Annotated in this window: 354 protein-coding genes, 1 pseudogene and 1 other annotated feature (1 of these 356 cut by a window edge); of the genes and pseudogenes, 303 read left to right on the forward strand and 52 right to left on the reverse strand. The window is 53.7% G+C overall.

From position 1 onward, the window contains the following. Positions 1 to 381: 381 nt before the first annotated feature. On the forward strand, positions 382 to 990 hold the full coding sequence (gene rsmD, locus NSS83_RS01340; protein WP_341186114.1) for a 16S rRNA (guanine(966)-N(2))-methyltransferase RsmD: 609 nt from the start codon (positions 382 to 384) through the stop codon (positions 988 to 990). Continuing rightward, positions 974 to 1492: a pantetheine-phosphate adenylyltransferase gene (coaD, locus tag NSS83_RS01345; protein WP_341186113.1), complete on the forward strand. Its 519-nt coding sequence runs from the start codon at positions 974 to 976 to the stop codon at positions 1490 to 1492. Before rsmD ends, coaD begins: the two co-directional genes overlap by 17 nt. Here the strand turns inward: coaD and NSS83_RS01350 are convergent. Next, positions 1464 to 2720, reverse strand: coding sequence for a nucleoside recognition domain-containing protein (locus NSS83_RS01350; RefSeq protein WP_341186112.1), 1257 nt, complete (start codon positions 2718 to 2720; stop codon positions 1464 to 1466). The two genes, coaD and NSS83_RS01350, sit on opposite strands and share 29 nt — an antisense overlap. 159 nt (positions 2721 to 2879) lie before the next feature. On the opposite strand from NSS83_RS01350, the gene NSS83_RS01355 reads away from it, so the two are divergent. Then, a complete protein-coding gene (locus NSS83_RS01355) occupies positions 2880 to 3920 on the forward strand; it encodes a SepM family pheromone-processing serine protease (protein WP_341186111.1) in 1041 nt (346 codons plus the stop codon). Here the strand turns inward: NSS83_RS01355 and NSS83_RS01360 are convergent. Beyond that, entirely contained in the window at positions 3910 to 5148 is a 1239-nt protein-coding gene (locus NSS83_RS01360; protein WP_341186817.1) for a nucleotidyltransferase, read from the reverse strand. The two genes, NSS83_RS01355 and NSS83_RS01360, sit on opposite strands and share 11 nt — an antisense overlap. A 139-nt stretch (positions 5149 to 5287) precedes the next feature. Here NSS83_RS01360 and NSS83_RS01365 point away from each other — a divergent pair, with 139 nt between their 5' ends. From NSS83_RS01365 to NSS83_RS01465, 21 genes are all read left to right on the forward strand, one after another. Continuing rightward, positions 5288 to 5809, forward strand: coding sequence for a DUF177 domain-containing protein (locus tag NSS83_RS01365; RefSeq protein WP_341186110.1), 522 nt, complete (start codon positions 5288 to 5290; stop codon positions 5807 to 5809). 50 nt (positions 5810 to 5859) lie between these two features. After that, positions 5860 to 6033: a 50S ribosomal protein L32 gene (gene rpmF, locus NSS83_RS01370; protein WP_019911234.1), complete on the forward strand. Its 174-nt coding sequence runs from the start codon at positions 5860 to 5862 to the stop codon at positions 6031 to 6033. Between the two features lie 275 nt (positions 6034 to 6308). After that, a complete protein-coding gene (gene fapR / locus NSS83_RS01375) occupies positions 6309 to 6905 on the forward strand; it encodes a transcription factor FapR (protein ID WP_341021524.1) in 597 nt (198 codons plus the stop codon). Next, the gene (gene plsX, locus NSS83_RS01380) at positions 6889 to 7878 is read left to right on the forward strand and encodes a phosphate acyltransferase PlsX (protein WP_341186109.1); all 990 of its coding nucleotides are present in this window, start codon (positions 6889 to 6891) and stop codon (positions 7876 to 7878) included. The genes fapR and plsX overlap by 17 nt, the downstream gene beginning before the upstream one ends. Positions 7879 to 7886: 8 nt before the next feature. Further along, positions 7887 to 8876 (forward strand): beta-ketoacyl-ACP synthase III, encoded by a 990-nt coding sequence (locus tag NSS83_RS01385; RefSeq protein WP_155991613.1) that lies wholly within the window; start codon positions 7887 to 7889, stop codon positions 8874 to 8876. 91 nt (positions 8877 to 8967) lie between these two features. After that, positions 8968 to 9891, forward strand: a complete 924-nt coding sequence (gene fabD, locus NSS83_RS01390; protein ID WP_341347521.1) for an ACP S-malonyltransferase — start codon at positions 8968 to 8970, stop codon at positions 9889 to 9891. A gap of 46 nt (positions 9892 to 9937) precedes the next feature. After that, positions 9938 to 10687, forward strand: coding sequence for a 3-oxoacyl-[acyl-carrier-protein] reductase (gene fabG, locus NSS83_RS01395; protein WP_341186107.1), 750 nt, complete (start codon positions 9938 to 9940; stop codon positions 10685 to 10687). Between the two features lie 124 nt (positions 10688 to 10811). Further along, the gene (gene acpP, locus NSS83_RS01400; RefSeq protein ID WP_036694165.1) at positions 10812 to 11045 is read left to right on the forward strand and encodes an acyl carrier protein; all 234 of its coding nucleotides are present in this window, start codon (positions 10812 to 10814) and stop codon (positions 11043 to 11045) included. Between the two features lie 223 nt (positions 11046 to 11268). Then, positions 11269 to 12507, forward strand: a complete 1239-nt coding sequence (gene fabF, locus NSS83_RS01405; RefSeq protein ID WP_341186106.1) for a beta-ketoacyl-ACP synthase II — start codon at positions 11269 to 11271, stop codon at positions 12505 to 12507. Between the two features lie 14 nt (positions 12508 to 12521). Next, complete coding sequence (rnc, locus tag NSS83_RS01410) at positions 12522 to 13226, forward strand: ribonuclease III (RefSeq protein ID WP_036694163.1); 705 nt, start codon at positions 12522 to 12524, stop codon at positions 13224 to 13226. 185 nt (positions 13227 to 13411) lie between these two features. Further along, entirely contained in the window at positions 13412 to 16981 is a 3570-nt protein-coding gene (smc, locus tag NSS83_RS01415) for a chromosome segregation protein SMC (protein ID WP_341347522.1), read from the forward strand. A gap of 56 nt (positions 16982 to 17037) precedes the next feature. After that, the gene (gene ftsY / locus NSS83_RS01420; protein ID WP_341021536.1) at positions 17038 to 18033 is read left to right on the forward strand and encodes a signal recognition particle-docking protein FtsY; all 996 of its coding nucleotides are present in this window, start codon (positions 17038 to 17040) and stop codon (positions 18031 to 18033) included. 907 nt (positions 18034 to 18940) lie between these two features. Next, positions 18941 to 20404, forward strand: a complete 1464-nt coding sequence (locus NSS83_RS01425; protein ID WP_341186104.1) for a circularly permuted type 2 ATP-grasp protein — start codon at positions 18941 to 18943, stop codon at positions 20402 to 20404. A 30-nt stretch (positions 20405 to 20434) separates the two neighbouring features. Then, positions 20435 to 21388 (forward strand): alpha-E domain-containing protein, encoded by a 954-nt coding sequence (locus NSS83_RS01430; protein ID WP_341186103.1) that lies wholly within the window; start codon positions 20435 to 20437, stop codon positions 21386 to 21388. Then, positions 21385 to 22251: a transglutaminase family protein gene (locus NSS83_RS01435; RefSeq protein ID WP_341347523.1), complete on the forward strand. Its 867-nt coding sequence runs from the start codon at positions 21385 to 21387 to the stop codon at positions 22249 to 22251. Before NSS83_RS01430 ends, NSS83_RS01435 begins: the two co-directional genes overlap by 4 nt. Before the next feature lie 204 nt (positions 22252 to 22455). Beyond that, positions 22456 to 23265 (forward strand): SDR family NAD(P)-dependent oxidoreductase, encoded by an 810-nt coding sequence (locus NSS83_RS01440; protein WP_341186101.1) that lies wholly within the window; start codon positions 22456 to 22458, stop codon positions 23263 to 23265. 172 nt (positions 23266 to 23437) lie between these two features. After that, the gene (locus NSS83_RS01445; protein WP_341186100.1) at positions 23438 to 24205 is read left to right on the forward strand and encodes a DUF2087 domain-containing protein; all 768 of its coding nucleotides are present in this window, start codon (positions 23438 to 23440) and stop codon (positions 24203 to 24205) included. Between the two features lie 25 nt (positions 24206 to 24230). Beyond that, a complete protein-coding gene (locus NSS83_RS01450; protein WP_341186099.1) occupies positions 24231 to 24611 on the forward strand; it encodes a GIY-YIG nuclease family protein in 381 nt (126 codons plus the stop codon). A gap of 128 nt (positions 24612 to 24739) precedes the next feature. Beyond that, complete coding sequence (locus tag NSS83_RS01455; RefSeq protein ID WP_341186098.1) at positions 24740 to 25150, forward strand: DnaJ family domain-containing protein; 411 nt, start codon at positions 24740 to 24742, stop codon at positions 25148 to 25150. 597 nt (positions 25151 to 25747) lie between these two features. Further along, positions 25748 to 28240 carry an ATP-dependent helicase HrpB gene (hrpB, locus tag NSS83_RS01460; RefSeq protein ID WP_341347524.1) on the forward strand — a complete coding sequence of 831 codons (2493 nt, stop codon included), beginning with the start codon at positions 25748 to 25750 and terminating at the stop codon, positions 28238 to 28240. 107 nt (positions 28241 to 28347) lie between these two features. Beyond that, positions 28348 to 28944 carry a general stress protein gene (locus NSS83_RS01465; protein ID WP_341186096.1) on the forward strand — a complete coding sequence of 199 codons (597 nt, stop codon included), beginning with the start codon at positions 28348 to 28350 and terminating at the stop codon, positions 28942 to 28944. A 91-nt stretch (positions 28945 to 29035) separates the two neighbouring features. On the opposite strand, the gene NSS83_RS01470 is transcribed toward NSS83_RS01465, so the two are convergent. Both NSS83_RS01470 and NSS83_RS01475 read right to left on the reverse strand, forming a co-directional pair. Next, positions 29036 to 29554, reverse strand: a complete 519-nt coding sequence (locus NSS83_RS01470) for a GNAT family N-acetyltransferase (RefSeq protein WP_341347525.1) — start codon at positions 29552 to 29554, stop codon at positions 29036 to 29038. 41 nt (positions 29555 to 29595) lie between these two features. Next, on the reverse strand, positions 29596 to 30048 hold the full coding sequence (locus NSS83_RS01475) for a MarR family transcriptional regulator (protein ID WP_341347526.1): 453 nt from the start codon (positions 30046 to 30048) through the stop codon (positions 29596 to 29598). 663 nt (positions 30049 to 30711) lie between these two features. Here NSS83_RS01475 and NSS83_RS01480 point away from each other — a divergent pair. Next, positions 30712 to 31071 carry a helix-turn-helix transcriptional regulator gene (locus NSS83_RS01480; protein ID WP_340753846.1) on the forward strand — a complete coding sequence of 120 codons (360 nt, stop codon included), beginning with the start codon at positions 30712 to 30714 and terminating at the stop codon, positions 31069 to 31071. Positions 31072 to 31178: 107 nt separating this feature from the next. On the opposite strand, the gene NSS83_RS01485 is transcribed toward NSS83_RS01480, so the two are convergent. Continuing rightward, positions 31179 to 31742 (reverse strand): TraR/DksA C4-type zinc finger protein, encoded by a 564-nt coding sequence (locus NSS83_RS01485; protein ID WP_341347527.1) that lies wholly within the window; start codon positions 31740 to 31742, stop codon positions 31179 to 31181. 187 nt (positions 31743 to 31929) lie between these two features. Between NSS83_RS01485 and NSS83_RS01490 the strand changes: the two genes are divergently transcribed. The 6 genes from NSS83_RS01490 to NSS83_RS01515 all read left to right on the forward strand — a co-directional run bounded on the left by NSS83_RS01490 (position 31930) and on the right by NSS83_RS01515 (position 39677). After that, the gene (locus tag NSS83_RS01490) at positions 31930 to 32325 is read left to right on the forward strand and encodes a DivIVA domain-containing protein (protein WP_341186093.1); all 396 of its coding nucleotides are present in this window, start codon (positions 31930 to 31932) and stop codon (positions 32323 to 32325) included. 71 nt (positions 32326 to 32396) lie between these two features. Beyond that, positions 32397 to 35129, forward strand: a complete 2733-nt coding sequence (locus tag NSS83_RS01495; protein WP_341347528.1) for a CHASE3 domain-containing protein — start codon at positions 32397 to 32399, stop codon at positions 35127 to 35129. Positions 35130 to 35315: 186 nt separating this feature from the next. Beyond that, complete coding sequence (locus tag NSS83_RS01500) at positions 35316 to 36182, forward strand: PRD domain-containing protein (RefSeq protein WP_341347529.1); 867 nt, start codon at positions 35316 to 35318, stop codon at positions 36180 to 36182. A 21-nt stretch (positions 36183 to 36203) separates the two neighbouring features. After that, positions 36204 to 36722, forward strand: coding sequence for a PTS glucose transporter subunit IIA (locus NSS83_RS01505; RefSeq protein WP_341347530.1), 519 nt, complete (start codon positions 36204 to 36206; stop codon positions 36720 to 36722). Positions 36723 to 36764: 42 nt separating this feature from the next. Further along, on the forward strand, positions 36765 to 38219 hold the full coding sequence (locus NSS83_RS01510) for a PTS transporter subunit EIIC (RefSeq protein ID WP_341186089.1): 1455 nt from the start codon (positions 36765 to 36767) through the stop codon (positions 38217 to 38219). 177 nt (positions 38220 to 38396) lie between these two features. Further along, the gene (locus NSS83_RS01515) at positions 38397 to 39677 is read left to right on the forward strand and encodes a stalk domain-containing protein (RefSeq protein ID WP_341347531.1); all 1281 of its coding nucleotides are present in this window, start codon (positions 38397 to 38399) and stop codon (positions 39675 to 39677) included. Between the two features lie 118 nt (positions 39678 to 39795). Here the strand turns inward: NSS83_RS01515 and NSS83_RS01520 are convergent, their stop codons facing one another. Next, a complete protein-coding gene (locus NSS83_RS01520; RefSeq protein ID WP_341186087.1) occupies positions 39796 to 40500 on the reverse strand; it encodes an NAD(P)H-binding protein in 705 nt (234 codons plus the stop codon). Positions 40501 to 40665: 165 nt separating this feature from the next. On the opposite strand from NSS83_RS01520, the gene NSS83_RS01525 reads away from it, so the two are divergent. The 5 genes from NSS83_RS01525 to NSS83_RS01545 all read left to right on the forward strand — a co-directional run bounded on the left by NSS83_RS01525 (position 40666) and on the right by NSS83_RS01545 (position 44824). Next, the gene (locus tag NSS83_RS01525; protein WP_341347532.1) at positions 40666 to 41229 is read left to right on the forward strand and encodes a TetR/AcrR family transcriptional regulator; all 564 of its coding nucleotides are present in this window, start codon (positions 40666 to 40668) and stop codon (positions 41227 to 41229) included. 61 nt (positions 41230 to 41290) lie between these two features. Further along, positions 41291 to 41806 carry a sigma-70 family RNA polymerase sigma factor gene (locus NSS83_RS01530; protein ID WP_341347533.1) on the forward strand — a complete coding sequence of 172 codons (516 nt, stop codon included), beginning with the start codon at positions 41291 to 41293 and terminating at the stop codon, positions 41804 to 41806. 23 nt (positions 41807 to 41829) lie between these two features. Next, positions 41830 to 42957: a hypothetical protein gene (locus NSS83_RS01535; RefSeq protein WP_341186084.1), complete on the forward strand. Its 1128-nt coding sequence runs from the start codon at positions 41830 to 41832 to the stop codon at positions 42955 to 42957. Next, positions 42954 to 43946 (forward strand): ABC transporter ATP-binding protein, encoded by a 993-nt coding sequence (locus tag NSS83_RS01540; RefSeq protein WP_341186083.1) that lies wholly within the window; start codon positions 42954 to 42956, stop codon positions 43944 to 43946. The genes NSS83_RS01535 and NSS83_RS01540 overlap by 4 nt, the downstream gene beginning before the upstream one ends. Further along, the gene (locus NSS83_RS01545) at positions 43943 to 44824 is read left to right on the forward strand and encodes an ABC transporter permease subunit (protein ID WP_341347534.1); all 882 of its coding nucleotides are present in this window, start codon (positions 43943 to 43945) and stop codon (positions 44822 to 44824) included. The genes NSS83_RS01540 and NSS83_RS01545 overlap by 4 nt, the downstream gene beginning before the upstream one ends. 96 nt (positions 44825 to 44920) lie before the next feature. Here the strand turns inward: NSS83_RS01545 and NSS83_RS01550 are convergent, their stop codons facing one another. Then, positions 44921 to 45247 (reverse strand): helix-turn-helix domain-containing protein, encoded by a 327-nt coding sequence (locus NSS83_RS01550; protein ID WP_036728810.1) that lies wholly within the window; start codon positions 45245 to 45247, stop codon positions 44921 to 44923. A gap of 202 nt (positions 45248 to 45449) precedes the next feature. Here NSS83_RS01550 and NSS83_RS01555 point away from each other — a divergent pair, with 202 nt between their 5' ends. The 7 genes from NSS83_RS01555 (at position 45450) to NSS83_RS01585 (ending at position 52411) form a co-directional block, all read left to right on the forward strand. Continuing rightward, positions 45450 to 46232, forward strand: coding sequence for a GTP cyclohydrolase II (locus NSS83_RS01555; protein WP_341186081.1), 783 nt, complete (start codon positions 45450 to 45452; stop codon positions 46230 to 46232). 75 nt (positions 46233 to 46307) lie between these two features. After that, positions 46308 to 47363, forward strand: coding sequence for an ABC transporter ATP-binding protein (locus NSS83_RS01560; RefSeq protein ID WP_341186080.1), 1056 nt, complete (start codon positions 46308 to 46310; stop codon positions 47361 to 47363). A 70-nt stretch (positions 47364 to 47433) separates the two neighbouring features. Then, positions 47434 to 48228 carry an ABC-2 family transporter protein gene (locus NSS83_RS01565; RefSeq protein WP_036730060.1) on the forward strand — a complete coding sequence of 265 codons (795 nt, stop codon included), beginning with the start codon at positions 47434 to 47436 and terminating at the stop codon, positions 48226 to 48228. A gap of 8 nt (positions 48229 to 48236) precedes the next feature. After that, on the forward strand, positions 48237 to 49022 hold the full coding sequence (locus NSS83_RS01570; RefSeq protein WP_341186079.1) for an ABC-2 family transporter protein: 786 nt from the start codon (positions 48237 to 48239) through the stop codon (positions 49020 to 49022). A gap of 233 nt (positions 49023 to 49255) precedes the next feature. Continuing rightward, complete coding sequence (locus NSS83_RS01575) at positions 49256 to 50239, forward strand: ROK family protein (protein ID WP_341186078.1); 984 nt, start codon at positions 49256 to 49258, stop codon at positions 50237 to 50239. Between the two features lie 589 nt (positions 50240 to 50828). Then, positions 50829 to 51761, forward strand: a complete 933-nt coding sequence (locus NSS83_RS01580; protein WP_341186077.1) for an NAD-dependent epimerase/dehydratase family protein — start codon at positions 50829 to 50831, stop codon at positions 51759 to 51761. Positions 51762 to 51874: 113 nt separating this feature from the next. Then, on the forward strand, positions 51875 to 52411 hold the full coding sequence (locus tag NSS83_RS01585; RefSeq protein ID WP_341348699.1) for a hypothetical protein: 537 nt from the start codon (positions 51875 to 51877) through the stop codon (positions 52409 to 52411). Positions 52412 to 52616: 205 nt separating this feature from the next. Here the strand turns inward: NSS83_RS01585 and NSS83_RS01590 are convergent, their stop codons facing one another. Continuing rightward, positions 52617 to 53060 (reverse strand): DUF4395 domain-containing protein, encoded by a 444-nt coding sequence (locus NSS83_RS01590; protein WP_341347535.1) that lies wholly within the window; start codon positions 53058 to 53060, stop codon positions 52617 to 52619. Between the two features lie 208 nt (positions 53061 to 53268). Here NSS83_RS01590 and NSS83_RS01595 point away from each other — a divergent pair, with 208 nt between their 5' ends. The 8 genes from NSS83_RS01595 (at position 53269) to NSS83_RS01630 (ending at position 61266) form a co-directional block, all read left to right on the forward strand. Then, on the forward strand, positions 53269 to 53838 hold the full coding sequence (locus NSS83_RS01595; RefSeq protein WP_341186073.1) for a TetR/AcrR family transcriptional regulator: 570 nt from the start codon (positions 53269 to 53271) through the stop codon (positions 53836 to 53838). Between the two features lie 66 nt (positions 53839 to 53904). Then, on the forward strand, positions 53905 to 55359 hold the full coding sequence (locus NSS83_RS01600; protein WP_341186815.1) for a DHA2 family efflux MFS transporter permease subunit: 1455 nt from the start codon (positions 53905 to 53907) through the stop codon (positions 55357 to 55359). Positions 55360 to 55533: 174 nt separating this feature from the next. Next, positions 55534 to 55866, forward strand: a complete 333-nt coding sequence (locus NSS83_RS01605) for a PadR family transcriptional regulator (protein ID WP_036694109.1) — start codon at positions 55534 to 55536, stop codon at positions 55864 to 55866. After that, complete coding sequence (locus NSS83_RS01610; protein WP_341347536.1) at positions 55863 to 57197, forward strand: FtsW/RodA/SpoVE family cell cycle protein; 1335 nt, start codon at positions 55863 to 55865, stop codon at positions 57195 to 57197. Before NSS83_RS01605 ends, NSS83_RS01610 begins: the two co-directional genes overlap by 4 nt. A 69-nt stretch (positions 57198 to 57266) precedes the next feature. After that, positions 57267 to 58034 carry a M15 family metallopeptidase gene (locus NSS83_RS01615; RefSeq protein WP_341347537.1) on the forward strand — a complete coding sequence of 256 codons (768 nt, stop codon included), beginning with the start codon at positions 57267 to 57269 and terminating at the stop codon, positions 58032 to 58034. A gap of 99 nt (positions 58035 to 58133) precedes the next feature. Beyond that, entirely contained in the window at positions 58134 to 58910 is a 777-nt protein-coding gene (locus NSS83_RS01620; RefSeq protein WP_341186069.1) for a stalk domain-containing protein, read from the forward strand. Between the two features lie 202 nt (positions 58911 to 59112). After that, entirely contained in the window at positions 59113 to 59736 is a 624-nt protein-coding gene (locus NSS83_RS01625; RefSeq protein ID WP_341186068.1) for a TetR/AcrR family transcriptional regulator, read from the forward strand. 42 nt (positions 59737 to 59778) lie between these two features. After that, complete coding sequence (locus NSS83_RS01630; protein ID WP_341186067.1) at positions 59779 to 61266, forward strand: DHA2 family efflux MFS transporter permease subunit; 1488 nt, start codon at positions 59779 to 59781, stop codon at positions 61264 to 61266. A 525-nt stretch (positions 61267 to 61791) separates the two neighbouring features. On the opposite strand, the gene NSS83_RS01635 is transcribed toward NSS83_RS01630, so the two are convergent. Then, entirely contained in the window at positions 61792 to 62691 is a 900-nt protein-coding gene (locus NSS83_RS01635) for a DMT family transporter (RefSeq protein ID WP_341186066.1), read from the reverse strand. A gap of 120 nt (positions 62692 to 62811) precedes the next feature. On the opposite strand from NSS83_RS01635, the gene NSS83_RS01640 reads away from it, so the two are divergent. After that, a complete protein-coding gene (locus NSS83_RS01640) occupies positions 62812 to 63693 on the forward strand; it encodes a LysR family transcriptional regulator (protein WP_341186065.1) in 882 nt (293 codons plus the stop codon). Positions 63694 to 63764: 71 nt separating this feature from the next. Here NSS83_RS01640 and NSS83_RS01645 read toward each other — a convergent pair whose 3' ends face one another. Next, positions 63765 to 65078, reverse strand: a complete 1314-nt coding sequence (locus NSS83_RS01645) for a transcriptional regulator (RefSeq protein WP_341186064.1) — start codon at positions 65076 to 65078, stop codon at positions 63765 to 63767. A gap of 224 nt (positions 65079 to 65302) precedes the next feature. Here NSS83_RS01645 and NSS83_RS01650 point away from each other — a divergent pair, with 224 nt between their 5' ends. From NSS83_RS01650 to NSS83_RS01670, 5 genes are all read left to right on the forward strand, one after another. Continuing rightward, entirely contained in the window at positions 65303 to 66529 is a 1227-nt protein-coding gene (locus tag NSS83_RS01650; protein WP_341347538.1) for a M20 family metallopeptidase, read from the forward strand. 29 nt (positions 66530 to 66558) lie between these two features. Further along, on the forward strand, positions 66559 to 67398 hold the full coding sequence (locus NSS83_RS01655; RefSeq protein ID WP_341186063.1) for an enoyl-CoA hydratase/isomerase family protein: 840 nt from the start codon (positions 66559 to 66561) through the stop codon (positions 67396 to 67398). Then, positions 67388 to 68221, forward strand: a complete 834-nt coding sequence (locus NSS83_RS01660; protein WP_341186062.1) for an enoyl-CoA hydratase/isomerase family protein — start codon at positions 67388 to 67390, stop codon at positions 68219 to 68221. Before NSS83_RS01655 ends, NSS83_RS01660 begins: the two co-directional genes overlap by 11 nt. Before the next feature lie 65 nt (positions 68222 to 68286). Beyond that, positions 68287 to 69495, forward strand: coding sequence for an L-serine ammonia-lyase (locus NSS83_RS01665; RefSeq protein ID WP_341186061.1), 1209 nt, complete (start codon positions 68287 to 68289; stop codon positions 69493 to 69495). 298 nt (positions 69496 to 69793) lie between these two features. Further along, positions 69794 to 70954 carry a Gfo/Idh/MocA family oxidoreductase gene (locus NSS83_RS01670; RefSeq protein WP_341186060.1) on the forward strand — a complete coding sequence of 387 codons (1161 nt, stop codon included), beginning with the start codon at positions 69794 to 69796 and terminating at the stop codon, positions 70952 to 70954. A gap of 315 nt (positions 70955 to 71269) precedes the next feature. Here NSS83_RS01670 and NSS83_RS01675 read toward each other — a convergent pair whose 3' ends face one another. After that, entirely contained in the window at positions 71270 to 72163 is an 894-nt protein-coding gene (locus NSS83_RS01675) for an AraC family transcriptional regulator (protein WP_341347539.1), read from the reverse strand. Positions 72164 to 72286: 123 nt separating this feature from the next. On the opposite strand from NSS83_RS01675, the gene NSS83_RS01680 reads away from it, so the two are divergent. Further along, positions 72287 to 73174 carry a sugar phosphate isomerase/epimerase gene (locus NSS83_RS01680; protein ID WP_341186058.1) on the forward strand — a complete coding sequence of 296 codons (888 nt, stop codon included), beginning with the start codon at positions 72287 to 72289 and terminating at the stop codon, positions 73172 to 73174. Between the two features lie 16 nt (positions 73175 to 73190). Then, positions 73191 to 74261, forward strand: a complete 1071-nt coding sequence (locus NSS83_RS01685) for a Gfo/Idh/MocA family oxidoreductase (RefSeq protein WP_341347540.1) — start codon at positions 73191 to 73193, stop codon at positions 74259 to 74261. A gap of 109 nt (positions 74262 to 74370) precedes the next feature. Here the strand turns inward: NSS83_RS01685 and NSS83_RS01690 are convergent, their stop codons facing one another. Further along, positions 74371 to 76281 (reverse strand): AraC family transcriptional regulator, encoded by a 1911-nt coding sequence (locus tag NSS83_RS01690; RefSeq protein WP_341347541.1) that lies wholly within the window; start codon positions 76279 to 76281, stop codon positions 74371 to 74373. A 196-nt stretch (positions 76282 to 76477) separates the two neighbouring features. Here NSS83_RS01690 and NSS83_RS01695 point away from each other — a divergent pair, with 196 nt between their 5' ends. Continuing rightward, on the forward strand, positions 76478 to 77029 hold the full coding sequence (locus NSS83_RS01695) for an SAM-dependent methyltransferase (RefSeq protein WP_341186055.1): 552 nt from the start codon (positions 76478 to 76480) through the stop codon (positions 77027 to 77029). Positions 77030 to 77120: 91 nt separating this feature from the next. Here NSS83_RS01695 and NSS83_RS01700 read toward each other — a convergent pair whose 3' ends face one another. Beyond that, positions 77121 to 77327, reverse strand: a complete 207-nt coding sequence (locus tag NSS83_RS01700) for a DUF1657 domain-containing protein (RefSeq protein WP_341025047.1) — start codon at positions 77325 to 77327, stop codon at positions 77121 to 77123. Positions 77328 to 77547: 220 nt separating this feature from the next. Between NSS83_RS01700 and NSS83_RS01705 the strand changes: the two genes are divergently transcribed. The 5 genes from NSS83_RS01705 to NSS83_RS01725 all read left to right on the forward strand — a co-directional run bounded on the left by NSS83_RS01705 (position 77548) and on the right by NSS83_RS01725 (position 83273). Continuing rightward, the gene (locus NSS83_RS01705) at positions 77548 to 78408 is read left to right on the forward strand and encodes a DUF421 domain-containing protein (protein WP_341186054.1); all 861 of its coding nucleotides are present in this window, start codon (positions 77548 to 77550) and stop codon (positions 78406 to 78408) included. A gap of 111 nt (positions 78409 to 78519) precedes the next feature. Beyond that, complete coding sequence (locus tag NSS83_RS01710; protein WP_341348700.1) at positions 78520 to 79497, forward strand: aldo/keto reductase; 978 nt, start codon at positions 78520 to 78522, stop codon at positions 79495 to 79497. A 372-nt stretch (positions 79498 to 79869) separates the two neighbouring features. Beyond that, complete coding sequence (locus NSS83_RS01715; RefSeq protein WP_341186053.1) at positions 79870 to 80847, forward strand: AAA family ATPase; 978 nt, start codon at positions 79870 to 79872, stop codon at positions 80845 to 80847. Between the two features lie 3 nt (positions 80848 to 80850). Then, positions 80851 to 81939, forward strand: a complete 1089-nt coding sequence (locus NSS83_RS01720; protein WP_341347542.1) for a DUF58 domain-containing protein — start codon at positions 80851 to 80853, stop codon at positions 81937 to 81939. After that, complete coding sequence (locus NSS83_RS01725; protein ID WP_341347543.1) at positions 81936 to 83273, forward strand: hypothetical protein; 1338 nt, start codon at positions 81936 to 81938, stop codon at positions 83271 to 83273. The genes NSS83_RS01720 and NSS83_RS01725 overlap by 4 nt, the downstream gene beginning before the upstream one ends. A gap of 91 nt (positions 83274 to 83364) precedes the next feature. Here NSS83_RS01725 and NSS83_RS01730 read toward each other — a convergent pair whose 3' ends face one another. The 3 genes from NSS83_RS01730 to NSS83_RS01740 all read right to left on the reverse strand — a co-directional run bounded on the left by NSS83_RS01730 (position 83365) and on the right by NSS83_RS01740 (position 87067). Next, a complete protein-coding gene (locus NSS83_RS01730; protein WP_341347544.1) occupies positions 83365 to 83691 on the reverse strand; it encodes an AzlD domain-containing protein in 327 nt (108 codons plus the stop codon). Next, on the reverse strand, positions 83682 to 84446 hold the full coding sequence (locus NSS83_RS01735; protein WP_341347545.1) for an AzlC family ABC transporter permease: 765 nt from the start codon (positions 84444 to 84446) through the stop codon (positions 83682 to 83684). Before NSS83_RS01735 ends, NSS83_RS01730 begins: the two co-directional genes overlap by 10 nt. 557 nt (positions 84447 to 85003) lie before the next feature. Continuing rightward, positions 85004 to 87067 carry a beta-galactosidase gene (locus tag NSS83_RS01740; protein ID WP_341347546.1) on the reverse strand — a complete coding sequence of 688 codons (2064 nt, stop codon included), beginning with the start codon at positions 87065 to 87067 and terminating at the stop codon, positions 85004 to 85006. A 144-nt stretch (positions 87068 to 87211) separates the two neighbouring features. On the opposite strand from NSS83_RS01740, the gene NSS83_RS01745 reads away from it, so the two are divergent. The 5 genes and pseudogenes from NSS83_RS01745 to NSS83_RS01765 all read left to right on the forward strand — a co-directional run bounded on the left by NSS83_RS01745 (position 87212) and on the right by NSS83_RS01765 (position 94321). Further along, positions 87212 to 88045, forward strand: coding sequence for an AraC family transcriptional regulator (locus NSS83_RS01745; RefSeq protein WP_341347547.1), 834 nt, complete (start codon positions 87212 to 87214; stop codon positions 88043 to 88045). Positions 88046 to 88229: 184 nt separating this feature from the next. Further along, positions 88230 to 90839 carry a hypothetical protein gene (locus NSS83_RS01750; protein ID WP_341186044.1) on the forward strand — a complete coding sequence of 870 codons (2610 nt, stop codon included), beginning with the start codon at positions 88230 to 88232 and terminating at the stop codon, positions 90837 to 90839. A 54-nt stretch (positions 90840 to 90893) separates the two neighbouring features. Continuing rightward, a pseudogene (locus NSS83_RS01755) lies at positions 90894 to 91559 on the forward strand (ABC transporter ATP-binding protein); the annotation flags it as partial. A 245-nt stretch (positions 91560 to 91804) separates the two neighbouring features. Continuing rightward, positions 91805 to 93193: an ABC transporter permease gene (locus NSS83_RS01760; RefSeq protein WP_341186043.1), complete on the forward strand. Its 1389-nt coding sequence runs from the start codon at positions 91805 to 91807 to the stop codon at positions 93191 to 93193. Between the two features lie 27 nt (positions 93194 to 93220). Then, positions 93221 to 94321: an efflux RND transporter periplasmic adaptor subunit gene (locus NSS83_RS01765; RefSeq protein WP_341186042.1), complete on the forward strand. Its 1101-nt coding sequence runs from the start codon at positions 93221 to 93223 to the stop codon at positions 94319 to 94321. Positions 94322 to 94425: 104 nt separating this feature from the next. On the opposite strand, the gene nagZ is transcribed toward NSS83_RS01765, so the two are convergent. Beyond that, positions 94426 to 95766, reverse strand: a complete 1341-nt coding sequence (gene nagZ, locus NSS83_RS01770; RefSeq protein WP_341347548.1) for a beta-N-acetylhexosaminidase — start codon at positions 95764 to 95766, stop codon at positions 94426 to 94428. Between the two features lie 115 nt (positions 95767 to 95881). Between nagZ and NSS83_RS01775 the strand changes: the two genes are divergently transcribed. The 12 genes from NSS83_RS01775 to NSS83_RS01830 all read left to right on the forward strand — a co-directional run bounded on the left by NSS83_RS01775 (position 95882) and on the right by NSS83_RS01830 (position 107457). Continuing rightward, positions 95882 to 96385 (forward strand): ferritin, encoded by a 504-nt coding sequence (locus NSS83_RS01775; protein WP_036694058.1) that lies wholly within the window; start codon positions 95882 to 95884, stop codon positions 96383 to 96385. A gap of 379 nt (positions 96386 to 96764) precedes the next feature. Next, complete coding sequence (locus tag NSS83_RS01780) at positions 96765 to 97628, forward strand: cation diffusion facilitator family transporter (RefSeq protein WP_341186040.1); 864 nt, start codon at positions 96765 to 96767, stop codon at positions 97626 to 97628. A 194-nt stretch (positions 97629 to 97822) separates the two neighbouring features. Next, a complete protein-coding gene (locus NSS83_RS01785) occupies positions 97823 to 98728 on the forward strand; it encodes an NUDIX domain-containing protein (protein ID WP_341347549.1) in 906 nt (301 codons plus the stop codon). A gap of 120 nt (positions 98729 to 98848) precedes the next feature. Beyond that, the gene (locus tag NSS83_RS01790) at positions 98849 to 99262 is read left to right on the forward strand and encodes a bacteriohemerythrin (RefSeq protein WP_341186038.1); all 414 of its coding nucleotides are present in this window, start codon (positions 98849 to 98851) and stop codon (positions 99260 to 99262) included. A gap of 164 nt (positions 99263 to 99426) precedes the next feature. Further along, positions 99427 to 100248, forward strand: coding sequence for an Rpn family recombination-promoting nuclease/putative transposase (locus tag NSS83_RS01795; RefSeq protein WP_341186037.1), 822 nt, complete (start codon positions 99427 to 99429; stop codon positions 100246 to 100248). Positions 100249 to 100493: 245 nt separating this feature from the next. After that, positions 100494 to 101684 carry a metallophosphoesterase gene (locus NSS83_RS01800; RefSeq protein ID WP_341186812.1) on the forward strand — a complete coding sequence of 397 codons (1191 nt, stop codon included), beginning with the start codon at positions 100494 to 100496 and terminating at the stop codon, positions 101682 to 101684. A gap of 273 nt (positions 101685 to 101957) precedes the next feature. Then, positions 101958 to 102410 (forward strand): MarR family transcriptional regulator, encoded by a 453-nt coding sequence (locus NSS83_RS01805; protein WP_341347550.1) that lies wholly within the window; start codon positions 101958 to 101960, stop codon positions 102408 to 102410. A gap of 49 nt (positions 102411 to 102459) precedes the next feature. Beyond that, positions 102460 to 103275 carry an SDR family oxidoreductase gene (locus NSS83_RS01810; RefSeq protein ID WP_341347551.1) on the forward strand — a complete coding sequence of 272 codons (816 nt, stop codon included), beginning with the start codon at positions 102460 to 102462 and terminating at the stop codon, positions 103273 to 103275. 37 nt (positions 103276 to 103312) lie between these two features. After that, positions 103313 to 103990 carry a response regulator transcription factor gene (locus NSS83_RS01815; RefSeq protein WP_341186034.1) on the forward strand — a complete coding sequence of 226 codons (678 nt, stop codon included), beginning with the start codon at positions 103313 to 103315 and terminating at the stop codon, positions 103988 to 103990. Then, positions 103987 to 105375 (forward strand): HAMP domain-containing sensor histidine kinase, encoded by a 1389-nt coding sequence (locus NSS83_RS01820; protein ID WP_341347552.1) that lies wholly within the window; start codon positions 103987 to 103989, stop codon positions 105373 to 105375. Before NSS83_RS01815 ends, NSS83_RS01820 begins: the two co-directional genes overlap by 4 nt. Positions 105376 to 105658: 283 nt before the next feature. Further along, positions 105659 to 106783, forward strand: coding sequence for an ABC transporter permease (locus tag NSS83_RS01825; protein WP_341186032.1), 1125 nt, complete (start codon positions 105659 to 105661; stop codon positions 106781 to 106783). Further along, entirely contained in the window at positions 106780 to 107457 is a 678-nt protein-coding gene (locus NSS83_RS01830; protein WP_341186031.1) for an ABC transporter ATP-binding protein, read from the forward strand. Before NSS83_RS01825 ends, NSS83_RS01830 begins: the two co-directional genes overlap by 4 nt. Before the next feature lie 189 nt (positions 107458 to 107646). Here the strand turns inward: NSS83_RS01830 and NSS83_RS01835 are convergent, their stop codons facing one another. Together NSS83_RS01835 and NSS83_RS01840 are read right to left on the reverse strand one after the other, a co-directional pair. Further along, positions 107647 to 108501 carry an SDR family oxidoreductase gene (locus NSS83_RS01835; RefSeq protein WP_341186030.1) on the reverse strand — a complete coding sequence of 285 codons (855 nt, stop codon included), beginning with the start codon at positions 108499 to 108501 and terminating at the stop codon, positions 107647 to 107649. A 47-nt stretch (positions 108502 to 108548) separates the two neighbouring features. Then, positions 108549 to 109241 carry a GntR family transcriptional regulator gene (locus tag NSS83_RS01840; RefSeq protein WP_341347553.1) on the reverse strand — a complete coding sequence of 231 codons (693 nt, stop codon included), beginning with the start codon at positions 109239 to 109241 and terminating at the stop codon, positions 108549 to 108551. Positions 109242 to 109395: 154 nt separating this feature from the next. Here NSS83_RS01840 and uxaC point away from each other — a divergent pair, with 154 nt between their 5' ends. Further along, the gene (gene uxaC, locus NSS83_RS01845) at positions 109396 to 110805 is read left to right on the forward strand and encodes a glucuronate isomerase (protein ID WP_341347554.1); all 1410 of its coding nucleotides are present in this window, start codon (positions 109396 to 109398) and stop codon (positions 110803 to 110805) included. A 188-nt stretch (positions 110806 to 110993) separates the two neighbouring features. Here the strand turns inward: uxaC and NSS83_RS01850 are convergent, their stop codons facing one another. Then, positions 110994 to 111833: an AraC family transcriptional regulator gene (locus NSS83_RS01850; protein WP_341186027.1), complete on the reverse strand. Its 840-nt coding sequence runs from the start codon at positions 111831 to 111833 to the stop codon at positions 110994 to 110996. Positions 111834 to 111992: 159 nt separating this feature from the next. Here NSS83_RS01850 and NSS83_RS01855 point away from each other — a divergent pair, with 159 nt between their 5' ends. The 4 genes from NSS83_RS01855 to NSS83_RS01870 are packed head-to-tail and all read left to right on the forward strand — an operon-like array spanning position 111993 to position 116125. Then, complete coding sequence (locus tag NSS83_RS01855) at positions 111993 to 113156, forward strand: Gfo/Idh/MocA family oxidoreductase (protein ID WP_341347555.1); 1164 nt, start codon at positions 111993 to 111995, stop codon at positions 113154 to 113156. A 52-nt stretch (positions 113157 to 113208) separates the two neighbouring features. Next, entirely contained in the window at positions 113209 to 113985 is a 777-nt protein-coding gene (locus NSS83_RS01860) for a sugar phosphate isomerase/epimerase (RefSeq protein ID WP_341186025.1), read from the forward strand. Further along, a complete protein-coding gene (locus NSS83_RS01865; protein WP_341186024.1) occupies positions 113982 to 115070 on the forward strand; it encodes a Gfo/Idh/MocA family oxidoreductase in 1089 nt (362 codons plus the stop codon). The genes NSS83_RS01860 and NSS83_RS01865 overlap by 4 nt, the downstream gene beginning before the upstream one ends. Before the next feature lie 38 nt (positions 115071 to 115108). Continuing rightward, entirely contained in the window at positions 115109 to 116125 is a 1017-nt protein-coding gene (locus tag NSS83_RS01870) for a Gfo/Idh/MocA family oxidoreductase (protein WP_341186023.1), read from the forward strand. Between the two features lie 84 nt (positions 116126 to 116209). Here the strand turns inward: NSS83_RS01870 and NSS83_RS01875 are convergent, their stop codons facing one another. Next, entirely contained in the window at positions 116210 to 116770 is a 561-nt protein-coding gene (locus NSS83_RS01875) for a TetR/AcrR family transcriptional regulator (protein ID WP_341347556.1), read from the reverse strand. Between the two features lie 360 nt (positions 116771 to 117130). Here NSS83_RS01875 and msrA point away from each other — a divergent pair, with 360 nt between their 5' ends. Continuing rightward, the gene (gene msrA / locus NSS83_RS01880) at positions 117131 to 117646 is read left to right on the forward strand and encodes a peptide-methionine (S)-S-oxide reductase MsrA (RefSeq protein ID WP_341186021.1); all 516 of its coding nucleotides are present in this window, start codon (positions 117131 to 117133) and stop codon (positions 117644 to 117646) included. Positions 117647 to 117849: 203 nt separating this feature from the next. Beyond that, on the forward strand, positions 117850 to 119220 hold the full coding sequence (locus NSS83_RS01885; RefSeq protein WP_341186020.1) for a glycoside hydrolase family 64 protein: 1371 nt from the start codon (positions 117850 to 117852) through the stop codon (positions 119218 to 119220). Here the strand turns inward: NSS83_RS01885 and NSS83_RS01890 are convergent. Next, a complete protein-coding gene (locus NSS83_RS01890) occupies positions 119201 to 120256 on the reverse strand; it encodes a hypothetical protein (protein ID WP_341186019.1) in 1056 nt (351 codons plus the stop codon). The genes NSS83_RS01885 and NSS83_RS01890 overlap by 20 nt on opposite strands. Before the next feature lie 73 nt (positions 120257 to 120329). On the opposite strand from NSS83_RS01890, the gene NSS83_RS01895 reads away from it, so the two are divergent. The 9 genes from NSS83_RS01895 (at position 120330) to NSS83_RS01935 (ending at position 134706) form a co-directional block, all read left to right on the forward strand. After that, on the forward strand, positions 120330 to 121058 hold the full coding sequence (locus NSS83_RS01895) for an HAD family hydrolase (protein ID WP_341186018.1): 729 nt from the start codon (positions 120330 to 120332) through the stop codon (positions 121056 to 121058). Between the two features lie 652 nt (positions 121059 to 121710). Further along, entirely contained in the window at positions 121711 to 123624 is a 1914-nt protein-coding gene (gene thrS, locus NSS83_RS01900; RefSeq protein WP_341186017.1) for a threonine--tRNA ligase, read from the forward strand. Between the two features lie 60 nt (positions 123625 to 123684). Continuing rightward, a complete protein-coding gene (locus NSS83_RS01905) occupies positions 123685 to 124281 on the forward strand; it encodes a GNAT family N-acetyltransferase (RefSeq protein ID WP_341186016.1) in 597 nt (198 codons plus the stop codon). Positions 124282 to 124824: 543 nt separating this feature from the next. Beyond that, the gene (locus NSS83_RS01910) at positions 124825 to 126330 is read left to right on the forward strand and encodes a hypothetical protein (protein ID WP_341186015.1); all 1506 of its coding nucleotides are present in this window, start codon (positions 124825 to 124827) and stop codon (positions 126328 to 126330) included. A gap of 12 nt (positions 126331 to 126342) precedes the next feature. Then, positions 126343 to 127101, forward strand: a complete 759-nt coding sequence (locus NSS83_RS01915) for a DUF6063 family protein (protein WP_339256527.1) — start codon at positions 126343 to 126345, stop codon at positions 127099 to 127101. Continuing rightward, positions 127088 to 131611: a hypothetical protein gene (locus NSS83_RS01920; protein ID WP_341347557.1), complete on the forward strand. Its 4524-nt coding sequence runs from the start codon at positions 127088 to 127090 to the stop codon at positions 131609 to 131611. The genes NSS83_RS01915 and NSS83_RS01920 overlap by 14 nt, the downstream gene beginning before the upstream one ends. Before the next feature lie 36 nt (positions 131612 to 131647). After that, the gene (locus NSS83_RS01925; RefSeq protein WP_341186811.1) at positions 131648 to 132481 is read left to right on the forward strand and encodes an aldo/keto reductase; all 834 of its coding nucleotides are present in this window, start codon (positions 131648 to 131650) and stop codon (positions 132479 to 132481) included. Positions 132482 to 132608: 127 nt separating this feature from the next. Then, the gene (locus NSS83_RS01930) at positions 132609 to 134078 is read left to right on the forward strand and encodes a TPM domain-containing protein (protein ID WP_341186012.1); all 1470 of its coding nucleotides are present in this window, start codon (positions 132609 to 132611) and stop codon (positions 134076 to 134078) included. A 118-nt stretch (positions 134079 to 134196) separates the two neighbouring features. Continuing rightward, positions 134197 to 134706, forward strand: a complete 510-nt coding sequence (locus tag NSS83_RS01935) for a GNAT family N-acetyltransferase (RefSeq protein WP_341186011.1) — start codon at positions 134197 to 134199, stop codon at positions 134704 to 134706. 67 nt (positions 134707 to 134773) lie between these two features. Here the strand turns inward: NSS83_RS01935 and NSS83_RS01940 are convergent, their stop codons facing one another. After that, positions 134774 to 135313 (reverse strand): DUF4303 domain-containing protein, encoded by a 540-nt coding sequence (locus NSS83_RS01940; protein WP_341186010.1) that lies wholly within the window; start codon positions 135311 to 135313, stop codon positions 134774 to 134776. A gap of 81 nt (positions 135314 to 135394) precedes the next feature. After that, entirely contained in the window at positions 135395 to 136336 is a 942-nt protein-coding gene (locus tag NSS83_RS01945; RefSeq protein WP_341186009.1) for a hypothetical protein, read from the reverse strand. A gap of 151 nt (positions 136337 to 136487) precedes the next feature. Here NSS83_RS01945 and NSS83_RS01950 point away from each other — a divergent pair, with 151 nt between their 5' ends. The 4 genes from NSS83_RS01950 to NSS83_RS01965 all read left to right on the forward strand — a co-directional run bounded on the left by NSS83_RS01950 (position 136488) and on the right by NSS83_RS01965 (position 140406). Then, a complete protein-coding gene (locus tag NSS83_RS01950; protein ID WP_341186008.1) occupies positions 136488 to 137627 on the forward strand; it encodes a phosphodiester glycosidase family protein in 1140 nt (379 codons plus the stop codon). 126 nt (positions 137628 to 137753) lie between these two features. Continuing rightward, positions 137754 to 138686 carry a LysR family transcriptional regulator gene (locus tag NSS83_RS01955; protein WP_076078080.1) on the forward strand — a complete coding sequence of 311 codons (933 nt, stop codon included), beginning with the start codon at positions 137754 to 137756 and terminating at the stop codon, positions 138684 to 138686. Positions 138687 to 138701: 15 nt separating this feature from the next. Further along, the gene (locus tag NSS83_RS01960; RefSeq protein WP_341186007.1) at positions 138702 to 139820 is read left to right on the forward strand and encodes a 5-methyltetrahydropteroyltriglutamate--homocysteine S-methyltransferase; all 1119 of its coding nucleotides are present in this window, start codon (positions 138702 to 138704) and stop codon (positions 139818 to 139820) included. 316 nt (positions 139821 to 140136) lie between these two features. After that, on the forward strand, positions 140137 to 140406 hold the full coding sequence (locus NSS83_RS01965) for a GNAT family N-acetyltransferase (protein WP_341347558.1): 270 nt from the start codon (positions 140137 to 140139) through the stop codon (positions 140404 to 140406). A gap of 89 nt (positions 140407 to 140495) precedes the next feature. Here the strand turns inward: NSS83_RS01965 and NSS83_RS01970 are convergent, their stop codons facing one another. After that, positions 140496 to 140906 (reverse strand): hypothetical protein, encoded by a 411-nt coding sequence (locus tag NSS83_RS01970; protein ID WP_341186005.1) that lies wholly within the window; start codon positions 140904 to 140906, stop codon positions 140496 to 140498. Between the two features lie 552 nt (positions 140907 to 141458). Between NSS83_RS01970 and NSS83_RS01975 the strand changes: the two genes are divergently transcribed. From NSS83_RS01975 to NSS83_RS02040, 14 genes are all read left to right on the forward strand, one after another. After that, positions 141459 to 141947 (forward strand): hypothetical protein, encoded by a 489-nt coding sequence (locus NSS83_RS01975; RefSeq protein WP_341186004.1) that lies wholly within the window; start codon positions 141459 to 141461, stop codon positions 141945 to 141947. Between the two features lie 29 nt (positions 141948 to 141976). After that, a complete protein-coding gene (locus NSS83_RS01980) occupies positions 141977 to 142657 on the forward strand; it encodes a hypothetical protein (protein ID WP_341186003.1) in 681 nt (226 codons plus the stop codon). 249 nt (positions 142658 to 142906) lie between these two features. Next, positions 142907 to 143174 (forward strand) — a binding site (T-box leader). A 68-nt stretch (positions 143175 to 143242) separates the two neighbouring features. Next, entirely contained in the window at positions 143243 to 144805 is a 1563-nt protein-coding gene (lysS, locus tag NSS83_RS01985) for a lysine--tRNA ligase (protein WP_341347559.1), read from the forward strand. A 94-nt stretch (positions 144806 to 144899) separates the two neighbouring features. Further along, complete coding sequence (locus NSS83_RS01990; RefSeq protein ID WP_341186001.1) at positions 144900 to 145619, forward strand: YebC/PmpR family DNA-binding transcriptional regulator; 720 nt, start codon at positions 144900 to 144902, stop codon at positions 145617 to 145619. 89 nt (positions 145620 to 145708) lie between these two features. Then, a complete protein-coding gene (locus NSS83_RS01995; protein WP_341186000.1) occupies positions 145709 to 146143 on the forward strand; it encodes an NUDIX domain-containing protein in 435 nt (144 codons plus the stop codon). 18 nt (positions 146144 to 146161) lie between these two features. Then, positions 146162 to 146926, forward strand: a complete 765-nt coding sequence (locus NSS83_RS02000; protein WP_341185999.1) for a TSUP family transporter — start codon at positions 146162 to 146164, stop codon at positions 146924 to 146926. Positions 146927 to 146949: 23 nt separating this feature from the next. Beyond that, positions 146950 to 147384 (forward strand): GNAT family N-acetyltransferase, encoded by a 435-nt coding sequence (locus NSS83_RS02005; RefSeq protein WP_341185998.1) that lies wholly within the window; start codon positions 146950 to 146952, stop codon positions 147382 to 147384. 3 nt (positions 147385 to 147387) lie between these two features. Further along, entirely contained in the window at positions 147388 to 148560 is a 1173-nt protein-coding gene (locus NSS83_RS02010) for an alanyl-tRNA editing protein (RefSeq protein WP_341347560.1), read from the forward strand. A 117-nt stretch (positions 148561 to 148677) separates the two neighbouring features. Beyond that, positions 148678 to 149238: an AAA family ATPase gene (locus tag NSS83_RS02015; protein WP_341347561.1), complete on the forward strand. Its 561-nt coding sequence runs from the start codon at positions 148678 to 148680 to the stop codon at positions 149236 to 149238. Between the two features lie 141 nt (positions 149239 to 149379). Next, complete coding sequence (locus NSS83_RS02020) at positions 149380 to 150363, forward strand: aldo/keto reductase (RefSeq protein ID WP_341348701.1); 984 nt, start codon at positions 149380 to 149382, stop codon at positions 150361 to 150363. Positions 150364 to 150372: 9 nt separating this feature from the next. Beyond that, a complete protein-coding gene (locus tag NSS83_RS02025; protein WP_341347562.1) occupies positions 150373 to 152409 on the forward strand; it encodes a translation factor GTPase family protein in 2037 nt (678 codons plus the stop codon). Continuing rightward, entirely contained in the window at positions 152402 to 152803 is a 402-nt protein-coding gene (locus tag NSS83_RS02030; protein ID WP_341347563.1) for an NUDIX domain-containing protein, read from the forward strand. Before NSS83_RS02025 ends, NSS83_RS02030 begins: the two co-directional genes overlap by 8 nt. Positions 152804 to 153012: 209 nt before the next feature. Then, positions 153013 to 153438 carry a DMT family transporter gene (locus NSS83_RS02035; RefSeq protein ID WP_036693966.1) on the forward strand — a complete coding sequence of 142 codons (426 nt, stop codon included), beginning with the start codon at positions 153013 to 153015 and terminating at the stop codon, positions 153436 to 153438. 18 nt (positions 153439 to 153456) lie between these two features. Continuing rightward, positions 153457 to 153960, forward strand: a complete 504-nt coding sequence (locus NSS83_RS02040; protein WP_341185992.1) for a DMT family transporter — start codon at positions 153457 to 153459, stop codon at positions 153958 to 153960. Positions 153961 to 154404: 444 nt separating this feature from the next. Here the strand turns inward: NSS83_RS02040 and NSS83_RS02045 are convergent, their stop codons facing one another. Together NSS83_RS02045 and NSS83_RS02050 are read right to left on the reverse strand one after the other, a co-directional pair. Next, complete coding sequence (locus NSS83_RS02045; protein WP_341347564.1) at positions 154405 to 155454, reverse strand: anthranilate phosphoribosyltransferase; 1050 nt, start codon at positions 155452 to 155454, stop codon at positions 154405 to 154407. A gap of 12 nt (positions 155455 to 155466) precedes the next feature. Beyond that, on the reverse strand, positions 155467 to 156063 hold the full coding sequence (locus NSS83_RS02050) for an ANTAR domain-containing protein (RefSeq protein ID WP_341347565.1): 597 nt from the start codon (positions 156061 to 156063) through the stop codon (positions 155467 to 155469). A gap of 341 nt (positions 156064 to 156404) precedes the next feature. On the opposite strand from NSS83_RS02050, the gene nirB reads away from it, so the two are divergent. The 5 genes from nirB (at position 156405) to NSS83_RS02075 (ending at position 161392) form a co-directional block, all read left to right on the forward strand. Further along, complete coding sequence (gene nirB, locus NSS83_RS02055) at positions 156405 to 158834, forward strand: nitrite reductase large subunit NirB (RefSeq protein WP_341347566.1); 2430 nt, start codon at positions 156405 to 156407, stop codon at positions 158832 to 158834. A gap of 19 nt (positions 158835 to 158853) precedes the next feature. Next, positions 158854 to 159165, forward strand: coding sequence for a nitrite reductase small subunit NirD (nirD, locus tag NSS83_RS02060; protein ID WP_341186810.1), 312 nt, complete (start codon positions 158854 to 158856; stop codon positions 159163 to 159165). A 37-nt stretch (positions 159166 to 159202) separates the two neighbouring features. Beyond that, on the forward strand, positions 159203 to 160072 hold the full coding sequence (locus tag NSS83_RS02065; protein WP_341347567.1) for a formate/nitrite transporter family protein: 870 nt from the start codon (positions 159203 to 159205) through the stop codon (positions 160070 to 160072). After that, entirely contained in the window at positions 160069 to 160836 is a 768-nt protein-coding gene (gene cobA, locus NSS83_RS02070; protein WP_341185987.1) for a uroporphyrinogen-III C-methyltransferase, read from the forward strand. The genes NSS83_RS02065 and cobA overlap by 4 nt, the downstream gene beginning before the upstream one ends. A gap of 235 nt (positions 160837 to 161071) precedes the next feature. Further along, positions 161072 to 161392: an iron-sulfur cluster biosynthesis family protein gene (locus NSS83_RS02075; RefSeq protein ID WP_341347568.1), complete on the forward strand. Its 321-nt coding sequence runs from the start codon at positions 161072 to 161074 to the stop codon at positions 161390 to 161392. Between the two features lie 79 nt (positions 161393 to 161471). On the opposite strand, the gene NSS83_RS02080 is transcribed toward NSS83_RS02075, so the two are convergent. Then, positions 161472 to 162230 (reverse strand): SDR family oxidoreductase, encoded by a 759-nt coding sequence (locus NSS83_RS02080; RefSeq protein WP_341347569.1) that lies wholly within the window; start codon positions 162228 to 162230, stop codon positions 161472 to 161474. A gap of 127 nt (positions 162231 to 162357) precedes the next feature. Between NSS83_RS02080 and NSS83_RS02085 the strand changes: the two genes are divergently transcribed. The 3 genes from NSS83_RS02085 (at position 162358) to NSS83_RS02095 (ending at position 165891) form a co-directional block, all read left to right on the forward strand. Next, entirely contained in the window at positions 162358 to 163752 is a 1395-nt protein-coding gene (locus NSS83_RS02085) for an FGGY family carbohydrate kinase (protein ID WP_341347570.1), read from the forward strand. Positions 163753 to 164206: 454 nt separating this feature from the next. Next, a complete protein-coding gene (locus NSS83_RS02090) occupies positions 164207 to 164842 on the forward strand; it encodes a type 1 glutamine amidotransferase family protein (protein ID WP_341347571.1) in 636 nt (211 codons plus the stop codon). A gap of 131 nt (positions 164843 to 164973) precedes the next feature. Continuing rightward, a complete protein-coding gene (locus NSS83_RS02095) occupies positions 164974 to 165891 on the forward strand; it encodes a class I SAM-dependent methyltransferase (RefSeq protein WP_341185983.1) in 918 nt (305 codons plus the stop codon). Positions 165892 to 165914: 23 nt separating this feature from the next. Here NSS83_RS02095 and NSS83_RS02100 read toward each other — a convergent pair whose 3' ends face one another. Beyond that, positions 165915 to 166508: a hypothetical protein gene (locus NSS83_RS02100; protein ID WP_341185982.1), complete on the reverse strand. Its 594-nt coding sequence runs from the start codon at positions 166506 to 166508 to the stop codon at positions 165915 to 165917. Between the two features lie 132 nt (positions 166509 to 166640). On the opposite strand from NSS83_RS02100, the gene NSS83_RS02105 reads away from it, so the two are divergent. Genes NSS83_RS02105 through NSS83_RS02115 form a run of 3 tightly spaced genes read left to right on the forward strand, consistent with a single transcriptional unit; the run spans position 166641 to position 167871 of the window. Continuing rightward, positions 166641 to 167123, forward strand: a complete 483-nt coding sequence (locus NSS83_RS02105; protein ID WP_341347572.1) for a GNAT family N-acetyltransferase — start codon at positions 166641 to 166643, stop codon at positions 167121 to 167123. A 27-nt stretch (positions 167124 to 167150) separates the two neighbouring features. After that, positions 167151 to 167660: a hypothetical protein gene (locus NSS83_RS02110; RefSeq protein ID WP_341347573.1), complete on the forward strand. Its 510-nt coding sequence runs from the start codon at positions 167151 to 167153 to the stop codon at positions 167658 to 167660. Continuing rightward, positions 167605 to 167871, forward strand: a complete 267-nt coding sequence (locus NSS83_RS02115) for a hypothetical protein (RefSeq protein ID WP_341347574.1) — start codon at positions 167605 to 167607, stop codon at positions 167869 to 167871. The genes NSS83_RS02110 and NSS83_RS02115 overlap by 56 nt, the downstream gene beginning before the upstream one ends. Here the strand turns inward: NSS83_RS02115 and NSS83_RS02120 are convergent. Next, the gene (locus NSS83_RS02120) at positions 167868 to 168470 is read right to left on the reverse strand and encodes a histidine phosphatase family protein (protein WP_341347575.1); all 603 of its coding nucleotides are present in this window, start codon (positions 168468 to 168470) and stop codon (positions 167868 to 167870) included. The genes NSS83_RS02115 and NSS83_RS02120 overlap by 4 nt on opposite strands. Before the next feature lie 413 nt (positions 168471 to 168883). On the opposite strand from NSS83_RS02120, the gene NSS83_RS02125 reads away from it, so the two are divergent. The 4 genes from NSS83_RS02125 to NSS83_RS02140 all read left to right on the forward strand — a co-directional run bounded on the left by NSS83_RS02125 (position 168884) and on the right by NSS83_RS02140 (position 175170). Then, on the forward strand, positions 168884 to 172828 hold the full coding sequence (locus NSS83_RS02125) for a discoidin domain-containing protein (protein WP_341347576.1): 3945 nt from the start codon (positions 168884 to 168886) through the stop codon (positions 172826 to 172828). A 203-nt stretch (positions 172829 to 173031) separates the two neighbouring features. Beyond that, a complete protein-coding gene (locus tag NSS83_RS02130) occupies positions 173032 to 173802 on the forward strand; it encodes an NAD(P)H-dependent oxidoreductase (RefSeq protein WP_341185976.1) in 771 nt (256 codons plus the stop codon). Positions 173803 to 173860: 58 nt separating this feature from the next. After that, on the forward strand, positions 173861 to 174283 hold the full coding sequence (locus NSS83_RS02135; RefSeq protein WP_341185975.1) for an FMN-binding protein: 423 nt from the start codon (positions 173861 to 173863) through the stop codon (positions 174281 to 174283). A gap of 65 nt (positions 174284 to 174348) precedes the next feature. Next, positions 174349 to 175170 (forward strand): chromosome condensation regulator, encoded by an 822-nt coding sequence (locus tag NSS83_RS02140; RefSeq protein ID WP_341347577.1) that lies wholly within the window; start codon positions 174349 to 174351, stop codon positions 175168 to 175170. Between the two features lie 55 nt (positions 175171 to 175225). On the opposite strand, the gene NSS83_RS02145 is transcribed toward NSS83_RS02140, so the two are convergent. Next, the gene (locus tag NSS83_RS02145) at positions 175226 to 176212 is read right to left on the reverse strand and encodes an SHOCT domain-containing protein (RefSeq protein WP_341185973.1); all 987 of its coding nucleotides are present in this window, start codon (positions 176210 to 176212) and stop codon (positions 175226 to 175228) included. 216 nt (positions 176213 to 176428) lie between these two features. Here NSS83_RS02145 and NSS83_RS02150 point away from each other — a divergent pair, with 216 nt between their 5' ends. The 26 genes from NSS83_RS02150 to NSS83_RS02275 all read left to right on the forward strand — a co-directional run bounded on the left by NSS83_RS02150 (position 176429) and on the right by NSS83_RS02275 (position 211651). Further along, complete coding sequence (locus NSS83_RS02150; RefSeq protein ID WP_341347578.1) at positions 176429 to 179089, forward strand: sensor histidine kinase KdpD; 2661 nt, start codon at positions 176429 to 176431, stop codon at positions 179087 to 179089. Beyond that, positions 179082 to 179798 (forward strand): response regulator transcription factor, encoded by a 717-nt coding sequence (locus tag NSS83_RS02155; protein WP_036693936.1) that lies wholly within the window; start codon positions 179082 to 179084, stop codon positions 179796 to 179798. The genes NSS83_RS02150 and NSS83_RS02155 overlap by 8 nt, the downstream gene beginning before the upstream one ends. A 188-nt stretch (positions 179799 to 179986) precedes the next feature. Next, complete coding sequence (locus tag NSS83_RS02160) at positions 179987 to 180352, forward strand: hypothetical protein (RefSeq protein ID WP_341185971.1); 366 nt, start codon at positions 179987 to 179989, stop codon at positions 180350 to 180352. A 325-nt stretch (positions 180353 to 180677) separates the two neighbouring features. Next, positions 180678 to 182354 (forward strand): potassium-transporting ATPase subunit KdpA, encoded by a 1677-nt coding sequence (kdpA, locus tag NSS83_RS02165; protein ID WP_341347579.1) that lies wholly within the window; start codon positions 180678 to 180680, stop codon positions 182352 to 182354. A gap of 18 nt (positions 182355 to 182372) precedes the next feature. After that, positions 182373 to 184406: a potassium-transporting ATPase subunit KdpB gene (gene kdpB / locus NSS83_RS02170; protein WP_341347580.1), complete on the forward strand. Its 2034-nt coding sequence runs from the start codon at positions 182373 to 182375 to the stop codon at positions 184404 to 184406. A 46-nt stretch (positions 184407 to 184452) separates the two neighbouring features. Continuing rightward, on the forward strand, positions 184453 to 185073 hold the full coding sequence (gene kdpC, locus NSS83_RS02175; RefSeq protein WP_341347581.1) for a potassium-transporting ATPase subunit KdpC: 621 nt from the start codon (positions 184453 to 184455) through the stop codon (positions 185071 to 185073). Positions 185074 to 185129: 56 nt separating this feature from the next. Then, the gene (locus NSS83_RS02180) at positions 185130 to 187451 is read left to right on the forward strand and encodes a universal stress protein (protein ID WP_341185967.1); all 2322 of its coding nucleotides are present in this window, start codon (positions 185130 to 185132) and stop codon (positions 187449 to 187451) included. A 169-nt stretch (positions 187452 to 187620) separates the two neighbouring features. Continuing rightward, positions 187621 to 188562 (forward strand): 2-dehydropantoate 2-reductase N-terminal domain-containing protein, encoded by a 942-nt coding sequence (locus NSS83_RS02185; RefSeq protein ID WP_341185966.1) that lies wholly within the window; start codon positions 187621 to 187623, stop codon positions 188560 to 188562. Positions 188563 to 189138: 576 nt separating this feature from the next. Beyond that, positions 189139 to 189624: a nitroreductase family protein gene (locus NSS83_RS02190; RefSeq protein WP_341347582.1), complete on the forward strand. Its 486-nt coding sequence runs from the start codon at positions 189139 to 189141 to the stop codon at positions 189622 to 189624. A gap of 44 nt (positions 189625 to 189668) precedes the next feature. Beyond that, positions 189669 to 191414, forward strand: coding sequence for an ABC transporter ATP-binding protein (locus NSS83_RS02195; RefSeq protein WP_341185964.1), 1746 nt, complete (start codon positions 189669 to 189671; stop codon positions 191412 to 191414). Beyond that, positions 191398 to 193239, forward strand: a complete 1842-nt coding sequence (locus NSS83_RS02200; protein WP_341185963.1) for an ABC transporter ATP-binding protein — start codon at positions 191398 to 191400, stop codon at positions 193237 to 193239. The genes NSS83_RS02195 and NSS83_RS02200 overlap by 17 nt, the downstream gene beginning before the upstream one ends. Before the next feature lie 816 nt (positions 193240 to 194055). After that, positions 194056 to 194736, forward strand: a complete 681-nt coding sequence (locus tag NSS83_RS02205; RefSeq protein ID WP_341185962.1) for a response regulator transcription factor — start codon at positions 194056 to 194058, stop codon at positions 194734 to 194736. Further along, positions 194733 to 196487 carry a HAMP domain-containing sensor histidine kinase gene (locus tag NSS83_RS02210; protein ID WP_341185961.1) on the forward strand — a complete coding sequence of 585 codons (1755 nt, stop codon included), beginning with the start codon at positions 194733 to 194735 and terminating at the stop codon, positions 196485 to 196487. Before NSS83_RS02205 ends, NSS83_RS02210 begins: the two co-directional genes overlap by 4 nt. Before the next feature lie 40 nt (positions 196488 to 196527). Then, entirely contained in the window at positions 196528 to 197052 is a 525-nt protein-coding gene (pssA, locus tag NSS83_RS02215) for a CDP-diacylglycerol--serine O-phosphatidyltransferase (RefSeq protein ID WP_036693913.1), read from the forward strand. Between the two features lie 6 nt (positions 197053 to 197058). Further along, on the forward strand, positions 197059 to 197553 hold the full coding sequence (locus NSS83_RS02220) for a DedA family protein (protein WP_341185960.1): 495 nt from the start codon (positions 197059 to 197061) through the stop codon (positions 197551 to 197553). 124 nt (positions 197554 to 197677) lie between these two features. Beyond that, the gene (locus NSS83_RS02225) at positions 197678 to 200797 is read left to right on the forward strand and encodes a GNAT family N-acetyltransferase (RefSeq protein ID WP_341347583.1); all 3120 of its coding nucleotides are present in this window, start codon (positions 197678 to 197680) and stop codon (positions 200795 to 200797) included. Positions 200798 to 200817: 20 nt separating this feature from the next. Further along, positions 200818 to 201690, forward strand: a complete 873-nt coding sequence (locus tag NSS83_RS02230; RefSeq protein ID WP_340992858.1) for a TatD family hydrolase — start codon at positions 200818 to 200820, stop codon at positions 201688 to 201690. 684 nt (positions 201691 to 202374) lie between these two features. After that, positions 202375 to 203130: an alpha/beta hydrolase gene (locus NSS83_RS02235; protein WP_341347584.1), complete on the forward strand. Its 756-nt coding sequence runs from the start codon at positions 202375 to 202377 to the stop codon at positions 203128 to 203130. Between the two features lie 36 nt (positions 203131 to 203166). Then, positions 203167 to 204294 (forward strand): FAD-dependent oxidoreductase, encoded by a 1128-nt coding sequence (locus NSS83_RS02240; RefSeq protein WP_341185956.1) that lies wholly within the window; start codon positions 203167 to 203169, stop codon positions 204292 to 204294. A 140-nt stretch (positions 204295 to 204434) separates the two neighbouring features. Next, entirely contained in the window at positions 204435 to 206054 is a 1620-nt protein-coding gene (locus NSS83_RS02245) for an ABC transporter substrate-binding protein (protein ID WP_341347585.1), read from the forward strand. Then, positions 206051 to 207040, forward strand: a complete 990-nt coding sequence (locus NSS83_RS02250; RefSeq protein WP_341185954.1) for an ABC transporter permease — start codon at positions 206051 to 206053, stop codon at positions 207038 to 207040. The genes NSS83_RS02245 and NSS83_RS02250 overlap by 4 nt, the downstream gene beginning before the upstream one ends. After that, positions 207037 to 207906: an ABC transporter permease gene (locus NSS83_RS02255; RefSeq protein WP_341185953.1), complete on the forward strand. Its 870-nt coding sequence runs from the start codon at positions 207037 to 207039 to the stop codon at positions 207904 to 207906. The genes NSS83_RS02250 and NSS83_RS02255 overlap by 4 nt, the downstream gene beginning before the upstream one ends. Beyond that, on the forward strand, positions 207903 to 208667 hold the full coding sequence (locus NSS83_RS02260) for an ABC transporter ATP-binding protein (RefSeq protein ID WP_341185952.1): 765 nt from the start codon (positions 207903 to 207905) through the stop codon (positions 208665 to 208667). Before NSS83_RS02255 ends, NSS83_RS02260 begins: the two co-directional genes overlap by 4 nt. Further along, the gene (locus NSS83_RS02265; protein WP_341347586.1) at positions 208658 to 209410 is read left to right on the forward strand and encodes an ATP-binding cassette domain-containing protein; all 753 of its coding nucleotides are present in this window, start codon (positions 208658 to 208660) and stop codon (positions 209408 to 209410) included. The genes NSS83_RS02260 and NSS83_RS02265 overlap by 10 nt, the downstream gene beginning before the upstream one ends. A 25-nt stretch (positions 209411 to 209435) precedes the next feature. Next, the gene (locus tag NSS83_RS02270; RefSeq protein ID WP_341185950.1) at positions 209436 to 210500 is read left to right on the forward strand and encodes an aminotransferase class V-fold PLP-dependent enzyme; all 1065 of its coding nucleotides are present in this window, start codon (positions 209436 to 209438) and stop codon (positions 210498 to 210500) included. Then, on the forward strand, positions 210497 to 211651 hold the full coding sequence (locus tag NSS83_RS02275) for an amidohydrolase family protein (protein ID WP_341347587.1): 1155 nt from the start codon (positions 210497 to 210499) through the stop codon (positions 211649 to 211651). Before NSS83_RS02270 ends, NSS83_RS02275 begins: the two co-directional genes overlap by 4 nt. 327 nt (positions 211652 to 211978) lie before the next feature. Here NSS83_RS02275 and NSS83_RS02280 read toward each other — a convergent pair whose 3' ends face one another. Beyond that, complete coding sequence (locus NSS83_RS02280; RefSeq protein ID WP_341347588.1) at positions 211979 to 212911, reverse strand: hypothetical protein; 933 nt, start codon at positions 212909 to 212911, stop codon at positions 211979 to 211981. A gap of 167 nt (positions 212912 to 213078) precedes the next feature. On the opposite strand from NSS83_RS02280, the gene NSS83_RS02285 reads away from it, so the two are divergent. The 9 genes from NSS83_RS02285 (at position 213079) to NSS83_RS02325 (ending at position 226849) form a co-directional block, all read left to right on the forward strand. After that, positions 213079 to 213930, forward strand: a complete 852-nt coding sequence (locus NSS83_RS02285; protein ID WP_341347589.1) for an HAD family hydrolase — start codon at positions 213079 to 213081, stop codon at positions 213928 to 213930. 300 nt (positions 213931 to 214230) lie between these two features. Continuing rightward, positions 214231 to 215712: an Lsa family ABC-F type ribosomal protection protein gene (locus NSS83_RS02290; protein WP_341347590.1), complete on the forward strand. Its 1482-nt coding sequence runs from the start codon at positions 214231 to 214233 to the stop codon at positions 215710 to 215712. 77 nt (positions 215713 to 215789) lie between these two features. Further along, positions 215790 to 216770 (forward strand): aldo/keto reductase, encoded by a 981-nt coding sequence (locus NSS83_RS02295; protein WP_341185945.1) that lies wholly within the window; start codon positions 215790 to 215792, stop codon positions 216768 to 216770. A gap of 237 nt (positions 216771 to 217007) precedes the next feature. Continuing rightward, positions 217008 to 217901, forward strand: a complete 894-nt coding sequence (locus NSS83_RS02300; RefSeq protein WP_341185944.1) for an ABC transporter permease subunit — start codon at positions 217008 to 217010, stop codon at positions 217899 to 217901. Positions 217902 to 217907: 6 nt separating this feature from the next. Beyond that, positions 217908 to 218804, forward strand: coding sequence for a carbohydrate ABC transporter permease (locus NSS83_RS02305; RefSeq protein WP_341185943.1), 897 nt, complete (start codon positions 217908 to 217910; stop codon positions 218802 to 218804). A gap of 72 nt (positions 218805 to 218876) precedes the next feature. Further along, entirely contained in the window at positions 218877 to 220580 is a 1704-nt protein-coding gene (locus NSS83_RS02310) for a hypothetical protein (protein WP_341347591.1), read from the forward strand. A 62-nt stretch (positions 220581 to 220642) separates the two neighbouring features. Next, positions 220643 to 222430 carry a sensor histidine kinase gene (locus tag NSS83_RS02315; protein ID WP_341347592.1) on the forward strand — a complete coding sequence of 596 codons (1788 nt, stop codon included), beginning with the start codon at positions 220643 to 220645 and terminating at the stop codon, positions 222428 to 222430. A gap of 1 nt (position 222431) precedes the next feature. Continuing rightward, positions 222432 to 224036 (forward strand): response regulator, encoded by a 1605-nt coding sequence (locus tag NSS83_RS02320; protein ID WP_341347593.1) that lies wholly within the window; start codon positions 222432 to 222434, stop codon positions 224034 to 224036. An 11-nt stretch (positions 224037 to 224047) separates the two neighbouring features. Then, positions 224048 to 226849 carry a glycoside hydrolase family 2 TIM barrel-domain containing protein gene (locus NSS83_RS02325; RefSeq protein ID WP_341347594.1) on the forward strand — a complete coding sequence of 934 codons (2802 nt, stop codon included), beginning with the start codon at positions 224048 to 224050 and terminating at the stop codon, positions 226847 to 226849. A 372-nt stretch (positions 226850 to 227221) separates the two neighbouring features. Here the strand turns inward: NSS83_RS02325 and NSS83_RS02330 are convergent, their stop codons facing one another. Next, entirely contained in the window at positions 227222 to 228115 is an 894-nt protein-coding gene (locus NSS83_RS02330; RefSeq protein ID WP_341185938.1) for a LysR family transcriptional regulator, read from the reverse strand. Between the two features lie 157 nt (positions 228116 to 228272). On the opposite strand from NSS83_RS02330, the gene NSS83_RS02335 reads away from it, so the two are divergent. The 9 genes from NSS83_RS02335 (at position 228273) to NSS83_RS02375 (ending at position 236622) form a co-directional block, all read left to right on the forward strand. After that, positions 228273 to 229067, forward strand: a complete 795-nt coding sequence (locus NSS83_RS02335; protein WP_341185937.1) for an SDR family oxidoreductase — start codon at positions 228273 to 228275, stop codon at positions 229065 to 229067. A 397-nt stretch (positions 229068 to 229464) separates the two neighbouring features. After that, the gene (locus NSS83_RS02340; RefSeq protein WP_341185936.1) at positions 229465 to 230172 is read left to right on the forward strand and encodes a response regulator transcription factor; all 708 of its coding nucleotides are present in this window, start codon (positions 229465 to 229467) and stop codon (positions 230170 to 230172) included. Further along, positions 230150 to 231574 carry a HAMP domain-containing sensor histidine kinase gene (locus tag NSS83_RS02345; protein ID WP_341185935.1) on the forward strand — a complete coding sequence of 475 codons (1425 nt, stop codon included), beginning with the start codon at positions 230150 to 230152 and terminating at the stop codon, positions 231572 to 231574. The genes NSS83_RS02340 and NSS83_RS02345 overlap by 23 nt, the downstream gene beginning before the upstream one ends. Positions 231575 to 231672: 98 nt before the next feature. Next, positions 231673 to 232746 carry a hypothetical protein gene (locus tag NSS83_RS02350; RefSeq protein ID WP_341185934.1) on the forward strand — a complete coding sequence of 358 codons (1074 nt, stop codon included), beginning with the start codon at positions 231673 to 231675 and terminating at the stop codon, positions 232744 to 232746. A 189-nt stretch (positions 232747 to 232935) separates the two neighbouring features. Then, positions 232936 to 233280, forward strand: coding sequence for a YojF family protein (locus tag NSS83_RS02355; protein ID WP_341185933.1), 345 nt, complete (start codon positions 232936 to 232938; stop codon positions 233278 to 233280). Positions 233281 to 233317: 37 nt separating this feature from the next. Then, entirely contained in the window at positions 233318 to 234019 is a 702-nt protein-coding gene (gene bshB2 / locus NSS83_RS02360; RefSeq protein ID WP_341186809.1) for a bacillithiol biosynthesis deacetylase BshB2, read from the forward strand. Between the two features lie 16 nt (positions 234020 to 234035). After that, a complete protein-coding gene (locus NSS83_RS02365; RefSeq protein WP_341185932.1) occupies positions 234036 to 234578 on the forward strand; it encodes a GNAT family protein in 543 nt (180 codons plus the stop codon). Positions 234579 to 234884: 306 nt separating this feature from the next. Further along, positions 234885 to 235193, forward strand: a complete 309-nt coding sequence (locus tag NSS83_RS02370; protein ID WP_341185931.1) for a hypothetical protein — start codon at positions 234885 to 234887, stop codon at positions 235191 to 235193. Positions 235194 to 235290: 97 nt separating this feature from the next. Beyond that, entirely contained in the window at positions 235291 to 236622 is a 1332-nt protein-coding gene (locus NSS83_RS02375; protein ID WP_341185930.1) for a serine hydrolase domain-containing protein, read from the forward strand. A 37-nt stretch (positions 236623 to 236659) separates the two neighbouring features. Here the strand turns inward: NSS83_RS02375 and NSS83_RS02380 are convergent, their stop codons facing one another. Beyond that, on the reverse strand, positions 236660 to 238060 hold the full coding sequence (locus NSS83_RS02380) for an MFS transporter (RefSeq protein WP_341185929.1): 1401 nt from the start codon (positions 238058 to 238060) through the stop codon (positions 236660 to 236662). Positions 238061 to 238170: 110 nt separating this feature from the next. Here NSS83_RS02380 and NSS83_RS02385 point away from each other — a divergent pair, with 110 nt between their 5' ends. From NSS83_RS02385 to NSS83_RS02395, 3 genes are read left to right on the forward strand one after another with little or no spacing between them, the layout of a single operon-like run. After that, entirely contained in the window at positions 238171 to 239043 is an 873-nt protein-coding gene (locus NSS83_RS02385; protein WP_341185928.1) for a LysR family transcriptional regulator, read from the forward strand. Positions 239044 to 239065: 22 nt separating this feature from the next. Then, positions 239066 to 239752, forward strand: a complete 687-nt coding sequence (gene bshB2, locus NSS83_RS02390; protein WP_341185927.1) for a bacillithiol biosynthesis deacetylase BshB2 — start codon at positions 239066 to 239068, stop codon at positions 239750 to 239752. Between the two features lie 28 nt (positions 239753 to 239780). After that, the gene (locus NSS83_RS02395; protein WP_341185926.1) at positions 239781 to 240392 is read left to right on the forward strand and encodes a sugar O-acetyltransferase; all 612 of its coding nucleotides are present in this window, start codon (positions 239781 to 239783) and stop codon (positions 240390 to 240392) included. A 36-nt stretch (positions 240393 to 240428) separates the two neighbouring features. On the opposite strand, the gene NSS83_RS02400 is transcribed toward NSS83_RS02395, so the two are convergent. From NSS83_RS02400 to NSS83_RS02410, 3 genes are read right to left on the reverse strand one after another with little or no spacing between them, the layout of a single operon-like run. Further along, positions 240429 to 241127 carry a lactate utilization protein C gene (locus tag NSS83_RS02400; protein WP_341347595.1) on the reverse strand — a complete coding sequence of 233 codons (699 nt, stop codon included), beginning with the start codon at positions 241125 to 241127 and terminating at the stop codon, positions 240429 to 240431. Beyond that, entirely contained in the window at positions 241124 to 242551 is a 1428-nt protein-coding gene (locus NSS83_RS02405; RefSeq protein WP_341185924.1) for a LutB/LldF family L-lactate oxidation iron-sulfur protein, read from the reverse strand. The genes NSS83_RS02400 and NSS83_RS02405 overlap by 4 nt, the downstream gene beginning before the upstream one ends. A gap of 1 nt (position 242552) precedes the next feature. After that, entirely contained in the window at positions 242553 to 243296 is a 744-nt protein-coding gene (locus NSS83_RS02410; protein ID WP_341185923.1) for a (Fe-S)-binding protein, read from the reverse strand. A gap of 176 nt (positions 243297 to 243472) precedes the next feature. Here NSS83_RS02410 and aldA point away from each other — a divergent pair, with 176 nt between their 5' ends. From aldA to NSS83_RS02450, 8 genes are all read left to right on the forward strand, one after another. After that, positions 243473 to 244918 carry an aldehyde dehydrogenase gene (aldA, locus tag NSS83_RS02415; protein ID WP_341185922.1) on the forward strand — a complete coding sequence of 482 codons (1446 nt, stop codon included), beginning with the start codon at positions 243473 to 243475 and terminating at the stop codon, positions 244916 to 244918. Positions 244919 to 245180: 262 nt separating this feature from the next. After that, positions 245181 to 245678, forward strand: a complete 498-nt coding sequence (locus NSS83_RS02420) for an RNA polymerase sigma factor (RefSeq protein WP_341185921.1) — start codon at positions 245181 to 245183, stop codon at positions 245676 to 245678. A 1-nt stretch (position 245679) separates the two neighbouring features. Next, on the forward strand, positions 245680 to 246561 hold the full coding sequence (locus tag NSS83_RS02425; protein ID WP_341347596.1) for a DUF3298 domain-containing protein: 882 nt from the start codon (positions 245680 to 245682) through the stop codon (positions 246559 to 246561). A gap of 118 nt (positions 246562 to 246679) precedes the next feature. Beyond that, positions 246680 to 247294, forward strand: coding sequence for a DUF2239 family protein (locus NSS83_RS02430; protein WP_341347597.1), 615 nt, complete (start codon positions 246680 to 246682; stop codon positions 247292 to 247294). Positions 247295 to 247310: 16 nt separating this feature from the next. After that, the gene (locus NSS83_RS02435) at positions 247311 to 247553 is read left to right on the forward strand and encodes an alpha/beta hydrolase (RefSeq protein ID WP_341347598.1); all 243 of its coding nucleotides are present in this window, start codon (positions 247311 to 247313) and stop codon (positions 247551 to 247553) included. After that, on the forward strand, positions 247550 to 248077 hold the full coding sequence (locus NSS83_RS02440; RefSeq protein ID WP_341347599.1) for an alpha/beta fold hydrolase: 528 nt from the start codon (positions 247550 to 247552) through the stop codon (positions 248075 to 248077). The genes NSS83_RS02435 and NSS83_RS02440 overlap by 4 nt, the downstream gene beginning before the upstream one ends. Before the next feature lie 89 nt (positions 248078 to 248166). Further along, positions 248167 to 248541, forward strand: a complete 375-nt coding sequence (locus NSS83_RS02445; protein WP_036693854.1) for a BlaI/MecI/CopY family transcriptional regulator — start codon at positions 248167 to 248169, stop codon at positions 248539 to 248541. A 9-nt stretch (positions 248542 to 248550) separates the two neighbouring features. Then, positions 248551 to 249984, forward strand: a complete 1434-nt coding sequence (locus tag NSS83_RS02450) for a M56 family metallopeptidase (protein WP_341347600.1) — start codon at positions 248551 to 248553, stop codon at positions 249982 to 249984. 90 nt (positions 249985 to 250074) lie between these two features. On the opposite strand, the gene NSS83_RS02455 is transcribed toward NSS83_RS02450, so the two are convergent. After that, complete coding sequence (locus NSS83_RS02455; RefSeq protein WP_341347601.1) at positions 250075 to 251223, reverse strand: epoxide hydrolase family protein; 1149 nt, start codon at positions 251221 to 251223, stop codon at positions 250075 to 250077. A 198-nt stretch (positions 251224 to 251421) separates the two neighbouring features. Between NSS83_RS02455 and NSS83_RS02460 the strand changes: the two genes are divergently transcribed. From NSS83_RS02460 to NSS83_RS02495, 8 genes are all read left to right on the forward strand, one after another. Continuing rightward, complete coding sequence (locus NSS83_RS02460; RefSeq protein ID WP_341185915.1) at positions 251422 to 252126, forward strand: class I SAM-dependent methyltransferase; 705 nt, start codon at positions 251422 to 251424, stop codon at positions 252124 to 252126. Between the two features lie 222 nt (positions 252127 to 252348). Then, a complete protein-coding gene (locus NSS83_RS02465; RefSeq protein ID WP_341185914.1) occupies positions 252349 to 253587 on the forward strand; it encodes an FprA family A-type flavoprotein in 1239 nt (412 codons plus the stop codon). Between the two features lie 16 nt (positions 253588 to 253603). Further along, positions 253604 to 254815: an FAD-dependent oxidoreductase gene (locus NSS83_RS02470; RefSeq protein WP_341185913.1), complete on the forward strand. Its 1212-nt coding sequence runs from the start codon at positions 253604 to 253606 to the stop codon at positions 254813 to 254815. A 32-nt stretch (positions 254816 to 254847) separates the two neighbouring features. Beyond that, the gene (gene rd / locus NSS83_RS02475) at positions 254848 to 255030 is read left to right on the forward strand and encodes a rubredoxin (protein WP_036693846.1); all 183 of its coding nucleotides are present in this window, start codon (positions 254848 to 254850) and stop codon (positions 255028 to 255030) included. A gap of 47 nt (positions 255031 to 255077) precedes the next feature. Next, positions 255078 to 255788: a Crp/Fnr family transcriptional regulator gene (locus NSS83_RS02480; protein WP_341347602.1), complete on the forward strand. Its 711-nt coding sequence runs from the start codon at positions 255078 to 255080 to the stop codon at positions 255786 to 255788. A 171-nt stretch (positions 255789 to 255959) separates the two neighbouring features. After that, positions 255960 to 257051 carry a PRK06851 family protein gene (locus NSS83_RS02485; RefSeq protein ID WP_341347603.1) on the forward strand — a complete coding sequence of 364 codons (1092 nt, stop codon included), beginning with the start codon at positions 255960 to 255962 and terminating at the stop codon, positions 257049 to 257051. Between the two features lie 388 nt (positions 257052 to 257439). Next, entirely contained in the window at positions 257440 to 258885 is a 1446-nt protein-coding gene (locus tag NSS83_RS02490) for an MDR family MFS transporter (protein ID WP_341347604.1), read from the forward strand. Positions 258886 to 259017: 132 nt separating this feature from the next. Then, positions 259018 to 259929, forward strand: a complete 912-nt coding sequence (locus NSS83_RS02495) for a glycerophosphodiester phosphodiesterase (RefSeq protein WP_341185910.1) — start codon at positions 259018 to 259020, stop codon at positions 259927 to 259929. Positions 259930 to 260037: 108 nt separating this feature from the next. Here NSS83_RS02495 and NSS83_RS02500 read toward each other — a convergent pair whose 3' ends face one another. After that, complete coding sequence (locus tag NSS83_RS02500; RefSeq protein WP_341185909.1) at positions 260038 to 261213, reverse strand: serine hydrolase domain-containing protein; 1176 nt, start codon at positions 261211 to 261213, stop codon at positions 260038 to 260040. Between the two features lie 177 nt (positions 261214 to 261390). Between NSS83_RS02500 and NSS83_RS02505 the strand changes: the two genes are divergently transcribed. Then, positions 261391 to 264954, forward strand: coding sequence for a glycosyl hydrolase 53 family protein (locus NSS83_RS02505; protein ID WP_341347605.1), 3564 nt, complete (start codon positions 261391 to 261393; stop codon positions 264952 to 264954). A gap of 380 nt (positions 264955 to 265334) precedes the next feature. Here NSS83_RS02505 and NSS83_RS02510 read toward each other — a convergent pair whose 3' ends face one another. Beyond that, positions 265335 to 266297, reverse strand: a complete 963-nt coding sequence (locus NSS83_RS02510) for an HTH domain-containing protein (RefSeq protein WP_341347606.1) — start codon at positions 266295 to 266297, stop codon at positions 265335 to 265337. Positions 266298 to 266394: 97 nt separating this feature from the next. Between NSS83_RS02510 and NSS83_RS02515 the strand changes: the two genes are divergently transcribed. Both NSS83_RS02515 and NSS83_RS02520 read left to right on the forward strand, forming a co-directional pair. Continuing rightward, positions 266395 to 266880 carry a GyrI-like domain-containing protein gene (locus NSS83_RS02515; protein WP_341347607.1) on the forward strand — a complete coding sequence of 162 codons (486 nt, stop codon included), beginning with the start codon at positions 266395 to 266397 and terminating at the stop codon, positions 266878 to 266880. A gap of 26 nt (positions 266881 to 266906) precedes the next feature. Further along, positions 266907 to 267371: a phage tail protein gene (locus tag NSS83_RS02520; RefSeq protein WP_341347608.1), complete on the forward strand. Its 465-nt coding sequence runs from the start codon at positions 266907 to 266909 to the stop codon at positions 267369 to 267371. Positions 267372 to 267487: 116 nt separating this feature from the next. Here the strand turns inward: NSS83_RS02520 and NSS83_RS02525 are convergent, their stop codons facing one another. Next, entirely contained in the window at positions 267488 to 268738 is a 1251-nt protein-coding gene (locus NSS83_RS02525; protein ID WP_341185904.1) for an MFS transporter, read from the reverse strand. Beyond that, positions 268735 to 269571, reverse strand: coding sequence for a helix-turn-helix domain-containing protein (locus tag NSS83_RS02530; RefSeq protein ID WP_341347609.1), 837 nt, complete (start codon positions 269569 to 269571; stop codon positions 268735 to 268737). Before NSS83_RS02530 ends, NSS83_RS02525 begins: the two co-directional genes overlap by 4 nt. Before the next feature lie 220 nt (positions 269572 to 269791). On the opposite strand from NSS83_RS02530, the gene NSS83_RS02535 reads away from it, so the two are divergent. The 6 genes from NSS83_RS02535 to NSS83_RS02560 all read left to right on the forward strand — a co-directional run bounded on the left by NSS83_RS02535 (position 269792) and on the right by NSS83_RS02560 (position 283429). Continuing rightward, entirely contained in the window at positions 269792 to 270415 is a 624-nt protein-coding gene (locus NSS83_RS02535) for a lysozyme inhibitor LprI family protein (protein WP_341185902.1), read from the forward strand. Between the two features lie 305 nt (positions 270416 to 270720). Further along, complete coding sequence (locus NSS83_RS02540; RefSeq protein WP_341347610.1) at positions 270721 to 276360, forward strand: GDSL-type esterase/lipase family protein; 5640 nt, start codon at positions 270721 to 270723, stop codon at positions 276358 to 276360. A gap of 561 nt (positions 276361 to 276921) precedes the next feature. After that, on the forward strand, positions 276922 to 278193 hold the full coding sequence (locus tag NSS83_RS02545; RefSeq protein ID WP_341185900.1) for a BNR-4 repeat-containing protein: 1272 nt from the start codon (positions 276922 to 276924) through the stop codon (positions 278191 to 278193). A 316-nt stretch (positions 278194 to 278509) separates the two neighbouring features. After that, positions 278510 to 281131, forward strand: coding sequence for a phosphoenolpyruvate synthase (ppsA, locus tag NSS83_RS02550; RefSeq protein WP_341185899.1), 2622 nt, complete (start codon positions 278510 to 278512; stop codon positions 281129 to 281131). Between the two features lie 45 nt (positions 281132 to 281176). Then, entirely contained in the window at positions 281177 to 281950 is a 774-nt protein-coding gene (locus tag NSS83_RS02555; RefSeq protein ID WP_341185898.1) for an ABC transporter ATP-binding protein, read from the forward strand. 222 nt (positions 281951 to 282172) lie between these two features. Further along, the gene (locus NSS83_RS02560) at positions 282173 to 283429 is read left to right on the forward strand and encodes a peptidase G2 autoproteolytic cleavage domain-containing protein (RefSeq protein WP_341185897.1); all 1257 of its coding nucleotides are present in this window, start codon (positions 282173 to 282175) and stop codon (positions 283427 to 283429) included. Between the two features lie 106 nt (positions 283430 to 283535). Here NSS83_RS02560 and NSS83_RS02565 read toward each other — a convergent pair whose 3' ends face one another. Continuing rightward, a complete protein-coding gene (locus NSS83_RS02565) occupies positions 283536 to 284834 on the reverse strand; it encodes an alpha-glucosidase/alpha-galactosidase (RefSeq protein ID WP_341185896.1) in 1299 nt (432 codons plus the stop codon). 181 nt (positions 284835 to 285015) lie between these two features. Here NSS83_RS02565 and NSS83_RS02570 point away from each other — a divergent pair, with 181 nt between their 5' ends. From NSS83_RS02570 to NSS83_RS02635, 14 genes are all read left to right on the forward strand, one after another. Beyond that, positions 285016 to 285879: an AraC family transcriptional regulator gene (locus NSS83_RS02570; RefSeq protein ID WP_341185895.1), complete on the forward strand. Its 864-nt coding sequence runs from the start codon at positions 285016 to 285018 to the stop codon at positions 285877 to 285879. A 27-nt stretch (positions 285880 to 285906) separates the two neighbouring features. After that, complete coding sequence (locus NSS83_RS02575) at positions 285907 to 286662, forward strand: AIR synthase related protein (RefSeq protein ID WP_341347611.1); 756 nt, start codon at positions 285907 to 285909, stop codon at positions 286660 to 286662. Between the two features lie 695 nt (positions 286663 to 287357). Continuing rightward, positions 287358 to 288302 carry an NAD(P)/FAD-dependent oxidoreductase gene (locus NSS83_RS02580; protein WP_341185892.1) on the forward strand — a complete coding sequence of 315 codons (945 nt, stop codon included), beginning with the start codon at positions 287358 to 287360 and terminating at the stop codon, positions 288300 to 288302. Between the two features lie 73 nt (positions 288303 to 288375). Beyond that, entirely contained in the window at positions 288376 to 289800 is a 1425-nt protein-coding gene (locus NSS83_RS02585) for a spore germination protein (RefSeq protein ID WP_341185891.1), read from the forward strand. A 34-nt stretch (positions 289801 to 289834) separates the two neighbouring features. Continuing rightward, the gene (locus NSS83_RS02590; RefSeq protein ID WP_341347612.1) at positions 289835 to 290938 is read left to right on the forward strand and encodes an endospore germination permease; all 1104 of its coding nucleotides are present in this window, start codon (positions 289835 to 289837) and stop codon (positions 290936 to 290938) included. A gap of 18 nt (positions 290939 to 290956) precedes the next feature. Next, positions 290957 to 292135 (forward strand): Ger(x)C family spore germination protein, encoded by a 1179-nt coding sequence (locus tag NSS83_RS02595; RefSeq protein WP_341185889.1) that lies wholly within the window; start codon positions 290957 to 290959, stop codon positions 292133 to 292135. A 47-nt stretch (positions 292136 to 292182) separates the two neighbouring features. Continuing rightward, positions 292183 to 292401 carry a hypothetical protein gene (locus NSS83_RS02600; protein WP_341185888.1) on the forward strand — a complete coding sequence of 73 codons (219 nt, stop codon included), beginning with the start codon at positions 292183 to 292185 and terminating at the stop codon, positions 292399 to 292401. A gap of 138 nt (positions 292402 to 292539) precedes the next feature. Next, positions 292540 to 293490: an ABC transporter permease subunit gene (locus NSS83_RS02605; RefSeq protein WP_341185887.1), complete on the forward strand. Its 951-nt coding sequence runs from the start codon at positions 292540 to 292542 to the stop codon at positions 293488 to 293490. Further along, on the forward strand, positions 293484 to 294389 hold the full coding sequence (locus tag NSS83_RS02610) for a carbohydrate ABC transporter permease (protein WP_341185886.1): 906 nt from the start codon (positions 293484 to 293486) through the stop codon (positions 294387 to 294389). Before NSS83_RS02605 ends, NSS83_RS02610 begins: the two co-directional genes overlap by 7 nt. Before the next feature lie 115 nt (positions 294390 to 294504). Then, complete coding sequence (locus NSS83_RS02615; protein WP_341347613.1) at positions 294505 to 296109, forward strand: extracellular solute-binding protein; 1605 nt, start codon at positions 294505 to 294507, stop codon at positions 296107 to 296109. A 103-nt stretch (positions 296110 to 296212) separates the two neighbouring features. Next, positions 296213 to 297679, forward strand: coding sequence for a response regulator (locus tag NSS83_RS02620; RefSeq protein ID WP_341185884.1), 1467 nt, complete (start codon positions 296213 to 296215; stop codon positions 297677 to 297679). Further along, entirely contained in the window at positions 297676 to 299502 is a 1827-nt protein-coding gene (locus tag NSS83_RS02625; RefSeq protein ID WP_341185883.1) for a sensor histidine kinase, read from the forward strand. Before NSS83_RS02620 ends, NSS83_RS02625 begins: the two co-directional genes overlap by 4 nt. An 866-nt stretch (positions 299503 to 300368) precedes the next feature. Further along, entirely contained in the window at positions 300369 to 303491 is a 3123-nt protein-coding gene (locus NSS83_RS02630) for a family 43 glycosylhydrolase (protein WP_341347614.1), read from the forward strand. A gap of 20 nt (positions 303492 to 303511) precedes the next feature. Then, on the forward strand, positions 303512 to 305224 hold the full coding sequence (locus tag NSS83_RS02635) for a hypothetical protein (RefSeq protein ID WP_341185881.1): 1713 nt from the start codon (positions 303512 to 303514) through the stop codon (positions 305222 to 305224). Positions 305225 to 305404: 180 nt separating this feature from the next. Here the strand turns inward: NSS83_RS02635 and NSS83_RS02640 are convergent, their stop codons facing one another. The 3 genes from NSS83_RS02640 to NSS83_RS02650 form a co-directional block, all read right to left on the reverse strand. Continuing rightward, the gene (locus NSS83_RS02640) at positions 305405 to 306547 is read right to left on the reverse strand and encodes a choline esterase (RefSeq protein WP_341186808.1); all 1143 of its coding nucleotides are present in this window, start codon (positions 306545 to 306547) and stop codon (positions 305405 to 305407) included. An 18-nt stretch (positions 306548 to 306565) separates the two neighbouring features. Then, complete coding sequence (locus NSS83_RS02645) at positions 306566 to 307225, reverse strand: TetR/AcrR family transcriptional regulator (RefSeq protein ID WP_341185880.1); 660 nt, start codon at positions 307223 to 307225, stop codon at positions 306566 to 306568. 139 nt (positions 307226 to 307364) lie between these two features. Beyond that, the gene (locus tag NSS83_RS02650) at positions 307365 to 308342 is read right to left on the reverse strand and encodes a biotin--[acetyl-CoA-carboxylase] ligase (RefSeq protein ID WP_341185879.1); all 978 of its coding nucleotides are present in this window, start codon (positions 308340 to 308342) and stop codon (positions 307365 to 307367) included. 250 nt (positions 308343 to 308592) lie between these two features. On the opposite strand from NSS83_RS02650, the gene NSS83_RS02655 reads away from it, so the two are divergent. The 69 genes from NSS83_RS02655 to NSS83_RS02995 all read left to right on the forward strand — a co-directional run bounded on the left by NSS83_RS02655 (position 308593) and on the right by NSS83_RS02995 (position 437333). Then, a complete protein-coding gene (locus NSS83_RS02655; protein ID WP_341185878.1) occupies positions 308593 to 309144 on the forward strand; it encodes a biotin transporter BioY in 552 nt (183 codons plus the stop codon). Positions 309145 to 309150: 6 nt separating this feature from the next. Further along, positions 309151 to 310644: an AMP-binding protein gene (locus tag NSS83_RS02660; RefSeq protein WP_341347615.1), complete on the forward strand. Its 1494-nt coding sequence runs from the start codon at positions 309151 to 309153 to the stop codon at positions 310642 to 310644. After that, on the forward strand, positions 310641 to 311798 hold the full coding sequence (locus NSS83_RS02665; RefSeq protein ID WP_341185876.1) for a thiolase family protein: 1158 nt from the start codon (positions 310641 to 310643) through the stop codon (positions 311796 to 311798). The genes NSS83_RS02660 and NSS83_RS02665 overlap by 4 nt, the downstream gene beginning before the upstream one ends. Before the next feature lie 43 nt (positions 311799 to 311841). Then, the gene (locus tag NSS83_RS02670; protein ID WP_341185875.1) at positions 311842 to 312642 is read left to right on the forward strand and encodes an ATP-binding cassette domain-containing protein; all 801 of its coding nucleotides are present in this window, start codon (positions 311842 to 311844) and stop codon (positions 312640 to 312642) included. After that, positions 312627 to 313481, forward strand: coding sequence for an ATP-binding cassette domain-containing protein (locus tag NSS83_RS02675; protein ID WP_341185874.1), 855 nt, complete (start codon positions 312627 to 312629; stop codon positions 313479 to 313481). Before NSS83_RS02670 ends, NSS83_RS02675 begins: the two co-directional genes overlap by 16 nt. Further along, a complete protein-coding gene (locus NSS83_RS02680) occupies positions 313478 to 314230 on the forward strand; it encodes an energy-coupling factor transporter transmembrane protein EcfT (protein ID WP_341347616.1) in 753 nt (250 codons plus the stop codon). The genes NSS83_RS02675 and NSS83_RS02680 overlap by 4 nt, the downstream gene beginning before the upstream one ends. A 54-nt stretch (positions 314231 to 314284) precedes the next feature. Further along, positions 314285 to 315484, forward strand: coding sequence for a phosphoenolpyruvate hydrolase family protein (locus NSS83_RS02685; protein ID WP_341185872.1), 1200 nt, complete (start codon positions 314285 to 314287; stop codon positions 315482 to 315484). 74 nt (positions 315485 to 315558) lie between these two features. Beyond that, positions 315559 to 316776 carry a Tm-1-like ATP-binding domain-containing protein gene (locus tag NSS83_RS02690; RefSeq protein ID WP_341347617.1) on the forward strand — a complete coding sequence of 406 codons (1218 nt, stop codon included), beginning with the start codon at positions 315559 to 315561 and terminating at the stop codon, positions 316774 to 316776. Positions 316777 to 316802: 26 nt separating this feature from the next. Continuing rightward, positions 316803 to 317633 (forward strand): phosphoenolpyruvate hydrolase family protein, encoded by an 831-nt coding sequence (locus NSS83_RS02695; protein ID WP_341185870.1) that lies wholly within the window; start codon positions 316803 to 316805, stop codon positions 317631 to 317633. Between the two features lie 685 nt (positions 317634 to 318318). Continuing rightward, a complete protein-coding gene (locus NSS83_RS02700) occupies positions 318319 to 319689 on the forward strand; it encodes a NosD domain-containing protein (RefSeq protein ID WP_341347618.1) in 1371 nt (456 codons plus the stop codon). Beyond that, positions 319686 to 320234 (forward strand): nitrous oxide reductase accessory protein NosL, encoded by a 549-nt coding sequence (locus NSS83_RS02705; protein WP_341347619.1) that lies wholly within the window; start codon positions 319686 to 319688, stop codon positions 320232 to 320234. The genes NSS83_RS02700 and NSS83_RS02705 overlap by 4 nt, the downstream gene beginning before the upstream one ends. A gap of 2 nt (positions 320235 to 320236) precedes the next feature. Beyond that, positions 320237 to 321058 (forward strand): ABC transporter permease, encoded by an 822-nt coding sequence (locus NSS83_RS02710; protein ID WP_341185867.1) that lies wholly within the window; start codon positions 320237 to 320239, stop codon positions 321056 to 321058. Further along, positions 321051 to 321770 carry an ABC transporter ATP-binding protein gene (locus NSS83_RS02715; protein WP_341185866.1) on the forward strand — a complete coding sequence of 240 codons (720 nt, stop codon included), beginning with the start codon at positions 321051 to 321053 and terminating at the stop codon, positions 321768 to 321770. The genes NSS83_RS02710 and NSS83_RS02715 overlap by 8 nt, the downstream gene beginning before the upstream one ends. After that, positions 321767 to 322291, forward strand: coding sequence for a redoxin domain-containing protein (locus NSS83_RS02720; RefSeq protein WP_341185865.1), 525 nt, complete (start codon positions 321767 to 321769; stop codon positions 322289 to 322291). The genes NSS83_RS02715 and NSS83_RS02720 overlap by 4 nt, the downstream gene beginning before the upstream one ends. 616 nt (positions 322292 to 322907) lie before the next feature. After that, the gene (locus tag NSS83_RS02725) at positions 322908 to 324230 is read left to right on the forward strand and encodes a sugar ABC transporter substrate-binding protein (RefSeq protein ID WP_341185864.1); all 1323 of its coding nucleotides are present in this window, start codon (positions 322908 to 322910) and stop codon (positions 324228 to 324230) included. An 85-nt stretch (positions 324231 to 324315) separates the two neighbouring features. Further along, positions 324316 to 325197 (forward strand): sugar ABC transporter permease, encoded by an 882-nt coding sequence (locus tag NSS83_RS02730; protein WP_341185863.1) that lies wholly within the window; start codon positions 324316 to 324318, stop codon positions 325195 to 325197. Next, positions 325197 to 326015, forward strand: coding sequence for a carbohydrate ABC transporter permease (locus NSS83_RS02735; protein ID WP_341185862.1), 819 nt, complete (start codon positions 325197 to 325199; stop codon positions 326013 to 326015). Before NSS83_RS02730 ends, NSS83_RS02735 begins: the two co-directional genes overlap by 1 nt. Positions 326016 to 326033: 18 nt before the next feature. After that, a complete protein-coding gene (locus NSS83_RS02740; protein WP_341185861.1) occupies positions 326034 to 327770 on the forward strand; it encodes a beta-N-acetylglucosaminidase domain-containing protein in 1737 nt (578 codons plus the stop codon). After that, positions 327763 to 329292 carry a DUF4127 family protein gene (locus NSS83_RS02745; RefSeq protein ID WP_341347620.1) on the forward strand — a complete coding sequence of 510 codons (1530 nt, stop codon included), beginning with the start codon at positions 327763 to 327765 and terminating at the stop codon, positions 329290 to 329292. Before NSS83_RS02740 ends, NSS83_RS02745 begins: the two co-directional genes overlap by 8 nt. 165 nt (positions 329293 to 329457) lie before the next feature. Continuing rightward, positions 329458 to 330165, forward strand: a complete 708-nt coding sequence (locus tag NSS83_RS02750; RefSeq protein ID WP_341348702.1) for an N-acetylmannosamine-6-phosphate 2-epimerase — start codon at positions 329458 to 329460, stop codon at positions 330163 to 330165. Beyond that, positions 330152 to 330985: a MurR/RpiR family transcriptional regulator gene (locus NSS83_RS02755; protein ID WP_341185859.1), complete on the forward strand. Its 834-nt coding sequence runs from the start codon at positions 330152 to 330154 to the stop codon at positions 330983 to 330985. Before NSS83_RS02750 ends, NSS83_RS02755 begins: the two co-directional genes overlap by 14 nt. Positions 330986 to 331786: 801 nt before the next feature. After that, positions 331787 to 332704 (forward strand): ROK family protein, encoded by a 918-nt coding sequence (locus tag NSS83_RS02760; RefSeq protein WP_341347621.1) that lies wholly within the window; start codon positions 331787 to 331789, stop codon positions 332702 to 332704. A 27-nt stretch (positions 332705 to 332731) separates the two neighbouring features. Continuing rightward, entirely contained in the window at positions 332732 to 334318 is a 1587-nt protein-coding gene (locus NSS83_RS02765) for an FAD-dependent oxidoreductase (protein ID WP_341347622.1), read from the forward strand. A gap of 926 nt (positions 334319 to 335244) precedes the next feature. Further along, positions 335245 to 336777, forward strand: coding sequence for a PAS domain-containing protein (locus tag NSS83_RS02770; protein ID WP_341185856.1), 1533 nt, complete (start codon positions 335245 to 335247; stop codon positions 336775 to 336777). A 224-nt stretch (positions 336778 to 337001) separates the two neighbouring features. Beyond that, a complete protein-coding gene (locus NSS83_RS02775) occupies positions 337002 to 337499 on the forward strand; it encodes a DinB family protein (RefSeq protein ID WP_341185855.1) in 498 nt (165 codons plus the stop codon). A gap of 311 nt (positions 337500 to 337810) precedes the next feature. Next, positions 337811 to 339559: an indolepyruvate ferredoxin oxidoreductase subunit alpha gene (gene iorA / locus NSS83_RS02780; protein WP_341185854.1), complete on the forward strand. Its 1749-nt coding sequence runs from the start codon at positions 337811 to 337813 to the stop codon at positions 339557 to 339559. Between the two features lie 7 nt (positions 339560 to 339566). Continuing rightward, positions 339567 to 340157: an indolepyruvate oxidoreductase subunit beta gene (locus NSS83_RS02785; RefSeq protein ID WP_341185853.1), complete on the forward strand. Its 591-nt coding sequence runs from the start codon at positions 339567 to 339569 to the stop codon at positions 340155 to 340157. After that, entirely contained in the window at positions 340147 to 348417 is an 8271-nt protein-coding gene (locus tag NSS83_RS02790) for an SDR family NAD(P)-dependent oxidoreductase (protein WP_341347623.1), read from the forward strand. The genes NSS83_RS02785 and NSS83_RS02790 overlap by 11 nt, the downstream gene beginning before the upstream one ends. 6 nt (positions 348418 to 348423) lie before the next feature. Continuing rightward, entirely contained in the window at positions 348424 to 354636 is a 6213-nt protein-coding gene (locus NSS83_RS02795) for a beta-ketoacyl synthase N-terminal-like domain-containing protein (RefSeq protein WP_341347624.1), read from the forward strand. A 32-nt stretch (positions 354637 to 354668) separates the two neighbouring features. Continuing rightward, entirely contained in the window at positions 354669 to 360833 is a 6165-nt protein-coding gene (locus NSS83_RS02800; protein ID WP_341347625.1) for an SDR family NAD(P)-dependent oxidoreductase, read from the forward strand. After that, positions 360826 to 362988, forward strand: coding sequence for a type I polyketide synthase (locus tag NSS83_RS02805; protein WP_341185849.1), 2163 nt, complete (start codon positions 360826 to 360828; stop codon positions 362986 to 362988). Before NSS83_RS02800 ends, NSS83_RS02805 begins: the two co-directional genes overlap by 8 nt. A gap of 34 nt (positions 362989 to 363022) precedes the next feature. Next, a complete protein-coding gene (locus NSS83_RS02810; protein WP_341347626.1) occupies positions 363023 to 375415 on the forward strand; it encodes an SDR family NAD(P)-dependent oxidoreductase in 12393 nt (4130 codons plus the stop codon). Next, positions 375415 to 379296, forward strand: a complete 3882-nt coding sequence (locus tag NSS83_RS02815) for a beta-ketoacyl synthase N-terminal-like domain-containing protein (protein WP_341347627.1) — start codon at positions 375415 to 375417, stop codon at positions 379294 to 379296. The genes NSS83_RS02810 and NSS83_RS02815 overlap by 1 nt, the downstream gene beginning before the upstream one ends. Next, the gene (locus tag NSS83_RS02820; protein WP_341347628.1) at positions 379297 to 388593 is read left to right on the forward strand and encodes an SDR family NAD(P)-dependent oxidoreductase; all 9297 of its coding nucleotides are present in this window, start codon (positions 379297 to 379299) and stop codon (positions 388591 to 388593) included. A 52-nt stretch (positions 388594 to 388645) separates the two neighbouring features. Further along, positions 388646 to 397585, forward strand: a complete 8940-nt coding sequence (locus NSS83_RS02825; protein WP_341347629.1) for an SDR family NAD(P)-dependent oxidoreductase — start codon at positions 388646 to 388648, stop codon at positions 397583 to 397585. Continuing rightward, positions 397582 to 400152, forward strand: a complete 2571-nt coding sequence (locus NSS83_RS02830; RefSeq protein WP_341185844.1) for an alpha/beta fold hydrolase — start codon at positions 397582 to 397584, stop codon at positions 400150 to 400152. Before NSS83_RS02825 ends, NSS83_RS02830 begins: the two co-directional genes overlap by 4 nt. 142 nt (positions 400153 to 400294) lie before the next feature. Next, positions 400295 to 400972, forward strand: a complete 678-nt coding sequence (locus tag NSS83_RS02835; protein ID WP_341347630.1) for an MBL fold metallo-hydrolase — start codon at positions 400295 to 400297, stop codon at positions 400970 to 400972. 28 nt (positions 400973 to 401000) lie between these two features. Continuing rightward, positions 401001 to 404384 (forward strand): ACP S-malonyltransferase, encoded by a 3384-nt coding sequence (gene fabD, locus NSS83_RS02840; RefSeq protein ID WP_341185842.1) that lies wholly within the window; start codon positions 401001 to 401003, stop codon positions 404382 to 404384. After that, positions 404381 to 404620: a phosphopantetheine-binding protein gene (locus NSS83_RS02845; RefSeq protein WP_341347631.1), complete on the forward strand. Its 240-nt coding sequence runs from the start codon at positions 404381 to 404383 to the stop codon at positions 404618 to 404620. The genes fabD (NSS83_RS02840) and NSS83_RS02845 overlap by 4 nt, the downstream gene beginning before the upstream one ends. After that, on the forward strand, positions 404607 to 405911 hold the full coding sequence (locus NSS83_RS02850; RefSeq protein ID WP_341185840.1) for a beta-ketoacyl synthase N-terminal-like domain-containing protein: 1305 nt from the start codon (positions 404607 to 404609) through the stop codon (positions 405909 to 405911). Before NSS83_RS02845 ends, NSS83_RS02850 begins: the two co-directional genes overlap by 14 nt. Beyond that, positions 405912 to 407144 (forward strand): hydroxymethylglutaryl-CoA synthase family protein, encoded by a 1233-nt coding sequence (locus tag NSS83_RS02855; RefSeq protein WP_341021945.1) that lies wholly within the window; start codon positions 405912 to 405914, stop codon positions 407142 to 407144. Positions 407145 to 407147: 3 nt separating this feature from the next. After that, positions 407148 to 407939 carry an enoyl-CoA hydratase-related protein gene (locus NSS83_RS02860; RefSeq protein ID WP_341185839.1) on the forward strand — a complete coding sequence of 264 codons (792 nt, stop codon included), beginning with the start codon at positions 407148 to 407150 and terminating at the stop codon, positions 407937 to 407939. 12 nt (positions 407940 to 407951) lie between these two features. Next, positions 407952 to 408137, forward strand: a complete 186-nt coding sequence (locus tag NSS83_RS02865; protein ID WP_341185838.1) for a hypothetical protein — start codon at positions 407952 to 407954, stop codon at positions 408135 to 408137. Between the two features lie 13 nt (positions 408138 to 408150). Beyond that, positions 408151 to 408558, forward strand: a complete 408-nt coding sequence (locus tag NSS83_RS02870) for a 4'-phosphopantetheinyl transferase superfamily protein (protein WP_341185837.1) — start codon at positions 408151 to 408153, stop codon at positions 408556 to 408558. Positions 408559 to 408597: 39 nt separating this feature from the next. Continuing rightward, positions 408598 to 409110, forward strand: a complete 513-nt coding sequence (locus tag NSS83_RS02875) for a flavodoxin domain-containing protein (protein ID WP_341185836.1) — start codon at positions 408598 to 408600, stop codon at positions 409108 to 409110. Then, positions 409107 to 409874 carry an electron transfer flavoprotein subunit beta/FixA family protein gene (locus tag NSS83_RS02880; protein WP_341185835.1) on the forward strand — a complete coding sequence of 256 codons (768 nt, stop codon included), beginning with the start codon at positions 409107 to 409109 and terminating at the stop codon, positions 409872 to 409874. The genes NSS83_RS02875 and NSS83_RS02880 overlap by 4 nt, the downstream gene beginning before the upstream one ends. A gap of 64 nt (positions 409875 to 409938) precedes the next feature. Then, on the forward strand, positions 409939 to 410964 hold the full coding sequence (locus NSS83_RS02885) for an electron transfer flavoprotein subunit alpha/FixB family protein (protein ID WP_341185834.1): 1026 nt from the start codon (positions 409939 to 409941) through the stop codon (positions 410962 to 410964). Between the two features lie 4 nt (positions 410965 to 410968). After that, positions 410969 to 411247 (forward strand): acyl carrier protein, encoded by a 279-nt coding sequence (locus NSS83_RS02890; protein ID WP_341185833.1) that lies wholly within the window; start codon positions 410969 to 410971, stop codon positions 411245 to 411247. An 11-nt stretch (positions 411248 to 411258) separates the two neighbouring features. After that, on the forward strand, positions 411259 to 412338 hold the full coding sequence (locus NSS83_RS02895; protein ID WP_341185832.1) for a 3-oxoacyl-[acyl-carrier-protein] synthase III C-terminal domain-containing protein: 1080 nt from the start codon (positions 411259 to 411261) through the stop codon (positions 412336 to 412338). 16 nt (positions 412339 to 412354) lie between these two features. Further along, entirely contained in the window at positions 412355 to 413392 is a 1038-nt protein-coding gene (locus NSS83_RS02900) for a hypothetical protein (protein WP_341185831.1), read from the forward strand. 20 nt (positions 413393 to 413412) lie between these two features. Further along, positions 413413 to 415044: an AMP-binding protein gene (locus NSS83_RS02905; RefSeq protein ID WP_341185830.1), complete on the forward strand. Its 1632-nt coding sequence runs from the start codon at positions 413413 to 413415 to the stop codon at positions 415042 to 415044. Between the two features lie 55 nt (positions 415045 to 415099). Next, on the forward strand, positions 415100 to 416254 hold the full coding sequence (locus NSS83_RS02910; RefSeq protein ID WP_341185829.1) for an acyl-CoA dehydrogenase family protein: 1155 nt from the start codon (positions 415100 to 415102) through the stop codon (positions 416252 to 416254). Then, positions 416247 to 417872 (forward strand): amino acid adenylation domain-containing protein, encoded by a 1626-nt coding sequence (locus tag NSS83_RS02915; protein ID WP_341185828.1) that lies wholly within the window; start codon positions 416247 to 416249, stop codon positions 417870 to 417872. Before NSS83_RS02910 ends, NSS83_RS02915 begins: the two co-directional genes overlap by 8 nt. 27 nt (positions 417873 to 417899) lie before the next feature. Then, complete coding sequence (locus NSS83_RS02920; RefSeq protein WP_341185827.1) at positions 417900 to 418169, forward strand: acyl carrier protein; 270 nt, start codon at positions 417900 to 417902, stop codon at positions 418167 to 418169. Between the two features lie 5 nt (positions 418170 to 418174). Then, the gene (locus NSS83_RS02925) at positions 418175 to 421123 is read left to right on the forward strand and encodes an amino acid adenylation domain-containing protein (RefSeq protein WP_341185826.1); all 2949 of its coding nucleotides are present in this window, start codon (positions 418175 to 418177) and stop codon (positions 421121 to 421123) included. A gap of 3 nt (positions 421124 to 421126) precedes the next feature. Further along, positions 421127 to 422497: a radical SAM protein gene (locus NSS83_RS02930; RefSeq protein WP_341185825.1), complete on the forward strand. Its 1371-nt coding sequence runs from the start codon at positions 421127 to 421129 to the stop codon at positions 422495 to 422497. Next, positions 422494 to 422742 carry a phosphopantetheine-binding protein gene (locus NSS83_RS02935; RefSeq protein ID WP_341021966.1) on the forward strand — a complete coding sequence of 83 codons (249 nt, stop codon included), beginning with the start codon at positions 422494 to 422496 and terminating at the stop codon, positions 422740 to 422742. Before NSS83_RS02930 ends, NSS83_RS02935 begins: the two co-directional genes overlap by 4 nt. A gap of 6 nt (positions 422743 to 422748) precedes the next feature. After that, positions 422749 to 423492, forward strand: coding sequence for a response regulator transcription factor (locus NSS83_RS02940; protein ID WP_341185824.1), 744 nt, complete (start codon positions 422749 to 422751; stop codon positions 423490 to 423492). Beyond that, the gene (locus NSS83_RS02945; RefSeq protein ID WP_341185823.1) at positions 423489 to 424520 is read left to right on the forward strand and encodes a sensor histidine kinase; all 1032 of its coding nucleotides are present in this window, start codon (positions 423489 to 423491) and stop codon (positions 424518 to 424520) included. Before NSS83_RS02940 ends, NSS83_RS02945 begins: the two co-directional genes overlap by 4 nt. Positions 424521 to 424606: 86 nt before the next feature. Further along, a complete protein-coding gene (locus NSS83_RS02950; RefSeq protein ID WP_341185822.1) occupies positions 424607 to 425374 on the forward strand; it encodes an ABC transporter ATP-binding protein in 768 nt (255 codons plus the stop codon). Beyond that, positions 425364 to 427322 (forward strand): ABC transporter permease, encoded by a 1959-nt coding sequence (locus NSS83_RS02955; protein ID WP_341185821.1) that lies wholly within the window; start codon positions 425364 to 425366, stop codon positions 427320 to 427322. The genes NSS83_RS02950 and NSS83_RS02955 overlap by 11 nt, the downstream gene beginning before the upstream one ends. A gap of 231 nt (positions 427323 to 427553) precedes the next feature. After that, positions 427554 to 429404: a sensor histidine kinase gene (locus NSS83_RS02960; RefSeq protein ID WP_341347632.1), complete on the forward strand. Its 1851-nt coding sequence runs from the start codon at positions 427554 to 427556 to the stop codon at positions 429402 to 429404. After that, complete coding sequence (locus NSS83_RS02965; protein ID WP_341185819.1) at positions 429401 to 430246, forward strand: response regulator; 846 nt, start codon at positions 429401 to 429403, stop codon at positions 430244 to 430246. Before NSS83_RS02960 ends, NSS83_RS02965 begins: the two co-directional genes overlap by 4 nt. Before the next feature lie 475 nt (positions 430247 to 430721). Further along, on the forward strand, positions 430722 to 432017 hold the full coding sequence (locus tag NSS83_RS02970) for an extracellular solute-binding protein (RefSeq protein WP_341185818.1): 1296 nt from the start codon (positions 430722 to 430724) through the stop codon (positions 432015 to 432017). Between the two features lie 85 nt (positions 432018 to 432102). After that, positions 432103 to 432987, forward strand: coding sequence for a sugar ABC transporter permease (locus NSS83_RS02975; RefSeq protein WP_340992968.1), 885 nt, complete (start codon positions 432103 to 432105; stop codon positions 432985 to 432987). A 12-nt stretch (positions 432988 to 432999) separates the two neighbouring features. Continuing rightward, positions 433000 to 433827: a carbohydrate ABC transporter permease gene (locus NSS83_RS02980; RefSeq protein WP_341185817.1), complete on the forward strand. Its 828-nt coding sequence runs from the start codon at positions 433000 to 433002 to the stop codon at positions 433825 to 433827. Between the two features lie 24 nt (positions 433828 to 433851). After that, positions 433852 to 435459, forward strand: coding sequence for a 5'-nucleotidase C-terminal domain-containing protein (locus NSS83_RS02985; protein WP_341348703.1), 1608 nt, complete (start codon positions 433852 to 433854; stop codon positions 435457 to 435459). A gap of 205 nt (positions 435460 to 435664) precedes the next feature. After that, positions 435665 to 436552 carry an ACP S-malonyltransferase gene (gene fabD, locus NSS83_RS02990; protein WP_341185816.1) on the forward strand — a complete coding sequence of 296 codons (888 nt, stop codon included), beginning with the start codon at positions 435665 to 435667 and terminating at the stop codon, positions 436550 to 436552. Positions 436553 to 436562: 10 nt separating this feature from the next. Next, positions 436563 to 437333, forward strand: coding sequence for a 4'-phosphopantetheinyl transferase superfamily protein (locus tag NSS83_RS02995; RefSeq protein ID WP_341348704.1), 771 nt, complete (start codon positions 436563 to 436565; stop codon positions 437331 to 437333). Between the two features lie 3 nt (positions 437334 to 437336). Here NSS83_RS02995 and NSS83_RS03000 read toward each other — a convergent pair whose 3' ends face one another. The 4 genes from NSS83_RS03000 to NSS83_RS03015 are packed head-to-tail and all read right to left on the reverse strand — an operon-like array spanning position 437337 to position 441705. Further along, the gene (locus NSS83_RS03000; RefSeq protein WP_341347633.1) at positions 437337 to 438158 is read right to left on the reverse strand and encodes an arylamine N-acetyltransferase; all 822 of its coding nucleotides are present in this window, start codon (positions 438156 to 438158) and stop codon (positions 437337 to 437339) included. 4 nt (positions 438159 to 438162) lie between these two features. After that, entirely contained in the window at positions 438163 to 439407 is a 1245-nt protein-coding gene (locus NSS83_RS03005) for a beta-ketoacyl-[acyl-carrier-protein] synthase family protein (RefSeq protein ID WP_341185813.1), read from the reverse strand. Beyond that, positions 439404 to 440690 (reverse strand): beta-ketoacyl synthase N-terminal-like domain-containing protein, encoded by a 1287-nt coding sequence (locus NSS83_RS03010; protein ID WP_341347634.1) that lies wholly within the window; start codon positions 440688 to 440690, stop codon positions 439404 to 439406. The genes NSS83_RS03005 and NSS83_RS03010 overlap by 4 nt, the downstream gene beginning before the upstream one ends. 4 nt (positions 440691 to 440694) lie before the next feature. After that, the gene (locus NSS83_RS03015) at positions 440695 to 441705 is read right to left on the reverse strand and encodes a GDP-mannose 4,6-dehydratase (RefSeq protein ID WP_341185811.1); all 1011 of its coding nucleotides are present in this window, start codon (positions 441703 to 441705) and stop codon (positions 440695 to 440697) included. Between the two features lie 197 nt (positions 441706 to 441902). Here NSS83_RS03015 and NSS83_RS03020 point away from each other — a divergent pair, with 197 nt between their 5' ends. The 6 genes from NSS83_RS03020 (at position 441903) to NSS83_RS03045 (ending at position 445663) form a co-directional block, all read left to right on the forward strand. Beyond that, positions 441903 to 442298, forward strand: a complete 396-nt coding sequence (locus tag NSS83_RS03020; RefSeq protein ID WP_341185810.1) for an acyl carrier protein — start codon at positions 441903 to 441905, stop codon at positions 442296 to 442298. 6 nt (positions 442299 to 442304) lie between these two features. Then, on the forward strand, positions 442305 to 443060 hold the full coding sequence (locus NSS83_RS03025) for an SDR family NAD(P)-dependent oxidoreductase (protein ID WP_341185809.1): 756 nt from the start codon (positions 442305 to 442307) through the stop codon (positions 443058 to 443060). A gap of 70 nt (positions 443061 to 443130) precedes the next feature. Next, entirely contained in the window at positions 443131 to 443580 is a 450-nt protein-coding gene (locus NSS83_RS03030; RefSeq protein WP_341185808.1) for a hypothetical protein, read from the forward strand. Then, on the forward strand, positions 443561 to 444790 hold the full coding sequence (locus NSS83_RS03035; RefSeq protein ID WP_341185807.1) for a glycosyltransferase family 2 protein: 1230 nt from the start codon (positions 443561 to 443563) through the stop codon (positions 444788 to 444790). The genes NSS83_RS03030 and NSS83_RS03035 overlap by 20 nt, the downstream gene beginning before the upstream one ends. Then, positions 444777 to 445199, forward strand: a complete 423-nt coding sequence (locus NSS83_RS03040; protein ID WP_341185806.1) for a thioesterase family protein — start codon at positions 444777 to 444779, stop codon at positions 445197 to 445199. The genes NSS83_RS03035 and NSS83_RS03040 overlap by 14 nt, the downstream gene beginning before the upstream one ends. Further along, the gene (locus tag NSS83_RS03045; RefSeq protein WP_341185805.1) at positions 445196 to 445663 is read left to right on the forward strand and encodes a hypothetical protein; all 468 of its coding nucleotides are present in this window, start codon (positions 445196 to 445198) and stop codon (positions 445661 to 445663) included. Before NSS83_RS03040 ends, NSS83_RS03045 begins: the two co-directional genes overlap by 4 nt. Here NSS83_RS03045 and NSS83_RS03050 read toward each other — a convergent pair. Next, positions 445638 to 446372, reverse strand: a complete 735-nt coding sequence (locus NSS83_RS03050; RefSeq protein ID WP_341185804.1) for an SDR family oxidoreductase — start codon at positions 446370 to 446372, stop codon at positions 445638 to 445640. The two genes, NSS83_RS03045 and NSS83_RS03050, sit on opposite strands and share 26 nt — an antisense overlap. Before the next feature lie 99 nt (positions 446373 to 446471). On the opposite strand from NSS83_RS03050, the gene NSS83_RS03055 reads away from it, so the two are divergent. From NSS83_RS03055 to NSS83_RS03090, 8 genes are all read left to right on the forward strand, one after another. Continuing rightward, positions 446472 to 447482 (forward strand): NADP-dependent oxidoreductase, encoded by a 1011-nt coding sequence (locus tag NSS83_RS03055; RefSeq protein WP_341185803.1) that lies wholly within the window; start codon positions 446472 to 446474, stop codon positions 447480 to 447482. Between the two features lie 24 nt (positions 447483 to 447506). Next, entirely contained in the window at positions 447507 to 448466 is a 960-nt protein-coding gene (locus NSS83_RS03060) for a phosphotriesterase (protein ID WP_341347635.1), read from the forward strand. A gap of 21 nt (positions 448467 to 448487) precedes the next feature. After that, the gene (locus NSS83_RS03065; protein WP_341185801.1) at positions 448488 to 449723 is read left to right on the forward strand and encodes a sugar efflux transporter; all 1236 of its coding nucleotides are present in this window, start codon (positions 448488 to 448490) and stop codon (positions 449721 to 449723) included. Next, on the forward strand, positions 449720 to 450853 hold the full coding sequence (locus NSS83_RS03070) for a glycosyltransferase (RefSeq protein WP_341185800.1): 1134 nt from the start codon (positions 449720 to 449722) through the stop codon (positions 450851 to 450853). Before NSS83_RS03065 ends, NSS83_RS03070 begins: the two co-directional genes overlap by 4 nt. A 130-nt stretch (positions 450854 to 450983) precedes the next feature. Beyond that, on the forward strand, positions 450984 to 451976 hold the full coding sequence (locus tag NSS83_RS03075) for an alpha/beta hydrolase (RefSeq protein ID WP_341185799.1): 993 nt from the start codon (positions 450984 to 450986) through the stop codon (positions 451974 to 451976). Between the two features lie 155 nt (positions 451977 to 452131). Beyond that, a complete protein-coding gene (locus tag NSS83_RS03080) occupies positions 452132 to 453634 on the forward strand; it encodes an N-acetylmuramoyl-L-alanine amidase (protein ID WP_341185798.1) in 1503 nt (500 codons plus the stop codon). A gap of 126 nt (positions 453635 to 453760) precedes the next feature. Further along, complete coding sequence (locus tag NSS83_RS03085) at positions 453761 to 455005, forward strand: MFS transporter (protein ID WP_341185797.1); 1245 nt, start codon at positions 453761 to 453763, stop codon at positions 455003 to 455005. 147 nt (positions 455006 to 455152) lie between these two features. After that, positions 455153 to 456487, forward strand: coding sequence for a hypothetical protein (locus tag NSS83_RS03090; protein ID WP_341185796.1), 1335 nt, complete (start codon positions 455153 to 455155; stop codon positions 456485 to 456487). A 12-nt stretch (positions 456488 to 456499) separates the two neighbouring features. On the opposite strand, the gene NSS83_RS03095 is transcribed toward NSS83_RS03090, so the two are convergent. After that, the gene (locus NSS83_RS03095; RefSeq protein ID WP_341347636.1) at positions 456500 to 458791 is read right to left on the reverse strand and encodes an AraC family transcriptional regulator; all 2292 of its coding nucleotides are present in this window, start codon (positions 458789 to 458791) and stop codon (positions 456500 to 456502) included. 261 nt (positions 458792 to 459052) lie between these two features. Here NSS83_RS03095 and NSS83_RS03100 point away from each other — a divergent pair, with 261 nt between their 5' ends. The 3 genes in view from NSS83_RS03100 to NSS83_RS03110 are tightly spaced (at most 43 nt apart) and all read left to right on the forward strand, a layout consistent with a single transcriptional unit that may run on beyond the window. Then, a complete protein-coding gene (locus tag NSS83_RS03100) occupies positions 459053 to 460021 on the forward strand; it encodes an ABC transporter permease subunit (RefSeq protein ID WP_341185794.1) in 969 nt (322 codons plus the stop codon). Positions 460022 to 460036: 15 nt separating this feature from the next. After that, positions 460037 to 460906 (forward strand): carbohydrate ABC transporter permease, encoded by an 870-nt coding sequence (locus NSS83_RS03105; RefSeq protein WP_341185793.1) that lies wholly within the window; start codon positions 460037 to 460039, stop codon positions 460904 to 460906. A gap of 43 nt (positions 460907 to 460949) precedes the next feature. Continuing rightward, on the forward strand, positions 460950 to 461373 hold the beginning of the coding sequence (locus NSS83_RS03110) for an extracellular solute-binding protein (RefSeq protein WP_341347637.1). It continues 1145 nt past the right edge of the window; the window shows 424 of its 1569 coding nt (coding positions 1-424); it begins with the start codon at positions 460950 to 460952; its stop codon lies beyond the right edge, outside the window.

A 461373-nucleotide genomic window follows, 5' to 3' on the forward strand; every position in this document is an offset into this window, starting at 1 on the left:
AAATTATCCTTCTATTTTTCGCTGAAACGGTACCGTCCTTAAAAGGACAGCAAAGCCGTTTCCACTTGCGTAAAACAAAAATCGAGGCTCCCTTTCGGGAGCCTCTTTCATGGGAGAGGAGAAACCGGACGAAGAGCTTATGGGGAAACGTAAGCCTGCTCCGCGGTTGTCTACGACATTTTGTGATGTCGATAGTTACAGGATGACCCGGTTACGGGAGTTTTATACATTTGCTTGCGAATATTCTTCTGCTCCTCATTGTGACAAAGTCGGACAATCTTTTTATTTCATGGAATAATTGTGGTACTATAGGCTTGGACTTATGCCCTGTAATGGCATAGTAATGTAGAGACATAAAGCTAAAAAGCAGGTGGATGATCGGTGAGAGTCATATCGGGAAGTGCAAAAGGCAGGCCGCTTAAAAGTGTTCCAGGCAATGGCACACGGCCTACTACCGATAAAGTGAAGGAAGCGTTATTCAGTATGATCGGGCCTTATTTTGAAGGGGGAACAGTGCTTGATTTGTATGCCGGTACCGGAGGCCTGGGGATCGAAGCCCTGAGCAGAGGGATGGAAGCTGCAGTATTTGTGGACATGGAGCAGAAGGCGATTGACACGGTGCGCGCAAATCTGAAGGCGGCCCGGCTGGAGGTGCAGGCTGAGGTCTACCGCAATGATGCGGGAAGAGCCCTTGCGGCACTTCAGAAGCGTGGGAGAGCCTTTGATCTTGTTTTTCTGGACCCGCCTTACCGTATGAAGCATGGAGACGAGCTGATGGTTACACTGGCGGACAAGCTGCTGCTGAACCCTGATGCAGTGATTGTGCTGGAGCATGAGTCGGGATATGCCTATCCGGAGGATATACCCGGGTTCGTGAGAACGAAGCAATCCGTCTATGGAGAGATTACGATCTCTATCTACCGGTATGAAGCTGCTGTTCCAGAGGCTGCCGTACGCGGCAAGGAGGTTAATGATGAGTCTGCAAATTAGAAAAGAACGTGTCGCCATCTATCCGGGAACCTTCGATCCGGTTACGCTGGGACATATGGATATTATTCACCGGGCCGCCAAACAGTTCGACAGGCTGATTGTGACGGTGCTGAACAACCTCAGCAAGAATCCGTTGTTCACGGTCGAGGAACGCACAGAGCTTCTGCGCCAGGCGACAGCCGATATACCGAATGTTGAAGTGGACAGCTTCCGTGATCTCCTGGTTAACTATGTGAGGCAAAAGGATGCGCAGGTTATTGTCCGGGGAATCCGGACCGTTACCGATTTTGAATATGAGCTGCAGAATGCTTCCATTAATCATAACCTTGACCCTGAAGCGGAAACTATATTTATGATGACCAATCCGAGATACTCCTATCTTAGCTCCAGTGTGGTCAAGGAGATTGCCCACTTCGGCGGGAAGGTCTCGGATTTTGTAACGCCTGAGGTGGAGCAGGCCATGAAGCTGAAGTTCAGCCGGATGGACGGCGGTTTGAAGTAAACAGCTTCACGGCAGCAGACAGCGACAGCAGCAGCGTAACAACCAGGGTCTGAAGTATCAGGATCTGCGGGGTCAGAGTCCATATGTTCAGCGAAAGGGCCGCTTGCGGCAGAGCAGCTGGGGGAGAACCGGCAAGAACCGGCAGCACCGCAGACTGAATATGGAGCAGCGGAGTCCACAGCAGGATTGTGAACGCAAAGGCAAATAGTCCATGCAGCAGCCTGACTGCGGTGAACGGGAGGAAGCGGACATTCGCTGCCTTCAGCAAAGCCAGTGCCTGGAGCTGGGCGCAGATGCCGCTCCAGGCCAGTCCGGCGGACAGCAGTGCCGGGCCAAGAAGACCGCCTATGACGGAGCCTTCGGGACCTGCTGTGGCTGAAGTCATTGCCCGGGCTCCGAGATGAATCTCAAGCATGCTTGCTGCAACCATAGCTGGCAGCTGAGGGAACAACCGGTTAACAATACTTATGACAACCGCGAACATGATCATATAGCCGCCTACAATCATTAGGCTCTGTACAGCGGAGGATACGGATTCACCAAGCACCTTACCGAAGCCCCGTCCGTCCCTTGAACGTGCATCCGCGGCTGCCTGATGGATACGCCCGGGTAAGGATGCTTTTTTGGCGCTGGAGCGGCTTCCGGTATGGCTGGGATCACTTTCTTGCGAAATAGGTGAGGTTATCTTACGGGAGTCATTGAAGCAGGCGGATAGAATACCTGCGGCTACCCCAGACAGCCAGTGAATGGCAAGCAGGGCATATCCGGCGGCTGGACTGTGAAGGAAGGCTGTTCCTACTACAATAAGCAGGGTGACTGGACTGGCATAATGTACGATAGCCGCCAGTCTTCCGGCTTCCATGTCCGTAATGTCCCCTTGCTTGTGCAACTGCATCACTCCGCCGGCTCCTGCAGGGAAGCCGGCGGTTAGGCCAAGTACCAGCGTCCAGCCGCCCGCCCCGGGAAGCCGGAAGCACCGCTTCATCAGCGGTTCAAGCAGAACGCCGATACCATGCACGAAGCCGGATGCGCTGAGCATCTCTGAGAGGATCAGGAAAGGCAGCAGCGCAGGAAAAACCAGGGTCCACCAGAGCTTAAGGCCCGTAAGTGAAGCCTTGAGCGAGGCTTCAGGTGCTATAATAATCGCTACAGCGAGCAGAATGGCTGCAACCCCGGGTATAAATGGAGCTGAACCCGACAGGAAGCGTTTGGATCTAAAGTTTATCATTAGAGTTATCCCCTCTTCATAGCTTAGGACATGGGCAGATCTTGTTACCAATTTATGCAGGGGAGACAACCATCATGCCACAGCCGGAGTGAAGCTCCAGGCTGAGGTACGACATTCTAAGTGCCGGGGCATCATCCGCAGGAAAGAAGGGGAAGAGACTTGAGGCAGTATAAACGCCGGGTAGGCATCCGCGCTTCAGCCTATTTATTTTCATTCGTGGTCATTCTCTATGTTGTCGTCTTTATGAACACGCCTTACATTGTATATCAGCCGGGAAGCGCCTCCGAGGTGGCACCGATGATCAAGGTTGAGAATGCCGATCCGCAGGAGCAGGGAACCTTCATGATGACCACAGTCTCGGCAAGCTATGCGAATGTGGCACTTCTAATCGCTTCCGTGTTCAATTCCAATGCCGAGGTGGTCCTGAAGGAAACCCGCCTGCAGGATAAGACGGAGCAGGAATATGCGGCGGAGCAGGTATTCTATATGAATAGTTCACAGTCCTATGCCGTGCAGGCAGCCTATCATGCAGCGGGCGTACCCTATGAGGATGTCGTGGATTATCTGTATGTGTTCTCTGTCCCTGAGGCTGCCAATCAGGACCGGTTCCAGCCGGGTGACAAAATCATCAGTGTAGGCGGGCAAAAAGCTGCCGATCCGGCCGCGCTGTCCAAATTGCTGTCGGTTCATCAAATCGGGGATAGCGTGGAGGTATCGCTCCAGCGTGACGGCAAAGAAATCAAGGAGCAGGTCAAGCTGGTGGGGGTCAAGGATAAAGAAGCTGCAGCTGCACGGCCGGGCTTCGGAGTTGTAATTGGTGCGGTTCAAAAGGTGGAGCCTAAGGAGAATGGGAAAGCCGTCAGTTTCGTGGATACTAATGTAGGCGGACCCTCTGCCGGACTGATGTTCACTATGGAAATCTACAACCGGCTTACGCCGGGAGACCTCACCAAGGGCCGGAAGGTGGCTGGTACGGGTACGATAGATGCGGAGGGGAACGTGGGGCCGATCGGCGGTGTGAAGCATAAGATTGTAGCGGCTGACCGTAAGGGCGCAGAGATCTTCTTCGTTCCGCTCAAAAACTATGATGAGGCCAAGGCAAAGGCGGAGCAAATCGGCACGGACATGAAGCTGATTCCTGTCTCAACGCTATCCGATGCTCTGAAATATATGGAGGAGCTGCCGGTCATCAAATCCTGACCGGCGGCTCGAGATAATCACTGTACAGATCGCTGCGCAGCGGGTCGGCATAAGCCCCGGCGAACACAGCCGCCGCCTGGAGGTCCCGCTCCAGCATGGGATGGGTATAGCGGGCCGGGCTTGTAATCACCGGAAGCGCCGCAGTCTGCTTCATCTGCTTCAGCAGCTCCCGGCCGCTCTCGCGGAAGCCGAGAACCCTTATGTAGCCGGGCCCCTGAGAGAGAACGGAGGGGGACATCTCTGCTTTGCTGTGGTTCAGCAGGGTGTGGAGCAGCAGACGCTGGAGCCTGGTGAGCGTATATCTTCTGCTCTTAAGCTCCTGCAGCAGGCCGTGGGTTGTGAACTTGTCCAGCTGGGGCAGGCTGCGGAGCAGCCGGTTCTCCAGGCCTTCGTTCATATCCTGCAGCATGTGCAGCTCCGCAGCGGAGCGAGTAGAGAGCACATGGCGCAGCGGACCCGCGAAGTCTTCCAGCCGCACTGGGCCCCGGCCTGCGGCACGCTCCCGCTCCAGGATGGAGAGTGCGTACTCCGGCATGTAAGCCGCCGGTGATCCGCCCTCCTGCAGCAGCCTGCGGATGGCTGTTGCACTGGCAATGGCCGACCCGCCCTCCAGCGGGTCGTGGAAGCCCGCGCCGGTACGCGGCACGGTCAAGGGCTTGATCGCGCTGCCCAGCCGCCGCAGCGCGATCAGGTAGTGCAGGCCGAGGGTGTTGTTGGGCTGCCGTAATATATCTTCAGCATCTTCCGGTTTCTCCTCTCCCATGAAAGAGGCCTTCCAGGCCGCCGCAGCCGCCGTGCTGTAGGCGGCGGGGAATCCCGCGCCCTCAGAGAGGCGCGCGCGGATCTCCTCCTTAAGCGCACTGCTCTCTTCGGCCAGGAAGCCGGCCAGCGGCAGCAGCACGCCCAAAGAGCCTGCTTCGGAGCCGAAGCACAGGCTGTCGACGGCGCCGGTCGCCTCCAGCAGGGATACCGCTCCGAAGGCGAACCATTCCGCCGGCTGGACGGCGTACGCCACCGGCAGCTCAATAACCAGATCAGCGCCCATATGCAGCGCCATCTCAGTGCGGGCGCGCTTGCTGACCGCCGCCGGCTCGCCGCGCTGGGTGAACGGTCCGCTCATAATGACAATGGAGCGGTCCGCTCCCGAGATTCTTTTGGCCTCGGTGAAATGATGGACATGCCCGTTATGTAAAGGGTTATATTCGGCTATAATACCTACAGTTGCCACAGTTGCTTCACGCCCCATTCTGGAATCTATATTGTATATCATAAATTGTCACGCCCCCTGAAACAATATAAAGGGAAAGTGGTTGACAAAGTCAGGGAATAATAGGTATAATAAATTTTGTTTGTTTGGAGTGATAACGATGAACATTCACTTTCGCAAATTAGCGAATGCCGACGAGCCTCTGGTCCTCCACGAAGTTGTGGATGTCAGCGGGGTTGTCACAGGGCGCAAGGATATACTTGCTGTTGCACCACTCTCAGTAGACCTTAAAGCGCTGCCCGCGGGAACCGATAGTGTGAACGTGGTGGGAACACTGAACGGAGAAGTGGACATGTTATGTTCACGTTGTCTCGGTGAGGTCAAGAGTAAGCTGAACATTCCTTTCGCTGAGACCTTCAAGTGGCTTAAACAGCCAATTCTTCCGGAAGATGAAGATGAGGAACTCATTTACATCACAGATGAGATTGTGGATCTTATCCCGTATGTGGAAGAAAATTTCGTACTGCACTTACCGGATTCGGTATTGTGCAAGGCAGACTGTCTTGGTCTTTGTCAGAAATGCGGACAGAACTTGAACGAAGGCACCTGCAGTTGCGACAACACAGTGATCGATCCAAGACTCGCTGCGTTGAAAGGATTCTTTACCAAGCAAGATGACTAAGAACAAATCCCAAGGAATTGGGTTACAACCAAATCAGGAGGTGTCTAACAATGGCAGTACCACAACGCAGAACGTCCAAGACTCGCCGTGACAAGCGTCGTACTCACTTTAAACTGGTTGTTCCAGGTATGGTGAAATGCGAACAATGCGGAGAGCTGAAGCTTGCTCACCACGTATGTAAAGTTTGCGGAACATACAAAGCAAGAGAAATCATCAAACAATAGTTTGCACATAAGAGTAGCACTTCATCTGCCGGTGAAGTGCTATTTTTATGGAGAAAAGGAAGCTGGGGCGGAGCTTGTATGCCTTGCACTGCGCGGGTTTTCAGGCGCTTTTCAAGCCAAAGCTTTATTTTTGCGGCGGCATGCTTTATACTACATATTAGTACCTGGTTCTAAATGGTAAGGGATAACAGAGAATCATAACTACAGCGGCCACTCTTGCGGGCCGGTGAGCTGCACATCAGGCCTGTACCGGGAGGTGAGCCGCTATCGAGCGGATGTCCAAGAAGGAACGTCAGCAGCAGCTGCTGGCAATAATTGAAGGGAACCCGTTTGTAACTGACCGGGAATTAACCCGCCAGCTGAAGGTGAGTATCCAGACGATCCGGCTGGACCGGCTGGAGCTGGGGATTCCGGAGCTGCGCGAGCGGATGAAGCAGATGGCGGAGCATTCCTATGATCAGGTGCGATCCCTGCCGGCCGATGAAGTGGTCGGTGATATTGTGGATCTGCAGCTGGACAAGAGCGGGATATCGATCTTCGAGATCCGCGATGAGCATGTGTTCTCCCGTAACGGGATTGCCCGGGGCCATTACGTATTCGGCCAGGCGAATTCGCTGGCAGTAGCCATAATTAATGATGAGATTGCCTTAACGGCTTCAGCCGACCTCCGGTTTGTGCGCATGGTCCGGCTGGGCGAGAAATGCATCGCCAAAGCGCAGGTGCGCTCACTTGCGGGCCGGAACGGCAAGGCTGAAGTGGATGTATTTACATATGTCGGAGAAGAGCTGGTATTTCAGGGCCATTTTATAGTGTATCGTTCAGCAACTGAAGAGTACAGCGAAGGGGGAAACCGGAGTGCGGATCGCCATTGATGCCATGGGCGGGGACAATGCTCCTGAATGTAATGTGGAAGGCGCGCTGGCAGCGGCAGCGGAGTGGAGTGACATAGAAATCGTACTGGTCGGTGATGTAGCGCGGCTTGAACCGCTGCTGAAGAGCAAGCCTTCCAATGTTACGGTACGTCATGCGGGGGATGTGATCGGTTCGGATGAAGAGCCGGTGAAGGCAGTCCGCCGTAAAAAAGACTCATCCATGGTCGTAGCCGGACGGATGGTCCGCGAGGGTGAGGCCGATGCCATGATCTCCTCCGGGAATACCGGAGCGCTGATGACTACAGGACTTCTGGTAGTCGGGAGAATGGAAGGGATTGAACGGCCGGCGCTGGCTCCGATGATTCCGACGCTGGATGATGTCGGTGTGCTGGCCCTGGATCTTGGCGCGAATATGGATGCCAAGCCGCAGCATCTGGCACAGTATGCCCAGATCGGCAGCATCTACCGCAACAAAGTGCATGGCATTGCGAAGCCCCGGGTAGGCCTGCTCAACGTCGGGACTGAGCCGGGCAAGGGAAACGAATTGACTAAGGAAGCCTATCCGCTCCTGGAGGCGCTGCCGGGCATTCATTTTGTCGGCAATGTGGAAGCGCGGGATGTGCTCACAGGAAGCTGCGATGTGCTGGTCTGTGACGGCTTCGCCGGTAATATACTTCTGAAGACGCTGGAAGGAACGGCCGGTGCGATGTTCTCCCTGCTGAAGGAGCAGTTCAGCAAATCGCTGAAGACGAAGCTGGGTGCTGCGATTCTGATGCCGGAGCTTAGAAGTCTGAAGGGCAAGATGGATTATAAAGAACACGGCGGAGCGCCGCTGCTCGGTCTTAGCGGCCTGGTAGTCAAGGGGCATGGTTCGTCCGACGGCAATGCGGTAAAGAATGCGGTAAGACAGGCACGGATTGCCCTGAAGGCTGAGCTGGTGCCTAGTATATCGAAGGAAATTAGCGGGAAGTGAGTGAAGACATGAGACAATTACGTCCGGTAGGAATTATTGGGACTGGTAAATATGTACCTGAGAGAATATTAACCAACAGCGATTTGGAGAAGATTGTTGAAACGAATGATGAATGGATTGTCAGCCGCACAGGAATCCGGGAACGGCATATTGCGGCCCCGGAACAGGCTACCTCTGATCTGGCCTATGAAGCGGCCCTGAAGGCACTGGAATCCGCAGGCATGAAGGCCGAGGAGTTGGATCTGATCATTGTCGCTACAGTTACACCGGACAGTGCTTTCCCGTCCACAGCCTGCATTCTTCAGGACAAGCTGGGGGCCAAGAACGCAGCCGCCTTTGACTTGTCGGCAGCCTGCTCGGGGTTCGTCTACAGTCTGGCTACTGCTACGGGCTTTATCCAGAATGGAATGTATAACAATGCGCTGGTGATTGGCGCAGATACGCTGTCGCGTATTACAGACTATACTGACCGCAACACCTGTGTGCTGTTCGGTGACGGCGCAGGTGCGGTAATCGTCGGCGAGGTTCCGGAAGGACGCGGCTTCCAGTCCTTCGATCTTGGGGCGGAAGGCTCTGGCGGCAGCCTGCTTAATCTTGAAGCCGGCGGCTCGCGTCTCCCGGCTTCCCAGCAGACCGTAGAAGACAAGAAGCACTTCATCTATATGAATGGCCGCGAGGTTTTCAAGTTCGCAGTACGCGTTATGGGATCGGCTACGGAGCGTGTGCTTACCAAGGCGGGATTGTCTAAGGAGAATATCGACTTGTTCGTGCCGCATCAGGCCAACATCCGGATTATTCAATCTGCTATGCAGCGTTTGGATCTGCCTCCGGAGAAGGTTGTAGTCAACGTTGATAAATACGCAAATACCTCCGCAGCCTCCATTCCGCTGGCTCTTGTAGAAGCAGCCGAGGAAGGCCGGATGAAGGCCGGCGATGCTGTGCTTATGGTCGGCTTCGGCGGCGGACTTACCTGGGGCGCTTCTGTGCTGATCTGGTAAGAATCGGGGCATTAATAATAGCAACGCGCAGCAGCTCGATCCGGAGAATATCCGGGTTGGCTGCAGTTAAAGGGAAGGAGCTTTATACCTCATGAGCAAAATCGCATTTGTCTTTCCCGGTCAGGGTGCACAGGCAGTCGGTATGGGTAAGGATATATATGAAGCATTACCTCAGAGCCGTGCGGTCTTTGAAAAGGGTGACGAGGTGCTTGGATTTCCGCTGAGCGGGCTTGTATTTGAAGGGCCGGACAGCGAGCTTAAGCAGACGGTGAACACGCAGCCGGCACTGGTTACGGCCAGTGTGGCTTATCTGGAAGCGCTAAGCGGCCTTAAGGTTACGCCGGATTATGTGGCAGGCCACAGTCTTGGTGAATATAGCGCTCTTGTGGCAGCCGGCGTGCTGTCCTATGAAGATGCTGTAAGGCTGGTCCGCCTGCGCGGACAATTCATGGAAGAAGCCGTTCCCGGAGGACAGGGGGCTATGGCAGCTGTGCTTGGAGCAGACCGTGAAGGGCTTACGGAATTATGCCGAAGTATTACAGCGGCGGGTACTCCCGTTGAACTGGCGAATGTCAATTGTCCGGGGCAGATTGTGGTCTCCGGTTCCGTGGCCGGTGTCGGTGAGGTGATCCAGCGTGTGAAGGAAGCCGGGGGCAAACGGGCGATTCCGCTGGAGGTTAGCGGGCCGTTCCACTCCTCATTAATGAAGGGTGCGGCTGAGCGGCTGGCTGCTGAGCTCGACAAGGTAACCTTCAATGCTCCCGCTATGCCGGTAGTGGTCAATGTGACTGCTGCTCCGGTGACAGACCCGGAAGAAATCCGCAAGCTGCTGGTAGAACAGGTGTATTCTCCGGTACTCTGGCAGGATAGCGTGGAATGGCTTATTGGCGCAGGGGTAGATACTTTTGTAGAGATCGGCTCCGGCAGTGTGCTGGCTGGCCTGATCCGCAAGATTGACAGGAATGTCAAGGTTGTGAATATCAACAGTCTGGAGAGCGTACAGGCTGGCTGGTAAGCAGCTTGAGACTAGCCGCATGATTATCGAAGGGGGACAACATAGCATGTTTGCAGCACTAAAAGGTCAGACCGCCCTTGTAACCGGAGGGTCCCGGGGGATCGGCCGCAGCATAGCCTTGGCACTCGCTGCTCATGGCGTGAAGGTCGCGGTGAACTATTCCGGCAGTCTTCAGGCGGCTGAAGAGACCGTGGCCCGTATTCACGAGCTTGGCTCGGAAGGAATCGCCCTGCAGGGGAATGTCGGCAGCAGCAGTGACGCCGAGAACCTGGTCAAGGAGGTTATCCAGACCTGGAGAAAAATCGATATCCTGGTGAACAATGCGGGCATTACCCGGGATAATCTGATCATGCGTATGAAAGAGGAAGAATTCGATCAGGTCATCGAGACGAATCTGAAGGGCGTCTTCAACTGCCTGAAGGCAGTAACCCGCCCGATGATGAAACAGCGTTATGGCCGGATCATCAATATTTCCTCGGTCGTGGGTGTGACGGGGAACCCGGGGCAGGTGAACTATACCGCTGCTAAGGCAGGTGTAATCGGCATGACGAAGTCTGCGGCCCGCGAGCTGTCTTCACGTGGAATCACCGTGAACTGCATCGCTCCCGGCTTCATTGATACCGACATGACCCGCGAGTTGTCCGATGAGGTTCGCAGCGAGCTGATCAAGGGGATTCCCTTGGGAGAGCTTGGGCGGGCGGAGGACATTGCGAATGCGGCGGTATTCCTGGCTTCGGAAGGGGCAGCCTACATGACAGGCCAGACGCTTCATGTGGATGGCGGAATGTACATGTAAGGCTTCGCAGGGCTTCAGATCATTACGGGGGAAGATGGACAGAGGCGGCCAGGGCAGCGTTTTTTATGCTCTATGGTATTTTGACTTCATATCTCGTATAATACCAAAAGAGGAGGTGAACCGGATGTCCGATGTATTAGAGCGTGTAACACGCATTGTCATCGACCGCTTAGGTGCCGATGAAGCAGAGGTAACATTAGAAGCGTCTTTCAAAGATGATTTAGGTGCTGATTCTCTTGATGTAGTAGAATTGGTAATGGAATTGGAAGATGAATTCGACATGGAAATCTCTGATGAAGATGCAGAGAGAATTACGACCGTGGGTGAAGTTGTGAAGTACATACAATCTCATACCTAGAGTCATATGATTGAGGGTCCCGTTCCTGCCAGGGCGGGACTTCTCCTCATTTTACGGTTCTTTAAGCCAAGCGTCCGCGAAGTGGTGCATGAGCATCTTGATGAAGATAATAACAGAACCGCAGATTAATTAATCTTGCGGCGACTGCAGTTTATATAGACATCTGGCATGTTTGCGTTTACAAATTGTAGAGGTACACAGCCTATAGACGGGGTGATTATGTTTGAATCATAGAGTAGTTGTAACTGGCATGGGTGTAATGACTTCGCTGGGTAAGGATCTTGAGACGTTCTGGGATAGCCTCATGAGCGGCAAGTCCGGAGTATCCCTGGTTGAAGCTTTTGATGTTAGCGAATATCCAACACGAATCGCTTCCTCGGTCAAGGATTTCGATGCGGAAGCACGCTTCGGCCGCAAGGAAGCCCGTAAGATGGACCGGTTCGTACAATTCGCGGTTGCTGCCGGTGAAGATGCGCTGAAGGACAGCGGACTTACGATCGGTGAAGATATCGATGCAGAGCGGATCGGCGTATCTGTCGGCTCTGGAATCGGCGGCCTTGGCACATGGGAAGATAACCACAACCTGCTGCTCGAAAAGGGTCCGAAGCGGGTTAGCCCGTTCTTCATTCCAATGATGATTGCCAACATGGGCTCCGGCCAGCTGTCGATTAACCTCGGGGCCAAGGGACCGAATACAACGACAGTGACCGCTTGTGCGACCGGCAGCCACTCCATCGGGGAATCCTTCCGTCTGATCCAGCGCGGAGATGCGGATGCGATGATCTGCGGCGGTGCGGAAGCGACCATCCGTCCTACAGGAATGGCAGGCTTTTGTGCAATGAGAGCCATGTCTACCCGCAATGACGAGCCGGAGAAGGCCAGCCGCCCGTTTGATGTGGACCGTGACGGTTTTGTCATGGGCGAGGGGGCGGGAATTCTGATTCTCGAATCCCTGGAACATGCTGAGAAGCGCGGAGCCAAGATCTATGCCGAAGTCATCGGATACGGTCTCAGTGCCGATGCCCACCACATGACGGAGCCTGATCCTGACGGTGCAGCACGCTGCATGAAGATGGCGATTCGTGATGCGGGCATTAATCCTGAGGATATCGACTACATTAATGCACATGGTACATCAACACCGGTAGGCGATAAATCCGAGACTGCTGCTGTGAAGAAGGCGCTTGGAGAGCATGCATACAAGGTTGCGATCAGCTCGACCAAATCGATGACAGGCCATTTGCTTGGTGCTGCCGGCGGTGTGGAAGCGATTATCTGCGGGCTGTCCTTGCAGAAGGGTATAATTGCCCCTACCATCAATTTGGACAACCCTGATCCGGAATGCGATTTGGACTATGTTCCGAATGTGCCCCGTCAGGCGGAGCTGAATATCGCGATGTCGAATTCCTTCGGATTCGGGGGACATAACGCAACCGTTATTCTCAAAAAATATAATAAGTAAGGGGAGACAGTGCAGTGAAAGGAGACCTGAAGCAGTTACAAAGCCAACTTCAAATCCAATTTCACGATCCTGTACTTCTGAAGCAGGCTTTCACCCATGCATCTTATGTGAACGAACACCGGTTCAATCAGCATCAGGACAACGAGCGCCTGGAGTTCCTGGGTGATGCGGTGCTTGAGCTGACGGTGTCCGAATATCTGTACAATCTGCTCCCGGACAGACCTGAGGGAGAATTGACCAAGCTGCGTGCTGCGATTGTCTGTGAGCCGTCGCTGGTCCGGTTCGCCGAGACCTTGGGCTTCGGGCGGTATGTACTGCTGGGAAAAGGGGAAGAGCTTACGGGCGGGCGTACCCGCCCGGCTCTGCTGGCTGATGTGTTCGAAGCCTTTGTGGGAGCGCTCTATCTCGATCAGGGTCTGGAAACGGCCCGGAGATTCCTGGATAATCACGTATTCCCGCTGGTTGAAACCGACGGTAAGCTGCAAATGCAGATGAGCGACTTCAAGACAGAGCTTCAGGAACTGATACAGCATCATGGGTTGGGTACGCTGGAATATCGGATTATTGAAGAACGCGGACCGGCGCATGAGCGCGAGTTCGTCTCAGAAGTATATATGGCCAGCCGTTCACTCGGCAGCGGCAGCGGCCGCTCCAAGAAGGAAGCGGAGCAGCAGGCAGCGGCAGCGGCGTTATTGCTTCTGAAGGAAGACGGTGCCTGAAGGCATATCGAAGCAAAGCCCCACTATGTGGGGATAGTTTGCGCAATGCGGAGTAGAGCAGCAATGGTCTGAATGCCGGCGGTTCGGCGGAAGTCAGACTTTTGCTGCTCTTTTTCGAAAGATCAGTGGGGTTGTTTTGGCAAGGAAACACTATGGTATAATGGGTCAGAGGTGAGTGGCGAGTTATGTTTCTGAAACGGATTGAATTAGCAGGCTTCAAATCATTTGCCGACAAAACGGAGATGGAATTTGTACGCGGAATTACGGCTGTAGTCGGCCCGAACGGAAGCGGCAAAAGTAACATATCCGACGGCATCCGCTGGGTGCTTGGGGAGCAGAGTGCCAAATCCCTGCGCGGCGGCAAGATGGAGGATATTATATTTGCCGGAAGTGATGCCCGCAAGGCGGTCAATTACGGCGAGGTCTCGCTGACGCTGGATAATGAGGATCATGTGCTGCCGCTGGATTTCAGCGAGGTGACCGTGACCCGGCGTGTCCACCGCAGCGGCGACAGTGAATATCTGATCAATAAGCAGGCCTGCAGACTGAAGGATATTACAGAGCTGTTCATGGATACCGGTATCGGCCGTGAAGCTTATTCAATTATCGGACAAGGCCGGATTGAAGAGATTCTTAGTACCCGTTCGGAAGACCGGAGGGGCATCTTTGAAGAGGCTTCAGGTATTGTTAAATATAAGTCACGCAAAAAGGATGCTGGCCGCAAGCTTGATGAGACCGAGCAGAATTTGCTGCGGATTCATGACCTGATCAGTGAGCTGGAGGATCAGGTGGGACCGCTCAAGGACCAGTCCGAGAAGGCGATAAGATACAAAGAGCTGCGTGAGCAGCTGAAGCATCTGGAGATTTCGGTATATGTGCATCAGATTGAAGGCATACATACTTCCTGGCAGGAGGGCAACGCCCGCCTGGAGGTGCTTAAGACGGAGCAGCTGGAGCTGTCCACTGTAGTCTCTGCCCATGATGCCAAGCTGGAGAGCGGCCGGGCGGAGCTGCGTAATCTGGAGCAGGAAGTGGAGAAGCTGCAGGAACAGCTGCTGCGCAGCAGCGAAGCCAACGAGAAGAGCGAAGGCTATGGAGAGCTGCTGAAGGAGCGCCGCAGGAATCTGGAGCAGAACCGGGAACAGCTCATGCAGACTCTGGGTTCTGTAGGCGAACGTTCGGAGGGGCGGCAGCGTGAGCTGGCCGAGCTGGAGCATAAGCTGAAGCAGACCAGGCAAGCGCTGGAAGAGCTGCGGGCACAGCTGGCGGATGAGGAATCGAAGCTGCAGGGGGTGGCCGGAGGCATCAGCCAGAGCAAGGAGGAGAAGCTGAAGAGCGCTCTGCTTGAGCTGATGAACCTGATGGCTCAGGCGCGCAACGAGATCCGCTATGCGGATCAGCAGAAGGAGAGCCTGGAGCGGCGGATGAGCCGCAGCCAGGAGGAGAGCGGCAAGTGGACAGCCCGGCTGCAGGAGCTGCTCTCTGCACAGAACGGGCTGAAGGATAAGATTGCCGGGCTCGGGAAGGAAATCGGCCTGCTGCGCGGCGCGTACATTACGGAGAGCGAGCAGACCGGCAAACGGCAGAAGCTGCTCGAAGAGACGCAGAGCGGCCTGCGCAAATGGGAGCAGAAGCGCGAAGCCCAGGTGTCCCGGCATGAGACGATGAAGGAAATGCAGGATGATTTTGACGGCTTCATGCTTGGGGTCAAAGAGGTGCTGAAGGGTGCGCGTAAAGGACAGCTACATGGTGTACACGGTGCAGTTGCCGAATTGATCTCTGTTCCCGAGAAGCTGGAAATGGCGATTGAGACCGCGATGGGCGCTTCCTTGCAGCATGTAGTTATGGAGAATGAAGCGGTGTCCCGGCAGGCGATTGCGTTCCTGAAGCAGCGTCAGCTCGGGCGGGCGACCTTCCTCCCGCTGGATGTCATCCGGCCCCGGCAGATTACCGGCAGTGACCGCAGCATGGTTCAAGGTGCTGAAGGGTTCGTCGGTATCGGTTCGGAGCTGGTCGGCTATGAAGAGAAGTATGGCAGTATTATCGGAAGCTTGCTCGGCAATGTCGTAATCGCCGAGAGTCTGGAGCAGGCGAACCGCATTGCGGCCAAGTGCCAATACCGCTACAGAGTGGTTACGCTGGAAGGCGATGTGGTCAATGCAGGCGGTTCGATGACGGGCGGCAGCCAGCATAAGAAGAACAACAGCCTGCTTAGCCGCAAGCGCCAGCTCGACCAGCTCTCCGGTGAGATTGAAGAAAGCGAGCAGCAGATTGACAAGCTGAAGCAGGGGATCAGCCGCTTGCGCGCCGAACAGGACAAGGGCTCCCAGAAGCTGGAGCAGCTGCGGCATGACGGGGATGAGAAGCGGCTGGAGGAACAGCGCGTATCCGGCGATCTGAAGCAGCTGGAGCAGGAGCTGCGGCATGTGCAGGAGCAGGTCGAGGGCGCAGGCGCGGAGCGGAGCGGCTTCGAGCAGGAGGTCCGCGGCCTGGACGAGGCCCGTAAGCAAGCTGAAGCGGAGCTGGCCCGGCTGGAGAAGGAAGAGGAGGATGCGCATGCAGCGATCCGCAGTGCCGAATCGGACCGCAAGGCGAATGAATCTGCTAAGGAAGAGCTACAGGGCAAGCTGACCGGGATGAAGGTCACGGAGGGCAAGCTGGATCAGGAGATCTTCTCGCTGGAGGAGCAGCTGCGCCGGATGAGGCAGGATGCCGGCTCCCAGGAGAAGGAGCTGCGCCAGAGCCGCAGCCTGCTTATGACCATCGAGCAGGATCTGGAAGAGAATGCACGGGAGACTGTGAAGCAGAAGGAAGAGGTCAACAGTCTGCGCCTGAGCAAGGAAGATACGTCTGCGAGGCTTGACCTGGCCCGTGCCGACCGCGCGGCGATCTCGCGCAAGCTGGAGCTGGCCGAAGGCGAGACCAAAGACCAGCGTCAGGCACTCCGGGCAGTCGAAGACAAGCTCCGTTCCACGGAGGTTGCCGTTGGCCGGCTGGATGTGGAGCTGGACAATATCCTCCGCAAGCTAAGCGATGACTACGAGCTGAGCTACGAGCTGGCGAAGCAGCGTTATCCGGTGCCGGAGGATGTGCCGGCGGCACAGCTGGAGGTGCAGCGTCTGAAGCGCAGCATCTCCGGTCTGGGCGAGGTTAACCTGGGCGCGATTGAGGAGTATCAGCGGGTGCATGAGCGGTATACTTTTCTCAGCGGGCAAAAGGATGATCTGGTAGAAGCCAAAACAACGCTGTATCATGTCATCCATGAGATGGAAGAGGAGATGTCAAAGCGCTTCAAGCAGACCTTCGATGCGATTCGCCGCGAGTTCGGCACGGTGTTCACGAAGCTCTTCGGCGGCGGCCGGGCAGATTTGCAGCTGCTGGACCCTGAGCATATGCTCGATACAGGGATTGATATCGTTGCCCAGCCGCCGGGCAAGAAGCTGCAGAACCTCCAGCTTCTCTCGGGCGGAGAACGCGCCTTGACTGCGATGGCTCTGCTGTTCGCCATTCTGCAGGTCAAGCCGGTGCCGTTCTGCGTGCTGGATGAGGTGGAAGCGGCGCTGGATGAAGCCAACGTGGTGCGCTTCGCCCAGTACCTGCGTGAGTTCTCGGAGCAGACGCAGTTCATTGTAGTGACCCACCGTAAGGGAACGATGGAGGAAGCTGATGTGCTCTACGGCGTGACGATGGAGGAAGGCGGCGTATCCAAGCTCGTATCCGTGCGGTTAGAGGATGAAGAGGCTGAGATAGCTTAATAGATGCAGGATTCATGAAGTGATCCCTATAACCCTTTAGGAGGAAGCATAAGCATATGAGTTTTTTCAAAAAACTGAAAGACAGCATCTCCGGCAAAACGGAAAGCGTAACGAAACAGTTCCGCGACGGTCTGGAGAAAACACGCAAGGGCTTCGTTGAGAAGGTCTCTGATCTGATTATCCGCCGCAAAAAGATAGATGAAGAGTTCTACGAGGAGCTGGAAGAGATTCTGATCGGCGCTGACGTAGGCGTAAATACGGTCATGAATCTGGTGGAGGAGCTGCGTGCCGAAGTGAAGCAGAAGCGGATCGAGGACGCGGCGGAGCTTCAGCCGATTCTCTCCCGCAAGCTGATGGAGCTGCTGCGCGGCGATGACGACAACAGTCTGAACGAGAATCCGGACGGCATTACCGTGATCCTGTTCGTTGGCGTGAACGGAGTCGGGAAGACGACGACCATCGGCAAGCTGGCGCACCGCTACAAGCAGGAAGGCAAGAAGGTTCTGCTGGCGGCTGGCGACACCTTCCGTGCCGGAGCTATTGAACAGCTTGAGGTGTGGGGCAAGCGTGCCGGAGTGGATGTTATCAAGCAGCAGTCGGGCTCGGACCCGGCTGCCGTGATGTATGATGCGGTTCAGGCTGCCAAGCAGCGCAGTGTGGATGTGCTGATCTGCGATACGGCAGGCCGGCTGCAGAACAAGAGCAATCTGATGGAAGAGCTGAACAAGATCTTCCGTGTCATCCAGCGGGAGATTCCAAGCGCCCCGCATGAGGTGCTGATGGTACTGGATGCGACCACCGGGCAGAATGCGCTAACTCAGGCTAAGCTGTTCGGAGAGAAGAGCGGCGTGACCGGTCTCGTATTGACGAAGCTCGACGGTACGGCGAAGGGCGGGATCGTGGTAGCGATCCGCCAGGAAATGAACCTGCCGGTGAAACTGGTCGGCCTTGGCGAGAAAATGGAAGATCTTCAGCCGTTCGACTCCGACCAGTTCGTGCACGCCCTGTTCGCAGGCATGATCTCGGAAGAAGAAGCTGACTCCGGGGAATAACCGTTTAACTATGAATGGATAAGATAGTCAGAACCTATATACAACAGGCTGTGCACTCCCCGGGAAAGGATGAATTTCCGGGGAGTTTTTTGTGTTGTGTGTTGAATGAATCTTACAACCTGAGAGGAGGGTGATGGAAGATTAATGAACAAATTGGTGCTGTCAAAGCAGCAGTTGGGAAAAACACACTTAATTAAGTGTATTTCAGCTAAATAGAAAAAACAAACACTGATAGAAGTAGCTTATCCAATTATTGATTAAACCCAAAACCTAACGGACCGAAGAGAGCTTATCCCCGCGAAAACGCCACTTTTTGCAGCGTAACGGATTCAGGCAACCTTATAGTCTCTTTATGAGACGTTTCGGAACTGAAGTGCAAAGGATAAGGCCTGTGGAGTCCGTTACTCGCTCAATGGACGACTTTCTTCCCAAGTAAAAGCACCTCAGTCCGTTACGCTAAACCAAACGCCCTGAAGAACAAGGCCCATTTAGAAAAAGATGTGATTCGAAGCGGAATTGCGTCTGCTCGACTATTTTAAATCAATAAATCTGATAAGGTACTGTCTTTTTCAAATCTCCTTGAATCCTTGAAGAAATTGCCGGAAAATATAATAAAAATACATCATATGAAAAATTCATAATAGTACTGCTTGTCAGCACTCCGGCATACAATGGGATGTGGAATGAACGCGCAGCACCCCGAAAAGCAAGGTTAAGAGAAAGGAAGCGATTCCAAACGGGCAGAATGATTCGGAAACTCCATTTTGCTGTTATATATATTGACATGGATAATATCATTTACGTATTATGGAGGTAGTAAATCATATTTTCGTGGTGAATTTTTAAATTTTGAACTTATTTGTCAAGAAACATAACACATTATACTGATCCGAGAGGAGTCGGGCTCATGTCCAAACTAGATCCTTTGCCCGGCCTGTCCCCGTATCCGCTGCAGCATTTCTATGATGAGATGTATGCGGATGAACGGAACGTCCGGCCTCATTACAAGCATGTGAACCGCATGTTTACCGGGATGAGCCCCGAAGAGCTGCAAGGCAAGCAAAAGCTGATGCAGCGTCGGATGATGGAAGAAGGCATTACCTTTACGCTGTATAATCCGGCACAGGATCAGCCGATGGAGCGGACAATTCCGTTTGACATGATTCCGCGCATTATTCCCAAGGGGGAATGGGAACGGCTGGAGGCGGGCATCGTGCAGCGGATTACCGCACTGAATCTGTTCATTCATGATATTTACCATGAGCAATACATCGTGAAGGACGGTATAGTGCCGCGGAGAATGATTATTTCGAACTGTTATTTCCGGCCGGAAATGTCCGGACTCCGCGTACCCGGCGGTGCGTACATCACCACTTCAGGAATTGATCTGATCCGGCATCATGACGGCGGGTATTATGTGCTTGAGGATAATTTGCGCACACCCTCTGGCTTCTCGTATCTGTTCAAGGGCAGATCGCTCATGAATCAGCTGTTTCCTGAGTTGTCGTTTGCCAGCTCCATCCGCGATGTCGATCACAGCCTGAACCGTTTCCTCTCTGTACTGCGCAGCCTGTCGCCGTCCCGGACCAAAGATCCGGTCATTGCTCTACTGACTCCGGGGGAATACAATTCGGCTTATTATGAACATGCTTTTCTGGCGCAGCAGATGGGAATTCATCTTGTTGAGGGCCGCGACCTGGTTGCACAGGACCACAAAATCTACCTGAAGGTGATGAACGGGCTGCGCAAGGTCGATGTGCTGTACCGCCGGCTGGATGATGATTTCATTGATCCGCTTGCTTTTCAGCCCAGCTCGCTGCTTGGGGTTGCAGGTCTGATGAATGCCTACCGGGCAGGAAATATCGCGATTGCCAATGCGCCGGGAACCGGGGTAGCTGATGACAAGGCCATGTATGTATATGTACCGGATATGATCCGCTATTACCTTAATGAAGAGCCGATTCTGAGTAATGTGCCGACCTATCTGCTGTCACGGCCGCAAGAGCGCCAGTATGTGCTGGATCATCTGTCTGAAATGGTGGTGAAGGAGACGTCTCTCTCCGGGGGCTACGGCATGCTGATCGGAAGTGAGGCCACGAAGGACGAGATCATAGACTTCCGGCTCAAAATACTGGCAGAACCCGAGCGTTACATCGCTCAGCCGATTATGTCACTGTCCCGTGCGCCGGTCATGTCAGAAGGCAGTATGGCTCCGCGCCATATTGATCTGAGAGCCTTTGTGCTGATGGGGGCTGACCGCAAGCCGCATGTCATTCCAGGGGGGCTGACCCGGGTGGCGATGCGTGAAGGCTCGCTGGTTGTGAACTCCTCCCAAGGCGGCGGAGTGAAGGATACCTGGGTAATGGCCTAGAGACTTTTCTAAGGTAAAGGGGGGGCTAGAATGCTGAATCGCAATGCGGAGGCTCTATTCTGGATCGGCCGATATATTGAAAGGGCTGAGAATCACGCCCGGCTGATCGACGTGCATTACCATATCCAGCAGGAAAAGGATTTCCAGGAAGAGGGGCATAAGTGGTCTCGCCTGATTGACGCGCTTGGGGTGCGAAGCGAATATTTGCAGCAGTTTGAGAGCTTCAACGAGCAGGATGTATTGTCCTTCATCACACTGGATATGGGGAATACCAACTCCCTATTCTCCTGTGTGCATCAAGCTAGGAACAATCTGCGCACCCTGCGCCAGCATCTGCCGAGTGAGCTGTGGGATATAGTCAACGGCTTCAACCTGTGGCTGGGGGAGCAGTCGGTAGCGGATATCATGCGCAGTCCCCATCAATTCTATCAGCAGGTTAAGGAACGGGCGGCGATGTTCCTCGGTGCGGAGCAATCGGTGATGCTGCGGGGCAATGAATGGCATTTCATCGAGAGCGGCCGGTTTCTGGAGCGGGCAGAGAATACGACCCGTATCCTGCAGACCGTCACGGTATCCTGCAAGTCGAAGGATATCAGCTCGATCTATACCCAGCTTCAGGCCGTGCTGAAATCGGTAAGCGGCTATCAATCCTTCCGCCGGTATTATGCGGATGATATGTCGCCGGAGTGTATTCTTGAATTCCTGATCGTGAACCCGTTCTTTCCCCGTTCGATCCGCTTCTCGTTCCACAAGCTGGAGGAGCATCTGGCCAAGCTGGAGCTGGACACGGCAGAGAAGGGCTCGGGGCATGAGAAGGTGATCCGGCAGGCGGGCAAGATCAAGGCGGAGCTGGATTATATGGAGAAGGATGAGATGTCCGGGGACCTGGCCCTGGATGTGCTGGATTCACTCATGATATCCTGTCAGAGGCTCGGCAGAACGATGGACGGTGCTTTTTTTCGCCGTGAAGGAGTCTCGGTATGAAAATACAAATCAATCACACAACCACCTACAGCTACCCCGAGCCGGTGACGGACAGTGTCAATGAGATCCGGCTGACGCCGCGCACGAACTACCGGCAATCCTGCTATCACCATGAAGTAGAGGTGCATCCGGCGGCCGATCTGCTAACGTATGAGGATTTCTTCGGCAACCGGGTCCATGCCTATTCGGTGAATAAGCCGCATACGGAAATGGTGATCCACACCAAAGCTACCGTGGTCACGCTCGACAAGGCGCAAGGCACGGATCTGCCGCATATCCCGCTGGAGGAGCAGGTGAAGCTGCTGAATGACGAGAAGTTTCAGAACCGGTATATAGAGTTTATTCTGCCTACCCGGTACACCGAGGTGACGCCGGAGCTGGTGGAATTCGCGTCGCAGCATCCTTTTGAGGAAGCCGAGGATATGTATGAATGGACTCGGAAGCTGTCGTCCACGATCTATGAGCAGTTTACGTACGATCCTGAGGCGACTAGCGTCAATACTACAGTGAAAAGAGCACTGATGCTCAAGCGCGGAGTCTGCCAGGACTATGCGCATCTGATGATTGCGGTCTGCCGCAGTGTCGGCTTGCCCTCGCGTTATGTGAGCGGGTACCATTTTGTCGGGGATTTGCAAGGGGGCAACGCTAACTTCGAACAGGCCTCCCATGCCTGGGTGGAGACGCATATTCCGGGTACGGGCTGGCTGGGCTTCGATCCGACCAATAATGTTGAAGTGAACTGGCGGTACATCAAGCTTGGCCATGGACGGGATTATAAGGATATTGTTCCGGTTAAAGGCGTATACCGCGGAGCAGCAGGCACGCTTACGGTTAAAGTGGATGTCCGGCAGCTGGAGAATTGAATACGTAGAGGAGACCCCGCAGATGTGGGTTCTTTGCTGTTGCCGGTAAGCTGCACGCTATGCCCGGTTAGCGGATGTGCTGTGCATGTTGCACGAGGTTTGTGCAATTTTTTGCATAATCTGATTATAATCGAGCATCAATTGGGTAATCTTGAAACAGAGCCATTATCAGCAGAATGGTATTCATGGAAGGAGAGTGTACATATGAGCCCCAATATAGCAAAAAAGCAACGTTTTCAAGGGAAAACAGCCATCATTACAGGTGCGGGCTCGGGAATCGGCAGAGCGGCAGCGATCCAGCTGGCACGTGAAGGCGCGAATGTCGCCTTGTTCGATCTGGTGAACGAACGTACCTCTATCCTGGAGCAGAAGCTGAACAAGCTGCGCAAGGACTGTGCCTTAGCCATTGATGTGGATACTTCGGATGCCGGCCGGATGGAGGAAGCGGTGCGCAGAACCGTGGAGCATTTCGGAGGTCTGGATATTGTGTTCGCCAATGCAGGCATTAACGGAGTGGTCGGTCCGATTGAGGAGCTGAGCGTAACTGATTGGGAGAAGACCCTGTCGGTCAACCTCACAGGCACCTTTCTGACGCTGAAATACAGCATTCCTCATCTGAAGGAGAAGGGTAAAGGCAGCATTATTATTACCAGCTCGATCAACGGCAACAGCAGATTTACCAGCTTCGGCTGGTCACCATATAGTACTACTAAGGCTGGTCAGGTTGCTTTTGCCAAGATGGCTGCACTGGAGCTGGCTAAGTTTAAAATCCGCGTGAATGTCATTTGTCCGGGAGCGATTGCCACGAATATTGATGAGAGCACGGAGTGGAACGATGAAGTGGAGTCCATTGTCATCCCGATTGAATTCCCGGAGGGAGCACAGCCGCTGGCAGACGGACCGGGTAAACCGGAGAATGTCGCCGATCTGGTCGCCTTCCTCGCCTCGGATGAATCCATTCATATTACCGGCTCGCAGATTGTGATTGACGGTGCGGAGTCGTTGCTGTCTTAAGCATATTCTGCCGCCCGTTTCTGCTATGAGACACTGCCATGATTGGCGGTGTTTTTCTTTTGCGGAAAATGGTCTAATTAGATACTTGTTAAATAACAAACGAAATGATAATATGTCTATATAAAAGCAAACAAAGGATGTGGTGGTCCAGTTGACAGGAGAGAATGAGGCGGTGCGGATATCAGAAAAATTCTGGAATGCGTCCATTGCAGAATTGAAGCAGGGCTATAATGTGGAGACGGAAGAGCGGACGGAAAAGTACCATTGTCTGGTCTGTGGCGCTGCCTTCGAGAAGGGCTTGATCTATCAGGATGCCGGGCAGTATTACGAAGCGGAGAAGTTCGCCGCTCTGCATGTGGACAGGGTTCATGGCGGGATGTTCAATTGGCTGCTGACACTGGACAAGAAGCTGAGCGGGTTGACCGAATTACAAAAGGGGCTGCTGCAGGCCTTCCGCCAAAGTCTTAGCGATGCAGAAGCAGCCAAGGAGCTGGGAATCGGCAGCACCTCTACGGTGCGTAACCACCGGTTCACGCTTCGCGAGAAGGTGAAGCAGGCCAAGCTGTTTTTGGCGGTTATGGAGCTGGCTGAGGAGAAGCCGGGAGCTTCATCGCCTTTTGTCAGTATTCCGCGTACGGCTGTGATGGTCGATGAACGGTTCGCGATTACGGAGCAGGAGAACGCCGAGATTCTGGGCACCTATTTCAAACAAGGGCCGGACGGCCCGTTGTCAGAGTTCCCTAAGCGGCAGAAGCGGAAGGCGGCTATTCTGCGGCATTTGCTGCAGCGTTTTGAGACCGGGCGCAGGTACAGTGAGAAGGAAATCAATGCGGTACTTGAAGCGGCTTACCCCGATTACGTGACGCTCCGGCGGTATCTGATCGATTACGGGCTGCTGGATCGTGAAGAAGACGGAAGCAGCTACTGGGTGAAATTATAACGGAGATAAGAAGGGGAGAGAAGAAATGACGGATAAAACGAGACGCAAGGAACTGGGATATAATTACGCACACTCGCACAGGCCGATGGGGGTATACCGGATTGTGAACACCGGCAATGACAAAATGTTTGTGGGAAGCAGCCTGAATCTGGACGGGGTCTGGAATAAGCATAAGTTCATGCTGGATATCAAAGGCCATGACAACAAGGCGCTGCAGGAAGACTGGAATGAACGCGGTGAAACGGGCTTCCGCTTCGAGGTGCTGGAGCAGATTAAGCCTGAGGAGGATTTCGTCGCGGATGTGCAGGAGCTGAAGAAGTACCGCAAAATGCTGCCGGAGATGGAGAGTAAATGGCTGGAGCAGCTGTCTCCTTACGGGGAGCGCGGCTATCATAAGCAGAAATAGAGGACAGGCGGGGATGGGAACGGAAGGAATTTGATCAGCGGCTGTGGTAAAATGAGGGCAAAGCGGCGGCAGGTAAGCCGGATGTAATAAGAAGAGATGCTCAGCTGCTGATGAAAGGTGCGGTGTGTATGGCTATATTATCTTGGCTTGCAGAACAGAGAATTCAGGAAGCGATGCGCAGCGGAGAGTTTGCCAATCTGCCGGGGCACGGTAAGCCACTGGAGTTGGAGGATCTCTCCGGCGTACCGGAGGAATTGCGGATGTCCTACAAGATTATGAAGAATGCCGGGCTGCTGCCGGAGGAATTGACGCTGCGGGCAGAGTGCGTAACGCTCGAAGAGCTGCTGGTAGCCTGCCACCGCAGCGGCAACAGTACGGCCGGGGAACGCAAGGAGCTGGAGGGTAAGCTCTCCCTGAAGCGGCTGCGCCTTCAGATGCTTTTGCAGGAACGGGGTCTGGAAGGCAATGCTGCCTATGCAGATTACGGGGATGCGGTCGGGCTGCGGCTGGCCGGGGCGGAACGGGATGGCAGGGAGTAGTCAGTGATATGGCAGGGCGACTGGGCGGATGGAAGATAAATGAATAGTGAAAAGATGAATATGATAGTTGAATGGATGGATAGGCGAGCTAGTGAATAGGGGAACAGATGAGTAGACGAGTATTGAAGTAAATATGAGGCCTCCGGTTCATGAAACCGGGGGTTTTTGTGCAAATAGAAGAATTTGTATGTTGCACACGATAACTTATATCCTTCTATTTCTCGCTGAAACGGTACCGTCCTTTAAAAGGACGGCAAAACCGTTTCCACTTGGAAGATTAGTTGGGAGGGGGGAATAGGTGGATTTCCTCCACTTGCTGATGATCGGATTGGCGTTTCGGGAACAGTAATTGGAAAAAGGGAACTTAAATTATCACAGGTTTCTTTTAATGGTCAACCTAACAGCAATAGTTGCCCTTTTTCCACTTGTTTGCCTCTAATCATACGAAATCAACAAACTAAACTACATTTTTCCACGTATTGTTGAAGACTAAATCCTCGCACAGCAGCAATGAACCGCTTGATATCTGGAATGAATTCGCCGATGATAGGGAAATGGAGATTTAACTTAACCTTTAGCAGATGATGGAGAGATGAAATGAAGCAGCTTCCGATTATGCAGGTGCTCCCTGACCTGAAGAGAATTCTGACAGACCGTGCAGCGGCGGTTCTGATTGCTGAGCCTGGGGCGGGGAAGACCACGGCGGTGCCGCCTGCCTTTTTGGAGGAGCCCTGGCTGGCCGGTAAAACTATTCTGATGCTGGAGCCCAGACGCCTCGCCGCCCGTTCGGCCGCTGCTTATATGGCTGCTTGTCTGGGAGAGAGTGTGGGGCAGACCGTAGGTTACCGTATGCGGATGGATACCCGGGTGGGGCGGAATACACGCATTGTTGTAGTGACGGAAGGTGTGCTGACGAGAATGCTCCAGAGCGATCCTTCCTTGGGGGATGTGGGGCTTGTGATCTTTGATGAGTTCCATGAGCGCAGTCTGCATGCGGATCTTGGACTGGCACTGGCGTTTGAAGCGCAGAGTGTGCTGCGCGAGGATCTGCGCATTCTGGTGATGTCGGCGACTCTGGACGGAGACCGCGTAGCTTCTCTGCTGGGGGAAGCGCCAGTCGTGCGTTGCCCGGGCCGCACCTATCCTGTGGATACGATCTATATGCCGGAGGCAAGTAATGTTTCTCCTGAGAAATCCGCAGCCGCCGCTGTCAACCGGGCACTCGCTGAGCAGCCGGGGGATGTGCTTGTTTTTCTGCCCGGGGAGCGGGAGATCCGCCGGACGGAGCAGGAGCTGGCGTCAGGAAGTCTGCCGCCGGGAACGGTAGTGCGGCCGCTCTATGGCCAGTTGCCGCAGCCGCAGCAGGATGCTGCGGTGGCTCCTGCGGTGGACGGCGAACGGAAGGTCGTGCTGGCGACTTCGATTGCCGAGACGAGTCTGACAATCGAAGGGGTACGCTCGGTGATTGACACAGGGCTTCGCCGGACACAGGTATTTTCTGCGCGTACCGGCATGCCGCGCTTAACGACGGTGTCGGTCTCGAAAGCATCGGCCGATCAGCGGCGCGGCAGGGCAGGCCGCACAGCGCCGGGCGTCTGCTACAGGCTGTGGAGCCGGGAGGCGCATGATCATCTGCCGGACGACAATGTCCCGGAGATCATGGAGACTGACTTGGCGCAGCTCGCCCTGGAGCTGGCGCTCTGGGGCGTGCGCGAACCGGGAGCGCTCGCCTGGCTGGACGCGCCGCCTGCCGCGCCTTACGCGCAGGCCACGGCGCTGCTGCGCCAGCTCGGCGCGCTGGACGCCGGCGGCGCCATTACGCCGCACGGCCGCAGCATGGCCGTGCTTGGCGCACACCCGCGCATCGCGCATATGCTGCTGCGCGCGGCAGACCTTGCAGCCGCGCCGCTCGCCGCCAGGCTCGCTGCGCTGCTGCAAGAGCGGGACCTCTTCAAGGGTCCCGCGGCTCTAGACAGCGACCTCACGCTGCGCGTGGAGACGCTGCTCGGGTACGAGCGCTCCGCCAGCAGCGGCGGAGCGGACCCGGCGGCCTTGCGCGCGGTGCAGCGCGAGAGCCGCAGCTTCCTGGCGCAGCTGCAGGCAGCGCCAGGCGAAGGGCCCGGCGACATCAGCCGCAGCGGCCTGCTGCTGTCGTTCGCCTATCCCGACCGCATCGGGCAGGGACGCGGCAATGGCGCGTTCCTGCTGTCCGGCGGCCGGGGGGCGGCGATGCGCGAGGGGCAGCCGCTGGCGCGCTCGCCCTATATCGTGGCGCCCGGCGTGGATGACCGTGCCGGGCAGAGCCGGATTATGCTTGCCGCAGCGCTCTCCGAGCAGGACCTGCTGAAGCATCATGCGGACAGCCTTCTGGAGGAGCGCGAAGTCTACTGGGACAGTGAGAGCGGAAGCGTGAAGGCGCGAAGAGTGACCCGGCTGGGGGTGCTCATTCTGAAGCAGACGACCCATGAGCGGGCTACTCCCGAGGAGACAGAGAGCGTATTGCTGAAGGTGATCGCGGCGGAAGGACTACAGCTGCTGCCTTGGGAGAAAGGGACCACTCAACTGCGGCAACGTATGGAATTCATGCACTCGCTGCGGGCTGACTGGCCCGATATGTCGGATGAGGCATTGACGGATACATTGGACGAATGGCTGGCACCCTTTATGCAAGGGATGCGGAATCTCCGTGACCTGCAGCGGGTGAAGCTGACGCAGGCGCTGGAGGGAATGCTGGACTGGAACAGCCGCCAATTGCTGAACAAGGAGGCGCCGACTCATATTACGGTACCGAGCGGTTCGCGGGTTCCCTTGGATTACAGCAATCCGGGAGCGCCGGTACTGGCAGTCAGGCTGCAGGAGATGTTCGGGCAGACGGATACGCCGAGGATCGGCGGAGGGAAGGTTCCGGTACTGCTGCACCTGCTGTCTCCGGCGAGAAGGCCGATGCAGATTACCTCAGATCTGGCCAGCTTCTGGCAGAACACCTATTTCGAGGTGAAAAAAGATCTGAAAGGCCGTTATCCCAAGCACTACTGGCCGGATAATCCGCTGGAAGCAGTGCCTACCAACCGTACCCGTCCTTCCAAATAGAAGGTGGCGGTAATCAAGTATGATGTAATCGGTGAAGCTTTTCCTGTTTGGGTGTCGCGTGAACGGGTAATACAATAGCGAACAACAATTACGAAGGAGGGCTTCAAGTGACAGAGAAAATTATTGGTGTATTCGATACGGAACAAGAAGCAACCAGAGCAATTGAAAGTTTGCAGAGTCAAGGGTTCACGAACGATGAGATTTCAGTAATTACGAAGGATCGGGATGACCTGAAACACATATCTGAAGATACAGGAACGATGGCGCCTGAAGGCGTTGCTACTGGAGCGGCTACCGGCGGCGTTGTTGGCGGAATTACCGGACTGCTGGCCGGGATCGGTGCGCTGGCCATTCCGGGAATTGGTCCAATCCTTGCTGCAGGCCCAATCGCAGCTACGTTAACAGGGGCTGCCATCGGAGTAGGAGCAGGCGGTCTGGTGGGCGGATTAATCGGACTCGGCATTCCCGAAGATGAGGCCAGAGATTACGAAGGCTACATCGACAGCGGCAAAATCCTCGTCCTCGTCGATGACAACGGCCGCGGAAGAGATATCCATACCGTGTTCCGGGGTAACCGTTCACTCAACTCGGGCCGGTACGACAGCCTGTACCCGGAGGATACCAGAGTCGGCAACTCTTTGGGCAACAGGGGCGCGATGAACGCAGACCGTGATCCAGACCTTTATAACCGGGACAAAATCTAATCTTACAGCGGTTAACCCCCGCTAATATAGCTTCATCCAACAGCTGCCTGGGACAACCCCGGGCAGTTCTTGTGCTGACTGCCTGGTTGTTCTAGCGGATGATTCTCGTCATGATCAGATCCGTTTGCTCCTCGTCACCCATATAGAAAGAGTGAACTCCCGTCTGTACGAAATTCATATTGTTGTAAAAAGAAATCGCGTTCCCGTTTTGTTCCCAAACCCCCAGCCAGAGCTTCCTTTTATTCTTTTCGACTGCAAGTTCCACCGCCTTCTCTATAAGAAGTTTCCCTAGCCCCAGCCTGTGAAAGGGCCTTCTAATATAGATCCGTTCCACTTCGAGCGAGTCCTCGCCCATATTTTCAGATTGGGCATCCTCAGCGTTAACCTTCAGGTACCCGGCAATTTCTTCATTATAATAGATGAAGTAAAATTCAGTATTGCGGTTGGTGCATTCTTTTTTTAACTGCTCTGTATGAAATGCTTTTTTGATATAAGCTTCTATAGCTTCTGGTGAATTTTGATTTTTGAAGGTGTCTGTAAACGTTTCAATACTAATTTTTTGCAGGGTGCCCAGATCGCCGGAAGAGCATCTCTTTATTAAAACAGCCATCTATAATTCTCCTTTTGTATAATCAATAGTCACTTGTACAATCAATAGTTCCGTTTGTTTCCCTTTTTTACATACCCCCAGTCTTTTTCCACATTGGATCTTACCTTTTGCAGCAGTTTCACCAGGGTAGCTGCCTCACTTTCGGAGAAGCCGGACAGCGCTACGCTGTTGGAATGATCGTTTTCTCTTTTGATCAGAGGGTAGACGGCTTGCCCTTTCTCTGTAGGCATCAGCCGTTTGATTTTTTTGTTATGCTGATCTTCATGTTTTTCAATAAAACCGTTACTCTCAAGCTTCTTTACAGCACGTGCGGCGGTTGTCCGGTCCACCTTAATCATTTCAGCCAGCTTCTCCTGGATGATCCCCGGATGCTCACAGATCCGCACCAGATACAGATATTGGCCCCTGGTTAGGTCGTACTGTTTAAATTCAATATTGCTGATAGAGTCCAGTGCCCGGGCAATCATTCCAACCTCGCGAAGAATCTCCTTCATAGATTGCAGCTCCATTATTCATATATTTTCCAGCCCCTCAACATTTCCCCCAAATCTCCTCCGCCACTTTTTCCTGTCTGTATATTATCAAGAACATTCTCTATGGTTTTAAAATAATATAGGATTTTTGTTGTAATTACAACAAAAATGTTCGTGAGAGGAGGTGAAAAGTCGGGGGATTGAGGTGGATATTTTATGTTAATTCACCATATGAAAAATTCATAATAGTTACAAATACAACATTCCAATAATCGTAATCCCATTTAAGCAGAAGCAGCTAACCATCAACACAATATGAACCGGAAAGCTTTTTAACTAGCTTATAACCTAATTTCATTATATGAAAAATTCATAATAGAAGAATTAAAAAAACAACCCCATCTACCTACAACCCCACATAATCAAACTCCACACCTGTTTATCTCCTTAAACCAGGAAAAAGTGAAAAATAACATCTTCACCCGGCAACGCAAATACCACAAGTGCCCGAAATCTCAAGCTATCTGAAACTTAAGCTTCATGACTAGCGGACTATATTGATGTCGCTTGGATTTTATTCTCAAATTACTTGTTGTGAAGGCTGGGAAATAGGGTTTATACTAGAGACATAGTTTAAATTTGCAATTCTCAAATCGTACAAAAAAACACCCCGGGAGGTGTCCTATGGCGTTCATGATTGCCCAGCGGGCGTTTATAAAGGTATACCTGATTACAATGGTGGAGCAGCACAAAGGGTATGGGTACCAGATGCTTGAGGATTTGCGCAGAGATTTCAAGGCTCATGGCTATTCCCCTCCCCAAAGTGAAATTTACCGAGCTCTGCATGAGCTGGTACAGCAAGGGATACTTTACCGCACCAAGCAGCTTAAGGGAAACGACCCGAAGGTCGATTTTCAGGAGATTGTCCTGTATCATTTCACTTCGGACGGGGAGGAGAAGGCCAAGCTGTATAAGAAGCAAGTGAAAGCTGACCTGGACCGTTGTCTTGGAATTCTTAATAAGGCAGTAGCAGACAACTTCTGATGGAGGATCGACGAGCTGGCTCGCTCATGCTTATCGTTCTAGCCACGATCCGGCGGACTTATCTAAATCAGTCTATCCACAAGCCTTGTAAGCTCTACACTGCCGGATCAGGAATCCTCATCTTCAGAATCCTGGCCCGGCGGGGTCACCGGCGAGCTTGCGCTGCCATAATCCTCCACGGCTTCCCAGGCACCGGCATCGTCGAACCGTCCGCTATTCTGCTGGCGTCCTTCGCCTGCACCGGCTGGCGGCGGGGTCATGACCTCTTCTTCCACAGGACGTGCGTCAGTGTTATTGCTGGTTGGGGCATGCTCCACGGTATAGCGGGTGTAGGGGATGGCCTCAAGCCGTTCATAAGGAATCTCTTGCTTGCTGGCCTCGCAGATGCCGTACGTTCCGTCATTCATCCGCACAAGTGCAGCCTCGATCTCCGTTAATTCTTCGGATAGCGAGGTGTTGATGGACAGATCGCGGCTGCGTTCAAAGGTCTCCGTGCCTGTATCGGCAGGATGGTTATCGACAGAAGAGAGCTCGCCCGTAGAGAGATTAAGGGAATCACCAAGCAGGCTGTCTTCAGCTCCGTTGCCGGAGAAATGCTGCTCCAGCTCTGCCTTGCGTTCCTCAAGGGCTGCCCGGAGTGTATTTAATTGGTCTTTGGTTAAGTGGCTCATGTGTCATCTTCCTTTCAGCTTGATTAGTAGTTACACTGTCGTAATCTTTCCTTACCCTAATGTGTTATAGGGCAATCAGCGGACATCTCTATGCTGAATTGTAACTTTAGTGATATTTTCAGGCTGCTTTCACCCTGTTATAATAATTACTGCCGGATGAAAGCAGCACACACTTGGAGGTTATGAAATGGACGAACATATGAAACGGCGGCTGGATAAGCAGAGAAAGCTGTTCAGCCAGCTCGGTATTACACTTGATGCACTTACAATTCATGAGAAGGAATTCAGTATGAAGCTTCGCGGCTATGATGCCGAAGAGGTGGATACGTTTCTGGACAGCGTAATTAAGGATTATGAACGGTTCTATGCCACCATAGCGGATCTGATGGATAAGTGGCAGGAACAGCAGCTTGAGATGAAAGAGCTGAAGGCAGAGGTGAGAACCTCAGCCACTCCGGCCCCTGTGCCGATAATTAAGGGGATCGATCCGCAGGATCTTGAGGATATCATCATCAAGCTGGAAGCCAATGTGCGTCAGCTCAAGGACAGATTGCCTATGCCCCGCACGGAGGGGTATTTATAAGCCCTGTGCAGCCACAGCGTGAGAGACAACAATATGCAGCATAAGTATAACTCTGGACGGGGGTTGGACCATTGCCGGAGAAGCATGCTTGGAGCTTGAAGATCCGCGGCAAAATCGCACTTGGATATGTCATCATACTATTAATGCTAGGGCTATTTCTGATTATAGTCTCTGGCCGGATTAACAGCCTGGAGAAAGAAACCGTGTTCTTGAGCGATCATGATATAGAAGTTCATGAACTTACATATCAAATTGAGAAAAATGTACTCGATATGGAGACCGGACAGCGGGGGTACGTCCTTACCGATGATGAGTCTTACCTGGCGCCGTATAATGACGGGCTGGTGGAGTGGAGAATTAATGCAGCGAAGCTGAACAAACTCATTGCTGATAACCCGAATCAGGTGCGGAATCTGGACACGATAATGGATAATATCGAGAAGTGGGTCGATGTCGCCGGACAGCATGTGGTTGAGCTGAAGAAGAACGGGCATATGGAGGCGGTCAATGCCTTTTTCCGCAACGATACGGGGAAAAATCTCGTTGACACCATCCGCTCCCAATCCGATTACTTCCGTGACATCGAACGAACGCTCACGAATGACCGGATCAGCAATCTGAAGGACAGCAATCATAAGCTGCTGATCACCATGTACATATTGTGGGGACTGGTGGTCGTACTTGCGCTGCTCATCACTTATCTGCTCTCGGCCAGCATTGTGAATCCATTGCACAGCGTCATACAGGCTATTAACAGCATTGCCTCCGGCGGTAACCGCTCAGAGCGTATTAAGGTGAAGACGCTGGATGAAATCTATGACCTCAGCGAAGCAACGAACGGACTGCTGGATAATGTGCAGCGGGAGCAGTGGATGAGCGAACAGCTCACCTCAATGTCGATTGCCCTGCAAGAAACTGTTGATATGCCTTCGCTGTGCAGAATTTTTGTCAGCCGGTTGTCGGTTATGCTGGAAATGCAGTATGCCACTATATACGTCGTGAATAACGATGAACTGTTCGAGCGTATCTACTCCTATGCCGGAGCAGAGAATAAGGAAGAACATATAGGACCGGACATTATTCACCCGGGAGTAGGCCTCGCAGGTCAATGTGCGCTGGATCAGCGGATGAATGTGATCGAGCAATTGCCTGATGACTATATCTACATCAACTCTGCTCTGGGCAGAACGGCACCTAAGTTTGCTGTGATCGCTCCGATTATTTTTGAGAACAAGACCGTTGCCGTACTGGAGATTGCTGCGCTGACCCGTTGGGCACCTTATCATTTCGAGCTGCTGAAGGAATTGCTGGACATGATGGGGGTTACCGTGAATTCGGTGAAGACCCGGATGGAAATCCAGAGGCTTCTGCATGAATCGCAGGTGATGAACGAAGAGCTTCAGGTTCAATCAGAGGAGCTTCAGACGCAATCTGAGGAGATGCAGATGCAGACGGAGGAGCTTCAGAGTCAGACCAGCGAGCTGCTCACCGTGAACAAGGAGCTTGAGAATCAGAAATATGTAGCCGAGAATGCCGCGATTGAGCTGGAGCGTTACAATGAACAGCTGGAGCAGAGCTCGCGCTACAAATCTGAGTTCCTGGCCAATATGTCGCATGAGCTGCGTACGCCGCTGAACAGTATGCTGATTCTCTCACAGCTCCTGACGGAGAACCGTAATCATACCTTAACTGAGGAAGAACTGGGCTATGCCTCAGTCATCTACAATTCCGGCAGTGATCTGCTCAATATGATTAATGATATTCTGGATCTCTCCAAGGTGGAAGCCGGCAAAATGCTGGTGGAAATGGATGCCGTTAATCTCACCGAGCTGCCCTCACTGCTGCAGGGTTATTTCGGCAAGCTTGCCGAAGCGCAGAATGTGGATTTTAACGTGACCCTGAACCCGGAGGTTCCGGATCTGTTCTTCACCGATGAGATGCGGCTGCATCAGATTCTGCGGAATCTGCTGTCCAATGCCTTCAAATTCACGGAGCAGGGCTCAGTGACCGTGGAGATTACCAAGCTGGCGGCATATTCAGATCAGCGTTACATAACAGAGGGGCCGGTGCTGGCCTTTGCTGTACAGGATACCGGAATCGGTATCTCCAAGGAGAACCGTGAGCTGATTTTCGAGGCCTTCCGCCAGGTGGACGGAACGACTGCCCGCAAATTCGGGGGAACCGGTCTGGGCTTATCCATCTCCCAGCAATTGGCTCAGCTACTGGGCGGACATATCAGCCTGGAGAGTGAAGAGGGCGAGGGCAGTACATTTACCTTGTATCTCCCTTGCCGTGAACTGGACAGTGAAGAAGAACCGTTCCATCCGGCGGAGCTGGCTCAGACGGCAGCCGGGTCGGAGCACTCCGGGACTGTTCCTGATGAAGGGCAGCCGGGTAATGCCCAGGACTCCCTGTTCGAGAAGGAATATGCCATGCTTCAAGGCAAAACTGTCCTGATTGTAGATGATGATCTGCGCAATATTTATGCCCTCCAGAAGGGTCTGGAGCCTTACGGGATGATCATCATGACCGCTCAGACAGGGTATGAATGTCTTCAAGTGGTTAGAGAGCGGCCGGAGGTGGATATCGTACTCCTGGATATTATGATGCCGGTTCTGGATGGTTATGACACGCTGTCTATTATCCGTGAGGAGATGCATCTCACCGACCTCCCGATCATTGCGGTCTCTGCCAAGACGATGAAGGAAGACCGTGAGCGCTGCCTGGCCGCCGGAGCCACTGATTTCATCAGCAAGCCTGTACTGATGCAGGACGTCATTACACGAATGTGCCGGTACATTTGACTTTTCCAAAAACCCATTGACGGGAATACAAGGTATGCTTTATGATGGGTTCATAAATGATCATTTATATGCAGTGGCGTGTTACCTTAACAGGGCATGAGCCAAGATTCGTACTCAACACTTTGAGTCCAGTCTTGGCTCTTTTTTGTGCAAAAAATCAGGCAATGGGCGGAAAGGAGGGGGAACTTGGCGAGGGACACTGAACAATTTCAGGTGCTGCGGGTGATTGGAAATAATGTCGTAATGGTAGAAGGCGGCAAGAAGAGCAAGGAATATGTAATCATCGGCAAGGGCATCGGGTTTGCGCTTAAGGATACAGGTGTTATTGATTCGGATGATCCCCGGATTGAGAAGCTGTTTCGGCTGGAGGACCGGGAGGAATGGAGCCAGTATCAGATTTTGCTGGAGGATATTGATCCCAAAGTCATGAGGATCACAGATGAGATTATCTCTGATATCGCCCGTGAGTTTCCCGGCAAGTTAAACGACAAGATCTATTTGGCGCTCCCCAGCCACATCCAGTTCACCATTTTCCGCTTGCGCAGCGGGATGGACATTGTGAATCCTTTCCTGGAAGAGACCCGGATGACCTTCCCCAAGGAATTTGAGATCGCTTCCAAGGCGGCGGGGAAGATCAGCGAAGGCTTTGAAGTGCAGATTCCTGAAGATGAGGTCGGTTTCCTTACTTACCACGTCTATTCTGCGGTCAGCAATGTGCCGGTGGGCCAGCTCGTGAAGGCCTCCAATATTGTAAGCGAGCTGATGGAGATGATCCGCAGTGAGCGCAAGATCCGCTTCGAGCAGGGCAGTATGAATCATGTCCGGCTGATGGTCCACTTGAGATTCTCGATTGAACGGATTCTGCAGGGTTCGCTCATCGACAATCCTTTTGTGAAGCATATTAAGAAGGAATACAAGGATGAATACAAGCTCGCCCAGAGGATGGGCAAGGTCATGCAGGGCAAGCTCAGTGTAGACGTACCCGAAGAAGAAATCTGCTTCCTGGCTATGCATCTGTACCGGCTGTTCCAGACCATAGAGAAGAATAATTAACAGCGGCAAGGAGTGAGTTTTATGTTTTCGAGATGGAAAGCTAAAAAAGAAGAGAAACCTACTGTGGCGGTAACCCGCCTGGAGATATACGCTCCGGTCAGCGGACAGTCCGTACCGTTAACGGAAGTGCCGGATGAGACCTTTGCTGGTGGGCATATGGGCCAAGGCATCGCCATAGAACCTATAGAGGGACGTTTAATGGCACCTTTTGACGGGAAAATTGCGCATGTGGTCAAAACTAATCACGCTCTAATCCTGGAGCATGCCTCCGGGCTACAGCTGCTGATGCACATTGGAATTGATACGGTCAGCTTGCGGGGCGAGGGCTTCATCAGCCATATTGCCACCGGAGATGAAGTGCAGGCAGGGCAGACGCTGATCGAATTCGATCTGGAGGCGATCCGGGCTGCGGGCTACCGTACCATTACTCCAGTGATAGTAACTAGTAACGGGGAGGAAACCCCGGAGGTGAATTGTCATTACGGCCAGGTTACGGCAGGAACGAGTAGTATTCTTACCACAGCAGCTTCACAGCTATAGAACATACACTTATTAATATGAAACCAGGGGGATGATTTCATTATGTTGGCTTTTCTACAGAAGTTAGGGAAATCTCTGATGCTTCCAGTGGCAACTTTACCGGCGGCAGCGATTCTGCAAGGGTTCGGACTCATTAATTATGAGAAGGATTTCCATCTGGGCAGTACCGTAGGCGGATTCCTCAACCAGTATGTGGCTCCTTTCCTGAATGCGGGTGCGGGTGCTATATTCGGTAATCTGGCGCTGATTTTTGCAATTGGGGTAGCGATCGGGTTCGCAGGGGATGCGGTTGCCGCGCTGTCTGCCCTCATTGCTTATCAGGTGCTGGACAGTATTCTTAAGGTGCTCCCGGCCCAAATGCCATTCATCGGCGATGATGTAAAGCTGAATATGGGCGTGCTGGGCGGGATTTTTGCCGGAGCCTGGGCCGCTTACCTCTACAAGAAATATCATAATATTAAAATGCCGGACTGGCTCGGCTTCTTCGCAGGCAAACGCTTCGTACCCATTATCACAGCTATCACTACCATGATTCTCGCAGTACTGATCGGTATGATCTGGAGCCCGATTCAGGATGTCATCAGTGACTTCGGTACCTGGGTTGTCGGTCTCGGCGGTGCAGGGGCATTTGTATTCGGGACGGCTAACCGTCTGCTGCTCCCGTTCGGCCTGCATCATGTAATCAACGCCATCGCCTGGTTCCAGCTCGGTGATTTCACGAACGCTGCAGGTGATATTGTTCACGGAGATCTGACGCGCTTCTTCGCCGGAGATAAGACTGCGGGAATGTTCATGACAGGCTTCTTCCCGATTATGATGTTCGCTATGCCGGGTGCAGCCCTGGCATTCATTCACACAGCCAAACCGGAGAAACGCAAAATGGTCGCGTCCATCTTCATCGGCTCGGCGATTGCTTCCTTCCTGACAGGGATCACGGAGCCGCTGGAATTCTCTTTCATGTTCCTCGCACCGCTGCTGTATCTGGTACACGCTTTACTGACCGGGTTTGCCGGATTCCTGATGTATGTGCTGGATGTGAAGCTCGGGTTCGGATTCTCTGCGGGGCTCATTGACTACCTGCTTAACATGAAGCTCTCCACCAATGCGTGGGTGCTGATTCCGGTCGGGCTTGGCTTCTTCGTCCTCTATTATGTGCTGTTCCGGTTCATTATCGTCAAATTCAATCTGAAAACCCCTGGACGCGAGGATGATATGGAAGAGGACCTGATTGATCTGTCCAAGAGCGGAACAACGGTGTCGTCCTCTTCCAGAGCCGCCAAGATTCTGGAGAACATCGGTGGTCCTGGGAACATCCGCAGCATCGATGCTTGTATCACCCGCTTGCGCCTTAACGTAAATGATGACAAGGCGGTTAAAGACTCCGCGCTTAAGCAGCTTGGTGCTTCCGGTGTGATGCGGCTTGGGCAGGGTGCCGTACAGATTGTGTTCGGACCGCAGTCTGAGCAGCTCAAGGATGATATCAAGAAACTGATGTAGCTTGAAGCTTGTTAACAGAGCCGAATAGCATTTTACTGGCAGGCATCCTTCGCGGGGTGTCTGTTTTTTGCACAATTTCACCAATTTTCGTTTTGAATACTTTGCTTCCGGGTAAGGAGATAAAAATCTGTTTGTTTAGCTATCTATAATTTGAGGTCTGCGAAAGGATGGGTATACGTGAGGAAAAGGCGAATGGCCGGACCTGTAATCCGGCGGATATGGACGGCTGTCATCTGGCTGGGGCTAGCCGTAGCACTGAGTGCATCAGCGGGTGAGGCGCAAGCTTCGCCAGCTGCGGGCAAAACGATTGAGGTCAATCTGGACGATAAACCGTTGTCTTTTGAGAAAGCTCCCTTGCTGGATAAGGGGACAACGCTGGTTCCATTCCGACCGCTGTTCGAGGCCATGGGACTTGAAGTAGGTTGGAACCCCGCGCAGCAGACAGTAACCGGTACGAAGGAAGGTCTATCCATCGTCATGAAGATAGGCAGCAAGACGGCCACCGTTAACGGCACCAGTGTTCAACTATTGCAAGCGCCAACAATTATCGATAATTATACAATGGTCCCGCTCCGCTTCGTCGGAGAATCCACTCAGGCACTGGTGGCATGGAACCCGTATAAGCCGCAGATTCTCGTCTACACCGACCCGTACTTAGCGGCGAACGGCCTGACCCAAGCAACGGCGAAGGCTGCGGTTGACAAGCAAATTGCTGAATTCAAAAAAATATATGACGAGCAGATCGCCAGCCAGCCGCCGCAGCCCAAGCCGCCAGCTCCAGGGACTGTGCCGAATGCTCCTGCCGGAGACGGTTCCTACAAGCTAGCGGCTTCGGACCAGGTGAATCTGAGCAATCTGCAGGGAATGTATTACGGCTTCAGCCCGGACAACGACGGGTATGAATGCGGCGGAATGTGCTGGAATATCATCACCTTCCTGCCCGGTAATAAAGTGGTTGTGGATGCTCCAAAGCAAGGCGGACCGGAGACGATCAACTGCTCGCGTGACGGCTGCCAGACTTACACCATACAGAGTGGTAAGCTGAAGCTAAGTAACGGAGATACTTATGATATTGCGGTCAAATCCGGCAAGCTGCATATTGACGACGTTGAGCTCAGCCGGGTCAAGACGGTCAAGAACGGGCTAACCCTAAGCGGCACTTATGTTCACCGCGGCTTCCAGGGGCTGGCTGGGATCTCAGCCGGATCGACCTCCTGGACACGGACGCTGGTGCTGAACAGCAACGGTACCTTCACCAGCGATAACCTGATGCTGGGTACCGTTCAGGGCGGAGCGCCTACAACAGGCGGGGCTGGCGGTTCAGATGCCGGTTCCTACAAGATAAGCGGCAATACCATCGTATTCGCTTTTGGCAACGGCAAGGTATCCAGCTCCCTATTCTTCCAGCATGATGACGGCAGTATTCAGGTTGGCGATGAGAATTACGACAAGGAATAGCTAGAGGCAGCAACATAGAACGGTCCACGGGAATATCCGGAGGACCGTTTTTTTTTTGTGAATATAAGCGTTTTTGTAAATATAAGCTTTTATAGTTGCTCATTCGTACACATGCTCCTTATCGGCCGACGTTGATCACTTTGCGGGTCCAGGACGGCTCGCTGCCAGCCGCACGCAGCAGGCAATCGGCACAGGCAGCATAAGGCAATGCCTGGAGTGGATGTATGCGGGCCGATGGGCCAGCCGTATAATTAGAAGAACTCTGTGCGTATTTAAGCACGGATGCCCGTACGATCACCCAGTCCAATCTGCTGCGCATTACGGCTTGTTCAGCAGCAGCCTTATCCTCAATCGCTTTGCGGAAAATGCGGCGCATCAAGCGGACAGCCCAGCGGTTGACGAGTGACAACTCCTTTCCATCACTCAGATTAATTCCGCTTTGCATCACCAGCCGCTGAACTTCATGATGCTGACAGGCTGCAAGGATATTAGGAACTCCTTCTGACATGACGGTACCCGGCGAGAAGTTGGCCGCCATAACATTTTTACCTGCTTTAAGATTTATAAGGCCCTTATTGCCGGCAGCATCCGGAGAGATGTTGCTTGGAGGACCAATACAACTGATGACGGCTTCGCTTCCGGCAAGGGCGTGGATCATGCTGGATTTGTCGAATACATCCCCTTGCCGGATAGTAAGCCCCGTTGCAGGGGAGAGTGCCTCCGGTCTGCGTACCACAGCTATAACCTCGTGTCCCGCTGCAAGGGCCTGCTCCATTACTTTTCTTCCCGTTCCTCCAGTGGCTCCGATAATTGCAATTTTCATTATAATATTCTCCTTTTAATGCACAGTAGTGTATTAGTGAGCATGTATGTATAATATTAAGCGGAATAAGAAAAGATACAATTCTTAAAAAGCTTGATTCTGTGCATTAATTCACGACTTCAATGGAATTGTGCAGTAATCTGCAGGAAAGCTGGTGAGGACAGAGTGGTAAAGATCGACCGGAGAATACGCAAGTCCCAGGAAGCCTTAAAAAAGGCTGTTATTGAGCTGATGCTGGAGAAGGATTTTGATCAAATTACAATACAGGACATTGCCGATAGAGCGGATGTCAGCCGCAGAACCCTTTATCTTCACTACACAGACAAATTTGATCTTCTGGACAAGCTTATAGAAGAGCATATCGGCAACATACGCGAAATCTGCGAAAGTTCAGATGATGCCGCCGGATATACCGAGATGGGCTTAGTGTGGTTTGAATATTTTGAGCAGCATTCGATGTTCTTCTCTGCGCTGCTGGGGAGTAAAGGCAGCGTGTTTTTCCGCGGACGGTTTCTTGAATTCTTCCTCGGGGAGCTGGAGAAGGATAAGAGCCTGTCCGGAGGGAGCGGCAAGGATTCAGCGGTCATCAAAAATGTAGACATCCAGTTTCTAGGATCGGCAATCGTTGGGGTAGTGGAATGGTGGTTCAAGAATGCAAAGCCGCTCCCTCCAGACGTAATGGCGCAGCGGATCGGGAACTTGCTGGAGAGAAATCTTGAGGCAAGGTGATACAAATCTGCCCCAGCCTTCGTCTTACTTATAGCTGCAGCGGATAAGGAGGATTTACCTAATGAATATTCCGGAATCAGACCCATACAAATTAATTTTTTATGAGCATTACCCGAGCGTGCGGCGCAAGCTGGCGGCACTTGTGAGGGACGAGAGTGCTGCCGATGATCTGGCGCAGGAGGTTTTTATCAGACTCTACCGGAATCCGCCGGATGATCCGGCGGCTCTGGGGGCGTGGCTGCATAGAGTGCTTACGCGGATTGGATATGATTATCTGAACCAGCGGGTGAGAGAGCGGCGTCTGATCAACAAGCAGGAGCTGTTATATGATGCGGGGGCTTCGGCTCCTACAGGGGAAGAAGTGGTCCTCAGCAAGCTGGATCAGGAAGATGTGCGGAGCTGGCTGGAGGATCTTCCTCAGCGGGACCGGCAAGCCCTGCTGCTTAAGTACTCGGGCTACAGCTATGCAGAGATCGCCCTTGAGCTGGGAGTGAGGCCACCGGTGGTCGGCACCCTGTTAAGCCGGGCGACAGCCAAACTGAAACACCATGCGGTGAAATCCATTCCGCAAGAATAATGAGAACCGGGAGGAAAGAAACCATGAATAGAGCAAACGGGCAGGGACAGCCCCAGAGCACAGATGAAGCCTGGGCTAAATTACAGAAGAAGCTGGGAGATGAGCCGGTCAATCCAGTGTGGGCTACATGGGGCAAGCAAGATACCCTTCTAGAGGAACAAGCTGCCAAGACTGATAGATCAGATAGAACAGAATTGGCAGCAGAGGAAGTGCTTCCGGCAGCAACGGCGGATAACCTTGCAGCAGCGGAGCCAGTGCAGAATACAGAGCGGAAATCACGCCGGCCTATGACCCGCAGCCGCAAGTGGGCAGCAGCGGCAGCAGGCGTAGCGATTTTTGCAGCAATTCTGGCTACTCCGGTAGGGAATACAGCCATGGCAGCCCTGCTGAACCAGTTCAAGATGCAGGAGGCTACAGTTGTTGAAGAAGGCGATCTGCGGGATATGTTCTATCAGATAACAGAGAATGGAAATGACCGCAATATCGAGAAATCCCTTGAGGCCTTCGGTGATGTATCGGTCACTAATGGTGAGGTGAAGGAGAATGTTGCGCTCAAGGATATCCAAGGCTTGCTGGGCTACGAGCCGCTGAAGGGGTCCGCTATGAATTCAGTTAAGTTTGTCCGGGTAAGCGGCTCCCATGATATCACACTGAACTTGAAGGTGGAGGAAGTGAACAAGGCACTGAAACGCCTGGGCTCGGACAATCTGCTGCCTGCATCTGTAGACGGCAAGCCGATTACGCTTCATATCCCCGAGCAGGTGAATTACGATCTGGGCAGCGATCAGCACTGGGGATCCTTATCGCAGATGAACACACCTGTCGTTACTGTAGATCCTTCTGTGGATTTGGACGAAGCGATTGATGCCGTTGTGAACTTCCCGCTGATTCCCGACAATCTGCGAAGCAGTCTGCAGAAGAGCCGGATCTTGGCCGGAGATCTGCCAATGCCGCTGGTTAAGGGCAGTCATGATGAACAGATTACGGTGGCCGGTACGCCGGTGATTCTTACTGAAATGAATTTCAGCAGCGGCAACAGCTATACGGCTGTCTGGGTGCAGAATGGGCAGTTTCTACAGTTTTATGGCGGAGATATCTATCCTGACCGCGAGCAGTTCATTCAAAAGGTACAGGAGTTGATCACACAATGAGCAGTATCCCTGCGATAGATGCGAACGCCTTAACTAAAGCTTATCCTAACGGGCGGGGTTGCCGGGATGTTACTCTGACTGTGGGGAAAGGGGAAGCCTTCGGCTTCCTCGGCCCCAATGGTGCCGGCAAGAGTACTTTTGTCAAAATGCTGGTTGGACTCATCTCACCAACGGACGGGCAGGCTTCCATCCTAGGCCATCCGCTGGGTTCTATAGAAGCCAAAATGAAGATTGGCTACCTGCCGGAGCTGTACCGCTACCAGGATTGGCTGACCGGTGAAGAGGTGGTCAGGCTTCATGCCAAGCTGTGCCGGATTCCGAAGTCCGTTATGGATCAGAGAATTCCCCAGCTCTTGCAGGAGGTAGGCATAGGGTTGCGCGGAAAGGACCGGGTTAAGCATTATTCCAAGGGAATGCAGCAGCGGCTGGGTCTTGCGTGTGCGCTGGTGAATGACCCGGAGATTCTGTTCCTGGATGAACCCTCCTCAGCCCTTGATCCCATCGGGAGAATGGAAGTGCGGAAAATTCTGCAGAAGCTGAAGGAGCGGGGGATTACTATTTTTCTCAACTCTCATTTACTTGAGGATGTTGAAGTGCTGTGCGACCGGATGGCTCTGCTGAGTAACGGAGCGGTCCTGCGGCACGGCAAAGTAGCGGAGATGCTGAATAAACGGACAAGCTGGCATTTTAAAGTGGGCGGATACACGCCTTTTTTGCTGTCCTGGCTTAATGAGCATACGGGTCTATCCATCCGGCAATCCATGCCTGCAGCGGGTAAATCGGGCAATGCTCCGGCACGGGAGGAGTCAGATTCAAGCGTCGTATGGCTGGAGACGGAGCTGGATCATGAGGAACAGGCAGGCTGGCTGAACGGGCTGATGGTGGAGCAGGGAATGACGCTGTACCAGGTCAACCGCCAGTCTGAACGGCTGGAGGACTGGTTCATGGATGCGGTAGCCGGGCTCAGTCATAGGGGGGAGAAGGAATGAGAACCATACTGGCAATGACCTGGAAAGAAATGCTGCGCAAAAAAGTGATGCTGCTAACCCTGCTGCTAACTCTGGTGTTCCTGATTGCCTTCTGGTTTGTGGCTGATACCGTGGGAACGAACGATCAGGGGGCCGGAACGTTGGGAAATGGCAGCGGGTTGTTCATGCAGTACATGAACGGCGCTTTTATTCTGAGTCTGGGCTTCTTCTTCGGCGCGTTCGTTATTGCCTTTCTGGCCATCTTCAGCTCCTTCTCGGTGATTGCCGGTGAAGCAGAGCAGGGGGTCATGCAGGCTCTCTTGCCCCGGCCGCTGCCGCGCTGGAAATGGTATCTTGGCCGCTGGCTGGGCTTCGTCACGCTGGGAACGATCTATGCCCTCATTCTGTTCACTGCAATTCTGCTGATTACAAGCGCCCACGCGAATGTTCCCAGAGATGTAGTCGTGCTTGCGAAGTCATTCCTGCTGTTCGCCTCTGTAGTTCCCTTATTAATCTCTGTATCTATGCTGGGTTCAGGACTGTTCTCCGCGCTCGGCAACGGTGTGTTCATGACGATGCTCTACGGGGCGGGATTTCTCGGAGGGATGGTAGATAAGCTTAGCGGGTCGCTGAGACTGGAGGAGGACGGACTAAAGGTGCTGAATAATCTGACCGGAATGATCTCGATGATTATGCCCGCAGATACCTTACAGCGCCGAATGACTGTTGAACTGTTCAGCTTACAGGATATGAATGGTATGGTGTCGATGAATAACGGGGCGCTTAGTCTGATGAATTTCAATTCATTTCCGTCTAATACGTTTGTCGTATACGCTTCAATCTACACGGTGGTTATCTTTGGGCTGGGGCTTCTGCGCTTTCAGCGTAAGGATCTGTAGGGATCAACCATGCTTATTATAAAAACAAACAAAGCAGCGCCCCGAAGGTTCCTGTTCAGGAGCTTCAAGGGCGCTGCTTCGCGTGCCGTGCGGGAATCATTTGGTCACGCCGATCTCGATCCAATCCGTAGACCAGTTACCGATCTCTCCAAGAATGGGGGCGAGTGCCGTACCTTTATCGGTTAACGAATATTCAATTCGTACGGGCATCTCAGGATATACAGTGCGCTGTATAATCCCTTCCGTTTCCATTTCCTTCAACCGGTCTGACAAGACCTTGCCGCTCAGGTTGGACAAGCAATGCTCAATTTCTCCGAACCGCCGCGGACCATCCATCAGAACGAATACGATCAGGGCGACCCACCGCTTACTAAGCACATCTACCGCTTTCTCAAACCGCGGGCACATCTCAAAATCATTCATAAGGATCACCTCAGCATTCATTATATCATAAACTTACAATAAGTAATTATAAATATTTAAATATATATTATAACTTGACGAAGTTACATTACAATGATAAACTAACTTACAAATAGTTACTACAGAAAAACTTAAATATCAAAATTAAAACTAAGTGTATGCTTTCTAAGCAACACTATCAAACTTTTAGGACGGTGCTCTTATGATTAACCCAGATATCCTATCTATACTACAGAACAAAATCAGCCGGATTCCTATGGAAAACTCCACGAATATATTGGTCGGACCTATTACTCTGCCTGTTAATCTGGATGGGGAGACAATCACCTTCAAATGGTACAGCTGGCTGAACGTGACGGACGAAGAGCTTCAGCGCGCTGAAGGCAAGGAGGCTACCGAGCTGCTCATTAGCCGGTTATCTTCGATGAAGCTTGCGGATGGACAGCAGTCCAGCGTCCTGGTCTACGGAGATTTCGAGCATTCCGAGGAAGCGCTGATCCGGATGCACAGCATTTGCCATACCGGGGACATCTTCGGCAGCAAGCGCTGCGATTGCGGCTTCCAGCTGCATCAGTCGATGAAGATGATTGCCCAGCATGGCGCCGGGGCACTCTTTTATCTGGCGAATCATGAAGGAAGAGGGATTGGCCTGTTCAGCAAAGCAATGGCATATCTGCTCCAGGAAGAAGGGTATGATACTGTAGAGGCCAATCTGGAGCTTGGGTTCGCCGATGATTCCAGAGATTACACAGATGCGATCAGCGTGCTTCAACACCTGCGCAGCCATCCGGTGACTCTGATCACCAACAATCCGAAGAAGCTGGAAGCACTCCGGGCTGCCGGAATGAACACAGTGAAGCGGGTGCCGCTATGGGGCGATGTATCGGCCTTCAATGAGAAGTATCTGCGGACCAAGGTTGCCCGTTCCGGACATCTGGAGGCTGTGCCGGGTGCAGAGTTTTTTGAGGGAAGATTGGCTAAATAAGCAGGCTGGACGGATATGCATCCGTTCCATTATAATGGGGTACTGAACCCAATACTTAGCTTAGTGAGGTAACCTATGAATGCTATACAAGTGCAGGACTTGCGCAAGACCTTCAAAGTCCAAAAAAACCGCGAGGGCCTCAAAGGGGCCTTCGCTGATTTGTTTAAGCGGCAATATTCCGAAGTAACGGCAGTGAAGGACATCTCGTTCAGCATTCCCGAAGGTGAAATCTGCGGATATATCGGAGAGAACGGGGCAGGGAAATCTACTACGATCAAGATGCTTACCGGAATTCTTGTCCCTACCGCCGGCAGTCTGACTGTCGGCGGCTTCGTGCCGTATGAGGAGCGCGAGAAGTTCGTGCAGAATATCGGGGTTGTCTTCGGCCAGCGCAGCCAGCTCTGGTGGGATATCGGCGTGATTGAATCGTTCCAGCTGCTGCGTAAGGTGTACCGTGTGCCGGAGCAGGCGTTCAAAAAACGGCTGGATGAGCTGGTCGAACGCCTGGAGCTTCAGGATCTGCTGAACCGTCCGGTCCGTAAGCTGAGTCTGGGCCAGCGGATGCGCTGCGAGCTGGTCGCGGCGCTGCTGCACAATCCGTCCATTCTGTTCCTGGATGAGCCGACGATCGGACTCGATATTGTCGTGAAGTCGGAGATCCGCGAATTCCTGAAGGATATGAACCGGGAGCATGGCACAACCATCCTGCTGACGACGCATGATCTGCAGGATATCGAAGCGCTCTGTTCGCGGGTCATCATGCTGGATGACGGGCGGATTATCTATGACGGAGGTCTGGATGACCTGAAGCAGCGCTGGGGAACCGGGCGTGAGGTGCAGTTCCAGTTCGGAACGGCCACGAAGCTGCAGCAGCTGATCGACTGGACGGAAGGCATGCCGGTGACCTGGACCGCCGAGAATGAGCTGGCAGCCAAGGTCTGGATTCCGCTGGAGCTGAATGTATCGGATGTGCTGGGCCGGGTCGTAGGGCAGGCAGATATTACAGACATCAAAATCATAGAAACGAATACGGATGACATCGTCCGCAGTATTTACCAGTCAGGCTCGGCAGAGAAGCCTGAGGAGCGGATCGCCGCACTCAGCGACGAGAAAGAGGCTATTCATGTCTGAGAAGCTGGCAACGGCAGTTCCCTCCTCTGGCGGTTCTCCGGGCGGTTCCGGGGAAAACGGGCGGAGGCTGCTGCTTGGCGCTTATTTTGATTTTATCCGTATCCGGTTCCTGACGATGCTTGCTTACCGGGTGAATTACTATTCGGGGATTCTGATCTACACGCTTAATATCGGGGTGAACTATTTCACCTGGAGAGCGATCTATGGCGATGGTGAATCGCTTGGCGGCTTTACCGGGGCGCAGATGACCACGTATGTGGCGGTGTCCTGGATGGCGCGGGCCTTCTACTTCAATAATCTGGACCGGGAGATCTCTACGGATATCCGTGACGGAAGCATCGCGATCCAGTTCATCCGGCCTTATAATTATGTGCTGGTCAAAATGATGCAGGGCCTCGGCGAAGGCCTGTTCCGCTTCATGATGCTGATGATCCCGGGCATGGTGATTGCCATTCTCCTGTTTCCGGTGCAGCTCCCTACGGAGCCTTCGGCTTGGGCCGGATTCCTGGTCATGCTGTTCTTCAGCTTCCTGATCAGCTCGCAGATTAATATTATCACAGGCCTGTCCGCCTTCTTCGTGGAGAACAATGAGGGGATGATGCGCATGAAGCGTGTGGTCGTCGATCTGTTCTCAGGCCTGATTGTGCCAATTACCTTGTTCCCGGACTGGTTGTCTTCCGTGCTTAAAGTTCTTCCCTTCCAAGCGATTACCTATCTGCCGGGTTCTGTATTTACAGGCCGGGTGCAGGGGGTAGGCATCTGGAATGTGCTGGGTATCCAGGTCATCTGGTTCCTCATTCTGCTCATTCCGATTGTCTGGCTAAATCACGCAGCGCGTCAGCGGCTGTTCGTGCAGGGGGGTTAAGCTGAGCTATGTACTACCTGGGCTTATTGATTGAATATCTGAAGAATTATATGAAAACACGTTTAACCTACCGCGCGGATTTCTGGGTGGAGGTCATCTCCGACCTGTTGTTCCAGGCGACGAACTTTATCTTCATCCTGGTCATATTCATGCATACCGACAGCCTGGGCGGCTGGAATCAGAACGAAGTGGTGTTCGTCTACGGCTTCTTCATGGTGCCGTTCGGCGTATTCAGCTGCTTCGTCAATATGTGGGGCTTCAGTGAACGGTATATTGTCAAAGGCGAAATGGACCGCATCCTGACCCGTCCGGCGCATAACCTGTTCCAGATCTTCCTGGAAAATGTGGACCCGCCGTCCCTGTTCGGCTCTATCATCGGGCTGATCGTTATGGCGATCAGCGGCAGCAATCTGGGCCTGCCGTTTGAATGGTGGACCTTGCCGATGCTGATACTTCTGACCCTCAGCGCAGTAGCCATTTATACGGGGATCTATACGACACTGACTTCGTTGTCGTTCTATTCGGATGCCCCTACGGGCATTCTGCCGCTGATGTATAACATCCAGACGTACGGACGTTATCCGGTAACGATCTACAACCGGGCGATTCAGGTGCTGCTTACCTGGATTATCCCGTTCGCTTTTGTCGGGATCTATCCGGCTGCCTTGTTCCTGCACCGCGATGAGATGCGGACGATGGCCCTGCTGACCCCGCTGGTTGGCGTGGTCTTCCTCAGCATCGGCCTGATGGCCTGGAGCTTCGGCGTCAGGCGGTATAAGGGCGCAGGTTCTTAACGGACTGGAATCTAATAGAATTACGGGGAGGGTTGTCCCGCAGCTTCGGAAGAGGCTGCCGGGGCAGCCCTCTTTGTCAATAAAATACAGCAAACGCTATCCGTAGGATGTGCGCTTTCAAGTGAAATGTACTATCCATATGCTAGGAAAATACTACTTATCTAAAAGTTGAAAGCGCATAATAAGGTAAGAAGACATACAGCAATCTATCGGGGAAAGAAGGTTGGGGCAAGATGAGCAAGTATATAGTAGGAATCGATCTGGGTGGAACCAATATCAAAGCAGGCCTATTCGATGAACATTTCACAGCAGTGGAGGAGCTGTCAATACCCACAGAAGCGCAGCAGGGTCCGGCGCATGTGCTGGAGCGGATCCGGCTTGCTGTTACACAGTTATGTGCAGGAAGCGGGGCTAACGAGTCTCAGATTGCCTGTATGGGCATGGGAATCCCTGGTCTGCTCGACCCGGAGGAGGGACTGTCGGTCTTCTCACCGAATTTTCCCGGCTGGGAGCAGGTCCATGTGGTCAACGAAATGAAGCCTTACTATGACTTCGAAGTCTACATAGATAACGATGTGCGGGTTAATCTATACGGGGAATGGCAGCGGGGGGCCGGACAAGGCCATAAGCATCTGATTCTGCTCACTCTCGGCACTGGTCTCGGCTCCGGGATGGTTCATGACGGCAAGGTGATCTACGGGACAACCTACAGCGCTGGTGAGATCGGACATATGAATATGTTCCGGCAGGGACGGCCCTGCCGCTGCGGAAGCTCCGGATGCCTGGGGCGGTATGTATCTGCGGTAGGGATGGTGAATACCTTCAAGGAGAAGCTGGAAGCAGGAAGGGTCAGCCTGATTCAGACCTGGACCGGGCAGGACCAGGAGCAGATCACGGCGCAGATGATCTCAGAGGCTTATGATCTTGGAGACCCCTTGGCAATTGAGGTCATGCATGAGACGGGAGAACTGCTGGGGTTCGGGCTGGCGAATGTGATCAATCTGCTGAACCCGGAGCTGATTATTATCGGGGGCGGCATGGCCGCAGCAGGAGACCGTCTCCTGAATAGTGTCCGCGATACTGTAAATGCCCATGCGCTGAAGCTGTCCGCAAGCCGGTGCCGGATTGTTCAGGCAGAGCTGGGCAGCAGGGCGGGCACATTGGGTGCGGCTGTGTATGCTTATCAGAAACAGAGCAGGCACAACGATATAGATTGAACTAAAAAATACTAGTGAAGCTGGAGCTAAAAACGGACCGGAGAGATCTTATCCCCGTGGAAACGCTACTTTTTGCAACGTAACGGACTCAGGCGACCTTATAGTCTCGCTATGAGACGTTTCGGAGCTGATGTGCAAAGGATAAGGCCTGTGGAGTCCGTTACTCGCCCAATTGGCGACTTTCTTCCCAAAGAAGAGCACCTCAGTCCGTTACGCGAAGGCAAACGCCCCTGAAAGAACAACGCCCGCTTGGAAAAAAGATGTAATTTGAAGGGGGATTGCGTCTGCCCCATTCTAACTGAGCAGAAATGCGCTGATGCAAAACTATTGAAATTCAATAATTCACCATATGTCCATATAAAAGCCCGGAATCGACATGAATCGTCAAATTAACCCAATGAATATAGTAACTGACAGGCGATATACTGATAACAGTGCAGATAAATGGAATATATATCCTTCTCTTTTAAGGAAGAAGATTGGATGATCCGGTTCTTCCATACTGCGCATTATAATCACGGGCAGATTGAATGAACCGTTAGCAGGTTGCTGAAGGTCTTCATGTGTTCGATAAGGAGCCGTTCATGTTATGAATCTCGTAATTGGGGGTAATGGCGGTCTGGGCCATTCTATCACACAAGAATTACTGTCACGGGGCAAGCTGGTGACAGCTACATACCACCGTTCCAGTCAGGCTCTGCGCAGGCTGAAGGGGCCGCTGCTGACCATGGCAGCAGTAGATGTAATGAATGAGAAGGTGCTGGCTGAAGCGCTGAATGGGGTGACAACCGTCTATTTCTGTCTTAATGTGCCGTATCAGGACTGGTACTCTATCATGCCGGAGGCGCTGGAGCGGGTAACCCGCCTGCTTAGGAGCGGACAGACGCTGGTATTTCCGGGCAATATCTACGGTTACGGCAAGCTCCAATATCTTCCGGCGGATGAACGCCATCCGAAGGAGGCACGAACCCGCAAGGGGAAGCTGCGGAATCAACTGGAGGAGCTGCTGAAGACGGAGGCTGAACGGCGGGGCTTCCGTTACGTGATTCCGCGATATCCGGATTATTACGGTCCCAATGTCACGAACCGGTTATTCGGACCGATCTTCAGCGGAGCCCTCCAGGCCAGAACGATTAAGTGGCCAGTGAAGCTGGATGTCCCGCATGATCTGGTCTATATCCGCGATGCGGCCAGGGCGGCCGTGCTGCTGGCGGAGAGCGGCGAGCAGGGGGAGTGGCATGTGTCCGGCTCCGGAGCTATTGAAGGGCGGCAATTCCTGATGCACATCCAGCAAGCGGCTGGCAGCAAGGGGAAGTGCTGTGCGCTGCCGGCATGGGCAGTCGGAGTAGCCGGTGTGTTCAATAAGGAAGCGAACGAATTCCATGAGCTTCTATATGAATTCGAGTATCCGCTCCTGCTGAATGATAATAAATTCATGATGCGGTTCCCCGAATACAATCCGACATCGTATAAGCGGGCCATTAGGGAAACCATAGAATGGTTCCGCGAAGAGCTGGGCTAGCGGATGAAGCCAAGGGAAATGAGCAGCAGTGCTTGTATAATAAGCTTGCAGAATTGTACGCTGTCCCGGGTAGCATGATATGCTATAGGCAGTAATACACGGGAGGTAATATGATGACACGCGACATACAACATATGCCTTATGGCTATGAACCGCCAGCCAATGAACGTAAGGGAACGCTGATCTTCTATGATTCGTTCGAGCATATATCGGATATGGAGCTGCTTAAGGCGGCGGAGACGGCAGTGGACCGCAGGTTCATGAAGCTGGTGCTCTACCCGCTGCATGAAGAAACCGTCCGGCGGATGACGAAGGAGCCGGTGAAAGCCTGGTATAAGCGGGATGACCGGCTGCATGAGTGGAAAAAAGAGCAGGGACAGTCCTTCATTACCGTGGAGAGCCTCGAAGGTAAGCGGAAGAAGTATACCCCGCTGGATTCGGCACTGCGTCATATCAGTGACATCTATCCTGCACCGTATTTTCTCTATCTGACTCCACATATGGCGAATCAGTTCGCCTCCTTCTCCTCCTTCGAGGAGTGGATCGTCAAGCTGCGTCTGCTTCTCTCCGAAGCGCCGGCAGAGGTCCATCCGCGCCTGGAGAAGTTCCGTCACCGCTGGGATGTGGCAGGGGCGCCTCCCAAGGCCTGATACTTAAGATGGATTGGGGCGCAGGCCAGAGCTTCGCCTCCACAGTGGAAGAGATCCTTGAAGATTATGTAGTGAAGTAAGCCGTGTAGAAGAAGAGGCAACTCAGGCCAGCCGAGCCTTGACAGTAGTGTTAGACTGCTGCAAGGAATGGCTGGCCTGTTCTGTGAAATGGTGTATAAATGCGCAGCAGTAAGGAAATCCCGGATTATTTGTGAAGCCCGGCCTGCTTGCGTCTATAGGTGTACATTCTCCACTGATAATGGATGAAGCAGCCAATGCAGAAGCCGAGAATAGCAACCGTTGCTGCGATTCCGACCATCATGGTGAAGATATATCCGGCAATTGTCCAGCCGGCGAGAAAGCTGACCAGTCCGCCCGCCAGACAGAAGACGGCAATCTTCTGGTTGAATTGCTGCTGCTCCGGGTCTTCAAGCGCATAGGCGGAGCGCGGCTTCGTCAGCAGCGGGCTGCAGAGCCTGATGACGGGATTATATCCGAAGATTAGGCCAGATAATCCGGCGGCAAGCGGGAGGGCGAGAATCCAGTGGAGACCTGTGAGCAAGGCCAGTAATACAGATATGACAATGAAGGCCTGATTGAGCTTCACTAACGGCCGGGGAATTCCCTGCACTGAAGGCGTTTGATTCATGTAAATCATACCTTTCGTATTGGAATTATATAATTTAACTCGATTATAACGGCAGAACGTGGAAGTAGCAATCCTTATGTGCTACGAGCAAGAAACAGAAATTAAAATTTGAAATTATTATCCATTGACAGGGGAAGTTTTTTTGTGGTTTTATTATGTAGACCAATTGTTATAATCATTGGATCGTCAAGATAAGGAAGTGTAGAGCTTGTCGAACAAGCCTAATGCACGCGAAGCCATTGTGGATACGGCTTCCAGGTTGTTTTTTACACAGGGGTACCATGCTACCGGACTGAATCAGATCATCAAGGACAGCGAATCGCCCAAGGGCTCCTTGTATTATTATTTCCCCCACGGCAAAGAGGAGCTGGCCCTGACCTGCATTAACCGGACTAGTGAAGAGGTAGCCCGTTTATTGCGCCATTATATGGAGGGCGAAGCGGCACCGGCTCAGGCTGTGCAGAATTTCATCATGTCTATGGCAGATGAAGCGGAGAAGTCCTCTTTTGAAGGACTCGTTCCGTTCAGCTTCTGGGTAGCCGTGGAGACCTCCTGTGTCAGCCATGAGCTGCGCACTGCTTGCCAGTGTGTCTTCAGGGATTGGCAGGATATTATTGCAAAGCGTCTGATCCGGGAGGGGGTACAGGAGGAAACGGCAGAGCGCAAAGCTTCGGTGGTGGTGTCCTTGTTCGAAGGAGCGCTGCTGCAGGCGTTGACCTGCAGAAATATTCAACCGCTGGAAGCAGCGGCAGAGTGCATTCCGGCAATACTGGCTTAACCGTAATACGCAAGACCACAGAGAGATATACACAGATACCAGGAGGATACGAGAGTGAACGCAACTATGACTGACAAGGGGTCAAGCAACCCCCGGCAATTCAAGACTTTACCCATTCTGATCTCCCTGCTGATTGCCGGCTTCATCGGCATGTTCAGTGAGACCGCCCTAAATGTAGCTTTAAGTGATCTTATGAATGTCCTGCAAATTACACCATCGACGGCGCAGTGGCTGACTACCGCCTATCTGCTGACGCTGGGGATTCTGGTTCCGATCTCCGGAATGCTTCTGCAGTGGTTTACCACAAGACAGTTGTTCGTAGCTGCCCTATGCTTCTCCATTCTGGGCACGTTCCTTGCGGCAATGTCGCCGAATTTTGAGTTTCTGCTCACTGCGAGAGTGGTACAGGCGATGGGAACCGCGCTGCTGCTGCCGCTGATGTTTAATACGATTCTTATCATCATTCCTGCTGAGAAAAGAGGGGCCGCGATGGGACTTATCGGCTTGGTAATCATGGTAGCTCCAGCGATTGGACCTACGATTGCCGGTCTGCTGATTGAGAGTCTCAGCTGGCACTGGATCTTCTGGCTATCGCTGCCATTCCTGGTGATCGCCCTAATTAGCGGAATTCTCTTCATGCAGAACGTCACGGAAGTGACAAAACCTAAGATTGATGTCCTGTCCATTATTCTGTCCTCCTTCGGCTTTGGCGGTATTGTCTACGGCTTCAGCAGTGCTGGTGAATCGGAAGGCTGGGGAAGTCCGAAGGTTATTATCGCCATCGTGATCGGTGCGATTGCCCTTATTCTATTCTGTATCCGCCAGTTGACGATGAAGCAGCCAATGATTGATCTGCGCGCCTTCAAGTTCCCGATGTTCGTGGTTGGGGTACTGATGGTCTTCATCTGTATGATGGTCATTCTCTCCTCAATGCTGATTCTTCCTATGTATCTGCAGCAGGGACAAGGGTATTCAGCCTTCAAGGCAGGATTACTGCTGCTGCCGGGCGGAATCATCAACGGTCTGATGTCGCCGGTCATGGGACGTCTGTTCGACAAATACGGTCCCAAATGGCTGGTTATCCCTGGACTGGTGCTCGTCGCTGTCTCCTTGTGGTTCTTCTCAGGGATTACAGCTACATCGACCGTTGTCTTCGTAATCGTGCTTCACAGTGTACTGATGATCGGAATCTCCATGATCATGATGCCTGCACAGACGAATGGTATCAATCAGCTTCCGCTGGAATACTACCCGCATGGTACTGCCATTATGAATACACTCCAGCAGGTGGCGGGTGCGATAGGTACAGCGCTGGCGGTAAGCATCATGACCTCCGGCTCCAAAAGCTACATGCAGACCGTCACTAACCCGGCTGATCCGCTGAACATCGGCGCTGCCTTCACTCATGGAGTGCAGAATGCCTTTATCTTCGGTATGGTCATGGCTATTGTAGGTCTGGTGATTGCGTTCTTCCTGAAGCGTGTCATCGTATCGCACAAGACTCAGGCTTCGATGCATTAATTAATCTGCAATTGAATAAGAACCTCTCCTTGCTAAAACGGGCAACCATTTGGCGGGAGAGGTTTTTTTGTTTTGTGGAGAACGATGATTTACATACTGGACTTCGTTTGGTTAATACTGTATATTAAGCATAGATTAACGATGTATAGGCGAATCAAACAGGAGGGAATGCCGATGAAGGTCAGCAAGGAAATGCTGAAGGGGAGCACGGGTACGATGATCCTCACTCTGCTGCTGGACAGGCCGCTGTATGGGTACGAGCTGATTAAGGAGCTGGAGCAGCGCTCGCAGGGAGTTTTTGCCTTGAAGGAGGGTACGCTCTACCCGATTCTCCATGCGATGGAGAGTGAACGCTGGGTGGAAGCGTATTGGATGGAGGTAGACGGACGCAGACGCAAGTATTACCGGCTATTGGATGAAGGCAAGCACAAGCTGCAGGAGAAGAAGGCAGAATGGGCGCTGTTCAAGGGTGCCATGGATACCGTTCTAGGGGAGGGCAGCGGATGATGAAGCAGAGTAAGCAGGATCTGGAGCGTTACCTGGATACAGTATGCGCAGAAGTTAGAGCCAAAGGGATGCATAATGAAATCCGTGACGAGCTAAGCGGGCACTTCGCAGACCTGGTGACGGAGCGGCTGGAGCTTGGTGCTACCGAAGAAGAGGCTCAGCAGTATGCGATCAGGCAACTGGGTGATCCGCAGGCCGTAGGCAGAGAGCTGCACCAGATTCATAAACCGCGCATTCCCTGGGGGCTGCTGGCGGGTGTAATATTGTTGTCGGCGGTTAGTCTGCTGGGGATGGCAGCTGTGGAAGCGGGGTTCACTGAGGACTTTATTCCTAATGCTCTAATGTTGCGTCAATCTGTCTTTATCATCCTTGGTCTTGCAGCCATGACCGGGATGTTCTTCATCAATTTCAAGCAATTGCAGCGGGCCTCAGGTTGGATTTATAGCGGAGCGCTAATATTGATTGTTGCCAGTCTATGGCTCGGTCCAGAGATGATGAATGGCAGCAGGCGCTATGTTTCTATTCTGGGATTCCCCTTTGATCTGATCGGTTGTAGTCCTTATCTCTTCGTTGTGGCGCTAGCAGGAATTTGGAAAAGACCAGGGGGACAGAAGACTGCGGGCGGACGACTGAGGATTTGGATGGAGTTGGGCTTGCTGCTGCTGCCTGCGGCCATTTATATTCTCATCCTTTCTTTTGCCGAGCTGGTTGTATATCTGGTTGTTGCCTTGCCTTTGTATGTATGGATCACCCGGCGGTGGGTAAGAGCAGTCGTTGTTGCTGCAAGCTGTGTATCAGGAGTTGCCCTCTATGTCTGGAGTCAAATGTATTTACGCGACCAGTTCAACCATTATTTCTTTATCAGTGATGCGGAGAATGGCGTAGGTTTTCTTAACCGGATGATTCACAGCGCCCTGACCTCCGCAGGCTGGGGAGGTCAGGGAATAACCGATTTGGCAGTGGAGGAGCGTTTGCCCTATCCGTATACAGATTTTTTCCCTTTGTACCTGGTTCAGAGCTTCGGCTGGGCTGGCGGTCTGCTGCTGCTTGTGCTGGTCTGCTGGTTTATGCTCAGAATGTTCTCCTACGCTCGCACCGTAAGCGATACCTATGGACGGGCGCTGATCCTGGCACTGGCTCTGATGCTCTCCATTCGTCTAATCTATGGGCTGACTATTCTCACCGGCAGAATGCCGCTGATCTCCATACCGTTCCCGTTCCTGAGCTACGGACAGCATGTGTTCATTGAATTCGCGGCTCTCGGGCTGCTGATGGGGGTCTACCGGCGGAAGGATATGCTCCCAGCGGGTCAAGCTCCATCTTCACTATAGACGCTCCCTGGGGCTGCACCGTATACTTGAAGGGTAAATATGGGATAAGGAAGGTGAGGAGTAAGCATTGTGAACAAGCTGCGATATACAGGCACAAGACTCGGATTACTGTTAGGTGCAATGATTGTAAGCGGGGCTGTGTTTCTGAGTGTCATGACAACAGCTACAGCAGCACCCGTGACTCCTGAGACAGCGTTTATACCAAGTACAGTTGTGAAGAAAAACAATCTCCCCGGCGGTTTTGTCTATCTGGGTGAGGTTATTCCCTCGGCGCAATATGAGATCCGTTATTATAGTGAGAATAATTTTACCGGCACCAGGGTGGACGGATATAAAGCACCGCTCGCGATCTTCTCGAAGACTGCCGCCTCTGCGCTGAAGAAGGTTAGCGAAGATCTGGAACAGAAGGGCTATATCCTGCGGATCTATGATGCTTACCGTCCGCAGCAAGCAGTGAACCACTTCGTACGCTGGTCGCAGGATGCCGCCGATCTGAAGATGAAGCCGCAGTATTATCCGAAGCTGGACAAGCGGAATCTGTTCAAGCTGGGCTTCATCGCCAAGAAATCCGGGCACTCCCGGGGCAGCACGATCGACCTGACCCTGGCCCACAAAAGTACAGGCAAGCTGGTGGATATGGGCAGCCCTTATGATTTTTTCGGCGAAATCTCTTACTATAATACGACGCTCATCAGCAGCACCCAGCATGCGAACCGGAAGCTGCTGAAGGATGCGATGGTGAAGCAGGGCTTCAAGCCCTACGCCAAGGAATGGTGGCATTTCACACTAATTAAGGAGCCTTATCCGAAGCAATATTTCAACTTCAAAGTGGAGTAGGGCTGTTCCAAAGCTGTACAGAACGGTTAATGGATAATGTAAGGTTAATCTCTGAAGCATGCGTGCATAATATTGTAATACAGGAGAGGTGGGATCGATTTGTTCAAAAGAATCGCAGCCGTATTCCTTAGTGTAATGTTATTTGCAGCAGGAGCAGGTGTATTGACCAGTCATAATGTTAGTGCCGCCGGCAGCTTGAGGATTATCGTGAACGGTCAGGAATTGCAGCTAGGTGGGGCATCGGCTTATACCGACGGACCGGATGCCATGCTTCCGCTACGGGAGACGGTAGAAGCTCTCAAGTATAAGGTCACCTTCAGTGGAGCTACCGGAACATTCCTGCTGGAACGGTTCCAGGAGAGCGTACAGTTCAGACTATCCGGTCAGGAGCTTGTGCTGGACGGCAAGAACAAAGTACCGTTTACAGACGGCTTTGAGTTAAAGCAAAAAAAGGCATACGCGCCGCTGTCTTTTTTTGCAGCAATCGGGTTAGTCACTTCCTATAATCCGGCAACAGGCCAGGTTGATGTATACTCACCGGAGGTAATGGCTGGTGCCGTAGCAGGTCTGCTGGCAACCGGTAACTATCCGGCGCTGAAGGAGCGGTATTACGCCAAGGATGCAGAACCTGCTCCTCTTCCGGCGCTCCAGCAGAGCTGGGAAGGAATTAACACACCGGCGGGCAGTTACCTGGGAGTGAAATCGACCACAAGCACACAGCAGGATGGAGTAATGACGATTGTGAGCGTATTGTCATTCACCAAAGCGGAGGCCTTACTGACTCTGGAACTAGGCGCTTCCGGCAAGCTCACCAAGCTGACTCTAACACCGGTTCAGGCAGCCAGTGAAGTATTGGCCAGCCCGGCCCAACCCTAGGTTCACATAAAACATAACCTCACTCCCAAGGGAGAATTCCACGGCTTAAGTACAGCTGCAGGAATTCTCCCTTTATATTTCTGTTGACAGAATGCCGTAAAGAGAGTAATTTTAAATTCGAATTAAACAATGTTTAAATCAGTGATTAGATCAAGGATCAAGGATTAAGATTCTGTGACAGAGGAGGGCGGCAATCTTCATTATGGCCAAACCGGACGGTAAGACGGATTCAACGGATAAAGATACGAAGCAGATTATTCTGGATGCCACCGTGGACTTAATCCGTGAGGAGGGATTCCGCTGCATCACCCTGCGCAGTATCGCAGCGAGAGCAGAGACCAATCTGGCGCTGGTGAACTACTACTACGGCTCCAAGGAGAAGCTGTTCGGCGATGCGGTGAAGCAGCTTATGGCGACTTTTGACGATGCCTTTAAGGTCCTGGAGGATACATCTTTGCCGCCAAAAGAGCGCTTGAAGCTGTTCTTCACGCGGTACATTGTCAATCTCAATCGCTATCCCGGCATGGCCCGGCAGATGCTTGACCAGCGGCATCATATCATGGGCTCCCACGATGAATATGCGAAATATTCCAAGCTGATGCGGATTGAGCGGATTCTGGACGCACTTGGGGAGATTACCGGAGAACAGGACCGCGATAAGCTCATGATGATGAATATGCAGATCTACGGGGCGATTGTCTTCCCGGTGATTATGGTGAGCAGTTTCCCGAAGGAGCGTGAGGATCTTCAGCAGATCTTCAGGCTGGCCCCGCTGGAGGAACAGATTGACGGGTTGTTTGAGCTTTACTTTCACAAATATCATTAATTTCTAACAGAGAGAAGAGTGGACAAGAGAATGTCAAAACCTATGAATCCAAGTAACACCGCAGCAGCAGAGGCGCCGTTCTCGCTGAGAGCTATACTGCCATCATTGCTGGCGATTATTGTCGGCATGATCATGGTTATTCTGGACAGCACCGCGGTCAATGTGGCCGTTCCGAATCTGGTGCAATATTTCCATACGGATCTGAAGACTGTTCAATGGGCGATTACCGGCTACACGCTTGCACTCGCTGCTGTAATTCCGCTGGCCGGCTATATGACCGACCGGTTCGGGTCCAAGCAGGTATTCCTAACAACCATTGCCATGTTCGTGCTTGGCTCTGTGTTATGCTCTGTAGCTCAGACTTCGGGGCAGCTCGTCTTGTTCCGCGTCATCCAAGGTCTTGGCGGCGGCATGGTCGCTCCAATCGGGATGGCGATGGTTTTCAGACTCGCTCCGGCAGAGCGCAGAGGCTCTATCATGGGGATGCTCGGTATTCCAATGCTGCTGGCTCCGGCCCTGGGGCCGATTCTTTCGGGATGGCTGGTGGAGTATGTGAGCTGGCACTGGATTTTCCTGATTAACCTGCCAATTGGTATTGTAGGTATTATTCTGGGCCTTAAATATTTGCCGGCGACCGAGAAAAAGGGAAGAGCCCACCTCGATATCTTCGGAATCATTCTGGCTCCGCTCGCCTTCTCGATGCTGGCTTATGGCGTCAATCAGGGCGGCGGGGAGAGCTGGACTTCCACCGGGGCTATCGTAGGCTTGTCGGTTGGCGGAGCCGCGTTGATCGTCTTTGTCATTGTTGAACTGCTGCAAAAGCATCCGCTGCTGGAGCTGCGCGTCTTCCGCTCCTCGGACTTCACGCGCGGGATTATTCTGTCCTGGGTCACACAGGCTGCATTGTTCGGCTCCATGCTGTTCGTTCCGCTGTATCTTCAGCAGATCCGCAATTACACGCCACTTGAGACGGGTCTGATCCTGCTTCCCCAGGCGCTGGCTTCCGGAGTAGGGATGCCGCTGGGCGGCCGCCTGTTTGACCGGATCGGTGCGCGTCCGCTGGTATTCGTAGGTCTCAGTATTATATCGACGGCCTTGTTCCTGCTCTCAGGAGTTACAGTAGACACTAGTCTCCCTATTATTATGCTGTGTCTGGTCATGATGGGCCTCGGTATGGGTCTGTCGATGATGCCGGTCAACACCCATGTCCTGAACTCTGCGCCGCGTGAATGGGTGAACCGGGTTACCCCGCTTACCGCCGCTGCCCAGCAGGTTGTGGTATCGTTCGCTGTTGCCGGCATGACCGGTTACCTTACCAGCCAGATTACCGTGCATATGGGTAAAATGGCGGCCGGAAGCAATCCGCTTGCCGCTGCCGTGCAGGGCTTTGGGGATGTCTTCTTCCTCTCGGGCTGCATCGCTGTAGCCGGTGTGGTGCTCAGTCTGATTCTGCGCCGTCCGAAGACAGCAGGCGCCGCGCCTTCTCCTGAAGAACAGCAGACCGATGCTGCCATGATGATGGGGCATTAATCGGACACCATTGTTAAAGCACAGTATAGATACAAGTATAGTTACAAGTTATATACGCATGTTATAGACATATCAATAACGTCCCTTACTGCCCGTTGGCAGGGGGGCGTTTTTTGGTTGTTCTCAATGAATGATGCGGGGGAGGGAGTGTGTGGGCAGAATGTATGCAGAAAACTGAACATAATGTGCAGCAGCCAAGTAACCTAGGACTAACGTATGTGAAAAACTGAATACAATGCGGGGAGCGCTGGTACATGGAGCAGCACAAACATGAAGGGAGAAGAATGAGGTGCAGAAGTGCACCTGAATTCACGGGATGTGTGAGAAAGGAGCAAATGAAGAGCACTAGTGCACCAGAATAAGCGTGAAGTGGGCTAATGAAGCAAATGAAGAGCACTAGTGCACCAGAATATGCCGAACGCGATCATAAGGAGGAAATAAGGTGCACTAATGCACCAGAATTGGCGGGATGCCCCCAGTATTCGCCGGAAGTTTGGCTAAGGCTGGCTGCATCCCGTTATCGGGCTACAGATGCGCCCGCCGCTTCTTCAGCATCCTTGCCGGCGGCACAAGATGCAGCTTGCCCAGCAGCTCGGAGGCCAGAATGCCCAGCAGGACAAGGGCAGCACCGGTATAGCCCTGGAGCGAGAGCTGTTCGTGTACGAACAAGTAGCCGAAGAAGGCAGCGAATACCGGCTCCAGTGCGAAGATCAGACCGGTGCGGGTCGGTGTTGTGTACTTCTGGGCAACCGGCTGCAGGATGAACCCGCAGGCGCTGCAAAAGATCCCCAGAGCCAGAATCGCGATCCACCCCGGAAGGGTGGACGGCAGCGAGGGGGACTCGAAGATAGCGGATAGAATCAGGGCATAGCCCCCGGCGAAGCCGAGCTGCAGAATGCCGATATTCAATGAGTCGCAGGTCTTGACCGCCCGGCCCGTCACTAGAATCTGCACCGCATAGAATACTGCTGACAGAATGCAGAGGAGATCACCGGGCCGGATTTGCAGCGAGCCGTTCAGCGTGAGCAACCCGATGCCGCTGATGGCGAGAACGGCACCGAAGATCTGCGGGGGCGCGACTTTTTTTCGGAAGACCAGAACCTCCAGCACCGGAACGAACACAACAGTCAGAGCGACCAGGAAACCGGCATTAGAGGTCGTAGTGGTCTTCAGCCCGAAAGTGATGCAGGTGAATACGCCAAGCAGCAGGAAGCCGAGCAAGGCTCCGTATTTCAAGGTTTTGGCATCCACACTGCGCAGCCGTTTACGGAACAGCAGCCCCGCCAGGATAAACGCAAGCCCGAAGCGCAGTGCGATCAGATTGAATTCTCCCAGTGTACCCAGTCCCAGCTTCATGAACAGATAGGAGGAGCCCCAGAATAGTGTTACTACAATGAGCATTAGCTCGGCCTTAAGCGGCTTCATTCAGTCATCATCCTTCTTTATTTCAAGTGAATATAGTATAATACGCACGAATACATAAGGTAACTGAATGTTTATCATAGAATACATGAGAAATTGTCATGCTAAATGAGGGGGCTGGGCATGAGTCTGATTAAGTACGAGGTGTTCCTGAAAGTGGTGGAGCTGGGCAGTCTGACGCGGGCCGCAGAGGTGCTGGGCTTCACCCAATCCGGCATCAGCCACACGCTGAGTAGCCTGGAGCACGAGTTCGGCTTTCCGCTGCTGGTGCGCAGCCGGTCGGGGGTGAAGCTGACGGTGAACGGGGAACAGGTAATGCAGCCGATCCGGGAGATTCTGAACTGGAATGAGCAGCTGAAGCAGCAAGTAACGGATATCCACGGGCTGGAGACAGGGACGATTACGATCGGTACCTTCACCAGTGTCTCTGTTCATTGGTTGCCGGATATCATCAAGCAGTTCCGTGAGGAATATCCGTACATTGAGTTCAAGCTGATGGAGGGCGGGTATCTGGAGATTGAGCAGTGGATCGAGGCTGGGGTGGTCGATTGCGGCTTCCTCTCATTGCCGACAAGGGAGCGGTTCGAAGTCATTCCCTTGAAGCAGGACCGGATGCTGGCTATTCTCCCGCTGGACCATCCGCTGAGCAAGGCGCCTTATATGCCGCTGGCTCAGATCGCCTACGAGGACTTCATCATTCCGAAGCCCGGTTCGGACTATGATGTACAGCGGGTGCTGGAGAAGGCGGGCATCAAGCCGAACATCAAGTTCTCGGCCGGGGACGATTACGCCATTATTGCCATGGTGGAAAAAGGTCTGGGCATGAGCATCCTCCCGGAGCTGGTCACCCGGTTCCAGTATGAACGTGTAGCCATGCTTGAGCTGGAGGAGCGCAGTTTCCGTTCGCTTGGTATCGCGGTCAACTCGATGAAATATGCTTCACCTGCCACCCGGCGGTTCTTGCAGCATGTGCAGCACTGGTCGTCCAGCCAAGGAGCAGTTTAACTTGGTGAAAAGCGCAAAAAAGGCATGTTTCCAAATAGAAAACATGCCTTTTTGCCAAGTGAATCCGCGTATCATCCGCTTAATTTGCGCCCTTCAGGGTCGAGAAACAATAGCTCGTAGTATTTTTTTGGCCGCCCCTTACTGTTGTCCCTTTTTTCAAATACCGTTTGCACTTGTTTACTTTCCTCAATTTTGTTAAGAATTCGGTTGGCACCTTTGACGGTCATGGACAGACACTGTGCAACATCCTCAGAGGATAGCTTGTTGGTTCGCATGATTTCTGCATAGGATATGATTTTCTGCAGGTTGATGTTGTTGATACCGATTCTTTTGGCTAAAGCAATGATTTCCGGGTCTCCCTGTTCTGAGAACTGGATGACATTCATGCTCCGCATGGGGCCGGCAACCGTCTGATTCTCGTCTATGAAAAAGCTGGAACTGCCCGTATAGGCTTCCGCCTGTCTGTGAGCCTTGGTGGCATTAACATTCGCTTGATAATATTCATGCCCCGAGCCCCACCCGATCTTCACTTTGCCCTGTATGCGCTCCTCCAGATACTCCAGCAGGGAACAGTTATGAGCGTTAGAGGTGATTCGCATGAAATTTCCGTAGGTGGTGTACAGTCTGACATAGCCTTCTGAGATTTGGGCCGTGTCTGCCAGATTCACGCTGCGCAGAAAATTGCCGACCAGGACGTTCAGCTCATGAAGCTCCTCTTCGGAGGACTGCTGATCCTTTTGGACCGATAAGCACGCAACCACTGCCCTCTGGTTCTTAAGCTTGAGGATGGTAATTTCGTTGATGATTTCGCTGATGGTCTCTTTAACGCTCTCCAAAGTGGGCCGGATTAAGATATATTTGACGCCGTGCTTTTGGAGTTCTGGAACAAAGTGGCCAAAGGCCGTAATGGACAGATCGATCTTCTTCTCTTCCCACAGCGTGATATGGTTCTCCAGCATGCTCTCCACCCGCTCCAGCAGATTTCCGCTGCTAACGGGCTTTACTTCATGAGTCAGATATTGCTGGAATTCGCTGAAGGACTCGATGACATACGCATAATCCACATAGACCCGGGACATATCAAGTCCAGGTTCTGTAACCAGCAGCCGGAAAAGCTCTCTGTACAGCAGGTTCTCATCATCATGCAAAATGTGAACAGGTACCTTGTCATCCAGGCATTCCTTGTCGATGGCCTCGTAAAGCATCCTCCCGCTGATCACAAATCCATCCACCGAATCCAGGTTTTTGAGATAAATGTCCGTTGTTTCCCGGAAGTTGCTGATGGTAAGGAAGCGGAACTGGCATAGGGGCCGCATTTCTTCTTCAATGGCGCGGAAATAATCCATATGGGACTCTGGCGTGATAATACCCAGCTTGATTTTCATAATAGATTCCTTTCATGAACAGTTCAATCAAAAGAGTTATATCACAATAAATGTGATATTACAATGTTCCGGCAGCCCTTGAAATAATGTTCTTAAAAAGTCTAAAAATATCTTGACAGCGAATGAAAATGCCAGTACGATGAAACTGTTCTTAAAAAGTCCTAAAACATAAAGGGGGTAAGATTTATTCTAACTAAACGTTCATTTAATTTATGTTGCGGGAGATGTTCATTGTGAGTGAAGAAGCTGAAGACTTAATGAGTATGGCTCATCAGCTGCAGGACAAAATGGTCACGTACAGGCATCATCTTCATGCGGTTCCGGAGCTTGATCTAAGTTTAGCTAAGACTACTGCATACGTAAAAGAGGCATTGGAATCGATGGGGCTGAAGCCCACTCTCGTCGGGGAATCAGGGCTAACCGTTACCATTGGCGGACAGCATGAAGGGAAGGTAGTTCTGATCCGTGCGGATATGGACGCTTTGCCCATTTCAGAGGAAACGGAGCTCTCTTACGCGTCGTTGAACGGAAACATGCACGCCTGTGGGCATGACATGCACACTTCCATGCTGCTCGGAGCTGCGGAGATCCTGAAGGCTAACGAAGCTGAGCTTCGCGGGACGGTTAAGCTTATGTTCCAGCCGGGTGAGGAGACGCTGCACGGGGCAAAGATGATGCTGGAGAATGGGATTCTGGACAATCCCAAGGTGGATGCAGCCATGATGCTCCATGTGTTGACCGGAATGCCGCTACCTCTCGGACAATTTGTAGTGCCTGAGGAAGGCGGAGCGATATCTGCTTCTTCGGATTGGTTCGAAATCATCATCCGGGGGAGGGGCTCACATGGCGCTATGCCTGAGGCCGCAGTGGACCCTTTGAATGTGGCTGCTCATCTCCATCTGGCACTGCAAGGAATCCTTAGCCGGGAAATCTCGCCGATTGAACATGCAGTCCTTACCATTGGCGTGATGGAGGGCGGAACTACGAACAACGTGATTCCCGATACGGCCAGATTGAAAGGCAGTGTACGTACATTTAACACCGCATTGCGGGATAAAATGGAGACCCGTATCCGTGAAATTACCGCAGGGATCGGAGAAACTTTTCAGGCAAAAATGGAAGTGATCTATACACGTGGTTGTCCTGAAGTGAAAACGGATGGCGGACTTAATGAGCAAATGAGGGCTTCGATTGCAAATACCTTTGGCGACGGCTCCTATATTGGTATAACTGAGCTGGTACCCGGCGGGAAATTAATGGGCTCAGAAGATTTCGCATTTGTCTCTCAGGCGGTGCCAAGTACCACAGTGTTTCTTAACGCAGGCAATACCGAAGAAGGTTATAGTTACCCTGTACACCATCCTAAGACGATGTTCGCGGATGAGGTGCTTCATAGAGGGGCTGCGGCTTATGCAGCTTTTGCCAGAGATTGGCTTGAAAGTAACAGTTAAGCTTAAAACCAAACTTAGGAGGAATTACAATGACAGAGAGACGTATGATTGGACCCACCAAATTCGAAGAGTATTCCGAGAAATACAAGGAATTCCTGTTAATGACCCGCCGTGACGGAATCCTTGAAGTGCGTCTGCACACTGATGGAGGTTCATACAAGCACAATTGGGAAGCTCATACCGCCTGGTCTCATGCCTGGTCAGATATTGGCCGTGACCCTGAGAACGAAGTCATGATTATTACGGGAACCGGGGATAAATGGCTGATTGGCGACCCTGAGGTCTGGAATACGAAATTCATGGACTGGCCGAAGCAAAAGAAGCTCGAACAGTATCATGAATCACTGAGACTGCTTGAGAATCTGATCTTCTGCATTGACATCCCGACCATCGGGGCGGTTAACGGACCGGGAACGCACTGCGAACTCGCAACGCTTTGTGATATTACCATTTGTACGGAAGACGCTGACTTTTTCGATCCGCATTATCTGGGAGGCACGCCTCCGGGAGATGGAATGTTGCTCACACTGCAGAACATGATCGGTTTCAAAAAAGCAGCCTACTACGCCTACACCGGCAAGAATATCAATGGACAGACCGCCTTGGACCTGGGCATAGTCAGTGAAGTTCTGCCCCGCGAAAAGCTTCTTCCACGCGCTTGGGAGCTCGCGGAGATGATCATGCAGGCACCGCGTTCAACGAGACATCTGTCTCACTCCATCATCTCCCGTCCATGGAAGCAGGCCCTGGTCGCCGATCAAGGATTCCAGCTGGCCCACCAGATGTACGACATGGCCATAGATGAAGAAGGAGCGCTGGAGCGGCTGAAGAAAATGCAAGGACGCCTGATGGGCAACGATGTTCAATAGAGAGATGACTGGACCTACCAGGCTCGAAGAATACTCTGAGAAGTACAAGGACTTATTCCTCATGACCCGCCGTGACGGTATTCTCGAAATGCGGTTGCACACTCACGGGGGACCTTTACAATTCGACTGGCCGGTCCAAGCCGCATATGGTCAGGTATGGTCAGATATTGGCCGTGATCCTGAGAATGAAGTCATGATTCTCACAGGGACTGGAGAGTTGTGGCAGACCGGCAATCCTGAAGTCTGGACCACCAAATTCATGGATTGGCCGAATCGCCGGAAGCTAGAGATGTATCATGAATCACTTAGAATGATTGAAAATATGGTTCATTGCCTGGACATCCCCACGATTGGGGCGATCAATGGCACAGGCGCACACTGGCAATTGGGAACGCTTTGTGATATTACCCTTTGTACGGAAGCCACAGCGTTCTTCGATGCCCATTATCTGGGCGGTGTACCGCCCGGAGATGGAATCGTTCTGGCACTTCAAAGGATTGTGGGAACCAAGAAAGCGGCATACTATGCATACACGGGCTTGAATATTAATGCTCAAGAGGCATTAGAGCTCGGTTTGGTCAGTGAGGTGCTGCCTCATGATCAGCTTCTTCCACGGGCATGGGAGCTGGCAGAAATGATCATGCAGGCACCCCGCTCTACGAGACATCTTACTCATTCGATTGTGTCACACCCGTGGAAACAAGCTTTTGCGGAGGATCAAGGTCTTCAGCTTACCCACCAATTGGTTGATATGGCTATGGATGAAGAGGGGATTCATGAGCGGCTGATGAAGCTCAAGGAACGTTTTCAGAGAAATGGGTAATAAGCCTGATCAAGCCGCAGGAGGAAATCTTAAGCCAAAGACAACTTAGAAGGGATGAGGGTGCTATGAGATCGTTGACTGAGCTATTTAGGATTGGCAGTGGACCGTCCAGCTCCCATACCATGGGGCCGGAGAAAGCGGCCAGCATCTTCAAGTCGGAAAATGAAGACGCAGACCAGTTCAAGGCACTGATCTATGGTTCTCTTGCCAAAACAGGCAAAGGCCATATGACGGACAAGGCCATTATTCGCGCATTGTCACCCGCTTCAGCGGAGGTTGAATTTGTTCCACAGCCTGACTTTGATCTGCCTCATCCCAATACAATGGATTTGTTTGCTTACAAAGACGGTCAGCAAACAGCCTCCATGCGTGTTGCCAGTATCGGCGGCGGGGAGATCGTGATTGATGGGCGGGAGGAGACGCGGGGACCTGATGTCTATCCGGAGAACAGTTTTGCCGAGATCAGTGCCTATTGTAAAGCGAATCATATCCGCCTAAGCGATTACGTTGAGCAGCGTGAAGGCACACTGATCTGGGAGTTCCTCCAAGGCATCTGGGAAGCGATGAAGCGGTCGATCGACGAAGGGCTGTCTGTCACAGGCATTCTGGAGGGTGGTCTGAATGTCGAACGCAAGGCGAAATATCTGTATCATCAGGGGACTGAGGATGAGAGCCCGGAGACTCGGGAAAATCGGATCGTCAGCGCGTACGCTTTTGCCGTCAATGAACAGAATGCGGCCGCCGGTACAGTCGTAACGGCTCCAACCTGTGGGGCCTGCGGTGTTGTGCCCGCCTCGCTCCGTTATATGCAGGAGAAGCTGCAGGTCCCGGACGAACGAATTCTCCGGGCGCTGGCCGTCGGCGGGCTCATCGGTAATCTGGTCAAGCAGAACGCCTCCATCAGCGGTGCTCAGTGCGGCTGCCAGGCGGAGGTGGGCACGGCTTGCTCTATGGCAGCGGCTGCACTGGCTGAACTGTCCGGGATGGAGATTGACCAGATTGAGTATGCGGCGGAGGTGGCGATGGAGCACCACTTGGGGTTAACCTGTGATCCGATTAACGGACTGGTTCAGATCCCTTGCATTGAACGGAATGCGGTCGGTGCGATGCGGGCGATTAATGCGCAGAGTCTGGCCAAGTTCTTGTCCGGTACCCGTAAAATATCCTTTGATCTGGTTGTACAGACCATGTATGAGACAGGCCTCGATATGAACAGCAGGTACCGTGAAACTTCTGAAGGCGGGCTCGCTAAGTTCTACAACATGGGCAGTTAAATGAAAATGATACCGCTATAGATGAGGAACGTCCCTGGCTGCCGTTTGGCAGAGGGGGCGTTTTTTTGTTTTTTAGGAAATTATGATTTTTATCTAATTTGCTCCGCAGCACGTAACATTGTAGAGAAATCCTGCAAATGGTGCAACAATGTACCTTAGCCCGTTCTGCAAAATGTGCAACAATACGGTTGTAAGGCAGATCTAGCTGTCCGGCAAGAAGGGATTTGACTTAAGCGCAGCCTGAATGAGAAAATGTATGCGTGTACATCGAGTAGTCTATTCAGTGAGGAGGCACCAAATGAAACAGCTACGCATTGGAATGATAGGTTATAAATTCATGGGCAAGGCCCACAGCAACGCTTACCGCAGTCTGCCCATGTTCTTTCCCAAGGCAGTTAAGCCGCAAATGTCGGTCATCTGCGGACGTAATGAGGGAGCGGTACAAGAAGCGGCAGCACAGCTTGGCTGGTCGGAGAGCGTGACGGACTGGAAAGACCTGATCGCACGCAGCGATATTGATCTGGTCGATATTAATGCGCCAAGCAATGCCCATAAAGAGATTGCCCTGGCGGCTGCGGCAGCAGGCAAGCATATCTTCTGCGAGAAGCCGCTGGCCCTGAATTTGGAGGATTCCCGCGAGATGCTTGCGGCTGCCGAAAAGGCTGGAATAGCGCATATGATTGGCTTCAACTACCGTTTCTCCCCGGCGGTACGGCTGGCGAAGCGGCTGATTGAGAGCGGCCGGCTGGGCACCATCTATCATTTCCGCGCGTGGTTCCTGCAAGACTGGATTCTCGACCCGGAATTCCCGCTGGTCTGGCGGCTCCAGAAGGAGGTTGCCGGTTCGGGATCGCATGGTGATCTCGGGGCGCATCTGATTGATCTGGCTCATTTCCTGGTCGGAGATGTAGAGGAGGTTATCGGCATGAGCGAGACCTTCGTCAAGGAGCGTCCGCTGGCAACGGAGATGACCGGGCTTAGTGCCAAGGCTGGCAAGGATGCGCCGCGCGGTCCGGTAACCGTGGATGATGCGACCTTGTTCCTGGCCCGCTTTGCGAACGGCGCACTGGGCAGCTTCGAGGCAACGCGGTTTGCCGCCGGACACCGTTCGACTAACTCCTTCGAGATCAATGGCAGTCTCGGCAGTGTGAAGTTTGATTTTGAACGGATGAATGAGCTAGAGGTCTACCTGACCTCGGATGACGAGGATGTGCAGGGCTTCCGCCGGGTACTGGCCACCGATCCGTCCCATGACTATGCGGAAGCGTGGTGGCCGCCGGGCCACACCATCGGGTTCGAGCATACCTTCATTCATGAGATGCTGGAGCTGTCGAATGCCATTGAGGAAGGTCGCCAGCCGGAGCCGAACTTCAACGACGGCGTGAAATGCCAGGCGGTGCTGGAAGCCGTGGACCGTTCCATAGAGCAGCGGCGCTGGGTTCCGATATCTGAGATGTAAGCTGAATACAGAGAAACACCGCCGGGGGTTTAGTGGCCGGCGGTGTTTTTTGGGCTGCCAGGGGGAAATGGGCGTGTTAGCAGGATGTGTTCGAAAAACCGATCACAATTGGACTGTGCGCGGCGGGCGGGCCAAATGTAGTCGGAAAACCGACCACAATTGGACTGTGCGCGGCGGGCGGGCCAAATGTAGTCGGAAAACCGACCACAATTGGACCGGGAGTGGCGCGCGGACGAAATGTAGTCGGAAAACCGATTACAATTGGACCGTGCGCGCCACGTAAGCCTGATGGTCGGCCGGAGTGTCCACTTGGATTTACTCTTGTTTCCGTGCCTGGGAAGGGGTCAGACCCTTGTACTGCTTGTACAGCTTGGTGAAGTAATTCGGATTGTCACAGCCGACCCGGCCTGAAATCTCGGTAATGGTCAGGTCCGTCTCCAGCAGCAGCCGCTGCGCCTTATCCATTCTGCAGAAATTCACATAATCGATGAATGTCCGTCCGGTGAGCTTCTTAAAGGTTTTGCAGAAATGAAAAGGGTTCAAATTTACGAACCTGGCAGCGGCCTCAATCGACATCTTCTGATCTGCGTGGTTCTCCAGGTGTTCGAGCAGCGGCTTGAAGCGCTCCCGGTGGACGCCGCCCCGTTCCCCCTGTTCCCGCTCGCTGCGCTGCCGGGCCGGGAAGGCCCGGGACATCAGGGTGAAGAACAGGTGCAGCTGATTCTTCACCACGAGCTGAAAAGCCGGCTGCTTGGCCTCCACTTCGGCAATCACCCGCTCCAGCAAATGATAATACGCGGCGCATTCAGGCTGCTGGGCGGCAGGCATAACAGGGAATTGATTCAGATTATTAAGGTATGGAGCTACGAATTGCTCATGCTGGGAATCCTGGTTCCTGTCCTTGAACAGCGAGGCATGGAACACAATTGAGACATACGACAGGTCACCGCTACACTGGCTATAGCCGACATGAAGCCCGCCGGACGGCACCATCAGGACATCCCCCGGCCCGGCTTCATAAGGCTTGCTGTCCACATGAAAAATGGCCTGACCTTCGCGCATAATGATGATCTCGAAATGCTCATGCCAGTGCAGAAACAGGATGTTCTGTTCAGGAGATACCTCCCGGCAGTTGTTGAAGAACAGACGGAACGGATACGTTTTCTCTTCCAGCCTTGGATATTCCTTAAGTTCCTTCGGATAGGTCATCTTTATTCAACTCCCGCAAGATTCAGCTAGTTTAGCACAAGATAAGTAGAGATTTTGCCCAAAATGAGCGATATACTAGGAATGTTGCATTAACTATAAACCAATATTGGAGTGGCATACAAGATGCAGGATACATTAAGAATCGGAACACTGGTTGGAGGCGGGGATGCGGTCAGAGTTATTCCGCAGATTATAGGGCATGGATTCGAATCCTTCAGCTTAACCTTTTGGCAGACTACAGGAACTACTGATTTGGCAGAAACCGCGGCACGGGTGCGTGAACTGGCTGCGGAGCATGATTTCACGATTTCTTCCGTCGGCATATTCGGGAATCCGCTTACAGGGACAGGTGACAATTCAGATACGGTTGCCAGCTGGGAACGGCTGATCGACCATGCCCACTTGTTCGGGACGGATCTGGTCTCCGGCTTCACTGGACGTCTGCCCGGCGTATCTATAGATGAGTCGATTCCGAAGTTCGCGGAGGTGTTCGGTGAGCTGTCGAAGCGGGCGGCGGAGCGCGGGGTCAAGATCGCTTTTGAGAATTGCTCGATGGATGGGAACTGGCGGGCAGGGGACTGGAATATTGCTCATAACCCTACTGCCTGGGAGAAAATGTTCAACGCGGTGAATGCCGATAATCTCGGCCTGGAATGGGAGCCCTGCCACCAGATGGTGCAGCTGATTGACCCGATCCCGCAGCTGCGCAAATGGACGGACAAGATCTTCCACGTCCACGGCAAGGACGCAACCATCGCCTGGGATATTATCAAGGAATACGGAATCCACGGACCTAAGCCTTATGTGTGGCACCGGACGCCGGGCTTCGGGGATACCAACTGGACAGATGTGATCTCGATTCTCCGTCAAGCCGGATACAAGGGCACGATTGATATTGAAGGCTGGCATGACCCTGTCTATCGTGACGATCTGGAGATGACCGGTCAGGTCCATGCACTGAATTATCTCAAAACCTGCCGGGGCGGCAGCTTCATCCCGAACCCGGTGTAACTTGGAGGAGAGCGTGATGACAGCAGGACATCGTGTGGTTGTGGCGGGCTGCGGGGCTATGGCTAATGAATGGATCAGCTATGCTCTGAAGCATGCTGATGGAATAGAGATTGTAGCGCTCGTGGATATCCGGCGGGAGTCCGCTCTGGCCATGGCAGAGAAGCACGGGCTAACTTGCCCTGTATTTACTGATGTGGAACAGGCAATTGCTGATACAGCGGCTAATCTGGTATTCGATGTGACGGTGCCCGCCAGCCATTACAATATTGCCAGCAGCGCGCTTGAGGCCGGTTGCCATGTGTTCGCGGAGAAGCCGCTGGCGGAGACGATGGAGCAGTGCAACTCGATCGTCAGCATTGCTGAACGTACCGGCAGAAGCCATGCGGTGATGCAGAACCGCCGGTATGATCCGCGCATCCGCTCATTGCGGGAGCTGATAACGTCAGGGGTGATAGGGCGGACAGGCTCTATCAGCGCGAATTTCTTCCTGGCTCCGCATTTCGGCGGTTTCCGGGATGCGATGGACAGCCCGCTGCTGCTGGATATGGCGATCCACACTTTCGATCAGGCCCGCTATATCAGCGGCGCTGATCCGGTAAGCGTGTATTGCCAGGAGTTCAATCCGCCGGGATCGTGGTATGCGGGGAAAGCGGCGGCGGTCTGTATTTTTGAAATGTCGGACGGCTCCGTATTCTGTTATCAAGGCTCCTGGTGTGCGGAAGGCGCGCCTACCTCCTGGGAAGCTTCATGGCGGGTGCAGGGTGAAAAGGGAGCTGCGATCTGGGATGGACGGGATCTGCCGTATGCCGAGGTGATTAGTGCCGGGAGTGAACACTCCGGCCAGTTCCTCCATGAATATGGGCGGCTGGAAGCGCCGGAGGTACGGATGGAGGAGACCTTCCACCAGGGCTGCCTCGATGAAATGTTCCGTTCGCTGGCCGAAGGCCGTCCGGCCGAGACAGATTGCCGCGATAACCGCTACAGTATGGCCATGGTGCTGGGGGCTCTGGAGAGTGCGCGGACAGGCCGCAAGCTGAGCATTGCCGAATTCATAGAGGGCGCTGAGCTGACGGGGAGGAAGGCGTAGGGGATTTTAGCACGGGAAGCAAAATGGAATGCAAAAAAGCATGGGGAAAGCCCCATGCTTTTTCTTTTACCGCCGTCTTCACAGATCACTAATCTGCTTGTTGGTCTAATTATTTATCCGTCCCCAATAACAAATTCACAACCGTATCCAGTTGCTGCTCCAAAGAATAGGGGTCCTCCATGACAAATTCATCATGATAATGATCCCCGTATAAAAATACTTTGCCATTCTTCACGGCAGGTACACTTTTCCATATATCACTTTCCATTGCTTGGTTTGTAATCTCAGCATCGCCATTATATACAAAGATATAATCTCCTAAATATTCAGGCAGCACCTCAAGGGAGATCGATTCGAACCCCTCTTTCATATGTAAGGCACTTTCTGTTGGCGGCAGCTGCAGCATTTCGTAAATAGTGGAGGAACCGTAATTTCCGCCCGTTGCTGCTAACACATATACTGTTTTTTCGGCAAATTGAACGATGGATACGGTCTCCCCTTCTTTCATGACGTTAGATACCTTTGACCTTGCATCAATAACCTTCTGTTCGTATTCCGCAATCCAATCCTCTGCCTGCTGTTCTTTTCCGAATATCGAGGCTACTCTTCTGAATTTATCAAGCGGACCAGCTGTTGACAGCTCTTCCCAGTATGGCAGAAAAACAGTGGTGCCGATCTTCTCATATGGGTCAACGTAATCTTCAATCGAACCGATAATGAGGTCTGGCTCCAGCATGGTCAATTTCTCCAGATTCATCGGGAATTCCCCCAGATCTTCGATTCTTTCGAGTGTTTCTTGGGGAATCTCCGCCTTGTCCATCCAGCCTTCGTCGAGCATGAACGTTCTTGCACCGACAGGGACAATGCCCAGTTTCAATAAATGACCCATATATTGGTCTGCCGCCACTTTTACCGGCTCTGCGGGTACTTCAATGTCTCCTCTTGGTGTGGCTACGATCCTTGTCTTAGAACTTTCTAGCGAGGCAGCCGGAGTTGCCTGATTTACGTTATTGTTCCCGTTGGAGCAAGCACTGAGCAGGAGGGAGCCGCAGAGCAGGATAGCAGCCATGGCCACAGATCTGGTCGGTTTTGATGTAAACATATGTATGTCCCCTTTATCTGTATTCTGATAATGATTATCATTATTAATATACAGATCCGCACGAGGTTCAGAAATAGAGGATATGGGGAAGTTTAATGGACTTTCAGCAACTTTGTGCTGCCGCAGCTCCCTATTTCTATGATGAGCAGGGGCTACACCCTTTCGTTTTTTATAAATTCTGCTGAAATAGTATACGTCTTTATACCCTATGCTTGCCGCAATCTCCCCGACAGAAGCATTAGTTGTCATTAGAAGCTCTGATGCAAGGTCAAGCCGGTAGCGGATTAAGTAATCTATCGGACTGATGCCGGTATGCTCCTTAAATAAGGATGACAGGTGATAAGCACTGAAATTGAACACTTCCGCAAGTGAATCTAAGGTAATAGGCTCCGCATAATTCTCACGGATATAAGTGATTATCTGCACTGCAATCGAAGTTATTTTGACCTCGGTCTCATGCTCTTGCAGGCGGAGTTCCTGTAACGTCAGATGAACGAACTGGTAAAAAAGTGCTTTTACCTGAAGACGCTCTTCCGGCTGATCCCATTTCTGATGCATCTGCTGAATTTTGTTATACAGTGAAAGAGGAGCCTCAGGCCTAAAACAATACAGCTCTTGAAAAGGATTCGCTTCATGAAGCAAGGATTTGTAATAAATAATATAGTAAATAAATTTGCCGTTTACGGGAACGATGCTTAGGGTTGCCCCTTCGCCGCAATGCAAAAGTTGAAATCCTGTACAAGCAAACTCAGCCTGGTCTGCCTGAACTTGTGCGCTTCCTTGTACCGATAGCAAAAATAGATTGGCAGGTATTATAAATGGAGGAAGAACTTCGCCTTGCGCTAACTCCTTCTGCCGGATATTTAGCAGCGTAATTGCAGCCTGATCCCAAAGTAATAATTGATTGCTGATGTGCATGATGCGTTATTCCCCTCTATTATCTGTCTACAACTCATTTTAAATGATAACTATTATCAATGACAGTCTGATTAATACATGCGTAATTGAAAGTCACATCACTCCATATCCTCCTCACATCGCTGCATTCCAGATCTGTGTAATGAAGCTTAGAATAAATACCAGATAGTGGATGTAACGAACAAGGGGGATCGCGATGGTTGAGCAGTTAAAAGTTGTAATTGGCAGCGGTGGAAGCCGGCATAACCAGGGATGGCTGCATACGGAGGAGAGGGAGCTTAATCTTTTGCAAGAAGAACAGTGGGCCGTCAGGTTCAAGAAGAGCTCCATACAAGCCATCCTTGCGGAGCATGTCTGGGAGCATCTGACGTATGAGGAGGGGATACGGGCGGCAAGTATCTGCTATCCTTATCTGGCACCTGGCGGGTATATCCGCTGTGCTGTGCCGGACGGGTATTTTCCAGATGAAGCTTATCAGATGATTGTGCAGGTCGGGGGACCGGGTCCCCTGGATCATCCGGCTGCATCCCACCGTATTGTACATACTTACACTACACTTCGCAGCATGTTCATAGCCGCCGGATATGAGGTAAGACTGCTGGAATATTGCGATGAATCCGGGCAGTTTCATTATCACCACTGGGATGAGGGTGGAGGATTTATCTACCGTTCCAGGCGCTTTGACCACCGTAACACAGAGGGAAGGTTAGGTTTTGTCTCGCTGATTGTGGATGCCGTTAAGCGATAACACATAACATCTCCTCCTGACAAAAAGGCTGATCCCCGCAGCACAATTCGCTACGTTAAGATCAGCCTGTTCTTCATTCTATCCGTCCGGGCTAGAAGCCCCGGTACTGCGGTTCTTCCTTTTCCAGCTCGGTTACGCGTCCTTCCACCTGCTGGACAATCTGCTGAGTCTGCTCGGCCGCTTGGGTGAACAGAGTCTTGGCTTCCTCATTCTGTGTCTCCATGGCGAATTGCTCCAGACTGGCCTGGGCGCTCTTCAGCGAAGCTACGCAGGTCTTGACTTGTGAGGCGACAGTCATCAGGCTTTCCCTCCTCCATATTATAGAAATGGATCATCATCCACGGATTCTAGTATCTGCATTCCCGCAGCTCATATTCTGGAAAAATACTCCAGACTCATGAGACATATAACCAACCCGCACAAATCTTATGGTTAATTCCCCCCTGGTTTGACAAATACTGAAGCAGAATGCCTGAGCACACAGAGCATGAAATATCACAACACAGGGGGTTATTCGAATGCCTGAAGCGCTGGAGGTTGTCCTGCGGACCTTGTTTGCAGTGGTCGTAATGTTTTTTCTAACCAAGATACTCGGTAAACGGCAGGTTTCGCAGCTGTCTTTTTTTGAATATATTACGGGAATTACGGTGGGGAGCTTGGCGGCTTATATCTCGCTGGACACGGATAAGACTTGGCATCTGGGCCTGATTGCCTTAGGCGTGTGGGTTGCCTGCTCGCTGGGAATCGAATATCTGCAGATTAAGAGCAAGAAGGCCCGGGATTTCATTGACTTCAAATCGACGGTGCTGATTAAGGACGGCAAGATTCTGGAGAATAATATGAAAAAAGAGCGTCTGAGCGTCGATGAGCTGCTGGAGGAATTGCGCAAAAAGGATGTCTTCAAGGTGGCCGATGTGGAATTTGCGATTATGGAGTCGGATGGTGCGATTAACGTGCTTTTGACCAAGGAGAATCAGCCCTTCACCCCCAAGGATCTGGGAATAAAGGTCGCCCCGGAGAAGGAGACGCTCGCTGTGATTATGGATGGTGAGATTCTGGACGAGCCTCTGGATACGCTGAATCTGTCCCGGAAGTGGCTGCAGACCGAGCTGGAAAAGCTGAATCTGACCGTGAAGGATGTCTTCCTCGGCCAGGTGGACTCTTACGGTGAGCTTACCGTGGATCTCTATGCCGACAATGTGAAGGTGCCGCAGCCGCAGGATAAACCGCAGCTCTATGCGCTGCTGAAGAAATGCGAAGCCGATCTGGAGCTGTTCGGCCTGTCTACGAAGAATAAGGCGGCGAAGCAGATGTACGGAAATTGTTCAGAGCAATTGCAGGAGCTGCTGCAGAAGCTGAAGCCTTTTATCCAGAACTAACAGCCATTGTCCTAAGAGGCATCGGGAAGATTTTCCATTCGGGCGCTGTAGAGGTATACTATAATCGATTTCATAGGATCTACTTCTACTACAAGGAGGATGCTGCCGATTATGGACTATGTGAAGCTGGGAACGACCGGACTGGATGTATCACGGATCTGCCTGGGGTGTATGAGCTATGGGGTGCCGGAGCGCGGGAGTCATCCCTGGTCGCTGAATGAGCAGGAGAGCCGGCCGTTTATCCGCAAAGCGCTGGAGCTGGGGGTTAATTTCTTCGACACGGCTAATATCTATTCGGATGGGACCAGTGAAGAGATTGTCGGACGGGCCCTCAAGGAGTTCGCCTCCCGTGACGAGATTGTGCTGGCTACCAAGGTGCATGGCCGCATGCGTTCCGGCCCCAATGGCGGAGGACTGTCGCGCAAAGCCATCCTGAGCGAAATTGATCACAGCCTGAAGCGGCTGGGCACAGATTATGTGGACCTGTATCAGATTCACCGCTGGGACCCGTCCACGCCGGTTGAGGAGACGATGGAAGCCCTGCATGATGTGGTAAAAGCGGGCAAAGCCCGCTACATCGGCGCTTCCTCCATGCCTGCATGGCAATTCCTTAAGGCACTGCATACCGCAGAGCGTCATGGATGGACCCGGTTCGTGTCGATGCAGAACTATGTGAACCTGCTGTACCGGGAGGAGGAGCGGGAGATGCTGCCGCTGTGTGAAGCGGAAGGGATCGGTGTCATTCCGTGGAGTCCGCTGGCCCGCGGCCGCCTGACCCGGGACTGGCAGGAGACGAGCACCCGCTCGGAGAGTGATCAGTTCGGCAAGCTGCTGTATTCACAGACGGAGGAAGCGGACCGGCTGGTGGCCCTGCGGCTGAAGGAGATTGCGGAGCAGCGGGGAATTCCCCGCGCACAGGTGGCACTGGCCTGGGTGCTACAGAAGAAGCCTGTTGCAGCGCCGATTGTCGGAGCAACCCGGATGAGCCATCTGGAGGATGCCGCCGCAGCGGTATCGGTTATCCTCACCGATGAGGAAATCCGCCGGCTTGAGGAGCCGTATGTGCCTCATCCGGTGATGGGCTTTTAGCACAGGTATTATATGATAATTTGAGTTGTTGAGTTGAACAGGAGCCGGATGACGGCTCCTTATTTGTGCGTTCTATATAAGGTGAACTAAAAAAAATAACAAAAAAGTAAAAGAAGCGGAGGGGAAATTTGGAACTGGAAGAGCGGCAGCGTCCGCCTTTGTCAACCGATTTCAACCGCGAAGAGCGGATAAAATCAAAGAAATTGGGTGACAACAGCGGCTGGAAGTCCAAATGTTCACCGCAGTGACGACCATGCTTCAGGTTCAAAGCCTCAGTGAGTCTTATATAGCTATTATATAATGTAGACGCTTTCTGGTATGATTAGCTTATATGTACATACCTTTTTTTGGAATAGGATGGTGTTATTATTCATGAATCTTCAAGAAGCAACCGCTCTAATTGGATCGATCCGAAGTAATCTGGCGCAAGTTATTGTCGGCAAAGAGGGCGGCGTGAACCTGCTGCTGACCGCCTTGCTGGCGAATGGTCATGTGCTGCTGGAGGATGTTCCCGGCACCGGAAAGACGCTGCTCGCCAAAACACTGGCCCGTTCCCTGGACTGCACGTTCAAGCGGATTCAGTTCACGCCCGACCTGCTGCCGTCCGACTTAAGCGGCATCAATTACTATAATCAGAAGACCGGCGAATTTCAATTCCGCCCCGGGCCGGTATTTGCCAGCATTCTGCTTGCGGATGAGATTAACCGGGCCACGCCGCGCACCCAGTCCAGCCTGCTGGAGTGTATGGAGGAGCGGCAGATTACGATAGACGGAGTGACGCATGAGCTGGAGCGGCCGTTCCTGGTTATTGCTACGCAGAATCCGGTGGACAGCCAAGGGACCTTTCCGCTGCCTGAAGCGCAGCTGGACCGGTTCCTGATGCGGATTACCAGCGGGTATCCGACATTTGAGGAAGGGATACATATCCTCCGGAGATTCCGCCAAAATAACCCGCTGGAGGATACCGTTGCGGTGGCCACGGCCCGGCAGATTCAGGATATTCAACGCCTGGCTGCGGAGGTTGCCGTCAGTGACGAGCTGCTCGCTTATATGATGCGCGTGGTTGAGGCCACCCGTACCTCCCCGGCGGTCCGGCTGGGGGCAAGCCCCCGGGCTGCCTTCGCCCTGCTGCGCGCCTCGCAGGGGTATGCACTGATCCAGGGCAGAAGCTACTGTATCCCGGATGATATCAAAGAGGTTGCGGTTCCAGTGCTGGCACACCGGCTGATTCTCCAGCGCGGTCCCGGAGTCCGCGAAGGCCAGTCGGCAGAGGTCGTGCTTCAGGTGCTGCGTGAGATTGAGGTGCCGGCTGAGCCTGCGGTCCTGTCCAGGGGCGGAAGGGTGGAGTGATCCATGTCGCTGCCGTGGTTCATTGCAAGCACGTTCATCCTGCTGGTCCTGATCTCGCTGGTCTATGACCGGAATGCACTGAAGAAGGTCACCTATACCCGTTACTTCTCTGCCAAAGCGGTGTACGCCGGTGAACAGGTAGAGATGGTTGAGGAGATTATGAACAAGAAGCTGCTGCCGCTGCCTTGGCTGCGGCTGGAATCGAGCATAGCCAAGGGGCTGGAATTCGATAACCAGGAGAATCTAGGCATCAGCAGCGGTGAGATTTCACAGAATCATGTCAGCCTGTTCTTCCTGAGGTCTTACCGTCATATCAAACGGCGCCATAATATCACTTGCAGGGAGCGGGGGCTGTTCGTCCTGGAGACGGCAACCATGACTACCGGCGATCTGTTCGGACTGAGCCGCAGCGCCAAGACCTTCCCGCTTCATCTGGAGCTGCTGGTCTATCCCGGGCTGCTGCGTTTTCATGACCTTCCGTTGCCTGTTCACAGCTGGCTTGGCGAGCTGCCGGTCAAGCGCTGGATTGTCGAAGATCCGTTCCTGACCGCCGGTACAAGAGAATACAGCGCCGGGGATTCCCTGGCGAGCATTAACTGGAAAGCAACAGCCCGGACGGGAATGATGCAGGTGCATCAAAAGGATTACACCGCCGATTCCCGGCTGGTCATCTGCCTGAACGTGGAGACCAGTGAGTCCATGTGGAGAAATGTTACCGATGTGCAGCGCATAGAGCTGGGTATCCGCTATGCGGCGACTGTAGCCGAGTATGCGATCAGCCACGGTATTGAGGTCCGGCTGCTCAGCAATGGAAGACTGGACGGCAGCGGGGCGAGAGATTCGGTGGACACCTGGTCCATAGCCCATACAGAGGAGTTCCTTGGCCTGCTGGCCAGACTGAATCTGGACCGGACCGTGCCTATGAGCAGGCTGATGGAGATTGAAGCGGATAAGGGTGAGGGAGATATGGATTATCTGATCATTACCTGCCACCGGGGGGCAGAGCTGCAGCTGGCTGCCTCAGGGTTAAGCTTCCTCGGGAACGGTGTAGAATGGCTGGATATTCCGGCAGAAGGGGGCGGTGAGCTATGAATTCCCGAATCCCGGATGCCTTCAAAGAAAACTTCGCCATATGGATGTCAGCCCTCATCGAATGGCTGCTGCTGCTCCCCGTATGGCTGGTACTCCAGACTTATTTCCAGCCGGAGGCCGAGGCGCTGCGCTGGATCTATCTGCTGCCGGTACTGGCCGCAGCTGGTGTACTGCTGCGGAAGATATGCAACCGCCGCTGGAAGCAGCTGCTGGCGGCGCTGGTTCTCGGAGCTATTACAGTTGCTTTAACCGGTACGCTGACACTTATGGGCCTTCCGCTGGCAGCCGGAGCGGCAGTGTCTGCCTTCCTTGGTATGACGGCAGCCACACGGGGGAACCGGCTGTGGCTGTATATCAGCGGGATTATCCTTTATTTTGTCGCTTCGATTGTCTTCTCGCGCATACCCGGTCTCCAGCCGAGTGCAGCGGTGCTCACCTGGAGCGGCAGCTTATGCCTGATCCTGGCACTGCTGGCTACGAACAGCACACACCTGCGGTATAGCTCTTTGAACGGAGGTGCAGGAAATCTGCCACAAGGACTTCGGAGGCATAACCGGATGTTCGTGGCCGGTTTCATTATCCTGGCCGCACTGCTTGCGGCGGGGGGCGGTAAGGCGCTAGGAATGCTGCTATGGAATATGACGCGGGCATTCTTCGCCTGGATCAGCCGGCTATCCTCCGGTCCCGAGGAGACACCGCCAGCAGAAGCACCGCCTGAGGCCATCCCTCCCATGCCTGCAGCGGAGCCGGGTGAACCGGGTTTGCTGTCGATGATTCTAAATATAGGCTTCTATATTCTAGGAGCGGCAGCTATTCTTGCGGTACTCTATTTTATCCTGCGTTGGTTATACAGGAATACAGGAGGCATCCTGCGCAGAGCGATGGACAGGCTGTTGTCCCTGCTGCGCAGAGAGACGCCAGCGGCTTCGGGGTATCAGGATGAGGAGACCAGCCTGTTCAACTGGGAGCAGACTGTTCAGGACTTCCGCCAGTACGTGCGTTCCAAGCTGACACCAGCCAGCCGCCGGGACCGCTGGGAGGGGATGGGCGGAAGCCGCGAGCGCATCCGCTGGCTCTACCGGCACTGGCTGCGGGCCAGACATGCGGAAGGGTATGAGGTGAAGCCCTACCTGACCCCGCAGGAGACAGCTGCGGATGTAGCTGCCTGGTCGCAAGCGCAAGGCCAGAAGCGTGCGAACAAGCACGCTGGCAGCGGTCAACCCGCCCAAGACCGGCTGCTCGGCCTATATAATAAGGCCCGCTATACCGAGGAAGAGCTGCCTGAACTTACTGCCGCTGAGGCGGCAGCGCTTAAGGAGCAGTTGAAGCTGTAGCAGCTTTATTAAGAGAATATTGCAACTGGAGGATATGCAACATTAACGCCCTTAGTCTGAATGGGATCGTACAGCGTATCAGTCAACAGAGTCAGAACAGCAGACGCAGTAGCATCAGCGTCACAATACCGGTTATTACAGTGGCCAGCAGACTGCGGGTCTTGATGGCTACCCAGAAGGTGGGGAGGGCGGCGATTAGCTCCACATTGGTGGACAGGACTGCGAACCTGCCGCCGCTTACGAGCAGCTCTTGGGCAACCAGAGCAGCCATGACTGCAATCGGCACATAGCTCAGCCAGCGCATGCCCCATTCCGGGATCGTGATCCGGCTTAGCAGCATCAGCGGAAGGACACGCGGAATGAAGGTAACGAACGCGGCTCCGAGAATGATTATAGCAATATCAAGTCTTATTTCCATTGTTCCATCACTACTCCAATCGTTGAGGCTACCAGCGCGGCAGCTATGACACCCATACTGGGTGACCACAGCACAGAGACGAGCACGGCCACCGCAGCAGCTGCTATTCCGACAGTGATATCCAGTCTATACTTGCGCCGTCCCATAATGGTCAGGACCAGCAGTCCGATGAACATAGCCGGAAGGGCGAAATCCAGTCCCCACTTCTCGGGGCTGGATATCCATTGACCGAGAATAGCGCCGGCGATATTGGCCAGGAACCAGTTCAGATAAGCGGTAATATTCAAGCCGTGCATCCATCTCTCGCTGATTTGCTTCCTTGCGGCACTCTTCTGAATGGCTACGCCGAAGGTCTCATCGGTGAGCAATGAGCCGATCAGCAGGTTGCGCAGCGGGGTCAGATGCCGGAAGTACGGCGACAATGCTGCGCTTAACAGCAGATGACGCAGGTTAACCAGCAGAATCGTAATGACAATCCCGGAGGCGCTGCTCCCGGCGGCAATCATACCAGCGGCAATAAACTGGGCCGAACCGGCATACAGGATAATTGAGATCATGGCGATTTCGGCAAGGGTCAGCCCCGCTGTTTTCTCCACAACGCCTGCGGCGAACCCTATACTGAGATAACCGAGCAGAGTGGGGAGGCAGTCCTTGACCCCTTGCCAGAACGTATCGCTGCTCTTCGGCACATTGGGGCTATCTGTAACCAGGCTGCCGCCGGATAGCGGCTCCTGATGAATGGATTCTGGTTTCATAGGTATGCTCCTTCCGGGTAATGGAATAATGACTAGAACAGGGATAGCTTGAAAACTGTAAAAAATGAACCTCAGGGGTGTTAAAGTCTGAGAATGAACATTGAGCTGCTATTAGGACGATCCTGCCCCGTCTGCCGTCTGCTACTCTTACATATAAGTATGTGATTGTATTTTATACAATAGAAAATGCATAGCTGACCGTGAAATGAGATTCTATTGTATTTCATACAGTAGAATGTTGTGTTTTGGATGAAAAATAGCCCTTTCTCAACATTCAATTGTACAGAATACAGTAGATTCTATTTCAAAGTCTTTTTTACAGTATTCTAATGTACAAAATGCAGTTGCTATCACTCCAGCGCCAACATACAGCATACGAATGACTGCTGCGGGATTAGCACTGGCTCATTAAGGTCCGGTAATAAATACATTGTATTAATATCTAATAATTCATAGCGAATTGCAAGGGAATATTAGCTGTAACTGTAAAAACTGTGAAAAGGGTTCCGCCATCCGCAGAGCGATCTGCGGCAGCGGAACCCTTTTGGAGTTCTTGGTTATTTCAAGACGAGTACGCCGAACCCTTCCATCGTATAGCTCCCCGACAGGGTCTGGCCGCTTAAGAGATCCGTCTTGGCTGTCTTAAGCACAATCTGTGCCGGTTCTTCGCTGTAGTTGAGCAGGAAGGCGACACCTGTAGAGGCGTCTTCGCTTGTGGAGCGAATCTGCAATTCAACCTCTGGCGGCAGCTCCGCCCAATCTGCGGCTGGCGAGACCAGATCCAGGCTGCCAAGCATCTGCAGCACAGCAGGCTCATTGAACACGGCGCCGTAATACCACACTTCGCCTTGGCCCCGGGTGTTACGGGTTACTGCCGGTTTGCCGGCATAGTAGTCGGTCGCATAGGTTGCCATAACCTCTACACTGTCCTCTTCCACCTGCAGGATGTCATTGAAGGCATCTGCACCGGTCAGCGCCTCAGGATCATGGTTCCAGCGGATGGAGGTAGGCTTGCGCGTTCCTTTGACCAGCGTGAATTCTTCAACCGTTACCCCGCACAGCTCCTGTGCCGCTCCGGGAAAAGGCCGCATGTAGCATTGTCCGGTAATATCCTTATAGCCTGTGCGGCAGCCGAAGACGAGCTTCCCGCCTTGCTGTACATACTGGTCCAGCAGGGCCGCTGTATCATCGGTCATAATCGCCGGATGCGGGTAGACCAGCACCTCATAACGGGCAAGCTCTGCAAGGGTTGTATGGCTGCGCAGGTATAGAACGTCATTCGGAATATGCTTCCGCTGCAGAGCCTTGAACCATTCCTTGTTGCTCTGCCACATGAACGGGCCGTGCCAGACATCATATTCCCCGTCCCACTCATTGTCATAATCACGTACGATTGCAACGCTCGCCTGCGTCCGGCTGCCGATGAACTGCTGCCCGATGCTTGCCAGCTCGCGTCCGATCTGCTCCGCTTCTCTCACCCGCCGGTTAGGCTGGTTATGGTAGTCGTTCAAGCCGTGCCAATAGATCTCATTGCCCATCGTGGCGGTCCGCCAGCGGAAATAGAGCAGCATGTCAGCGCCGTGGGCGACGGACTGGTACGTCCAGAGCCGCATTTGTCCCGGCTTCGGTGAAGGCATGTCCAGCCGGTTGACCCAGCCTCCCGGACCGGATTGCTGCTCCATGACACAGAAGTTGCTGCTGACCGAACGTACAGCCGACAGGGACAATCCCCAGCCGCGGTCAAGCATCGGGTTCACCTCTGCCGGATCGAAGCCGATGGTGGAGAACTGCGGGTACGAGTCATAGCTGAAGAAATCCAGCAGCTCGTCATTCAGCTCATGGCTGTCCAGATGCCCGAACAGACCGTTCGTGGTAACCCACTGGTTAGGGGCTAATTTCCGCAGGATATCTGCCTGGATTTTGGCGAAATAGATGGTGTTATCAGAGATAAAGCGCTTCTCATCCAGAGCCTGGTGAGGGTTCGGCTGGTTCGGTGAAGGGGTAGGCCGGGTGAGGCAGACCTGTGACCAGCTCGTATAGGTCTGATTCCAGAACACCGTGCCCCAAGCCTGATTAAGCTTGTCCAGGGTGACATACTTGTCCTGAAGCCAAAGGCGGAAGGCCTGATGATCACTCTCCGAGTAGAATACATTGATCTCACAGTTCAGCTCGTTGTCAATCTGCCAGCCGACAACACCCGGATGATTGCCGTAATGTTCAGCGAGCTTCGTTACGATTCGGGCACAGAGCTCGCGGTATTTGGGACTGCTGTAATTGTAATGGCGGCGCATGCCGTGCTGTAGCGTCACACCTTCATAAGTAACATTGAGAGCCTCAGGGTACTTCTCGGTAAGCCAGGCAGGCGGAGTGGCCGTAGGCGTTCCCAGAATAACCTCCAGCCCGTGGCTGTGAGCCATATCGACCGCACGGTCAAACAGATCATATTGAAACACGCCTTCTTCCGGTTCAAAAATGGACCAGGCGAACTCAGCAAGACGTACAATAGTGAATCCGGTTTCAACCATACGGCGGTAATCGTCAGCCCACATGGATTCAGGCCAGTGCTCGGGATAATAGCAGACGCCCAGTTCAAATCGTTCTGCTGCAACAGGTTTCTTCATCTTAACCTCCAAGTGTAAAAATATGCTTTATTTAAGCTACAAATCTATTGTATTATCAGCAGTGTATCCACTTATATAACAGAATATTGCTATTATATCATTATATTGCGTGCTTGAGTCAGCGCAGAGCAGGAGGAAATTCACATGAGAAAGCACTGGGTTCTGCCGCAGCCCGCTTATGCCCACTATGTATGTTATCCGGAGATGCTGGGGCATTACAGCGACTTCCCGGAGCATGCAGAGCGCAGAAGCGAGGGGTTCCTGAACAGCTATAATCTCCACATGGTTTTCGGTGGGGAAGGGTATGTATTTCAGGGAGGGGAGCGGATATCCATGAGGCGGGGCAGCGGGTTTCTTTTTCCCAGAGGGGCTTATCAGCAGTACGGTTCTGATCCCGGAGCCGCCTGGGATGTGCGCTGGATGCACTTCGCCACGGCGATGCCTCTGACTATGCTGGAGGAAGCGGATCAGTCACGCGGCTACTTCTTCAACTTCGATCCCGCCAGCGGCTATGAAGCGCTCTTCGAGGAAATGTACCGGCTCAGCGCAGGCTATGAGACCCGGAGTGAACCCCGTCTCTCTACACTGCTCTATGAGATACTGGTTACGCTGATGCAGAACTCCGAACCGCTTCACGGCTCCGTTCCGCTGGAGATCCGGCATTCCATCCGGCTTACCGCCGACAGGATCTACAGTGAGTGTGAGCGGCCCTGGACGCTGGAGTCCATGGCCAGCCTTGCCGGTTATAGCAGCTACCATTTTCTCCGCCTGTTCCGCAGCATTATGGGCAAGACGCCGAACCGGTATTTAAGCGATTGCCGGATGGCCCGGGCCAAGCTGCTGCTGGCTTCCACCAAGCTGTCTGTTTCGCAAATTGCGCTGCAGAGCGGTTTTCAGCAATCCAGTTATTTCATCAAGGTGTTCAGACAGTTAGAAGGGATGCCGCCGAACCAATACAGACGTTCCTTCAACTCATAGAATCAAGCTTTTTTAGGACCAAGTATCAAGAAAGTTTGTTACATTTATGGCAGTATTCTCGCCGCGATAGTCTTGGTTGTGTGACAGAAAGTTACAAATGGCAACAAAGGGTTACAAAGTGGATACAAATTCCACGCGCCGAGCAACTATACTATTGCTAGTAAATACATCTGGAGGGAAATAAATGAGAAAGTATAGAGTTACATATGCTGCATTGCTGGTGAGTTCGCTCGTTGCCGGCCAGGTGGCTGGCAGTATCACTGCGCCTGCTGCACATGCAGCCCCGGCGGCGAAGCCTCCCGCAGTATCCGCTCCGGCGGCATTCAAGTTCAATTCCGTTCCCATGGGTGCCGGAGTGACCGCAGTACTGGAGAATATCAACATATGGAGCCAGCCTGGCGGGAGCATTTTGTCATACACACTTAAATATACAAATTCCGGGAATTCAAGCGCCAGCTTAATGCACTATTTCTCACGTGTGGTCACTCCGGGAGGGTCAGTGCTTCCGGGGAATCCCTTAGGTGCGGATGCCCTGAAGAAGAAAGTCGGCGCCAAAGAAAGCCTTAGCGTGACCTATTATGTAAATGTGGGACAAACCTCCTCTTTGCAGGGGATCAAAATCTCGATGCTGGTCTGGGATGCCAAGACGAAAGGGTATCTGAAGCAGACGGGATCTTTTGGAGTGCCCGCTAATTATTCAACAACGGCTCCAGTTGGAACAAGCTTAAGTACAATCATGAACGACATTCCTGTCGCAGCCAGCGCAGACTCTCTCCAGCTCTATAAATACAGCGGCAAGGTCTATGCCAAAGTAGGAGTCAGTCTAACCAATAAGGGCAATAAAGTCCTCAGTGATCCGGGCTATTCGGCGTATCTGGTATCTGCCAGCGGCACTTCTTTCGAGCTGGCGCTGAGCGGCACACAGGCGGATTACAGTATTCAGCCGCAGGAGAAGCGGAGCATTTATTACATTACCGAAATCCCGGCCTATCTCAAAACAGATAATATGAAGCTGCAATTCACGAAGAAGGATGAGACCGCGAAGCTGGAGCTGGCTAAGTCCTCTTATAAGCTGCCGGCAGCAAGCTCGCCTAATCTGGTAGTGGGCAGCGGTGTAGTCAAAAAGATAGTAGTCAATAACAACACAGTAGACACGCTGCTCCGCAACGCTAATGTGTACGCACAGGATGCAGATGCGGTATGGACGTTCCAGATGCAGCTTAAGAATACCGGCAACAAGGCGGTAACCCTGCCAAGCTACGACCTGGCGGTCAAATCGGTCAAGGGTAAGGTTTTTCCGGTGAATTCCAAAGGTGTAAGCGGAGTAACCCTCAAACCGCTAGAGACCAAAATTGTTCCGCTTACGGTCCGCATCCCGCTTGAAGTCGATCAATCCGGATTGCAGCTTATGATGATAGAGTCGGTAGGCGCTGAGAGCATCAGTGCACCAGAACCGGGCGGAACCGGCGAGTCCACCGGAAATACAGGGAATACCGGCACTCCGTCCACTGCAGCTCCTGCAACACCGACTGCCAAAATGATTTTCCCGGTAGCCTACTTCGTCATTCCATATGCATTACGTACGGAAGTCACGTCCGGCCAGGAGTATATGACCACGAATTCATACGGCTCCTTCTCGTACAGCATAGTGTCTCTGCAGCGCTATCCTTGGAGAGATGATGATATCCTGGCTGCCAAATTGAGAATCACTAATACCCAGAACGTGTCTCTTACGCTGCCTGAGCTGAAGGGAACCATTAAGTTGGATAAAGAAAGTCTGCCCGTGACTACCGAGCTGTATATGGACAATAAGGATTCTTCTGTTCTTGCGCCAGGGAAGTCAGTGGAGCTGTATGTACTCGGTAAAATTGCCTATACCTCAGAGTTCCAGGATATGCGGATTGCCCTGAACGGCACACAGAATTCAGAGACCGTCCCGTTCATGGATGTCAGCATCAGTAACTCGATTAACAGTATTCCGACCATCGAGAAGGGCAAGAGCTACATCATTAGCGGCAAAGGCAAAACGGCCAGTGTCGAGGAGAACCGGACTACGATCTATCAAGGGGAAAGCCACAATCTGGTATACACAGAGCTCTATCTGAGCAGTGAAGAGAAAAGACAGAGCAAAATGGCCCGTCTCCAGGCTTACTATAAGACCAAGGACGGCCAATATTTCGAAGCAGGCACCAGCCAGTCGGAGAACAGCGCATCTCCGGGCGCCAAGCAGCTCGTGGTCTTATGGGCCAAGGTGCCCAAGGCTACGGATCTCGCGGATGTCTCGCTTTACCTCGGTTCCGGTATCAAAGAAGGCAAGCTGATTGAGGCCAAGGAAGAAGCGACCGGATTCGTCAATGTGGCTGCGCTTCAGCTGAATCCGCAGGCTAACGTACCGAAGAATACGCTGGAATCAACGGTACTATATCCTTATACGATTTCTGTCCTGACCTCTCAAGGCAAGCGGATGAAGTCATCCGATACCCTGGACATCACGATGAACTACAGCCTGAGAAAGGATAACCTGTACGATGCAGGTGTGCTGGAGCATAAGCTGATTCTGCAGATTACCGATCCGTTCGGCATCGCTACCGAGAAGGTTCTTACCCTGGGCACAGACCTGATTGAAGGGACGAATAACCAGTATTCCTTCTCTCTCAGCAGACCCGTGTACAAGACGATGGACGGCGGAGCTTATAAGTTAGCCTTCTATGATGAATTCCAGGGTGAACGTCTGTTGCTGGGCAGCCAGGCCTTCGGAGTCACTAACGTGGTTCCGAACAAGACAGAGGAATAATCGTCATTTACTCCACTAAAACATTCTTGTATTTTTAAAAAAGGAGCAGCTTCCATGTTGCGTGTTGAAGATATTACGCATTCGTACAAAAGCGGTAATGAATGGACCTCCGTTCTTCATAAAATCAATTTCGCTGTCAAAAAGGGAGAAATGGTTGCTCTGCTGGGCAGCTCAGGCTCCGGGAAGTCAACGCTCCTCAACCTGATGGCCGGCCTGATGAAGCCCACAGAAGGTCATATCTATATTGCTGATCAGGACATTGTGAAAATGGGTGAGAATAAGCTTGCCGAGTTCCGCCGCAAGAATATCGGATTCATCTTTCAGGCGTATGAGCTGATTACCAGCCTGACGGTCCGTGAGAACGTGGAGCTGCCGCTGGTCTTCCAGTCGGTCTCTCCCAGGGCCCGTAAGGCTAAGGCGCTTGCACTGCTGGAGCAGGTAGGGATTCCCGACAAGGCGGATCTCTTCCCCTCACAGCTCTCCGGAGGACAGCAGCAGCGGGTCAGTATCGCCCGGTCACTCATCACAGAGCCGTCGGTCATTTTCGCCGATGAACCGACGGGGAATCTGGATTCCAAGACCGAGGAGGAGATTATCGGCATTCTGCTGAACCTGAACCGGACGATGAAGACGACATTTATTGTCGTAACTCATGAATATAAGGTGGCTGAACAAATGCAGCGGATTTTTACGCTGAAGGACGGATTCCTGGTTACTGAATCGCAGACAGCACCGCAAGCAGAGACGGAACCGCAGATTGAGCTGCAAAAAGAAGTACAGGTTGAAGAGCAAATTGCTGAGGAAGCTGAACCGCAGACCATGGTAGAGGTTGAAGAACAATTAGCTGCAGGAGCTGAACAGGAAGCTGTAGAGCCGCAGACAGCAGCAGCGGATGAAGATCCGCCGGCTGAGGAACCTGAACACCAGACCGCTGCGGAAGCTGATCCTGCAGAGGGAGGGAAGCCGTGAAGATCAGAGACATTTCACGGATGGCCTGGGAACAGGTCAAACGGCGCAAGGTGGTTACGGGTCTGTGTATGACCGGGATATCTATCGGCTGCGCAGCCATTATTGTGGCCCTGAGCGTAGGACAGTCTGCACAGGTCTATGTTACCGAACAGGTGAATGCCAACTTCAAAATGGATGAGATTATGGTCTCACCGGGCGGAGGGCCGCCAGACATCGGCAAGGGAGCCAGTGCAGGCGGCTCGGGAGAGGTGAATGAGAAGCTCGACCCCGGCAAGCTGACCGATCAGAAGCTGAAGATTATCCAGGGGCTGAATCATGTGAAGGCGGCATCGCCTTTTCATCAGGCAGGATATCTGCAGATGGTAACCATTGATAATAAGATTTCCGATGTTCAGGTCATTGTCGCCGATTTACAGAAGCTGACGGCGTACGACCACAAGTTCAAGCAGGGAGGGGCGAATGGCCAGCCCGGATCAATTGTGCTCAATCACGGGGCTACACTGGGCCTGATTGACCTGGAGACCCGGACGAAGCTGTTCGATCAGATGAGTGCGGATCCGTTCAACCAGGAGCTGTACCAGCAATATGACAAAATGGCCACTGTGCCTACTGAACTGTACCGCAAGCAGGTCCAAATTCAGGCTCAGGATTACAGTTCTACATCACCGGTGTTCAAGCTTAGCTCCCCCCTGCAGATCTCCGGAATTCTGGCGCTTCCCAAGGGTATGGACGAACTGCGGTCATCCTATGAGAAGATTATGTATATGTCTCCCGAGACCGCACAGCAGCTCTCCAAGGAGCTTGTATTCGATAATTCCACCACCAGTGTGCTAACTCTCCCGCCGGAGGGCAGCTATAATTCGATTACAGTCAAGGTGGACGATGTGGCGAACATCAAGCCGGTGGAGCAGATGATTCAGAAGCTGTCGCTGAACGCTCAAGACAATCTGTTCCAGCAGGAGATGCTGAAGGAACAATTCGATATGATCAAAATGGCGGCGCTCGGCATCGGGGTATTCATCCTGATCATCGCCTCCATCTCGATCATAGTGGCCATGACCATGTCCACCCATCAACGGCGGCGCCAGATTGGGATTATGAAGGTCCTCGGGGCCAACATGGGACAGATCCGCAATATGTTCATTACCGAAGCTGCACTTCTGGGGCTGCTCGGGGGCATGCTGGGGGTTGCTTTCTCCTATTTGATTGTCATGGCGCTCAACAAGCTGGTAGGCAGTGCAGGGGACGGGATGAATTTCTTCATTCCAACTATGAATCTGCCGATCGGCATCTCCTTTGCCATTATGACCGGTGTGCTGTCGGGGATCTATCCGGCGATCAGCGCCTCCAGAACCGATGCATTAACCGCTATTAAACGAGACTAACCCTAAGCTAGAAAGGAAGCCGAAACGATGAAGAGGACTCTAAAGAAGAGCCTGAAATGGATCATAATCTTAGGTATTATCGGAACTGCCGGTTATTTCGGATATACCAAATTCTTCAAGGCTGAAGAGACCGCTGATCTCCCGCCTGAACCGATGCAGGTAATCAGCTTCCCGGTAACGGAAGAGACGTTAACCAGCTCCGTGCAGATCAAAGGCAGATCGCAATACCAGAAGGAGACGCTGGTGTATGCCCCCTTTGCTTCCAAGGTGACAGCCTGGAAGGTGGAGAACGGGGCACAGGTGAAGAAGGGGCAGGTGCTTTTCACCCTGGATCAGAGCACACTCCGTAATGAGATTGCCACGGCGGAGGCAACCGCCCGCAAGGCGAAGCTGGAAGGGGAACTGAATGCTTTTGTCGCGCAGCAGGAGGATGATTCCACTACCCCGGCCGGAACAGAAGCGGAACGGCTGAAGGCCTTGGCTGCCCAGGAAACTGCACGTCTGAGCGATGAGCTGAACCAGGTGAATGCCGAGATTCAAGCCAAAGAGCTTGCGGAGAAGAAGGCGAAGCTGAACACTGCGGTATACCATGCACCGGAGAACGGTATCTTCCTCTTCGACAGCAGTGCAGAACGTCCGCAGACCGTCACCGACAATCAGTACATCGGCAAGATTGTGGACACGAACAAGGTAGAGTTCATAGCACAGGTCGGGGAACAGGATATTTTCCGCATCAAAAAAGGCATGAAGGTGAAGGTGAAGATGACCGCTGTCAAAGATCTGGTCCTGGACGGAGAGGTAACCGGAGTGGCCAAATTCGCTACAACGACTACCGGACAGAACACAGCGGGCCAGCTTCCGCAATTCGAGGTGGTCATCTCCATGCAGCCGGACGAGCATTTGATGGGCGGCCTTAGCCTGAGCGGAGACGTCGAGACCTCTCGCAAAGAGAAGGCAGTAGTTGTATCCAATATCGCCGTCATTCGTGAAGGGGATCTGGCCTTTGTTATGGTGGACAAAGGAAACGGACAGTACGAACGCAAAGAGATCAAGACCGGAATGGAAACGACTGATAAAACAGAGGTGCTGTCGGGACTGAAGGCAGGAGACACCGTGGTTCTGCAGTAGACAGCAGTAGTTGACAGCAGTTGAAACAGTTGAAAGCCCCAAACCCTGATTCCCGGGATTGGGGCTTTTCTGCGGATTGTGGCCTGTGTGGAGGGCAGCAGTTGTCACTTCCGTATGAACGGCTTGCGCCAAGTCTGGATGTCACTGTTCAGTCCGGCGAGATCAGGTAAGGGCACCGCTTCGTCCGTTAACTGATACTTGTCCTTCAGCGCCAAAATACGGTAGACACTTTCGTCAATCCGTGCTTCGGAGATGGTGCCGTTCCTGACACTGTCCAGGAGTGCGGCGCGTACAGCTTGCTCGTTCTTGTATTCATGGGCAACCAGCAGGATATCGCTGCCAGCCAATACGGATTCTATTGCCGCAGCAGGGAGGCTGTAATTCTTAATAATCGCCCCCATAGTCATGTCATCCGTAATAACTACCCCTTCGTATCCCATCTGTCCTCGCAGCTGCTGGCTGATAATTACTTGGGACAGGGAGGCGGGTTTGTCCGGGTCGAGCTTTGGATAAAGAATATGAGCCACCATTACGGCATCGGCCTTCTCGCGGATCGCTGCCTGGAATGGCAGCCATTCCAGTTCTGCCAGCTGGGTCTCTGTCTTGTTGATCACAGGCAGCTCCAGGTGCGAGTCTACCGAGGTATCGCCATGGCCTGGATAATGCTTGACCACGGGAATGACGCCTGCGCGCTCAAGCCCCTTCATCTCGGCAATGCCTAGCCGGGTGACCAGCTCTGCGCTGCTGCCGAAGGAACGGTCACCAATTACCGGATTATCCGGGTTGCTGTTGATATCGAGCACCGGCGCGAAGTCCATATTGAAGCCGGAGGATTTCACCGCCCGTCCGAGCAGCTCGCCCATCGTTCCGGCAGCTGTGGCATCGTCTCCGCTGCCGACAGCAGCGTTCGAAGGGAAGGTGGCGTAGTCCTCAGGAAGACGGCTGACCTTGCCGCCTTCCTGATCGACACTCATGAACAGCGGCGCGGGATTTCCTGCGTTGCTCTGCTTCAGGGCGTTGGTCAGCTGCACCAGCTCCTTCAGGCTGCCGACATTATTAGAATACAGAATGATTCCGCCCACCTTATCTTCGGCAATCATCTTCCGTGCTTCAGCACCTGCTGTTTTGCCTTGGACGCCGACCAGCAGCATCTGGCCGATCTTCTCCTCCAGGGTCATTCCGGAGAGCTTCCGGGAGACGGGGTCAGGAGTGACCGAAGCCTCAGGTGATGGTGTCGCTTCTGCTTCGGTTGCTGCTGGTGTCTGTACGGCGGCCGGAGAAGCTGCTGACGCAGCAGGGGTGGAGCCGGTATTGGTACTAACCTGTGCGGAATTCACACTCCCCTCACAGCCGCTTGCCAGAAGCAGGCAGGCGGAGGCGGCGAGCGGGAGGAGAGAGTGGCGGAGTGGATTATTGTTTATCTTTTGAAGGCTGAACCATTTCATCGCGGGAATCTTCCTTTCGATTGCGGTTTGGCGGATAAGAATGATAGAATGAACAAGACATTACATAAGAACTGCATTAAGCATAATCAATACTATAGGATGAGGTGACCTGTCAATGAAAGAGCAATTAATGAATACGCTTAATGAACAAATGAATTTCGAATTCTATTCTGCGCATGTCTATCTTGCGATGGCTGCGTACTGTTCCGGTGAGAGCCTGGACGGATTCGCCAATTTCTTTTTGGTGCAGGCTGAAGAAGAACGGTTCCATGCCATGAAGATCTACAAATTCCTGAATGACCGTGATTACCGGGCAACCCTTGCGGCAATGCCTGAACCGAACAATGAGTATAGCTCCATGCTGGATGCGTTCGAGCATGCCTTCGCGCATGAGCAGCAGAATACGAAGAAGTTCTATCATCTGGCGGATCTGGCACTGGATGAACGGGAGCATGCGACGATCTATTTCCTGAAATGGTTCATTGATGAGCAGGTGGAAGAAGAGGCGCTCTTCAGCAACATTATCGCCAAGCTCAAACGGATCGAAACCGACAGCAATGCCTTCTATATGCTGGATGCAGAATTTGCAGCACGTTCGTTCACTCCTCCAGCGGAGTAGCAGACAGCCAGTGTAAGCGATCGTACGTAAGCTCAGCGGCATTCTCCTGAAGAGGGGAAGCCGCTTTTTTTGTGCAAATAGAAGAATTTATACGGTACCATTCTTTAAAAGTACGGCAAAGCCGTTTCCACTTGGCCGGCTTAGGATCTCCATATAGTTAGACTACGTTTTACGGGAAAAGTTACATGGCCTGTCAGCAGCAGATGAGCTGCAAAGTTGAACAAGGGCAAAGAATGTTGGGGGCCGCAACTTACTTCCGGGCTTCCAACTCTATTTAGCGGGGTTAACTCTTGCGCTGTCCGGCAACACTGTTTCTCTAGACCCACCCGTAAGCCAGCGTGTAGTATGGAACAATACTAATCTTTGGAGGTCCTTTTTCTTGGAAAATTACAGCGATATCAAACAAAGTGAAAAAGGAGCATGGCTAAGTCTATTAGCATACATACTCTTATCTGCCGTCAAATTATTCATAGGAACGGTGTCAGGCTCTCAGGCACTGCTTGCGGACGGGCTGAATAACAGCACCGACATTATTGCTTCCCTGGCCATTCTGACCGGGCTTAGGATTTCCCGCAGACCCCCGGATTCCAACCATAGCTATGGTCATTTCAGAGCAGAGACAGTTGCCGCACTGGTCGCCTCTTTTATCATGATTGCTGTAGGCTTCCAAGTGCTCTATCAGGGTGTGAACAAATTCATTCAGCCTGTGCTAGAGACCCCTGATCTGATTGCCGCGTGGACGGCTGCTGCCTGTGCTGTGGTTATGATCGCAGTCTACCGTTACAACATCAGGCTTGCCCGCAACCTGAACAGCAATGCAATGCATGCAGTGGCGCAGGATAACCGTTCGGATGCGCTGGTCAGCATGGGGGCCTTCGTCGGCATTATCGGCTCACAGTTCGGCATACCTTGGTTAGATCCGCTCACAGCCACGATTGTCGGACTGCTGATCTGCAAGACGGCCTGGGATATTTTCCGCAAAGCTACACATGACCTCACCGACGGCTTCGATGCCGGTAAGCTGGAACTGATGAAGCAGACAGTGGCGGAGATCGAAGGGGTGGAGTCGATTAAGGATATCAAGGCCCGTATTCACGGCAATAATGTACTTGTGGATACTACAGTGCTGGTGGATTCCAATCTGAATGTAGTGCAGAGCCACGATATTACGGAGGAGATCGAAGATCAGCTTAAGGACCGTCATCAGGTCTCTACCGTACTTGTCCATATCGAACCGATGTGATCAACAGGTGTGCAATAAGAATAGGTTACATGAATTGCCTTGCTTTCGGGTGGGGCAATTTTTTGTTTTTTAAGTATGGACAAAATGGTGCTTTCTCCCGGCAGACTTGCCCGCATTCCATTAACATGTATATAATATCAATATGTTATTAACAACCGATTCCTATTAATTGATTCAAGACAAGGAGAATATCCATGCCAAATCAACCGATCACTGACTTCAACGGCTTAAACGAGGAGCAATTCCTGAAAAATTATAATGCCGGCAACTACGAGCGTCCGTCCGTCACCGTCGATATGCTGATCTTCACCGTAATGGAACAGGAGCAAAATAACTACCGCAAGCTGGCGGAGAAGTCCTTGCAGCTGTTGCTGATTCAGCGCGGGGAGCATCCTTTTCTGGGACAATGGGCCTTGCCGGGAGGATTCGTAGGGATTAACGAGAGTGTAGAGGAAGCCGCCCGCCGGGAGCTGTACAGCGAGACGAATATCGATAATATCTATATGGAGCAATTATATACGTGGGGCGATGTGGAGCGTGATCCGCGGATGCGGGTCATCAGCTGTTCTTATATGGCACTGGTGGACCGCAAGTCGCTGAAGGTTCAGGCCGGGGATGATGCCGCCGCAGCCGGTTGGTTCGACGTCTCGTACAACATCCTGGAGACCCGCCGCGAGGTGCTGGAGCAGGACGTCCGTCAGGAGACACTGGTGGAGATTATACTGGAGAGTGAGCAGGAGAAGCTAAGCGGGGTGGTCAAGCTTACGGAGACTATTCAGGGGCATGTCCGCCAGGTCAGCCGTGAGATCGTGCGCAGCGCGGGGTTTTCTTTTGACCATCTGCTCATGGTGCAGTATGCCATCGAACGTCTGCGAGGCAAGGCGGAATATACGGATATCATCTTCAATCTCATGCCGCCGCTGTTCACCTTGTCCGAGCTGCAGCGTGTGTATGAGATCATCCTTGGTAAGGAGCTGCTCGCTGCCGCCTTCCGCCGCAAAATCGCAGAGCGGGTCATTGAGACGGATCAGAGCACCCGGGATGCCGGACACCGTCCCTCGAAGCTGTACCGGTATAACCGGGAATGGAATTTATTTTGAGATCACCCTCCTGTCCGGCAACGCCGCCCTGTGATGTTCTTAATAGAACTTTCATAGGGAAAAGCAGACAATTAGTTATATTTTGACTATTGCATTTATGGCAAAGGACAGGGTGAACCTATGATTAGCTGGAAGGATTCGTATGATATCGGAGTAGAGAAGATTGACTGTCAGCACAGACAGCTGCTGGTGAAGCTGAATGATTTTTTCGATGCGTGCAGCAACCAGCAGGGCAAAGAGAAGATCGAAGAAACGCTGAAGTTCCTCAAGGACTATACCGTGGAGCATTTCGGAAGTGAAGAGCAGCTGATGAAGAATATCGACTTCCCGGAGCTGACGGAGCATCAGAAGACGCACGCTGAATTCGTGCAGACGGTGATGGAACTGGAGGAGACTGTTAAGACCAAGGGCGTATCCGTATTATCCACGATCAAGCTGAACCGGACACTGACGGACTGGCTGATTAATCATATTCACAAATGCGATAAGCTCATCGGTGAATGCATCGCGGCTAAGGGGAACCGGGCGGTCTAACTTAACAAAGGAAACTTGGAGATGCCGTGAGGCATTTTCTTTTTTTATGATTCAGCTCTTAAGCGGAAAAAGGGTAACGTTACTTGTTCAAAGACTTGAAGTATGTTTAATCAGAAAGGATAAAATGTTATACTGAAAATAATCAGGAATGGAGTGAGAGGCTCATGCTTGAACTGCTTGATCCGCGGGTAGATGTTATTTTTAAACGAATTTTCGGCAGTGAGCATAATAAGGATGTACTGCTGGCTTTTCTGAACAGCACATTCCGCGAGGCGGGAGAACCCCCTCTGACTGAGATTGTCTTGCTTAATCCTTACACGGAACCTGATAGTCCGAACGATAAGCAATCGATTATGGACATTAAGGCCAAGACGGCGAAGGGCGAGCTTTTAAATATTGAAATGCAGTTATTTAACCCTTATCATATGGAAAAACGTACGCTATTCTATTGGTCTGAAATGTATTATCATCAGATTCCTAAAGGCGGAAATTACAATACGTTGAAGAAATGTGTGACTATTAATATACTGAATTATTCTTGTCTGCCTAATGACCGTTATCATAATGTATTTCATCTTCGGGAGGACCGTACAGGAATTCCGCTGCTGGATGATATTGAAATTCATGTGATTGAGCTGACCAAGCTGAGTGAACATGCGGTAGAGCTCGAAGAAGGCGGGCTGGTGAACTGGCTGCTGTTTCTAAAGGGAGTCGATCAATCCAATTGGGAGGTGCTGACCATGAAAGAGCCGATGCTGAAAAAAGCGATGGACACGCTAGAGTTTCTAAGTCAGGACGCGGCAGCGCGAATGGCTTATGATGCCCGAATGAAGGCGCTGAGCGATGAGCATTCCCGTATTGAAGGAGCCAAGGCTGAAAATAGCAAAGAAATTGCTATTAAACTTCTGGATCGCGGCATAGACCTGCAAACTATTTCCGAAGCCACCGGCTTATCGGTTGAAGACATTAAGGGACTGAGACAATAAGCAAAAGCGAAGGGTCTAATTCAGCTGGTTGCACACAGTTACACACTACTAACTACGCATCACTAATTTAAGCATTCCATGGACGGCAGCCGCAGGGCTGTCTTTCTTTTTTCTTTTTTGTCCAATGGGAACTCAGGTTTATCACAGGTTGACGGCACAGTTTATACCTGGTGAATACTTTGTGTTATGATTTGAAGTAGATAGGATAGAAACTTACTTTAAGGGAGTGGAATGAAGTGAAAAATATGCGGATGCTGGCCGGGGCTGCGGTCATGGTGCTGGTGCTTGGACTGGTGAACGTCTACATTGGATGGCATCTGTCCATATTGCTCCAGGCATGGCTGCCGGGGATGAATACTGCTGCGTACTGGACTGTCTTTCTTGTCATTTCCTTCTCTTATATGATTGGCCGGGTGCCGCTGCCGCAGGCGCTCAGACCGGTAGGCCGGTTGTTCAAGGTGATCGGCTCTTATTATCTGGCTTGTATGGAGTTCGCTGTGATCATGCTGCCGCTGACCGATCTGCTCTATGGTGTGCTGGCGCTCGCAGGCGCGAATCTCTCCGCATTCGTGACGGAAGCCGGGACTACAGTGCTGGTATTGCTCGCCGTCTTCCTGATCTGGGGATCGCGCAATGCCTGGAGTACTGTGGTGCGGACCCACCGGCTTAAGGTGGACAAATCCATCGGAACCAGCGTTCCGCTGACGGTAGCCGTAGCCTCTGACCTCCATCTGGGCAACATTGTCGGCAACCGCCATCTGCGCAGAATGGTCAGGGAGATGAACGCGATGAACCCGGATATCATTCTGCTGGCTGGGGATGTGCTGGATGACAGCATTGAGCCTTTTCTCCGCAATGGGATGGAGCAGCAGCTGAAGCAGCTGAAGGCACGTTATGGGGTCTACGCTGTGCTGGGGAATCACGAATACTACGGCGGTTCGATTGCGCAGTATTCGGAGGTTATGCGGAGTGTTGGCATTCAGGTGCTGCAGGATGAAGTGGTGGAGACTTCGGGAGTCTACGTGGTCGGACGCAAAGACAAGACTGCTGAAGCTATGGAGGCCGGTGGACGGCTCAGCGTAGAAGCTTTACTGGAGGGTCTTGACCGCAGCAAGCCGATTCTGATGATGGACCATCAGCCGACTGGCTTCGGCATCGCTTCAGAGGCTGGAGTAGATGTGCTGCTGTCAGGACATACCCACCGGGGGCAGATTGCACCGAATCACTGGATTACCCGGCGCCTGTTCGAACTGGATTGGGGCTATCTGCTCAAAAACAAGCTGCATGTCATCGTCTCATCCGGCTACGGAACCTGGGGACCGCCGATCAGGCTGGCTAGCCGCTCGGAGCTGATCAAGCTGGAGCTTGTGCTGGATGGCAGCATGAGCTACGGTGAAGAAGCGGTGTCATCTGCGGCTAAGCCTGTCTTAATCTAACAGAATACTGCATCTGGCTGGATTATGAGCCCCCTGTCTTCCCCGTGAAGGACAGGGGGTTTTTCGAAATATAAGAAATTATATGTTTCACACAATAACTTATCCTTCTATTTCTCGCTGAAACGGTACCGTCCTTTAAAAGGACGGCAAAGCCGTTTCCACTTGTATGGATATGGGGAGAGCAGCGCTATGCCTTTGACAATCCTGGCGGAACCTGTTATTCTGTCTGTGAATATAGTTAAGCTATTAACTAAATGGAGTTGACCACTGTTCATGGATGATTTGCAAAAGTTTGTGACGGAGCTGCCGCTCGCCAATGAGTTGTTCTTCGCCTTGGTGGAAGCGACAGCAGGAACCGTAGCCGTCTCCGAGAAATACTGGCAGGCGCAGGGGCTTAACGGGGCCAGAATCCGTGTACTCGTGGAGATCGCGAAGCACGGGGGAACGATGTTGCCTTCGCTGCTTGCCGCGAGGATTGGGGTAACCAAGGCCAATATCAGCCTGCTGCTGACTCCGCTGGAAAAGGATGGATATATCACACGGGCTGGTCATGCGCACGATGGGCGTAAGACGGTCATTTCGCTGACGGAAGCAGGCGGGCGCCTGCTTATGGAACAACTGCCGGGGAACCGGGAAGCGGTCGCGGCTGTAATGAACCGGCTGGATGAGACGGAGCTGCACCTGCTGCTGGAGCTGCTTAATAAGCTGGTCCGGGGACAAGGTTAGCAGCACTAGCTGCTGCTCGTTACCCGATAAGATTGAGGAGGAAGCAATTATGACAATTATGATCACTGGAGCCACCGGACAACTGGGGCGTCTAATTATTGAACAATTACGTCAGCGTCTCCCGGCCGGACAGATTGTTGCCGGAATTAGAAGAATGGAGCAAGCGGCTGATTTCCGGGAGAAGGGGATTGAAGTCCGTTATGCCGATTATGATCAGCCGGCATCACTGGATGAAGCCTTCCGCGGGATTTCCCGGCTGCTGCTCATTTCCAGCTCGCATACAGATGATGAGGTGCGTCTCGCCCAGCATAAGCGTGTTATTGATTCAGCGAAGCGAGGCGGGGTCCGGCATCTGCTTTATACAGGTTTTGCTTTTCCGCAGCATAGTACGGATCGGAGTACTCCAGGGAATGTGCACACTCTGACGGAGCAGGCAATCATAGAGTCCGGTATGGACTATACCTTTTTGCGAAACGGATTGTATATGGACTTTGTAGGAGTACTGGGTCTGAAGGAGGCTATCTCCAGTGGGGTACTGGCTACGGCGCCGGGAGAATGGAGGTTCAATTCGGTAACACGCGCAGACCTGGCTCTGGCTTCGGCTGCTGTGCTTGGGAGTGGGGAGTCCGGCAATCAGGTGTATGAGCTGGCTGCTTCCCGAACCTGGGATTTCGCAGATCTGGCTGAAGTGTTGACTGAGGTTGCCGGGAAGCCTGTTGTCCATGTTCAGGATGCGAGTGTTCAGCACTGGATCTACACTTGGCTCCGCAAGCTGGATACGGATTCCACCTCCGGGGACTTGGAGCGGCTTATGGGCAGACCGGTCACCCCGCTGAGGGACAGTATTCTGCCTTTTATAGTATGATGACATTGATCAGGCAAGCCGGAGGGGGCGTAGGAAATTGAAAAAGATACTGGTAGCCGACGACGATGTTCATATCCGCACGCTGCTGCGGCATGTTCTTACCAGAGAGGGATATCAAGCGATAGAAGCCGGAGACGGGCTGGAAGCGGCGGCACGCATGAAGGAGCAGACAGTGGATCTGGCAGTGGTGGATGTGATGATGCCGCATATGGACGGATTGGAGCTGTGTGCATACATAAGGGAGAACTATGATATTCCCGTCATTCTGCTGACGGCCCGTCAGCAGCTCAGCGATAAGGAGCAGGGGTATCTGCACGGGACGGATGATTATGTGACCAAGCCTTTTGAGCCGGAGGAGCTGCTCTTTCGCATCAAGGCCTTGTTCCGCCGTTATTCCATCGCCTCGGATGACCGGATTCGCCTGAACTCGCTGGTGATCGACCGTAAGAATTACGAGATCACTGACGGGACGGAGGTGCTGCTGCTGCCGGTGAAGGAGTTCGAGCTGCTGGCCCAACTGGCCCAATATCCGGGACGTCTGTTCACGCGTGGCGAGCTGATTGAGCTGGTCTGGGGAGCGGACTACGAAGGGGACGAGCGGACGGTAGATGTGCATATCAAGCGCCTGCGTCAGCGGTTCAGCGAATACCAGAATGATTTTATCATCCGCACGGTCCGGGGTATTGGCTACAAAGTGGACATGGTGAATTCATGAGATCGCTCTATGTACGGATGAGTATCATCTTCTGCTCGGTAATTATGATCAGCAGTGTGCTGGGATTTTTGGTCTCCAACCTGTACTATCAGTCCCAAATCAAGCCGAAAAATGATGCTAAGCTGACCCGGATGGCCATAGGTTTGCAGCAGTTCATCGAGGATCACCCGGATTCGGTGGAGGAATATCTCCTGAGTACAGCTTCCCTGGGGTATAAGATGTATCTGGTCAACGCTGACGGGGAAGAACGTTTCTACGGCCTGCCTTTTCGCAAAAATGACCTCAGGGAAGAGGCACTGCACAGTGTGCTGGACGGGGAGATCTACCATGGGGTGGGGAATTTCCCCGGCCAGCTGTTCGTGACAGGCTTCTTCGATAATCAGCTCAGCAATTCCATTGGAGTGCCGGTCCATATTAACGGGGAGACCTATGCCCTGTTCATGCGTCCGGATGCTCAGGTGCAGTTCGGGGAGCTGCGGATCTTTTTTGTCGTGATCATCGGGGTCATTATTCTGCTAAGCCTGTGGTTCATGCTGATTACTGTATTTCATGTGGTGCGGCCGATTACCCGGTTAACTGAAGCCACGCTTAAAATCTCCAAGGGGCGCTACGACATCAAGCTCTACACCGCACGCCGCGACGAGATCGGCCAACTGGCTTCCCACTTCATGACGATGAGCCGCGAGCTGGAGCGCACGAACCGGGCAAGACAGGAGTTTGTCGCCAATGTCTCACATGAGATTGAGTCACCGCTAACCTCCATTCAGGGCTTCGCCCATGCACTACAGGACGGTACTCTGCCGGAAGCCCAGCGTCTGGAGTATCTGTCCATTATCGGGGAGGAGAGCCGGCGGTTGTCCATGCTCAGCACGCAGCTGCTTACCTTGTCCTCACTGGATTATGACGAGCATGCTCTGCAGAAAAGAAGCTTCGATCTGCGCGCCCAGCTGCGTCAGGTGATTCAGATTATGGAGTGGCATCTTACGGAGAAGGAGCTGGCGGTAAGGCTGCATGCCGCAGACATCACGTTTACGGGCGATTCCAATCTGCTCTATCAGGTGTGGATGAATTTGTTGACGAATGCGGTCAAATACACCCCGGTGGGCGGGACCCTCAGCATTGCAGCCCATGTGGAGGGCCAGCAATGTATTGTAACGGTGACCGACAACGGTGCGGGCATTCCGGCAGAGCAGCTGCCGATGATCTTCGACCGGTTCTATAAGGTGGACCAATCGCGGTCCCGTGAGCCGGGTAGCAGCGGGCTGGGGCTGGCCATTGCCCAAAAGATCGTCCAGGCGCATGGCGGAACCATCGAGGTGACGAGCACAGTAGGGGAAGGAACTACGTTCACTGTCACTCTGCCCTGCCACCCTGCCACTATATAGGTTGAACTAATAATTTATAGTTAAGGGAAAAGTGGCGGAGGGGAATTTTGGAACTGGAGGAGCGGTAGCATCCGCCTTTGTCTGCGGATTTCAACCGTTAATAACGGTATAAATCATGAAATTTGCAGAAGGGCAGCGGCCGGAAGTCCAAAACTTCTCTGGAGTCACGGTAATCCCAAAACATAGATCTTTAAGTTCAATCTATATAGTGTAATTCTTTATTCATACTCCGTTCATCTTCACTCTCTAAACTGTGGATATACAGATTAGAAGGAGTGGTTATATGTTCTTGGCAATTCGGGAGATGAGGCACTCCAAAGCACGTTACGGCCTCATTATGGTGATTATGCTGCTGGTATCATTCCTGGTGCTGTTCGTCACAGGCCTGGCCAGAGGTCTGGCTTATGCTAATATTTCAGCGCTGAAAAATATGCCCGCCAATTATTTTGCCGTGCAGAGCGACGCGGATCATACCTTCAGGCGTTCACAATTAACGGATACGGAGCTTGCGGCTGCCCGGTCGGTAGCCGGAGAGGCGAACGCGACTCCACTGGGGGTACAGACCAGTACTATTACAGCGGCCGGTGCGGATGTGAAGGCGGATATTACGTTTTTTGCTGTAGATATGACGGGGATGCTGGCTCCTGAAGTAACGGAAGGTGCCGGACTCACCAATGAGGCTCAAGGCAGCGCGGTTGCAGATTCGAAACTGGAGCAGTCCGGCGTTACCATTGGCAGTACGATCCGTGACCAGGCTTCCGGCATGAGCTGGACGGTTACAGGCTTCGTGAAGGATAGCTCCTACAGCCATACTCCGGTGGTCTATATCAATCAGCTGGACTGGCAGGCGATGAAGCAAGGAGCGGTTAAGGAAGGCGGCAGCGCAGGTAATGCCAATGCCCCGTACAATGTGATCGCGCTGGATGTAACAGCGGCTCAAGCTTTGCAGATTGCGGATCAGCAGCAGTCCATAGAGGTAATTACGCAAAAACAGGCGATTGCCAGTGTTCCCGGTTATTCCGCCGAGCAAAATTCGCTGCTGATGATGATTGTGTTCCTGTTCGTAATTGCTGCAGTAGTTCTTGCTGTATTCTTCTATGTCATTACGATCCAGAAGACCAGCCAATTCGGTATCCTGAAGGCGATGGGGACTAAGATGTCCTATCTGGCCTGGAGTGTAGTCGGTCAAGTGATGCTGCTGTCTGTCGCCAGTCTGGCGCTGGGCATTCTGCTTACGCTTGGGATGAATATGGGCCTGCCCGACACGATGCCTTTTGAGCTGGACGGACAGACGATGGCGATGACCAGTCTGCTGTTCATAGGGATGTCCTTGCTGGGCTCGTTAATTTCGGTAGCAAGAGTAGCCAAGGTGGATGCCTTGGAAGCGATAGGGAGGACTGGAGCATGAGTGCGAAATTAGTGATGAAGCAGGTAACCAAGACTTACGGGGATGGGGACCGGGCTATGACCGTGCTGAACCATCTGGACCTTACGGTGAACGAGGGCGAATTCATAGCAGTACTGGGGCCATCCGGCTCCGGCAAAAGCACGTTTCTCTCCGCAGCCGGTGCGCTGCTCACACCTACCAGCGGAGAGATTCTCCTCGACGGTGAATCGCTGCGTGACAAGGACAAAGGGGCACTAACGGAGCTGAGGCTGAAAAAAATCGGCTTCATGTTCCAAAGTGCGCAGCTGCTGCCGTTCCTGAAGGTAGAGGAGCAATTGCTCTATGTCGCGAAGCTGGCTAAGCTCAGCCAGAAGGAAGCGAAGGTGCGTGCCGCCTATCTGCTGAAGCGTCTGGAAATCTGGGAACGCCGCAACCATTACCCCGAACAGCTGTCCGGGGGCGAGAAGCAGCGGGTGGCGATTGCCCGGGCATGGATGAACAAGCCGGCCATTCTGTTCGCGGATGAACCTACAGCCAGCCTGGATTACAGCCGCGGCCGGGAAGTCGTGCGGATGATCGCCGACGAGGTGCGGAGCGAAGGCAAGGCCGCCGTGATGGTGACTCATGACGAACGGATGCTGGACTGGTGCGACCGGGTGCTGCATCTGGAGGATGGTGTGCTGGTTGAAGCTTAGGGAAGAGATGATCCTGCCCTGCGGGTGAAGAATGTTTGGCCCCCTAAGCCCAAATAGCCCGACTATTCACCACGCGGCGTAAATTGTATTCGGTTTTTCGCATACAAATGGCCTGTCACTTCGCGGCTGAACAAAAAACCTGAACCTCAGAAAACGAGGTTCAGGTTTTTTGTTATTGATATCTCAGGCCTACACGCCGGAATAGGCCATGAAGCCTCCATCCACTGGCACAGTGATGCCGGTAATGAACCCGGACATGTGCTCATCGGCCAGCCAGAGCAGGGTGCCGAGCAGATCCTCCGGTGTGCCGAAGCGGCGCATCGGGGTCTGGGAGATGATTTTGAGCGAACGTTCGGTTAATTCACCCTTCGGGTCCTTCAGCAGCTGTTCATTCTGTGCCGTGACGAAGAAGCCGGGGGCGATGGCATTCACCCGTATGCCGGACTCTGCCAGATGCACCGCAAGCCACTGTGTGAAGTTGTTGATGCCTGCCTTGGCCGCGCTGTAAGCCGGAACCTTGGTGAGCGGCGAAGCGGCGCTCATGGAGGAGATGTTGATCACCGCAGCTCCAGGGCGTCCGAGCATCTGCTTGGCGAAGATTTGGGTTGGAATTAATGTTCCGGTCAGATTGAGGTCAAGGACCGTGCGGAAGCCGTTCACAGACAAATCGAAGAAGGAGACAATATCGGGATTCTCCAAATCTCCCGGCTCCAAGGTCTCCTTGGTGGTAATCGCCGAAGGCTGATTGCCACCGGCTCCATTGATTAACAAGTCGCAGGGACCCCACTGCTTGTGGATCTCATCTGCTGCCTGCCGGACACTCCCGGCATCCATAACGTCGCAGGCCAAGGCCAGAGACTGGCCGCCGCCGGAAGTGATCTGTGCAGCCAGAGCCGCTCCCTTGGCTTCCGTACGGTTCAGAATAGCGACCTTCATGCCTTGGCGGGCCAGCTCCAGCGCCATGGCGCTGCAAAGGGCCCCGGCTCCTCCGGTAATTACAGCAATCTTGCCTGCCAGTGCAGGCTGTAATGCCAACTCGGTCATAATGATCCAACCCTTCTTGGTGAAAGTATGATTAGCGTCAGGTTCTATCAGTCTGCGGATCTTTGCTTATAATATTGCGGATATTTCTCCATCAGCATCTCCTGGTCGGCGATTGTCAAGGCCATATGCTCCTGCATAATCTGATCCCCTTGTAGAATATTATGCTGCTCAATCGCTTCATATAGACTATAATGCTGCCGGTACAGATGCTCCCAGTTGTGATCTGCCGTGAGCTTGAGCATCCGGCTGCGGTTCAGGTGAACCTTGATCTGCTGGATGACCTCCCAGGTGTTCTTTTTATTGCAGCCCATGAAAATCACATGATGGAACTCTTCGTCCAGCATGAACATTTCTTTATAGTCCTGGTCCTCGATGCAGAGCTTCTGCTTATCCAGATTGGCCTTCAGATCAATAAGCTTCCTGGCTTGAAAGGTGTTGCACGCTTCCCAGATGACCGCCCGCTCCAGATGCTCGCGCATGAAGCGGGCTTCTTCCACGAGCTCGGAATCAATCAGCGAGACCACCGTCCCCCGCTGGGGATATACGGCAAGCAGGCCCTCCTGGGCCAGACGGACAAAAGCCTCCCTGACCGGAGTGCGGCTGACACTGAACTTCAGCGAAATCTCCTTCTCCGAAATCCCGGTTCCGGGCGGCAGCTCCAGCAGCAGAATCTGATTCTTCAGTGAACGATACACGATGTCCCTTGTGGAGAGTGCTTGTGTACCTATAGTGTATTCCATCGTGTAACCCTCCTGTTATAGTTATTGTAAGCACTACCATACTACCATACTTGTATGGTAGTATGGTAGTGCTTACGGGCAGAAGCGTCTGCCGTTCGTTTCAGGACGGTATCCGTGGCCCGCCAATATCATAGACGAGAGGCAGGAGAACAATATGAGTACCTCATCTTTTATTCATGACGACTGGCTGCTGTTAAGTTCAAGTGCACAGAGACTGTATCACGATTATGCCGCCGCAATGCCGATTTACGATTTCCACAGTCATCTGAATCCGCAGGAGATCAGCAGTAACCGCAGGTTCCGCAATATCGCTGATCTCGCCTTATCCGGGGACCATTACAAGTGGCGGGCGCTTCGCTGGCTGGGTGTCGACGAACAGCTAATTACCGGGAATGCGCCGGACAAAGACAAATTCATGGTCTGGGCGCGCTCCCTGCCTGAGATGGTGGGCAATCCGCTATACCACTGGACTCATCTGGAGTTGAAGCGTTACTTCGGGATCGACGAGCTGCTCTCCGGGGAGACAGCGGAGAGTGTGTGGGAACGCTGCAATGAGCAGCTCCAGGGAGATGATCTGACTACGCAGGGCATTCTCAAAAAGCTCAATGTCAATGTGGTCTGCACAACGGATGATCCTATTGATTCACTGGAGCATCACATTCAGCTTAAGAAGGATAGCGCACTTCAGACGGTAGTCGCCCCGACCTTCAGACCGGACCGGGTACTGAACATCCGTGATGAAGGATTCAGCGGATACGTGGGCCTGCTTGGTGAGGCGAGCGGTCTTGAGATCCACGATTACGCCGGGTTCCTCGAGGCTGTGACGGCGCGGATCGATTATTTCCATGAGCATGGCTGCCGGCTGTCGGATCAGGCCTTCGGCGAGCTGCCGCATGCCCAGTCTACAGAGCATGAAGCGGCCTACATATTCGCCCGGGCCTTCAAAGGGGAAGAGATCAGCCCGCAGGAGGAACAGAAGTTCCAGAGCCATACGCTGATCAAATTAGGCAGACTCTATCATGAGCGGGGCTGGAGCATGCAGCTGCATATCGGAGCGCTGCGCAACAACAACGCACGGATGTTCAGTACCCTCGGCAAGGACAGCGGCTTCGATTCAATTCTGGATTTCAATATGGCCCGCAGTCTCAACGCGCTGCTGAATGAGCTGGATGCCAGCGGACAGCTGCCGAAGACTATCGTCTACACACTGAAACCTTCGCAATATGAGATGATCGCCACCGCGATTGGCAACTTCCAGGGGGCCGGCATCAAGGGCAAGGTGCAGATGGGCTCCGGCTGGTGGTTCCATGATCAGAAGGAGGGGATGCTGCAGCAGTTGAAGGCGCTCGCAAGCATCGGCCTGATCAGTCCTTTTGTCGGCATGCTGACAGACTCCCGAAGCTTCCTCTCCTTCACGCGTCATGAATACTTCCGTCGCATTCTCTGCAACCTGTTTGGAACGTGGATGGAAGAGGGAGACCTGCCGAGAGATTATACCTTGATCGGCCGGACAATTGAGAATATATGCTACAACAATGCGGATGCGTATTTCGGGATCAAATAGAGATCGGGAGTGCACCATAGCATCCGTTGTTTGAAAAAGCATAAAAAATCAGCAGGTCTCCTAGAGAGGCGTGCTGATTTTTTTATTATTCAGGAATGATGTCTTTCAAGGCACAACACCAGCATAAAAATGAGCAGCGTGCCTAGAATACTCGCAGGGTCATTACGTTCTGATACTTCCGGTGCATTCTATCTCGTACTGCTCCGGTAAGCAGAAGGGGATACGCCGGTCGACTTCTTGAACACCTTGGAAAAGTGGGCCAGCTCCATGCCGACCTGCTCGGCGATACTTGAGATGCTGAAATCGGTGTAGGAGAGCTGCCTCTTGGCCAGCTCCATCCGTTTCAGCTGGACATACTGCATCGGCGGAACACCGATGAATTTCTTGAAGTAGGGAATGAAATAGTTCGGGTGCAGATGGACCCGCTCTGCCAGCTCCTCCACCGTCAGCGGCCGCATTAGCCGTTGATCGATGTAGCCCAGCACATTTGCCAGCTTACCCTGGTCGCTTGTATGCGTCAGATCGTCAAGGAAATTGCTGTAGCCTCCAGATTCCAGACAGAGGGACAGCAGTGTAAGCAGCGCGGCCTGCGTCCGAAGGGTAGCGAGGAAGCCGGTATCCTGAAACCAATCAATCATCTCCGCGAACATCGTCCGGGTGGCCTCCGGGTCAGGCACATCACAGATATAGAGCTTATTCGCTGAATGAAACAGCGGCCATTCCCCAATCTTCGCATCGAAGTGGCAATAGTAGCGTGTATAAGGATCACTACGTGAAGTATCTGTAGTCTGGGTGGAACCGGCGGGCATAATCATCAGCTGTCCGGGTCTCGGATAGTACGCCACTCCGTTGATAATCACCTTGCCTTCGCCGGAATCAATGTAGTAGAGCCGGTTGAAGGCAGGGGTCTCATTCGTCCGGTTCCAGCCCGGGTATCTGCTGGTTAACTGGGCATGGGTAACGGTAACCGTCAGGTTGTGCAGCAGGCGTCCGGTCAAATTGCCATTGCCTTTCGCAGTCATATTCATATCAGGACTCCTTCAAATAAGGCTATAAAGCTATTATAACGCTTTCATTTATCCAATGCATCTTATTATTATACAAATATACCTTAATTACAGTCATGGTCACCACCGGCAAATAGGGTTATCCTCATATCATAAACTGTTTCAGGAAGGGACTGGGAGATGGATAAGGTACGATTTGGAATTATTGGAGTAGGCAATATGGGGCGGACCCATGCACAGAGTCTGCTGAGTGATATTAAGGGAGCTGAGCTTACAGCGGTATGCGACAGCAGCCCTGAGCGGCTGGATTGGGCAGAGGAGCATTTGCCGGATAGCGTGCAGCGCTTTTTGTCGCCGGAGGAGCTGTTCAAGTCCGGGATCATTGATGCGGTGATGATTGCCACCCCGCATTATGACCATCCGCCGCTCGCGATCGAAGCGCTGGGCTACGGGCTGCATGTATTGATTGAGAAGCCCGCAGGCGTGTATACGAAGGCAGTACAGGAGATGAATGACGCCGCAGCGAAGTCTGACCGCAAGTTTGGCATTATGTATAACCAGCGGACTAACCCGCTCTATCAGAAGCTGAGAGACTTGATCCAGTCCGGGGAGCTGGGGGAGATCCGGCGTACGAACTGGATTATCACCAATTGGTACCGCTCTCAGAGCTACTATGATTCCGGCGGCTGGCGGGCAACCTGGGGCGGGGAAGGCGGCGGGGTACTGCTGAACCAGGACCCGCACCAGCTTGATCTCTGGCAGTGGACCACCGGGATGATGCCTAAGCGGGTACGCGCTTTTTGCCAGTTCGGGAAGTACCGGAATATCGAGGTGGAGGATGATGTCACCGCTTATGTGGAATATGAGAACGGTGCAACCGGGCTGTTCATCACCACTACAGGCGAAGCGCCAGGGACCAACCGGTTCGAGATTACAGGCGACAACGGGAAAATCGTTATTGAAGACGGCAAGCTGACCTTCTTCCGCCTTCGCACTCCTGAGCCGCAGTTCAATGCGGAATATACCGGAGGGTTCGGAGCACCGGAGTGCTGGAAATGCGAGATTCCGGTGGACTCGGGGAATGGAGAGCAGCATAAGGGGATTCTGCGCAACTTCACCAATGCGATTCTGCATGAGGAGCCGCTGCTGGCTCCGGGGGAAGAGGGCATTCACGGCCTGACTCTGTCGAATGCGATGTATCTGTCCGCATGGACCGACGACTGGGTGGACCTGCCGATCGACAGTGAGCTGTTCTATGAGAAGCTGATGGAGCAGGTGGAGAATTCTACTTTTCAGAAAGCGCCGGTCAGCCAGAAAGCCCTGGATGTATCGGGCACCCACTAGACTAACCTTACTCTCTTACGCAACTCAAACTTATCTAGGAGTGATGAATGCAATGAACCGTTCAACAATTGCCGCCCAAATGTATACCCTGCGAGAATATACCCAGACGCCGGAAGCCTTGCGGGAGAGCCTGCGGAAGGTGAGCAGCATCGGGTACCAGGCTGTCCAGATCTCCGGGATCGGTCCGATGGACCCTAAGCTGGTGAAGGAATATGCGGATGAATTTAATCTGAAAATATGTGCGACGCATGTTCCCTGGGACCGGCTGGTGAATGATCTGGATGCGCTCGCTGCCGAGCATAAGCTGTGGGACTGCAAATACATCGGTCTTGGTTCACTGCCAGGGGAATACCAGACCAGTCAGGAAGGCTATCGTACCTTCACCAAACTGGCTTCAGGCATTGCGCGTACGCTTAAGGAAAAGCATGGCCTGCAATTTGTGTATCATAATCATGATTTTGAATTTGAACGGTTTGACGGTCTGACCGGCATGGAAGTGATGCTGAAGGAGAGTGATCCGGAGGTCTTCGGGTTCGAGCTGGATCTGTACTGGGTGCAGGCCGGAGGCGGAGATCCTGTAGAGTGGATTCATAAAGTGGAAGGCAGAATGCAAGCTGTGCATTTCAAGGATATGGCGATTCTGAACAAGAAGCCTGTGTTCGCCGAGATCGGCGAAGGCAATATGAACTATGGAGCGATTATTGAGGCTTGCCGCAAGACAGGTGTGGAGTGGCATATCGTGGAGCAGGATGTGTGCCAGCGTGATCCGTTCGAGAGCCTGGAGATCAGTCTCCGGAATCTGCATTCCAGATTGGAGGTGAAAGCATGAGCCGCAAGGATGGAATGATGTATGCTCCGGTACATGAGGCGAAGCCTGTGGTGGGACCGGGTGAATTCGTAATCGCAGCGCTGGCATTGGATCATGGGCATATCTATGGAATGTGCAACGGACTGGTAGAAGCGGGAGCCGAGCTGAAGTGGGTATACGATCCTGACCCCGAGAAGGTAAAAGCGTTCCAGAACAAGTATCCCGGCGTCAGAGCCGCACGCTCTGCTGAAGAGATTCTTGAAGATCCTGAGGTCCGGCTCGTAGCAGCAGCGGCCGTTCCTTCGGAGCGTGGTCCGCTCGGTCTGCGGGTGATGGCACACGGGAAGGATTATTTCACGGACAAATCTCCGTTTACTTCTCTGGACCAGCTCGCAGCAGCACGCCTTCAAGTGGAGAAGACGGGACGGAAATACATGACGTACTACAGTGAGAGACTGCATGTAGAGAGCGCTGTTTATGCCGGTCAGCTGGTGCAGCAGGGGGCGATTGGCCGCGTGCTTCAGGTGATGGGGCTGGGGCCGCACCGGTTAAATGCACCCAGCCGGCCGGAATGGTTCTTCCAGCGTGACAAATACGGCGGCATTCTCTGTGACATCGGCAGCCATCAGATTGAACAGTTCCTCTTCTACGCGGGCTGCCGTGATGCCAAGGTGCTGCACAGCAAGGTCGCCAACTACAACAATCCGGCTTACCCGGAGCTGGAGGATTACGGGGATGCTACACTGGTTGGGGACAATGGGGCTACGCAGTATTTTCGTGTGGACTGGTTCACTCCTGCAGGGCTGGGGACCTGGGGCGACGGACGGACGATCATTCTCGGTACGGAAGGCTATATTGAACTGCGCAAATACAGCGATATCGGCCGCTCCAGCACCCCGGATCATGTCTTCTGGGTAGACGGTGAGGGCGAGCATTATGAGCATGTAGCCGGGAAGATTGGCTTCCCGTTCTTCGGTGAGCTGATTCTGGACTGTCTGGAACGGACGGAGAAGGCGATGACCCAGGAGCATGCGTTCAAGGCGGCTGAGCTGTGTCTGGAAGCGCAGCGGCAAGCGGTGAATCTGACCCCGGATACGCTTAAATAGGTGCAGGACAGCTAGCAGAAGATCGGAAGGTGGTTAAGATGAATACTAATGGAGCAGCGATTATCGGCTGCGGGGCGATTGCCCCGCTGCATGCCAGAGCCATTGCTTCCACCCGGAATGCGCGGCTGGTAGCCGTGGTGGACAGTGACCCTGTTCAGGCAGCACAGTCTGCTCAGGATTACGAATGTGAAGGACTGACAGATTACAGGGAGCTGCTGGAGCGAGCAGATATCAGCATCGTCCATCTGTGCACGCCGCATCATCTGCATGCCGGAATGGCGGTGGAGCTGCTGAAGGCCGGCAAGCATGTGCTGACCGAGAAACCTATGGCGCTGGATGTGCCTTCTGCCCGCTTAATGCAGGAGGCGGCGGAGCATTCTGCGGGACAACTGGGTGTAGTATTCCAGAACCGCTATAATGAACCTTCGGTGCGGATCAGACAAGTGATTGATTCCGGCAGCCTGGGCAATCTCCTCTGCATGAAGGGCCTGGTGACCTGGACCCGGACGGAGGAGTACTACACGAACAGTCCCTGGAGAGGCCGCTGGGCTACGGAAGGCGGAGGGGTATTGATCAATCAGGCTATCCATACCCTGGATCTGCTGCAATGGTTCGGCGGTGACATTGATTCCGTGAAAGGCAGTGTCAGCATTGATGTGCTGAACGATGTCATTGAGGTCGAAGACAGCGCGCATGCGTGTATCGACTTCAAGAACAAAGTGCGCGGACTCTTCTACGGGACCAATGCGTATCAGGCTAATTCACCGGTGGAGCTGGAGCTGGTCTTCGAGCAAGGGACTCTGCAGCAGCGCCGGGACAGCCTCTATCTGTGGAAGAATGGTCAGGAGACGCTGCTCTATGAGCCGCAGAGCATCAGCAGCGGAGGGAAATCCTACTGGGGCAGCGGACATTCACGGTTAATTCATGACTTCTACGACCATATCCGTGAAGGCCGCAGGTTCTGGATTGACGGTGCGGAGGGCATCAAGGCGCTCACTCTGATTGCAGAGATCTATAAGTCCTCGGGGAGCCGGAATCTGGTTCCTCAGGTCTAGTATTCATCAACTGGCTGATGCCGGAATATAGGCTGTCTCTTAGGCAGAGTTTTGCTTAAGGGATAGCCTTATTTGTGTTAGCCGTTATAGCTTAATCGCAAGCCAGCAAGCTTCAATGGTCTGCTGAATCTGCTGTTCGTTAAGCGGATACTTTCCGTCCAAATAGCCTTTGATCACAGCAATTAATATTCCGTAGATCAGCTGATAGCACAGGCATACATTCATTTCCCGGATGATTCCCTGCCGCTGGCCTTCTTCAATGATGGAGAAAATCTCTAAGGTGGAGGGAGCGGGTGTGTTCCGCAAATCCTCTGAAATATAGGGCGAAGAGCAATAGTTCTCTGTGAAATCAACCTCTTTGGGGTAGTGAAGCGAGTAGGTGGCTGTATTCTTCAGGAGACTCTTCACACGCTCGTAGATTGTTAACCCGGGATCATAGCCGTTCATGACGAACTCATTTTTATGTATGCGGACCTTTTGGTACAGCTCATTGACCAGTTGCTCTTTGTTCTCAAAATAGTGGTAGAATGTGCTGGAGCCGACATTGGCTCTCTTGAATATTTTGGCAAAAGTAACAGATTGTAAGCCCTCTTCAGTAATCAAATCAAGGGTTGCCTGAAGAATATCATCGCGTTTACCCATCATTACACCTCATTAGCGGAAAAATCATTCTATAAAATAGTACATCCCCTGCAAGGAATTGTCAATTAACAGAATATGTATTCCGCCTTAAAGTATCAAAAAGATAGATTTTGTGGTGAAACAGACAATAGAAAAGCTATATTCTAGTCATTATTCTGCAAAAAGGAATTTCCATTCCGAACATACTTGAAGTTTAATTATTCTCTTTCTGAACTATCAATAGAATAAATATTCTATTTCTAAAGTTTATCTATGGGCAATCAGTCCTAGCGATCAAATTGACTTTCAGGTTATTAGGCTTTATCTTCAGTACAGGATGTAACATGAGTCACTAGATGAGAGACAGGGAGTGGGAGGATGGCTATGGAACAGGCAATGTTTGCCGGAGGCTGCTTCTGGTGTATGGTTACACCGTTCGAAGAGCTGCCCGGCATTCACGGAATTGTATCAGGTTACGCCGGAGGAACGGTAGATAACCCTACTTATGAGCAGGTGAAGACAGGGACAACCGGTCACTACGAGGTAGTGCAGATCACTTATGATCCGGAATTATTCCCTTATGAGCGTCTGCTTGAGCTATTCTGGCCGCAGATTGACCCGACGGATGACGGCGGACAGTTTCAGGACCGGGGAACGCAGTACCGCACGGCGGTATTCTATTATACGGAAGAGCAGCGGCTGGCTGCACTGGCTTCCCGGGAGCAGGTGGCGGTTAGCGGCCGTTTCGAGCTTCCGGTAGTGACAGAGATTCTGCCTGCGCCGGTGTTTTATCCGGCAGAAGACTATCATCAGGACTATCACAAGAAGAATCCGAAGCACTATAAAGAGGACCGCGAGCAGTCCGGGCGGGATACCTTTATTTCGCAGCATTGGGAGTAGCGAATAAGATGTTGAAGCGTAAAAAAGCCTTTAATAACCAGGCGTCTGGGAATTAAGGGCTTTTTGCTATTTTTGCAGCACCAAACCAAAATATGGGAACCAAAATCCGAAATTCTGTGCCTACTAAATAGTTACCAGAGCTACTATAATCATATTTGTAAACGGATACAGAAATGCCAATATCATTCAGGAGGAATGTTAGGATGTCCAAAAAATGGCTAATGACGATGCTTGCGTTCGTGCTTCTGCTCTCATGCCTGCCCTTGTTCAATTCCAAAGCAGCCGCTGCAGACTTTACCCAAGGAGTAGACCTGTCGGGAACCTCGGCAACCATCTGGTTCAAATCTTCAGTCAATACGAGCTGGACCGATGTGCATTACAAAGTAAATTCAGGTACCCAGCTTAACTACCGTATGACTTATAACAACAGTAAAGCGCGTTATGAGCAGGTGGTTACAGGAATCGCCAGCGGCACAGCACTTTCTTACTTCTTCACCTACAACAACGGCACTCCGGCTTACGACACTAGCTGGTTTAGCTACACTGCCGGAACTGCGCCAACAACCGGGCCGACAACTCCGCCGTCAGGCTCTTCAGGCTCCATTTATTCCATTGCTGCTTCTTCAATCCCGACACCGCCTGCAGGCTCTGTCTCCGTCAAGGTCATGAACGGAACAGGCGGCGCTTATCCTGACAGCCAGATCTACTGGGGGGTGCTCGGCATCAACCCGGCCAATGGCAAATGGAGTTATCTGGACCTGAATGGCAATCTCATTCCGATCTCGAATGCGCTGAACAATGCTTCCGGCCATCTGACCAAGAGTGGTGTGAATTATGCTAATATCTATCACACGATTAATCAGGCTTCCTGGGTTACACTGCCCAAAATTACCTCCGGCCGCATGTTCCTCAGTGTAGGCACGCCGCTGTACATCAAGACCTATGACGACGGCTTTGCCGGACCGGATATCGATAATCCGACTGATCCTAACCGTAATCTCTATTTCGACTTCGTTGAATTCACGGTGGATGCTACAGGCTATCATGGCAATACCACCCGTGTAGATGCTTTCGGCTTCCCGATCCAGCACCGGCTGGTCGGCTTGTCCGGCGGTTATGACAAGACGGTAGGCGAACTGGAATCGGAGACGCGGGCCGGGATTTTCACCAAATACCAGAATGAAGTTCCTGCGGCCTTCAAATCGCTGGCAACCGATCAGGCGCCTTACCGGATTATTGCTCCAGTCCATGGATCCTTCAAAGCCGGTGGAGCCAATGCGAATTACTTCGCAGGGTATTCCAGCTATAGCACCCAGGATATTCTGCGCAATGACGGTTCGCTAATCGATGCCGCCACTTCCGCTGCGATCAACCGCCATGTCTACACCACCAGTAACTGGAACAACGTAGCGAACTATTACAATGCGGCTCCCGCCAACTTTTATGCAAAATTCTGGCATGATCACAGCATCAGCGGACTGGCATACGGCTTCCCGTATGACGATGTGAACGGCCAAGCAGCCTACCTGGAAGTTGGTGACCCTAAGGGCTTGATTATCCGCGTGGCTTGGTAAGCATAGAGCCGATGGTTTCCAGCAGCGCAGCTTCCTCAATCATCAGCAAATGAGGGGTATCGTGTAGAGAGCCGGTCCTGAATAGAAGCAGGCTGCCGACTCTCTCACACGATTGAAGCTGGGAGTACAGGGAAGGATCATCATCCATTGAAGGGAAAACTACACTCGCAGGCACGGGCTCATATCCGGCAAAAGCCCATTCAACGATCCGTTCCATCGTTCCAGGATCAAACAGAAAGAAGCGTTCATTCGTATTTTGCGTGATGGCTTGACCGTTCTGAAGATAGAGCATGCCATACCCCGGATAATTGTCTTCTTCCTCATACTCATCTTCGTAGTCCCCTTCGTGCGGGCCCTGTTCCTGTAGCAGCTCCAAGGCTGGATAGGAGAACCGGGCGTACATCTGCGTATCATTCTCCAAGGTGAACAGCTGACGGCCGTCAGGATGCCAAGCCGGCGCAATATAACATCCCTGCGGGAACATCTCCCTGCTATGTAACCCGTCCTGCTGAATAGATAATTCGTACACAGATATACCATCCTGACCAGCCGCAAGCTCCAGTGTCACAGCCTCCGCCCCTGGGATATCCATCAGCCGCAGCGCACTGTCACCGAAGGGATCTTCCAAGTCTAGTGAATGTGCTAACGTTCCGTCCCCGCTATGAAACACCGAAATCCGCAGATGTTCCCCGTCCAGCTTGGCTACAGACCAGATTAGACCCCCATCACGCGAGAAAAGAACACAGACATACGGCCCGGCTTTGCTCCATAGCAAGCGGCCCGTAAAGTCTCCTGTGCCCATTACCGCATCCTGCATAATGAAAGCCGCCAGCTCCCGCTCAGGATGGAATGAAAGAGAGTCCAGGTTAAGCGGTTGCAAGTTATAGAGCTGTCCGGCTTCACGAGGCGTGAAGTCCGCATCCAGGCGGTACACTCTGCCTTCTTTGTCATATACAACAACTTCAGTTCCGGCATTGTTCCTTGCGGCGAAGCGATAGTCGCCTATGAGTATTGTGGCGGGATTAAGCAGTATCATGATATTCCTCCTGCTCCTCGAATTGCCCTGAATTATAGCATCCTGAGGATGGAAAATAAACAGGAAGAAAGGTATGATAGATAGCAATTGCACACGAAGGGAGCATCCGGAAGAGATGAAGAACGGCTTGAAGCACATCTTATTTGATCTGGACGGCACATTGACTGACCCCAAGGAAGGCATTACCAAAAGCGTGGAGTATGCGCTTAACCAATTCAGCATAGAGGTGGAGCATCCTGACCTGCTGATTCCGTACATAGGTCCGCCGTTATACGATTCTTTCATCGAAATTCAAGGCTTCACAGCAGAGGCAGCGGCACAGGCTGTGGAGTTCTACCGGGAGCGTTACCGGACGCTGGGGATGTTCGAGAACCATGTGATTCCAGGCATACCTGAGCTGCTGGAGAGCTTGAAGGCCAAGGGATTCGAGCTGTATGTAGCAACCTCCAAGCCTATTGTGTTCGCAGAGCAGATCCTCCGGCATTATGAGCTGGACGGGTTCTTCAAGTACGCGGCTGGCAGCAATCTGGACGGAACACGCTCGAAGAAGCGCGAGGTGATTCAGCATGTACTGGATGAGAATAATCTGCTTGCTTCGCAGTCGCTGATGATCGGGGACCGGGAGCATGATATTATCGGTGCAAAAGCCTGCGGCGTAGCCTCAGTGGGCGTGTTGTTCGGCTATGGTTCCGAGGAAGAATTAACAGCGGCCGGAGCGGATTATATTGCGCATACGGTGGAAGAAGTGGGGGATATTATCCTGCGGATACAGAGGAATGAGCTGAACGGATTAAAGATTTAAGTGGTCAAGCGGGCAGTGACTTTTAAGTTTTTTTCAGCGCGGTATTGACTTCTGGCGAAGACCGTGCGTATTATGTAACCAGCAACACCATAACCAAGGCAATGACCAGAGACAGGATATCCCGTGAGGACTGACCAGAGAGAGAAGTGCAAGGTGAGAGCTTCTTACAGAGACCAGCCGGATGTTACCCCTCTATAGCCGTGACACTGAACCCTCCTGCTGTTAGCGAGGCTGTAAATGTCACCGCCCCATCCCCGTTAACGGATGCCATGAGGATTGTACTGATCACATTTCCGCCGAACAGCCGGGGGTTAAGTGACGTATAGTCGAATTAGGGTGGAACCACGAGCTTAAGACGCACTCGTCCCTTTCCGGGATGAGATGCGTTTTTTTGTGTTTTTATATACTAACCTAATATAAGAAGCACTTAATAAATAACAAAAAGCGAAAAGAAACGAAGGGGAAATTTGGAACTGGAGGAGCGGTAGCGTCCGCCTTTGTCAACGGATTTTACCCGCAAATTGCGGATTGAATCAGGAAATCTGTTGACAACAGCGGCTGGAAGTCCAAATGTTCACCGTAGTGACAATTACGCTTCTAGTTCCGATCCTAAGTGCGTCTTATATACACTCAAGAAATGGAGGCCAAAATCATGGATATTCAAGTGCAGTTGCCGGATGGAGCAAGTAGGAGGTATTCGCGTAACACCACAATTGCGCAGATTGCGGAGTCGATTAGCGTAAGTCTAAGGAAGAATGCAGTAGCCGGCAAAATCGATGGCAATCTCGTTGACCTTGATTGTCCGGTTGAAGGGGACAGCCTCGTGGAGATCGTGTCAGCGGACAGCAGCGACGGGCTGATGATTCACAGACACAGCACAGCCCATGTGATGGCCCAAGCCATCAAACGGATCTATGGAGAACGGAACGTGAAGCTGGGCATTGGTCCGGTGATCGAGGACGGCTTCTATTACGATATAGATATTGCTCAGCCTCTGTCCAGCGAGGATCTTGCTGCGATTGAGCGGGAGATGGGGAAGATCATCAAGGAGAACCTGCCGATCCGGCGCCGGGTGGTCAGCCGGGTGGAAGCGGTGCAGTTCTTTGAACAGCAGGAAGAGCCGCTGAAGCTGGAGCTGCTCCGGGATTTGCCGGAGGACGCGGTAATCAGCCTATATGAGCAAGGCGAATTCACGGACCTCTGCCGGGGGCCGCATCTGCCCTCCACTGGCCGGATCAAGGCGTTCAAGCTGCTTAGTGTTGCGGGTGCCTACTGGCGCGGGGATGCTGACAATCAGGTGCTTCAGCGGATATACGGCACAGCCTTCCTGAGCGCTGCGGCACTTGAAGCGCATCTGCACCTGCTGGAGGAAGCGAAGAAACGGGATCACCGCAAGCTGGGCAAGGAGCTAGGCTTGTTCATGTTCTCCGAGGAAGCGCCCGGAATGCCGTTTTACCTGGCCAAAGGGATGCTGATCCGCACAGCACTGGAGGATTTCTCCCGCAGGCTGCAGCGTGCCGACGGGTACGAAGAGGTCCGCTCGCCGCTGATGATGAACCGCCGTCTGTGGGAGCAATCCGGACATTGGGATCATTACAAGGATGAGATGTATTTCACGAAGGTGGATGAGACAGATTTTGCATTGAAGCCGATGAACTGTCCGGGACACATGCTGATCTACAAGAACAGCCTCCGTTCCTACCGGGATCTGCCGATCCGTATTGCGGAATACGGCCAGGTTCACCGCCATGAATCCTCCGGCGCGCTGAACGGGATGATGCGGGTCCGTACCTTTTGCCAGGATGATGCCCATTTGTTCGTGCTGCCGGAGCAGATTGAGTCCGAGATTACAAGGGTGCTGGAGCTGATCGATCAGTTCTATTCCATCTTCGGATTCGAGTACAAGGTCGAGCTGTCTACACGCCCGGAGGACTATATGGGTTCCGAAGAGCTCTGGGATCAGGCGGAAGAGTCGCTTGTGCGGGTGCTGAAGAAGAATGGAATCGAGTACCGGGTGAATGAAGGAGATGGCGCTTTTTACGGACCGAAGATTGATTTCCATGTCCTCGATGCCCTGAAGCGGAGCTGGCAATGCGGTACCATTCAACTGGATTTCCAGATGCCCGAGAAGTTCGACCTGACTTATATTGGCGAAGATAACAACAAGCATCGTCCGGTTGTCATTCATCGTGCGGTGTTCGGCTCCATTGACCGGTTCATGGGTATTCTTACAGAGCACTATAGCGGAGCGTTCCCGCTGTGGCTGTCTCCGGTGCAGGTTAAGCTGCTGCCAGTCTCTGTGGTTCATGACGAGTATGCCGAGCAGGTCAGAAGACAGCTGGCAACAGCCGGACTGCGGGTGGAGGTAGATTCCCGGAATGAGAAGCTGGGCTACAGAATCCGTGAAGCTCAGCTGGAGAAAATCCCTTATATGCTGGTGCTGGGAGATCAGGAGCAGAATGACGGGACAATCTCGGTACGAAGCCGTGCGGAGAACACATTATTCACACTGGGCGTGCCGGAGTTCATTCAGCAACTGACTGCTAAGATTGACGGATGGGAATAAATCGCTTCATATATAACAGGTGAGAAGTATAACAGGTAAAAAGATATAGGGGGAAATCAGGTGACGGCAATAGAAACAGTGCAGCATGAAGGCAACGTAATCCGGCTTGTGCCTTTGACGGCGGAGCATAAACCTGAGCTTACCAAGGTGCTGCACAATCCGCTAATTTGGGAATACACCTGGAGACGGATTAGCTCTGAGGAAGAGGCAGGACAACTAGTGGATGCGGCTCTGGCGAATCAGGCAGCAGGCAAGGATATGCCCTATGTGATGGTGGAGCAGGCATCCGGCCGAATCTTAGGGACTACGAGGTTAATGCATCTGGATCGTACGCATCGTAATGCAGAGATCGGCTGCACCTGGATCTCAACGGATTACTGGAGAACAGCGGTGAATACGGAGTCGAAGCTGCTTTTGCTGCAATACGCCTTCGAGGTGCTGGGGCTGATCCGGGTAGACTTCTCCATTGTCAGTGACAATCTTCGCTCGCGGCGGGCCATTGAGCGGATTGGAGCGGCCTTGGAGGGCGTTCTGCGCAAGCACCGGATCACCGCTGACGGTACGGTTATGGACAATGTGCTGTACAGTATTATTGATGAGGAATGGCCTGCGGTGAAGCAGAATCTGCTATATCTAGTGAATGAGAAGTACAATTAGTAGAGAGATCTTATCCCCGCAAAAACGCCACTTTTTGCAGCGTAACGGACTCCGGCGACCTTATAGTCTCGCTATGAGACGTTTCGGAGCTGAAGTGCAAAGGATAAGGCCTGTGGAGTCCGTTACTCGCCCCATTGGTGACTTTCTTTCCAAATAAGAGTACCTCAGTCCGTTACGCTAAGCCAAACGCTCTGAAGAACAACGCCTTCTTGGAAAAAATGTAATTTGAAGGGGGAATACGTCTGATCCACGATTTTAAATCTGATAAGGTACTAGCGTTATACTGTGAATTCGTGCCATAACATAGAGGAGTCCTAACAAGGGCTCCTCTATTCATTTTGCAAATAGCCATATCTATGAAACATTGTTATAATAGAAAGACATGAGAATAGAAACATACATTCCCATTATTTCGGGGTCCTGAGCATTAACAAACTGTCTATAACTGTGTATGTTCCGGCCCAACCTTCACCCTGCGGTGCAGATTTGGGTTTATGTTATGTTGTAGGGAAATTATGAAGTGATGGCGAGGTTGGCAAGAGCATGAACTGGAATGATTTCGGAGAACGGAACAAGCGGCTGAACCCCTTATGGAGTCTGGGCGCAGGCATGAATCTGGGTGAGCTGCAGCCGTATAAGGAAATGATTGCGCTTAGTGTGCTGCTGCAGGTCTATTATCTGGAGCTGGAATCGAATGAACAGCGGGCAAGGGAGGATCTGGTGGATCTGGCCTGGAGCTCGCTGGAACGCTTCGGCATAGCGAAGCTGGGCAGCCCGGAATCGGTCGAACGGCTGGTAGACGGACTGCTGTGGAGCGGCAGCGGCGGGGATTTCGAGGCCCATTATTACGATGACCATACCCGGCAGATCGGGGTTCAGAAGTACAAGTATTTCACTGTGGATGAGGATGCTACACGTATCAGCTGGGAAGAGAACGGGACGACCATCTACCGGCTCTCCGAGTATGCGATGGAGCTGATCTTCATGAGCCACGAGATTATCGATGAGTTCCAGGTCAGCATCAAGCTGCTGGAGATTCAGATGCACATCAAGCATGGACGGGTTACCCGGGCGATGCAGGATGTGAATGAGCTGATCTCCCGCGTGCGCAAAATGACCCAGCAGCAGCAGGAATACCGCAATGCCTTGCGCCGTAATCCGAAGCATATCTTCAGCGAATACGGCACCCAGCGGCATGAGCGGCTGGAGGAGATCCACCAGCAATTTGACGAGGAACGCAAGCATTTCGATAATATCCACCGTTCGCTGGCCCGGCTGGCTAATGACGAGAAGGATGTCATTGATTTCAATGAGCTGCGTCAGCTCTCCGAGCGGGTGGAGCTGTCCCGGCGGGTGCATGATGAGCTGGCCGAGGTCGTGCTGAGCATTTTCGAAGCAGAGACGAATCTGCGGCTGAACTTCCCGGAGTTATTCTGGGGAGCAGCAGGCTTCAACTTCCGCACCCATGTGTGGGAGGAATGGGTGAAGCCCGAAGGGCTGCGGGATGGGGATAGCCTGGAGACGCTGATCAGCGGGCTGTTCTCGCCCAGCCAGGATTTCATCTATCCGCTGGCCTGGGCCTGGGAAGAGCAGGAGGCCGGCTTCTTGCCGGAGGATACGCAGGATGCGCCGGAGGAAGCCGGGGAAGAAGAGGACATCCATTATGTGCCCAGAGGTATTCCCTGGACCGAGGTATGCGAGCTATGGCTGCCGGTTATAGCCGGAGTGACTGCGCAAGGCAGCTTCACCTTCACTGCGGAGGCGTTCACGGAGCAGGAGCAGCGGCGCTGGGCGGATTGCCCGGATGCCGTGGATTTGTGGGTGCAATTTTTCCATACCGTAATTACTGTCGAGGAGCAGGAAGCGGAGGGCCATGGCGTGGCGGACGAATGCCAGAAGCTGCTTCAGCGGCTGATGCTGGACCACCCGGAGCTGGAAGTGCTGCGCGGCGCAAGGCTGCGGACCACCATCTCTTCACAGCAGCAGGGCAGCATCCGTATCCCCGGCCTTGAGATCAGCCCTTATACCATTACTATTGTAGAGAAGTGAGATGATTCGGATATGAGTTATTCCCTAGAGCAAGTTCAGCAGGCTTCCAGGCTGTTCTTCGACCTGCTTCGGCGCAAGGTGATTCCGCTGGATGATCCCGCTGCGGCCGAATGTCTGCAGGATACCGCCGCTTATGATGCCCTGCAATATGTAGCCAAAGAAGCCGGCTGCCGGATTATGAATTCCGGTCACCGCCTGCACCTGCTCGTGAGTCCGATCGGCTCCGGGTTCGCCAGCAACTTCACTCAGCTGCGTAATAAATATTCACGGATTGAGCGCAAGACGCATTTACATATCATTAACGTTATTATCCTCGTCTTCCTGGCGGAGATGGATCAGGATGAGCAGCACTTCAAGCCGGGACAGGACAGCATGTCCTATATTCAGTTGTCAGATCAGGTATCCGAGCTGTTCCAAGGCTGGATCGGCATGGATGAAGACGGCAGCTTCAGCAAGCAGTGGCGGCTGGATATCCAGGCCATGCACAGAGTGTGGACCAGCCTCTATATGCAGACCCGCAGCCAGGAGGAGGGGGATTCGCTGACCCGCGGCGCAGGCTCCCGGATTGGTCTCATTCACGAAGGAATGAAGCTGCTGGAGGAGGAGCATCTGGTGTTCATTTCGGAGAATGAGAAGCGGATTTTCCCAAGGGAAGAGCTGTACGAGCGGATGCGTTATCTCTATCACGATGTGGACCGGTACAAAGAGCTGAAGGCTCTGGTTGGCCGGACACTCAGCGAACAGGAGGGTGAAGCCCATGCCGCGCATTGAGCGGATCCGCATCGCCGGACTCAAATACGAGAAGATGCTGAAGAAATATGAGGATATGATCCTCGATCTGTGTAATGAAGAGGGCCCGGCCAATACCCTGATTACGCTGATGAACGGCGGGGGGAAGGGCGTGCTGCTGCAGTCGATTTTCCAGTTGCTGATGCCTAGAGCCGCTTGGGGTAAGGATAATGAGAACCAGGTCGAAGCCTTCTTCCACAATCACAAAAAACAGCTGAAGCCCTACACCTTCCACGTGGCTATCGAATGGCGGCTTGACGATAAGGAACGGACGGAGTATATCACCACCGGGATCGCGATGACCGCCCAGCATTCCATGGACCAGCTTGAGATCAAAGTCGATTATCTGCTGTACGCGCTGCTGAAATATGAAGAGACGGCTGAGCTTACACTCTCCACCCTGCCTTTGTATGATCATGAGCTGAATACGCCCGCGAGCTTCGAAGCGGTTCAGCAGTTTGTGCGGGAACGGCGGGGTGAGATTAATGTCTACGGCAGCAGCAGCTCCGATCTGAAGAAATATTATGCCTATCTGGCTGACCATGATATCCATATCGATGAATGGCGCAATATGCGCAGAATCAACGGGGAAGAGGGCGGCATCAAGGGCTATTTCCAGAAAAATGATGCCTTCACCAATCATAATCTCTTCGAGCGGCTGATTATTCCAGAGATCGGTTCCAGTCTGGGAGGGAGCCTGCGCGAGGATGAAGGCTCGCTTCAGCGGATGTTCGTGGATACCGCTACAGTTGCACAGCGGCTGCCGATGCTGGAGCAGCGCGAGCGGGCTTTTGCCGAGTTCACCTCTCTTGCGGCTCCTTTGTATGAAGCGGTGAAGCTCGGAACGGAGGCGGATCTCAGCTTCCGGGAGACCGAACGGCTCGGAGCCCAGCTCTATACCGTTATTCATGATGAACTGAAGCAGGCGGAAGACAAGCGCCGCAGAACAGCGGATGAGCTGGCTGGACATTATCTGGAAGCGAAGACGCTCAGATTCGAGAGCGATAATCTGAAGTACCTGCGGCTGAAGGAAGAGCATGACGGCAAACAGGAGCATTTCAGAGCCGTCTCAGACAATCAGACACGGGCCAAGCAGCGTCTGGAAGAATCGAAGCAGAGGGAGAAGTCGCTGGAGGTCGCCCATTATCTGGCCCGGCGCAAGCTGCAGCTTCGTCAGATGGAGCAGTGGCAGAAGGAGATTGAAGCCATCGAAGGGTCGCTTGCGATGAAGGAGCGCCAAGAGGTGATTCAAGGGGCCAAGCAGGAGCTGCGGATACAGTGGGAGCAGGTATACCGGTTATGGCAGGCGAAGAGTCTCTTCTACAGCGCGCAGCAGCAGTCTCATGTAGCGGAAGAGCAGATTCTGCGCAAGGGCAGGGAGGAGCTGCTGCTGGAGCTTGGCAGACTGGATGGGAAGCTGCAGGAATTAACAGCCTTGATCCGTCAGTATACAGAGGATCTGGGTGTGTTCGCTTCCCGCCACGGGCAGGAAGCTGCCCACTCACCGGGAGCCGCCCTTCAGCGCGCGCTGATTGCAGCCAGAGGGCTGACTGAGCAGATAGAGGCCTTGAATGAACAGCGCAAGACCGCTGAGGACCAGAAGCTGTTACTGCATACGCAGCATACCCGGCTGGCCGAGAAGCTGCTGGGGGCCGAGGTTCAGGCAGAGGAGCTAACCGGGCGAATCGAAGCCCAGATGAACAAGGAGTCGCAGCTCTGGTCACAGCTCGTAGTGCTGCTGGAGATGTACGAGGAGCATCAGCTGCTTGGCGCGACAGCTCTATTCGAAGCGAAGCCTCTAATCCAGGAGCGGTTCATCCGCAGGCTGGAGGATACCGAGCAGCAGACGAAGCGGCTGCGGCGGGATTATTATCAGCAGCAGCTGGATGTCGAGCTGCAGCAGGAAGCCTACTGGCTGCCTAACCATGATATCGTAACGGTGAAGGATGCGCTGGATGCCCTCAAGATTAGTTCCATGACGGGCACCATGTATCTGAACGATCAGCCTTATCTGGTCCGCGAGGAGGAGCTGGAACGCCACCCGCTGCTTCCTTACGGCCTGATTGTCACGAAGCGTGAAGCGGCTAAGCTGCAGCCGGAGCTGCTTAAGGAGCTTCTGCTTAAGGCTCCGGTCCCGATCTTCGTGCGCGAGGAGATGGCGGAGGGCGGTACAGACGCCTTCCTGCTGCTGGCGCATCAAGGGCCGCAGATGGTGTTGCAGCCAGATCATTTCCAGGAGTGGAAGCGGGGGATGGCCTCCAGACTCCGTGAGCAGGAGGAGGAGCTTCAGGCGCAGGAAGCGTATCTTGCCAAGCTGAGATCCGCCCGGCAGGAATATGAACGTCTCCATCAGGGCGAGCATACTGCAAGTCTGCGGGTCAGACAGAAGAGTGCGGAGACCCTGCTGCAGGAGATTCGCAGCCAGCTGAATGAAATGAACGCAGAACAGACACGCTATGAGGAGGTTCTGGATGGAATTTCCAGAGACCTGTCAGCCTGCGAAGCGGATAAGTCCGAGCAGGAGACCCGGGAGGCGGCGCTGCGGGAGTGGAGTGAGCGGAGCCGGAAGTACGAGCAGAACTATACAGACAAGCACAAGTCTGTGGAGCAGAAGAATAATCTCAGCAAAGAGATTGCAGTGAAGGACCAGCAGCTCGCCCGGCTGAAGGCGGAGATGGACAGCCTCGCCTTACAGCGCGAGAAATGGATCGGAGATGCCCGTTATTCCGTGTTCCCGCGGCTGCAGAACTGGTTCCCGGACATACAGTTCCCCGGTGAGTCTGCGGGTGCGAAAGTTCAGGGTGCTGATACTGAGACGGATGCTAAGGCAGATGAAGCTGCTGCCGATGAAGTACTGAATGAGACGGTGCAGGACAAGCTGCTGCAGCTGCTCAGTACAGCCGAGAGTCTTCAGCAGTCGTTAAGCCAGAATGAGCTGGAGATCCGCACAAGAACAGCCCAGATCAAGGCGGCCAGAGAACAGCTGGCCGAGCTGGAAGCTGCTGTGCAGCAGGTAGATGCCGGATGGCAGTCTGCCTCTGAGCCGCAGGAGTCACCGGATATGATTCAGTCCGCCAGAGTCCGCCAGAAGAGTGACACGATGATTCTGGACGAGGACTATCAACAGCTCCGTGATTCCTTCATCCGCTGCCAGACCGAGCTTGACAGCCTGCGCAAAGAGCTGGGCAAGTCCGAAAAGGCGATTAAGGAGAAGCATGAGCGGACGGTAGAGCTATGGCATGAGCCGCTGGAACAGAAGGAGGAAGAGATCAGTCAGCGGATCCGGGAGAATGAGCATTTGCTGAATACCAGTAAGCAGGCGCTGGCTTCCATGGATCAATGGCTGCTCATTCTCGGCAATCAGAGCCGGATCATGGATACCCATGTCGAGCACCGTGTGCCGCTCCGGGAGGTGCCGGAAGAATTGCAGCTGAGTGTGCGGGAGAGCTGCGAGACGCTGGTGGAGGATTGGCTGCAGCGCAGCAAGGAGAGCCGCAGCCAGCGGGCAGAGGTCTCCCGCAAGGTGAAGGAAGAGAAGACTGAGCTGAGCGGCAAGGTGGCCAAGTCCGGCTGGAATGCGGAGCTTGAGACGAAGATTCAGGAACGCCTGAACAATGTTCACTGGGATGATTTCGCAATCGCCTTGCAGGTACTGGATTCCATGCTTCAGAGCTCGCGTGATCAGATGGAGAGCATCCGCAGCGATAAAGAGGATATGGAGCTGTCCCGCAAGCTGTGGGTAGGCCGGGCAGCCAAACGTGTGGTGCAGATCGTTGATATTCTGAAGCGGATGGAACGCCGGATGATCATTCACAATGAGAACGGCCATGCCTTCCCGCTGGTTAAGCTGAATTACAAGAATATTAATGTTCCACGGACGACCGATGACATCGAGCCGCTGGTCAGCGAGTATTTCAACCGCTGCATCAGCAGCCTGCTGGAGCGATTCCCGAAGATGGAGCAGGTTCCGGCTTCAGCCGTCAGAGAGCTGATTAACGATGGACGCATAGTATACGCGGCGCTGCAGAACCGCTTCCCGGTGTTGCAGGTGTATAAGCCGGTGACGGAGAATTACTTCCTGTATGCCGCTCCCGAGGACTATCATTATTCCGATTGGGAGGTTATCAACCGCGGCGCGCTGGATGAGGCGGTGGGCAGCGGCGGACAGCGCCAGTCTGTTCAGCTGCTGGTGGCGATGATGATTATGACGCACAAGCGTGTTAACCGTGAAAATAAAGGCTGGACGGTCTTCCTGTACGATAACCCGTTCGGAGAGATGGTCTCAAATAATGTGCTTGATCCGGTCTTCGAGATTTCGAAGGCGCTGAAGTTCCAGTGGCTGATCGTCACGCCGCCGGAGCTGGTCAAGAATGATGTCAGCATCCGCTTCGGCGTGTACTGGCAGCTGTATTTTGGCGGAGATAAAGGGGATGCTCTGGATTCGACCCTGATCAAAGGCGGCCGCAAGCTGATCCCTGCTTCATTATTCTAGTTAATTCAACAAATCCATTAGACAGGTGGTAGTGTGATTATGATGAACTTAAAATCGGCAACGAAATTAGCTAACGGGGTAGAAATGCCATGGTTCGGGCTTGGTGTCTTCAAGGTACAAGAGGGCCAGGAGGTTATTGATTCGGTCAAAGCAGCCATTAAGGCGGGTTACCGGAGTATCGATACCGCATCCGTGTACGGAAATGAAGAAGGAGTCGGGCAGGCTATCCGCGAGTCGGGAGTAGCGCGTGAGGAGCTGTTCATCACCACCAAGGTATGGAATACGGAACAGGGCTATGATTCTACGCTGGCCGCATTTGACCAGAGCTTAAGCAAGCTGGGACTGGATTATGCCGATCTCTATCTGGTACACTGGCCGATCCGGGCTAAGTACAAAGACACCTGGCGCGCCCTTGAGAAGCTGTATGCAGACGGCAAAGTCCGCGCCATTGGGGTGTCCAATTTCCAGATCGATCATCTGGAGGATCTGCTTACTGTGGCCAAGGTGAAGCCGATGGTCAACCAGGTGGAGCTGCATCCGCTGCTTAACCAGCAAGAGCTTCGTGAGTATTGCAAGGCGCAGGGCATTCAAATTGAAGCCTGGGCCCCGCTGGCCCAAGGGCATCTGCTGGACAATGAGGTATTGGCCGATATTGCAGCGCATCATAACAAAACGCTGCCGCAGGTCATCCTGCGCTGGGATCTGCAGAACGGAATCGTGACGATTCCGAAGTCGGTCAAGGCGGAGCGGATTATTGCGAATGCCGATATTTTTGACTTCGAGCTGTCGGAAGAGGAGATCAGCCGGATCAATGGCCTGAACCGCGATCAGCGCTTCGGCTCCCACCCGGACCGGTTCAATAACGAGTAAGCCCCGGCAGACTCTTTTGAATAATTACTAGATTCGGACATACACATAAGAGAGATGGAACTACAAGTCCATCCCGTGCGTAACCGATATAGTAATAGAAGAGATACGAGAAGCCGGAGGGGATTTAATGAAGCGTGCAAGAATACTGCAAACACTGCTGACCGGTATGCTGATCATGATGCTGCTGCCGTTCATTCCGGGGAAGGCAGAGGCGGCAGTGCCGGCTCATTCGGAAGCCTTTTATGTGAATGACTTTGCGAACGTGATTGATGAGAAGACCGAGAACTACATGGTCAACTATGGGGTGAAGCTCTATCAGGAGACCGGGGCGCAGGTAGTGCTGGTTACGGTGAATTCAACGAACGGCGTATCTATGGAGAAATATGCAACCTCGCTGTTCAATTCATGGGGAGTCGGCTCGGCGGACAAGAATAATGGACTTCTGCTGCTGCTCTCCATTAAGGACGATGATTACTGGGCCGTTCCCGGCAAAGGACTGGAGAAGGAACTGAACAGTGGTGTAATCTCGAAGATTCTCTCTGCATCGCTGGAGCCGGACTTCGCAGCCAAGAAGTACAGCGCAGGTGCTAATAAAACCTATGGCGACTTCATTCAGAAGCTCGGCGGAAGCTACTCGGAAACGCTTGGCACCCGCAGCTATGTCTCGGACAATGCCGGAATTTTCCCACAAGTTACCAAGGATTATCTGAACCAGTCCAGCAACCGTTACGCGGCTACTACCGGGAGCGGAATCTATGTGGTAACGGTTAAGAATACCGGCGGCAAGAGCCTGCAGGATTATACCTATGCGAAGTTCGCCGGGGTGGCTGCCGGACCCAGAGATGTGATGCTGGTGCTGGATATCGGCGGGGATAACTATCATGTGCTACAAGGCAAGTCGATCGATAGAGTGCTGACGAATGAGCGGATCAGCGGGATTCTGAATACGGTGCTGGAGCCTAAATTTGCGGCAAAAGATTACGCAGGCGGCGTGGTGGGGACGGCGAATGCTTTCTACAGCTTCTTCCTGGCCCGGGCGGATGCTGCTTCGGGACAAGCCGCAGGTAGTTCTGCATCCACAGCAGCCTCCACCGTCAGCAAAGCGCCTGTGGCAGCGAAAGAACCTGTGGAGCTGGTGCCCGTCTCCAGATCCAAGGGGATGGCGATTGCCGGAATATTCCTGGTTCTTGTTGCGCTAATCAGTCTCGCAGCCAGCTCACGCAACCGTTATGTTGCCCGTTACGGGATACGGATCAATCCGCATAGCCCGCGCAATATCCGGCGTTATGGCGCCTGGACCGGCCAGCCCGGCTATGGCTACAGCCAGCGAAGAAGATACCGGCGGCCGCACCACCACTCTTCCTCGGGAAGCAGCTCCAGCAGCTTCTGGGGCAGTAACTCCGGGGGCGGCGGTTCTTCGAGTGGCGGGGGAGCGGGGCGGTACTCCTCCTCTCATAGAGAATCGAACAGTGGAGGAGGGGGTTCTTCCAGCGGTGGCGGCTCTGGCCGGCACTCCTCTGGCTCTTCCGGTGGTGGAGGCAACTCCGGCGGAGGCGGCAGTGCAAGCAGCGGTGGCGGTGTAGGCAGAAACCGGTGAGAATGGCACTCTAAGCCTGAAGTGCAACGCTCACAGAATGGACAAATAGGGGAAGCCGTGCAGGGATGCGCGGCTTTTTTTCAAAAGCACAGTCAACTGGAAAGGAATGATTGACTTTATGAGTATTTCTATAACGGTCCGCCGGATGAAGTCCGAGGACATTACAGGGATACATGAAGGGCTGGCTCCGCATGATGTCAGCAAACCTTTAGAGTATATTGAACAATGCTGGGAAGAGAACGAAGGGGGAAAGCGGCTTACGCTCGTAGCCCTGCGTGAGAATGAGTTTGCTGGCTGGGGACATATCGTCTATAGCTCTCACTACCCTTATTTTGCCGAGAATCACATTCCTGAGATCCAGAATCTTGATGTGATTCCTCCTATGCGCAAGTGCGGCATCGGCAGTGTGTTGATGGACGAACTCGAAGCAGAAGCCTTCGCCGGATTTGACACGGTTGGTATTGGTTTCGGACTGTATGACAGCTATGGTACAGCGCAAAGGCTGTACATCAAGCGGGGCTATGTCCCGGATGGCCGGGGACTTATGTATGACAACCTGCCCGCAGTTCCTGGAAGCCAGGTTCGGGTGGATGATGAGCTCACGCTATACTTGACAAAATCAAGATAGCGCACGAATTACCATTACTACAGCGGCAGTCAGGGGTGTTAGCCCGGGCTGCCTCTGTTTGGTTTCTTTAGCTTTCAGCATCATAGCGTGCTAAGAATTCAGGAACCAATTTATGATTTGTCATCAGCGCCACCGATTCATTTTCTAATTCCTCAGCCAGCTCATCGTCGGTCATGGATACAAAGAAGGTAATGTCCTCTTTGGTTTGATTATATTTTGTGAAGATATCGTCCTTGGTTTCGTTAACAACCTTGGCAATGATTTTGACCATTTCATCTTTATATTGGTATACATTATCCTGTGCATATAAAAAACGGCTGATATGATTGAAATGCGAATGCTCGCCATATTGAAATTCGGAAATTCCCCATTTGTAATAGAGCTCTGTTTCAGCATCTTCACATAACCCTTCACTTGTCATATCGGCAATATGTCTGGCAAGGGATTGCTCTGTATTGACAGCAAGGAACAGAGTGACAAAGTCGCTATCCGTCCCTACTGCGCAGACATACACCTTCTCATGTGCTGTTTCCTCTAAAATCGCTTCAAGGTCAGCCACAAAGTCCTCGCGAATCCGTTGTTCAAATTCAGTTAGAAAAGCGTTCATGATAACCCTCCTTAAATTATGTTTAGGTTGACTTCACTTATAGAATAGTAGCGTAGGCTATAGGTACGCAAGCTCCGGCCTTTATTTCCGGTTAGCGTCCGTCAGCGCATTCTCCCGGATCGTATTCAACTCCTCCGCACTGAATAGTCCGCTTCTGTACAAATTAACGAACTCGTCCGACACACTCTGGTCAAAAATAATCATATCATCCGTGTTCACCGTGACTTTGACGCCATAATCATAGAGCTTGCGGATGGGATGTGACGCATAATTGGCCACCCTGGAGAGCAGAACATTGCTGGTGGGGCAGATGTTAAGCTGGATGTGATGATCGGCAAGCCACTTCATCGTCTCTGGAGATTGCGCTGCTGCGATGCCATGCTGAACCTGATCCAGCTCCAGTTCCTCCACCGCCTGTTTTACCAGATCGGATGTGCCGAACTCGCCTACATGCGCCTTGAGAATCAGTCCCCTTGCCTTCGCCATGCGGAACACCTGCTTAAACCCCGGAACGGCAAACTCATCACCAAAAATATCGAGGGATTTAAAATAGTTATACTCCAGATATTCTTCGAGCATCTCAATGGTTTCTTGAAGCGGCGTATGGGTGAGAAATGCAAGCTCCGGGACAAAATGAATCTCTGGTGCAAACCGCTCGTGAATGCCCTGAATGGTATGGATCAATTCTGCTATAGAATGGTCGAACCACGCTTCCTCTCCTATAGTTACACTCATATGCAGCAATTGGACGCCGTCTGTCTTCGCTTGGACAAAAGCTGCCTCAATCCGCTTCTCATACCCGATCCGCCCAGTCAGCAAAGGCTTGATATAGCGGGCATTCCACCGGTTCATCTCCCCAAGATCCGTAAATATGGGACATTCCGGTACAGCCGTACCGCACCAAGCTGTGATGTAACGTTTGTTGCCTCCCCTGGTGATATGGTTGTGCAGATCTCCTTTGGGCACTTGCCGGATATTCTCTTGACTGTTCTGTTCCAAGGCTGCGATGAATAGCTGTTTCAAGCCGCTGTCCTCCTAGGTTTTAATTGGTCCGGCCTGGACTTATGTTAATCAGTTTACAGTTTTTGGACAGAGTTAAACAAACTGAAACTTTTAAATCCGGAATTTCGTCTATCATGGAAGTTGTGAGTTTGTAGACTTAACCATTATCAGTATGTTAGGGAGGATTTCAGAAGTGAGCTCTTTACCACAACGTTCTACTGTCCGCAAGAAGAAGAAGCCAGCGCCCAAGCGCAAGAAAAGAGGTTTCTTCCGTACACTCTTCAGGGTGTTCATGGTCTGTTTCATTCTGGTTATAGCAGCCGGAGGCTGGCTCTATTTCGCACCGTCGGCCAAGAATACGCGCTTCCTGATCGCAGATACGCTGATTACGACTCAACACCGGCATTGGGCCAAATATATTATCGGCGAAGAAGAGCTGAAGCACCGCGTCAGCGATTATACCAAGCGCTTCGAGGAGATGGGCGACGAGGTAGACACCCATGAGATCAAGCCTGAGCCTGTAAAGGAAGCGGAGCATACACCACTGGTCCAGGTTGAAGAGGTTTCGGGCAGCGGCTATAGCGGCTATGTCATGATTGTGAACGACCCCAAGAAGGTGCGCCTGGGTGTGCCGAGCAAAATCGGCTCCGGGGAAAAGGTATCCAGCATGGTGCAGCGGACGGGGGCTATCGCCGGGGTGAACGGCGGCGGCTTCGCCGATCCGAACTGGAAGGGCAACGGCTTCAAGCCGATCGGGCTGGTGATCTCGCAAGGGAAGCTGTTCTACAATGGATTGGGCGGCAAGAAGTCCACTCAGATTGTCGGCATTGATAAAGAAGGTAAAATGGTCGCCGGTAACTACACTCTGGATCAGCTCAGCAAGATGGGGGTGCAGGAGGCGGTTTCTTTTCAGCCGCGGATTATCGTGAACGGGAAAGGCCAGATCAAGAATGCCGCCGAAGGCTGGGGCATCGCGCCAAGAACAGCTATGGGTCAACGGGCAGACGGTGCGCTCATCTTCGTAGTCATTGACGGGCGGCAGCCGGGCTACAGTATCGGGGCGAACCTGTATGATGTGCAGCAGATTATGCTGAAGCATGGGGCGGTCATCGCGGCCAATCTGGACGGGGGATCTTCGACAGTGCTGGTGAAGGACAATGAGATTGTCAACAAGCCCTCTTCGCAGTATGGGGAGCGTTACTTGCCAACGGCATTCCTGGTATTCGATGACCCTGAGAACGCGAAGATCAAGAATATCTGGGAAGGGCTGGACCCGGCCAAAATCGACGCAGGCAAGAAGCGCACCCAGTAACATCCGCCAGGCCACCTGCTTCAATAATCTATAGTAGATCAGACGCGGCAGGTGTGCTAGGATAACAAGTAAATTCTTATTTTGATGAACCTGCCAGGTGAAGTCCTTGATCGGAGGGGGAAAAGTTTGACTTTGCAGCAGCTCCGCTATGCGATTGAGATTGCGAACAGCGGCTCTATGAATGAAGCGGCCAAACGGCTATTTGTGTCACAGCCCAGCCTCTCGAATGCTATCAAGGAGCTGGAGAACGAGCTGGGCATTACGATTTTTGAACGGAATAACCGGGGAATCAGCATCTCGGCGGAAGGTATGGAATTCCTGGGCTACGCCCGGCAGATTATTGAGCAGACCGAATTCATGGAGAACCGCTATACCGGCAAGAAGCGCAGCCCGATCTATTTCTCGGTATCTACACAGCATTATGCGTTTGTTACGGATGCTTTTGTGAAGCTGATGAAGGAGAGCAAGGTGCAGGAATACAATTTCAGCCTGAGAGAGACGCAGACCTATGAGATCATCGAGGATGTGCGTACCCTGCGCAGCGACATCGGGATTCTGTATATCAACGAGAGCAACTACAAGATCATGAACAAGCTGTTCAGTGACGGGAACCTGAAGTTTACCCCGCTGTTCAATACGAATCCGCATGTCTATGTGCGGGCAGGGCATGTGTTGGCTGCAAAAGAGTGGATCACGGCGGAGGACATTCATCCGTATCCTTACATTACTTTTGAGCAGGGGGACAACAATTCGCTGCATTTCTCGGAAGAGATGCTTAGCTTCACACAGATTGAGAAGAATATTAAGGTGACCGACCGGGCCACGCTGACTCATTTGCTGCTCGGAAGCGATTCGTATACTGTGGGGACCGGGATTATGGCCTCTGAGCTGGATGATGCGGGGCTGATCACGATTCCTTTTGACAGCAAGGAAGTGTTCTCTGTCGGCTGGATCGCCCACAAGGACCGCAAACCGAGTGAAATTATGTCTACATATATCGATATTCTGAATGATCTGGTGTCGGGTAATGCTTTCGAGCTTGAATCTTTCTTATTATAAGAGCAGGAGGGACGTATGAGCAGTCCAGTGATCGGATCGACAAGAAACGCACCGCCCTTCCGCTACGACATTGTCGGGAGCTTCCTGCGTACAGAGGAGATCAAGAATGCGCGCAGCCTATATGCGGAAGGTGAACTAACTGAGGGACAACTGCAGGAAATTGAGACTGTGGAGATTCGGAAGCTGCTGGAGCAGGAGAAGGCGCTTGGGCTGCATGCGGTCACAGACGGCGAATTCCGCCGTTCCTGGTGGCATCTGGACTTCTTCCTGGGGATCGAGGGTACTGGAAAGATCACTCTTGGCGGTACTCCCGGCGCTACCAAAGAACAGGTGAACCGCGCCGAGAGCTTCAGGATTACCGGTAAAATCGCCTTCGGGGACCATCCTATGGTCGCGGAATTCCGCAGCTTGCAGCAGATGGCCGGAGAGACCATGGCCAAAATGACGATTCCTTCCCCCTCTTTGTTCCATTTCGTGCAGGAGTATAACGGCAACGAGATTTATTCCGATACCGAAGCGCTGTATGGGGATATCATTCAGGTGTACCGGACGGCGATTCAGGCCTTCTATGATGCCGGTTGCCGTTATCTGCAGCTGGACGATACCACCTGGGGGACGCTGTGCAGCGGTCGTCATCGTGCACATCTGCGCAGCAGGGGCGTTGACCCGGATCAGCTGGCAAAAGACTACGTCCGGCTGATCAACGAGAGCATTGCCGGCCGCCCGGCGGACATGACCATTGCCCTGCATGTATGCCGGGGCAATCTCCGCTCGACCTGGTTCGCCGCCGGAGGGTACGGGCCGGTCGCCGAGGAGCTGTTCTCGAATACGAACGTGGACGCGTTCTTCCTCGAATACGACAATGAACGCTCCGGCGACTTCGAGCCGCTGCGCTTCATCCGGGACCAGTTCGTGGTGCTGGGACTGGTGACCACCAAGCATGGCGGTCTGGAGAGCAAAGAGCAGCTCATCGCGCGTATCGAAGAAGCAGCACAGTACGTAGACATCAACAAGCTTTGCCTCAGCACACAATGCGGCTTCGCCTCTTCGGAGGAAGGCAACATTTTGACGGAAGAAGAGCAGTGGGATAAGCTGCGGCTGGTGATTGAGACGGCGAATGAGGTTTGGGTGTAGCGCTCAATGGATCGGGATTAATTGGTGTGAATTGGGGAGGATTGCCGTGGATGGCAATCCTCCTTTTTGCGGAGATTGCTAGGCAGCGGGCTGTGCCGGATCATAGGTGGATTTCCTCCACTTGCTGATGAATGAACGGACTTTGCCGGGACAGCAGTTGGATAAACGACACTTAATTTCTCCCATATTCCGCCGTAGCGGCATATCTCGATGCAGTAGTTGCTGTTTTTCCACTTGTTCACCTGAAACTATTAGAAACCGGGAAATTAAGATACTTTATTCCATTTGTTTACTGCGGAGGGTGGGGGTGTTCTGTGTGCTTGCAATTGTAGTCGATGAGGAGGGTAACTGCTGGATACCAGCCCTTATGATTGATGAGCATCATCAAGGACAGGGTTATGGCAGACAAGCAATGGTGAAATTAATCGAGCATATGCGAAATGAAGGGTGTACCCGATTAATGATCGGGCATAGACCCGGCAATCGGATTGCCGGATTGTTGTATGATTCGTTAGGATTCCAAAAGGTCAGTGAAGAGTTATGTGATGGTGAGGTTGTACGATGTTTGGAGCTTAATTACAAATAGCCTTCCAAAGAGCACTGATCGTTTGGGCCATATGAGCCGGGACATTCGATTCTAATAGTCGCATAGACCTGAATCGTGATTTCTTACTGTTACATACTGTTGAGAGCTTTTTCTATTTTAACTCCAAACTCTGTTTCGTTTAGTTTAGGTGTTCTAGTTTTTGAATCGACGAGGGCGTAATACAGAACTAAATATGTTCCGGATTGGTAGACAATTGGTGCGTGGGAACTAAGCAGCTGAATACTTTCTTCAAAGTGTTTTGTTCCATTTTCTCGTTCCTTCTCCGATCCGAAAACGTAAACTTTTATAATTTCCTCATTACTCAGTTTATAGCTAACAGGTTTAATACCCTCAAGCATTTGGTCGTCAGGTGATTCAATTTGTGTAATGTTTTTTTCAAGGGACATCATGGCTTCATTCACGTTAGAATATTTTGGTTGCGAAGAACAAGCAAAAAGAAATAAAAAGCTAATGAAGGTGAAAAACAGATTTTTTTTCATGAATAATCCTCCTTTTTTGTTAATTCAGAATCAATAAATTGTGAGTCGATTTTTGAGCTGATCTCCTTCTCAAGACACAGATAAGGTGAGACGAGACCTGCCTATTATATTTGATTATATTTGACGTTGCATCTTCGTATTCCTTGCTGCCAAAATAAAGAAACCAAGCTTAACCTATTTAAGGTACTCTTTTATCCACTGTTCAAGCGATAATGCCATCCTATAACTTTAATGATGCTTTGGAATGTTGGAATTACGAGTCAGTGATCTTCTATATATCTTTTAACGCCATGAGATTCAATTATGATCATTATATCTTTTATTAACCATAATTTCCTTTTCGGTGAGGGTGAAATCTTCGGTTTTAGAAAGGTGGAAATGTCACCCAGCTTTACGAGTGCAAAAAAAGTCTCATATTGAATTGAATATATAAGGTTTAAATAAAATTATTTGTCGAAAAAACATTACTTATGTACTATAGAGAAAAACAAAATGGTAAATTATACTTTATAAATACATTAAATATAAAAAAAACAAAAAGGAGGAACATCTATGAAGCTAAAGAAATACCTAGCTACTGGAGTTGTAACAGTTGCAGTTTTTTGTGCAGGGGGGCTAACGGCATTTGCGGGTTATACTAGTGATTTCAGCTTTCCAAAATCTACTTACGAATCTATGGTCAAAACATCGGGCAATTATTATTATCTAGCGGCTGCAACTCCTAATTATAACTGTTTAGGATATGCGCTAGGTGATACAAATAACTGGGTATGGCCATGGGGAGGTAGTAACCCTACACTGCAACAAGCCAATAATTACATGACTTCCCAAATGTATAATCCGTATCCATATAGTTCTGGCGCCTCGAATGTAAAGATTATTGCATATGGTACATCTACAAATAATGTCACTCACTTCTCTAAAGCAGAAGGAACTAATTACTCTAATGCAAAATGGGGGAAGTTAGAAAGAATCCAATCTTTAGGATGGGATCCATATACATCGAATGTATACGGAGCAGCATTACAAGTTTATAAATAATGAATAAAATATTTGATTGAGGTGATAAAATGAATAAGAAAATGCTTGTCGGAATTTTCGCCCTCGGCTTTACTGTTACTTCTTCTTTATATGCGGTACGTGCAAATGCATCTGTTGAGAAACAAATTGACCAGAATCTTAATGGTTTGGCCACTCAACTGCAAGCAGAAGTTACTAACAAAACTGAGCTTGCCATGAGTAGTAATCCTTATGATTTTATCAAAAATAGCGAAGAATATACTAATATTGTGAACATTGGACCGGATGCTATTCCAATTTTGGAAAAGAAAATTGATGAAAGTGAAGGTAGTGGTCTATTTGATTATATTTTTGCGGTTGCTATCGAAGAGATTTCAAAAGTTGATTTGAAAGAAGAACAAAGTACGGCATGGGCTTATGGTGATAAATTTTCTGAAAAATGGAAGGTTAAATTGAGTACACTTCCTGCAGAAGTTGAAAATATCGCTAATTCTGATTTATCTGAGAATGAGAAAATTACTTCTTTGACCAAGCTTGGTCTACCAGCAGTTCCATTTATTATGGATCAAGTCGAGTCTGGTAAAACCGAACTCTTTCCAGTAGTTCTGACTTTGGTTCCAGATGCTCAAGCGAAATCCCTGACAGCTATTGACGAAGTACAATGGGCTAAGGATCACAAGGATACATTTGCGGATCTTAAAAAGTATGTTTTATCCAAAAATAATGAGTGATTATCTTTAAATAAAGCGAAATAAAGTCCAAGAAAACCTTAAAACGAGGTAGTTCCTCAGTCATAGAGGCACTGCCTTGTTTTCATTCTTAAAAAAGCTATTTTTCCATGTGGTAGGAACAGTGAATATCTCAATCATAGAGTAAGTGATTTACTCAAAGCTTTAGCATTGATACAGTACTGATTTTCAATTTTCCTCCGTTGACAAAACCATCCACCCCAGCGTAAAATGGCACATAACAACTTACAGCAACAAGCGATGAAGAGAAGAGTAGGCAGGCAAGCAGCGTTCACAGAGAGCCCCTTCGTGGTGAAAGGGGGCAGCGAAGCGTCTGATCCGAATAAAGTCTCCGAGCTGCATAGGGAATTGGGCATAAGTGTCCAAGGATGGTATGCCGGGATCTCCCGTTATAGAGATAGGGTATAAGCGTTATGGCCGTACCCGAAGAGGCGGATAAGGCAACTTGTCCGTGAACAGAGGTGGTACCGCGAAGCTGATTCAAGCTCTCGTCCTCAAGATATGAATCTTGAGGGCGGGAGCTTTTTTGCTTTTACCCCACTATACCAAACAGTAGAGGTGATCAACATGCATTGGGCAGAAAAAATGGCAAACCGGTTAATCGCGGAGCATCCGCAGCGGCAGACATATGTATGTGCATCCGGGATCAGTCCGTCCGGGTCCGTTCATATCGGGAATTTCCGCGAGGTGGTAACGACTGCATTTGTGGCGAAGGCGCTGCGGCGGGCGGGGAAGGAGGTGCGGTTTATTTTCTCATGGGATGACTTCGACCGGTTCCGTAAAGTTCCGGCCCATATCGATCCCCGCTTCGCGCAGTATATTGGGCTTCCTTATTCGCAGGTGCCTTGTCCGTATGGCTGTCATGCTTCGTATGCGGCCCATTTCGAGTCGGAATTCGAGCGGGCGCTTCAGGTATTTGAGATTGAGCCGGAGTTCATTTATCAGAGCCGGGAATATCAGTCAGGCCGTTATAATCCGCAAATTCTGCACGCCCTGCGCCGCCGGGGAGAGATCTACGATATTCTGATGTCTTTTAAAACAGGCGGGAGTTCAGCAGAGGAACGGGCAGCATTCTATCCCATCCATCTCTATTGCGGGCAATGCGGCAAGGACTCGGCCACCATTCTGGATTACGACAATACGGCGGAGACGGTGGCTTACCGCTGCGGCTGCGGTCATTGCGATACCATACATATTCCGCAGGCGGACAATATCAAGCTGCACTGGAAAATCGACTGGCCGATGCGCTGGCAGCAGGAGCAAGTCGTATTCGAGCCGGGCGGCCGGGACCATTCGTCAGAGACAGGGAGCTATAATGTGGCTGCGGTAATCGCAGAGCAGATCTTCGGGTATTCACCGCCGTTGTATGAGCCATATGAATTCATCAGCATCAAAGGCAGCTTTGCCAAAATGTCCAGCTCCTCCGGGCATAATTACACTCCGGATGATCTGCTAGAGGTCTACGCTCCTGAGAACATCCTGTTCCTGTTCGCTAAATACCAGCCGAATGCTGCCTTCCATATCGGGCTGGATGAGGATGTGCTGCGAAATTATGCGGAGTTCGAGCGGTATGCTGCGGGAGCACGGGCAGGTACATTAACGGGCGATCTGGCGGCTGCGCTGGAGCTGTCACTGCTAAGCGACTCCCCGGTAAGTGCTGGAACTACCGTTAGCTTCGGCCAGGTAGCCAGTCTGCTTCCCTTAATCAACTTCGACAGGGACAAGCTCCGGGAGTTGTTCACCAGAAATGGTGAGAAAATTGATGAACTCCGCTTGCAGAGGGTGGCAGACCGTGCAGAGTACTGGATCAGAAACTGGATGCCGCACAAGATGGTAACGATTCAGACCACGCCCAACTATGCGTATTATCATTCCCTTACCGGAGTGGAGCTCAGATGGCTGCGGAGCTTGTGCAGTCTGCTGCGGAGCAGGGAGCTGGACGAGACACAGCGGATGACCGAAATCTACGCCATTTGTCAGCATGAAGACAAGAAGACGATGCGCTACCAGCAAAAAAGACTGTTCACCATTGTTTATCAGCTGGTGCTTGGTGCAGAGGAGGGTCCGCGTCTGCCCTGGCTAATCCAGGCTGCCGGGACAGAGCGGATGCTGAACTTGCTTGATTTGTGAAGGAGCATGGACGGCCCTTTACGGGATCGATTGAAGAGAGGTATAATATACAAGACTGTTTTTAATTAAATGTTGGAAAGTGAGCGGTAACCATATGGGTCGTAAATGGAATAATATTAAGGAAAAGAAAGCATCCAAGGATGCTAATACAAGTAAAGTCTACGCCAAGTTCGGGGTAGAAATCTATGTTGCAGCGAAGAAGGGCGAGCCTGATCCGGAATCCAACCGGGCGCTGAAGGTCGTTCTGGAGCGGGCCAAGACCTATAATGTACCGAAGGCGATTATTGACCGTGCCCTGGAAAAAGCCAAGGGCAGCGGCGATGAGACCTATGTTGAGCTGCGCTATGAAGGCTTCGGTCCAAGCGGCTCGATGATTGTAGTGGATGCGCTGACGAATAACGTCAACCGCACGGCTCCGCTGGTCCGTTCCACGTTCAGTAAGAACGGCGGCAACATGGGCGTCAGCGGATCGGTTACGTATATGTTCGATCCGACAGCGGTAATCGGGGTGGAAGGCAAATCTGCGGATGAGGTTATGGAGCTGCTGATCGAAGCAGACCTGGATGTCCGCGATGTGCTGGAAGAGGACGAGGCGGTAATCGTGTATGCTGAGCCGGACCAGTTCCATGCGGTACAGGAAGCCTTCCGCAGTACGGGAATCACGGAATTCACCGTAGCCGAGCTGACGCTGCTCCCGCAGAACTATGTAGCTATTCCTGAAGATGCGCAGGCACAGTTCGAGAAGCTGATCGATGCGCTCGAAGAATTGGACGATGTACAGCAGGTCTACCACAACGTGGATTCAGAAGAATAGAATAGCGGTAACATTAATGAGCGGGCAAGCCGATTTCCAGGCTTGTCCGCTTATTCTTTCGGGAGCGAGAATGGAGGGGAAGAGCTGGAATGGAAGTCTTTCGATTCGTGAGTGTGGTTCATGTGTTTTTGATTCAGGAAGGGCAAGTCCTGCTGCTGCGGCGCGCGAATACGGGACATCATGACGGGGAGTATGGGCTGCCTGCCGGGAAGCTGGATGGCGGCGAGCCGCTTCATACCGCCGCCATCCGTGAGGTCCGGGAAGAATGCGGTGCTGTTATAGCTCCCGCCGGGCTTACCCTGATCGGAACGATGCACCTGCGTACCTCCGGGGATGAGCGGGTGGATTTCTTTTTCAAGGCGGAGCAGTGGAGCGGAGAGATCTGCAACATGGAGCCGGACAAATGTGATGACGTAAGCTGGTTCCCGGTGGATGCGCTGCCGGAGAATATCATCCCGTTCGTACAGGAGGCGTGGAATACATTCAGGGATGGCGTCTGGTATGCTGCTCACGGATGGAATTAGAGGGGGAATGGCGCAGTAATGGAAGACTGGACGCTCAGTATGGTTCTTATATTGGTGGTATGCGGATTTCTGGCCGGGTTAATTGACTCTGTAGTGGGCGGCGGCGGTCTGATCGCGATTCCGGCCCTGCTGTCGGTAGGTATCCCGCTTCACCTGCTGCTTGGCAGCAGCAAATTGGCTGGATCGATGTGCTCGCTGACCAGCACCGCCTCGTTCGTGCGTTCCGGCAAAATCAATTTCAAACTGGTCCGCACCCTCATCCCGTTATCCGTCATTGGCGCGATGGCCGGTACGCTGACTGTCCGTCAGGTGCCTTCCGAGTTCCTGAAGCCGCTGGTGATCGTGATGCTGATCGTAATTACCCTCTATACCTTGTTCAAAAAATCCTGGGGAGATATCTCCACCTTCTCCGCGAAAAACGGCAGGCTGCGCCTGGCCGGAAGCATGGCGGCACTGGTTATCGGCTTCTATGACGGGTTCTTCGGCCCGGGAACGGGGTCGTTTCTGATTTTCGCTTTTCTGATGATGGGGTTCGAATTTGTAACCGCCGCAGGCAATGCCAAAATCCTCAACTTCGCCAGCAATATCACAAGCCTGCTTACGTTCATTGTCTTGGGCTCTGTCAGCTATACTCACGGGCTGATTCTTGGGATTCCGATGGTCATCGGAGCCATTGTCGGCTCCCGGATAGCCATCCGCAAAGGGGCGGCGTACATTCGTCCGTTATTCATTACAGTCACTGTTATATTGATCGGCAAGCAGATATGGGATACGATGCATTAAGCACAACTAATGGAGTGAATGAGATGGAGATCAAGCTTATACATAAGGAAGAAGTCTGGAAGCTGAGGCATGAAGTGATGTGGCCTGAGCGGGAGCCGGATTATATTAAGCTGGCAGATGACGATCAGGGCAAGCATTACGGGCTGTACGTGGGAGGTCGTCTGGTATCGGTGTTATCCCTGTTCATCAATGGAACAGAAGCACAATTCCGCAAGTTCGCTACCCTGGAGCTGGAGCAAGGCCAGGGCTACGGCAGCAAACTGCTGAATACGGTCCTTGCGGAGGCGGAACAGGCGGGGGTGCAGCGGATTTTCTGTAATGCCAGAACCTACAAGGCAGGCTTCTACAAGAAGTTCGGAATGCAGCCAACCGATGAAGTGTTCAGCACAGGCGGCAAGGATTACGTGGTCATGGAGAAGTTCTTCGGACCTGGAACAGATGCGAATGGGGGAGCGTAAGAGATGACCAAGAAGCTATATTATAATTCGGCGTATATAAAAGAATGGAGCACCACCGTGACCTCCGCGATAGAGCGTGAAGACGGGATTTATGTGACGCTTGCGGAGACGGCTTTCTACCCGCACGGCGGCGGACAGCCTTGTGATACGGGAACCATCGGCGAAATTGCTGTGCTGGATGTGGTGCTGGAGGATCAGAAGGTGCTGCATAAGGTAGCGCAGCTTCCCGGGCAGACTGAAGTGGAGTGCGCCATTGACTGGACACGGAGATTCGACCATATGCAGCAGCACAGCGGCCAGCATCTGCTGTCGGCGGTATTCCGTGAGCTGTATCAGGCACTGACACTGAGCTTTCACCTGGGCAGCGACTATGCCACAATTGATCTTGACATGCCGGAACTGTCAGCGGTGCAGCTGGCGGAGGCTGAACAAGAGGTGAACCGCAAGATCTACCGGAATCTAGCGATTACCAGCTACTTCGTGACCGCAGAAGAAATGGCCAAGCTGCCTCTGGTGAAGCTTCCTAAGGTAACAGAAGATATCCGGATCGTCGAGATTGAAGGTGTCGAGCATAACGCCTGCGGCGGTACTCATGTCGCTTCGACCGGGGCGATTGGAATAATTAAGCTGCTGAGGTCCGAGAAGCAGAAGGGTAATATTAGAATTACCTTCAAATGCGGAAGCCGGGCGCTTGCGGAATTCAACGATCATATGCAAATCATGAGTCAGCTGTCCGCCCGATTCAATACTGGCAAGGACGAGATTATGGACCGGCTCGGAAAGTGGGAGCAGGAGCAGAAGCTGCTGGCAGCGGAGCTGGCGGCTGTGAAGGAGCAGAATGACAGCTATCTGGCCCGGGACCTGTCATCTTCTATGGAAGAGGGCGGCGGGGTGCTGACGCATATTTCGGATAGTAGACCTCTTAAGGATCTGCAGAGTCTGGCTGCGAAGCTGACGGCGCTGACCGACCTTCCGGTGCTGCTGCTGAGTGCGGCGGAGAATAAGGCAGTGCTCGCGCATAGCGGATCTGCGGATTTCTCGTGCGGCGCATTCTTCAAGGCTCACCTGGGCGGCTACCAGGGCAAGGGCGGAGGCAGCGACAAGCTGGCTCAGGCCGGATTCCCGTCATGGGAAGACGCACTCGCATTTTACAATTTTGCCAAAGAACAATTCTGATTCATGTCCTGCTGGAGAATTATCCCGGGCAGGTATTTACTTGTTATGGAAGGATAGACGTACCCGCAGAGAGAGAACGTAAGAGCTTAGTACTTTTATCGTAAAGGAGTGGTATTGATGAAGAGGTTAGCAATCCTTACAGTCGGTAAAACGCATAGCGGGAAGACCACATTTGCCAGAGAATTAGAGCAGTGCTTGCCTGAGTCGGTTATTATTGACCGGGATGACCTTGGGGAATTCATCAATACTCATTACGAAAGTCTCCTGCCCATGCAGGGGGCGAATACGCTTAAGGACGCTCTGACCCGAACATTAGTGGATTATGCCGTTCATGAGTCGGAGCAGCACATCATCATGTGTAACAATTACTCCAATAGGGAAGGCCGGCTGCGAATGCTGGATTGGTTTCACCAGAAGGGATTGGTTAGTGTGCTGGTATGTTTCAACCTGCCGGATGAGCTGCTGTATTCGCGTATAGCGAGTAGTGAACGGAGTACAGCTATCCTTAGAAAATCAAAAAGCTTCGATGTAGTGCTGACCCGGCAAATCGCGGATTCACAAAAGGTGCTGGCGCAGCAGCCAACGGAGAGTGAGTCGGAGTATCTGTTTGTAATCAACGACAGCGGCGAAGTACCCGGCACGATTCAGAAGATCGTCCAGATCGCACGGAGCTTATAAGTCATTGGATGCAGAGTAGCGCGGCGGGATGCCCCAATGTATGTTCAAGAGGAGCCGCCAACTGGACCTGACCGCCCATACCCTTCATAATAAGAAGAGTTGAGAACGCTTCACACATACTCATAAACGGAGGTTTATATGATGAAATATCGCGAGCTGGGAAATACAGGTCTGTCTGTCAGTGAAGTCAGCTTTGGCACTTGGGCGATTGGCGGGGATTGGGGCAGCAGCAAGGATGAGGACGGGCTGAGAGGCTTGCAGGCAGCGATGGAGCAGGGCGTGAATTTCTTCGATACGGCAGATGTCTATGGCGGCGGCCATGCGGAGGAGCTGCTCGCCAAGGCGACCCGGGGGAAGCAGGATGAGATACATATCGCCACAAAGTTCTGCCGCGCCGGAGATATCCATGACCCGGAGAATTACTCCGCGCGCCGGATTAGCGAGTACTGTGAGCAGAGCCTGCGGCGTCTGGAGCGGGAAGCGATTGATCTGTATCAGATTCACTGTCCGCCGATTGAGATTCTGCGCAATGGCAGTGTATTCGCAGCGCTGGACCAATTGAAGGCCGAGGGTAAAATCCGTCACTACGGCGTCAGCGTTGAGACTATCGAGGAGGGCTTGCTCTGCCTGGAGTATCCGGGAGTTGCGGCACTTCAGGTGATCTTCAATTTGTTCCGCCAGCAGCCGGCACAGGAGCTGTTGCCGCAGGCTGCGGCCAAGGGTGCAGGCATTCTGGTGCGCCTGCCGCTGGCCAGCGGTCTGTTGACCGGCAAGTTCACGGCGTCCAGTACCTTCCAGGAGAACGACCACCGGAAGTTCAATGCGAACGGGGAGCAGTTCAATGTGGGCGAGACCTTTGCCGGACTGCCTTTTGGTAAGGGTGTAGAGCTGGCGCAGAAGCTGGATTGGATCGCTGAAGGACGCGGCAATATGGCCCGGGCCTCGATGCGCTGGATTCTGGACCATCCAGCCGTCAGCTGTGTGATTCCGGGCTTCAAGAATGAGGCTCAGGTGAACGATAATCTGGCCACACTGGATGTACCCTCCTTCAGCGCAGGGGATATGGAGCGCCTGGCTGCCTTTTACCAATCAGAGGTGGTTCCGCATATCCGTGGAGAGGTGTAGCAGCAATATATGAATATAACTGTCGGACTGCTCGCCCATGTAGATGCCGGGAAGACGACCTTCGCCGAGCAGCTGCTCTACCATACCGAAGCCATCCGCAGCAGGGGGCGTGTGGACCATCAGGATACGTTCCTGGATACCCATGAGATTGAAAAAGCACGCGGGATCACCGTCTTCGCCGATCAGGCAGAGTTCACCTATAAGGATGCCCGCTATTTCCTGCTGGATACGCCGGGCCATGTCGATTTCTCCCCGGAGATGGAGCGCTGTCTGCAAGTGCTGGACTATGCAGTGGTGATTCTCAGCGCGGTGGAGGGAGTAGAGAGCCACACCGAAACGCTCTGGCAGCTGCTGCGCCAGCACCGGATTCCGACCCTGTTCTTCATTAACAAAACCGACCGTGCAGGGAGTGACCCTGAGCGGGTCCTGGAAGAGATCCGGCAGCTGCTTAGCGGCGATGCCTTGCTGTTGCCGGAGCAGCCGGAAGCTGCGTGGACCGAGGAGATGAAAGCGTTCCTTGCCGAACGCGAGGAGACGCTGCTGGAACCTTATCTTGAAGGCAGGCTGACGGACAGCGATTGCCGCAGTGCGCTGAGGTCTATGGTGAAGCGCGGAGAGATTTTTCCGTGTATGCAGGGCTCTGCGCTGCTGGACCGCGGGGTGAGTGAATTTCTGGAGATGCTGGATGCGCTCACGTTCACGGAGTACGATCATACACTGCCTTTTGCCGGGAGGGTCTTTAAGATCCGCCACGATGCCAGAGGTACCCGCATCACCTACATCAAAGCGCTGCAGGGCGTCCTGAAGAATCGCGAGAGCTTGGCTTATGGACCCGAAGCGGAACAAACCTCCGAACGGATTACCGGAATACGCAAGTATAACGGTAACGCTTATAGCGCCGCTGACTGGGCTGCCGCCGGGGAGTTGTTCGCGGTTGTCGGCCTAAGCTCCGTGCTGCCGGGTGCTGGAGTGGGCGCACTTCAGGACGCGCAGGGGAGCGGACTGATTCCCACCTTGAAATCCAAGGTGCTCTTCAAGCCGCCCGTGCACCTGAAGGAGCTAATGTATGCCTTCGGACAGCTCGGCGCGGAAGATCCGTCACTGAATGTAAGCTGGGATGAAGAGCTCCAGGAGCTGCATATTCATGTGATGGGCGGGATACAGCTTGAGATTCTGGAGCAGATCGTAGCAGAGCGGTTTCAGCTTAAAATCTCGTTTGGCCCGCCGGAGATTCTTTACAAGGAGACCATTGCCGGTACGGTCTATGGCTGCGGGCATTTCGAGCCGCTAGGCCACTACGCCGAGGTTCATCTGATGCTTGAGGGAGGGGAACGCGGGAGCGGGATCACGTTCATGAACCGCTGCCACCCGGATGATCTCGCGGCAGGCTACCAGCATCAGATTGAGCAGCATCTGCTGGAGAGCGGCCATCACGGCCTGCTGACCGGTTCCCCGCTGACGGATCTGAAGATCACCTTGCTTACAGGAAGGGCGCATAATAAGCACACGAGCGGCGGCGATTTCCGGGAAGCGGCTTACCGCGCCTTGCGCCAGGGGCTGGAGCAGGCAGAGAATCTGCTGCTGGAGCCGGTCTACGACCTGAAGATCCGGATAGATCCGGACGATGTGGGAAAGGTTATGAGTGATATTCAGCAAGCCGGAGGCCGCTTCCATCCCCCGGATATTTCACCGTCCAAGGCGGTAATTACGGGCACAGTTCCGGCGGCAAGCTTCATGAATTACGGGGTGAGACTGGCGGCGATGACGCAGGGCAAGGGATCGATGTCACTCCGAGTGGCCGGATATGAGCCCTGCCACCAGACCGGGGCGGTGGTGGAGCAGCGTAATTATAATAAAAATGCAGACCCGGCCTACTCCTCGGCGTCTATTTTTTGCGCCAAGGGTGAGGGGTATGCTGTGCCCTGGGGAGAGGCCGGACAGCATATGCATATTCAAGCAGCAAGCAGGAACGGGTACACTGTTCTTAAACGGGCAGTTCCGTTTCAGCGTGACGTAGAAGGAAAGGTGCAGACTAACAATGAGTAATGTAATAGATAAGGTAGCTTGGATCTATGTTGTGGACGGCAAGGTACTGGGCGCGCGTTCCACAGGCAAGGACACCTATTATTTCCCCGGCGGTAAGCGGGAGCCCGGCGAGAGTGATGCCGAGACTCTGATCCGCGAGATTGAGGAGGAGCTGTCGGTCCAGATCCTGCCGGAGACGATTGCAGAGTTCGGAAGCTTCGAGGCCCCGGCCCATGGCAAAGCGGAAGGCATCCTTGTACGGATGACCTGCCTGACCGCAGACTTCACAGGCGAGCTTGCCCCGGCTTCGGAGATTGAAGAGCTGGCATGGTTATCCTATAAGGACAAAGACCGTGTGTCGGCGGTCAGTGTTATCATCATGGACAAGCTGCGGGAGATGAACCTTATCTCCTAAGAGTCAGGTGTGCAATCATCTTGTGCCGAAAAGTCTATGCAAGCCCGTTTTGAGCCGGAATCCGGCCTGAAACGGGCTTGTTGTCTCTTTAGCAGGGCGATGCAGGCGGCGCGGCTAGCAGACTTTTACCGAATAGGACATATGTCCTTTTCCAATCCGGCGAACTGGCTTTTAATAAGTACAGAGAAGCAAAAAGAGGAGAGAGACAGATGAGAGGGATCATATTCGCATTTTTGGCCGGGGCCTGCATTACGCTTCAGGGGGTAGCCAATGCCAGAATCAGCCAGGATATCGGCACGTGGCAGGCGGCAACCATTACCCAGCTTACCGGATTCATTATGGCGTTAGCGATAGCGCTGGTGGTACGGGACGGCAAAAAGCACGGCTTCCGCAAGGTACATCCGCTATACATCAGCGGGGGTGGTCTGGCCGCCTTCGTGATTTTCAGTGAGGTAACGGCCATTCAGAACATCGGGGTTACGCTTACGATCTCGGCGCTGCTGATTGCCCAGCTCTGCCTGACGTTTATCATTGACATCAGGGGCTGGTTCGGAGTCGTCCGGCAGAAAATGAAGCTGCCACAGTTTATCGGCATCGGGATGATGATTCTCGGAGTAGTTGTACTGAAGTTCTAAACGAAGGGGGCAAGAGATATGTTAACAGGGTTAGTACTTGCACTGATCGCGGGCGCGCTGGTCAGCTTACAGAATATTTTCAACGCCAAGGTTAATGAGCACACGGGCTCCTGGTCGACCACTACACTGGTGCTGGGCATGGGCTTCGCCGCCTCCCTCGTCATGGGGCTGATTATGGAAGGGAAGAATATGTTCACGCTGCAACACATGCAGCCTTGGTACTGGTTAAGCGGAATGATCGGCGTGGGGGTCGTAATCTGCCTGGTCCAGGCCACCAGAATCCTTGGCGCCACCTATGCCATTTCAATTGTACTAACTGCCCAGCTCGGCTTCGCCTTGCTCTGGGATTCACTGGGCTGGCTGGGCCTGGCAAAGGTTCCATTCTCGTTCAACCAGCTAATCGGCGTGCTGATTATCGTAGGCGGGATATTGGTGTTCAAGCTGGGCGGCACAAGCGATGCCAAAGATCCCGCCGGTGCCCCCGGTTCCGGCAAGCCGCAGGGGGCCCTGCATACGGATTAACGGAAGCATTTGCAGTAACGGACAAGAGCGTGCACCGCAGGAATGCGGATGGCACGCTTTTTTTTGGATGTGTGTGGAAAACCGAATACAATGGTGGGTGCTGGGGTGCGTGGGCCGAATGTATGCAGAAAACCAAATACATTAGTGGCTGTGAGGGCGTATGGGCCGAATGTATGCGGAAAACCGAATACATTGGTGGTTGCGAGGGCGCGTGGGCCAAATGTGTGCGGAAAACCGAATACATTGGTGGTTGCGAGGATGGCGGGCCGGACACTAGGCAAAGGGAGTGAATCAGGTGCAGAAGTGCACCTGAATTCGCCAGACACACCTAAAAGCGGCAAATGAGGTGCAGAAGTGCACCTGAATTTCCAGAAGGCAGCCATACAAGTTTGTGTACACCTCACATAACTGGCGAACGGAGAAGCCAGGCTCTGCCGGCTACTCTCAACCCTGCCCGAGTGAAGCGGCCCTTCTGCCCGCCAGGTTGTGCTGCCAGCGCTGGTAGGTCGCCCAGGCTTGACCGTTATCCAGCAGAGGCTTGCAGGTATAGACGCCTTCCTCAATCGAATTCACACGCCCGGCGGCATGAAGTCTGGCAGCGGCGTTAAGCAGCGTCTGGTTGTAGTAGGCCATATGCCCGCCGCCTTGCAGGACCTCCTCTGCCGTACGGAGCTGCCGCAGAGCCGTCCATTCCTGCTCCGCAGGGACGGGGACCTCCAGGCCGAGCGACTCGGGGTCGATGATATCCAGCTCCGCCGCACCGTCCTGAATCCGGTATACGCGGTTGGGCCGGTCAATGTACAGATCCTCCGAGCCTTCCACGCCCTGCACCACCAGCCCCCGCTGATAGCCAAGCTTCACAATGAGCCTGGAGATCCGCTCGAATACCGTATTATGGAATATCCCGAATACAATAAACGGTGAACAGGAATAGTCGATCAGCTTCTCCGCCGTATTAAAAATCGTCCGCATCCCTATGTCCTCCCGGAGTCCGCGAAGCTCCCCCAGCGGCGGGCACCACTGCTCCGACTTCACGAACAGAACTCCGCTGGCTTCGGCGGCATGAACCGCATCGCTCCGGCTCAGTACAGCTACATCTACTCCGCTGGCCTGAACGATATCCTGCAGCGTAACCCCCCATTTTGGCGGCAAGCCCGCCGAACCATGCAAGGTAACCGGCAGACCTGCGGCTGACAGCAGAAAGGCCGTGGGGAAGGTGGCGATGAAGGAATGCACCCTGCCGTCATACGGACCGGCGCAGTCGATTCCCTGATGAACAGGCTCACGGAAGGCGTATTTACGGCAGACTGCTACAAAAGCCTCCAGCTCCTCCAGGCTCTCCAGCTTCATGCGTTCTGCAATCAGGAACGCGCCGATCTGCACCGGCGAAGCGGTCCGGGTGAGTATGGCTTCGGCCGCATATTCGGCTTCCCCGTAGCTTAAATCCTTCGCACCGCGTTTGCCGCGGGCAACTTCCTTCAGAATATTAATCATATGGCGTTCTCCTTAAGTTTGATCCTGCAGCATCTGGTAGACCTTGACGATGGAGGTTGCTACATCCACAATTCGTTTGCGTTCATTCATCGCCTGCTTGCGCAGCAGGTCATAGGCTTCCGATTCACTGATATTCTTGGCCTTGGACAGAATGCCCTTAGCCATATCGATCCACTTGCGTTCCTCAATCCGGGAGAGCAGCTGCTCCCGTTCCTTCAGCCATTGCTTGCGCTCGAAGCATTGCCTGGCACTGAAATGCAGCGTCCAGTGAATCTCCGGCGGCTTCATAGCCGGGGACAGAATGCCGTCCACCATAATATCGTCGCCGCAGGCAGAGACGGAGAGGTTAGCGGTATGCGGGGTACACCACCAGATTACCGGCGCGATCCTTTGCCGTACCAGCAGGGTTCTCCAATGGCTGATATCCGTCACCGGAAGATTAAGAATGAAGGCATCGGCATCGCCGATGAACGGAGCGGCCTGTTCCGGTGACGCCGCGGTTCCAACTACATAGCCGCAAGTGCTTAAGATGTGATCAGGCCCATCAGAGGAGCGCGCTTCTTCGGGATTCTCTGTTCCAGCAGGTTCTATAACGAGCAGGGAATGCATGGGGGACGACGCTCCTTTTACCTAAGAATAGAGACATCTTGTATGATTGCTTATACAATCCAATTATAGGATAGTTGATGTTATATTATATAACACAATTTCAGCATTCTTGTCGATAAATTAAATTAATTAAATTTTATATGTCATAATTATTGACGTATCATAGACGGCTGTAGTATAGTCGTTTTAACAAATTCAACAATTCACGAATACAACGATGTATTCGGCTGAAGCGGCAATGGCGCCTGCTCTCACTTATATCGCTTACGGGAAATGTATCTTTTCCGGGCGGAGTGAAGCGGGCTATTTCTGTTGTGCACCTGGAGAGGAGAGAGATACAGATGACAGTGAAGCGTAAAAAACTGATAGTAGTCGGCAATGGGATGGCGGGGGTCAGAGCCATTGAGCATCTGCTCAAATTGGCGCCGGAGGCTTACGAGATTACGATTTTTGGCACAGAGCCTTATCCCAACTATAACCGTATCATGTTGTCTTCCGTGCTGGCAGGCGGGGCAAGCCTGGATGAAATCGTAATTAATGATCTCGAATGGTACCGCAGCTTCAATATTACCTTATATACGGGACACACAGTGACTTCTATTAACACTGCTGCACGTACAGTCAATACGGATAAAGGAGTTACCGCCGCGTATGACGAGCTGATTCTGGCAACCGGCTCCAATCCCTTCATGCTGCCGATCCCCGGAACAGAGAAAGAGGGCGTCATTGCCTTCCGCGACATCAAGGACACACAAATTATGCAGGACGTCTCGCAAAAATACAGAAAGGCCCTTGTCATCGGCGGCGGCCTGCTCGGACTTGAGGCGGCCAGAGGGCTGCTGCATCTGGGGATGGACGTCTCGGTGGTTCACATCCACGAGTATATTATGGAGCGTCAGCTGGACGAGGCGGCATCCCGGATGCTGCGGGGAGAGCTGGAAGCTCAGGGCATGAAGTTCCTGCTGAAGAAGCAGTCAGAAGCCATTCTCGGCAAAAAGAGGGTCAAAGGCCTGTTGTTCGCAGACGGCGAGATGGCGGAGACCGATCTGATCGTCATGGCGGTCGGCATCAAGCCGAATGTGGAGCTTGCCCGCAGCAGCGGGATTGAGGTGAACCGGGGCATCGTGGTGAATGATTATATGGAGACCAGCCTGCCCGGTATTTACGCCGTCGGGGAGTGTGCAGAGCATCGCGGCATTGCCTACGGCCTGGTAGCCCCGCTATATGAGCAAGGCGCTGTGCTGGCCAAAAGACTGGCAGGCGCTCCCACAGAGGGCTACGCCGGTTCGGTGACCTCGACGAAGCTGAAGGTGTCTGGCGTCGATGTTTTCTCGGCAGGACAGTATAACGAGCAGCCCGGAACGAAAGCGCTCCGGTTCCAGGATGAGACGGAGGGAATCTACAAGAAGCTGGTCATCCAGGATGATAAGCTAATCGGTGCCGTGCTGTTCGGGGATACCAATGACGGCGCGCAGCTCTTCTCAATGATTAAGAAGGGCGAGAATATCAAGGGGCGCGAGAAGGAGCTGCTGCTCGGCCTGGAGGCTGGTGCGCTGGCTTCGCCCAAGGGCAACCGGCTGGAAGGGATGCCGGGTGACGAGATCATCTGCGGGTGCAACGGTGTAACGAAAGGAACCATTGCCGAAGCGATTACCGCCGGCGGCTGCACCAGTGTCGGCCAGATCAAAGCCTGTACCAAAGCATCCGCCTCCTGCGGGGGCTGCAAGCCGCTGGTAGAGGGACTGCTCCAGCTCTATGCCGGAGAGGCGGCCGTTACAGTCAAGGAGGGAATCTGCGGCTGCACGACGCTCGGGCGGGATGAGATTGTCGCCGAGATCAAGCGGATGAAGCTGACCACGGTGAAGGAAGTCATGCATGTATTGTCCTGGAGCAATGAGGAAGGCTGCCCGAAATGCCGCCCTTCGCTGAATTATTACCTGGGTATGCTCTGGCCGGAGGAATATGTGGACGAGAATGAATCCAGATATACAAATGAGCGCTACCATGCCAATATCCAGAAGGACGGAACTTATTCTGTCGTGCCGAGAATCTACGGCGGGGTCACTTCTCCCGCGGAGCTGATCAAGATAGCGGAGGTCGCGGTGAAATACGATGTGCCGCTGGTCAAGTTCACCGGCGGGCAGCGCCTGGATCTGCTGGGCGTGAAAAAGGAGGATCTGCCGAAGATGTGGGAGGAGCTGGATATGCCCTCCGGCCATGCTTACGGCAAAACGCTGCGCACCGTAAAGACCTGCGTAGGCTCCACCTTCTGCCGGTTCGGGACCCAGGATGCGCTGGGGATGGGGATTCGGCTGGAGAAGGCTTTTGAACGGCTGAATGCTCCGGGGAAGGTGAAGCTGGCCGTATCCGGGTGTCCGCGCAACTGTGCGGAAGCGACAATCAAGGACTTCGGGGTGGTGGCGATAGACGGCGGCTGGGAGCTGCATGTCGGCGGCAACGGCGGCGTACATGTCCGGGCGACCGATCTGCTCTGCGTGGTGAAGACCGATGATGAGGTTCTGGAATGGGCAAGCGCGTTCCTGCAGTATTACCGCGAGCAAGCCGGATGGAATGAGCGGACTGCACAGTGGATCGAGCGCGTGGGTCTGGACAGCATCAAGCAGGCGCTGGAATCCCCGGAGGAACGGGCGGCGCTGGTGGAGAGAATTCAGAAGACGCTCAGCCTGACTACTGATCCATGGAAGCAGATTGTGAATACCCCGGAGCTGCGCAAGAATTTTGAGGCGATCTCGTTACCCGAGACGGTCTAAGGAGGAACCCGAAATGACAATGACCAAACTGCTAATCGGCAACTTGAATGAGGTGGATATCAAAGGATCACGTAAATTACGGGTAGGCGATACCGAGATTGCCTTGTTCCGGCTAAGCAGCGGAGAGGTGCTGGCTGTAGAGAATAAATGTCCGCACAAGGGCGGGCTGCTCTCGGAAGGCATGGTCTGCGGCTCCAAGGTGCATTGTCCGCTGCATGACTGGCGGATCGAGCTGCATACAGGCGAGGTGCAGGCCCCCGATACGGGACATGTGACCACCTATGAGGTGGAAGTCGATCACGCCACCGGCAGCTTGTACTTAACGATCTAATTCACTCATATAGGGACATGTATAAGGGGGATTCATAATGGACTATGTCAAACCAGGCGAAGTGCTGGGCTCCATGATTGAAGCGGGAAAAAACAAAGCGGAACTGGGCATCATGCAGCTCATTGTCCGCGGCGGTCTCGGCGGTGCCATTCTGGCCTGTGCAACTACACTGGCCTTCACCGCTGCGGCACAAACCAAGATCCCTATGGTGGGCGCCATTCTTTTTCCGGTAGGCTTCGTGATGATTATTCTCCTCGGGCTGGAGCTGGTTACCGGCAGCTTCGCCTTGATTCCGCTGGCCGTGCTGGAGAAGCAGACCACCTTAGGACGCATGCTCGGGAACTATTTCTGGGTCATACTCGGGCATTTGATCGGGTGTGCGGTCTATGCCGCATTATACGGGCTGACGATTACGAAGATGGGGACCGATCTGTCGAACCCCATGGTGCAGACGCTGATTACGGCAAGTGAAGGGAAGACGACGGCTTATCAGAGTCTGGGGGCCGAGGGACTTGGGCTGGCCTTCATCAAGGCGATGCTCTGCAACTGGATGGTTACGCTGGGGGCTGTCATGGCGATGACCTCAAGATCCACCTCCGGCAAAATCCTCGCCATGTGGCTGCCGATCCTGACCTTCTTCGGCCAGGGCTTCGAGCATACGGTCGTCAATTTCTTCGTCATTCCGGCGGGAATGATGCTTGGAGCGAATGTGACTATGGCGGACTGGTGGATCTGGAACGGTATTCCGGTGTTGCTTGGCAACTTCGCCGGAGGGCTGCTGCTCACGGGGCTGTTATTCTACTTATCGCAAAAAGGCAGCAGACCTGGAACTTCTGCGGCAGCAGAGCTTCCGGGACGCGGAGAAGCGGGGCTGCCGGGCACACCTGTCCTGGAGAAAAGCCTATGAAGCAGGGCAGCATATCCATTGTTGGTGCGGGTCCAGGCGATCCCGAGCTGATTACATTGAAGGCGCTGCGGCGCATTCAATGTGCCGATGTGATTCTGTACGACCGGCTGGTGAATGAGGAACTGCTGGACTACGCCAGGGGCGATGCCGTGCGCATTTACTGCGGCAAAGCGCCGGGCTTGCATTCGATGCCCCAGGAGACGACCGAGCGGCTAATGATCCGGCATGCCGAAGCCGGTAGCCATGTAGTCCGGCTGAAGGGCGGCGACCCGTTTGTCTTCGGCAGGGGCGGGGAGGAAGCATTAGCTGCCGCCGCTGCCGGTATTTCCTATGAGGTGATTCCCGGAATCACCTCGGCGGTGGGCGCAGCTGCTTCTGCGGGCATTCCGCTGACCCATCGCGGTGTGGCGGCTTCCTTTGCCATCGTGACCGGCAGCCGCTGCCAGACCCAGGATTCACCGCTGCGCTGGGATGCGCTGGCTCATGGTGTAGATACGCTTGTGATTTATATGGGCGTAAGCAAGCTAGGGGAGATATGCAAGGAACTGCTGGTACACGGCAAAGATCCGCAGACCCCGGTTGCATTAATTGAGAACGGAACAACGGTGCGCGAACGGATCGTAACCGGCACGCTTGGCAATATCGACAAGGTAGCCGCCGCGATGAAGATCAGCAATCCGGCCATGATCATTATCGGTGAGGTGGTCCAGGTCAGGGCGGAGCTGCTGAATCTGGAAGAAGCCGTACGTTCGCAGATCGGGTGAAGCAGAATAGGGCAGGCGCTAACATCTCCAGGCCGCGGGCCGGGTTATGGCAGCGCCTGTTTCTGTGTTATATTCAAAGGGAAGAATTCATCGCTGCTGCGGCATACTGCGCTGATAGTCATATTTTCACATTCACAGTGACTGCTGTCACACGGGTCTGCGCAGATTAAGGACTATACTTGTCGCCTACAGATACAGCATACCGGACAGGTTGTCCTGAGAGGAGTAATTACAGATGCAGATTGAGCTTAATGCAATGACCCGCGAACGGCTGGAGCAGAGCTTGGCCGGGAAGCCCGGGCAATTCAAAATGTTCTATGATACGGAGGATTGCGGCTGTAACGGCGTACTGGTCATCCAGGTAGTCAGCGAGCCTTCGCCGACAGATATTGTGTTTCAGACCGAGCCGTTCACCTTCCTGTGTGACCGCCAGCAGGAAGTGCTGTTCGATGACGTTATGCGGCTCGAAGCAGAGGCCGGATATCCGGCCTACAAGCTGACAAGTGATTCCACCTTGTTCGGGAGCAACATTAGAGTGCAGGATGCACGAAGCTGAAGCAGAATAGGGCAGTTAAGAAAGAAGGCCATCTTCCCGCAGCATGGGAGAGATGGCCTTTGCTATGGGTCCATCAACCTTAATAAGCCGTCCACCCGCCGTCTGCGGTAATGACTGCTCCATTCACAAAGCCTGCTTCCTCTGAAGCCAGGAACAAGGCGAGCTGTGCGATTTCTGCGGGCTGGCCCATCCGTGGATTAAGCGCCATACCCGGCTGTGTGCGTTCCATGCCAAAAGGATTGATATGGGTCATAGTGGAACCAATATTGGTTTCGACACCGCCTGGCGCAATCGCATTACAGCGGATTCCCTTGGCAGCATACATGAATCCGGTATTCTTGGTAAAGCCGATAACCGCATGCTTCGAGGCTGTATAAGCTGCACCGGCCCGGGCACCGAACAGACCGCCTACCGAGGCAACGTTAATAATAACACCCTGTTGTTTTTCCAGGAAAATAGGCAGTACCTTGCGCGTAGCACGCATTACTGAAGTTGTATTGACGGCGAGCACCCGCTCCCAGCTCTCATCCTCAATATCACCCGCCGGTTCAAAGTTATCCATAATCCCCGCATTATTCACCAGAATATCTACAGTGCCGTAAGTGTTGACTGTTCTGTCGATCAGATTCTGGATGTCAGACTCTTCAGCAACATTTGCTTGTACCGCCAGGGCTTCCCCGCCGCCAGCTTTAATGTCACCGGCCACCGTCTCCGCAGCCTCCAGATGAATATCTGCTACTACCACCTTGGCCCCTTCCTTCGCATAAAGCACGGCAATCGCCTTCCCCATCCCGGATGCCGCCCCGGTAACTACTGCCACTTTGTTGTGAAGTCTCATTTATGTACCTCCGTTTATAGTTATACTTTCTTTGTTCTAGTATCTTTTGCTTCTTAGTGTTTTATTCGCCTGGTTGACGCTATCCTTAGAGAAGGCTTAACATATGGGCTATACAAGAGGGAAGAGGATGGAGCCTATGATTACGGCCGGACTAGATATCGGAACCACATCCATCTCCGGGCTGCTATACGATTTGGAGAAGCGTACGATTCTGCATAGCCTTACGGAAGCGCAAGCGAGTTTGCCTTTCAGCCTAAATCAGGAATGGGAGCGGCTGCAGGACCCGGAATTGATTGTGAAGCAGGTGGAACATATACTTGAACGTCTGCTGGCGCACCAGCCGGAGGTAGCGGGTATTGGCTTAACCGGGGCGATGCATGGGATTGTCTATTTGGATAAAAGAGGAAGAGCTACAGGTCCGCTGTACACCTGGCAGGATGGACGGGCGGGACAGCTAACTAGAGGCACGGGCAGTCCAACCTATGCGCAGCAGTTCAGTGACCTTACCGGTTACACTGTAGCTCCCGGCTATGGACTCGCCACCCATTACTATAATCTGTGCCAACAGCTTGTCCCGGAAGGAGCAGTCGGCTTCTGCACAATTGCGGACTATATTGTGATGAGGCTCGTGAACGTTGATATTCCCCTGATCGATGCAACGCAGGCAGCGGGGATCGGGGGCTTCAGTCTGCGGACAGGAGATTTCGATAGAACCGCGATTAGTATGGCCGGGATCGATTGTTCGTTACTGCCGCAGGTCGTCCCCTCCGGGTCGGCAATTGGTAGCACATCACAAGGCATTCCCGTGTATACCTCGCTCGGGGATAATCAGGCCAGCTTCTTGGGGAGCGTACCACTCCCTGGCGAAACCCTGCTGCTGAACATCGGCACAGGGAGCCAGCTCTCGGCCTGGCTGCCTCACTGCGTCAACATTCCTTCTGCGATGGAGGTACGCCCGTTCCCTGGCGGTGGGGTGCTAATGGTTGGCGCCGCCCTGAGCGGAGGCAAGTCTTATGCCCTGCTGGAGGGATTCTTCCGGCAGTTGATCACCGCTTACACTGGAGAAGCACCGGCAGATGTCTATTCCCTGATGCTCAGGCTGCTCAGTGAAGAGGTGCCGGGACGCGGCAGCATAGGACTTACGGTGAACACACAGTTTCTGGGGACAAGGACGGACCCGGAGAAGCGCGGCAGTGTGGAGGGAATCACGCTGGAGAATTTTACTCCCGGCGGGCTGGCCCATGCTTTTCTGCAAGGAATGGTAGATGAACTGTACGGCTTCCTGGCGGATCTGGAACAGCAGGGCGCGGCCACATTCAGCCGCCTTATAGGCTCAGGCAATGCACTGCGCACGAATCCGGTGCTCTGCGCCAAGGCTGAAGCAGCCTTCGGCCTACCGCTTGAGCTTGGTGAACATGCTGAAGAAGCGGCGTTAGGCGCGGCGCTCTGTGCCGCTGTCGGCGGCGGTGAGATCTCCAGCTTCAGTGAAGCTGGGGCTTACCTTAAAGCAGAGCCTAGCTGAGTTAACGTGAAGAGGGTTGTTCTAAAAGTGATTTTCTATGAGCGGCGACGGCCCTTAGCAGAAATCGCCGGAGCCCTGATTGTTCTCCAGTTGCCGAGTGATTTTTTTGTTTGTTGTTTAAGGATGGAAGAGTCAATTCACGCTTAAACAGCGGAGCGGGCAGAACAATTGTGGACAAGCGAAGCGTTCGCCTTTGTGTCCGGATTTTCACCGCTAAGGGGGGATGAAAAAAATCTGGACACAACAGCGATGGGAACAACGTTCTGTTTGCGGAGCGTCCACCCAAGTGCTCACGTAGATTCTACTCCACATTTAAGAGTTGTCACAAGCAACAGTTTCATGGACCTTGGGACAGTTCCTTCATATCTGTAACCAACCCATCTTCCCTGACACCGTCTGTCAGGGGAGTTTTACTATAATAGGCTATATCAAATAGTGATGGGAGAGTTGCAATATGCAAAACAGACAAGCTTATCTATACGTATTCAATACGATGTCAGACTGGGAATACGGGTATTTGGCCGCTGAACTGAACACAGGAAGATACTTCAAAAAAGGTACAGCACCTTTAAAAGTCATTACGGTATCCGCGAGCAAAGAATCGGTTACAACTATGGGCGGACTGACGGTACAGCCGGATCTCACCCTGGATGAGTGTAGTTTGGCAAGCGGCGATCTATTGATTTTGCCTGGAGGGAATACGTGGGGAGAGGCGGAGAATCAGCCGGTCTTGGATAGGGCTCACGAAGCGCTCAAGCTCGGTGTGGCCGTTGCTGCTATTTGCGGGGCGACCGCGGCGCTGGCGGATAAGGGTTATCTGGATGTTGTGCCGCATACAAGCAACAACCTGGATTATCTGAAAATGGTCAGTCCCGGCTATAAAGGGGAAACTTATCATGAGGATGGGCCTGTAGCTGTCAGCGGGAAGCTGGTCACGGCATCGGGCATCGCTCCGCTGGAATTCGCGAGGGAAGTGCTAAGGGTCTTAGAGGTATTTGCTCCAGCTACCTTGGATGCATGGTACAGTCTTAACAAGACCCAGGAGACCGAATACTTTTTCCAGCTTATGGGCTCGTTAGATCAGGGGTAAACAGGAAATATTGTAACATCTATCATTGACAAAAAATATTATATATGCTATAATTTACATATTAGTATTTTGTGTATATAATAAGGTTCTCCTGGCCAGGGGGAATCTTATTTTTTATGGAGGAACCACCAATGAAGCAGAACAAGTCCAGCATAACTGCCTTAGTGTCCGCATTTGGCCGCGCCTATCACAGTCAATTTGACAGTCCGAAGATCATCGATGATTATGTCGCACAGAAGCTGATATCACCGCAGGAGTTCGCGGACATCCGCAGGAATATGGTGCAAGGGATTACGTTCTTCAATCCTGAGATTGCGGAGAAATACCCGGATGATCCTGAAGCCATCTTGAGATGGATTGTCCAGGTTCAGTTATCCCCCACACCGCTGGCACGTGCTGCCTACTGTGAGAGCATAGTGCTGCATGAGATGAGTCTCGGGCTGAAGCAGTATGTAATTCTTGGTGCGGGGCTGGACAGCTTTGCCTACCGTTATCCTGAACTAGGGGAGCAGCTGGAGATCTTTGAAGTGGACGCTCCTGCTACCCAGGCATCCAAACAGCAGAGGCTTAAGGAAGCACAGCTTGCGGTTCCCGGCAATCTTCATCTTGTTCCCATGGACTTCACGGGCGGATTCGCTTATCCCAGTCTGCTCGCACAGGGGTTCGATCCTTATGCCTTAACCCTATTCAGCCTCCTGGGGGTATCCTACTACCTCACCAAGGAGGAGAATGCCCGCTTGATCAGCGCATTGTTCGCGAATCTGCCTGCCGGAAGCTCCATCGTGCTGGATTATGCAGATGAGCGGCTATGGGAGGAGCAGGGCTTGTCCGGCCGGGTTAGCAAAATGGTTCAGCTGGCTGCCGCCGGCGGCGAACCCATGCAATCCTGCTTTGCTTACGCGGAGATGGAGCAGTTGCTGGCTGAGGCCGGTCTGCTGGTCTACGAGCACCTGTCCCCGGAAGCCATCCAGGACCGGTTCTTCGGTAACCGTTCGGATGACCTTGCTGCTTTTGAGACAATTCATTATATTCATGCGGTCAAGCGGTAGCGTCCAGATGTCATAATCCTGCATTAAGGCGTCACTTCATAGATAAAAGCCTCCACCGCCGCGATTGCAACATTCCTGTCGGGATGGGAGTTGTCAATCTGTGCGACATGCGCAGGCGGAAGCGGCCAGGCTACCGTGCGGCTGCCGAGGGAAGCGCTGAATTGTTCCCAGTGGGTGAACTTCCACGCATCCAGCGGTGAGCGTCTGCCCTCAATCCGCTGACGGTACACGGCGGCATCCGGCAGGCTTACCATGACTACCTTGACCTCAACTTCCTCTAACGTGCACCCTACGCGCGCCAGTTCGCGGCCGATCCACTCCGGATCGGCCGCTTCTTTGGTGAAGGGACCCACCACATAGATATCGCTGGACAGGCCGATATTATCGAGCGCGGCATCCATGGTGATGCGGTAGCCGAGATCGCGGCATAGTCTTTTATACTCATCGGAATCTCTGTCGTCAGGGTCAAGCCCGTGCATAGTCATGATCGCGGTTGCTGCCGGACGCAGCAGAATGTCCATATCGAACACCGCCGCCGGACGCCGGGCCGCAACTGCCTTGGCTAAGGTGGTTTTGCCTGCCCCTCCGGGTCCGAGAAAAAATACCAGCTTATTCATCTGTCTCACTCCTTATCCTACTTGCAAATTCCAGTATAGCAGGCGAATCGTTCAGCGGGAAATGATATGATAGATTAACTGTACATTGAAGCAGGAAACGAAGCAGACAGAGGGTATAAGGAGGACAACCATATGATTACCATCCGTCCCATTGAGCAGAGGGATAATGCAGTCATTGAGGGGATTATCCGGGAGTGCCTGATTGAATTCGGCGGTAACCGTGAAGGCTTGGCCTGGGCAGATGACAGCCTGCATGACTTATATACCTATTATAATAGCGCGGAGAACCGGGCGTACTGGGTTATTGAAGTGGATGGGCAGGTGCTGGGCGGCTGCGGGATTGCAGCTTTTGACGAAGCACGGCAGATCTGTGAATTGCAGAAAATGTATCTGTCCGCAGCCATCCGCGGCCAAGGCGTTGCAGCAGGGCTGCTGGATACGGCGCTTGCTTTCGCTAAGCAGCATTACCGCAAGTGTTACCTGGAGACGCTGCTGACGATGCAGGCTGCTGGCCGTTTCTATGTCAAGCACGGGTTCAGCCCGCTGGATGGCCCGCTGGCCGGTTCCGAGCACTATGCCTGCGATGCATGGTATATCCGTGACTTACATATCTGATTGCTGTGAAAATATGGATACTATGTAGTGTCTTCCACGAAGCTTGTATTTAACGAAGATGAAGTCAGGCGCCTGCAAACGAAAATCGGTCAGGTGAGTCAGGACACCAACCGGCTGTATCTTCAATTGAAGGGCCAGTCCAGCGGCTGGGGCGGCATTCCCATGGGCGACCATCTGGTCAAGGCCCAGGTGCTGATTAATAAATTAACCGTAGAAGCGGAGAAATTAGAGGATATCATCCGTGTTGCCTTGAGAGGCGTAACAGAGATGCAGGAAGAGAATAAACGCCAGGCGGACAGGCTGACAGGCCAATTTAATCTGTTGCTCGCAGCCTTCGGCAGCTTGGGGCTGCAATCAGCCGCCGGACGGGTGTCTATTCCTGAATTTGTGCAGCGAAGTACGACGAACCTCATCACTTCGATTGCCGCTCTACCCAGAAAAGATGAACTCAGCAGCGACCCGGTGGTGCAGCAGCTCAGAAATGTCATTTCAGACCTCCGGCCTGTTGACCGTAGAAAGTATCACTGCACTAAGTAAGCTGAACGATATCTTCGCGGCGCGGAATGAGAATGCCAAGGCACAGATGCCCTTCAAAGTGTATCAGGCATTCGGCAATCAGGCGCAGATGGAGGCTGTTCATGCGAAGGCCGAGGAGGCCCGGCAGAAGCTGGCTTCTCTAGATGTAGCCAACTATGAATCCGGTAAGGATCTAAGCGCCTACTACGATCAACATTTTCTGTTAGCTTAATGGTTCAAATGCGTGACGTTCGCAAAATCTATTAACTCAAACTTTTCTTCACAATATCTAACTTTAGTTATAGAGCATTCTGGGACCAAATAACTTTGCTCTTCTATAAAGTTAGGATACTTTCTAGCCAGTTCTTCGTGGTTAAATTCGTTAGCCAAAAAATCTGTAATCAAACCACCATGAGTCACAATAAGAAAACTTTCATGCGGGTGTCGGTCAGCTAGTTCGAGTAGACATGAAGTCATACGCTCTCCTGCTTTTCTCGCCGAGTCACCGACAGGCGGGGAAAATTCTCTTTCTCTTGTGCATCGATTCCACATCTCAACAAATTCCTCAAATGTTTGTCCAGATAAATCCCCCCAATTGACCCTCTCCCTTAATCGTATATCCTCAGTTAACGCTTTTCTTGTTGTTTTGGAAATTATTTCAGCAGTAATCATTGATCTTTTTAGCGGACTATAAACAATTCTAGAAAAGGGGACTTTTTTAAAGTGCTCTGCAGTCATGTTTGCTTGCTTTAGACCTTCACTAGAAACCAAAACATCACCTATTCCTATTTCTTTTTTTGCATGTCTCACAAGGTAAAAATCCGCGCTCATTTTACCATTCCTTCCACTGAAAACGAATAACATATAATTATATATGTGTCTAATTAGATGTTATATTTGTTTAGATGTTTTGGCAAGAAATATTTTATCCTTTCCGTTCGTATAGCTTGATAAAGCATAGGCAGGGTAAAACTTTATTTCCTTCAAACAATGGTCAGATTCTGCCATAGTTGATCTTTTTTATTCGGGGCTGCTCTCAATGATCACTTTCATTGAATCACCTATCTTTTCCGTAGAAATAGCTCTTAAAGAGTGCTCTGCATTAAACCTATAATGAGTGTGTATTGCAGAGAGGGGAGGGTGGGCTGAGTCAGGCTTTGATTTTGTAATAGTTGTAATCGCTATCATTAGAGGGCTGTGAATATCACTGTGTGTCGTTCCACATCAGATTAAGGAGGAATAGAATGCGCAACAAGTATGTTACATGGTCGCTTGTAGTTACGCTGCTCATCTCAACGCTCTTCATGGCGGCCGGTCCGCTGACCCGTTCGTCGGCTGCTGGCGGAACGAATCTGGTACTTAACAAAACCATTACCGCCAGCGGACAATCCCAGAATTATACCCCGGATAACGTTAAGGACAGTAACCAAAGTACGTATTGGGAGAGTACAAATGATGCTTTTCCCGGGTGGATTCAGGTCGATCTGGGTACGCTCACCAGTATAGACCAGCTTGTATTGAAGTTACCCGTTAGCTGGGAGACACGGACGCAGACACTTGCGGTACAGGGCAGTGCGAACGGCACCAGCTTTACAGATATTGCCGGTGCAGCTGCGTACGAATTTAATCCTGCGGTGGCGGGCAACAGTGTCACGATTAACTTCACATCTGCCAATACGCGTTATGTCCGTCTGCTGTTCAGTGCGAATACTGCGTGGCCTGCGGGCCAGTTGTCCGAGCTTGAAATCTACGGTGCCAGCTCCCCAACCCCTGCGCCTACAGCCGGGCCTACTACATCACCGGTTCCAGCGGGCACCTATGAAGCAGAAGCTGCTGCATTGTCCGGCGGAGCGCAAGTGAACACGGACCATGCCGGATACTCCGGTACAGGCTTTGTTGACAACTATCTGACCCAAGGTCCGGCCACCACCTTCACGGTCAATGTGGCTTCGGCGGGTACACGGAATGTTACACTGAGGTATGCCAATGCAAGCGGAAGCGCCAAGACGATCAGTATCTACGTGAACGGAGTGAAGCAGCGCCAGACAACCTTGCCGAACCTGGCGAACTGGGACACCTGGGGCACGAAGACTGAAGCCCTCCCGTTGAATGCTGGCAGTAATAGCATTGCTTACAAATACGATGCGGGGGATACGGGCAACATCAATTTGGATCTAATTATGGTAGCGTCTGCAATCATCGCCACGCCCGCACCTTCACCTACAGTAGCTCCAACAGCTGTACCTACAGCAACCCCGATCCCTACCAATACAGCGGTTCCTACTTCCACACCTGCTCCATCTGCTACACCAACACCAGTGCCGACAACATCCCCAACGCCTACAGTCACACCAATTCCAACGGCGACGACTTCCCCTGGTGGCAATATTGCACTGGGTAAAACGATCAACGCCTCCTCCAGCACACAGAATTTCGTTGCTGCGAATGCGAACGATAACAACACGGCTACTTACTGGGAAGGCAGCGGGAATCCAAGCACCCTTACGCTCGACCTGGGAGCCAATTATACAATCTCATCAATTGTCCTGAAGCTGAATCCGGCGGCCGAATGGGCGGCCCGGACCCAGAACATTCAAGTACTCGGACACAATCAGAATTCGACGACCTTCAGCAGCCTCGTTTCAGCTCAGAGGTATACCTTCAATCCGGCTTCAGGCAACACGGTCACCATTCCCGTGACTGCAACCGTTAAGCGGCTGCAGCTTAATGTCACTGCCAACTCCGGCGCACCTGCCGGACAGATCGCTGAATTCCAGGTATACGGTACACCGGCAGCGAACCCGGATCTGACGATTACAGGCATGAGCTGGACTCCTGCTTCTCTGGTGGAGACAGGCAGTGTAACTCTGAATGCAATGGTAAAAAACATTGGCAATGCCGCAGCAGCAGCCACCACAGTCAATTTTTATTTGAACAACGAGCTAGCGGGTTCGGCACCAGTAGCGGCTTTGGCGGCAGGAGCTTCGGCATCCGTCTCCTACAATGCAGGAACGCTAACAGCCGGAACTTATCCGCTCAGTGCCAAGGTCGATGAAGCAGGCCAGATTATTGAGCAGAATGAAAGCAACAATAGCTACGCTAATCCTGCTGCCCTGGTCATTGCTCCGGTGTCCAGCTCCGACTTGACCGCAGCGACCTCCTGGTCACCGGGAACACCGGCTGCGGGGAGTAACGTGGCCTTCACCGTCAGTCTCAAAAATCAGGGCAACCTTGCTTCCGCAGGCGGTGCCCACGGAATAACTGTAGCCTTGAAGAATGCCGCAGGCTCTACTGTGCAGACCTTCACAGGCTCCTACACCGGCGTAATTGCTGCCGGGGCTTCGGTAGAGGTCTCTCTCCCCGGTACCTGGGGTGCAGTGAACGGTAATTACACTGTTACTACGACCATTGCCGCAGATGCCAATGAGGTAACAACCAAGCAGGCCAACAACGTGAACACTGTGAACCTGGTCGTATATGCTTTACGCGGCGCAAGCGTTACGTACAGCCGGTATGATACACAGGATGCCAGCCGCGGCGGCTCGGCGGCGCTGAGATCCGCACTGAATTTCGATCAGACGCTGATTGCCTCCGAGGCTTCGGGACAGAGTTATGTGGCCCTGCCGTCTAACGGAGCTTATGCCCAGTGGACAGTGAGAGCGGGGCAAGGCGGTGCCGGAGTCACCATGAGATTCACGATGCCGGATTCGGCAGACGGAATGGGTCTTACAGGTGCGCTTGACGTATATGTGAATGGAACCAAGGCCAAGACCATTCCGCTTACCTCGTATTATGCCTGGCAATACTTTTCTGGAGATCAGCCGGGGGATGCGCCGGGTGCCGGACGTCCGCTGTTCCGCTTCGATGAAGTCCACTGGAAGCTGGACACGCCGCTTCAGCCGGGGGATGTAATCCGCATTCAGAAGAATAACGGAGACAGTCTGGAGTATGGTGTTGACTTCCTGGAGATTGAACCTGTACCGGCAGCCATCGCCCGTCCAGCCAACTCGGTATCGGTCACCGATTACGGCGCAGTGGCAGGTGACGGACAGGACGACCTGGCCGCCTTCAACAGTGCGGTTACAGCCGCCGTCGCCAGCGGGAAAACACTTTATATTCCGGCGGGAACTTTTAATCTGAGCAGCATGTGGGTCATTGGCTCGGTCAGCAATATGATTAACAACTTCACGGTCACCGGTGCAGGCTATTGGCACACCAATCTGCAATTTACGAATCCCAATGCAGCTGGCGGAGGCATCTCCTTCCGTGTTCAAGGCAAGCTGGATTTCAGCAATGTCTATATGAACTCAAATCTGAGATCCCGGTACAATCAGAATGCCATCTATAAAGGCCTGATGGATAACTTCGGCAACAATTCGGTCATCCATGACGTATGGATTGAGCATTTTGAATGCGGCATGTGGGTGGGGGATTACGCGCGGACGCCGGCAATTTTTGCGAACAATCTGCTTGTAGAGAACAGCCGCATCCGCAACAATCTGGCGGACGGCATCAACTTCTCCCAGGGGACCAGCAACTCTACCGTCCGCAATACCAATGTGCGCAATAACGGGGACGACGGACTGGCCGTCTGGCCGAGCAATACGTTCGGGGCGCCGGATGGGGTGAATAACACCTTTTCGTATAATACGATCGAGAATAACTGGCGTGCCGGCGCTATCGGCATCTTCGGGGGCAGCGGTCACAAGGCGGATCACAACTACATTATCGACACAGTAGGCGGCTCTGGTATCCGGCTGAATACAACCTTCCCGGGGGCGCATTTCAACAGTAATACGGGGATGGTTTTCTCGGATACGACGATTATTAACAGCGGCACCAGCCGTGACTTGTATGACGGGGAACGCGGCGCAATTGATCTTGAAGCTTCGTCTGACCCGATCAGGAATGTTACTTTCAACAACATCGACATCATCAACACCCAGCGCGATGCGATCCAGCTCGGATACGGCGGCGGCTTCTCGGGTATCGTATTTAATAACATTAATATCAACGGCACGGGCCTTGACGGGGTGACGACTTCCCGGTTCTCCAGCGCTCATAAGGGAGCGGCCATCTACACGTATACCGGCAACGGCTCGGCGACCTTCAACAACCTGACGACCAGCAATATTGCGTATCCAAGCTTGTATTATATTCAGAGCGGGTTTGGGCTGTTGATTCAGTAAAAGAACAGCGGAAGAAGCCATAAGCAGATTGCTGCTTGTGGCTTCTTTCTTTGTGCCCGGAAGTTCTTCACCAATCGTTCAAAATCAAGCTGTGTCTGTACAGACAATAACGCATATCTATGTTAATATACGTTATGAATGAATTAAATAATATTCATTCATAACCAAAGCGGAAATGAAATTCTATTCTGGAGGGACAAATCATGAAGAAGGTTATCGCAATCATCGGCAATCAGCAAAAGAACAATACGTACAGAGCGGTCTGCGAATTTGAGGCTCAGCTCCGAATCTACGGGGAGGTAGAGGTTGAGTATATTTTTCTGAAGGATTACAGGCTTGAGTTCTGCCGGGGGTGCAAGGTGTGCTTCAATAAAGGTGAAGAATACTGCCCGCTGAGGGACGACCGGGATGTGCTGGTGGAGAAAATGGAGAGCGCGGACGGTGTAATTATGGCGGCTCCCAATTATGCGTTCCATGTTCCGGCAGCCATGAAGAATCTGCTCGACCGGCTGGCGTATGTGTTCCATCGGCCGCAGTTCTTCGGCAAGACGTATACGGCGATCGTCAATCAGGGAATTCACGGCGGCAATGCGATTGTCAAATATCTTAGCAGTATGGGCGAGAACTTTGGGTTCCAGGTGACCCGGGGCTGTGTGCTAAGTACGATGGAGCCAGTTAGCACGGCAGCCGCGCGGAAGAATGCTGTGAGAATCCGCAAGGCTGCGGCCCGCTTCTACAAAGGATTGATGCGTCCGGCACCGCCGACTCCTACACTGTTCCGCTTGCTGATGTTCCGGCTGTCCCGGACCAGTATTCAGCATATGCTGGATGAGCGGTCGAAGGATTTCCGGCATTACCAGGCTAACGGCTGGTTTGAAGCGGCGTATTATTATCCGGTCTCGCTGGGTCCTGTCAAGAGCTTGGCCGGACATCTGTTTGACCGAATCGGTAAAAGAATGGCTAAACGCGCTTAAAAATGAATGAACTATAATATATTCATTCATGATGAGAACGGTTAAGAGGAGGGTTAACATGAAAAAGAAGTGGAAACGCAACCTGCTGCTGCTGTGCCTAACCGTTATTTTCGTGGGACTAATCGGTTCAGGCGCGGCCTTGCTCTATACAGAGAAAGAGCGCCGGGAAGCGCGGAACGTAGAGATTGATCAAGTGAATTTCAACAAGCTGCATGCGGGGGAGTATACAGGTGAATATGCTGGCGGAATGTATAAATGGAGGGCGAATAAGGTTCTGGTTACCGTTACGGCGCACAAAGTTACAGCGATCAAGCTCCTGGAGCATGCGGAGAATCAGTCGGCGGCGTCTGTAGATGAATTGTTCGGCAGAGTGATCCAGGCCCAATCGCTTCAATTAGACAGCATCAGCGGCGCTACGCTTACAAGCAAAGCCTACCTCAAGGCTATTGAGAATGCCCTTCACAAGGGCGTTGAAAAGTAACAAGTATTTTGCAATACTAGCTATAATCATAAGAATCCTATATAAAAAACGAAGGAGCAATGCAGATGCCTAAAGTTTCATTAGCCCCTATCGCGGCGGGATACCGCCATTCTGTACTGCTCCTGCCGGACGGATCAGTGCGGGCTTGCGGCGAAAATACATACGGGCAGTGCGAGGTAAGCAGCTGGCGTGATATGGTTGCGGTTGCAGCAGGCAATGCTCATACAGGGAATTCGCATACAGTAGGGTTAAGGCCGGACGGAACGGTGATCGCGGCCGGATGGAATAAGCATGATCAATGCAACGTGGGCGATTGGCGAGATATCGTTGCGATTGCGGCAGGCTGGCGGCGTACGGTCGGGCTGAAGGCAGACGGGACAGTGGTTGCGGCGGGAAGAAACAACGAAGGTCAATGTGAGGTAAGCGGCTGGTCGGATATTGTTGCGGTTACCGCAGGAGACTGGCACACGGTTGGACTCAAGGCCGAGGGTACGGCCATTACAGCGGGGAACAACCGCTACGGACAGCGGAATGTGAACGGCTGGCAGGAGCTGACGATGATCGCGGCGGGCTATCTTCATACGACTGGACTTAGAGCAGACGGCACAGTAATAGCTACAGGGCTTAACAAGCGCGGACAAGGTGAAGTTGGCGGCTGGCGCACAATGAAGGCCATTGCGGCAGGCAGTCATCACACCGTAGGTCTACAATTCGATGGTACGGTGAAGGCTACAGGCTGGAATGATTACGGACAATGTGAGATAAGCGGCTGGACGGATATTGTTGCCATTGCGGCAGGCTGCACCCACACGCTCGGACTTAAGAAGGATGGTACAGTAGTTGCAGCAGGAAGTAATGCGTATGGGCAATGTGATTTTAAAAAATAGCTATGAACGCTGCCTAAAGCAGGGCTCATAGCTATTCATGAACAATTGCAGGAAATTAACCGTTCAACAATTCCGACTTTTTACGGTCAAATTCCTCTTGTGTGATCGCGCCCATATCCAGCAGCTGTTTGAATTTGAGCAGTTCATCAGCCACACTGAAGCTCTCTTTGCCCGCAGCAGATGAGGTTACCGGGTCCTCTTGCTTCGAGTCAAAGCCCAAGTCAAAGAATTCTCCTTCGATCACATTAATCTCTTCATCTTCTGCCGAACGTTTCACTTTCTCGTAATCCTGCTCGAACTGTGCCTCTGAGTAGTCGTTGCTGGCAGCTGACAAGGCCTCACGCAGACGATTACCCATCGGTTTCATCGAGAAATAAGTCATTCCGCCAGAGAGGAGTCCGCCTAGGACGGGTACGAATTTTGATGCACCTTGGGCGAAGGTTTTTTTGGTGATTTTGATGCCGATATAAGCTGAGATTTTCTTGAGAATCGGGTAGTACAAGGTCTGGGTCAAAGCTTTCTGCGGAAGCTTTTTCAATAGCTGCTGAGAGATCTTCGCGGTCAACATTTTCAGCATGGAAGCTGAACCAGCCACTCCAAACATAACGCCCAGATACAAAGTCAGCTCCCGGGTAACTTGCTCTGAATCTGCAGAATCTTCCTCCCACAGGTCCGTGCGGCCATACAGATAAGCCAGCTCTTGAGACAATCGCAGCACTACGCCAAAAAACTGCAGGGTATCTGCCGGAATGGTCGCTGCCATGGCTAAACCGCCTGGAAGTCCAACGGCTGTCGAGGCTGCTGTACTCAGAAGGGTCCGTTTCTCGATTAACGTTTTGGCCATTTTATCAATCACAGCCAGGCTAATTCCGGCTTCAAGCGGCCCTTTGTCCAGTATAGTGTGCATATTCCCATAAGTATCATATTTGGCAAACTGCTGGGCGAGGAATTCACGCCGGTCTACCCGCACTCCGGGAATCTTGATTGCATTCGCCAGAATCACTTCCATGGTTCCTTGTGTGCCATTCTGTTCATTGGTCATCTTAGTAGCTCCTTAGAATCGTATGTAAAAATTATGCTCTGAGCTTATATTCGGGAAGCATGCGGGTTTCCCCTCTATTGACTTACGCCAATCTTAATACAATCTTAATGCCACAGCCGAATCCATAATACTATGCTCATTATGCACATGCTATACTAACGCTACAGTGTATAATGGCTGGTCTAAAGATGGGCTTAGCGGGAAGGAAACCTTCAGATGATAGGGGAAAATACAGCGAAGAAGCGGCGCGGAAGGCTGAGGATATTCTTCAGCTATGTACCGGGAGCAGGGAAGACCCGGACGATGCTGGAGGCTGCCCATGCGGAGCAGAAGAACGGTCAAAAGGTGCTGGCGGGTTACATTGAAGCCCATGACAGAGCAGATATAGCGGAGCTTATTAACGGTCTGGAGCTGTTGCCGCCGCTGGACATTCCTGCAAACGGGACCATCGTACCGGAATTCGACCTGGACCAGGCGATCCGCAGGAGACCTGACCTGATTTTGCTGGATGAACTGGCCCACATCAATGCTCCGGGAGTACGTCATAAGCGGCGGTATCAGGATGTGGAGGAGCTGTTGCGTGCGGGAATAGATGTCTATACTACGGTTAGCATAGAACAGCTGGAAAGTATGACCGATGTTGTAGCCTCCATGACCGGAATGCCTGAGCCCGTGCGTATTCCCGACAGTGTATTCGAGCGTGCCGACCAGGTCGAGTTCATTGATATCAGTCCGGACATTTGGCTGGAGCGTCTGCACGAGGGGCTGATCTTTTCCAAGGAGCCGCTCAGGCAGGAGGCTGATGAACTGTACACTTCCCAGAAGCTGAGCGCTTTGCGGGAAATGGCTCTAAGGTACAGGGAGGATCAATTCAAACGGTATGAGGGCAGGTTAGGGGAACGGGCAGTGGAAGCCAGCTTGTACAGCAGAGAACATACCCTGGTCTGCCTGTCGTCGGCAATATCCAATAAGAAGGTCATCCGCACAGCGGCGAGAATGGCCGAAGCTCTGCAGGGGGAATTCACTGCTCTCTACGTAGAGACCTCTCGAACGAAAGAGTTAACGGCAAGGAACAAGTCGGAGCTGCGGGAGAATCTGCGGCTGGCCGAACAGCTTGGTGCGCAGGTTGCCACTGTGTACGGGGAGGATGTGCCGGGACAGATTGCCGAATATGCCAAAACCAGCCGGGTCTCCAAAATCATCCTGGGCCGGTCGCAGAATCGCAGCCGCTGGTCCGTCGGTTCGAATTTTGTAGACAAACTGACGGCTGCTGCTCCGAATATCGACATCTATATCATCCCGGATCAGGAGTCTGCCCTGCAATCCAAAATTCCGCAATATGCCAGACCTCCGCTTCTCACCTTGGCTGATACAGGCAAAACCCTGGGGATTCTGCTGGTCTGCACGATCATCGGGTTATGGTTCAAGGTTCTCGGCTTCAGTGAAGCGAACATTATCACAGTCTATATTCTGGGTGTTCTGCTCGATGCGATGGTTACAAAAGGACGGCTGTACAGCGCGGTGACGTCGATTTTGAGCGTGCTGGTCTTTAACTATTTTTTCACCGAGCCTTATTTCTCGCTTCAGGCCTATGATTCCGGGTATCCGGTGACCTTCCTCGTGATGCTGGCGGCCTCGTTCATCACCAGTACGTTGACGCTGCGGGTGAAAGAGCAGGCCAGGGAATCGGCACAAAAAGCGTACCGCACCGAGGTGCTCCTCGAGACCAGCCGGAAGCTCCAGCAGGCCAAAGACACGCCCGCCATCCTGAGTGAGACCGCGCTGCAAATGCTCAAGCTGCTGGACCGGAGCATCATTATCTATGAGGTTGTGGGCGATGGGCTCTCAGAGCCGCTGCTGTACAACAAGGACGGAAGTACGATTGACGCTCAAAGGGATACGCTGGAAGCAGAGCGCGAGGTAGCGGAATGGGTGCTGCGGAACAATAAACGGGCTGGAGCGTCTACCGATACCTTCTCGGCGGCCCAATGTCTGTATCATGCGGTGCGAAGCGGCGATACGGTCTTTGCCGTGGCAGGAATTGTGATGCAGCAGGAAGAGCCGCTGGAGGTGTTCGAGTCGAGTCTGATGATTGCTATGCTAGGCGAATGCGCCCTCGCTTTGGAGAAAGACAAGCTGAACGAGCTGCAAAAGGAAAGCTCCCTGCAAATCCGGCAGGAGCAGCTGCGCGCCAATCTGCTGCGCGGCATCTCGCATGATCTGCGCACGCCGCTTACCAGTATTTCCGGCAATGCGGGCATTCTGATCGGCAACTCGGCGGTGCTGAGCGAGGAGCAGAAGCAGGAGTTATACAGCGATATCTATGACGATTCGATCTGGCTGATCAATCTGGTGGAGAATCTGCTGTCGATTACCCGGATTGACAATGGGGCGCTTCATTTGAATTTTCAGGCGGAGCTGCTGGAGGAAGTGATCGCGGAAGCGCTGCTGCATGTGAACCGCAACAAGGAGGATCATGTGATCCGGGTGGTGCTCGAAGAGGAGCTGCTGATGGCCAGGATGGATTCACGGCTGATCATTCAGGTGATCATCAACCTGGTGGATAATGCGATTAAGTATAGCGGGTCTGGTTCACATATTACGCTATCTGCCAGACAGGAGCAGGGGCTTGTTGTGGTCGAGGTCGCTGACGACGGGCCGGGAATATCCCCGGAAGCGAAGTCCAAGGTCTTCGAAATGTTCTATACGGCGGATAACGTGCGGGGAGATGGCAGGCGCGGTCTGGGCCTGGGCCTTGCGCTCTGCAAATCAATTATTCATGCCCATGGCGGGCATATTGAAGTACAAGATCATGCACCGCAGGGAACGGTCTTCCGCTTCACCCTGCTGGCAGAGGAGGTGAATGTCCATGAATAAACCCATGATTCTGGTCGTCGAAGACGACAAGCCGATCCGCAAGCTGATTACCACAACCCTGGAGACTCAGGGCTATAAATACCATACCGCAGAGACAGGGGAAGCATCCATCCTGGAGGCGGTATCCAGTCAGCCGGATCTGATGATCCTGGACCTTGGTCTGCCCGATATGGACGGTGTGGATATTATCCGGAAAATCCGGGCCTGGTCGAACCTTCCGATCATCGTGGTCAGTGCCCGCAGTGAGGACCGTGACAAGATCGAAGCGCTGGATGCCGGAGCCGATGATTATCTGACCAAGCCCTTCAGCGTGGAGGAGCTGCTCGCCCGGCTGCGGGTCAGTCTGCGGCGGATCCGGGGGGACGGCGAGAAGCTGATGAAGGATTCAGCCTTTTTTGCGAACGGAAATCTGCGGATTGACTATGCGGCGGGCTGTGTCTGGCTGGAGGGTGATGAGATCCACCTGACGCCGATTGAGTATAAGCTGCTGTGTCTGCTGGCGAAGAATGTCGGCAAGGTCCTGACCCATAATTATATCCTGCATGAAATCTGGGGCAGTCCTACCTATGATATTCCCGCGCTCCGTGTATTCATGGCTACGCTCCGCAAGAAGATTGAGCGCAGCCCTTCCCAGCCCAAGGTGATCCAAACCCATATAGGTGTGGGCTACCGGATGCTGCAAGCGGGAGACGATAGCAGAGTGATTTGAACCTATTTACGGAATCCGTATAGCACGTTTCATAGTGTTCCTAACCATGCCTGAGCAGGCATGGTTTTTTGCTGTTCCGGGGGATGCTGCAAAAGCGGCTGGAGCGGCGTGCCGGCGGTATTTTAACGTAATCTTAATCTGCTGAAGCAAACCCTAATCCTGAACTAATGGCGGGAGTGGTACGCTGAATGCTGAAGTTAACCTACTGGAGAGAAGGCTTGGAGATGGATGTATGGGTGAGAAATATCGGATGGGTTACGGTGTTGACGGCGCTGCTGGTGCTGATCAAGAGACAATATGACCGGATCTATCTGCTGCAGGAATGCACCTATGAGAATAGCGGGGTGTATGCTGCTGCTGCCCGTTTTGCCGGCGGGGCTTCGGCCCGTGAGGTCAGTGAGCTGCTTGTGACCAGCTTCGAGTTCGATCGTCAGGAGACGGAAGTGATCCTTGCCTGGGCGCTCCCGCACCGGATGGAGGCGGACGGGGGTTATGGTGCTTTTATCGGGGCGGTCAACAGGGTGTTGGGTAAAGAGATTTACCATCCCTCCTGAAGTCTTAATACAATCTTAATGCGCCTGAGGAAACCCTTACCCTGAACTAATGGGAGAAATGATACGCTAGACCGGAAGTTACAAGAGAGAGATTACCATAAGGTGAGGAGTGGCAAAGACGATGATGGATGTGTATATGACGGCAATGCTGGCAGCAATATTCACCGTGTTCTACGCGTTTGTACAATGGTGCAGCCGTGTGACCGATGAGCAAGGAGGGACGGAGTAATGGCGGTTGTCCTTGGAGCTACTGTGCTGCTGTTTCTGTATTTGGGCTATGCTTTGATTCATCCCGAGAAATTCTAACTACTAAGGAGGGCCATCCGTGGGGATTGTGCAGATTGTAGTCGTCATCTTAATACTCGTACTGCTGGTGAAGCCGGTGGGCACTTATCTATATCATGTATTCTCTAATGAACCGAACCGGACAGACCGGGTGTTCGGCGCAGCGGAGAAGGGGATTTATCGTCTGATCGGGCTGAAGCAGCGGGGCGGGATGTCCTGGAAGAAATATGCGCTCAGCTTCATCGTAACGAACATTGTACTGGTGGTATTCAGTTATCTCTTTCTACGGCTGCAAAAGGGGCTTCCGCTCAACCCGGGCGGGATTGGCAATATGGAAGAGACGCTTACCTTCAACACGGTGATCAGCTTCATGACCAATACGAATCTGCAGCATTACAGCGGGGAGACGGGCGTGTCGTACTTCTCACAGATGGCGGTCATGACGATGCTGATGTTCACCTCGGCTGCCAGCGGCTTCTCGGTCGCGGTTGCTTTTGTCAGAGGGATTACAGGCCGCGGCTCGGTGGGGAACTTCTTCGAGGACTTCGTCAAAGCGCATATCCGGATCTTCATTCCGCTGGCACTGCTTGTAACACTGGCGCTTGTAGCGCTGCATGTGCCGCAGACCCTGAAACCTACGCTGGAAGTGAACACGCTCGAAGGGCAGACCCAGCAGATTGCGATCGGTCCGGTGGCCTCCCTGGAGTCCATTAAGCACATCGGCACGAACGGCGGAGGCTTCTTCGGAGCCAACGCTGCGCATCCATTTGAGAATCCGGGACCGCTGAGCAATGTGCTGGAGATCCTCTCCATGTGGCTGCTGCCCGCATCTCTGCCGTATATGTACGGGAAGTTCGCCGGGAACAAGCGGCAGGGCTGGATGATTTTTGGCGCGATGATGACGCTGTTCGTGGTATTGCTCGGAGTGAATTACGCTGCGGAAAGTGCGGGCAACCCGGCGATTAACGCCATGGGCATAGACGCTTCACAGGGTAGCATGGAGGGCAAAGAGGTCCGGTTCGGCATCGCACAGTCCGCGCTGTTCACCACCGTTACAACGGCGGCCACTACCGGCAGTGTGAACAATATGCATGATACGCTGACGCCGCTCGGCAGTATTACCCCGCTGACCCTCATGATGCTGAATAACGTGTTCGGCGGAAAAGGTGTCGGGCTGATCAATATGCTCATGTATGCGATCCTCGGCGTGTTCCTCTGCGGGCTGATGGTGGGCCGGACGCCGGAGTTCCTGGGCCGCAAAATTGAAGCGCGGGAGATGAAGCTGATCGCCATCGCGATTCTGATTCATCCGCTGATTATACTGGTGCCGACAGCGGCTGCTTTTCTGACAGAGCTTGGTAAAGGCAGTATCAGTAACCCCGGCTTCCACGGAATGACCCAAGTGCTGTATGAATACGTATCGGCTGCGGCCAATAACGGCTCAGGCTTCGAAGGGCTGGCGGATAATACCTCCTTCTGGAATATCACCACTGGGGTTGTCATGCTGCTGGGCCGGTATGTCTCGATGATCGCCATGCTGGCGGTTGCCGGTTCCCTGCTGCGCAAGAAGCCGGTGCCGGAGACCATTGGGACCTTCCGCACAGATAACGGCCTGTTCACTGGCATCCTGATTGGTACGGTGCTGATTATCGGAGCGCTGACCTTCCTGCCGGTGATTGTCCTCGGTCCGGTTGCAGAATATTTGACTTTACGGTAGGGAGAGGGAGAGAAGAGAATGAGTACTGTACACAAAAAGAAGCTGCTGACGGGTCCCATCCTGCTAAGTGCTGCCAAGGATAGTCTGGTGAAGCTGAACCCGGTGACGCTAATGAAGAATCCGGTCATGTTCGTCGTGGAGGTTGGGACGGTTATCGTCTTGCTCATGGTGCTTGCGCCCGGGTATTTCCATGCGGAGCATGCGGTAGGCTTCAATATAACCGTATTCTTCATCCTGCTGTTTACCGTGCTGTTTGCTAACTTCGCGGAAGCGCTGGCGGAGGGCCGGGGCAAGGCACAAGCCGATTCGCTCAAAAAAACCAAACAGGACATCACCGCCAATAAGGTGGCAGGATCAGGAGTCAAGCAGGTGCCGGCCTCTGAGCTGCGCAAAGGCGATATCGTAATCGTCAGCCAGGGCGAACTGATTCCCGGCGACGGGGAAGTGACCGAGGGGCTGGCTTCTGTGGACGAATCGGCCATCACCGGGGAGTCGGCTCCGGTCATTAAGGAAGCCGGAGGCGACTTCGGCTCCGTGACCGGCGGTACCCGCGTAGTCAGCGACCAGATCAAGGTGCGGATCACCAGTGATCCGGGGGAATCGTTCCTGGACCGGATGATCTCACTGGTCGAAGGCGCGAAGCGCCAGAAGACACCGAATGAGATTGCTCTGAACACGCTGCTGATCAGCCTCACGATTATTTTCCTGATTGTCGTCGTCACCCTGCGTCCCATCGCGGATTATATCGGGGTGAAGCTGGAGATTCCGGTCATGATCGCACTCTTGGTCTGCCTGATTCCGACCACCATCGGCGGGCTGCTGTCGGCCATCGGGATTGCGGGCATGGACCGGGTGACGCAGTTCAACGTCCTGGCGATGTCCGGGAAGGCGGTGGAAGCTGCCGGGGATATCAACACGATGATTCTGGATAAGACGGGGACGATTACCTTCGGGAACCGGATGGCCAGTGAGTTCGTTGCGGTAGGCGAAGCAACTGTAGCCGAGCTTGCGTCCTGGGCGGCGGTCAGCTCGCTGAAGGATGAGACGCCCGAAGGGCGCTCTGTCCTGGAGCTGGCGAAGAAGCTGGAACTCCAATATGACTACAGCCTCGCGGACGGCGGGGAGTTCATTGAGTTCAAGGCAGAGAGCCGGATGAGCGGGATGGATCTGCGGGACGGGCGCTCAGTGCGTAAGGGAGCGGTCGATTCCGTGAAGAAGTGGGTGCTGTCCCGGGGCGGTGCCGTACCGTCCGATCTGGATACCAACTCGGATGCCATTGCACGGCTGGGCGGCACTCCGCTCGCGGTTGCCGTAGACAACCGGATTTATGGGCTGATCTATCTGAAGGATACGGTGAAGCCCGGGATGAAGGAGCGATTCGACGAGCTGCGCAGCATGGGGATCAAGACGATCATGTGTACAGGGGACAACCCGCTGACCGCCGCTACGATTGCCCGTGAAGCCGGAGTCGATGATTTCATTGCCGAGAGTACCCCGGAAGATAAGATTGCGGTAATCCGCCGGGAGCAGAACGAGGGCAAGCTAGTAGCTATGACTGGAGACGGAACCAACGATGCTCCGGCGCTGGCTCAGGCCGATGTGGGGCTGGCGATGAACAGCGGGACAACCGCTGCCAAGGAAGCGGCCAATATGGTCGATCTGGATTCTGATCCGTCCAAGATCATCGAGGTTGTAGCTATCGGGAAGCAGCTCCTGATGACACGCGGGGCACTGACCACGTTCAGTATCGCTAACGATATTGCCAAATATTTTGCGATCATTCCGGCGATGTTCACGCTCGCTATTCCTGAGATGGAAGCCCTGAACATCATGGGGTTGGGTTCCCCAAGCTCGGCAATTATATCGGCGCTGATCTTCAATGCCATCATCATCCCGCTGCTGATTCCGCTCGCTATGCGCGGGGTCTCCTATAAGCCGATGAGCTCCTCCAGACTGCTGACGCGCAACATTGTCATCTATGGTCTGGGCGGAGTCGCTGTTCCATTCGCCGGGATCAAGCTGATTGATATGATCGTCAGTATATGGATCTAGAAGAAGTCCGGCAGACGATTGACTATACAAGGAGGGCGTAATCATCATGGCACAATCTATTCATGAGACAACCGGAGAGCAGGACTCCGCTTCAAAAGCAGATTTTTTCTTCACTACAGTGAGGTTAAGCATCGTATTCATTATTCTCTGCGGAATGATCTATCCGCTGGCTTCCACCGCGCTTGCCCAGGTGCTGATGCCTGCCCAGGCGAACGGCAGCCTGCTGAAGGATACGTCCGGGAAGGTGGTCGGTTCTGCGCTGATCGGGCAGAGCTTCACGAACCAGGCTATGTTCCAAAGCCGTGTGTCGAGTATCGGGTACAAGGCCGAGGCTTCGGGATCGAATAACTACGGGCCATCGAATCCTGATATGCTTCAGCGGACCAAGGATTCCATTGCCCAGTGGAAGCTGGATAATCCCGGCGTCCCAGTAAGTCAGCTCCCTGTGGATCTGATTACGAATTCCGGCTCGGGTCTTGATCCGCATATTTCACCGGCTGCGGCGCTCGTGCAGGTTCCCCGGATCAGCAAGCTGACCGGCATTCCGGCAGATACCCTTGAAGCGCTGGTGAAGGAACATACGGAAGGGCGCGATCTGGAACTGTTCGGAGAGAAACGGGTGAATGTGCTGAAGCTGAATCTGGCGCTGACGGAGATAGCGAAGTAAGCTTAATCCATACAGACCGCTTCCTCCAGTTGTGAGAATAGAAAGAAGGTGAATCCGTGGCGCCCTATAAACGCAAGTCTCCCGAGGAGATTCTATATTCTATCTACCAGCTCCAGCGGGGACGGCTGAAGATCATCATCGGCTCGGTTAGCGGCTCCGGCAAAACCTATCATATGCTGGAGGAAGGCAAGCTGCTGAAGCATCAGGGGATCGATGTCGTGATCAGTGCAGTCTCCACTATGGGCCGGGCGGAGACGGTTCAGCAGCTTGGCGATCTGGAGCGTGTGCCCAGTATTCACTGGCTGAAGGACGGCAAAGAAGAGAAGGATCTGCCGCTGGAGGCTCTGGTGGAGCGCAACCCTGAGGTGCTGCTGGTCGATGGTCTGGCCCACCGTAACCGTACAGAGGCCCGCTTCCCGACCAGGCTTGCGGACATCCGTTATCTGATGGATCAGGGCATCAGCGTAATCACTACTATTAATGTCTATGAGCTGGCTGGTGTGGGGGAGCAAATCTATGAAATGACCGGCATCCGTGCGGATTGCACTGTGCCGCTCAATACACTGGAACTCGCCGATGAGGTACGGCTGATCGATGTGTCCCCGGAGACCATTCTCAAGCGGCTGGAGGAGGGAGTGCTTGGAGAGGGCGCGCACCCGGCTCTATCCCTCAGAGGCAACCTTGGCGTACTCCGTGAGGTGTCGCTGCGGCTGATGGCGGAAGGGGTCAATGATTCCCTGGAAAAGCACCGCGAGGCCGAGGGACTGATAGGCCCATCCGGCGCGACAGAGCGTATCCTGGTATCCGCGCAGTATCACTGGAATGGTTCCCTCTATATTAGAAGAGGACAGCAGATTGCCAAACGGCTGAACGGAGACCTGCTTATCGTTACCTTCCTCCTGCGCGGCCGCCCGCTGACCAAGGATCAGCAGGTATTCAAGCGCTCCATCCGCAAGCTGACAGAACGGATTCAGGCCCGGTTCGAGGAGCTGGAGCTGCTGCGTCTGCGGATGCTGCCCACCATGCTTGTGCGCTATGCCATTCAGAACAATGTCACCCGAATTGTGATGGGGCATTCGCAGAAAAGCCGCTGGCAGGAGAAGTGGCAAGGCTCCATTGCCAGCCGTGTCCTGCGCCGGACGCGTAATATTGACGTGTTCCTGATGGCTGACCGTGCCGAGCAGGAAGGAGAGCGGGTGCTGCCCGTCCGTCCCGCCGTGAAGAAGGCGGCAGAACCGTTCCACCGGCTGACCGGCCGGGAGCTGGAGCGGCGGATCGAAGATATCCGCCGGGGTACCTTCAAGGTGTATATTGGCGCAGCCCCCGGCGTTGGCAAAACCTACAAGATGCTCCAGGAAGGCAATCTGCTGCTGGGCAGGGGCATCGATGTGGTCATCGGGCTGCTGGAGACTCATGGGAGAGAGGAAACCGGCAAGCAGGTGGGCGGGTTAACGATGATTCCGAGAGCGCGGATTGCCTACCAGTCCACCGAGCTTACGGAGATGGACACAGCGGCCATTATCGCCCGCCGTCCCGAGGTGGTGCTGGTGGATGAGCTGGCCCACACCAATGTTCCCGGAAGCCTGACCCGCAAGCGTTACGAGGATGTCATCCAGCTGCTGGAGAACGGGATCTCTGTCATTACCACGGTCAATGTGCAGCATTTGGAGAGCCTGAACGATGCGGTGGAGCAGTTAACCGGCGTGCGTGTGCGCGAGACGGTGCCGGATGCCATTCTGCGGATGGCGAGTGAGGTGGAGCTGATTGATGTCACTCCGCAGATGCTGCAGCAGCGGATGCGGGAAGGGAAGATCTATGCGCGGGAGAAGGTCAATCAGGCGCTGGAGTCTTTTTTCAAAATAGGTAATCTGATCGCGCTGCGTGAGCTGGCCCTGCGCGAGATTGCCGATGATGTGGATGAGCGGCTGGAGGCCTGGGAACGGGAGCCTGCCTTGCGCGGACCGTGGAGCAGAAGGGAGGTCATCTTCGTCTGTGTAGACACAGGGCCGCAGGCTGAACGGCTGGTCCGCCGCGGCTTCCGCATTGCACACCGCCTGAAGGCGGAGTGGCATGTACACTACGTGCACTGTGCCCGCATGAAGACGGTGGAGGAGCAGAAGCGGCTGGATACGCTGAAGGCTCTGACCGAACGGCTGGGCGGGGTAATGGACATTACGGAGGCGGGAAGCCGCAAGCATCTCTATAAGCATCTGCTCCAGCGGATGAATGACATGCAGACTACGCAGGTTATCATCGGCCAGTCCCGCAGACACTTCCTGCGCAGCCTGTTCTCGGTGAGCTTCGTTCAATATCTGCTGCGGCATGCCCGGCATATGGATATGCTGATCGTGGCCGTTCATACGCAGATGATGGAATGAGGCGGCTTGGCGTCATAGGAGCGATAAGGTAATGTACAATTTACACGGGTTTGTTCAGTAATTGACATCCCTGGCACCATTGGCAATTGCGCGATTGAGTCCCCGCCGCTAACATAATGAACAGATGTTCATTTAAATACAACTGTTTGAAGCGGAGAGGGGATTCGAAATGCGAATATTAGTGATCGGTGCAGGGGTAATAGGCAGTTATTTGGCACATGTGCTGGTACGGGGCGGGAATGAGGTCACCATACTGGCCAGAACGAAGCGGGCGGGCCAATTGCAGAAGGACGGACTGGTCCTTCGGCATTATTTTCAGCGCAAAACGACTGTGGATCAGGTGAAGGTGATATCCGAACTGCGGAGGGACGATGTCTATGATCTGATCTTCGTAGTGATGAAATACAATGACTTCCCGGCCGTGCTGCCGGCGCTGGCGGACAACGACAGTAAGAATATTGTGCTTGTCGGCAATAACGGAGATACCCGCGGGATGCAGCAGTTCTTCAACGAGAATAGCCGGATTCCGCAGAATATTGCGTTTGGCTTCCAGATTAACGGGGGGACCCGTGAGGAAGACGGGCGTGTCATCGTTGTAAGCGGTGGCGGCAAGATGGTGCTGGGCAGTCTGGAGGGTGAGGTTCCGTTCAGGACAGAGCTTGCGGAGGCCTTCCGGCAGACGAAGTATAAGCTGGATTATTCTCAGGATATTAACGCGTGGCTCCTGAGTCACATTGTTTCAATTGTCCCGGTGATGTCGGTCATTTATCTCTATGATTTTGATCTGGCAAAAGCAAGCAAAGACTCCGCCCGCTGGAAACAGGCGGTTGCCCTAATGGATGAAGGGTTCCGCGTGCTCTCCGCACTGGGCTTACCCGTTAATCCCGCCTCCCTGGTTAACGGGGCGAAAAAGCACCCGGCACTGCTCGCCCAAGGGTTGAGACTGGTTCAAAAGCTGCCCTTCATGAAGCTGATCGATGGCTCATTTAGCGAGATTGCAGCGCTCTATCAAGCCTTTGAACCTCTGATGCAGCAAGCCCGTCTGTCCACACCGGCGTGGGATGACTTCAAGCAGCAGACGATGAGGAAATATGCGTTGGAGCAGGCCTAGGATGAACGGATTCATGGAGACAAATCGACTCCACCAACGAACAGCTCAGGAAGCTCCGCTTAGGCGGAGTTTGCTGGGCTGTTCTTGCTCTTGCGAGTAGGTGAAGGACCAATGTAATCGGAAAATCGATTACATTGCGCTCGCGAGAGGGCAGATGACTGGATGTAATCGGAAAACCGATTACATTGCGCTCGTGAGAGGACAGATGACTGGATATAATCGGAAAACCGATTACATTGCGCTCGTGAGAGGACAGATGACTGGATTTAATCGGAAAACCGATTACATTGCGCTGGTTAGAGGGCGGATGGCCAATTGTAATCGGAAAACCGATTACAATGTGCTCGCGAGAGGACAGATGACTGGTAATCGAAAAACTGATTACATTGCGCTGGTGAGAGGACAGATGGGTAAGGCTGTTTTTGCCCAGGAGCCCATTCACTTTCAGCATAAAAAAATCATTAACACCATATACATAATGTTCCAATCTACTTATAAAGTATTGTAATATAACGTGCTAAAGAGATATGCTTATTACCATGTGGATACAAATACAACCGAAGGAGTGGACTAACTATGACTATCATCGATACTATTCAAACGAGAAGAACGATCAAAGCCTTCCGGCCGGACCCGATTAAAGAGGAGGAGCTGAATACTTGGCTGGAAGCTGCCAGCTATGCTCCGAACCACCGGATGAATGAGCCGTGGGAACTGCTGTTCATCGGGCCGCAGATCCGGGCGGCGCTGAATCATAAGACCGATTTTGGTGGCGCTCCGCTGCTGATTGGAGTCCTATCCAAGCCTGCTGCTTCTACAATAGAGCGCGAAGAGAATATCATGGCCGTATCGTGCTATATCCAGAATTTCATGCTGGCCGCCCATGAGGCTGGAGCAGGTGTGTTCTGGTCGTCACTCGGCGGTACAGCCAAGGGCCGTGAGGTGCTGGGCGTTCCTGAAGAGCAGGATGTTATTGGGGTGCTTGCCGTAGGTTATCCTTCGGAAGTGCCTGCTGCCAAGCAGAGAACGCCAATGACTGACAAAATCACATATTTGCCCTAAACGGAAGAACGGATGCAACGACTGATGAGATGAAGGTGAACTGAATGTGGAAGCTCAGGGGCTTCATGAAGCCGTACGCCCTCTGGAGCGTGCTTGCCCCGCTGTTAATGGTAGTTGAAGTAGTGATGGACCTGCTGCAGCCTGCACTTATGGCCAGCATTGTGGATAAAGGCCTGATGAAGAATGATTTATCGCATATCCTTTCAACAGGCGGAATTATGATTGGAATCGCTGTCATCGGAATGATCGGCGGTGTAGGCTGTGCGGTATGTGCAAGTATTGCCTCACAGAATTTCGGCAATGATCTGCGACTCAAGCTGTTTGAGCATATCCAGAGCTTCTCGAACCGCAATCTGGACCGGCTGAAGACCGGCTCGCTGATCACCCGGCTGACAAACGATGTAGTGCAGCTTCAGACCTTTGTGCAGATGATTCTGCGAAGCTTCGTGCGGTCACCGCTGCTGCTGATCGGAAGTCTCGTCATGGCAGTCCGGATCAGCCCGTCTCTGGCGATGATCCTGCTGGCAGCGGTTCCGCTGCTGTTCATTCTCCTGTTTGTGCTGATCCGGCTTTCTTTTCCGCTATTTGCCCGGATGCAGGAGAAATTGGATGGGGTGAGCAATGTGCTGCAGGAGAATCTCACCGGCATTCGTGTAATCAAGGCCTTCGTTCGTGGAGACCATGAGCAGCAGCGCTTTGATACCGCCAATACCGGCTATACGGATACCGGAATCCGGGCGATCCGCCTGATGGCGCTGAATATGCCGCTTATGATGCTGATTCTGAATGCCAGCATTATAGCCGTCCTCTGGTTCGGGGGCCTACAGAACTGGAACGGGACACTGCCCGTTGGTGAACTAATTGCCTTCATTAACTATGTTACTCAATTGCTCATGTCGATGATGATGCTGAGCACGATGCTAGCCTTCGTATCAAGGGCCAAGGTGTCGGGGGACCGCGTCAATGAAGTATTCGCCGCCACAAGTGAAATTACCGAAGCGCCTGCGGCAGATCAAGCAGCCATTACGCTCGGACGTATTGAATTCAGCAAGGTCTCCTTCGCCTATAACCGCGGGGATGAGAATCTTGTGCTGGAGGATATCAGCTTTGCAGCCAGCCCCGGAGAGACGATCGCTATTCTGGGGGCTACCGGAGCAGGGAAGTCTACCCTGGTTAGTCTGATTCCCAGATTCTATGAGGTCTCGTCCGGTGCCGTTCTGATCGACGGAACAGACATCCGGGAGATTGGCATAGAGCATCTGCGTAGCCGGATCGGGTTCGTAATGCAGCAGTCCCTGCTGTTCAGCGGCAGTATCAGGGATAATATCCGTTACGGAAGGCCGGAAGCAACAGATGAAGAAGTGGAGCACGCGGCTGTGGCCGCAGAAGCACATGGATTCATCACAGCTATGCCGCAAGGCTACGACACGCAGCTCGGGCAGCGCGGGGTGAACCTGTCAGGCGGGCAAAAGCAGCGTCTGTCTATTGCACGCGCGCTGCTGATCAAACCGTCTATTCTGATCCTGGATGACAGCACCAGCGCTCTGGATGCGGTTACCGAAGCAAGCATCCGCCTGCTGCTGAAGACGGAGCTTCAGAATTGCACTGTCGTTATGATTGCCCAGCGGGTGTCTTCTATTATAGATGCCGACCGGATCTTGATTCTGGAGAACGGGCGGATCGCCGCGCAGGGTACACATAGCGAGCTGATGGCAGGCAGCGAGATCTACCGGGACATCCGCCATTCCCAGCTGAAGGAAGAGGAGGAGCCCTATGTCCAGTCATCGTAAAAGAGAACAGGCTCCCGTCGGACCTGGAGCGTTAGGCGGCGGGCCTCCGGGCCGGGCTGGCGTTACACCCAAGGTACGCCCGAAGAACAGTAAGGCAACGGTCATCCGCATCTGGTCCTATCTGAACCGTCAGCGGACAGGGTTGATTATGGTCTACGTATTCACGATTCTGAATGCTGTGCTTGCCCTGATCGGTCCTTACCTGCTGGGAAAAGCCATTGATACCGCGATCCTCCCGCAGGATTACAGTTTGCTCATCCGGTTCTGTCTTCTACTGGGCGGTATTTATCTGCTGGGCAGCGCTGTCTCTTGGGTCCAGGCTTACGTGATGACCTCCGTCTCCCAGCGCACGGTCTATGAGCTGCGGCGGGACCTGTTCGCCAAATACCAGGAGCTGCCGGTCAGCTTTTTCGATACCCATGCTAACGGTGAGCTGATGAGCCGTGCGACCAATGACATCGACAATGTCTCGAACTCGCTGAATCAGAGTGTAACCCAGCTGTTGAACAGTCTGATCACACTTAGCGGCTCTCTGGTCATTATGTTGATGCTGAATGTTCCGCTGACGGGAGTTGCTCTGATAACTATTCCGCTGGTCGTACTGGCGAGCCGCCGGATTACCGGCTTAAGCCGGATCTACTTCAAGGATCAGCAGCAGCATCTGGGTGAGCTGAACGGCTTCATTGAAGAAGCAGTCAGTGGCCAAAAGGTAATCAAGCAATACCGCCGAGAACAGGCGGAGGTCACCAGATTCCGCGGAATAAGCGGGGAGCTTAACAAAGCGGGCATCAAGGCGCAGATTGTATCCGGCCTGGTAGGCCCGGTAATGAACCTGATTAACAATCTGAACTTCGCGCTGATTGCCGGAATTGGCGGCTGGATGGCTTATCATGGGCTGCTTACCGTAGGGGTCATCGTCAGTATGCTGAACTACGCCAAGCAGTTCGGCCGGCCCATCTCCGACCTTGCGAACCAGTATAACCTGATCCAATCGGCAATCGCCGGAGCGGAGCGCGTATTTGAAGTGATGGATATGTCCTCCGAGTACAGCGGGGAGCAGCCTCAGGAGCTGGAGCGGATACGCGGGGAAGTTATTTTCCGGGATGTTGTGTTCGGATATAAGCCGGGCGAGCCTATTCTGAACGGTGTAAGCTTCACTGCGCAGCCGGGTGAGACGATCGCCCTGGTGGGGCCGACCGGTGCAGGGAAGACGACCATTGTCAACCTGCTGACGCGTTTCTATGAAGTGAGCGGCGGTGAGGTGCTGATCGACGGCAGGGATATCCGGGAGTTCAATAAAAACGGGCTGCGCCGCCAGCTCGGAATGGTGCTGCAGGACGCCCATGTCTTCTCGGGAACCATTCGCGAGAATATCCGGTTCGGCCGTCTGGAGGCCACGGACCGTGAAGTGGAAGAGGCAGCTAACCTCGCCAATGTCAGCGGCTTTATAGCGCGGATGCCACAGGGGTACGACACACTGCTGGGTACAGACGGGACCACCTTGAGCCACGGCCAGCGCCAGCTGTTGACCATTGCCCGTGCCATTCTGGCCGATCCGGCCATCCTCATTCTGGATGAGGCAACGAGTAGCGTGGATACCCGGACAGAGATGCATATCCAGCAGGCCATGCGTACATTGATGAAGGGCCGCACCAGCTTCGTGATCGCCCACCGGCTCAGCACCATTCAGGATGCAGACCGGATTCTGGTCATTCAGGGCGGCCAGATCGCTGAGCAGGGAAGCCATAGCCAGCTCCTAGCGCTGCAAGGGATATATTCCGAGCTGTATAACAGCCAGTTCAAGCAAGCCTTTGAAGCCGGGTAACCAAGGCGCCAAATATATGAACGTAAACAGCGATCCTCCGGTTATGTGAGAATCGCTGTTTGCGTTTCAGTTCAGCTGCTGTTAAATTGGTGCCGATCACGCATTGTTCCGATGTTAATATTGGTTACAAAGTGCAACAATGTGCATAATCCAGCACCACGCTGGGGAATTCCTGCACTAATTACAACAATGTGTGTTCCTTAAGGGTTCAGTTGACGGAATTCCTGCACAGAATGCAACAATGTGTGTTCCTCAGCTGCATAACTCACCGAATTCCTGCAATAAATACAACAATGCGCTTTATCTAAGCTCAAACGGACGAAGTTCCTGCAAAAAGTACAACATTTATCCAACGCGGTGTTCAGTGAGGCGTTTAATGAGGTGTTCAGTGAGGTGTTCAGTGAGGTGTTTAATGAGGCGTTCGGTGAGGCGTACAGTGATGCTACTTTGCCTTTCAAATTTCTGTTCAGTGGGACCATTTTTTCTTTCAGGTTTGTGTTAAGTGGGGCTGCCTACACTCAAACAGCGGAGCGGGCGGAACGACCCGTGGAAAAGCGTAGCGTTCGCCTTTGTGTCCGGATTTTACCGATTAGGTAAAAATAATAAAAATCTGGACACAACAGCGATTGTAACAACGTTCCGTTTGCGCAGCGTCCACCTCAGCTAAGACGTAAATTGAACTCAAAATCAAGGGTCTCCCAAGTAACTCCACCATAGATTTCGGCCAATTATCAATCAATTTCACCCCAGGACACATAAAGGACATAACACTCGACTATGCTGAGAGGTATAAACGGGTTGAAAGCAGGGAGTACATTGAAGAAAAAGTTACTGCTTGTCGAAGACGAGCTGCGTATCCGTGAGCTGGTGTCGGATTACTTCATACAGGACGGCTGGGAGGTGCGCGAAGCCGATAATGGGCAGGACGCGCTCCTGTGGTTCGATTCACTGGTGCCGGATCTGCTGATTCTGGATATTATGATGCCCAAAATGGACGGATTTCAGGTATGCCGGGAGATCCGCAAGAAATCGGCAACCCCGATCATTCTGCTGACCGCCAAATCCGCCGATGATGACAAAATTCACGGCTTCGAGCTGGGAGCCGATGATTATGTGACCAAGCCGTTCAGTCCCAAGGTGCTGGTGGCCCGGGCTGCGGCGCTGATGAAACGGGTCGAAGGCGCACACCAGCCAGAATCCGGTGTAGTGAGATTCGGCTCGGCCATTTTTAATACCATGGCGCACCGTCTTGAAGTGGAAGGCGCCGATGTCGAGCTGACCCCGAAGGAATATGATCTCCTATGGCTGCTGATCCGCAACAAGGGTCATGTGGTCTCGCGGGACACCATCCTCAGCCGGGTCTGGGGAATTGAATTCGAGGGGGACTCCCGGGTCGTGGACAGCCACATCAAGAAACTGCGCAGCAAGCTGGGGTATGAATCCCGCCACATCCGTACGGTCATTGGCACCGGCTACAGATTCGAGGTCGAAGAATGAAAAGATGGGGAATTACCTTCAAGCTGTTCGTGATGACTGTTATCTTCTTCGTCTGTTTTTACGGGATGGTCATCCTCAGCCAGTTCCTGCTGTTCGACCGCTTCTACCAGATACAGAAGGAGTCCCGTGTGGAGAAGCATCTGAAGAGCTTCGGGACAAGCTACACCAAAGAAGCCTGGGGCAGAACCCGCACTTCCCGCGAGCTGGTCCGGTTCATGCTGCGCAACAAGACACAGATGGTCATTATGAAGCCGGATGGCCGGATGAAGTCGGAAGATCCGTTCCGCATGAAGCTGATCGATGAGAAGGGCCAAACTCAGGTGATTCCCATGTCCCTGTTCATGAATCAGTTTGGCGACATGCTGAGATCGGCCCATCTGAAGGAGAATGACCGGGTGACCATACAGGGAGAGCATGTCGTCAGCGCAAGCGAGCTCGGGCAGCTGTTCTATCCGGTTAATATTACTAAACAAGGGGGAACGCCGGTAGGCGAGGAGGCGGATTCGGACAATACCAGCATTACCGGAACCATTACGGAGCTGGTCCTGCCGGATCTGAAAATATGGAGCCCGCGCCAGGGCATCCTGTTCGAGGCCATAGAGGACTGGTTTCCGTTAAATCCGGGTCAGCTGGAGAGCCTGAATAATCTGAACATGGTCAAGGAAGAGTGGACGGCTCCCTGGAGCGGTATCCGCAATTCCGTAATGATTCTGCCCGTGAAGCAGGCCAGCGGAGAGATTGAGCTGTTGTTCTCAGTGACCTCGCTGCAGGATGTTAAGGATTCCAATGAAGCGCTGCGCTGGTTCTTTTTATACCTGGGGCTTGGCGGGTTCGTGCTGATTCTGGTTCTGTCGCTGTTCTATTCCAAGATGGTGACCCGGCCCTTAATCAAGCTCAATAATACGGCCAAACGGATGGTAGCGCTCGATTTCACCGGTCATAACTCCATCCGCCAGAAGGATGAGCTGGGTAACCTGTCCAGAAGCATGTTCACCTTATCCCAAAGTCTGGACACTGCACTGGGCGAGCTTCGGGAGACGAATCAGCAGCTGGTGGAGGAGATGGAGCAGAAGAAGAAGCTGGAGCAGATGCAGCAGGACTTTTTTTCCAGTGCTTCTCATGAGCTGAAGACGCCTCTTAGCATTATCAAGGGCTTCGCCGAAGGGCTGGAGGACGGGGTGAGCGCAGGTAAGCAGGATCATTACATCAAGGTCATTATCGAAGAGGCCGACAAGATGGAGTTCCTGGTAAAAGATATGCTGGACCTGGCCCGGCTGGAGTCCGGCACGATCAAGCTGCGCAAAAGCTCCTTCATGCTAAGCGAAATGACGGAGAAGGTGACCGATAAACTGGTGCATTCCCTTCAAAATAAGCAGCTGGATGTAGTCATTATCCCGGCGAATGAATTGCCCGTATATGCGGATGCTACATGGATTGAACAGGTGCTCAGCAATCTGCTGACCAACGCCATCCGTCATGCCGAAGAGGGCAGTACTATAACTGTTAGACTGGAGAGTCAGCCCAAGAAGCTTTTATTCACCATCCATAACAAAGGGGAGCGAATCCCCGAGGATCAGCTGGCGCATATCTGGGAGCGGTTCTACCGGATCGAGGCTTCACGCAGCCGTCTGACGGGCGGAACCGGACTCGGATTATCCATTGCGAAGCAAATTTTAGATATGCATGGCTGCCGGTATGCAGTGATGAACACCACGGACGGCGTCTGTTTTAGTGTAACCTTTGGAGGCTGAGCCGCCCAATTACTAACTTGTCAGGAAAGGAGTGAACAGCATGAAATGGAGCTGGCTGCCTTCAATGTGCACACTGGGAAACCTGGGCTTCGGATCAATTTCCCTGCTATTCACGATTCAAGAACGTTATGATCTTGCTTTATTAATGATACTGCTGGCTGCGATATGCGATGTTATGGACGGACTGCTCGCCCGGATGCTGCATTGCACCAGTGATTTCGGTAAACAACTGGACTCTTTGGCGGATATTATTTCTTTTGGTATCGCTCCCGTCTTTCTTATTCTGTTATACCGGCTGGAGAACGTGCAGTGGGTCGGACCTGTGGCTGCGGTTGCATTCCTGATCTGCGGGGCGCTGCGGCTGGCCAGATTCAATATCTCGGCTCCTTCCAAGGGCTTCGTGGGCATGCCGATTACGGCAGCGGGATTGCTTCTGTCGATGACCACCCTTATAGGTGAACGGCTGAAGCCTGAAATGCTCATTTTAATAATGGGACTGTTGTCTATACTGATGATAAGCAGGGTCCCGTTCCCTTCGTTCAAAAAATTCGTTAACAGGAAGTGATTGTTCATGCCATGGGTCATCGAGATGATCTCACAATACGGTTATATAGCTATATTCGCGCTGCTGGCGCTCGGGCTTCTCGGACTTCCCGTTCCCGATGAGCTGCTGACGCTGTTCGTTGGCTATCTATCCTCTACCATGGTGCTGGATTTCTCGCTTTCGGTTCTGGTCTGCTTCATAGGTTCAATTACAGGCATGCTGATCAGCTATACCATCGGTCTCAGAGTGGGGCAGCCTGTCGTGGACCGGTACGGGAAATGGGTAGGCCTGACGCCCAAAAGATTCGCCTATGTCAAACGCTGGTTTTTCCGGTTCGGCAACTGGACGATATTCATCGCTTATTTTGTGCCGGGCATCCGGCATGTGACCAGCTACATCTCAGGCATCAGCGCCATGTCCTTCCGGAAATATTTAATGGTCACCCTTGCCGGTGCCTTTATCTGGTCACTCCTGTTTGTCTCGATTGGCTATCTGATCGGATCGAAGCTAACCTTTGTCTAATAAAGTAATATTCTTTTATAATCAAACAGGATCTTACAGTGGCTGATCGTTCTGTTATATACTGCAAGTAGTATTTATGGCTATGAGGCCAGGAATTATAGCGACACGAGGAGGTAGTACTGTAATGCCCAAACTACAAGATATCGTGATTGAAGAATATATACCGGAGAGGCATGCCGCTTCCATTGCCGAGATGTGGAACAGAAGCGCAGAGAGCTGGGGCGGAGACGGAGCGTACCGGACTGAGGAGAGCGTGCTGCGTGAACACGAGAAAAGTCCGATGCTCAAGTTGTTCCTGGCGGTAAGCGGCTCAGAGGTCATCGGATACTGCAGCTTCTCCCATTATAAAGAGGATACCGGAGCGCTCTATATTGCTCTGCTCAACGTGAGACCGGATTACCATGGACGCAAGGTGGGTAAGGCGCTGGTAAGGCGTTCGATCGAAGAGACGATTAAGCTGGGCTGGCCGCGGCTGGATCTTTATACTTGGCCCGGTAATGTCAAGGCAGTGCCCACTTATAAGAAAAGCGGGTTCTTCTGGGAGGACCGGGATGACACCACTCACCTGATGAACTTCATTCCCTCGGTGCTTCAGACCGGAGCGGTGAAGTCTTATTTCGAAAAGATAGACTGGTATAACGACAGCATCCGTGAGATCAAGGTGGAGCCTGACGGTCACGGGGAAAACGGCTTTGACTATTTTACATATGAATGGCTGAAGGATGGTCTGTCGCTGAAAATGGAATATGAACGGACCGGCCGTGGCCTGCGTCTCATTGAGACGGAGGATTACCGGATACAGGTAACGATTCCTGCGCAGCATGAGCTGCCGTTTGGAGCGGAATACCCTGTCATTTACGAAGCCGTGAACAAAAGCGGTAAGCCCCTGGCGCTCCAGATTAGCGGTAAAAGCAATGAGCAAATCCGCATAGAGCTGGACGCTGCTCAGACAATCGAATCCGAGGCACGGATTGAAGGCCGCTTCTTCATCCATCCGGTGAAGGAGGAGCAGGATCTCTATCAGACCCACCCTGTGGTGGAGGCAGAACTGCTCATTAACGGTCTTCCTGCCATCTTCAAGCTGGGCATTAAGCCGAAATTTCCGGTCAAGGTGAAGCTTCAGGTACCTGACAGAACGCTTTTCGCGGGCGAAGAGGTCGAGCTGGATGTAACGGTAGAGAATGAGTACAACACAGACACCGTGTTCAGCTTTGAGCTGCCGGAGGATGAGATTCTGGCGTTCGGCCAGACCCGGATTACCGTAGAGGTTCCGGCAAAGAGCCGGAGAACCGTCACCGCAGCGGCCCGGCTGCTCGGGTATGGCATTTGGCACCATACGGTGAGTATCCACAGTGCAGAAGAAGGAGCCGATTCAGCTATACTGGAACAGGAGCTGAGCCTGGTCTTCTCCGGAGCAGAGACGGCCTTCGGCGGCCCGACCGACAAGGACTGGATCATAAGCAATGGCCGCTATTCGGCCGTACTGAACAAAACAAACCACTGGCTTACCTTTTTTGAGAACCGTAAATATCTGATGAACCTGCCTTATCCTAAGCTGGGCTTACCTTATACGAATGAATTCAAGAAATTCACGGCGCTGGATGTGAAGATCTCCAGGGATCAAGAGGCTATCGTGCTTGAGGCCACTTATGAAGCCGGCATCAGAGATGGCTTGCTGCTGACAATGGTTGTGAAGCTGTTCGGCAACGGGATTGTCTCCCGTTATTTCCGAATCGACAATCTGCAGGCTACCGTTCAGGAGGAAGAGCTGTTCCTGAAGGACAGCTTCCGCTTCGGTCTGCATGGCGGCGTCATCCCTTACCGCGGCAAATATATAGATCTGAGCGCAGGGGTTGAAGCCTCCAGCCCGGATTACTGGGAGGCACAGGATTTCACGGAGAACTGGATGTTCGCTGACGATGAAGGCTTCTCCAGAGGGATTAGCTGGCCGTCAGAGCTTAAGCTGATTCAGGACTCGTGGATGCATGCCGTAGAGCATTCTCTGGGGCGGATTCCCGCCGGCGGGCGTAAGGAGACGCCGCCGCTGCGGATCGCGCTGGGCACCTGGGACCATTGGCAGGATTTCCGGGCCTATGCGCTGCAAAGCGGCAACAAGAACGCTGATGAACTGGCCGCTACAGAACAGCTGGAACTGAGCTTGAATAACGGGAATCCGTTTATAAGCGGAGAGGCTATGCTTTTACTTAAGGACCAGAAGAAGAGCTATCTGGCGGGTGAGATTCGGCTCTCTTCCGATGCAGGCAGCATGGCGGAAGCGCGGCTAACAGTACATGAGGAAGCGAAGCTCAGAGAAGCGGCTCTGCCGCTGACTGTGCCAGCAGGAGCAGCCCCGGATGTGCTGACCCTGCATCTGGATATGGACAGTTATGTGCAGGATCAATCCTTCCTGGTCTTGCCGGTCGCGGATGAACCTGTCCGGCAGGAGAGACTTGTAGCAGAAGGAGCACAGGTACTGGCTGTGGACAACGGCATTCTGCGGATACAGGCCAGCCCTGACTTCGCGCCGGGATTGTTCTCGCTTACCCATCAGGGCGAGGAATGGCTTGAATCTTCTTTTCCGCAGCCGGTTGCGAAATCCTGGTGGAATCCTTGGGTGGGTGGTATCGTAACCAGTGTGGAAGAAATCGCCTTACGCAGCTTCATGGAGGAGCCGTTAACGGCTGATTTCGCGGAGTTGACCGATAACAAGGGGAACCGCTGGTCGGGGATACGGATGAGCGTATCCATTCAGAAGAATGATAAATACAAAGGACTCGTACTGCATCAGTATTTCATGCTGCTGCCGGGCGTTCTGGTGCTTGCTTCTACAGTACATGTGGAGCAGAACACAGGCGGTCCGCTATGCCCGTTGCAGCTGGAGACTTCAACCTTCTATCAGGCTGCTTCTGCCATCAAGGACGGTAGAGGGTACCTCAAGAACAGCAGAGGTGAACAACTGGTATATAAGGCAGGCAAAGTACAGTCAGGAGCTAAAAGTTCTAACGGTCTTCTGCAACTGGGTTCTGAGGAGCGGAAGCAACGCTTGACGTTAATTGCAGCACCTGAGCATTCCTCTCCCTCGCTTATGGTGAATGCAGATGCAATATTGTCATATACGGAGGAATACCTGCATCTGCAGGATGGCAAGGAGCAATTCAGCAAGCCGCAATTCTATCTGATCTCAGATCTCCAGGTACCTGATCAGGCTTATGGCGATCTGCTGTCGATCCGGTTCAAGAAGTGAGTCAGAGAAAGGAAGCTTCTATGAAAATCATTGACGCACATGTGCACTATTCCAATATTGCAGCCTTCCACGAAACGGCGCAGACCTTGGCGCATATCGATTATACCGGCAAGGGACTCCTGGAGGAGTTCCGCCGCAGCGGTGTAATTGCCGGAGTCGGTATGGGAGTGACTGAGACGGTTGCCGGAGCTTTTCCCGATTCCGCTGCCCTCAATCCTATGCTGCTTGACCTGAGCGAGACCCTGCCGGACAATCTGTTCACCTGCGTGGGCATTAACCCGCTCACCCTTCATCTGGAGGGACAGCTTGAAGCACTGGAGCAATCATTGCAGCGGACGGATGTCGTTGGCATCAAGCTGTATGCCGGGTATTACCACTTCAATGTGGGGGATGAAATTTATGATCCGGTCTACAAGCTGGCTGCCGCTTACGGCCTCCCGGTGGTCATTCATGGCGGATTGACTTACGCGGACCAGGGATTGCTGAAGTATTCCCATCCGCTGTCCATGGAAGAGACCTTCCTGAAGCACCGGGAGATTACCTTCATGCTCTGCCACCTGGGCGATCCCTGGGTCATGGACACCGCAGCCCTGCTGGAGAAAAACCCTAATCTCTATACAGATTTATCCGGCTGGATTGTCGGCGATCAGGCCAAGGTGGACCGGCTGCTGACCGAGCAGACCTATACCGATCATTTCCGCCGGGCGCTGGTGTTCGCCGAGAAATACGACCGTCTGGTCTTCGGCACCGACTGGCCGCTGGTCCCGCTGGACGCTTATATTACCTTCGTGAAGCACCTGGTGCCAGAAGCCTACCATGAGGATGTCTTTTATAACAACGCACTCCGCGTGTTCCCTAAGCTTGCGGAGCGGATTAGAGAACTGAATTTGTAATGATGGTTTTTAATGCATGCCCCCGGAATGGTATTCCGGGGGTTTTCGGTTTGTTGCGCGGGGCAGCGGGGCAGGCTACTACTTCTGACGAATGACCTGTGGTAAGCTGAGAGTAGTGCTGCAACAGTTTTACAACTGTTAGAATGAACTTTAGGGTGTTAAAGTCTGAGCACGAACATCGAGCTGATCCTGGGCTGATACTGGGCTGATCCTGGGCTGATACTGGGCTGATCCTGGATTGATGCTGGGCTGATCCTGGATTGATACTGGGCTGATCCTGGGCTGATACTGGGCTGATCCTGGATTGATGCTGGGCTGATCCTGGATTGATCCTGGGCTGATCCTGGGCTGATCCTGCACCCTTTACCGACTTCTGCTCTTAAATTCAACTAGCTGATTGTATTTTCTGCAATAGAAAATGCAAAGCTGACCGTAAAATTAGATTCTATTGTATTTCATACAGTAGAATGTTGTGTTTTGGGTGAAAAATGGCCTTTTTTCAGTATTCTATTGCACTGAATACAATAGAAGCTATTTCGAAGCCTTTTTTACAGCATTCTGTTGTACAAAATGCAGTTACTATCATTCAAGTGCCTACAGCATCCGAATGACAACTGTGCAATGAGAAGCTGACTCGTAAAGGTCCGGTAATGGTTTCTTCACATTTACTGAGGGAGGAGTATTATGCCATACATACAGATTAACGAACTTGAAATGTTCTATGAACAGATGGGTACCGGAGAACCGGTGATCTTCCTGCACAGTCATTATTCCCGCAGCATGCTGGCCTTCAGCAGCCAGGTTCTGGACTTCCAGAACCAATACAGATGTTACTTCCCGGATCTGAGAGGGCATGGCAGGACCCGCTGCCGGGATCTGGACTGGTCTACTCCACGAATAGCTGAAGATGTCGCCGGATTCATGGATCGAATGAATATTGAACGGGCACATCTTATTGGATATAGTATGGGAGCGGGCGTAGGGCTATCCCTGGCAGTGAATCATCCGGGACGGATTGCTACGCTGACTACGATTGGAACCAGCGGCTTCTGTGAACCGGCTGGAGCCGGGGAGTACGAACCTGAACAGCTGCTGGCGAATCAGCAGCAAGCCTTCATTGATCAGATGATCGAGAGGCATCAGGAGGCCCATCAGGGGAATTGGCAACATTATCTGCGGCAAACGGTGCAAGACTGGATCAGATACCCGGACCTCACGGAGGAGCAGTTAAGTAGTATAACTTGCCCGGCACTGCTAATTTCAGGGGAGCATGATCCGTTCGCGGGAAAGGATAGAACTGCGAAGCTAGCTTCCCTCGTTACGGGTGCAAGGATGCTGATCGTTCAGGGAGCAGGTCACCGCCCGCATATGCTGCGAGAACAGCCTATCCTGGTGAACAATACCATTCTTGAATTCCTTGCACAGAACCCTATCCACTAACACAAGGAGATATACACATCCAGAAAGGACGTACAGATGAAGAAAGTCATTGTGATCGGAGCAGGGATTCTCGGGGCCTCGGCAGCCTATCAGCTGGCAGTGATGGGGGCAGAGGTGCTGATTATAGACCGTCAAGACCCTGGACAAGCTACGGATGCAGCGGCAGGGATTATCTGTCCCTGGCTGTCGCAGCGGCGCAATCAGGCCTGGTACAGGCTGGCGAAGGCGGGGGCACGGTTCTATCCCGAGTTGATTAGTCAGCTTATGGAAGGTGGCGAAGCGCATACCGGTTATGCCAGGGTTGGAGCGCTTAGTATACATACGGATGAGAGTAAGCTCGACAAAATAGAAGAGCGGGCACGGATGCGGCTGGCAGATGCCCCGGAGATCGGAGTCATCACGCGGCTTAGCGCACAGGAGACCCGTGATCGGTTCCCGCTGCTGGCGGAAGGATACGCCTCGGTTCATATCAGCGGTGCTGCAAGGGTGGATGGCCGCGCTTTGCGGAACGCTCTGCTTCATTCAGCGCAGCAGCAGGGTGCGGTCATGGTTAGCGGCGATGCTGCGCTCGCCTTTGAACCGAACCGGGTCACTGGAGTCAACGCAGGGGGACACTTTTATCCGGCGGATGAAGTGATTATCTGTGCAGGCGCATGGGCGAACCCCTTGCTCCGGCCGCTGGGCATTGACTTCAAGGTGAGCTACCAGAAGGGGCAGATTATGCATTTGCAGGTATCTGACCAACAAGATACGGAAGTTTGGCCGGTAGTGATCCCGCCAAGCGATCAATATCTGCTTGCTTTTGCCCGGCAGCAGATTGTTATCGGAGCTACTCATGAGAATGACGTAGAAGGATATAATACCAGAGTGACCGCCAGCGGGATGCAGGAGATTCTGACTAAGGGGCTGGAAGTTGCGCCTGGACTGGCGGATGGTACCTATAGTGAAGTGAGGGTCGGCTTCCGTCCGTTCACTCCGGGATTTTTGCCGGTCATTGGGACTGTTCCCGGGTGGAGCGGAATCCTTGCGGCCAATGGTCTGGGAGCTTCAGGACTTACCATGGGGCCGTATATCGGTTATCAGCTGGCGAAGCTGGCACTTGGGAGAGAGCCTGATCTGGAACTGGACGAGTATAGCCTTCATAGAGCCATAACCGGCGGATGATTACGAATACATTTCCTTCATTGGAACATTATGATTCAATTCGGCTGAGCGGATGAATTTTTGTTTGACAGAAGTGAAGGTCTGATCCATAATACAATCCATACTAAACGTATATGATTTATAGGAAGGGTGGATCACACGTGATAAATTTAAAAGCTTCTATGAGAAAAACAGCAGGGCTAGGTACACTCGCGGTACTATTCGTATCGCTGCTTGCCGGCTGCTCCGGGTCTGCCGATCCTGCGGATTCCAATAATGGGGCTAAGGCCAGTACGGCTCCAGCGGCAACGGAAAGTGCAAGCAACGCAGAGCCTGCAACTGGAGGCACCTTCGTGTATGGCCGCCCGGCTTCCGTAACGTCATTTGATCTACATAACCAGATTACATCGAATAACGCATTTGCGATTGATAAAGTGTTTGAGTCGCTGGTTGCTTTTGACAGCAAGGGTGAAATTACGGATCAGTTGGCACAGTCGCATACGATCAGCGAAGATGGCTTAACATACACCTTCGTCCTGCGTGACGGCTTAAAGTTCTCGAATGGTACGCCGGTAACAGCCGCAGATGCGGTATTCTCTCTGGAGCGGCATCTAAAGGTTGGCGGTCCGCTGGCGATTTCGGCCAAGGTGGATACGGTGAAGGCACAGGATGAGAAGACGCTCGTAATCACGCTAAAAGAACCCTACACCCCGTTCATCTCGGAGCTGTCGAACTTCTCGAACGGCATCATTCCGAAGGACTTCGGCGGTGTGACCGAAGAGGAGTTCTTCAAGAAGCCGGTAGGCACCGGTCCATTCGTAATCGAGACATGGGACCCTGCAGGGGATGTGACCTTCACTAAGAATACCAACTACTGGAAGGAAGGCCAGCCTTATATCGACAAGCTTGTCTATAAGCTGATCCAGGACGACAGCCAGGCCATCAACCAGCTTAAAGCCGGAGCGGTGAATGCAGTTGAAGCCCTGTCGCTGCAGAATGCGGGTGAGATCAAGGACGGTTCAGACACTACAGTGGTAACGAACGGCAGTTGGGTGACAGAACAGCTCTTCTTCAACACACTGGATAAGCACTTCTCCGATGTGCATGTCCGCCGGGCACTGGCACTGGCGCTTGACCGTGACGGGCTGACCAAGGCCCTGACCTTCGGCTATGCGCAGACGGCGACTTCCCTGTTGCCGGCAACGATTCCTTACAATGCCAATGACAAGATCAAGGCGCTCACTTTCGATCCGGCGGCGGCCAAGGCAGAGCTGGCCAAATCGGCTTTCCCTGACGGATTCTCCACCAAGCTGCTGGTGGCTTCCGGCAACAGTACCCGGGCACAGGAAGCCCAGATTATCCAGGCCGCCGGCCAGGCGATCGGGATCAAGATTGAGATTGAATCGGTCGAGCTGGCTACCTTCCGCGAACGCTTCTTCGCTTATGATTTCGCCGCGATGCTGAACAGCGGTCAGGCGGATTCCCCGGAAGCGAACTCGATTCTGGCGTTCCAGACCGACCCGGAAGGCTTCAGCAAATCGTACTGGACGCATTACACGAATGAGAAGGTAACCAAGCTGCTATATGAAGGCCAGAAGACAGCTGACGGTGAAGGACGGGCTGCCATCTACACCGAGCTTTTACAGACGCTTGCCGATGAAGTTCCTTACATTCCGCTGTACTATCCGGATATCCTGATCGGCGCCCGTTCTTCTGTTGACGGACTTGTGGTTCTGCCTAACGGCAGCATCCGTCTGGAAGATGTCCGGCTAACTAAATGATGAAATCCAAGCTGACCCTGAGCGGTGCAGCTGGAAACAACGGTTCTTACAAGTGGCTGGCCTTAGCCCTTGTAAGAGCCTTACTTGTTATCCTCTGCGTAATGACGGCGGTCTTTTTCCTGATCCGAATGGTACCCGGCGACCCCGCCAAAATGATTCTCGGTGAATACAGCACACCAGAAGCACTTAAGAGTATGCACCACACACTGGGACTGGATCTCTCCCTGTGGGATCAGTTCACCCGGTTCGTGAAGCTGCTGTTCACTCAGGGAGATACCGGAAACTCCATTGTTGCCGGCACCTCGACCAGAGAGCTGATTGCAGAGCGTGCGCCGGTCACACTACTGCTGATTGTAATCGCCTCGGGTCTTGCGATAATTACAGCACTACTGCTGGCAACGGTTGCTGCCACCCACAAGGACAAGCTGCTAGACCATCTGATCCGCATTATTCCAGCGGTCACCCTCGGGATGCCGGTCTTCTGGGTTGGGATTCTGTTCATTCTGTTCTTCAGCGTTCGGCTTGGCTGGTTCCCGGTAGGTGGAATCGGCGAGGGCTGGTCGGGTACGCTCCATAGTCTGGTGCTTCCGGCGGTCACGATTGCTTTTTCACAGATTCCTACGCTGGTCCGCTCGCTGCGTGCACAAATGCTGGAAGTGCTGGAATCCGAATTCGTTGTCACTCTCCGTGCAGCTGGAATCCCGTCCAGAGTGATCCTGTTCAAGCATGTGCTGCGCAATTCGGCATTGCCGACCCTGATGCTGCTTGGAGTAAATGTGTCCTACCTGATCGGGGGAACGCTCGTTGTGGAGCAGGTCTTCGGGATCAAGGGCATTGGCAGCCTGCTGTTCACCTCCATCTCGAATAGAGATTTTCCGGTGATTCAAGGGATTGCGCTCTATTGTGCGCTGGCTGTTGTGATTATCAGTCTGCTGATCGAAATGATCTCCGGGTGGCTTGATCCCAGAACGAAGGGGAAATCATGAATACTACACAGATAGACACAGCCCTGCCGGAACTCGGGAAGCCCGCAAGCGGACTCCGAAGAGTGCTTAACACCCCGTCACTGCTGATCGGAATCATTATGTTCGTTATACTTATACTACTCGCCATATTCATCCCTTACTTAAGTCCGTACAACCCTACGGAGCAGAATCTGAGCGCCTTCCTGCAGCCGCCTTCCGCAGCCCACTGGCTCGGTACCGACCAGCTTGGCCGTGATTTGTTCACCAGACTGATCTATGCCGCCCGGACGGATCTGACGATCATGGTGCTGGCTGAGATTATTCCGTTCTGCACGGGCGTCATGCTGGGTATGATCTCGGGGTACTATGGCAAATGGACCGATAGAATCATATCGCTGATCACGGACACTTTTATTGCCTTCCCTTTCTATCTGATCGTCATTATCGTGGCCTTCGCCAGCGGGGCAGGGGAGCGCGGAATCTATATCACCTTCATTCTCGTAGGCTGGATTGTATTCGCCCGTGTGGTCAGAGGACTTAGCGCGTCCTTCCGGAAGCAGGAATGGATTGCCTCAGCGCAGACACTCGGTCTGCCCGGATACCGAATCCTTCTGCGCCATCTTCTGCCGAATGTATTGCCGCAAGCCGTTGTCGTGCTGATGACAGATATGATCGGACTCCTGGTAGCCATCGTTACGCTGGGTTACCTGGGGATAGGGATTGCCCCGCCTACGCCGGATTGGGGAACGATGATCGCTGACGGACAGCCCTTCATTACCACAGCCTGGTGGTTGTCGGCGGTTCCCGGCTTCGCAGTCGTGTATACGGGAATTGCGTTGTCTCTTCTGGGAGACGGACTGGCTGATGTCTGGAGGAGAAAAGGATGACAACACAACCTGTACTTGAACTCGAAGAACTGACACTAGCTGCCCCGTCCACAGAAATTCTGGTTAACAGCGTTAGCTTCTCCCTTGAGCGCGGCGAAAGCCTCGGACTAGTGGGCGAATCCGGCTCGGGCAAATCGTTGACGCTGCGGGCCATTCTCGGCCTGCTTCCGCGCGGTGTAGAGCAGACCGGCGGAACGGTCCGCAGTAAGGTGAGCAGTGCCATGGTGTTCCAGGACCCCAGAGGGGCACTGGACCCGCTCTGCCCGGTAGTGAAGCAGCTGACCGAGGTTGTCTATTACAGACAGAGAACCAGTCTGAAGGCTGCACGGCGCATTGCCCTGGAACTCCTTGAGCGGCTGGGTCTTCCAGCTTCGCTGAAGACAAAAGACCGCTACCCGGGGCAGCTTTCCGGCGGCCAGTGCCAGCGAGTCGTCATTGCTTTGGCGCTGGCCTGCAAGCCGGGCATTCTGCTCTGTGATGAGCCGACCACCGCGCTGGATGTAACGGTTCAGCGCCAGATTATAGATACGATTACGAATTTGCAGCAAGAGTTGGGCTTCGCTATGGTCTTTGTGACCCACAACCTGGCGATTGCCGCCAATCTCTGCTCCAGACTGGTTGTAATGAAGCAGGGCCGGATCATTGAGCAAGGCGAGACGCATAGCCTGCTGCGGCATCCGGCTGAGGCTTATACACAGATGTTAATGGATTCGGTGCTCCCTCTGCCGGAGCTGGAAGGAGGCGGGGTCTCATGGAAGTAGCACTACAGGTGCAGGATGTAAGCGTTCGTTACGGCGGGTTCACAGCTCTGGATCAGATCCGGCTGGAGCTTGAGCGGCATACCACGCTGGGGCTTGTCGGTGAGTCCGGCTCGGGGAAGTCTACGCTGGCCCGGGTCATCGCCGGACTGATCACCCCGGATGCAGGACAGCTTCTGCTGGGCGCGGAGCCGTTAGGCCGGAAGCGGAGCAAGGCGCAGCATAAGCAGATCCAGATGATCTTCCAGAACCCGGATTCATCGCTGAATCCACGGCATACCGTCCGGCAGATTCTGGCGGAAGCCTTGCTGTTCCACCGGATTGTAGAGCGTTCGCAGGTCGAGCGCAGAAGTAAGGAGCTGCTTAGCCGGGTGCAGCTGGATGCCAGATCTCTGGACAGATATCCGCATGAATTCTCCGGCGGCCAGCGCCAGCGGATTGCCATTGCCCGCGCACTTAGCGTGGAGCCGGGCTTGCTGATCGCCGATGAGCCTACAAGCGCACTGGATGTCTCGGTGCAGCGCAGCGTGCTGGAGCTATTCCATACGCTGCAAGCCGAGCTTAATCTGACGATGCTGTTCATCTCCCATGATCTGGGAGTCATTCATGCCGTCAGTGATACTGTCGCTGTCATGCGTCAGGGGCAACTGGTCGAGGTGAATTCGAAGGATGAGTTCTTCGTCCGGCCCGAGCATGAATACAGCCGTGAGCTATTGTCTGCGGTGCCCAAGATGCCGCAATATTGAACATTCAACACATCAGGAGGATTATATGAACCGCCAAACTACAGGATTCGTACCATTGACGTTATCTGAGCTGGACACATTAACACAGCAGTTGTCCCGGCTATTGGGGACACAGCATCCTCCGGTAATCATTCCGGGGGAGGCGATTCTAGGCATTGAGGCGGTAGCAGCAGGAATTGCAGCGCCTGGACGTACGATTCTGAACGTAGTAACCGGACCTTACGGAAGCTTGTTCGGAGAATGGCTTACGCGCGGCGGGGCCACCGTTAAGGAAGTGAAGGTTCCGTTCGATCAGGTGGTTACAGTAGAGGAGGTCGCCGCAGCAATTGAGCTGCATCAGCCGGTTGCGATTTCTTTGGTGCAGGCAGAGGTGGTTACAGGCGGCTCGAACCCTGCGCAGGAGATCTTCGAATTGGCCCGCAGTCATGACCTGATTACGATAACGGATTCCGTGTCGGCTGTCGGGGGAGAGGCGCTGTCTGTGGATGAGTGGACCGTGGATTTCGCAGTAATGGGTGCGCAAAAAGCGCTCGCCGGTCCTAACGGAATCAGCGCGGTCAGTATTTCTCCCCGCGGCTGGGCCTTCCTGGAGTCGAATGACCAGGCTCCGCGCAATTCAATTCTGTCCTTGCTGGATCTGCAGCCGTCCCCGGATGGAGCAGCACCGCTCCGCGTCCCGCCGAACATCCCGGTCCTGGAAGCCAGAGCACTGATTGAAGCCCTGGAGGCTGTTGCCGAGGAGGGGCTGTCACAAGTGATCCAACGGCATGAACGCGCAGCGGCCTCTGCTGTCGCCGGGATCGCGGAGCTTGGACTTATCCCTTGGCAGAAGGACAGCAGACATTATTCTACGTTGACTACCACTGTTCGAATTAACGAGCAACCGCTTCTGCTGATCAAGCAGCCTGTCGGTATCGTAGCTCCCGGAGACGGGGAGCTATTCGGTCAATTGCTGCGTATTAACCATTTCGGAAATAATGCCAGCCGCGAGAGTGTGGAGGCAGCTGTGCAGACGCTGGCCAGACTGCTGAAGCGGGAGGCTGAACCGGCCTTGCAGGCCGTCCGCCAGGTCTGGGAGGAAGCCGAATGATCCTTAAGCAGCCGCAATTTCAGGCATACACGGGAATCCATATTGCAGGTATCGAGGGGAAACGCTTCGACATCGAGATTACGAACGGACGGTTCACCGTAGTGGCTGAAGCGGGTTCGCAGCCTGAACAGGCGGAAGGCTCCCGGAAGCAGCAGCTATGGATCAGTCCGGGCATTCTGGATTTGCACACCCATCTGGCCTGGACTGACTTCGACCATGAGGATCAGCTCCGCCGGGACCCCCGCGAGATTGAGGTGATGCAGGCGGAGGCCTTCGCTGCTACCTTGCGGACGGGGGTAACTACAGCCCGCGACGCTGGCGGTATTCTGCCGGCCACAATCCGGCATCTCGTGAAGTATTACCAGCAGCCGCTGCGGGTTGAGACCAGCAGTGAAATGCTGGGAGTTGCCGATGCCAAGGGGATCAAGCATTTGGAGAACCGCCTGACGGAGATCTACGCAACCGGGGCAGGCTGGGTCAAAATCATGGCAACCGGCGGTCTCGGCGCACCGACTGAGAAGGTTACGGAGCCGAACTTCTCCGGTGAGGAATTCGCCTTCATCGTCCGTCATGCCCATGCGAACGGCAAGAAGGTATTGGTGCATACCTGGGGCGGGGTGACGATTGACTGGTCGATTGAGGCAGGTGTGGAATCCATTGAACACGGGATGTTCATGACCTGGGATCAGGCCGGGAGACTGGCCGAATCCGGCGTGGCTTACGTGCCGACCACTTCCATTTACCGGATCGCGGCCGATCCGAAGGGAGTGCTGGCGCTGCCGCCAGTCATCTGTGATCGCGCAGCCCGGGCGGCCGATGCGCACGCCATCGCGCTCGGATATGCCAGAGATGCAGGGGTGCGGCTGGGCTTCGGCACCGATTACGCCACCCCTGCGCTGCATGGCTACAACCTGCAGGAATTCGACACCCTGCTGGACTATGGCCTGAGCCGTGCAGAAGTGTGGCGGTCGGCTACAGAAGACGCGGCTGGTATTCTCGGAAGCGGCCATGAGCTGGGCCGGATTGCGGAAGGCTATATTGCCGATGCGGTCATCTACGCCGCCGATCCCTATCAGGCCAAGAATGCGGATCAACTGCGCACAAGTATTGTTACGGTCATTACCGGCGCGCAGGAAGAGGATTTGCTGTAACAGATACGTCAAAAGGCTGTTCCTTCTGATGAAGGACAGCCTTTTTGCGGTCTGATGGCCCGCTGGCATGCGCGATGTAATCGAAAAACCGATTACATTAAGGCGCTACGCTGGTATGTGAGCGAATGTAAGCGAAAAACCGATCACAATCGGAACGGACACGCCGTAGTGGCCCAATGTAAGCGAAAAACCGATCACATTCGTAACGTACACGCCGTGGTGAGCCAATATAGTCGAAAAACCAATCACATTGTGCAGCATCTAGGCATGCACCTCGAAACTAACTTCATTCCCCCATTAGGGTCGATATTGTTCCAATCGCTCTAATCAAAGCTCCGTATATTGCTTAACCACTTGATCCAGGTAGGATTCAAGCGCAGGCGTCTTTTGATTACCAAAAGTATTCAGAAGCGTTACCAGCTTGACCAGAATGTTCAGCACTTTGTTATCTCCTGTACCCTCCATCAAGGCGTGGTCGTAGGCCCGGCGCAGCTCAGGGTCGATTTCATTAGTATCGTAATCGTAAGCAGGTGTATTGTCCGAGCCGAGCAGCACTAGGGGAACCGTATAGGACATTTCATTGCGGATCGCCGCCGTCCTGTTCGACTTCGGGTAATCCTGAACGTAATCACTCATGATGGCCGCTCTGCCGATCAGCTCATCCCAAGTGATCACAACAGCGGCATCAAAGGTGGACGGCTTGTTGCTCTCAGTGGCCATGATATCAATATACGCGGCAATATCCTTGCTGATATAGGGCTTGAATACCTTGAAGCCTTCATAATGCATGACCGGATAATACATGCCTTCGCTGCTCTCCAGCTTGTAGCCTTTATCCCAGATTTCTTCCATCAGCTTGCGGACCGCAGGTGCTTTTACCCGCTTCAGGATCTCCGTATAGGTCATGTCGTTGTTAATTTCGGCATCCATTAGCGCCTTTTGCACAGAATCTGTGTATAGCTTCTCAGAGAACCGCTCAAGGCCCGTCTTCTGGGCATTCTCCAATTGAAGGGTCATTACCGTGCCGTACCACGAGCCAACTTTGGAGATATGGTTCATCAGATATTTGCGTGCCTGCGCCAGGCTTTCGGGATTGCTGACGTATTTACGGAACTGGTTGTAGACCGCCTGGGTATCCGATGCGGATGCAGCTGCTGCCGGCTGTGCACCTGTAAATACTGTGCCGCCTGCCAGAGTCAGAGCTGTACCGAGCAGCACCGCTCTTGCTGTTTTTGTTAAGGATTCTGGTAATGTTCTCATTATGTACCTCCCACGGGATAAGATGCGTGCTAAGATGCGCTATCCTATTTATTTGTACAAATTTAGGGTAAGTGAATCGCACGGCCCCTTCTGAAATAACGCTTGACTTGGAACGCATTTCATAACCTATAGTTCAGTGGAAGACTATACAAAGGGGAGAAGAGGACATGAATCAGAGCAGCAGAAAGATTATTTTCATCGATATTGACGGAACGCTTCTCATGGAGAATGGAATGGTCCCGGAATCGGCAGTGCAGGCATGCCAGCAGGCTCGGAAGAATGGGCATTTGCTGTACCTGTGCACCGGACGCTCTAAGGCGGAAATCTATGATTATATCTGGGAGATCGGGTTCGACGGGTTGATTGGAGCGGCCGGCGGATATGTGGAGAGCCGTGGCGAAATGCTTTATCATAAAAAAGTGACCCCGGAGGATGCGAAACATTTGATCGATTATTTTAACGCGAACGGGGTCGATTTCATTCTGGAATCCAATACGGCGCTTCACGGCAGCCGCCATTTACAGCCCCACCTGGAACGCAGAATCTATGGCGACTTGCTGAATGATCCCGAAGCCCAGGAGAGAAGACGGCAATCGCCCCATCCTTATATCGCAACACTCACTTACGGGGACGAGGAGTTATATCTGGATGATGTCAACAAGGTATGCTTCTTGGAGAGCAGCCTGCCCTTTAATCAGATTCAGGAGGAGTTACAGGACCGGTTCACGGCGATTCAGTGCTCCATCCCGATCTTTGGCGAGAACAGCGGGGAGCTGATGATGCCAGGTGTTCATAAAGCTGCGGCTATTGCCGATGTCCTGCAGCATTTGAGTATCCCGCTTGAGAACAGTATGGCGATTGGTGACGGGCTTAACGATCTGGAGATGCTGGAATATGTCCAGGTGGGAATTGCCATGGGCAATGCCCGCGAGCCGCTCAAAGCCATTGCTGATGATATCACCGACTCGATCGAAGATGATGGCCTGTATAACGCCTTCCTGAAGCACGGACTGATCTGACTAACGGGTTGATCTCCAGGAAGAGCTGTGTTAAAATGCACTTAATTAAGCGACGGGAGTTGAAGAGTATCGTGCGGACATTTCTTGCGTAATGTAACCAATAAACAAGCGTTATTTGTGGCGCGCAATTTATGGTTGATATGCAGGAAGGGTCTGCCTCTTTTCACTCTGGTCCAAATATCCTTGTTCAAGTCTGCCTGGAGGTAAGTACCCGGGAAACAGATTTGCTGTGTTTATTTGAGCTGCGGGAGGAGAACCTTCTTGCAGCTTTTATTTTTGTGAATACAGGAGGATATGTGTATGTCTTTAATTAATGTGAGCAATTTAACCTTTGCCTATCAGGGCACTTACGATAATATTTTTGAGAATGTGAGCTTTCAGCTGGATACGGATTGGAGGCTGGGCTTCACTGGACGCAACGGACGCGGCAAAACAACCTTTCTGAACCTGCTGCTCGGCAAATATGAATACAGCGGAACGATCTCCGCTAAGGTGGGCTTCGAGTATTTCCCTTATGCGGTTGCTGACCCCACGGCTCTTACCGTGGACGTCATGCAGGAGATTGACCCGGAGCTTGCGAACTGGAAGTTCATGCGGGAACTGTCTCTGCTGAAGGTGAGTGAGGATGCGCTGTACCGGCCGTTTGAATCGCTGTCGAACGGAGAACAGACGAAGGTGCTGCTGGCCGCTCTGTTTGCGCGCGAGAACCAGTTCCTGCTCATTGATGAGCCGACGAACCATCTGGATGTGAAGGGCCGCAAGCTAGTCAGCGATTACCTCCGCACCAAAAGCGGGTATATTCTGGTGTCACATGACCGGGCTTTTCTGGATAACTGCGTGGACCATATTCTGTCGATCAACAAGACCAATATTGAGATCCAGAAGGGCAACTTCAGCAGCTGGTGGGAGAACAAGTCCAGACAGGACCAGTTCGAGCTGGCACAGGATGAGAAGCTGCGGAAGGACATCAAGCGTCTGTCCGATTCGGCGAAACGGACCAGCGGCTGGTCGCATGAAGTCGAGAAAACCAAGAATGGCACACTGAACTCCGGATCAAAAGTGGATAAAGGCTATATCGGCCACAAGGCCGCCAAGATGATGAAGCGCTCCAAGTCCATTCAGCAGCGCCAGGAATCCGCCATCGCCGAGAAGTCGAAGCTGCTGCGCAATCTGGAGAACGCGGAGAGCCTGAAGATTGCACAGCTGCCTTATCATAAGCAGCAATTGGTGGAGCTGGAGGATCTGTCGATCCGCTACGGGGATACAACAGTATGCACCGGTGTTAGCTTCACTCTGGAACAAGGTGACCGCATCTCCCTCTCCGGCAGCAACGGCTCAGGCAAATCAAGCATTCTGAAGTTAATCTGCGGACAGGACATTGGCTATACCGGCCGCTTCGCAAGAGACAGCCAGCTGGCGATCTCTTATGTGTCCCAGGACACCTCGCACCTCCAGGGCAGCCTGAACGATTATGCCAGAGATCGGGGAATCGACGAGAGCCTGTTCAAGGCCATCCTGCGGAAGCTTGATTTCTCACGGCTGCAATTCGAGAAGGATATGTCCACGTACAGCGGCGGGCAGAAGAAAAAGGTGCTGATCGCCGCCAGCCTCAGCGAGCAGGTGCATCTGCACATCTGGGATGAGCCGCTGAATTTCATCGATGTCATCTCGCGGATGCAGATCGAGGAGCTGCTGCTGGAATATGCTCCAACCATCCTGTTTGTAGAGCACGACCAGGAGTTCTGTACGAATATTGCAACGAAGCAGGTTCTGCTTGACTAAGCAGGTAGGGCAAATCCGGCGGGAGTGTTAATGAGACTGTAATATACACTATTCTCAGGAAAGCAGGGAACAAGCGAATGGAATATACAAAAATGGGCAATACCGGCCTTGAGGTCTCCAGACTGTGCCTGGGCTGTATGAGCTTTGGCGATGCCAAGCGCTGGGTGCACCCTTGGGTGCTGGACGAAGAGCAGAGCCGGACGATGATCCGTACCGCACTGGACTTGGGCATTAATTTCTTCGATACGGCCAATGTCTATTCTGACGGCACGAGTGAAGAAATGCTCGGACGGGCTCTGAAGGACATGACTACCAGGGATGAGGTGGTGGTTGCCACCAAAGTATTCTTCCCTATGCGAACTGGACCGAACGGCGGGGGATTGTCCCGCAAGGCGATTATGAGCGAGATCGACCACAGCCTGAAGCGGCTGGGCACCGATTACGTTGATCTGTACCAGATTCACCGCTGGGATTATACAACCCCGATAGAAGAAACGATGGAAGCCCTGCATGATGTGGTGAAGGCGGGAAAAGCCCGCTACATTGGCGCTTCTGCCATGTATGCCTGGCAGTTCCAGAAGGCGCTGCATGTGGCTGATATGAACGGCTGGACCCGGTTCGTCTCCATGCAGAATCATCTGAATCTCATCTATCGTGAAGAGGAACGTGAGATGCTGCCGCTCTGTAAGGAAGAGGGCATCGCGGTCATCCCCTACAGCCCGCTGGCTTCCGGCCGGCTAACCCGGGACTGGGCGGAATCTACGCTCCGCTCGGAAACGGATCAGGTACAGAGATCCAAATACGATGCTTCAGCCGATAAAGACCGCCTAATTGTTGAGCAGGTGGCTGCCATTGCGGCGGAGCGCGGAGTTCCGCGCATCCATGTTGCATTAGCCTGGCTGCTGCAGAAACAGCCGGTCACTGCGCCGATTATCGGGGCGACGAAGCTGTCGCATATTACCGATGCGGCGGGAGCGTTATCCCTTCAGCTGACAGCTGAAGAGATTGTCCGGCTGGAAGAGCATTACGTCCCGCATGCCATTGTTGGAGCGCTTTGAAATTTTCTATTCAGCAGACAACGGAATCAGCTTCATCCATTAAGCGCATGCCGGTATCATCCGGTATGCGCTTTTTGCTGCACTGCCACTTCTGCCCTACCCGCCGTACCCCTCTCAAGTGCGCCTCTGCTGGTAAGCGCTTCACAAGATCAAATCAGAACGATAGATATCCAACCGCTGTTATATAGGCGGGGCGGGCAGTTCCTTTTATGATAGAAGTATCAAGGGGGGAGACGATTGTACAACAAATTCTACAAATACCGGTGGCAATATCTGATGATCTTGCCCGGGGTAGTCTTGCTGTTTCTGTTCAGCTATATCCCCATGGCCGGCATTCAAGTGGCCTTCAAGGATTTTCAGATTGGCACCTCGATCTGGGACAGCACATGGGCAGGCTTGGATAACTTCACATTCCTGGAAGACCCGCAGTTCCTGACCGTGGTCCAGAATACGCTGTACATTTCGGTGCTGAAGTTCATCTGCGGCTTCCCGGCCCCGATTCTGCTGGCGCTCCTGATCAATGAAGTTACCCGGCCGGCGTTCAAGCGTTTCGTCCAATCGGTCAGCTATCTGCCGCATTTTTTCTCCTGGATCGTTGTTGCTTATATTCTGCAATCTTTCCTCACGCTGGACGGGGGGCTGGTCAATCAGTTCATCGGGCAGGCGGGAGGGGAGCCGGTGTTCTTCCTGGGTTCGACGGAGTGGTTCCGTCCAATGGTTGTCTTCAGCGGCTTATGGAAAGAAACCGGCTGGAACACCATTCTCTATCTGGCCGCCATTACAACCATTGATCCCCAGCTGTATGAATCGGCGAAGGTGGAAGGTGCAGGCAAGCTGGCACAGATCCGCCATATCACCCTTCCCGGAATCATGCCGACTATCTCCATTGTGCTGATTCTCAGTATTCCAAGCTTAATTACAGTCGGAATGGATCAGATTTATCCGCTCATGAACTCTGCCAATCATAGCGTTGCCGATGTGCTGGATACTTATATTCTCCGCAACGGCTTGCAGCAGGGCTACTTCGGGATGGCGACGGCAGTAGGATTATTGTCTTCGTTCATCAGCCTGGTCCTGGTCGTCTCAACCAATCAGCTGTCCAGAAAACTAAACGGGGAAGGACTGTGGTGAAGGCACATGAAAGCAAGCCGAGGTGAAAAAATAGCAGAATACATCATTATTGTACTGCTATCCCTGTTATGCGTATCGGTGCTGTATCCGTTCCTCTACATGCTGGCAATTTCGCTGAATGACGGTGCGGATGCGGCCAAAGGCGGGGTCTATCTCTGGCCGCGCAGCTTCACACTGATTAATTACGAGATTGTGCTCGGCAACGAGACCATCAGGCATTCCTATCTCATTACAGTGGGCAGAACGGTAATTGGCACTATTGGCGGGCTGCTGGTCACCCTGCTGGTGGCCTTCGGCCTCTCCTACCGGGGATTGCCGCTGCGCAGCACGATTCTCAGCTACATCCTGCTGACTATGCTGTTCAGCGGCGGACTCGTCCCCTTTTACATCCAGCTGAATAATCTTGGCCTGATTAATACGTTCTGGGTGTATATTCTGCCGGGACTGTTCTCCGTCTGGAACATGTTCGTCATGCTGAAGTTCATTCAGGGCATCCCGGAAGCGCTCGTCGAGTCTGCGGAGCTGGATGGGGCAGGACCGGTCCGTATTCTATGGCAAATTATCGTCCCGTTATCGAAACCTATGCTCGCTGCGCTGGGCCTGTTCACCGCAGTGGGCCACTGGAATGACTGGTTCGCCGGAGCCTTCTTCGTCACGAAGCAGAATTTGATTCCTGTGCAGACCTTCCTGCAGCAGCTGCTGTCGGCACAGGATCTGTCGGCCGTGCTGGGCTCCAACAACAATCAGGAGGCGCTGGCCCGCAGCTCGCAGCTACAGAATATTACGCTGATGTCGATCAAAATGTCTGTCGTGATGGTCAGCGCACTTCCGATTCTCTGTGTGTATCCGTTCCTGCAGAAATATTTCGTCAAAGGCGTTCTGCTGGGGTCAGTGAAGGGCTGAGCTCTAAGTTTAATGGCCTAATGGCCGCAGAAGCATTATGCAGTACAATAATATAATAGGGGGAGTATTCTAGTGACAATCAAACAAGCCCGGCTTACAGCTCTGGCCATGACGGCGCTGCTGACTATCGTCAGCGGATGTTCCGGCTCCAATCCCGGCGGAGGGAATACGAAGGCAAGCAACAGCGGTACAGGAAACAAGACTGCAGCTACTGAAGCGGCAAGCGGTTCTACCAGCTTCAACCTCTGGCTTGGCTGGACGGCGACCATCAATAATGACAGTCTGGTACAGAAATATTGGCGGGAAGAGGAGCCGGGGGTGGATGTCAAGCTGGAGGCTACACAGGGCGATGCGATGACAGCGCTTAACCTGAAGATCAATACCGGCGGGTTCGAGGATGCGGCGATCTTCAGCCGGAACGAGACGGTGAAAAGCGCCATGCGGCGCTCCAAGCAGGTGCTGCCGGTGGAGCAATATTTCGACATGCCGGATAAATATCCGGGGCTTGCGGCGATCCCGAAGCCGTATCTGGAGCTCATGAAGGACGAGGACGGCCATATCTGGTCGATTCCGACCTGGTTTGACCAGAACCCGGAAGAGCCTTGGCCGGGCTGGGCATCGCAGGGCTGGTTCGTCAGAACGGATGTGCTGGAGAAGACAGGCATGACTACAGCCGATCTGTCCACAATGGATGGGGTTGAGACCTTTCTGAAGAAGGCCGCAGAGCAGAAAGACGCCTCCGGCAAAACACTGCTTCCCATGTCCTTCCTTATGGACACTAATGATTCGCTCGGGTGGAGTGACGAGAATGCGGTTCTGACTGCGTTTGGAGTCAGTACCGGCGGCAATGGCATTCAGAAGCAGGGGAATCAATTTCTCTTCGCTTATGATAATCCCAATTATAAGGCCGCTTATCAATGGATGAATAGGCTGTACCGGGAGAAGCTGATTGATCCGGAGGTAGTAACTAATAAGGGAGAGCAGTATATTGAAAAGAACAAATCCGGCCGGGTCGCGCTGAATGTAGGCAGCTTCTGGAACATCAACGCTACAGCCTGGGAGACACTGGATGGCCCTACGGAGCCGGGCTGGTTCTATGAAGTCATTCCTTTTCCGAAGGTTGCGGGGGTTGAGAAGCTGGGCATTAACCAGGTCACGAACCCGAATCCGGGGTATGATGTCTATATCAGCCAGAAGACCAAGAATCTTGAGGCCATTCTGAAATTCCTGGATTACAGCCTGCAGCCGAAGCCGGAACAGCAGCAGGTGATGAGCGAGGGACCGGCAGGCAAGTACTGGGACTGGGTGGGCCAGCCGCTGGGCAAGTGGAAATTTACAGATGAAACGTACAAGACCGCCCGCAATTCCGGCGATGCCGCCCAGAAATCCAAAGTTACACCGGAGCTCTACATGACCTCTTCCTACAGTAATCAGTGGTATCCGTGGTGGAACACAGAAGACGGCGGTAAGGCAGGCGCAGCCAAGACGATTCAGTTCACCGAAGCCATCGGGAAGATGGGGACCATCCGCGTAGCAGAGCCTTATGATCTGATCGAGGTTAAGCAGGGCGGGGTATGGGAGAAATACTCCCTGGAGCTGGAGAATATCCGCAAGGAATACCGGGCTAAGCTGCTGATGGCGGGGGATGATGCCAAGTTCGAAGCGGAGTGGAACGGGTTCCGGGAAGCGCTGGAGAAACGCGGACATTGGAGTGAAGTCAAGGCCGAGTGGCTTGGCAGATATGAGGAAGAAATGAATGCAGGCAGCCAAAAATAAAATACGCCGGAGCGCCCTTCGCCTGAGAGGGGGGCTCCCTTTATAGTTCTTGGGAGGGCCATATGATCAAGCAGAGCATCGAGAAAGCGATTATTCGTATGACCCGGTCCATGAACCTGAGAGGCAAAATTGTCCTGTTCTACGGCCTGATTGTATTCCTGCCGACGGTGCTGCTTGCTGCGGGGGCAGGCTACCTGATGCTGCAGACCGTCCGGGCTAATTATATTCTGACCATCAGGGAAGCTGTCCGCCAGAGTGCGCAGAGCATTGAGTTCCGCAAGCAGAGCTATGACCTTCTGGCCACGCGGACAGCGACAGATGGTGAATTGATCTCAAGATTAACGCGGGATTATACGGATATCACAGAACAGCTTGGCACCGTCAATTACGTGGATAGATCCTTCCTGTTTACAAGCAAATACCTTCCGGGTATTGAGAATTTCCGCATCTACCATACCAATGATACGCTGGTGCAGGACGGCGGCCTGTTGTGGAAGCCTGAAGGGCGGATGCTGTCCGGACAGCGTGAGCAAGACTGGTATGCGCAGCGGCTATCTTCGCAGGATAATCTGGTATGGACCAATGCCAAGGATGACAGGAACAAGCTTGTCGTATCCCACAAAATCCTTGACAGCAACGGGGAGATACACGGGCTGGTCTATCTGCTGCTGGATTATAAAAGCGTGTTCGCGGAATCCTTCGACCATCCCTTTGACGGCGCCGGGGAAATGTATATCGTTGACGGCAGTGAGCGGATTATCGCCTCTTCAGAACCGTCCGAGATCGCTACTTCGTTATCCTCCTCCTCGTTAAGTGAATACTGGGGCAGCGCTGACGGAACCACCCGGACTAATAACGGAACGGTACTGATTACACAGGAGATCAAATCCGGCTGGCGGGTTGGCGCACTCGTGCATCTGGACCGCCTGGAGGAGCAGTCCAGACGGATTCTGTATTATATCGCAGCGGGAATTGCGTTCTTCCTGCTGCTGTCGGTCTTCCTGATCATGATTGTCCTGAAGAATATCATCTGGCGTATACACAAGCTGGGGAACCGGATGGCGGATATCTCGGAAGGATACTTCGAAGTAAAGGTGAAGAACCGTGACAAGGATGAGCTGGGTGAGCTGGAGGTGCTGTTTAACTCTATGTCAGGGCGGCTCGGGAAGCTGGTTGAAGAGCATACGGAAGCGCTGCTTAAGGAGCGTGAGCAATCCTTCCGGGCGCTGCAGGCACAGATTAATCCGCATTTCATCTATAATTCGCTCAGCCTGATCCGCTGGCGGGCGCTGGATCTGCAGGATGAGCTGCAAGTCCGCACGATAGATGCGCTGACGACTTTTTACCGGCTGGCACTGGGCAATCAGGTTAATGTTACCCGGCTGCGCGATGAGCTGGAGCATGTGAAGGCGTATATTGATATCCAGCAGCTCCGCTATCCAGGTCAGGTGTCGGTGGAGTGGGAGGTGGACCCGGAAATTCTTAATCTCTATACCATCAAGCTGATCCTGCAGCCGATTGTAGAGAACTGTTATCTGCATGGCGTCATTACGGCCAGGGAGCATGCTTTTATTCAGATTACGGCTGAACGCAGAGGGGATGAGGTGCGCCTTCAGGTTTTTGACAACGGGCAAGGGATCGGACAGGATAAGCTTGAAAAGATACGCGCTGGTACCTGCAGCGGCACGAGGAACGGGTTCGGCATGAACAATATCAGGGAACGTCTGGCGCTGTATTTCGGTCCCTCAGGCCGCCTTGAAATCGACAGCGCAGAAGACGAATGGACGGCGGTAACTATCCATATTCCGGTCTGCATAGAACGTCCCGAGCTGAAGAGGAAGGAGGGGTAACATGCGTGCATTGATTGTTGACGATGAGCCTATGCAAATTCAAGGCCTGCTCAAGCATATCCGCTGGGAGGCGCTTGGCTACAGGAAGCCGCTTACGGCCCATTCCGGGATGGAAGCGCTTAAGGTATTGCAGGAGAATAAAGTGGATGTGCTCATTACCGATGTGGCGATGCCCGGGATGACCGGAATTGAGCTGCTCGCCAGAATTCAGGCTGATTATCCGCAGCAGCAGTCTATGCAGGCGATAATCATTAGCGGCTTCGATGAATTTGAATTCGTGCAGGAGGCGATCCAGCTTGGGGCTAAGGCCTATGTGCTGAAGCCGGTCAAGACGGAGGAGCTGGAACAGAAGCTGGAGGCCCTCCGCGCAGCAGCTGAGAAGAAAAAACGGCTGGAGCAGGAAACAGCCCTGCTCAGAGAGAAGGTTACAGAGAGCCGGGAAGTGTTATTGGAGCGATTCATTAATGATCTGACCGGAGGCTGGATTCACAGTGATGAACTGCTGGATTCATGGCGGCGTCTGCTTGATCTTCCGGCAGGAGAGTGGCAGGCTACGCTGTTCCTGTTCGATTGTGACAGTCTTCACCTGCATCATAGCCATGATGCCAAGGAGCAGATTCTACTGGGTGAAGGACTGCAAAATGCGGTGAAGCTTGGGCTGGACGGCTTCTCCGGCGCTTATATCGGGAAAGCGGGAGCAGGTGAGACTGCTGTGCTGGTTCTGGAAGCGATTCCAGAGATACGGGCCAGGCTGGAGAAGCAGCTAAGCTTCATTCAGGAAGTGCTTCAGGAACAATATGGTGCTTCCGTTACGGTCGGAGTCAGCAGAGTGGCGTCCAGTTGGACCGAAATTCCGCTCCTGTACAAAGAGGTGCGGCATATGATTGCCGATGCGCGGTTGGCCGGATATGGGCAGATTGTCTATTGTGACCGGCATCTGATGAATGAATACCAAGACTTCCGGCTGCGTGAGGAGTATATTCCAGAGATCGTAAGGCTGCTGGAGCTTGGGGAAAATAGCAAGGCGTCGGCTTATACAAGCCATGCTTTTGAGATGATGCTGGCCGGAGAGCCGATCTCCTTCTCTTATGTGCAGGCATTTGGAATGGGACTGCTCAGCGAGCTGGCACGCAAGCATAAGCGGGAGCAGGACACGGATACCGAAACGAACATTCTGATGTGGCAGCGTCTAATTGACTGCACCGGAGTGGAGGAGGTGCGGAAGTCCGTTCTGGAATATCTCGCGCATTATACACGGCATAAGCAGAAGGAGCAGACTGCGCAGCAGCATCATCTGATCCAGCAGGTACGGCAGCATCTGGCCGCACATTTGCAGGAGAATCTGACGGTGAAGCAGCTGGCCGGGCTGTATCATCTCAATTCAAGTTATTTAAGCGTGCTGTTCAAAAAAGAAACAGGCCAGACAATCTCCGAATATGTCCAGGAAACACGCATGAATAAGGCCAGAGAGCTGCTCCGTGATCCTGGCATCAAGGTGTATGAAGTGGCGGAGCAGGTAGGGTTTCAGACGGCGGCCTATTTCACCTTTCTTTTCAAGAAGACCACGGGTACCACCCCGCAAGAGTATAGAGATTACCATTACTAGGAGTGATAATAGTGCTGTCAAAGATCAGCCTTGAAGGCGAATGGAAGATGCAGCTGGGAGAGGGACTGGTATTACCTTTTACCGATGCAATCAGGCTGCCGGGTACTACGTCCCACGCCCGTAAAGGGCAGAAGAATAACGGGATTCTCGCAGGTGCACTAACCGATGAATATCTGTTCGAAGGACCGGTCTGGTATTCCAGAGAGGTTGTGATTCCGGAAGAGCTGGCGGATAAGCACTGCTGCTTATATCTGGAACGTACAAGGCTTACCACCCTCTGGGTGGACGGCGATGAGATCGGCAGCCGTGACAGCTTGAACACTGCGCATGTATATGAGCTGCCGCAGCTGCAATCCGGGAGTCATACGCTTACTATCCGGGTGGACAACACCGGCTATCCGACCAAAGGCGGGCATATGACCTCGCCGGATACCCAGACCAACTGGAACGGGATTACCGGCCGGATAGAGCTGCAGTTCTATGGAGAAGCCCGGATTAGCGGCATCAGGCTGGAGTCTGATTTGCCTGCACGTTCGGTGCGGATCTCGGCAACGCTGGAGAGCATGCAAGGTGTTACACTCGCGGTATCTGCCAGTAGCTTCAATAGCGAGACAACGCATTCCGCAGAGGAACAGGAATATGTCATCGCACCGGGTTCGTTCACTATAGACTATGCACTGGGTCAGGGTGCGCTGCTGTGGAGTGAATTTGCTCCTAATTTGTATACTGTGACCCTTGTTCTCATGGGCAGTGACGGGATTCCTGTGGACCGGCAGGAGCTGATCTTTGGGCTCAAGTCCTTCCGGGCTGAGGGGGACAAGTTCACCATTAATGGGGAAAAAACTTTTCTGCGCGGCAAGCATGACGGCCTGATCTTCCCGCTCACCGGCTATGCTCCGACCGATGTGGAGGAATGGGTACGAATCCTTGGGATCTCCAAGTCTTACGGGATCAATCATTACCGCTTCCACACCTGCTGCCCGCCGGAGGCCGCGTTCACCGCTGCGGATCTGCTCGGAATCTATATGCAGCCGGAGCTGCCGTTCTGGGGAACGATCACAGTAGCGACGGACGAAGGGCATAACCAGGCGGAGCAGGATTATCTAATCAGCGAAGGATATGCCATCTTGCGGGAGTTCGGCAATCATCCTTCCTTCGTGATGATGTCGCTGGGTAATGAGCTATGGGGCAGCAAGGAGCGGATTGATTCCTTCCTTGCAGATTATAAAGCGTTCGATGACCGACCGCTCTACACTCAAGGCTCCAATAACCATCAATGGGTGCCGGAGGTGCTGGAGCATGATGACTTCTTCAGCGGTGTACGCTTCACACGCGACCGGCTGTTCAGAGGCTCCTATGCCATGTGCGATGCTCCGCTGGGACATGTCCAGACCTCGCTTCCAGGTACAATGAAGGATTACGACGACCAGATTGTTCCGCCGGGCTTCGGGAACAGTGAAGGAATGTCCGCCGATGCAGGCGGCGAGATCCTGATCCAGTATGGCACCGAAGCCAAGGCCGTACAATCCGGCAGTGAGTCCGGGGAGTGGATTCCGCAGGTTCCGGTAATTTCGCATGAGATTGGCCAGTATGCTACGTTTCCGGATTTCGCGGAAATCGGGAAGTACACAGGCCCGCTGAAGGCCGGGAACTTCGCCATTTTCCGCGAACGGCTGGAGAGTAAGGGGCTTGGCCATCTGGCCGATGCCTATTTCCGAAGCTCCGGCCAGCTCGCTGTTGCTTGCTACAAAGAAGAGCTTGAGGCTGCCTTCCGTTCCCGCCGGCTAGCGGGGTTCCAGCTGCTGGATCTCCAGGACTTCAGCGGCCAGGGTACAGCACTCGTAGGTGTTCTGGATGCCTTCATGGATTCCAAAGGGCTGATCAGCCCGGAAGAGTGGCGGACCTTCTGTAATGATGCCGTGCTGCTGGCAAGATTTCCTAAGTATAACTACGCCGCCGGGGAGACCTTCGAGGCCCATGTGGAGCTGAGCTGCTTCCGCAGCGGCATGCCGGAGGCCATCGAGCTTCACTGGGAGCTCGCGGTTGAAGGGGGAGTTCGGACAACAGGCTCAGCCGGAGCCTTTATTCCTGCCGGAACCCACCACATTGACATTTGTGATCTGGCGGTTGAGCTTCCGGCAGTTGACCGGATGAGCCGTGCGGAGCTTACGCTCCGGGTCGAAGGAACTGATATTCGTAAGAGCTACGACTTGTGGATATATCCTGAGCAGAGGGATAACCCGCTGGAAGCTGAAGGCTTCCATGTGTTCACAGAGCTGTCTGAGCAGGCAGTCTCCCTGCTGGAGCAAGGCGGCAACGTGCTGCTGATGCCTAAGCCGCAGTCGGTTCAGAACGGAATCGAAGGCTATTATTGCACGGATTTCTGGTGCTACCCGATGTTCCGCTCGATCTCGGAGAGCATGAACCGGCCGGTTCCAATTGGTACGATGGGCCTGCTGATTGATAACAGACATCCGGTGCTGCGCGATTTCCCGAGTGAAGCGCATTCCACCTACCCATGGTGGACAATCGTTCAGAATTCCAAATCGCTTATTATGGATGAGGCAGACCGCAGCTGGAATCCCATCGTACAGACCATTGATAATTTCGAGCGTAATCACAAGCTAAGTTTCCTCACAGAGTGCCGCGTAGGTAACGGTAACCTGCTGCTGTGTGCACTGGATGCCGCTAAGGTAAGCGGAACTCCTGAAGGCAGACAATTCTTGACCAGCATAGCCGGTTATATGAATTCTGCTGATTTTAAGCCGCAGTACCAGGCAACGATTGAAGAGCTTCGGGCATTAATTTGTTAAAATGATCTAATAGAGCTGTCCCCAAGCCGTAAAGCGGCAATTGGGGCAGCTCTTTATTTTAGATATTTCGCCAGATTTCATATGCTTCGCGCTATAAATTGCAGGCCGGAACGATAGTAATTGCATTTTGTACAATGGAATGCTGTAAAAAAGGCTGCAAAATAGAATCTATTGTATTCGGTACAATAGAATATTGAAAAAAAGCCCTTTTTCGCCCAAAACCCAACATTCTAATGTATGAAATACAATAGAATCTCATTTTAAGGTCAGCTATGCGTTTTCTATTGCAGAAAATACAATTAGCTACTTGAATTTAAGAGGAAAAGTCGGTAAAGGGGCAGGATAAGACTACTATTAGTTCGATGTTCATTCTCACAGGTTTAAAACAGGTACATGACTACTCTGCTGAACATACTCCAGGAACCTTCTGGAGGCGGGGGACAGATAATGGTCCTTGCGCCATTGCAGACCAACCTCCCATTCCCAACCCGGTTCCTGGATGGGAATCCAGACCAGACCGTCAAGCATCAGTCCCAGCGTCTGCGGAAGCACGGAGACGCCGAGCCCGGCTTTGATGAAGCCGGCCACAGTAATCAGATCCTCAGCATAATAGGTTGAGGACAGCTCAAAATTAGTATTTTGGAAGAGGGAGGTGATGGTGTGCTTGAGTCCGCAATTCGTCTTCAGTCCTACAAACGGCTCACCCGACAGCTCGAACAGACTCAGCGAGGAACGCGCTGCGAACCGGTGGGAACTGGAGACCACAATATAAATCGGTAATCTGCGAAACACCATCCATTCCTTATTCTCCGCCGTAGTCTCTTTGGATGTAATCAGCATATCTGAGGTCCCGTTATCCAGCGCTTCGTCAATGTCCCCGTGATTCCCCTGATACAGATCGAACCGCACCTTCGGATGGTCTGACTGATAGTCTCTGATGAGCGATGGGATCAGGTCCACCCCAAGAATATTCAGATAAGACAGATGAACGGTTCCGCTCTCCGCATTGGACGACTCCTCAATCTCCCGCACCCCATTCCTGATATTGCGCAGCGCTTCTTCGACCCGTGAACTGAACATAACCCCATAGCGGTTCAACTGGACATTGCGGCCCTTACGCTCAAATAAAGGAACCCCCAGCTCACTTTCCAGTTTGGAAATGGCATGGCTCAGGGCAGGCTGCGTAATTCGCAGCGCTTTGGATGCAGAGGTCATATGTTCAAGCCGGGCTACGGTCAGAAAATACTCCAATTGTGTAAGCTCCATGCAGACAGCCTCCTTATATATTACTATTATTAATGAATTTAATGAAAATAATAAATTAGACGCTCATATTAATCAAGTCTAATATATACATATAGACCTCAGGGCGGCTCGCTTCCAGCCTAACCTGAGGAATCCTTAATGAAAAGAGGCTGTAACGATGGCTATAACTTATGCAAGCCCGCTGACAGAATACGAAGGTAAAAGAATCCTGGTAACAGGCGGGACCAAGGGAATGGGACAGGCAATCGCTGCCCGGTTCACAGCGGCAGGAGCTGAAGTTATGACTACTGCCCGGACACTTCCGAAGGAGGGGCCCGCTTCGGATTTGTTCGTCCAGGCCGATCTGTCCACTCCTGAAGGCGTGGAGCGAGTCATTGCAGCAGTCAAGGCCCGGTTCGGGCGGCTCGACATTCTGGTGAATAACGCTGGCGGCAGCTCAACACCAGCTGGAGGATTTCTCGCAGCATCCGATGAACACTGGATGGATGCGCTGAATCTGAACCTGCTGGCAGCTGTGCGGCTGGACCGGGGACTGATTCCGCTCATGCTGCAGCAGGGCAAGGGAGTCGTCATCCACATCTCTTCCATTCAAAGAGTGCTGCCGCTGATCGAATCGACCATCCCTTATGCAGCCGCCAAAGCGGCGTTAAGCAGTTACAGCAAGAGCTTATCTAAGGAATTCTCTCCGAAGGGCATCCGGGTGAACCGGGTCGCGCCGGGCTTCATTCAAACCGAAGCAACCGGGGACTTCTTGAATAGTATCGCCGAGGTGACTGGCAGTGTGGAAAGTGCGCTGCAATCGGTGATGGACGCGCTGGGCGGCATACCCATCGGACGCCCCGGCTTCCCTGAGGAGGTGGGCGAGCTGGTGGCCTTCCTCGCTTCCGACCGCGCAGCATCCATAACGGGTGCCGAGTACGTGATTGACGGTGGAACCGTACCTACGGTGTAAGGTGAAGCGTAACCCTCGCCGGCAATTGTTGCTTAAGTAATCCTCTCCCTAATAGAACAGTCGGTTCAGCCATTTATTGGCTGTACAGCTGTTCTTTTTGTATTGTTCAGTCTATTATTTTCTTGAAAATGTTGAGTATTATTGGAACTGGAGGAGCGGTAGCGTCCGCCTTTGACTCCGGATTTCAACCGCGCACAGCGGTCTAATAGAAGAAATCTGGAGTCAACAGCGGCCGGAAGTCCAAATGTTCACCGCAGCGACGACCAAGCTTTAAGTTGTAATGTCAGTACTAATAATTCTTTATCTTTTCTTTAGATTTGGTTTAGACTGGATTAAGAATGGCAGGCTATAGTTACAAAGAGCGCGGCTTGCATGACAAGATAGAGGGGGATTCACCATGTATACCATTCTCATAGCCGATGATGAATCGGAGATTGTTGAGCTTCTGCAGCTGTATCTGGAGAAGGAATATAACATATTGACGGCAGAGAACGGAATCGAGGCCTTGAAGCTGATGCAGAATAACAAGATTGATCTGGCGATACTGGATATTATGATGCCGGGGATGGACGGGCTGCAGCTGCTGAAGCGGATTCGGGAGCATGAGCATTTCCCGGTACTGTTCCTGTCCGCCAAGAGCCAGTATCATGACAAAATCCTGGGGCTGGAGCTTGGAGCGGATGACTATATCGCTAAGCCGTTTAATCCGCTGGAGATTGTGGCGCGTGCCGGGGCCATGCTGCGGCGGGTGCATCAGTTCGATGCCAAGGCAGCGGAAGAGGAGAAGCCGAGTGAGCAGATTGTGCTCGGCAGGCTGACGCTGGACCGGAGCACCTGTCAGGTTGAGGTGGCCGGGGAGGCCGTCGCTCTGACTTCTACCGAATATAAAATTCTGGAGCTGCTGATGCAGCAGCCGGGCCGTGTGTTTACACGCAAGAAGATATATGAGACTGTCTGGGAAGATTTCTATGTCTACGAGGACAACAGCATTATGGTGCACATCAGCAACATCCGCGACAAGATCGAACGAGATTCCAAGAGACCGGAATACCTGAAGACGATCAGGGGATTGGGGTACAAAATTGAAGCACCCATGGAAAAGTAGAGATAACCGCCCGCTGCAGACGTCGCTGACCATCGACTTCCTGCTGTTCAACTGTATGCTGCTTATGCTGGTGTTAGTGGTCTATCTATTCGTCCAAAAGGATATTGCCCAGGTCATCCGGGAGCAAATGAAGCCTGACCCCAATCTCTCTGTGGAGGCCGGAACGTACCGGGAGGAACTGGGCCAAGGGCCGGAGAGTGAGCGTCTGCTGAAGAGCGGTGGCTGGCTGGAGCTGCTGGATTCCGGCAAGCGGGTGATTCAGGTCATTGGTGAGAAGCAGGATGATATTCAAGCTTATGACGAGGACATGCTGTATCTGGGACTGGAGAACCGTAGCGACCAGCCTTTTTACTATTCTATTACGAGTGTTACGGAGCAGGATAGCGGGGCAGCCTGGATGTTGCTTAAGATTCCCCGCGATGTAATCAATATCTCCATTAACAACGAGTTTCTGGTCTCCTATCTGAATCATTCGGTGTTCTTTTATGTATTCCTGGTCAGCGGTTTGATTCTGCTGCTGATTTTTGTGTACAGCTATTGGGTCTCCAGACGGATCAAGAAGCCGCTGCGGGTGCTGAATCTGGGCTTGAACCGTATGATGGAAGGGCATTACAACACGCGGATTGCCCTGTATGCAGAGACCGAGTTCCTGCGGATCGGCCACAGCTTCAACTATATGGCTGATGTGATTGAGAAGACGACTGAGGAGAAGCGTCTGGCCGAGAAAAGCAAGCAGCGGCTGATGGTCGATCTGTCGCATGACCTGAAGACCCCGATTACCAGCATCCAGGGGTATGCGCAGGCGTTGATCGAAGGACGGGTTACCGACCCGGAACGGCAGACGAAATATTTGAATTACATCTACGCCAAGTCTGTGCAGGTCACGAAGCTCATTACGCATATGCTGGATCTGCTTAAGCTGGACTCCCCGGATTTCATCCTGCGGATAGAGCGGCTAGAGCTGGGCGATCATCTGCGGGAGATGATTGCCGACACCTACGGCGAGTTTGAGCAAAAAGACTTCGAGCTTCACCTGCAGGTGCCCGAAGAAGAGGTCTATGCCCGTTATGATCCCGAGCTGTTCGCCAGTGTCATTAATAATCTGATCGGCAATGCGCTGGCCTATAATCCCGAAGGGACGCGCATCCGGGTATCCGTGATTCCCGAGGAGACGCAGATAAGGATCGAGATTGCAGACAATGGCGTCGGCATTCCGAGGGAGCTGTGGTCTACGATCTTTGATCCGTTTGTGCGGGGAGATGAGGCGCGGACGACGGCCAGCGGAGGAACCGGACTGGGCTTGTCCATCGCCAAGAAGAACGTGGAGAAGATGGAGGGTTCACTGCTGCTGGAGAGCAGGGAAGGAGAGCCGACGGTGTTTGTGATCCGTATCCCGAAATAGAGGAAATAATTAACTTCTTGTCGAATGTACTGATCTGGAAGATTCCGGCACCTTGCCGGGACACCTAACTTACATCGGGGGAAGGAATTAGAACATCTATGAAAAAACTTGCATTACTGCTCACCACTCTGCTGCTTGCGCTCGGACTGGTCTATCCGGGTGGCGCTGGACAGGCAGCGGCCGCAGCCGCACCGGCGTACACGGAGATTGCTACGTTTGTCGAAGGCAACCTGCTTATTTCGCCAGTCAAATCTGTACTTGTGAATGGCTCTGCCTATGTACCGGTTAAGCTGGCCGGGCAGATTCCGGGTTTCACTGTGGCTTCAGATGCTACTGGCGTAACTATCACAGGCAGTAAAGGAAGCACCAAGCTGAACAAGGATAACTCTATTTTGTACAAAAGCTCCAATTACGTAGCCTTCAAAACCCTGCTGAAGCTCGGAGCGATCGACGGCAAATATGCCTCCAGTGCCATAGCGTTGTTCGTCTGGAGTACAGAGGATGGTAAGAATAAGAGCAACAGTATGCTCTACGCGATCAGCAAGCTGCCTGGAACGATGGGGACTGCGCTAGGTAAAAAGGTATACTTATATGGACATCCGGGAAGCCACTGGGTGAAAAGTGTACAGTACGTTGATGACAACAATCAGAACTTTGTGATGCAAAATGAGGCCGGAACCGAATGGGTCCTGGATTTGAATGATTTTGTGGACAATACCATGTATTATAGTGAGAATATCGATTATCTGAAGTATTACTATAATGGACAAACGGTGTGGACCCGGAACGCCAAGATTAGTGATAGTCCGTTCAAAAACTTTGAAAAAACGACCATCGCTAACTTCCGCTCCAATCCTGTAAACGGGAATTTAGAGATGATCATCCGCCGGGCCAACGGACAGGAGATTCCGGTGGAGATTGATCCAACTGCGGGTGATTATGGTGATTACGTCGAAGACATCTTATATTTCAAGAATCCGCAAACGACCTTCAAGATCAGCGATAAAATGTGGTCAGCCATCCGTGAAGAGCGGGCGGTCAGCGGCATGACGATCACAGAGCTCCTGCTCTCCTGGGGAGATCCGGACAAGGTTTATGATGGGTATGTAGTGTACGGCGACCAATACGTCTATTTCATCAATGATAAGGTCTTCTCTATAGTTAATCTGTAATTAAGCGTGGACGAGGGGCTTTCCGTCAGCGGGCTTGCTTAAGGAATTCATGGAATTCCTTAGACAGGCCCGTTTTCTTTTGCTTGGACAAGTTAGCGGGTGCAACTCTTCCAGGTTTTGAGCTTCGGGGATTTCATGTATAATGAATGCACTGGAACCAGCTATTCTTTTACACTATAGGAGGACATTATGCAACTCATTCAACCCCAGGCCATTCAGACCCGAATCGACGATTTCGTCTCTGAGGATCTATATATCCATCTTGAGCTCACGACAGGAGCTTATGCCAGTCATATCGACAGCACCCGTCCGCCAGGCTCGGCGTTCATCAGCAATGCGGTGATCCGTTACACGAACGGTTCCATCTCAGGAACAGGACCTTACCGGGTTGGGCTCAAGACTGAGAAGGGCTGGATCTATGCCGAGGGACTTACCCATGTAGATGAGCACGATACGGAGCGGCTGATTCTGGCCGGTCACGACAGTCAGGGCAAGCTGATTGTGGCGTTGCAGCTCAGCCGGAGCCCTTTTTAAACCAATTGGAGGAACAACTAGAGTGAATAATAAATCTATGGACCATGCTAGAATCCTGGTGGCGCTTCCCCATCCCGACGACGAGGCGTACTTCTTATCCGGGACACTGGCGATGTATATCGCAGCAGGTGCAGAGGTGACCTATGCCTGTCTGACGCTCGGAGAGATGGGCCGGAACATGGGGGTTCCGCTCCTTGCGAACCGCACGACCCTGCCGGCCATCCGCCAAGCGGAGCTTGAGGCTTCCTGTAAGGCCATTGGGATTCAAGACCTGAGAATGCTGGGCTTCCATGATAAAATGATCGAGTTCGAAGACCCGGCGCTCCTGGACCACCGGATTGAATCGCTCGTGAAGGAGCTGGCACCGTCGCTGGTAATTACGTTCTACCCCGGATATAGCGTACATCCCGATCATGATGCTACGGGTGCTGCGGTAATTCGAACCATTGCCAGGCTGCCCGCTGCGGAACGTCCGGTTGTACATAGTGTAGCCTTCTCGAACGGCCATCAGCAGCGGATTGGAGCAGCCGATGTAGTCATCGATGTGACTCCTTTTATCACGGTCAAAATCAACTCCATTCTGGCCCACCGCACCCAGTTCCAGCCGGAGAAAGTGCTTGGCGGCCTTAAACCCACCGATCCGGCCATCTGCGGCAAGTACGGTACGGAACGCTTTTGGACCTACCGGTTCCCGGAATGCAAGGAACAACCGGAGGAAGCGGCATTGTGCAGCAATTAAGAATGGAGGCGTAGAAATGACAGAAGAGCGGGTATATATTCGCTTCCCCGAGCCTGAAGATGCCGCTGAGCTGATGGGGATGTACTTGCGTAACCGTGAGTTTTTTGAAGAGCATTCGCCTGACATTAGTGAGGACTTCTACACCGTAGAGTATCAGCGCGAGCGGATTGCGCAGTATGAAGAGGAGCGGGCGGCGGACGAGAGATACGACTTCCTGGTTATTCACAAGGCTGACCGGCGGATCATCGGCAGTGTCAGTCTGTCTTTTGTGGTGCGAGGACCGCTGCAGAGCTGTATGATCGGGTACAGTCTGGACAAGGATTATAATGGTAAGGGTTATATGACGGAGGCGGTGAAGCAGGTCGTGCGCTATGCCTTCGAGGAGCTGAAGTTCCACCGGATTACAGGGGAAGCTTCACCGGATAATCCCGGTTCTATCCATGTACTGGAGAATGCAGGCTTCCATAAGGAAGGCATTGCCCGGCTGAATGTGAAGATCCGCGGCGTGTGGAAGGACCACCAGATTCTCGCAATCATCAACCCGGCGGATATTAGTTAACGGAGTTAACGCACGGATTATTATATAGATTGAACTAAAAATTTTAGTTAGAGGAGAAGTGGCGGAGGGGAATTTTGGAACTGGAGGAGCGGTAGCGTCCGCCTGAAAGCTTTCCGTAGGAAAGCTCGCATCGTAAGCATCAGCAGTATGCGGATTTCAACCGTTAAAAACGGGATAAATTAAGAAATCTGCAGAAGGGCAGCGGCCGGAGGTCCAAAACATCTCTGGAGTCACGGCTAATCCTAAAACCTGAAAATCAATAGTTCAATTTATTAGCTTAAATATTAACATTGTGGAGGATCACCGATGAGCCAGCGTTTACGAATTACCCGTTCCATGCAGGAAGAGAATGCAGAGCAGGCACTAACCCTGGAGGAATGCAAGCAATATTTTTCCGATAAATCCGGCTTCAGTTATTCACAGGTCTACACTGTGCAAGGTGCAGAGAGCACGATGTCGATCCAAGGGGATTTTTTCATGTGGAGTCATGAGGGTGCGGAGTACCCGTTCCGGCTGTACATGGGCGAGCTGTACGTGGCCTTGTCCATGGAGGCGATTGTGCCTGTGATTCTTGAGATCGCCACGGACCTGCGGGCCGATGTGGTGGAGGGATAGGCTGAGTAAAGTTTGGGTTAAGCTGTTTTTTATACAATATATACGCCCCCCCGGATGTTATAGTGATCCAGTGAATATGAGGATCGGGGGAACCAGAGTGAATACATCTCAGAGCAGGGTACAAGAGCTTCATGCGATGCTAACCCGCTTTATAGAGAATGGACCGTTTACCGGACTACAGGTGGGGATCGTTAGTGATGGTGAGGTGCTTTTTACAGGAGAGTATGGCAGCGCTAATGTGGCTACAGGTGAGCCTGTGGTTAGCAGCACTCTTTTTCACCAGGCATCCGTCTCCAAGACCTTCGTAGTTACGGCTGTGATGCAATTGGCGGAGCGTGGGCAGGTAGAGCTGGACTCACCTTTAATGACCTATCTTCCGTATTTCAAAATGAACGACGAACGCTATCATCAGATTACGGTGAGACAATTGTTGAATCATACCTCCGGGATGCCGGATGAGGACGATTATGGCTGGGACCGGCCTGAATATGATGAAGGAAGTCTTGAACGGTATGTCAGAGGCATCCGCCGCCATGGCTTAATGAGTGATCCGGGTACTCATTTTGCTTACAGTAACATCGGTTATGAGATCCTAGGGGATCTGATTGCCAAGGTTAGCGGCCTCAGCTTCGAGGAGTATATGCGGCAGCATCTTCTGGAGCCTGCTGGAATGAGCACGAGTTCATTTTTGAAAATGGAGGTTGAACAGGTGCTGGCTGCGCCCCATGTACTGAGGAACTCTAGAGGGTACGGACCCTATGTAAGCGAAGTGTTCCCTTACCATAGAGCGCATGCTCCCAGCTCCACATTGTATACGAATGCACAGGAGATGTGCCAATATATGCTGATGCACCTCGGGCAGGGGCAGGCTCCAGACAGATATAATGCCCTACAGTCCGGCAGCTATGAACAGATGTGGAGTCCTACTATGGCTACAGGCTGGGGGCCGGAGCATGAAGATGTGGGTCTGGGCTGGTTCCTGGGCCGCTATAATGGCTCCCGGATGCTCTCGCATTCCGGCTGGGATACCGGATTCCTTAGCGAATTGGTCTTGCTGCCGGATGATAATCTCGGCATCTCTGTCATGACCAACTGTGACCATGTGTGGCTGGGCAGTGTCACCCGTCCTATTCTGGATCTGCTGCTGGGCATGGAGGTCCGCCAGCTTAAGCAGTCGCTGGTACATCATCTTGCCAAGACCGTTGCCACCAGCGGCGCAGGGGAGGCCATTAACGAATACCAGCGTATACGTCGCTCAGAGCAGGATACGTATTATGAGGCGGATTTTGAATTTATGCGGATTGCTGATACCTTAAGTTATAGCGGTCACCGGGAGGAAGCAATACGTATTCTTACCTGCGCTGCTGCTATATACCCGGACAGTGAAGCCGTTGCCGGCAAGCTGCAGCAGCTTCAGGACGAAGCCTAGATTTCCGAGCGGGTAAGACCCGTCTTCCAAGCACTCCCTAGCGGTCATCAAGACTGTGAAGGGAGTTTTTGGGCTCTAGAGAACGCCGCCGGGACATGAATACCAGACATAGAGCTATCCCGGTAAGGATCATCCCCAGCACCTGGAAGCCTCTGAAGCTGAACGGATTGCCTATAACGATTCCGATCAGCAGCGAGGACAGGATGGTTCCGAAATATCTGGACGTACTGAATAAGCCGGAGGTAACCCCGATTAGCTCTTTCGGTGAATTGTTGAACAAAGCCGCTTGCATGGCGACATTATTCAGCCCGTTGCTGATACCGAAGGCCGCCAGAGCCAGCAGGATACTGATGACAGGCGATGCCGGATTCAAGAATACGATCCATACCGACCCGATGGCCATTAGGATGGCCGATACGGTCTGCGCGGGCCGGGGCCCGGAGGTATCGATCCATCTTCCGGCCAGCGGAGAAACGGCGAGTGAGCTTAGACCCAGGCTTAACATCAGCAGTCCTGTGTGGAATTCACTAACCTGACGAACGAGCTGCAAATAAGAAGGCAGACCGAAGAAGACGGAATAGAATAGAAGATTAACCAGTATGAATTCTACATTGACCCGGATCAGCCCGGGAGAACTGGCGAAGGTCCGCAGAGGAATGAAGGGCATTGCTGTTCTTAACTCATGCCTTACGAAGATCATAAGCAGGATGAGCCCGGACAGTCCGATGACGATATTGAATAGGGAGACATGACCGGAGGACTTGGCGGAGAGCAGCTGTGCAAGCACAGCCACGAGCCCCGTGGTGAACAGCAGAATTCCAGGCACATCTATCCGGTTCATCCATTGCCTTAGGGACAGCTTGGTTACTATATCTGCTGACGGCTTGTCTTGCGGGATGGTTCTCCAGGCTAACAGGAAGCTGGCCGTTACAAACGGAAGGTTAATATAGAAGATGGAAGACCAGCCCCACACATGGACGAGCACCCCGCCGATAAAAGGTCCTACCGCCGCTGCTCCCGATGTGAACATGGACAGCACCGACAGCGCAGAGGCTTGCTTGTCTGTAATATTCATCCGGATGATCGCCATCCCGACCGCGACCACCATACTGGTTCCAATAGACTGGAGAACCCGCAGAATGATAAGGCCCCCGAAGCCCGGAGACAAAGGCGTGAGCAGGGAGGCTGCGAAGACGATCACCAGTCCCGCCAGAAAAATTCTCCGGCGGCCGAAAATATCGCTCGCTCTGCCCATAACAGGCTGGGCAATAGCACTGCCGATATAGAATGAGAAAATAATCCAGGACACAACGGTAAACTCAAGCTTGAACGCTTGTTGCAGCCTGGGGATCGCCACAGCCACCATCGAAGAGTTAAGCGGGTTAAGCATCATCCCCAGCCCAACAGATATCATTAACCACCAATTCCGTGCATTCATTGTTATTCCCCCTCAAGTACTGTACAGTTATCGTACAGGATAAGAGTTATTTACTCCAACGCATTTCATGGTATGATTCCATAGACTTGAAGGAATGAATGGAGGCGGATATGGAGCTTCTTCAATTGCAGTATTTCATCACGGTTGCCCGCCTGGAGCATATGACCGAGGCTGCACACAGGCTGCATGTGACTCAATCCTCACTGAGCAAAACCATTCAACGGCTGGAGGAGGATCTCGGAGTTCCATTGTTTGACCGGAGCGGGAGGAAGCTGCGGCTTAGCGAGCCGGGGCGCAGATTTCTGCAGCGTGCGGAGAAGGCGCTGTTTGAATTGGAACAGGGGAGGCAGGAGCTTAGGGACCTGTCCAGCCTTGTGTCCAGCACCCTTGAATTAGCGGTGACCACCGCGAGTACCTTGCCCGGTATCCTCCGGGAGTTTCGGCTCAAGCTGCCGGACATCCATTTTCACGTACAAATGCTGCCCATGCAGGAGATGATTTCCCTTCTTCAGAGGGGAGAAGTTGATTTCTGCTTGTCCTCTCCTCCGGTCAGGGGGGAAGAGCTGGAATGTCAGGTGGTCTGTAACGATCACATTCACCTTGCCGTTCCAGCCGGCCACCCTCTGGCAGACCGTAAGAGCCTGAGCTTGATAGAGCTTAAGGATGAGTGGTTTGTGGGTGTCAAACAAGGTTACGGGATACGTGATTTAGTGGATTCCGTCTGCCAGGCTTCAGGATTCCTGCCACGCTATGTATATGAGGGAGACGAACCGGCCCGCTTGATTGATCTGGTGGAAGCCGGAATCGGCTTAGCCTTCATACCGGGTACGGCGAGGAATGCGCGGGATCATATTCGTCTGATTCCGCTGGAAGACGAGGGGCTGGTCAGGGAAATCGCCTTGTTGTGGCATAAGAACCGCTATATTTCGCAGGCGGGCCAGATTTTCCGTGAGGTTGTTATTGAGTATTTCGCTAAGCTATAATGTCACCGGGAGGAATGAACCTATGAACGATACACAGACTACAGAACATAAGCGCATACTGGTGGTGTTCCCGCATCCTGACGATGAGGCTTTTGGAGCGGCTGGCACGATTGCGAAGTATATTGAACAAGGTGCCGAAGTAACCTATGCCTGCCTGACGCTAGGCGAGATGGGACGCAATATGGGGATTCCGCCGTTCGCCAACCGGGTGACGCTGCCGGAGATCCGCAAGGAAGAGCTGCGGGCGTCCTGCCGGGCTATCGGCATACAAGACTTAAGAATGCTGGGCTTCCACGATAAAATGATTGAATTCGAGGATCAGCAGCTGCTGGATCAGACACTGCTGGCGCTGATCCATGAGCTGGCTCCTACGCTTGTGATTACCTTCTATCCCGGTTACAGCGTACACCCGGATCACGATGCTACAGGAGCGGCGGTTATCCGGGCAGTCCGGCAGATGCCGCCTGCAAAGCGTCCGGTGGTTCACTGTGGTGCATTCGCCATCGGCCATGAGAAGCACATCGGCTTCCCGGATGTGCATGTCGATGTCACCGCATTCCTGGACAAGAAGATGACCGCTATCCAGGCACACCGTTCGCAATTCCAGGCGGCGGAGCTTGTCGGCAATCAGGTGCTGACGGCCGAGGAGATTCAGCTCCGCTTCGGACAGGAAGTCTTCTGGACCTACCCCATGAACACACAACACTAAGAGAAGGCAGGAATACCTTATGAATCCTATGAATCAGAAAGACAGAATGCTCGCAGGCTTGCCTTATAAAGCATGGCTGGACGGATTAACCGAAGAACGGACGGCCGCCAGGCTGCTGGTTCATCAGCTGAATTCGCTCTCTCCCGACGCCCATGAGGAGAGAGACGGGCTGATCCGTAAGCTTTTGGGTGCAACGGGGGAGCTTGTGCATATTGAGACTCCCTTCCGCTGCGATTATGGATCGAATATCACTGTAGGGAATAATTTCTATGCTAATTTCAACTGTACGATTCTCGATGTAGGCAAGGTGGTCATTGGCGAGAATGTCATGTTCGCTCCGAATGTATCACTCTATACAGCAGGCCATCCCGTCCATCCCGATTCCCGGAATTCAGGCTATGAATACGGGATTGCCATCACCATCGGCAACAATGTGTGGATCGGCGGCAATGTTATTGTGAATCCGGGCGTGACCATCGGGAACAATGTAGTCATTGGGGCCGGAAGCGTAGTGACTAAGGATATCCCTGATAATGTGATCGCCGTAGGCAGTCCGTGCCGGATTATCCGTGAGATCACGGAAGAAGACCGGAAATATTACTATAAGGATCGGGAATTTGACGTTACGGACTATATGTAGAACGGGTTAGGCCGTCCTTAAGGGAGAGGATTTATTTCAAATCAGCACATAGGTGGCTCTCAGCGGCCCGTGTACCCCGACCACCAGCTTCATTTCAATATCCGCGGAATTGGAGGGACCGGAGATGAAATTAATCGATGAACCCACCGGTTCTCCTGCCTGAATTCTCCGGTTGAGAGCTGCGGCGGCATTCGTGGAGCGAAGCACCAGCTTCTCTCGTTCAATCACCGCTATATAATGGGCAGGAAGGAAATGAAGCGACCGTCCCTGATCGGGGCGGCTCTCCACCACAACCGTTCCAGACTCTGCCAGTGCACAGTCGGCGAAGACTATGGCTGTATTCGACGATTCAGCACGCCTGATATTCTCCGCCCGTCCCGCCGCTTTCTCCCATACAGCAGCATCCGGGAAGGTAAGCCCGTATTCCCTGAACCGGGGATCACCGGAAGTCATCACGTTCCCGCTGCCATTAGCCTCTATCAGATCATCTAACGTTCTCTGCAGCAGCTCCCGCGTCGTTTCAATCACCTGAGTATGGATGAAGAAGCATTGCTCTTTAAGCATCTCTACAAGATCATCTTGAGTAAGCGGACCGTAGCTGTCAGGAATGAACTCATGGACCGCAGGACGCCGGACCTCTGACTTCCGTGCCCGTCCCAGCTTGGCAGCAATGGTATTCAGAAAAGCTTCCGTATTCGTGTTTCTGTTCGCGCTCGTGTTCGGGGTTGCTGTCATTGCTCCGAGCCTCCTTTGCGCTTCTCCAGCCATGCCCGGAAGCTGTCCTGCTGCTTGACGGGCTGTTTCAAGTCGCGTGAATGAATCCACCCCTGAATGATAGCCGGTCCCCGTACAATGCGCCCGTGCTTGCTCATGATGCGGCTGGCCGAATGGGCGAGTCTGAGCGTTTTGCCGAACAGGGCGGGGGAGGAGAGCAGCTTAGCGGCGGCCTTCATCTGGAATCGGTCAGCAGCGCCGGTTCTCTTCTGCTTCACAATATTCTGGCGGTGCATAATAAGCTGCTCATGCAGCGGGATTTTTACCGGACATACATCTGTACACGCCCCGCAGAGGCTGGAGGCATACGGCAGCTCCTTATAGTCGTCATAACCGCCAAGCAGCGGCGTAATGACCGCACCAATCGGACCCGGGTAGATGGAACCGTAAGCATGCCCGCCGATATGGCGGTAGACCGGACAGACATTCAGGCAGGCACCGCAGCGGATACACTGCAAGGCTTCGCCAAATTCACTTCCCAGAATATCCGAGCGGCCGTTATCGACGACCACCAGATGGAATTCCTCCGGTCCGTCGGTCTCTCCCGCCGCTGAGGGACCCATGACCGTGATATAGCTGGTCAGCTTCTGGCCGACAGCACTGCGGCAAAGCAGATTATCCAGGATCTCCATTTCCTCAATCGTCGGGACAATCCGTTCCATGCCCATCACTGCGATATGCGTTTTGGGAATAGCGGCGGTGAGGTCACCATTCCCTTCATTTGTGACGAGATTAATTGCGCCCAGGTTGGCGATGGCGAAATTACAGCCCGTAATCCCGACCTCCGCATCCAGGAACTTCTGGCGCAGGACGGTACGGGCGAACCCGGCCAGCTTCTCCGGCGTCTTATCGCCGGTGTATCCGAGCTTCTCTGCGAAGACGCGCCTGATCTGCTCCCGGTCTTTATGTAGCGCGGGGGCTACGATATGGGAGGGAGGGTCCCAGTCATCCATCTGCAGAATGTACTCTCCGAGATCCGTCTCAATCAGCTCACAGCCGGCTTCAAGCAGCACGTGGTTGAGCTCAATCTCCTCAGTAACCATGGACTTGGATTTGACGACCCGGGTCGCCTGCTTGCGGGCAATGACATCCCGTATATAACTGCTGGCCTCTTCCTTGGTTGCGGCAAAATAGATATGTCCGCCCTGCCGCTCCACATTATCCGCAAGCTGCTCCAGATAAAAGTCCAGGTTCGCCAGCGTATGCTGACGGATCAGCTGGCCGGCCTTCCGCCACTGCTCCCAATCCCCCAGCGCGGTAGCGGCTGTCAGCCGTCTAGTCTTAAGGCTGTCCTGTGCCGACCCCACGGCACTGCGCATGAAGGAATCCCCAAGGCCCTCCGCGGTCCGTTCGCTGAAGCTACGTGAATCTGTTTGCAGGCTCAAGTCAGTTTCCCCCTTTATGATTGGCAGGCATATGCTGGTTGAGCACCTCTGCAATATGCATGACGCGTACAGGTTCACCCTTGCGGGACAGGCGCCCTCCGATGTTCATCAGGCAGCCCATATCTGCACTGATCAGGATATCCGCTCCGGTATCCAGCACACAGCTGCATTTCTCATCGGCCATCTGCCCGGAGATTTCAGGCATCTTCACCGCAAAAGTGCCGCCGAACCCGCAGCAGTTGTCGCTGTTCTTGAGCGGCTCAAGCTTCAGTCCCTTTACCTGCTCCAGCAGCTGGAAGGGTGTTTCCTTCTCGCCCAGCAGTCTGGTCATGTGGCAGGAGCGGTGGTAGGTGGCCGTTCCTTCGAGCGAGGCACCGACATCGGTGACCCCCAGCACTTTCACAATGAACTGGGTGAGTTCATATGATTTTTCTTTTAGCGCAACCGCTTTCAATTCCCACTCCGGGTCCCCGCTGAAGATCTTCGGATATTCATGAAACATAGCAATGCAGGAGCCGGACGGACCTACGACATAATCCGAAGCCTCGAAGGCCAGCATCATGTTCTGCATAGCAAGCTTAGATTCTTGCAGATAACCGCTGTTGTAAGTAGGCTGGCCGCAGCACACCTGTGAAGCGGGGTAATCAATCTCGCAGCCGAGCCGCTCCAGGACCTCTACCATGGCAATACCGGCATCCGGAGCCATAAGATCTACCAGGCAAGTGGAAAAAATACTGACTCGCACTCCCATCCCTCCCATCAATGAAAACTTATACTCACAGCTTAACTCAACAAGTCAATGAAAAACAACACAAAAACAAATATAAAATGTGAAACTTATTGACAATAAATATTGATAGCGTTTACACTATGGATGGGTAATTGGAGAAATGGAATAATCTACCTTGAGGGGGAGAAACGGTGATCAAGCATTTGATGTATATCAACGGCCAATTTACGGAATCCGAAGGCAAAGAGTGGATGGAAGTGACCAATCCGGCAACCGATGAAGTCATCTCACAGGTTCCCAAGGCAACCAGGAATGATGTTATACGCGCCATTGATGCAGCGGAGCAGGCCCAAGCCGAGTGGGAGGAGACTCCTGCGGTAGAGCGCGGCAAGTATTTGCATGCGATTGCTGACGGCATCCGGGCAGAAGCGGACAGCATCGCCAGGCTGATCTCGGAGGAAGTTGGCAAGACACTGGAATTATCGACCGTAGAGGTTCATTTTACTGCGGATTATTTGGATTATATGGCGGAATGGGCGCGGCGTTATGAGGGAGAGATCGTGCAGAGCGACCGTGATAATGAGCATATTTTTGTATTCAAAAGAGCAATTGGCGTCACCACGGGCATTCTGCCCTGGAACTTCCCGTTCTTCCTGATTGCCAGAAAAATGGCCCCGGCACTTATCACCGGCAACACGATTGTCGTCAAGCCCAGCGCGGAATCTCCGAACAATGCCATGGCGTTCAGCCGGATTGTGGATCAGGCCGGATTGCCTAAGGGGGTATTTAACCTGGTCACAGGCAGAGGTGCGGAAGTGGGCAACGAGCTGTCCAGTAATGCCAAGATAGGCATGGTTAGTCTTACAGGCAGCGTACCTGCAGGGCAGAAGGTCATGGAGGCAGCGGCTGAGAATATCATCAAGGTCAGTCTGGAGCTGGGCGGCAAAGCGCCGGCCATCGTGATGAAGGATGCCGATCTGGAACTGGCGGTGCAGGCGATTGTCGCTTCCCGGGTCATCAATACAGGCCAGGTCTGTAACTGTGCGGAGCGTGTCTATGTGCATGAGGATATTAAGGAAGAGTTCACCGCGCGGCTGGTTGAAGCGATGAAGGCTGTGAAGTACGGAGACCCGCTCAAGGACAAGGACATTCAGATGGGCCCGCTCATCAACAAGGCGGCGCAGGAATCGGTACAGCAGAAGGTGGACCGGGCCGTTGAGGAAGGAGCCAAGATCGCTCTTGGCGGTAGAAAAGTTGAAGGAACCGGCAGTTTCTTCGAGCCGACAGTGATCACAGACGCTACGAATGAGATGGAGATTGTGCAGGATGAAATTTTTGGTCCGGTCATCCCCGTCATTTCATTCTCTACCCTGGACGAGGCGATAGCCCTCGCCAATGACAGTGAATTCGGCTTAACCTCATCGCTGTATACTCAGAATCTGAACGTCGCCATGAAAGTCATCAAGCGGCTGAAATACGGGGAGACGTACATCAATCGCGAGAATTTCGAGGCGATGCAGGGCTTCCATGCAGGCTGGAGAAAATCCGGCATCGGCGGCGCTGATGGTAAGCACGGCTTGAACGAATACCTCCAGACCCATGTCGTCTACTTGCAGTACGACAAATCGGTTAACTGAATACGCAGCGACTGTTTGCTGCTTGCGAAGGCGGCCCCTTTTTGGGGGCCGTTTTTTTGATAGTATGTTTTGGGGTCCCCGCAAAGTACCTGAGTTATCATCGAAGCTAAAGCCCCACTTTGTGGGGCTATTTTGCTGTTTTTGGACATCATAAATACTCCCGCCTGGCTTCAAACTTTTTCACGGTCTGATTCGTCTTGCATAATGAAAGGCGGTATATATAGAAATGCGCGCGCAGTAAAGAAGGAAGAGAGGCCTATGGATGGATAGCAAACTATTTCACAAGATTTTCACAGAATTTATGGTGGATTACAAAGAGAATGTGTACCGGTTGGCGTACAGCTATGTAAAGCATCCGCAGAACGCCATGGATGTGGTGCAGGATTCGATACAGAAGGCGTTGACTAAGAGCGATTCGCTGACAAAACCACAGTCCATGAAAAGCTGGTTTTACCGTATTGTAGTCAATACGGCACTTGATTATTTGCGCAGAGAAAAAAAGCTTGTTCCCGTTGCTGATGAGGTGCTGGAGCAGCATGGAGTGAGTGATCATGATGTGCTTCAGGATTTGCATCTGGCAGAGACCTTAGACGAGCTGCCTATGATGTATCGTGAAGTCATTATTTTGAGGTTCTTCGAGGATATGAAGCTGGAGGATGTGGCCCTCGTTCTCAATATACCTTTAAGCACAGTTAAATCCCGGTTATATCAATCATTGAAAATTCTTCGTATGAACATGAAACAAGAGGAGGTCTATTAATATGGACAAAAAAATGGAAAAGCTCAAGCAGGATTATATGAATGTGCCCATACCCGCTGAACTGGATACGCTCGTCACACAATCGCTTCGGCCTGCCCCGCGGCGCAGACGCAGCATCAAATGGTTCCTTGGCTCAGCTGCTGCTGCGGTTGCTCTGTTCGTGTCCGGGGTGAATATAAGCCCGACGTTTGCACAATCCATGTCGGAGCTGCCGGCTGTCAGTGCATTAGTGAAGCTGGTAACCTTCACGGAATATAGAGCGGAGGGGGACGGTTACCATGCGGATGTCAAGGTTCCGGCAATTACAAATATGCCCGATAAGAAGCTGCAAGACATGCTGAACGAGAAGTATATTGCGGAGGATCAAAAGCTGTACAAGGAATTCATGGCCGAGATTGACCAATTGAAGGACAAGGGCAGACCCAATAAAGGAATTGACAGCGGGTATGAGATTGTCACCGATACGGATCAGCTTCTCACTATTCGGCGCTGGGTCGTGCAAACGGCGGCGTCCGCGTATGAAACGATACAATACGACACGATTGACAAAAAAAATCAAGTGCTGCTCAACTTGCCAAGTCTCTTCAAGGATGAAAGCTATGTATCTGTTATTAGCGAAAATATCAAGGAGCAAATGCGTGAGCAAATGAAAACGGACACGGATTTCAAGCGTTATTGGATAAAGGGCGAAAATGAGGATCTTCCGGCAAGTGGATTCGACAGCATTTCGAAGACTCAGAGCTTCTACATTAACGGGGACGGAAATTTGGTTATTTCCTTTAATGAATATGATGTTGCTCCGGGATTTATGGGACCCGTCCAATTTGTAATACCAACAGATGTAATCCGTTCGCAGCTGGTCAGCCAGCAATATGTTAAATAGGGCATAGTAGCTAGGGCAGCCTGAAGTGGAGACATTCAGAAGTATCTCCTCTTCAGGCTGTATTTTTTTATTTTACCCGGGTATAATTAAATCAAATAGAAGGAGGTCAACATATAACATGAGTACGGGTAATGAACAGACGCATGCTTATTGCACAGCATTTTTGGGAGTGGAGGCCGTTGCCAGCGGTTCCTTACAGCACGTGGTTGCTACTGTGAAGAGGACGCTGAGCGACAGTGAACTGGCCCGGGTGCTTATTTTTGACGATTCTACGGGGAAGCCGATAGATGTTGATTATCACGGGACAACAGATGCTGTGCTTACACGGTTAACAGAGCCTTTAGAAGAGTCAGCCGTTACAGAAGTGAATTCCCAGACTGCGCGCAAGGCAGGCCGGCCCAAGCTGGGGGTCGTATCTGGAGAGGTCACTCTGTTGCCCAGACAGTGGGAGTGGCTCAAAGCACAGCCTGGCGGGGCCTCGGTAACCTTGCGCAAGCTGGTTGATGAAGCCCGCCGTGCCGGAGAACAGCAGGGCACGATCCGCAAGTCACAAGAAGCAGCTTATACCTTCATGACAGCTATGGCCGGGGATTTCAGCCATTACGAGGAAGCTCTGCGCGCATTATATGCCGGTGATGCGGAGCGTTTTGACCAATACACTCAGGACTGGGCACCTGATATCCGCAACCATGTGAAGCAGTTAGCTGCAGTTGCATTACAGAAGAAGAATTGAAGGGGAACAGACCACTATGAACATTATACAAACGAACAACATTGAGCTGGCCTATGACAGCTTCGGCAACGATAATGACGAGGTGATCATCTTGATTGCCGGACTGGGCACCCAGATGATCCGCTGGACAGTTCCATTCTGTGAACAACTGGCCGCGCGGGGCTTCCGGGTGATCCGTTTTGACAATCGGGACACGGGCTGCTCGACGTCCTGGGGATTGACCAGGCACATGTCGTTGGCCGGTCTATGGGCGGAATGATCGCCCAGCTTGTTGCCAGTAAATACCCGGACCGGGTCTTGTCGCTCACGTCTATCATGTCTACTTCCGGGAATCCTACCCTTCCGCAGGCTTCCCCGGAGGTGATGGGGCTGATGACTGCCCCGGGACCTAACCCGTTTGAGGATGAGGCGGGATTTGTAGCGCACAGTATGGCTTTTGCCAAGCGCATTGCTGGTACCGGCTTTCCATTTGAAGAAGAAGCTTACCGGGCACTCATTGCGGAGGAAGTCCGGCGGGCCTACGACCCTGGCAGCGTGGGACGGCAGATTGCCGCGATTGCGGTCTCCGGTGACCGCCGTCCGCTGCTGGCAGCTATAGTGGTCCCTGCACTTGTCATTCACGGGATGGATGATCCCCTGTTCGTTCCGGCGTGCGGGGAGGACACCGCTTCTTCTATCCCAGGCGCAGAGCTGATGCTCGTTGAGGGCATGGGACATGACCTGCCGCCCCAGTTGTATGAGCAGACTATAGATGCTATAGAGCAGGCAGCTCACTGTAGTTGACTAACCACTACATTCTGTAGTAGATTATAACTACTACGTAGTGTAGTAATAATGTTATGGACGCATAACAGACATACGAGGTGTTCACGGTGAACAAGATTCAGAAGCTATCGGATACAGAATTAGAGTTAATGGAAGCCATTTGGGCGAGTACGCCGCCAGTTACTTCAACGGAGCTGCTGAACCAGTTCGCGCATAAGGGTAGGGATTGGAAGGCGCAGACGATTTCTACCTTTTTGTCACGGTTAGTGGATAAGGGGTTTCTGACGGCTACCCGGCATGGGCGGCTCAACAAATATGTGCCCGGCATTTCGCCTGAGGACTATAAGCTGGTGGAGACTCAGCATGTCCTGGACGGGCTGTATCAGGGTTCGGTCAAGAATCTGATCTCTGCCATGTATGACGGTGACAAGCTGTCGGACCAGGATATTGATGAGCTGAAGCAATGGTTCTCGGAAAAGTAGGTGATGACGATGAATACCTTGCTAAACCTGCTGATCACGTTAACCGTTGCCGGAAGTGTAGTGACTCTCAGCATCCATGCGCTGGGGAGACTATCGACCGGGCATGTTCCGGCCAGGTGGCGTTATGGACTCATTAAGCTGGCCTTGTTCTTCTATTTATTCCCGATAGCTATTGTTCTGCTGCGGATAGCAGCGCGTCTGAGTACACCGCATGTAGCAACAAGTCTACAGAATACGCAGACTGGCGGACTAACCGGGAATATAGTTGAATCCCTCCGGCCTGCAACATTAACTTTAACAACAAGTACCGCCTTTATCCTTCTGGGCATTTGGGCAGCAGGGACGGTCTCTTTTGCCGCCTGGCAGTGTTATGCTTACCGCAGATTTACCAGAGCGCTTGAACGTACCCGTACCCTCGTACCGGAGGATAGTAGGGCAGCGATTCTGCTGAAGAGTGTCAAGGAGCAGCTTGGCCTCACAAGCAGTGTCCGGTTAATGTACACTCCTGCCGCAAGAAGTCCTTTTCTGGCCGGTCTGTGGAGACCGGTGATCTATCTGCCTGTTCAGAGTCCTGACAATCTGGATATGGAGATGGTGCTGCGCCATGAGCTGGTTCATCTGAAGCGCAAGGATCTGTGGTTCAAGGCTTTGCTGCTGGCCATCCGTGCGCTGCATTGGTTCAATCCTCTCGTGTACACACTGCGGAACGGGCTTCATACCTGGAGCGAGCTGGCCTGTGACCAGGAGGTGGTCCAGAGCATGTCCCATACGGAGCGCAAACGCTATGGCGAAACGATTCTGAGTGTTATGGCAGGACCAACAAACCGGCCCGGAGCATTCTATGCCCTACTATCCGGTGACGGCAAACAACTACAAAGGAGATTAATCCATATGCTTAACGTCAAAAAGCTGAACAGACAAACTCTATTCTTATCGGTAGCCGCAGCCCTGTTAATCGCAGGGATCAGCACCTCTACCGCTGCCTTAGCATCCAGGGTTACACCGCAAGTGGTGGCAGACACGCAGAATGAGGATTCACGAACAACCGCTTCCGAAATAGCTCCTTCTAAATCGTCAGAAGGAGGAATAACCGAGCCAGCTCAAGTATCTGGAATCCAGCCTGCCGAGAGTAGCACCATCCCCGCCCAGGAATATACAGCAGGACAACTCGTTGCCGGGCCCGCTGAATCTGATGATTCTGTAACGGTTCCCGCTGAAGTGGCTCCCGGAGCTGCTCAAGCAGACAGCACTGCGCAGCCGCTGCCTGAGCTTGTAGCATCCCCAGCTGAAAGTGCTCCTGTAACTGTGCCAAAAGCAAGCGCTGCCCAATCTGATTCCGGGCTTGCCCCTGCACCGGTCCCTGACCAGAAAGAGGCCATTGTAGTGGCGCTTCCCGAGCTAGTGCCGGCTCCTGCTGAAAGCGTTCCGGCACCTTCTAAGTAATCATCCGGCATTCAACCTGCCGGGATATAATCACAGCCAGGGGCAGCTTCCACTTGGGAAGCTGCCCCTGATTTTTTTCACAAACACGTTCTAATCTCTTAAAGGTCTAAAGAATTCACGGATGTCATCCGCCAGCGGCCCCGGATCTTCCATCGCAGTGAAGTGTCCGCCGCGGGGCATCATGGTCCACCGTGTAATATTCAGATTGCTTTCAGCCCATGCTCTAGGCGGTAGACAGACATCCCCAGGGTATAGAGCTACCGCTGTAGGCACCTCAATCGGGCCGAGGGGAGGTAAAGTATGTGTATTCTCATAATACAGATTCGCAGACGAGCCCGCTGTATTCGTAACCCAGTAGATCATAATATTCGTAAGCAATTCATCGTCACTGAAGCTCTGCCGCAAGTCTCCCTTGCAATCACTCCATGCTCGGAATTTCTCAATGATCCAAGCTGCCAAGCCGACAGGGGAGTCGGTGAGTCCATAGCCAATCGTCTGCGGCTTCGTCGACTGAATCTGCATATATCCGCCTTCCTCAGCGATCCATTGTGAGGTGTTTCGGATATACAATTGCTCCTCTTCCGTCAGGCCCGACTTATCCTGCACCGCCAGCAGATTCTTGATCAGACCGATGTCAGTTAGGTGAATTCCGCTTAGCAGTTCAGGGTGGTTGAAGGCCAGATACCGGGTCACACCGGAGCCGACATCTCCGCCTGCCGCAGCAAATTTACGGTACCCCAGATGCTCGGTCATTAATGTGGCCCATAGCCCGGCGATATGGGAATTGCTGATGCCCGTGCGCTTCAGTCCGTTCGAGAAGCCGAACCCGGGCACGGAAGGCACGATCACATCGAAGGCATCCTCAGGATTCCCGCCGTAGCTCGCCGGGTCTGTAAGCATGGGAATGATTTTCTCGTAACGCAAGAAGCTGTCCGGCCAACCATGTGTAAGGATGAGCGGGTAGGGATTAGGGCCTTTGCCGCGTTCATGCACGAAATGGATATCCAGCCCATCAACATTACAGCGAAAGTGGGATAGGCGGTTCAACTCCGCTTCCCGGGCGCGCCAATCGAACTGGTCCCGCCAATAGGTAACGAGCGACCGCAGATATCCCTGATCTGTTCCCCGGTCCCAGTCAGACGGCTCTAACAAATCGGGCCAGCGAACATGCTCCAGCCTGTATCTCAGATCTTCAAGAACTTCATCAGTCACACGGATTTCAAAACGTTCAATCGCCATCAATGATCTCTCCCTCAGAGTATTAACTACAGCATCTATATGACAACTATACCACCAGAAGGAAGGTTACATATCAATAAAACGAATCCGAACTAGATCTCTTCGACAGTATGAAGCTCGAATAATTCTTGAAGCTGGCAGAGGGGAAATGCACATTCCTGGAGAAGTACTTTACGTAAAAAAGCGCGAGGTGAGGGAATGGACAGGTTAGCCAAGATCAGATCCGAAGAGAAGCTGTATCATGATCACTGTTACGATAACAACAAGTTATTCGAACCAGGCTCCTGGCTGCACAAACCCGTTACAACAGTCGTTAATCTTATCAATCAGTATAAGGATCAAGAATACATTAGCATACTGGATCTGGGAGCTGGGGTTGGCCGGAATAGTATTCCGATCGCCGAATCGATTAAGCCTGTGAATGGAAAAGTTGTATGTGTAGACTTGCTGGAGTCAGCCATAGCGAAGCTGAAGAGCTACAGTCAGCAGTTCGGTGTCGAGCCTTACATTGTACCTGTTCTATCTGATATTGAACACTTCTCTATTGAACCAAATGAATATGATATTATCGTGGCCGTATCTTCATTGGAACATGTGGGCTCGACACAGGTATTGGAGCAGAAACTGAGTGAAATGAATGCCGGGACAAGAGCAGGCGGGACGAATTGTATTATCATCGCGTCCAATATCCGGGAAATGCTGCTAGAGAATAAGCAAGAGCTGGACCCCATGTTTGAAGTGAATCTGTCTACTGAAAAAATGATTGAATTATTAAATCAGCAGTTTGCCGGTTGGGAGATAGAGCAGCTGGTCGTAAAATCCTTAGCATTTGAGATTAACAGAAACGGGCAGCCCGTCAAGCTGACCTCTGATTGTATCACCTTTGTTGCCCAAAAAAGCTGATCTTATAGAGATTGGCTTTTTTTGATAGAAATTAGACTTTTCCTCCCCGTCTGTGACCACACGCACCCCATCTTCCGTGAATTAGGCTACATTAAGAGTATGCCAAATGAAAGGATTCACAAACTTCCGAAATTTGATTTGAATCCTCCTTTTGCAGCGGCTGGCGTAATAGAATGAGGTTGCTGATAAGGATTATCAATCAAATATTGGAGGCTACCACTAATGAGTACACAAACCAGACAAATCGCCGAAGGCATCCACTGGGTAGGCAAAATAGACAACCGTGAAGTTCCGTTCCACCGCTTGATTCTTGCCAAGGGCACCACCTATAATTCCTATCTCCTCAAAACCGGCAAGCCGACCGTCATCGATACCGTGGATATGGAATTCGGCCGTGAATATGCCGAGTGTCTCGCCGGTATGATTGATCTTATGGATATTCATTACATTGTCATTAACCATACCGAGCCTGACCACTCTGGCGGATTGGCAGCACTGGCGGCACAGGCCCTAAATGCTACGATTGTCTGCACTGAGATCGCTGTGCCGGAGCTGCAGGAGATGTATAAGCTGCACAGCCGCAACTTCCTGGTGGTGAAGGACGGGGACACGCTGGATATCGGCGGCAAAACCCTGCTGTTCAAAGAAACGCCGTACCTCCACACCGCAGAGACGATGATTACTTACTGTGTGGAAGACAAAATCCTGTTCCCTTGCGATATTTTCAGTACGCATGTGGCTGCCGAGCATCTGTTCAGCGATGAAGCAGGCTTCGATATCACGGAAGATTACAAAGGCTATTATGCAGCGATTATCCACCCGCACAGAAGATATGTAAGAACGCTGCTGGAAGCAGTGAAGGATCTGGAGATCCGCATGATTGCACCCTCCCACGGGTTCCTGATCCGCGAGGACATTCCTAAGTTCATCGGGCTGTACGCCACCATGAGCCGGGAGACCACCCAGGGCAAGAAGGCTGTCATTGTCTATACCACCATCAAAAACAGCACGAAGAAGATGGCCGCGATCATTGAGAATTGCCTGAAGGAGAACAATATTGAGACAGAAGTCTGGAACGCAGATAAAAGCAGCACTGCGGACATCCTGCGCAGCATCGAATCGGCAGACGCCGTCTTCATCGGCAGCTCCACGAAGTATGCAGATATGATCGGTAACCTGGAGGAAGTGCTGAAGGGTATGCAGGAGATGAATCTGGAAGGTAAGCTCGCTACGGCATTCGGCTCCTACGGCTGGAGCGGTGAAGCGATCGAGGTCATTCAGGATTATCTGAACGGAACGAATATGACTGTGCAGAGCACCGCTGAGGTTATCAAAACCACCGGTATGACCCATGTAGAGTTCCCTGTTCGGGTAAGATTCTCCCCAAGAGAGCCTGAGAAGGTGCAGAAGATTAAGCATGCAACCGAATTTGTCTCGGATCTGCTGCTCAGTTCAATCTAGGGAGGAGGAAGCGAACATGACGAAGCATTATGTAATTGTTGGCGGCGGTGTAACCGCCGTCCATGCCGCCAAAGCGATCCGCGATCAGGACGCGGACTCGGAAATCTCGATCATCGGGGAAGAGAGCGGCCTGCCGTATAACCGGATCAAACTGACCAAGGGCCTGTTCACCGACCTGCACAGCGAGAAGGTTCTGATCAAGAAGGAGAAATGGTACCGCGATAACCGCATCACCGTACAGTCGTCCACCCGCATCGTATCTATCCACCCGGAGCGCCAGACGATAGAGACAGAGAGCGGCCAGTGTGTGGAATACCATAAGCTGCTGCTCTGTATGGGGGCGAAAAACCGCGCATTAACCATCCAGGGCGCCGGACTTGCTAACGTACACACCCTCCGGGAGCTGGCTGACGCTGACCGGTTGAAGGACAGTCTTAAGGAAGGCAGCCGCGTAACCGTCATCGGCGGAGGGGTGCAGGGGATTGAGACCGCCTGGGCGCTTCACGAAGCAGGGTATACGGTAACAGTGGTTGAATACGCAACTGCCCTGATGGGCAGACAGCTGGACAGCTACTCTTCCAAGCATCTGCAAGAAACCCTTGAACAATCCGGGGTGAAGGTGATTCTTCAAGCGTGCGTGGCTTCCGTCGAGGGGACAGAGGTTGTCACTGGAGTTACACTGAATGACGGCACGAGCTTCCCGTGTGACCATGTGGTCTACTCCATTGGGATTGTTCCGAATACTGCTCTGGTTGACGGTTCGAATATTAAGGTGCGCAGCGGCATCATTGTGGATGAACATCTGCAGACAAGTGCTCCGAATATCTATGCAGCGGGTGACGTTGCCGAGTTCGGCGGACTGGTCGAAGGCCTGTGGGGCGGAGCGATGGAACAGGGCAAGATCGCAGGAAGCAATATGGCTGAAGCCCGGAGTGTATACCGCAGAGCGGTGCCGGTGACCTTGTTCAATGCGTTCGGGGTGTCCTTATTCTCCATCGGCAACACCGATGAGCGGAATTGCGATGAGTCAGTATGCGGGGAAGAGAACGGGGCGTATACACGAATTTTTGTGAAGGATCATGTCATTGTCGGGGCGTTGTCTTGGCAGGGCGCTGCGGCTTCGCTGGCTTACAAGGCGGCGGTTGAGCAAGGCGTCCGGCTGAGCGGAAGTGCTGACGGCAAGAGCATCGAAGAGATTATAGCGGAAGCGCAGGCTGTATTGAATTAATTCCCTAACTATAATAACAGGAGCTGATTACGATGAAAAAATATATCTGTACCCCTTGCGGCTACATCTACAACCCGGCGGTAGGTGATCCTGATGAGGATGTAGCGGCTGGAACAGCGTTCGAGGATCTGCCGGAAGATTGGGTCTGCCCGGTCTGCGGTGAGGACACCAGCCACTTTGTACCCGTAGAAGAGAAGAACACAATTACCCAATAGAGGATTAAAGCTAAGGCTTCACATTTCACATTACAGGGGGAATCGGTATGAAAGAGCATTCCTGCCAGCACGCCGCAGAACCTTGTACACGCAAGGTACCGATTTTTGCCGCGCTGACCGATGAGGATCTTACCCGGATCAGCGCCATGATTAAGCACCGCAAATTCACTAAGGGACAGCCGCTCATTCTCGAAGGCGCGCCGTCCGATACGCTGTACATTATTCAGCAGGGACATGTGAAATTATCCAAGCTCACGCCCGAAGGGAAGGAACAGATTTTACATATCCTGACGAACGGGGATTTCTTCGGAGAACTCAGTATTTTCAACAGCGGCGAGCTTAGCAACTTCAGTGCGTATGCGCTGAAAGACACCAATATCTGCCTGTTGACCCGCAGCGATATGGAGCAGATCATGACCGAGAATCCAGACATCTCCCTGCGCCTGCTCTCCAGCGTAACCAAACGCCTCGCCCACACCGAGAATCTGGCACAGAGCCTGGCGACCAAAGACCCGGAAATCCGGATCGCTTATATGATTATGGAGCTGAGTGAGAAATACGGCAAGCCGCGCGGCGGACGTGTTCATATCGACCTGCCGCTGTCCCGCGAAGAGCTGGCCAGTTATGTCGGAGTGACCCGGGAGACGATCAGCAGGAAGTTCTCCCGATTCGAGGACTCCGGCCTGATCAAGCTGATCGGCAACAAGCAGATGGTCGTCATGGACCCGGCGGGTGTGGGGCGGTTCATGGGCTTTTAAGAGGAAGCTTTTAGACGACATAAGAGCGGCATTCCTGTCATTATATGATGGGAATGCCGTTTTCACGCGGATTGGAGGTTAATTCCCGCCCCTGCTGGAACCTTACAAATACCTGACGCATATTGTATGGTTATAAGCCTATCAGGCGGCAACGGGAAAGGAAGTGGGTGTATGGCTGCGGGAATTTTAAGATATTTTGCAGACGGGAATACGGCTCTTGGCTTCTACAGTTTGTTCGAATCGAATCTTCAAGGACTCCGGCGGATATTCATCTTGAAAGGCGGTCCCGGTACAGGCAAATCCTCGCTGATGAAAGCAATCGGCACGGAATGGGCGGAGCGGGGTTATCCAATTGAGCTGATCCATTGTTCATCCGATAAGGATTCCATTGACGGGGTGATTATTCCGGCGCTTGGCGTGGGCATTGTTGACGGGACTGCGCCCCGTGTGATCGAGCCCAAGGCTCCCGGAGCGGCTCGGGAATATGTGAACCTGGGAGAAGCATGGGACTCGGCAGCGCTTATCGGCCAAAGGGAGATCATTGAGGAGCTTAACCGGAAGACTGCGGGTGCCTATGAGGCAGCGTACAGCAGATTTGCAGAGGCCCTGAACATTCATGACGAATGGGAAAAGATGTACTTCGGGCATATGGACTTCGGCCAGGCGGATCAATTAACAGCCCGGATGCTGGAACAGTTGTTTGGCGAAGCGCAGCTTCAGAGGCATGCTGACGTGAAGCACCGGTTTTTGGGCGCAGCAACGCCGGCAGGATCGGTCGACTTTGTACCTAATTTGACCGAAGGGGTATCCAGACGCTTCTTCCTCAAAGGCCGGGCCGGAACAGGCAAATCAACCATACTCCGCAAAATCGCCGCTGAGGCGGAAAAGAGGGGCTTTGATACGGAAATCTATCATTGCGGATTTGATCCTAACAGTCTGGATATGGTTATTGTGCGTGAGCTTGACTTTGCGATATTTGACAGCACCAGCCCGCATGAATATTACCCGGAGCGGGAAGAAGATGTAATCATCGATACGTATGAAATCGTTGTTGCACCGGGAACGGATGAGCGCCTCGCCGGTCCGCTAGAGGAAATAAGCGCACAATACAAGGCCACAATGAAAACCGCGATAGCCGCGCTGGCCGAAGCCAAGATGCACCGGGATGAATTAAAGGAAATATATATCGCAGCAATGGATTTTAGCGTGGCGGATGCGGCCAGGAACCGGATTTCCACAGAACTGGCAAGTATGCTCTCTTAGCAGGTACAATGATCTGAACCAGCCTTGGGGTTTACTCAGCGGAGGTATTCGCCATCCGCATAGTAAGCCTCTTTCTTTGTATATGGAAGAAGGAGCAGAGGCTGACTGCCCTCCTGCCGCAGACGCTTATACTTATCCTTGACGTAATGAAACATAAAAGTTATTATGGACACCTAAAGTCTTTGTTTGAGCTACTTATCAATGAAGGCCGGCAAAACGGATATCAAAAGGAGAGTGAGAAGATGGATGTATTTAAAAGTTAGTATGAAATGATCCCATGTGCGGGAATCGAATATAGGTACATAACACTTCTTTTTTTCAGTCTATCAAAGACATTGTATACCTATAAAGTCTGTGGTATGAAATTTTAACTTTAGGAGTGGATAATATGCAAGCAGCGACAGAAGTACAGCCTAATGTGGTGCAAAAATATAAAGTTATACCGATCATGACAGCCTTACTAATAAGCGGATTTATTGGGATGTTTAACGAGACAGCTTTAAACGTGGTGCTCAGCGATTTAATCGACCAGTTTCATATCACCGCCGCAACGGCCCAATGGCTGACGACGGGTTACTTACTGACCCTCGGCATATTGGTTCCGGTATCCGGGGTGTTACTCCAATGGTTTTCAACCAGACAATTGTTCACGGCTTCGCTCCTATTGGCTTTATTCGGCACAGCGGTAGCGAGCGTTTCCCCGGGATTTGAGTTACTCATGATTGCACGGGTCATTCAAGCTGCGGGCGTAGCGCTTATTCTGCCGCTGATGTTTCACACAGTGCTGGTTATAGTTCCACCTGAGAGGAGGGGGACGACCTACGGGCTGATCGGGCTTGTTCTTGTGGTTGCTCCTGCTGTCGGACCTACCCTTTCCGGTCTGTTGATCGAGCAGCTTAGCTGGAACTGGATTTTCGGATTGACTCTTCCGGTTTTGGCCTTTTCTCTTCTGTTTGGAATACGCTATATGCAAAATATAACGACGATTACCAAGCCGAAAATAGATGTTTATTCGCTCATCTTATCCACGCTTGGTTTCGGCGGAATTGTATTTGCTTTTAGCAGCGCCGGAGAAGGAGGACTAGGAGCGCCCAAGGTCGTGATACCGATGATTGTCGGCCTATTGGCGATTGTAATATTTGCGGTACGGCAATTGCGAATGAAGCAGCCGATGATGGATTTGAGGGCATTCAAACAGCCCATGTTCACGTTTGGCATTGTTATGCTTATGATTGCCGTAATAGTGATGATGTCAGCCATGATTATGCTGCCTTTGTATTTGATCAGAGGTCTCGGGCTAAACACTTTTTCTGCCGGACTTGTTTTGTTGACCGGGGGGATTGTGAACGCGATTACACAACCGGTTATGGGTAGAATATTCGATAAATTTGGGCCGAGATGGGTTGTTCCCGTTGGTATGGCCTTGATATGCGTGGTGCTCTGGTTTCTCTCAGGAATTACGACAACGACAAGCTTAACCCAAATCATTGTGCTGCATACCTTCTTGATGATCGGGATCTCCATGGTCTGGATGCCTTCACAGGCGAATGGTCTGAACCAATTGCCTCCTTCGCTTTACCCGCATGGTAGTGCAATTATGAATACGTTACAGCAGGTTGCGGGTGCGATCGGCACAGCGGTTGCCGTAAGTATCATGTCCGTAGGCATGAGCAATATTCTGAAGCAAACGGCGGACCTGGCGGACCCAGCTCATACCGCGCTTGCTTTGACAGCAGGTGTACAGCATGTGTTTGATTTTGCGATTGTTATTGCGATTATAGGTTTCGTCATCTCTCTTTTCTTGCGACGTGTTCACATAACGGAGCAGAAGTAGCCGATTGTATATGCTCCATATGTTTGATACGATAGATAAGCTTCAAGATGGAAGCCCAAACACTCTCGTGAGTCACGGCTAGCCCATTCTGAATAGAGTATCTTATTATCACACACAAATGGGGACAACAGCATGACGAAGATATTCAGACATAAGGGTTATTTTATCGGAGTGCATATTGTATTGTGTATTTCCTTGTTCTCCACACTGTACGCGTATTCTCCGGTCATCCGGGTGAAGGTGAAGGAAATTATCGAGCCGGCGGACAAAGTCTATACGATTGCCCATCGCGGCGCGTCCGGTTATGCTCCTGAGAATACGATACCGGCCTTCGAGCTGGCGCATGAGATGGGTGCGGACTCGATTGAGCTCGATATCCATTTGACCAAGGACCTGATTCCTGTCGTGATACATGACGAGACGGTTAACCGTACCACGAGCGGCAAAGGCTTTGTGAAGAATATGACCCTGGAGCAGATCAAACAGCTCGATGCAGGCACCTGGTTCAATCAGGCGTTCCCGATGTTCGCCAGGGATCTATACGCAGGGCTTACCGTTCCCACTCTGGAAGAAGTATTTGAGATGTTCGGCAAGGACATGAACTATGTTATCGAAATCAAGGAGCCTGCCCCGAAGTTCGGAATAGAAGCGATCCTGAATGAAACGGTATTGAAATATGATCTTGCCAAAAGGGTATCCGTCCACTCCTTCAGCGCAGCCAGTCTGCGGAAGCTTCATGCGATCAACCCGGATATTCCGCTTTTTCAGCTGGTCTGGAATGATTATGCGGCTACGAGGGTAACTCAGTCCTATCTGGATACCGTGAAGACCTATGCCGTAGGCATCAGCCCCAATTTCCAGGGCATCAGCGCAGCTTATGTAGCCCAGGTGAAGAGGGCCGGACTGAAGATTATCCCGTACACGGTGAACTACCAGCTCAATATGGATAAAGCCTACTCCTGGGGAGTGGACGGAGTGCACACGAACTATCCCGACCGCTTCCTTGAAGTGATTGCCGCCAACAGGGCAAATGCCAAATGGTAGGAGCAGAGGATGGGGGAACAGAGCCGCTCATTTACTATAAAAAGTCCAGAAAAAGGGTCCAGTTCTTGTCCGTGTAGCCGGACAAAGACTGGACCCTTAACGTTGTGCTTAAAATGAGCTTAATATGATATTCCGCAGCTTGCGTGTAATGGGCAGGGTACCGGAGTCCTTCTTTTGGATCATGAACAGGATGGTCAGGCCTTCCAGCGGACAATTGGCAAAGTAAGCTCCCAGCCAGCCGTCCCAGCCGTATTCTCCCAGGCTGCCGAGTCCTCCGGCTTGACCCGGATCGGTCAGGACGCGCATCTGATTGCCGTAGCTGTAGCCTTGCAGCGAATGCCAGGGATTGAAGCCTTGCTGCTGCCAGCTGGTCAAGCTGGCCGAGGTCATAAACTGAACGGTGCGGGGCTTCAGCAGCTGCACCCCGTTCAAGCTGCCTTGATTCATCAGCATGGTGGTGAATTTGGCGGCATCCTCAATCGTTGAGACCAGCCCGGCTCCGCCTGCTTCATAAGCCGCCTCCCGGTCCATATGATGGTTAACGCCAAGGTGACTCTCCGAGAACGGTGTCAATCCGCCTTCACCGTCATCCTGGTAGACGCATGCCAGCCGGCTCCTCTTGTCTTCGGGCAGCCAAAAGCCGGTATCATTCATTTGCAGCGGACTGAAGATCTCCTGTTGCAGGAATTCGCCGTACCGCATGCCGCTGACGACTTCAACTATTGCACCGAGAACATCCGCAGAGGTTCCATACTGCCAGGAGGACCCCGGTTCGAACGCCAGCGGACCCTCCCCCAGCCGGTTAGCGAATTCCAGGGTGCCCATCGGGTTCGTGCCAAGCAGGCGGCTGTTCAGTTCCTGGTACAACGCCTCCGTATACTGACCCGCCAAGTCTTCTCCGCCGTAGACCAGACCTGAGGTCATGTTCAGCAGGTCGTTAATATCAACCTCACGGCTTACGGGCACAAGCTCGCCGTTCTTTCCTACCTTCTGATTCTTGAATCCGGGTATGTACTGGCTAACCGGATCGAACAGGTCAATCTCCCCGCGCTCCAGGAGCAGCATAACGGCTGCGGCAGTAACCGGCTTCGTCATCGAGTATAGGCGGAAGATCGAATCTCTGGACATCTTGCGCCCAGCCTCAATATCGGCAAAGCCGTCTTCGTGATACCAGCTTTCTTGTCCATTTTGAATCACCATGAAGTTCGCACCGGCAATTTCCTTATTGGTAATACTTGCGCTTATCGCTTTGGTGATTAGACGGGTAGTGTTTGAATCCAGCATCTCCAGGTCTCCTTTGATATTTTCACATAGAGAATATTATACGTCTTTCAGAGTGAAATGTAAGCGCATTTCAGTGAAAAAATTGAATAAGTATAGGTTTTCGTTGCTTTGCTTAATTCAATGTTACCTCCCTGGTCATCTATACTAACAGAGAGACTATCACGGGGAGGTAATATTTTGAAACAGAGAACAAGATGGCTTGCGGCGGTTCTTACTTTTACAATGCTAATCATGTCGCTGACTGCACTTGGATTACCGGCACAAGCTGGAGCGGTTCCTATTCCGCAATCCTTCGCCAAGGGCGCAGATGTCAGCTGGCTGCCGCAAATGGAAGCTGAGGGTTACAAATTCTATAACGATCAGGGAGACGAAGCGGACCTGCTCCAGATTCTGAAGGATCACGGCATTGATTCCATACGCCTCCGGGCCTTCGTCGATCCATCCGATGATCCGATTAACGGGCATAACAGCACCGAAGAGATGGTTCAGCTGGCCTCGCGTGTAAGCGCTCTCGGGTTCCGGGTGATGGTCGATCTGCACTACAGTGATTCCTGGGCCGATCCCGGGAAGCAGGTTACTCCGGCAGCCTGGGCCAGCGATAATCTGGAGCAGCTGAAGGCGCATGTCTCGGAGTATACCACAGAGGTGATGCAGGCGCTGAAGACCGCGGGGGTAACCCCCGAATGGGTGCAGATTGGCAATGAGATTAATAACGGGATGATGCATCCGCTGGGCAGCTATAGCAATACGGCGAATCTGGTGGAATTGATCCAGGCGGGATCACATGCGGCCAAGGCGGTTTTTCCTGAGACCAAAATCATTATTCACAGAGCCAACGGAGCAGATAGCGGTGTAGATCCTTTCTATGCCGGTCTGGTCGAAGCAGGGCTTAAGGACAGTGATTATGACATCATCGGGTTATCCTATTACCCGGATTCTATCTACACTTCTTCTATTAATGAACTATCCTCCAACATGAATCTTCTGGCTGCAAAATACGGCAAGGAGGTTATGGTCGTCGAGGTGGGCGGCGATGTCAGCAAGAGTGCAGATAATGTGTATAACATGTTGGTTGCTGTGCAGAATGGCGTGAAGGCTGTACCTGGCGGCCAGGGAACAGGCGTGTTCTATTGGGCACCCGAGGGCGTCTATTTCAGCTATGGGCTGTCTGCCTGGAATCCGGACGGAAAGCCTTCCTTCGCGATGGATGCTTTTATTGAAGGTGCTTCTGCAATCAACCGGGTGCCGGTTCAGTCGGTAAAAGTAGAGAAGCAAACCGCTATCCTTGAAGTAGGCGGAACCGGCAGCGTCAAAGCAACGATCAGCCCGGGGAATGCAACCTATAAGGGGCTGACCTTCACCAGTTCTGATGAAGCCATCGTCAAGGTAGACAAGTATAAAGGGACGCTCTCCGGGCTTGCTGCCGGGACCTCTACCGTAACAGCGGTTACGTATGACGGCGGATTCACAGATTCAACTGAGATTACAGTCTCGCCAAGCACCAGCTTCATTCAGAATCCAGGCTTCGAGGACGGGCTGAATGGCTGGACCGTAAGCGGCGACAGCACAGCGGTCAATGTGGAGTCAGATGCCCATTCCGGTTCGGCTGCACTGCACTACTGGAGCTCAGGGGCTGCGGAATTCCAAATCTCCCAGACGGTCACCGGACTTGAGAATGGTACCTATCAGTTATCTGCTTGGGTTTCGGGTAACGGCGGGGAAGAGACGGCAGAAATTTTTGCGGGCAATCAGAAGCAGCCGTTCGTCAACACAGGCTGGCAGCAGTGGAGTAATCCAACCATTGATACCGTTGAGGTTACAGATGGAACGCTGACACTAGGCGCTAATCTGAAATACGCGGGAGACAAGTGGGGGAATATTGATGACTTCAAGCTGGTCAAAAAAGCCGGAGCCGTCAGCACCAATAATCTCACAGTGAACGGCGCGAAGTCCGACTGGTATCTGAGCGGCACCAAGCCCGCTACCTTCGGTGACAGCAATGCTTCAGGCGGCTTCGATTACGGGGATGACAAGCCGGTTAACTTCAGCCTTACTCATGAAATTACGGGACTGGAGCCAGGAACCTATACTCTGGAGGCCAAAATCTTCGGGGACAAGGGCGAACCTTCTCCCGGTTCGGTGATGTATGTGATCTCCGAGGGACAGACGTATTCGGTGCCGGTTACCTATTCAGGCAGCGCCTGGCTGAAGCCCCGGACTCTGACGCTAAAGCATGTGCACATCGGGGAAGACGGAAGTGCATCGCTGGGCTTCAAGGTCATCACAGACTCGGATAATCATTACGGCTATCTGCAAGAGGTGACCTTCGTGCGTAATAGCACAACTGCACCTGAGGTTCCAAGTGAACCCAATGAACCAAGTGAGCCAAGCGAACCTGTAACACCTCCAACAACAGAGCCGGTAACACCTCCGGGAACAGAACCTGTAACACCCCCGGTCACAGAGCCGGTGACACCTCCGGCAACGGAGCCGGTGATACCTACGGAAGAGAATCCTGCGCCAAGTGCGGAAGCCAGTCCGGCACCAAGCCCGGCTACGGCACCAGGAACGGGCTCCGGTTCAGGCTGGACAGCTCCGCTGGCAACAGCCCAAGCGTCAGCTGCACCGCAGGCCACGCCGCAGCCGGAGATTCTGACTGTAACGGAGCCGAAGGTGAATGCCCAGAACCAGATTGTGATTCCAATGGCCGAAGGGCAGAGCGAAGTAAGGATTCCTACTGATGCCACAGCCCTTACAGGAGTAGCCACCCTGAAGGTTGAAGGCAAGACAGTAGCTGTAGAGATTCCAGGCAAGGTTGTTGAGCAGCTTCAAGCGTTGGCTGGAAGCTCAGCGAATGGCAGCATGATCTCCGTCGGAGTAACTCCATGGTCTGCGGAGCAAAAAGCAGCCTGGACTCTGCAGGCGAAAACCAAGAGTGAAGCTGAACTGAGAACAGCCGGAGAAATGTTCAATCTGAGTCTGTCTATGCTGAATCAGCAAGGAGTTAAGACTCCGCTGGCCTCCTTCGCGGAACCTGTTACGCTTCGCTTGATGCTTCAGGCGAACAGCAATCCGAAGCTGGCTGGTGTGTACGCGGTAGCAGATGACGGGACGATTGAATATGTGGGCGGAACCAGCGAACAGAGCTTGATGACTGTACAGGTGCCGCAATCCGGCAAGTATGCTGTGCTCGAGTATGACAAGACCTTTGCCGATGTGGGACAGGGGCACTGGGCCTATCAGGCGGTTCGTGAATTGGCAGCGAAGCATATTATCTCAGGCAACGGCGGGGACAGCTTCGCGCCGAAGCGGGAAGTAACCCGTGCCGAATTCGTTACGATGCTTGTACGCGCGCTTGGGCTGAAGGCGGAGGGCATGAGTTCGTTCGCTGACGTAACCAGCAGCAAGTGGTATTCGGCCGATGTGACAGCCGCTTATGAAGCGGGAATCGTGAAGGGAGATGCGGCCGGCCGGTTCGCAGCAGAAGCGCCGGTCACGCGCCAAGAGATGGCAGCGCTGCTTGTGCGAGCTTACGAGCTTCGCTCGGGAAGCCCAGTCCCGGCGGATACTTTGCCAGCTTTTGCCGATGCGGCTAAGATTGACAGCTGGGCTAAAGAAGCCGTGAGTGCTGCAAGTTCACTGGGCTTCCTTGCAGGCAGCCCGGACGGGACCTTCAAGCCCCAAGCTTATGCAACTCGCGCGGAGAGTGCGAAAGTGTTGAGCTTGCTGCTGAATCAGTGAGCTGAAGAGTAACAGCATAAGTAATAGTAGAGTAGAGCAGCGATCTTCCTGTAATGGAGCGCTGCTCTTTTTACTGGCATGGGATCGTGCGGTTGCGAAGGAGCAGGCCATATGTAATCGAAAAACCGATCACATTGGGCAGCGGGAAGGCGAACGGGCCGAATGTAGTCGAAAAACCGATCACATTGGGCAGTGGGAAGGCGAACGGGCGCAATGTAATCGAAAAACCGATTACATTGGGCAGTGGGAAGGCGAACGGGCGCAATGTAATCGAAAAACCGATTACATTGGGCAGCAGGAAGGCGAACGGCCGAAATGTAGTCGAAAAACCGATTACATTGGGTCGCGGCGAACGCAACAGTAGGCGGGCCGCGCGCTTCCTAGGTCTGAAACAGATCTACTCTAGCCTGCAGCTCCGCTCTTACTTCCTCCGGAACTTCCTTCATAGTAAGATCATCTCCCAAGAATAACAACCAATTTGTGATTTCCTTCAGCTCCTCCGTGCGGTTCACCTCGACCTCCATTTTCAGAATAGCGGTAGTTTGGTAGGGGTTAGTGTAGGACAGCGTCACCCTGAGCGGGTGATATTTCCGGTATTGGGCAATGGCCCGGGCACCGAGCTCCAGGACAAGGTTGTTCTTCACCTGCTGCTTGCTTACCTTCTCTTGGATTTTTTTCGCGCTTAGCCTCTTGGGTTCGGGGGAGGGGATGACATCCGTGAGCTGGTCAACCGGGATGATCCGTTTTCTGGAGGCGTCCAGGTCGAAGGACTCGATGAGCCACAGGCTTTTCTCCTGATAGAGACGCAACAGATACACAGAATAAGACCTGTTCGTTTGTTCCTCCCGACAGGTAATTAGCAAATAACGGTCCGCCAGCAGGAGCCGGATCAGCTTGTCCAGCATAGGGTGGGGGAGGTCGGACAGGTCGAGCAAATCAGGATTGCCCGGATGGGTGCCCTCGAACAGCAGGATCTGATTGAGAAGAACAAGCTCCTCCTGCTGATTCTCTGAGATAAGCCCCAGTAATTTTTCCGTCAGCGACTGGCGGCTCTTAAGATAAGGAAGCTGGCCGTTTCTTGTCGCCATGAAGGCAATGAACAGCGCTTTGACCTCGTTATCCGTGAACCGGACCACCGGAAGGATAGAGTTACGCATGACGGAATACCCGCCATCCCGGCCCACCTCAGCAACCAGCGGCATTCCGAGCGCCTCAATCTCCCGGATATCCCGCTGGGCGGTCGAACGCGAAATATTGAATTCTTGCATGATTTCCGTCAGGGTAAAATGGGCACGATTGTTAATGTACCGCATGATGATGTTGATCCGTTCTACTTTTTTCATCGCGGCTCCTAAACAGGTTCAATTTTTGACATGATTTAAGGTTATCATATACATAGCAGGTGAGGAACACAAATATGAATAAAGGCGGGATATGACAATGGCAGGATATACTATTGAAGAGAAAGACAGCTTTACAGTGATTGGTCTGGGTGTTGATCTTAAGAGTGACTATACGGACTATGCCGGAATTTATAAGGAGAAGATGGATTTTTGGCAGGCAGTCAGTGAAGATGGCAGGCTCGACCTGTTAAAAGGGATTGCGGCGAATGATTATGTGTTTGTTGTGAACGAAGCAGTGAACGGCAAGATGATGCATTATGCCGGGGTAATGGCAAGCGCAGGTGCACAGATTCCGCAGGAAGCACGGGTGATTCAATTCCCGAAGGGAGAATATCTCGTAGTGGCAGGCGAAGGAGCGACAACGGAGGAATTAAGCAATACCGTGACGGGCCTGGCCTTCGGACAAGCTTTGCCGCAAGCTGAAGGATACGCCTACGTGGGCGGGCCGAATACGGCTGTGGAGATGGGCAGCCGGGACGGTTCGCTGTATGGTGAAATGTGGATTCCTGTCGTCAGAAACTAAAGTAATGTAATGGAGGATAACTAACTATGGCATATACAGTTGATTTCAAAGAGGTGTCTGTGCAAGGTCTGGAGTCGTCGCCTGTTGCTGAGGCGCTGGCAGGACTGCGTGCGAATGAAGCGCGTTATTTCATGAACAAGTATAAGCATGAATTCACAGTCGTTCCGGCCAGTGAAAGCCAGGAGACGCTGGATTACGTGAACGGGATTCTGAGCAAGGACCGGGGCCTTGAGTTTGCTGCCAAGCCACTCCAAACGTCGCAGTTCCAGGTGGAGAATATCCGGTTCGCCTACGTTTTCTATGAGGATGGTCTTGCGCTTAATGTGATGTACACAGTGGATGATCCCAAGAAGCGGGCAGTCGGATTCAAGCTCTCGGAGGGGATGGAGATTCCGAAGGAGCTGGAGGACAAGTTCAAGTTCGCGCGGCAGAAGTCGAAGCTTGCCGGTACGATCCGGGGATCGTTTTTTGTGATTAAGGGAGAGTACTAATAAAAATCCCCATAAAGTGAAGATTAAGCTTGGAAGTTTATTCAGGTACTTTGCGGGGGCCCCAAACCATATAAGTTCTTAAAGAGGGGCTGCCAACTGGCAGCCCCTTATGTCTTTCAAATCTCCTCCGCCGTATAAGTCTTCTGGGTGCGGAGGACCGGGAAGAACCGGTACATCCAGAGCACGGTAATAATCAGGGTGCCAACTCCGCCGATCACGGTTGCAGGCACAGCCCCGACCAGCCCGGCCATGGTGCCGGACTCGAATTCTCCAAGCTGGTTCGAGGTGCCGATGAATAACGAATTCACTGCGTTCACCCGGCCCTGCATCTCCTGCGGGGTGTTGACCTGCACCAGTGTCGAGCGGATAACGACACTCACGACATCCGAGCCGCCGATCAGAACCAGCGCGAACAGGGACAGCCAGAAGCTGTGGGAGATGCCGAACAGCATCGTTGCCAGGGCGAAGACGACCAGCGAGGCGAACAGCATCCGGCCGATGGCCCGTTCCACCGAATAGCGGGTCAGGATAAGCGAGACGATGATCGCACCTACCGCCGGGGCGGAGCGCAGCAAGCCAAGACCGAGCGAACCGGTCTTCAGAATATCCTCGGCGAAGATCGGCAGCAGTGCCGTGGCCCCGCCAAGCAGTACAGCGAACAAGTCCAGCGAGATTGTACCCAGGATAATCTTGCGGGCGAAGACAAACCGCAGGCCGCTGAGGAAGGTGTCCATGCTGACCGCGTCCAGCTTCTTGACGAAGTGGACGGTCTTAACGAAGAAAATGAGCACAGTAGATACCATTAGTGCGGCGAGCGAGGCAATGTAGGCGGCAGCCGTACCCCAGACCACGAGGACACCTCCGAGGGACGGGCCGACGATCATCGCCGTCTGCATAGCAGACGCGGACCAGGCTGCTGCCTTCGGGAGCTGCTCCCGATCCACAATGTCCGGCACCAGCGCTGCCGAGGCCGGACTCTCGAAGGTACGGCACGCACCTAGCACTGCTGCGGCTGCCAGCAGGTGGACCGCGCTGAGCCAGCCCTCAATGCTGCCGAGGACAAGCATCAGCACGATGAGGCACTCTGTAAGCTGGCACAGGAACACAATGGTTCGGCGGTCATAGCGGTCTGCCGTCTGTCCGGCAGGCAATGTGAGCAGCAGCATGGGGAGGAATTGGGCCAGCCCGACCAGTCCAAGCTGGTAGGCGCTGCCGGTCAGCGCATACATCTGCCAGCCAATCGCCACCGACAGCATCTGGAAGGCACTGGTGGAGAAGATCCGCGCGATCCATAGGCGCAGGAAGGAGCGGTTATGCAGTACAGACGGGCGTGGAGTTTTCATATCCGGTGTATTCGGTGTATTCAATGGGTGTCATCCTCCAAGCGACCGGGACTCGGTTCAAGTTCGGGGGCTGGCTTCCGCCCGCGCATCTCTGGGTGTTCCTGGAATATTAAGGAGTAATTCCTGCCATAACGCGCCTCCAGCTCCAGGGCGAAATCCTGCTCTACGCGCATCATCACGACATCGTGATAATAAGACGTCTGAAGGACATCCAGCACAGCAGGATGGTTGCTCTCCAGCGCCGAAGCCTGCGAATGGCGGGTGAAGCTTCCCAGAAGCGAGATCTCCTTATCCAGCAGGAGTGAGAAATTCCGGGCGGTCTTCGGCCCGCCTGCGGGTACGCTATGTACAATGACACGCGACAGCGCTGTAGGGATGTCACCTATCACCATCAGGTGGACGGCAATGCCCCGTTCTTCGGCGGCAAGCAGCGTGTCTTCTATCCGGTGCAGATCCTCCGCCCAGATATCTGCCAGGATCTCCGAGCAGGCATTGGCAGCAAGCCGCTTTACCGCCAGATCGACCTGTGCGTCCCCCTTCCAGTTGCTGAAGAAGGGAGGTGCGGCAGGCAGGTGGGTCAGCTCGTTCTCCAGCAGGCGGACTGTGCGCTCAAATTCTGCCTGAAGCAGCTTAACGACCTGCCGGACTGGAATTGCAGCGAAGGTAACCGGCTCGCCTTCGATTGTCCGGCAGACTCCTTTATCTGCGAGACTGCGCAGCGCGGCGTATACATTGGACCGGGACACGGACACCTGCTTGGCGACCTCATAGCCCGAGGAGGGAAGCTGGCCGTGCAGCGCCAGATAACAGCGGGCTTCCAGATCGGATAAGCCGAGCTTGCGTAATGCTTCAATCATGAATGAACCGCCTTTCAGTGAGAGTAAGAAATGCTTCGTTGTATGTAGAAGTATTTCAAAATACTACTCCGATCTTAAAGTACTGTCAAGCAGCAATATCCGGCCGGCCGCAGCACCGGAACTCTCACAAAAATGATTACACCCGGGTGAAATCAGGTAATAACCCTTAAGACAGCTTAGGAACAGTCTCGACTATAAACCAATGACAGGATGAGGACTTATGCGAAAAGCAATTCTTACTACCATGCTCATCTCCAGTCTGCTAATGGCTGGCTGCGGCAATAACGAGGCGGCAAATGGCGGTACGGCGGCTACTCCAGAGACCGGACAAGCAGCGACGGCAAGCCCGGAGGTTACATCGGAAGTCACGCCGGAACCGGCAGCAGAGGCTACCGCAGAGCCTGCACCGGAATCTACGGCACAGGCACCAGCGCAGACGGCCGCACCGGAAACCACGCCGAAGGCCAGTGCGGTGGCGGGGGAACCCTTGCGGCAGACCTATTTTGACAAGCTGGATCAGATTGAAGCGGGTCTTGGCGATCTGAAGGCTCTGTCGGACAGCGGTGTAACGGCAGACATGAAGGAGGCGGCCTCCAAGGAGCATGAGCGCTGGGACAAGGCGCTGAATGAAATCTACCAGGCGCTTAAAGTGCAGCTTCCCGAAGCCGATATGGCGAAACTGAAAGAGGAGCAGCTAAGCTGGATCAAGGAACGCGATAAAGCAGCAGAGGAAGCGGCTGCCAAATATAAGGGCGGAACGATGGAGGGGCTGGAGTACGCGGCGACCTTGGCCTCAGTGACGAAGGAACGTTGTTATAAGCTGGTGGAATTGTATATGAAGTAATCAAAGAGCGCAGCGACTCTCTCGTAAGGAGGGCCGTTGCGCTCTTTTTTGACCATTTGAATGGCTGATCCTTCATAAATACCACATATTGGATCCCAGCTTACCCGCTATAAAAGTCGATTCTGGGCTGAAAGTGCTTTTTTTTGAGCAGAATGAATCCCTATTATTTGTTACGCTCCATATGAATGGTGCCAAGAAAGGAGGCGGGAGCGCCAAGCTTAAGCTGGAAGACAACTATGAGAGCATCTGCACAAGTGTCCCCTGGTTTCTAAATTGACTTTAGAATAATAGGAGGAATGAAGTACATGGGTAGAAAAAAGAGGTCTGTTCAGAAATCATTGCTCGCATTCTTATTATCCTGTCTGCTGGTCCTACCGCTTGCTCTCCCGCCCGCACCGGCACATGCAGCATCTACCGGAAATCTTCCCGCCCGTCAGGCAGAATATCTGGACCGTGGCTTGGTGGCGGTGCTGACCGATGGCGGCGTCTTTGTGAGCTGGAGGTACTTGAATACGGATTCAAATGAAATCGCTTACAATGTTTATAAGAACGGGATGAAGGTGAACCCGGCGCCTATTGTAAACTCCACTAATTACGTAGACACGACGGGGGCGGACAGCTCGCAATATCAGATTTCTACAATTGTTGCCGGGAAGGAGGAAATGCAGCCGGAGCGGGCAGCAGTGTGGCATAACGCCTATCTGCCGATTCCGCTGGATAAGCCTGCCGATGGCCGGACCAAAGACGGGGGGACGTATTCCTATTATGCCGGAGATGCCTCTGTTGGGGATCTGGACGGGGACGGAGAATATGAGATCGTGTTCTTGTGGAGTCCCAGCAATTCGAAGGATAATTCACAAGCTGGCTATACCGGGAACGTCTACATCGATGCTGTCAAAATGGACGGCACCAAGCTCTGGCGGATTGACCTTGGCGTGAACATCCGGGCCGGGGCGCACTATTCGCAGCTGATGGTGTATGACCTGGACGGCAACGGCAAAGCCGAGGTAGTGGTCAAAACGGCAGACGGTACCAAGGACGGACAAGGTACTGTCATTGGAGACGGCACCAAGGATTACCGCAACGACGGAGGTTATATCCTCAGCGGGCCGGAATATCTGACGCTGTTCGACGGCCAGACGGGTGCTGCTGTATCCACCGTGGACTATGATCCGCCAAGAGGCAATGTAAGCGCATGGGGAGACGGATATGGCAACCGTGTCGACCGTTTCCTGGCCGGAATTGCTTATTTGGACGGTGTGAAGCCAAGCGTTGTGATGGCCCGTGGCTATTATACAAGAACAACGCTTACCGCATACGACTACACGAACGGCGCGTTGGTGAAGCGCTGGAACTTCGACACGAACGAAGCTGGCACACAATATGAAGCACAAGGCAATCACAACCTTAGTGTGCTGGATGCAGACGGGGATGGCAGAGATGAGATCATGTACGGTGCGCTGGCAATAGATGATGACGGCACACTGCTCTACAGCACCGGGCTTGGTCACGGAGATGCGATGCATGCCGGGAAGCTCGATCCGAACCGGGAGGGGTATCAGGTCTTCAGTGTGCATGAGCATAAGGATGCTGCCTACGGGCTGGAGATGCGCGATGCGGCAACAGGCGAGATCCTCTGGGGCCAATTCACCGGACAAGATACCGGGCGGGGAATGTCCGCAGATATCGATCCGGAGCATCCCGGCTACGAGTCCTGGGCGTCCACGATTGTGAATGGGCAGATGGACCCGTTATCCCGCGGCTATGCGGCAGACGGTGAAGTGATCTATGAACAGAATGAAGTCCCGCGAAGCGCGAATTTTGCGATCTGGTGGGATGGGGATCTTCAGCGGGAGCTGTTCGACCACGACTGGAATAACACTACGGCACAAGGCATTCCGCTCATTTACAAATGGGATTACCAGAATAAGCAGCTGAAGGAGATTCTCCGGGCGGCCGGCACACTGACCAATAATCACACCAAAGGCAACCCGGCACTTCAGGCGGACCTCCTGGGCGATTGGCGAGAGGAGCTGCTGCTGCGCAGTGAAGACAGCACGGAGTACAGACTCTATACCACTACGATTCCTACAACCTACAGAATTCCAACACTCATGCAAGATCCGGTATACCGGCTGGGGATTGCCTGGCAGAATGTAGCATACAACCAGCCGCCGCATACAGGCTTCTATCTGGGCACGGAGGCCACCGCTTTTCCAAAAGCAAATCTAACACTGGCCGGAGCGCCGCAACCGCTGGAGCAGCTATACCACTTCGGGTTCGGTACGGAGCCGCCAGCCGGAACAACTTCTGTGCAGGCTACGCCTTACACGGAGGGAACGGGATATGGTTTCGAGAGCATCAGCGGAATCACCTTGGGCGCGAGCCACGCTTCCCTGCCGGAGAACACCAAGTTTGCGGTGGACCTGCCGAATGCCAATTACAAGGTGACGCTCAAGCTGGGCAGCGGAGACAGAGACTCGAACGTAGGGGTCAAATCTGAATTTGTGCAAAAGCTGGCACTCACTGGGGTCCCTGCCGGAACACCATTGCTCTATTCCTATGACATTGCGGTGGTTGATGGGCAGTTAGAGTTTATTTTCTCCGGCACGGCGGCCGATGTGCAGGAGATTAAGATTGAGAAATACCCGCAGAAGACGCCGGGAACCGGAACAACACTCTATATGGCCGGGGATTCGACGATGCAGTCCTACAGCGGGATGCAGGCTCCGCAGGAAGGCTGGGGCCAGCAATTCGGCAACTATTTCAGCAGCGGAGTCACGATCCGGAATGATGCCATTGGCGGCAGAAGCAGCAAGTCATTCATGGTGGACGGCCGTCTGGATAGTATTCTGCAGCAGATCAAGCCGGGCGATTATTTCTTCATCTCCTTCGGCCATAACGATGCAAGTGCAGGTATCCCTGACCGTTATGCCTCTCCGGCAGATTATGCAGCGTACTTGACCCGATACGTGAGCGGAGCCAAGCAGCGGGGGGCCACTCCGGTTCTGTTAACGCCGGTAGGACGCAGGGACTTCAATACGATCACTCAGGAATTCAACGTAAGCTTCCCTGAATATGTGAAGGCGGCGCAGGAAACGGCGGCCGCACTGAATGTTCCGCTAATCGATCTGAGCCAGCTCAGCATTGCGGAGTATAACCGTGTCGGCCTGGCGGCTACGGAGAAGCTTTTCCTATATGCTAATCCAGGGGAGTATCCGAAGTACCCGAACGGAGTGAGCGATAATACCCATTTCAGCACCTACGGCGCGCAGGTTATTGCCGGTCTGGTGGCGGGCGCAGTGAAGGACATGGACCTAAGTATATCCCCGTTCGTGATTGATCCCGGTATTACCGAGCCTGAGCCAGAGCCGGAGGTGCAGCAATATGCGGAGGACTTCGAGGGTGACCCAGCCGCAGCAAAGTATTCGATGGTGAATGCTACGGGCACTGCCGGAACGATGGCGGGCACGGTTACCGAAGAGAACGGGAACAAGGTATTGTCTGTGACGGGCTCCGGCTCCGGCAACCGCGCCAAGGTGTTCCGCTTATTCGATGCGGTGAACGGCGATATTGTGAATGTTGATTTCAACTGGCATTCCGGCAATGTCGGCGCTGCCCCGTCAGAGGGGCATCTGAGTCTGCAGGATGCGAGTGAGAATATTATTTTCACCCTGTTCACCAAGACCGGAGCGGCAAGCCCGAATACGAACATTCATTATTTTACTGGTCCATATACGCCTGACTACGGTACCGGCACCACTGCCATTCCAGGGGGCGGAACCGCGACGAATATACCGAAGAATCAGTGGGTGAATGTCAAGCTGAAGATTGATTTTGCCGGAAAAACCCTTGATCTCACCTTAACAAGTCTCGCTAACCCAAGTGTCACCCAGACGATCCGGGATATACCGCTGAGTCCTGGCGTCTATGCCAATAACGTTAGGGGCTTGCGGTTCCTGGGTACGCGAAAAGGAGGAGGTGGCACGCTGAATTGGACCACCCAGATCGACAATGTAACAATTGAAGGTACAAAGCTGCCGGTGGCAGCAGGCGATATGGCGGCGTTGATTGCGCTGCATCAGGAAGTGAAGGCTATCGACCTGGCATCCTACACGGAAGCCTCTGTAGCTGTGGTGCATAGAGCCTTGAGCGCTGCCGAAGCGCTGATCGGAACAACAGCCTCGCAGGCGCAGATCAACCATACGGTGAATATGCTGACCGTTGCACGCGATTCACTGACCAGCGAGGTTGCTGGGGATGTTAGTACGTATTCCTTTGATTTTGGCTCCGGCAGTGCAGCAGACGGCTATACGAAGGTGGATGCCAAACGGGCCTACGTGGAAGGGAACGGCTACGGGTTCGCCGACACCGCGCTGGTACAGGACGAGAACCGGGGAACCGGCAATCCGCTAACCGAGGACTTTACCCGTGTGAACGGCACTTCGTTTCTGGTGGAGATGAAGCCGGCGAATTACCGGGTGACGATGACCATTGGGGATGCGCAAGAAGTAACCCAGACCGGTGTTACGGTGGAACAGATGAACAAACTGCCAGCCACCACCATCCCCTCCGGCCAATTCAAGGAAGTGACCTATGATGTCGCCCTGATTGATGGCGTATTTGACTTCAGCTTCTCCGGAAGTACGCCGAAGATCAACGCGCTGAAGATCGAGCGACTGCCGGAGCAGGGGGCGGCAGATAAGCCAACGCTCTATCTGGCAAGCGATTCCACCGTGGCCAATTATGCGGAGAGCTACCGTCCGCAGGCGGGGTGGGGCGAGACACTGGGCCGTTATTTTGACACCGACAAGATCACCATTGATAACCGGGCAGTCGGCGGACTAAGCAGCAAAACCTTTCTGAACGGCGGATATCTAAACGATATTCTGCTAGGCATTCATGAAGGGGATTATCTGTTCATGCAGTGGTCACATAATGACTCCACGCCTTCCCGGCCGGAACGTTATCTTACCCCGGAGCAATTCAAGGTGTACTTGAAGGATTATATTAACGGCGCTGTGCAGAGAGGTGCGATTCCAGTACTGGTTACCCCAGTGAACCGGAGGGATTTCAGCGGAGAAGTGCTGAACAAGAGCTTCCCGGCATATGTGCAGGCGATGAAGGAAACGGCGCAGGAGACGGGGACGCTGCTGGTGGACCTGAATCAGGCCAGCTGGGCGTATTTTCAGGAGCTGGGTACAGAGGGCACTAAGTCCATCTTCATGTGGACGGGAAGCACGGAGGACAACACCCATCTGCAGATGAACGGTGCGATTAAGGTCTCGGAGCTGGTAGCGGGGCTGGTGAAGGAGCTGAACATTCCGTTGTCGTCATGGGTCACCTTGGGCATACCGCTGGCGGACGGCGCTCCGGGCCAGCCGGTGTTGTCCGATAATAACGGGCATGATACAGGGCTGCGGGACGGCGATTACGCAATTACGATGAATATATGGTGGGGGAATAATGGTACCCGCTTCAAGCTCTTCGAGAACGGCGAAATGATTGAAGAAGGCGCTCTGACAGACCAGTCACCATCCGCCCAGTCGGTGCAGATTGATATTATCGGCAGATCGAATGGAACATACGTTTATACGCTGGAACTGAGCAATGGGTATGGAGCGGTGACCAGCGAACCTTTGACAGTAACAGTCGCTGATGCTGCCCCGGGGCAGGCGGAGTTATCCAACGATAACTGGGACGAAGACGGCAGCTATGCGGTTACGATGAATATGTGGTGGGGTACGAATGCGATGGAATACCGGCTCTACGAGAATGGCGAATTAGTCGATACCCAGACTCTGCAGGCGCATACCCCGGATGCCCAGTCCACAGTCACTGCCATCTCCGGCAAAGCTCCCGGAACCTATGAATATGAAGCCGTCCTGCTCAACGCGGCAGGCGAGTCCAGATCCGCGAAGATGACGGTAACGGTGAACAAGTGAGCGGCTGGCTGAAGAGCGGAAGTTGTGCTTGATGGAGTGAAATATCTACTGGAAAAGCCCGGGAAACCGGGCTTTTTGGGCTTCAAGAGATACATTACATTCATAGCTTGGGAAGAATTTGGCTGGAGGCTAGCCATGAAGTGTATTAATGCTCCTGAATTTACTGAATACGCGTCAATCGAACCAATGAAGTGCATTAATACCCTTGAATTGGGCAAAGGTAGGCGGCGAGTGTAAATGTAGTGTATTAGTACCTCTGAATCCAGTGAACGCAGGCCAGACAGGCAAATGTAGTGTATTTGTGCACCAGAATCTATCTGCTACAGCCCTCAGTTACAGCAATCTTGCAATAGTACAGTAACATTCCTCTTGGCAGCGTGCTATTCTTGGGCCAGCAACACTGGAATCTAGCGTTCAGTAGCACCCAGTAACGATTATCCAGCACACTATTACCAGAAAAGTTGTTAAAAGGGGAGGGATAACAGATAAGTTGTATGCGTTTACATCAGGATTAGTTTAGTCCGTTTATATTTAAAACGACTGATGAGGGAGGCTTAATAAATGAAGCAAATCAAACATTGGATGCTTGCTCTGGCTATGACACTGCTGCTGACGGTAGTGCCTGCGGGGACGGGGAACGCTTCAGCTGTGCTGGAAGAGGTGCCTTTTCCGATGGATTCCAGCAATCAGGCAGGGTGGTGGTCTCCTCTTGCCACTTATGGGCTTGGTTACGAGTATGCCTATATGGCCTATAACGCCCCGGGGGCCATTCCCGGTAAGCATACCGTAGCTATTGCAAGAAGAGACAACGATGGGGTATGGAGCAAGCTTCCGCTCATGGATGGGACAACCCCGGCGGAATATGTGGACGATCTCGGGCATAACCAGCCTTCTATCGCGAGAGACGGGAGCGGCCGGTTCCACGTCTTTGCTTCCATGCACAGCAATCCCTGGCGCTACTACCGCTCAGATTCGGTGGGAGGGATTCCGCAGAATCACTCGGACGAGCTGCCAACAGGCATGACGGTAACCTATCCGGTAGTGACGACTGCTCCGAATGGAGATCTGTATTTGCTGGTGCGTGTTGACAAAGACCCGGCTGGCAAAAGAGAGGCTGTTCTGTTCCGCTGGAACAATGCCGACTCCGTATGGACTCAGGTCAAGACCATTGCGGCGCATCTGAACCGGTCTGTCTACCCGGATGATTTGGTTTTTGACGCAAACGGCGACCTGCATATCTTGTTCGAGTGGGCGTACTTCGCCGCCAGTCCGCTGCGCCACCAGTTGTCCTATATGAAGTACAGCCCGTCCACAGGCGTATTCAGCAAAGCGGACGGAACTCCGGTTACAGCACCGGTCTCCCTGACTACGGCGGATATTGTGCAGCCGATGGCACCAAGCGAAGCCTATGTGCAGAGCGGCAGCGACCCCGGTGGCCCGGGTGTGCAGAGCGCCAAGATGACGCTTGACTCTGAAGGCCGGCCAGTGATTGCTTACCGTTACCGTGAGGAGGGCAGCACAAGCTTTGCTGTGAAGCAGGCCACTTACGGTGCAGGGGGCTGGAACCTCCAGACCGTCTATAACGCTGCTCCCACCAATGCGGCGATCGATGTGACCTGGACCGGGACAGCAGCCAGAATCTATTATGTCCGAAGCAGCGGAACCGATCGTGCGTTCATGGCAGTGAATACCGGCGGGGGCTGGACGGAGAGCTCGCTTGCACCGGGTATCCCGGTTGAACGGCTGGCGGTAGACCGCAGTCCGAAGGGGATTGACATCTTGTATCTGGTGGATGTAACGAATCTGAAGTTGTACTATGGGCGAAATAACTAGGCGGGTGAGGCGAGTTCCATCACATAGCTATCTACCAAGTGGAAAAGGCATTGCCGTCCTTCTAAAGGACGGCACCGTTTTAGAACGAGAAATAGAATTCAAAAAAAGAACCCGGGTGAGTGTCCGGGTTCTTTCATATTGCATCTATACATACACGATGATATAATCAACTGCGACTATTTTTAATTTTTCGAGAACATAAAAAAGGCATCATATATTTATATCGTAACACGCCGCTACAAGGATGTCAATTTATTTTTCCGCTCGATTTGTTAACGGTTTACAGATTCTACTTCACAAGTTAGGGGAGATAGGGATGCAATCACTGGTTCTAGGGCTTAAGGACATGGACAATGCACCACTGCTGCTGGTTGGCGGGAAGGGGCTGAACCTGGGCAAGCTGTCCCGAATGGAAGGCATACATGTGCCTGAAGGCTTCTGTGTGACGACGGAGGGTTATCAGGAAGCTATCCGGCACAATGAAGCGTATCATGCTTTGCTGGAACGGTTAACGGTGATGCAAGCCAAAGACCATGACCCGGCGCAACTTCTGGACATCAGCAGAGCAATCCGCCAGACGATTGAAGCATCCGAGATTCCAGCCGGAGTTGTGGCCGCAGTAACGGAGCAGCTCTCCCGGTTTGGGGAGGATCAGGCGTATGCGGTGCGCTCCAGTGCCACGGCTGAGGATCTGCCGCAGGCCTCTTTTGCCGGTCAACAGGATACATTCTTAAATATTGTGGGCCTGGACGCCATTCTGGAGCACATCCGCAAATGCTGGGCTTCGCTGTTCACGGACCGTGCAGTGAGCTACCGGATGCAACAGGGCTATGATCACAGCCAGGTCTATTTATCTGTCATTGTGCAGAAAATGGTCTTTCCGCAGGCGTCAGGTATTCTTTTCACCGCCGATCCCGTCACGAATAACCGTAAGCTGCTGTCCATTGATGCCGGGTATGGTCTGGGTGAAGCGCTGGTCTCTGGCATAGTGTCTGCGGATGTCTATAAGGTACGGGATGAGCGCATCGTGGAGCAGCGGATTGCCTCCAAAAAGCTCGCAGTCTACGCCCTGCCGCAAGGCGGTACAGAAGTCCGTCCGCTTGATCCCGTTCAGCAGGAAGCGCAGACACTTACGGAACCGCAAATTATGCAGCTCGCCCGGCTCGGGAGGCAGATTGAGGCCAGCTTCGGGGTTCCGCAGGATATCGAATGGTGCCTCGCTGATGATACCTTCTATATCGTCCAGAGCCGGCCGATTACAACTTTATATCCCATCCCTGATTCCGGTGATCAGGAGAACCGCGCGTATATCTCGGTCGGCCACGGGCAGATGATGACAGACGCGATGAAGCCGCTGGGCTTATCTTTTCACCTGATGGTTACTCCTGCCCCTATGCGTGTGGCCGGTGCCAGACTGTTCGTTGACGTCACCGCGCATTTGGCTTCACCCGCCAGACAGATGATTATCGATACGCTAGGGAAGTCCGATCCGTTGGTCAAAGATGCGCTGCTAACGATCACTCAGCGGGAGGATTTCATCCCCATGTTGCCAGCACCAGAGCCCGCACCCGGCTCCGCGACAATCAAGCCAGGCATACACATTCCCCAAGAGCAGGCACAGCTCAAGTCCGATCCTGCCATCGTTACCGAGCTGATTAAGAATAACGAAGCCTCGGTAGCGGAGCTGAAGCAGGCCATTCAGGGCAAATCCGGCGCTGCACTGTTTGATTTTATCCGGGAGGATATTAAGGAGCTTAAGCGCCTGCTGTTCAATCCGCAGAGTACGGCTGTATTCATGGCTGCAATGGATGCATCAGCGTGGTTAAACGAACATTTAAACGAGTGGCTCGGCGAAATCAACGCAGCAGATACCTTATCGCAATCGGTGGACAACAACATTACCTCAGCCATGGGTCTTGCGCTGCTTGATGTGGCTGATAGGATCCGTCCTTTTCCGCAGGTTATCGATTATTTACAGGAGCATATACAGGACGGGGATTTCCTGGCCGGACTCCTTCCATTAGAAGGCGGGCAAGTTGCCTATGCTGTGCTGACAGACTATCTCGATAAATACGGAATGCGCTGTACGGGAGAGATCGACATTACCCGAACCCGCTGGAGTGAGAACCCGGCGATTCTGATTCCTATGATTCTCAGCAATATCAGGCAGTTTGAACCAGGGGCCGGCAGCCGGAAATTCCAGCAGGGTCTTCAGGAAGCCAGGGAGAAGGAGCAGGAGATTGTTGAACGCTTGCGGTTGTTACCGGATGGCGAAGACAAGGTGCGGGAGACCAGACAACGAATCGAGCTGGTCCGTAATTATATCGGGTACCGTGAATATCCGAAATACGGGATGGTCAGCCGTTACCTGGTATACAAACAGGCGATGATGAAGGAAGCGGAGCGGCTCGTTCAAGCAGGCCTTGTTCATGACAGGGAAGATATCTTCTATCTACAATTCGAGGAACTATATGAGGCCATTCGCACTGGTGTATTCGATGACGAGCTGATTAAGAGACGCAAGAACGAGTTCCAATTAGCCGAAAAGCTTACGCCGCCCCGTGTCATCACATCCGAGGGTGAAATCCTGTCCGGCCGTTATAAACGGGAGGATCTCCCGCCCGGTGCCCTGGCAGGTCTACCTGTCTCTACAGGAATAATCGAAGGACGGGCTAGAGTGATCCTTAATATGGAGGAGGCAGAACTGGAGGAAGGGGATATCCTGGTCACCTCATATACAGACCCCAGCTGGACACCGCTATTCGTCTTCATTAAAGGGCTGGTTACCGAGGTCGGGGGGCTGATGACACACGGGGCCGTAATCGCCCGGGAGTACGGCTTGCCTGCCGTAGTCGGTGTAGAGCAGGCTACCCTGCGGATTCAGGACGGGCAACGCATTCGTGTAAATGGAAGCGCAGGATATGTCGAGCTGCTATAATGTTTCATTAAAGACTATTATTGCGGCAAGGGGGAGCACCGGAACATGATTATATCACTTGAAAATGTATCCTGGCGGCGTGAGCAGACAATGATTTTGCACGAGATGAATTGGCAGGTGGAGAAGGGACAGCACTGGTGTATAGTCGGTCTGAACGGCTCAGGCAAGACGACCATGCTGAACGTCGTGAATGGCTATATCTGGCCAACCCAAGGTCAAGTAGAGGTGCTTGGCCACCGGTTCGGTGATGTAGACCTTAGGGAGCTGCGCAAGCGGATCGGCTGGGTCAGCACCTCATTGCAGCAGAAGCTGTACGGCCATCAGACGGTGATGAACATTATTCTGAGCGGCAAATTCGCCACGATCGGGCTGTACGACAAGACGGAAGAAGAGGATCTGAAGCAGGCAGAGGAGCTGTTGGAATTCCTGGATTGCTCGGCCCTGGCCACACGTACTTATGATACCTTATCACAGGGGCAGCGCCAAAAGATCCTTATCGCACGCGCGCTGATTGCTAATCCTGAGCTGCTTATTCTGGACGAGCCGTGCACGGGGCTGGATATTTTTGCACGGGAGCAGTTACTGCAGATGATCGAGAAGATCACTAAGCAGGAAGGCGGACCGACCTTACTATATGTGACTCATCATATTGAGGAGATTACGCTCTGCTTCACCCATACCCTGCTGGTTAAGAAGGGGGAAATCTATAAAGCCGATGAGACAGCAGAGTGCCTGAAGTCCGGGGTGCTCAGTGATTTCTTTGACACCCCGGTTGAGGTGCAGGAGCACCATAACCGCAAATGGCTGACATTGGGGTGAAAATACATTGCAGAGAAGGCATAATCGTCTTTTTCAAGCGGGGATTGATCTTCAGAGGCGTTTAACTTAGCGTAACGGACTGAGGTGCTATTTATTTATGGTATCATCGCACACGACAAATAGTGATTCTGTACCCGGGAGACACGCCGTGTCCATTCCATCAAGTCCGCAATATTGTGTAGGGTAGGACCATAAAAACCACAATATTAGGAGGAATGGCTTATGGCAGATGAAGGATGCAATCAGACCGCTTCCGGAGCTTGCTCACATGCAGAGGGGAACTCCACGACCGCCAGCGGGTTTGCTTCTCACGCTGAGGGCTATGAGACAACAGCCAGCGCTTCTGCGGCACATGCGGAAGGTTACCAGACCATTGCATTTTTGGACACGGCCCATGCCGAAGGGAATGGGACACTTGCTACAGCACCAGCCGCACATGCGGAAGGCTACAAGACCTATGCAATCAGTGACGCTGCCCATGCTGAGGGCGGTTTAACTGTTGCTTCCGCACCTCAATCTCACGCTGAGGGTGCGCAGACGACTGCTTCGGGTGTGGCTTCACACGCAGAGGGCAATCAGAGCACTGCAAGCGGTGAATACTCCCACGCCGAAGGCTTCTTGACTGTAGCTGCTGGTCCTGCAGCTCATGCAGAAGGATTCAACACTCAGGCCAATGGGCTTTCTTCACATGCGGAGGGTGCCTTGACTGAGGCCAATGGAACCTTTTCCCATGCAGAAGGTTTTTCTTCAGTTGCAGGTGCTCAGAACTCTCATGCTGAAGGTAATTCTACAGTTGTTCATGAAGAACACCCTAATTCACACATTATGGGCTCGAATGGTGAGACTGTATTTCCCGATTCTTGGCATTTAGCTAATGGGAATGAAGACACTCTTGGCTTGGCTGCTGTTCTTCAAGGGTCTTCCGGAAATCTATTCTTACAAGGCACGGTAATGCCTTTAGGTGCCGATTATGCCGAAATGTTTGAGACAGTGGACGGGTTGCCGATCGAGCCGGGCTATTTCGTAACCACAGAGGGTGAGCAGGTCAGAAAAGCAACTCCGGCAGATCAATACATCCTGGGTGTGGTCAGTGCAAATCCTTCTGTACTTGGCGACTCAAGCCCTTTGAACTGGACGGGCAAATATGAAAAGGATGAATGGGGCAGGGTTAAATATGAAGATCGGGAAGTGAAAGCGGTAATAGACAGCGAGGGCAAAGTTCTGGCGCCTGCGTATACTAAGAGCTCGGCTGTTGTCAATCCTGAGTATGTCCCTTCTCAGACGTATGTGCCACGGATTGATCGTCCGGAATGGGTAGCTGTAGGAACCATGGGCAAGCTTCTTGTCCGGGATGACGGGACCTGCCAGGTGAACGGATATTGTATGCCTGGTGAGAACGGAGTGGCGACTGCTTCAGTCGAAGGGTACCGGGTTCTTGCGAGAACAGCGCCAGATCAAATTAAAATTTATGTGAAATAAATGGTTCTGCAAACGAGCGCAGTTCAAAAATGTAAGGCAGCAATTCTCCTGTTACGGAGGTCTGCTGCCTTTGCTATGGAGGTAACCCTAAAATATAGGCTAGAAATTATTGATACTTCGGAAGCCAGTCTCCATGGGCCACGATCAGATCATCGCACATGCTGACAATATCGTCCATCGACAGCTCGGCGGCGGTATGCGGGTCCAGCATAGCGGCGTGGTAGATATGGTCTTTTTTGCGAGTCATAGCGGCTTCTATGGTCAGGAGCTGGGTGTTGATGTTGGTCCGGTTCAGCGCTGCGCACTGCGGTGGCAGATCACCTACGAAGGTTGGCGTTACGCCGCTTCTGTCCACGAGGCAAGGCACCTCGACGCAGGCTTCACGCGGCAGATTGGTGATCAGCCCTGTGTTCATTACATTGCCGCCGATCTTGAACGGCACGTCCGTCTCCATGGCTTCCAGGATGTAAGAGGCATACTCATGGGAACGCTCATGCTTCAGATCCTGGTTGTTCACCAGCTCTCCGCGCATCTGCTCCCACTGCTTGATCTGTTCCACGCAGCGGCGCGGGTATTCGTCCAGCGGAATCTGGAAGCGTTCGATCAGCTCCGGGTAGTTCCGCTTGATGAAGTATGGATGGTACTCGGCGTTATGCTCGGAGGACTCGGTAATGTAATAGCCGAATTTCAGCATCATCTCATAGCGGACCATGTCGTAGTGAGGCTCGAGCTGCTTCTCGGCCGCACGCCGTTTGATCTCCGGGTACAGGTCCTCGCCGTCTTTGGTGACTTCAAGCAGCCAGGCCATGTGGTTGATGCCGGCGATTTTGGCTTGAACACCGGTCTTATCGATGCCGAGGTGATCGAACAATCCAGGAATACACTGCTGTACACTGTGGCACAGGCCGATGGTATTCACGCCGCCGTAGGTATTCATGACATTTGTTAGAACGGCCATCGGGTTCGTATAATTCAGGAACAGCGCATCCGGGCACACCTCACGGATATCCGCTGCAAAATCCAGCATAACCGGAATGGTACGCAGATTGCGGAAGATGCCGCCAATGCCTACCGTGTCAGCGATTGTCTGGCGCAGGCCGTATTTCTTCGGAATCTCAAAATCGGTAATCGTACAAGGATCATATCCGCCAACCTGAATGGCATTCACTACATATTTGGCACCGCGCAGCGCTTCCTTGCGGTCAGTATACGTATGGACGGTACAAGTGCTGCCGCTGCTTTTCTTCAGATTCTGAAGCATGCTGGCAGAGTCATTCAGACGCTGGAGATCGATATCATATAGGGCAAGCTCGAAGCCCTGCAGAGCGGGCGTAGCCATGATATCTCCGAGGACGTTTTTGGCGAATACTGTACTTCCGGCACCGATAAATGTAACTTTAGACATAAGTGATTAGCCTCCTGTAAGATGCGTAACAAGCCTTCCGTCATACGGCCGCTTGCCGAAGAGTTTGACGGAAATGTGCTGGAACAGAAGCTTTTTACGCTAATTTCTACTATAATCACTATAGAATAGAACCGCTGCGCGGGCTATGGAGAAAGACAAGATACATATGGAGGAATGTTGCATGGACCCGGAGCATTATGAATTCACCCTGGGCATCAACCTGAAGCCGGAGGAGCAGGAGCTGTCCGTGCTTTTCAGCGGGGAAGGGAAGCCGCATCCCGGCCACACTGTCGGGCCGTCTGTACATGATTTTTACCTGATCCATACCGTTCTGGAGGGCCGGGGACGGTTCGAGAGCGACACATTCTCGGCGGAGTGCAACGCAGGAGACACTTTCGTGATAATTCCCGGAATGTTATTCAGCTATAAGGCGGATACGGACATCCCGTGGCATTATGCGTGGGTCGCCTTGCAGGGCATCGGCGTGCTGGATCAGCTCCGGGCGGTCGGCATTACAAGGGAGCGGCCCTTCGCACGTTCGGATATGGTCCCGGAGCTGCATCACCTTTATACCGGTATCCGGCAATCTTTCAAGCAATCCGCATATCCAAGGCTGGAGAGCCTGGAAGCTTCCGGCTGGGTGCGGCTGCTTCTTCACCGGATCGGGCGGGACAATCTGGGCGAATTGCCGCCGCACCCGACCGAAATGCCCGAGATGATAGACCGGCAGATTGACCAGGCGATCCGCTGGATTACGCTGCAATTCCACCAGCAGCTCAGCATTGATCACATCGCGTCTTCGCTCGGCTATCACAGGGTTCATCTGTCTAAGGCCTTCAAGCAGCGGACCGGAATGTCACCGAAGCAATATCTGCTCAAAGTGAGGATGGACAAGGCCAAAGAGCTGCTCGCAAGCACGCTGACCATCGAACAGGTGGCCTCCTCGGTCGGCTTTAATGATGCCCTGTATTTCTCCAAGCAATTCCGCAAAGTTGCGGGGATGCCGCCGAGTGAATACCGGGCCGGACTTAGAAACGGAAATTAGTATGAGACCAACCAAGAGGGAGAAAAAATGATGATGAAGCCGCAAGTACAAAGAATCCGCGATCTCACATTGGTGCGCAGAGGAGAGGGCCGCTTGCTGGTTATCGGCTGTGATTCCAGCGCCAGCATCGGGAATAAGCCGATGGATGCGGTGCAGACCCCACCTGCTGTTGCAGGATATTATGCTGCCAGAGTTGCAGTAATGGAGGTGCTCTCTGTGGGGGCGGAGATCTTAACGGTCATCGATACCCTGGCGGTAGAGAAGGAGCCTACAGGGAATGAGATTATCCGGGGCATTCACAAGCTGCTTGCGGAAGCCGGATTAACTGCCGCCCATGTGAACGGCAGCACCGAGGATAATTTTGTGACCTGCCAGACAGGTATAGGAATCACTGTAATCGGGGAAGCGGATGAGACGCAGTTGAAGGTGGGGCGTTCACAGGGCGGAGACTGTATCGTGATGCTGGGCGAACCGCTGGTCGGAAACTCTGTTCTGGAGCAGGAAGCAAGCTTGTGTACCATCCGGCAGCTTCAGCTGCTCGCAGCTGCGCCGGAGGTCCATGATATTCACCCGGTCGGCTCTAAGGGAGCAGGGTATGAGGCGGAGCTGCTCGCGGAGCTGAACGGCAGCGGCTTCCGGCCGGTGCCTGGAATAGCAGATAAGCTACAGGCATCCGGGGGGCCGGCGACAGCGGTGATTTTTGCGGCAGAGGAACGTAGGATTAGAGAACTTCAGTCCAGAATAGGCGGCAAAATGGAGATTATCGGTTATTTGCAGGATTGACCGGCCTGCGGAAGGTGAATACCGGTGCGAACAAGGCGGCTTTGATTAAGCCACCTCTGCCTTGCCGGCAAATAAATGGATAAACGTATCTTAATTTCCCGCTTTCCGAGGAATGTCCTGAAACAAGTGGAAAAACAGCAACTGCTGCTCACGGATTGGGCCGTTTGGGGTAACGTGTAAGTATTTAAGTGCCGTTTTTCCAATTGGTTCTCCAGCGTGGCCCATACGTTCCTCAGCAAGTGGAGAAAATCCAACTAAATGCGCTCCAGCAAACGTACATATCTCAGTTTCATCCTCTATCCAAGCGCAACCTTCACTGCCAGCCCCTTGCAGACTGCGGGGTGGTGTGAGCTGGATGTACAATTCTTCTATTAAGTGTTCAATCAGCATAAGCCACAAAGCGCAGGAATTGACATCATTAAAATTTGAAGTTATTATAGACACGTATTGTCCTTAATCAAGGCAATCCAGATTGCGTGATGCAGATGTGCATCACAGATTAGCGTTACAGATTGGATGATGCAGATGTGCATTACAGAATGTGCAATATAGATCTGCGACACATGTGAGCGATGGTGATGCGTGTCTAATTTTTTGAGATAATTACAGACTACAGAAGTCTCTAATATCCGCGAAAACTGCCCGCTGTCATACATCTCCCCCCAACACCCACCATACACAAGGAGGAATTACAAATGAAGAACCTGGAGAATATCGATGCCGCAAATGAAGTTGCGGATGTAGTCATTATCGGAGGAGGGCCTGCCGGGCTTAATGCTGCGCTGATGCTGGGCCGGGCACGCAAACAGACGATGGTTATTGATGCCGGGCGTCCGCGTAATGCGGTCACCCGGGAGGCGCATGGTTTCCTGACCCGGGACGGAATTGCTCCGTTTGAACTCCGGCGGATTGCCATAGAACAGCTTGGGGCTTATCCGTCTGTCTCACACGTTGAAGATACAGTTGTGTCCATTACCGGGGAGGACGGGGCCTTCCTGCTGCAGACAGCTTCAGGGCTTAAGATCACCAGCAAGAAGCTGCTGTTTGCCGCAGGCATGAAGGACCGCAGGCTGGACATTCCGGGGCTTGCCGAGGTCTATGGGAAAAGCGCCTTTGTCTGCCCGTACTGCGATGGCTGGGAATTAAGAGATCAGCCCCTGGTTGTCATCAGCAGGGGGGCTGCACTCATGCATCTGGCGCCGCTGTTATACGGTTGGACGAAGCAGTTCGCGGTCTGCACGAATGGCCCTGATGAGCTCACAGAAGCGGAACGCGAAGAATTGCGCACTCATGATATCCCGTTATTCGATGCTCCGATTCGCGAGATTTCTTCCAGTGAGGGCATGGTTAACCATGTGAAGCTTAAGGATGGAACAGAGATTCCGTGTACCGGCATCTTCTTCAAGCCCGAGCTGGCTCCGGGAACGGATCTGCCAGAGTCCCTGGGCTGCCGGATAACCGAGATGGGCGTCCTTGAAGTTAACGAGTTCGCTCAGACCAGCGTGCCCGGGATCTACGCCGCCGGAGATGCCGCTACCATGATGCATCAGTCTATTGCCGCTGCCGCATCAGGGGCACTGGCCGCTGCTGCACTGAACGGTGAGCTGAACCGGGCAGCCTGGAAGGCCGGGCTTGCATAATTTTTCCCCCAATAGCACAGGATAACATTACTATGAAACTGGAATTCAAGGCATAGAGCAGGGGGGAGTACACATGAATGCAGCAACGGATAAGGAACAGCATATCCTGTTAACTCGGCGGTTGGCAGAGAACGAGCAGGTCCTGCGCGATGCTTTTGCGGGCTGTGATGATATTGTGTTCCATTCGTTTCAGACCATTAATCGTACTTCCGCACTCTGTGTCTACTGTTCCGGACTCTGTAATACTGAGCGGCTGGAGCAGCAGGTGCTGGCTCCGCTGGAGCAGGCCGGTCTGGAGATTGAACCGGCAGAAGCGTTACCTGCCCAGCTTCCGGTCTCCTCGATTAACCGGATCGAGACAGCAGAGCAGGCCATTGAAGCTGTTCTGGACGGCGAAGCTGTGCTGCTGCTGGAAGGACAGGCTTCAGGTACAGGTTATCCGCTATATAAGGTGCCTACACGGACCCCGGAAGAACCGGCAGCAGAGTCCACTGTACGCGGAGCCCGTGACGGATTTACCGAAACCCTCGCCTCGAATCAGTCTCTGCTGCGTATGCGGCTGAAGACGCCTTCGCTCAAGCTGCACACCAAGAAAATCGGGGAGTACAGCCACACGAATGTGATCCTTGCCTATGTAGAAGGCATTATTCAGCCGGAACTGGTCAATGAAGTCAATAAACGGCTGAGCCGCCTGAATATCAAAGATGTGCTGGAGAGCCAGTATATCGAGCAGGGCATCATTGACCAGCCCTTTTCGCCGTTTCCGCAGATGATTGCCACCGAGCGCCCGGATGTGGTGGTCTCCAATCTGCTGGAGGGCCGGTTTGCACTCTTAATTGACGGGACTCCCTTCAGTCTGATTGCCCCGGTTAACATGTTCTCCATGCTGCAATCCCCTGAAGATTACTACGAGAACATTTACATGAGTATTTTTGTCCGCTGGCTCAGATATATCTTCTATGCCTTATCGCTCCTGCTCCCCTCAGCTTATGTAGCCATCACTACCTTCCATCAGGAGATGATCCCCACCGTGCTGCTGCTGAGTATCGCGCGGGCGAGAGAAGAGATCCCTTTTCCGGCCCTGGTGGAAGCCCTTATTATGGAGATCGCCTTCGAGGCGCTGCGGGAGGCCGGCGTCCGGCTGCCTAAGCAGATTGGTTCTGCTGTCAGCATCGTGGGCGCGCTAATTATAGGCCAAGCTGCTACCACTGCGGGAATTGTCTCTGCGCCAATGATTATTATCGTGGCGATTACGGGCATCGCTTCCTTCATGGTTCCGCGTTATTCAGCCAGTATCGCGACCCGGCTGCTGCGCTTCCCCATGATGGTTCTGGCAGGCACGCTGGGGCTGATCGGCGTTATGCTGGGCATCATCCTGGTGGTCATTCATCTCAGCAGTCTGCGTTCGTTCGGCAGGCCCTATCTGTCACCGGCAGCTCCGACGTTCAGCAAGGGCTTGAAGGATGTATTGTGGATCTCCCAGCCGCGGAGCAAATGACGGCAACCGGACTTCACCAGAGAAGAGGATACTTATGTTGACTGACAAAGGGAAAATATCGGTTACCCAGTTGGCCTTCCTGGTCTTTCCGTCCATTCTCGCTACAGCTATTCTGTCTGTCCCCGGGATCACCATGCATTATGCGGGACATGATATGTGGCTATCGCCCATCCTGGGCTCGCTGGTTGGAGTAACGGTCATTGGGATCTCGCTTGGACTTAACCGGCTTTATCCCGGAAAGACCATTATGCAGTCCAGTCTGTTAATCGCCGGGTGGCTGCCGGGCAAGCTCATCGGGCTGGGTTTTCTGCTCTATCTCCCCCATCTGAACGGTCTGATTATCCTGGAGTATGGCGAGTTTATTCTGAATAATGCGCTTCCTAAGACTCCGCTGCTTGTTATTATAAGCTCCATGGTTATCGTCTGTGCGATCAATGTCAGGCTGGGGATTGAGGTGGTCAGCCGAACCGCGCAGGTGTTCGTTACACTGCTGGTGGTGATGCTCTGCCTAATCTTTGTCCTTCTGACCGGGGAGCTACGGCCTGCGGAGCTGCTTCCGTTCATGGAGAACGGATTCGTGCCCATTGTCAAAGGCGCTGTGGCTCCGTCTGCATGGTTCAGTGAATATATTGTGCTGGCCTTTCTGCTGCCCTATGTCAACAGTAAGAAACACCTTACCCGGACAATGCTTGTCTCACTTGTGGTCACAACTGCGGCGATGAGTCTTACCAATTTGTTCTGCTTGCTGCTGATGGGGGATTTGACGGACAGCTTTGCTTATCCGGTGATGATTGCTGCCCGTTACATTACCATTGCCGATTTCCTGCAGCATATCGAGGCTCTGATCATTGCGATCTGGATCTTCGGGATTTTTGTCAAAATCTCTGTCTTTCTCTACATCTTCGCCGCTTCGGCCGCAGAATGGTTCGGACTGGACGATTATAAACCGCTGGTGATTCCGCTGGCTTTCTTAAGTATTGTGTTCTCGTATTGGGTAGTGTCCGGTGCCTCAGGGGTCGCTGCGCTGGTGAGTGCTTCAGCGAATATATATACCATGCTGTTCCTGGTCGGGCTTCCTGCCGCAGTCTATGGACTGGCCCTGCTGAAGAGGGGGCTGAAGCGGCAGAACAAAGGATGAAGATAAGGAGGGAGGGCTATGCGGGGCTGCAGGACCTTAATCATGCTGCTGCTAAGCAGTGTACTGCTGACCGGCTGCTGGGACCGGACGGAGATCAATGACCTGGCGATCGTACTGGCAACCGGCGTGGATTATAAGGATGGTCAGGCGCAGTTGACGGCCCAGATCTTCATTCCGCGCAAAGGAGGGGGAGGCTCGGAGAGCGGCGGAGCCGGCGAAGGCGCAAGGGGGGTCACTATGATCCGCACCGCTGAAGGGGATAACATTGCGGAAGCCTTGAACCGGCTGCAACGGAAGGTGGCCCGGCATATGTTCTGGGGCCAGTGTGAGGTCATTGTAATCAGTGAAGAGGCAGGAAAGCAGGGGCTGCGCGAGTATATCGACTTTCTCCTGCGTTATCCGCAATTCCGTGAGCATGCATATGTCTTCTCCAGCCAGGAATCTGCCAAGGATATTCTTGCCTTGCTGGACCCGCTGGAGCGGAGCACCTCCGAATCCCTCCGGGAAATGGCGAATATGAACCTGGGCACACGCGTGACGCTGCTGGAATTGTCCCAATCCATTCAAGGTGCCAGCGGCTCGGCTGTTTTAACCCGTATTCTGATTGCTCCTCCAGAACCGAATGACGGTCCTAATGCGACTACACCCTTCCTCAAAGGAATAAGCCTGTATAAACATGGCCGCTATGCACTCACTGTGAAAGAACCGGTCAGCCTTGGGGTGCTGCTGATGATTAATGAACTGAATAACATTATAATACCGGTTAAGCTGGATCAGCAGAAGGGCACCTTCTCGATTCAGCCTAAGAGTATAACCACTACTCTAACCCCGAGAATTGTGAACCGGGAATGGTTGATGAAGATACGGATTGTGGCCAAGGGCGAGGTGGTCATGAATACAACCGATGCCAATCTGACCGATCCGGCGAAGATGATTGAGCTGAATCAGGCGTGGGAAGACAAACTGAAGGAGCTCGCCCGGCAAGCTCTCCAAATGTCTCAGCAAGAGCAGAAAACCGATTTCTTCCGGTTCGCCGATACCTTCCGCAGACATTACCCGCAGGAGTGGAAGGCGAAAAAGGAGCAATGGGAGGCAATGTACCCCCAGTTACAGGTGGATGTCTCCGCCAAGACAAGTATTACTGGTAACGGAAGATCAACCGGCCCTCAGGGCATCCCGGAGCAATCGGCTGACTGACAGAGGCTGCGCCTTAATTCCAGCAACCATAAAAGGATGTGGGAAACATGAAACTGGTAATGATCCTGGGCATTCTGCTGCTGTCCGCTTCAATTATCATTATTGAATTCCGGGGCAGTAAGGATAAGAAAACCAGAAAGGTTATCGCAGGCATCACCCTTGCTACGGCGGGGCTTACCATTCTTCTTTTATTTCAACCAGGATTGCCGGGTCCCACCGAGATGGTGAAGCTGTTGTTCGGCCAGATCGATCTGATCATGAAATGAAGCTTAAGGCAGCTCCTTCACGGGGCTGTCTTTTAAGTTATTACCAAATTCATTTAAGCGATTACATTTTCTTATTCCCGGGCGCAGCTATAATGAAAAACAGGAGAGCTCCTTAATACAGCCGAAGGGATGGTAGAAATGAAAGCGGTTTTAAACAGTCAGCAAGACCAAATCGGATTAGCACGCAAACACACCTTTTGGCTCAGGATCAGGAGAGATGCGATACTTTATATCCTTTTGCTGCTGCCACTCCTGTACATTGCTATTTTTAAATATGCTCCAATCTATGGCTTGGTGATGGCCTTTCAGGATTACAATATTTTTCAGGGGACGAGTGGAAGCGAATGGGTCGGACTGGATGTGTTCCGGTTTATTTTTGAGCAGGACAGCTTCTACCGTGCCCTTAAAAATACGCTGGTCCTGAACGTGCTGGATCTGGTGGCAGGCTTCCCGGCCCCGATTATCCTGGCGATTCTGCTTAACGAGGTCCGGATGGCCAAATTCAAAAAAGTGACACAGACCGTGCTCTATTTGCCGCACTTCATGTCCTGGGTCATCATCGGCGGGATCGTCTATCTGATGTTCTCGAACGGCGGGATGGTCAATCACTTCCTGGATAGTCTGGGGCTGGAGAAGATTGAATTTCTCTCCCAGCGGGTCCCGTGGCTGATCACTTACATTACGGTGGGGGTATGGCAGAACATCGGTTGGGGGACGATCATTTATCTGGCGGCCATTACCGGTATCAACAAGGAGCTGTATGAAGCGTCTGATATGGACGGCTGCAGCAGAATCCGTAAAATGTGGCATATCACCCTCCCCGGCATCAAATCCACGATTAATATCCTGCTGATTCTCCAGATTGGCAGAATGGTCTCGATCGGGTTCGACCGCCCCTTTGTGATGGGGAATTCACTGGTCAGCGAATATTCCGATGTCATCAGTACCTTCGTGTACAGAGTGGGGATCAGCTCGGGAGACTTCTCCCAGGCTACGGCCGTCGGGCTGTTCCAGTCCGTGGTAGGTCTGATCCTGCTGATCGGTGCCAACTTTGTTGCGAAGAGATTAGGTGAGGATGGGATATGGTGAAAATGGCAGACACGATAAGAACGAGACGGATCGGCCGGAAAACAAGTGTGGCGGACATCGCCATTATAGTATTTATTGTAGCTTTATCGTTTACCTGCATCGTTCCATTCCTATACATGATAGCGCTTTCCTTCAGCTCCAACGAAGCGATTATCGCGCAAAAGGTAGGCTTGTGGCCGGTAGGCTTCACCGTCGAGACCTATAAGACGATTCTGAGCGATGTCTCTATGCTGTATACGCTGGGCTATAGTATTGTCCTGACGATTTTTTACACCGTGGTGTGTATGTTCCTGACGATCTGTGCGGCGTATCCTTTAACGAAAAAGCGGCTATGGGGCAGAAACTTCCTGCTATCCGCTCTCGTCTTCACCATGTATTTCAGCGGCGGTCTGATTCCTTCCTACATCCTGATCAAGAACCTGGGGATGATGGATACGATCTGGAGTCTGGTGCTGCCGGGCGCAATGAGTGTATTCAACCTGATTATCCTGAAAACCTTCTTCAGCTCTCTTCCCGAGAGTCTGGAGGAATCAGCCGCCATTGACGGGTGTACGGATCTGGGAATACTTCTCCGCATTGTGCTGCCGCTCTCACTGCCTTCCATTGCCACCTTAAGCCTCTTCTATGCGGTAGACCGGTGGAACGGATTCCAGGATGCCTTATTCTATATTACCAAAAAAGAGCTTTATCCCATGCAGCTCAAGCTGTACCAGATCATCTCAGCCAACCAGCAGCTGGACAGCCAGCAGGGCGGTGAGGGCGGCGCAGGCGCGTTCATTGTTCCGGAGTCGCTGAAGGCGGCAAGCGTCATGTTCACTACCATTCCGATTCTGCTGATCTACCCTAAGCTGCAGAAATATTTCGTAGACGGTGTCATGACGGGCGCGATCAAGGGCTAAAGCGGGTATACTCTGCGGAAGGGGGGAGGCCGGAGCGGCGGAAGTTGAAGCTGCCGGGGCAAGGAAGCTATAATCTTCATTACTATCATGATAAGGGATGAAAGGGTGGTATACCGTGAAGACAGGCATTAAGAAAGTATCGGCTGTTCTGTGCAGCACCGTGCTGCTGGCCGGCGTTGCAGCAGGCTGCGGCGGCAATGATAAAGAGAGTACAGAGCCAGCCGCGCCAGGAGCGTCAAATGCAGCAAAGTCCCCGTCTGATCCTCCTGCCAAGCTGACCGTAGAGGTGTTCGACAGAGGGGTTCAGGGCCAGCCGGATCTGAACAATAATACCTGGACCAAATACGTCAATGAGCATTTCGGCAAGCCGAATAACGCCATTGTGGAATATGTACCGGTCCCCCGGTCGCAAGAGGTCGATAAGCTGAACGTATTAATGGCTGCGGGCCAGGCTCCAGACATCTCGTTCACCTATGACGGAACGCTGGTTACCCGTTTTGCCAAAAGTGACGGTCTCTACACGCTCGACGAGCTGCTGGATACTCACGGCCAGCAACTGAAGGCTTATCTCGGGGAGAACGTTCTCGCTTACGGCAAATATAAAGATAAGCAGGTATCGATTCCGGGTAAGCGTACCCTGCTCGCCTGGAACGGGATGTTCATCCGTAAGGATTGGCTCGACAAGCTGGGAATGCCGCTCCCAACCAACCGAGATGAGCTGTACAATACGCTGGTGGCCTTCCGCGACAAGAACCCTGGCAACGTGAACGGCGTCATTCCGTGGGCAACGGCGGCGGCAGGCATGAACTACACCTTCGGCAACCTGGTTCAATCCTTCTGGGGCGAGATGTCAGAGGAGGAATTCGTCACCATGCCTAACTGGCTGAAGCCGGGCAACAAAGACGCATACAAATGGCTGAACAAGCTGTATAATGAGAAGCTGATCAGCCCTGATTTTGCCCTGGACAAAACGACCAAGCAAGCAGATGCCGATGTCACCAACGGCAAGGTAGGCTTCTATGCCGCCAACTGGGATTATCCGATGACCCAGAAAATCCGTGAACCGCTGAAGCAAAATGCGCCGGACGCCAACTATATTCCGATTGATACCTTCAAAAATGCAGAAGGCAAATACATCAAAGAGGTATATAATGAGAATGGAATATTCTCCTTCATCCCTAAGAGCAGCAAGAATGCTGAGCTGGCGGTCAAATACCTGAACTGGATGGCGGACCCGGAAGTGATGTTCTTCCTGCAGTTCGGTGAAGAAGGCGTTAACCATACGATGAAGGATGGTATCCCGCAGGGGATTTCACAGACCGGCGAGAATATGATGACAAGTAATCTGAATATGGATTATACCGTGATTGTTAACGGCGCTGAGCTGGGCGACACCGAGAAGAACGTCAAAACCTATGCCGCAGCCCTCGCCTCCGGGGATAAGCAATATGAGTCCCTCGCGATGGAATCCTACAAAATCAACACGACAGACGGCTATTCATCCTTCTATTACGGGGTTCCTAACGAAGCTAATATCAAGTACGGCAAGACGCTTGGCGACATGAACAAGCAAATGATTGACCGTCTGATCGTAGCCAAGGAGTCCGAGTTCGACGCCTTGTACGAGAAGCTGGTGAAAGAATACATGGATGCCGGCGGCAAAGCGGTTCAGGATGAGAATGTGAAGAACTACAGGGAAGTCACGGCGAATAAGAAATAACACCTGAAATACGGATAAACCACTGGCTGTTCATCTGCGTGGTTTATCCGCATTTTCTTGGCCTAATCACATCAGAAGAATCCACAGCCGCAGGAGGAGACCCATGTACAAGGTCATGATTGTAGATGATGAGTCGTGGGCGATTAAAGGGATCAGTAACGCCTTTGACTGGGAGCAGTATGGCTTTGAAATTTCGGGACAGTTCACAAGTGCCTCCCAGGCGTGGGAAGCCATCGCCTTGCAGGAGCCGGATCTGGTGGTCACAGATATCCGGATGCCGGAGATTTCCGGGCTCGATCTGATGAAGCTGGCCAAAGCGAAGGGCATAGACACGGAATTCGTCATTATAAGCGGGTATGCGGAATTTGAATATGCCCAGGAAGCGCTGCGCTACGGGGCCTTAGATTATTTCCTGAAGCCGCTGGATGTGGATATGACCGATTCGTTCCTGGCGAAGCTCGCCCTGCACTTCTCCCGGCGAAGTGCGGCGCGCAATCACCTTCTATTGGATGCGCTTACCTCGGCAGATGAAGATGAGATCAGGCGCTGTCTTCCTGCCGGCATGAGTGCAGGCTGCTGCCAGGTGCTTGCTGTCCATTATGAGGCAGAGCGGCCGAAGCTCAGCGAACTGCTGAAGCTGGACGGGCAGCCGGTTCATATGCTGGAGGTAGAGAACGGAGCGAGCACGCTGCTGGCTGTTCTATTAACGGAGCAGAAGAGTGAGCTGGAAGGAATTGCAGCTGAATGGCCTGCGGCCGCGGGCAATCCAGGGTTTTCTGTGGTGGGGATCAGCAGCATCGGCAGCGGGCTCAAGCAGATCAGCAAGCTGATCAAGGAAGCGGAGCTCGCGGCCTCCCGGGTATTCGTGGATGAAGCTTCCGGCGCCGTTCACTACAATCCCAAGCTTCCTCTGGTGAAGCCCTGCATAGATGAGCTGCATACTATTGTACATGGTAATCAGTTCAACAGCATTGAGACCTATACCCTGGGCCTGCAGGAATACTTCAGGCTTCATGAGCTGGGAATGAGCGAGGTTGTCTACTTATGGAATCAGGCTGTCGGACTTCTGATCAGCGCCTATCCTGAAGAACTCAGGGACATGGAGCTGGAATTCCTGAATTATGCCGAGCTGAAGGAGCGGTTCGAAGACCTGGAGTCGCTGTGCTGCTTCCTGCACGACGTTCTTACAGTGCTCCGGCAAGGGAATAGCCGTGCTTTGCAGGAAGGGGATATTCTATCCTGCTTCAACCGGATGATCGCCTATATCGACCGGAATTATGAGCAGAAGCTGTATCTGAAGGAGCTGTCGGTCCAGTTCTTCATCAATCAGGTGTATTGCTGTCAATTGTTCAAGAAGAACCTGGGCAAAACCTTCTCTGAATATGTAGCCGAGCTGAGGATCGGGAAAGCCCGCTCGCTTTTGAAGCAGACAGACCTGTCCATTGAGAACATTGCCATCCAGTCCGGGTATGTAGATTACTATTATTTCAATAAGGTGTTCAAGAAGCACTGCGGGATGACGCCCGCCAAATTCAGAAAAAGGGAAGCCGAACGGAGCAGCAGGCCATGAAGACCGGCAAGGTGAAATTGAAGCATCAGCTATGGCTGTTCATTGTGTGTTCCATCCTGATCTTCATGGTCATGGAGTTCTACTTCTTCTACAGCTTCTCGAATCTGACACAGAAACGGGCGGTCACCTACAGCAATAAGATGATTGAGCAAACCCGCCGCAAGATTGATTCGGTGTTCAATGATATCCGGGTCAGCACCGGCTTTGCGGTCAACAGCAAGCTGATCCAGGAATTCACTCTCGCCGATGATGACTACAAAAGAGCGTTCGACAGTGCTCCTTATGCACTGGATCTCATGGAATATATGCGGTCCTTCAATTCGTATGTGAAAGGCATCATGATCAATGACCTCCAGGGACGGCGCCTCTCCAGCGAGGATTCTGCAAGCGGCGATATTTTTTATATTAACCTGTATGAGACCTTCATCCGCCCGTACAAGAACGATCCCGCGCTTCGCCAGAAGGGGAAGTTCACCGCCATTCTGAGGGATGACCGGACAGGCACAGAACACTTCTTCTATATTGCTCCCATTGTGGAGTCCATCGGGGGCGTCCATTTCTCGCAGATTACAGGTTACTGCATGGTGATGGTCAATATGGACAAAATGCAGGGACTGGTGGCCAACACGGAATTAACGCAGAACTCCACCCTGTATATCCTGAATAACCGGGATGAGGTGGTTGCCTCCACCAATTCCTATGCGCGGGGCAATGTGATCAAAGATGTGCTGTCTATGGACAAGAACCAATTGCTTAACGGGGTAAAAGCAACGATCGGCGGTAAGGAGGTTCTCGTTCAGGTCAAGGGGCTGGAGCAGGCTGACGGGTGGCGGGTGGTCAGTATAATTCCGGTGCAGGAGCTGACTGCCGATATGATCCCCATGCGCAAGGTCAGCATTATCGTGGGCCTTGGTATTATTGTGAGTATGATTATTACAGGCAGCTTCTTCATGCACAATCTGATGCGCCCCCTGATGGGGCTGGTCATGGATATGAAGAAGGTGGCTGGGCGGGACAGAGGCTTCCGGATCAAAGTCCGGTTCACCAACGAGGTGGGCCTGCTTGCCCAGGATATTAACCGGATGATGGATGAGATGGACGAAATGACCCGGGAGATGTTCAATACCCAGGCCAGACTATACGAATCCGAGCTGAGCCAGAAGCAGGCGGAGTTCTCTGCCCTGCAGAGCCAGATTAACCCCCACTTCCTGTATAATACGCTAAATTGTATCAGCAGCATCGGACTGGAGTACGGAAGCCGGGAGATTGCGCAAATTACGTACTGCATGTCTAAGATCTTCCGCTACAGCATCAAGAAGGATGACCTTGTGCAGATCCGGGAAGAGGTGGACTGCATTCAAGCATACATGAAGATTATTCTGATCCGCTACGAGAATAAATTCTCCTTGTCACTCGATGTGGAGGAGAGCCTGCTTGTGCTGCAGACGCCCAAGATGATTCTCCAGCCCATCGTGGAGAATTCGGTCTATCACGGGCTGGAGCGGATGGATCAGGGCGGTAGCCTTCAGATTACCGGGAGAGTGGATGAGTCCGGGGATGTGTGCTTCAGTATTATGGATACCGGCAGAGGAATGGAGCCAGAGGAGCTGGCTGCCCTTCAGGCCAAGCTTGGCCAGGAGCCTAAGGAGCTTGCCCTGACCGGGCAATCGGCGCAGGGCATCGGGCTGCTGAATATTCATAACCGGCTGCGCCATCTGTTCGGAGAAAGCTACGGACTTACCGTTGACAGCCGGTTAGGCTATGGGACAACCGTGAACGTGAAGATTCCGAAGCTGACGGGCAGCCTGGTCCCGGAACAATAGATTACACACAAGTAGGGAAGGTAAGCAGCGCATTTACGGGATGGGGAAATAGCAAGCAAGTGTGGAACAGGGTACCTCCATTTAGCGGGAGGTGCCCTGTTTGGCTGTAAGGGAGGGCTTAGCCGCACACCGCCGCTGTAACGGAGAAGGCCTTTGGATGATTCTGGCGGAATGAGGCAACGGATGATTAAGATCGGAAGGTAAGAGTGATGATTCAAGTTGGAAGGGATGTGTGATGATTCAGGTGGATGTTAGCTGGGATGAGTTGAGCTCAAAGCTATTGAGCAATGAGGTGCATTAGTGCACCTGAATTCGGCGGATAATGGCTAATTGAGCTAATGAGGTGCATTAGTGCACTTGAATTCGGCGGTTATGAGATATTCGGGCGAATGAGGGGTATTTGTGCACCTGATTTAGCCGAATGCAGGCAATATCCAGAAATGAAGAGCACTAATGCACCTGAATCTGGCGAGCTCTCCCTCTGGGACAGGCGGAAGGGGGAACAGTTGGATTTAGTCCACCTGCTGATGGAGATACGTCCGGCCAGGGCGCAGCAGGTGGATAAACAACACTTATTCAAGCCCTATTTACTTAAAGTGCCTGAATCCGTGAGCAGCAGTTGCTCTTTTTCCACTTGTTCCCCTGCAATCGCCAGAAGCCGAGAAATTAAGCTGCGTTTATCCAATTATTTGTTCGCCAAGTATCTAATTGTTTGATACCTGACCTGGCTTGCCGCAACGCTGTAAGTATTTACAACTAAAACGGTTACAAAAACATTTTAAGATCCTCCATTTTTTTAAGCCGCTTCGGAGGGTATTATGAGTACGCCAGACGAGTTGCCATTCGAACGAGAAGGAGATGAAAAAATGAAAGCGGTTAATTCAGCCCGGAAAGAACAGAAGTGGTCCAGAACAAATGTCAAAGCTCTGCTGCTCAGCCTCGTGATCCTGCTCATGCTGCCTCAGTTGGGAGGGGGCGCTGCGGCGGAAGAGTCGGGGCCGATTATGCCGGAGCCGGTAGTGGCTGCACAAGGAGGAACGAACGTGACGGATTTCTACAATGTCATCATGCAGACCGGGGCCGATCCCTGGGTATACAAGCACACGGACGGCTATTATTACAACACCTTTGTCAATGCCAGCGGAGTGATGGTCCGCAGATCGAAGACTATTACCGGCATTGAAGCAGGCGAACGGAGTCTGGCTTGGTCGCCCGTTAAAGGAACCATGTACAGCTCCAATGTGTGGGCGCCGGAGATGCATTATCTCAAGGATACGGACGGTCAGTACAAATGGTATATTTACTTCGCAGCCGATAACGGAACCAACGCCAACCACCGGATGTATGTGCTGGAGAATGCCAGTGCCGATCCGATGAGCGGAAGCTGGACCTTCAAAGGCAAGATTACCGATGCCACGGACCGCTGGGCGATTGACGGCACTGTGCTGACGATCGGTGACCAGCACTACTTCATCTGGTCCGGCTGGGAGGACACCGATGGCAGCTTTCAGAATCTGTACATCGCCAGAATGAGCAATCCATGGACGATCAGCTCGCAGCGCGTGCTCCTGTCCACACCGGAGTATGACTGGGAGACCTCCCCCGGCCGGATTAATGAAGGCCCGCAGATTACGATCAAGGGGAACAAGATCAATCTGGTGTACTCCGCCAACGGAAGCTGGACAGACAGCTATAGTCTCGGATTAATCACAGCCGGCACCAGTGCCGATCTGATGAATCCCGCTTCCTGGACCAAGCGTAATCAGCCGATCTTCGCAAGCGCGAACGGTATCTATGGCCCGGGCCATCACAGTATCGTGACTTCACCGGACGGTACTGAGGACTGGATCATCTACCACTCCGCCCGCTGGCCGGGCTCAGGCTGGACCCGCAATGTCCGCGCGCAGAAGTTCTCCTGGAACACAGACAACACGCCGAACCTGGGAGAGCCTGTGAATCCGAACAGTCCGATAGCAATCCCATCAGGCGAGCCGGCCCGAATTCGTTATGAAGCCGAACAAGCACTGCTTGTAAAAGATCCGGCTGGCGCTTCATCCCCAGCGGTCCGGCGCGAAAGCTCCGCCTCCGGCGGGATGAAGATTACCAACCTCGCGAACACCTTCGACTATGCCCAGTTCAATGTCAATGTGCCGGAAGCGGGCTTCTATGTGCTGTCCGTGCGTAACAGCAACGGCTCAGCGAATGCGGGGGATGCCTCTCATATCCTGTCGGTCAACGGCGGGCCCGGAGCGTCGATGAATATCGTCTATTCCGGCGCGAACCGCTGGGGAGCCTCTACGGCGAAAATCTATCTTCAGCAGGGAGACAATGTTCTCCGCTTCTTCAAGGGGAACAATCTGGCGGACATCGACAGCCTGGATGTATCTCGGCTGAATACCTCGGAGCTGCTGTTCGGGGCTCCCGGATATACGCTGGGACTTAACGAGACCCGCAGCCTGCCCCTCTATACAGTAACTGGAACTACCTATTCTACTGTCACGGCAGGCGTGGTCCTGACCTCGTCTGATACGAATGTAGCCGTGATTCAAGCAGGGAATCAGGTGAAGGCCGCCGGGGCAGGAAGTGCAACCATTACCGCCTCCTATAACGGCAAAACCGCAACCGCTGCAGTTAACGTCAAAGCTGATCCGAAAACAGTGCAGTCCTTGGCGCTCAGCGGTCTGGAGCCTGTGCTGATCAGCGGCCAGACCTCCTCACCGCTGCAGGCAACAGCACTTTACAACAATTATGAAGTTCAGGATGTAACCGCGAGTGCGCAGTACACCAGCAGCAATCCGGGAGTGGCGGCCATCGATCCGGCAACCCATACAGTAAATGCTGTTCAACCGGGTACGGCTCTGATTACAGCCTCAACCGGGGGCAAGCAAGCCACCTACAGCATAACGGTCATTGCCGCTTCAGATGCCGTTCAGGTCACTACAACTATGAAGACACCTTCAGGCGTGGTTCCCGCGCTTCCGGGCGTTGTGAATGCTGTCTACCACAACCAGACCGTTCAGGCCCAGGTGACTGACAGCGAGACGGCAGGGCTGGACTTCAGTACCATTGGCACGGTTCAGATTCCTGTGACCCTCAAGATAGGCGGGGAGGAGTTCTCTTCCACGATTTCTGTAGAGGTTGTGCCGGGCTATGGCCTGGATGAGATCGTGAATCAGCTTCGCAGCAAGCTGGCTAATAACTCCTATCCGCTTGGGAACGGGGCAGGCAATTATAGCGCAGCCAAGTATGCTGACTTCGTTGCCGCCGTGGATCATGCAGAGGCGTTGGCGGGCAATGCGGAATTGACGCAGGCGCAGTTTAATGCTGAGCTGAATGCACTTGCTAATGCGGAAGCCGCCCTGCTGAATTCGCTGAATACCACACAGAACGGTATAACGTATAAGGCATACCGTGATTTCTCCGGCGATACGGCAGGCAAATACCCTTATGGCATTACAACGCAGGATCTGACGAATGGCGCCGCCGCTGTGGTTCAGGAGGAAGCAGGTAATAAATTCCTGCGGCTAACCACGACCGCGGTATCAGGCAAAGCCAACCTTTTCCTGCCTTATCTTGGGGAGGTTAGTGCTGAGGGGAATGAGCGCATCGTCATCGAATACCGTGTCCGGTTAAACAGCAACTTCCAGTATGCCAACGGCGCAATGGTAAGAAATGATAGCGGGACCGGCAACTACTCAATGGTGACAGCGTTTGATTCCGGTAAAATCCTGGTGCAAAATGGCGGCTCCAACAAGGTCAAGGTGAGAGACTTTACGCTGGGCACATGGTATGCCATCAAAATGGTCGCCAACTGGGACGCCAAGACCTACAGCGTCTATATCAACAATGAAACCGTTCCGGCTGCAACAGATTTCGCCTTCCGCCATACTGGCGGCAGCACATTGACCGGACAGCTGTTCGGCGTTGACGGCTACGCGAACGCGTCTATCGATTTCGACGACTTCAAGGTCAGTGTTACCGGAGATTAAGCAGCGGAGGGATAGACAACATGGCAAGTCAAGCTTACGAAAAGTTCACGCCGTTACTGAATGCCAAGCTCGTTCTGGGTTATCTGACCTCTATGGTGGATGCGCAGGAAGATAATCTGCCCTATTGGCTTGTACTGCCGCATAAGAAGCCTGCTGAGGCTGCCCACTGCCGGGTGGACGATGCGGAGCTGGTTGGCTCCTGGTATGAGGCTATAGATGCGGTGCGCAAAATGCTAAAGACGGGGGAAGGCGCTGCGGTGCAGCAATCCTTTTACCGTCATCTGATGAAGTCGTGGGGGGAGCACGGCCTGCGCTTTCATGAGCCTTATCCGTGGACGCATACGAATCATAGCTCTTTTCACGAGATGGGCTATATTCTTCCCGCGCTGAACCGGATGCTGGAGAATGATCCCGGGGATGAGGAGGCGGAGAGCAGAGCGGCCGGGCTGGTCAGGGGAATGCGCTCCCTGGTGATCGGGCGGACGGTCCGAACATTCTGGTCGGGGGATTATGAGGAGCAGGAGCCTCTGTACGAATTCCCGAATGATGTGTATTTGAAGGACGGCGGCTTCGATCTGTCCAGGCATACCGGGCGGGGGGAGCAGGCGATCCGCAATGCCATTGTTCTTCATTCTCTGGTGCGCAGATATGAGATTACCGGAGATGAGGCGGCACTTGATCTCGCAACGGGTCTCGCCAACCACCTGCTTGGACCTTCACGCTATTTCAACTATAAGATGGAATTCTTCGGACATGTCCATTCCGCAGGCTGGGTAGCTTCCGGTCTGGTACGTCTGGGCCGGGTAACTGGCAAGGAGCGGTATATTACCGCAGGCAAAGGAATCTATGATTATATCCGCAGCCTGTCTTCCTCCTTCGGTTGGGTGCCGGAATATGCCCAGTGGCATCCGCCGCATGAGGAGCATTGCGAAACCTGCTGCATCAAGGACATGATCGAATGTGCAAATGAGCTGATTCTGGCCGGGTATGAGGAATATTGGGAGGATATGACCCTGTATGCGCGGAACCAGCTGGTGGAAAATCAGCTAAAGGTATCTTCCTACGTGGTCACAGACAACGCCCGGCCTGACGAAGCAGGCATAACCTACAGGGAGATTGATACAAGAATGATCGGGGGCTTCACCGGAGGCTCGCTCGTGAATTCCATGTCGTTATCCAAGTTCCGCTCCATTGCGGGCTGCTGCGTCGGCATGGCTCCGGTAGCTCTGGAGATCATATGGAATCGGGCGGTGGAATTCCAGAATGGCACAGTATTCGTTAACATGCCGGTGGATAAGGAGACGGACGAGGCTGCCGTCACCATGAGCTATCCCGATCTGGGATATATGTCCATTACAGCCAAGCAGCCGTGTAATGTTGCGGTACGGGTCTATGACTGGATGGGGACGGACCTCACCGTTAGGTTAAATGGAGCCGTATGTGCAGCCGCACGGGAAGGAAATCTGCTTGTGATCCGCAGTGTTGGAGCAGGGGATACGGTAGAGCTTACGCATCCGCTGGAGACGGTGGTGGTGAAGGAGACGGTGCGCGGCGAGGAATACAAGGTCTCCTGGCGAGGATGTGATGTCGTGGATATCGCTCCCCGGGGAGAGCACTTGCGGCTGTATCAGCGGGATCTGCGCATCCCGAAAGTGTATCCCACGCCGGAAGATGTTCACTTCACCGGAGCGGCCAATTACGGTCCCACCCAGCAGGCGCAGGGGAGCAAATAACTTCAGCACTGAAGCAATAAGCCGGTAAGTGAAATATATGCCACAACTAAGCCGTAATTGAAAAACCGCACCCCGCAGGCATCGCTTGCGGGGTGCGGTTCGTTTGCGCGTTGGAAGAGAATACGAACTAAGCCGCTAAAGAGGTATTCCTTCAATACTGGGAAGATTGCAGCCATACGCCTACTTGTTATTTGTCTTCCTGATCAGCTCCACGCCATCATATGCCAGACTGTCCACACTTGCCGCCTTCTGCCGGAGGTAATGATCCAAAAAGGTCTTCGTATAGTCTGTAACCAGATTTCGCATCTCCATCGCATCCCGTTCGCCTCTGAGTTCCTCACTAACACCGGTAAAAACGATGTCACAGTAATCTAAGTGCGCCACACGATCAACTGAGAAATAATAGGTCTCTCTGCTATTGTTAGCGCCAATGACCGCATTCATGTTGTAGTTGGGTTCACGATACAGCAGCAGGAAGGGCGTCTTAAGGTCACTGTCGAGGAGACCGAATGCACCGCTGTCTAAGCCAATCCCGCAGGTGAACCGGCCGTCGTCCCGGCAGACCATCGCCGTCGTAAGCCCTCCATACGAATGTCCGACGATGCCCAGGCCGGTGTCAACACGCAATCTGCCTTTAAAGATAGAATCCAGCTCTCCAGCGTCCAGCTTGTACAGATAATCGGCTACAAAACGTACATCTTCTGCCTGTAATTCACTATACTCAGTTACCTTGTCAATTACCGGGAGTGCAAGCACGTTACGGCACATCTGAACGGCAGTTTCATCGTCAGGGTGCAGTTCCATCGTACCTGCCAGCGCCTGCATCTCAGGATCTTCAGACAACGCTATGATGGCTTCCGAGAAACCCTTGGATACATTATAGAGACGCCCGTCTTTACGCTTATACATTGTGCTATCCGGATGCCCGATGCTGACCACAACGTATCCCAAGCTGGCCAAGTCCGTACAGAGTACCGTCCCCCATTCCGGAGAACCGCCCCCGCCGCAGACATAGAATAACACCGGATAGCGCTTTTCCTTCCCGGATAGAGCAATGTTGTCGTAACACCGGGTCTTGAACTCTATAGAGAAAAAATCGCTCGTAACATACCCGGTGACCAGCGGCTGATCCTGTAACATCCCGTAGACTTCAGGAAACATGTATGCTGATGTAGCCTTATCTTCGCTGCTATCAGACGGATAGTAGACGAACGCCGTCAATTCTCTTGTGGAATGATCCGCTGCCGTATACTCCAGATCCATCTGAGTCCGGCCAACAGTATAGCTGCCAATAGGTGCTGGAAAAACCTCATAAGTTTTCATATGCTTGTTCATACACTTCTACTCCTTTGCTTTTTTAATATCGCTAACCAGCTCGGAATATTTATGATCTTCAAGCAGACCATGACCCATAAAGTCAGCAAAGTATTTGCTAAGCTTATGCTGCATCTGAGAATCCTTAATCCCGAATTCCCTATAAAACATGACTAAATTAAACTGCATAGATTCAAACATAAATGAAATCAGGTCATCGTCAATATCAGGCCGGAGATATCCGTCCACCCTCAGCCGCCGTATAATGTCCTTGATCAAGGGGAAGGACTCGCCCTTTAGTACAGTCAGATATACTTTTAGCAAAATGTCCTCGGGGATGTGTAAAAAAGTCTCAGTAAGCTTGATTTCCAGCGCATTCAGCGGCTCGGCCACAGTGCCATTCACATTACCGAATAAGCCGGTAAGGAAAGACCGGAATAGGGAATCTTCAGTGCTGTTATTAAAATACGCAGCTTTTTTCCGGGTCACATTACGTATTAAGAGACAATACAGGTCATCTTTGTCTTCAAAATACCGGTAGAAGGTTCCGGGGTGCATAGACAAGCTATCCAGAACCATCTTCATCGATATATCCTCATAAAGATGATCCACAAAAAGCTGCATAGCCCTATTTGATATTTCCTCGCGTCTGGCTTCATCCAATCGAAAAAACGTATTTTTTGGCATCGCTTCCTCCTTTAATACGTAGTGTGAACTCATTCACACTATATCGATAATCAATTCACGTGTCAAATATCCGGGCCGAAACAACGGCATTAAAAAACCACAACCCGCAAGTAACTCTTGCGAATTGTGGTTTGAGGCGTTAGAGCAGAATACGAACCTCGCCGCTCGACAGATATTCCTCTTCGCCATTCGGATACCGGACCTTCAGGCGGCAGTCATTGTCGATATCAACGGCGGTTGCCGGTTGCTCTTGATGCTCCTTAACAACCATAATTGTCTCACCCAAGGACATCATGCGCTGGCGGTAATCGGGCAGGAACAGCCGTTCCTTAAGCTGCTCATAATAGCCCATGAAGCGGTTCAGCACTTCGGCTGTAAGCCGGTTCCGCAAATCCCCTTCGGGATTGCCTGCCTGATAGATCGGGGCTGCAACCTCTGACAGTTCTGCGGGAAAGCCGCCCGGGGGCAGCGTCACATTGATCCCGATCCCGAGCACAGCATAATCCAGCCACTCGCTCTCCAGAGACAGGGAAGCCTCGGTGAGGATTCCGCATACCTTTTTTCCGTTCATGAATACGTCATTCACCCATTTAATCTGCGTGCTGAGGCCGGACACACTCTCGATAGCCAGAGCGACCGCAACTGCAGCAGAGGTAGTCAGAAGCGTTGCATCTGCCGCCGACAGCCGGGGACGCAGCAGGATGCTCATATAGATGCCCGTCCCCGCTGGGGAAAAGAAAGGCCGGCCTTTCCGGCCCCGCCCGGCGGTCTGCTCCTCCGAGAGAATGACTTTGCCTTCCGCTTCTCCGCCGGAAGCCAGCACCTTCACCAGCTCGTTCGTGGATTCCACGCTCTTGAAAACTTCAAGCCGCAGCTTCTGCCCCCTGGCATCCAGATATTTGGCAACTGCGGCGGCGGACAAAATGTCCGTCTGGGGGGAGAGGGAGTATCCCTTATTGGTGACGGCCTGAATGGAATAGCCGTCGCTCTGCAGCGCTTTGATGGCCTTCCAGACTGCGCTGCGCGTCACGGATAACCGCCCGGCGATATCCTCGCCGGAGAAGTACTCACCCTTATTGCTGTCCAGTAAGGCCAGGATATGTTCTTTGACTGTCATGCCTATAACCCTCCACAAGTCTAACGTTCCGAGCTCATCTCTTTAAGTATATTAACATGCTTAGGATCATTAGAAAAATTAAGACTTTACGTTAATTTCTTTAGTGCATCTTACACACCTCTATTGTGAACCTAATAATAATTAATGGTTTACAATTGAACCATCCTCCACTATAATTCAGCTTGTTGGCTGGACTCCCTAACCGGAAGGGCGTCCAATTCCTGTATCTTATCTCGTGGAGGTTATTGAATTGAGAATCAAAGAGTTGGTCTATGCGGCCTTATTCGCCGCGCTTATCGCGGTGCTGGGCTTAATTCCGCCCGTATCCCTCGGCATTATCCCTGTACCTGTCACTGCCCAGACGCTTGGCGTTATGCTGGCCGGCTGTTTTCTGGGCTGGCGGACAGGCGCGCTCAGCCTGATCATTTTCCTTATCCTCATTGCGTTAGGCTTGCCGGTATTACCAGGCGGACGCGGCGGGCTGGCTATCCTGGTTGGACCGACAGCAGGCTATCTGTTCAGCTGGCCGCTTGCGGCCGGACTGATCGGCTGGTTCGCTGAAGCGGTCTGGCCGAAGCTCCGGGCCTGGAAGCTGTTCGCTGTTAATCTGATCTTTGGCGTTCTGCTCGTTAATCTGATCGGCGCTTCGACCATGGCCTGGATCACGCATACTCCGCTCTGGACCGGACTTGCCGGGTCTGCGGCTTTTCTGCCCGGAGATCTGATCAAGGCTCTGCTGGCCGCCGTCATCACCATGCAGCTCCGGGCGCTCAGTCCGCTTGAAGACAAGAGAAGGGGATAGACAGCTATGAATCTGGCAGAGCTTATTCTGGAGCGTGCACAGCAGGTCCCGCACCGCATCGCGATATCGGACGGACTGGAGGAGCTTACATACGCAGAGCTTACGGAGCGTGTCCGGCGGGTGGCTGGCGGCTTACGTCATGGCGGGCATACGGAGCAGCCGATTGCCATCTTAAGCGGCAACCGGATAGAATTCGCCGAGTTCCTGCTTGGCGCAATCTATGCCGGGTGCGCACCGGTACTGCTGGACCCGATGTGGCCGCAGGCGGTGCTGGAGCAGGTAATCCATCAATGCGAGCCCGGGATGATCATCAGCGAAGCGCAATACGCAGCAAAGCTGGCGGGCAGCAGCTTCTGCGGAATGGCCCGGTTAGTCTTTGACAACGGCCAGTCAACCGGCAGCTACAGGGAGTGGCTGTCCGGCTGCGGGTCAGAGGCATCGGCAGAGAGACACCCTGAACTGTTGTTCATCGGATATACATCAGGAACGACCGGGGTACCCAAAGGCTATATGCGTACCCACCAATCATGGTTCAACAGCTTCAGGGCGACAGAACAGGCCTTCGGCTTGCATCAAATGCAGCATGTGCTTGCGCCCGGACCATTCGTTCACTCCCTGTCGCTGTTCGCCCTGTTGCAATCGCTATACAGTCTGGCCACCTTCCATCTTCTCGCGGAATTCGACGCTGCGCGGGTACTTGAGTTCTGCTCCTGCCATCCGGAGGTGATTCTGTTCGTGGTACCCGCCATGGCCGATGCCATGTTGCACCACGCTGATAAGACGGCCGCCAAGGTAACCATGCAGGCCATAATCAGCTCTGGCGGCAAATGGCCTGCGGCTTCCGCACAGAGATGCCGCGAGAGATTCAAGGGAGCGAAGCTCTATGAGTATTATGGTTCATCTGAAGCGAGCTATATCAGTTACCAGGAGCTGACCGGAGCGGAGCCGCCGGACTCGCTGGGCCGGCCGTTCAGCGGGGTAGAGCTGTCCACCCGGGACGGACAGTTCCGCGAGGTGCCTCCGGGAACCGTTGGTGAGCTGTACGTACGCAGCGGTATGATGTTCGCCGGATATTACGGCCTGCCGGAAGAGACGGCACAGGTCTTTCGGGACGGATGGCTGCGGACAGGAGATTATGCGGCTATGGATGAGGAGGGGCAACTGCGCCTGGCCGGACGCGCAGGCAGTATGATCAAGAGTGGAGGACTGAAGGTGTTCCCCGAGGAAGTCGAGGCCGTACTGCTCCGCCATCCGGCGGTCCGGGAAGTGATGGTGTGCGGCTTTCCGGATGACCGGTGGGGAGAGCAGGTCACAGCGCTCATTGCGTGGAGCGGCCCGCAGCGCCTGGCGCTGGAGGACATCCGCAGCTACTGCCGCCCTTTTCTAGATAGCTATAAGCTGCCGGGGCGGTTGATCTCTGTGAAGGAATTCATCTACACCGGCTCCGGCAAAATCGCCCGCCAGCTCATGAAAAGCCGGGCGGAAACAGGGATGAAATGAGGGAGGCGGCCCTGGTCCTGGCCAAGCGGACGCCAGTCGGCAGAATTGGCGGACAGCTCTGTACGCTGGAACCGGAGCAGCTGCTGGCTCCGCTGATTCAGCAGTTAATCCATGAGGCCCGTCTGCCTCCCGATTGGATAGACGATGTGATCATTGGCAATGTAGTCGGACCCGGCGGGAACATCGCACGCAAGTCGGTGCTTGAAGCCGGACTCCCCGAGACGGTTCCCGGCGTCACCGTCGACAGGCAGTGCGGCTCAGGGCTTGAAGCCATTATTATGGCTGCGCGCCTGATCCAGAGCGGGGCAGGTGAAATCTTCCTCGCAGGCGGAGTCGAGAGCACCAGCCGGGCTCCCTGGCGGATGCTCCGGCCGGAGACGGTCAGCGGTACGCCGAAGCTGTATACCCGCGCGGCGTTCACACCTGCAGCGCTTGGCGATCCTGATATGGGAGTGGCTGCCGAATATACGGCGGAGAAATACGGTATTTCCCGGGAGGCGCAGGACCGCTATGCGCTGGAGAGCCATATGAAGGCTGTGGAGGCCCAGCGCACAGGCCGATTCACAGGAGAACTCGTGCCTATAGCCCGCGACGGCTTTATTGTAACGGATGATGAGTGCCCAAGGCCGGATACAAGCCTCTTGAAGCTGAGCAAGCTGAAGCCTGCTTTTGTGAAAGGGGGAACGGTCACGGCCGGCAATGCCTGCCCTCTTAATGATGGCGCGGCACTTGTGCTTATGATGTCCCGTGATATATGCGACCGGCTGAACCTGACACCGGTTCTCCGCTTCATTGACTCGCAAGCCTCTGGAGTTGACCCGCATTATCCGGGCATGGGACCGGTCCCGGCCGTTCGGAGGCTGTTGCAGCGTCAGCGGCTTCACATCAGTGAGTTGGATATTGTTGAATTCAATGAAGCTTTTGCCTCGCAGGTATTGGCTTCGCTACAAGAGCTTCAGCTTCCGCCGGATAAGGTCAACCTTGGGGGAGGCGCGCTTGCACTGGGCCACCCTTATGGAGCCTCAGGCGCGATTCTGATGACACGCTTATACGCGGAGATGCTGTACCGCCCATACCGCAGAGGACTTGCCACCCTTGGCATCGGCGGCGGAATGGGGCTGGCTGTACTTGTCGAAGGGATACCCCGCAGATGAGCGGGTATGAAAGTGAAGGATAAAGCAGAAAGGAGCAGCGCCAATGCTGATTTTTGACCAGGTGAATTATGATTACCGGCAGGGGGAGCCTGTGCTCCGCCAGCTTAGCTTCGGGATTCATCCCGGTGAATTCGTAGCCGTCACCGGAGCGAACGGCAGCGGCAAATCCACAGCCGCCAAGCTAATGAACGGATTGCTGCTGCCAAGGGCAGGAGAGGTGCGACTGGGAGCGCTGAGCACGTTGAAGCGCCAGGATCTCATGAGCATCCGCGAGCGGGCCGGACTGGTCTTCCAGAACCCGGACGATCAGTTTATCACGGCGTCGGTGCTGGATGAAGTGGTGTTCGGACTGGAGAATCTGCGGGTGCCGGGAGCAGAGATGAGGCAGCGTGCAGAGGCTGCCCTGCGGGCTGTGCAGATGGAAGCCTACGCAGACGCCGCTCCGCATCAGCTATCCGGCGGACAGAAGCAGCGGGCCGCCGTGGCTGCTGTTATCGCCATGCAGCCGGAGATTCTGATCCTGGATGAAGCAACCTCCATGCTCGACCCGCAGGGGAGACAGGAGCTTCTTCAGCTTCTGCACAGCCTGCACCGGCAAGGCCTGACGATCATCCACATCACGCATCATATGGATGAGGTGCTGGCCGCTGACCGCGTTCTGCTGCTAAACAACGGGGAACTGGCCTATGACGGGCCGCCTTCCCGCTTGTTCAGCAATGACTCTATGGCCGGGCAGGCGCTGGAGCTACCTTTTACAGCCAGATTGTATCAGGCTCTTGGACTAGATGTACCCGTAAGCGCGGACTGGAAGGAGGCGATCAGGCAATTATGGGCTATGCGTTAAGGGATATAAGTGTAAGGCTGGACGGCCGGGATATCCTGCGTTCGGTAAGCTGCCATCTGCAGGAGGGGAAGTGGATCTCGCTGATCGGCCGGACCGGGGCCGGGAAGTCTACTTTTGCCAAGGTGGTTAAAGGGCTGATTCCCTTCTATAGAGGCGAATACACACAGCATGGACAGCCTATGCCAAAAGACCGCCAGGGACGGCTGAAGGTGGTTCCGCAGATCGGCTATGTTTTTCAGTATCCGGAGCACCAGCTCTTTGCGGCGACGGTGGAGCAGGAGCTGGCGTTTGCGCTCACTGTGCAGGGGGTATCCAGAACAAGCGTGGACCAAGCTATTCATGCGGTTATGGAAAAGGTGGGGATACCCGCTGAGCTTCTTCCGCAAAATCCGTTCCAGCTCAGCGGGGGGCTGAAGCGTAGGGTGGCGATTGCTTCGGTGCTGATTGCGGACCCGGAGCTGCTGATTCTGGATGAGCCGGCGGCGGGGCTTGATCCAGGCAGCAGAAGGTCGCTGCTCTCCCGGCTCCGAAGCTGGCAGAAGGAGAACGGGCGGACGGTGCTGTTCATCTCCCATCAACTGGAGGACGTAGCCGAATATTCGGATGAGGTGATTCTTTTTCATGAAGGGCGCAGCTTAGGTCACTACGAGGTGAATGAATTATTCCTGAAGCGCCCGGAGCAGATGGAACAGGCTGGCCTGCCTCTGCCGGAGCCGGTGCAGCTCTTAAGACTCATGGAGCAGTTATCCGGGCAGAGGCTGGAGCCGGCAAGCTGCCGGGAAGCCGATATTATGGAACGTGTCAGGGCAGTCTGGCACGGCAAAGACAAGCTGGCATGAGCACTACGACCGCTTGGGGGCAGTATGTCCATTCCAATTCCGTTATTCACCGGCTTGATCCGCGGACCAAGCTGTTGAGCGTCGTTGTGTTCACCCTGTGCTGTATGCAGCTAAGATCACCCTGCGGATATTTGGCAGCTGCTGTACTTGCAGGGAGTTCCATACGGTTATCCCGTCTCCCGCTTCGTCTGTACCTCAGCGGCTTACGGCCGGTGCTCTTGTTCCTGCTGCTGCCGCTATGCTATCATCTTCTGTTCAACCGGAGCCAGGGCGGTATCATGACGGAAATATTCAACCTCTGGCGCATTCTGCTGCCGGTCGCGTTTGCCCTGGTCCTGACACGGACCACAAAGCCGCTGGATCTGGCCAAAGGCCTGGAAGTCATGTGCAAGCCGCTCGCCCGTCTGGGGATTCCTGTGGAAGCCTTCGCACTGATGGCCATGCTGGCGGTCCGCTTCATTCCGACCATCAGCCAGGAGCTGGACCGCATTCTTATGGCGCAGAAGGCACGGGGCTGCGAAATTGGGAGCCTCCGAGGCTGCCAGCGGATTCAAGCCTGCCTGCGTTTAATCATTCCGCTGCTGGCGACTACGATCGGCCGGGCCGAGCAGCTCGCTATGACCATAGAGGCCAGAGCTTACGGGGACGGGAGGGGCCGGACCTCGTTCAGAGTGCTGCACTTCTCGCGAATGGATGCTGCGGCAGGGGGAATCATGCTTGTGTATACTCTGCTGATTCTATCAGGCTAGCGGCCGTGGTAAGATGGACAAGAAGTGAACAAGGTTAGAGAGAAGGGATGAGACTTGAACCGGACTGCTATTCTGGAACGGCTCCAGACACAGCTGCGTGAAGGCAACCATATTATCGGCGTCTCGACAGGCACGGGAATTACAGCCAAGGTTGCCGCTGACAGCGGAGCAGACTTCATCCTCATGCTGAATTCGGGCAAGTTCCGGCAGATGGGGAGAAGCTCGCTGGCGGGGTTCCTGCCCTTCTGCAACAGCAATGAGATGGTGATGGATTTTGCCTCGAAGGAGATTGTGCCGCTGGTGAGGGACACTCCGGTGCTGTTCGGGCTGAATGCAAATGATCCAACGAGAGAAATGTCTCTATACATAGATGAGATCAAGGCCAAAGGCTTCGCGGGAGTGAATAATTATCCGACGGTCGGTCTGATCGACGGGGTGTTCAGAGAGGCACTGGAGGAGGATGGCATCAGCTATGAGAGGGAGGTTGAGGCTATACGTCTGGCTCATCAGCAGAAGCTGTTCACGGTGGCTTTCGTCTTCGACGAAGCCCAAGGCGTCCAGATGGCCGAAGCGGGGGCAGATGTGATCTGTGTGCATCTTGGCCTGACCGTAGGCGGATTGCTGGGGGCGCGAAAAGTGGTCTCCCTGGAAGCTGCCAAGGCGAAAGCCCTGCGCATTCTCACTGCCTGCGGGGAGGTTAAGCCTGAAGTCATTAAGATGATCTACGGCGGGCCGGTCAAGACTCCAGTTGACGTTCAGTACATGTACAGCAGCAACACGCAGATTATGGGCTACATTGGCGGCTCTGCCTTTGAACGGATTCCCTCCGAGCAGTCGATTACGGCTATTACCCGCGATTTCAAACGCCTGGGGAAGCTGGATGAGGATGATCTCATGGTCAAAATGCTCAGCGGCATTACCCGGCATTACGATTACGTAGAATTCGTCAAAGAATATGTCGCCCAGAATTACAGCGAGGAAGTAGTGTTCGCAGATCTGGCCAAGGTGGCGCATGTGTCGCGCAGTTATTTGAGCAGCTTGTTCAAAAAGGAAGTCGGGTGCAGCTTCCAGAACTATCTGGTCGGCTTCCGTATGCAAAAGGCTGCCATACTGCTCCAGGCCCCGCACCTGCCATTATCCGAGGTGTCTGCAATGGTCGGCTACCCCGACTATGCCCAGTTCAGCAGAATGTTCAAAAAGCTTATGGGCTGCTCGCCCAAGCAGTACAAATCTAACCTAAACACAAAAACATAGGACATAAAAGCGTTTTCATACATAAAAATGCCCGGTATGATGAATCTATGATTCGTATACGAGGAGGCAGGAGAATGAAGACAATCGCCATAGCTGGAACGTTTGATACGAAGGGTGAGGAGTACCTGTACATCAAGCAGCTTGCAGAGGAGCTGGGCCTCAAAGCCCTGATGATCCATACCGGTGTATTCGAGCCGGCCTTCCTTCCCGAGGTGTCTAACCGGGAGGTCGCTTCCGCCGCAGGGGTGGAGCTGGACGAGCTTGTTGCTAAGAAAGACCGGGCGTTAGCTACAGAGGTGTTGTCCAAAGGACTGGAGCGGCTCGTTCCCCGGTTATACCAGGAGGGGAAATTTGACGGCATCATTTCCTTCGGGGGCACCGGCGGAACTTCACTGGTTGCCCCTGCCATGAGAGCCTTGCCGATCGGCGTACCGAAGGTGCTGGTATCCACGGTTGCCTCCGGAAATACCGCCCCCTATGTCGGGACCAGCGATATTATGATGATTCCGTCTGTCGTGGATGTCTCTGGCCTCAATTCGATCTCGACGAGAATATTCAGCAATGCGATGTTTGCCATCGCGGGCATGCTCCTGTTCGAAGCAGACTATGAGCCGGAGAAAAAGCCGCTGGTAGCAGCCACCATGTTCGGAGTGACCACGCCGTGTGTGACCGAAGCACGCAAATACCTGGAGGAGCGCGGCTACGAGGTGCTGGTATTCCATGCTACTGGAATCGGCGGACAATCGATGGAGGCGCTGATCGAAGCGGGCTTCATTGAAGGTGTGCTGGATTTAACCACCACCGAATGGGCGGATGAGCTGATCGGAGGCGTCCTGAATGCAGGGCCGCACCGCCTGGAAGCCGCAGGCCGTAACCGTATTCCGCAGGTCGTTTCGGTGGGCGCCCTGGATATGTGCAACTTCGGACCGGCGGATACCGTGCCGGAGAAGTTTAAGGATCGCAAATTCTATCATCATAATCCTACAGTCACCCTGATGCGGACGACTGTGGAGGAGAATGAACAGCTCGGCAGGAAGCTGGCCGAGAAGCTCAACATGGCGACAGAGAGCACGGTGCTGATGCTGCCGCTTGGCGGCATTTCAGCCATTGATGTGGAGGGGCAGCCCTTCTATGGCCCTGAAGAGGATCGGATGCTGTTCGATACCCTGCACCGGCAGGTGGACCGCTCAAGAGTTGAGCTGATCGAAATGGACTGCGCAATTAATGATCCGGCCTTTGCCGAGGCGGCAGCCCGGAAGCTGATTGAGCTGATGCAGGCCGCGAAGGCCTGAACCACACAATAAGGAGGAGCTACTAAATGAATAAGCAGACCAGAGCTGAGATTATGGATAGATTCAAGCAAGAGGTAGAGGCGGGCAAGATTCTTCTTGGTGTCGGGGCAGGCACGGGGATTACCGCCAAGAGCAGTGAAGCAGGCGGAGCGGATATGCTGATTGTGTACAATTCCGGCCGTTACAGAATGGCAGGACGCGGTTCACTGGCAGGCTTGCTGTCGTATGGCGACGCCAATCAGATTGTGGTAGAGATGGGCTCGGAGGTGTTGCCTGTCGTCAAGGATACGCCCGTTCTGGCAGGGGTATGCGGCACTGACCCGTTCCGGGTGATGGAGGTATTCCTGAAGCAGCTGAAGGAGCAGGGCTTCAGCGGTGTGCAGAATTTCCCGACAGTGGGTCTGATCGACGGCGTATTCCGGCAGAATCTGGAGGAGACCGGAATGGGCTACGGGCTGGAGGTCGAAATGATCCGCATCGCCCATGAGCTGGATATGCTGACCACCCCGTATGTATTTGATCCTGAACAAGCGCGGGCCATGGCAGAAGCAGGCGCAGATATTCTGGTCGCCCACATGGGCCTCACCACCAAGGGCACCATCGGCGCAGTTACCGCGCTGACGCTGGACGATTGTGTGGAGCGTATTGAAGCAATTATCGAAGCCGGACGGGCGGTCAATCCGGAGATTATGATTATCTGCCACGGCGGCCCGATTGCCGAGCCGGAGGATGCGGCTTATGTCATTCAGCGGACGAAGGGTATCCACGGATTCTTCGGCGCATCGAGCATTGAGCGCTTCGCCGCGGAGCAGGGCATTACCCGCCAGACCGAGTCGTTCAAAGCGATTGGGCAATAAGCAAGAAGATAAGATCAAAAATTACAGACCACAGCCCGGCTTCCGCCGGTTGTGGTCTTTTTTTGTTATTATATGCTGCGATGAGGGATGGGGCCCCATACCCGTAACATTTTAGAGAAATGCTGCAAAATGTGCAACAATGCTGCCCAATAGAAGCGCCAGATACTGAAATCCTGCATGAAATGCAACAAAGCCAGCGCTAACTTGATTTAATCACCGGAATTCCTGCAAATGATGCAACAATGTACCATAGTCAGTAACATTTTTTAGAGAAATCCTGCAAAAAGTGCAACAATGCGATCCATACAAACGCTCCGTGAGAGGAAACGCTCAGAATTGGCGAGAGATAGGCGGAGCACCAGGACTGTACAATGCCAACGGCCGTCGCATGGTGAAGGGGATTGACGGCGAAAGCTTCCGTATGCTGAATTCATTCTGGGGCAAGGATGATCATGAAGTGTTCTTGCTTCAAGACAGGAGACGTGCAGAAGACGCCCGGTTCATCTATACAGTTACGGATAACAATACAATTAATCACATTTTAGACACATTTTTTTGTCCGGGATAGCTAAAATGGGCTATGGTCAGCGGAGCTTCTATTACCTACAATGGGAGCGTTATCATTGCACGGCTGTAAGGCTGGAATTGGGAACATTACTACGTCACTACGTCGAGGGAGTGAACAATGCTAATCTCACAAGGCTTTCGTCCATCCCGTTACACCAAAGTAAGGGCTGTACTGTTGGCAGGCTTGTTCATTATATGCCTGTTCTGCTGCCGTGAGGTCAATGCAGGGAGCAGTGCAGAAGCGGCTCTTCCGCTCCAGCCCATCATCGATTCAGCCCGTGAGGGAGATCTCATCACCCTGGCTCCGGGAACCTATTCGGGTCCGGTCCGGCTGGATAAGCGGGTGACGATTAACGGTAATGGCAAGGCGATTCTGCTGCATACAGCTAAGGACGAACAGGCTACGGTGCTAATCGCAGCAGACGGTGTAAGGCTTGAGAACCTGAAGATCCAGCAGAATAACGACGGGGAAGCAGCGGCTGTTCGTGTTGAAGCGGACAGAGTCACTTTGCAGGGACTGGTGATTCATTCGGCAGGGTACGGAATACTGCTGCGTGAAGCCGATGGCGGGGTGATCACGGACAATAAGATAAGCTGGTTCATCCCCAAAGGAGAAGCACCGGGAACGAGAGGCAACGGGATCGATCTCTATAGCTCTCACGGCGCTGTGATCCGTGGCAACGACATCGCTTATCTGCGGGATGGCATCTATCTGGAGAACAGCCGCAATACAGTGGTGGATCAGAACAAGCTCGCCTATCTGCGGTACGGGGTCCATTGCATGTATATCAATGGCTCGAAGGTCACTAACAACACCGGGGAATACAACATTACCGGCGCGATGGTGATGGGTGTAACGGATGTGGTCGTGTCCGGGAACTCCTTCCGCAAGCAGAGCCGGAATGTGCATTCACAGGGAATTCTGCTCTACGATGTGCAGAATTCAGAGATTATGAACAACCGGGTGGAAGGTAACCGGGTGGGGATTTACATGCAGCAGTCCTCGGATAACAAGCTGCAGCAGAACCTGGTGCTCCGCAACTATATCGGCGTGCAGTTCGAGAATGCAGAGGGCAACCGCTTTGAGCGTAACGGGTTTGTTGCGAATGTCATTGAGGCCCAGGCCACAGGCAGCAGGGACAATGAGATGAACGGGAATTACTGGGATGCCTTTGGCGGGCTGGATCTCACGGGGGATGGGGTCAGCGACCTGAAATATGCGATCAACCCCTTCTATCAGCAATTGGTTGCGGGCAATGCAGCGTATCAGTTGTTTTTCCAGTCGCCGGGGATGACCTTCCTGAGCGATATGTACACCGGCGGATCGGCAGGGTGGTCCACGGATTCAGCGCCGCTCATGCAGCTTGCGGCAGGTACAGTTAGCCCGGATCAGGCGGCAGGCGGACAAGGCACGGTCATGGTAGCAGGCTGGCTGCTGCTGTTCCTGTCCGTTATTACAATAATATACTTGGGGGTATTGCGGTTATGAAACGATGGAGCCTGGTCTTGATAGTAGCAATGAGTCTGGTGATTCTAGCGGCCTGCGGGCAGAAGAAGTACGAGCCGGTAGCGGTCAATGAAGACGTCGATATCTGCGTGGTCTGCAATATGCAGGTGAAGGATGATGCCTTCGCCACTCAGCTAACGACCAAGGACGGCAAGAATTACAAGTTCGACGATATCGGCTGCATGAATGAGTGGAAGAAGAGTAACGGCACGGAGCAGATCGGTATGGATTATGTCCGCGACTATAACGACAAGAGCTGGATTGAATTCAGCAAAGCGAGCTATGTGTATGACGCTTCTCTACGTACACCCATGGCTTATGGAGTGATCAGCTTCAAGGACAAGGCGGCAGCAGAAGCGTTCGTGAAGGAGCAGGGGGTAGGCGCTGTGCTGACCGCCGGAGAGCTGGCCTCCCATGAATGGAAGCAGAACAAGGATATGATGAACATGGGCATGCAGAGCGGGGAAGGTCATATGGAGGAGCATAGCTCAGAGGAAGGCACGCATTCCGAAGAGACGGATATGTGAGTATGGCTGACATCCTGCATATTGCCCGCAGAGAGCTTAAGATGGGCTTCCGCAACCCGTGGGCCTATTCTTTCCTGGTCCTATTCTGCACCTTCAGTCTCGGGCTGCTGCTGATCCATGCGAATAACGTAGTCGAAGGCTATACTGCGGTTACGGGCTCCATGCTGAGCCTGATTCTGTATCTTTTGCCGCTGATGACGTTATTTCTGGGCTCCTTCTCACTGACCTCGGAACGGGAAGATGGAAGCTGGCAGCTCTTATCCACCTATCCCATTGGAACCTTATCCTTTGTTCTGGGAAAATACACCGGTCTAGCCGCTGTCCTGCTGACGATTGTAGCGTTTGGTTACGGGCTGATGGGGCTGGTCAGCGGCCTGCTCGGGATGGCTTTTGCGGCGGATACTTACTTCCTGTTCCTGGCCTTCTCGGCAGGTCTGGTCTTGCTGTTCCTGACGCTTGCCCTCTTCATCGGCTCGTTATCCCGCAACCGCTGGCAGGCCTTGACGATCTCGGTAGCGGTCTGGTTCTTCGCCGTAATCGGCTGGCCGACGTTCCTGATCGCAGGCCTCGGGCTGCTCCCGTATCTCTGGATCAAGCCTGCTCTGATAGTGCTGACGATTCTTAATCCGGCTGAGCTGGTGCGCCTGTTCGTGGTGGTGAAGCTGGGCGGAGGGTCCGTCCTGGGACCGGAATATTATCAGTGGGTGGAATGGATTAGCCGCCCGGGCGGCAGTCTGCTGTTCCTCGGGGTCTGCGCGGCCTGGGTGCTGCTGTCCATCTTAGCGGTATATTGGATCTGGGAGAGGGGGCGTTCCCGTGGATAACCCGTTGTTGCAGGTGAAGCAAATCTCCAAGGTCATAGGGCGGCAAACACTGGTTGAAGAGATCAGCTTCCAGGTTCCCGGCGGCAGTATACTTGCCCTGTGCGGCGGGAATGGAGCCGGCAAAAGCACGGTGCTGCGGATGGTAGCCGGCATTCTACAGCCGACTTCCGGCGAAATTACGGTAAACGGGCTGAAGTGGAAGCAATCGCGCAAGCGCTTTTCCATGCAAATCGGCTATATGCCGGATGATTATCAATTCAGCCACGGATTGTCTGCGGAAGAGCTGCTGAATTTCTGGGCGGCATTGCGCCGGATTCCCAGACGCAAACAGAGAGTAGAGGAAGTACTGGCTCTAGTCGGGCTTGCGGATAAGCGCAACAGCCTGGTGACTACCTTTTCCAAGGGGATGCGCCAGCGTGTGCTGTTCGCGCAAGCGCTGCTGGCGAAGCCGCCGCTCCTGATTATGGATGAGCCGACCAACGGGCTGGACCCGTTCTGGATGAACGAATTCGTGAAGCTGCTGCAGGACATCCGGGAAGAGGGGCATACCGTCCTCTTTTCCACCCATCAGCTGGAGATTGCGGACCGGGTGGCCGATCAGATTGTCTTCTTGAATCAGGGCAAACATGTGGGGGCAGGTACGACCGCAGAGATCCGGGCAGAATTCGGTTCGCTGTACGCCGCCTTTCACCACAGTCTGGGGCTGGGATGAAGCTGCGCCGGATCGTTACTCTGGTGATTATTGCCGCTGCCTTTGCTGCCGGAATCTGGGTGTACCTTCAGCAGTCCAGCCAGCCTCCGGCCGGGAGAATGACTGCAGGTGCTTCAGCTCCGGCGTTCGAAACGGTAACCTTGCAGGGGGAGAATGTGAGTCTCAGTGAATACAAGGGCCGGGTCGTGCTGCTTAACTTCTGGGCTACCTGGTGTAAGCCTTGTATGCGGGAAATGCCGCTCTTAAATGAACTAAGCCAATCCGCAGAGCTTCCAGTCGAGACCTTGTTCGTGAACGCTGGAGAATCTAAGGGGACGGTATCGGAGTATATGGCGGAGCAGCAATTCTCTTTTCCCGTAATTATCGATGTTACCGGAAGGATATCTGCCTCGTATAGCGTCAATGCACTGCCGACAACTTATATCATCAATAAGGCGGGCGGGATAAGCAAAATCGTGGCCGGAGAGATCGGAGATCTCGATACGCTCAAGCAATGGCTGGCTGAGGCTGGAGCTGAATAATTATATTCTATACAAAGTATAAAAACGGTAAGCTCTCCCAAAGTCATGAAATACAGATAATTATTATCTTTCAAAAAAAGCGAAACAGACGATTTAACTGTTTCGCTTTTTTTATCTCAGAAGAAAATTCCCAGAAGGGATTTTTTACTTTTTAGCAATTCTGCCCAACTTTTCAAAGCGGGTGTTGTTCTTCAGGGGCATTTGGCTTGGCGTAACGGACTGAGGTGCTCTTATCCGGGAAGAAAGTCGTCACTTGGGCGATTAACGGACTCCACAGGCCTTATCCTTTGCGCGTCAGCTCCAAAACGACTCGTAGAAGGACGATAAGGTCGCCTGAGTCCGTTACACTGCAAAAAGTGGCATTTTCGCGGGGATAAGATCTCTCCGGTCCGTTAGATTTTGGGTGGATAGGGTTTAACAAGCTTATCCATTCTTTTTAAATCTGATTTTAGAACTCAAAAAAAGAAAAATTATTTCTTTTTTTAATTTATTTTAGGAAAAATACTTCATTTAATTAAAATTTCTGCTATACTCATTGCAAAGAGGGAGCAATAAGTCAGGAATCCTGACGCGGGAAGGGCGCTCGCCTTACACTTAATCTGAGGGGGAATGTGGTGTGGGAACTAACAGAAAGGGCTTCACAGTATCGCTGCTGCTGACCATGTCTATGCTGCTTGCGGCTTGTGGAGGAAATGGCAATACCAAGGGGACACCGGATGCCGGAAGCACCGGAGCACCCGGCACGGGCGCTGAAGCTACGGCTGCGGCAGAGCCGGTGAAGCTTGAATTCTGGACGATTGCACTTCAGCCTACGTTCAATGATTACTTCAATAATCTGATCACCCAGTATGAGAGCAGTCACCCCGGGGTGACGGTGGAGTGGAAGGACTATCCCTATGATGCAATCTCACAGCGGCTGTTGACTAGTACAGCGAGCGGCAAGAGTCCCGATGTCGTGAATCTGAACACCGAATTCGCCAGCCAGTTAGGCAGTAAGGGAGCGCTGCTGAATCTGAACGAGTACCTGACGGATGAGCAGGCGAAGAGTTATTTTGAGGGGATTTATAATTCTACGGTATTGGGCGGCCAGGCTTACGCGCTTCCCTGGTACACAGGCACAGAGGTGCTGTTCATGAACAAAAAGCTGGTAGAGAAGGCCGGCCTCGACCCTGCCAGTCCGCCGCAGACCCGTGAGGAGCTGGTGGAGTGGGCCCGCCAGGTTCATGAGAAGACCGGGGCTGCGGGATATGCGCAGCAGCTGGTCTCCAAGCTGTTCCCGATTGACGGCATCCCGATTCTGAACGAGGACAAGACGGCCGCAGCCTTCAATACGCCGGAAGCCGAGGCCATGATCACCCAGATGCGCGATCTGATGAAGGAAGGCGTGGTACTCAAGGAGGATGCGGACTTCAGCAAGCAAATCCAGTATTTCTCCGGTGAGCAGGTGGCCTTCCAGCTATCCGGCCCGACGTTCATTAACTTCATTAAGACCTCCGCGCCGGATGTCTACAAGAACACCATCGCTGTCCCGCTGCCGACAGGCAAAGCGAATCTGCGTCTCTCCAACTCCATGAACCTGGTGGTGCCGCAAAAGTCGAAGAACCCGCAGCAGGCTGTCGAATTCGCCGCCTTCATTACGAACGCCGAGAACCAGACAGCCTTCTCCAAGGTCGCCAACACACTGCCGTCAAGCAAGGCGTCGATTCAAGATCCGTTCTTCACCGACTCTGACGGTTCACTCGAAGCTGAAGCGAAGGTGGCTTCCTCGCAGAGTCTCGACAAGGCTACCGATTATATGGTCGGCGTCCCAAGCGCCGCAGATATTAACTCTGCACTGGCACGGGGCCTGCAGGAGATTCTGATGAACGGCGCAGACATCAAGGAGACGCTGAACAAGGTAGAGAAGGAAGTCAATAATATTATCAGTCAGGGTTCCTAAGTTGCTGAAGCATAGCTGATAAGGGGGAGTTTCTCCCCCGATTCATATCAATTGAGGGTATTTGAAGGAGTGGGAGGTGTAGCGGGTGTACAAGGGGTTTCGGTCTGAATCTTTTACTGCATGGGCGTTTATGGCGCCGGGGCTGCTGTTTCTGGCGGTGTTTACCTTTTGGCCGATTATATACGGAGTACCGCTCTCATTGACAAATTATTCGGTCATTGCCGAGACGAATTATGTAGGTCTGGATAACTTCACCCGGGCCTTTCAGGATCATAATTTCCTGATTTCACTGTGGAATTCACTGGTATATGTGCTGATTGTGCCGGTGATTCAGATCATTTCGATCTTAATGGCGATTCTGGTCAACAGCCGGATTCCTGGAGTCAAAATGTTCCGGGCCGCCTACTATATACCTGTCGTGACCTCGATGGTTGCGGTAGCGCTGATCTGGAGCTGGCTGCTCGGCAATAACGGAGTTGTCAATTACCTGCTGCTGAAGGCAGGGATGATCAGTGAACAGGTCTCCTGGTTGTCCACGAGCAGCACGGCGCTGTATGTTCTAATGTTCATTACGATGTGGAAGGGTCTCGGCTATTATATGATGCTCTATCTGGCTGGGCTTCAGGGCATTCCGGCAGATCTGTATGAGGCTGCCAGGGTGGATGGTGCAGGGCCGCTGCGGCTGATTGTACATGTAACGCTGCCGCTGCTGCGACCGCATATTCTGTTCTGTACACTAATCTCGGTGATGGGCGCGATCCGGGTGTTCGATGAGGTCTACATTCTGACCAAGGGCGGGCCGGGAACGTCCACGCTGACCTCAAGCGTCTATATTTTTCAAAAAGGGCTGGAGCAGTTCAACTTCGGCTATGCCTCGGCGCTCGGGCTGATCGTCAGTGTGATGGTGGGAGCGCTTAGTGTACTTGTATTCAGACTGAACCGGAAAGGCGGGGTGAATTCCTATTGATGCCGCGTAGCTTACGTTATTTCATAACATACCTGCTGCTGATCCTGCTTGCCCTGTTCATGATGGGTCCGTTCCTGTGGCTGCTCAGCGTCTCGCTGATGCCGGGGCGCAACGTGTTTGCGAACCCGCCGGCGATTCTGCCCACCTTCATTGCGTTCGACAACTATGTGCAGGTGTGGAACTTCATGAATTTCCCGCGTTACATTCTGAATACGGTCATCATCACGCTGCTGGGAGTCGTGTTCAACATTATACTGTCCTGTCTGACAGCGTATCCGCTGGCAGCCTTCCGGTTCAAGGGCCGAAATCTGGTCTTCACACTGCTGATCTCGACCATGATTATTCCGTCGGCAACCGCCATGATTGTGCATTATCTGACGATTCAGGCTTTTCAGCTGGGCAATACATTCTTCGGTGTTGTTCTTCCGGCTGCGGTATCCGTGTTCAATATCTTCCTGATGCGGCAGACATTCCTGGGTATTCCGGCAGACATCCGGGATTCGGGTAAAATGGACGGAGCCTCCGAGCTGCGGATCTTCATCCAACTGGTGATGCCGCTCGTCAAGCCGGGAATTGCCGTCATCGGGCTGCTGGAGGTCATGGCCTTCTGGAACAACTTCCTGTGGCCGATTGTCGTATTGGACGACCCGGAGAAGTATCCGCTCGCGGCGGCCCTGACGTATCTGAACGGGCAATTCTCCTATAACTTCGGCTGGATTGCCGCCGGAACCATGATCTCGGTGCTGCCGATCATCCTCGTGTTCCTATTCACGCAGAAGTATTATATGGAAGGGATTGCCGGAGCTATAAAAGGCTAACTAAGGAGGCACAACTCAATGGGAATTTCGTTACGGGACTGCCAGTATCTGTTCCGCGATTATTATACGCAAGGGAAAGAGCTGGTATTAGAGGGCCCGCAGCTGCGCTGTGAATTGGCCTCGCGGTATGCCATGAATCAGGATGTCCACGGTCTGATGGAAGAAGGCGGAGACATCGTAATTCTGGAACCGGCGGGACCGGGCGTAGCCACCGCCGATAAAGGCAATGCGCAGCTGATGCTGGAGTATGACGCCGGGCTGGCTGCGGACGGATACCGCCTGGTGATTGGAGAGGACGCGAAGCTGGTCATTGCTGCGTCTAACCGGCGGGGGCTAAAATACGGGCTGGATGCGCTGACAATGCTCCTCACCGTGGAGGAGGATTGCTGCCGCCTGCCGGAGGTTACGGTGGAGGATGAGCCTTCTTTTCCGGTGCGGGGCATTATTGAAGGCTTTTATGGCGTGCCCTGGAGCTTCGCCGACCGGATGGATTCGGTCAGATATATGAGCGGGCACCGGATGAACGCCTTCATGTACGCGCCGAAGGATGATCCTTATCACCGGAAGCTGTGGCGTGAGCCCTACCCGGATGAAGTGTTTGCCAAGATTCATGACTTGAAGCGGGAATGCGACAAGCATCTGGTGGATTTCTACTATTGTATCAGCCCGGGCAATGATCTGGAATTCCGCAGCAGTGCGGATTTCTTGAAGCTGGAGGAGAAGCTTGCGGCCATGATTGCGATTGGAGTGCGGCATTTCGCACTATTAATGGATGACATAGATTATGTGCTCCAAGGTGACAACAAGCAGTTCCTGGAGCGCTCCGGGACCGCCCATGCTTATGTGACGAACCGGGTCTATGATTACTTAGCCGAATGTCTGCCGCACTTCACCCTGGCGATGTGTCCTTCGGAATACTGGTCGTATTGGAACACGGAGTACAAGAAGGATATCCTTGAGCAGCTTCATCCCGCTGTCAAGGTGTTCTGGACCGGATATTTCGTCTTCGCCCCGGAGATCGGCCGGCGGCATGCGGAGGATAACCATGGCTTTTACGGGCATGAGCTGTGGCTGTGGGACAATATTCCGGTGAATGACTGTGACAAGGACCGGCTGTTCCTCGATCCGGTGCGCGGGCGCAGCTCCCGGCTCGGCAGGTACGGGCATACAGCGGTCGTCGCCAATCCAATGAATCAGTGGGAATGCTCCAAGATCACGCTTAATACGATGGCCCACTATATGTGGAACAGCGAGCGTTACATGCCGGAGCTGTCCTGGGAGCTGTCCGTGCGTGAATTCGCCGGAGAGCTTGCGGAGGACATGATGTTCTTCTGCCGCCAAAATCTGAACAGCCGCCTGTATTCCGGCAGCTACCCGGACCTGGATGATGCGCTGGCGGAGCGCGATCTGGAGCGGCTGGACGCCTATTTCAGCCGGCTGGAGCAGACTGCCGTGCGGCTTGGCGGCTTAGAGAACGCCAAGTTCATAGAAGAAGCTGGGCCATGGCTGCGCCGGGCGATCGCGGATGCAGTGCTGTGGCGGGCTGTCCGCAGGCAACTGGAGGACCCGCTGAACCCGCAGGCACAGGCGGAAGTTTACCAGCGCCTGGAGACCTGCCGCAGCTACGGTGTACGCCTCGGCAGTGATCCGGCTGTACGTGCGGCTGAGGCGCTGGGGATCGAGCTGCCGGAGATGGAAGAGGAGATCCAGACGGAGTTGAACGAAGAGACAGAGGAGGGGGACAGACATGACTAAGCTTCATACACTGGTCTTAGTTCCGCTGGATGAGCGGCCCTGCAATTATGAATTCCCTTATCTGCTGGCTCAGGGAACAGATTATAGGGTAGAGCGTCCGCCAGCCGGGATTATGGGCCTGAAGAAACGTCCGGGTGATGTTGAACGGCTATGGTCCTGGTTCGAGGCTGCCTGTGAAGGAGCGGACGGTGCGGTGGTTGCGCTGGATACGCTGCTCTACGGAGGCATTATTCCCTCGCGGCTGCACCAGCTGGAGCTTGAAGTGCTGGCTGCGCGTCTGGAGCGGCTGCGGGAGATCCGGCGGCGTTATCCGCAGCTGAAGCTGTATGCATTCCAGCTGATTATGCGTTGTCCGCAGTATTCACTATCGGACGAGGAGCCGGAATATTATGCTGACTGGGGCCGGGAGATCTTCCGCAAGGGCTTTATCGGCCACCGGCTGGAGCTCGGGATTGCCACGGATGAGGAGATCCGTGAGCTGGCCGATATCGATCTCCGGCTCCCGGCAGAGGTGCTGCAGGATTATCTTGGCCGCAGAGCAATGAATATTGAAGCGAACAAGCAGGCGCTGGAGCTGGTGCGGGACGGGGTGATTGACTTCATGATTGTTCCGCAGGATGATTCGGCGCCGTATGGGCATACCGCCAAGGATCAGGAGAAAATGCGGGCACGGATCACGGCACTTGATCTGGAGCTTAAGGTATATATGTATCCGGGAGCAGATGAGGTAGGCTGCACGTTGCTTGCCCGGATGTTGAATATGGCCGAAGGGCGGAGGCGAATGATCTACCCGCGTTTGTCCGCTGTGCAGGGGGCGTTTGTGACGCCGCTGTTCGAGGACCGTTTTTTCTATGAGACACTGAAGTATCAGATTCTGGCCGCAGGCGGATTAATTGCATCCAGCGCTGCGGAGGCGGATCTGGTTCTGTTGGTCAGTACACCGGGCGAGACAATGGCGGAAGCGGTGTCGCAGCATCATGCTTACTTCAGCTATGATATCTACCGGAATCTGATGGAGCTGGTGGAGTATGGGGAGTATCTGCTTCGTGACCGGAAGATACCGGTGGCTGTAGCAGATGTCGGGTATGCCAATGGCGGTGACCAGAAGCTGGTTAAGATGCTGCGGCAAAAGAACCTCTTGTTCGATCTGGCAGGATACGCCGCCTGGAATACCAGCTCCAACTCGCTGGGAACCGTAATTTCGCAGGCGATGATCTATCTGATCTACGGACGTACAACAGGCCATCTGGATTTCCTGGCGCTCCGCTATGCCGAAGATGTATGCTATTGTTCAGTAGTGCGCGGAGAGCTTAGTGATGGCCCTGTGCAGGAGATGGGCTATGGCAAATATGAGCTGGACGGACCGCGCGGGCGCGTAGCTGCCCGAGTACAGGAACGGCTGAGTGAGGAGCTGGCTGTACGGATTGATAGTCCATCGGGGAGCGTGAAGATTACCGATTGCTATATGCCTTGGAACCGGATGTTTGAGGTGGGCTTATCTGCAGAGTATGTCCCCTCGTGAGGGCAAGTTGGCTCTATCCATTTTCAATGGAAGCAAACATTCAGAGATAGGTGTATTCCCAAATGGGCCAAAACACAGGCACTGCAGGCATTTTAAATGTACAAAATAAATTCTGATGTTGTACTTGTTCAATGGATATAGAATACAAGAGAGAGGGTGGGGACCCTGAGCAAAAATATACTGGAAAGCCTTCATCTGGGGCTGATTGTCTCCTGCCAGGCACTGCCGAATGAGCCGCTGCACGGGCCGGAGATTATGGCCCGGATGGCGGTGGCGGCAGCACAGGGCGGGGCCGCAGCCATCCGGGCGAACGGAGCAGCAGATGTGCGGGCGATCAAGCAGGCGGTTGCGCTGCCGGTGATCGGCATCGTGAAGCGCAATTACCCGGATTCGGACGTCTATATTACCCCTACGCTTAGAGAGATTGAGGAGCTCCTGGAAGCAGGGGCGGATATTATAGCTTTTGACGGGACCCGGCAGACCCGGCCGGAGCATTGTACGCTGGAGCAGATCATAGACCTGCTGAAGGCAAGCCCGGCCGCTTCCATGGCGGATATCTCCACACTGGAGGAAGCGTTATATGCCGAGTCGCTTGGGGTCAGCTGTGTCTCGACTACTCTGTCGGGATATACACCGTATTCCCGCCAGCAGGAAGGGCCGAATCTGGAGCTGCTGGAGCAGGCTGCACGGCAGCTGAAGATTCCGGTCATCGCCGAAGGCAGGATCAGCCAGCCCGCCCAAGTGGAGGCAGCGCTGGAGCTCGGAGCCTACGCGGTGGTGGTAGGCTCCGCAATTACCCGGCCGCAGCTGATCACCCGGCCGTTCGCAGAAGCGGCGAGAAAAGTGAGGATGAACCGTAATGGAAATGAATGACCGGATTAACACGTATTATCCTTCAATGACCAAGTCTGAGCAAAAGGTAGCCCGGTGTGTGCTTGAGCATCCTGACAATCTGATCTATCTGTCTGTGACCGAGCTGGCCGATTTTGCCGGAACGGGCGAGACTACGGTGATGCGCTTCTGCCGCAAAATCGGCTTCAAGGGCTACCAGGACTTTAAGCTGATGCTGGCCCAGGGGCTGCCGAAGCGGCAGACTCTGGCGGACGGCGAACAGGGGGCTGGCGAGGGGGATTACGCTGACCATCTGTATGCCCTGATGGTTGGTGTGCTGCAATCCAGCCTGGGCATGCTGGACCGGGAGCAGCTACAGCGGGCAGTTGAGGCTCTGGATCAGGCCCGGTATATCCAGTTCTTCGGCGTAGGATCTTCAGGAATCACGGCGCTGGACGCCAAGAACCGCTTCCTGCGGATCGGGCGGCGGGTCGAGGCCAATTCCGACAGCCACATTCAGTCGATGATGGCGGTGACGATGGGGGCGGGCGATGTGGCTTTTGGCATCAGTGTATCAGGAAGCACACTGGATACGAATGACATGCTGATGAAGGCCAAGCAGAACGGGGCCAAGGTCATTGCCATGACTAACTATGCCAAGTCCCCGATTGCTTCCATTGCCGACATTGTACTGCTGACGGCTGGGAAGGAGTCGCCGCTGGAGGGCGGCTCTGTAGGGGCCAAGGTCTCACAGCTGTTCATTATTGATCTGCTCTGCCAGGGGCTGGAGCAGCTTCATGCCGAAGAGACCAAGCGGATGAAGGAGCTGACCGCCCGGGCGGTCATTGACCGGATTTATTAGGGTGCGGGGGAAATGAAGTGGTAGGGAGAAATGAAACGACTGGGAGAAAAGAAGAAATAGTGAATGATGCATTACATTCCGGTTGAGGGAACAGCGTTGGTAGTATAGGGGGCGTTGAGCTCGTCTGTCGAGGTAGGGTATGACAAAAAGGCGTGTAGACGGAAAATCGAACACATTGGAGCTAGGGGCGACGTGTAGGCCAGATGTAATCGAAAAACCGATTACAATGGAGCCTGGGCGGCGTGTTGCTGGATGTAATCGGAAAACCGATTACAACGCGCTCGCAAGAGGGCAGATGGCCAGATGTAATCGAAAAACCGATTACAATGCGCTTGCGAGAGGGCAGATGGCTGGATGTAATCGGAAAACCGATTACAATGCACTCGTGAGAGGGCGGACGGCGGGATGTAATCGAAAAACCGATTACAATGCGCTCGTGAGAGGGCGGACGGCTTGATGTAATCGGAAAACCGATTACAACGCGCTCGCGAGAGAGCGGATGGCTGGATGTAATCGGAAAACCGATTACAATGCACTCGTGAGAGGGCGGACAGCGGGATGTAATCGAAAAACCGATTACAACGCGCTCGCAAGAGGGCAGATGGCCAGATGTAATCGAAAAACCGATTACAAGTGTATGTTACTCAGGGATCATGCTCTATGCCGTCAGATAGCAGGCCAATGGAGATATATGAGGTTGTCACTTATGAACTGAAACCTAAGCCCTAAAACGGTACCTAACCTACAAGGATGGCAGCGCCGTTTCCGTGTGGTACAGAATCAGTAGTGGAGGTGGTGCGAATGCGGCAAGTCATAGGTGTGGATATCGGGGGGACGGGCATCAAAGGGCTTGTGACCGATGAAGCGGGGGCGGTTCTGGCGGAAGCCAGGCGCGACACGGAGGCCCGGCTAGGCCGTGAGGTTATTCTCGGCCAGGTCCATAGTCTGATAGAGAAACTGCTGGCGGAGCATCCTGCCGTGGAAGCGCTGGGGATTGGTTCTGCGGGCAGGGTGAATGCGGATACGGGCGAGGTGATCTATGCCACCGATAATCTCCCCGGCTGGCAGGGCATGCAGCTTACGCAGTGGGCAGAAGCTGCCTTCGGGCGGCCTGCGGCGGCAGATAATGATGCCAACGCGGCGCTGCTGGGCGAGGCCTGGCTGGGCGCGGGACGCGGCAGGGCGAGCCTGGTCATGCTGACCCTGGGCACCGGGGTCGGCGGGGCGAATCTGGTGGAAGGCCGGCTGCTGCGCGGAGCCGCCTGGAGCGGTGGCGACTGGGGGCACAGCGTGCTGGTGCCGGGAGGTCGCCCCTGTAATTGCGGCAAGCGCGGCTGCGCGGAGCAATTTGTGTCCGGCCAGGCGCTGCTGCGGCTGGCACTGGAGGAGACCGGCCGGACGTATACGCACGGGCGGGAGATTATGGCGGCGGCGGAGCAGGGCGATGCGGCAGTGCTCGCGGTGCTTGGGCGCTTCACAGCGGACCTGGCGCTGGTGACAGCTAACATCGGGGCGGCGGTAGACCCCGAGCTGATTATTATCGGCGGCGGCGTCATCCAGAGCCGTGCCGTCTGGTGGCCGCTGCTTGCCGGGCAGGCGGGCGGCAGTTTGGCCGCCCGGATCGTGCCGGCGGCGCTGGGCAACCGTGCCGGCTGCTTCGGCGCGGCCCGGCTGGCTCTGGAACGGCTGCGCCAGGACGAAGGCGATGGACAGATCTAACTGCTGCGGCAGAGAGGAGATGGAGAGATGACTGGCGAACAGGAGAAGCGTTCGGATGTTGTAATTATTGGCGGCGGCCTTGGAGGAACGGCGGCGGCACTGGCTGCAGCCAAGGCGGGGCTGCGGGTACTTATGACGGAGGAGACGGACTGGCTGGGCGGGCAATTGACCTCGCAGGCGGTACCGCCGGATGAGCACCGCTGGATTGAGCAATCCGGCAGCACTGCCTCGTACTGTGAATTCCGCAGCAGGGTCAGAGACTATTACAGGCGGAATTATCCGCTTACGGAAGCTGCGAAGAGCGACCCGATACTGAATCCCGGCAACGGCTGGGTTAGCCGATTAGCACATGAGCCTAAGGTGGCACTGACTGTTCTTCAGGAGATGCTGGCTCCATATGTGAACACCGGACGGATTGAGGTGCTCTATCATACGGTGCCGGTTGCGGCCGATACTGAAGGGGATTACGTGACTGGAGTGACTGTCCGGCAGGGACCGGGCGGTGACCTTATCAGGCTGAGCGGCGACTATTATCTGGACGCCACGGAATGCGGCGATCTGCTGCCGCTGGCCGGAGTCGAGCATGTCAGCGGCGCTGAAGCCCGCAGCGAGACCGGGGAGCCGCACGCACTAGAACTCGCAGACCCGCTCGACATGCAATCGATTACCCATGTGGCGGCGGTGGACTATGTGCCGGATGGAGACTATACAATACCGCGTCCAAGAGATTATGATTACTGGCGCGAATATGTCCCATCGTTCTCACAGTATCCGATCTTAAGCTGGTACGCTTCAGATGCTGACGATACGACCAAGCTGAAGCAGTTCACGATGTTCCCGAATGAGCAAGGAATTGTCTCCCTGTGGGATTACCGGCGGATCGTAGACCCGGCCATCTGGACGGAGCCCCTGAATGACGGCGAAGTCACTCTGCTAAACTGGGCGCTGAACGATTACTATGCCGGGCCAATTATCGGCGTATCGCCGGAGGAACGGGAGCGGCATCTGGAGGGAGCACGGCAGCTCACCCTCTCACTCGTGTACTGGCTTCAGACCGAAGCGCCCCGCCTGGACGGCGGGAAGGGCTACCCGGGTGTAAGGCTGCGCGGGGATGTGCTCGGCACGGATGACGGGCTGGCCAAGGCCCCGTATATCCGGGAATCCCGGCGCATTCGCGGGCTGTACACTATTGCGGAACAGGATGTAAGCAAGGAGCTGCGCGGGCCGTCCGGGCCTAAGTGCTATGAGGACAGCGTTGGGGTAGGCAGCTATCATCTGGATCTTCATCCCACGACAGTGAGCCAGCGTACCTTTTATATCCCGAATCATCCTTATGAGATTCCTCTTGGATCATTGATCCCGGTAAGGGTTAAGAACCTGATCCCGGCCTGCAAAAACATATCCATGACCCAGATTGCGAACGGCTGCTACCGCCTGCATCCTACAGAATGGAATATCGGCGAGGCGGCAGGCACCCTCGCGGCCTATGCCATCAGACAACAGGTCGAACCATCGGCGGTCAGGGGAAATGCGGAGCATCTGGAGGCCTATCAGCAGCAATTGATTGCGCTCGGCGTCCAGCTGCACTGGACCACAGAGGAGTTGGAGGCCTAAGCGCACATGCTCCTGCAATCCAACCTAACTTAACCGGCTATAGTCACATATCCAAGGTAAGGTGCCCCGTCAGCGGGGTGCCTTTTTGGTATGGTCTACTTAGTAGATGTTACCTGGCAGCAAGCAATTGGAAAAACGTATCTTGTTTTATTGGTTTTAGCAGAAACGGAGGAAGCAAGTGGAAATTGTACAACTAAATAGCTTCAGTCACGCTCCTTAGCAGGAAATATGCAAAATTAAGTGCCTTTTTTCCAACTTCTATCGTACTATGGCCTAATCGTCCATCAGGAAGTGTAGAAATCCAACTAATTCCCTTATCCCAAAAAACAAGTTCTAATCTGGAAAACAAAGTATTAGACTTACATTGCATCTTGGAGCTAAGGGGCAGGTTAATGGATGTTGATCTAGAATTCTTTAATTAAACATACTATTTGCAGTGGGGAATGGATAACATGCAATTACTTATTGATTGGCTAAACCGCAATCGAATATGTAAATGTGAAACCTGTAAAACTGAGCTTAATGTTTATGCATATGTCTCTGATAAATCGCTGATTTTGTACTGTGTTGCATGTAATGAGTTTTTTTTCAGAGCAGATCCTAGCTCACCTGTAAATAAGTATGATGTTCCTGAAGGACTTTTAAAGCTATGGGGAATGGACCCTTATAATATTTATTATAAAGGACTTCCAATTAGCCAAGCATACGAGCCCAAGTGGATTAGATTTCTCCGGAAATTCTTAAGATAACGCTAAACGTTAGTCCAATAACAGCGGCAGTCTGAGACTTTTTGTCAAGTCTTATTCTGCCGTTGTTTTATGTTAAATTTTAAATATAAATTTATATATAAAAGTTCAGGCCTGTTATATACTCAATCTAGCTTTCCCAAGCAGCGTACACCATGAGATGAGGAGAACTGAGAGAACATGCCAATTCTGAACAGATTCAAAGGAAACACACACGCAGGTGCGCCGCCCCAAACAGACCATCAGCTGATCGGCCTATTAAGAAACTATGTGGATCGGGCTGAACGCAAGGAAGAAGAACAAGCCGATACCTATTCTGCCGCAGTCCCTGATGAACTGCAAGCATTGTTAACGCGACTAACGTCCGTGATACATAAACGCGAGGACTACTACAAGGTCAGATTAAATATGATCACCGAAGCGATAGAGATATCCCTCTGGGAAATGGATGTTTACGAGGGAGATCCGGTGAATCCGCTCAACGAGTTCAGGTGGACCGATGAGCTGCGCCGGATGATCGGCTATACGGATGAGCATGATTTCCCGAATGTACTGGAGAGTTGGTCCAACTGCCTTCACCCCGAGGATAAAGAGGGCGTACTGCAGCTGTTCGCGGATCATATGCTGGACCGGACGGGCACGATCAAATACGACATAGAGTATCGGCTGAAGACGAAAGCAGGTGAGTACAAATGGTTCCAGGCGACAGGCACAACCGTACGTGCGGCTGACGGATCGCCTATTATGGTAGCCGGAGCATTGCTGGATATTCATGACAAAAAAATCAAGCAGGATGAGCTGGGCGCACTGGTAGTCCGCTACGATCTGGTGAACCGCGCCTTGGTGGAAGCACCTTGGGATATGGTGGTTATCGCAGGCGATCCGGTCAACCCGGATAATGAGTTCTGGTGGTCAGAGCAGTTCCGCAGAACGATTGGTTTTGAAGGCGAGCATGATTTCCCGAACCTGTTAAGCAGCTGGAGCAACCAGCTACACCCCGAGGACCTTCAGCCCACGCTGGACGCCTTCGCCAATCATCTGAATGATTACACCGGGCAGACAGACTATAAAGTGAACTACCGGCTGCGCTCTAAAAATGGCGAGTACCGCTGGTACCACGCAGGCGGCGAAACTGTTCGCGATGAGCAGGGCATCCCTCTGAGAGTTGCCGGTACGATCCGGGATGTTACCCACGAAGTCACCAAAGAGGAAATTGTACGGCAGGTCAATGTACAGATGGAGGGCTTGCTCGCAGCGATTAATGAGATCGTCCGCGGCATTGTGTCGGTTACCGAGCAGGCTCAGGACATGGCTGAGGTCCAGGAACAATCGCACAAGGCAGCCATGGAAGTCAAGGTCAAGACAGGGGAGACCAAGGAGATCACCCAATTCATCAGCGAGATCTCGAACCAGACAGGCCTGCTTGGGCTGAATGCTGCAATTGAAGCTGCCCATGCGGGCGAATACGGCCGGGGATTCTCCATTGTGGCTGGTGAAGTGAGGAAGCTCGCGGAGCACAGCAAGACGGCATCGGGCAACATTGAAACCACCATGCAGCAGATGAATGAGAAGGTTGATGACATCATTACACGGATTAACAGCATGTCCAGCCTCACCGAAGCCCAGGCTGCTCTGACTCAAGAGGTCAATGCGTCGATTGAAGATGTGAGCCGGATGTCGGAGGAGTTGTTAAATATTCTGCGAACTTTGTAAGGGCTAACTGGAATGAAACACTTTAGTTGAGATCAAAGAGCGAAACGAAGCTTCAAGCGTTTCGCTTTTTTGTGTTGCAAATTTCGGAACGCGATTGGACCTTCAGGGACATTACTATCAGATGTTTAAGGTACAAGCGGATGCTTATTGACAAAGTGTTAGAATCCGGCTATATTGGGTTTCGTTAAATTATATTTCACGCAATTAATAGGAGGAGCATACTGATGTCCGAATCCAATCATGCTTTTGGTCAAGCGCTGGTGAAATCTCTGGTAGGGGAACGCGGACATATTCCGATCGCCCGGGCTTTACCGGATCTGACGCTGGAGCTTGCAGGTTATACAATAGAGGGAATTCCCTACTCCATCTACCAGTTGTTGAAGCATATGGGCTACTGGCAGGATTTCATGCTGACCCACCTGGAGGGCGGCCAGCCTCAGCGGCCTGCAAGCATACAGGAGAGCTGGCCTGCGGAGAAAGCTCCGGCAGATGAGTCCCAGCTTCAAGAGGCGATTATGCATCTGCTGGAAGGGGTAGATAAGGCGGTTGCCATTGCCCAGACCGCCCAGCTTGACGAGCCGTTGGCCCATTTTCCAGGGGAGACCAAGGGCGGGCTTTTGCGCAACATTGCTTCTCATAACTCCTATCATCTGGGGGAGATTGTTCTGCTCCGCCGTCTGCAGGGAGCGTGGCCGCCGCCGGGGGGCGGGTATCCGGCTTAAGGCTCAAAAGACCCGAATCCATTCGACATATTTTGCAAAATAAATGAAATATATGTTTTTCTATGGAAAAGTCTGCGATGTTAGGTTGCAGGCTTTTTAATTATTTCAATTCTGTGAAATTTAGCAGATTTAAGAATAAAACAGCAGGAATTTATTAAAAAAAAGTAACAAATTTAATAGTAACACTATATTATTGGCTATATCCTATTAACAAGTATAAAGTCCTATAAATGTTAATTGCATGAATTAGTATTTTGGGGTGTATGCGGCCGTGCTTTTCTGTTAAATGAGATGGACGAGAGGACGATCTGATGAAAGCTCTAATGATGGGTAATGAGGCAATTGCCAGAGGCGCTTATGAAGCAAATTGTAAAATCATTTCATCGTACCCCGGAACACCGAGCACAGAGATTGTCGAGAGCATAAGTGTCTATGAAGGCGTATATGCCGAGTGGGCACCCAACGAGAAGGTGGCGCTGGAAGTGGCGGCAGGCGCATGTATCGCCGGTATCCGCAGTCTGACTACCATGAAGCACGTAGGGGTCAACGTGGCGGCAGATCCGCTGTTCAATATGACCTATGAGGGTGTGAATGCGGGCCTAGTCATTGTCTCGGCAGATGATCCGGGCATCCATTCCTCCCAGAACGAGCAGGACAACCGTATCTATGCAAGTCATGCCAAGATGCCGTTAATAGAACCCTCCAGCTCCCAGGAATGCAAAGATATGATGCTTGAAGCCTATGAGATCAGTGAGCGCTTCAATACACCGGTCCTGTTCAGGACAACTACCCGGGTCTCCCATTCCAAAGGAATAGTAGAATTCCAGGAAGGGCTGGCGGTGGAAGAGAGGTATAAGACCTATAAGAAGAACAAACTGGACCGGCTGCTGCTTCCGGCCATCTCCAGACGACGTCATCTCGAAATTGAAGCAAATCTCCTGGATATTCAGGCCTATTCCAACTCCTCCCCTCTAAATGTACTGGAATATAGCTCCCCGGATATCGGCATTGTCACCAGCGGTATATCCTATCAATATGTCAAGGAAGTATTCGGAGATACGGTATCTGTGCTGAAGCTGGGTATGAGCTACCCGTTCCCGGATGAGAAGGCCCGCGCATTCGCTGCACAGGTCAACAGGATCTATGTAGTCGAGGAAGGCGAACCATTCATCGAGACCTCGCTAAGGGCCATGGGCATTGCCTGCACCGGCAAGGAGATCATTCCCGTCTGTGGTGAGCTGAATCCGGAGATTATCCGGAAAGCCATCACCCGCGAAGAAATGGACTGTTACGAAGCAGTCCAGGTGCCACCAAGACCACCGAGACTGTGTGCAGGCTGCGGATATCTGGGACTGTACAGCGCGGTCAAGCAGCACAGGGATATTCTAGCCGCCGGGGATATTGGCTGTTACACCTTAGGTGGAACGGAGCCGATCAAAGCCCTGGACACGGTGCTCTGTATGGGAGCATCCATCTCCATGGCCACAGGCATGCAGCGGACCCAGGATTTCAAGCCGCTGGGCAAGAAGGTATTTGCCTTCATCGGGGACTCCACCTTTTTTCACTCAGGCATGACCGGGCTGCTGAACGCCGTCTACAACAAGACCCCTATCGTCGTCTGCATTCTGGACAACCGCTCCACCTCCATGACCGGCAATCAAGAGAATCCGGGCACCGGACGCACGCTGCAAGGCAGCACATCGGAGCCTATACGGATTGAAGATATTGTGCTCGCACTGGGCATCAAACCGGATAACCTCATCATACTTGACCCCACTAACCTCCAAGAAACGCAGCAGTGTGTGGAGACCGCCAAGCTCAGCACTGAACCATTCGTCATCATCTCCAGACATCCTTGCGAACTTCTCAAAAATAAGACCGAAACCAAAAGAAAATATGTTATTGACAACATCAGCTGTGTAAACTGCAAAAAATGTACGATGCTGGGCTGCTCAGCGATCAAAATTGTGGACCGCCAAATCATCATTGATCCGCTCGAATGCAAGGGCTGCAGCATCTGCCAGCAGATATGTCCCTATGACAGCATTAAGGAGGCTTAAGCGACCGATGAACGCAGCTACAAGCATTATTTTGGCCGGTGTAGGCGGAAAAGGTGTCATTACTGTAACCAATGTGTTGTCACAGGGACTGGTGGCACTCGGGTATGACGTTAAGGTCTCCGAGGTGCACGGCATGTCGCAAAGAGGCGGAAGCGTGCATGCACAGGTCCGGTTCGGCGACAAAATATATTCCCCGCTGATTGAGATGGGTACTGCGGACTATATCGTCGGCTTCGACCAGATTGAAGCCCTGCGCTGGGGAAGCTTCCTGAAGCAGGACGGACGGATGCTCGTGAATCTTGCGGAGCTGAATGAGGATATTTACAAGGGGAAATACGATGACAGCTTCAGCCGCTACCAGCATGTCTCTTTTGTTGAAGGACGGGCCATCGCCAAGGAAACGGGTAATGTGCGGAATGAGAATTTTGTCATGCTGGGCGCGCTGCTGCAGCTGCTCGGATTCGAATTCGCCGCCTGGAAGAGCACGATGGAGAAGTATATCAAGAAGCAATACCAGGAGGACAGCATTCTCGCTCTGCTGAGAGGGATGAGGGATCAGGCTGCCGTGGAAGTAAAGGAGACTGTGTATGAGCTCTAAGGCTTCGGCAAGCAGGCTTAAGCCCCTCGGAGGGGCAGCGGTACCGGATGTGGCTATCGTCGGCATCGGCTGCAGGTTTCCGGATGCCGATCACTACACCCGTTACTGGGACAACATGGTGAACCATGTGAATTCTATCCGCCCCATCAGTCTTGAACGCTGGGAGAACGGAAGATACGGGTTGAAGAAGGGGGCGGAGCTAGGCTGGGACAATGAGCAATTCGTGAAATTCAGTGCTCCGCTGCAGGGTATAGATAAGTTCGATCATACCTTTTTTAACCTGTCGCCCAGAGAGGTAACCAGCATGGACCCACAGCAGCGCATTCTGCTGGAGGAGACCTGGCACTGCCTTGAAGATTCGGGCATTCCGCTGGAGTCGCTTCAGCAGGAAGGGACCTCGGTCTATGTCGGCGTAACCGGCAATGATTATGCGCTTCTCGCCCTGTCCGGAGGCGAACAGGTGGATCATTACGCAGGTCTGGGCAACTTCGAGTGCATTGCGGCGAACCGCATCTCCCATTATCTGGGTCTAACCGGAGAGAGCCTCTCCCTGGATACCGCCTGCTCCTCCTCATTGGTTGCGGTCCATAAGGCAAGACAGAACCTCCAGTTAGGCGAAGCGAAATACGCCATCGCAGCTGGAGTGTGCCTCGCTTACCATCCTTGGCGTTATGTGAGCTTCTCCAAGTCGAATATGATGAGCCGGGACGGGCAATGCAAGGCTTTTGACGAGAATGCGGACGGATTCGTGCAGGGGGAGGGCGTTGGTGTTCTGCTGCTGCAGAAGCTGGAGGATGCGATCCGGGACGGCAACCATATCTATGGTGTCATCCGGGGCAGTGCCGTGAACCACTGTGGTCCGTCGCAGACGATCGCCGCCCCAAGCATGACCGCACAGAAGCAAGTGATTGAAGCCGCCCTGCGTCAATCCGGAGTCGATGCTTCAACAGTCAATTATATCGAAGCACATGGTACCGGAACCGCTCTTGGCGATCCAATTGAGGTTGAAGCGCTGACACAGGTATTCAGACAGTACACCGAACAGAATCAGTTCTGCACCATCGGCTCTGTCAAGACGAATATCGGCCATCTGGCAAGTGCCGCCGGGATGGCCGGAATCATCCGGGTGCTGCTGATGATGAAGCATAAGACGATTCCGAAGCTGCTTAATCTGACCCGGCTGAATCCGCTGCTGGACTGGGAGCATACTCCGTTTAAGGTGGCCACGGATAATACCGGCTGGGTGCAAGTAGATGCACAGACTCCGCTGCGGGCAGGCATAAGCGGTTTTGGCTTCGGGGGAGTCAATGCCCATGTCATTCTGGAAGCCTATGAGCCGCCGAAGCCCGCCAGGGTAAGCAAGGAACCGGCTCCGGGGCCGCAGATCTTCGCCCTGTCTGCCTTGAATTCCGGCAGTCTGAACGAGGGGATCTCCGCCTGGAAGTCGTACTTGAACGCTGCGGAGATCAACGGGTCTGCCATCGGCGGTCTATGCAGAACGCTGCTGGCAGGCAGACGGCATTGCCGGGAATTCAGAATCGGTGCGGTTGTAAGGAACAAGGAGGAGCTGGCAGAATTCCTTGAGGGGGCTGCAACCAGCGCTGAACGGTTAGAGCCGGGCTGCAAGGCATGGTCGGTTCAATTCACCAATGTGATTTATAAAGGGTACTCGGAGATTAAGAGCATCCTGCAAGAACCGTATATCCGCCGGACTTTTGAAGAGGTTATCGCTGAGATTGCGCTGCCTGAAGGGCAGTCTTCTGTCCCCAGCGGCATCACGGTTGCCAAATGGAGCAAGGAGAAGCTGCCTGCATACTCCTTCATAGTGAATTATACACTCGCTAAGGTGCTGACCGGCCTCGGGGCCGAGATTGCTGCCGTGAGCGGCGAACAGCAAGGAACGCTGCTCGCTATGGCCGTCTGCGGCATGATAACACCCGCTCAGGCATACAGCATTCTTAGCGGCAGGACCACGTTTGAAGAGACTGTCCTGAGAAGCCCGGAACTGACGTTCATTGATCCGGTTCATCATGTGAAGCTTCAGCCCGTGAACATCAGCGCTTCATATATTGCTGACCTGCGCAGTATGCGTATCGGCGAAGCTGATGCGGCAGCGTTCAAGCACTATGTGGAGAAGGCCCGGATTCTGAGCCGGACCCAGTTCACTTACAAGAAGTACTTACGGGATTGGGATCAGGTGCCGGCCCTACAAGAGGCGGGGCTGACTGTAGACTCCATACTCAATCAGGAAGAGCTGCTGGTTGCCGGAAATGATAACCCGGATGCGGGGTGGCAGTGCGTTCTGCTGCTGTTGATCACCTACGGCTCGCTGCTGAAGCTGAATCAGAAATGGGACTTGTCGGAGCGGATCACTCTAAGGGATGAACGTCTGAATGAATGGGTTCAGCTTGTTCTGGGAGAGGTGATTTCCAAGGAAATGGCAGTGCGGCTGTTAGCTTCTCCCGAAGCGGAAGCGGCCGGGGTCATTGAAGCGGTGCGGGAACAACTGAATACACGGAACAGTCAATTAAGCTTGAACAGAGCTTACACACATCTGCATGATGCGAACTCTCTGCTGCCGGAAATTGCTGACATGGCAGGCTGGAAGCATCAGCTGCAGGAACACAGCGCCGGACAGAGTATTCTGCAGACGGAGATGATCCGGCTGTCAGCGTCAGACAAGGACTCCGAAGTATATTCACTGTCGATCCAGAATGACGGAATCCCCGGGTTCCAAGAGATCCTGCTTCAGTTATGGCTGGCCGGGACAGATCTGGACTGGAGCCGGTTGTATCCCGGGGGAAGCTTCAGGAAGCAGCCGTTGCCCGGATATGCTTTTAACCGTTCGAGACACTGGATGCCTGCTCCGCCGCCCGCTGCGGTTCCTGGCCATCCGATGCTTGATCTGGCGAAGTCCAGTCCAAGGCAGCTGCTGTTCGTAAAGACACTTCAGGTGAGCGATTTCTACGTTGGTGAGCATGTTGTCGGTGGACGGGTGATTCTGCCGGGAGTAGCTTATCTGGAGATGGTCAGAGCCGCTGGTGAGCTGGCCTTCGGGGATCAGGTGCATGCCATTAAGGATGTACTGTGGGTGAAACGGCTGGAAGTGGCCGATAAGCGGGATGTCTCCATTCAGCTTACCCGGGATTCAGGGTATTTGAGGTTCCGGGTGTATACCGGGGATATGGACCATCCGGTGATTCATTGTACGGGTAAGCTCTATGCGGGCAAACCAGAGCAGGCGGTACCGCGCAGATTCATGCTTGACGAGATACGGGCAAGAGGCGGAGCCATTGTAGGGAAGGATTTCTGTTACAACGAAGTATTCGCCGGATTCATCGGCTTTCAGTACGGGCCAAGCTTTCAGGCAACGGCTGAAGCGCTGTGCGGTGATGCGGAATCCCTGGAAAAGCTTGAACTGCCGCCGCATCTGCAGCCCGGCTTCAACGATTACCTGCTGCACCCGTCTCTCTTAGATGCCGCGCTGCGGGCCGTAACCTGGATCGGCGGAGCTGAGGCTTACAAACAGCTCAAACTACATATTCCTTTTGCGCTAGGGGAAGTGATCATTCACGGCAGGCTCACACCAAGCTGCTATTCCTATGCAGAGATTGTTCCTGAGACAGCGGATAAGGCAGCAGGCATGAAGCGGTTCAATATCTATATTCTGAATGCGCTGGGGGAAGTGCAGGTGGAAGCCAGAGACTTCACGATCCGGGCTATTCCGGGCAACTCTCCGCTGAATCCGGCAAGCCGCATTCAATTGTATACCGAACGATGGCAGAATGCTGAGTTCCCCGCTCATTCCGGGCATTCTCCTGTGATGACAAATGTGCTCTATCTGACCCGTGACCACGGGAGGAGGCATCTGCTCACAGACGCCTTCAACCGCGGGCAAGCGGTGCCGGACCACATCATCAGCGTGACTCAGGGGACAGATTACAGCACTTCGGACGAGACGTTAGAGTTCACCATCCGGCCCGGATGTGAAGCGGATATTCACAAGCTGCTGGGCGGGCTGCTGTCGAGGGGCATAAGAATTGACGCAGTTATAGATGAATGGAACGGGGCACAGACAGGGCTCCTTACCGGTTACTACACGGTTCTGAACCTGTTCAAGACGGTTACACTGCTCTACAGAGACCATCCGGTCCGCTATCTGCTGGGTGCAGTCTGCGGAGGCCAGCCGGAAGCGGGGATGCTGCAAGGGTTGTCCAAAGCATTACAGTCCATTAACCGCACCTTCATTCCGTCCGTGATGTACTGCAGTACCGTTGAAGAAATTCCATTCTATGCGGCGCAGGAGCTGCTCTATCCGCAGCGGTCTTCTTATATAGAAGTCGCCTATACTGGCGGTGCCCGGACCAGTCTTGCTATTCTGCCGCTGGCATCCTTACCGGAGGCCGCATTCAGCGGGTTCCGCAGACATGGAACTTACCTCATTACCGGCGGCATGGGCAAGCTGGGGCTTGCGGTGGCCGAATATGCCCTCCGGCATTACGAGGCTAATCTGGTGCTGACCGGAAGAGCCGGGCTGGATGCTTCAAGAAGCGCTGAGCTGCAGCGGCTGCAGCAGTGTCCGGGGCAGGTCATCTATCTGCCCGGCGATATCGCGCAGCGGGATACTGCCATACAGATTGTTGCTCAGGCCAAAGAGATGTTTCATTCTATGGATGGCATCGTTCACTGTGCCGGAGTACTTGGCGAACTGCCGCTGATGGACGCCACTCCGGAACAGATGGCGGAGGTACTCCTGCCCAAGATTCAGGGAGCCTTGAATCTGGATGAAGCTACACGACAGGAGAAGCTGGATTTCTTCGTACTGTTCTCCTCTCTTTCATCCATTATCGGTGATTTCGGCAGGGGAACCTATGCCGCAGCCAACAGCTATCTGGACCGGTTCGCCGTGCTGCGGGCGGAGCAGGTTAAGGCAGGATATCGCTCGGGAGCTTCACTGTCGGTCAATTGGCCTGTATGGAATGACGGCGCGATGCAGTTAACCGGAGAAGAAGCTGTGCAGTACAGCCGCCAGACCGGAATGGGTCAGCTGGACACCCGGGCAGGTCTTGAGCTGCTGGAGCAGCTGATCCGCACAGGGGAATCACGCATCATCGTAGCCTGCGGGGAAGCACAGCAATTGAACCGGGTGCTGGGCACAGCGGCTGAGAAGGCATGGAAGGAGCAGGTGCTGAGTGCTTCCGCTAAGGCTGCCGGGAAGCGTCCGCAGCTTCAACCTGGTGCCGCCGGGACTGTGCTGGTGAAGGAAGCGGTTCAGCAATATTTGAAAAAAGTCGTGTCCCAGGCAACCGGAGTTCCGGCAGTGCAGATTGAGGCGGACGGCAATTTCTCCAAGTACGGTATCGATTCCATCATGATTATGGAGCTGAATGGAATTCTCGATAAGGACTTCTCTGATCTGCCCAGCACATTGTTCTTTGAATACAGCTCGATCGCGGGCCTGACCGCCTTCTTCATGGAGCATCATGCCGGATTCTTTCAGCAGTCAGCGGGAGAAGCGGAACGGGAGAAGGCTACGGAAGATCGAGAGCTATTGACTGGGCCAGCACCGCAGATCATTGCAGATCAAGCGGGAAGTGAAGTGTTCCATGCACCCCTGCATGCAGCACATTCCGCTGATCCCCGGTTCCAGGCTGCGGAAGCAGCTGGCGGTGACATTGCGATTATCGGCTTAAGCGGACAGTATCCGATGGCGGAGACGCTGGAGGAATTCTGGGAGGTGCTGTGCCGGGGACAAGACTGTGTCACTGAGATTCCGCCGGAGCGCTGGGATTACCGCAAGGATTACCATCCCGAGAAGGGGAAGCAAGGCAAGGTCTATACCAAATGGGGAGCGTTCATGAAGGATGTGGAAATGTTCGATGCCGGATTCTTCCATATCTCCCCGAGGGAAGCGGAGCTGATGGACCCGCAGGAGCGGCTTATGCTCCAGACCGCGTACCACACGCTGGAGGATGCCGGAGCGGCGCCGGATACACTCTCCGGGAAGAAGGTTGGCGTATTCATTGGCGTGATGAACTCCCATTATCAGCTCCTTGGCGCGGAAGCATACACTAACGGCCGGCTGGTGGATGTACGTTCATCGTTCGCGTCCATTGCCAACCGGATCTCCTATCATTTCAACTTCAAGGGACCGAGTCTGGCGGTGGATACGATGTGCTCCTCAGCACTGGTAGCCCTGCATATGGCCTGCGAGAGTATCCGGCACGGCGAGAGCGAGCTGGCGGTAGCCGGGAGTGTCAATACCATTGTGCATCCGGCAAAATACATCTTCCTGGCCGATCAGCGCTTCGGCTCCACGGAAGGCAAGTGCAGAGCATTCGGCCAGGGTGGAGACGGTTATGTTCCCGGCGAGGGCGTAGGCGCAGTCCTGCTGAAGCCGCTTGCGGCGGCACTCAGGGACGGGGACTCGATCTATGGCCTGATCAAAGGAACGGCGGTCAATCACGGCGGCAAGGTCAGCTCATATACAGTGCCTAACCCGAACGCCCAAGCCGAGCTTATCGAAGAGGCACTGATGAAGTCGGGCGTGCATCCCAGACAGATCAGTTATATTGAAGCCCATGGCACCGGTACGGCGCTGGGAGATCCTATTGAGGTGGCCGGCTTAACGAAGGCCTTCAAGAAATCCACTTCGGATACCCAGTTCTGCGCCCTTGGTTCCGTCAAGAGTAATATCGGCCATCTGGAGTCGGCTGCCGGTATGGCTTCCTTGACCAAGGTACTGCTGCAAATGAAGTATAAACAGTTGGTTCCTTCTATTCTGGCCGAGCAGCTTAACGAGAATATCGATTTCGCAAGAACGCCGTTCTTCGTGCAGCGCTCGCTTGAGCGGTGGGAACCGCTGGCGGAGGAGACGCCGGAAGGAATCAAGATCCAGCCGCTAAGGGCTGGCATCAGCTCCTTCGGGGCAGGCGGCACGAACGCTCATATGATCATCGAGCAATATGTGCCGGAAGTCATTCCTGCTGCGCAGCAGGGAGAGCAGTTAATTCTGCTGTCCGCCAAGAGCAGGGAGAAGCTGCGGGCACAGGCCAGACAGCTTGCGGCATTCATTGCCCGGCAGCGGAAGGGCGGCTGTGTTACTTCGGGCACCGGAGAACACATTGCCGCCAGAGTGCAGGCCGTTCAGGAGCATTGTCTGAATACGGTGGCTGAGGTGCTTGGCATGAATCCCGGGCAGATCGACTTCGATGAAGACTTGGCCGGACTGTGTACAGATGCTGTGCATCAGGTCAGATTAGCCGGTGCAATTAAGGATTTACTTCATGATGCTGCCGCTCAGCCCGCACCGTGGACCAACTGGTCCCTGCGGGAGCTGACGACCGAGATAAGCCGGAGCCTCAGCGGCGAATTATCCGGCGGACGGGCGGATACGGGTGAGTATACACTGCGGCTGGAGGATGTCGCCTATACGCTGCAAGCGGGACGGGAAGCTTTTGACGAGCGGGTGGCTATTGTAGTGCGTAATCTCAGTGAGCTTGAGGGCCTATTGAGCCGCTTCGCTGACGGAGAGCATAATCTGACGGATGTATACACAGCCAGCCTGGACCCTCAGCGTGATATCGCGGCTATCCTGTTCCAGAACGGGCCCGGACACGAGTTCATCCGCAGCGCCATTACCCATAGACAATTGCCGCAGCTTGCCCAGCTCTGGCTGCTGAAGGCGGAAATTGACTGGAAGCTCCTGCATGATGAGCCGAGCTGTGCAAGGATGATTCCGCTGCCTCATTATATTTTTGACAAGCAAAGATACTGGATCGGCAATAGCTTCTCAGCAGCCCAAGCCGCAGGCCATTCCGAAGCCAGCCGCTTCGTCATTGAACCGCCGAAGATCTCTGGTGATCCCCGCCGGATGAACCGCTCCCGTCCAGTGTCACTGGTAGCATCGGCTGAAGCTGAACAGCCCAGTGCCTCTAGTGCTCATGAGGTGAAGCAATGTCTGGAACAGACACTGGAGGAAGTCATTTATAGGGAAGCGGGGACTATCAACCCCGACCTTCCGTTCTCGGAGCTGGGTGTGAACTCTGTGCTGACGCTGGAGCTGGTGGACAAGCTGAATGACAGACTTGGCCTGAGCCTGCACTCCAATGATCTGTTCAACTACAATACGCTGCGGCTGCTGACTGCCCATATTCTTAATATGTCAGGTCACACGGCAGTCCTGTCCGGGGATGCTGAACCGGCGGCGGATGATCCGGTTGATCTGAATGAACTTGAACTTTTACTGGAGGGAAGATAAGCGCCTATGTTGAGCAGAACGTATACAGCTGACCCTTCGCCAAGTCAAGGGAATGTTCGCCGGGAGGACATCGCCATTATCGGAATCTCCGGCAGATTCTCCGGCGCGGAGAATGTAGAGGAGTATTGGAACAACCTGATTGCGGAATCGGACTGCGTGCAGGAAGCGCCTGCTGAACGCAGGGAGCTCTCCAAGCTAAGCCCGGAGCAGAAGACGCATATCCGTTACGGAGGATTCATCCCCGGAGCGGATCAGTTCGATCCGTTGTTCTTCCGCCTCTCGCCGAAGGAGGCAGAGCATATGGACCCCAGGCAGCGGTTATTCCTGGAGGAATCCTGGAAGGCCATTGAAGACGCGGGATATTCGCTGGAGGAGATGTCAGGAAGCAAATGCGGCATATTCGTTGGCCTTCAGCAGGGGGAGTACCTGGAACGGTTCGCCGGTCAGCTGAACGAGTATGTTCCTACCGGCAACAGCCTGTCGGTCATTCCGGCGAGAATATCCTATCTGCTGAATCTGAAGGGGCCAAGCATCGCCCTTGATACCGCCTGCTCTTCTTCTCTGGTGGCATTGTCGCTTGCTTGCGACAGCCTGCACAGCGGCGGGAGCGATCTGGCCATTGCCGGAGGCGTGCAGATTATGCTCGAACCCTGGATCTATATGTCACTGGGCAAGCTGGGGATGCTGAACACCGACGGTATCTGTAAGCCGTTCGCCGAGGAGGCAGACGGCATTGGACTGGGCGAAGGCGCCGGCGCAGTGCTGCTCAAGAAGTATGCAGATGCCAGGCGGGACGGAGACCATATCTATGGCATTATCGCAGGTATCGGAGTGAATCAGGACGGTAAAACCAATGGCATCACCGCTCCGAACGGCCTCGCACAGACAGCCTTGGAACGGGAGATTTACGGGAAATACCAAATCAATCCTGAGCATATCACCTACGTGGAGGCGCATGGTACAGGTACCCGCCTGGGTGATCCGATTGAAGTCGCCGCCCTTACCGAGAGCTTCCGTGCCTTCACGGACCGAAAGCAGTACTGTCATCTGGGTTCAGTCAAAGGCAACATAGGACATACCTTGTCCGCTTCAGGGATCGCAGGGCTGATCAAGGTGCTGCTGAGCCTGAAGCACGGAAGAATCCCTGCCACTCTCCATACTGGCACGGAGAACAAGCTGATCGATTTCCAAAACAGCCCGTTCTACGTAGGCAAGCAGTCAGAGGAGTGGCGCAGGGAAGAAGGGCGCCCGAGGATGGCGGCGGTCAGCTCTTTTGGAATGAGCGGCACCAATGCCCATGTGGTTATTGCCGAGTATATCGAAGACATCCTTAGCGGGCCAGACGGAGAGCAGGACGGCAACATTCTTCTGTTCCCCTTGTCTGCCCAAAGTGACCGTGCGCTGGAGGCCAAGGCCCGGGATCTGCTGGACGCTCTGCGTAACGATCCAGGCTTGACGGAACTGGCCAACGTATCTTATACGCTGCTGGCAGGCAGAGATCATTACGCATACCGCAGCATGTTCGTTGCCTCAAGCAGAGAGGAGCTTGTCCGGGAGCTGGAAACGTACCTGCTCAGGGAACCTGGCTCCGGCTGGTACAGCGGCGGCGGATCGGGCAGCAGCACAGAGGTGAATCCTGCGCTCAAGGCCAAGATGGAGCGGTTGCTGGCACAGTTTCATCAGGACCGGTTCCCTCCGCAGGAGCGGGCAAAGGCAGCTCAATTAATTGCTAATTATTACATTAAAGGCTATGCCATTAGCTTCATTAGCCTGCCCCTGCCAAGGAGCTTCCGCAGAGTATCGCTGCCAGGCTATCCCTTCGACTATATGCGCTGCTGGATTGATGCAGGGGAGGAGAAAGCAAGGACTCTCCAGAGTGGAGGTGCCGCAAGCCCCATTACTGTGGATATGGGACTGCTTCATCCGCTGGTACACCGCAATATATCCACAGTTCAGGGAATCTGCTTCATCAGTGAGCCGGGGGCAGCCAGGCAAGCCATGCCCGGCAAGAAGGTATACGGGATGGCAGTCTTCAGCGAAGCTGTACTGCTCGCTATGGGCGTGCAGGCTGCTGTTCTTGGAGGCGGCGCATCGGGGATTACGGCTCTGGAGCGGGTGCAATTCTCCCATCCGGTTGCCGGCAAGCAGCCGGGGAAGCTGCATATCCGGCTCCAGGACGAAGACGGCTCCCTCAGGTTTGCTGTTCAGTGTGAAGGAGCAGAGCAGAATGTTCTGGCAGCAGGCACAGCCAGAACAGACCTGATCTCTTCGCTGGAGGAACGGGCAGTCGCGGACATCCGCAAGCTCCAGCAGGAAGCGGCGCAGGTGCGGACCGGGGAGGAAGTCTACCGTATATTGGAGAACCAGGGCATGGCTTATGAAGAACATGCCCTGGTCATTACCGGGATGTACAGCAGCTTAAGCGGACAGCTGGTAGAGATCTCCCAAGCGGTGTCCGGGCAGGCGGACGACATGCTGTCAGCCCGGTTGACCGAAGCTGTTCTGCAAAGTCTGAACGCGGACATGATCGCTTGCGGCGGCACGGCCGCAGCCGTCTATGAGATCGGTAAAATCCGGCTGGTGTCACCGGCCGCCTCAGCCAGATTTCTCTATTTTCAATCTGGAAGAATCGGCAACAGTCACAATAACAGCGGGCTTCATTATGACGTTCATGTGCTGAATGAGTGCGGTGAAGAAGTGTTGGTCTATAAGGACATTCACATGGTTCCGCTCCGGACTGACGGGCTTATCTCCGGCGGGCAATATGGACTGCTGAAGAAGGATTGGGTCAAGTCGGAGCAGACACAGCAGCAAAAACGGCTGGACGGTCAATATCTTGTGATCATCAACGAAGAGATGGACGAAGCCGCACTGGCAGCGGTGAAGGCTGCACTTGATCCGCCGCTGATCCTGTGTGACGGAATACGGCAGCAAGCCCGTGATTCTGTACTGGATGTTGATTTCACTGATACCGCAGGCAGTCAGCCATTTATTGATGCTCTGCTTGGCAAGAAGCTGACACTTCACGGAATCATCGATTTCTCAGATCTTCATGTCCAGCCGAAGTCTTGCTCCAAGCAGAGCTACGGCAAAATCATGCTGTTGCAGACCCTAGTCAAGCAGGCGGGCAAGAATTTCCGGATCATTCATTTAACCGGGGGTGTTCAGGGCCCCGGAGGAACGCATACACTGGCGGGTGCTGATGTTGCCGGTCTAATCCGCACCATCGGTGCCGAGTACAGACAGATTACCGCCCGTACGGTGGATATCGGAGCCGGGGCCATGGATATTCAGGCTCAGCTTCAAATGGTGCAGGCAGAATTATGCCAGGAATCTGCAGCAGCGGAGGCAGCTTACAAGGACGGCTGCCGCCATGAGCCGGTACTAACCGTCCTGAAGCAGGAGAATAAATGGAACAACCGAAGACCGGACAACAGGCTATCGCTGGACCCGGAGAAGGTCTATGTCATTACCGGGGGGACACGGGGAATCGGAGCCGAGTTGGCCCGACTGCTGGTCAGAAGAGGGGCGCGGAAGCTGGTGCTAATGGGAATCCAGGCATATCCTGCACGGGCAGAGTGGTCCGGAATCTTGTCTGATGCGGGCCAGAGCCCCGGGAATCAGGCGCGGATCAAGCGGATCATGGAGCTGGAAGCCTACGGTGCCTGCATTGACATCTTCTCCGGATCGTTGACCGATACCGCGCGGCTCCAGTCCTTTATCGGGAATATCCGTCAGCAACGGGGCGAAATAGGCGGCGTGATCCACTGCGCAGGCTCAAGTCTGAATAAGCATCCGGCTTTTGTTCATAAAAGCATCAGCGAGATTAAGCAGGTATTCGAGCCAAAGGTGGAAGCGATGTCTTCCCTCCAGCAGGTGTTCGCTGGGGATGAACTGGAATTCTTCGTTCTATTCTCTTCCATTTCAGCCTTGGCCCCACTGCTGGCTGCGGGTCTTAGTGATTACAGTGCCGCCAACTATTATCTGGACCTGTATGCACAGTGCCAGCACACCCTGGGCAACACGCATTATCAGTCGATTCTCTGGCCGAGCTGGTCGGAGGTAGGGATGCTGGCGGATTCAGGGTTCCTGCTCAGCCCGCTCTATACAGAAACCGGCCTCACCGCGCACAGCCTGGCCGACGGTCTCTCCATGCTGGAGGATATCCTCTGCGGCAAGGAGGAGCCCAGCGTCATTCCGGCCATTCTCAACATGGACCTGTATAGCCCGGAATTATGGCTCAGGACGAGCGCGGAGCGGTCCAGGGCGGGAGCTTCGCCGAAGACATCCCAGCCGGATCAGACGGGCAGCTCCGGCACTGCGGCTCCAGGAATCCCGGATATAGCGGTTCCCTTAGCGGAACTGCAGCAGGCATCCAATCTGATACTTGATCTGTTCTGCACAGAGCTGAAGCTGCCGAGGGAACGTATACGTGAGGATGTTCCTTTTGCCGAGATTGGTGTGGATTCCATTCTGTTGATTGAAGTCATTAAGCAGCTGGACATCGCCTTTAAGACCCGTATAGATCCTGCGCTGTTCTTCGAGCTTAGGGATATACGTGCACTGGCGGAGCATCTCTGTTCGAACCGTGCTGAGCTTGCGGAGAAACCGGAACAGCTTGATCACGGCGAACAACCGGAACGCGAAGAGCAGCACTTACAGACTGGTAATGAGATTAGATTCGCCGGGCAGTACAGCCGGGTGCCGGAATTCCAAACCGCCCGCAGCCATGAAGGCAAGGCGACAATACAGAGCACGCACCAGGTGCCGGACGATATGCACGCTTCCCCGGGTAATGCGGATGAGCGGATTGCCGTCATCGGCATGGGCTGTCATTTTCCGGGAGCGGGCGGCAAGGAGGCCTTCTGGAATAACCTGCGGGAAGGGATAGACAGTATTACCGAGGTTCCGGCCAGCCGCTGGGACAAGGATAAATGGTATGCCCCGCAGCATGCCGCCGGAAAAAGTATCAGCAAATGGGGAGGCTTCCTGGAGGATATCGAGAGCTTTGACGGCGGATATTTCGGGATTACGGAGAATATGGAGCAGATCAGCCCGCTGATGCGGCAGTGTCTGGAGGTTACGGCAGAGACCCTGCTGGATGCAGGGTATGAGCAGGCGGAAATCAGCGGGAAAAAGGTCGGTGTATTCATCGGTGCCCATCCCGGCTCCTATCCCGGCTGGGTGCAGGAGATCAATAAGAATACGATCATCGGCATCGGGCAGAACTTCATCGCGGCCTACGCCTCGCATTTCTTCAATCTCAAAGGTCCCAGCTTCACAGTGGACAGCGCCTGCTCTTCCTCGCTCCTGAGTCTGCATCTGGCCTGCCAGAGCATCCGGTTGGGTGAATCGGAGATGGCGGTAGCGGGAGGGGTGGACCTGCTGCTCGATGAGCGCCCTCACCTCGTGTTCAGTGCCTCCAGAGCGATGTCGCCGGACGGCAAATGCCATACCTTCGATGAGGAGGCGAACGGCATTGTGCCCGGAGAAGGCTGCGGGATGGTACTGCTCAAGCCGCTTACCCGGGCCCTTGCCGACGGGGACAGCATCTATGCGGTAATCGAAGCTTCGGCCGCAGGCAATGACGGACGGACCATGGGCGTAACTACTCCAAGCATGCAGGGACAGGAGGAGGTTATCGCTGAAGCCATCCAGCGTGCCGGGATCGACCCGGGGACGATTGGTTATGTGGAGACCCATGGCACAGGGACGATGATTGGCGATCCGATTGAGCTGAAGGCCCTGACTTCCGTATTTAAAAAATACACCGCCGCCACCGGCTTTTGCGGTGTAGGCAGCGTGAAGACCAATATCGGCCATTGCCTCAGTGCGGCGGGCATAGCCAGCTTCATCAAGACCGTGCTCTGTGTACATCACAAGACGCTTGTACCCACGCTGAATTGCAGCCGGCCGAATCCGCGCTTTGACTTTGCGCATTCGCCTTTTTATCCGGTGCTTGCAGCTTCAGCCTGGGACAATCACGGAGAGCAACGCCGGGCAGCCGTCAGCTCCTTCGGCTTCGGCGGCACCAATGTGCACATGATTATCGGGGAATGCGGGGAGGCTGCACGAAGTGACTATATCCCCCGCAGGCGGCCGCTGCCGGAGGCGGTGTTCAACAAGCATCGGGCTTGGGTGGACCGCAGGCAACAGGCACGGGGGCAGACTCAGGAGGAGCTGGACCAGCTGTCCTTCCTGCAATTCATTGAAGAGTGAGCTTGAATACGGGAGAGCGGAGAGGTGCGGGGATGGACACTTTACACGGCACAAGGTTCAGTACAGTAATCACCAACAGCAATTACATTGTCAGAGATCATCGGGTCCATGGTGTGCGGATGATGCCGGGAGTCACACTGCTGGACATGATCTGCCGGTTCCTGCAGACCAAGGGCGTGAATCTGCGTGACATTGAGCTGCGCAAGGTCCTGTTCAGCGAGCCGGTCACAACCAGTGATCAGTACGATAAGAAGATCCGGATCACTTTCACAAGGGCAGCAGACGGGTACGGGATTGTGGCACAGTCCCGGAAGGTCAAGGGGCACCGCGAGCTGGACAGTGTCTGGGATGAGAATCTGCGCTGCGAGCTGCATTTGTCTCCTCCGCGCAGCGGCGAACGGAAATCGATTGACATCGGGCAGATCAAAAGCCAGAGCCGGCGTGTGGAAGACCTGGACCATGCCTACAGCTATGTACGGCGAATTGATATCCGCCACCTTGAATTCATGAAGGGTCTGGGGAAGCTGTATTATGGCGACCAGCGGATTCTCGCGGAGATTAGTCTGGGAGAACTGGCCAGGGAGTATATGGATCACTTCTGCATGCATCCTTGTTATCTGGATGCGGCCACGCTGGTGCAGGGCTTCGTCGTCCTGCAGGAGCTGGATTTCTCCCGCGGAATTCAAGCCTCCATTCCGATGTTCATCGAATCCTTCCATGCGTATGAACCAATGAAGGAGCAGATCTACGTCTACATTAAGGATGAGGGTTACCCGGATGGCGACATCCGTGACCTGATGTATTTCGATATTGAGGTATATAACGCACAGGGGGAAGAGATAGCCTGCTTCAAGCGCTGGGGCCTCAAAAAGATCCGCTCCAAGGAGCTGATCCGCAATCCCCGGAAGCTCCTGAATCCGGTTGATCCGGCAGCGGAGACGGAGCCGGGGACGGGGACGAATACGGTACAGACTAATCCTAGCGTGCCGCTGAACCTGGCGGGGAATCCGGCTGGAGAACGTGCACGCCAGGACGCGGTTACCTCTTATCTGAAGCATCTGGTAAGCGATTTGTCCGGAAGGGACGAGGCCGGGCTTCAGACAGAGGAGGGCTTTTATAGTCTGGGGCTCAATTCACAGCATCTGCTGGACATCGTGAAGCGGCTGGAGGAGAGGCTGGGATGCCCATTGTATCCGACGCTGCTCTTCGAATATGCCACACTGGATGAGCTGAGCCGCTATATTCTCCGGGAGCACGCAGAGTCGTTCTTTCGTTCCGGTACGGTTGTGCACGCCTATACCCCAGCTTGGACAGAACGTCCGTTAAGACATCCGGGAGGGCTGGGATATCCGAGGCAACAGGAGCAGGTGCTGGTCTTATGCCGGGAACGGGATACGCTGCCGGATCTGACTGAAGCTGCGGCTGGCAACCGGTACACCTTCGTACATCCGGGAGAAGAATTCGCTGTAGAAGGGCCGGGCTTGTACCGCATCAATCTGGCCCGTGAACAGGATTACAAGCAGCTCGCGGATGCATTATCCGCGTCAAGACAGTTGCCAACGGTTCTAATCAACAGCCTGAACTGCAGCGGGGAGAGCCGGATTGATCTGACGGAGCCGTCCGGGCAGCGGGTAATGCCCATGTTCTGCATTCTTAGAGAGCTGCTGCGCAGCAGAATAGAATCGGCTGTAAAAGTATTGTATCTGTACAATCGGACAGGCTCTGCGGCTCATCCGGGTGATTCAGCCATGGAAGGATTTCTGGCCTGTCTTCAATCGGAGACAGATAAAGTAACTTATAAATGCATCGGACTAGACGCGGAGAACACACAACACTTACATACCCTTGTCCGTAACGAGCTTCATGAGGGCTGGGAAGATGGCCGAAGCATCGAATATACACAGGGGACACGTAGAATCCGGACTTACCGCAAGGCCGGTCAAACCGCTGGCGGTGAAGCGGCAGCGATCCGCAGACATCATATTTATTTAATTACCGGCGGGGCCGGCGGGATTGGACAGCAGCTGGCGGCGTATGTTCTGAAGCAAGGCGGGACAGCTCTCCTCTGCGGCAGAGCAGCGAAGCTGCTGGAACAAAACCTGGCTGCGTTAGGCGCGCATCCGCAGCTGGACTATATGGCTTGCGATGTAACCGACAGGTCATCGGTGGAGCGGCTGCATGCTTATGTGAAGGAGAAGTACGGCAGGCTGGACGGGATTTTTCACGGTGCGGGAATGACCCGGGATTCGCTGCTGGTTCATAAGGACAGTGCAGATTTCCTTGACGTACTGCGGGCGAAGACAGAAGGGACGGCGAATCTGGATGAAGTATTTCAGGAGGAGCCGCTGGCGTTCTTCGCCGGGTTCTCTTCTGTCGCGGGGGTCCTGGGCAATCCGGCTCAAAGCGATTATGCGTATGCGAACTTGTACATGGACGGCTATATGCAGCATAGGGAAATATGGAGAACGCAGGGACGGAGGAGCGGTAAATCCCTGTCTGTTAACTGGCCGCTCTGGCGCGACGGGGGGATGAAGGGCGGCGAGCACACAGAGCTTGCGCTAAAAAATAAATTCGGCATTGCGGTGTTGGATACCTCCGCAGCAATCGCGGCGCTGGAGTGGGCCTTGCAGCGCGAAGAAGCCGTACTGCTCATGGCTCCGGGGGAAGAACTCCGAATCGATGAATTCCTGATTAGAGAAGGAAGTCCAGCAAGTGAGCCTGCGGTTGCTCCGCAGCCCGAGTTCATCCAGAGCCCGTCCAGAGCCGCCGGAAGCGAAGACGGGGATCTCGCAATTATCGGCATCAGCGGAAGATTCCCGGGGGCGGACAATCTGGAAGAATATTGGGAGCTGCTCAAGTCAGGCCGGGATGCGGTAACTGAGATCGATCCGCAGCGGTGGAACCATGAAGAACAGCAGCTTACGGCACAGGAGAGCTGGGGCAAGGATAGCTCCAGATGGGGCGGCTTCCTGCGCGATGTGGACAAGTTCGATTCCCTCCTGTTCAATGTCGCCCCTTATCAAGCCGCGCTGATGGACCCGCATGAGCGGATATTCCTGGAGCTGGCCTGGGAGACATTCGAGGATGGGGGATATAACCGCTCAGCACTAAAAGGCAAGAAGGTGGGCGTATTCACTGGAGCGATGTGGATGCAATACCAGCTTTACAATACCGGCCGGCAGGTTTCCACTTCTACGATCTCCTCCATTGCTAACCGGGTATCCTACTATTTTGGACTGACCGGACCTTCTCTGGGCATTGACACGATGTGCTCTTCCTCCATGACGGCACTGCATCTGGCCTGCCAGAGCGTGAAGAATCAGGATTGTGCCATGGCGCTGGTCGGAGGCGTTAACCTCTCCGTACACCCGGATAAATATCTTCTGTTGTCCCAGGGCAACTTCGCTTCTTCAGACGGCAGATGCCGCAGCTTCGGTGAAGGCGGGGATGGGTATGTACCGGCAGAGGCGGCGGGGGCCATCCTGATTAAGCCGCTGCGGCAGGCAGAGCGGGATCATGACCGCATTTATGCAATCATCAAAGGCAGCGCCATCAACCATGGCGGCGAAGCCAGCGGATTCACCGTACCTAATCAGCGTGCACAGGAAGAAGCGGTAACGGAAGCGATCACCAGAAGCGGTGTGGATGCAGGCACGATCAATTATATTGAAGCACACGGGACAGGTACCCCACTTGGTGATCCTGTTGAGATGCAGGCGCTAATGAATGCTTTTGCCCCCTATAGGAATGCTGGCTTCAGCTGTGCCATAGGCTCGGTCAAATCCAATATCGGCCATGCTGAAGCGGCAGCCGGAATATCAGCCATCGCGAAGGTCATCCTTCAGATGCAGCATGGGCAGCTCGTACCTTCATTACATTCGGAGCCCCTTAACCCGCATCTGCGGCTTGAGGATTCGGGCTTCTATATTCAGCGGAAGCTTGAGACATGGTTACCTGTCACACGTAGGGGCCAGGAACGGACAACCGTATACCCTAGACGCGCTGGCATCAGTGCCTTCGGTGCAGGCGGTTCCAACGCTCATGTCATTCTGGAGCAATATACAGGCAGTCTAGAGGACAGCAATCAGGAACAGGAAGAGACGGATACACACGGACCTTATGTCTTTGTGTTGTCCGCCCAGACTCCTGAGCGGCTGCAAGCCTATGTCCGGCGGATGAGGGACTTCATCGGACATGAGCAGGCTGAGGACTGGGGCCATATGAAGGAAGTGCTCTCATATCTGAAGCAGCAGATGGCTCAGATGCTGGATCTTAAGATTACCGGGATTACGGAGGATCACACCCTCTCTGAGCTGGGCCTTGGTCCTGTCGAAACGATCCGGTTAAAGGAGATGCTCGCGGCAGAATTCGGCCTTGCGGCTGATGCTATCGCTGTTAGCGGTGACTTGACGCTGCTGGAGCTGGGCAATCGGCTTATACCCGGAAGAGCAAGTACGGAATTACGCGGGGCTGGCGATGAAGCGAAGACTGGTGCTGTACACGAGCTATCTCTAATGGGGCTAAGCTATACCCTTCAGGTTGCCAGAGAACCTATGAAGCACCGGGTAGCCATCGTATACAGCACTCGAAACGAGCTTCTAGCTTTGCTTACGGATTACTTGGATGAGCGGGCTTCTGGCCAGTGCTTCGCTTCACAGGTACATGGCCAATCATTACCGGAGGTCCCGGCATACAAGCTGCATGAAGCCGGAAGCCTGGCCCGGGCCTGGGCGCAAGGCGCTGCGATAGACTGGCGGGCGCTGTACGGGAATTCAACACCTGAGCTTGTATCGCTGCCGCATTACCCTTTTGCCCGCAAAAGCTATTGGATAGAGGCTGCGAATTCATTACATCCAACGACAAGTACACAAGAGCCTGTAAAAACGGCACAGGCTTCGGAACCCGCAGTGCCCATTGCAGCCGGGACGGCGTATACCGGAGACGAAGTTGTGCTTGAACGGCTGGAAGGCGGCGTAGCATTGATCCGCATGCAGGATATCAGACATAACAACACATTCACCCATGAGGTCATACAGGGACTAACCCATTGCTTCAACCTTGCACAGCAGGACGAACAGATCAAGGCAATTGTCGTTGCCGGGGATGAGCGGATCTTCTCCATGGGCGGCACCCAGGAGCAGCTGTTGGATATTTCCGACTCGATGCTGAGCTTCACGGACGCCCCGATCCTCTATAGGGGGATGCTGGAATGCCCTATTCCGGTAATCTCCGCGATGGAAGGCCATGCTTCCGGAGGCGGTATGCTGTTCGGATTGTACGCGGATATCGTGGTGATGGCTGAAGAGAGCGTTTATTCTGCTGCTTTTGCCAAATATGGCTTCACCCCGGGAATGGGCGCCACCTTCATCCTGGAGGACAAGCTGGGCAAAAACCTCGCCATGGAAATGATGTTCACGGCCAGCATGTACACAGGAGAACAGCTCAAAGACAGAGCTGCACCGGTTCTCTTCAGGGCTAAGAATAAGGTATTGCAGGAAGCCGTGTCGATTGCCCGGCAAATTGCCGGGAAGCCCCGGACGACTGTTAGCGTGCTGAAGCAGGAGCTGTCCAGCCGGGTGCTGGAACCGCTGCTGCGCTGTGTAGAACGGGAGAATGAAATGCACCGGATTACGTTCACCACACCAGAGGTCAAGGCGAAGATCCGCCATTTATACCGGCCTCGGACGCCGGAAGCAGATGAACAGGAAAGCGGCAAGCGGGCAGCAGGCACAGCACCAGACGGAGCAGGGAATATGAAATACCCGGATACAAAGGAGAATGCGGCTGCTGATACAAATGCCGAAGCTGCGATGAGCATCAGGAGCGAACTCACCCGGATCGTTGCCGGGCGGATTCAACTGGATGAAGAGAAGCTGGATGCGGAGATGAGTTTCAAGGAGATGGGGGTGGATTCCATCAGCGGTGTGGAGATTGTCCGCGATCTGAACGAGTGCTTCGGACTCCGGCTGGATACCATCGATATTTATGATTACTACTCCATTAACCTGCTTGCAGAGCACATCGGACGTATACAGGGTGTATTGCTGGAACCCAAGGCTGCCGAGGTATCAGTGCAAGCCGTTGACGCTCCGCTTAACCCGGAGGATCACGACCTGCTGGAGCTTTTGTCCAGACTGGACGGGGATGAGCTGGATGTGGATGAGGTTGCCCAGTTCTTGGAGGTGTACTATGAGTAACGGCGGGATGATCAGAGATATTCTGCAGCAGATCAAGGAGCATAGGTTGGAGGCCCGTGAAGGCCTGAGACGTATCAATGAACTGAAGAAGCTGGACCGGACAGCCGCTGCCGCGCAGCAGGAGCATACTCAAGAATCGGTGGAGGAGCTGGTCAAGGATGTGCTGTGCCGGGTGGTCAAGCTTCAGCCGGAGGAGATAAGCGATGAGCTGTCTTTTAAGGAGATGGGAATTGATTCGATCAGCAGTGTGGAGATTGTCCGCGACCTGAATGAAGCGCTGCGGCTCCAGCTCGACGGAATTCTGCTCTATGACTATCCGACGATTCCGGAGCTGGCCCGGTATATGGTTCACGAGGTTCAGAAGAATAGTATTCCTAATATTCCGGGTCCGCTCCATAGAGAGCAGGCGGCTGCGGAGAAGGTACCGGAGAGCAGCTCTGAAGCCGAAGCGGCACGTTCTCTGCGGCTGAACCACAGATATGAATATATGAACGATCTGATCGACCAGTTCTCCCAGCACAAACCGGAAGCCGCACCATCCGCACCGATTGCAGTGACTCCAGTCAAGCAAGACGCTGGACCATCTCGTGAACCGGTAAAAGCACCGGCGGTGCAGGCTTCTCTGTCCGCAATACCGCCAGTCTCCGGGGCGCCCAAGCTTCTGCTTCAGACCGGCGCGAATTCAGTGGCACCCGCAGCTCCTGCTGCGGAAGCGGAACCAGCCGGCAAAATCAAGCTTGGCTTCTCCACCGCCGCTCGCAATGCGAAAGAACCGGCCGCAGCTGCGCCAAAAGCTGCATTCAGCAGTCCGCCGGCAGCCGCACCCGCCACAGCATCCGCCGCTGTGCCGGAAGGCATTGCCATCGTCGGATTATCAGGCCGGTTTCCCGGCGCAGCTACGGCAAGAGAGCTGTGGCGTAACCTGCGGGACGGCGTCTCCAGCACAGGTGAGGTTCCCGGCAGCAGGTTCGATATCCGTGCCTGGTATGACAAAGACCACAAGGCCGACCAGAAGACCTACTGTACCGTTGCCGGTCTGCTTGAGCAGGTGGATGAATTTGATCCGTTATTCTTCAATATCTCACCTAAAGAGGCGGAGATTATGGACCCGCAGCAGCGGATTTTTCTGCAGGAGGCCTGGAACGCGCTGGAGGATGCCGGATATTCCGACCAGGCGGTGCAGAACACCCGCTGCGGCGTATTTGTCGGATGTGCTCCAAGCGACTATACCAAGCATCTGGAAGCGAATCACTTGAGCAATACCTCAGAGGCTTTTACAGGAACCTCTTCCTCTATCCTGGCCGCCCGGATTTCGTATTTCCTGAACCTGAAGGGACCGAGTATTTCGCTGGATACCGCCTGCTCCTCCTCGCTGGTAGCTGTACATCAGGCGTGTGCCAGCCTCTGGAATGGGGAATGCGATATGGCGCTTGCCGGAGGCATCCGGCTGATGATTACGCCTGACAGTATGGTGCAGAGCAGCCAGATGGAGATTTTGTCGGCAGAGGGGGTATGCAGACCCTTCGATCAGGCCGCAGACGGGACCTTGCTGAGTGAGGGGGCCGGGGTTGTGGTCCTGAAGCCGCTTAAGCAGGCGATTGAGAACAGGGACCATATCTACGGAGTGATCCGGGGAAGCGGCGTGAATCAGGACGGCCGGACCAACGGCATTACGGCGCCGAGTGTGAATTCGCAGATTCAGCTGGAGAGAACGGTCTATGAGAGATTCGGGATCGATCCGGCTGAGATCAATTATGTGGAAGCGCATGGAACGGGCACCTCACTCGGTGATCCGATTGAAGTCAAGGCGCTGACAGAGGCCTTCCGGTCTTTTACACAGGACAGCCAGTACTGCGCGCTCGGTTCCGTCAAGGCCAATATCGGACATGCCACGATGGCCGCCGGAGTCGCCGGAATGATTAAGATTCTGCTGTCTCTGAAGCACAGGCAGATTCCGCCGCTGATCCACTATACCCGGCTTAACGAGAAGATCCGGCTGGAGGGAAGCCCTTTCTATATCAACCGTGAGCTGGTGGACTGGCCGGAGAACAAACGCGGCTCCCGGATGGCTGCCATCAGCGGCTTCGGCTTCAGCGGAACGAACTGCCATCTTGTCATTGAAGAATACCGCAACAGCGGCTGGAAGTCCAAATAAGCATTCATTAGGAAGAGAAGTGGAGGCTACACGGATGAGCAATAATGCCATACCCGGCGGCGAACGCCCATTATATCTGTTTCTCTTGTCAGCCAAGACCCGTGAGGGTCTGATGAGGAAGCTCACGGAGCTGCAAGTGTGGATCAGGGAAGAACCGGACATCCGGACGGATGCCGGGAATATCGCGTATACATTATCCATCGGCAGAAGCCATTTCAGCCGGCGGGCGGCGCTGATTGCCGCCGATCTGCAGGAGCTGGAGACGGAGCTGCTGCTCACCCTGGAGAAGCTCACCTTGAAGAGTGGCGAGGCCTCCCGCGAGCTGCTGCGTAAGCAGACTGCCCGGGAGGATCAAATCAGGCTGGACGCCATCGCTCTACCCGGGTCTGCTCAAGGGAATACCCCTGCATTATTCTCCCGGCAGACCCTGGAGCAATGTGCAGAGCTGTATCTGGAGGGCGGTGTATGCGATTGGAAGAGCCTCTACACCAACCGTCCTTACTTCAAAATACCTCTGCCCGCCTACCCGTTCGAGAAGCAAAGATATTGGCTTGAGCTGAACACAGGCCGGACATCCCCGTCTCCGGCACCGGGACAAGCTCAGATACACGCGATAGGTCCGGTGCTGGACTGCAACCGGTCTACGGTGCATGAGCAGTGCTTCGAGAAGAGGCTGACGGGCGAAGAATTCTATCTGAAGGATCATATCGTGTCCGGCCGTAAGCTGCTGCCGGGTGTGGTTCAGCTGGAGATGGCTTTGTCCGCTGCTGCTGCTTCACTGCCGGGAGCTTCAATACGCAGCATCACAGATGTGGTCTGGGCTTATCCGGTTCAACTGAGTGACGGCGAAGAGTCCAAGCTGGTGCAGGTACGTCTGTATCCGGGCGGGAGCCAGGACGAGCTGGATTATGAGATTGTCAGCCAATCTGACGGCGCTGAGGTTGTTCACAGCCAGGGAAGTATCGGATATACACAGGAAGCACCATACGGACCCCCGGAATCGATGGATATTGCCCGGCTATGCCAGGGAAAGACGGACGTCAGCGGAAGCCGGATCTATGACAGATTCAGAGAACATCAGCTGGAGCTAGGGCCGTCCTTTCAGTCGATTACCCGAATGTCCGCCGGAGCGGCAGACGCGGTAGCCTTCATTGAGTTGCCTGCCCATTTGCATGAGGGCTTCGGGGCATTTACGCTGCATCCTACGGTGACTGACGGAGTGCTGGAAGCTGTCATCGGGCTGATCAGCGGCCACGGGGAACTGGAGGGCGCGGTGGCGCTGCCGTATTCTTTTGACAAGCTGGAGATCTTCGGAAGCCTGCCGCCTAACTGCGTCTCTTACGTGACAAGGCTTGCTACCGGGGCAGATGACGGGGATCTGGCCTTCGATGTGGCGGTCTCCGACGTTCAGGGCCGGGTGCTGCTGAAGTTCACCAGATTTGTACTGAGAGTATTCCAGCAGGGAAGAACGCAGACCATGGAAGAGATGAGCTTTGTGTATGAGTGGAAGGAGCGGGAGGCGCTTCTTCCCGCACCTGACAGTGTGTCTGGCGATATCGTATGGTTCGCCGCTGAGCCGGAACTGATCAAGTCGCTTCCCCAAGACAGTGACGGGACAGCCTTTCATCCAGGCGCGTTATATATAGTAGAAGCTGCTGCGGAATATCAACAGGCAGGGGAAGCACATTACCGGATGAACCCGGAGCGCCCGGAGGATTATGTTCGCTTGCTTCGTGATCTGGCAAATAGAGGCTGCAGTCTGGAGACACTCGTCTATGAGCAGCAAGAGCACTCAGAAGAGACAGCCCCAAATGCTGCTGAAGGAGTGTATCTGCACCAGCTGTATCTGGCCCAGGCGCTGATGGCTGTCCGGGAGAACCGCCATAGCCGGGTGATTCAGCTATGCAGAAGCGGGGAGGAATTCGCTGTGCCTCCCGGACAGGGGGCCTTAAGAGGCTTCAACAAAACGCTGAAGCTGGAGTATTCCAAGCTGCATTTCAGCATGCTGTACACAGGATCTGCGGGCAGGGATGGCATCTACCGGATGATTGCGGCTGAGATCCGCTCTACGGACGATGAAGTGCTATACCGGCAGGGTACAAGATATGTTCATGCCCTGAAGGAAATCGCTTCCCCCGCGAAGGAAGCCGCTGAAGCCACTAAAAATATCCTCCGTCCACACGGCGTGTATCTCTTAACAGGCGGACTGGGCAAGCTCGGGCTGATAGTGGCCGGGCATCTGGCCCGCCACTATCAGGCTAAGCTTGCGCTGGTTGGTAGGTCGGCACTCCTGCCGGAGCAGGAACGGGAAATCGCCCGGCTTCAGAAGCTGGGTGCAGAAGTAGTGTATGTGCAGGCGGATCTGTCGCAGGCGGAGGCAGCGGCAGCAGCCGTGGCCGATGCGCGGAGCAGGCTGGGCAGCCTGAACGGCATTATTCATGCGGCAGGAGTTACCCGTGACGCGCTTATCCAGGTGAAGGATGCGGGTCAGGCAAGCGGGGTACTAGGAGTCAAAATCCAAGGGCTGACGCAGCTTGACCAGGCTACCCGAGAAGATAAGCTTGATTTCATAGCGGCCTTCTCCTCGATTGCGGCGGTCACAGGCAATGTCGGGCAGAGCGATTATGCCTATGCCAATGCCTGGATGGATGAATATCTGCTGCACCGGAAGACCCTGGTCCAGTCGGGGCACAGACATGGCAGATCCATCTCCATTAACTGGCCGTTCTGGCAGGAAGGCGGGCTGTCGGTAGAGGAGCAGACCCTGCTGTTCTTCAGGAATACCGTAGGGCTGAAGCCGCTGGAGACCTCCGCAGGACTAAGACTTCTGGAGGCGATTCTTAACGGGTCTGAAGTGCAGATCCTGCCCCTCTTGGCGAACCGCAGGAAAATATGCGGCATTCTGGGGCTGGAATCGGCAGCTTCAGGCACAACAACAACCATCATCCAACCTGGAACCGGTGCCGAGCCTGCCGAGAGCCGGTCTGCCGGTCTGCTGGAGCCAGTACAGCAGATCCTCACTGGTGCAATCAGCCGTCTGATGAAGCTGGATGCCGCCGCCATTCATCCTGATCAGGATTTGGGCGAATACGGCATGAGCTCTTTAACGTTCACTGATGCCGCAAATGCGGTCAATGCTGCCTTCCAGGTACGGATGACACCGGCAGTGTTCTTTGAATATCCTACAATTCGTGCATTAGCAGCCTATCTGTTAGAGAGCTATGCGGACGAGTTGGTTACATATTTCAGCCGTGGAGTTGCACAAGCACCGGAAGCCGCCGTTGATTACGGCTCCGTTCAAGCGTCCGCTTCCGGCCAGAAGGCCCGCCAGAGCTGGAAGCCCCTCCAGCCGGAGACTGCCGGGGCCGGTAAGCCGGAGCCGGTGGCAATTATCGGCATCAGCGGAGCGATGCCGCAATCAGAGAACCTGGATGCCTTCTGGGAGCATCTGCGGGACCAGCAGGATCTGATCACGGAGATTCCTGCAGACCGCTGGGATGCGAAAGAGCTGAACCGGCTGAAGGGCGGCGTGATGGATAAGCCCGTCTCCGGCTGGGGCGGCTTCATGCAATCTGCCGATAAGTTCGATCCAGGTTTCTTCAGCATTAATCCGCGAGAAGCGGATCTGATGGACCCGCAGCAGCGGATATTCCTGGAGACTGTGTGGTCTACACTAGAGAACGCCGGGTACAAGGCCTCTGAGCTGTCAGGCCGGAAGGTCGGGCTGTTCGTCGGCGTCTCGACGAATGATTACAGCACGCTTTTACAGGATAACGACATTGAGATTGAAGCCTATTCTTCCACAGGCAGTTCCCACTGCGTGTTAGCCAACCGGATCTCTTATCTGCTCAATTTCCGCGGCCCCAGTGAACCGGTGGATACCGCCTGCTCCAGTTCACTGGTAGCTGTACACCGGGCAGTGGAGAGTATCCGCAGCGGGGACTGCGAGCAGGCGATTGCAGGGGGAGTGAATGTGATTGCCGCGCCGACCCTGCATATCTCTTTCAGCCGGGCTGGGATGCTGTCGCCGGACGGACGCTGCAAGACCTTCGATCAAAGTGCGGACGGTTATGTGCGCGGAGAAGGTACGGGGGCCGTTCTGCTCAAGCCGTTAAGCCAGGCGGAGGCAGACGGGGATTATATCTATGCAGTGATCCGGGGAACCGCGGTCAACCACGGCGGCAAGGTCAGCTCGCTGACGGTGCCGAATCCGAAGGCGCAGGCCGAGGTGCTGGTCGAAGCCTATGAGAAGGCGGACATCCCGCCCGATACCATTAGTTATATCGAAGCCCACGGCACAGGCACCTCCCTGGGGGACCCGGTGGAGATCAACGCGCTCAAAAATGCTTTTAAAGAGCTGCATCACCGGCGGGGGATACCGCTGACCCGGGAGCAGTACTGCGGAATCGGTGCGGTGAAGTCCAATATCGGCCATCTGGAGGCCGCCGCAGGCATTGCCGGCATTCTCAAGGTGGTGCTGGCGATGAAGAACAGGACCTTACCGGGGAATGTTCATTTCAAGCAGCTGAATCCTTATATTGAGCTTGCTAAGTCGCCCTTTTATATCGTGGAGCAGACGCAGGAATGGACGCCGCCTGACGGCCTGCCAAGACGGGCAGGGATCAGCTCCTTCGGCTTCGGCGGGGTGAATGCACATGTGGTCATGGAGGATTATCCATCCCGTGACACCGTTAGCTCCGTGACCCGTTCCATGCTGTCCGGGCAGGGCAACGTAATCGTCCTGTCTGCCAAATCTGCAGACCGGCTGCAGGAAAAAGCGCGGCAGCTTCTAAATTACTTGACGCTTCATGCAGCTGACGAAGAGCTTACGCTGCATAACATTGCGTATACGCTCCAGACCGGACGGGAGGAGATGGCGGAGCGGATAGCTTTTACCGCTGTCAGTAAAGAGGAGTTAATAGATATTCTGCGCAGCTATGCTGCCATGCCGGAACAAGCCCATAAGGTACATTATGGACGGGTACCCGTGCAGCTTCCGGCACCTTCTTCTTCCACCGCCAATTCCGGGAAGCCGGTTGGCACTCTGAAGCTAACGGAGCTATCTGAGCTGGCGGAGCAGTGGACCGCCGGGAAGGCAGTCGATTGGAGCCGTCTGTATGCGGACAGGGAGTGCAGACGCATTCCGTTGCCTGCGTACCCTTTTGCCAGAGAGACCTGCTGGGTCCATAAAAATTCACGCCGTATCGCTCCCAAGCTGTCTTCTTCGGCAGAAGCTTCTGCGGTGCTGCATCCGATGGTTGACAGCAATGTCTCCACCATGGAAGAGGAGAAATTCCGTACTGTGCTGCGGCCGGAACAGTTCTATGTCAAGGATCATGTGGTTGGCGGCAAGGTGTTGCTGCCCGGCGTAGCCTATCTGGAGCTGGTAAGGGCCGCTGCCGTCCTGGCCGGAATCAACCCGGTAACGGGACTGAGGAATGTCAAATGGATCAAGGCAGTTGAAATGGAAGAGAAGCAGAAGGAGATCTTCACCACATTCGCGCATGTGGATCAAGGCGAAGTGGAGTACAAGGTGTTCAGTGAAGCAGAGGGACAGCGCACTCTGCATTCAACGGGGAGAATTATGCAAAAGACGCCTGCACCTGCACAGACGCTTGAGATTGCGAAGATCAAGGAGCGAAGCACCTCCAGCCTCACTCAGGCAGAGTGCTACGATCATATATTCAAGGAGGTCGGCTTCGACTATGGACCCGCTTTCCGGGTGACGAAGACAGCGTATTGCTCGCTAGAGGAGGGTTTATCCGAAATCTCCTTGCCAGAGCATCTTGACGAGAAGTATGCGGAGTATGTGCTCCATCCCTCGATCATTGACGGTGCGGTCAGATCGCTATCGTGGACGGGAAACCGCAGTGAAGAGGACTTGACGCTCAGGGTGCCTTACGCCCTGGACCGGATAGAGCTGATCGGCAAGGTTCCGCCGCAATGCTATGCCTACGCGAAGCCTGCAGAGGGAGCTTCCGGCACAGATGATGAGGGAACAAGGAAGTACGATATCCATATTACGGACCGGCAAGGTCTGGAGGCGGCACGGCTGTTCGGCTTCTCTATTAAGCAGTATGCTGCGGCCGCAGTCACTGCTTCCGCACTAACCCTGTATTCGCCAGAATGGATCGAGACAGAACTGCCGCAGGTGACCGCGCCATTGTCATCTATTGTAGTGTTCGGCTCGGCTGCCCTGGCGGAGGCTGTCCGCAGGCAAGCGGTGCAGCATGAGCTGGCAGCAGAATGCTGCATTCAGGTTGAGGCCGGAGCAGAGTATGCCCGGCTGAGCCAGGCAGCTTATGTGATTCGGCCGGAGCAGGCGGCAGATTACCTCCGGCTGCTGGAATCCCTAAGGGATCAAGGCGTGCAATTGCAGCATATCGTGCACGGCTGGAACTGGAAGGAGCAGGCCGGAGCGGAAGGACCGGATCTGGAGGAGCAGCAGGAAAGCCTGGGGAAGCAGATGGATCAGGGGCTATACTCGCTGCTGTACCTCTTGCAAGCGGCAGCTGCGGTGAAGCCCCGCTCAAGGATCAGATGCTTATATGCTTACAGCAGAGCTGCGGACATGCTGGAGCCGCTGCATGAGATGAATGCCGGATTCGCGCATTCACTGGCTGCCGATCATCCGCTGTTCCAGTTGAGTCTTGTGAACTTAGAGTCTTCGCCGCCCGTACAGGCCGCCGGGAGGCTGATCCGGGAGTTACTGCCGCCGCAGCTGGCGGGCGGAACTGAAATCAGGTATGCCGGTGATGTCCGTTCTGTGCGGAAGCTTCTTCCGCAGCCGCTGCTGCATCAGGCCGAGGCTTCGAGGTTCACCCAGGGCGGGGTGTATGTACTCACTGGCGGGACTGGAGCGCTGGGCATGCGGGTGGCGGCAGAGCTGGCCTCAGCTTGGCAGGCAAGACTGGTGCTTGCCGGAAGGCAGGCTCAGGATTCGGCCATTCAGGCGAAGCTGGAGCAGTTGACGGGGCTTGGCGCGGAAGCGGTCTATGTACAGGCTGATGTCGCTGACCCGGAAGACGCGGCAAGGATCATCGGAGCAGCCAAATCGCACTTCGGCAGAATCAACGGCATTCTTCATTGCGCCGGAACCGGAACGGTAACGAAGGCCGCCGGGAGCAGTAAAGCGGACTTTGCCGGAATCCTTGCCCCGAAGGTGGACGGGACGCTCAATCTGGACCATGCCAGCAAGAATGAGGCATTGGACCTGTTCATTCTCTTCTCGTCCACCTCTGCGCAGATCGGCGATATGGGTGCAGGCAGTTACGCTGCCGCCAATGCCTTTATGGACCGCTATGCCGTATACCGTGACTGGCTCGCGGTGCAGGGCCGGCGCCAGGGTAAGACAGTATCCGTTAACTGGCCGCTATGGAAGGACGGAAGCTACCTGCTTCCGGCAGCCCAGCAGCAGGTGCTGGCCGGGTATTACGGCATGCAACCGCTGGACAGCAGAACAGGCCTCCATATCCTGGAGACGGTGCTGAAGGAGGATGCGGTGCAAGCCTTCGTCGGTTACGGAGATTCGCGTAAGATCAGCCGGGCACTTGGTGTGGCGGAAGCCCCACTGGCAAATCAGGAAGGCGAAGCCTTACAGCCTACAGGCATCAGCGCCAATAACATGGATAGCAGGGCGCTGCTGGAGGGGACACAGACTTATCTTGTCAGCCTGCTGGCCAGAACATTGGGCGTTGCGAGAGAGCGGATCGGTCCAACTTCACCGCTGGATGCCTTTGGCCTGGATTCGATTATGATTCTGGAGCTGAATGAGTCGCTGGAGCGTGAATTCAGCGGGTTGCCGACGACACTTTTCTACGAATATAACACGGTTGAAGCACTTGCCGGTTATTTCACCGGTCATTACGGTGCACAGCTTGTAACGTTATTGAAGCTGGAGCAGCCGCATGGTAACGATGCGCCGATTGCGGCAGTGCAGATGCCGGGTGATCCGCAAGAGGCAGATCTTACAGCATCACAGAGCAGACGGTTCATCCCGAAGGCAGGGGAGGATGTGTCCTCTGTAAAGAATGCCGGGAATCCCGGTGTGATGGATATTGCTGTAATCGGCATGGATGGCCGGTTCCCGATGGCCGGCAATATTGCAGAGCTGTGGGACAACCTCAAGGAAGGCAAGGACTGCATTACCGAGATTCCAGAGAACCGCTGGGACTACACGCGCGACTACGATGCAGAGAAAGGCAAGAAGGGCAAAATCTATACCAAATACGGCGGCTTCATTGATGATGTGGACAAATTCGATCCGTTATTCTTCCAAATGACGCCGCGGGATGCCCAACTGACAGACCCGCAGGAGCGGCTGTTTCTGGAATGCGCCTATCATACCGTGGAGGATGCCGGATATACCCGCGAGCGGCTGGCACGCTCCAAAGTCGGTGTTTTTGTCGGCGTCATGTACGGTCATTACCAGCTTCTCGGAACGGAAGGCTACACTTCCGGACAACTGGCAGCGCCGAATTCTTCGTTCGCGTCCATTGCCAACAGGGTATCCTGGCTGTTCAACTTTCAGGGGCCGAGCATGGCAGTAGATACGATGTGTTCGTCTTCACTGACGGCGATTCATCTGGCCTGTGAGAGTATCCGCAGCGGAGAGAGTGAGGCCGCACTTGCCGGGGGGGTTAACGTGACGATCCACCGCAACAAATATGTGTTCCTGTGCAGTCAGCGCTTCGCCTCCAGTGAGGGCAAATGCCGGGCCTTCGGCGAGGGCGGAGACGGGTATGTTGCCAGTGAAGGCGTAGGCGCAGTGCTGCTCAAGCCGCTCAGCAAGGCCATTGAGGACGGAGATCATATTTATGGGGTTATCAAAGGCACTGCGGTGAACTCCGGCGGCAAAACCAGCGGCTACACTGTGCCGAATCCGGGTGCCCAGGCTGCTGCAATTGCCGAAGCCCTCCGTAAGTCGGGCGTTCATCCCAGAACCATCACCAGTCTTGAAGCCCATGGCACCGGCACCCCGTTAGGTGATCCGATCGAAATTGCCGGGTTGTCCAGAGCCTTCAGCCAGTACACGGACGACAAACAGTTCTGCTCGATCAGCTCGGTTAAATCCAATATCGGACACCTGGAATCGGCCGCCGGAATTGCCTCGCTGGCCAAGGTCATGCTCCAGATGAAGCACCGGATGCTGGTGCCGTCCATCCATACGGAGGAGCTGAACAGCGGCATTACATTCGAGGATACGCCATTCTATGTACAGCGCAGCCTGGAGCACTGGGAGCATGACTCCGGCAGCAGAAGCATGCGCCGGGCAGGCGTCAGCTCCTTCGGGGCAGGCGGGTCCAATGTGCATCTGATCGCCGAGGAATATGTACCGGTGCGAGCTGCCGCGGAATCCGCCGGGCGCAGGCTAATCGTATTATCCGCGAAGAACCGGGACCGGCTGAGCGGCAAAATCAGTGAACTGCACCGCTTCCTTGATATGCCGCTTGCCACAGAATATACGCTGGCGAATATCGCCTACACGCTGAGTACAGGCAGGGAAGAAATGGAGGAACGGCTGGCCGTTGCCGTCCAGACGGTCGATGAACTGAAGCAGGTCATGAAGTCCCTGGCAACGGGTGCAGTATGCGAAGGGATATACCGGGGCAATACAACCGCTGCCGCAGAGAACGGCACGGCCATTCTCGGGAATGATCCCGAGGATACCGCATATATCGCTGCGCTGGCCCGCAGGAATCAACTTGACCGGATCGGGAAGCTGTGGGTCCTTGGAACAGCGGTGGATTGGAATCTGCTCTTCGCAGATACTCAGCTGCAGAAGGTGTCCCTGCCTCTGTATCCTTTTGCCAGAGAGAGCTATTGGCTGGAGAACACAGGCGGCGGATTCTTTGGAGGGTCCGGGCACAAGGAGACGTCAGGAACAGCACACGGATTGGGACCTGCGGCGGCGGGCGGGCGACTGCCCGGAACGATTAATTCACTCCAGCCTCTGCATCCGCTGGTGGATATCAATATTTCCACACTGCGTGAGCAGCGGTTCCGCAAGCGGCTGTCTGTCGACCAGTTCTATCTGCGGGATCACATTGTTGCGGACCAGATCCTGCTGCCCGGAGTCGCTTACATTGAGATGGCCAGAGCAGCGGGTGAGATTGCCGGAGAAGCCGGGGTCCGGGCAGTGCGTAATGTGGTATGGCTGAAGCCAGTAGTGATGACAGAGGAATTCAAGGAACTTGATATCGTGCTGGAGCCTGAAGGCGAGGCCGTCCATTATGAGATCTTCAGTCAGATCATGAGCGAGCGGGTTGTACATTCGCGGGGGATTCTGGAGTTCGCGGAAGGACCTGCGGCGGCGGTAAGCCTGAACTTCGACCTCAAGGAAATCCGGAACCGGTGCCCCGGCCGCAAAGATAAACAGGAATGCTATCAGCAGATATTCAAAGCCATCGGCTTCAGTTATGGTCCGTCCTTCCAGGTGACGGAAGAAGTGCTGAGCGGGAAGGAAGAGACCTTGGCCCGTTTATCCCTGAATGAAGCCTATCGATCCGGATTGCCGGAATACGTTCTTCACCCGGCTCTACTGGACGGAGCGGTACGCTCGGTGGCAGCAGGCAGAGAGGAAGAAGGACGGGCTACGCATATTCCATTCTCACTCGGGAGTATCGAGATCTTCGCGCCTATTCCTGCGGACTGCTATGTGTATACCCGGGTGAAGGAGCAGCCTGGAGAGAACAATCTGGGGCTGAATATATTTGATATTTCCATTCTTGACCTGCACGGGCAGGAAGTGGTCCGGATTGGGGATTTCATCGTCCGGCCTTATACCGTTAAGCCGGAAGGCAATCCGGCGGCGGAGCTTCACTACTATACTCCGGTCTATGAGCACGAGGCGCTGGTCCCGGTAAGGGGAGCAGCGCAGCGGAAGGTGCTGATCCTGGGGTACGGCGGGATGAACAGCGGCCGGAATACCGCAGCTTCACCGTCCGGCAGCCTGCCGGGCGGAGCCGGTGCCTGTATCTGGATTAGGCCGGATACGGAGTACCGGTCAGGCCCGGGAGATCAAATATCCATCCATCCGCACAGGGAAGCAGATTATGTGCGGCTGCTGGAGAAATTGCGGGAGAGGGACTTCCATCCCACCCATGTTCTGCATCAGTGGGCAGGAACAGCAGAGCCGCTGTCACTGGCCGCACTGCAAGCGGAGAGGGTCCAGCCAATACTGACGCAGATGCTGGAGGACGGCATTTTCTCTGTTATCTCCCTGTTCAAGGCCTTCGTCCATGTGTTCGGACAGCAGCCGTTGAAGCTGTTGTTCGCTTACCCGCAGGAGCAGGGAGGGTTCTCGGTTCCTCATGAGCTGCTGGCCAGCTTCGCCAAATCCATTGTAACCCTGCATCACAAGTTCCAGATTACCAGCGTGGCAGCGGATTACAGCGCGATTCATGCTGCGGATTATCAGGAGAGGCTGTATCAGGAATTGTTCTCCCAGCAGAATCCGGGCCATTTGGATGTCCGCTATGCCGGAGAACTGAGAACGGTGCGGAGAATCCGGCCGCTTACGCCTGGAGAAGGTAACACAGCGGCATCCGCACCTCTGGTTATCAAAGAGAAAGGCATCTACCTGATTCCAGGCGGCACCGGCGCACTGGGAATGATTGTGGGCGGATACTTGGCACGCACCTGCGGAGCAACGCTGATCTGTACCGGCCGGCAGCCTGCAAGTGAGCGGACAGACGCTTGCATGGCCGAGCTAAGACGGCTTGGCGGAGATGGACGTTATCTTCAGGGCGATATCGCAATCGCCGGGGATGTGCTGCGGATGATGGACAGCATCAGAAACGAATTCGGCCTGCTTAACGGGATTATTCACTGTGCCGGCCAGGGAAGCACCCTGCCTGTTACTGAATCCGCTGGGATCTCCGGCCGCGAGCTGATGAGTTCCAAGGTCGAAGGTCTGATCTATCTTGATCTGTTCAGCACTGCTTTTGAGCTGGATTTCCTGATGCTCTTCTCTTCCATTGCTGTGGAGCTGGGAGATCTGGGGGTTGGGTATTATGCCATGGCCAACAGCTTCATGGACCGTTATGCCAGGCTGAGGAATGAAGCCGTAACGCTCGGGCAGCGCAAAGGCCGGACGATTTCGGTCAACTGGCCGCTATGGAAGGACGGGGGCTTCGGCATTCCCGAGAGTGAGGCGGTGTACTATTCCACTTATCTGGGCATGAGCATGTTGGAGGAAGAGAGCGGTATCCGGGCGCTGGAGGCCATTTTCCAGGCGGACTGCGGCAATATCATTGTAGCGGCGGGGAACAAGTCCAAGATTGATCAGGCGCTTAAGCTGAACCACAGCATTCCGGTTCAAGAAGTACCGCTAGAAGATAAGGAAGCCATTGTTGACCTGCTGACCCGGCTGCAGACCGGTGAGATGAGTGAAGCAGAAGTGAAGCAGTGGATGGGAGGCCTATGATGAGTGACGCCAATCTGGAGATGGGCAGGATTCTGGAGCAGATTAAGCGGGGAGCGCTGGACCCGGAGCAGGGCTACACGCTGATCAAGCAGTTGAAGAGCCAGGCCGCAGAAGAAGCAAATACCGGCACCAGACAGACAGGTGAAGGAGCGGGGCCCGGCTCAGGCGGAGACAGGAGTCTCCAGGACTACACTGTCCAGTATTTGAAAGGGCTGCTCTCACAGGTCACCGGCCTTGAGGCCGAGCGGATCAATGCGGGTCAGAGTCTGGAGGAGTACGGAGTAGACTCGGTTGCGATTATGGAGATTAACGGTCTGCTGGACAAGGATTTCCCGAATCTTCCGAAGACGCTTATGTTTGAATACGGCAATCTGGCTGAGCTGGCCGGGTATTTCGTTCAGCATCAGCGCGGGCTGCTGGAGGCGCATGCCGGATACCGGCATATTAGACAGTACCTGGAGCAGACGGAGAAGCCCGCTGTTCCCACAGCAGCTTCTGCGAGAGTACAGGACAAGCCTGTAGAGACAGTGGCGCCGAAGAAATACAGATCCTTCTCCGCACCCAGCAAGGACCGGAATAACGATGAGAAGCGAATACCTTCGCGTATCGAGCCGCAGGCCGTTCAGCAGGAACATCCGGCTAAGGACGGGGGGATTGCGGTCATCGGCATCAGCGGCGCTTTTCCCGGGGCCCGGAATCTGGATGAATTCTGGAGTAACCTGAAGCACGGGGTGGACAGCATCTCCGAGATTCCGCCGCAACGGTGGGATCACAGCCGTTATTACGACCCCGAGAGGGGCAAGAAAGGCAAGGTGTACAGTAAGTGGGGCGGGTTCATTGACGAATACAATTGCTTTGATCCGCTGTTCTTCCAATTAACGCCAAGAGATGCGGAGCAGCTTGACCCGCAGGAGCGTCTCTTCCTGGAGTGTGCACACAGCGCGATTGAAGATGGCGGATATACCCGCCAATCCTTGTGGAACAGCAAGACCGGTGTCTTCGTGGGTGTCATGTACGGCCATTATCAAATGTACGGAGCGGAGGAGACCGTCAAAGGCAATACGCTGGCACTCAGCTCGTCGTATGCGTCCATCGCCAACCGGGTGTCCTATTTCTTCAACTGGAGCGGTCCCAGTATTGCACTGGATACAATGTGCTCCTCGTCGCTGACTGCGCTGCATCTTGCCTGTGAGAGCATTTACCGGGGGGATAGCGAGATTGCGGTTGCGGGCGGAGTGAACGTAACCATTCACCCGGATAAATACCTGTTCCTGTGCAATCAGCGGTTCGCTTCGAGCGAGGGGAAATGCCGGGCCTTCGGCAGCGGCGGAGACGGCTATGTGCCGGGCGAAGGTGTCGGTGCGCTGCTGCTGAAGCCGCTGGCCAAGGCGGTGGAGGACGGAGACCATATCTACGGAGTGATCCGGGCGAGCTCCATCAATCATGGCGGCAAAACGAACGGTTATACGGTTCCGAATCCGAATGCACAGTCGGATATTATTGCCGAAGCGCTGCACAAATCAGGCATCCATCCACGGGCGATCAGCTATATAGAAGCCCATGGAACAGGTACTGCACTCGGCGATCCGATTGAAATCAGCGGCCTTACGAAGGCCTTCCGCTTACAGACAACAGAGAACCAGTACTGTGCCATCGGCTCGGTCAAAAGCAATGTCGGCCATCTGGAGTCCGCAGCCGGAGTGGTATCCATCATTAAGGTGCTGCTGCAAATGAAGCATAAACAGCTGGTACCCTCGCTCCATTCCGAGGTGCTGAATCCGAATATTAACTTTGAAGAGACCCCTTTCTATGTTCAGCGGAGCCTGGGAGAGTGGAAGCCTACAGTGTTGGAAGAGGAGGGCCAGACCAGAGAATATCCGCGTTATGCTGCGGTCAGCTCATTCGGCGCAGGCGGCACGAACGTGCATGTGATCCTGGAGGAACACCGGAAGCAGGGAAGCCTTGTATCCGCGCATTACAGTGATAACACTGGCGGGCCGCACATTTTTATTCTATCCGCCAAAAGCAAAGACCGGCTGAAAGCATACGCCAAGCACATCCTGGATTACCTGGACCGTACGATCCGGCCGGAGAGTGTGCCGGAAGAAGCAGGCAGCAGCACGCTGAAGCGATACGTAGTCGCTGATATCACCGCCGCTCTCCTGCAATCGGCCCTGCTGCCCGCACATATCAGCGCCCAGGAGGCCATTGATGAATACGGCCTGTCCAAAGAAGAGCTGATGACGGCCGCGGACACACTGTATGAAGCCTATCCGGTCCGGCTCCCAATCAGCCTCTGGACAGGCAGCACCACCATTGATGAGATTGCCGCTTATCTGCTGGAGCAGCTAGGCTCATCCGCCATTGCAGCCAGACACGGACGGAGCGCGGATTCTTCAGAAGCGCCTGAGCCTGCAGGAGGAATAATCAGCGCTGACGGTGCTGCCTCAGCCGATGGCTTCCGCCTGGAGGATCTGATCTACACGCTCCAGACCGGCCGAGAGAGCATGGAGGAACGGCTTGCAATCGTGGTATCCGGTACGCAGGAGCTGCGGGAGAAGCTGGGCCGGTTCCTGGCCGGCGACCGTAAAGTCTCCGGGGTCTATGCAGGCAACGTCAGCTCCGGCAGTGAGATCCAGGATGTCTTCACAAAGAGCGAGGAAGGAGAAGCATTCCTGGTGTCCCTGGTGCAGTCCGGCAGACTGAGCCAGCTCAGCAGATTGTGGACAAGCGGGGTGAACTTCAACTGGCAGCTGCTGTATCCGCAGAGCAAGCCTTGCAGAATCTCCTTACCCACCTATCCGTTTGACCGGACGCGCTATTGGTACAGCTCTGCGCAAGACGCAACCGCTGTATACAACAGCAGCAAGCCTGCTGTCTTGGCTGCGGTGATTGACTCCAATGAATCCGTCTTTGAGGAGCAATGCTACAAAAAAAGCTTAAGCGCAGCCGACGCCTATCTGCACGATCATGTAATCCAGGGCCGGATGGTTCTGCCGGGGGTAGTCTATCTCGAAATGGCCTGGAGAGCCGGGCTGCTCGCCAGCCGGGAGTGGCGGGTGCAGTCATTAACAGATGTGAAATGGCGCAGAAGACTGGAGCTGCCGGAGAATGCAGCCAGCTTGGACGTCTATGTCGGGCTGGCAGCTCAGGAAGAGGCAATCGAAGCCAGCATCTATTCCCTGAACGGGAACGGGCTTAGAGTACTGTATTGCACCTGTACTGTGAATTATTCAGAGCTTGAACCGGCTGAACCGTTTACCCCGGATACGGAAGCGGAAACAGCGGATATCGCACGTATGGTCCAGACTTCCAGCCGTACCACAGAAGGCGAAGACTGTTACGCGTTGTTCGCAGACCATGGAATGAACTACGGCATGAATCTGCGGCCGATTGAAGCCGTGTATACCGGAGTGTATGGTACCCTGGCGAAGCTGGTGCTGCCCGCAAGTACGCAAATGCCGCTCCATGAATATATTCTTCATCCGGCGTTTGCCGACGGAGCGATGCAGACCGCGCTGTATTCGGTGATTAGCGGCCAGCAACAGACGGGGACCTTCGTTCCTTCGGCCTTGCAGGCTGTAGAGGTCTACAGGCCACTGACCCCTGTAAGCTATTGTCTGGCAGCGCCAGCACCAGCTTCTGGGCAGGAGCAGGGGATGCAGTTCGATCTGCTGCTGCTGAACAGCTCGGGCCTGCCGGCGGTGCGCTTCTCCTGCCTTTCGGGCCGGGATTTGACCCCGGGGATGCAGAGCAATATCGCAGCTCCGGCTGAAATAACCTCTTCAGCGGCAAGTGTGCTGCTGGACGAGCTGCTGAATAAGCTGCTGGCCGGGGAAGCCGGAATAGATGAAGTTGAGAGAATACTGGAGGGAAGCTAAATGAGATCAATTATTGAAAGGATCGCCAGCGGAGCCGTCTCCAAGGAGGAAGGCCTCCGGCAGATCGCCGCGCTGAAGCATTCGGATAAGCAAGTGCTCCTGACCTACACTAAAAGCTTGGCGGAACAGCCGCTTTCAGCCGGATCAGGTGATTCTTCCGGGCATCTGCTGGTGCTGGCGGCTGACGCAAGCCTGGAACCCATGCTGTGCAGCCAGTTAGCTTCCCGCTTCCAGTCGCTTACTTTTGCCGTGGCGGAGGAAGCAGGCGGGACCGAAAACACTGGACAAGAGCGGTATTCACTGAGCACTCAGGAGGATTACACGCGCCTGTTGTCCGGGCTGGAGCAGCAGGGGCGTTATCCCGGCAGCATTCTTCATCTTCTGTCGCAGGAGGAAGGGAGCGGGACGGAAGCAGCCATGGAGAGCGGCATCTATTCAATGTTCGCACTCACCAGGTCACTGCTTACCTTCAAGAAACGTACCGGTATCAAGATCCTGTTCCAGTACAGACAATCGGATAATGATGCAGTACATGCCGCGCTGGACGGCTTCGTGAGAAGTGTCATGATCGAGAACCCCGGCCTGCTGTTCAAGACGGTGTCTACCGATCTGTGCCGTGCGGACTTTGCCCCGTTCATGCTGGAGCAGCTGCGGCTGGAGCTGGGTTCCATGTCGAACGATCACCGTGAGATCCACTACCGGGAATCCCGCCGTTATGTGCCTCACTTTGAGCAGTATACAGCTCCGGCCGTTCCCTTCATTGAGCATATGCCTGCAGACTCCCCGGTCTACATCATCACAGGGGGGCTGGGGGCAATCGGCTATACACTGGCCCGGCATTTAGCGGATACCCGGTCCGCCAGTCTGCTGATCACCGGGCGAACGGCGCTAAACCGTACACTCGAAGACAAGCTGAAAACGCTGAGCAGTAACGGTAATAAGGTGATGTATATCCAGTCTGACGTTGCCAGCTCTGCGGACGTGCAGCGGCTGCATGCCACAGCCAGAGCAAGCTTCCCCAGGGTGAACGGAATCCTGCACTGTGCCGGAATGACCAGTGATTCCTTCCTCCTGCTTAAGGAGAGGGAACAACTGGAGCAGGTGCTGGCTGCCAAAGTGTATGGAACGCAGCATTTATATGAAGCATTCGGCCATGAGCAGCTGGACTTCATGCTGCTGTTCTCTTCCATCTCTGCCGTAACCGGCAATCTGGGGCAGAGCGATTATGCCTACGCCAACAGCTTCATGGACCGTTATGCCAATAGCAAAAGCACATCGGATGGCACCAACATCCTCTCGGTCAACTGGCCATTGTGGCAAGAGGGCGGGATGACAACGACGGCGGACAGTCTGGACTTCATGCGCAAGAATCTGGGCCTCTCTGTCCTGCCTACGGCTGAAGGATTGAAGGCCTTCGATAGAATCTGCCGCGATAGGCCGGGAAATGCCTTGGTGCTCTATGGGGACGCTGCGCGGATCGGGCAGACGGTGGAGTCGATCAATGACCCTCAGCGCGGGAACCGGCACAAGCCAGTCCAGGCAGGAGCAAACAGCGAAGCAGCACCCTTGCCGGAAGAAGCAACTCCTGAAGTAGTTGATACGGAGGTGCTGAAGCTAGGCGCGGAGCGTCTTTTAAAGGATATTTTCATCAAAGTAACCAAGATTCCGCCGCATGCCCTGGGCCTGGACGACTCCTTCGAGAAAATCGGCTTCGATTCCATCATGGCGATGAGCATCAATGAGGAGCTGGAGGCAAGCTTCGGCGGGCTGTCCAAGACGCTGCTGTTTGAATACCAGACGCTGCGGGAGTTAAGTGAATATTTCACCGGACAGCATAGCGGTGTGCTGGCACGGCTCATTGAGCCTCAGATCAGTCCAGTCCCTCCGAAGGCGGCGGTGCCGCAGCTTCATCGTCCTGCTGTGCGCCATCAGCCTTCCGGCAAAAGCCCCGTCACACCAAAAGCGGGCCGGCCTTCCGCTACTGCCGGGCAAGGGCAGAACAACCCTGGACGCAGCCGGGGCACGGAGGATATTGCCATCGTCGGAGTCAGCGGGAAGTTCCCGATGTCTCCGGATCTGGAGTCCTTCTGGCAGAATCTGCTTCAGGCACAGGACTGCATTACAGAGATTCCCGCAGACCGCTGGAGCATTGACGAATTCTATACCACAGACAAGAACCAGCTTGGCAAAATGTACTGCAAATGGGGCGGCTTCCTGGATGATGTCGACCGGTTTGACGCCTTATTCTTCAATATCTCCCCCCGCGAAGCGGAGATTATGGACCCGCAGGAGCGGCTGTTCCTGGAGTGCGCCTACAGCGCCATTGAGGATGCCGGATATACACGCGATACGCTCGGCAGCCGCAAGGTCGGTGTCTTCGCAGGTGTCATGTACGGGCAATATCAGCTCCTGGACGCGGAGGTGGACGGCAGCAAAATCGCCTTATCCTCGGTCTACGCGTCCATTGCCAACCGGGTATCCTATCATCTCAATCTGAACGGACCCAGCATTGCCCTGGATACGATGTGCTCCTCATCGCTTACTTCCATCCATCTGGCCTGTGACAGCATCCGGCGGGGGGAGAGTGACCTCGCGATTGCAGGGGGGGTGAATGTGTCGATTCATCCCGATAAATACATATTCTTAAGCCAGCAGAAGTTCGCGACCAGCGATGGACGATGCAGAAGCTTCGGCGAGGGCGGTGACGGATATGTGCCCGGGGAGGGCGTAGGTGCCCTGCTGCTGAAATCGGTGGACCGGGCGGTTCAGGATGGAGACCATATCTATGCTGTTATCAAGGCCAGCTCCATCAACCATGGCGGGAAAACAACCGGCTATACGGTGCCAAATCCGTCTATGCAAGGCGCAGCGATTCAGGAAGCCATGCAGGCTGCGGGCATACACCCGCGTACAGTCAATTACATCGAAGCCCATGGTACAGGCACCTCACTCGGTGATCCGATTGAAGTCAGCGGACTGGTCAAAGCCTTCAAGGACGGGACAGCCGACAAGCAGTTCTGTGCCATCGGCTCGGTGAAATCCAACATCGGGCACTGTGAATCGGCAGCGGGGATCGCAGCCATCACCAAAGTGCTGCTGCAAATGAAATACGGTGTGTTAGTGCCTTCGCTGCATGCGGAGGAGCTGAACAGCCACATTCATTTCGAGGATACGCCGTTTGTGGTTCAGCGGCAGGCGGGCCCGTGGGATCGTGTAACGTTGCCGGAAGGCGAAGGACAGAAGGAATATCCGCGCCGTGCGGGAGTCAGCTCCTTCGGGGCAGGCGGAGCCAACGCGCATATTATTCTGGAGGAATACATTCCGGCAGAGCGCGGGGGGAAGGACGGAGACGGCAAAGAAGGCGGTAATATCCACGGAGCTAATATCCACGGAGAACCGTATATCATCGTCTTATCCGCCAGAACAGAGGACCGGCTGAAGACCTATGCGCTGAAGCTTGCGCACTACCTGGAGCTCCCGGAGGCTGAGACAGCCAGTCTTAGGGACATAGCCTACACTCTCCAGCTGGGACGGGAAGCCTTCGCAGAACGGATGGCGATCACAGCCGGTTCTGTCCCGGAGCTTAAGGGGCTGCTGGACGAATTCAATCAGGGCAGACTGCCGGATGGCAAGGTGTTCCGGGGGAATATCAAAGGCTTCAAGGATTACATTGAGCTGTTCAATGCCGAACAGACGGGAATCTCTTATGTCGACCTGCTGCTGGGCGGTGGAAATACCAGTACCATTGCCCGGCTATGGTCCCTCGGACTGGATGTGGACTGGCAGAAGCTATACGAAGCAGGGCATTGCAGGCGTGTGCCGCTGCCTACGTATCCCTTCGCCAGGAACCGCTACTGGATCAATGAGGTGAAACGGCGGGATAACCGCTTATCGGCAGCCGTTCCTGAGCATACCGGACTTGGAGAGCTGGTGGAGTACAATCTCTCAACGATTGGCGGCTTCCGGTTCTCCTCCCGGCCGGCGGTAATCAGCGGATTCTATGAACCGGTAAGCTGGCAGGGACAGGAGTATATGAACGGGTTCGGACTGCTCGCATTCGCGCGGGAGGCTCTGAAGCTGGCCGGATATGCCCGGGAGGAGCTGAGGCTGGAGAATATGAAGTGGTCGGGTCTTCTGAACCGGCAGCAGCTCCATCCGGCGCTGGATATTCATATCTTCCCGGATCTTGAACCCGCTGCAGCAGAGATCAGGGCCGGGGAGCAGGTTGTCTTTCAGTGTACCCTGGCGGTTAAGGCTGACTGGACCGGGCCAGCCAGTTTAACAGCCGAAGAAATCCAGCCGGCAGGACAAGGGGGACTGCTCCTCAAGCAGACCCGGGAGCTGCTCCGTTCGCTATATGGTATGGAGTCCGCACTGAGGCATGTCACAGGCTTACACCAAGAGCAGAACAGCCTGCTGGCCTTCGTGGATCTCGGTGAAGCCGCGCCTGCGGATTCTCTCAGCGCCGCAGCAGTGAATTCAGCCGTGCATACACTGCTGGCCCTTTCAGCGCTGGAGCAGCCGCTGTGTCCAATGGTGCTGCATTCCATCCGGCAAATGTCTTACTCACATAAGCATTTGCAGCAATTTGCAGTTCAGGCCCGGCGTACTGCCGGTGATGAATATACACTGGCAGTGTTCACCGGGGATGGAGCAGCAGTCTGGGAGCTGCAAGGCGTGCATCTTGCCGGACTTCAGACGGAGAAACGGGAAGCCGCCCTGTATTACACCACAGAATGGACTCCCAGCCCGGTGGAAGCGGCCGGGGCACTGACCGGTGATGTGGTGCTGTTCCTGGACGATCTGGAGGCTCTGCCCCAGTTCAAACGCAGCTTCCCAGCAGGGGCAAGGCTGATCTTCGTCACTGCGGCGGAGCAATTCGCCCAGACCGGCGATAATCATTACAGCTTGCGCTTCGATGACAAGCAGCAGCTTCAGACGCTTCTGGATTCCCTGCGGGCAAGACGCGTAAGCCTTACGCAGCTGATCTATGCCGCATCGCCTGCTGCAATGGAGCCGCAGGACAAGCTGAACCACAGCATATATCCGCTGCTGCTGCTGACCCAGGCGCTGATGCAGAGCAAGGCTGCGGCTGATATCCGTCTGGTCTATGCCTTCAAGGACACAGAAGACATGGGAAGTGTGCTGGACGCCTCGCTGGGCGGGTTCATCAAGACGCTGCGCCTGGAGAATCCGGGGTATTGCTTTAAGACCGTCTCCCTGTCCGCATCGTTGCGGCAGGAGGAGCTCCCAGCGATTCTCGGACAGGAGCTGCAGCTTCGCCCTGAGGAGCAAGAGGTGCAGTACCGCGCCGCAGGCCGGTTCGTCAAGCGGCTCGTTCCAGTCCGAGATGAAGTTGAGGCTGGCACTCCGGTCAGTATTAGAACAAACGGCGTGTATATCATCACCGGGGGACTTGGCGGTCTGGGGCGTGTATTCGCCGCTTATCTGGCAGGCACGGCACAGGCGCAGCTCATCCTGACCGGCCGTTCCCGGCTTGATCAGAATAAAGAGGCGCACCTGGCAACCATTCGGGCGTATGGAGGCTCGGCAGAATACCTGGTCTCAGATGCTTCAGACAGTCAGGCTGCGCAGGAGCTGATCCGGTATGCGAAGCAGAAATACGGCAGAATTGACGGTATCCTGCATTGTGCAGGGACACACAGTGATGCCTATATTCTGAACAAGGACCGCTCTGACCTGGACGGAATCATCTCCTCGAAGATGATCAGCACACTGAATCTGGATCAGGCTGCGCAGGAGGAGAGCCTGGACTTCATCCTGCTGTTCTCTTCCATTACAGCAGAGACAGGGAATCCCGGACAAGCGGATTATGCTTACGCGAACAGCTTCATGAACGAATTCGCCCTGTACCGTGAACGGCTGGTTGCAGCAGGCAGACGCACCGGGCGCACCTTCTCGGCGGGTTGGCCGCTATGGGAAGCGGACGGCATGCAGCTGACCCCCGGGCAGCGAAGAATTCTTGAGCTTCAGACAGGGCTGACGCCGCTTCCGGTAGAGCAGGGGATCGAAGCCTTTGAATGGCTGCTCCGGCAGAGCAGTCATCCTGCGCTGCTTGTCGGATATGGACAGCCGGAGCGTGTGAGCAGCCTGCTGGACCGGATGAACCGCATGGAACAGGCAGAGCGGAAGAATATCCGTGAGGAAGCGGAGGAGGAGGCTGTGCCGGGCACTGCCCTGCTGGACAGTACTCTGCAATACCTGACAGGACTGTTCAGCGGGCTGCTTAAGCTGCAGCCGGAAGAGATTGATATCACTGCGGAATTCGAAGAGTACGGCATCGAATCGGTCATGGTCGGTTACTTCAACGGCAAGCTGGAAGAGGACCTGGGCGAGCTGTCCAAAACCCTGCTGTTTGAATACCAGACCCTGGAGAGTCTAGCTGCCCATATGGTCAGCCAATATTCCGGTCCGCTGAACAAGCTGTTCCATAGTAACGGAACAGGGAAGAAGCTTCCTGAGCATGCGCAGACCGGGAGGAAGATAGACCTGCAATCAGAGAAGGAGCCCCGGCTGCCGGAACATGAAGCCGGAGCTGCGGGATGGCCGGAGCTTATATCCTTTGCAGAACAAAGCGGACATGGAAGCAGCACCAGCAGTGCGAACGGAGGCAATGACGAGATCGCAATCATCGGGCTCAGCGGCAAATATCCGCTGGCCGCAGATCTTGATGAATTCTGGGACAATATCGCAGCCGGAAGAGACTGTATCTCCGAGATTCCGGCAGACCGCTGGGATTACAAGAAATTCCTGGGCGGAAGCTTCGAGCAGGTACAGGAAGGTAAGATGTACAGCCGCTGGGGCGGCTTCCTTGAGGATGTGGACAAGTTCGATCCGGCATTCTTCCATATTGCGCCGCGCGAGGCGGTAATCATGGACCCGCAGGAACGGATGTTTGCCGAGACGGTCTGGTCTGCGCTGGAGGATGCAGGCTATACCAAGCAGAAGCTCCAGCGCCCCGGGGAAGAGCATGGCGCGAATGTCGGTGTATTCGCAGGGACAACTACCTATTCGTATCAGCTATGGGGCCCGGAGGAATGGGCACGGGGCAATCTGGCTGCCATGCCCAATGTGTCGCCTTGGTCCATCGCCAACCGGATCTCTTATCTGTTCAACTTCAGCGGCCCGAGCCTTGCGGTGGACACCGCCTGCTCCTCATCGCTTGCGGCCATTCATGCTGCATGTGAGAGCCTGAAGAACAAAGAATGCCGCCTTGCGGTAGCGGGCGGAGTGAACCTGTATCTGCATCCTTACAAATATGTGCTGATGTGCCAGACCAAAATGCTGTCGCCGACCGGCAAATGCCACAGCTTCGGCGAAGCAGCCGACGGGTTCGTTCCGGGCGAAGGAGTAGGGGCGGTTCTGCTCAAGCCTCTGTCCGAAGCGATTCGGGATCACGACCATATCTATGGCGTGATTAAGGGGACCGGCATCAACCACGGCGGCAAGGTCAGCGGCTACACCGTTCCCAATCCCGCTGCCCAGGCCAGTCTGATCTCCAGGGTGTTGAAGCAGGCGGGAGTGCCTGCGGACAGCATCTCCTATGTTGAAGCGCACGGCACAGGAACCAAGCTGGGCGATCCCATTGAGCTCAATGCGCTGAATCAGGTGTTCAGCGAAGCGAATCCGCCCAAGCAATCCTGCGCCATCGGATCGGTGAAGTCCAACATCGGCCATCTGGAAGCGGCGGCAGGCATCGCCTCCCTTACGAAGGTGCTGCTGCAGATGAAGCACCGCCGGCTTGCCCCTTCTCTTCATGCAGAGAAGACCAACAGCAATATTGATTTTGCGAATTCATATTTCCGTGTGCAGCGTGAGGAGGGGCCTTGGACGGTTGAAGGACCGGCAGGTTCAGCTGTCCGCCGGGCCGGTATCAGCTCCTTCGGGGCCGGTGGCACCAATGCCTATGTGCTGGTTGAGGAATACAATGCTGAAGTTCAGCAGGGAGCAGCGGCGGGGCAGTCTATCTCTGGAAACAGCGGCATAACCGGCAATGATGGCAGCAATAAGGAGCAGGTCATCGTGCTATCCGCCAAAACTCCCTATTCTCTGAAGCAAATGGCAGTAAAGCTGCATGCTTTCCTGGGCAAGAACCGGGATGTCAGACTTGCAGATGCCGCCTACACCCTGCAGACCGGGCGGGAAGAAATGGCCTGCCGCCTGGCCTTCGCCTGCTCCAGTCTCCAGCAATTGCTGGAGCAACTGAACAATTACATCGCCGGAGCGGGCTTGGAAGAGCACTATTCCGGTGTAGTATCCAAGCGGTCCAGAAGGGAACTATCAACGGCTGGAGAGGCTTCACAGCTGGCAGCGGAATGGGTGCAGGGGGCTGGAATCGACTGGCCGAAGCTGCATTGGGGTGAGCAGGTGCGGATTGTGCCGCTGCCGACCTATGCTTTTGAAAGAGTGCGTTATTGGATTACACGAACCGAAGCTGCCGTTCCCGCTAATCACGGGGGAGAGGAGAAGCTGCATCCGCTGGTGGACCGCAACCGTTCCAGCTTCAGCAAGCAGCAGTACGAGACGGTCCTTAAGGAATCAGAACCGGATTGCGGCTTGCCTCCTTCCGGATTCATTGAGCTGTTCCGTATCACCGCTGAGCTGTCGCTGGAAGCATCCTGCCGGGTGATTGAAGATGTGGTCTGGGGACAACAGCCGCAGCCCGGAGCTGCGGACAGCATGCTGACTTCTCTATACGAAGCAGGGACGCATGTTGAATGTGAGAGCGGCTACCAGAGCGGACAAGACGGATATGTCATCTGCGCCCAAGGCAAGGTGGCCGTCCCTGCTGGAAGTCAGTCCGCTGATCCGGTACCGCTGCGTATGAGCAGGCTGGGTGCGCCGATTCTTTTGCCGGAGGCTGATTCTGCTCTATACCGTCATCTGGAGACCATTCAAGAGCTGCACACCGGCACTGGTCAGGCACTGATCCGGCTCCGCCTTAAGGAAGCACAGGAGCCTGCGCAGCATCAGAATCAGGCACTATTCCATTATGCGGCGGTTGATGACATGCTGAATTCCCTGGTGCGGCTGACTGCAAAGGCAACCCGGCTTGAATACCGCAGGCTGGGCAGATGTACAGTGCATCATCCTTTGACCCGGGATGTCCAGCTACTCGCTAAGTGGAGTACGGGAACTGACGGGCTGACAACCTATGACCTCTGTATCTTGGACACGCAGCAGCGGGTACTGGTGAGTATGGAGAAGCTGATACTGAAGCTCAGTGAAGTATGCACCCCGCAAACGGTCAATTCAGGAATGCACGCACCGGTCTGACCGGTCAGATACCGGAACTCAGTATATCAAACATAGGTTGGTGGTCAGCACAATGGGCATGGATAACTTGGATGAACGCAAAGAATTGATCTATTTCCGGGAGCGGTGGACGGAATCCGTCCCTGCTCCAGAGCCTTCAGCTGCCCCCTCCGGGGCAGAGGCTCTGCTGGTGTACATGGCAGCAGGGGACATAGAGGCCCGTGAGGCTGCAAGAGAATTAAGCCGTAATTTCACTGTGATAAGCGTTGCAGCAGGCGGTTCCTTCCACAAACAGGCAGAACATGATTACATGATTAATCCCGAGGCTGAGCAGGACTATACCGCTGTGCTGACAGATGTGAAAGGAGCGAAGCTGAACGTTACCCATGCTGTGATGCTTTGGAGGAAATCCTCATCCACAGAGGGGCCGCTTACACCAGATACTGGCGCGATGCTCACCGTATTCCACTGGATTCAAGCCTTCCATACCCTGAAGCTGCGGTTGAACCTCCGCTGGTTATCCATAGCCAGAAGCGGTGCTGAAGCAGACCCGGCTACGGAAGCCCTGGGAGCGTACGGCAGCTCGTTACAGCGGGTATATCCGCGCCTGCGTTTCACTCACATCCGGCTTGCCGACGGGGAGTACAATCTGGCAGAGCTTATCCGCCAGGAGAGTCTGCTGGACCGTTTTGCTTTTACACATGAGGCGGAATACAGGCAGGGCCGCAGATTAGAGCGGGAGTTCAGCGAGCTTGACTTGAAGGCAGGCGGCGGACCCGTTCAGCTGAAGCAAGGCGGTGTGTATATCATCTCCGGCGGAGCCGGGGCGCTGGGCAAGATCCTGAGTACACATCTCGCACAGAAACGGCAGACGAAGCTGATTCTGCTGGGCAGGCGTCCGCTTACTGCTTCCTTAAATCATCAGCTTGACGCATTGCGCACCTTAGGCGGAGAAGCGCTGTACCTGGCCTGCGATATTGCAAATCCTGCGGAGGTGCATGCGGCAGTCCGGGAGGCGAAGCAGCGGTATGGAGCGGTTAACGGTGTGATCCATGCGGCGGGACAGGTGAGCGGACAGCTTGTTTTTCAGAAAAACACCGCCGCCTTCGCAGAGGTTCTCCGGCCGAAAATCGCCGGAATCGCCGCCCTCGATGAAGCCACGCGGCACGAGCCGCTGGATTTCTTCGCCGCCTTCTCCTCAACGTCTTCCTTGCTGGGGGATTTCGGTCAATGCGACTACGCGGTGGCGAACCGGTTCATGGACCGGTATTTGCAGCTCAGGCATCAATGGATGGAGCAGGGCAGGCGGCAGGGCAAGAGCCTAAGCGTGAATTGGCCGCTGTGGGAAGCGGGAGGCATGCACCTGGACCCGCAGGGGGAACAGCTCTATTTGCAGACCTCCGGGATGGGATATTTATCCGCTGAGCTGGGAATCAGCGCTTTTGAACAACTATTGGCAAGTGAGACCCGGCAAGCCGCAGTAGTATACGGGGAACGGGCACGGCTGGAGATGCAGCTGAAGCTGAAGCCGGAGCAGGTCGCACAGGTCAAGGGAGGAAGTGTGAGGTTGGAGGAGCATACGGAGATCAACACCGGATCATTGGAACAACAGGCGATGCAGGATGTGCTGAACCTGGCGGCGCAGATTTTGCAGACACAGCCCGGGAAGCTGAACGTGGAGGAGAACATGGGCGATTTCGGCTTTGATTCGCTGTCATTGAAGGAATTCGCCGACGAATTAAGCGGAATGTATGATATTGAACTGTCACCGGCGGTCTTCTTTGCCAAAACTACACTGGAGGAGCTGCTCGCATTCCTGCTGGAGGAGTTCGGCCAGGAGCTTCAGGCGCACTATTCCGCTGTGACTCTGGCGGCTGCGCCAGCTGCTTCACCTGAACGGGCAGAGCCGCTGCTTAAGTTCCCGGCTGCGTCCGCATTGCCTCCCGTGGGGGCTGACGCTGATCCTTATCGCTTCGCAGCAGCATCCACAGACGAAGCACAGCCGCCGGAGCTGCTGCCGCTGGCCCGCAAATTCCTGGGCCGCAGCAAGACCAGCCGCACTATCGCCGCTCCGAAACAGGCAGCGCTGCGGGATGTGGCGGTGACCGGCATGAGCTTCAAGCTGCCGGGCGCCGATACGGCAGAGGAGCTCTGGCGGATTCTGGAGAACCAGGGGAACCAGATCCGGGAGATACCGGCAGACCGCTGGGATTGGAAGGCGTACTACAGTACGGACCCGCAGGCGGAGAACCGGACGAATTCCCGCTGGGGCGGCTTTATCAGCGGCCATGATACATTTGATGCGAAGTTCTTCCAGATCTCACCACGTGAAGCAGAGCTGATGGACCCGCAGCAGAGATTGTTCATTCAGGCCGTCTGGAAGGCTGTAGAGGACAGCGGGTACCGGATGTCCGCGCTTGCCGGGCAGCCGGTGGGTGTCTTCTCAGGCGTACAATTCAATGATTATCAGCAGCTTTTGTCTGCGAACATGGATAAGATTCAGGCCCAGTCCAGCATTGGCAATGCAACTGCTCTGCTCAGCAACCGGGTATCCTATCTGTTCAATTTCAAAGGGCCGAGCGAATCCATTGACACCGCCTGCTCCAGCAGTCTCGTCGCCTTGCACCGGGCGGTGAAGTCTATCCAGCAGGGAGAGAGCAGCCTTGCTCTGGCCGGCGGGGTCAGCCTGATGCTTGATCCCAATACCTATGTAGGAGCAGGAGTAATGGGCGTATTCTCCCCGGAAGGACAATGCAGAACCTTCGACCGCAGTGCGGACGGCTACGTTAAGGGTGAAGGTGTTGGAGTCATAGTGCTGAAGCCGCTGGAGCAGGCCGTAGCAGATGGAGATCACATCTACGGCGTAATCAAGGGCACTGCCGTGAATCACGGGGGGCGTGGGCATTCGCTGACTGCCCCGAGCCCGGATGCTCAGGCGGAGCTGGTGGTGCAGGCCTTCACTGAGGCGGGTGTCGATCCGTCAGCCGTATCTTACATTGAGACGCATGGAACGGGCACAGAGCTGGGGGACCCGGTGGAGATCAACGGGCTGAAGAAGGCCTTCACTGAACTGTACCGCCGCCGGGATACCCTTCCGGGTCCCGGACCGCGGATTGGTCTTGGCGCATTCAAATCGAATATCGGCCATCTGGAGCCTGCATCCGGGATTGCCGGGGTGATTAAGGTATTGCTGTCTCTCTCCAGAGGCAAGCTGCCTGGAAACCTTCATTTCAAGGAGCTCAATCCGTATATTCAGCTGGAAGGCACCCCGTTCTATGTACTGGAGCACACGAAGAACTGGGAGGCAGGGGTGAACAGAGACGGACAGCCGCTTCCGCGCTGCGCAGGTGTCAGCTCCTTCGGCTTCGGCGGCACGAACGCCCACGCCGTTATTGAAGAGTATTTGCAGCCAGTACAACCCATACGGGCTGTGCATGAACCCGCCGTATTTCTCCTGTCGGCTAAGAATTCTGAACGGCTGTGCGAGTATGCGGCTCTCCTTCAGAGCGCACTTACCGGAGCGGCGGATATACACAGGATGGCTTATACCCTCCAGACCGGACGGGAAGAGCTGGAGGAACGGCTGGCTGTCATTGGCTCGACACCGGAGGAGCTGCGGGAGGCACTGGCCGCTTATTGCGGCGGGTATCCGTCGGATTCGCTCTTCACAGGCAGTGTCCGTAAATCACGCATAGCAGCCCAAACAGCGGACAATTCCCCTGCGGGAATCGCCGGTGCCTTATCCGCTAGGAATCATGTTTTCCTCGCCAAGGCATGGACAGAGGGCAGCACCATAGATTGGACTGTGCTATACGGCAACCGGCATCCGGTAAGAATGCCCTTGCCGGGGTACCCTTTTGCACAGACCCGTTATTGGATGCCGCTGAAGGAGTCAGGCGGTGTTCCCGCCAAGACTGAAGTTCCCGTCAATGCGCTGCATGCGCTGATTGACCGGAACAGGTCCACGCTGTATGAGCAGGTGTTCGAGAAAACCTTTGCAGGTAATGAATTCTATCTGGCCGACCATGGGCATGTCCTGCCGGGCGTTGTCTATCTGGAGATGATCCGGGCAGCCGGTGCACTGGCCGCTCCCGGGCAGACCGTTACCGGAATCCGCAATGTAGTCTGGTCAAGTCCGGTTCTGGTGGACAAGCAAGCGCTGGAGGTTAGGGCTGTATTGCAGCCTGGTGCCCAAGGAATCGGTTTTCAGATCTATTCCGGACAGGACGGACAGCGGGTGGAACACGCCCAAGGCAAGCTGGTGCTTGCTTCTTCCGCAGACAGACTGCCGGAGAGCCTGGATGTCAGTCTCCTGACCGGCCGATGCAGCGGAGGGGAGCAAGAGGCGCGCTCCTACTATGAGCTGCTGCGTAGTCTGGGTGCTGAGCTGGGCCACCGCTTCTCAGGGATACAGGCCTTGTATTTCAATCCGGCAGAGGCCATCTCCAGGCTGGCCGTGCCGGAAGATCTCCGGCCGACACTGGACAGTTACCAGCTGCATCCGACTTTAACGGACGGAGGCTTGCAGTCAGCAGTGGCTTTTGCCTACCGGACAGGACTGATCGACCGGCAGGTGCTGTTCGTGCCGTTCGTGCTGGGACAGCTCGACATTATCGATGCTTCCAGTCAGCCCGCATACGCTTATGTTAAGCGCTCGCCGGGCCAGGGACTGAAATTCGATATTGCGTTCCTGACGGAAGCCGGAAATGTGGTCTCAAGAATGAAGGAGCTTACGCTCCGCCCGTTCCAGGTGAACCCGCATGCAGAAGCTTCATCTTCCTTGCCGGAGCCGAAGTCCAGTGCAGGTGAACTGGTCTATCTGACCCCAAGCTGGGTGGAGAGTGCTATAGAACCGCTGGCAGAACCCTCCGCTTCAGGAGTCACCCTCCTGGTCATGGGGGCTCCCGTTGAACAAGAGGCCCAGCCAGGCGCTGAATTTCCTGCCGATGCCATACAGGTAAAATCCGCTTCAATCTACTGCAAGCTGACCGCAGATCAGGTTCAGCTGAATCCGTCCGATCCGCAGAGCTATGCAAGACTGGCAGAGGATTACAGCATCGCTGAGGATACGCGACTGCAGATTATCTATCTGCTTGGCAGTCCGGGCTGCCGGACAGTCAAGGAACGTGTGGACAAGGATATCTATCCCGTGTTCCACCTGTGTAAATGGCTGGCCTCCATCCGCTTCCGGCATCCGGTCCGTCTGGTCTGCATCTACCGTAATAGGCAGACAGTCGCCGAGTATAGCGCACTGTCCGGCTTCTTCCGCTCAGCCGCACTGGAGAATCCGAAGCTTCAGGGCAGCCTGATCCAGCTCAAGGATCACAGCAGATTGAAGGATGTACTGGAGCAGGAGCTTTCAGACAGTAGACCTGAATATGAGGTCAAGTATGAAGACGGCACCAGATATAGCCGGCGCTTAATTCCCTCACTGCCGCTTGCGGGCAGCACAGGCAAGCTGAAGACCGGCGGTGCTTATATGATTGTCGGCGGGCTGGGCGGGCTGGGCTACAAGGTGGCCGAGCATTTGGCGGCAAAGTATCAGGCCCGGCTGATCCTCTGCGGCAGAAGCATAAGCGCCGACCCCGCCAAGCTGGAGCGGCTGAGGGTTCTTGGCGGTGATGCAGCCTATCTCCCGCTGGATTTAGCAGACGAGAAGACCGTAGAGCTGGCGGTAACAGCAACCAAAGAAATCTATAACCGGCTGGATGGAGTCATCCACTCCGCAGGTGTCATTAAGGATTCGCTGCTGGCCAAAAAGAACATGGCGGATATAGCCGAGGTGCTGAGTGCCAAGGTATACGGAACAGTTCATCTATACCGGGCGCTGTCCCGCGACAATCCGGAGCTGCTGTTCCTGCCGTTCTCTTCATCCACCGCGCTGATCGGCAATATCGGACAGAGTGACTATGCTTATGCCAACAGCTTCTTGGATCATTATGTGGCACTTATGAATGAGAAGCGGGGCAGAAGGGATACCGCAGTGAACTGGTCCTTGTGGGACAAGGGCGGCATGCAGGTGGACAGCGGGACAAGGGAGCTATTGTGGACGAGATTCGGGATGCTGCCGCTATCCGATCAATCAGGACTGCTCGCCCTGGAAGAGAGCCTGTCCTCACCGGAAGCCCAGGTGATGGTGGTCTCCGGCGACAAGGAGAGAATTATTCAGGCATTCACCGGGACAGCGGGACAGCCGAAGCGCCAGCTAAGACAGCCGGAAGGCTGCGATAGCGCCGCGCATGCGGTTACCGGACGGAGCCGTCAACTGGAGGAGGCACTCATCGGGATTATGGCAGAGATCCTTAAGAGCGACCGGAATGAGATTCACCGGGAGTCCGACCTTGCTGAGCTCGGATTCGATTCCATCTCGTTCACCGAGCTGTCGAATGCCGTTAACCGCACGCTTGGGGTGGAAATCACACCTACGCTGTTCTTTGAGCAGTCTACACCAGCTGCAATTGCGGAAGCGGTCTACGGGGAGTTCCGGTCCGCGGTAGACCGGTATTTTGCGCCGGAGGAGGAGCTTAAGACCGGTCATCTGACGGTTCAAGCGAAGCAATCAGAGTCTGAGCAATCCGCCCTTAAGGCTCAGGCTGCCTTCAGACTGATGCACCCTGAACCGGGTACTGGGGCAGCCCAGGCTCTGCAATCAGCGAGTTCAGCCGCACAGCCGGGACAGACTACGGGTGTTCTGCCCGGTGCCAGAGAGCCTATCGCCATCGTGGGCATGAGCGGGATGATGCCCGGAGCAGACGACCTGGAGCAGTTCTGGTCCAATCTGGCGGCACAGAAGGATATGGTCACTACCATTCCCGAAGACCGCTGGAGCTGGCAGGAACGGTACGGTGATCCGCGCCGGGAGGCCGGGAGAACAGATGTTAAATACGGTGCATTCCTGAAGCGCATTGATACGTTTGATCCGTTATTCTTCGGTATTTCACCAGTGGAGGCGGAGAAAATGGACCCGCAGGAGAGACATATGCTTCAGACCGTATGGCATACGCTGGAGAATGCGGGCTACAAGCCGGAGACGCTGTCGGGTACCCGGACCTCGGTGTTCATCGGGGTATCGAACGGGGATTATCAGGAACTGCTTCTTAAGGAGGAGATAGCCACTACACTGACCCGCACGATGCTGACCAACCGTATCTCCTATTTCTTCAATTGGAGCGGACCGAGCGAGCCGGTGGATACAGCCTGCTCCAGCTCACTGGTGGCAATCCACCGTGCGGTGGAGTCCATCTGGAATGAAGGCTGCCCTTATGCGGTAGCAGGCGGAATCAACCTGATTGCCAGCCCGAACCTATTCATTGCGGGTGGAAGTCTGGGGATGCTCAGTAAGGACGGGAAATGCAAGACCTTCGACAAAGACGCCGACGGGTATGTACGGGGCGAAGGTGCGGGTGCGCTGCTGCTGAAGCCGTTGTCCGCCGCCGTCAGGGATAAGGACTATATTCACGGGGTGATCCGGGGAACTGCGGTCAATCACGGAGGGAAGTCGAATTCAATCACTTCGCCGCATGCCAAAGCCCAGGCTGAGGTAATTATCCGCGCCCATGCAGCGGCAGGGATAGACCCTTCCACGGTTACTTACATCGAGACACACGGTACAGGCACCAGCCTGGGCGATCCGATTGAGGTCGAAGGATTGAAGAAAGCCTTCAAAGCCCTTTACCAGCAGTGGGGCAAGCCTGAATCCGAGCTGCCGCAATGTGTAATCGGTTCGGTTAAAACGGCGATTGGCCATCTGGAATCAGCGGCGGGCATCGCGGGTGTCAGCAAAGTGCTGCTGTCGATGAAGCACGGGAGCATTCCGGGAAACATCCATTTTGAGGAGTTGAACCCCTATATCAAGCTGGAGGGCAGCGGGCTTAGCATTGCGGAGCACACGGTTCCATGGAAGCCGCTTACCGGCAGCCGGGACAGCGTCATTCCGCGCAGGGCAGGTGTCAGCGCATTCGGCGTAGGCGGGAGCAATGCCCATATCGTGCTGGAGGAATACCGCAACCCGCCGGCGGAGGTCCCTGAACAGGGCCGCAACCCGCACATCATTATTCTCTCTGCCAAAAGCGGGACCAGCCTCAGGGAAAACAGCCGCAGGTTACAGGCCTACATTGCCCGCATGTTGACAGCTGAAGCGGCCAGTCCTGCGCTGAATAACAATATCCACAGCATCGAGACATGCCTGCTGCGGGACGTCACCGCCTTATTCAGAGAAGTGATGGCGCTTGACGGGGAGGAAATTGATCCGGGAGCGGAGCTTGAGGAATACGGGCTGGATGCGGTCAAGACACTGCAGCTTCTGGAGCTGCTGAGGGACAAATTCGGACTTGAGTTCAAGGATGCCGTCTACGGCTTCTCTTCACTTGGCAGTCTGGTGATGTTCCTGATGCAGCACGATCCTTCGGGGATCAGCAACTATTATGAGCTGCGGTACCATACAGTTCTCCCTGAAGAAAAGGTCTGCCTGCATGACAGTCTGACTCTGGAGCAGCTGGCCTACAATCTTCAGACCGGACGCGCCGAGATGACGGAGCGGCTGGCTATTGTGGCGGACAGTCTGAGCATGCTGCACGGGAAGCTGGAGGCCTACCTGTCCGGGCGTCAAGGCCAGTCCGGCATCTACGAAGGGCAGAGCAGCCAGCGCTCGGCGCTCAGCCAGCTGTTCGACGGCGAGGAGAGCCGCCTGTTCCTAAGTGAGCTGCTGCTTGCCCGGAGACTGGATAAGCTGGCGCAGCTCTGGGTGCAGGGAGTATCCATCGACTGGAGCAGCTGGTACCCGCAGCCTATGCGCAAGACACCGCTGCCCGAATATGCTTTTGACGAAGAACGTTATTGGCTGCCAAGTCCGGTGAAAGCTCCTGAAGGAGAAGCGCCTGTCCTGCCCGCCTTCACTGAAGAAGCATCCGAAGTCTTGGACGATAACCAGCTGCTGATGTGGCTGAACAAGCTGCATAACAGGGAAATAAGCGCCGAGAATCTAAATCTGTTAGTGGGGGATCTCCTGGAATGAGCACCTATTCGAGAATGCAGCTGTTGAAGCTGGTAGAGAATCAGCAAATGTCACCGGAGGAAGCGTTGAAAATCATTAGAGAGAGCAGCACGCGGCCTTCCGGTATGCCGGTACAGCCGCCGCAGAAGATGCAGGAGGAGCCGCTATATGGAGCAGCCTCGCCCCCTGCGCCAGCGGAGCGGCTGAGTTCGGCCGGATCATTGAATAAGCTGCTGGCAGAGGGGGTATCTGCGCTGCTGAAGGTACCGGCAGACAAAATCCGCCCGGATGACGACTGGAAGAGCTTCGGGTTCGATTCTATCAGCTTCACGGGCTTTCACAGCTTTTTGACCGAACGCCTGGGGTTCAGCTTTCCGCTGGACAGTTTCTTTGAATACAGCACGATCAACAGCTTAAGCGGATATTTGCTCGCTTCCTTTCCCGAAGCAGCAGTTCAGGGCCTCAGCGGAACAACCAATGTACAGGACAAGGAGCAAGTTAGCTCTCCAAATTACCAGCCTGAAGAGAGCCCGCGGGCCCCGCAGGATTCCCTGTGGCTGGTCAACAGCGCGGACCGCTTTTTCCTTGACTTCTGGAGCAAGCTTGACGGCTCTTCCGCAGCCTCGGCCAAGACAGGTTATCAAACGCTGTCTGTATCCGAGCTGGATCGTGTGCCGCACAAATATATACAAGTATTGGTCAATACCTCCGCCGGACAGAAAATAGAAGCGGTGATCTCGGGGAAGGGCAAGCCGCTGGTGATTGTCGGCGGGGTGGGGATGGCCTCGCCGATGATTCTGCATCAGCTTGATTATTTCTCCAGCCGCTGCCGGGTCATTAGCATTCATAATCCGGGCTGCGGTCTCAGTGAGGCTATTGATAATTACTCGTTGGAGCATAGGGTCCAGGTGATTGCCGAAGTATTGGACCGGCTGGGAGTGACGGAAGCGGCGGATGTGATCGGCATATCCTGGGGAGGGCTGATCGGACAAACGTTCAGTGTCATGTACCCGCAGCGGGTCTCCAGTCTTATTCTGGTCAGCTCCATCTATGAAATCGTCAATGAGAATCCGCAGATGAACGCCGACTCGGCCATGCGCAAGGATTTGGAAGCCGTCGACCACGGGCTCGATTCACTGGAACTGATGGAATACGGGAAGAGCATCGACAAGCAGATTTTCACGAAGTATATGGAATATTATCTGCCCGACAATCACCGCAGCTACTCTACTGCCGGACTGCTCGGCCGTATCCGGGTGCCGGTACTGATCGTCTGCGGCAGGAAAGACACCATTATCAATACCCGGCAATCTGCAGAAATGGCAGCTGCCATCCCTGGTGCCCATAGTCTGGAGCTGGCGGATGCTGCCCATTTCCTGTTCATGACGCATCATGGCGAACTTAACCGGGCTGTGGAAGAGTTCATCTTCCCGGCGGAACCCGCTCCCTTCCGTCTGCAGGACAACAGCGCGCTCCTGAAGGACAAGGAGGAACTGCACCTGTCGGAGCTGGATATAAAAGGAATTGAAGGCTATGCCGGTCTGGAGGATCGCCTGAATGAATTGTGCATGAGCTATGCCTACAGGTATATCAGTCAATGCGGCTTCGATACTTCGCCTGGGGCAGTCCATGACCGGACCGTCTGGGTGAAGCAGTTGAAGCTTCTCCCGGCATATAGCCGGCTGCTGGATTGTATGATCGGCATGCTGGCAGAGGATGGGGTGGTCAGACTGCTCGGCAGCCGTCTGCAATTCATCAAGCCCGAAGCGGAGATTCCTGAACCGCAGAAGTTATACGAGGCTTGTCTGGAGGATTATCCCGAATTCCGGGGAATGCTCCGGTTCCTGGATTATTGCTGCGCCAATTATAAGGAGGCCCTCAGCGGGGCCATCCCGCCGGTCAGTGTACTTTTTCCCAAAGGCAGCGCGGATGCACTGGAGCAGAGCAACCGGGATACGGCAGAGCATGGAAGGGAGCGGGTCTATGCCAGGGTAACACATGATATTCTTGCTTCCTTAATCTCTAAAGCCCGCAGCGGCAAGCCGGTTCATATCCTCGAGATTGGCGGCGGGACCGGCTTGTTGACCCGTCAGCTGCTCGATCTGGCCGCACTGCCGAATGTGAATTACTGCTTCACGGATATAGGGGAATATTTCATTACCAAAGCGAAGGATAATCCCGACTTCCACGCGCTGCATTTCAGCACCTTCGATATCAGCAGCAATCCGGCAGATCAGGGCCTTGCACTGCACAGCTTTGATGCTGTGGTTGGGCTGAATGTAGTCCATGCAACAAGAGATATAGGCGTGACACTGGAGCACCTCCGGCAGGTGCTTGTACCGGGTGGTCTGCTGATGCTGATCGAGGCCTGCCAGCGGCGGCGCTGGGTGGATATGGTCTGGGGGCTTGCCGAAGGCTGGTGGCTGTTCGAGGACCGGAAGCTGCGCGATAGCTCTCCGATCATAGACCCGTATGCCTGGGAGCAGGCATTCGCAGATGCGGGCTACAGGGACATTCATCTCCTGCCGGGAGACGATGAACGGCGCTTTATGGCGGACTGTATTCTCATCGCGGGACACAGACGGTAAATATACTATAAATTGAAACAAAAATTAACATTATACAGCATAAACATTCATTGACAGTCAGAGAACGAGTAGATGATAATTTAGTAGATTAGTAGTGAAAATTCTGGAAAATATGACACAGCAAATCTTCAAGGAGGCGGGCATGGAAGCGACCTATGATCTGTTTACGCTTAAAACGCAGTGCATGACTTTTTTTAACTACGCTTATCTCGGTATTGACAAGACCTCCCGCAAAGCTTTTGTGGTTGATCCGTCCTGGGATGTATCGCAGATGATCCGTATTTTGGAGTCACATGACGCCTCGCTTGAGGCTGTGCTGCTGACCCACTCTCATTTTGACCACACCAATATGGTAAAGAAGCTCGAAAGGCTCTACCGTCCCACCGTCTATATCTCCAAAACAGAGGCGGACTACTATAAATACCGCTGCAACCGGCTCAGAACCGTTGAAGACATGGACCGGATTCACATTGGAGATTCAGCAATCACCTGTCTAGTGACCCCCGGGCACACCCCGGGCAGCGTCTGTTACTGGGGCGAAGACCATCTGTTCTCCGGCGATACGGTATTTATCGAAGGCTGCGGCTTATGCGACAGCGACGGCGGTTCGGCAGAGGATATGTTCTACAGCATCCACCGGCTGATCCGGCTGATTCCGCCAAGCGCACAGGTATTCCCGGGTCATTCCTTCGGTGATCCGCCGGGCAAAGAGATGAGCTATCTTTACAAGAAGAATCTGTATTTTCAGATCGATGATATCAATCATTTTGTGAAATACAGGAACCGCAAGAATAATGCCAGAGTGTTTGATTTCAAATAAGCCGCTCCACATTCGGGAGGTACGGAAAATGCACAGCGAAATGGTGTTTATGTTCTCCGGGCAAGGCTCACAGTACCACAAGATGGGGTATGAATTGTTCGAAAAGCAGCCGGTATTCCGTCAATCAATGGAGCGTCTGGACCGGATCTTTCATGAGCTGACCGGCAAAAGTGTGATTACAGAGCTGTATCTGGGCACAAAGCGCAAAGGCTCCAAGTTCGAAGATATTGTCTATTCCCATCCCGCAATCTTCATGGTTCAGTTTGCGCTGGCAGAAACATTGGCGGCAGAGGGCATCACCCCGCGCTATACACTGGGTGTCAGTCTTGGAGAGTATGTTGCGCTGGCAGTAGCTAAAGTGCTGACGCCGCAGCAGGCACTGGAGCTGATCGTGAAGCAAGTAGAGCTGCTCCGCGCAACCTGCACTACTGGTGCGATGATTGCCGTACTGGATCATGAACAGCTCTATCACGGGAACGCAGAGCTGAATACCCGCTCAGAGCTGATTGCGGTGAATTTCGACCAGCATTTCACCATTGCCTGCAGACGCGAGCAGGTTAAGGAAGTCCAGAAGTTCATCAAAGAGCGCGGCGTAGCCAGTCTGAAGCTGCCTGTGAACTATGCCTTTCACTCCTCATCCATCGACGGACTGGAGGAGCCTTACCGTACATATTTACAGAAGATAGAGTATAAGACTCCGGCCGGGGAAGTCACTTTGGTATCCTCTATGGCCGGAGGAATCGTGCAGAAGGTGGATGAATCGTTCCTGTGGGATGTGCTGAGGAAGCCGATGAACTTCCGGGGGGCACTTGAAAGTCTGGCTGCCGGAGGAGAGCGGTTCTTTCTTGATCTGGGTCCTTCCGGTACCCTGGAGAATTTCAGCAAATACATTCTGGGGAAAAAGCAGGCAGGGCAAGTCCGGTCCGTAATTACGCCGATGGGCAGTGAATGGAAGAAGCTGAATGAGCTCGTGGCTGATTGTACGCAAATGAACCTTGAGAAGGAGGCGGAGGAGCCGCTGATGAGCAAGAAAGCCTATTTATTTCCGGGGCAGGGTGCACAGTTCGTTGGCATGGGAGGCAGTCTGTTCCAAGAGTATCCCGAATATACAGCGATTGCGGACCGGGTGCTCGGTTATTCCATTGAAGAGCTGTGCCTTAGGAACAGCACTAAGCTGCTGGATACTACTGCTTATACGCAGCCTGCGCTCTATGTCGTTAATGTGCTGTCCTATCTTAAGGAATTACAGAAGGGAAGCGGAACACCGGATTTCGTAGCCGGGCATAGCCTGGGTGAGTACAGTGCGCTCTATGCGGCGGGTGTGTTCGATTTCGAGACTGGACTGAGAATTGTGCAGCAACGGGGCGCACTGATGAATTCAGCCACCGGCGGCGGCATGGCCGCAGTCATCGGGCTAACGGAGGAAGAGGTCCTGCGGATTCTAGCACAGAACAGTCTCGACCAGCTGGATGTGGCTAATCTTAATACACCTACGCAGATTGCTGTCTCCGGTCTGAAGGAGGATGTCGAAGCCGCCAAAGAAATCTTCGAGAAGAGCGGTGCTTCCGCTTATGTGATTCTGAATGTCAGCGGTGCTTTTCATTCCCGGTATATGCGCCCTTCAGCGATGCAATTCCGGGAATTCCTCAGCCAGTTCGAGTTCGCGCCGCCGTCTATTCCGGTCATTGCCAACCTGACAGCCCGGCCGTACTCGGCAGACGGCGCTCTGCACTTTATGACCGAGCAGATGATCAGCAGTGTGAAATGGTCCGAATCTGTCCGTTATCTCATGGGCAGGCACCCGGACATGGAGCTGACCCAGATCGGCCCGGGACATGTAATCGCAGGACTGGTCAGCAAAATTCAGCGCGAAGCCGGAGCGCTCATCGTCGATGATGCCGCCGAAGCGGCACTGGCCATCGCGGAAGCAGCCGCGACCGCCGAAGCAGATACGCTGCCGGATACGGATGACAAGGCTGCGGTTCCAGCCGTGGCTGTAACGCCGGAAGCTGACGAGGCTGCGGAAATCTTGGAGGCTGCAGAAGCCGTGACGCAAGAGCAGCCAGCCCTTGGAGGAGCTCTCACCGGGACCGGGCTGGGAAGCCCGGTATTCAAACACCGGTACGGATTGGACTATGCATATCTGATGGGAGGCATGAATGACGGAATATCTTCACAGGAGCTGGTTGTGCAAGCCGGGAGAGCCGGCTGTCTCGCCTTTCTGGGAGCCGGCGGCATGAAGGCAGCGGAGCTTGGGAATGCAATCCGCCATATCCGCAGGGAACTCGGGGACAGCAAGCTTCTTGGGGTGTCAGTCACCTATCACGCGATCTATCCGCAGCAGGAGGAGCAGCTGATCGATCTCCTGCTCCAGGAGAAGATCAGGCTGGTTGAAGCATCCTCTTACCTCACCTTGACGCCAGCACTGATTAAATACCGTCTGCTGGGCCTTACACGGGCGGAGGATGGTACTGTGCAGAGCAGCCACAAGATCATCGCCAAGGTCTCGCGGCCCGACATTGCCTCCATGTTCATGTCGCCCGCTCCGGCCCGCATCGTGGACAAGCTGCTGGCACAGCGGCAGATTACGGCGGAGCAGGCGGAGCTGGCCCGGCTGGTTCCAGTTGCCGATGATCTCTGCGCGGCCGGAGATTCGGCCGGGCCGACGGATCAGGCCAACCTTCTGAGCCTGCTGCCGACGCTTATCCGGCTGAAGAAAGAGCTGGCGGTCACCTTCGCTCCGGTGAGCAGGATGCATATCGGCGCTGCCGGAGGCATCGGAACACCGGAAGCCGCCGCAGGACTGTTCCTGATGGGTGCGGATTTCATCCTGACCGGGTCGATTAATCAGTGTACGGTGGAGAGCGGCACCAGCCCGGAGGTCAAGGAGCTGCTGGCGCAGGTGAGTGTGTACGACATGGCATATGTGCCTTCCCGGGAGCTGTTCGAGCTGGGCGGCAAGGCCCAGGTGGTCAAGAAAGGGCTGTTCTTCCCGGCTAGAGCCAACAAATTATATGAGCTGTACCGCAGCACCGCCTCTATTCAGCAACTGGACAGCAAGACGAAGTCCCAGCTCGAAGACAAATACTTCGGCCGGCCTTTGGCGGATGTTCTGGAGTCCAGCCGCCAGGCGATGCCTCCAGAAGAACAGGCTGCTGTCCAGGCAGATCCGAAGCAGCAGCTTGCCGCCGTCTTCAAATGGTATATGACCCGGGCAAGAACATCCGCGATCTCCGGGGATTCGGGCAACAAGGTCAATTACAGCATCATGTGCGGCCCTGCTATGGGAGCCTTCAACCAATGGGTGAAGGGAAGCCCGCTGGAAGTCTGGAGAAACCGCCGGGCCGGCGATATAGCGGTCAGGATAATGGACGGGGCAGCCCGGATTCTAAGAGGAGAGGGATACGAATGAGCAAAGATCAGGTACTGGAGATTATGAAGCTGAAGATGATCGATATCCTGCCGGACTTAACGCCCGGGCAGATCCGCAGAGAAGTGAGCATGAAAGACCTGGGGGCGAACTCCATTGACCGGTTCGATATTATCTCCGACACCATGGACGAATTGAAGCTCAGAATACCGCTGCTCCAGTTCGGAAGTTTGAAGAATATCGGAGAGGTCGTAGATTTCCTGCATGAGAATCTCTGAGCGCACCCCCGGCTACCGGTATGCTGATTACCGCCCGGTATACGTTACCGGGATGGGGATTGTCAGCGCGGCTGCAAACGGCACCGAAGCCTTCAGCCGGGCGCTGCGGCACGGACGCAGCGGAATAGGCTATCTTGAAGGGTTAACCTATGCGGACGGGCAACCGCTGATCGGCGCAGCCCTGCCGGAGGAAGGGCTTGAGCCAGCCTTCCTCTGTTACAAAGGGGATTTATCGCGGAATGCCGGCCGGTTGTTCCGTATCTCCGGCAAATCGGTTAAGGCCTCAGCACTGGCCGCTGCCCAGGCCTGGCAGCAGGCGAAGCTGAATGTAACCAAGCCTGAGGCGGAGCGGATTGGACTGATCGTAGCCGGAAGCAATATTTCACCGGCAATCAGCTATGCAGCCATGACGGAATACGGGGGGCAGCCGGAGCTGCTCCATCCCCGTTATGCTCTGAATTACATGGATACCTGCCAGCTCGGGGTACTAAGCGAAATGTTCGGCATCCGCGGAGAAGGGGCCACGGTTGGCGGGGCTTCAGCTAGCGGCAATGCGGCAGTGCTTAGAGCAGCGCAGATGATTCAGCTTGGCATAGCCGATGTCTGTATGGTTATTGGTCCCCTGGCCGATCTGTCCCCGCTGGAGCTGCAAAGCTTCCTTAATATAGGAGCCTACGGCGGCCGGAGCTTCCATTCGGCCCCTGCTCATGCCTGCCGTCCGTTCGACAGCCGGCATGAGGGCTTCATCTTCGGGCAGGCCGCCGCCTGCCTGATCCTGGAGGGAGCAGACAGCGCGGAGGCCCGGGAAGCAGAGGTACTGGCCACCATTGCGGGGGGCGCAGCTTCGCTGGATGCCCATAGCCTGTCCGATCCGAATGAGGACGGACAGGTGCGGACCATGGAGCTGGCGTTGCGTACCGCCGGACTTGGCCCCTCAGCGGTAGATTATATCAATGCGCATGGCACCTCAACACCGCTGGGGGATGTGACAGAGCTGAGATCCATCGCCCGGGTATTCGGCAGCCACACGCCTGGCCTGTGGCTGAATTCGACCAAAACACTGACCGGACATTGTCTGTATGCGGCCGGAGTAGTTGAAGCCGTGGCGACGATTCTCCAGATGCAGGGGGAATATCTTCATCCGATGCCCTGGCTGGAGGAGCCGGTTAGCCCGAATTACCGGTTCGCCGCGAGGCAGGCGGAGCCTGCAAGCATTACCTGCGGACTCAGCAATTCCTACGGCTTCGGGGGAATCAACACCGGGATTATTATCAGAAAAGGAGCAAGCTGAATGCGTGTGGGGATTGAGAGCATCAATTTTTACGGAGGACCGGCGGTAATTCCGGCCCGGACGATCTTCGAGGGCCGGGGGCTGGACCTCAGCCGGTTCGACAACCTGATGATGGACCGCAAGTCGGTGGGCGTAGCCTGCGAGGATGCTGTAACCGGCGGGGTCAATGCGGCGAAGCCGATTATTGACGCTCTGAGCGAAGCGGACAGAAACCGGATTGAGCTGGTCATTACAGCCAGCGAGTCGGGCGTCGATTTCGGTAAATCACTCAGCACCTATATCCATGACTATCTGGGCCTCGGCCGTCATTGCCGCTTATTCGAGCTGAAGCAGGCCTGCTACGGCGGCACCGCCGGACTGCATATGGCTGCGTGCTTTATCGCCTCGGGGGCGTCTCCGGGAGCCAAGGCACTAGTCATTGCTACCGATGTTGCCAGGGCGGCTGCCAAAAGCACCTATGGGGAGCCGACCCAGGCTGTCGGAGCCGTAGCGATGCTGATCAGTGCCAATCCTGAGATTCTGGAGCTGGATTTCGGCGCTACCGGCCATTACAGCTATGAGGTAATGGACACCTGCCGTCCGCTGCCGGAGATCGAGACCGGTAACCCGGATTTGTCGCTGCTGTCCTATCTGGACTGCCTGGAGAACGCCTACAAGAATTATAAGGACAAGGTGGACGGTGTCGATTTCCGTGAGACCTTCGATTACCTGGCCTTCCATACGCCGTTCGGCGGTATGGTCAAGGGCGCGCACCGCAAGCTGATCCATGATGAGCTGAAGCTGAGGGGCTCTGCGGTCCAGCAGGATTTTGAGCAGAGAGTGGCCCCGTCCCTGACCTACGGCATGCAGGTGGGGAATGTCTATTCCGCCGCCTTGTACCTCAGTCTGTGCAGCTTGATTGACCAGGCGGATATTCAGGATTACCGCAGAGTCGGGTTGTTCTCCTATGGCTCTGGCTGTTCATCTGAATTCTACAGCGGGGTAATTACACCGGAATCCGTCAGGAAGCTAAGTGCAATGAACATACAGGGGCATCTGGACAGCCGCTACGAACTGACCTTTGAGGAATACGACGATATTCTGGATCAGAACGTGGAGTGGCTGTTCGGAATCCGCGATAAGAAGGTGGATTTCTCCAGATTCAGCGGGATTTATGATCACTTCTTCAAGGGCAAGGGTTACCTTGTGCTGACAGAGGTCGATGACTTTCACCGCAAGTATGCGTGGAGTTGACCCATGGTTATGGACTATCAAGCCATTGCCGTTAGCCACCTGGGCGATGGACTGTACAGCATCCGGCTGAGCCGTCCCGGGTCCAGGAATAGCCTGTCTGCCGTTCTTGTGTCCGAGCTGCTGGCTGCCTTGGGAAGACTTGAAGGGCTGGACGGCTGCAAAGCTATTGTTCTGGAAGGCACCGGCGGTTATTTCTGCACAGGGATGAACTTCCAGGCATTCGTGGATGGGGAGGCTGCCGGAGGAAGCGCTGATTCCGATGCCCCACACTCCGCAGACTTTATGCAGCTCTTGAAGAGGCTAGGCAATCTGTCCAGGATGGTGATTGCCAAAATTGACGGGCAGGTGCTTGCCGGCGGCATCGGACTTATGGCCGCCTGCGATTATGTCATCGCCACACCGCGCTCCACCTTCGCTCTGCCGGAGGCTATCTGGGGCCTCGTTCCCGCACTGGTGAGCCCTTATCTGATCCGCCGGACAGGCTACTGGCAGGCGTATAAGATGACGCTAACCACACTGCCATTGTCTGCGGAAGAAGCGCTGGGGTGCAGACTGGCTGATGAGGTGACCGATACCCCGGATGCTGCCGTCCAGCGGCTGTACCGGAGAATCAGCCGGATCTCGCCGCAGACGGTCCGGGAAATTAAGGGTTATTTCCGGGAGATGTGGATCATCAACGAGCGGATGGAGAAGGCTGCCGTGGCGGAGATCGACAAGCTGACCGCATCACCGGAGGTGAGGGAGAACATTCAGAATTATGTACGTTATCAAAGATTTCCTTGGGAGAAAGAATAGGGGTGCAGACAGGTGCAATATACAGCGTTCGCAAGGCAATATGAACAATTTCTCTCCGAGACGGTGAGAAGATGCCATCTGAAGCTGGAAGGACCGGAGGGAAGCTACGGGCTGAAGCTCAGCGTGGTCTCCTTGCCGCCGGAGGACGGTCCGCTGGACTATCTGAATACGGCGGATTACCATTACCCATTGCGATAAGCTGGGGGCCGCGGTGGATTACGATCCGCGTCTCATGGCGGGCGTCGATATCGAGCTGGTGGACGAGAAGGCCGTGGAGGGAATCAGAAGAATTACCAGTAAGCAGGAGGAGGAGCTGATCAAGGAATCCGGGCCTCTGCTTGCCCTCCCGAACTTTTTGACTCTGCTCTGGACGGCCAAGGAAGCGATGTCCAAGGTCATCCAGACCGGCTTCACCGTTCCCACTGAGCTGTTTGAAGTCAAATCATGCAGCCGCAGCGGACGGGGAGCCATCAGCCAGTTCAAGAATTTCACGCAATTCAAGGCAATATCTGTTCTGCGGGAGGAATATGTTTTTACCATTGTGCTGCCGGCCAAGGCGATGACTGATTCCTCGGAGGCCTTGCTGCTGCAATCCCTGCAGGAGCTGCTGCCGGACTAACCGGCAGACCATAACATTTACATTTTCAGGAGGTGCTGTATGAAAAGTCTTGTCCTTTACACGAGTGTCTATGGAAGCACGAAGCAATATGCGCAGTGGATCGCGGAGGAGCTTGGAGCCGATCTGGCAGACATCGGGAGCTTCGACATGAAGCAGGCAGACCGGTATGACACAGTGATCATAGGCACGTATGTCCGGGTCCAGAAGCTGGTCATCGCCGATTATCTGAAGAAGGTGTGGAATCAGCTGCAGGATAAGAAGGTCATCCTCTTCTCCGTCTCCAAGACGCCTGTACAGAGCGAAGCCACTGTCAAAAATTATACCAAAAGCATTCCTGAGAAAATCCGTGCCGGCCTTACGTATTTCCCGCTGGAAGGACGCTTTAACTTCGAAACGCTTGCCGATAAGGATAAAACCATGATGAAAGTCGGCCAGAAAATGACCCGGCTGTTCATGGGCAAGGAAATGGCGGAAGAAATGGTCCGGAACTGCGACGATGTGCGCAAAGAGAATATTTCGCCGATTCTCCGGGAATTGCGCCAGCCTTCATGAGCAGCGGAGCAGCCTTCCAAGCTACAGATAGATGGCATATCGCCGTCTGCGTCAAGCAGGTACAGACCGCAGGCTCCGGACTGGCGCTGAATCCGGCGGACGTCTTTGCCCTCGAAGAGGCCCTCCGGATCAGACAGCGCCTGGGCGGGAGCGTGACCGCGGTCAGCATGGGTGCGGAATCCGCAGCCAAGACCCTGCGGAGCTGTATCGCACTTGGAGCGGATCGGGGCGTGCTCCTGACCGACAAGCTGTTCGCGGGCGGAGATACACTGGCAACAGCGATTGTCCTCGCCCGGGGACTTCAGCTGCTGGGCCAGCCGGATCTGGTCCTGTGCGGCACGCACTCCATTGACGGGGAGACGGGTCAGGTCGGCCCCGCGCTGGCGGAGAAGCTGGGAGTGGCCCACACCACGCATGTGCAAGAGATTCTTGCACTGGAGGAACGCTTCATCATCTGCAAGCGGATGACGGAGAATGGTTCTGAAATCGTACAATTGGCACTCCCGGCCCTGATTACGGTGCACCAGGGCATCAACCAGCCGCGAATGGCTACCGTGAAGGGCATTCTGCAAGCGGGCCGCTCTGAAATTACAAGGCTGTCCGCCGCAGAGCTTAGTCTGGACAAGGCAGCCTGCGGGCTTGCAGGTTCCCCAACCCGGGTATTAGCTGTGCGTAATGCCGTTGAAGGGCTGGTGCAGCACACCGTCAGCGGCAAGAGCCTTCAGGAGCAGATCCAGGAGGTCGCCCGGCTCGTCCTTGGCTAAGGATGCTCTAGTCGCGGAACCCCGCTGTATATCTTCGCTACATTCATTAGGATAGGAGGCAGCCATGCCGAATCAGTGCCTGCGGGCCAGAGAATACGAAGGCATCATGATTGCCTGTGAATACAATGACGGAATACTCCATCCGGCCGCTTACGAGCTGCTGGGCTGCGCCCGTGAGCTGGCTGCGAAGCTGCAGACAGATATTGCCGTGGTGCTAACCGGCAGCGGAGCCGAAGCAGATGCAGACTCCTGTATCCGCCATGGCGCAGATACCGTCTATATACTGGATCAGACCGTCCTAAGTCCGGTTAATGAGGAGCTTCATACTGCTCTGCTGTATCAGCTGGTGATGGACAGGAAGCCGGAAATTCTGTTATTCTCCTCCACCATACATAGTAAATCCATCGCGGCCACACTGGCCTCCAGATTGAACACCGGCTTAACCGCAGACTGCACCGGGCTGGATATTGATCCGGCCCAGCGCATGCTGCTGCAGATCCGTCCCGCCCGGGAAGGGACGCTGATGGCCACCATCTACTGTCCGGAGGCCAGACCGCAAATGGCTACCATCCGCCCTGGAGCCATGCTTCCCGCGCCGCCGGGTCCGCACCGGACGGGCCAGATCATCCGTCCGCAGCTCAAGCTTCCGCAGGCGCTCCGCACCTCCGTCCTTGAGGTAATCAGCAGCCGTGAAGCTGCTGATTCCTCCTCTGCTCCGGGTATCATCGTTGCCGCCGGGCGCGGCGTGTGCAGCAAGGAGGGCGTGGAGCTGGTCCGGGAACTCGCCGCATGTCTGGGTGCAGAGCTTGGTGCTACCCGGCCCGTAATTGACCAAGGCTGGCTGGACTATTCCCGGCAGATCGGCTTAACCGGCCGGAATGTCAGCGGACGGATCTATCTCGCTGTCGGCATATCGGGAGCCGTTCAGCACACCGTGGGCATCCGCAGAATGGACACGGTCATTGCCATCAACAAGGACCGGAACGCGCCGATTCTGGGACTGGCTGCCCACGGTATTGTGGCCGATCTGTTCGAGGCCGTCCCTCTCCTGATTGACCAGGTTAGACACAATATGACAACAGGCAGGTGAGCATATGCAAGAGCGGATAAGCTTTACACAGTTTCAGCAGATTTTCGCCGGGTATTTGGGAATTGAGTCCTCCAGACTGACCCCGGAGGTCAATCTGCTGCTGGAGCTGGGGATCGATTCTTTATCCTTAGTGAACGCGATGCTAAGACTCGAGAGAGAGTATCAGGTCATGTTCAATCCCGAAGACCGCGTGATGACCCGCACACTGGGCGAAGCTTACGATCGTTTCAATTACTATAGAAGCCTGGGCGGGGACCTGCAGACCGGCAGTCTATCATCTTAATGGAGAGGAATATGACCATGTTGAATCTGTCTATACGCGCCTTATCCTATTACATCCCTAAGGGGCGCATGAACAACGGGGAGATTGTAGAATGGTTCGCGGAGAATTATTGTCAGGAGCTGGCCAAGGATGATCTGGAGCAGCTCGTGTACGGCAGTAAGCGCAAGCTTGATTTCCTGGAGATCGAGACCCGCTCCTGCTCTGTGGACTACAGGGAAGACGGCTCGGTGCAGATGGCCGTGAAGGTTGCACAGGAAGCGATCGGCAAAGCGGGAATCCCGGCAAGCGAAGTGGACTTACTGCTGTTCGTGGGTGTCTGCAATCCGTTCCGTGAGCCGTCGTATGCCATGATTCTCGCACATGAGCTGGGGATGAGCCGGAGCAATTATTATGACATCAACGATACCTGTAACGGATTCCTCAAAGCGATGGAGCTGTCCAGTCTATACATATCTTCCGGCAAATACCGCAATATTCTCGTGGTGACCAGTGAGAATCCGCTGGAGCTGCTGGAGGCTTCCAATTACGCAGGCAAGGTCAGCAGCCTTGCAGACGCGGATTACAAAATGAATCTGCTGTTCGCCGGGGCAGGCGCCGCCGCGATGCTGCTGGGTGCCGATCATGGCGAACGATCCATCCGGTATTACGGGGAGCAGCGGAATCATGAGGATTGGGATCTGTCCCTCTATGTGTCGCCCAAAATCCATATGCCCGTACCAAGCTTCGCGGAGATGGATTTCATGAGCCGGTCGGACGGCCGCGGGATTGCCGCCAAGGTCATCCGCGATATGCCGGGCTTCGTTGAAGAATTCCTGGACGGGCACGGGCTGAGTAAGGACAGCATCGATTATATCTTCTCCCACCAGCTGGGCCGCAATATTACCAATTCACTGCTGAATAAGCTGGAGGTGCGGTCAGATAAGGTTTTCCCCGTCAATACGTTTCCCCTGAACGGCAACATGGGCAGCACTAATATCCCTGCGGGCCTGGCTATAGGCGAAGAGCAGGGGCTGCTGCATAAGGGAGATTCCATTCTGCTGTTGGGCAGTGCATGCGGCTTAACGTATGCAGCGGCGTATCTCACATGGTAAGGGAGGGTGGAGAACGATGAAGACTGCGAATTTCCCCGTCCCTAAGCTGATTGTAAGAGAACCGCTCGACCTGGAGATTATCCGCAAAAGAGTTGCTTACGGCAACTATTCCTGCACGGATAAGCTTGTGCCCATGATCCGGGCGCGGGGTACGAATCTCCAGAGGCAGGAGGACGGGAATCTGCGTATCATCGGCTGGCAGCGGGATATTACCCGTATGCGTAAGCAGGATGTCTCCCTGTCGTTCATGATCCATCTGACGGTAAGCCCGGAAGGGCTGATTCTGGAAGCGGCGGTGGACGAGCTTTTTAACGGCGGGAAGGGTGTATTGTGTTCCAGAGAGTATCTGGAGCGGAAGCTGAAGGCAGAGCTGGAAGGGGAGCGGTTCGACAGGAAGCTCGCCGCCAGGCTGAGGTTTGACCGGTTTAAGTGCTTTCATATTTTTGAGATTATGAGCGGGATTTACAGCTCCTACTTCATGTATAGGCAGCAGATGGAGGAAGGAGGCTCCGGTGCATTATTTTACGAAGAGGATATTGTGGATATTTATGCTGCGGACGGCAATCTGTACTTAACCGGGCTTCAGGCATTCAGCGGAAAAGAGGAGCTGTCGTACACGGTGGTCCTATATGATGTGTTCAATCATATCACCTTCGACCAGGAGGGGTATATGAAGCTGAAATCACCGGTTCTGGCCGAATTCTATCTGAATGGAGAGCTGATCCACACGGATGAGATCTATCAGAAGGAGAATGACTATATTTTCATCCGTATGCAGAAGTTCCTGTTCGTCTGTGTGGAGAAATTGAAGGCGGAGCTGTTCCCGGACTACGCGGACAAGATGATGAATACCAACCTCGCCCCCGGCGCGTTCATCGGGATTATCATGCAGGCCATCGGCATCCGTTCATTCTCGAACAATTTCAATTATATCCAGTATATTATGACGGCTATGCAGCGACCCCGCAAACGGCCGGGCTGTATCGGCGCCATTCTGAACGAGGAAGAGGCCGCGCAGCATTTCGAAGGCTTTGATCTATCCTATCTGGACTGATAAAGGAGACAGGTACACCAATGATCCATTATGAACGTTTAACCATTGATTGCGTACTGGACACGTTGCAGCGGGATTACCCCGGCAAGCCTGCCGTGGTGTTCGAGCAGGAGACTGTAACCTTCGCGCAGTTGTATGATTATGCCGCCACGATCGCCGGCAATTTGCTGGACCTCGGCATCCGGAAGAATGACAAGGTAGCCGTACTGCTGCCTAACAGTCTGGAATATCTGTATCTCTACTTCGCCCTGTTCCGGATCGGCGCATGGATCGTTCCCGTCAGCACGCGTTATGAGCCGGATGAGATCAGGCGGATTCTGGAGGATTCCGATGCGGAGACGATCATTTATCAGGACCGGCTGGGCATTTTTAATTATGAAGAGATTCTGTTGAAGGAGCTTCGTCCCCGGCTGCCGGCTATCCGCAATTATATTGTGCTGGGCGATGAGCCTCAGGCAGGCAGTCTGCCGTTCTCCGAACTGCTGAGCCCGCTGACCGTTCCGCTGAATAATAGGCCGCTTGAACCTGTTGAGCCTGACGATATTGCGATTCTGGGATACACCTCAGGAACCACCGGCCACCCCAAGGGTGTGATGATCACTCACCGCAATCTGGTGGCTACCTCTTATTACGGCGGACAATTGCTGGATATCCGGGAGGATATCGGCTTTTCGATTGCTCCCCTCTATGCGGCACAGGGCTTCAATGCCGTGCTGGTCTACTTCGTCTCCTGTATTACGATGAAATGGATCACCAACTTCAACCCCAATGATATTCTGAGCCATGTCGCCAAAAACGGAATTAACCTCTTTCACACCCAGCCGACGATGTGGAGCCTGATTCTGGCCATGCCCTACTGCAAGCCGGGGCTGTTCCGCGAGCTGCGCAAGGTCGTGGTCTCCGGTTCGTTGTGCACCCCTTATCTGGCCCGCTCCATCGAGGAGACCACCCAATGTACGCTGATTAATGCCTACGGCATTATTGAAGCTACCGGTCTGGTCACCATGACGCGCCTGGATGATCCGCCGGATGTCCGGCTGCACACCGTGGGCAGGCCGATTGAAGGCTTCGAGGCCAAGATTGTGGACCGGGACCGCAAGGAGCTGCCGAAGGGTGAGATCGGCGAGCTGGCCATCCGGGGCTATCTGATGAAGGGCTACTATAAGAATGAGGCTAAGACACGTGAGGTGATCGATGAGGAAGGATGGCTGTACACCGGGGATCTGGCTTGTTATTACAAGGATGGCGTCAACCTTTGTATTGCCGGACGGATCAAAGATATGGTCATCCGCGGCGGCTTCAATGTCTATCCGGTAGATATTGAAGAATGTGTACTGCACATGGACAAGGTGGAGGATGTGTCGGTAGTCGGGGAGCCGGATGAGATTCTGGGCGAGGCGCTTGCTGCTTTTGTCATCCCGAGGCCCGGAGTCCTGCTGACCGAAGGCGAAGTCAAGGCCTACTGCCGCGGCAAAATCGCCAACTACAAGGTACCCGACCGGGTGCACCTCGTCTCCCAGCTGCCGGTGCTGGAATCCGGCAAGGTGCAGAAGAATGTCCTCAGAAGGTGGGCCGTGGAGGGAATTCCGGCGGAAAGCCAATTTCTGCTGAATGACGTCATCGTCAGAGGCATGGGTGGAGAGAACCTGTAACATTACCTTGTATTCATTGTATGTTCATAAATCTCAGGGTTGAGGGGCGCTTAATGTGGATTTCAGCTATACCGAGGAGCAGCGGCAGATCTGCAGTCTGATGGAGGAATGCAGCGGGCGATATTTGAACGACGGAGTATATGAGGATGATGAGCATGGCACCTTCCGCAGGGATAAATGGTCCAGAATCGCCGATACCGGCTTGCTTGGACTTCCCTTCCCGGAGCGTTACGGCGGCGCAGAGCAGGGGATGCTGACTACGGCACTGGCGGTGTACTCACTGGCGCGGCACTGCCATGACGAAGGCCTGGTGTTCTCGGTATGCGCCCAGATGTCGGCGGCACAGGTGCCGCTCTGGGTGTATGGTAATGGGGAACAGCAGACAAGCTATCTGGCCCCGCTGATCGGCGGCAGATTCATCGGCAGCAGCGTCATTACAGAGCCGGGGGCCGGGTCCGACTCTTCTGCCATGACCACCTCGGTCGAGAAGCTTGCGGACGGGTATCTGCTGAATGGCGTCAAGACCTTTGCCACACTGGCCCCGGAAGCCGATATTCTGCTGGTGTACGGCAAGCATGCGAACGGATTGCCCATGCTGGATGTGTCTGCTTTTATTCTGGAGGCACAGCAGGAGGAATACAGGATAGGACAAGTCTTCGGCAAAATGGGTCTGCGGACCAGTCCGATGAGTGAGGTTCTGCTGAACCACACCCGCATTCCGGCTGACAGACTGCTGGGACGGGAGCGTCAGGGGATGGGCATCTTCTTCAAGGCAATGCTGTGGGAGCGGATTATCGTCAGTGCTTATCATGCCGGAGCCATGGAACAGCAGTATGAACAGACGTATCATTATGCAAGCAAGAGGAAGCAGTTCGGACAAGCTATTCTCTCCTTCGAAGGGGTCTATGACAAGCTGGTCCAGATGCGGCTCCGGCTGGAAACGGGCAGGCTAATGCTGTACAAGGTATGCGCCGACTTCGATCAGGGACGCTGCGGGATGCACAGTGCTTCTATGCTGAAGCTGCATACCTCCGAATCCAAGGTGCAGAACAGCCTGGCGGCTGTACAGATTTGGGGGGCTTACGGATATGTGAAGGAGAGTGCCCCGGAGAAGCAGATGCGGGATTCACTGGCCTCCAAGCTGTACTCCGGGACGAGTGAGATGCAGAAGAGAATCATGCTGGAAGGTCTGGGGGAAGGGTATGAGTGATTTCCTGCTTCAGCATTACCTGATCTGCAGCGCCGAACGCTGCCCGGAGCGGACGGCATTGTATCATGAAGGCCGGGAGCTGACCTATGGCGGTCTCTACCGTCGCAGTCTGCAGATTTCCGATGCACTGATCTCCGCGGGTATGCTGCCGGGGGAGACTGCTGCAATCTGTCTGGACAAGTCTCCGCAGGCGATATGTGCCATGTTCGGCGTGCTGTTCACCGCAGGAGCATATATTCCGCTGGATACGACCTATTCTCCTGTTCAGCGGATGCTGGCCATCCTGGAGAGCAGCGGGACGCAGTACCTGATTACGGAGCGCACGAATCTGAAAAAGCTGTTGAAGGAGGCAGACTCCGGGCAAGCAGAACATTTAAGATCGCTGCATGTGCTGCTCCTGGATGAGAAGAAGGCAGAGTCAGAGGATGACAATGAAGATGGAGCGTATGACTGCAAAGCCGTTCATGTGGAGACAGGGCAGCCGCTGCGTGACCTGCAGAGCGGCAGAAGGCCGCCGATCAGCGAGGATCTGGCCTATATTCTATACACTTCAGGCTCCACTGGAGTGCCTAAGGGAGTGATGATTACCCATCTCAATGCCAGAACATTCATTGACTGGTGCTGCAGCTACTTCAAGCCGGAAGAGCAAGACCGCTTCTCAGCGGTAGCGCCTTTTCATTTCGACCTGGCGGTCTTCGATATCTTCGTGCCGGTTGCCGTGGGGGCGACTCTGATCCTGCTGGGCACTGAGGTCATTCAGCATCCGTCACGCTTCCTTGCCGCAGTCAGGCAAGAGCGGATTAGCTGGATCTACACCGTACCTTCCCTGTGGAATGCCGTAGTCAAATATGCCCGGTTCCCCGAAGGCGGTCTGCCTTCGCTGCGCGGCGTACTGTTCGCGGGAGAGGTTCTTCAGCCGAAGCTGCTGCTGCGGATGATGGAGCTGCTGCCGCGTGCAGATTTCTACAATTTATACGGACTAATAGAGACCAATGTCTGTACCTGTTATCCGCTGACGGCTCAACAGATTATACGGGATGCCCCGGTGCCGATTGGTTATCCCTGCGGGAATACCGGTGTGGTGGTAATCACCGCTGACGGCCGCCTTGCAAGCAGCGGTGAAGAGGGGGAGATCTGTGTCAGAGGCTCCATCGTTATGAAGGGATACTATCGTAATCCACAGCTTACAGAGCAGAGCTTCCGCCGGGTTCCCCCGGAGTGGGGGCTTGGGGACAGGCTCTATTGTACCGGGGATATGGCTACAGTGGACGAAGACGGCGCACTGGTCCTGATTGGACGCCGGGACGCTATGATCAAGCGCTCAGGCTTCCGGGTTGAGCTGCCGGAGATTGAGCGCGTGCTGCATGAGCTGGAGATGATCCTTCATGCCATAGTTGTTGATATCCCCGACAGCGAAGGCTATCCGCTGATCTGTGCCGCAGTGATCGTGCAGGATGCAGGCAGCTTCACTGTTCTCGGGCTGAAGCAGGCGGTCGGCAAGCGGCTGCCGGGCTATATGGTTCCCGATCTGGTTCATGTATATGACTGCTTCCCGGCCGGGGGCAGCGGCAAGGTGGACCGGCAGCAATTGAAGCTTGAATTCAGCAGGCGGCTGTGATGGACGAAGAGAGAGGAGAAGATGCAGATGCAGAACATGCTGTATGAGATTATCGCTGGCGTATGCTATTTCGATCAGGAGGAGCTGCATCCGGGCTTATCGATTGCCGACGATCTGGCCATTACCTCGGTGATGATCGTGGAGTACATCGCCATAGTAGAGAGAAGGCTTGGCATTAATCTGGAGAAGCATGTGGACGAGCTGCTGGGCTGCGAGACGCTGGGCGGACTGACCGGGCTTACGGAAGAGCTGGGCCGGGAGCAGTCTGCGCCGGACACAATGCACACGGGGAGGTAATCGTGATGACGGAATCCCGCTGCGGCCGTTCTTCTGCTAATGCTGCCACACTGCATGAATGCTTCGAGCTTCAGGCAGCCCGGCAGCCGGGACAGACTGCCATCGTTACAGCAGGAGAGTCTATGAGTTACGGGGAGCTGAACCGGCAGGCCAACCGCCTGGCGCATAATCTGATTGCCCGGGGTATCCGGCCGAATGACCATGTCGGGGTTATTGTGAACCGGAATAAGCATCTGATTGTGGCCCTCTTGGCTGTGCTAAAAAGCGGGGCCGCATATGTACCGTTAGATCCCCGTTACCCGGACAGCCGCAAAAATTATATTTTGCAGCACTCGGGGGCGGTTGCCGCGATCTGTGAAAACGGAGAACCGCTGGATGTGCCCGTTCAATTCACCCTGGGAGCTGCTGACCTTACGGCAGATTCGGCAGATTCCCCCTCTTCCGATGATAATCCCGGTCTCCCGGTTCAGGGAAGGGATCTGGCCTATATCATGTACACCTCCGGATCGACCGGTATGCCTAAGGGTGTGATGATTGAGCACCGTTCTGCCGTTAACCTGATTGGCTGGGTGAACCGTGAGCTCCATATGTCCAGCAGGGACAAGGGATTATGTGTAACCTCGGTATGCTTCGATCTGTCCGTATATGATATCTTCGGCCTCCTGGCCGCTGGCGGCATGATTGTCCTGTGTGCGGAGTCGGAAATTACCAGTCCTGCCGACCTTATCCGCATCCTGCTGGAACAGGGAATTACGTTCTGGAACTCTGTGCCTGCGACCCTGCAATATCTGATCAGGCATGCGTCGGAGCAGCTGCCGGATTTCACCCAAATGCAGCTGCAGCATATCTTCCTGAGCGGAGACTGGATTCCCCTGGAGCTGGCACGGAGCTATTCCCGTTACTTCCCCCGGGCCAAGCTGACCGCACTCGGCGGAGCTACGGAGGCTGCGGTCTGGTCCATCTATCATCATGTTGCTGAGGTCTGCGGGAACTGGACGAGCATTCCCTACGGCCTGCCGGTTGAGCAGAATGTCTGGTACATTCTCGATGATTCCGGGCAGCCGGTGGACGCGGGCGAGACCGGGGAGCTATACATCGGAGGGATCGGGGTGGCGCGCGGTTACATCAATGACCCGGACAAAAGCGCACGGGCCTTCCTGCCCGATCCCTTCGGCAACCCTGGAGCGGACCGGATATACAGGACAGGCGATCTGGGCCGGATGAGAGAAGATGGGATGATCGAATTCCTCGGCCGCCGTGACGATCAGGTGAAGATTCGCGGTTACCGCGTCGAGACGAAGGAGGTGGAGAAGCGGCTGCTGGACTATCCGGGAATCCGGGATGCAATCGTTACGGCCAGGAGCCAGGGTTCGGGGGAGAAACATCTATGCGCCTATCTGACTGCAAGCCAGCCAGACATTCAAGTCACTGCGCTCAAGCAGCATTTGGCTGAGCACCTGCCCGTCTACATGATTCCGTCCATATTCGTCCGGGTGGAGCAGCTCCCGTTGAATGCCAACGGCAAGGTGGATAAAAAACAACTGCCCGAGGTCACCCTGAATGCTATGCTCACGGACAGTGTATACATTCCCTGTACCACTCCGCTGCAGCAGTCCATCCGCCAGGCCTGGGAGACGGTGCTGGAGCTGAAGGAGCCTGGCCTGCACCATGATTTCTTCGAAATCGGCGGCAACTCGGTTGAAGCTGTCGCGCTGCACAGCGAGCTTGCTGCAAGAGGCATAACTCTTGCGTATGAAGATCTGCTGAGCAGCTCTACTATCGGAGCGCAGGCTATGCTTGTTGAGGGGGGACTTGCCGTGTATACCACGGCTGCTGCAAGCCTTAGGAGTGACGCTTACCGTAAAGAGGCAGCGGCTGGCGCCAGCTTCCCGGAGCAGAGCAACGTCCCGGGAAGCCCGATAATACCGGCACCCTCCATCCAGGTATGCCGCGCTGCCCAGCCGCAGCCTTTTAACGACCTATATTACAAAAGCTGTCTCTATAACTCACTGTTCCCTGTGCTGAACGTCTTCGGCAGAAACCTGAATACATTTCTGTGCAGCGATATATATGTATATCGCCTGGAGGGTTCTGAGGCCGGACCGTCGTCCATCTCTGCGGTCTGTCTTGAATCCGCCACACCCGAGGCGCTGCTGGAGCAGTTGCAGCTTACCGTCAGGTACGAGACCCCGCTGGAAGGGAAGGCGCTGAAGCAGAGGCTTATTGCGGGACTTGAGCGGCAGAGCCTGTTCATTCTGTGGGTGGACAGCTTCTATGAGCCGGCCCGCAGGGACACCTACCGGAAGAAGCATCTTGCCCATACGCTGCTGGTCTATGGCTTCAAAGAGTTGCAGGATCAGTTCCTTGTGCTGGAGCACAGCCATAAGGATGCGTTGAACTACAGGGAACGGATGCTTACAGCAGGCGATCTGCTGAATGGTTGCCAAGGCTATCTCCAGCATCTCATGCTGCCGGAGCAGACATACACGCAGATGGAATTCCCGCGTGACCAGCAGCCTTATCTTTATTATAAGCAGCCCGATATCTGTAAACTCCGCAGCCTGTACCGCACCTGCCAGGATGACTTAGCCGGAGGTATCGCGGCCTTGTCTGTCTTCCTTGCGGATTATGCCGCTCTACCGGGGAATCCCGAAGAGCCGCATACCCGGCGGCTGATCGCCGGTCTGAATACCATCATTGATTTCAAGCGGGCGGAGCAGTACCGGCTGGAGCGTCTGTTCACAGATCAACCCGCCGTTGTCTCCATAGCGGGCGGGATTATCCGCGCATGGCTGGATATCCGCAGCGATCTCATCCGCTGGAGTAAGGGTATTCAACTGCCGGAAGACTGGCGGATTGCCCATGAACAGCTGCTGAAGGATATCATGCACAAGGAAGAGGAGCTTATAGTGAGACTGTGCAGCCCGGCAAGAACGGGCAAGGAGGGAGCTTAGAACGTGAAATTGGCCACTGAGCATCAACTGCATTATCTGTCACAGAAGTACAACGAATATAATCTGCCGATGTATCTGAGCTATCCCGTGGACAGCCACTGGCGCCAGCCTGCGGATGAATCCGCCATCGCCCTTACCCTTAATGAACTGGAGGAGGCACAGGTCTATGTACATATCCCGTTCTGCAAATCCATCTGCTATTATTGCTGCTGTGACCGGGTGCTGGGCGGCAGAGAGGAAGATCAGGATCTCTATATCGGTGCGTTGGAGCAGGAGCTGGAACTTAAGCTGGCAGGCCGCAGCCGGAAGCTGAAGTCCGGCAATATCCACTGGGGCGGCGGAACACCGGCTTATCTGAATGAACGGCAGATCGAACGGCTGTACGGGAGTCTGAACCGGTATGTGGAGCCGCTGGAGAACGCCAGAGTGAAGCTGGAGGCCTACCCGGACAAGCAGATTGTAAGTGAAGGGAAGCTGCGGCTGCTGAAGGCGCTGGGCTTCAATTATATCAGCTTCGGTGTTCAGGATTTCGACACCCGGGTCCTGAATGCCATTCACCGGGAATGCGATCTGGAAGAGACACGGGAGATTATAGGAATTGCCCGCAGCAAGGGCTTCACGGTGAATGTGGATCTGTGCTACGGCTTGCCCTATCAGGGTCTTGGAGAGTTCGAGCGCACACTGCGGGAGATTGTCAAGATCGCTCCGGACAAAATTGTGGCCTTCCCGTACGCCCATTATCCGGCCATCTATCCGCTGCAGCGCAAAATCCCGCTGCTCAGCCTGCCCAATCCTTACATGGTAGCCCGTCTTTTCGAGCTGGCCCGGGAGGCGCTGTCGCCGGATTATACCATGATGGGCAGCGATACCTTCATCCGCAATACCGGAAGAGAACGGCATCCGGGACCGCAGGTGGTCAGGGATTTCATGGGTTCCTCGGAGATTGGCAGCCCGGAGCTGCTGGGACTGGGCAAGTCGGCCGTCAGCAAGACCGGCAGACTCTATTATAAGAACACCACGGCTATGGACCGTTACCGCTCAGCGCTGGATCAGGGCAGACTCCCTGTAGAGACCGGCAGAACCCATCAGATGTCGGAGGATGACCTGGTTCGTGCTGAGCTTATCCTGCAGCGGCTCCTCGGCGGCATGTCCATCGACAAAGAGGCGTTCACTTCCAGCTGCGGCGCGGATTTCGACACTTACTTCCAGCAGGAAATTATTCAGCTTCGTGCCATGGAGCGGGACGGGCTTCTGGAAGGGGTAGATTCTCCGCTGATTCAGGTCACACCAAGCGGTACCTATTTCATCCGGGCGATTGCCCATGTTTTTGATCCCTATTACAAATCCCCCAGTATTGGAGAAAACAGTATATGAAAATCACAGAACAAGTTACAATGATCGTAGCGGGTCTGACCCGCGTTCCTGCTGTGGAGCTGCGCCCGGACACTGATATCTTCGAGTCCCGGCTGCTGAGCTCTCTGGGTCTGCTTGACCTGGTGGACAGACTGGAGCGCGAATTCAAGATCATTATTCTGCCCGAGGAACTGATACATGAACACTTCGCAAGCATCGGCACGATCATCGGGTTTGTCGGCCATAAGCTCGCGGAGGCTTCATAACAGGGAATGATCCAGGAAACTGCGGGCTGCGGAGAGGTGAGCGAATTGTTCAAGATCATGATCGTCGAGGATGATATCAAAATCCGTACGCTGATGACTGATATCCTGCGCAAGTACAGCTATGAGGTGGTGGAGGTTGCAGATTTCCAGGCGGTGGAGAAAATCTTCGAGCAGGAAGCGCCGCAGCTGGTGCTGCTTGACCTGAACCTGCCCTACTATGACGGCTTCTATTATTGCCGCGTCTTCAGAAGAAAGACTACCGTGCCGATCATTATCATCTCCGCCAGGGATGAAGAGTCCAGCCAGGTGCTCAGCATGGAGCTGGGCGCCGATGACTACATCGTCAAGCCGCTGAATATTCAGGTGCTGCTGGCGAAGATTATGGCCATTTTGCGCCGCAATTACGGGGAGTACGCGGGCAAGTCCGAGCCGCTGCCGGAGCCGCTCCCCATTCATCTGGATGACCGCAATTTCAGCATCTCCTGCAAGGGCGCGGTGGAGGAGCTGAGCAAGAACGAATATAAGCTGCTGAAGAAGCTGATGGAGCAAAAGGATACCATCGTCACCCGGGAAGAGCTCCTGGAGGAGCTGTGGGACGATGTGCATTTCGTGGTGGACAATACGCTGACGGTCAATGTAACCCGGGTCAAGAGCAAGCTTGCGAGTCTCGGCTTTCAGGATGTCATCAGGGTCAAACGGGGCGTGGGTTATATTTTTGACACGTCGGTGATGGGAGGGACGCGTAAGTGAGTATCAGGCTGTTCCGGTCCTTTGCGCGCGACCATCTGTCCTTTACCCTTGTCTATTTCACGAGCCATGTGCTGGTCAGCGTCTACTGCTGTTTTTATGTCAGCAACAGCATTCAGCTTCTGTATCTGCTCAGCATTTATCTGTATATTTTCATCCTGTTCATGGGCTTCCGGTTCTTCCGCTACGTCTCCACCCACCGGGAGCTCCAGCGCTTGTCCGAGAATATCGAGATTGATGAGAAGGGCTTCTCGGCCGAACAGCAGTCTGCCATCCGGCTTATTCACCAGCTTCACCACAGCTATCAGGACCAGATCTATGAGGTCAAGGCACGGGCCGACAACACCCATAAGTTCATCTCCCAGTGGATACATAATCTCAAAACACCCTTGTCGGTCATCGACCTCATTCTCCAGAATTACAAAATGAATCCCACCGGCCATGCCCTGGCCCTCCAGCATATAGAAGAGGAGAAGGACAAAATTCTCAGCATGCTGAACCAGATGCTGAAGTTCTTCCGTCTGGAGCATTTCACCCGCGATTATAACCCGGGACCGGTCAAGCTGCTGGAATCGCTCCGTCATCTGATCAACAGCAAGCGGAACCAGTATATCTATAACAATGTGTACCCGGTGATTGAATGTGAGGACGAGCAGATCACGGTCATGACAGACAGCAAATGGAATACGGCGATGCTTGATCAGATTATCTCGAATGCGATCAAATACTCTGACTCCAGGGGAGAGGCCAAATCCATCTATTTCCGTCTTCAGCAGCAGGGCGAGCAGGTGGTACTGTCCATCCGGGATGAGGGGATCGGGATTGAGCCTGTAGATTTGCAGCGGGTCTTCCAGCCCTTTTTTACCGGGAAAAACGGACGTACCCATCATCAGGCTACCGGCATCGGCCTCTACGTCTGCTCGGAAATTGCCCGCAAGCTGGGCCACCGGCTCACGATTACCTCTGAAGTAGGTCAAGGCACCGAGGTGCAGATTTCGTATCTTTCAAAAATGAAAGACAATATAACTTAAATGGATGGATGTGGAAGCCCCGATTTCCTACAATAGAGCTACCGGAAAGAAATACGATGAATAGATGATTAATGGGAGATGAAGCTGTGAGCGTAGTACTGGAAGTCAAAGAGGTTAAGAAAGTATATGGTGTGCAAAACGGTGAGCATTCGACAGTGGCACTGGATTCCGTAAGCTTCAACGTAGAGAAGGGGGACTTCATCGGGATTATGGGACCCTCCGGGAGCGGCAAAACCACCTTGCTGAACATCCTCAGCGGAATCGGTAAGCCGAGCTATGGCGAGGTTCTGATCGGGGGCAAGAACATTACCTCCATGGATAAGAACCAGATGGCCCTCTTCCGCAGACAGCATCTGGGCTTCGTCTTCCAGGAATTCAACCTCATGGACAGCCTGACGCTGAAGGAAAATGTGATGCTGCCGATGATTCTCGACAAGCGCGATAAAGAGCATATGGAGTCTAAGAGCGAAGAAATCATGAAGCTGCTGGGCATCGATGAGATTGCCGGCAAATACCCTTACAACATCTCCGGCGGACAGCAGCAGAGAGTGGCGGTGAGCCGCGCGCTGATTAATGATCCGGACATTATTTTCGCTGATGAGCCTACAGGCAACCTGGATTCCAAGTCGTCGAATGCCGTGATGAAATGTATCGAGAAGATGAACCAGGAACGGGACAGCACCATTCTGATGGTTACGCATGATGCCTTCGCGGCCAGCTTCTGCAAGAAGATTATCTTCATTAAAGACGGTACGATCAGCATGGAGATTGTCAGCAGCGGGGTCCGCAAGGAGTTCTTCGATCAGATTCTCGACTGTCTGGCCATCATTGGAGGGGAAAGCAATGACCTTTAGAGACGTTACGATTAAAAATTTCAAGCGCAATGTCCGCAACTTCTTCTCCTACTTCATCTGCAGCGCCTTTGCGATCACGATTTTTTTCCTCTATGCTGCGCTCTTGTTCAATAAAAGCATCCGTGAAGGAGCGACGGAGGATGTCATCCAGATTGTCCTGATGCTAAGTCTGGTTGCGCTGACGCTCTTCTCCGTATTCTTCATCAACTATGCGCATTCCTCATTCATCAAGGCGCGAAGCAAGGAATTCGCCATCTTCATGTCACTCGGGATGCATAAAAATGATCTGCAGAAGATCATCCTGCTGGAGAATCTGATCATCAGCGTGTCCTCGCTTATCGCCGGAATCATCACGGGTGCGATCTTCTCCAGGCTGTTCCAGAACGTAGCGATCAATCTGCTGGATCTGCAAGGCGTAGCGTATTCACTCAGTGCAGCAAGCTTCATTGTTACTGCGGTTGTCTTTACGGTAATCTTCGCTGCCTCGCAGCTGATCTCAAGCGTCAAGGTCGGCAAGCTCGATATCGCAGACCTGATGAAGGATTCCCGCAAGCAGGATAATCAGGCGAAGGCAAGTGATGCCAAGCTTGGGCTGCTGGGGGTAGGGCTGGTTATAGCATCCATTCTCTTCCTGATCTTCATCTCGAACGCTGAGAGCCTGAATACCAACCCCTTCATGATTATCACCTATGTTCTGATGAGCTTCATCGGGATCTACATGGTGATCTCCCATCTCGGGAATACACTGATTACCTTCCTCAAGAACAAGAAATTCTACTACCGGCACATCCTGTCGATCACAGAAATCAGTCACAAATTCAATCAGAACAAACGGATCATGTTCATCCTGAGCATTCTTAGCGGAATGACGATCTTCCTCGTCGCATCCCCGTTCTCCTTACTGCAATTGTCAGAGAGCATCGCCGAGCGGAATAAATATGATGTGGAGTATATATCCGTTGCCGGTGTACATGTGCTGGAGAAAGAACAGCTGGAGCAGGTGCTGAAGACATCCGCTGAGCCGCTGAAGTCAATCCAGGAGACCCACTTCCTGAATCTGCGGATGAATCTGGAAGGCGATAAATACGATATCCTGAAGACGAAGCCGATCATCTCGCAGGAGATGTATAACAAGCTGACCGGGGAGAAGGTATCGGTGGGCGCAGGTGAGGCTCTTAACATTGTGACAGCCTGGGAGCCGGGTACCCACGGTATCGGAGAAGGAGAGAAGATCCAGTTCACCGACGGCAAGCAGACCTTCGATTACAAGGTGAAGGCCTCTTATCACGGCAACTGGTTTGCAACAGCCAGCTCGTATCCGACCAGCTCTGGAATCGTAGTGAGCAACGAGGATTACAAGAATATGGAGTCCAAGGTAGGTGCGGCGGCAACCGGAACTCATTATGGAATTGATTTTGCTGCCTGGAAGGGGACGGACGGGGTTATTCAAAAGCTTAAGGATACCCTGGATGCTACAGACAAGGACGGAAGCGGCAAGATGTTTGCCGTTGCATCCAAGGTGGATGCCTACAAAGCGCTGAAGAAGAACTATTCGCTCTTTGTATTCGTCACCTCATTGATCGGGGTATTATTCTTTGTTGCTGGCGGAATGGTGCTGTACTTCAAGCAGTATACCGAAATCGGGAACGCCACCATCTTTTTCAGGAAACTCTACAAAATCGGGATCAGCGACAAGGAGATCCGCTCGGTCGTCTCGGCAGAGCTGCTCATCACCTTCTTTGTCCCGCTGCTGCTTGGCAGCATCCTGGGCTATTCGGTCATCTATCTGATCACCCATGTGATGAGCGGATCGGACATCGCCCTCGAGTTCATGAAGAATACCACCATTGTTGTGGCGGTCTATATCGTGTTCCAGCTCAGCTTCTTCTTCATCACCAAACGCAAGTACAGCCAGGAGGTTGTCCGCAAGCTGACCCGTTCGGCTTAAATCCATTCGTTCGAATAGACAACTCAAAACAGCAGGCATTCCCCCCGTCATTGGAGAATACCTGCTGTTTCTTATGAAACAGAGGGATAAATCCCTTTTATCCCCTCTTCCAGCTGACTTCACGCGGAGGGGAGCTCAAGCTGTCATTCCATAGCTTTGGGGACAGCGGCTTTTCTGTTGTTGTAATTTGTGTATAATACATGTACAACCATACATGTAACGGAGGGAACGATGAAGCGGTTCATGCGATATCCATCCCTCTTGAAGAGGCTAAGGGCGGATCTGCCCTTTCTGTTCAGCGGCAGTATGCCGCTGCGGCGGAAAATTCTGTTAAGCAACCTCCTGATTGTCCTGCTGGCACTGGTGATTTTCATGGTCAGCATTCAGCGGATTGTCTTCAATCAGACCCTGGAGAGAACCACGGCAAGCTCACAGCAGGAAGTGAGACTGGTCAAGCAGTCGATGGAGACGGTGTTCCAGTCGGTCCAGAATTTCACGAAGTTCGTGCTGATCAATCAGGACACCCAGAAGCTGCTCAGCAGAGATACCGGTGACGGCAATGATGTGGCTGCACTGAAGTCGATCTACAATACACTGGCTGCAATGCTGGTAACCGAACCGAATATTGATTCTGTTATTATTGAATCCTTGAACGGCAACCTTTATTACACCTCCAACCTGACCGGAGTGACTCGGGAGAGTCTTGGAATCTATCCACGGGCGGAGATTGATGCAGCCAGAGGCGGTGCGGTCTGGGCGGATTCGCTTACGCCTGCCTTTCTGTCCGGGATGAAGCACAAGAATATGATCAGTGTGGGCAGGGTCATTAAGAGCATGGAGAAGGGGACCCCGCTGGGCTATATCTATGTCAACATTGACGAGCGGACACTTGCCCGCCTCTATCATAATGAACAGAACCCGGAGAGCGCTACGCTGGTCATTAACCGGAACGGAAGAATCATCTCTGCGAATGAAGCCTCAAGGGTGAACCAGCCGGTCGCGGAGGCATCCCTTACGGATTGGGTCAAGTCAGTCTCACAAGGAACCCGGACCCAGGAGGTCGCCGGAGACCGTTATTTAGTATCCATGCAGAGTCTCGCTCCCTATGACTGGAAGATCGTCCAGCTGGTGACGATATCAGAGCTAACCTACGGGTACTGGAAAATAGCCCTGCTGCTGGCCGGGTTCGGCCTGATCAGCATCCTGTCAGCAGTGCTTCTGTCTATTCTGTTCGCCCGCCGGCTGACCCGGCCGCTCAGCCAGCTTAGCGAGGTGATAGTCGAGGTGGGCAGCGGGAATCTGGAGCGGCGCGCGGCCGCCGATTCCGAGGACGAGGTCGGCCGGCTGGGAGCTACCTTCAATGAAATGGTGGAGCGCATCCAGCGCCTGATGGTCCAGGTGGAGACGGAAGAGCAGACCAAAAGAATGCTGGAGCTGCGGCTGCTCTATTCGCAGATCAAGCCTCATTTCCTGTACAATACACTGGACACGATCCGTGCGATGGCAGTGATGTCGGGGGCGAAGGACATCAGCAAGATGCTGAAGGCGCTGGGTGAGTTCTACCGGATCTCGCTTAGCAACGGTCAGGAGCTGATAACGGTGGCCCAGGAGCAGAAGCATCTGGAGAGCTACCTCTATATTCAGCAGATCCGATTCCCTAAGCTGAACTACCGGATATCGTTCGGGCCTGGACTGGAGTCCTGCCTGGTGCCGACCATGCTGCTTCAGCCGCTGGTCGAGAATGCGATCCACCATGGCATTAGAGGAATGGCGGACGGCGGCTGGTGTGAAATTACCTGCGCAGCGGAAAGCACGGACGGACAGAATCTGCTGTGCTTCACCGTCCGTGACAACGGCAAAGGCATGAGCGAAGAGCAGCAGCGGCTGATCTGGTCGGAGCGTGACAGCGCGGAGAGATACAGCTTCGGACTCCGGAATATTCAGGACCGTATCCGCCTGCGGTTCGGAGCGGCATATGGAATCCTGCTGTCTTCTGAGCCGGGCCGGGGCGTAGAAGTGAAGCTGCGCTTGCCGCTGCTTAAGCAGACGAACGAACAGGAAGAGGGGACAGTCAGACTATGAACACAGCACCGGTAGCCCGCGTCCTGATTGTGGATGACGAGTATTATTTCAGGCAGCTGCTGATCCGTCTGGTGGATTGGGAAGCCGCCGGGTTCGAGGTGGCCGCAGAAGCCGATGACGGCTCGGCCGCCTTGCAGATCATCGGGGAGCAGCATATCGATCTCATCATTACGGATATTGAAATGCCAAATATGAACGGGCTTGAATTCATCGGGGAAGTCCGTAAGCTGAATTCGGCGGCCAAGCTGATTTTCATCACCAGCTACGATAATTTCTCTTATGCACAGCAGGCCATCTCGCTTGGAGCGGACCATTATCTGCTGAAGCCCGTCGATGAGGATGCTGTCGAACAGGCTCTCCGCACGATCCGGACACAGCTGACAGAGAAATGGGAGGCAGAGCGCTATATCAACCGGCTCAGAATCAAGGCAGGTGATGTGCAGGAGTCACAGGCAGTTGATGCCCGTGCTCAGAGACGGCAGAGCAGCGGCACTGCCTTAATCAGCAAGACCATCGCCTATGTGACGGCACATTATGCCGAGGATACGTTGTCACTCCAGAGTACGGCCAGCGCCCTGTTTGTGAATCCGAGCTATTTAAGCCATGCGTTTAAGAAGGAGACCGGCGAGTCGTTTGTGGAATATGTGACGAACGTCCGTCTTGGCGAAGCCATGAAGCTGCTCAGCCAGGGGGCCTTCGAGGAAGAAGCTCCCGCACCCAAGATTGCGACGATAGCCCGGCAGGTGGGCTACAAGGACCCGTTTTATTTCAGCAAATGTTTCAAGAAACGTTACGGAATGACCCCGAATACCGTGTATAGCGGTAGCTATTCGGATACATAAAGAACAGCTATAGGCAGGGCCCGGTGTTTTACAGCCGGGCTTTTCTATGTTAAGGAATTATGATTTACCCGTCTGCGAATAGGTTTGTACGCCAATGTAATCAAAAAACCGAACACAATGGGGGCTGCTACGCCGGGAGGTGGTCCTCATTCTTCACAGCCAGTAACATTTATAGAGGAATCCTGCAAGAAGTGCAACAATGCTGCTCCTTACAAGCGGCCGAAGAGAGAAGGCACCCGCATCCTTCACCCGCTGGGTAATTTTGTTCCTGATTGCTTTTCTGTCGGTTAAAGTTAACCCTGTGTAAAGCTGCCGTTAACATGGGAACGCCCCGTAAATTGAGTGTAAACTTACCTGACACACCTAAAAATTTTACTGTTAAAACCAACATATCTCCATTCGTACACGGCGGTTCACTTGTTAAGATGATACCTGTAAGTCAAATCCCGAAATATTGAAAGGTGGTCCAACACAAATGTTCGGAAAAAAGCTTGGGGTAGTTGCAGCATCCATCGCGCTTAGCAGTGTAGTGCTTAGTGCTTGCGGAGGAGCCAACGGTAACGAAGGGGCAACTCAGAATCAGGATGCGAAAGCGGCGGAAGGCAAGGAATCTGTCTCCTTATGGATGTTCGATGCAGATCCGATGTATCAGGCTGCTGCCGAGGCTACCGCAGCGGAAGTCGGCGTGGATTTGAATTATGAGTACATACAGGACGAGACCTACAAGACCAAAATCAGTGTTGCACTGGCTGCCAATGAGCTTCCGGATGTATTCCAGCAGCATGCCGGGAAGTCCTACCGGACACCTGTACTGCAATCGAAAACGGTAGCCCCGCTGAACGATACCCTGGATTCCACAGGACTTGGCGCGAAATTTCTGGACAACCAGCTGGTGAAAGAAGAAGACGGCAATATCTATTCCGTTCCTTCCAATATCAGCACAACCCTGGTCTTCTACTATAACAAAAAGCTGATGAGCGATCTGGGCGCTACGCCTCCTGCAACCTGGGACGATCTTCAGGCGCTGGTATCCAAAGCCGATGATAAAGGGATCATCCCTATCGCCCTCGGCGGCAAGGAAAGATGGCAGGGTGATCTGCTGTACAACCTGCTTGTAGCACGTCAGGACGTTAACGCCTTCGACAATGCGATTAAAGGCGATGCGAAGTTTACAGATGCTCCATTTGTAGATGCGGCGAAGCAGGTAGCCACCTTGGTAAGCAGCAATGCCTTCCAGAAAGGCTTCCTCGGCTCGGCTTACCTGGATGCCCAGGAGCTGTTCAAGAATGATAAGGCGCTGATCTGGATTGACGGCAGCTTCAACTTCGGCGCGCTGTCGAAGGCCATGGGCGATAATCTCGGATATATCGCTTTCCCGAAGACTGGTGCAGAGGATGTCTACAGTGCAACGATCGGCTTCCAGAACTCGGCGGCACCTTACTCCTTGTTCGTGAACAACAGCTCCAAGCATCTCGACAAAGCCAAGGAATTCGCGATTAAGCTGTCCCTTAAGCTCAATGATGAGTTCGTACGCAAAGGCCTGCCGGGCTATGCGGCCAGCGAAGTGAAGTCGGAGTCGCAGAATGAGCAGCTCTCCGCTTATGCTACGGATATCAGCAAAACAGCCAAAACCCAGGCGATGTGGTTTGGCCTGCTGTCGGCAGATACAGGCCAGGAATACCGCGATATGACGCAGCAGCTCTATGGCGGCAATCTGACGCCTGAGGAATACACCGCCCAGCTGGAAACATTGCTTCGTTCGGCAGAGTAAGACGCGCTTTACAAATATAATAGGGGAAAGGCGATGCAGTCTCTTGGACCGCATCGCTTTTCTGCACTCTGATAGGTGGATAGTGATGGAAAGAGCGCTCTCGGATAAGAAATTAATCGCTTTGTTTCTAGTGCCAGGTTTAACCGTATTTCTGATCTTCTATTTCGTGCCAATTCTCATGACGGCGTATTACAGCTTCCAGGAGTGGGACGGAATTAACCCTATGGCCTTCGTGGGCCTGGACAATTACACCAAGATGTTCACCGCAGATAAAAGCTTCTGGAAGGCGGTATGGAACAGTGTGGCCTTCCTGTTGACAGGCGTATTCGTCCAGCTTCCGCTCTCGTTCGGCCTTGCCCTGCTGGTCTCCCGTAAAATGAAGGGACGCAAATGGTTCCGCAATATTTACTTTTTCCCGGTGGTCATGTCAACGACGATGGTCAGTCTGCTGTGGGTCAAAATCTACGATCCGAACATCGGGATGCTGAACACACTGCTGGAAGCCGCCCACCTCGGCAGCTGGGCGCAGGCCTGGCTTGGAGATACCAAGACGGCTCTCTTGTCAGTCCTGATCGTAACAACCTGGCATTATGTAGGCTATAACATGCTGATCCTGTTTGCCGGTATCCAGGGCATCTCGGAGCAGTACTATGAGGCCGCGAAGCTGGACGGTGCTGTCGGCTGGAAGGCAGTCCGTTATATCACGCTTCCGCTGCTGTCTGATGTGCTGCGGATCTGTGTCGTGCTGAACGTGATTTACGCGCTCAAGACCTTTGAAAGTGTGTATGTCATGACGAACGGCGGACCGCTGCATTCCACGACAATGATTGCCCTGAAAATGTTCCAGGAAGCGTTCCTGAAGCAGAACTTCGGCTACGGCAGTGCGCTTGCCGTGTTCATGGTGCTGGAGTGTCTGATCATTGCCTGGGTACTCAATAAAGTGCTGACCCGTGAAAAAATTGAATATTAAGGAGGACCGGACATGCTGAAGACTACCAAAAACACAGGCCTCTATCTGCTGATGGGCCTCATTGCCGTCCTCCAGTTGTTCCCGCTCTACTGGCTTGTGGTAAGTGCATTTAAGGATAATTCGGAGATTATCGGCGGAGTGGTCTGGGCGCTCCCCACAGAATGGCGGTTTAGCAATTTCTCGGAGGCCTGGGTAAGCGCCAAGGTGAATCAATACTTTTTCAACAGTGTATCAGTTACGCTGATTACCCTCTTGTGCGTGCTGCTGTTCGCTTCGATGATGGCTTACGCGCTGACACGGATGAGATTCAAATATAACGGACTGATTCTGTTCATTCTGCTCATGGGAGTCATGGTGCCGATTCATGCTACGCTGATTCCGCTGTTCATGATCCTGAAGAATCTCGGTCTTCTCAGCTCGCGGCTGTCGATTATCCTGCCGTACATCGCTGTGAATCTGCCGATAGGCGTCTATATGCTGTCCGCGTTCCTGCGGAGCATGCCTAAGGAGCTGGAGGAGGCTGCATTCATCGACGGCTGCGGGGTGGTGAAATCCTTCTTCAAGGTCGTGCTGCCGCTGCTGAAGCCGCCGCTTGCCTCGGTTGCCATCTTCGTGTTCCTCGCCGTATGGAATGAGCTGCTGATGGCAGCAACCTTCATCCAGAAGGAATCGCTGCGTACGCTGCCGCTCGGGCTAATGAACTTCAGCGGCCAGTACAGCATTAGCTGGGGACCGCTGGCCGCGGCAATGGTAATCTCCACGCTGCCGATTCTGCTCGCTTATGTACTGTTCAGCGACCAGATGGAGAAGAGCTTCACCGCAGGCGCAATTCTGAAATGAAGAGACGGAAGAAGGGTGAACGAGATGATGGAACCGGCAGCAAGCCGTAACCAACGCAAGATCGTGATTATTGCTACCTCGGATGTTCATGGCAATCTGTGGGGCTACCGTTACGAAGACGGACTCGCTACCGTAAATGACGGGCTCGCCAGAGTAGCCGCTTATGTCCGGGAGCTTAGAGAGAGCGGGACGGAGATTCTGCTGATCGATAACGGTGACGTCTTCCAGGGAAATATGCTGACTGACGATGTCTACAATAAGCGGCCGGAGGACAAGCATCCAGTCGCGTTAGCACTTAATGCCATGGGCTATGCTGCGCTGACCTTGGGCAACCATGAGTTTAACTTCGGCCTTGGCCTGATTGAACGAATCAAGCAGGAGCTGAGCTTCCCGGTGCTCGCTGCGAATGTCTGGGACGCAGAAGGCAGACCCTTCGCAGAGCCATATGTGATCCTTGAGCAGCGAGGTATCCGGATTGCGGTCATCGGCCTGACGAATCCCAACGTTCCGCGCTGGGATGGAAATAAGGTTGAGGGCCTGAAGTTCGGCCATATGGCCGAGACCGCACAGGCGATAGCTGCCTCCCTACGGTCGGAAGGGAAGGCGGACCTGATTGTGATCAGCGCCCATGCGGGCATGGTTGCAGAATTCGATGAAGAGGGCGGCTCGGATGCCGCCGGACGGATTGCGGAGCTTGTTCCTGAAGCAGATGTGCTGCTGGTGGGCCATATGCATATTACCGTGAACCAGCGTATAGGCAATACCGTCATTGGAGGGCCGCGGGACCGGGGGAGGGAAGTCGTTCGCTTCGACCTGACGGTTGAGATGGACGGCGGACAGCCCAAGGTCGTGAACCGGGAGATCACGGTGGTGGATATGAGCGGCTGGGAGCCGGACCCGGAACTCTGCAGTCTGGTTGCCGGGGCGCATGAAGAGACTCTCCAGTTCATCGCCGAAGGCGGTGGTGGCTCTTCCATAGAAGGGGAGGACGGCATTCTGGGGTATGCAGCGGCCGATTTCCAGCCTGAAGAGACTGCCGGGCTGCCCGCCGGACGGGTGCAGGATACGGCGGTCATTACCCTGATCCAGCGCGCCATGCTGGAGGCCAGCGGGGCGGATGTTGCCGCTACAAGCCTATTCAACGACAACGCAGATCTGAAGCAGGGACCGCTGACGTATGCAGATGTCTACCGCATTTATCCTTTTGACAATGTGCTGTATGTTGTTACCATCACCGGCAAGGAGCTGAAGGCTTATATGGAAGCCTCGGCGGCCCATTTCCGGCAGTGGCAGCCCGGGGACACGAATATCACTGCCGATCCTGAGGTGCCGAGCTACCTCTACGATATGTTCGCCGGGGTCAATTATCGGATCGACATCTCGCAGCCGGTAGGCAGGCGGATCATCCACCTGGCCTACCGGGGCAAACCGCTTGCCGATACGGACGAGCTGCAGCTTGCCGTCAACAATTACCGTTACAGCAGTCTATTGAAGGCCTCGGGACTGGTCAGCGCCGTGAAACACTGGGAGTCGGACTGCAGTGTCCGCGAGTTGCTGGTTCGCTACATCCGGGAGCGCCAGACGATTATACCGGAGGTAGATCATAACTGGTCTATTGTGGGGACGGATTAAAATAGTAAGTAGATCAGAGAGTCTGCAAGCAGGATTGCAGGCTTCTTTGTTTTCTTATAAAACAACCTTATTATCAACTTTATACAGCCTAAACATTCATTGACAGTTCATGAGCAGGTAGACGATAATTTAGTAGATTCATAGTATAAATTATGGAAGAAGCTTTAATTTCAAATAGGATAGAGCTTAGAAGGAGGCGGAGAGGATGAAGGCTTATCTATTTCCCGGGCAGGGTGCGCAGTTCGTCGGTATGGGCGGCATGCTGTTCCAGGAGTTCCCTGAATACACCGCAATTGCCGACCGGGTGCTTGGCTATTCGATTGAAGAATTGTGTCTGAGAGACAGCAGCAAGCAACTGGATAATACCGCCTATACACAGCCAGCCCTATATGTGGTCAATGTATTGTCCTGCCTGAAGGAGCTTCAGCAATCCGGGACAGCCCCTGATTTCGTAGCCGGACACAGCTTGGGTGAATACAGTGCACTGTATGCGGCGGGGGTGTTCGATTTCGAGACCGGACTAAGGATTGTTCATAAAAGAGGCGCGCTGATGAGCATGGCAACCGGCGGCGGCATGGCCGCTGTCATTGGTCTGCGGGAGGAAGACATCCTGCGGATTCTCGCGGAGCACCGCCTGGACAAGCTGGATGTAGCAAACCTGAATACGCCTACGCAGATTGCCCTGTCGGGACTTGCAGAGGATGTGGAGGCTGCCCAGGCGGCCTTTGAGCAGAACGGGGCTCTGGGTTATGTCATTCTGAATGTCAGCGGAGCCTTCCATTCGCGCTATATGCGCGCTTCGGCGTCACAATTCCGCGAGTTCCTGAGCCAGTTCCGGTTCGCGCCGCCGTCCATTCCGGTCATTGCCAATACGACTGCCCGGCCTTATCCGGTGGACAATGCCATTGATTATATGACCGAGCAGATGACCAGCAGTGTGAAGTGGACCGACTCCGTCCGCTACCTCATGGGCAGACATCCCGAAATAGAGCTGACCCAGATTGGCCCGGGACATGTCATCGAGCGCCTAGTCAGCAAAATCAAACGGGAAGCAGAGCCCCTGGACGCAGCCTGGATCATAGATGGGAAGTGAGTTGACAACGATGCAACATCCAGTCTTTGCAAGTCAATACGGAGCCTCACTCCAGCAGACAGTAAGAACAATGAGCCTGGAGCTGGAGAGCCCGGAGGCACCCTACCGGCTGAAGCTGAGCGTAGTCTCGCTGCCGCCGGAGGGCGATCCGCTGGAGTATCTGAACCAGGAAGAGAAGGACACGTATTTCGGCTTCCAGTATGCAAGGAGACGGAACAGTTACTTGCTTGGGAAGCTGGCAGCCAAGACCGCTGTGGCAGAGGAAGGCGAGGCGCTGTCCGGGATTCAGATTGAACACGGCATTCTATGCCAGCCGCTTGTGGCCGGAAGGAATCGGAAGATTACGATTACCCATTGCGATTCGCTGGGGGCGGCGGTCGGTTATGACCCGCGCCTGCTCGCGGGCGTGGACATGGAGCTGGTGGATGAGAAGGCGGCGGAGGCGATCCGGAGAATCACCAGCAGAGAGGAAGAGGCGCTGTTGCCGGAGCTGGCTGCTGCGACTGCGCTGACGCTGCTCTGGACGGCTAAGGAAGCGATGTCGAAGGTGATTCAGACGGGCTTCACCGTCCCCACCGAGCTGTTCGAGCTTAAGGCATGTACCTGCAGCGGCAGCGTAGTGATCAGCCAGTTCAAGAATTTCCCGCAATTTCAGGCGGTCTCTATCCTGCGGAAGGAATATGTATATACACTTGTCCTGCCTGCCAAGGTCCTGGCCGGTTCATCGGAAACCCGGCTGATCGAGGGGCTGGAGGGGCTGCTGCCGGATGGGGTGGGGTGAATTTTATTCACCCCATATTGGTGTGCCCAAAGATTCCAGGGTTTCTACAGCTTCATGAACCGGGAGATTGGTCATGCCGAATTCATTGTGCACAATATCCTGAATCTCCTGTATGGAATGCAGCTTCATTTGCTCTTGGCGCTCCTGATACCGGATGGTGAATGTATCATTTACAAGAGACAGCGAGCGTTGCCGGTCCGGCTGCCACAGATAGACCCGCAGGATGGTGGTGAACAAACGCTGCGGCTCATTACTCCAATGAATAAGCCGGTGAACTTCCGGCAAGTCTGCGCGCTCATAGGGACGAAATATCCAGTGATGCTGTTCTTTGCCTGTAATACCGTGCACCAGATGGAATTTAAGCTTGTTGCCCGGGTCAGGATACCCCATAACTCGGGAGTGGTGAATCGTAAGCTCATGCGGCTGGGAGATGTCCAGCGGATAATAGGTGGGATGTCCCAGTGCCACATCCGTATAATAGAGCCGGTCTGCGAGCTTCACGATGGTTGCCAGATGCGAAGCATATTTAATAGGATAAGCATCGTAGCCAAGCTCCTGCAGCAGCTTGCAGAAATAATAATTGCCCGTGTGGCACACGCCGGAGTAATCGAATCTGTACATATGATCCATGTAGACTTCCTGCGGAGGAAGGTAGAACTGCTGTTCCTCAAAGGTCTTAAGATAATGCAGCTTGGAGATATTCTCAAACGCTAGACGCGTCATCCGCGACCTGACTAAGCGCTGCAGATAATCCAGGCTGGGAGGCTCCACAACCATGCCGATCCGCTTCAAGTACAACATAGCCCATGCTGAAGGAGTTGCCATTTGTTTATCCTCGCTTATATTTAGCAATGACCAGAGACGCATTCTGTCCGCCCATGCCGAATGAATTGGTGAGGGCCATCTCTATGTCCGCAGGTTTCGATATATTCGGCGTATAGTTCAGGTCACACTGGGGATCAGGGGTTCTGTGATTGATCGTGGGCGGAATGAACCCGTTGCCCAGGCTAAGAATCGTTACCAGAGTCTCCATGGCCCCGGCGGCTGTCATCAGATGGCCATGCATCGATTTGGTGGAGCTGATGTCCAGTTGCCCGGCGAGGGCGCCGAAGACTGCCTTAATCGCTTCAGTCTCATGCTTATCGTTCTTGGGTGTCCCTGTACCATGCGCGTTAATGTAGTTGATGGCCTTCAGCGGCACTCCGGCATCCTCAATAGCCCGCTCCATGGACAGGATCATTCCCAGGGAAGACTCATGCGGGTCTGTGATGGAATAACCGTCCAGCGAGCTGCCATACCCCCGTATCTCCGCATAGATCGGCGCATGCCGGCGGAGTGCATCCTCTTCCCGCTCGAGCAGGAATAGAACCGAACCCTCCCCGATCGTGAAGCCGTTCCTGTTCAGGTCAAACGGGGAGCAATTCTCAGTGCAATCGTCCTTCGTGGGCTCAAGCGCACCGAGCCGGCAGAGGCGGGCCAGCGACATCGGGTCCAGCTTGGACGAGACTCCCCCGGTTATCACCGCATCGGCATCCCCGGATCTCAGCATAAGCATGGCGTCGCCAATCGCCTGCGCGGATGCAGCGCAAGTGCCGAAATTCGCTATACTTGGACCTCCTATACCAAAATCCCGGGCAGCATGATAGAACATATAAGATGGATGATTAGCGAGCAGTGTCTCAAGCTCCATCGGCTCTGATGGGGGCTGCTCTGCATTACCATAAGCGTACAGATACTGGAGATCCTCAGGAGAGGAGGTATTGGGGTCTGTGCCTACGATTAAGCTGATGCGTTCGGGAGCATAGAACCTTCCCGGACCGCCGGTTTCCAGAAGCTCCTTCACACAGGAGTAGAATAGCTTGAATATAATATTGCCGGCAACAGGGTACTGTACCCGGTCCAACGCCGAATCGTCAATCATAGCTGCATGTTTAACAGGCAGGCTTCCCACCTGATACCGTTCAATCGGCCTGATTCCTGAATGACCCGCTTTAAGATGGGTGACTATGGATTCCAGTTGGTTGCCCAGAGGGGTAATCGCGCTTATTCCGGTTACTACAATTTTACTTCTCATCGCGTGTGATTGCCCCCTTTCCCAAGAATGATAGCACTGTAAGCCCCGCCCGGTCCTGCACTGTTCACGACAGTCCGTTCAATATCCATGGCTGCTTTCTCCGCGCGGACCCATTCCAAGCGGCTGTCAGAGGGCGTAGATGTGTGGTTCAACGGCACAGCGGTTTGGCTGATCATCGATTGCACCGCCAGGATCACGTCGAGCAGACCGGATACGGGACCGAGATACCCAAGATAGCCCTTCAACGCAGCAGCGCTTACGCTTGAGCCATTCCACACGGCAGAGATACCCTCAAGCTCAGCATCATCCCAAGCGGCAACAGACGGTGCGTTGCACATCATCAGATCAATGTCATCCGGGACAAGCTTGGCACGCTCCAGCGCCAGATTCAGGGTGTTGGTGAAGCCTGTCCCCGACAATCCAAAGTAAGTCTCACCAGGAATGGTCAGGCTGGACCCGCCTTGGATTCTGGCAAGTATAGGGCGGCCATTGCTTAGGGCAACTTCTTCCCTTTCCAGAAAAATAGCGCCCGCGCCCTCACTCATTAGCGTGCCGGAAGAATTCGGACTGAAGGGGGTGACCAGCTCTTCAGGATTCTCCCGTGCGGCCGTGCTTCTGACGAATCCAGTCTCCAGCCACCACCTGAATTCATGGGCGCTGAAGGGACTGAAGGAGGCGGAGACCATGGCTTGGTCAATCCGCCCGGTCTCAATGGCCCTAGCCGCAGACAGGAGGGCCGTTACGCCTCCGCAATCGCTATTACAATACAAGTTGCCGGGTCCGTGCGCTCCGGTGGTTTTGGCAATGAAGTGCGAGGGGACCGTGGTTAATTGCTTCACGCCGCTTAAGGGAGGAATCCGGTGCAAGTTATCCCCCAGCTGTGAAAAATCCATGGCTCCAGCCCCGCCGCTGCTGCAGATCGAACGAATGATCTGCAGCGTCTCAGGGTCCAGATTTACCGGATGATTGGCCACATAGACCGCACAATTCATAGCGTTATTCTCCAGACTTGCGATCAGTCCATAGTCATTCAGCATCTGATAGGCGGCCTTCATCTGCAGCTTGTTGTATCTCAGCATCATGTTAGAGCCGGAAATGCCCAGGTCTCTGATACTGAAATCCGGAATTTCACCTCCGATGGTGCATCTGCAGGCGGATGCATCGAATAAGCTAATGGCGCTGTAGGCTGTTTTGCCTTGGAGCATGGCTTCATGGATATCCCCGGGCGTATGGCCCAGTGGAGTAACACAGCCCATGCCGGTTATAACAACGGATGATTTCATGGGATTATACAACTCCTGTCGTTGCTGTATGGGCTTCGGGTAGCCAGTACCGTTCATACCAGTCTACGGTTTGGCGGATTCCTTCCTCCAGCGGAGTCTCTGCTGACCACTGAAGAATCATCTTGGCCCGCTCAGGGGAGAGATGCTGGTGCAGAATTTCCCTGCCGTTCTGAACTTCATAGTGCGGTTCAATATGCTCCAGATTCATCGTGCGCTGAATAAGGGAGGTAACCTTCTGGATCTCCCACAGCTTGCCGGTCCCGAAGTTAAATACATGCTCTCCGTCCTGATCTGCTTCATAATGGTACATGGCCATATAAGCCTGGACCAAATCCTTGATGTAGAGGAAATCCCGCATATAGGTTCCGTATGAAGAGATTCGGATGACAGGCTGAAGCTTGCCGTATAGCCGCTGTATAGTCCCGGGAATAAGCCTGCGGAAGTTCAGATCGCCTCCTCCATAAATATTGCCGAAGCGCCCGACCACAATAGGCAGGCTGAAGCTGTGTCTGTAGCTCTGGGAGATCAGATCGGAACAGGATTTCGAGGCGTCGTAAGGATTCCTGCCCTGAATGGGCATCGCTTCGTCATAAGGGAGAATGGGGCTGTCACCGTATACTTTATCACTGGAGGCAATGATGATTTTGGAGATCTGGTCCTTGTGAATCCGGCAGACCTCCAGCAGATTGTAAGTACCCTTCACATTAGTCTCGAACGTCTGCCAGGGGATCTGGTATGCCAAATCCTGCATGGATACGGCGGCCAGATGAAAGACGGTGTTAATTCTTTCGTCCGTGATAGCGCGTTCAATTAGGTGGTAGTCGGTAATTGAACCATAGTAACAGCGAATTTCCTTGTCCAGCCCCATTTGGGCAAACGGGCTTCGCGGGTTGAGCTCACTCAGGATAGAGGTTAGTTCAGCACCTTGTTCAAGCAAATGTTGAGTGAGCCATGTCCCTACGAATCCTGATGCACCTGTAACCAGCGCACGGCAGTCCGATAAAGCGCTCTTCATTGACATAACCTCCTACAAATCGACTGATAGATTACTAGGATAAAACATCCATTTTTGCCGATAATAACTCACTATGAAAATAATTTCAATAGTAAATAACACTATCTTTAACTCTTTTATCGCCAAAAAAATCATTGCTATTAATAGAAAATTATGTATACAATAACAAAGAAATCTATTCTTCGCGGAGGTGCGTTATGGATCAAACCATTTACAGCAAAGTGAAAAAATTGTTGCAGGATGTCCTTGATCTGCCAGAGGCTCAAATCATGCCGAATACTTATCTTTACAGAGATTTAAATCTGGAAAGTGCAGAGACGCTGGAGCTAACGTTCATGCTTGAACAGGAATTTGGCATCAAGATCGACAGCCAGGAATTCTGGAATTTGCCCAATGTGATTGCCAACCGGGGAATGTTCAGCGATGGCCGGCTGTCTCCGGAAGCCGTCTCTTCTGTACGGCAATATTTCACTGTATCGGATGAGGACCTCTCGGCGCTTGCCAGTCCCTATGATCTGTTCCATTATCTGACGGTGGAGAATATGGTAGATTTCGTATCCGCCAAGTTAGAGAAATCGGAGAATAGGGTGTGACCGGCCGTGAAGATTGATTTCTCGGGCAAAGTAGTCATTATTACCGGAGGAAGCAGAGGCATCGGGCGGGGACTGGTTACGCATTTCGCACGGGCTAACGCGACCGTATACTTCACCTATTTATCCAGTGAAGATCAGGCAGCAGCAGTTGTACAAGAGTGCAGGGAGCAATACGGGGCGGATGTCACCGGCCTGAGAGTGGACGGGAGATCTAAGCCTGATGTGGAGAGCTTTATGGATACGGTCTGGAAGAATCATAAGCGCATAGATGTTGTAGTTAATAATGCTGCCTGGATTCCAAGAGGCCTGTTCCTGCAAATGAGCGAGCAGGATTGGAGCGAGGGAATCAGCGCCAACCTGAATTCTGTCATTGCCTTCTGCTCTTCGGCTATCAAATATATGATTCTGAATAAATCGGGATCGATCATCAATATTTCATCCCGCTCGGCACTGCAGCCCGGGCGGGGCCAAGCAGTATACACAGCAACCAAAGGTGCAGTTGAATCGCTAACCAAGGTACTGGCACTGGAATACGGTTCGTATAACATCCGTGTTAACACTATTGCGCCCGGACTAATCGAAACCGATGTCGTAAATACGATGCAAACCGGGGTCAAGAAGAAGATTATGGAACGCACGCCCCTTGGAAGAATGGGCACCGTAGACGATGTCAGTCATGCGGCGCTGTTCCTGGCCAGTGATTATGCCTCATACATTACAGGCACCCAATTGCCGGTGACCGGAGGAAGACATTTGGATTAACTTTGGCGGGTAAGGGATGTGAAGCTGCTTGCGGTATATGCAATTGGTATCTTTTACAAGAGTGGGCCCCATGGAGGCAGAGTCCTGCCAGGTTCTACAGCCCCGTGAGGATGTCTTTGAAGCGGAATGCGATACAGGATTGACGGTGCCATTCTATGTTCTGCTTGAGTCCGTATTCCAGACTGCAGGCAGGCTTGCGCGTGAAGTCACCCATAACCGGCATGGGGCCGGAATTGTTAGCTTCAGTAATTTTGTGTTTAACCGGCCTGTGTTTCAGGATGAGCAAGTGACCTATTATGCCAAGCTATTATCGGTCAATGAGGAGAAGCGCAGCTTTTTCTTCCGGATTACGATTTCCGCAGAGGGGCAGTTGATTGTGCCTGACGGGAGATTAATCACGAAGCAGGAGGATGTGATCTCTACTCATAGCTTGAATAACAACATAAGGCTGAATGCAGAAGACGGAATGAACCTGCTCAGATGGAAGAGGGGGGACGAACGTGTGGATCTGGATTTTTAATATTGTGATGATGTCATTATTTCTGGTGCCGGGATTTCTTGCTGTTTATTTTATACTGGAGAGGCAGCGCTCCCGCCGGACAATAGCGGCCAAACCGCCTTATCATCCTAAGGTTACCGTGCTGCTTCCCTTTCGCGGGCTGGACTATAACTTTGAATCGACCTTGCGTAGTCTTGCCAGCCAGCAGTATGCCGGGAACTATGAAGTGCTCGCAGTTACTTCGGAGGAGAACGGAGGAGGGGAGGAGCTGGTTCATCAATATGCGGCGCAGTCACCACGGATTCATCTGGTGAAGGCATCTCATTCCGAGGTCTCCCGGCACCGGAGCGATAAGGTGAATAATCTGTTAACTGGCATAGCGCATGCATCCAAGGATACCGAGGTCTATGTGTTTATTGATTCGGATATCGTGCCCCAGAGTACCTGGATTGAACAGATGGTACAGCCGCTGCAGTCCGCTCATGTCGGCCTCACCACCGGCAGCGCATGGATCGTATCCAAGAGCAAGAGTGTGCTGGCCCTGGCGGCAAGATACTGGGATTTCCTGGCGACCACTATGATCACGTTTCCCGTGACCCGTTTTGCCAGAGGTTTTTCTTTTGGGATACGTAAAAATGTGTTTGAACAGATCGGGATGAAATCCATCTGGTCAGAGGCCTTTCATGATAACTTCACCATTTCAGATGTAGTAAGGAGAGCGGGATTCCGCATCCAATACGTTCCCGATTGCTTAGTACCGGAGCATTTCGATATCCAAGGCTTCGCTTGGGTGAAATGGGTGAAGCGCCAGGCCCTGAACACGAAGGTAAATTACAAGCGGTTATGGGCGTTTGGCTTCTTCCTAGTGACGATGCCGCGGTTATTGGGAGCGATCCTGTTCCTGGTTGCCCTCGGGTTCAGAATAGCAGGCAATGTCCCTTCCTTGCTGTACATCTTCTTGTATTGGCCGTTGTTGCATATAGCAGGGGCCACTCTTGTTGTGGCCGCCGTATCCCGGGACGCTTCGCAGATTCCAGATTATCGCCCGTCGTTTATCCGTATAGCCGTGCTGGTGCTCGCTTCATTCGTATCTGTGGTGTATTGCATAAGCTCGCTGTGGGCCGTGATTTCCAACAAAATGGAATGGAGAAACCTCGTCTATCATCAAAAAACACCATTTACTACCGTCGTAACGGGAGAAAAGGGGAGGAAGCAGGATGCTGGACAATGAGGCCTATTCGGTGATCCATCGACGGATATATTTCAAGAACACCGACGCCGGCGGGGTGGTCTATTTCGGTAACGCCTGTGAGTTTATTGAGGCCGGCTGTACCGAATGGTTCCGGACACATGCCCTTTCCCTGAAAGAGATGCTTGACCAATACCGCATTTTTTTTGTGATGAAAAAAGTTGAAATTGATTTTCTGCACCCGGTCTACTATGACGAGTTCATAGAGATCCGAACGTCCGTGAAGCGAATCATGCATTATTGGATTGATTTTCACACCGAAATCTGGGTGGATCAGGATAAGCGTTATACTGCGGAGAACCGGATGGTTCCGGTCGATCTGTTGAGCAAAGCACCTGCGCTCATTCCTGAGGAAGTATACTCCGCTGCTAAAGGAGCCTGCAGAATATGAGATATATTTTTATGGATGAAATCACTGCTCTGACGGCTGACTCTATTTCCGGGAAGAAGTATGTCTCTTTGAATGAAGATATCTTCCGGGATCATTTTCCCGAACAGCCTGTGCTGCCTGCGGCGCTGATTACGGAGTCTATCATTCAATTATCGAGGTTGTTCACGTGGATCAACAGCGATTACCGCTGTTCGCTGATCCCCATAAGCTTTGAACGGCTTAAGTTTTTGCGGATGGTGTCGCCGCCGGACATTCTTGGGGTGGAGCTTACCTTTGAGAATACCGGCAGCGAGGGGGACATGAAGGCGCGGGCAAGAGTAATGTGTAAGGAGTCAGAGCTTGTCTGTGAAGGCTCCGTTCTTTTCCGGGAGGTCCCGCTGGATGCGCTTCACCGGGAGGAGCGCTGCCGGTCCCTTACCGGAATTCTAACCCGGAATCTCAGTTCAGGTGTGAGCCGCCCGTAACCAGCAGATCTGCTCCGGTGATGAAGCTTGCCGCTTCGCTCCCCAGAAAAGCAGCAGCATGACACACATCTGCAGCGTAACCTGCCCGTTGTAACGGTATCTTGCGGACATCTTCCTCGGTGACCCGTTTCGGCTTCTCGGTGACAATCAGACCGGGAGAGATGGTGTTGGCCCGGATGCCAAAGGCTCCATATTCAAGGCAGAGCGATTTGGTCAGGGAATCGACGGCTTGCTTAGTGGAGGAATAGGCAGCTTGTCCCCGGACCGGGTGACCGGCGCAGACTGTCGATATATTGATGATGCTGCCTGATTTTTGCCTGATCATATAGGGGAGTGCGGAGGTACAGTGATGCACCACACCCATCAGATTGGTCTGAAGCGAGGTATTCCATAGCTCGGTGGTGGTGTTGCCGAAATCGGCTCTCCATATGAACGCGGCATTGTTAATCAGAAGATCAATCGCCTGATGCTGCTGCCAGACATCCGAAGTAAATGCCGCAACCTGTTGGTCTGACCCCGCATCGACCTGTACCCCAACCGGTTGCGGCCCTTCGGCTGAATCGGCAATGACAGGCTGGAACCGTTCAGCAGAGAGATAAGTATAGTACACCTTAGCTTTCATCGCACTAAATGACTGCACAAGCTGACGGCCGATGCCCCGTGAACCGCCTGTAATCAGAACGATCTTACCGGTATAATCGAAATCCATAATGAACGCCTCCCTGTCTGATCTGTTATTATCATATGTAATTAGTGGATATATTGCAATATAATACTATATTATATATTAAAAGGAATTGATGATGTTATGCCCTCTCTAACAAATACTAGAATTGTAATGTGCCAGCGGCCTCAGGGCATCCCGCAGCAAGAACATTTTCGGCTGGAGACGGTTGAAGTTCCGGCCCTGTCGGAGGGAGAGGTACTTGTGAAGAGCGCCTATCTGTCGGTTGACCCGTACATGCGGGGCCTGATGCGCCGCAGCAAATCCTATATGGATTCCTATCAGATCGGGGAGATTTTTGGCGGGGCGGGTATTGGCGAGGTAGTGGAGAGCCGGTCATCCGGTCTTCAGACAGGAGAGAGGGTATGGGGCATCCTGGGCTGGCAGGAATATAGCGTACATAGGGCCGGACAATTATTGAAGATGGACCCGGACATCCAGCCGGCTACAGCTTACTTGAGCATTCTGGGTACCCCTGGACTGATCGCGTATTTCGGTCTTGCGGACGTATGTAAGCCCCGCGAAGGCGAGACCCTTGTAGTATCCAGCGGGGCAGGGGCCGTCGGCGCAGCCGTTGGCCAAATCGCCAAAAACATCTATGGCTGCCATGTCGTTGGCATTACCGGCTCGAATGAGAAGGTTCGCTATTTGAAAGAGGAATTGGGCTTCGATGAAGCGGTCAATTATCGCTTGGATCACAATCTGCGTATCGAATTGATGAAGGCATGTCCTCATGGAATTGATATGTACTTCGATAATGTCGGGGGAGATATCTCCGATGCCGTTTTCGGTCATATCAATGATTACGCCCGGATCGCGGTCTGCGGCCAAATTGCGCTCTATAATCTCGTCAGACCAGAGGCAGGCTCCCGGATTTTGCCGGCAGTTCTTCTTCACAGGGCGATGGTTAAGGGTATACTGATTGCCGATTATGAAGACCGTCTTACGGAAGCCAGGCTGGAACTGGGGAGATGGCTTAGGGAAGGGCAGTTGAAATGCCCAGAGACCATCACTGAGGGGCTGGAGAACACTATCGGTGCCTTCATTAATTTGTTCAGCGGCACGAATCCGGGCAAACAACTAGTACGGATCTAATCTGAAAAAAGGAAAATAAATCCTATGACAAACATAAACTCTGTAACAGGGACTGTTGACAGCTCGCAGCTTGGGCCCGCTCTTATCCATGAGCATATGCGGGTCAGATCCGTCGAAGTCGCGACCCAATTCCCACATCTATACAACCGCAATGAAGAGCTTCAGCTGGCGAAGGAGCAGGTTCTGGCCGCCAGGAATGCCGGGATACAGACCATCTGTGATCCCACCGTCATGGGTCAGGACCGGGATGTTGCCTTCATAAGGGAGGTGTCCGAATGCACAGGCGTAACCATTATTGCAGCGACCGGAATGTATACTTGTCAGGACCTGCCTGAGCCGCTAAGGAGAAAGAATATCGATTATCTCGCGGAGTTATTCATCAGGGATATTGAAGTGGGGATTCAGAATACGGAAATCAAGGCCGGCTTCATTAAATGTGCAACAGATGCTCAGGGCGTTACGCCGGATGTGGAGAAAATTATCCGGGCGGCTGCCCGCGCGCATAAGCGAACCGGGGTTCCCATTATGACCCATACCCACGCGGCGTCTAAGAATGGGCTGGACCAATTGGATCTGCTTGAGCAAGAAGGCGTCTCCGCCAGGGCAGTGATTATTGGGCATTCAGGGGACACCCATGACATGGCCTACTTATCTCAATTGCTGAACCGGGAAGCTCTGCTTGGCTTAGACCGGTTTGGTCTGTCAATCGGGATGTCATCCCGTGAACGTCCTGACCTGCTGCTGAAGCTGATACAGAGCGGTTATCACAAGCAGTTGCTGGTCTCTCATGATTATTGCGGGTCCATTGATTGGTGGGAGAGGGAAGAGGTGCTTTCTTTTGCCCCCGATTGGTCCATGACCCATCTGACCCGTGATGTCTGTCCGTATATCATACATCAAGGGGTGGACCAGGATATTCTAAGCGAGATCATGGTTAACAATGTACGGGAATGGTTTGAACATGCAGCAAAAGGTACCTACTAAATCATAACTGGAGACAGAACGATGAGAATGAATTCCGGTTTTCTCAAAGATATTATCAAAATGCCTAGTTTCGTAGCCCTGGTCTTTACCATAACCATGCTGGGACTCAGTGTATCGGCAACCAATCCCTTTTTATCGCTGTATTGTATTCAGGAGGCGGGCATGACTCCTTTGTCGTATGGCATACTGATGTCCATCACCATGGTCTTCGGCCTGTTCATCAGCACGTTCCTTGGCAAAGCCTCCGATACCCGATTCAGCAGAAAAACAATCATTATCTTCACCCTGCTCTCGACATCAGCCGCCTATGTGCTATTCGCCCTGTTCACCAACTATTATGTGCTGCTGGCCGTGTCGGCCCTATTCTTCGGAATATCGTTCGCTTCGTTCCCGCAGGTCTTTGCTTATGCCAGAGACTCCATCTCGAGGTCCAATATCAGTGCCATTAATCAGCCGCTGGCGATGAATATTCTAAGAATGTTATACTCCCTGGGCTGGATTGCCGGGCCGTCGATCGGTTCGGTTCTGGTTAATCAATATAACTTTTTTTACCTTTTTTTGATTGTAGCCGCTACATACATCTTCGTAAGCCTGATCGCCTTCATTCTGTTCCGCAGCCATCCTGTAACCCTAGCTGTTCAGGAAGACAAGCAGCCTGTACAGCTGGGACAATTCATTAAGCAGCCGCAAATTTCCTCTATACTGGGTACATTTATACTGCTCAGTATTGCTTCTTCGATGAGTACCCTTGTGCTGCCGCTGTTCTTCTCTACCACGATGCATGGGAATTATCAGCAGTTAGGCTGGCTCTATAGCATTACGGCGATTGTCGAGCTTCCCTTGATGGTTGTTGTCGGAGTGATGTCCAGAAAAATGGGCAAAACCGCAATCATCCTGATCGGTATCATCTCCAATGTCCTGTATTTCCTGGTGTTTGCCCTGGCTCACTCCATTATCCTGCTCTATTTCGCGCAGGTGCTCAGTGCCATTTCAGTGTCCATTATCATGGGCTACGGCATCAGTTATTTTCAGGAGCTGCTGCCGGAGGAGCCGGGAACCGCGACCACCCTCTACAGCAACACTTCCAGAATCGGCTCCTCCCTGGGAGGCGTGGTCTCGGGAGCCATATCAGGAATGTTCGGCTACCGTTCCGTATTCGTGGCCTGTATGTCTATATCGCTGGCGGCGCTGTCCATCTTCGGGCTGGTTAACACATCGAACCGGAGAACCATCCATAAGGAGGCCGGGAAAATATGAAGATAAGTATACTTGTATTGGCGTACAATATTAAAAATCTGGTAGCCGAATGCCTGTTATCGCTTAACCGCCAGGTTCAGGTGCCGGAAGGATGCTTCGAGGTCATTTTCGTTGACGACGGTTCAGATGACGGAACACAAGAGCGGATTACCGCGCTCGACCTTGATTATTCCTTGAAATACGTTTACAAAACGCCGGATGCTGCAAAGTGCAGATCAGCGGCCAGGAATCTGGGCGTGTCGCAGGCGGGCGGCGACATTTTATTGTTTTTGGACGGTGATCAGGTCGTAGAGCGGGACTTCATCTATCAGCATTGGAAGGTGCATCAGCTCTGCGGTGAGCCTGTAGTCGTGATGGGCCTGAGAGACTTTCTGGCTGAGGACAACCGGCTGCCGTTCAGCCAGGTGGAAGACAGTAACCGTTCGTCCTTAATTCTGGAACGCAGAGATCCGCGCCTGCCGGTCATCCAGCGGTTCTCGGAGAACGCGGGGAATATTGAGAACATCTGGGCTTTGCTCTATAGCTGCAACTTCTCAGCCCCCCGTCTAAACTACGAAGAAGCCGGAGGGTTCGATGAGGATTTTATTGAGTGGGGACTGGAAGATTGTGAGCTTGGCTACCGTTTATATCAGCAAGGTGCCAAATTCATCTTAAACACACAATGTATAGTCTTGCACCAGTATCATCCCACCACTTACGACGAGAAGAAATACCAGGGATGGTTCACGAATCTTGAATTATTCAAACACAAGCATCCCACGCTGGAGGTTGAGCTTCAGAGCATTCTCGGGGATTGGTTCGACCCGGCCCGCCGCAAGCCCTGGAAGGATGCTTTTATCCGGTATGAACTGGCGGTCCGGTCTGTAAAAGGCTTATACAATCAGATGAACAGCTTGTACAAAGTGGCAGTGATTCACGACGGCTCCGTTCCTGCGGAAGAGTGGCTCGCGAGAATCACCCGTGCGCTGGAATCACACAACGTCCTGGTGCTTGATTATTCCCGTTCGGACCTCCATCTGCTGATTCAGCTTGTTCCGCGGTCCTATGATCTGCTCTATTACAGACAGCCGTCTGCAGAAAGAGTGATTGAGGTTATGCAGTCTGTTGCTGTAAATCTATCCGTGCTGTAGCCGAGCCGCAGAGCGTCTGCCTGTTCATACTCCGTTCATATTCCCGTCATGAAGAGGACATCTTAAGCAAGTACACTCTTCATATACCGCTAAGGCGGATCAACAGAGATATAGACAGGAGAAGATGGATATGGCAGAGATGGCCGGAAAGAATAACGCTGAGACTAAGGGCCGCAAGAAGCGGCATTTATGGTTGAAAATAATCGGGGGCATTGTCGCAGCACTGGTATTGTTCATAGGCATCACGTATGTTGTCAATGCGATCAGCAACGGGAGCGAGAAGAAGAAGATTGAAACCTATGGCCAGTACGTCGAGGTAGACGGGAAAAAGATGAATGTGTCTATTCAAGGCAGCGGCAGGCAGACCATTGTCCTGCTGCCGGGGCAAGGAACTCCGTCGCCTGTGCTTGACTTTAAGCTGCTGATAGACCAATTGACCCCCTCCTACAAGGTGGTGGCCATCGAGCCTTTCGGTTACGGTCTTAGTGATGGAACGGATAAAGAAAGAACAACAGAGAATATCATCACTGAAATTCATGAGGCTGTGCAGCAGCTCGGGCTGAAGCGTTACATTCTGATGGGTCATTCCATTACAGGACTCTATGCCGTGTCATATGTGAATGCTTATCCGGATGAAGTGCAAGCCTTCGTAGGGATTGACAGCAGTGTTCCCAACCAGCCTGGCATGGATGTCAAATTGCCGCTGAAGGCGATGAAGTTTGCTAAAGATTCAGGTGTGATGCGGCTGCTAACAAAGTTGGGCGGAGATTCGTTTAAATCGCTTGACTATGATGAACGCACCAAAGAACAGATGAAATTCATCTCTGCCGTGCACGGCAATAATTCAACGCTGATGAATGAGCTTAGCCACCTCGGTTCCAATTTCAAAAACGGCTCAAAGCTGACATACCCGCAGGACCTGCCAATTCTGCTGTTCGCGCAATCCAATAACGAGCACAACAAGCAGTGGATTCCGCTGCATGAGGAGCAGGCGAAGCAGTCTGCACAGGGTAAATTGATCCCTATGGTAGGCTCCCATTACCTGCACCATACGAAGTACAAAGAAATCGCCGAAGAATTCAAGGAATACATGAAGACCGTTCAATTGAAGCAAGTCCAGTAAAGAGAATAGAATATTGCTATGCGGTACCCCACGGGGTGCCGCATTTTTATGTTTACCCAATTATAAATGTTCAATTCCGCAACCAATTCCATTTATTGGAGTCTAATTTAAGAATCAGCAATTCTACTATCAGATGAAATGGATGAGATGCACGCATGAAAAAATGTAGTTGGTTCCTCCTGCTGGCAGCGCTATTCTTGTGCTTCCCGCTCAGCGGACAGGCCAAAGCCGCTGCGAAGACAAGCCCCACGATTGTATTGGACGGTCAAGCCATCCCGATGCAAAAGAAAGACAAGGTTGAAATTGTTAACGGCAGTGTAATGGTTCCCCTGCGAATCATTGCAGAGAATATGGGAATGGGGGTCATCTGGAATCAACAGGTTGGAACCGTAACCATTCCGAAGGAATCCGGCAGCGTTGAACTAACCATTGGCCGCAAGGAGGCTTTAATCGATGGAACCTCCCATTCGCTGTCCACAGCGCCCCGCAACCTTAACGGAACCACGCTTGTCCCGTTAAGATTCATCAGCGAAGCCATGGGCGTCCAGGTGAGCTGGGACAACAGCCGCAAGGTGGTAGGCTTAACTTCAGCGGGAACTCCAGCAGCGCAGACGGATTCCGGGCCGGCTACAGATCCGGCCGTGATTGCTGCCCCATCAAATCCTGAAGGCACAGCTCCTCCGGCGGCCCTGCCCGTCATCGCAACAGGGACTTCAACGCTGAGCGGTCTCAGCTTCAGCGATAACCGCCTGATGCTTGCTTTTACCGGCGATGTCCAGCCGTCCGTACATACCGGAAACGAACCACTGCAGATCGTGGTGGAGCTTCCCTTAACGTCATTCTCCGCAGATTTCTTACAAACCGTCTTGTGGGATAGCAATACTCGGTCAGGGGAGCAGGCCATTACTGGAGTCCCGGGTGTCAGCAGGATGGCTTACGAGCTGTCAGGGACAGACGCTTCCACGGTACGGGTCACCCTGTTTTTGTCTGCTGTTATGCGTTACACCACTTATATAGAGGAGGACGCAGCCTACAGACTCCTGGTCGTTGACTTGAACCCCCTTTCACCGGAGCCTCTTCCTGTACAGCCGGTAACGCCGGTTCAACCTGGCAATGGCAAGAAAACTATTGTTATTGATGCCGGACATGGTGCTGCGGACCCCGGTACGATCGGAATCACCAAGACGCTGGAGAAGGACTTTAATCTGAGCGTGGCGCTCAAGGTGGAAGCCCTGCTGCTGCAGGATCCGGCCTTCCAGGTGGTAATGACACGCCGTGATGATACCTATCCCGCCAATAAAAGACGCGCAGAGATGGCCAATGAGCTTCAGGCGGATGCCTTTGTATCCATCCATGCCAATTCGGTCGAAGGACGGCCTGAGGTGCGCGGCACCGAATCCTATTATTACAGTCAAGAGAGCAGGGCTTTTGCTGATATCATGCACAAGCACCTGCAGGGGGCAACCGGCTTCACAGACCGCAAGGTTAAATACAACAAATTTATCGTATTGAAATATTCCAACATGCCAGCTACGCTGCTTGAGGTAGGCTTCTTGTCCAATGCTGCCGAAGAAGCCGCCCTGTTCTCCGATGATTTCCAGAACCGGGTAGCGGCTGCTATCGTAGCGGGACTGAAGGAATATTTCGGGGTGAATTGATCCACTCGGTCCCCGCATTTATAGCTTTAAAGATCGCGGTCCGCTCCGTATAATATAGACAGTGAAAGGAGAAACCAGCCTTAAGCAGCTGAGCGTATTCTATGGATAAATAGGAGGTTGAGAAGATTGAATCCGCATGAACATAGCGCGAATACGCCTGGCTTGTTCCGTAATCGCTTCCTGCAGACAATTTTATTATCGAGCGTGCTGCTGCAGATCGGGATCTGGGTGCGTAATTTTGCAATTCTGCTTTATGTTGCAGAAAGGACCAACAATGATCCCTACGCCATTTCGCTGATCAGCGTTGCTGAATTTGCGCCTATCTTTGTATTTTCCTTCATAGGAGGGACCTTTGCCGACCGCTGGAGGCCGAAGCGGACGATGATCTGGTGTGATTCCCTGTCTGCGGTATCGGTATTCGCCGTTCTGCTCAGCATTCACTTCGGTTCCTGGGAATCGGTGTATCTGGTCGCGTTCATCTCGGCTATTCTGTCGCAGTTCTCACAGCCTTCAAGCATGCGGTTATTTAAATTCCATGTGCCGGAGGAACAACTGCAGCAGGGGATGGCACTCTTCCAATCGCTGATGGCCATCTTCATGGTCCTTGGACCAATGTTAGGCACTTTCGTATACAGCACCTTCGGCCTTGAGATCTCCATCGCTGTAATGGGCGTGGCTTTTCTGCTGTCGGCACTTGTGCTTATTCGTCTGCCGGAGGATCATATGGAAGCCGGAACAGTTGCCGCGAAGGGGCAATTCCGTAAGGACTTCACCGAAGGCTTCCGGTATGTCTGGCAGAGTCAGGTACTGCGGATGCTCGGACTTGCGTTTGTACTGGCGGGACTTGCTGTAGGCGCATCCCAGGCATTGAATCTGTTCATCGTCACAGAGCGGCTGGGCAAGAGCGAAGAGTTCCTGCAATACATGCTTATGGTTAATGGTGCAGCCATGCTGATCGGGGGAGGGATCGTAGCCGCCTTCGCCAAAAAAGTTCCGCCCCAGCTGCTGCTCGCCATGGGGATGCTGGCAGGTGCCGTATGCACCACTATCGTCGGGTTCTCAACAAGTGTTCCGCTCACGCTCACGATCCAGTTCCTGAACGGGCTGATGTTCCCTTGCATTCATATCGGGATCAGCACAATGATTCTGAGATGGTCTAATAGCTCGATTGTCGGCCGGGTCAACGGGGTGCTGAATCCGATGTTCGTCGGGATGATGGTGGTATCCATGTCGCTGGCGGGTGCGCTCAAGAGTGCCTTTCCGCTCAGTACCATCTACAGCGGAGCCGGAATTCTGTTCCTCCTGGGCGCATTGATGATGTTGCCGATTATGAAACATAAGGCACCGGAGCAGGCACAGCCTGCACAATGAATAGGAAGCAGACAAGTGGAAACGGCTTAAGAGACCTGTCTAATGTCTAGGGATTAGTTCAGGTCTCTTTGTATTGCACCGGGAAATCTGCAACTATCTCCCATTTCTGCCGTCCAATAATTATAGAAGAAAGAAGGAGGTTTCAATGTGATAAAGCGAAAACTTCTAGTCCCGGCAGCAGCTATTTCTTTTATTCTGGCGCTGGCCGGCTGTACTGGCGAAGATAACAAAGAGAAAGCTCTTAACAGTAAGAGCTCTGCGCATCCTATTTCCAGCCCCAAAGACGACGTTAGTACGCAGACTATAACATCAAGCCTGGAAGATCTCATGTTCAGAGCGGAGAGGAACTCTGCCGGAGATCTTGTGGCCAGGCCGATAGGTCTGCCGGAAAACAACTATTCGCTAAGCGGAGGACCGGCCGTTGAATTGCAGGGGAAAAAATATCACACCATACATCTCTTTTTCGGAGACCATAACGCAATCAACGCATTAATATCCCATGATCCTGCTACGGATGAAGTACATGTAAGATGGAGTGATACATTGAACTCATCAGACAATCGCTGGAATAATTCATTTATGAGCAGTTACAATATGCTGTTTCCAATGGATGAAGACCGTCTGTTGTTTCTGGAATCGGAGTTGACGGAGAAAGCAGGGCAATACCACTTGTCCGCTTACAATATAAACACGGGAGCTATTGAACGGCTCCGCGAAGACTTTTGGCCGCTTACACCTGATTACGATTATATTTATAAGCAAGAATGGAGAGCAGATGAGCAAAAGCTTTTCCTGCAAAGCTACCTTGGAAATGTATGGATCTTTGATCTGAAGACAGGCAAGGATGATGTGCATCTATTGAAATATCCTGTCATTCCTCATTCGACGAGTGGAGCGCCTTCTCTCTTTCTTGCTCCAACGCTGGAGCGGTTTGTCCATGATGATGAGAGCGGACAATTGACATTCTACAATAATAAAGGCGTTGCGTTACGCAAGATAGCATTGCCCGCGAATCAATATGTGCCATCTGAGAAAATAAAGTGGAACCCGGCGGGGACCATTGCCTGGATGGATCAATCCTTGAATGACCGCAAGCGAATCCTGGATATCGATATTGATTATTTAAAAATAGCTCCGCAGGTCATACACTTCTACGATAAGGACGGGCTTCCGATTGCTTCCATTCAAGCGGAAGACAGCAATGAGGATTCGGCAGTGGAGGTTGCAGGATGGAGGGATGCTAATACTGCAGTGATGAAATCCTATACGTTAGTGCCTTCGCCCACGGGCTATTCAGCGCCGAAGGCGAAGGATACTTCTTACTTTCTCTATGATGTAAAAAACAACAAGAAGAAGGGAAGCTCTTCTAATTCTATACCGCCTGATACAACGGTTATTTCAGATCGTGAAGCCGTGGGCACAGGGAATAACGGAAACATTATTGTTAGTTATACGGAGATAACTTATAAAGACAGGAATTGAGATTCTCCCTCCTCATTCCTCCCCCGAAGCCGGAGCCTGGCCCGGCAGATCCCCGGCAGCCCGCTTGCGGTACTCACCAGGCGTTAAGCCGGAGGCACGCTTGAACATACGGATGAACGAGTTCACATTCTGGTAGCCGACCTGAAGCGCGATATCTTGGATGCGCAGGTCGATGTTCATCAGAAGAGCCTTGGCCCGCTCGATGCGTAAGTTGTTAAGATATTCGCTGAAGTTGATACCGGTCTTCTCCTTGAAGATGCTCGACAGATAGCCGGAGGTCAGATTCAGCTTGTCAGCTACGATGTTCAGAGTGATGTCTTCCCCGTAATGCTTATCCAGGTACTCCAGCACGAAGCTGATGACCGGATCCCGGGTCTCCGAGCCGCTGCGGACCGCCGCAAGCACCGGAGTCACAATCTCCCGGAGCCATTCACTATACTGCTGTGTGGAATAGAAGGCGGCCAACGGCTCACCGGACAGGGCCGCAAGCAGCCCGATTTCAAGCTCCGGCAAATTGAGCTTCTGGATTGTTTTGCCTGCCTGCTCTGCAACCCCCACAGCAAAAGCCCGGAAATCCTCCGCAGCGGCATCCTTATTCGACAGTTGCTCCAGCTGACGGTCTATCCAGCCGATGACCGCCTCTTCGCTGCCGGACTGCAGCAGATTATACAGCTCTTCCCCGTGTGTGACCTTCAGATGAAAGGCCTTGGCCGACGAGGCACGCGGCTCTACAATAATCTGTGTCTCCCCGTTCAGTCTGCGTTCCTTTAGCAGCTCGGACAAGTTATGGTAAACATCCGTAAACGGTGTTTCCCCTGAATATACCGGGCTGACCGCTATCGTAAGGTAGAGGGAAGGCTCCTCTGCCAGCAGCTCCTGCAGCGTGCCCAGTACTTGAAGAATGCTGCTCTGCGGACCGGGATCGAAGAGCAGCAGCAAGAGCAGATCCTGTTCGGGCTGCAAGGCGACGGTCTCGGATTCCTCCCCGGTGAACAGGCGCTGAATCAACTGCCATAGGGCCAGCGTATGCTGCTCCGGCTCCTCCGGCAGGCGGGTGAAGCTGAGCTTGAACAGGATGGAGGCATACGGCCGTTCGGAATGCAGCGCATCCTCCAGCTCGCTCAGGCTTGCGCCCAGCGGAATGTTTTTCACCTTATGGGTATACGCATACTGGCGGACCAGCGAATTCTTGTGCGCCAGATCGTTCTGGATGAACCGGTTGTTCTCCAGGATCGAGCTCAGGCGGTCGCCGATAATGGCGAACTCCTTAACGCTGCTCACCTTGCCGGGAGCTCCGCCGGATTTGCGGTCGAACGTGGCGATCAGGCGCTGGAGCGGCTGGTTCAGCCGGTAGCTGAACAGGAGGGAGAACAGGAGGCTGACCAGTACCGCAGCAGCGAGCAGAACGGCGAGCAGCAGCCGCATGCCGCGCAGCCCGCTCGCAATGGCGGCAACCTCGGTGACCCGGACGTAGGTGAAGCCGGTCTGTGCCCCTTTTTGATAGAAATAATAGTTATCCCCGATCCGCTCATGTGAGTTTGCAGTAACGGCATACTCTAGAGCTGGCAGCTCCGTCTCTGTGGTGGAGAAGAGCAGACGGTCCTGCGCATCCATTATATAGAAGGGATTCTTCCCGGCATCACCATACGCCTGCTCCAGCCGCTGCGGATTCAGCATCACAATGCCGTAGACCTCTTCGTAAGGAATAGCCTTGATCATGACCGGCATCAGCCGTCCGAGCGGACGCGAGGAGTTCATCGTAGTCTCTGTGAAGGAGGCGGCAGGGAGGACCTTCAGATATTGGTTGTCCATGGACTGGCGGCTCCAGAAGTCCGCCGGATATTCCCCGCTGTAATAATACTTGCCGAACATATCAGCCGCGGTACTCAGCCCCTCTTTCTCAAGCACATAGTCCTCCGCCTTGAAGTACAGAATGAAATTCTCAATATGCAGAAAAGGATTTCCGTACAGCGTCATCAGATCCGACTTGACCTCATTTAGAATATCATAACGCCGGTTCTCCTTCAGATGGCTGAGAATGCCCAGGTTGGCCGTCCACGTATCCGACTGGGTCAGCGCCAGAATCATATTCTGGGTCAGCCGGAAGTGATTCTCGTATCCCTCCACCGTCTGCTTCAGACTCTGCTCGTTCTGCCGGACTACCTCCTGATAGACCTTCCCGCTAAGATATAGATGAGAGAACAGATTGAATGAAGCCAGCAGCAGGATAACGCTCAAGAAGCTGAGCATGAGCTTAACGAACAGGCCGCTAAGGGCAAATTGGCTGGTAAGCGGTCTCTTCATAGGTATTCCCCCTTCAGTTACAGCCGCTTGGTTGTCGTTTTATCCTATCATAGCGGCCCAAAGCTGACACGCACAATATGCACTTTTACCGATTTATACACCTTAACCGGGAAATATGCAGATCGGAAGAAAAGTTATATAACATGCTGATAGCGCTTCCCAAAGCAATGCCGCTATAATTCGGAGACAAACCCCGGAAGCAGAGGGGAAGTTAGCTGACATTAAGTGAGCTGCATCATTAAGAACAAGAGGGGAATGCCTATGGCTCAAACGAGTGTAGTACCTGACAATTTGCGAGAGGAATTGAAAGATCCTTACCGGCGTCAAGGGCGTCTGCTGCGGACCTGGAACCATAACAAAACACTATGGCTGCTGTTCCTGCCGTGCCTGCTGTACTATCTGATTTTCCGCTATGCACCGATGTTCGGCCTCGTCATTACGTTTAAGGATTATAATCTGTTTAAAGGAATCTGGGCCAGTGACTGGGTGGGGTTCAAGTATTACCGGATGTTTTTTGAGAATCCTGACTTTTGGCCGCTGATGAAGAATACTCTGCTCCTGGGCCTATACAAGCTGGTGTTCGGTTTCCCGGCTCCGGTGATCCTGGCGATTCTGCTGAATGAAGTCCGTAAGGCCGCGTTCAAAAAATTCGTGCAGACCGTCAGCTATCTGCCGCATTTCATCTCAAATGTCATTGTGGCGAGCATGGTTATTATGTTCCTGTCACCGACCGGCGGCCTGATTAACAATCTGCTGGGCACCTTCGGGATTGGACCGGTTAACTTCATGAATGAGCCGGGAATGTTCCGGGGTATCTATGTCCTGTCGGAGATCTGGCAGCATATCGGCTGGGAGACCATCATCTATCTGGCGGCATTGACGGCAATCGATCCGCAGCTCTATGAAGCAGCCGACATGGACGGGGCCAGCCGGATGCGCAAAATATGGCATGTCACACTGCCCGGCATCTCACCGGCGATTGTCATCACGCTGATTCTGAATATCGGCAAGGTGCTGGAGATTGGCTTCGAGAAGGTGTTCCTCATGCAAAACCCGGCGATCTACGATACGGCCGACATCATCAGCACGTATGTGTACCGGGTCGGGATGGAGCAGGGGAACTTCAGCTACGGTGCCTCCATTGACCTGTTCATGGGCATTATCAGCCTGATCTTCATCTATAGCGCCAATTACATCAGCCGCCGTGTCAGTGAGACAAGTCTATGGTAGAGGAGGGGTGTGGTGATGAGATCACCGAGAATTTCCTGGTTTAATGTGATCAGCACGTTCTTTCTGCTGGTGGTTGTGATAATTACGCTCTACCCGTTCCTGCACATGCTTGCGGTGTCTCTGAGCAGCGATGTCAATGTCATCAAGAACACGGTTTCGTTCTGGCCCAAGGGCTTCAATGTGAAGATGTACGAGCTGGTGCTGGGAGACCCGAAGATCTGGACGGCCTATAAAAACACGCTGATCTACACCGTGCTCGGCACGCTGATCTCGCTGGTGGTTACGTCTACCGGAGCCTATGCGCTCTCCCGCCGGGATATGGCGCTGCGCAGGACCTTCACCATGCTGATCGTCGTCACGATGTTCTTCAGCGGCGGGATGATCCCGACCTTCCTTGTGGTCCGCTCCCTGGATATGGTGGATACTGTGTGGGGCATGGTGCTGCCGGGCGCGGTCAGCACCTGGAATCTGATTCTGATGCGGACCTTCTTCTCCGGCATTCCCAAGGAGCTGGAGGAATCCGGGCGAATGGACGGATTGAATGATATCGGGATATTCATGCGTATTATCATTCCGCTGTCGAAGGCTTCCTTCGCTACTATTGCTTTATTTTATGCGGTGGGCATGTGGAATAACTTCATTTATCCGCTCCTGTATCTGCGCACCCCGGACCTGTTCCCGCTTCAGGTGCTGCTCCGAAATCTGGTGCTGGCAGGAAGCGCAAGCTCCGGGGATGTAACCGGCATCGGAGGAGACAATCAGGTGGTTGAAGAGTCGCTTAAATATGCAACGATTATGGTCTCTACGCTGCCGATCCTCACGGTATATCCGTTTGTTCAGAAGTATTTTGTCAAAGGCGCCATGATCGGTGCAGTGAAGGGCTGATCCGGCCCTGAACCATAACTACTACTTAAGGGAGAGATGAAGAATGAACAAATGGAAGTCTGTAATGCTGCCCCTCGCGGCAGCGGCAATACTGGTGAGCGGCTGCAGCGGGGGCAATAACAATAATGCCTCACCTGCTGCCACGGCTGCACCGGGCGGAGAAGCTGGGGCCGCCACTGCGGGAGCGAAGCAGGCACATACCTTCACCGCACTCCTGGACAACAACCCAACCTTTCCGTATTCCAAGGACTGGCCGGTGTGGGGCTGGATCAAGGACCAGACCGGCGCCACCCTGGAGGTGCAGACCCCATCCGGGAAGCTGGCTGAAGCGCTGAACCTGGCGGTGGCCTCCAATGCGCTGCCGGATCTGATGTATATGCCCAACCGCAAGGAATCGAACAAGTTCGGCCAGCAGGGGGCACTCGTAGACCTGATGGAGTACATGGACAAGCTGCCGAATCTGACCG

This window comes from Paenibacillus sp. FSL H3-0469 (assembly GCF_038051945.1).
Taxonomy (GTDB): domain Bacteria; phylum Bacillota; class Bacilli; order Paenibacillales; family Paenibacillaceae; genus Paenibacillus_AQ.

Excerpts from the sequence above, each read along its gene's own strand:
- NSS83_RS01980 (WP_341186003.1), top strand. The coding sequence starts at position 141,977 with ATGAATAAGAAAATGCTTGTCGGAATTTTCGCCCTCGGCTTTACTGTT.
- NSS83_RS02650 (WP_341185879.1), bottom strand. The coding sequence starts at position 308,342 with ATGACAGTCAAAGAACATATCCTGGCCTTACTGGACAGCAATAAGGGT.
- NSS83_RS02030 (WP_341347563.1), top strand. The coding sequence starts at position 152,402 with ATGAGTAATGTAATAGATAAGGTAGCTTGGATCTATGTTGTGGACGGC.
- NSS83_RS02520 (WP_341347608.1), top strand. The coding sequence starts at position 266,907 with ATGGCATATACAGTTGATTTCAAAGAGGTGTCTGTGCAAGGTCTGGAG.
- NSS83_RS01970 (WP_341186005.1), bottom strand. The coding sequence starts at position 140,906 with ATGAAAAAAAATCTGTTTTTCACCTTCATTAGCTTTTTATTTCTTTTT.
- NSS83_RS02680 (WP_341347616.1), top strand. The coding sequence starts at position 313,478 with ATGAGCACTACGACCGCTTGGGGGCAGTATGTCCATTCCAATTCCGTT.
- NSS83_RS01365 (WP_341186110.1), top strand. The coding sequence starts at position 5,288 with ATGAACATTCACTTTCGCAAATTAGCGAATGCCGACGAGCCTCTGGTC.
- NSS83_RS02275 (WP_341347587.1), top strand. The coding sequence starts at position 210,497 with ATGATCCTTAAGCAGCCGCAATTTCAGGCATACACGGGAATCCATATT.
- NSS83_RS02775 (WP_341185855.1), top strand. The coding sequence starts at position 337,002 with ATGTCCGAATCCAATCATGCTTTTGGTCAAGCGCTGGTGAAATCTCTG.
- NSS83_RS02640 (WP_341186808.1), bottom strand. The coding sequence starts at position 306,547 with ATGAAAACTTATGAGGTTTTTCCAGCACCTATTGGCAGCTATACTGTT.
- NSS83_RS01795 (WP_341186037.1), top strand. The coding sequence starts at position 99,427 with ATGCTTGAACTGCTTGATCCGCGGGTAGATGTTATTTTTAAACGAATT.
- NSS83_RS03020 (WP_341185810.1), top strand. The coding sequence starts at position 441,903 with ATGGATCAAACCATTTACAGCAAAGTGAAAAAATTGTTGCAGGATGTC.
- NSS83_RS02080 (WP_341347569.1), bottom strand. The coding sequence starts at position 162,230 with ATGAGACTTCACAACAAAGTGGCAGTAGTTACCGGGGCGGCATCCGGG.
- NSS83_RS01805 (WP_341347550.1), top strand. The coding sequence starts at position 101,958 with ATGGATGATTTGCAAAAGTTTGTGACGGAGCTGCCGCTCGCCAATGAG.
- NSS83_RS02975 (WP_340992968.1), top strand. The coding sequence starts at position 432,103 with ATGGAAAGAGCGCTCTCGGATAAGAAATTAATCGCTTTGTTTCTAGTG.
- NSS83_RS02210 (WP_341185961.1), top strand. The coding sequence starts at position 194,733 with ATGAAAAGATGGGGAATTACCTTCAAGCTGTTCGTGATGACTGTTATC.
- NSS83_RS02845 (WP_341347631.1), top strand. The coding sequence starts at position 404,381 with ATGAGCAAAGATCAGGTACTGGAGATTATGAAGCTGAAGATGATCGAT.
- NSS83_RS02355 (WP_341185933.1), top strand. The coding sequence starts at position 232,936 with ATGCAACTCATTCAACCCCAGGCCATTCAGACCCGAATCGACGATTTC.
- NSS83_RS02255 (WP_341185953.1), top strand. The coding sequence starts at position 207,037 with ATGAATACTACACAGATAGACACAGCCCTGCCGGAACTCGGGAAGCCC.
- kdpB (WP_341347580.1), top strand. The coding sequence starts at position 182,373 with ATGAGTACTGTACACAAAAAGAAGCTGCTGACGGGTCCCATCCTGCTA.
- NSS83_RS02590 (WP_341347612.1), top strand. The coding sequence starts at position 289,835 with ATGTTGACTGACAAAGGGAAAATATCGGTTACCCAGTTGGCCTTCCTG.
- NSS83_RS01865 (WP_341186024.1), top strand. The coding sequence starts at position 113,982 with ATGAGCCGCAAGGATGGAATGATGTATGCTCCGGTACATGAGGCGAAG.
- NSS83_RS01535 (WP_341186084.1), top strand. The coding sequence starts at position 41,830 with ATGAATAGAGCAAACGGGCAGGGACAGCCCCAGAGCACAGATGAAGCC.
- NSS83_RS02980 (WP_341185817.1), top strand. The coding sequence starts at position 433,000 with ATGCTGAAGACTACCAAAAACACAGGCCTCTATCTGCTGATGGGCCTC.
- NSS83_RS02005 (WP_341185998.1), top strand. The coding sequence starts at position 146,950 with ATGGAGATCAAGCTTATACATAAGGAAGAAGTCTGGAAGCTGAGGCAT.
- NSS83_RS02820 (WP_341347628.1), top strand. The coding sequence starts at position 379,297 with ATGAGATCAATTATTGAAAGGATCGCCAGCGGAGCCGTCTCCAAGGAG.
- NSS83_RS01560 (WP_341186080.1), top strand. The coding sequence starts at position 46,308 with ATGAATGCTATACAAGTGCAGGACTTGCGCAAGACCTTCAAAGTCCAA.
- NSS83_RS02875 (WP_341185836.1), top strand. The coding sequence starts at position 408,598 with ATGAAAAGTCTTGTCCTTTACACGAGTGTCTATGGAAGCACGAAGCAA.
- NSS83_RS01785 (WP_341347549.1), top strand. The coding sequence starts at position 97,823 with ATGCCAAATCAACCGATCACTGACTTCAACGGCTTAAACGAGGAGCAA.
- NSS83_RS02595 (WP_341185889.1), top strand. The coding sequence starts at position 290,957 with ATGCGGGGCTGCAGGACCTTAATCATGCTGCTGCTAAGCAGTGTACTG.
- NSS83_RS01640 (WP_341186065.1), top strand. The coding sequence starts at position 62,812 with ATGAGTCTGATTAAGTACGAGGTGTTCCTGAAAGTGGTGGAGCTGGGC.
- NSS83_RS02260 (WP_341185952.1), top strand. The coding sequence starts at position 207,903 with ATGACAACACAACCTGTACTTGAACTCGAAGAACTGACACTAGCTGCC.
- NSS83_RS01995 (WP_341186000.1), top strand. The coding sequence starts at position 145,709 with ATGGAAGTCTTTCGATTCGTGAGTGTGGTTCATGTGTTTTTGATTCAG.
- NSS83_RS02880 (WP_341185835.1), top strand. The coding sequence starts at position 409,107 with ATGAGCAGCGGAGCAGCCTTCCAAGCTACAGATAGATGGCATATCGCC.
- NSS83_RS01590 (WP_341347535.1), bottom strand. The coding sequence starts at position 53,060 with ATGAATCAAACGCCTTCAGTGCAGGGAATTCCCCGGCCGTTAGTGAAG.
- NSS83_RS02395 (WP_341185926.1), top strand. The coding sequence starts at position 239,781 with ATGAATCAGAAAGACAGAATGCTCGCAGGCTTGCCTTATAAAGCATGG.
- NSS83_RS01455 (WP_341186098.1), top strand. The coding sequence starts at position 24,740 with ATGGCTATATTATCTTGGCTTGCAGAACAGAGAATTCAGGAAGCGATG.
- fabG (WP_341186107.1), top strand. The coding sequence starts at position 9,938 with ATGTTTGCAGCACTAAAAGGTCAGACCGCCCTTGTAACCGGAGGGTCC.
- NSS83_RS01850 (WP_341186027.1), bottom strand. The coding sequence starts at position 111,833 with ATGAATATGACTGCGAAAGGCAATGGCAATTTGACCGGACGCCTGCTG.
- NSS83_RS02955 (WP_341185821.1), top strand. The coding sequence starts at position 425,364 with ATGACCTTTAGAGACGTTACGATTAAAAATTTCAAGCGCAATGTCCGC.
- NSS83_RS02385 (WP_341185928.1), top strand. The coding sequence starts at position 238,171 with ATGGAGCTTCTTCAATTGCAGTATTTCATCACGGTTGCCCGCCTGGAG.
- NSS83_RS01475 (WP_341347526.1), bottom strand. The coding sequence starts at position 30,048 with ATGAAGGAGATTCTTCGCGAGGTTGGAATGATTGCCCGGGCACTGGAC.
- NSS83_RS02320 (WP_341347593.1), top strand. The coding sequence starts at position 222,432 with ATGCGTGCATTGATTGTTGACGATGAGCCTATGCAAATTCAAGGCCTG.
- NSS83_RS02400 (WP_341347595.1), bottom strand. The coding sequence starts at position 241,127 with ATGACAGCAACCCCGAACACGAGCGCGAACAGAAACACGAATACGGAA.
- NSS83_RS02450 (WP_341347600.1), top strand. The coding sequence starts at position 248,551 with ATGAATACCTTGCTAAACCTGCTGATCACGTTAACCGTTGCCGGAAGT.
- NSS83_RS02125 (WP_341347576.1), top strand. The coding sequence starts at position 168,884 with ATGCGCAACAAGTATGTTACATGGTCGCTTGTAGTTACGCTGCTCATC.
- NSS83_RS01930 (WP_341186012.1), top strand. The coding sequence starts at position 132,609 with ATGAAGCGTGCAAGAATACTGCAAACACTGCTGACCGGTATGCTGATC.
- NSS83_RS02120 (WP_341347575.1), bottom strand. The coding sequence starts at position 168,470 with ATGAGCGCGGATTTTTACCTTGTGAGACATGCAAAAAAAGAAATAGGA.
- NSS83_RS02095 (WP_341185983.1), top strand. The coding sequence starts at position 164,974 with ATGAAGCAGAACAAGTCCAGCATAACTGCCTTAGTGTCCGCATTTGGC.
- NSS83_RS02000 (WP_341185999.1), top strand. The coding sequence starts at position 146,162 with ATGGAAGACTGGACGCTCAGTATGGTTCTTATATTGGTGGTATGCGGA.
- NSS83_RS02675 (WP_341185874.1), top strand. The coding sequence starts at position 312,627 with ATGGGCTATGCGTTAAGGGATATAAGTGTAAGGCTGGACGGCCGGGAT.
- NSS83_RS01540 (WP_341186083.1), top strand. The coding sequence starts at position 42,954 with ATGAGCAGTATCCCTGCGATAGATGCGAACGCCTTAACTAAAGCTTAT.
- NSS83_RS01765 (WP_341186042.1), top strand. The coding sequence starts at position 93,221 with ATGAAGAGGACTCTAAAGAAGAGCCTGAAATGGATCATAATCTTAGGT.
- NSS83_RS01450 (WP_341186099.1), top strand. The coding sequence starts at position 24,231 with ATGACGGATAAAACGAGACGCAAGGAACTGGGATATAATTACGCACAC.
- NSS83_RS02235 (WP_341347584.1), top strand. The coding sequence starts at position 202,375 with ATGCCATACATACAGATTAACGAACTTGAAATGTTCTATGAACAGATG.
- NSS83_RS02460 (WP_341185915.1), top strand. The coding sequence starts at position 251,422 with ATGGACAGGTTAGCCAAGATCAGATCCGAAGAGAAGCTGTATCATGAT.
- NSS83_RS03075 (WP_341185799.1), top strand. The coding sequence starts at position 450,984 with ATGGCAGAGATGGCCGGAAAGAATAACGCTGAGACTAAGGGCCGCAAG.
- NSS83_RS03010 (WP_341347634.1), bottom strand. The coding sequence starts at position 440,690 with ATGAAATCATCCGTTGTTATAACCGGCATGGGCTGTGTTACTCCACTG.
- NSS83_RS02605 (WP_341185887.1), top strand. The coding sequence starts at position 292,540 with ATGAAAGCGGTTTTAAACAGTCAGCAAGACCAAATCGGATTAGCACGC.
- NSS83_RS02435 (WP_341347598.1), top strand. The coding sequence starts at position 247,311 with ATGAACATTATACAAACGAACAACATTGAGCTGGCCTATGACAGCTTC.
- NSS83_RS02800 (WP_341347625.1), top strand. The coding sequence starts at position 354,669 with ATGGACACTTTACACGGCACAAGGTTCAGTACAGTAATCACCAACAGC.
- nirD (WP_341186810.1), top strand. The coding sequence starts at position 158,854 with ATGACCAAACTGCTAATCGGCAACTTGAATGAGGTGGATATCAAAGGA.
- lysS (WP_341347559.1), top strand. The coding sequence starts at position 143,243 with ATGCATTGGGCAGAAAAAATGGCAAACCGGTTAATCGCGGAGCATCCG.
- NSS83_RS02915 (WP_341185828.1), top strand. The coding sequence starts at position 416,247 with ATGAGTGATTTCCTGCTTCAGCATTACCTGATCTGCAGCGCCGAACGC.
- NSS83_RS01655 (WP_341186063.1), top strand. The coding sequence starts at position 66,559 with ATGACAGAGAGACGTATGATTGGACCCACCAAATTCGAAGAGTATTCC.
- NSS83_RS02610 (WP_341185886.1), top strand. The coding sequence starts at position 293,484 with ATGGTGAAAATGGCAGACACGATAAGAACGAGACGGATCGGCCGGAAA.
- NSS83_RS02960 (WP_341347632.1), top strand. The coding sequence starts at position 427,554 with ATGAAGCGGTTCATGCGATATCCATCCCTCTTGAAGAGGCTAAGGGCG.
- nagZ (WP_341347548.1), bottom strand. The coding sequence starts at position 95,766 with ATGAAATGGTTCAGCCTTCAAAAGATAAACAATAATCCACTCCGCCAC.
- NSS83_RS03050 (WP_341185804.1), bottom strand. The coding sequence starts at position 446,372 with ATGGATTTCGATTATACCGGTAAGATCGTTCTGATTACAGGCGGTTCA.
- NSS83_RS01975 (WP_341186004.1), top strand. The coding sequence starts at position 141,459 with ATGAAGCTAAAGAAATACCTAGCTACTGGAGTTGTAACAGTTGCAGTT.
- NSS83_RS01870 (WP_341186023.1), top strand. The coding sequence starts at position 115,109 with ATGAATACTAATGGAGCAGCGATTATCGGCTGCGGGGCGATTGCCCCG.
- NSS83_RS03000 (WP_341347633.1), bottom strand. The coding sequence starts at position 438,158 with ATGGCAACTCCTTCAGCATGGGCTATGTTGTACTTGAAGCGGATCGGC.
- NSS83_RS02425 (WP_341347596.1), top strand. The coding sequence starts at position 245,680 with ATGGACAAAAAAATGGAAAAGCTCAAGCAGGATTATATGAATGTGCCC.
- NSS83_RS02705 (WP_341347619.1), top strand. The coding sequence starts at position 319,686 with ATGAAACGATGGAGCCTGGTCTTGATAGTAGCAATGAGTCTGGTGATT.
- NSS83_RS01890 (WP_341186019.1), bottom strand. The coding sequence starts at position 120,256 with ATGATACTGCTTAATCCCGCCACAATACTCATAGGCGACTATCGCTTC.
- NSS83_RS02250 (WP_341185954.1), top strand. The coding sequence starts at position 206,051 with ATGATGAAATCCAAGCTGACCCTGAGCGGTGCAGCTGGAAACAACGGT.
- NSS83_RS01730 (WP_341347544.1), bottom strand. The coding sequence starts at position 83,691 with ATGGAAATAAGACTTGATATTGCTATAATCATTCTCGGAGCCGCGTTC.
- NSS83_RS02620 (WP_341185884.1), top strand. The coding sequence starts at position 296,213 with ATGTACAAGGTCATGATTGTAGATGATGAGTCGTGGGCGATTAAAGGG.
- NSS83_RS02190 (WP_341347582.1), top strand. The coding sequence starts at position 189,139 with ATGACTATCATCGATACTATTCAAACGAGAAGAACGATCAAAGCCTTC.
- NSS83_RS02690 (WP_341347617.1), top strand. The coding sequence starts at position 315,559 with ATGAAGACAATCGCCATAGCTGGAACGTTTGATACGAAGGGTGAGGAG.
- NSS83_RS02160 (WP_341185971.1), top strand. The coding sequence starts at position 179,987 with ATGCTGAAGTTAACCTACTGGAGAGAAGGCTTGGAGATGGATGTATGG.
- NSS83_RS01485 (WP_341347527.1), bottom strand. The coding sequence starts at position 31,742 with ATGAGCCACTTAACCAAAGACCAATTAAATACACTCCGGGCAGCCCTT.
- NSS83_RS01690 (WP_341347541.1), bottom strand. The coding sequence starts at position 76,281 with ATGCACATCAGCAATCAATTATTACTTTGGGATCAGGCTGCAATTACG.
- NSS83_RS02805 (WP_341185849.1), top strand. The coding sequence starts at position 360,826 with ATGAGTAACGGCGGGATGATCAGAGATATTCTGCAGCAGATCAAGGAG.
- fapR (WP_341021524.1), top strand. The coding sequence starts at position 6,309 with ATGTCCAAGAAGGAACGTCAGCAGCAGCTGCTGGCAATAATTGAAGGG.
- NSS83_RS02530 (WP_341347609.1), bottom strand. The coding sequence starts at position 269,571 with ATGATTGAAGCATTACGCAAGCTCGGCTTATCCGATCTGGAAGCCCGC.
- fabD (WP_341185816.1), top strand. The coding sequence starts at position 435,665 with ATGAAGGCTTATCTATTTCCCGGGCAGGGTGCGCAGTTCGTCGGTATG.
- NSS83_RS02970 (WP_341185818.1), top strand. The coding sequence starts at position 430,722 with ATGTTCGGAAAAAAGCTTGGGGTAGTTGCAGCATCCATCGCGCTTAGC.
- NSS83_RS02850 (WP_341185840.1), top strand. The coding sequence starts at position 404,607 with ATGAGAATCTCTGAGCGCACCCCCGGCTACCGGTATGCTGATTACCGC.
- NSS83_RS02440 (WP_341347599.1), top strand. The coding sequence starts at position 247,550 with ATGATCGCCCAGCTTGTTGCCAGTAAATACCCGGACCGGGTCTTGTCG.
- NSS83_RS02835 (WP_341347630.1), top strand. The coding sequence starts at position 400,295 with ATGGAAGCGACCTATGATCTGTTTACGCTTAAAACGCAGTGCATGACT.
- NSS83_RS02940 (WP_341185824.1), top strand. The coding sequence starts at position 422,749 with ATGATCCAGGAAACTGCGGGCTGCGGAGAGGTGAGCGAATTGTTCAAG.
- NSS83_RS02085 (WP_341347570.1), top strand. The coding sequence starts at position 162,358 with ATGGAGCCTATGATTACGGCCGGACTAGATATCGGAACCACATCCATC.
- NSS83_RS02885 (WP_341185834.1), top strand. The coding sequence starts at position 409,939 with ATGCCGAATCAGTGCCTGCGGGCCAGAGAATACGAAGGCATCATGATT.
- NSS83_RS02560 (WP_341185897.1), top strand. The coding sequence starts at position 282,173 with ATGGCAGATGAAGGATGCAATCAGACCGCTTCCGGAGCTTGCTCACAT.
- NSS83_RS01600 (WP_341186815.1), top strand. The coding sequence starts at position 53,905 with ATGACTGACAAGGGGTCAAGCAACCCCCGGCAATTCAAGACTTTACCC.
- NSS83_RS02040 (WP_341185992.1), top strand. The coding sequence starts at position 153,457 with ATGTTAACAGGGTTAGTACTTGCACTGATCGCGGGCGCGCTGGTCAGC.
- bshB2 (WP_341186809.1), top strand. The coding sequence starts at position 233,318 with ATGGACCATGCTAGAATCCTGGTGGCGCTTCCCCATCCCGACGACGAG.
- NSS83_RS01775 (WP_036694058.1), top strand. The coding sequence starts at position 95,882 with ATGAAAGAGCAATTAATGAATACGCTTAATGAACAAATGAATTTCGAA.
- NSS83_RS02335 (WP_341185937.1), top strand. The coding sequence starts at position 228,273 with ATGGCTATAACTTATGCAAGCCCGCTGACAGAATACGAAGGTAAAAGA.
- NSS83_RS02710 (WP_341185867.1), top strand. The coding sequence starts at position 320,237 with ATGGCTGACATCCTGCATATTGCCCGCAGAGAGCTTAAGATGGGCTTC.
- ppsA (WP_341185899.1), top strand. The coding sequence starts at position 278,510 with ATGCAATCACTGGTTCTAGGGCTTAAGGACATGGACAATGCACCACTG.
- NSS83_RS02050 (WP_341347565.1), bottom strand. The coding sequence starts at position 156,063 with ATGCATTCCCTGCTCGTTATAGAACCTGCTGGAACAGAGAATCCCGAA.
- NSS83_RS01625 (WP_341186068.1), top strand. The coding sequence starts at position 59,113 with ATGGCCAAACCGGACGGTAAGACGGATTCAACGGATAAAGATACGAAG.
- NSS83_RS02330 (WP_341185938.1), bottom strand. The coding sequence starts at position 228,115 with ATGGAGCTTACACAATTGGAGTATTTTCTGACCGTAGCCCGGCTTGAA.
- NSS83_RS01740 (WP_341347546.1), bottom strand. The coding sequence starts at position 87,067 with ATGAAGAAACCTGTTGCAGCAGAACGATTTGAACTGGGCGTCTGCTAT.
- NSS83_RS01810 (WP_341347551.1), top strand. The coding sequence starts at position 102,460 with ATGACAATTATGATCACTGGAGCCACCGGACAACTGGGGCGTCTAATT.
- NSS83_RS03080 (WP_341185798.1), top strand. The coding sequence starts at position 452,132 with ATGAAAAAATGTAGTTGGTTCCTCCTGCTGGCAGCGCTATTCTTGTGC.
- NSS83_RS01545 (WP_341347534.1), top strand. The coding sequence starts at position 43,943 with ATGAGAACCATACTGGCAATGACCTGGAAAGAAATGCTGCGCAAAAAA.
- NSS83_RS02965 (WP_341185819.1), top strand. The coding sequence starts at position 429,401 with ATGAACACAGCACCGGTAGCCCGCGTCCTGATTGTGGATGACGAGTAT.
- fabD (WP_341347521.1), top strand. The coding sequence starts at position 8,968 with ATGAGCAAAATCGCATTTGTCTTTCCCGGTCAGGGTGCACAGGCAGTC.
- NSS83_RS02465 (WP_341185914.1), top strand. The coding sequence starts at position 252,349 with ATGAGTACACAAACCAGACAAATCGCCGAAGGCATCCACTGGGTAGGC.
- NSS83_RS02735 (WP_341185862.1), top strand. The coding sequence starts at position 325,197 with ATGCCGCGTAGCTTACGTTATTTCATAACATACCTGCTGCTGATCCTG.
- NSS83_RS02500 (WP_341185909.1), bottom strand. The coding sequence starts at position 261,213 with ATGCTGGATTCAAACACTACCCGTCTAATCACCAAAGCGATAAGCGCA.
- NSS83_RS01860 (WP_341186025.1), top strand. The coding sequence starts at position 113,209 with ATGAACCGTTCAACAATTGCCGCCCAAATGTATACCCTGCGAGAATAT.
- NSS83_RS01520 (WP_341186087.1), bottom strand. The coding sequence starts at position 40,500 with ATGAAAATTGCAATTATCGGAGCCACTGGAGGAACGGGAAGAAAAGTA.
- NSS83_RS02790 (WP_341347623.1), top strand. The coding sequence starts at position 340,147 with ATGAGCTCTAAGGCTTCGGCAAGCAGGCTTAAGCCCCTCGGAGGGGCA.
- NSS83_RS01660 (WP_341186062.1), top strand. The coding sequence starts at position 67,388 with ATGTTCAATAGAGAGATGACTGGACCTACCAGGCTCGAAGAATACTCT.
- NSS83_RS02490 (WP_341347604.1), top strand. The coding sequence starts at position 257,440 with ATGCAAGCAGCGACAGAAGTACAGCCTAATGTGGTGCAAAAATATAAA.
- NSS83_RS01825 (WP_341186032.1), top strand. The coding sequence starts at position 105,659 with ATGTTCTTGGCAATTCGGGAGATGAGGCACTCCAAAGCACGTTACGGC.
- acpP (WP_036694165.1), top strand. The coding sequence starts at position 10,812 with ATGTCCGATGTATTAGAGCGTGTAACACGCATTGTCATCGACCGCTTA.
- NSS83_RS02795 (WP_341347624.1), top strand. The coding sequence starts at position 348,424 with ATGTTGAGCAGAACGTATACAGCTGACCCTTCGCCAAGTCAAGGGAAT.
- NSS83_RS02025 (WP_341347562.1), top strand. The coding sequence starts at position 150,373 with ATGAATATAACTGTCGGACTGCTCGCCCATGTAGATGCCGGGAAGACG.
- NSS83_RS02545 (WP_341185900.1), top strand. The coding sequence starts at position 276,922 with ATGAAGCAAATCAAACATTGGATGCTTGCTCTGGCTATGACACTGCTG.
- NSS83_RS02270 (WP_341185950.1), top strand. The coding sequence starts at position 209,436 with ATGAACCGCCAAACTACAGGATTCGTACCATTGACGTTATCTGAGCTG.
- NSS83_RS02740 (WP_341185861.1), top strand. The coding sequence starts at position 326,034 with ATGGGAATTTCGTTACGGGACTGCCAGTATCTGTTCCGCGATTATTAT.
- rpmF (WP_019911234.1), top strand. The coding sequence starts at position 5,860 with ATGGCAGTACCACAACGCAGAACGTCCAAGACTCGCCGTGACAAGCGT.
- NSS83_RS01645 (WP_341186064.1), bottom strand. The coding sequence starts at position 65,078 with ATGAAAATCAAGCTGGGTATTATCACGCCAGAGTCCCATATGGATTAT.
- NSS83_RS01895 (WP_341186018.1), top strand. The coding sequence starts at position 120,330 with ATGATAGATAGCAATTGCACACGAAGGGAGCATCCGGAAGAGATGAAG.
- NSS83_RS02540 (WP_341347610.1), top strand. The coding sequence starts at position 270,721 with ATGGGTAGAAAAAAGAGGTCTGTTCAGAAATCATTGCTCGCATTCTTA.
- NSS83_RS01605 (WP_036694109.1), top strand. The coding sequence starts at position 55,534 with ATGAAGGTCAGCAAGGAAATGCTGAAGGGGAGCACGGGTACGATGATC.
- NSS83_RS01960 (WP_341186007.1), top strand. The coding sequence starts at position 138,702 with ATGAGCAGTCCAGTGATCGGATCGACAAGAAACGCACCGCCCTTCCGC.
- NSS83_RS02380 (WP_341185929.1), bottom strand. The coding sequence starts at position 238,060 with ATGAATGCACGGAATTGGTGGTTAATGATATCTGTTGGGCTGGGGATG.
- NSS83_RS01430 (WP_341186103.1), top strand. The coding sequence starts at position 20,435 with ATGCTGAATCGCAATGCGGAGGCTCTATTCTGGATCGGCCGATATATT.
- NSS83_RS02220 (WP_341185960.1), top strand. The coding sequence starts at position 197,059 with ATGCCATGGGTCATCGAGATGATCTCACAATACGGTTATATAGCTATA.
- NSS83_RS01750 (WP_341186044.1), top strand. The coding sequence starts at position 88,230 with ATGAGAAAGTATAGAGTTACATATGCTGCATTGCTGGTGAGTTCGCTC.
- NSS83_RS02625 (WP_341185883.1), top strand. The coding sequence starts at position 297,676 with ATGAAGACCGGCAAGGTGAAATTGAAGCATCAGCTATGGCTGTTCATT.
- NSS83_RS02770 (WP_341185856.1), top strand. The coding sequence starts at position 335,245 with ATGCCAATTCTGAACAGATTCAAAGGAAACACACACGCAGGTGCGCCG.
- NSS83_RS01630 (WP_341186067.1), top strand. The coding sequence starts at position 59,779 with ATGAATCCAAGTAACACCGCAGCAGCAGAGGCGCCGTTCTCGCTGAGA.
- uxaC (WP_341347554.1), top strand. The coding sequence starts at position 109,396 with ATGAGTACCTCATCTTTTATTCATGACGACTGGCTGCTGTTAAGTTCA.
- NSS83_RS02105 (WP_341347572.1), top strand. The coding sequence starts at position 166,641 with ATGATTACCATCCGTCCCATTGAGCAGAGGGATAATGCAGTCATTGAG.
- NSS83_RS02515 (WP_341347607.1), top strand. The coding sequence starts at position 266,395 with ATGGCAGGATATACTATTGAAGAGAAAGACAGCTTTACAGTGATTGGT.
- NSS83_RS01680 (WP_341186058.1), top strand. The coding sequence starts at position 72,287 with ATGCAGGATACATTAAGAATCGGAACACTGGTTGGAGGCGGGGATGCG.
- NSS83_RS01530 (WP_341347533.1), top strand. The coding sequence starts at position 41,291 with ATGAATATTCCGGAATCAGACCCATACAAATTAATTTTTTATGAGCAT.
- NSS83_RS02430 (WP_341347597.1), top strand. The coding sequence starts at position 246,680 with ATGAGTACGGGTAATGAACAGACGCATGCTTATTGCACAGCATTTTTG.
- NSS83_RS03095 (WP_341347636.1), bottom strand. The coding sequence starts at position 458,791 with ATGAAGAGACCGCTTACCAGCCAATTTGCCCTTAGCGGCCTGTTCGTT.
- NSS83_RS02195 (WP_341185964.1), top strand. The coding sequence starts at position 189,669 with ATGTGGAAGCTCAGGGGCTTCATGAAGCCGTACGCCCTCTGGAGCGTG.
- NSS83_RS02720 (WP_341185865.1), top strand. The coding sequence starts at position 321,767 with ATGAAGCTGCGCCGGATCGTTACTCTGGTGATTATTGCCGCTGCCTTT.
- NSS83_RS01350 (WP_341186112.1), bottom strand. The coding sequence starts at position 2,720 with ATGATAAACTTTAGATCCAAACGCTTCCTGTCGGGTTCAGCTCCATTT.
- NSS83_RS02700 (WP_341347618.1), top strand. The coding sequence starts at position 318,319 with ATGCTAATCTCACAAGGCTTTCGTCCATCCCGTTACACCAAAGTAAGG.
- iorA (WP_341185854.1), top strand. The coding sequence starts at position 337,811 with ATGAAAGCTCTAATGATGGGTAATGAGGCAATTGCCAGAGGCGCTTAT.
- NSS83_RS03030 (WP_341185808.1), top strand. The coding sequence starts at position 443,131 with ATGGAGGCAGAGTCCTGCCAGGTTCTACAGCCCCGTGAGGATGTCTTT.
- NSS83_RS02630 (WP_341347614.1), top strand. The coding sequence starts at position 300,369 with ATGAAAGCGGTTAATTCAGCCCGGAAAGAACAGAAGTGGTCCAGAACA.
- NSS83_RS01575 (WP_341186078.1), top strand. The coding sequence starts at position 49,256 with ATGAGCAAGTATATAGTAGGAATCGATCTGGGTGGAACCAATATCAAA.
- NSS83_RS02890 (WP_341185833.1), top strand. The coding sequence starts at position 410,969 with ATGCAAGAGCGGATAAGCTTTACACAGTTTCAGCAGATTTTCGCCGGG.
- fabD (WP_341185842.1), top strand. The coding sequence starts at position 401,001 with ATGCACAGCGAAATGGTGTTTATGTTCTCCGGGCAAGGCTCACAGTAC.
- NSS83_RS01875 (WP_341347556.1), bottom strand. The coding sequence starts at position 116,770 with ATGATGGGTAAACGCGATGATATTCTTCAGGCAACCCTTGATTTGATT.
- NSS83_RS02900 (WP_341185831.1), top strand. The coding sequence starts at position 412,355 with ATGAAGACTGCGAATTTCCCCGTCCCTAAGCTGATTGTAAGAGAACCG.
- NSS83_RS01830 (WP_341186031.1), top strand. The coding sequence starts at position 106,780 with ATGAGTGCGAAATTAGTGATGAAGCAGGTAACCAAGACTTACGGGGAT.
- NSS83_RS02155 (WP_036693936.1), top strand. The coding sequence starts at position 179,082 with ATGAATAAACCCATGATTCTGGTCGTCGAAGACGACAAGCCGATCCGC.
- NSS83_RS02510 (WP_341347606.1), bottom strand. The coding sequence starts at position 266,297 with ATGAAAAAAGTAGAACGGATCAACATCATCATGCGGTACATTAACAAT.
- NSS83_RS01855 (WP_341347555.1), top strand. The coding sequence starts at position 111,993 with ATGGATAAGGTACGATTTGGAATTATTGGAGTAGGCAATATGGGGCGG.
- NSS83_RS02905 (WP_341185830.1), top strand. The coding sequence starts at position 413,413 with ATGATCCATTATGAACGTTTAACCATTGATTGCGTACTGGACACGTTG.
- NSS83_RS01835 (WP_341186030.1), bottom strand. The coding sequence starts at position 108,501 with ATGACCGAGTTGGCATTACAGCCTGCACTGGCAGGCAAGATTGCTGTA.
- NSS83_RS02065 (WP_341347567.1), top strand. The coding sequence starts at position 159,203 with ATGGACTATGTCAAACCAGGCGAAGTGCTGGGCTCCATGATTGAAGCG.
- NSS83_RS02370 (WP_341185931.1), top strand. The coding sequence starts at position 234,885 with ATGAGCCAGCGTTTACGAATTACCCGTTCCATGCAGGAAGAGAATGCA.
- NSS83_RS03100 (WP_341185794.1), top strand. The coding sequence starts at position 459,053 with ATGGCTCAAACGAGTGTAGTACCTGACAATTTGCGAGAGGAATTGAAA.
- NSS83_RS03005 (WP_341185813.1), bottom strand. The coding sequence starts at position 439,407 with ATGAGAAGTAAAATTGTAGTAACCGGAATAAGCGCGATTACCCCTCTG.
- NSS83_RS02745 (WP_341347620.1), top strand. The coding sequence starts at position 327,763 with ATGACTAAGCTTCATACACTGGTCTTAGTTCCGCTGGATGAGCGGCCC.
- NSS83_RS01705 (WP_341186054.1), top strand. The coding sequence starts at position 77,548 with ATGCCTGAAGCGCTGGAGGTTGTCCTGCGGACCTTGTTTGCAGTGGTC.
- NSS83_RS03060 (WP_341347635.1), top strand. The coding sequence starts at position 447,507 with ATGACAAACATAAACTCTGTAACAGGGACTGTTGACAGCTCGCAGCTT.
- NSS83_RS02580 (WP_341185892.1), top strand. The coding sequence starts at position 287,358 with ATGAAGAACCTGGAGAATATCGATGCCGCAAATGAAGTTGCGGATGTA.
- NSS83_RS02455 (WP_341347601.1), bottom strand. The coding sequence starts at position 251,223 with ATGGCGATTGAACGTTTTGAAATCCGTGTGACTGATGAAGTTCTTGAA.
- NSS83_RS02480 (WP_341347602.1), top strand. The coding sequence starts at position 255,078 with ATGAAAGAGCATTCCTGCCAGCACGCCGCAGAACCTTGTACACGCAAG.
- NSS83_RS02670 (WP_341185875.1), top strand. The coding sequence starts at position 311,842 with ATGCTGATTTTTGACCAGGTGAATTATGATTACCGGCAGGGGGAGCCT.
- NSS83_RS01435 (WP_341347523.1), top strand. The coding sequence starts at position 21,385 with ATGAAAATACAAATCAATCACACAACCACCTACAGCTACCCCGAGCCG.
- NSS83_RS02090 (WP_341347571.1), top strand. The coding sequence starts at position 164,207 with ATGCAAAACAGACAAGCTTATCTATACGTATTCAATACGATGTCAGAC.
- NSS83_RS02810 (WP_341347626.1), top strand. The coding sequence starts at position 363,023 with ATGAGCAATAATGCCATACCCGGCGGCGAACGCCCATTATATCTGTTT.
- NSS83_RS01990 (WP_341186001.1), top strand. The coding sequence starts at position 144,900 with ATGGGTCGTAAATGGAATAATATTAAGGAAAAGAAAGCATCCAAGGAT.
- NSS83_RS02185 (WP_341185966.1), top strand. The coding sequence starts at position 187,621 with ATGCGAATATTAGTGATCGGTGCAGGGGTAATAGGCAGTTATTTGGCA.
- NSS83_RS01700 (WP_341025047.1), bottom strand. The coding sequence starts at position 77,327 with ATGACTGTCGCCTCACAAGTCAAGACCTGCGTAGCTTCGCTGAAGAGC.
- NSS83_RS01425 (WP_341186104.1), top strand. The coding sequence starts at position 18,941 with ATGTCCAAACTAGATCCTTTGCCCGGCCTGTCCCCGTATCCGCTGCAG.
- NSS83_RS02265 (WP_341347586.1), top strand. The coding sequence starts at position 208,658 with ATGGAAGTAGCACTACAGGTGCAGGATGTAAGCGTTCGTTACGGCGGG.
- NSS83_RS01800 (WP_341186812.1), top strand. The coding sequence starts at position 100,494 with ATGCGGATGCTGGCCGGGGCTGCGGTCATGGTGCTGGTGCTTGGACTG.
- NSS83_RS02135 (WP_341185975.1), top strand. The coding sequence starts at position 173,861 with ATGAAAAAGAAGTGGAAACGCAACCTGCTGCTGCTGTGCCTAACCGTT.
- NSS83_RS02365 (WP_341185932.1), top strand. The coding sequence starts at position 234,036 with ATGACAGAAGAGCGGGTATATATTCGCTTCCCCGAGCCTGAAGATGCC.
- NSS83_RS01510 (WP_341186089.1), top strand. The coding sequence starts at position 36,765 with ATGTTGGCTTTTCTACAGAAGTTAGGGAAATCTCTGATGCTTCCAGTG.
- NSS83_RS02695 (WP_341185870.1), top strand. The coding sequence starts at position 316,803 with ATGAATAAGCAGACCAGAGCTGAGATTATGGATAGATTCAAGCAAGAG.
- NSS83_RS02570 (WP_341185895.1), top strand. The coding sequence starts at position 285,016 with ATGGACCCGGAGCATTATGAATTCACCCTGGGCATCAACCTGAAGCCG.
- NSS83_RS01920 (WP_341347557.1), top strand. The coding sequence starts at position 127,088 with ATGCCGCGCATTGAGCGGATCCGCATCGCCGGACTCAAATACGAGAAG.
- NSS83_RS02660 (WP_341347615.1), top strand. The coding sequence starts at position 309,151 with ATGAATCTGGCAGAGCTTATTCTGGAGCGTGCACAGCAGGTCCCGCAC.
- coaD (WP_341186113.1), top strand. The coding sequence starts at position 974 with ATGAGTCTGCAAATTAGAAAAGAACGTGTCGCCATCTATCCGGGAACC.
- NSS83_RS01885 (WP_341186020.1), top strand. The coding sequence starts at position 117,850 with ATGTCCAAAAAATGGCTAATGACGATGCTTGCGTTCGTGCTTCTGCTC.
- smc (WP_341347522.1), top strand. The coding sequence starts at position 13,412 with ATGTTTCTGAAACGGATTGAATTAGCAGGCTTCAAATCATTTGCCGAC.
- NSS83_RS02755 (WP_341185859.1), top strand. The coding sequence starts at position 330,152 with ATGGAAATGAATGACCGGATTAACACGTATTATCCTTCAATGACCAAG.
- NSS83_RS01695 (WP_341186055.1), top strand. The coding sequence starts at position 76,478 with ATGGTTGAGCAGTTAAAAGTTGTAATTGGCAGCGGTGGAAGCCGGCAT.
- NSS83_RS01385 (WP_155991613.1), top strand. The coding sequence starts at position 7,887 with ATGAGACAATTACGTCCGGTAGGAATTATTGGGACTGGTAAATATGTA.
- NSS83_RS02140 (WP_341347577.1), top strand. The coding sequence starts at position 174,349 with ATGCCTAAAGTTTCATTAGCCCCTATCGCGGCGGGATACCGCCATTCT.
- NSS83_RS01490 (WP_341186093.1), top strand. The coding sequence starts at position 31,930 with ATGGACGAACATATGAAACGGCGGCTGGATAAGCAGAGAAAGCTGTTC.
- NSS83_RS01670 (WP_341186060.1), top strand. The coding sequence starts at position 69,794 with ATGAAACAGCTACGCATTGGAATGATAGGTTATAAATTCATGGGCAAG.
- NSS83_RS02315 (WP_341347592.1), top strand. The coding sequence starts at position 220,643 with ATGATCAAGCAGAGCATCGAGAAAGCGATTATTCGTATGACCCGGTCC.
- hrpB (WP_341347524.1), top strand. The coding sequence starts at position 25,748 with ATGAAGCAGCTTCCGATTATGCAGGTGCTCCCTGACCTGAAGAGAATT.
- nirB (WP_341347566.1), top strand. The coding sequence starts at position 156,405 with ATGACAGTGAAGCGTAAAAAACTGATAGTAGTCGGCAATGGGATGGCG.
- NSS83_RS02830 (WP_341185844.1), top strand. The coding sequence starts at position 397,582 with ATGAGCACCTATTCGAGAATGCAGCTGTTGAAGCTGGTAGAGAATCAG.
- NSS83_RS02340 (WP_341185936.1), top strand. The coding sequence starts at position 229,465 with ATGTATACCATTCTCATAGCCGATGATGAATCGGAGATTGTTGAGCTT.
- NSS83_RS01440 (WP_341186101.1), top strand. The coding sequence starts at position 22,456 with ATGAGCCCCAATATAGCAAAAAAGCAACGTTTTCAAGGGAAAACAGCC.
- NSS83_RS03040 (WP_341185806.1), top strand. The coding sequence starts at position 444,777 with ATGCTGGACAATGAGGCCTATTCGGTGATCCATCGACGGATATATTTC.
- NSS83_RS02020 (WP_341348701.1), top strand. The coding sequence starts at position 149,380 with ATGAAATATCGCGAGCTGGGAAATACAGGTCTGTCTGTCAGTGAAGTC.
- NSS83_RS02825 (WP_341347629.1), top strand. The coding sequence starts at position 388,646 with ATGGGCATGGATAACTTGGATGAACGCAAAGAATTGATCTATTTCCGG.
- NSS83_RS02145 (WP_341185973.1), bottom strand. The coding sequence starts at position 176,212 with ATGACCAATGAACAGAATGGCACACAAGGAACCATGGAAGTGATTCTG.
- NSS83_RS01840 (WP_341347553.1), bottom strand. The coding sequence starts at position 109,241 with ATGGAATACACTATAGGTACACAAGCACTCTCCACAAGGGACATCGTG.
- NSS83_RS02290 (WP_341347590.1), top strand. The coding sequence starts at position 214,231 with ATGTCTTTAATTAATGTGAGCAATTTAACCTTTGCCTATCAGGGCACT.
- NSS83_RS03105 (WP_341185793.1), top strand. The coding sequence starts at position 460,037 with ATGAGATCACCGAGAATTTCCTGGTTTAATGTGATCAGCACGTTCTTT.
- bshB2 (WP_341185927.1), top strand. The coding sequence starts at position 239,066 with ATGAACGATACACAGACTACAGAACATAAGCGCATACTGGTGGTGTTC.
- NSS83_RS01725 (WP_341347543.1), top strand. The coding sequence starts at position 81,936 with ATGAATTCCCGAATCCCGGATGCCTTCAAAGAAAACTTCGCCATATGG.
- NSS83_RS02760 (WP_341347621.1), top strand. The coding sequence starts at position 331,787 with ATGCGGCAAGTCATAGGTGTGGATATCGGGGGGACGGGCATCAAAGGG.
- NSS83_RS01550 (WP_036728810.1), bottom strand. The coding sequence starts at position 45,247 with ATGAATGATTTTGAGATGTGCCCGCGGTTTGAGAAAGCGGTAGATGTG.
- NSS83_RS01580 (WP_341186077.1), top strand. The coding sequence starts at position 50,829 with ATGAATCTCGTAATTGGGGGTAATGGCGGTCTGGGCCATTCTATCACA.
- NSS83_RS02925 (WP_341185826.1), top strand. The coding sequence starts at position 418,175 with ATGACGGAATCCCGCTGCGGCCGTTCTTCTGCTAATGCTGCCACACTG.
- NSS83_RS02485 (WP_341347603.1), top strand. The coding sequence starts at position 255,960 with ATGGCTGCGGGAATTTTAAGATATTTTGCAGACGGGAATACGGCTCTT.
- NSS83_RS02935 (WP_341021966.1), top strand. The coding sequence starts at position 422,494 with ATGAAAATCACAGAACAAGTTACAATGATCGTAGCGGGTCTGACCCGC.
- NSS83_RS02860 (WP_341185839.1), top strand. The coding sequence starts at position 407,148 with ATGGTTATGGACTATCAAGCCATTGCCGTTAGCCACCTGGGCGATGGA.
- kdpC (WP_341347581.1), top strand. The coding sequence starts at position 184,453 with ATGGCACAATCTATTCATGAGACAACCGGAGAGCAGGACTCCGCTTCA.
- NSS83_RS02920 (WP_341185827.1), top strand. The coding sequence starts at position 417,900 with ATGCAGAACATGCTGTATGAGATTATCGCTGGCGTATGCTATTTCGAT.
- NSS83_RS02995 (WP_341348704.1), top strand. The coding sequence starts at position 436,563 with ATGCAACATCCAGTCTTTGCAAGTCAATACGGAGCCTCACTCCAGCAG.
- ftsY (WP_341021536.1), top strand. The coding sequence starts at position 17,038 with ATGAGTTTTTTCAAAAAACTGAAAGACAGCATCTCCGGCAAAACGGAA.
- NSS83_RS02280 (WP_341347588.1), bottom strand. The coding sequence starts at position 212,911 with ATGAGAACATTACCAGAATCCTTAACAAAAACAGCAAGAGCGGTGCTG.
- NSS83_RS02035 (WP_036693966.1), top strand. The coding sequence starts at position 153,013 with ATGAGAGGGATCATATTCGCATTTTTGGCCGGGGCCTGCATTACGCTT.
- NSS83_RS02535 (WP_341185902.1), top strand. The coding sequence starts at position 269,792 with ATGCGAAAAGCAATTCTTACTACCATGCTCATCTCCAGTCTGCTAATG.
- NSS83_RS01935 (WP_341186011.1), top strand. The coding sequence starts at position 134,197 with ATGAGTATTTCTATAACGGTCCGCCGGATGAAGTCCGAGGACATTACA.
- NSS83_RS01950 (WP_341186008.1), top strand. The coding sequence starts at position 136,488 with ATGTTAGGGAGGATTTCAGAAGTGAGCTCTTTACCACAACGTTCTACT.
- NSS83_RS01585 (WP_341348699.1), top strand. The coding sequence starts at position 51,875 with ATGACACGCGACATACAACATATGCCTTATGGCTATGAACCGCCAGCC.
- NSS83_RS03065 (WP_341185801.1), top strand. The coding sequence starts at position 448,488 with ATGAGAATGAATTCCGGTTTTCTCAAAGATATTATCAAAATGCCTAGT.
- NSS83_RS01685 (WP_341347540.1), top strand. The coding sequence starts at position 73,191 with ATGACAGCAGGACATCGTGTGGTTGTGGCGGGCTGCGGGGCTATGGCT.
- NSS83_RS01715 (WP_341186053.1), top strand. The coding sequence starts at position 79,870 with ATGAATCTTCAAGAAGCAACCGCTCTAATTGGATCGATCCGAAGTAAT.
- NSS83_RS02350 (WP_341185934.1), top strand. The coding sequence starts at position 231,673 with ATGAAAAAACTTGCATTACTGCTCACCACTCTGCTGCTTGCGCTCGGA.
- rd (WP_036693846.1), top strand. The coding sequence starts at position 254,848 with ATGAAAAAATATATCTGTACCCCTTGCGGCTACATCTACAACCCGGCG.
- NSS83_RS01910 (WP_341186015.1), top strand. The coding sequence starts at position 124,825 with ATGAACTGGAATGATTTCGGAGAACGGAACAAGCGGCTGAACCCCTTA.
- NSS83_RS01790 (WP_341186038.1), top strand. The coding sequence starts at position 98,849 with ATGATTAGCTGGAAGGATTCGTATGATATCGGAGTAGAGAAGATTGAC.
- NSS83_RS01570 (WP_341186079.1), top strand. The coding sequence starts at position 48,237 with ATGTACTACCTGGGCTTATTGATTGAATATCTGAAGAATTATATGAAA.
- cobA (WP_341185987.1), top strand. The coding sequence starts at position 160,069 with ATGAAGCAGGGCAGCATATCCATTGTTGGTGCGGGTCCAGGCGATCCC.
- NSS83_RS03070 (WP_341185800.1), top strand. The coding sequence starts at position 449,720 with ATGAAGATAAGTATACTTGTATTGGCGTACAATATTAAAAATCTGGTA.
- pssA (WP_036693913.1), top strand. The coding sequence starts at position 196,528 with ATGAAATGGAGCTGGCTGCCTTCAATGTGCACACTGGGAAACCTGGGC.
- thrS (WP_341186017.1), top strand. The coding sequence starts at position 121,711 with ATGGATATTCAAGTGCAGTTGCCGGATGGAGCAAGTAGGAGGTATTCG.
- NSS83_RS02585 (WP_341185891.1), top strand. The coding sequence starts at position 288,376 with ATGAATGCAGCAACGGATAAGGAACAGCATATCCTGTTAACTCGGCGG.
- NSS83_RS01505 (WP_341347530.1), top strand. The coding sequence starts at position 36,204 with ATGTTTTCGAGATGGAAAGCTAAAAAAGAAGAGAAACCTACTGTGGCG.
- NSS83_RS01710 (WP_341348700.1), top strand. The coding sequence starts at position 78,520 with ATGGACTATGTGAAGCTGGGAACGACCGGACTGGATGTATCACGGATC.
- NSS83_RS01470 (WP_341347525.1), bottom strand. The coding sequence starts at position 29,554 with ATGGCTGTTTTAATAAAGAGATGCTCTTCCGGCGATCTGGGCACCCTG.
- NSS83_RS02565 (WP_341185896.1), bottom strand. The coding sequence starts at position 284,834 with ATGTCTAAAGTTACATTTATCGGTGCCGGAAGTACAGTATTCGCCAAA.
- NSS83_RS01675 (WP_341347539.1), bottom strand. The coding sequence starts at position 72,163 with ATGACCTATCCGAAGGAACTTAAGGAATATCCAAGGCTGGAAGAGAAA.
- msrA (WP_341186021.1), top strand. The coding sequence starts at position 117,131 with ATGGAACAGGCAATGTTTGCCGGAGGCTGCTTCTGGTGTATGGTTACA.
- NSS83_RS02240 (WP_341185956.1), top strand. The coding sequence starts at position 203,167 with ATGAAGAAAGTCATTGTGATCGGAGCAGGGATTCTCGGGGCCTCGGCA.
- NSS83_RS02225 (WP_341347583.1), top strand. The coding sequence starts at position 197,678 with ATGCCCAAACTACAAGATATCGTGATTGAAGAATATATACCGGAGAGG.
- NSS83_RS02295 (WP_341185945.1), top strand. The coding sequence starts at position 215,790 with ATGGAATATACAAAAATGGGCAATACCGGCCTTGAGGTCTCCAGACTG.
- NSS83_RS02470 (WP_341185913.1), top strand. The coding sequence starts at position 253,604 with ATGACGAAGCATTATGTAATTGTTGGCGGCGGTGTAACCGCCGTCCAT.
- NSS83_RS02495 (WP_341185910.1), top strand. The coding sequence starts at position 259,018 with ATGACGAAGATATTCAGACATAAGGGTTATTTTATCGGAGTGCATATT.
- NSS83_RS01720 (WP_341347542.1), top strand. The coding sequence starts at position 80,851 with ATGTCGCTGCCGTGGTTCATTGCAAGCACGTTCATCCTGCTGGTCCTG.
- NSS83_RS02305 (WP_341185943.1), top strand. The coding sequence starts at position 217,908 with ATGAAAGCAAGCCGAGGTGAAAAAATAGCAGAATACATCATTATTGTA.
- NSS83_RS01555 (WP_341186081.1), top strand. The coding sequence starts at position 45,450 with ATGATTAACCCAGATATCCTATCTATACTACAGAACAAAATCAGCCGG.
- NSS83_RS02420 (WP_341185921.1), top strand. The coding sequence starts at position 245,181 with ATGGATAGCAAACTATTTCACAAGATTTTCACAGAATTTATGGTGGAT.
- NSS83_RS02100 (WP_341185982.1), bottom strand. The coding sequence starts at position 166,508 with ATGAATAAGCTGGTATTTTTTCTCGGACCCGGAGGGGCAGGCAAAACC.
- NSS83_RS02230 (WP_340992858.1), top strand. The coding sequence starts at position 200,818 with ATGAAAATCATTGACGCACATGTGCACTATTCCAATATTGCAGCCTTC.
- NSS83_RS01820 (WP_341347552.1), top strand. The coding sequence starts at position 103,987 with ATGAGATCGCTCTATGTACGGATGAGTATCATCTTCTGCTCGGTAATT.
- NSS83_RS02150 (WP_341347578.1), top strand. The coding sequence starts at position 176,429 with ATGATAGGGGAAAATACAGCGAAGAAGCGGCGCGGAAGGCTGAGGATA.
- NSS83_RS01940 (WP_341186010.1), bottom strand. The coding sequence starts at position 135,313 with ATGAACGCTTTTCTAACTGAATTTGAACAACGGATTCGCGAGGACTTT.
- NSS83_RS01610 (WP_341347536.1), top strand. The coding sequence starts at position 55,863 with ATGATGAAGCAGAGTAAGCAGGATCTGGAGCGTTACCTGGATACAGTA.
- NSS83_RS02045 (WP_341347564.1), bottom strand. The coding sequence starts at position 155,454 with ATGATTAATATTCTGAAGGAAGTTGCCCGCGGCAAACGCGGTGCGAAG.
- NSS83_RS01480 (WP_340753846.1), top strand. The coding sequence starts at position 30,712 with ATGGCGTTCATGATTGCCCAGCGGGCGTTTATAAAGGTATACCTGATT.
- NSS83_RS02985 (WP_341348703.1), top strand. The coding sequence starts at position 433,852 with ATGATGGAACCGGCAGCAAGCCGTAACCAACGCAAGATCGTGATTATT.
- NSS83_RS01635 (WP_341186066.1), bottom strand. The coding sequence starts at position 62,691 with ATGAAGCCGCTTAAGGCCGAGCTAATGCTCATTGTAGTAACACTATTC.
- NSS83_RS02635 (WP_341185881.1), top strand. The coding sequence starts at position 303,512 with ATGGCAAGTCAAGCTTACGAAAAGTTCACGCCGTTACTGAATGCCAAG.
- NSS83_RS02895 (WP_341185832.1), top strand. The coding sequence starts at position 411,259 with ATGACCATGTTGAATCTGTCTATACGCGCCTTATCCTATTACATCCCT.
- NSS83_RS03015 (WP_341185811.1), bottom strand. The coding sequence starts at position 441,705 with ATGAAGAGCGCTTTATCGGACTGCCGTGCGCTGGTTACAGGTGCATCA.
- NSS83_RS02015 (WP_341347561.1), top strand. The coding sequence starts at position 148,678 with ATGAAGAGGTTAGCAATCCTTACAGTCGGTAAAACGCATAGCGGGAAG.
- NSS83_RS01735 (WP_341347545.1), bottom strand. The coding sequence starts at position 84,446 with ATGAAACCAGAATCCATTCATCAGGAGCCGCTATCCGGCGGCAGCCTG.
- NSS83_RS03055 (WP_341185803.1), top strand. The coding sequence starts at position 446,472 with ATGCCCTCTCTAACAAATACTAGAATTGTAATGTGCCAGCGGCCTCAG.
- NSS83_RS01745 (WP_341347547.1), top strand. The coding sequence starts at position 87,212 with ATGAGAAAGCACTGGGTTCTGCCGCAGCCCGCTTATGCCCACTATGTA.
- NSS83_RS02645 (WP_341185880.1), bottom strand. The coding sequence starts at position 307,225 with ATGCCAAAAAATACGTTTTTTCGATTGGATGAAGCCAGACGCGAGGAA.
- NSS83_RS02815 (WP_341347627.1), top strand. The coding sequence starts at position 375,415 with ATGAGTGACGCCAATCTGGAGATGGGCAGGATTCTGGAGCAGATTAAG.
- NSS83_RS02555 (WP_341185898.1), top strand. The coding sequence starts at position 281,177 with ATGATTATATCACTTGAAAATGTATCCTGGCGGCGTGAGCAGACAATG.
- NSS83_RS01665 (WP_341186061.1), top strand. The coding sequence starts at position 68,287 with ATGAGATCGTTGACTGAGCTATTTAGGATTGGCAGTGGACCGTCCAGC.
- NSS83_RS01915 (WP_339256527.1), top strand. The coding sequence starts at position 126,343 with ATGAGTTATTCCCTAGAGCAAGTTCAGCAGGCTTCCAGGCTGTTCTTC.
- NSS83_RS02285 (WP_341347589.1), top strand. The coding sequence starts at position 213,079 with ATGAATCAGAGCAGCAGAAAGATTATTTTCATCGATATTGACGGAACG.
- NSS83_RS02785 (WP_341185853.1), top strand. The coding sequence starts at position 339,567 with ATGAACGCAGCTACAAGCATTATTTTGGCCGGTGTAGGCGGAAAAGGT.
- NSS83_RS02200 (WP_341185963.1), top strand. The coding sequence starts at position 191,398 with ATGTCCAGTCATCGTAAAAGAGAACAGGCTCCCGTCGGACCTGGAGCG.
- NSS83_RS02855 (WP_341021945.1), top strand. The coding sequence starts at position 405,912 with ATGCGTGTGGGGATTGAGAGCATCAATTTTTACGGAGGACCGGCGGTA.
- NSS83_RS02130 (WP_341185976.1), top strand. The coding sequence starts at position 173,032 with ATGAAGAAGGTTATCGCAATCATCGGCAATCAGCAAAAGAACAATACG.
- NSS83_RS02010 (WP_341347560.1), top strand. The coding sequence starts at position 147,388 with ATGACCAAGAAGCTATATTATAATTCGGCGTATATAAAAGAATGGAGC.
- NSS83_RS01650 (WP_341347538.1), top strand. The coding sequence starts at position 65,303 with ATGTTCATTGTGAGTGAAGAAGCTGAAGACTTAATGAGTATGGCTCAT.
- NSS83_RS02765 (WP_341347622.1), top strand. The coding sequence starts at position 332,732 with ATGACTGGCGAACAGGAGAAGCGTTCGGATGTTGTAATTATTGGCGGC.
- NSS83_RS02115 (WP_341347574.1), top strand. The coding sequence starts at position 167,605 with ATGTCATTTCAGACCTCCGGCCTGTTGACCGTAGAAAGTATCACTGCA.
- NSS83_RS02575 (WP_341347611.1), top strand. The coding sequence starts at position 285,907 with ATGATGATGAAGCCGCAAGTACAAAGAATCCGCGATCTCACATTGGTG.
- NSS83_RS02600 (WP_341185888.1), top strand. The coding sequence starts at position 292,183 with ATGAAACTGGTAATGATCCTGGGCATTCTGCTGCTGTCCGCTTCAATT.
- NSS83_RS03045 (WP_341185805.1), top strand. The coding sequence starts at position 445,196 with ATGAGATATATTTTTATGGATGAAATCACTGCTCTGACGGCTGACTCT.
- NSS83_RS02075 (WP_341347568.1), top strand. The coding sequence starts at position 161,072 with ATGCAGATTGAGCTTAATGCAATGACCCGCGAACGGCTGGAGCAGAGC.
- NSS83_RS02665 (WP_341185876.1), top strand. The coding sequence starts at position 310,641 with ATGAGGGAGGCGGCCCTGGTCCTGGCCAAGCGGACGCCAGTCGGCAGA.